The sequence below is a fragment of the Sphingobacterium sp. HMA12 genome (assembly GCF_002933815.1).
Taxonomy (GTDB): domain Bacteria; phylum Bacteroidota; class Bacteroidia; order Sphingobacteriales; family Sphingobacteriaceae; genus Sphingobacterium.
In genome coordinates this window covers 576,715-1,038,087 of record NZ_BEYR01000001.1, presented here as the reverse complement: position 1 = coordinate 1,038,087, position 461,373 = coordinate 576,715, and the positions used below count along the sequence as shown (strand labels likewise).

General features: G+C 40.5%; 394 protein-coding genes, 2 tRNA genes and 2 pseudogenes (1 of these 398 only partly in view). 149 read left to right on the top strand and 249 right to left on the bottom strand.

The features are described from left to right. Together HMAT_RS04290 and HMAT_RS04285 are read right to left on the bottom strand one after the other, a co-directional pair. A protein-coding gene (locus tag HMAT_RS04290; RefSeq protein ID WP_233789102.1) for a serine hydrolase crosses the window boundary here: on the bottom strand, positions 1-868 show its 5' portion. 605 nt of this gene lie to the left of the window's left edge; 868 of the gene's 1,473 nt are visible here — the first part of the coding sequence; it begins with the start codon at positions 866-868; its stop codon lies off the left edge, out of view. Positions 869-1,128: 260 nt separating this feature from the next. Continuing rightward, positions 1,129-1,767 (bottom strand): Pr6Pr family membrane protein, encoded by a 639-nt coding sequence (locus tag HMAT_RS04285; protein ID WP_104381559.1) that lies wholly within the window; start codon positions 1,765-1,767, stop codon positions 1,129-1,131. A gap of 194 nt (positions 1,768-1,961) precedes the next feature. Between HMAT_RS04285 and HMAT_RS04280 the strand changes: the two genes are divergently transcribed. Beyond that, positions 1,962-2,708: a hypothetical protein gene (locus HMAT_RS04280; protein WP_233789101.1), complete on the top strand. Its 747-nt coding sequence runs from the start codon at positions 1,962-1,964 to the stop codon at positions 2,706-2,708. 36 nt (positions 2,709-2,744) lie between these two features. Here HMAT_RS04280 and HMAT_RS04275 read toward each other — a convergent pair whose 3' ends face one another. After that, a complete protein-coding gene (locus HMAT_RS04275) occupies positions 2,745-3,305 on the bottom strand; it encodes a hypothetical protein (protein ID WP_158655609.1) in 561 nt (186 codons plus the stop codon). 100 nt (positions 3,306-3,405) lie between these two features. Then, on the bottom strand, positions 3,406-3,561 hold the full coding sequence (locus HMAT_RS26935) for a hypothetical protein (RefSeq protein ID WP_158655608.1): 156 nt from the start codon (positions 3,559-3,561) through the stop codon (positions 3,406-3,408). A 146-nt stretch (positions 3,562-3,707) separates the two neighbouring features. Here HMAT_RS26935 and HMAT_RS04270 point away from each other — a divergent pair, with 146 nt between their 5' ends. The 5 genes from HMAT_RS04270 to HMAT_RS26930 all read left to right on the top strand — a co-directional run bounded on the left by HMAT_RS04270 (position 3,708) and on the right by HMAT_RS26930 (position 7,389). Then, positions 3,708-4,667 carry a helix-turn-helix domain-containing GNAT family N-acetyltransferase gene (locus tag HMAT_RS04270; RefSeq protein ID WP_104381557.1) on the top strand — a complete coding sequence of 320 codons (960 nt, stop codon included), beginning with the start codon at positions 3,708-3,710 and terminating at the stop codon, positions 4,665-4,667. 133 nt (positions 4,668-4,800) lie between these two features. Further along, positions 4,801-5,334, top strand: coding sequence for an RNA polymerase sigma factor (locus tag HMAT_RS04265; protein ID WP_104381556.1), 534 nt, complete (start codon positions 4,801-4,803; stop codon positions 5,332-5,334). Beyond that, positions 5,315-5,587, top strand: a complete 273-nt coding sequence (locus tag HMAT_RS04260; protein WP_158655607.1) for a hypothetical protein — start codon at positions 5,315-5,317, stop codon at positions 5,585-5,587. Before HMAT_RS04265 ends, HMAT_RS04260 begins: the two co-directional genes overlap by 20 nt. A gap of 12 nt (positions 5,588-5,599) precedes the next feature. After that, positions 5,600-6,283 carry a ClpP family protease gene (locus HMAT_RS04255; protein ID WP_104381554.1) on the top strand — a complete coding sequence of 228 codons (684 nt, stop codon included), beginning with the start codon at positions 5,600-5,602 and terminating at the stop codon, positions 6,281-6,283. Positions 6,284-7,227: 944 nt separating this feature from the next. Next, entirely contained in the window at positions 7,228-7,389 is a 162-nt protein-coding gene (locus tag HMAT_RS26930; protein ID WP_158655606.1) for a hypothetical protein, read from the top strand. Positions 7,390-7,458: 69 nt separating this feature from the next. Here the strand turns inward: HMAT_RS26930 and HMAT_RS04245 are convergent, their stop codons facing one another. Next, a complete protein-coding gene (locus HMAT_RS04245) occupies positions 7,459-9,705 on the bottom strand; it encodes a TonB-dependent siderophore receptor (RefSeq protein WP_104381552.1) in 2,247 nt (748 codons plus the stop codon). A 94-nt stretch (positions 9,706-9,799) separates the two neighbouring features. Here HMAT_RS04245 and HMAT_RS04240 point away from each other — a divergent pair, with 94 nt between their 5' ends. Then, positions 9,800-10,798 (top strand): AraC family transcriptional regulator, encoded by a 999-nt coding sequence (locus HMAT_RS04240; protein WP_104381551.1) that lies wholly within the window; start codon positions 9,800-9,802, stop codon positions 10,796-10,798. An 85-nt stretch (positions 10,799-10,883) separates the two neighbouring features. Here HMAT_RS04240 and HMAT_RS04235 read toward each other — a convergent pair whose 3' ends face one another. From HMAT_RS04235 to HMAT_RS04225, 3 genes are all read right to left on the bottom strand, one after another. Further along, positions 10,884-11,345 carry an NUDIX domain-containing protein gene (locus tag HMAT_RS04235; RefSeq protein ID WP_104381550.1) on the bottom strand — a complete coding sequence of 154 codons (462 nt, stop codon included), beginning with the start codon at positions 11,343-11,345 and terminating at the stop codon, positions 10,884-10,886. Positions 11,346-11,435: 90 nt separating this feature from the next. Next, a complete protein-coding gene (locus HMAT_RS04230) occupies positions 11,436-11,702 on the bottom strand; it encodes a hypothetical protein (protein ID WP_104381549.1) in 267 nt (88 codons plus the stop codon). A gap of 341 nt (positions 11,703-12,043) precedes the next feature. Further along, the gene (locus tag HMAT_RS04225; protein WP_104381548.1) at positions 12,044-13,384 is read right to left on the bottom strand and encodes a M60 family metallopeptidase; all 1,341 of its coding nucleotides are present in this window, start codon (positions 13,382-13,384) and stop codon (positions 12,044-12,046) included. A 602-nt stretch (positions 13,385-13,986) separates the two neighbouring features. Between HMAT_RS04225 and HMAT_RS04220 the strand changes: the two genes are divergently transcribed. Beyond that, a complete protein-coding gene (locus HMAT_RS04220; RefSeq protein WP_104381547.1) occupies positions 13,987-15,564 on the top strand; it encodes a Na+/H+ antiporter in 1,578 nt (525 codons plus the stop codon). A gap of 221 nt (positions 15,565-15,785) precedes the next feature. Here HMAT_RS04220 and HMAT_RS04215 read toward each other — a convergent pair whose 3' ends face one another. Beyond that, positions 15,786-16,166, bottom strand: coding sequence for a YidH family protein (locus HMAT_RS04215; RefSeq protein WP_104381546.1), 381 nt, complete (start codon positions 16,164-16,166; stop codon positions 15,786-15,788). 440 nt (positions 16,167-16,606) lie between these two features. Here HMAT_RS04215 and HMAT_RS04210 point away from each other — a divergent pair, with 440 nt between their 5' ends. Continuing rightward, positions 16,607-17,788 carry a glycosyltransferase gene (locus HMAT_RS04210; RefSeq protein WP_104381545.1) on the top strand — a complete coding sequence of 394 codons (1,182 nt, stop codon included), beginning with the start codon at positions 16,607-16,609 and terminating at the stop codon, positions 17,786-17,788. Positions 17,789-17,830: 42 nt separating this feature from the next. On the opposite strand, the gene HMAT_RS04205 is transcribed toward HMAT_RS04210, so the two are convergent. Together HMAT_RS04205 and HMAT_RS04200 are read right to left on the bottom strand one after the other, a co-directional pair. Continuing rightward, positions 17,831-18,349 carry a CinA family protein gene (locus HMAT_RS04205; RefSeq protein WP_104381544.1) on the bottom strand — a complete coding sequence of 173 codons (519 nt, stop codon included), beginning with the start codon at positions 18,347-18,349 and terminating at the stop codon, positions 17,831-17,833. Between the two features lie 63 nt (positions 18,350-18,412). Next, a complete protein-coding gene (locus HMAT_RS04200) occupies positions 18,413-18,700 on the bottom strand; it encodes a hypothetical protein (RefSeq protein WP_104381543.1) in 288 nt (95 codons plus the stop codon). Positions 18,701-18,841: 141 nt separating this feature from the next. On the opposite strand from HMAT_RS04200, the gene HMAT_RS04195 reads away from it, so the two are divergent. After that, positions 18,842-18,994 (top strand): lmo0937 family membrane protein, encoded by a 153-nt coding sequence (locus tag HMAT_RS04195; RefSeq protein WP_104381542.1) that lies wholly within the window; start codon positions 18,842-18,844, stop codon positions 18,992-18,994. A 100-nt stretch (positions 18,995-19,094) separates the two neighbouring features. Here HMAT_RS04195 and HMAT_RS04190 read toward each other — a convergent pair whose 3' ends face one another. Next, positions 19,095-19,466 (bottom strand): DoxX family protein, encoded by a 372-nt coding sequence (locus HMAT_RS04190; protein WP_104381541.1) that lies wholly within the window; start codon positions 19,464-19,466, stop codon positions 19,095-19,097. A gap of 93 nt (positions 19,467-19,559) precedes the next feature. Between HMAT_RS04190 and HMAT_RS04185 the strand changes: the two genes are divergently transcribed. Next, entirely contained in the window at positions 19,560-19,910 is a 351-nt protein-coding gene (locus HMAT_RS04185; protein ID WP_104381540.1) for a helix-turn-helix domain-containing protein, read from the top strand. Positions 19,911-20,000: 90 nt separating this feature from the next. Here HMAT_RS04185 and HMAT_RS04180 read toward each other — a convergent pair whose 3' ends face one another. From HMAT_RS04180 to HMAT_RS04165, 4 genes are all read right to left on the bottom strand, one after another. Continuing rightward, positions 20,001-21,098, bottom strand: a complete 1,098-nt coding sequence (locus HMAT_RS04180) for a DUF2891 domain-containing protein (RefSeq protein WP_104381539.1) — start codon at positions 21,096-21,098, stop codon at positions 20,001-20,003. A 65-nt stretch (positions 21,099-21,163) separates the two neighbouring features. After that, complete coding sequence (locus HMAT_RS04175) at positions 21,164-21,871, bottom strand: Sir2 family NAD-dependent protein deacetylase (protein ID WP_104381538.1); 708 nt, start codon at positions 21,869-21,871, stop codon at positions 21,164-21,166. A gap of 85 nt (positions 21,872-21,956) precedes the next feature. Then, complete coding sequence (locus HMAT_RS04170) at positions 21,957-22,415, bottom strand: hypothetical protein (protein ID WP_104381537.1); 459 nt, start codon at positions 22,413-22,415, stop codon at positions 21,957-21,959. A 118-nt stretch (positions 22,416-22,533) separates the two neighbouring features. Next, positions 22,534-24,369, bottom strand: coding sequence for an alpha-L-fucosidase (locus HMAT_RS04165; RefSeq protein WP_104381536.1), 1,836 nt, complete (start codon positions 24,367-24,369; stop codon positions 22,534-22,536). Positions 24,370-24,578: 209 nt separating this feature from the next. On the opposite strand from HMAT_RS04165, the gene rnhA reads away from it, so the two are divergent. Further along, complete coding sequence (rnhA, locus tag HMAT_RS04160; RefSeq protein WP_104381535.1) at positions 24,579-25,073, top strand: ribonuclease HI; 495 nt, start codon at positions 24,579-24,581, stop codon at positions 25,071-25,073. A 189-nt stretch (positions 25,074-25,262) separates the two neighbouring features. Here the strand turns inward: rnhA and HMAT_RS04155 are convergent, their stop codons facing one another. The 11 genes from HMAT_RS04155 to HMAT_RS04105 form a co-directional block, all read right to left on the bottom strand. Continuing rightward, on the bottom strand, positions 25,263-26,885 hold the full coding sequence (locus HMAT_RS04155; protein ID WP_104381534.1) for an arylsulfatase: 1,623 nt from the start codon (positions 26,883-26,885) through the stop codon (positions 25,263-25,265). Positions 26,886-26,989: 104 nt separating this feature from the next. Further along, entirely contained in the window at positions 26,990-28,582 is a 1,593-nt protein-coding gene (locus tag HMAT_RS04150) for an arylsulfatase (RefSeq protein WP_104381533.1), read from the bottom strand. A 60-nt stretch (positions 28,583-28,642) separates the two neighbouring features. After that, positions 28,643-30,112: a RagB/SusD family nutrient uptake outer membrane protein gene (locus tag HMAT_RS04145; RefSeq protein WP_104381532.1), complete on the bottom strand. Its 1,470-nt coding sequence runs from the start codon at positions 30,110-30,112 to the stop codon at positions 28,643-28,645. A 14-nt stretch (positions 30,113-30,126) separates the two neighbouring features. Next, positions 30,127-33,180: a TonB-dependent receptor gene (locus HMAT_RS04140; RefSeq protein ID WP_104381531.1), complete on the bottom strand. Its 3,054-nt coding sequence runs from the start codon at positions 33,178-33,180 to the stop codon at positions 30,127-30,129. A gap of 480 nt (positions 33,181-33,660) precedes the next feature. Further along, positions 33,661-34,617 (bottom strand): thioredoxin-disulfide reductase, encoded by a 957-nt coding sequence (gene trxB / locus HMAT_RS04135; RefSeq protein WP_104381530.1) that lies wholly within the window; start codon positions 34,615-34,617, stop codon positions 33,661-33,663. 27 nt (positions 34,618-34,644) lie between these two features. Continuing rightward, positions 34,645-35,598: a 3'-5' exonuclease gene (locus HMAT_RS04130; protein ID WP_104381529.1), complete on the bottom strand. Its 954-nt coding sequence runs from the start codon at positions 35,596-35,598 to the stop codon at positions 34,645-34,647. Between the two features lie 72 nt (positions 35,599-35,670). Continuing rightward, entirely contained in the window at positions 35,671-36,993 is a 1,323-nt protein-coding gene (locus HMAT_RS04125) for a pitrilysin family protein (RefSeq protein WP_104381528.1), read from the bottom strand. Beyond that, positions 36,983-38,242 carry a pitrilysin family protein gene (locus HMAT_RS04120; RefSeq protein ID WP_104381527.1) on the bottom strand — a complete coding sequence of 420 codons (1,260 nt, stop codon included), beginning with the start codon at positions 38,240-38,242 and terminating at the stop codon, positions 36,983-36,985. The genes HMAT_RS04125 and HMAT_RS04120 overlap by 11 nt, the downstream gene beginning before the upstream one ends. Before the next feature lie 16 nt (positions 38,243-38,258). Then, on the bottom strand, positions 38,259-39,158 hold the full coding sequence (gene hemF / locus HMAT_RS04115; protein WP_104381526.1) for an oxygen-dependent coproporphyrinogen oxidase: 900 nt from the start codon (positions 39,156-39,158) through the stop codon (positions 38,259-38,261). A gap of 17 nt (positions 39,159-39,175) precedes the next feature. Continuing rightward, the gene (locus tag HMAT_RS04110) at positions 39,176-40,180 is read right to left on the bottom strand and encodes an NAD(P)H-dependent glycerol-3-phosphate dehydrogenase (RefSeq protein ID WP_104381525.1); all 1,005 of its coding nucleotides are present in this window, start codon (positions 40,178-40,180) and stop codon (positions 39,176-39,178) included. 76 nt (positions 40,181-40,256) lie between these two features. Next, positions 40,257-40,604 (bottom strand): Rieske (2Fe-2S) protein, encoded by a 348-nt coding sequence (locus tag HMAT_RS04105; RefSeq protein WP_104381524.1) that lies wholly within the window; start codon positions 40,602-40,604, stop codon positions 40,257-40,259. Positions 40,605-40,672: 68 nt separating this feature from the next. On the opposite strand from HMAT_RS04105, the gene ychF reads away from it, so the two are divergent. Beyond that, positions 40,673-41,773 carry a redox-regulated ATPase YchF gene (gene ychF / locus HMAT_RS04100; RefSeq protein ID WP_104381523.1) on the top strand — a complete coding sequence of 367 codons (1,101 nt, stop codon included), beginning with the start codon at positions 40,673-40,675 and terminating at the stop codon, positions 41,771-41,773. 2 nt (positions 41,774-41,775) lie between these two features. On the opposite strand, the gene HMAT_RS27550 is transcribed toward ychF, so the two are convergent. Continuing rightward, the gene (locus HMAT_RS27550; protein ID WP_262508749.1) at positions 41,776-41,901 is read right to left on the bottom strand and encodes a hypothetical protein; all 126 of its coding nucleotides are present in this window, start codon (positions 41,899-41,901) and stop codon (positions 41,776-41,778) included. Positions 41,902-41,947: 46 nt separating this feature from the next. Further along, positions 41,948-42,244, bottom strand: a complete 297-nt coding sequence (locus HMAT_RS04095) for a DUF2892 domain-containing protein (protein ID WP_104381522.1) — start codon at positions 42,242-42,244, stop codon at positions 41,948-41,950. A gap of 134 nt (positions 42,245-42,378) precedes the next feature. Between HMAT_RS04095 and HMAT_RS04090 the strand changes: the two genes are divergently transcribed. Then, positions 42,379-43,224: an ATP cone domain-containing protein gene (locus HMAT_RS04090; protein WP_104381521.1), complete on the top strand. Its 846-nt coding sequence runs from the start codon at positions 42,379-42,381 to the stop codon at positions 43,222-43,224. Between the two features lie 73 nt (positions 43,225-43,297). Here HMAT_RS04090 and ispE read toward each other — a convergent pair whose 3' ends face one another. The 5 genes from ispE to HMAT_RS04065 all read right to left on the bottom strand — a co-directional run bounded on the left by ispE (position 43,298) and on the right by HMAT_RS04065 (position 48,441). After that, on the bottom strand, positions 43,298-44,119 hold the full coding sequence (gene ispE / locus HMAT_RS04085) for a 4-(cytidine 5'-diphospho)-2-C-methyl-D-erythritol kinase (protein WP_104381520.1): 822 nt from the start codon (positions 44,117-44,119) through the stop codon (positions 43,298-43,300). Between the two features lie 35 nt (positions 44,120-44,154). Beyond that, positions 44,155-44,682 carry an adenine phosphoribosyltransferase gene (locus HMAT_RS04080; RefSeq protein ID WP_104381519.1) on the bottom strand — a complete coding sequence of 176 codons (528 nt, stop codon included), beginning with the start codon at positions 44,680-44,682 and terminating at the stop codon, positions 44,155-44,157. Next, on the bottom strand, positions 44,669-45,628 hold the full coding sequence (locus tag HMAT_RS04075; protein ID WP_104381518.1) for a helix-hairpin-helix domain-containing protein: 960 nt from the start codon (positions 45,626-45,628) through the stop codon (positions 44,669-44,671). The genes HMAT_RS04080 and HMAT_RS04075 overlap by 14 nt, the downstream gene beginning before the upstream one ends. A 107-nt stretch (positions 45,629-45,735) precedes the next feature. Beyond that, the gene (locus tag HMAT_RS04070; RefSeq protein ID WP_104381517.1) at positions 45,736-47,040 is read right to left on the bottom strand and encodes an efflux RND transporter periplasmic adaptor subunit; all 1,305 of its coding nucleotides are present in this window, start codon (positions 47,038-47,040) and stop codon (positions 45,736-45,738) included. Between the two features lie 21 nt (positions 47,041-47,061). Continuing rightward, complete coding sequence (locus HMAT_RS04065) at positions 47,062-48,441, bottom strand: TolC family protein (protein ID WP_158655605.1); 1,380 nt, start codon at positions 48,439-48,441, stop codon at positions 47,062-47,064. Between the two features lie 113 nt (positions 48,442-48,554). On the opposite strand from HMAT_RS04065, the gene HMAT_RS04060 reads away from it, so the two are divergent. Then, positions 48,555-49,106: a polysaccharide deacetylase family protein gene (locus tag HMAT_RS04060; protein ID WP_371412028.1), complete on the top strand. Its 552-nt coding sequence runs from the start codon at positions 48,555-48,557 to the stop codon at positions 49,104-49,106. A 3-nt stretch (positions 49,107-49,109) separates the two neighbouring features. Here HMAT_RS04060 and HMAT_RS04055 read toward each other — a convergent pair whose 3' ends face one another. The 4 genes from HMAT_RS04055 to HMAT_RS04040 all read right to left on the bottom strand — a co-directional run bounded on the left by HMAT_RS04055 (position 49,110) and on the right by HMAT_RS04040 (position 54,161). After that, entirely contained in the window at positions 49,110-49,907 is a 798-nt protein-coding gene (locus HMAT_RS04055; protein ID WP_104381514.1) for a DUF4249 family protein, read from the bottom strand. 6 nt (positions 49,908-49,913) lie between these two features. Then, positions 49,914-52,238 (bottom strand): TonB-dependent receptor domain-containing protein, encoded by a 2,325-nt coding sequence (locus HMAT_RS04050; RefSeq protein WP_104381513.1) that lies wholly within the window; start codon positions 52,236-52,238, stop codon positions 49,914-49,916. 152 nt (positions 52,239-52,390) lie between these two features. Further along, positions 52,391-53,275 carry an alpha/beta hydrolase family protein gene (locus tag HMAT_RS04045; protein ID WP_104381512.1) on the bottom strand — a complete coding sequence of 295 codons (885 nt, stop codon included), beginning with the start codon at positions 53,273-53,275 and terminating at the stop codon, positions 52,391-52,393. Beyond that, positions 53,265-54,161, bottom strand: a complete 897-nt coding sequence (locus tag HMAT_RS04040; protein WP_104381511.1) for a hypothetical protein — start codon at positions 54,159-54,161, stop codon at positions 53,265-53,267. The genes HMAT_RS04045 and HMAT_RS04040 overlap by 11 nt, the downstream gene beginning before the upstream one ends. Positions 54,162-54,199: 38 nt before the next feature. Here HMAT_RS04040 and HMAT_RS04035 point away from each other — a divergent pair, with 38 nt between their 5' ends. Both HMAT_RS04035 and HMAT_RS04030 read left to right on the top strand, forming a co-directional pair. Next, positions 54,200-55,087, top strand: coding sequence for a DUF4377 domain-containing protein (locus HMAT_RS04035; protein ID WP_158655604.1), 888 nt, complete (start codon positions 54,200-54,202; stop codon positions 55,085-55,087). 254 nt (positions 55,088-55,341) lie between these two features. Beyond that, positions 55,342-56,295, top strand: a complete 954-nt coding sequence (locus HMAT_RS04030) for a glycoside hydrolase family 43 protein (RefSeq protein ID WP_104381509.1) — start codon at positions 55,342-55,344, stop codon at positions 56,293-56,295. Positions 56,296-56,398: 103 nt separating this feature from the next. Here HMAT_RS04030 and HMAT_RS04025 read toward each other — a convergent pair whose 3' ends face one another. Continuing rightward, complete coding sequence (locus HMAT_RS04025; RefSeq protein ID WP_104381508.1) at positions 56,399-58,618, bottom strand: NADP-dependent isocitrate dehydrogenase; 2,220 nt, start codon at positions 58,616-58,618, stop codon at positions 56,399-56,401. Between the two features lie 272 nt (positions 58,619-58,890). Between HMAT_RS04025 and HMAT_RS04020 the strand changes: the two genes are divergently transcribed. From HMAT_RS04020 to HMAT_RS04005, 4 genes are all read left to right on the top strand, one after another. After that, a complete protein-coding gene (locus HMAT_RS04020) occupies positions 58,891-59,730 on the top strand; it encodes an aldo/keto reductase (RefSeq protein WP_104381507.1) in 840 nt (279 codons plus the stop codon). Between the two features lie 65 nt (positions 59,731-59,795). Further along, a complete protein-coding gene (locus HMAT_RS04015) occupies positions 59,796-60,644 on the top strand; it encodes an AraC family transcriptional regulator (protein WP_104381506.1) in 849 nt (282 codons plus the stop codon). A gap of 85 nt (positions 60,645-60,729) precedes the next feature. Continuing rightward, positions 60,730-62,070, top strand: coding sequence for a TolC family protein (locus HMAT_RS04010; RefSeq protein ID WP_158655603.1), 1,341 nt, complete (start codon positions 60,730-60,732; stop codon positions 62,068-62,070). Positions 62,071-62,176: 106 nt separating this feature from the next. After that, complete coding sequence (locus tag HMAT_RS04005) at positions 62,177-62,812, top strand: HdeD family acid-resistance protein (RefSeq protein ID WP_104381504.1); 636 nt, start codon at positions 62,177-62,179, stop codon at positions 62,810-62,812. Between the two features lie 69 nt (positions 62,813-62,881). On the opposite strand, the gene HMAT_RS04000 is transcribed toward HMAT_RS04005, so the two are convergent. Beyond that, positions 62,882-63,523 (bottom strand): peptidylprolyl isomerase, encoded by a 642-nt coding sequence (locus tag HMAT_RS04000; RefSeq protein ID WP_104383289.1) that lies wholly within the window; start codon positions 63,521-63,523, stop codon positions 62,882-62,884. A 107-nt stretch (positions 63,524-63,630) separates the two neighbouring features. Here HMAT_RS04000 and mgrA point away from each other — a divergent pair, with 107 nt between their 5' ends. Beyond that, on the top strand, positions 63,631-64,668 hold the full coding sequence (mgrA, locus tag HMAT_RS03995) for an L-glyceraldehyde 3-phosphate reductase (protein WP_104381503.1): 1,038 nt from the start codon (positions 63,631-63,633) through the stop codon (positions 64,666-64,668). A 105-nt stretch (positions 64,669-64,773) separates the two neighbouring features. Here the strand turns inward: mgrA and HMAT_RS03990 are convergent, their stop codons facing one another. Both HMAT_RS03990 and HMAT_RS03985 read right to left on the bottom strand, forming a co-directional pair. Then, positions 64,774-65,304: a DUF1697 domain-containing protein gene (locus tag HMAT_RS03990; RefSeq protein WP_104381502.1), complete on the bottom strand. Its 531-nt coding sequence runs from the start codon at positions 65,302-65,304 to the stop codon at positions 64,774-64,776. 11 nt (positions 65,305-65,315) lie between these two features. Continuing rightward, positions 65,316-65,612, bottom strand: coding sequence for an MGMT family protein (locus tag HMAT_RS03985; RefSeq protein WP_104381501.1), 297 nt, complete (start codon positions 65,610-65,612; stop codon positions 65,316-65,318). A gap of 315 nt (positions 65,613-65,927) precedes the next feature. On the opposite strand from HMAT_RS03985, the gene HMAT_RS03980 reads away from it, so the two are divergent. Next, positions 65,928-66,566 (top strand): lipopolysaccharide assembly protein LapB, encoded by a 639-nt coding sequence (locus HMAT_RS03980; RefSeq protein ID WP_104381500.1) that lies wholly within the window; start codon positions 65,928-65,930, stop codon positions 66,564-66,566. 216 nt (positions 66,567-66,782) lie between these two features. Here the strand turns inward: HMAT_RS03980 and HMAT_RS03975 are convergent. Then, a tRNA-Arg gene (locus HMAT_RS03975) sits at positions 66,783-66,856 on the bottom strand. A 186-nt stretch (positions 66,857-67,042) separates the two neighbouring features. Here HMAT_RS03975 and HMAT_RS03970 point away from each other — a divergent pair. Both HMAT_RS03970 and HMAT_RS03965 read left to right on the top strand, forming a co-directional pair. Continuing rightward, positions 67,043-67,561, top strand: coding sequence for a YceI family protein (locus tag HMAT_RS03970; RefSeq protein WP_104381499.1), 519 nt, complete (start codon positions 67,043-67,045; stop codon positions 67,559-67,561). 55 nt (positions 67,562-67,616) lie between these two features. After that, positions 67,617-67,701 (top strand) — tRNA-Ser (locus tag HMAT_RS03965). A gap of 82 nt (positions 67,702-67,783) precedes the next feature. Here HMAT_RS03965 and HMAT_RS03960 read toward each other — a convergent pair. From HMAT_RS03960 to HMAT_RS03940, 5 genes are all read right to left on the bottom strand, one after another. Then, on the bottom strand, positions 67,784-68,146 hold the full coding sequence (locus HMAT_RS03960) for a response regulator (RefSeq protein WP_104383288.1): 363 nt from the start codon (positions 68,144-68,146) through the stop codon (positions 67,784-67,786). A 66-nt stretch (positions 68,147-68,212) separates the two neighbouring features. Further along, entirely contained in the window at positions 68,213-69,043 is an 831-nt protein-coding gene (locus HMAT_RS03955; RefSeq protein WP_104381498.1) for a protein-glutamate O-methyltransferase CheR, read from the bottom strand. 2 nt (positions 69,044-69,045) lie between these two features. Next, positions 69,046-69,417, bottom strand: a complete 372-nt coding sequence (locus HMAT_RS03950; RefSeq protein WP_104381497.1) for a response regulator — start codon at positions 69,415-69,417, stop codon at positions 69,046-69,048. Positions 69,418-69,429: 12 nt separating this feature from the next. Then, complete coding sequence (locus tag HMAT_RS03945) at positions 69,430-73,029, bottom strand: response regulator (RefSeq protein WP_104381496.1); 3,600 nt, start codon at positions 73,027-73,029, stop codon at positions 69,430-69,432. Beyond that, complete coding sequence (locus tag HMAT_RS03940) at positions 73,019-74,503, bottom strand: ATP-binding protein (RefSeq protein ID WP_104381495.1); 1,485 nt, start codon at positions 74,501-74,503, stop codon at positions 73,019-73,021. The genes HMAT_RS03945 and HMAT_RS03940 overlap by 11 nt, the downstream gene beginning before the upstream one ends. Before the next feature lie 207 nt (positions 74,504-74,710). On the opposite strand from HMAT_RS03940, the gene HMAT_RS03935 reads away from it, so the two are divergent. The 4 genes from HMAT_RS03935 to pdeM are packed head-to-tail and all read left to right on the top strand — an operon-like array spanning position 74,711 to position 80,388. Next, on the top strand, positions 74,711-75,694 hold the full coding sequence (locus tag HMAT_RS03935; protein WP_104381494.1) for a ligase-associated DNA damage response exonuclease: 984 nt from the start codon (positions 74,711-74,713) through the stop codon (positions 75,692-75,694). Further along, positions 75,691-77,271, top strand: a complete 1,581-nt coding sequence (locus HMAT_RS03930) for an ATP-dependent DNA ligase (RefSeq protein WP_104381493.1) — start codon at positions 75,691-75,693, stop codon at positions 77,269-77,271. The genes HMAT_RS03935 and HMAT_RS03930 overlap by 4 nt, the downstream gene beginning before the upstream one ends. Position 77,272: 1 nt before the next feature. Continuing rightward, on the top strand, positions 77,273-79,735 hold the full coding sequence (locus tag HMAT_RS03925) for a ligase-associated DNA damage response DEXH box helicase (protein WP_104381492.1): 2,463 nt from the start codon (positions 77,273-77,275) through the stop codon (positions 79,733-79,735). Then, the gene (gene pdeM / locus HMAT_RS03920; protein ID WP_104381491.1) at positions 79,732-80,388 is read left to right on the top strand and encodes a ligase-associated DNA damage response endonuclease PdeM; all 657 of its coding nucleotides are present in this window, start codon (positions 79,732-79,734) and stop codon (positions 80,386-80,388) included. Before HMAT_RS03925 ends, pdeM begins: the two co-directional genes overlap by 4 nt. On the opposite strand, the gene HMAT_RS03915 is transcribed toward pdeM, so the two are convergent. The 4 genes from HMAT_RS03915 to HMAT_RS03900 all read right to left on the bottom strand — a co-directional run bounded on the left by HMAT_RS03915 (position 80,389) and on the right by HMAT_RS03900 (position 84,150). Continuing rightward, the gene (locus HMAT_RS03915; protein WP_104381490.1) at positions 80,389-81,351 is read right to left on the bottom strand and encodes an AraC family transcriptional regulator; all 963 of its coding nucleotides are present in this window, start codon (positions 81,349-81,351) and stop codon (positions 80,389-80,391) included. A gap of 72 nt (positions 81,352-81,423) precedes the next feature. Next, positions 81,424-82,224 (bottom strand): heme ABC transporter ATP-binding protein, encoded by an 801-nt coding sequence (locus HMAT_RS03910; protein WP_104381489.1) that lies wholly within the window; start codon positions 82,222-82,224, stop codon positions 81,424-81,426. Between the two features lie 31 nt (positions 82,225-82,255). Then, positions 82,256-83,287 carry an iron ABC transporter permease gene (locus tag HMAT_RS03905; RefSeq protein WP_104381488.1) on the bottom strand — a complete coding sequence of 344 codons (1,032 nt, stop codon included), beginning with the start codon at positions 83,285-83,287 and terminating at the stop codon, positions 82,256-82,258. Between the two features lie 5 nt (positions 83,288-83,292). Next, complete coding sequence (locus tag HMAT_RS03900) at positions 83,293-84,150, bottom strand: hemin ABC transporter substrate-binding protein (protein ID WP_104381487.1); 858 nt, start codon at positions 84,148-84,150, stop codon at positions 83,293-83,295. 310 nt (positions 84,151-84,460) lie between these two features. Here HMAT_RS03900 and HMAT_RS03895 point away from each other — a divergent pair, with 310 nt between their 5' ends. The 9 genes from HMAT_RS03895 to HMAT_RS27190 all read left to right on the top strand — a co-directional run bounded on the left by HMAT_RS03895 (position 84,461) and on the right by HMAT_RS27190 (position 92,994). Beyond that, positions 84,461-86,839 carry a TonB-dependent receptor gene (locus HMAT_RS03895; RefSeq protein WP_233789099.1) on the top strand — a complete coding sequence of 793 codons (2,379 nt, stop codon included), beginning with the start codon at positions 84,461-84,463 and terminating at the stop codon, positions 86,837-86,839. A gap of 68 nt (positions 86,840-86,907) precedes the next feature. Continuing rightward, the gene (locus HMAT_RS03890; protein ID WP_104381486.1) at positions 86,908-87,663 is read left to right on the top strand and encodes an HmuY family protein; all 756 of its coding nucleotides are present in this window, start codon (positions 86,908-86,910) and stop codon (positions 87,661-87,663) included. A gap of 29 nt (positions 87,664-87,692) precedes the next feature. Next, a complete protein-coding gene (locus HMAT_RS03885; RefSeq protein WP_104381485.1) occupies positions 87,693-88,280 on the top strand; it encodes a hypothetical protein in 588 nt (195 codons plus the stop codon). A 258-nt stretch (positions 88,281-88,538) separates the two neighbouring features. Then, complete coding sequence (locus HMAT_RS03880) at positions 88,539-89,333, top strand: HmuY family protein (protein WP_104381484.1); 795 nt, start codon at positions 88,539-88,541, stop codon at positions 89,331-89,333. A gap of 124 nt (positions 89,334-89,457) precedes the next feature. Continuing rightward, complete coding sequence (locus tag HMAT_RS03875; protein WP_104381483.1) at positions 89,458-90,168, top strand: hypothetical protein; 711 nt, start codon at positions 89,458-89,460, stop codon at positions 90,166-90,168. 86 nt (positions 90,169-90,254) lie between these two features. After that, on the top strand, positions 90,255-91,058 hold the full coding sequence (locus HMAT_RS03870) for a hypothetical protein (protein WP_104381482.1): 804 nt from the start codon (positions 90,255-90,257) through the stop codon (positions 91,056-91,058). Positions 91,059-91,145: 87 nt separating this feature from the next. Next, positions 91,146-92,153, top strand: coding sequence for a hypothetical protein (locus tag HMAT_RS03865; RefSeq protein WP_158655602.1), 1,008 nt, complete (start codon positions 91,146-91,148; stop codon positions 92,151-92,153). A gap of 102 nt (positions 92,154-92,255) precedes the next feature. Next, the gene (locus HMAT_RS03860) at positions 92,256-92,819 is read left to right on the top strand and encodes a biliverdin-producing heme oxygenase (protein ID WP_104381480.1); all 564 of its coding nucleotides are present in this window, start codon (positions 92,256-92,258) and stop codon (positions 92,817-92,819) included. Between the two features lie 28 nt (positions 92,820-92,847). Then, positions 92,848-92,994 (top strand): hypothetical protein, encoded by a 147-nt coding sequence (locus HMAT_RS27190; protein ID WP_199768538.1) that lies wholly within the window; start codon positions 92,848-92,850, stop codon positions 92,992-92,994. A 296-nt stretch (positions 92,995-93,290) separates the two neighbouring features. On the opposite strand, the gene HMAT_RS03855 is transcribed toward HMAT_RS27190, so the two are convergent. Both HMAT_RS03855 and HMAT_RS03850 read right to left on the bottom strand, forming a co-directional pair. Further along, the gene (locus HMAT_RS03855) at positions 93,291-93,803 is read right to left on the bottom strand and encodes an STM3941 family protein (RefSeq protein ID WP_158655601.1); all 513 of its coding nucleotides are present in this window, start codon (positions 93,801-93,803) and stop codon (positions 93,291-93,293) included. 137 nt (positions 93,804-93,940) lie between these two features. Further along, positions 93,941-94,576: a hypothetical protein gene (locus HMAT_RS03850; protein WP_104381478.1), complete on the bottom strand. Its 636-nt coding sequence runs from the start codon at positions 94,574-94,576 to the stop codon at positions 93,941-93,943. 263 nt (positions 94,577-94,839) lie between these two features. Between HMAT_RS03850 and HMAT_RS03845 the strand changes: the two genes are divergently transcribed. The 4 genes from HMAT_RS03845 to HMAT_RS03830 all read left to right on the top strand — a co-directional run bounded on the left by HMAT_RS03845 (position 94,840) and on the right by HMAT_RS03830 (position 98,037). Next, the gene (locus HMAT_RS03845; protein WP_104381477.1) at positions 94,840-95,160 is read left to right on the top strand and encodes a helix-turn-helix transcriptional regulator; all 321 of its coding nucleotides are present in this window, start codon (positions 94,840-94,842) and stop codon (positions 95,158-95,160) included. 1 nt (position 95,161) lies between these two features. After that, complete coding sequence (locus HMAT_RS03840) at positions 95,162-95,626, top strand: SRPBCC domain-containing protein (protein ID WP_104381476.1); 465 nt, start codon at positions 95,162-95,164, stop codon at positions 95,624-95,626. Positions 95,627-95,657: 31 nt separating this feature from the next. After that, complete coding sequence (locus HMAT_RS03835) at positions 95,658-96,239, top strand: YdeI family protein (RefSeq protein ID WP_104381475.1); 582 nt, start codon at positions 95,658-95,660, stop codon at positions 96,237-96,239. Positions 96,240-96,477: 238 nt separating this feature from the next. Continuing rightward, a complete protein-coding gene (locus tag HMAT_RS03830) occupies positions 96,478-98,037 on the top strand; it encodes a sulfatase (RefSeq protein WP_104381474.1) in 1,560 nt (519 codons plus the stop codon). 68 nt (positions 98,038-98,105) lie between these two features. Here the strand turns inward: HMAT_RS03830 and HMAT_RS03825 are convergent, their stop codons facing one another. The 4 genes from HMAT_RS03825 to HMAT_RS03810 form a co-directional block, all read right to left on the bottom strand. Continuing rightward, on the bottom strand, positions 98,106-98,855 hold the full coding sequence (locus tag HMAT_RS03825) for an SDR family NAD(P)-dependent oxidoreductase (protein ID WP_104381473.1): 750 nt from the start codon (positions 98,853-98,855) through the stop codon (positions 98,106-98,108). Between the two features lie 178 nt (positions 98,856-99,033). Beyond that, a complete protein-coding gene (locus HMAT_RS03820) occupies positions 99,034-99,717 on the bottom strand; it encodes a hypothetical protein (protein WP_104381472.1) in 684 nt (227 codons plus the stop codon). A gap of 116 nt (positions 99,718-99,833) precedes the next feature. Further along, positions 99,834-100,358: a hypothetical protein gene (locus tag HMAT_RS03815; protein ID WP_104381471.1), complete on the bottom strand. Its 525-nt coding sequence runs from the start codon at positions 100,356-100,358 to the stop codon at positions 99,834-99,836. A 49-nt stretch (positions 100,359-100,407) separates the two neighbouring features. Next, positions 100,408-100,707: a hypothetical protein gene (locus tag HMAT_RS03810; RefSeq protein ID WP_104381470.1), complete on the bottom strand. Its 300-nt coding sequence runs from the start codon at positions 100,705-100,707 to the stop codon at positions 100,408-100,410. 136 nt (positions 100,708-100,843) lie between these two features. Here HMAT_RS03810 and mazG point away from each other — a divergent pair, with 136 nt between their 5' ends. From mazG to kdsB, 4 genes are all read left to right on the top strand, one after another. After that, a complete protein-coding gene (gene mazG, locus HMAT_RS03805; protein ID WP_104381469.1) occupies positions 100,844-101,656 on the top strand; it encodes a nucleoside triphosphate pyrophosphohydrolase in 813 nt (270 codons plus the stop codon). A 77-nt stretch (positions 101,657-101,733) separates the two neighbouring features. Next, positions 101,734-102,732: a tryptophan--tRNA ligase gene (trpS, locus tag HMAT_RS03800; protein ID WP_104381468.1), complete on the top strand. Its 999-nt coding sequence runs from the start codon at positions 101,734-101,736 to the stop codon at positions 102,730-102,732. Between the two features lie 15 nt (positions 102,733-102,747). Next, positions 102,748-103,365 (top strand): deoxynucleoside kinase, encoded by a 618-nt coding sequence (locus HMAT_RS03795; protein WP_104381467.1) that lies wholly within the window; start codon positions 102,748-102,750, stop codon positions 103,363-103,365. Positions 103,366-103,444: 79 nt separating this feature from the next. Further along, the gene (gene kdsB / locus HMAT_RS03790; protein WP_104381466.1) at positions 103,445-104,188 is read left to right on the top strand and encodes a 3-deoxy-manno-octulosonate cytidylyltransferase; all 744 of its coding nucleotides are present in this window, start codon (positions 103,445-103,447) and stop codon (positions 104,186-104,188) included. Positions 104,189-104,195: 7 nt separating this feature from the next. Here the strand turns inward: kdsB and HMAT_RS03785 are convergent, their stop codons facing one another. From HMAT_RS03785 to HMAT_RS03775, 3 genes are read right to left on the bottom strand one after another with little or no spacing between them, the layout of a single operon-like run. After that, positions 104,196-105,101 carry an aldo/keto reductase gene (locus HMAT_RS03785; RefSeq protein ID WP_104381465.1) on the bottom strand — a complete coding sequence of 302 codons (906 nt, stop codon included), beginning with the start codon at positions 105,099-105,101 and terminating at the stop codon, positions 104,196-104,198. After that, positions 105,088-105,819: an FKBP-type peptidyl-prolyl cis-trans isomerase gene (locus HMAT_RS03780; RefSeq protein ID WP_104381464.1), complete on the bottom strand. Its 732-nt coding sequence runs from the start codon at positions 105,817-105,819 to the stop codon at positions 105,088-105,090. Before HMAT_RS03780 ends, HMAT_RS03785 begins: the two co-directional genes overlap by 14 nt. A 6-nt stretch (positions 105,820-105,825) precedes the next feature. Continuing rightward, the gene (locus HMAT_RS03775; protein ID WP_104381463.1) at positions 105,826-106,812 is read right to left on the bottom strand and encodes a glycosyltransferase family protein; all 987 of its coding nucleotides are present in this window, start codon (positions 106,810-106,812) and stop codon (positions 105,826-105,828) included. 175 nt (positions 106,813-106,987) lie between these two features. On the opposite strand from HMAT_RS03775, the gene HMAT_RS03770 reads away from it, so the two are divergent. Then, positions 106,988-107,935 carry a zinc dependent phospholipase C family protein gene (locus HMAT_RS03770; RefSeq protein ID WP_104381462.1) on the top strand — a complete coding sequence of 316 codons (948 nt, stop codon included), beginning with the start codon at positions 106,988-106,990 and terminating at the stop codon, positions 107,933-107,935. Positions 107,936-108,163: 228 nt separating this feature from the next. Next, positions 108,164-110,050, top strand: coding sequence for a TonB-dependent siderophore receptor (locus HMAT_RS03765; RefSeq protein WP_104381461.1), 1,887 nt, complete (start codon positions 108,164-108,166; stop codon positions 110,048-110,050). Between the two features lie 160 nt (positions 110,051-110,210). On the opposite strand, the gene HMAT_RS03760 is transcribed toward HMAT_RS03765, so the two are convergent. The 3 genes from HMAT_RS03760 to HMAT_RS03750 form a co-directional block, all read right to left on the bottom strand. Next, positions 110,211-110,924 carry a ThuA domain-containing protein gene (locus HMAT_RS03760; protein ID WP_104381460.1) on the bottom strand — a complete coding sequence of 238 codons (714 nt, stop codon included), beginning with the start codon at positions 110,922-110,924 and terminating at the stop codon, positions 110,211-110,213. A 137-nt stretch (positions 110,925-111,061) separates the two neighbouring features. Then, entirely contained in the window at positions 111,062-112,129 is a 1,068-nt protein-coding gene (aroB, locus tag HMAT_RS03755; protein ID WP_104381459.1) for a 3-dehydroquinate synthase, read from the bottom strand. Between the two features lie 50 nt (positions 112,130-112,179). Next, positions 112,180-112,386, bottom strand: coding sequence for an RNA-binding S4 domain-containing protein (locus HMAT_RS03750; RefSeq protein ID WP_104381458.1), 207 nt, complete (start codon positions 112,384-112,386; stop codon positions 112,180-112,182). Positions 112,387-112,481: 95 nt separating this feature from the next. On the opposite strand from HMAT_RS03750, the gene HMAT_RS03745 reads away from it, so the two are divergent. The 3 genes from HMAT_RS03745 (at position 112,482) to xpt (ending at position 116,328) form a co-directional block, all read left to right on the top strand. After that, positions 112,482-113,678, top strand: coding sequence for a proline dehydrogenase family protein (locus HMAT_RS03745; RefSeq protein ID WP_104381457.1), 1,197 nt, complete (start codon positions 112,482-112,484; stop codon positions 113,676-113,678). 214 nt (positions 113,679-113,892) lie between these two features. Next, entirely contained in the window at positions 113,893-115,698 is a 1,806-nt protein-coding gene (locus HMAT_RS03740; protein WP_199768537.1) for a long-chain fatty acid--CoA ligase, read from the top strand. 54 nt (positions 115,699-115,752) lie between these two features. After that, positions 115,753-116,328, top strand: coding sequence for a xanthine phosphoribosyltransferase (gene xpt, locus HMAT_RS03735; RefSeq protein ID WP_104381456.1), 576 nt, complete (start codon positions 115,753-115,755; stop codon positions 116,326-116,328). A gap of 72 nt (positions 116,329-116,400) precedes the next feature. Here the strand turns inward: xpt and HMAT_RS03730 are convergent, their stop codons facing one another. Next, positions 116,401-116,886 carry a hypothetical protein gene (locus HMAT_RS03730; RefSeq protein ID WP_104381455.1) on the bottom strand — a complete coding sequence of 162 codons (486 nt, stop codon included), beginning with the start codon at positions 116,884-116,886 and terminating at the stop codon, positions 116,401-116,403. A gap of 179 nt (positions 116,887-117,065) precedes the next feature. Here HMAT_RS03730 and mnmE point away from each other — a divergent pair, with 179 nt between their 5' ends. Then, positions 117,066-118,445: a tRNA uridine-5-carboxymethylaminomethyl(34) synthesis GTPase MnmE gene (gene mnmE, locus HMAT_RS03725; protein WP_104381454.1), complete on the top strand. Its 1,380-nt coding sequence runs from the start codon at positions 117,066-117,068 to the stop codon at positions 118,443-118,445. Positions 118,446-118,689: 244 nt separating this feature from the next. On the opposite strand, the gene HMAT_RS03720 is transcribed toward mnmE, so the two are convergent. From HMAT_RS03720 to HMAT_RS03695, 6 genes are all read right to left on the bottom strand, one after another. Continuing rightward, entirely contained in the window at positions 118,690-119,487 is a 798-nt protein-coding gene (locus HMAT_RS03720; RefSeq protein ID WP_104381453.1) for a DKNYY domain-containing protein, read from the bottom strand. 1 nt (position 119,488) lies between these two features. Continuing rightward, positions 119,489-119,887 carry a hypothetical protein gene (locus tag HMAT_RS03715; protein ID WP_158655600.1) on the bottom strand — a complete coding sequence of 133 codons (399 nt, stop codon included), beginning with the start codon at positions 119,885-119,887 and terminating at the stop codon, positions 119,489-119,491. 61 nt (positions 119,888-119,948) lie between these two features. Next, positions 119,949-120,779 (bottom strand): hypothetical protein, encoded by an 831-nt coding sequence (locus tag HMAT_RS03710; protein WP_104381451.1) that lies wholly within the window; start codon positions 120,777-120,779, stop codon positions 119,949-119,951. 34 nt (positions 120,780-120,813) lie between these two features. Next, on the bottom strand, positions 120,814-121,125 hold the full coding sequence (locus HMAT_RS03705) for a hypothetical protein (protein WP_104381450.1): 312 nt from the start codon (positions 121,123-121,125) through the stop codon (positions 120,814-120,816). Beyond that, complete coding sequence (locus HMAT_RS27350) at positions 121,107-121,613, bottom strand: hypothetical protein (RefSeq protein WP_104381449.1); 507 nt, start codon at positions 121,611-121,613, stop codon at positions 121,107-121,109. The genes HMAT_RS03705 and HMAT_RS27350 overlap by 19 nt, the downstream gene beginning before the upstream one ends. Positions 121,614-122,031: 418 nt before the next feature. Further along, the gene (locus HMAT_RS03695) at positions 122,032-122,367 is read right to left on the bottom strand and encodes a nuclear transport factor 2 family protein (protein ID WP_104381448.1); all 336 of its coding nucleotides are present in this window, start codon (positions 122,365-122,367) and stop codon (positions 122,032-122,034) included. Between the two features lie 329 nt (positions 122,368-122,696). On the opposite strand from HMAT_RS03695, the gene HMAT_RS03690 reads away from it, so the two are divergent. The 4 genes from HMAT_RS03690 (at position 122,697) to HMAT_RS03675 (ending at position 126,744) form a co-directional block, all read left to right on the top strand. Beyond that, positions 122,697-122,954, top strand: coding sequence for a hypothetical protein (locus HMAT_RS03690; RefSeq protein WP_104381447.1), 258 nt, complete (start codon positions 122,697-122,699; stop codon positions 122,952-122,954). A gap of 447 nt (positions 122,955-123,401) precedes the next feature. Continuing rightward, a complete protein-coding gene (locus HMAT_RS03685) occupies positions 123,402-124,241 on the top strand; it encodes a helix-turn-helix transcriptional regulator (RefSeq protein WP_104381446.1) in 840 nt (279 codons plus the stop codon). 41 nt (positions 124,242-124,282) lie between these two features. Then, a complete protein-coding gene (locus tag HMAT_RS03680) occupies positions 124,283-125,239 on the top strand; it encodes a nitrilase family protein (RefSeq protein ID WP_104381445.1) in 957 nt (318 codons plus the stop codon). A 191-nt stretch (positions 125,240-125,430) separates the two neighbouring features. Further along, positions 125,431-126,744: a sensor histidine kinase KdpD gene (locus HMAT_RS03675; protein ID WP_104381444.1), complete on the top strand. Its 1,314-nt coding sequence runs from the start codon at positions 125,431-125,433 to the stop codon at positions 126,742-126,744. Between the two features lie 89 nt (positions 126,745-126,833). On the opposite strand, the gene HMAT_RS03670 is transcribed toward HMAT_RS03675, so the two are convergent. From HMAT_RS03670 to HMAT_RS03660, 3 genes are all read right to left on the bottom strand, one after another. Beyond that, complete coding sequence (locus tag HMAT_RS03670) at positions 126,834-127,868, bottom strand: endonuclease/exonuclease/phosphatase family protein (RefSeq protein ID WP_104381443.1); 1,035 nt, start codon at positions 127,866-127,868, stop codon at positions 126,834-126,836. 563 nt (positions 127,869-128,431) lie between these two features. Then, a complete protein-coding gene (locus HMAT_RS03665) occupies positions 128,432-129,301 on the bottom strand; it encodes a pirin family protein (RefSeq protein WP_104381442.1) in 870 nt (289 codons plus the stop codon). A 229-nt stretch (positions 129,302-129,530) separates the two neighbouring features. Beyond that, the gene (locus HMAT_RS03660; RefSeq protein ID WP_104381441.1) at positions 129,531-130,262 is read right to left on the bottom strand and encodes a DUF6796 family protein; all 732 of its coding nucleotides are present in this window, start codon (positions 130,260-130,262) and stop codon (positions 129,531-129,533) included. Positions 130,263-130,469: 207 nt separating this feature from the next. On the opposite strand from HMAT_RS03660, the gene HMAT_RS03655 reads away from it, so the two are divergent. Next, positions 130,470-131,738, top strand: a complete 1,269-nt coding sequence (locus HMAT_RS03655; protein ID WP_104381440.1) for a sialidase family protein — start codon at positions 130,470-130,472, stop codon at positions 131,736-131,738. Positions 131,739-133,016: 1,278 nt separating this feature from the next. Next, entirely contained in the window at positions 133,017-133,517 is a 501-nt protein-coding gene (locus tag HMAT_RS03650; protein WP_104381439.1) for a DinB family protein, read from the top strand. Positions 133,518-133,572: 55 nt separating this feature from the next. On the opposite strand, the gene HMAT_RS03645 is transcribed toward HMAT_RS03650, so the two are convergent. Beyond that, a complete protein-coding gene (locus HMAT_RS03645; protein WP_104381438.1) occupies positions 133,573-134,166 on the bottom strand; it encodes a YdeI family protein in 594 nt (197 codons plus the stop codon). A gap of 411 nt (positions 134,167-134,577) precedes the next feature. Between HMAT_RS03645 and HMAT_RS03640 the strand changes: the two genes are divergently transcribed. Beyond that, on the top strand, positions 134,578-135,117 hold the full coding sequence (locus HMAT_RS03640) for an SMI1/KNR4 family protein (protein ID WP_104381437.1): 540 nt from the start codon (positions 134,578-134,580) through the stop codon (positions 135,115-135,117). A gap of 191 nt (positions 135,118-135,308) precedes the next feature. On the opposite strand, the gene HMAT_RS03635 is transcribed toward HMAT_RS03640, so the two are convergent. The 11 genes from HMAT_RS03635 to HMAT_RS03585 form a co-directional block, all read right to left on the bottom strand. Beyond that, a complete protein-coding gene (locus HMAT_RS03635) occupies positions 135,309-136,949 on the bottom strand; it encodes a DUF4832 domain-containing protein (protein WP_104381436.1) in 1,641 nt (546 codons plus the stop codon). Between the two features lie 32 nt (positions 136,950-136,981). After that, positions 136,982-138,478: a DUF4832 domain-containing protein gene (locus tag HMAT_RS03630; RefSeq protein ID WP_104381435.1), complete on the bottom strand. Its 1,497-nt coding sequence runs from the start codon at positions 138,476-138,478 to the stop codon at positions 136,982-136,984. 26 nt (positions 138,479-138,504) lie between these two features. Beyond that, on the bottom strand, positions 138,505-139,977 hold the full coding sequence (locus HMAT_RS03625) for a RagB/SusD family nutrient uptake outer membrane protein (RefSeq protein WP_104381434.1): 1,473 nt from the start codon (positions 139,975-139,977) through the stop codon (positions 138,505-138,507). A gap of 31 nt (positions 139,978-140,008) precedes the next feature. Continuing rightward, a complete protein-coding gene (locus tag HMAT_RS03620) occupies positions 140,009-143,323 on the bottom strand; it encodes a TonB-dependent receptor (protein ID WP_158655598.1) in 3,315 nt (1,104 codons plus the stop codon). Positions 143,324-143,516: 193 nt separating this feature from the next. Then, positions 143,517-144,713 carry a FecR family protein gene (locus HMAT_RS03615; RefSeq protein ID WP_104381432.1) on the bottom strand — a complete coding sequence of 399 codons (1,197 nt, stop codon included), beginning with the start codon at positions 144,711-144,713 and terminating at the stop codon, positions 143,517-143,519. 70 nt (positions 144,714-144,783) lie between these two features. Further along, a complete protein-coding gene (locus tag HMAT_RS03610) occupies positions 144,784-145,323 on the bottom strand; it encodes a sigma-70 family RNA polymerase sigma factor (protein WP_104381431.1) in 540 nt (179 codons plus the stop codon). A gap of 148 nt (positions 145,324-145,471) precedes the next feature. Next, complete coding sequence (locus HMAT_RS03605) at positions 145,472-146,278, bottom strand: DUF4476 domain-containing protein (RefSeq protein ID WP_104381430.1); 807 nt, start codon at positions 146,276-146,278, stop codon at positions 145,472-145,474. A gap of 324 nt (positions 146,279-146,602) precedes the next feature. After that, positions 146,603-147,112: a hypothetical protein gene (locus HMAT_RS03600; RefSeq protein WP_104381429.1), complete on the bottom strand. Its 510-nt coding sequence runs from the start codon at positions 147,110-147,112 to the stop codon at positions 146,603-146,605. Positions 147,113-147,402: 290 nt separating this feature from the next. Next, on the bottom strand, positions 147,403-148,257 hold the full coding sequence (locus tag HMAT_RS03595) for an AraC family transcriptional regulator (RefSeq protein WP_104381428.1): 855 nt from the start codon (positions 148,255-148,257) through the stop codon (positions 147,403-147,405). Between the two features lie 61 nt (positions 148,258-148,318). After that, on the bottom strand, positions 148,319-150,202 hold the full coding sequence (locus tag HMAT_RS03590) for a glycoside hydrolase family 2 protein (RefSeq protein ID WP_233789098.1): 1,884 nt from the start codon (positions 150,200-150,202) through the stop codon (positions 148,319-148,321). Positions 150,203-150,608: 406 nt separating this feature from the next. After that, on the bottom strand, positions 150,609-151,199 hold the full coding sequence (locus tag HMAT_RS03585; protein ID WP_104381426.1) for a hypothetical protein: 591 nt from the start codon (positions 151,197-151,199) through the stop codon (positions 150,609-150,611). A 385-nt stretch (positions 151,200-151,584) separates the two neighbouring features. Here HMAT_RS03585 and HMAT_RS03580 point away from each other — a divergent pair, with 385 nt between their 5' ends. After that, positions 151,585-152,604 carry an AraC family transcriptional regulator gene (locus HMAT_RS03580; RefSeq protein ID WP_104381425.1) on the top strand — a complete coding sequence of 340 codons (1,020 nt, stop codon included), beginning with the start codon at positions 151,585-151,587 and terminating at the stop codon, positions 152,602-152,604. Positions 152,605-152,646: 42 nt separating this feature from the next. Here the strand turns inward: HMAT_RS03580 and HMAT_RS03575 are convergent, their stop codons facing one another. Then, positions 152,647-152,997, bottom strand: coding sequence for a hypothetical protein (locus HMAT_RS03575; protein WP_104381424.1), 351 nt, complete (start codon positions 152,995-152,997; stop codon positions 152,647-152,649). Positions 152,998-153,399: 402 nt separating this feature from the next. Here HMAT_RS03575 and msrA point away from each other — a divergent pair. Next, positions 153,400-153,984 (top strand): annotated as a pseudogene (gene msrA, locus HMAT_RS27670) (peptide-methionine (S)-S-oxide reductase MsrA); the annotation flags it as partial. 84 nt (positions 153,985-154,068) lie between these two features. Further along, positions 154,069-154,518, top strand: a complete 450-nt coding sequence (gene msrB, locus HMAT_RS27665) for a peptide-methionine (R)-S-oxide reductase MsrB (RefSeq protein ID WP_199768638.1) — start codon at positions 154,069-154,071, stop codon at positions 154,516-154,518. 5 nt (positions 154,519-154,523) lie between these two features. On the opposite strand, the gene HMAT_RS03565 is transcribed toward msrB, so the two are convergent. The 17 genes from HMAT_RS03565 to HMAT_RS03495 form a co-directional block, all read right to left on the bottom strand. After that, on the bottom strand, positions 154,524-155,264 hold the full coding sequence (locus HMAT_RS03565; RefSeq protein ID WP_233789097.1) for an anti-sigma factor: 741 nt from the start codon (positions 155,262-155,264) through the stop codon (positions 154,524-154,526). A 113-nt stretch (positions 155,265-155,377) separates the two neighbouring features. Further along, a complete protein-coding gene (locus tag HMAT_RS03560; protein WP_104381422.1) occupies positions 155,378-155,944 on the bottom strand; it encodes an RNA polymerase sigma factor in 567 nt (188 codons plus the stop codon). A 317-nt stretch (positions 155,945-156,261) separates the two neighbouring features. Then, positions 156,262-158,433 carry an alpha-galactosidase gene (locus HMAT_RS03555; RefSeq protein WP_104381421.1) on the bottom strand — a complete coding sequence of 724 codons (2,172 nt, stop codon included), beginning with the start codon at positions 158,431-158,433 and terminating at the stop codon, positions 156,262-156,264. A gap of 372 nt (positions 158,434-158,805) precedes the next feature. Continuing rightward, positions 158,806-160,239, bottom strand: a complete 1,434-nt coding sequence (locus HMAT_RS03550) for an NAD(P)/FAD-dependent oxidoreductase (protein ID WP_104381420.1) — start codon at positions 160,237-160,239, stop codon at positions 158,806-158,808. Positions 160,240-160,259: 20 nt separating this feature from the next. Continuing rightward, positions 160,260-160,421 (bottom strand): hypothetical protein, encoded by a 162-nt coding sequence (locus tag HMAT_RS26920; protein WP_158655597.1) that lies wholly within the window; start codon positions 160,419-160,421, stop codon positions 160,260-160,262. A gap of 10 nt (positions 160,422-160,431) precedes the next feature. After that, positions 160,432-161,121: a hypothetical protein gene (locus HMAT_RS03545; RefSeq protein WP_158655596.1), complete on the bottom strand. Its 690-nt coding sequence runs from the start codon at positions 161,119-161,121 to the stop codon at positions 160,432-160,434. A 29-nt stretch (positions 161,122-161,150) separates the two neighbouring features. After that, a complete protein-coding gene (locus HMAT_RS03540) occupies positions 161,151-162,602 on the bottom strand; it encodes a rhodanese-like domain-containing protein (RefSeq protein ID WP_104381418.1) in 1,452 nt (483 codons plus the stop codon). 22 nt (positions 162,603-162,624) lie between these two features. Next, positions 162,625-164,094: a hypothetical protein gene (locus tag HMAT_RS03535; protein WP_104381417.1), complete on the bottom strand. Its 1,470-nt coding sequence runs from the start codon at positions 164,092-164,094 to the stop codon at positions 162,625-162,627. 24 nt (positions 164,095-164,118) lie between these two features. Beyond that, on the bottom strand, positions 164,119-165,468 hold the full coding sequence (locus tag HMAT_RS03530) for a beta-carotene 15,15'-monooxygenase (RefSeq protein WP_158655595.1): 1,350 nt from the start codon (positions 165,466-165,468) through the stop codon (positions 164,119-164,121). 41 nt (positions 165,469-165,509) lie between these two features. Continuing rightward, positions 165,510-166,877, bottom strand: coding sequence for a RagB/SusD family nutrient uptake outer membrane protein (locus tag HMAT_RS03525; RefSeq protein ID WP_104381415.1), 1,368 nt, complete (start codon positions 166,875-166,877; stop codon positions 165,510-165,512). A gap of 26 nt (positions 166,878-166,903) precedes the next feature. Then, positions 166,904-169,957 (bottom strand): TonB-dependent receptor, encoded by a 3,054-nt coding sequence (locus tag HMAT_RS03520; protein ID WP_104381414.1) that lies wholly within the window; start codon positions 169,955-169,957, stop codon positions 166,904-166,906. A gap of 577 nt (positions 169,958-170,534) precedes the next feature. Then, positions 170,535-170,687, bottom strand: coding sequence for a hypothetical protein (locus HMAT_RS26915; protein WP_158655594.1), 153 nt, complete (start codon positions 170,685-170,687; stop codon positions 170,535-170,537). 4 nt (positions 170,688-170,691) lie between these two features. Further along, positions 170,692-172,332, bottom strand: coding sequence for a hypothetical protein (locus HMAT_RS03515; protein ID WP_199768536.1), 1,641 nt, complete (start codon positions 172,330-172,332; stop codon positions 170,692-170,694). Between the two features lie 26 nt (positions 172,333-172,358). Then, positions 172,359-173,690: a hypothetical protein gene (locus HMAT_RS03510; RefSeq protein ID WP_104381413.1), complete on the bottom strand. Its 1,332-nt coding sequence runs from the start codon at positions 173,688-173,690 to the stop codon at positions 172,359-172,361. Between the two features lie 12 nt (positions 173,691-173,702). After that, entirely contained in the window at positions 173,703-175,037 is a 1,335-nt protein-coding gene (locus HMAT_RS03505; RefSeq protein ID WP_104381412.1) for a RagB/SusD family nutrient uptake outer membrane protein, read from the bottom strand. 7 nt (positions 175,038-175,044) lie between these two features. Further along, positions 175,045-178,080: a TonB-dependent receptor gene (locus tag HMAT_RS03500; RefSeq protein ID WP_199768535.1), complete on the bottom strand. Its 3,036-nt coding sequence runs from the start codon at positions 178,078-178,080 to the stop codon at positions 175,045-175,047. Positions 178,081-178,521: 441 nt separating this feature from the next. Continuing rightward, a complete protein-coding gene (locus tag HMAT_RS03495; protein ID WP_104381411.1) occupies positions 178,522-179,532 on the bottom strand; it encodes a S41 family peptidase in 1,011 nt (336 codons plus the stop codon). 202 nt (positions 179,533-179,734) lie between these two features. Between HMAT_RS03495 and HMAT_RS03490 the strand changes: the two genes are divergently transcribed. Further along, on the top strand, positions 179,735-182,092 hold the full coding sequence (locus HMAT_RS03490; RefSeq protein ID WP_104381410.1) for an ABC transporter permease: 2,358 nt from the start codon (positions 179,735-179,737) through the stop codon (positions 182,090-182,092). Positions 182,093-182,211: 119 nt separating this feature from the next. Here HMAT_RS03490 and HMAT_RS03485 read toward each other — a convergent pair whose 3' ends face one another. The 4 genes from HMAT_RS03485 to HMAT_RS03470 all read right to left on the bottom strand — a co-directional run bounded on the left by HMAT_RS03485 (position 182,212) and on the right by HMAT_RS03470 (position 189,884). Next, positions 182,212-183,321, bottom strand: coding sequence for a glycoside hydrolase family 105 protein (locus HMAT_RS03485; RefSeq protein ID WP_104381409.1), 1,110 nt, complete (start codon positions 183,319-183,321; stop codon positions 182,212-182,214). A gap of 94 nt (positions 183,322-183,415) precedes the next feature. Next, complete coding sequence (locus HMAT_RS03480) at positions 183,416-185,434, bottom strand: RagB/SusD family nutrient uptake outer membrane protein (RefSeq protein WP_104381408.1); 2,019 nt, start codon at positions 185,432-185,434, stop codon at positions 183,416-183,418. A gap of 18 nt (positions 185,435-185,452) precedes the next feature. After that, entirely contained in the window at positions 185,453-188,785 is a 3,333-nt protein-coding gene (locus HMAT_RS03475; RefSeq protein ID WP_104381407.1) for a SusC/RagA family TonB-linked outer membrane protein, read from the bottom strand. 682 nt (positions 188,786-189,467) lie between these two features. After that, entirely contained in the window at positions 189,468-189,884 is a 417-nt protein-coding gene (locus HMAT_RS03470; RefSeq protein WP_104381406.1) for a helix-turn-helix domain-containing protein, read from the bottom strand. Here HMAT_RS03470 and HMAT_RS03465 point away from each other — a divergent pair. Then, positions 189,861-190,781 (top strand): alpha/beta hydrolase family protein, encoded by a 921-nt coding sequence (locus HMAT_RS03465; protein ID WP_233789096.1) that lies wholly within the window; start codon positions 189,861-189,863, stop codon positions 190,779-190,781. The two genes, HMAT_RS03470 and HMAT_RS03465, sit on opposite strands and share 24 nt — an antisense overlap. Before the next feature lie 121 nt (positions 190,782-190,902). Here HMAT_RS03465 and HMAT_RS03460 read toward each other — a convergent pair whose 3' ends face one another. The 6 genes from HMAT_RS03460 to HMAT_RS03435 form a co-directional block, all read right to left on the bottom strand. Beyond that, positions 190,903-193,077 (bottom strand): S9 family peptidase, encoded by a 2,175-nt coding sequence (locus HMAT_RS03460; RefSeq protein ID WP_104381405.1) that lies wholly within the window; start codon positions 193,075-193,077, stop codon positions 190,903-190,905. Next, a complete protein-coding gene (locus tag HMAT_RS26910) occupies positions 193,067-195,220 on the bottom strand; it encodes a redoxin domain-containing protein (RefSeq protein WP_158655593.1) in 2,154 nt (717 codons plus the stop codon). The genes HMAT_RS03460 and HMAT_RS26910 overlap by 11 nt, the downstream gene beginning before the upstream one ends. An 11-nt stretch (positions 195,221-195,231) precedes the next feature. Then, positions 195,232-196,683, bottom strand: coding sequence for a RagB/SusD family nutrient uptake outer membrane protein (locus HMAT_RS03450; protein ID WP_104381404.1), 1,452 nt, complete (start codon positions 196,681-196,683; stop codon positions 195,232-195,234). A gap of 12 nt (positions 196,684-196,695) precedes the next feature. Beyond that, the gene (locus tag HMAT_RS03445) at positions 196,696-199,902 is read right to left on the bottom strand and encodes a SusC/RagA family TonB-linked outer membrane protein (protein ID WP_158655592.1); all 3,207 of its coding nucleotides are present in this window, start codon (positions 199,900-199,902) and stop codon (positions 196,696-196,698) included. Between the two features lie 369 nt (positions 199,903-200,271). Continuing rightward, positions 200,272-200,508: a hypothetical protein gene (locus HMAT_RS03440; protein ID WP_104381402.1), complete on the bottom strand. Its 237-nt coding sequence runs from the start codon at positions 200,506-200,508 to the stop codon at positions 200,272-200,274. Positions 200,509-200,666: 158 nt separating this feature from the next. Continuing rightward, positions 200,667-203,450, bottom strand: coding sequence for a family 78 glycoside hydrolase catalytic domain (locus tag HMAT_RS03435; RefSeq protein ID WP_104381401.1), 2,784 nt, complete (start codon positions 203,448-203,450; stop codon positions 200,667-200,669). Between the two features lie 321 nt (positions 203,451-203,771). On the opposite strand from HMAT_RS03435, the gene HMAT_RS03430 reads away from it, so the two are divergent. Both HMAT_RS03430 and HMAT_RS03425 read left to right on the top strand, forming a co-directional pair. Next, positions 203,772-204,596 carry an AraC family transcriptional regulator gene (locus tag HMAT_RS03430; RefSeq protein WP_104381400.1) on the top strand — a complete coding sequence of 275 codons (825 nt, stop codon included), beginning with the start codon at positions 203,772-203,774 and terminating at the stop codon, positions 204,594-204,596. 72 nt (positions 204,597-204,668) lie between these two features. Further along, positions 204,669-206,000 (top strand): serine hydrolase, encoded by a 1,332-nt coding sequence (locus HMAT_RS03425; protein ID WP_199768534.1) that lies wholly within the window; start codon positions 204,669-204,671, stop codon positions 205,998-206,000. A gap of 51 nt (positions 206,001-206,051) precedes the next feature. Here the strand turns inward: HMAT_RS03425 and HMAT_RS03420 are convergent, their stop codons facing one another. Beyond that, positions 206,052-208,280: a HEAT repeat domain-containing protein gene (locus HMAT_RS03420; protein WP_104381399.1), complete on the bottom strand. Its 2,229-nt coding sequence runs from the start codon at positions 208,278-208,280 to the stop codon at positions 206,052-206,054. 239 nt (positions 208,281-208,519) lie between these two features. On the opposite strand from HMAT_RS03420, the gene HMAT_RS03415 reads away from it, so the two are divergent. The 4 genes from HMAT_RS03415 to HMAT_RS03400 are packed head-to-tail and all read left to right on the top strand — an operon-like array spanning position 208,520 to position 214,730. After that, positions 208,520-209,140 carry a hypothetical protein gene (locus HMAT_RS03415; protein WP_104383280.1) on the top strand — a complete coding sequence of 207 codons (621 nt, stop codon included), beginning with the start codon at positions 208,520-208,522 and terminating at the stop codon, positions 209,138-209,140. Further along, positions 209,130-211,955 carry a TonB-dependent receptor gene (locus tag HMAT_RS03410; RefSeq protein ID WP_104381398.1) on the top strand — a complete coding sequence of 942 codons (2,826 nt, stop codon included), beginning with the start codon at positions 209,130-209,132 and terminating at the stop codon, positions 211,953-211,955. The genes HMAT_RS03415 and HMAT_RS03410 overlap by 11 nt, the downstream gene beginning before the upstream one ends. Continuing rightward, positions 211,927-213,171, top strand: coding sequence for a DUF4876 domain-containing protein (locus HMAT_RS03405; protein ID WP_158655591.1), 1,245 nt, complete (start codon positions 211,927-211,929; stop codon positions 213,169-213,171). Before HMAT_RS03410 ends, HMAT_RS03405 begins: the two co-directional genes overlap by 29 nt. An 11-nt stretch (positions 213,172-213,182) precedes the next feature. After that, positions 213,183-214,730 carry a DUF6850 family outer membrane beta-barrel protein gene (locus tag HMAT_RS03400; protein ID WP_104381396.1) on the top strand — a complete coding sequence of 516 codons (1,548 nt, stop codon included), beginning with the start codon at positions 213,183-213,185 and terminating at the stop codon, positions 214,728-214,730. Between the two features lie 28 nt (positions 214,731-214,758). Here HMAT_RS03400 and ggpS read toward each other — a convergent pair whose 3' ends face one another. Both ggpS and HMAT_RS03390 read right to left on the bottom strand, forming a co-directional pair. After that, on the bottom strand, positions 214,759-217,029 hold the full coding sequence (gene ggpS, locus HMAT_RS03395) for a glucosylglycerol-phosphate synthase (RefSeq protein ID WP_104381395.1): 2,271 nt from the start codon (positions 217,027-217,029) through the stop codon (positions 214,759-214,761). Between the two features lies 1 nt (position 217,030). Beyond that, positions 217,031-218,020, bottom strand: a complete 990-nt coding sequence (locus HMAT_RS03390) for an NAD(P)H-dependent glycerol-3-phosphate dehydrogenase (RefSeq protein ID WP_104381394.1) — start codon at positions 218,018-218,020, stop codon at positions 217,031-217,033. 19 nt (positions 218,021-218,039) lie between these two features. Between HMAT_RS03390 and HMAT_RS03385 the strand changes: the two genes are divergently transcribed. Further along, a complete protein-coding gene (locus tag HMAT_RS03385) occupies positions 218,040-219,512 on the top strand; it encodes a mechanosensitive ion channel family protein (RefSeq protein ID WP_199768533.1) in 1,473 nt (490 codons plus the stop codon). 103 nt (positions 219,513-219,615) lie between these two features. Here HMAT_RS03385 and ampC read toward each other — a convergent pair whose 3' ends face one another. The 3 genes from ampC to HMAT_RS03370 all read right to left on the bottom strand — a co-directional run bounded on the left by ampC (position 219,616) and on the right by HMAT_RS03370 (position 222,380). Continuing rightward, on the bottom strand, positions 219,616-220,782 hold the full coding sequence (ampC, locus tag HMAT_RS03380; protein WP_104381393.1) for a class C beta-lactamase: 1,167 nt from the start codon (positions 220,780-220,782) through the stop codon (positions 219,616-219,618). Positions 220,783-220,958: 176 nt separating this feature from the next. Next, entirely contained in the window at positions 220,959-221,222 is a 264-nt protein-coding gene (locus HMAT_RS03375; RefSeq protein WP_104381392.1) for a hypothetical protein, read from the bottom strand. Between the two features lie 6 nt (positions 221,223-221,228). Then, positions 221,229-222,380, bottom strand: coding sequence for a heparan-alpha-glucosaminide N-acetyltransferase domain-containing protein (locus HMAT_RS03370; protein ID WP_104381391.1), 1,152 nt, complete (start codon positions 222,378-222,380; stop codon positions 221,229-221,231). 663 nt (positions 222,381-223,043) lie between these two features. On the opposite strand from HMAT_RS03370, the gene HMAT_RS03360 reads away from it, so the two are divergent. The 9 genes from HMAT_RS03360 (at position 223,044) to HMAT_RS03320 (ending at position 239,033) form a co-directional block, all read left to right on the top strand. After that, complete coding sequence (locus HMAT_RS03360) at positions 223,044-223,634, top strand: RNA polymerase sigma-70 factor (RefSeq protein ID WP_104381389.1); 591 nt, start codon at positions 223,044-223,046, stop codon at positions 223,632-223,634. Between the two features lie 90 nt (positions 223,635-223,724). Next, positions 223,725-224,951 carry a FecR family protein gene (locus tag HMAT_RS03355; protein ID WP_104381388.1) on the top strand — a complete coding sequence of 409 codons (1,227 nt, stop codon included), beginning with the start codon at positions 223,725-223,727 and terminating at the stop codon, positions 224,949-224,951. A gap of 251 nt (positions 224,952-225,202) precedes the next feature. Next, positions 225,203-228,736 (top strand): SusC/RagA family TonB-linked outer membrane protein, encoded by a 3,534-nt coding sequence (locus tag HMAT_RS03350; RefSeq protein WP_158655590.1) that lies wholly within the window; start codon positions 225,203-225,205, stop codon positions 228,734-228,736. An 11-nt stretch (positions 228,737-228,747) separates the two neighbouring features. Then, positions 228,748-230,127 carry a RagB/SusD family nutrient uptake outer membrane protein gene (locus tag HMAT_RS03345; protein ID WP_158655589.1) on the top strand — a complete coding sequence of 460 codons (1,380 nt, stop codon included), beginning with the start codon at positions 228,748-228,750 and terminating at the stop codon, positions 230,125-230,127. Positions 230,128-230,257: 130 nt separating this feature from the next. Then, complete coding sequence (locus HMAT_RS03340; RefSeq protein ID WP_104383278.1) at positions 230,258-231,202, top strand: ABC transporter ATP-binding protein; 945 nt, start codon at positions 230,258-230,260, stop codon at positions 231,200-231,202. Positions 231,203-231,214: 12 nt separating this feature from the next. Further along, complete coding sequence (locus tag HMAT_RS03335) at positions 231,215-233,512, top strand: Gldg family protein (RefSeq protein WP_104381385.1); 2,298 nt, start codon at positions 231,215-231,217, stop codon at positions 233,510-233,512. Between the two features lie 2 nt (positions 233,513-233,514). After that, entirely contained in the window at positions 233,515-234,852 is a 1,338-nt protein-coding gene (locus HMAT_RS03330; RefSeq protein WP_104381384.1) for a DNA mismatch repair protein, read from the top strand. Beyond that, positions 234,849-236,198 carry a DNA mismatch repair protein gene (locus tag HMAT_RS03325; RefSeq protein WP_104381383.1) on the top strand — a complete coding sequence of 450 codons (1,350 nt, stop codon included), beginning with the start codon at positions 234,849-234,851 and terminating at the stop codon, positions 236,196-236,198. The genes HMAT_RS03330 and HMAT_RS03325 overlap by 4 nt, the downstream gene beginning before the upstream one ends. A 3-nt stretch (positions 236,199-236,201) precedes the next feature. Next, positions 236,202-239,033, top strand: coding sequence for a pitrilysin family protein (locus HMAT_RS03320; RefSeq protein WP_104381382.1), 2,832 nt, complete (start codon positions 236,202-236,204; stop codon positions 239,031-239,033). Between the two features lie 753 nt (positions 239,034-239,786). Here the strand turns inward: HMAT_RS03320 and HMAT_RS03310 are convergent. Together HMAT_RS03310 and HMAT_RS03305 are read right to left on the bottom strand one after the other, a co-directional pair. Continuing rightward, positions 239,787-240,677 carry an AraC family transcriptional regulator gene (locus tag HMAT_RS03310; RefSeq protein ID WP_104381380.1) on the bottom strand — a complete coding sequence of 297 codons (891 nt, stop codon included), beginning with the start codon at positions 240,675-240,677 and terminating at the stop codon, positions 239,787-239,789. Positions 240,678-240,716: 39 nt separating this feature from the next. Beyond that, positions 240,717-241,541 (bottom strand): SDR family NAD(P)-dependent oxidoreductase, encoded by an 825-nt coding sequence (locus tag HMAT_RS03305; protein WP_104381379.1) that lies wholly within the window; start codon positions 241,539-241,541, stop codon positions 240,717-240,719. A gap of 356 nt (positions 241,542-241,897) precedes the next feature. Here HMAT_RS03305 and HMAT_RS03300 point away from each other — a divergent pair, with 356 nt between their 5' ends. Continuing rightward, the gene (locus HMAT_RS03300) at positions 241,898-244,765 is read left to right on the top strand and encodes a glycoside hydrolase family 3 C-terminal domain-containing protein (protein ID WP_104381378.1); all 2,868 of its coding nucleotides are present in this window, start codon (positions 241,898-241,900) and stop codon (positions 244,763-244,765) included. A gap of 117 nt (positions 244,766-244,882) precedes the next feature. Here the strand turns inward: HMAT_RS03300 and HMAT_RS03295 are convergent, their stop codons facing one another. From HMAT_RS03295 to HMAT_RS03270, 6 genes are all read right to left on the bottom strand, one after another. Next, positions 244,883-246,322 carry a BACON domain-containing protein gene (locus HMAT_RS03295; RefSeq protein WP_104381377.1) on the bottom strand — a complete coding sequence of 480 codons (1,440 nt, stop codon included), beginning with the start codon at positions 246,320-246,322 and terminating at the stop codon, positions 244,883-244,885. 146 nt (positions 246,323-246,468) lie between these two features. Continuing rightward, the gene (locus HMAT_RS03290; protein ID WP_104381376.1) at positions 246,469-249,681 is read right to left on the bottom strand and encodes a glycoside hydrolase family 2 protein; all 3,213 of its coding nucleotides are present in this window, start codon (positions 249,679-249,681) and stop codon (positions 246,469-246,471) included. Positions 249,682-249,686: 5 nt separating this feature from the next. After that, entirely contained in the window at positions 249,687-253,331 is a 3,645-nt protein-coding gene (locus tag HMAT_RS03285) for a glycoside hydrolase family 2 TIM barrel-domain containing protein (protein ID WP_104381375.1), read from the bottom strand. Positions 253,332-253,341: 10 nt separating this feature from the next. After that, positions 253,342-254,592 carry a glycoside hydrolase family 99-like domain-containing protein gene (locus tag HMAT_RS03280; protein ID WP_158655588.1) on the bottom strand — a complete coding sequence of 417 codons (1,251 nt, stop codon included), beginning with the start codon at positions 254,590-254,592 and terminating at the stop codon, positions 253,342-253,344. A gap of 61 nt (positions 254,593-254,653) precedes the next feature. After that, the gene (locus HMAT_RS03275) at positions 254,654-256,681 is read right to left on the bottom strand and encodes a SusD/RagB family nutrient-binding outer membrane lipoprotein (protein WP_104381373.1); all 2,028 of its coding nucleotides are present in this window, start codon (positions 256,679-256,681) and stop codon (positions 254,654-254,656) included. Positions 256,682-256,778: 97 nt separating this feature from the next. Then, entirely contained in the window at positions 256,779-260,084 is a 3,306-nt protein-coding gene (locus HMAT_RS03270) for a SusC/RagA family TonB-linked outer membrane protein (RefSeq protein WP_104381372.1), read from the bottom strand. A 502-nt stretch (positions 260,085-260,586) separates the two neighbouring features. On the opposite strand from HMAT_RS03270, the gene HMAT_RS03265 reads away from it, so the two are divergent. After that, positions 260,587-263,235, top strand: a complete 2,649-nt coding sequence (locus HMAT_RS03265; RefSeq protein WP_104381371.1) for a hypothetical protein — start codon at positions 260,587-260,589, stop codon at positions 263,233-263,235. A 62-nt stretch (positions 263,236-263,297) separates the two neighbouring features. Here HMAT_RS03265 and HMAT_RS26905 read toward each other — a convergent pair whose 3' ends face one another. From HMAT_RS26905 to HMAT_RS03240, 6 genes are all read right to left on the bottom strand, one after another. Further along, on the bottom strand, positions 263,298-263,474 hold the full coding sequence (locus tag HMAT_RS26905; protein WP_158655587.1) for a hypothetical protein: 177 nt from the start codon (positions 263,472-263,474) through the stop codon (positions 263,298-263,300). Next, a complete protein-coding gene (locus HMAT_RS03260; protein WP_104381370.1) occupies positions 263,461-263,697 on the bottom strand; it encodes a hypothetical protein in 237 nt (78 codons plus the stop codon). Before HMAT_RS03260 ends, HMAT_RS26905 begins: the two co-directional genes overlap by 14 nt. A 227-nt stretch (positions 263,698-263,924) precedes the next feature. Beyond that, entirely contained in the window at positions 263,925-264,329 is a 405-nt protein-coding gene (locus HMAT_RS03255) for a DUF5675 family protein (protein WP_104381369.1), read from the bottom strand. A 1-nt stretch (position 264,330) separates the two neighbouring features. Next, entirely contained in the window at positions 264,331-264,975 is a 645-nt protein-coding gene (locus HMAT_RS03250) for a DUF6266 family protein (protein WP_104381368.1), read from the bottom strand. A 566-nt stretch (positions 264,976-265,541) separates the two neighbouring features. Further along, positions 265,542-265,988, bottom strand: coding sequence for an AlpA family transcriptional regulator (locus tag HMAT_RS03245; protein ID WP_104381367.1), 447 nt, complete (start codon positions 265,986-265,988; stop codon positions 265,542-265,544). Beyond that, a complete protein-coding gene (locus tag HMAT_RS03240) occupies positions 265,951-267,141 on the bottom strand; it encodes a hypothetical protein (protein ID WP_158655586.1) in 1,191 nt (396 codons plus the stop codon). Before HMAT_RS03240 ends, HMAT_RS03245 begins: the two co-directional genes overlap by 38 nt. 273 nt (positions 267,142-267,414) lie before the next feature. On the opposite strand from HMAT_RS03240, the gene HMAT_RS03235 reads away from it, so the two are divergent. Both HMAT_RS03235 and HMAT_RS03230 read left to right on the top strand, forming a co-directional pair. Then, positions 267,415-267,816 (top strand): hypothetical protein, encoded by a 402-nt coding sequence (locus HMAT_RS03235; protein WP_158655585.1) that lies wholly within the window; start codon positions 267,415-267,417, stop codon positions 267,814-267,816. A gap of 51 nt (positions 267,817-267,867) precedes the next feature. Beyond that, positions 267,868-268,878, top strand: a complete 1,011-nt coding sequence (locus HMAT_RS03230; protein ID WP_104381364.1) for an AraC family transcriptional regulator — start codon at positions 267,868-267,870, stop codon at positions 268,876-268,878. A 232-nt stretch (positions 268,879-269,110) separates the two neighbouring features. On the opposite strand, the gene HMAT_RS26900 is transcribed toward HMAT_RS03230, so the two are convergent. Beyond that, positions 269,111-269,257: a hypothetical protein gene (locus tag HMAT_RS26900; protein ID WP_158655584.1), complete on the bottom strand. Its 147-nt coding sequence runs from the start codon at positions 269,255-269,257 to the stop codon at positions 269,111-269,113. Between the two features lie 114 nt (positions 269,258-269,371). Between HMAT_RS26900 and HMAT_RS03225 the strand changes: the two genes are divergently transcribed. Further along, entirely contained in the window at positions 269,372-269,593 is a 222-nt protein-coding gene (locus HMAT_RS03225; protein WP_104381363.1) for a hypothetical protein, read from the top strand. A gap of 60 nt (positions 269,594-269,653) precedes the next feature. On the opposite strand, the gene HMAT_RS03220 is transcribed toward HMAT_RS03225, so the two are convergent. From HMAT_RS03220 to HMAT_RS03205, 4 genes are read right to left on the bottom strand one after another with little or no spacing between them, the layout of a single operon-like run. Then, positions 269,654-270,856, bottom strand: coding sequence for a hypothetical protein (locus HMAT_RS03220; protein ID WP_104381362.1), 1,203 nt, complete (start codon positions 270,854-270,856; stop codon positions 269,654-269,656). A 1-nt stretch (position 270,857) separates the two neighbouring features. Then, complete coding sequence (locus HMAT_RS03215) at positions 270,858-272,219, bottom strand: RagB/SusD family nutrient uptake outer membrane protein (protein WP_104381361.1); 1,362 nt, start codon at positions 272,217-272,219, stop codon at positions 270,858-270,860. 19 nt (positions 272,220-272,238) lie between these two features. Then, complete coding sequence (locus tag HMAT_RS03210; protein ID WP_104381360.1) at positions 272,239-275,853, bottom strand: SusC/RagA family TonB-linked outer membrane protein; 3,615 nt, start codon at positions 275,851-275,853, stop codon at positions 272,239-272,241. Positions 275,854-275,869: 16 nt separating this feature from the next. Further along, on the bottom strand, positions 275,870-276,244 hold the full coding sequence (locus HMAT_RS03205) for a hypothetical protein (RefSeq protein WP_158655582.1): 375 nt from the start codon (positions 276,242-276,244) through the stop codon (positions 275,870-275,872). A 962-nt stretch (positions 276,245-277,206) separates the two neighbouring features. On the opposite strand from HMAT_RS03205, the gene HMAT_RS03200 reads away from it, so the two are divergent. The 4 genes from HMAT_RS03200 to HMAT_RS03185 all read left to right on the top strand — a co-directional run bounded on the left by HMAT_RS03200 (position 277,207) and on the right by HMAT_RS03185 (position 279,017). After that, positions 277,207-277,809, top strand: coding sequence for a helix-turn-helix domain-containing protein (locus tag HMAT_RS03200; protein ID WP_104381358.1), 603 nt, complete (start codon positions 277,207-277,209; stop codon positions 277,807-277,809). Between the two features lie 282 nt (positions 277,810-278,091). Continuing rightward, positions 278,092-278,454 carry a hypothetical protein gene (locus tag HMAT_RS03195; RefSeq protein ID WP_104381357.1) on the top strand — a complete coding sequence of 121 codons (363 nt, stop codon included), beginning with the start codon at positions 278,092-278,094 and terminating at the stop codon, positions 278,452-278,454. Next, positions 278,451-278,684: a hypothetical protein gene (locus tag HMAT_RS03190; protein WP_104381356.1), complete on the top strand. Its 234-nt coding sequence runs from the start codon at positions 278,451-278,453 to the stop codon at positions 278,682-278,684. Before HMAT_RS03195 ends, HMAT_RS03190 begins: the two co-directional genes overlap by 4 nt. 39 nt (positions 278,685-278,723) lie before the next feature. Beyond that, complete coding sequence (locus tag HMAT_RS03185) at positions 278,724-279,017, top strand: hypothetical protein (protein ID WP_104381355.1); 294 nt, start codon at positions 278,724-278,726, stop codon at positions 279,015-279,017. Between the two features lie 518 nt (positions 279,018-279,535). Here HMAT_RS03185 and HMAT_RS03180 read toward each other — a convergent pair. The 10 genes from HMAT_RS03180 to HMAT_RS03135 all read right to left on the bottom strand — a co-directional run bounded on the left by HMAT_RS03180 (position 279,536) and on the right by HMAT_RS03135 (position 292,477). Continuing rightward, complete coding sequence (locus tag HMAT_RS03180; protein ID WP_104381354.1) at positions 279,536-280,918, bottom strand: ATP-binding protein; 1,383 nt, start codon at positions 280,916-280,918, stop codon at positions 279,536-279,538. Positions 280,919-281,087: 169 nt separating this feature from the next. Further along, complete coding sequence (locus HMAT_RS03175) at positions 281,088-281,348, bottom strand: DarT ssDNA thymidine ADP-ribosyltransferase family protein (RefSeq protein ID WP_104381353.1); 261 nt, start codon at positions 281,346-281,348, stop codon at positions 281,088-281,090. A gap of 23 nt (positions 281,349-281,371) precedes the next feature. Then, a complete protein-coding gene (locus HMAT_RS03170) occupies positions 281,372-281,776 on the bottom strand; it encodes an EcoRII N-terminal effector-binding domain-containing protein (RefSeq protein WP_104381352.1) in 405 nt (134 codons plus the stop codon). Between the two features lie 40 nt (positions 281,777-281,816). Further along, complete coding sequence (locus tag HMAT_RS03165; RefSeq protein WP_104381351.1) at positions 281,817-284,216, bottom strand: AIPR family protein; 2,400 nt, start codon at positions 284,214-284,216, stop codon at positions 281,817-281,819. A gap of 5 nt (positions 284,217-284,221) precedes the next feature. Next, the gene (locus HMAT_RS03160; RefSeq protein WP_158655581.1) at positions 284,222-285,184 is read right to left on the bottom strand and encodes a PD-(D/E)XK motif protein; all 963 of its coding nucleotides are present in this window, start codon (positions 285,182-285,184) and stop codon (positions 284,222-284,224) included. A gap of 11 nt (positions 285,185-285,195) precedes the next feature. Beyond that, entirely contained in the window at positions 285,196-288,246 is a 3,051-nt protein-coding gene (locus HMAT_RS03155) for a Z1 domain-containing protein (protein WP_104381349.1), read from the bottom strand. 1 nt (position 288,247) lies between these two features. Beyond that, on the bottom strand, positions 288,248-289,780 hold the full coding sequence (locus tag HMAT_RS03150; RefSeq protein ID WP_199768532.1) for an ATP-binding protein: 1,533 nt from the start codon (positions 289,778-289,780) through the stop codon (positions 288,248-288,250). A gap of 22 nt (positions 289,781-289,802) precedes the next feature. Next, complete coding sequence (locus tag HMAT_RS03145; RefSeq protein WP_104381348.1) at positions 289,803-290,585, bottom strand: DUF3883 domain-containing protein; 783 nt, start codon at positions 290,583-290,585, stop codon at positions 289,803-289,805. Between the two features lie 12 nt (positions 290,586-290,597). Next, positions 290,598-292,259, bottom strand: coding sequence for a DNA cytosine methyltransferase (locus tag HMAT_RS03140; protein ID WP_104381347.1), 1,662 nt, complete (start codon positions 292,257-292,259; stop codon positions 290,598-290,600). Beyond that, positions 292,259-292,477, bottom strand: coding sequence for a helix-turn-helix domain-containing protein (locus HMAT_RS03135; protein WP_104381346.1), 219 nt, complete (start codon positions 292,475-292,477; stop codon positions 292,259-292,261). Before HMAT_RS03135 ends, HMAT_RS03140 begins: the two co-directional genes overlap by 1 nt. 330 nt (positions 292,478-292,807) lie before the next feature. On the opposite strand from HMAT_RS03135, the gene HMAT_RS03130 reads away from it, so the two are divergent. After that, positions 292,808-293,290 (top strand): very short patch repair endonuclease, encoded by a 483-nt coding sequence (locus tag HMAT_RS03130; protein ID WP_104381345.1) that lies wholly within the window; start codon positions 292,808-292,810, stop codon positions 293,288-293,290. A gap of 768 nt (positions 293,291-294,058) precedes the next feature. Here HMAT_RS03130 and HMAT_RS03125 read toward each other — a convergent pair. After that, complete coding sequence (locus HMAT_RS03125; RefSeq protein ID WP_104381344.1) at positions 294,059-294,238, bottom strand: hypothetical protein; 180 nt, start codon at positions 294,236-294,238, stop codon at positions 294,059-294,061. Positions 294,239-294,504: 266 nt separating this feature from the next. Here HMAT_RS03125 and HMAT_RS03120 point away from each other — a divergent pair, with 266 nt between their 5' ends. Beyond that, complete coding sequence (locus tag HMAT_RS03120) at positions 294,505-294,885, top strand: hypothetical protein (RefSeq protein WP_104381343.1); 381 nt, start codon at positions 294,505-294,507, stop codon at positions 294,883-294,885. 270 nt (positions 294,886-295,155) lie between these two features. Here HMAT_RS03120 and HMAT_RS03115 read toward each other — a convergent pair whose 3' ends face one another. From HMAT_RS03115 to HMAT_RS03070, 9 genes are all read right to left on the bottom strand, one after another. Beyond that, the gene (locus HMAT_RS03115; RefSeq protein WP_104381342.1) at positions 295,156-297,282 is read right to left on the bottom strand and encodes a hypothetical protein; all 2,127 of its coding nucleotides are present in this window, start codon (positions 297,280-297,282) and stop codon (positions 295,156-295,158) included. 191 nt (positions 297,283-297,473) lie between these two features. Then, complete coding sequence (locus HMAT_RS03110; RefSeq protein WP_104381341.1) at positions 297,474-299,828, bottom strand: glycosyl hydrolase family 28-related protein; 2,355 nt, start codon at positions 299,826-299,828, stop codon at positions 297,474-297,476. Positions 299,829-300,062: 234 nt separating this feature from the next. Beyond that, entirely contained in the window at positions 300,063-302,399 is a 2,337-nt protein-coding gene (locus HMAT_RS03105) for a hypothetical protein (RefSeq protein WP_104381340.1), read from the bottom strand. Positions 302,400-302,591: 192 nt separating this feature from the next. After that, on the bottom strand, positions 302,592-304,835 hold the full coding sequence (locus HMAT_RS03100; protein ID WP_104381339.1) for a right-handed parallel beta-helix repeat-containing protein: 2,244 nt from the start codon (positions 304,833-304,835) through the stop codon (positions 302,592-302,594). A 260-nt stretch (positions 304,836-305,095) separates the two neighbouring features. Continuing rightward, positions 305,096-305,617, bottom strand: coding sequence for a hypothetical protein (locus HMAT_RS03090; protein WP_104381337.1), 522 nt, complete (start codon positions 305,615-305,617; stop codon positions 305,096-305,098). Between the two features lie 450 nt (positions 305,618-306,067). Continuing rightward, positions 306,068-307,639, bottom strand: coding sequence for a glycosyltransferase (locus tag HMAT_RS03085; protein ID WP_104381336.1), 1,572 nt, complete (start codon positions 307,637-307,639; stop codon positions 306,068-306,070). Between the two features lie 19 nt (positions 307,640-307,658). Continuing rightward, complete coding sequence (locus HMAT_RS03080) at positions 307,659-308,834, bottom strand: hypothetical protein (protein ID WP_104381335.1); 1,176 nt, start codon at positions 308,832-308,834, stop codon at positions 307,659-307,661. 25 nt (positions 308,835-308,859) lie between these two features. After that, positions 308,860-309,444, bottom strand: coding sequence for a hypothetical protein (locus tag HMAT_RS03075; RefSeq protein WP_104381334.1), 585 nt, complete (start codon positions 309,442-309,444; stop codon positions 308,860-308,862). Between the two features lie 7 nt (positions 309,445-309,451). Further along, a complete protein-coding gene (locus HMAT_RS03070; RefSeq protein WP_104381333.1) occupies positions 309,452-310,093 on the bottom strand; it encodes a glycosyl transferase in 642 nt (213 codons plus the stop codon). A gap of 274 nt (positions 310,094-310,367) precedes the next feature. Here HMAT_RS03070 and HMAT_RS03065 point away from each other — a divergent pair, with 274 nt between their 5' ends. The 6 genes from HMAT_RS03065 to HMAT_RS03035 all read left to right on the top strand — a co-directional run bounded on the left by HMAT_RS03065 (position 310,368) and on the right by HMAT_RS03035 (position 318,045). Continuing rightward, positions 310,368-310,574 (top strand): hypothetical protein, encoded by a 207-nt coding sequence (locus HMAT_RS03065; protein ID WP_104381332.1) that lies wholly within the window; start codon positions 310,368-310,370, stop codon positions 310,572-310,574. Positions 310,575-310,680: 106 nt separating this feature from the next. After that, positions 310,681-311,883, top strand: coding sequence for a radical SAM protein (locus HMAT_RS03060; RefSeq protein WP_104381331.1), 1,203 nt, complete (start codon positions 310,681-310,683; stop codon positions 311,881-311,883). Between the two features lie 50 nt (positions 311,884-311,933). Continuing rightward, entirely contained in the window at positions 311,934-312,953 is a 1,020-nt protein-coding gene (locus tag HMAT_RS03055; protein WP_104381330.1) for a hypothetical protein, read from the top strand. A gap of 548 nt (positions 312,954-313,501) precedes the next feature. After that, positions 313,502-315,688 carry a peptidase domain-containing ABC transporter gene (locus HMAT_RS03045; RefSeq protein ID WP_262508748.1) on the top strand — a complete coding sequence of 729 codons (2,187 nt, stop codon included), beginning with the start codon at positions 313,502-313,504 and terminating at the stop codon, positions 315,686-315,688. 6 nt (positions 315,689-315,694) lie between these two features. Then, the gene (locus HMAT_RS03040; RefSeq protein ID WP_104381328.1) at positions 315,695-316,975 is read left to right on the top strand and encodes an HlyD family secretion protein; all 1,281 of its coding nucleotides are present in this window, start codon (positions 315,695-315,697) and stop codon (positions 316,973-316,975) included. 698 nt (positions 316,976-317,673) lie between these two features. Then, a complete protein-coding gene (locus tag HMAT_RS03035; RefSeq protein ID WP_262508757.1) occupies positions 317,674-318,045 on the top strand; it encodes a (deoxy)nucleoside triphosphate pyrophosphohydrolase in 372 nt (123 codons plus the stop codon). 255 nt (positions 318,046-318,300) lie between these two features. Here the strand turns inward: HMAT_RS03035 and HMAT_RS03030 are convergent, their stop codons facing one another. The 7 genes from HMAT_RS03030 to HMAT_RS03000 all read right to left on the bottom strand — a co-directional run bounded on the left by HMAT_RS03030 (position 318,301) and on the right by HMAT_RS03000 (position 327,181). Further along, the gene (locus HMAT_RS03030; RefSeq protein ID WP_158655578.1) at positions 318,301-319,689 is read right to left on the bottom strand and encodes a right-handed parallel beta-helix repeat-containing protein; all 1,389 of its coding nucleotides are present in this window, start codon (positions 319,687-319,689) and stop codon (positions 318,301-318,303) included. 71 nt (positions 319,690-319,760) lie between these two features. Next, positions 319,761-320,069, bottom strand: a complete 309-nt coding sequence (locus HMAT_RS03025) for a hypothetical protein (RefSeq protein WP_104381325.1) — start codon at positions 320,067-320,069, stop codon at positions 319,761-319,763. A gap of 228 nt (positions 320,070-320,297) precedes the next feature. After that, a complete protein-coding gene (locus tag HMAT_RS03020) occupies positions 320,298-321,254 on the bottom strand; it encodes a hypothetical protein (RefSeq protein WP_104381324.1) in 957 nt (318 codons plus the stop codon). Between the two features lie 768 nt (positions 321,255-322,022). Continuing rightward, complete coding sequence (locus HMAT_RS26895) at positions 322,023-322,178, bottom strand: hypothetical protein (protein ID WP_158655577.1); 156 nt, start codon at positions 322,176-322,178, stop codon at positions 322,023-322,025. Between the two features lie 277 nt (positions 322,179-322,455). Continuing rightward, positions 322,456-324,261 (bottom strand): hypothetical protein, encoded by a 1,806-nt coding sequence (locus tag HMAT_RS03010; protein WP_104381322.1) that lies wholly within the window; start codon positions 324,259-324,261, stop codon positions 322,456-322,458. A gap of 320 nt (positions 324,262-324,581) precedes the next feature. Next, positions 324,582-325,223, bottom strand: coding sequence for a hypothetical protein (locus HMAT_RS03005; protein ID WP_104381321.1), 642 nt, complete (start codon positions 325,221-325,223; stop codon positions 324,582-324,584). Between the two features lie 335 nt (positions 325,224-325,558). After that, positions 325,559-327,181, bottom strand: coding sequence for a hypothetical protein (locus HMAT_RS03000; RefSeq protein WP_104381320.1), 1,623 nt, complete (start codon positions 327,179-327,181; stop codon positions 325,559-325,561). Positions 327,182-327,354: 173 nt separating this feature from the next. Between HMAT_RS03000 and HMAT_RS02995 the strand changes: the two genes are divergently transcribed. Then, positions 327,355-327,807: a hypothetical protein gene (locus HMAT_RS02995; RefSeq protein ID WP_104381319.1), complete on the top strand. Its 453-nt coding sequence runs from the start codon at positions 327,355-327,357 to the stop codon at positions 327,805-327,807. A 328-nt stretch (positions 327,808-328,135) separates the two neighbouring features. Here the strand turns inward: HMAT_RS02995 and HMAT_RS02985 are convergent, their stop codons facing one another. From HMAT_RS02985 to HMAT_RS02935, 11 genes are all read right to left on the bottom strand, one after another. Further along, positions 328,136-330,079, bottom strand: a complete 1,944-nt coding sequence (locus tag HMAT_RS02985) for a transglutaminase-like domain-containing protein (RefSeq protein WP_104381317.1) — start codon at positions 330,077-330,079, stop codon at positions 328,136-328,138. Positions 330,080-330,179: 100 nt separating this feature from the next. Beyond that, entirely contained in the window at positions 330,180-330,668 is a 489-nt protein-coding gene (locus HMAT_RS02980) for a hypothetical protein (protein WP_104381316.1), read from the bottom strand. Positions 330,669-330,679: 11 nt separating this feature from the next. Then, a complete protein-coding gene (locus tag HMAT_RS02975; protein WP_104381315.1) occupies positions 330,680-331,234 on the bottom strand; it encodes an RNA polymerase sigma factor in 555 nt (184 codons plus the stop codon). Positions 331,235-331,239: 5 nt separating this feature from the next. Beyond that, positions 331,240-332,001 carry a GLPGLI family protein gene (locus HMAT_RS02970; RefSeq protein WP_104381314.1) on the bottom strand — a complete coding sequence of 254 codons (762 nt, stop codon included), beginning with the start codon at positions 331,999-332,001 and terminating at the stop codon, positions 331,240-331,242. A 36-nt stretch (positions 332,002-332,037) separates the two neighbouring features. Then, the gene (locus HMAT_RS02965; RefSeq protein ID WP_158655576.1) at positions 332,038-334,728 is read right to left on the bottom strand and encodes an outer membrane beta-barrel protein; all 2,691 of its coding nucleotides are present in this window, start codon (positions 334,726-334,728) and stop codon (positions 332,038-332,040) included. 490 nt (positions 334,729-335,218) lie between these two features. Further along, the gene (locus HMAT_RS02960) at positions 335,219-337,057 is read right to left on the bottom strand and encodes an O-antigen ligase family protein (protein ID WP_104381312.1); all 1,839 of its coding nucleotides are present in this window, start codon (positions 337,055-337,057) and stop codon (positions 335,219-335,221) included. Between the two features lie 37 nt (positions 337,058-337,094). After that, entirely contained in the window at positions 337,095-337,784 is a 690-nt protein-coding gene (gene lepB, locus HMAT_RS02955; protein WP_104381311.1) for a signal peptidase I, read from the bottom strand. Between the two features lie 3 nt (positions 337,785-337,787). Beyond that, a complete protein-coding gene (locus HMAT_RS02950) occupies positions 337,788-338,201 on the bottom strand; it encodes a DUF1573 domain-containing protein (RefSeq protein ID WP_104381310.1) in 414 nt (137 codons plus the stop codon). Between the two features lie 10 nt (positions 338,202-338,211). Next, entirely contained in the window at positions 338,212-339,381 is a 1,170-nt protein-coding gene (locus tag HMAT_RS02945) for a hypothetical protein (protein WP_104381309.1), read from the bottom strand. 61 nt (positions 339,382-339,442) lie between these two features. Then, positions 339,443-339,694: a hypothetical protein gene (locus HMAT_RS02940; RefSeq protein WP_104381308.1), complete on the bottom strand. Its 252-nt coding sequence runs from the start codon at positions 339,692-339,694 to the stop codon at positions 339,443-339,445. A 274-nt stretch (positions 339,695-339,968) separates the two neighbouring features. After that, positions 339,969-340,664: a LytTR family DNA-binding domain-containing protein gene (locus HMAT_RS02935; protein WP_104381307.1), complete on the bottom strand. Its 696-nt coding sequence runs from the start codon at positions 340,662-340,664 to the stop codon at positions 339,969-339,971. 712 nt (positions 340,665-341,376) lie between these two features. Here HMAT_RS02935 and HMAT_RS27660 point away from each other — a divergent pair. After that, a pseudogene (locus HMAT_RS27660) lies at positions 341,377-341,601 on the top strand (macro domain-containing protein); the annotation flags it as partial. A gap of 125 nt (positions 341,602-341,726) precedes the next feature. Here HMAT_RS27660 and HMAT_RS02925 read toward each other — a convergent pair. Further along, positions 341,727-344,120: a TonB-dependent receptor gene (locus tag HMAT_RS02925; RefSeq protein ID WP_104381305.1), complete on the bottom strand. Its 2,394-nt coding sequence runs from the start codon at positions 344,118-344,120 to the stop codon at positions 341,727-341,729. A 109-nt stretch (positions 344,121-344,229) separates the two neighbouring features. Between HMAT_RS02925 and HMAT_RS02920 the strand changes: the two genes are divergently transcribed. Continuing rightward, a complete protein-coding gene (locus HMAT_RS02920; RefSeq protein WP_104381304.1) occupies positions 344,230-345,324 on the top strand; it encodes a hypothetical protein in 1,095 nt (364 codons plus the stop codon). 281 nt (positions 345,325-345,605) lie between these two features. On the opposite strand, the gene HMAT_RS02915 is transcribed toward HMAT_RS02920, so the two are convergent. The 5 genes from HMAT_RS02915 to HMAT_RS02895 form a co-directional block, all read right to left on the bottom strand. Then, positions 345,606-346,181 carry a dihydrofolate reductase family protein gene (locus tag HMAT_RS02915; protein ID WP_104381303.1) on the bottom strand — a complete coding sequence of 192 codons (576 nt, stop codon included), beginning with the start codon at positions 346,179-346,181 and terminating at the stop codon, positions 345,606-345,608. A 17-nt stretch (positions 346,182-346,198) separates the two neighbouring features. Beyond that, on the bottom strand, positions 346,199-346,687 hold the full coding sequence (locus HMAT_RS02910; protein ID WP_104381302.1) for an SRPBCC domain-containing protein: 489 nt from the start codon (positions 346,685-346,687) through the stop codon (positions 346,199-346,201). Next, positions 346,684-347,010: a helix-turn-helix transcriptional regulator gene (locus HMAT_RS02905; protein WP_104381301.1), complete on the bottom strand. Its 327-nt coding sequence runs from the start codon at positions 347,008-347,010 to the stop codon at positions 346,684-346,686. Before HMAT_RS02905 ends, HMAT_RS02910 begins: the two co-directional genes overlap by 4 nt. A 1,229-nt stretch (positions 347,011-348,239) precedes the next feature. Further along, complete coding sequence (locus HMAT_RS02900; protein WP_199768530.1) at positions 348,240-348,644, bottom strand: nuclear transport factor 2 family protein; 405 nt, start codon at positions 348,642-348,644, stop codon at positions 348,240-348,242. A 35-nt stretch (positions 348,645-348,679) separates the two neighbouring features. Beyond that, positions 348,680-349,813, bottom strand: a complete 1,134-nt coding sequence (locus HMAT_RS02895; protein ID WP_104381299.1) for a 2-isopropylmalate synthase — start codon at positions 349,811-349,813, stop codon at positions 348,680-348,682. Between the two features lie 81 nt (positions 349,814-349,894). Here HMAT_RS02895 and HMAT_RS02890 point away from each other — a divergent pair, with 81 nt between their 5' ends. Further along, entirely contained in the window at positions 349,895-350,671 is a 777-nt protein-coding gene (locus HMAT_RS02890) for an AraC family transcriptional regulator (protein ID WP_104381298.1), read from the top strand. 661 nt (positions 350,672-351,332) lie between these two features. Here the strand turns inward: HMAT_RS02890 and HMAT_RS02885 are convergent. From HMAT_RS02885 to HMAT_RS02875, 3 genes are all read right to left on the bottom strand, one after another. Beyond that, complete coding sequence (locus HMAT_RS02885; RefSeq protein WP_104381297.1) at positions 351,333-352,874, bottom strand: DHA2 family efflux MFS transporter permease subunit; 1,542 nt, start codon at positions 352,872-352,874, stop codon at positions 351,333-351,335. A 149-nt stretch (positions 352,875-353,023) separates the two neighbouring features. After that, positions 353,024-353,743 (bottom strand): hypothetical protein, encoded by a 720-nt coding sequence (locus HMAT_RS02880; RefSeq protein ID WP_104381296.1) that lies wholly within the window; start codon positions 353,741-353,743, stop codon positions 353,024-353,026. Between the two features lie 6 nt (positions 353,744-353,749). Then, a complete protein-coding gene (locus HMAT_RS02875; protein WP_233789095.1) occupies positions 353,750-354,049 on the bottom strand; it encodes a TetR/AcrR family transcriptional regulator in 300 nt (99 codons plus the stop codon). 183 nt (positions 354,050-354,232) lie between these two features. On the opposite strand from HMAT_RS02875, the gene HMAT_RS27655 reads away from it, so the two are divergent. From HMAT_RS27655 to HMAT_RS02830, 11 genes are all read left to right on the top strand, one after another. Further along, positions 354,233-354,508, top strand: a complete 276-nt coding sequence (locus HMAT_RS27655) for an SDR family NAD(P)-dependent oxidoreductase (RefSeq protein ID WP_158655831.1) — start codon at positions 354,233-354,235, stop codon at positions 354,506-354,508. A gap of 98 nt (positions 354,509-354,606) precedes the next feature. Beyond that, on the top strand, positions 354,607-355,203 hold the full coding sequence (locus HMAT_RS02870) for a TetR/AcrR family transcriptional regulator (protein ID WP_104381295.1): 597 nt from the start codon (positions 354,607-354,609) through the stop codon (positions 355,201-355,203). A 191-nt stretch (positions 355,204-355,394) separates the two neighbouring features. Next, entirely contained in the window at positions 355,395-355,781 is a 387-nt protein-coding gene (locus HMAT_RS02865; protein ID WP_371412033.1) for a GNAT family N-acetyltransferase, read from the top strand. A gap of 53 nt (positions 355,782-355,834) precedes the next feature. Then, positions 355,835-356,290, top strand: a complete 456-nt coding sequence (locus tag HMAT_RS02860; RefSeq protein ID WP_104381293.1) for a VOC family protein — start codon at positions 355,835-355,837, stop codon at positions 356,288-356,290. A gap of 9 nt (positions 356,291-356,299) precedes the next feature. Next, a complete protein-coding gene (locus HMAT_RS02855; RefSeq protein ID WP_104381292.1) occupies positions 356,300-357,121 on the top strand; it encodes a bifunctional 2-polyprenyl-6-hydroxyphenol methylase/3-demethylubiquinol 3-O-methyltransferase UbiG in 822 nt (273 codons plus the stop codon). 137 nt (positions 357,122-357,258) lie between these two features. After that, positions 357,259-357,813 (top strand): hypothetical protein, encoded by a 555-nt coding sequence (locus HMAT_RS02850; RefSeq protein WP_233789094.1) that lies wholly within the window; start codon positions 357,259-357,261, stop codon positions 357,811-357,813. Positions 357,814-357,823: 10 nt separating this feature from the next. Further along, entirely contained in the window at positions 357,824-358,222 is a 399-nt protein-coding gene (locus HMAT_RS02845) for a DinB family protein (protein WP_104381290.1), read from the top strand. After that, the gene (locus tag HMAT_RS27535) at positions 358,215-358,364 is read left to right on the top strand and encodes a hypothetical protein (RefSeq protein ID WP_262508747.1); all 150 of its coding nucleotides are present in this window, start codon (positions 358,215-358,217) and stop codon (positions 358,362-358,364) included. Before HMAT_RS02845 ends, HMAT_RS27535 begins: the two co-directional genes overlap by 8 nt. A 58-nt stretch (positions 358,365-358,422) precedes the next feature. Then, positions 358,423-358,896: a PaaI family thioesterase gene (locus HMAT_RS02840; RefSeq protein WP_104381289.1), complete on the top strand. Its 474-nt coding sequence runs from the start codon at positions 358,423-358,425 to the stop codon at positions 358,894-358,896. A gap of 34 nt (positions 358,897-358,930) precedes the next feature. Next, complete coding sequence (locus HMAT_RS02835; protein ID WP_104381288.1) at positions 358,931-359,779, top strand: alpha/beta fold hydrolase; 849 nt, start codon at positions 358,931-358,933, stop codon at positions 359,777-359,779. A 24-nt stretch (positions 359,780-359,803) separates the two neighbouring features. Further along, positions 359,804-360,697, top strand: coding sequence for an MBL fold metallo-hydrolase (locus tag HMAT_RS02830; RefSeq protein WP_104381287.1), 894 nt, complete (start codon positions 359,804-359,806; stop codon positions 360,695-360,697). Between the two features lie 10 nt (positions 360,698-360,707). Here the strand turns inward: HMAT_RS02830 and HMAT_RS02825 are convergent, their stop codons facing one another. From HMAT_RS02825 to HMAT_RS02725, 21 genes are all read right to left on the bottom strand, one after another. Beyond that, positions 360,708-361,604 carry an alpha/beta fold hydrolase gene (locus HMAT_RS02825; protein ID WP_104381286.1) on the bottom strand — a complete coding sequence of 299 codons (897 nt, stop codon included), beginning with the start codon at positions 361,602-361,604 and terminating at the stop codon, positions 360,708-360,710. A gap of 3 nt (positions 361,605-361,607) precedes the next feature. After that, positions 361,608-362,030, bottom strand: a complete 423-nt coding sequence (locus HMAT_RS02820; protein ID WP_104381285.1) for a DUF1330 domain-containing protein — start codon at positions 362,028-362,030, stop codon at positions 361,608-361,610. 1 nt (position 362,031) lies between these two features. After that, complete coding sequence (locus HMAT_RS02815; RefSeq protein WP_158655573.1) at positions 362,032-362,376, bottom strand: GIY-YIG nuclease family protein; 345 nt, start codon at positions 362,374-362,376, stop codon at positions 362,032-362,034. Positions 362,377-362,388: 12 nt separating this feature from the next. Then, positions 362,389-362,805, bottom strand: coding sequence for a MarR family winged helix-turn-helix transcriptional regulator (locus HMAT_RS02810; protein ID WP_104381283.1), 417 nt, complete (start codon positions 362,803-362,805; stop codon positions 362,389-362,391). A 609-nt stretch (positions 362,806-363,414) separates the two neighbouring features. Beyond that, positions 363,415-363,693, bottom strand: coding sequence for a hypothetical protein (locus tag HMAT_RS02805; RefSeq protein WP_158655572.1), 279 nt, complete (start codon positions 363,691-363,693; stop codon positions 363,415-363,417). 69 nt (positions 363,694-363,762) lie between these two features. Further along, positions 363,763-364,830, bottom strand: coding sequence for a DNA polymerase beta superfamily protein (locus tag HMAT_RS02800; protein WP_104381281.1), 1,068 nt, complete (start codon positions 364,828-364,830; stop codon positions 363,763-363,765). An 86-nt stretch (positions 364,831-364,916) separates the two neighbouring features. Continuing rightward, positions 364,917-365,573: a nucleotidyltransferase domain-containing protein gene (locus HMAT_RS02795; RefSeq protein WP_104381280.1), complete on the bottom strand. Its 657-nt coding sequence runs from the start codon at positions 365,571-365,573 to the stop codon at positions 364,917-364,919. A gap of 378 nt (positions 365,574-365,951) precedes the next feature. After that, complete coding sequence (locus tag HMAT_RS02790; RefSeq protein ID WP_104381279.1) at positions 365,952-366,557, bottom strand: hypothetical protein; 606 nt, start codon at positions 366,555-366,557, stop codon at positions 365,952-365,954. 299 nt (positions 366,558-366,856) lie between these two features. After that, positions 366,857-367,261 (bottom strand): hypothetical protein, encoded by a 405-nt coding sequence (locus tag HMAT_RS02785; protein WP_104381278.1) that lies wholly within the window; start codon positions 367,259-367,261, stop codon positions 366,857-366,859. A gap of 83 nt (positions 367,262-367,344) precedes the next feature. Continuing rightward, a complete protein-coding gene (locus HMAT_RS02780) occupies positions 367,345-368,307 on the bottom strand; it encodes an Rpn family recombination-promoting nuclease/putative transposase (protein WP_104381277.1) in 963 nt (320 codons plus the stop codon). A gap of 135 nt (positions 368,308-368,442) precedes the next feature. Further along, entirely contained in the window at positions 368,443-371,379 is a 2,937-nt protein-coding gene (locus tag HMAT_RS02775) for a DNA polymerase III subunit alpha (protein WP_104381276.1), read from the bottom strand. Then, positions 371,370-371,648, bottom strand: a complete 279-nt coding sequence (locus tag HMAT_RS02770; RefSeq protein ID WP_104383274.1) for a hypothetical protein — start codon at positions 371,646-371,648, stop codon at positions 371,370-371,372. Before HMAT_RS02770 ends, HMAT_RS02775 begins: the two co-directional genes overlap by 10 nt. Positions 371,649-372,296: 648 nt before the next feature. Next, entirely contained in the window at positions 372,297-373,997 is a 1,701-nt protein-coding gene (locus HMAT_RS02765) for a GMC oxidoreductase (RefSeq protein ID WP_104381275.1), read from the bottom strand. 22 nt (positions 373,998-374,019) lie between these two features. Beyond that, the gene (locus HMAT_RS02760; RefSeq protein ID WP_158655571.1) at positions 374,020-374,535 is read right to left on the bottom strand and encodes a gluconate 2-dehydrogenase subunit 3 family protein; all 516 of its coding nucleotides are present in this window, start codon (positions 374,533-374,535) and stop codon (positions 374,020-374,022) included. A 14-nt stretch (positions 374,536-374,549) separates the two neighbouring features. After that, positions 374,550-376,751 carry a hypothetical protein gene (locus tag HMAT_RS02755; RefSeq protein ID WP_158655570.1) on the bottom strand — a complete coding sequence of 734 codons (2,202 nt, stop codon included), beginning with the start codon at positions 376,749-376,751 and terminating at the stop codon, positions 374,550-374,552. Positions 376,752-376,868: 117 nt separating this feature from the next. Beyond that, positions 376,869-378,074, bottom strand: a complete 1,206-nt coding sequence (locus HMAT_RS02750; RefSeq protein WP_158655569.1) for a DUF4998 domain-containing protein — start codon at positions 378,072-378,074, stop codon at positions 376,869-376,871. 16 nt (positions 378,075-378,090) lie between these two features. Beyond that, complete coding sequence (locus HMAT_RS02745) at positions 378,091-379,284, bottom strand: DUF4959 domain-containing protein (RefSeq protein ID WP_104381271.1); 1,194 nt, start codon at positions 379,282-379,284, stop codon at positions 378,091-378,093. A 61-nt stretch (positions 379,285-379,345) separates the two neighbouring features. Beyond that, complete coding sequence (locus HMAT_RS02740) at positions 379,346-381,244, bottom strand: RagB/SusD family nutrient uptake outer membrane protein (RefSeq protein WP_104381270.1); 1,899 nt, start codon at positions 381,242-381,244, stop codon at positions 379,346-379,348. Between the two features lie 15 nt (positions 381,245-381,259). Beyond that, entirely contained in the window at positions 381,260-384,514 is a 3,255-nt protein-coding gene (locus HMAT_RS02735) for a TonB-dependent receptor (RefSeq protein ID WP_104383273.1), read from the bottom strand. Positions 384,515-384,811: 297 nt separating this feature from the next. After that, a complete protein-coding gene (locus HMAT_RS02730) occupies positions 384,812-386,314 on the bottom strand; it encodes a RagB/SusD family nutrient uptake outer membrane protein (protein WP_104381269.1) in 1,503 nt (500 codons plus the stop codon). Positions 386,315-386,338: 24 nt separating this feature from the next. Next, a complete protein-coding gene (locus HMAT_RS02725; protein ID WP_104381268.1) occupies positions 386,339-389,446 on the bottom strand; it encodes a TonB-dependent receptor in 3,108 nt (1,035 codons plus the stop codon). Positions 389,447-389,830: 384 nt separating this feature from the next. Here HMAT_RS02725 and HMAT_RS02720 point away from each other — a divergent pair, with 384 nt between their 5' ends. The 3 genes from HMAT_RS02720 to HMAT_RS02710 are packed head-to-tail and all read left to right on the top strand — an operon-like array spanning position 389,831 to position 392,418. Then, positions 389,831-390,733: an AraC family transcriptional regulator gene (locus HMAT_RS02720; RefSeq protein ID WP_104381267.1), complete on the top strand. Its 903-nt coding sequence runs from the start codon at positions 389,831-389,833 to the stop codon at positions 390,731-390,733. A 54-nt stretch (positions 390,734-390,787) separates the two neighbouring features. Continuing rightward, on the top strand, positions 390,788-391,771 hold the full coding sequence (locus HMAT_RS02715; protein WP_104381266.1) for a sugar kinase: 984 nt from the start codon (positions 390,788-390,790) through the stop codon (positions 391,769-391,771). An 11-nt stretch (positions 391,772-391,782) separates the two neighbouring features. Continuing rightward, positions 391,783-392,418, top strand: coding sequence for a bifunctional 4-hydroxy-2-oxoglutarate aldolase/2-dehydro-3-deoxy-phosphogluconate aldolase (locus tag HMAT_RS02710; RefSeq protein ID WP_104381265.1), 636 nt, complete (start codon positions 391,783-391,785; stop codon positions 392,416-392,418). A gap of 92 nt (positions 392,419-392,510) precedes the next feature. Here the strand turns inward: HMAT_RS02710 and HMAT_RS02705 are convergent, their stop codons facing one another. Genes HMAT_RS02705 through HMAT_RS02690 form a run of 4 tightly spaced genes read right to left on the bottom strand, consistent with a single transcriptional unit; the run spans position 392,511 to position 396,573 of the window. Continuing rightward, positions 392,511-393,263, bottom strand: a complete 753-nt coding sequence (locus tag HMAT_RS02705; RefSeq protein ID WP_104381264.1) for an HpcH/HpaI aldolase/citrate lyase family protein — start codon at positions 393,261-393,263, stop codon at positions 392,511-392,513. Between the two features lie 12 nt (positions 393,264-393,275). Beyond that, positions 393,276-394,424: a galactonate dehydratase gene (gene dgoD / locus HMAT_RS02700; protein ID WP_104381263.1), complete on the bottom strand. Its 1,149-nt coding sequence runs from the start codon at positions 394,422-394,424 to the stop codon at positions 393,276-393,278. A gap of 2 nt (positions 394,425-394,426) precedes the next feature. Then, a complete protein-coding gene (locus HMAT_RS02695) occupies positions 394,427-395,206 on the bottom strand; it encodes an SDR family NAD(P)-dependent oxidoreductase (protein ID WP_199768529.1) in 780 nt (259 codons plus the stop codon). Between the two features lie 47 nt (positions 395,207-395,253). After that, positions 395,254-396,573: a sugar porter family MFS transporter gene (locus tag HMAT_RS02690; RefSeq protein WP_104381261.1), complete on the bottom strand. Its 1,320-nt coding sequence runs from the start codon at positions 396,571-396,573 to the stop codon at positions 395,254-395,256. A gap of 298 nt (positions 396,574-396,871) precedes the next feature. Between HMAT_RS02690 and HMAT_RS02685 the strand changes: the two genes are divergently transcribed. From HMAT_RS02685 to HMAT_RS02625, 12 genes are all read left to right on the top strand, one after another. After that, the gene (locus HMAT_RS02685; protein WP_104381260.1) at positions 396,872-397,822 is read left to right on the top strand and encodes an aldose epimerase family protein; all 951 of its coding nucleotides are present in this window, start codon (positions 396,872-396,874) and stop codon (positions 397,820-397,822) included. A gap of 10 nt (positions 397,823-397,832) precedes the next feature. Next, the gene (locus tag HMAT_RS02680) at positions 397,833-400,034 is read left to right on the top strand and encodes an alpha-galactosidase (RefSeq protein WP_104381259.1); all 2,202 of its coding nucleotides are present in this window, start codon (positions 397,833-397,835) and stop codon (positions 400,032-400,034) included. 24 nt (positions 400,035-400,058) lie between these two features. Continuing rightward, the gene (locus HMAT_RS02675) at positions 400,059-400,946 is read left to right on the top strand and encodes an SMP-30/gluconolactonase/LRE family protein (protein WP_158655568.1); all 888 of its coding nucleotides are present in this window, start codon (positions 400,059-400,061) and stop codon (positions 400,944-400,946) included. After that, positions 400,936-403,275, top strand: coding sequence for a glycoside hydrolase N-terminal domain-containing protein (locus HMAT_RS02670; RefSeq protein ID WP_104381257.1), 2,340 nt, complete (start codon positions 400,936-400,938; stop codon positions 403,273-403,275). The genes HMAT_RS02675 and HMAT_RS02670 overlap by 11 nt, the downstream gene beginning before the upstream one ends. Before the next feature lie 504 nt (positions 403,276-403,779). Further along, positions 403,780-404,826 carry a hypothetical protein gene (locus HMAT_RS02665; protein WP_104381256.1) on the top strand — a complete coding sequence of 349 codons (1,047 nt, stop codon included), beginning with the start codon at positions 403,780-403,782 and terminating at the stop codon, positions 404,824-404,826. 11 nt (positions 404,827-404,837) lie between these two features. Next, the gene (locus HMAT_RS02660) at positions 404,838-405,335 is read left to right on the top strand and encodes a hypothetical protein (RefSeq protein ID WP_104381255.1); all 498 of its coding nucleotides are present in this window, start codon (positions 404,838-404,840) and stop codon (positions 405,333-405,335) included. Between the two features lie 695 nt (positions 405,336-406,030). Continuing rightward, positions 406,031-407,056: a hypothetical protein gene (locus HMAT_RS02650; RefSeq protein ID WP_104381253.1), complete on the top strand. Its 1,026-nt coding sequence runs from the start codon at positions 406,031-406,033 to the stop codon at positions 407,054-407,056. A gap of 322 nt (positions 407,057-407,378) precedes the next feature. Further along, on the top strand, positions 407,379-408,236 hold the full coding sequence (locus HMAT_RS02645) for an alpha/beta hydrolase (RefSeq protein ID WP_104381252.1): 858 nt from the start codon (positions 407,379-407,381) through the stop codon (positions 408,234-408,236). A 168-nt stretch (positions 408,237-408,404) separates the two neighbouring features. Next, the gene (locus HMAT_RS02640; RefSeq protein WP_104381251.1) at positions 408,405-408,785 is read left to right on the top strand and encodes a (deoxy)nucleoside triphosphate pyrophosphohydrolase; all 381 of its coding nucleotides are present in this window, start codon (positions 408,405-408,407) and stop codon (positions 408,783-408,785) included. 197 nt (positions 408,786-408,982) lie between these two features. After that, positions 408,983-409,594 (top strand): hypothetical protein, encoded by a 612-nt coding sequence (locus HMAT_RS02635; protein WP_104381250.1) that lies wholly within the window; start codon positions 408,983-408,985, stop codon positions 409,592-409,594. A 36-nt stretch (positions 409,595-409,630) separates the two neighbouring features. Further along, positions 409,631-409,933, top strand: a complete 303-nt coding sequence (locus tag HMAT_RS02630) for a hypothetical protein (RefSeq protein ID WP_104381249.1) — start codon at positions 409,631-409,633, stop codon at positions 409,931-409,933. Between the two features lie 15 nt (positions 409,934-409,948). Then, on the top strand, positions 409,949-410,314 hold the full coding sequence (locus HMAT_RS02625) for a hypothetical protein (protein WP_158655567.1): 366 nt from the start codon (positions 409,949-409,951) through the stop codon (positions 410,312-410,314). A 144-nt stretch (positions 410,315-410,458) separates the two neighbouring features. Here HMAT_RS02625 and HMAT_RS27175 read toward each other — a convergent pair whose 3' ends face one another. The 4 genes from HMAT_RS27175 to HMAT_RS02610 form a co-directional block, all read right to left on the bottom strand. Beyond that, entirely contained in the window at positions 410,459-410,671 is a 213-nt protein-coding gene (locus tag HMAT_RS27175; protein WP_199768528.1) for a hypothetical protein, read from the bottom strand. 90 nt (positions 410,672-410,761) lie between these two features. After that, the gene (locus HMAT_RS27170; protein ID WP_262508756.1) at positions 410,762-411,250 is read right to left on the bottom strand and encodes a hypothetical protein; all 489 of its coding nucleotides are present in this window, start codon (positions 411,248-411,250) and stop codon (positions 410,762-410,764) included. A 40-nt stretch (positions 411,251-411,290) separates the two neighbouring features. Further along, positions 411,291-411,533, bottom strand: a complete 243-nt coding sequence (locus tag HMAT_RS02615; protein ID WP_104381247.1) for a hypothetical protein — start codon at positions 411,531-411,533, stop codon at positions 411,291-411,293. A 196-nt stretch (positions 411,534-411,729) separates the two neighbouring features. Continuing rightward, a complete protein-coding gene (locus HMAT_RS02610; RefSeq protein WP_104381246.1) occupies positions 411,730-413,895 on the bottom strand; it encodes a hypothetical protein in 2,166 nt (721 codons plus the stop codon). A 519-nt stretch (positions 413,896-414,414) separates the two neighbouring features. On the opposite strand from HMAT_RS02610, the gene HMAT_RS02605 reads away from it, so the two are divergent. After that, positions 414,415-414,993, top strand: a complete 579-nt coding sequence (locus HMAT_RS02605; RefSeq protein WP_104381245.1) for a zeta toxin family protein — start codon at positions 414,415-414,417, stop codon at positions 414,991-414,993. After that, the gene (locus tag HMAT_RS02600; protein ID WP_104381244.1) at positions 414,983-415,165 is read left to right on the top strand and encodes a hypothetical protein; all 183 of its coding nucleotides are present in this window, start codon (positions 414,983-414,985) and stop codon (positions 415,163-415,165) included. The genes HMAT_RS02605 and HMAT_RS02600 overlap by 11 nt, the downstream gene beginning before the upstream one ends. 722 nt (positions 415,166-415,887) lie before the next feature. Here the strand turns inward: HMAT_RS02600 and HMAT_RS02595 are convergent. Then, positions 415,888-416,400, bottom strand: coding sequence for a hypothetical protein (locus HMAT_RS02595; RefSeq protein WP_158655566.1), 513 nt, complete (start codon positions 416,398-416,400; stop codon positions 415,888-415,890). Between the two features lie 336 nt (positions 416,401-416,736). On the opposite strand from HMAT_RS02595, the gene HMAT_RS02590 reads away from it, so the two are divergent. The 5 genes from HMAT_RS02590 to HMAT_RS02570 all read left to right on the top strand — a co-directional run bounded on the left by HMAT_RS02590 (position 416,737) and on the right by HMAT_RS02570 (position 420,250). Further along, entirely contained in the window at positions 416,737-416,964 is a 228-nt protein-coding gene (locus tag HMAT_RS02590) for a hypothetical protein (RefSeq protein WP_104381242.1), read from the top strand. A gap of 72 nt (positions 416,965-417,036) precedes the next feature. Then, positions 417,037-417,645 carry a hypothetical protein gene (locus HMAT_RS02585; RefSeq protein WP_104381241.1) on the top strand — a complete coding sequence of 203 codons (609 nt, stop codon included), beginning with the start codon at positions 417,037-417,039 and terminating at the stop codon, positions 417,643-417,645. 538 nt (positions 417,646-418,183) lie between these two features. Beyond that, complete coding sequence (locus tag HMAT_RS02580) at positions 418,184-418,813, top strand: hypothetical protein (RefSeq protein WP_104381240.1); 630 nt, start codon at positions 418,184-418,186, stop codon at positions 418,811-418,813. Positions 418,814-418,867: 54 nt separating this feature from the next. Continuing rightward, positions 418,868-419,794: a hypothetical protein gene (locus tag HMAT_RS02575; RefSeq protein WP_104381239.1), complete on the top strand. Its 927-nt coding sequence runs from the start codon at positions 418,868-418,870 to the stop codon at positions 419,792-419,794. Positions 419,795-419,797: 3 nt separating this feature from the next. After that, positions 419,798-420,250: a luciferase family protein gene (locus tag HMAT_RS02570; protein ID WP_104381238.1), complete on the top strand. Its 453-nt coding sequence runs from the start codon at positions 419,798-419,800 to the stop codon at positions 420,248-420,250. Positions 420,251-420,253: 3 nt separating this feature from the next. Here HMAT_RS02570 and HMAT_RS02565 read toward each other — a convergent pair whose 3' ends face one another. The 3 genes from HMAT_RS02565 to HMAT_RS26880 form a co-directional block, all read right to left on the bottom strand. After that, positions 420,254-420,529 (bottom strand): hypothetical protein, encoded by a 276-nt coding sequence (locus tag HMAT_RS02565; protein WP_104381237.1) that lies wholly within the window; start codon positions 420,527-420,529, stop codon positions 420,254-420,256. Positions 420,530-420,552: 23 nt separating this feature from the next. Next, complete coding sequence (locus HMAT_RS02560) at positions 420,553-421,170, bottom strand: S41 family peptidase (protein ID WP_158655565.1); 618 nt, start codon at positions 421,168-421,170, stop codon at positions 420,553-420,555. A gap of 469 nt (positions 421,171-421,639) precedes the next feature. Then, the gene (locus tag HMAT_RS26880) at positions 421,640-421,801 is read right to left on the bottom strand and encodes a hypothetical protein (RefSeq protein WP_158655564.1); all 162 of its coding nucleotides are present in this window, start codon (positions 421,799-421,801) and stop codon (positions 421,640-421,642) included. 494 nt (positions 421,802-422,295) lie between these two features. On the opposite strand from HMAT_RS26880, the gene HMAT_RS02555 reads away from it, so the two are divergent. The 4 genes from HMAT_RS02555 (at position 422,296) to HMAT_RS02540 (ending at position 424,262) form a co-directional block, all read left to right on the top strand. After that, entirely contained in the window at positions 422,296-423,123 is an 828-nt protein-coding gene (locus tag HMAT_RS02555) for a bifunctional 2-polyprenyl-6-hydroxyphenol methylase/3-demethylubiquinol 3-O-methyltransferase UbiG (RefSeq protein WP_104383272.1), read from the top strand. A gap of 2 nt (positions 423,124-423,125) precedes the next feature. Continuing rightward, positions 423,126-423,338: a hypothetical protein gene (locus HMAT_RS02550; protein WP_104381235.1), complete on the top strand. Its 213-nt coding sequence runs from the start codon at positions 423,126-423,128 to the stop codon at positions 423,336-423,338. Positions 423,339-423,469: 131 nt separating this feature from the next. Further along, positions 423,470-423,760 carry a hypothetical protein gene (locus HMAT_RS02545; RefSeq protein WP_104381234.1) on the top strand — a complete coding sequence of 97 codons (291 nt, stop codon included), beginning with the start codon at positions 423,470-423,472 and terminating at the stop codon, positions 423,758-423,760. Between the two features lie 133 nt (positions 423,761-423,893). Further along, entirely contained in the window at positions 423,894-424,262 is a 369-nt protein-coding gene (locus tag HMAT_RS02540; RefSeq protein WP_104381233.1) for a GntR family transcriptional regulator, read from the top strand. Here HMAT_RS02540 and HMAT_RS27650 read toward each other — a convergent pair. From HMAT_RS27650 to HMAT_RS02530, 3 genes are all read right to left on the bottom strand, one after another. After that, complete coding sequence (locus HMAT_RS27650; protein ID WP_199768670.1) at positions 424,166-424,810, bottom strand: hypothetical protein; 645 nt, start codon at positions 424,808-424,810, stop codon at positions 424,166-424,168. The genes HMAT_RS02540 and HMAT_RS27650 overlap by 97 nt on opposite strands. Then, on the bottom strand, positions 424,798-425,307 hold the full coding sequence (locus tag HMAT_RS02535; RefSeq protein WP_104381232.1) for a hypothetical protein: 510 nt from the start codon (positions 425,305-425,307) through the stop codon (positions 424,798-424,800). Before HMAT_RS02535 ends, HMAT_RS27650 begins: the two co-directional genes overlap by 13 nt. Before the next feature lie 161 nt (positions 425,308-425,468). Further along, positions 425,469-425,849 (bottom strand): helix-turn-helix domain-containing protein, encoded by a 381-nt coding sequence (locus tag HMAT_RS02530; RefSeq protein WP_104381231.1) that lies wholly within the window; start codon positions 425,847-425,849, stop codon positions 425,469-425,471. Between the two features lie 121 nt (positions 425,850-425,970). On the opposite strand from HMAT_RS02530, the gene HMAT_RS02525 reads away from it, so the two are divergent. After that, complete coding sequence (locus tag HMAT_RS02525) at positions 425,971-426,711, top strand: SDR family NAD(P)-dependent oxidoreductase (protein WP_104381230.1); 741 nt, start codon at positions 425,971-425,973, stop codon at positions 426,709-426,711. Positions 426,712-427,084: 373 nt separating this feature from the next. Here HMAT_RS02525 and HMAT_RS02520 read toward each other — a convergent pair whose 3' ends face one another. Further along, positions 427,085-427,408 carry a hypothetical protein gene (locus HMAT_RS02520; protein ID WP_104381229.1) on the bottom strand — a complete coding sequence of 108 codons (324 nt, stop codon included), beginning with the start codon at positions 427,406-427,408 and terminating at the stop codon, positions 427,085-427,087. Positions 427,409-427,412: 4 nt separating this feature from the next. After that, on the bottom strand, positions 427,413-428,165 hold the full coding sequence (locus tag HMAT_RS02515) for an SDR family oxidoreductase (RefSeq protein WP_104381228.1): 753 nt from the start codon (positions 428,163-428,165) through the stop codon (positions 427,413-427,415). Between the two features lie 135 nt (positions 428,166-428,300). Here HMAT_RS02515 and HMAT_RS02510 point away from each other — a divergent pair, with 135 nt between their 5' ends. Further along, positions 428,301-428,672 carry a helix-turn-helix domain-containing protein gene (locus HMAT_RS02510; protein ID WP_104381227.1) on the top strand — a complete coding sequence of 124 codons (372 nt, stop codon included), beginning with the start codon at positions 428,301-428,303 and terminating at the stop codon, positions 428,670-428,672. A gap of 15 nt (positions 428,673-428,687) precedes the next feature. On the opposite strand, the gene HMAT_RS02505 is transcribed toward HMAT_RS02510, so the two are convergent. The 4 genes from HMAT_RS02505 to HMAT_RS02490 form a co-directional block, all read right to left on the bottom strand. Next, complete coding sequence (locus tag HMAT_RS02505; protein WP_158655563.1) at positions 428,688-428,927, bottom strand: IS3 family transposase; 240 nt, start codon at positions 428,925-428,927, stop codon at positions 428,688-428,690. Between the two features lie 48 nt (positions 428,928-428,975). Then, the gene (locus HMAT_RS27340) at positions 428,976-429,362 is read right to left on the bottom strand and encodes a transposase (protein ID WP_233789093.1); all 387 of its coding nucleotides are present in this window, start codon (positions 429,360-429,362) and stop codon (positions 428,976-428,978) included. Positions 429,363-429,538: 176 nt separating this feature from the next. Continuing rightward, positions 429,539-430,108: a gluconate 2-dehydrogenase subunit 3 family protein gene (locus HMAT_RS02495; protein WP_104381225.1), complete on the bottom strand. Its 570-nt coding sequence runs from the start codon at positions 430,106-430,108 to the stop codon at positions 429,539-429,541. Position 430,109: 1 nt separating this feature from the next. Next, positions 430,110-431,792 (bottom strand): GMC oxidoreductase, encoded by a 1,683-nt coding sequence (locus HMAT_RS02490; RefSeq protein ID WP_104383271.1) that lies wholly within the window; start codon positions 431,790-431,792, stop codon positions 430,110-430,112. Positions 431,793-431,931: 139 nt separating this feature from the next. Here HMAT_RS02490 and HMAT_RS02485 point away from each other — a divergent pair, with 139 nt between their 5' ends. Then, complete coding sequence (locus HMAT_RS02485) at positions 431,932-432,654, top strand: DUF1080 domain-containing protein (protein ID WP_104381224.1); 723 nt, start codon at positions 431,932-431,934, stop codon at positions 432,652-432,654. A 69-nt stretch (positions 432,655-432,723) separates the two neighbouring features. Here the strand turns inward: HMAT_RS02485 and HMAT_RS02480 are convergent, their stop codons facing one another. From HMAT_RS02480 to HMAT_RS02455, 6 genes are all read right to left on the bottom strand, one after another. Continuing rightward, a complete protein-coding gene (locus HMAT_RS02480; RefSeq protein ID WP_104381223.1) occupies positions 432,724-433,626 on the bottom strand; it encodes a sugar phosphate isomerase/epimerase in 903 nt (300 codons plus the stop codon). A 37-nt stretch (positions 433,627-433,663) separates the two neighbouring features. Further along, on the bottom strand, positions 433,664-434,413 hold the full coding sequence (locus HMAT_RS02475) for a DeoR/GlpR family DNA-binding transcription regulator (protein ID WP_104381222.1): 750 nt from the start codon (positions 434,411-434,413) through the stop codon (positions 433,664-433,666). 216 nt (positions 434,414-434,629) lie between these two features. Next, on the bottom strand, positions 434,630-434,914 hold the full coding sequence (locus tag HMAT_RS02470) for a hypothetical protein (protein ID WP_104381221.1): 285 nt from the start codon (positions 434,912-434,914) through the stop codon (positions 434,630-434,632). Positions 434,915-435,012: 98 nt separating this feature from the next. Continuing rightward, entirely contained in the window at positions 435,013-435,612 is a 600-nt protein-coding gene (locus HMAT_RS02465; protein WP_104381220.1) for an HAD family phosphatase, read from the bottom strand. 18 nt (positions 435,613-435,630) lie between these two features. Further along, complete coding sequence (locus HMAT_RS02460; protein WP_233789092.1) at positions 435,631-436,023, bottom strand: VOC family protein; 393 nt, start codon at positions 436,021-436,023, stop codon at positions 435,631-435,633. 256 nt (positions 436,024-436,279) lie between these two features. Then, positions 436,280-438,373 carry a hypothetical protein gene (locus HMAT_RS02455; RefSeq protein WP_104381218.1) on the bottom strand — a complete coding sequence of 698 codons (2,094 nt, stop codon included), beginning with the start codon at positions 438,371-438,373 and terminating at the stop codon, positions 436,280-436,282. 280 nt (positions 438,374-438,653) lie between these two features. On the opposite strand from HMAT_RS02455, the gene HMAT_RS02450 reads away from it, so the two are divergent. The 3 genes from HMAT_RS02450 to HMAT_RS02440 are packed head-to-tail and all read left to right on the top strand — an operon-like array spanning position 438,654 to position 440,625. Continuing rightward, on the top strand, positions 438,654-439,256 hold the full coding sequence (locus tag HMAT_RS02450) for a carboxypeptidase regulatory-like domain-containing protein (protein ID WP_104381217.1): 603 nt from the start codon (positions 438,654-438,656) through the stop codon (positions 439,254-439,256). A 15-nt stretch (positions 439,257-439,271) separates the two neighbouring features. After that, complete coding sequence (locus HMAT_RS02445) at positions 439,272-440,030, top strand: leucine-rich repeat domain-containing protein (RefSeq protein WP_104381216.1); 759 nt, start codon at positions 439,272-439,274, stop codon at positions 440,028-440,030. Positions 440,031-440,079: 49 nt separating this feature from the next. After that, on the top strand, positions 440,080-440,625 hold the full coding sequence (locus HMAT_RS02440) for an O-acetyl-ADP-ribose deacetylase (protein WP_104381215.1): 546 nt from the start codon (positions 440,080-440,082) through the stop codon (positions 440,623-440,625). Positions 440,626-440,832: 207 nt separating this feature from the next. Here HMAT_RS02440 and HMAT_RS02435 read toward each other — a convergent pair whose 3' ends face one another. The 8 genes from HMAT_RS02435 to HMAT_RS02400 form a co-directional block, all read right to left on the bottom strand. Next, positions 440,833-441,279: a tetratricopeptide repeat protein gene (locus tag HMAT_RS02435; protein ID WP_104381214.1), complete on the bottom strand. Its 447-nt coding sequence runs from the start codon at positions 441,277-441,279 to the stop codon at positions 440,833-440,835. A 393-nt stretch (positions 441,280-441,672) separates the two neighbouring features. Then, on the bottom strand, positions 441,673-442,902 hold the full coding sequence (locus HMAT_RS02430; protein WP_104381213.1) for a hypothetical protein: 1,230 nt from the start codon (positions 442,900-442,902) through the stop codon (positions 441,673-441,675). A gap of 528 nt (positions 442,903-443,430) precedes the next feature. Beyond that, positions 443,431-444,252: a hypothetical protein gene (locus HMAT_RS02425; RefSeq protein ID WP_104381212.1), complete on the bottom strand. Its 822-nt coding sequence runs from the start codon at positions 444,250-444,252 to the stop codon at positions 443,431-443,433. Continuing rightward, entirely contained in the window at positions 444,231-445,148 is a 918-nt protein-coding gene (locus HMAT_RS02420; RefSeq protein ID WP_104381211.1) for a hypothetical protein, read from the bottom strand. Before HMAT_RS02420 ends, HMAT_RS02425 begins: the two co-directional genes overlap by 22 nt. Positions 445,149-445,535: 387 nt before the next feature. Beyond that, on the bottom strand, positions 445,536-446,264 hold the full coding sequence (pgl, locus tag HMAT_RS02415) for a 6-phosphogluconolactonase (RefSeq protein WP_104381210.1): 729 nt from the start codon (positions 446,262-446,264) through the stop codon (positions 445,536-445,538). Between the two features lie 17 nt (positions 446,265-446,281). Further along, entirely contained in the window at positions 446,282-447,763 is a 1,482-nt protein-coding gene (gene zwf, locus HMAT_RS02410; protein WP_104381209.1) for a glucose-6-phosphate dehydrogenase, read from the bottom strand. Between the two features lie 9 nt (positions 447,764-447,772). Next, positions 447,773-449,191 (bottom strand): NADP-dependent phosphogluconate dehydrogenase, encoded by a 1,419-nt coding sequence (gene gndA / locus HMAT_RS02405; protein WP_104381208.1) that lies wholly within the window; start codon positions 449,189-449,191, stop codon positions 447,773-447,775. Between the two features lie 506 nt (positions 449,192-449,697). Then, on the bottom strand, positions 449,698-449,994 hold the full coding sequence (locus HMAT_RS02400; protein ID WP_104381207.1) for a hypothetical protein: 297 nt from the start codon (positions 449,992-449,994) through the stop codon (positions 449,698-449,700). 568 nt (positions 449,995-450,562) lie between these two features. Between HMAT_RS02400 and HMAT_RS02395 the strand changes: the two genes are divergently transcribed. Next, a complete protein-coding gene (locus HMAT_RS02395) occupies positions 450,563-450,922 on the top strand; it encodes a DUF4240 domain-containing protein (protein WP_104381206.1) in 360 nt (119 codons plus the stop codon). A 51-nt stretch (positions 450,923-450,973) separates the two neighbouring features. Here the strand turns inward: HMAT_RS02395 and HMAT_RS02390 are convergent, their stop codons facing one another. The 3 genes from HMAT_RS02390 to HMAT_RS02380 all read right to left on the bottom strand — a co-directional run bounded on the left by HMAT_RS02390 (position 450,974) and on the right by HMAT_RS02380 (position 454,243). Beyond that, the gene (locus HMAT_RS02390) at positions 450,974-451,399 is read right to left on the bottom strand and encodes a hypothetical protein (protein ID WP_104381205.1); all 426 of its coding nucleotides are present in this window, start codon (positions 451,397-451,399) and stop codon (positions 450,974-450,976) included. 142 nt (positions 451,400-451,541) lie between these two features. Then, entirely contained in the window at positions 451,542-452,279 is a 738-nt protein-coding gene (locus HMAT_RS02385; RefSeq protein WP_104381204.1) for a LytTR family DNA-binding domain-containing protein, read from the bottom strand. A 5-nt stretch (positions 452,280-452,284) separates the two neighbouring features. Then, complete coding sequence (locus HMAT_RS02380) at positions 452,285-454,243, bottom strand: histidine kinase (RefSeq protein WP_233789091.1); 1,959 nt, start codon at positions 454,241-454,243, stop codon at positions 452,285-452,287. A 308-nt stretch (positions 454,244-454,551) separates the two neighbouring features. On the opposite strand from HMAT_RS02380, the gene HMAT_RS02375 reads away from it, so the two are divergent. The 4 genes from HMAT_RS02375 (at position 454,552) to HMAT_RS02360 (ending at position 458,561) form a co-directional block, all read left to right on the top strand. Next, the gene (locus HMAT_RS02375) at positions 454,552-455,061 is read left to right on the top strand and encodes a hypothetical protein (RefSeq protein ID WP_104381202.1); all 510 of its coding nucleotides are present in this window, start codon (positions 454,552-454,554) and stop codon (positions 455,059-455,061) included. A gap of 36 nt (positions 455,062-455,097) precedes the next feature. Further along, positions 455,098-456,102, top strand: coding sequence for a hypothetical protein (locus HMAT_RS02370; RefSeq protein WP_104381201.1), 1,005 nt, complete (start codon positions 455,098-455,100; stop codon positions 456,100-456,102). Positions 456,103-456,128: 26 nt separating this feature from the next. Further along, positions 456,129-457,814, top strand: a complete 1,686-nt coding sequence (locus HMAT_RS02365; protein ID WP_104381200.1) for a tetratricopeptide repeat protein — start codon at positions 456,129-456,131, stop codon at positions 457,812-457,814. 276 nt (positions 457,815-458,090) lie between these two features. Continuing rightward, on the top strand, positions 458,091-458,561 hold the full coding sequence (locus HMAT_RS02360; protein WP_104381199.1) for a DinB family protein: 471 nt from the start codon (positions 458,091-458,093) through the stop codon (positions 458,559-458,561). Between the two features lie 38 nt (positions 458,562-458,599). Here the strand turns inward: HMAT_RS02360 and HMAT_RS02355 are convergent, their stop codons facing one another. The 4 genes from HMAT_RS02355 to HMAT_RS02340 all read right to left on the bottom strand — a co-directional run bounded on the left by HMAT_RS02355 (position 458,600) and on the right by HMAT_RS02340 (position 461,206). After that, entirely contained in the window at positions 458,600-458,998 is a 399-nt protein-coding gene (locus tag HMAT_RS02355; RefSeq protein WP_104381198.1) for a hypothetical protein, read from the bottom strand. A 176-nt stretch (positions 458,999-459,174) separates the two neighbouring features. Then, the gene (locus tag HMAT_RS02350) at positions 459,175-459,777 is read right to left on the bottom strand and encodes a DUF4375 domain-containing protein (protein WP_104381197.1); all 603 of its coding nucleotides are present in this window, start codon (positions 459,775-459,777) and stop codon (positions 459,175-459,177) included. Between the two features lie 108 nt (positions 459,778-459,885). After that, entirely contained in the window at positions 459,886-460,566 is a 681-nt protein-coding gene (locus HMAT_RS02345; protein WP_104381196.1) for an MBL fold metallo-hydrolase, read from the bottom strand. Positions 460,567-460,618: 52 nt separating this feature from the next. Beyond that, on the bottom strand, positions 460,619-461,206 hold the full coding sequence (locus HMAT_RS02340) for a Crp/Fnr family transcriptional regulator (RefSeq protein ID WP_104383270.1): 588 nt from the start codon (positions 461,204-461,206) through the stop codon (positions 460,619-460,621). Between the last annotated feature and the right edge of the window lie 167 nt (positions 461,207-461,373).

Genomic DNA, 461,373 nt, shown 5'->3' with positions numbered 1-461,373 from the left:
CATAATTGGAAAGGAAGACATCTTTATGTTTGTCCGGCAAAGCTGCATCCATCACCATTTGTGAACTTGCAGCTTCTTTTATATAATTCTCCGGGAGTATCTCTTTACCATTGAAATACCCGCCGTTGAGCCAGACTTTGAGCCAATTAGACATGTCATTAACACTGCTATTTATGCTCCCTGCCGGCCCCATACCATTAATATTATAATAGTCAATCTGTTTTATTTCCCCGTCTTTAGACAGTGTATAGGGCAAAGAAACATCGCTGTCCTGCTGGAACGCTAAGATATTGGTATTGGAACGGGTCATCTGTAAGGGTGTAAAAAACTTTTCTTGGATATTTTGCTCCCATGTTTTGCCACTCAATCGCTCAACAATCATTCCTTGTGCCAAGTACATAAAATTATTGTAGAACCATTGCATTCGCAGGCCCGAACTCGGTTTCATGTATCTAACTCTTGTGATCAGACTATCCCGATTCTTGCTGTTGAACAGAAACCAAGATAAATCATAGCGGGACAATCCTGTCCTATGTGCCATTAGATCTCTAACAACAATTTGATTATTCATTTCGTCATTGTAAAACCGCAACGTTGGCAGCAAAGTGATTGCTCTGTCCTCAAATGTTAGTTTGCCATCCGCTCTCAGCAAACCTAATAATGAGGCAGTAAAAGCTTTGGAGCTTGAACCGATAGCAAAGAGCGTATTCGGGGTAACGGGTTTTTTATTGACAAGATCGCGATAGCCAAATCCTTTGTTATAAATCACCTTATTGCCTTTTACAACTGCGACGGCAAAACCTGCCACAACATGATCTTTTAAAACTTGGCCAAGTACAGAATCAATAGCTACAAATGGATCTTTCACCTTGTTTATTTTCCCAACTTGAGAAAATAGCGAAAGAGAAAACCAAGAGCAAAAAATACAGGTTAAAAGGACTTTCATATGAAATTGGATTTTTATACGAATCTACTTATTCACCCTGATCTCCGCAAGCACCAAATTCATCAATAAAATGCACAACATCCGGCATTTTTCAACAGCCTAACAAAATTACTTTACCAGTGGGTTATTTCTTCCCGTAATAGGGATTACTTAGCATAGCATTAAGGAAGATAGAAATACTTTTATTGCCGGTTTTTAGCGACCCGTCTATTTATTAAAATTAAAAGTAATCCGATAAACACAAAAACCAAAGCGACAATCAGGCTATTTGTCAGTACCTGGTTTACTCCCAATACTGAGACATCAACAAAGGGGTATGGATAAAATCCAGAAAATGAGCCATGCCACAACGTATATAATAGATAAAAGAGAGGATAAAGTAACCAGCTAAAAACAGATCGCCATTGTAGAACAGCCTTATCTAGCGAGTGCCACCAATAAATTAAAACCAATATAGGAATAATGGAATGAAGCATTTCGTCAACAAGCCTGGTTATCCCCACCGGTTGCCACAGGTAGCGAAGAACAGTATTGTACACGAGTCCGACAATCAGAATATATAATGTTACCGCTGTAATTACTGCTGGTTTGGCAAAAAATCGGCCGATGATATTGTTCGGAAAGAATACGGCACTGCTGCAGCAAATTGCGACCATTAAATTCGTCAAAATGGTAAAATAACTAAAAAATCGAACAACCAAATCAGCAATCGAAATCGTAGCACTAGTGATACTGATCAAAAACTGCGCGATAATCGCAATCCAACTTAAAAGTGCGATAAAAACTACAAGGCTTTCCTTGGGTAAAATCATCCTATCCATTTACTCTACTAAAAATAGGCAATTTATTAAACAAAGTCCAACCTAATTTTACAAAGCATGCTTCACAAGCATGAAGGCATACTATCGCTCCTTCCAAAGGAAATATAGCTATAATGCTGGGCTCCTCGTGACAATTTCGTAAATTCAATGATTAGAAAACTTCAATTCATTGCGTATCTAGATTAATATCACCTATGTCCAAGATAAACGTATCAATAACGATCATTTTTTTCTTTTTGATAAGGACCGCTTCGGGCCAAGCAAACAAGGAATTTGCTGTTGGCTATGCTGACAGCTATGATAATCTTCCTACGATTCATTTTAAAACAGTTACGGAAAAAGATTATAAAAAGGCGAGTGCAGTAAATCAGCTTACCCGGCCCATTCCCACTATCGATAGGAACAACATCATTATTCCTACCGGAAATGGGAAGGTCAAGCTGCAAAAATATGACGATTCTCCAAATCAGCTGGATGGATTCCGTGGGTGGCAATACAAAGGCTATTTTCCCGTGCTAAAATGCTACGCTCTGGTCAGCCATAGTGTTTCGGAACATTTAGATTTCAGTGACATGGTATTGATAGACAGCAATAGTGCAGTAAAAAATATAATTATTTCGGTCGGCGATGCTGCTGTGGAACTCCCCGTTCCCTCACCTAACGGCCGCTTTGTGGCTTACTATTACAATTATGACTATGAACGCAATAGCTGTTTTATAGGGCTTCTCAAAGTACAGGATGGAGGGGATCAAAAAAAGTGTCGTCTTTCTGAGCTCATGAGCTTTCAAACCAAGGATTGGGCCGTCGACGATATCAGGTGGCTAGATGATAATTCCTTTATCGTAAAAGCCTATACCATGCAGGGCCAAGGCGATCAAAAAAAGAAGCAGTTTATTTACTACCTGACAAAGCTACATACCGTCGTAAAACAGAACGATTGAAGCAGGAATCATACCCTTTACAGTTTGTCCCCTTTTCTATTTTGCTTTCTCGTATCTGTGGCTTGAAGTATTGTCTGTTCCTGCAAGGAAAACGAACACCCAGCCCCACCTGTTCTGTAGTCTATCGAGATGCAGTTGATTATCTTGACCAATCCACAATTGAAACTGATTATTTTTGATCTGTCCGTATATCAGTGGTATGGGTATAATAATCCGTTTATGCCTAGAAACGAAATAATTGTCCTTGAGTTTTCCTTCAAGCACGATGCTCTTCCTTACTGTATCCCCCAGCAGCCAGGTCGCCTCGATCTGGTTCTTTCCCAGTGTGCTAAGTCTGATTTTGGCATTCTTGAAATCGAGCAGATCAATTTTATCCTGTAAGATCAGCTGGTTCCAAAGAGAAGAAAATTCAGCATCTTCCTGTTGACTAGCCACATTATTATAAATACCGTCGAAAGCCTGCAACTCAGAAATTTCAAGCATACCCTCCTTTCTAGTCTGCTTCAAAGAGGCGCATCCAGATAAATTGAAAATAACGCAAAGGAATATTATTCCTACAACCGTCTTTCCTGCCGGTACGCTTTGTTTCACTGTCATTGTTGTACGGTTTATATCACCTAAATATAACCATAATTCTCCATATATTATTTTCCAGACAGCCGTACAGTGTGCGTAGTATGGCATCGATAATCTCGATTTAAAATGCCTCAAGCCCCATCACATTGATCTTTCGCAATGGGTTACCATTCAGATCGACTTCTCTAAGCAGGGAAAATGATCTCAGATCAATTGATGCCCATTTATTTACGTTGATCCGTATGTCTACCAAAGCGTCAAGACTATCTGATCGCACTTGGATTTTTACGCTATGCGAAGATAAACTCGCGGATAAAAAGTAAGATTCATTTATCTGATATACTATTTTTTTTATTTGATCTTTTGCGGTTTCAAAATGTTTTTTACATTTGCATAACTGGTTATATAATTACTTATACTATTGTGGAACTATTTGAAAAAACTGGAAAAATAGCCTTAGGTAGCAGATTACGCTATATGGCATCAAATGTAACGGAGGAAGCGGCAAGGTTACACGAACTCTACCAGATTGATTTTGCACCGAAGTGGTTCCCCGTTTTCTTTATTCTTTCGGAAGGCAATTGCAAAACCATAACGGATATCGCAAACGAGATCGGTCACTCCCAGCCTTCTGTGACTAAAATTGTCAAGGAGATGATCAGTGCCGGGCTGGTCGAAGATAATCTACGCTCAGCAGACAAACGACAAAATATGGTTGGATTGACCGAGAATGGTAAAGTGCTTTGGGAACGAATGCGGATCCAATGCATCGATATCGATCATGCCATTGATGGTATCATCCAAGAAGCTACCCACAATCTTTGGGAAGCTTTAGCGGAATGGGAATTCCTTTTGGAACAAAAATCGTTATTGAAGCGTGTGGAGGAACAGAAGAAAATTCGTGAAAGTAAGGATGTGAGGGTTGTTCCCTATGAGGCTGAGTATCGCCACGCATTTAAATCCTTAAACGAGGAATGGATCTCGACTTATTTTGAAATGGAAGAAACCGATCATAAAGCGCTGGAAAATCCCGAAGCGTATATTATAGCAAAAGGGGGAAAAATTCTCGTAGCTCTTTATAATAATGAGCCATTGGGCGTCTGTTCACTCATCAAGATGGATCATCCTGAATTTGATTATGAATTGGCAAAAATGGCAGTTTCCCCAAAAGCACAAGGTAAAAGTATAGGAACTATACTAGGTCGCGCGATTATTGAGGAGGCCAAAAATCTAGGTGCTTCGAAATTATATCTGGAGAGCAATACCATCCTAAAGCCAGCGATCAATCTATATTATAAATTGGGGTTTCAAAAAATTACAGGCTATCCAAGTCCTTATCAGCGCTGTAATATCCAAATGGAACTTGACCTTCGAAACAGCTAGGCAAGAAAGACATTGCTAAAAACTTAAAGCTTCGAAGCTTCCTGTAATGGGAAGCTTTTATTATTTAAATTATTTTTTAAATAAAAGGTGATACTTTGACCATAATTGGTACATTGTTATAAAAGATAAATATATGCAAGGTGTTAGTAATTCAAATCGAGCAATGAGGCGACAGGCACTTTTTATGGATCTCTATAAAAGTGCGTTTCCTGTGGTGGCCAAATATGTCAGCCGTATGGGTGGAGACTTTGACCAAGCGAAGGATGTATTTCAAGATGCTTTGGTCATTTATTACGAAAAGGTCATCTTAAGTCCCACGGCATTAAAAAATGATATCGGTTACCTTATCGGCACAGCTAGGAATCTGTGGTTAAAACGTTATTACCAAACGAACCTATATCTTCCATTAGACCATATCGAGATTCCTTCAGCCGATGAAGAGTATCCATCCAGCAGACGGCTGTTACGATTTTTGGAAACTGCAGGGCGCAAATGTATGAATTTATTAAAAAGCTTTTATTATGATCACCTATCACTCCAGGAGATCGCAGATGAATTCGGCTATTCAGGAACACGGAGTGCTACTGTTCAAAAATATAAATGCCTGGAGAAAATAAGAGAAACCATCAGAGAAAAATCCCTAGTGTATGATGACTTCATGGAATGAGACAAAACAGATAGAAAATCAGATCCTGGGAACAGCAGATCCTGGCGAAGCACTGCTATTTGATGCACAATTGTTGCTTGACAATGAATTGGCTGATAAAGTAATCACACAGCAAAAAGCTTACGAAATCGTAAAACAATTTGGTCGCAAACAATTGAAAAAAGAAATTGAAGCAATACAGCAGGCACTGTTTACACAACCCAAATATATCGGTTTTAGCCAAAAAATAAGGCGGCTATTCAAAAAAACATAAATCTAAAAAATCATGAATATTGATAAAAATGAGTTCTGCAAATTTGCGGCCGGGCACTGCTATGTCCCAAAGGATCGGGTAGAAAACTACTTAAGCAGCGTTGAACGCACTAATATCCCTTTAGCGATGACGCCCTACATTACCGAGGAACGCGAATTAAGGGTATCGCAAATGGATGTATTTTCCAGATTAATGATGGACCGTATTATATTTATGGGGGCACCTGTCGAATCCAATATCGCCAACATTGTACAGGCTCAACTATTATTTCTGCAATCCGTCGATCCCAAAAAAGATATACACATGTATATCAATTCCCCCGGAGGCGAAGTTTATGCGGGGCTCGGCATCTATGATACAATGCAATTAATCAGTCCTGACGTCGCGACTATCTGTACGGGTATGGCACTCTCCTTTGGTGCAATCTTATTATGTGGTGGTGCTGCGGGCAAGCGGAGTGCCCTGGCACATGCACGGGTCATGTTACATCAGCCTTTAGGGGGTGTCCAAGGGCAAGCCTCGGACATTGAAATTACGGCCACTCAGGTTTTGAAAATAAAAAAAGAACTTTATGACATTATCGTCAAACATAGCGGACAAGCTTATCAGAAGGTACATGATGTCAGCGATAGAGACCATTGGATGGTTGCGGCTGAGGCAAAAGAATTCGGCATAATCGATGAAGTGCTTACCTAAGCGCCAATAGGTTAAAGGTGATAGATAATCGCTATTGATAATAGGATATCAATAGCGATTGTGGTTTGTTTAGCTTTAATAAACATCAGCTATCTATCTTTTCTACTTTTTTCCTGAATACCAAAAATTCGACAACTGTGCATATTAAATAAACTATTGAAAAGAGCAGCAGTAGCCTTAGCGGCGGAAATATGATATCATATCGATAATAGTCGATCAAAACCTCACCTCCCAGAACAAGAACGCTGAAGAAGGGTATCGCCGAAAATGTCAAGAAAGACAAAAAATAATTATCCCTGATTTTTTTAATTTGGTTGAGAAAAAATGATAGGGAACTAAAAACGATTGCAACAAGGTATACCGCCGATAAACCCAAGTTTATCAATAGATCCAATATACTGATGAACCTTTCAAAAAGGGTATTATCAGCAGAGTTTAGCTCATTAATAACAATTCTGTACAGAACAGATAAGGTTATGCTTATCAGAATATTGACCAGCCAAAATCGAAAGATAGTTTTTTTCATATTGTATACATGTGCGACCTGTTATTATTTAACAGATTAATTTTAACTCGGTTCAGTTTCGTCCCCTAACCCAAAGATCTTATCTTGCAAATTTAAGCTGTATACTATTGGATTTCAGCAGATTTCATTTCCTGTTACTTTTCCCCTACTGTTTTCACAGAAATGCAGTATAACAACTAGAAACAGCAATGATAACATGTTTTTCATGCGCTCTGCTATTGAACAGTTTATTAATCACCTATCAGTGCATGCATATTTCTTAATCTTTATATCCAAACCATAAGTTCAACTTAAATCTAGTGGTTTTTTTGACATAGATAAACTTGGATTTTATATTCGAAAGTCCTTGTTTACAATTCGTTTTAATAGAATAATTATTCGACATGTAGAAATGGTTTTAAAAATCGCATAATTATAGATGAAGGGATATACTAAATTTATAAATATCACTACAGCAAAAACCTTTGTACCCAAACTAGACTGTAATCTTCCTTCACCAAACGTTGGATTCCCTTACCTATCGGCAGCAGGCCTGCCTATCGCTTCCAATAGCGCAAATGCTCCCCTATCGGACAAATAAAAAGCCCAGCTAAGAATAGCTGGGCCAGTAAAGCATGTGACAAACAATTTTTACTATATAATGACTTAGTTAAAATTTATAGGCCAAGTTTACTCGAAAGCCTTGCGGGTTTACTACACGCCATCCATAATGGGTATATCCCCAAGCTCCGGGATAAAACCCAACATAATTATACCGGTTGGTCACATTATTGACCAATAATGCAATGTGATAATTATTTTTTTGATAAGATGCACCCAAGTCTATAGAAAACAGGTCATCAGGAAGGTATTTATGATCTTGGACAACAGGCCAAGTTGCACGCTTGGCCTGATATTCGTAGCCAGCTGAGAATCCAAGTCCCTCTAAATGACCCGCTGTCACTGTATATTTGATCCACGCATTGCTAATATGTCGGGCAGTACCGTATAACATTCCGCCTATTTTTTTTGGATCTTTATCTTTTGTTACCGTGGCGTCAGTGTAAGCGTAATTGAAGACGACGTTCCAGTTTTTGTTAATCAGTCCATTGACGTCTAATTCAATTCCTTTGGATGTTGCTTCACCCGACTGTTCAAATTTACCGGGATTGTCAACACCGGCAGCGTTGAGCATATTGGTCTTTGTTAAATGATAAGCCGTTAAATTGGTCATTAACCTATTCTGAAACCAGGTTTTCTTCACACCAATCTCTTTATTCTTTCCATAGGACGGATCTGCCGCTCCCCCGTCCAAAAGCAATCCAGCTTGTTCCTGAAATGTTTCATCATACAAAGCATAGACAGTAAAGGTAGGTGTTAACAAGCCGGTTACACTAAAGCGAGGTGTAAATGCTTCGTTCTTAACTTCGTTGCCATTATTAGCAATGGATACCTTCTTTGTTGCTGTATAGCGTAGACCAGCAGCGATCCTAAGTCTATCCTGCAGAAAACGAACTTCATCTTGTATGTGCACAGAACTGTACGAATAATCCGATAAATAGTTGGCCCCACGTTCCCGTAAGGATTTGGAGCGGTCATACACCGGTAACATATTTTTGGTTAAATTCCCGTAAACGGGATTATAGATATTAAAGATCACCTCTCCCTTGGCATTGACTGGCAGTTTTTTGCTTACATCGGTAATGCTACCCGCAACAGACCAATCCGCCACGTAGAACTTCTTGCCCATATCCAACCCTGCAAGAATATTGTGACTGACCTCGCCAGTTTTGAACTTCCCGCGTGTAAATACCTGTCCCACGGTTGATGTGTTTAATGCATCATTGATGCTAACATTACGCGTTACATCACCTTTTTTAATACCATCAGCTCCATCTTTTAACGCAATTGCATTGTAATTCGCATACAAAGAGGCTCCTTCCATTTCAGAGCGTACATAACCAAACTGTGCTGTCAGTAGCCAATCCTCATTAAAATTATGGTTGATCGTTCCATAAACATTGTGCTCCCAGGATTTGGTCGGATCCATAATGGGATCATTAAATGAAAAATTCTTCTTTAACTCCTTAAAACCGTCTATACCATAGACATATTTCGAAAACCCGCCTTCAAAATTATTTTGAGAGAGAATGTATTCAACGATTACATTGGTATTTTCACTCGCATTATACTTAAAAGATGGATTCAAAACAAACTGTTCGTGATTTACATTTTGTTGAAAATTACCTTTCTTAGTTCCCATTAGATTAAACCGTCCCAAAAACTTTCCATCGTTGCTCAGCCGCTGGTCAATATCAACAGCAGCACGCAATAGATTATAGCTTCCTAAAGTCATCTGCGCGATTTTTTGATTCGTTCCCGATGGTTTTTTGGTCACAATATTATAGAAACCTCCAGGCTGTGTATTACCCATCATAAATCCCGCCGGACCTTTCACGAATTCAACGCGTTCCACAAAGGCCATATCCTCCCGTAGCGGACCAAAACTACCGCTTACATCCATCCCATTACGCAGGTTGGAGGCCTGAAATCCCCGTACAGCGATACCTACACTCCCCTCTTCCTGATGTGTAATGGTCCGCACGCCACTCACATTCCGGGATAGCCCTTCCGCAGTGGTCAAGATCATTTGATCATTGAGTAAACGCTGGTCGATTACCTGAATGTTCTGCGGAGTCACCAAAAGATTTTCGCCGAGACGCAAGGTCGAAGATGGTATAGTCGTTCTATTGGCCACAACATTCGCTGTTGATAACACATAGGACTTTGTACTATCCACCTTTGTGGAGTCAACTACAAGCTTTATTTTATTTTCCCCTTTTTCCGGTTTACCGCTCTGTGCCAAGGCCACAGTCGGCAAAACTAGGATGCTCCAGAGAATACTTTTCTTCAACATACTCTATTTAGAATTAATATAATTAAATTTACGCCACAAATTTAGAGCACATTGACCCAATCGAATTTCGAATTCGGGAGAAAAACATTAGAATATGGGAGTAATTAAAACAAATCGAGAACTGATGGCCGAAGTACTGCGCTTTTATGATCAGGATGAGGATGACCAAACGATAAAACATCTAGACTCTCCTTTAGGAAGTTTCACGACAACCTATATCTACAACAGTCAAGAGTTTATCATTAGGGATTACGCCTATATTTACGCACAGGACATTACGCTGACGTACAAAACCTCTACAAAAAACTATATTCAAATTGCCTTTTTCCTCAACCAACAGGTGTTAAAAGATAGTATTAACAACAAAAGCAATAACTATTTGCCTCAGCACAATTATATTTATTTCACCCCTTCAGAATCGGATGTAGAAATATTCTTCAAGAAAAATATTGCCTATCGCAATTTCGACATCTATGTGGAATCAGACTATTTTCACCAGTTTATTGCAGAAACGCAACTTGTAGATTCTTTTATAGATGAAGTTGATAAGAATAACTTTGTTCGTTTGGTTGAAGAAGGCATTCCCGTCAGTCCACAAATGCTTCACATTCTTCAGGAGATGAAGTCCTGTAATAAAACGGGTATCCTGCGACAGTACTTTATGAAAGGTAAAATAATGACCCTCCTCCAATTGTTATTTGAATGGATCGATCATGAAAAGAAACAATCGAACATGGGAAGCAGTTACCGAGAAGCTGATGCCAATATATTTTATGCGATTCAAGATTTTATTGTACAGAATACCAGAGAATTCTATACAATCGAACAGCTAGCTATTAAATTTGGAATCAATCAATACAAACTGAAAAAGGGATTTAAGGAGATATCAGGTATGGGACTCTTCCAATTTGCGACGAAAGTACATATTCAGGAAGCAATCTCTCTGTTAAAAACAACCGATCTATCCATTAAAGAAATAGCATTCAGGACAGGATATTCTTCTCCTTCATCTTTTTCTGTGGCCTTCAAGAAGCTTTGTGGCATAGCTCCAAATCAACTTCGAAAAAAATCGGAAGCAGTACCTACACAATGAGGTCTCTCCATGAAAAAAATTGATTCATTAAAAGATAAACCTTATCTACAATCCGACTAAGATTCATTTATAGTACTTACATCGTTCAAAAAATAGCTGCTATTTGTTCAAGGAAAGAAATTTGCTGCATATTGATTTTCTTCTTGGCTTCTTCCATCGTAAACCAGGCGCCTCTGTCTATTTCTGGATAGGTCTGTATCCGGCCCGATTTTGGTGGCCATTCGATCTGAAAATCGTTACTGATAAGACTATCAGGATCAATGTCCCCCTCAACAGCCCAGCAATGGACTATTTTCCCACCTTTTTGCTTAATGGGATCTAATCGTATAAAACTTCCGCTGGGCAAATAACCGGTTTCCTCCAAAAACTCTCTTGTAGCTGCCTCAAGTTCACTTTCATCATCCGCCACCTCCCCCTTGGGCACCGTCCACCATCCTTCGTCTTTTTTCGCAAAAAAGGGGCCGCCAGGATGAACCAGAAAAAAAGAAATTCCTTTTTCCTGAAATTTATACAGTAATATTCCGGCACTGAATCTTCTTTTTGTCATCTGAATAAGCGTATTATAAGCAACGCTTTATAATTATAACTAATTTTCAATTTTAAGAATGCTGTTCCTTATTTTACACAAATATTCGGCTTAATCTTCTTCCAAATAGATATTGTGAACGACAAACCTAACATTTTTGCTAAATAATAGCATATCATCTACATCCTCAGCATCTATGGCATAAAGCGTATCTACCTCACCTCCATCCAAAAGCTCAGCATCGGGTATCAGCTCAAAAAAAGTGATCCCCTCAATTGTAGATAGTTCCTCAACCTTAATATAGGATACTCCTTGATTTTTCCAGATGGACAAAATCGCATCGGAAAATAATTGATAAGTATTTGTTTGCATTGACATGTTGCAAATTAGCAAAAAATTAGCTCCAAAGGAACTTTGTCTCTCTTCAAGCTGCGGGTTTCGGGAAATTATCGTTTTATCATGCAAAATCTTTACAAGTTCGTGCTTACCTTATGTTAAAACTTCATCCAGGCCATCTGCATATCGCTAGTAACTCAACGGCCAACTTTCTAGCCAAAACAGTACGCACCTGGCAAACAAACACTACAGAATACCCGAGATCATAAACTGGTCACAATTGAACAACGAATGTCTAGAATTGCACACTGTCCCTTACATAAATCGGAGCACAGATAGTCCGTCCTCCGATTTATACAATATGATTACTACTGAAAACAAATTTAATCCCTTAACAACGTAATATCTTGAGCTGGCGCAGGTAAATTAAGATTTGTAATTTCCGCATAAACAGATGGATCAACTTTAAAACCCCATTTTTTAAAGAAATCCGAAAGATCCTTCTGCGCGATCTGACAAGTTGAGAGCATAAAATACCGCATTTTCTCTGCGTCAGTGGAAACAGCCGGTCGGTTTTCCCGCGTGTTTTTACTTAAATTAATATAGAGGTTATCTCCAAACGCCAGCCATAATTGATGAAACATAATCATCTTTAAGTCGTTATCTCCTGAATTAAAATCGCGATCGGCTATGTTTTTTTGAAAGTAAGTATCCAATTTTGGCCAGGAATTATTTGCGGTGATGCGGCTCACAGGTAGACCAAAACCACGTTCGCTAGCTAAAGAATAGACATTGACGGTTGTTTCAGTTAAATTCCCCCAGGTCCAGGCTTTTTGCTGATAGGTATGCCCTACTTCATGCCAGATTCCCCAACCATTCGTATTGGACAGATATTTAGGCTGAAGCATTCTATATGATAAAGATTCTGTATAATAGATCGAAATACCGGCTGCCATATATCCTCCGGCTGAAGAATCTCTAACGGTAATTAAATGTTTGTTATAAGGGATTGCATGTACACCGGTTGCTCCACTCAATCCACTGATATAATTCGAAAATCCAATAATAGAATCTAATCTGCTCACGATGAGCTGTTGATCTTCATTTTTATAAAGGAGAGCTTCGTCCATATTCGCGACCATAATTGTACGGTCAGAAGAGAATATAACATCTGGGGCTGTATTTTTTAGCGAATCTAGAGTCGCTAGCCATTGCTCATGCGTTGTTTTCCCTTTCTGGAAGTAGGGGACTGGAATAAAACCGTTTCCAAAGCTAATTTCGATCTCCCCAGCAGTTGTATAATTGTTGGCTGTATAGATCAGGTAAACTAAGCCGCCATATTCATCAACTGTGAACGACTGCGTTCCAGCCTGGAGATTAAAATACTGTCTTACAGGCCGAATATTATCTCTGAAAGGTGTACCTATTGCCAAACGAGGAACGGTAGTCCCAGAATGAACGTTTACATTCAAGGTGATCGTACTATTGGGAGCTACATAAAATCCTGTTGCCTGCATATCATTGTGATTTGCCCTGAATTGCATCCGATCCACTTCCGTGGACGCTGATGGTGTAATTTTAAAAATCTGAATACTGTCTGCAACAGCCAAATCCATAGGAGCTGGATCTCGGGAAACTGGATCCATCCAACTCCCCTCTCTTTTACAGGATGAAAATACGGTAATCAAACAGAGCGCAATGCCATAAATGATGTTTTTTCTCATTGGTTTTTGAAATTTAGTTTATGAATTGAATTAATTATTTTGTTAGCCCAGATTCCCTACAGATTCTTTTTTCAAATCGGATTCAACAGCAGATAACTGTTCTAAACACAAATTGCCATCATACGAGGTGTCAGCAATTCAACTTTCAGCAGTTATAATACTGTTCTATAACATATACCAATATAGCTGAAAATACACTAAAAAATTTCAGCAAACGATTGCGCAATTAACGAAAACGTTACAGTGTACAACGAACACCATAAACAAAAAAATCAATAGTTTTAAATATTAAATACAAGATAACTTCGTTTAAAACTTAGTTGGATAAATTTTTCCGAAAACCTGTTTGCGTTCCGTTAACGTGAAATGTCTAAAACACTGAAAGCTCCCTTCTATTACAGCTATTAGTAGACGCAGACTTGACTGATTATCCTGCAACAAATCAATTGACTGACATACTAGATTTAAACACGATAATCCATATCTCAAAAAGATCGAAATGGGATTAAGATTAAAGCAACATTTGGGGTCTGTCTAAATTTTAGAAAGGCGCTAAATGTTTTTAAAAATTTACTATATATTTATGTATCTAAAATTTATACATGTTAGAAAATTTCGCATTCTATCTTTTTTTGGTCCTACTGATCACCATGCTTATTATGCTGGCAAAAAAAATTCGGGTTGCCTATCCTGTTTTACTTGTCGTAGCCGGGCTTCTAATAAGTTTTATTCCGGGAGTACCGCCCATAAAAATAGAACCTGAATTAATATTTATTATTTTTCTGCCACCCCTACTCTATGAAGCGGCCTGGTCCACGTCTTGGAAAGAACTATGGCGATGGCGCAGAATTATTTTTAGTTTTGCTTTTGTCGTCGTGTTTTTCACCGCATTATCGGTAGCGATTTTCGCGAATTATTTTATCCCTGGATTTTCTTTGGCCTTAGGTTTTTTATTGGGGGGAATTGTCTCTCCTCCTGACGCAGTAAGTGCAGGTGCAATTTTGAAATTTGTAAAAGTGCCGAAAAGATTGGCTTCCATTCTTGAAGGAGAGAGTTTGCTGAATGATGCTTCTTCGTTAATAATTTTCCGTTTTGCGATGATTGCAGCCGCAACGGGACAATTTGTCTGGTACGAAGCGGCAGGGAACTTTGTGTGGATGTGTGTAGGCGGCGTTGGCATAGGAATTACAATGGCCTATATTTTCCTTAAAATGCACAAGATATTACCTACCGATCCAAATACAGATATATTATTGACTTTTATTGCGCCCTTCTCCATGTATTTGATCACGGAAGAACTTCACGCTTCTGGAGTCTTGGCGGTAGTAAGCGGTGGCTTGTTTCTATCTTATCGAAGTCACGACTTTTTGAGTAGTGCATCCAGAATACGTACTGTAACGGTTTGGGAAAGCTTTTGTTTTCTGCTTAACGGAATTGTTTTCATGCTTATCGGTTTGGATCTACCCGAAATTGTTAATGGATTGGGCGACACTGATATTTATACGGCGATAGGTTATGGTCTGGCGGTTACTGCTGTATTGATTATTGTACGGATTTTTGCTGGTTATGCGGCAGTAATTACCACATTAATTATGAGAAATTTCATCACAGTGGCGGATGCGGAGTCTCCGGGTTGGAAAACTCCTATGATCATTGGTTGGACCGGAATGCGGGGTGTGGTTTCTTTGGCCGCCGCACTTTCAATCCCCTTGACTTTAGCTGACGGTACACCTTTTCCACAAAGAAATCTGATCCTCTTTATCACATTTGTCACCATTCTTTTAACATTACTTGTCCAAGGACTTACCCTCCCCTTTTTATTGAAAAAATTCCCACTTGTAGACCGGGATTTCGTGAGAACAGAAAAGGAAATAGATTACGAAATTCAAAACAAGCTTGCTCAGGTAGCTGTGGATAAAATACGTCAGGATTATGCAGACAAAGTAGACAGCTTCCCCACATTGAAGGACCAATTGCAGAAATATGAAAATCAATTGATGAGTTCGGAAATCATCATTAATTACGCTGAATATCGAAAAATCTATATTGACATTCTGGAAACTCAACGGGTATGGCTGATCAATAAAAATCGTGAAGAGCTTTTGCTTGATGAGGAAATTATACGAAAACACTTACGTCTGCTTGACCTGCAGGAAGAAAGAATGAATATGAAAAGCTAGAAAGTTAACATCCTAAACTCTTTTCGCAAGCTGGCACAAAAGCTTGCACTATATTTATTTTTTTATCAAAAAATATCGCGGAGCATAAAAATGCAATAAAAGTATTATATAGAGAAGGCAATAGCCATCAATGAAAGTTTATAGCAAGTACTTTCCGCTTGAAAGAAAAGAGAAGGACAATATTGGATGGTACCATTGAAACAATATTTGGAACAAAGATCTTATAGACTATCTATCAAATGCCAGCCCAATAGCAGGCCAATAATGAGAAAGCAGGCTGACATCAAAACAATACCATAGGACCCATAGGTAAAACTTTCCTCTTCAATTTGTTTGGCCACTCTCCTATACTTGATGTAAGCCAAGACCACAGTAATAGAACCAATAATAACAATCGAAATACCAACAATCCCCGAATACTCATGTTCAATATCCATCGTCATTTTTGAATTGAGCATTAATGTCACCTGTTGGATAAAAAGGGAAAACTTAACGACGACAAAACCAAAGCCCATGATGCCCAAACTCGTAGTTATCCAGGCTAAAAATGTACGCTCGTTGGCCAAATGATCATTGATTTTTTTAGAATTATTCTTTTCCATTATATCTTAATAAAATACATTTTAAAGGCTCTTCATGGGGCCCTTGATGTAATCCCGTAGATAAACCATCAGCCGGCACATATTGTTTAGACTAAGATTGAAATAAATTACTGTGGCAAATACTATTTTCAGCAATAGAATAAATTTCTTTACTCGGGGAAAAATACCTGGTCAAAAGTTTTTTTTGCGGCAAATACAGTTCACTATACGGATTAGACATTTGAAAACTACGGATATGTCATAAATACGGGCTTTTAGGTACAGCTTTTGATTTACGAAAGTAAAAAAAAACACCACCTTAATCATAATACTTAACATGGAAAATATAGATCAAAAAGCAAAAAAAATGGGATTAGAAAAGGGATATTATTTATTATTGATGGCTATTTTGGATATCCCTGTTGATAACGATAAAGAAGACAGCAAAAAAGCCTAAATTTATGAGAAGAATCGCTATTATAAGTACCTATCCACCCCAGGAATGTGGATTGGCAACTTTCACAAAAGATCTTAAACGAGGCATGAGCGCGGACCGGGATACCATCATTGATGTGATTGCAGTATCCAGAACATGCGTTGAAGAATTTGATCCATCTGTGCGCTTTGTTATTGACAAGGAAAGATTGGATAGCTATATTCAAGCTGCTCATATTATCAATGAAGAATATAACTATTGTATTATTCAACATGAGTATGGTATATTTGGCGGTGCTGATGGTGTATTTATTAATCAGCTTGCCAATAATTTAAATATACCATTGCTAACGATCTTTCATACCATATTGCAATCGCCCTCATTACGTCAAAAGGAGATTATGGAATCGCTTTTAAGAAAATCGCAGGCTGTGGTATCCTTATCGCCCAAAGGAAGGGAATTGTTAATGGAATTGTTTCCTTTGATTGACGATAAAAAAATTAAAGTAATTCCGCATGGCGTGCCACAATTTGATTACAATCAAGGATTAGCAAAATATAGATTAGGTTTTCAAGATAATTTTGTGATGATGACTTTCGGCTTAATTGGTCGGAGCAAAGGACTTGAATATGCAATCCGCTCCTTGGAAGGACTGGATTTAGCAAATTTCAAATACCTGATCGTAGGTAAAACACATCCGAATGTTCTGGCTCACGAAGGTGAATCCTATCGTTTTGAATTACAAAGCTTAGTGGCTCAGTTGAAATTACAGGATAAAATAGTTTTTGTAGATGAATTTTTAAGTGACGAACAACTGAAAGAATACTTAACAGCTTGTGATATCTATTTATCTCCCTATCAACATGAACAGCAAATCAGTAGCGGGACATTATCTTTTGCTGTCGGTGCAGGTGCGGCGGTCATTTCGACACCATATTGGCATGCAACAGATCTCTTGACAGACGAGCGGGGAATTCTTACTCCCTTCAACGATATTCAAACAATGAGTGAGAATATCCAATTGCTTTATCAATCTCGAAGACTACTTGCTTGGCATCGTTTCAAAGCCCGTAGTTATGGGGAACAGACAACATGGAAAAGGGTTGCAAAGATATATCTTGAGGTCTTATCCACGCTAACAACGCCGATACGATCCTTAGTACATTACAAGAATTACCGTTCTTTTGATTTAAAACAGGAAGCATAAGGAATCACGTCTCTCCAATTAGAGAGACGTTTCTTTTTTATATTATGGTAATTTCGATCTAGTCTGATTTTTTAGAGCAAAGTAAAATGCCCGAAGTGCCTTGGTGACGTAAATCGATTGCGCATCCTGAGCTTTGGTGTTTACATCTAGTTCCACTTTTTCACTATGCACAATCTTTTCTTGGTAAGCGATTGAAAAAAAAGCGTATAATTTCCCCCTTGACTCGGGTACAATAGTCGCATAACCCGTTGTCGCAATTCCCCATTCCGTATGAAATAAAGACGCTATCCTCACGGCCATTTGTTCAGCGATAAGCGGTGATACACAGTCACACTTGTGGGCTTCCTCTGCATCGACATCCAATAGACGGATTTTTTCCTCTAGCGTGTATGCTGTCATTCCTCCGCCATAGACATCCATCGCATTTTCCATTTGTGCACAAGCAAACTGTAGCAGGCCAGTAGTAACGCTTTCTGCTACTGCTAAACGTTCATGATGAATCAGAAGCACGTTCCTAATTTGTTTAAGTTGCTGCGCCTCTAAAAATTGTATTTTGTTCATAGCCTTTAGATTTACGTTCCCAGAAGTGCATCATCCTATTTCGTTGTTTCTTTAAAACTGTTATTATAAGACAGAATATACGCTGATCATAGGTGTATCTACCATTAGGGATTTCAAGGCTAAAAGAATTTCATTATTATACAGCTCGGTTGATAAAAATGCTTGTGCATCTTCAGCCGTATCAAAAACGTGTAGTAATTGGATATAGCCATTTCCAATCAACAACTCTATCGAAGTTGCGCCTTTTACCTGATCAAGAAACGAGTCTCGAAATTTGTCATATATGCCTGATACAGCACCTTTATCGCTATTATTAATTTTTAAAGTTATTTGTAAATAAGCTTTTGCCATCGTATTCGTTTTTATACTGATTAAATTTTCTTCCAACGGTAATCTTTAACAGCCGAACAACAGCTAACAGAACATTGTTTGTTTTTATTCCAAAACAATCTTTAAACGGCTATTGTTATTAGTAAAAAATACATCAAAATTATGGGAAATTTATTATACATTATCGCCGTTATTTTAGTAATCATTTGGGCAATTAGTTTTTTTGGAGGCTACGCGACAGGAAATATTATCCACACATTGTTGGTCATTGCAATTATAGTGGTATTGTTGCGAGTCATCCGTGGGGCGGCCTAAACGATTGTTTTCACAAAAGCGTAGCTCTTTCTTTATGAAAGAATAGAAAAATAGCACAGAGTAGGAATTTAAAACATTCCTACTCTGTGCTATCAAAACGCTAAATAATAATTTTAAAATTTTTGTCCGTTGCCAGTAAAACAATGCTAAGAATACACATCATTAATGAATTGTAAAAATGATGGTATTCCCCATGAGCCATATGTGCCGTAAAAGCGCCGATTGCAAATGGAAATAAAAGTAAAATCCCTACAGTTTTGATTTCGGGTTTGTATAAACCAATCAGAAGAAGTAAAACACCCAGCAACTCGCCTACTCCGATGCCTAGTGTCCAGGTTTTATTAAAACCTAAAGAATCCATGCTTTGCATCATGGACTGTTTCTGAAAAACTTTGAATAATGAGGCATATCCAAATACATACAGGTAATAGGCATAACTGAACCAATGAACGATAAATTTTATAGTTTCCATTTTATACTTTATGAGATGAGCTACAAATTTCTTTATTAAATTGCATGAATAACAGTACGCACGAAATTGTATGATACGAACAGAAAAGTAAGTATGAATAACAGAAAAGAAAACTCCACCAACATGATCAATGAAAGCTACTGGAAAGATCATTGTGGCATTGCCTTTACTTTATCTGCTATTGGGGGAAGATGGAAAATAAATATTCTTTCTTATCTCCTGCATGAAGGCAAATTACGTTATAGTGAACTGCGAAAAAGGCTCGTCGGTATTTCAGAGCGTATGCTTATCGCTAAACTGAAGGAACTTGAACAGGACAAACTGGTCAACCGTATTGTCTATCAACAAGTCCCCCCGAAGGTTGAATATGAGCTAACAGCATTGGGGCGCTCTTTGGAAAAGATTTTAATCCTTATGGATGAATGGGGTGAAACAAATATGTAAAATAGAGTTCCTGCATTTGAATTTGCAGGGACTCTATTTTGATGTTGTTATTCCAGATCACAGGTCACAGCTTTCATATGACTGTGGGCATTAATTTTTGGAAAGTGCATAAAGCGCAAAAGTACCCAACCAATGGGAGCCCATATAGTCGTCTTTGGAAGTAATATTGGGCAATGAATATTTCAGATGTTTATTGGCTAAACCATGCAGATGATTTAGCTCAGGAAGTGCCTTTGCAATACCATTTAGACAAGTCGCCCGGCTAAAATTTAATCCATCCAAATGAACCAAATGTCCGTCGGTACGGTCTTTTACAATACCAGGTTCCAAGTTAAAGTCAGGATTGAAAAGTTCCGGAAGAAAGTCCTTCAGCCATTTTCGATATTCATCCTGTCTTAAAACCATACTCATGCAAAGTGCCTCCTCAAGACAGGGTGAAAGGAAGTCGCTGCCGCTAGGCTCAAAGGAGATATTACAATTTTTGTCGTGGTCGTATAGCCTCACAGCATTGGTCATTAATGATTTTTCGAAAGCAACATGATTTGTTCCCCGCGCATAATCCAATGCCAGCGATAGGCCAAAAGCGGAATTATCGTGATAACCGGTTCGAATCGGATAAACCAATTTTGGTAAATATTCCTGATAGGCTTTCATGATATGTTTTGCCATCGGATCGAGAATTTTTGCCCAACGCTCCGCATCGGGATCTTTCCAGGTTAGTAGTTCTTTTTGCAATTGTAACAACCAGGCCCAACCATAGGTGCGCTCAAAGTTTTTATTATTCTTGTCCTGAAAGAAAGCTAATTCAGTTGCCGCATTTTCTGCAGTGATATTCCGGTCCAGCTGTTTCCGAATTACGCCAGACTTGTCCAAGTTAGGAAATTGCTTTAAAATTCGTACGATTGACCAATAACCATGGACTGAGGAATGCCAGTCAAAACAACCGTAGAAAATCGGATGTAATGTGCGCGGCCCCTTCAAATCCTGATCACTTCCGAGTACTTGTCCCAATTTGTTAGGATATTCAATTTCAATACAATGCAATGGTAATGTAAGCAAATGTCTTGCTTGGGCACTATCCAATTGTATCGGGGCATTATTTGTACTATTATTTACCTTGATCTCTGCGTTATTGTGGCAAGAAATAGCCAATACTGAACTACAAATCAGTCCTATTATTCTTTTCATTTTTTTAAGTTTTTATTCCATCTATCAGGATGAGGTTTATTTGAAGTTTATAATCCACTGCTATATTAATCTTTGACTGAGGCCTCTTGAAGCAGCTGTTCGACTAAGATTGGAACCCCCACGGTTGCTGCTTCTTCAAAACACGTTATCCGACCCAATGTTGTACTGTTGGGAATCTGCTTGTCGATCAAAAAAGACCGGCAATAATGAGGCGCAAATTGTCGCAGCCCAGCTGCAGGATAAACCTGTAAGGAAGTTCCGATAATCATGAGGATATCTGCTCTTGAAACATAGGACATTGCCCGTTCAATCTCCGGAACAGCTTCCCCAAACCACACGATATTCGGTCGCAGTTGACTTCCTTTTTCGCAGAGATCTCCCATTTTTATTTCTTCGCTCTCTATCGGGTAAATCAGACGATCGTCAATAGAAGACTTGGATTGGTCCAATCGACCATGTAAATGTATAATCTTTGTAGAGCCAGCCTGCTCATGCAACAAATCGACATTTTGTGTAACGATCGTGACCTGATAGGCCGATTCCAACTGGCGTAACGCGAGATGCGCAGCATTCGGCCTTGCGGCCAGCGCCGCCTTTCGTCTAAGGTTGTAAAATTCCTGAACAAGCGCTGGATTTCTCTTCCATCCTTCAATAGAGGCTACAGCCATCACATCATGTCCTTCCCATAGTCCATTTGCATCCCTAAAAGTAGGTATCCCACTTTCGGCAGAAATCCCTGCTCCTGTCAGTACGACGATATTTTTCTTTTCCATGTGCTTGCTTAGTGCCTAAAAATAAATAAATCTTACGAATCTAGTGGGTTCGGAAGGATAACTTTTTAAACAAGAAACGAGTCCACTACTCGTTTATCAATTTAGTGGCATAGTTATTAGGAAGCTCCAGCCGAATAGAATCTTTGCTGGCGGCGGCCTTCCGGTTCATCTCATCGAAAGAACGCTGGTAATAAACAAACGCCTTATTGGGTATATGCAGATCTTTTGCCTGTTTTACAGCAAAATCATAACGGTTATCCGACAGCTTCACATGTTTATAAATACGATAGGTTACAATTTGAATCTGTACTTTGTCAAACTTAGGTATCGTTTTCAAATCAGCCGGCTCATGAAAGTATTTCTCATTGAAATACATAAATTCGTCTGAATTGGCCAGCACCTCCAGATTTATTTTTCCCTCAACGACTTTATTCGTAAGCGAATCTGCACGTTGTCGTTCCATTTTATTTCCATCTCCGGCAGTACAGGAAACACATAGTGCGACCACAGATAGGGATGCAAGAAAAGTATGCAATAGACTCATCCGCCTAATTTAGTATAAAAATATTTTCCACCATAACGGCGGAGTCAAAAATTATTTTTGACCGAAAAAAAGCCCGGGATACTAGCACCCCGGGGCCAAATAATTTGTTTCGCTACCGTTAAAGATTATTTTCAATCGCGCCAACTTTCTCACGGTGCAATGCCAAAGGCGAATCCAATAACACCGCAATGACAGTCATATTTTTATCCAAGCGTTCTTTGGGTACCTGAATATAAACAATCCCCGGAATACTGCTCCAGTACAGTTTATTGAAAATCTCATGATTGATCATGGATCCTTCACCCACCAGCCGAATCCGTGCGATCCCGTTCTTAATTCCTTTGAGCGCAATAGGGCCTGTAGGCGTGCCTTCAACAAAAAGGTAAAGGGTCTGACGATCCTTTGAAAGAGCGCTTAAACCTTCATAATGTCCTTCAGGTAGTCCCTTTCCAGTCTCATAAAGTGCTTCCGCATGGTTCTTAACCCAGTCTAGAACGGCTGGATTTGTCAGATTTCCCACAGGCAGCTTTGACTCCATGCCGTCTATAGTTAAACCCGAATGATCAAAGATATTTTTTCCACTATGGAGTACTGACGCGATTTTATTTAATGCGGTATTGGTTTGCTTGTTATCAAGTACAGCTTGTAATGTAATAGCTTCTTCCCGGGGTGCATGCCACTGTACCTTGTCTTTGAACGTCAGGGCCAATACTGTGACGTCCTGATCAAAGTTAACTTTTGTCAAGTCCAATTGGATCCTTTCATCCAACGCTACCGCAGTTACCTTAGACCCGACATCTCCAACAACAGAAACCGCCTGAATAGCACTGTTCAGCAAACCCTTTAACTGCAATTGCGGTTTTTGCTCATATACATAAAGATAGAGGGTTTTTCCATCTTTTGACAAAGCGGACTTCCCGTTGTAATTTTCAAATGGAATACCTGCTCTTGTGCCATATATTGCCGAAGCGTGTTTATTCGTCCATCTTCCCAACTGCTTCAAAATATTCATCTGCTCTTCTGGAATGCTGCCATCAGCTTTTGGGCCAATATCCAGGAGGAGGTTTCCACCCATGGAAATACAATCCACCAATGTGCGGATGATCATATTGGGTGATTTGTATTTCTTGTCAAAGGGTTGATATCCCCAAGAGTCATTCATGGTATAGCAAAGCTCCCAGAATTTAGCATCTGGCCGACTTACAGGAATTCCCTGTTCAGGAGTCTCATAATCACCATGGTGATTCAAGCGCGAATTAATAATGATGTTCGGATTGTATTTCCGTAAAAGCGACAACGTTTCCTTGGACTTCCACTCTTCGGCACTATGTTCCCAGTCGCCATCAAACCAGATCAATTCGGGTTTATATTGCTGCGATAATTCGCTGAGTTGTTTTTGATAATATTCGACATACTGGTTCCAACGATTTGGCTCTTTGACAAGTTCGTAACGTTTTCTTGCACGTGTAAATACATCGTAATAAGGATGGCTCCAATCGGGCAGAGAATAATAGAGACCTGTATGCAGTCCCTCCTGCTGTATAGCCTGAACAAATGGTGTAATAACATCCTGTTTGGCAGCGGCATCTTTTAGGGTGGTAATCGCTTTATCCGCCTGAGTATTCCACAAGGAAATCCCATCATGATGTTTCGTCGTAATCACTGTATACTTTGCGCCTGCTTGTTTGATCAGTTTAGCCCACTCCTTTGGCTTATAATTTTTGGCCGTAAAACCATCAAGCTGTTTGATATAATTATCGTGGTTAATATAGTTATTGAAGAATGACCATGACTCAGAAATCCCGTCAACGGAGTAGATCCCCCAATGAATAAAAATCCCCAGCTTGGCGTCTTCAAACCAATCCATTTTTTGTGCTGAAATAGTGTTCTGAGCGCTGACGTTTAAGCACGCCGACGCTAAAAGAACAAAAAGAGAAACCTTTTGAAACTTCATAGAGCTAAATTATCGATTACATAACGAGTTTAAGCCAGCAAAATACATATAAATCGCCAGAATTCTATTGTGTAAATGATAAATTACAGCCAAGACGTTCGTGCTAAACCGAATAACTCCTTGATTTGACAGGCAGATTGTCAGGATATAGCGTTGCTCCACACAATTATAATTGTATTTCAACACAAATTTATCTAAGTTTGGAGGGTATGATCGAATTATATACAGACGGGGCATCGAGTGGAAATCCCGGTCCAGGAGGGTATGGAACTATCTTAAGAACTATCTATACAGGCGACAATGAGGCGTTCAAGGGGAAATTAATTGAGAAGGAATTTTCAGGAGGGTATAGAAAAACAACAAATAACCGTATGGAGCTGATGGCCGTCATTGTAGGGCTCGAAGCATTAAAAAACTTAAATCAGGCTGTTACGGTATATTCCGACTCCAAATATGTCATCGATGCCATTGACAAAAAGTGGGTGTATGGATGGATCCAAAAAGGTTTTGCGGGAAAAAAAAATAAAGACCTGTGGATGCGTTTAATGAGTGTTTATAAACTACATAAAGTCAAATTGGTTTGGGTAAAAGGCCATGCTGGCCATCCTTTAAACGAACGTTGTGACCGTTTGGCTGTGGCCGCATCCAAAGATAAGGCCAATTGGAAAATCGATACGGTATTTGAAGTCGAAGAAAACAAGTAGCAGGATACAACTTCAAAGGTCGATGTCGAGGAATGATGTAGACAATTTGAATATTGATCAAATTAGCGAAAAGGCACCCGATCCATTGGAACTTGGTGCCTTTTTTCATAAAATAATGTAAAGTGAAACGCTTCACCACAATCAAACCATACCTAAAAAATCTGTTTCATTGATATAAGAGTTTGCTTCTTAAAAACGAAATGCTGGTGCTGCGATCTCCTGTACCTTACTTTCCCGAAACTCCTTCATACTAATAGGCTCCTTACTTTCTAATTCAGCAAAGTCCACCACTCCATTATCCTTAGCCCAACGAAAGTAAGCGGTGGATAGGCGCGAGACTACATCGTGATGTTGTGCGGCAATATCCTTTCGTTCGGTCGGATCTTGTTCCAGATCATATAGTTCCCATTTGTAGGATGGCCAGGTGGACACCAATTTCCACTTTCCTATCCGCGCGGCACGGTTTCCGGCCCGCTCCCAAAAAAGACCTTCGTCGCGCGTTACGGTATCCTGTTGATTGAACAGCACCGGAAGTAAACTTTTTCCGGGAAGTTTATTTGCCTGATGTCCTTGATATTCCTTGGGATAATTGGCTCCGGCAAGTTCATAAAAGGTTGGCGCCAGGTCAATGATATGGCCAGTTCCTTTTTTGATGCCACTGGCGATTTTCTCCGGAAACCAAGCGATAAATGGGGCATTGATCCCGCCCTCATAAGTGTAATCTTTAAATGCCTTGAATGGAGTATTTGATGCATAGGACCAATTTTTACTTTGTGACTCAAATGAACCTACCGTACCCACTGGCCCACTGTTCAATCGGGCACCATGGAACCAGCGGACGAGGTCCTCCGCAGGTGCACCATTATCTGACAGGAACACAATTAAGGTATTGTCCAACTGGCCATTTTCTTTGAGTTTTTGCAACAACTTACCGATCGTCTGATCCAGGCGATCGACCATCGCAGCGAAAACTTCCATTTTTCTGGCCCACTGCTGCTTTTGGTCAAAGGATAGGCGTTCCCAATCGTAGATATCTTCATCGGCAATAGAAAGTGTGGTCGTCTTGTCAACTATCCCAAGTTCTTTTTGGCGCTTAAACCGCGCCCTACGGATGCTCTCCCAACCTTTATCATAGTGTCCCTTATACTTTGCGATATCCTGTGGCAGGGCAACTAAAGGCCAATGCGGTGCGGTATGCGCTAAATATAGGAAGAACGGTTTGTCCTGACCTTTGATCTGATCTAGAAAACCTTCGGCCTCCCGATTGATTACTTCTGTAGAAAAAGAGCTTTCCAAGGGATAACCTGCAGCATCTGTCGCTCCTTTAAATGTCGGAGCTCCTGAATCTGAATTCTTTTCTTCTCTTGGAAAAACGAAATCAAAACCACGGTCCCAAGGCAGGCTCTTGCCTTTACCGGACACATGCCATTTGCCTGATGTCGCGGTGACGTAGCCATTGGCACGAAGAACTTCGGCAATCGTCAATGATTCAGCATTGAGGTAACCTTGGTAAGCCGGTAAGCCCAAATCATTGGAAAAATATCCAACGCCGGCCTTGTGCTGGTACTGACCTGTAATCAGGGATGCACGTGTTGGCGCGCAAATGGAGTTATTATAAAATTGTTTTAAACGTATTCCCTCGCTGGCCAGACGATCCAGATTGGGGGTTGCGATCTCCGATCCATAAGCGCCCAAATCGGAGTATCCGAGGTCATCTGCAAGAATCAAGATAATATTCGGCTTGTTGCTTTGTGCCACAAGAGCACTTGCACCACCAAAAATAAAGGCAATACATAGTGTTAGTTTTTTCATTTGATAAGAATTTTTATATATGTTTAGTCTCCATGATAAAAATGAACTCTTTTCACTCGGTTCGAATACATCATCATGAATTTTCATAAGCCAACCTTTTATGCCTAGCGAAACTGACTGTTTATTTTCAGCAGTTTATAGTCCACCACCCCATTCTCCTTTGCCCAAAGCTTATAACGCGCTTCGAGATCTTCAACAATTTCCGGGTATTGATCTGCGACATTATTGTTTTCCCCCCTGTCCACATCGATATTGTACAGCTGTGGTTTATTCCCCTCTTTGAATAAAGACACTAGTTTCCATTTACCATACCGTACAGCTGTGTTGCCGGCTCGTTCCCAAAATAATGGAGTCGGACGCTCGACCTGATTTTTATCGGTATGCAATAAGGCTCTCAGACTAATGCCCGGTAAGGGATTGATGGATAAGTTGTCCTCTGTTGACGGATATTTTGCTTTGGCAAAATCATATAATGTAGGGGCGATATCAATCAGGTGTCCCGTACCTTTCTTGACGACGTTGGCTTTCACTTCCTTTGGAAACCAGACAATAAACGGTGCACCGATACCGCCTTCATAAGGATTATCCTTGTAGCTCCGCAAGGGCGAGTTGCCTGTTTGTGACCAATTGCTATTTTGCATATCATAGGAACCCGGCAACCCTACAGTCTCCGTATTCCGCGAGGTATAGATGCGGTTGCGATCACCGCCCTGTGCACCGTTATCGGACAAAAAGATGATAATGGTATTCTTGTCTTTTTTCAGTTCCTTCAAGGTTTGTCGCACTTTTCCGATACTCTGGTCGACGCGATCGACCATGGCAGCAAATACCTGCTGTCGACGTTGCCAATATTGCTGTTCGTCATAGGTGAGCTTGTTCCATTCCTGTACACTTGAATCCTTTGTCGAAATAGGCTGTCCTTTCGGAAAAACTCCACTTTGAACGGCATTTTCATAACGTTTCACACGCAGGCTATCCCAGCCCTGCCGGTATACGCCCTCGTATTTTTGGGTTTCTTCTTCCGGAGCCTGCAAAGGCCAATGTGGTGCGTTAAAGGCGAGATACAGAAAAAACGGTTTTTTATCCTGCTCTTGTTCACGCAGAAAGCCAATTGCCTGATCAGTAATCTCATCCGTGAGGTAACGCCCTTGTGGTAAATAGAAAGGTTTATTATTTCGGTACAAAGGCACGGTAGGATTTTCAGGTCCATTGATTTCATAAAAATTGGAAGCTCCACCCACAAAATTAAAGGAGCGTTCAAAACCACGTTGCGCAGGCCATTGGTCATAATCATCGCCAACATGCCATTTTCCGGAGATAATGGTAGAATAGCCCGCTCCTTTTAGTACTTCCGCCAGCGTCAGTGACTCGTTGTTTAAAAAGCCTTGGTATGCCGGCAGGCCAAGGTTAACGTTAAAATACCCCATACCGGCGCGATGTGCATATTGTCCTGTCAGTAATGTCGCTCGCGTCGGCGCACAAATTGAATTATTATAAAACTCCTGGAAACGTGTCCCCTGTTTTGCCAGCTCCGTTAAATTTGGCGTATGAAAGTCTGTTCCGCCATAAGGTGCTATGTCTGAAAAACCCAAGTCGTCAACCAGAATTAATATGATATTTGGTCGTTTGTCCTGTGCAATACTCCTATTCAGCGTCCAGCTTAGACAAAGTGCGATAAGAATGTATATTGTTTTCATAATTTATGATGTTTTGTAGTACGAATAAAAATAGATTAGCCCATACAGCGATACCATTGGCTATTTAGCCAGCCAGTCTGGATGTTGAACCAATTTTGGATTCAAATTCAGCTCCCGTTGTGGTGTTGGAAAATGAAGATGTCTCGCTGCAGCATTTGTTTTGCCTGCAGCCTTTAGTTTTGTGATGTAATAACTTGCCCCGCGACGTACCAAATCAAACCAACGCTGGTATTCGTAGACCAATTCCTTGCGTCGTTCCTCAAATACCAATTCCCGAAAGCTATCTTTGCTTTCCGTATCGGACAGCTTTTCAACGCCAGCGCGTATACGAACAGCATTGATCGCATCACGCGCTTCCTGCGTTGGTCCGTTTAACTCATTTTCCGCTTCTGCCAAAATAAGCAGGACCTCAGCATATCGTATGATGGGTGTATTCTTGGAAGACTGGGCCTGGTTGCCGACTACGGTCTGGTCATAATACTTATTGAATTGTGGTTTGGCTAGTGCATAATATTTTCCATCTTTGGGTGATATCATGCCATTGGTAAACGTTACGGAAAGACGTTTATCAGTCACCGCAAAGCTCTTGTACAGGCCACCCTCGACATGTAGGGCATCCGCATAGTCCCCATTGATACCGGGTATATCCGCCGGAGCGGAACGACTGGCTAATGAATTCCCTTGGTAACCACTATTTCCTTTAAACTGCGCTGAAAAAATATGTTCAATACCATTTTTTTTATCTATATCGAAGACATCTGAAAAATCCGGAAAAAGTGCATATCCCTCTTTCTCAATCACATCCTTGGCCAAAAGTTTGGCATTAGTCCAATCTGACCGGGTTAGGTACACCTTGGCCAGGAGGCTTTTAGCCGCCCCGGATGTAGCACGACCTTTGTCCGCATCGCCATAATTCTTGTAATTCGGGAGATTGGAGGCAGCTTTTAAATCGTTTATAACCTGTGTATATACCTCGTCTTCTGAAGCTTTCGCCACGTATAATTCTTGTGCTGATAAGCCTTCTGTAGGACGTAAGACAAGCGGAACAGGGCCAAACCAGCGCACCAGATTGAAGTAATGTAATGCACGCAGAAATTTGGCTTCGTTGACCAGACGCTGCTGTACCGTGGCATCAATCTGATTTTGGTTCATCGCTTCGATGTTAACGATATTTAGATTTGACGCATTAATGGCATCATAACTCTGTTTCCAGAGCTGTTCCATCCGATCGTTTGAGGCGTCATGGGTTAAATTACTGATGGCGCGCACATGGGCATTTCGTGCCCGGGGTCCCGCTTCATAGTCATCTGTTGCCATCTCCACACCGATCTGGAATAAGCTGTTGTACAACGATTGCCCCGTCTCGTATAGTTTTCGATAAGTGCCTGTTACTGCGGCTACTGCCTGTCCTTGATTCAGGTAAAACTGCTCCGAAACCAATGCGCTTTCGGGCTTCTCGGTCAATTTTGAACAGGAGATTCCCGTTAACAAAACGGACAATAGAGGAATAGAATAATATATTTTTTTCATTGGAATCTGTAAAATTAGAAGGTTAAGGATATACCAACAGAAACAGACTTATTAGCTGGATAAATTCCAGCATCCGTACCAATCTGGACATTGCTACCTGAGGTTACCTCAGGGTCAAATCCTCGATAGCTAGTCCATGTCAATAGATTTTGTGCTGCCAGGTATAGGTTCAAATTCGCGATATGCGCATTTTTCAACCATTCTTTCGGAAAGCTATAACCAAGTTGCAGAGACTTCAGTCGCGCAAATGATCCGCTTTCAACAAATTGATTCGAGAATACCGGAGCCGGGTCAAGCTTGGCTCTCGGGTATAGCTGACTTGGATTGTCTGGTGTCCAACGGTTAAGCGCATCAATTGAAGCGTTCTGTTGACCAGTAAACATCTCGAGGTTTTGGCGGTTGATATTCAGCAGGTCGTTGCCAACTGTTCCCTGAATCAGGAAAGATAGGTCAAATCCTTTGTAAGAAAGCGTATTGCTGATACCGAATATAAAATCAGGCTGCGCGTTGCCGATGATGGTCCGGTCGTTGGCAGTGGTAAACTGGCCATCGCCATTGATGTCCTTATACAAGCGATCGCCGGCTTTCGGATTTGCATTGCCAGTCAATGCTCCCTTAGTTTTCTCCTCGCCCGATTGTAGAATACCATCGATAACAGTTCCATAAAAAGTCCCCAATGGTTCTCCTACTTTAATAATATAGTTGCCTGTGATATAAGACGTGGCGCCTCCACCGATAGTTAACACATTATTTCGGTTAAAAGAGACATTTAGATCTGTATTCCAACTGAGGTTTCCCTGTAGATTTTTTGATTTCAGGCCAAACTCTAGACCCTTATTTGAAACAGAACCAAAATTTTGCAATGAAGTTGCATAACCTGAGGTCCAGGGAATCTCCACATTCAACAAAAGGTCTTTTGTCTTTTTATAATAATAGTCGACGGTAAACTGTAATCGATTTCTCAAAAGTGAAAGGTCGAAACCGGCATCATATTGAAAGGTAGTCTCCCAACCCAAGTTCTTATTCGGCACCCGTTGTGATGCAAATCCTGTGATCACATTATTTCCAAAGAGGTAATTTAAACTATACAAGGTAGAGAGTGATTGATATTGCCCGATCTCCTGATTACCGGTTGTGCCGAAGCTAGTACGTATTTTAAAATCATCAATACCGGGGAAAACCTGTTTAAAAAAGGGCTCGTTTATTATACGCCATGAGAATGCCAATGAGGGAAAATTTCCCCATTTATTGTCAGCGCCAAATCTGGAGCTGCCGTCACGGCGTACACTCGCCGAAACATAATATTTGTTCGCATAATTATAGTTGACCCGCGCCAAATAGGAATGCAACACCCAATTATAGGTATCCGAGGTAGGTCTTGTGAGGATAGATCCACTCTGCAGGTTATTGAAAAGCAAATCGTCTGTAACAAAATTCTGTGCCCCGGCACTGAACACTTCATTTTTATTTTCCTGCTGTGTAAAACCCAGCAACGCATTGAAATTATGTTGCCCGATAACCCCGGTATAGGTTAAGGTATTCTCATTCAGCCAAGAAGTGCCATTTAAATTTCCCAAACTTGCTTCCCCCTGAGATCCGGCACCTTCATAGATATAGGATGGAAGATAGAATTTGTCATTGCGGTTATTGAGATCAACCCCAAGAAGCACTTTCGCCTGTAGCCCTTTTAAAATACGGTACTGTGCAAAGGAAGTACCTAAAACACGTAAACCATTTGTTGTATTTGTGGTTTCTTTCAACGTCGCAATAGGATTAGCAAAGATGTTCTCAAAGGGATTGCGTAGGGTGTAGCCGCCGTTGGGATCGTATATTGTAGCCGTAGGCGGCATAATCAGCAGTGCATTCACGATACCTGATGGAGCGATCTGCGCATTTGTTTTATTAATGGACAAATTGGCTCCTACCTGCAAACGATCGAAGGGATTTGCATTGATGTTAGAACGGAATCCCAAACGCCTGAAGTTTGTATTTATAATGACGCCTTCCTGATCGAAATAATTTGCTCCCAAAAAGTACTGCACTTTCTCAGCTCCTCCGGACAATGACAATTGGTGGTTTTGTATTTTGCCGGTCCGAAAGGCTTCCTGTTGCCAATTTGTCCCTTCGCCCAATTGATCCAGCTCTGTCTGTTTGCGATATTGATTTGGCCCCAGACTAGGGTTAGCATCATACAACGCCTCGTTTCGAAGAACGGCAAAATCATGGGCATTCAAGACGTCAATTTTTTTGAGCACACTTTGTGCTCCGATACTACCATCATAGTTCAACTGTACATGTCCGGCTTTTCCTTTTTTGGTGGTCACCAAAATAACGCCGTTTGCCCCACGTGAGCCATATATTGCCGTCGCTGCAGCGTCTTTCAATACTTCAATACTTTCAATGTCCGCAGGATTAATACTGGCTAGGGGATTTACGGGGGTTCCGCTCCCGACGCCTGTGCTTTCCGTCTGATTATAGACTGGAAAGCCATCAATGACATATAGCGGTTCATTTCCGCCTTGTACGGATGCACCCCCACGTATACGGATACTCACTCCGCCCCCGGGCTGCCCCGACGTTTGCGTAACCTGAACACCAGAAATCCCACCTTTCAAGGTCTGATCGAGAGAAGCCACAGGCTGCTTGAGCAGATTTTCCGGCAAGGATGCCACCGCTCCTGTCAAATCACGGCGTTTTTGGGTTCCGTATCCCACCACCACGACTTCTTCAAGATCTTCGGACGAAGGAGATAGCTGGATAACGGCTGGTGAGGTATTTACGATGATCTTTTTCTTCTGATAACCAACAAAGGTTAAGATAAGGGTAAAAGGAAGTTTCTGCCCTGTGACAAATTGGAATTTACCATTACGGTCTGTTTTTACACTATGTGTCACAGCTTCCAATTGTATGGTCACTCCTTCAATGGGCTCTTTGGTTGTCGCATCTATTACCGTTCCTATTAGGGATGCGTTGATGATCGGTTGAGGCTGCTGTGCCTGTACCGACGCAAAGGTGTACAGCAAAAGCACGGCTAAAATAGCATACGAGAGTACGCTGAAATTTTTCATTGTCAGTTCTATTTAATGTGAATACGAAAACAAGTGCCAACGCCATTGGTACTTTTGTTTTTTTAAAACTCGAATTACTTGCTTAATGAAGCATAAACAAGAAAAAAGGAAGTGCTCAGCGGCACATTCGCATTCGACAAATGAAAAGGAAGGATTTAAAAATTGGGGTAGTTTCTCGGTTGCTTACAGAAGCGGTTAGATAGTCGTTTTTCATACTTGTTCAAAATTTGTAGTCTAGATTTTATCTTCGTTGCCAACGCCAATTGTTAACGACAGTACAAATATAAAAATAGTTTTCAAAAAGACTACTTGTTTAGTAGTCTTTTTGAAAACTATTTTTATATGATGAATCCATCTAACCGGATAGTCGTATGCAAAAAAAATAAGCCCAATATTAAATCGGGCTTATTGCTACAGATAGTTAATCCATTTATTTTAACGGGGATATACACCATTCGGAATCCCCTATTTTTTGTCGTTCTACTCCCCGCTTTCTTTGGCAGCAAGATATCTTTCTGCTTCAAGCGCTGCCATACAACCGGTACCGGCCGCAGTAATTGCTTGACGGAATATATTGTCCTGTACATCTCCACAGGCAAATACCCCCGATATATTGGTTGCCGTACTATCTGGTTTAGTAATCAGATATCCTGTTTCGTCCATCTCCAATACCCCTGTAAATAATTCAGTATTCGGTTTATGACCTATTGCCACGAAAAAGCCTGTTACCTCCAGATCTTTTTCAGATTGGTCTTTGTTGTTGATCACTCGGATCCCAGTCACTACCTGACCGTCACCTAAAACTTCTTTTGCTTCGGAGTTATAATGGACTTCGATATTTGGCGTATTCATTACACGGTGCACCATCGCTTTGGAAGCGCGGAATTCATCACGACGCACCAACATATGTACTTTCGAACATAATTTGGCGAGATAAGTTGCCTCCTCTGCAGCAGTGTCGCCGGCCCCTACGATGGCAACTTCCTGATTTTTAAAGAAAAACCCATCACATACAGCACAAGCTGATACCCCAAAACCGTTATATTTTTGTTCAGATTCCAAGCCCAGCCACTTCGCTGTTGCTCCTGTAGCAATGATCACCGTGTCTGCTGTAACCTGTACTGTTCCGTCTATTTCTACACGATGTACATCGCCTGTGAAGTCTACTTTTGTCACATAACCAAAGCGCACGGAAGTTCCAAAGCGTTCAGCTTGCTCCCGTAAATCTTCCATCATAACTGGACCAGTAATCCCTTTTGGGTACCCCGGAAAATTGTCCACTTCTGTTGTTTGTGTCAACTGCCCCCCCGGTACAATACCTGTATAAACTACCGGTTTCATATCTGCACGAGCTGCATAAATTGCTGCAGTATATCCCGCTGGACCTGAACCAATAATCAAACATTGTACATGCTCCACTTCTTGTTTGAATTCCATAATCCTTTTTCTAAGCTATTAATAAAGTTATTTTTTAAATTTATCTTGCAATCCTTTCAGCATGTCCAGAGAGATACTTTGGGGTACCTCTTCTTTTTGCTGATTGAACTCCTTTTTAGCAGTTTTTTTATCCTCTATCGAATGAGCGGGTGCTGCTTTTGCTTTTTGCTCACTTTTTTCTTTCTTATATCTTACCCAGATATTTTCCAGTACTTTTTTGGTATATAAAGGAAAATCACCATTCTGCATCCAGGCATAATAACTGGGTTCCTGCTCAAATACGTCTACGATAGGCTTGCCTTTGTGTTTACCAAAATTAATGGTTTCCAATCCGTCTTCGTTATATACAATACGTCCGGCAAAATCTACAGGTTTACTTAAGTTTGTAAACTCATGTAATGCCGCCACATCATTGACAACGGGATATGAAACCACGCCATGACGATCCTCGAATGCGGCACCCTCATATTTGGTCAATTGTGCTTTCAGCACTTCATAAGTAGCACGTACATCTGCCTCCGCGGTATGTGCATTTTCAAGGTTCTCATCGCAATAGAACTTATAGGCTGCCTTTAATGTACGTTGTTCCATTTGATGGAAGATGTTCTGTACATCAACAAAGGCACGTCCTTCCAAAGAAAAATCTACGCCTGCACGTAAAAACTCTTCCATGAGCATAGGCACATCGAACTTATTGGAATTATATCCTGCCAAGTCCGACTCGCCGATAAAAGTGGCCAATTCTGCTGCAATTGCTTTAAATGTTGGCGCATCTTTAATGTCCTCGTCACGAATGCCATGAAAAAACGTTGATTCCGCAGGAATCGGTCTTTCTGGATTGATTTTCTTCGTATATACTGTTTCTTCACCGCTGGGCATCACTTTCAAAAATGATACTTCTACAATTCGATCGGTCGCAACATTAACTCCTGTTGTCTCTAAATCGAAAAATACCAACGGCCTCTTTAATTTTAATTCCATGCTGGATCGTATGTTTTTTTAAACAAAAACCAAAAATACAAAGTTGGATTTGATTTTTGTAGTCTGTGAAATTTAATTTACAACCGCTTGATGAATCGGTTCGAATTGATTGAACTTACCCACAACAACCTTTACCATTTGCTCAAAATCAAGGTATTTATCTGCAATATCACGAACTTTTTCGGGCGTCATATTTTTAACTTGCTCCATGTAATAAGAATAATACGTTAGGCTCATGTCGTTCAACAATACGCTTTTGAATTTATCAGCATGAGAAAATATACTCTCCAATGATCCCAATAGAGATCCTTCCATATACGTTTTTACCAAATCAACTTCCTCTTCAGAAGCCAGTGTGGTTTTCAGCAGATTGATCTCTTTTTCTATCTCGACTAAAGTTGCATTGGTTACATCTACACCGACTTCTGTAGCAATGGTCAAGAAACCGGTATGTTTTAACGTGGCCACAGCCGATCCGATACTATAGGTATACCCTTTTTCCTCGCGTATATTACGCATTAGCCTTGAACCAAAAAATCCACCTAACAGTGTATTAACAAACTGTAGTGCCGGGTAATCCGGATGCATTCTCGAAATTGTCTGACTCCCCAAACGAATAGCCGACTGTAGCGCATTTTCCTTTTCTTCGTAAGCTAAACCTCCTGTCTCTTGAATCAATATGGGACTCACAGCAAGAAGGGCTGACTCAGGTCTTTGCCACTCAAAGCCAAAGATCTGCTCCAGTTCGTTGATGAGGTCATCAGACACATTGCCTGAAACAATCAGGGTACAATTATTAGGTACAATTTCTTTGCGGTACAGTGCCGTCAATTGCTCACGGCTAATGGCATCATAATCCTCCAGTCTTGGTGTACGTCCATAACGATTATTTTCACCGAAGATCAGGTTGTAGAATTTGCGTCGCGCCAGGTAGTCATTTTTTTGAATAGATACCTGAAACTTTTGCTTATTATTTCGAAGATAAGTATCAAGCTCCTGCTGCGGAATCGATGCTTCCGTTAAAATATCTTTCACTAATGGCAACAACACTTTGCTATGTCTATTCAATGTATACAACGACAAAGACGTCACATCGAAAGAATATTCGGGAACAAGAAAAGCACCATAAAAGTCGACCTTGTCAGCAATCTCCGCACTTGACATCGTCATCGTGCCCTCTTTGAGTAATGCACTTAATGCACTATTTAGTAGGGGATTTTCATTTTGTTCATCCAGATATTTATTCTCAAAAATCCATTCGATACGGACAAGTTCTTGTTCAGGGGAATGAAACACATATACAGGTAAGCCGTTTGCAAACTGTTTTTTGGCTGGTTCCTTCAAGCTTATATGAGCGATTTCGCGGAATTCCGGCGCTTTTGTTCTATCCAACATGACGTATCTCCTCCTCTTGTGCTTTATACATTAATATTGATGCGTTTTCAGGGTTAAAAATAGCTCTTGCTTGTTGCTGCACTTCCTCAGCCGTTACAGCCAGATATTTTGATACTTCTGTATTGATACCGTTGGCATCACCAAGCAATTCATGAAAAGCCAAATTCATTGCCTTATCCAAGATGGACAACTCAGCAAACACGTTTGTCGACTCGATTTTATTTTTTACTTTTTCCAGTTCCGTTTCAGACACCAATTCTTTTTTCAATAAATCGAGCTCTCTCCATACGGCGCTTTCCGCTTCTTCCAGTGTTATTCCTTCGGATGGTTTACCTTCGATCACAAACAAGTTATTGTCGATACTGCCCATTACGTAGGCATTTAATTCGCTAAAAACCTGTTCCCCTTTCACCAGTCTTCGATAAAGTCTTGATGAAGAGCCTCTGGACAGGATATCCGAAAGTAAATCCATAGCAAAATAACCTTCTTCCAGTCGCGCTGGACCATGAAAAGCCATATAGAGTGCATCTAAGGGTACCGGAGCAAAAGCAGTCTCCCTTCTTAATTCCTGTTGCACAGGCTCCTGTGGCAACTGGCGGTGATACTTTTGACCGGGTTCGATATCGGCAAACCATTTTTCAACCAAAGATTTTACTTCTTCATAATAAACGTCGCCCGAAATTACCATAATTGCACTCTGAGGATTATAGTGTAATTTGAAGAAGGCCTTGACATCCGCCATCGTTGCATCTTCAATATGTTTTAGTTCTTTTCCAATGGTAGCCCAACGATACGGGTGCACCTTATAAGCCAGAGGGCGCAGCTTGAGCCAGGCATCACCATAAGGCTGATTGAGATAGCGTTGTTTAAATTCTTCACTCACTACATTTCGTTGTACTTCAAGACTCTGTGGTGAGAATGCCAGACTTAACATACGATCGGATTCTAACCACAGTGCAGTCTCCACATTGGATGAAGGCAACGTAATATAGTAATTGGTGATATCATTGCTTGTGAAGGCATTATTCTCTCCACCGACCTTCTGCAGCTCGGTATCAAAATTAGGGATATTGACGCTACCACCAAACATGAGATGCTCAAATAAATGGGCAAAACCCGTCTGCTCCGGAGACTCATCGCGCGCGCCTACATCGTATAATATATTCACACAGGCCATTGCTGTGTTATGATCTTCATGTATCAATACACGAAGTCCGTTTTCTAACGTAAATTTTTGGTATGAAACCATGTAATTTTTTTCGATTTTATGAAATCCAGTTAATACCTTTTCGCAATAAGGATAAGGTCTTGGCTTCTTCGGAGCCTTCTTCAGGTTGATGGTCATATACCCAATTGGCCTGGGATGGTAGACTCATCAATATGGACTCTATGCGGCCATTTGTCTCAAGTCCAAATTTAGTACCAGAATCCCAGACTAAATTAAACTCAACGTAACGCCCCCGGCGGATCAATTGCCAATTTTTTTGCGCTTCATCATAGTCCTTATTTCTGTTTCTATCGACCAATGCAGTATAAGTAGGTGCAAAGCTACGTCCTAAATCGCAGGAAAATGCAAAAATATCCGCCATGGACATTCCTGTTTTCGCAGTATTTAATTTATCGTAGAATACCCCGCCTATTCCACGAGTTTCCTGTCGGTGGCGAATGAAGAAATACTCGTCGGCCCATTTTTTAAATTCATCATAAAAAGTTGGATTATGTTTATCACAGACCGTTTTTAATTGCTGATGAAAAAACTGGGCGTCCGCTTCATTCACATAGTGAGGCGTCAGGTCTATCCCTCCCCCAAACCAGCGCACCTCTTCGTTCAATTCGAAATACCGGATATTCATATGAATAATCGGTACCCATGGATTATTGGGGTGAATAACAATAGAAACTCCGGTGGCAAAGAAATCATCTTGATCTACGCCAAAAGCCTTCTTAATGCTCTCAGGTAGCTTACCATGCACAGCAGAAAAGTTTACTCCACCTTTTTCCAAGATGTTTCCATTCTGAATAATCCGCGTACGGCCGCCGCCCCCACCTTCTCTTTCCCATAGTTCTTCCTCAAATCGAGCTGAACCGTCCAAACGCTCCAGCGCCTGGCATATTTCATCTTGAATTTCTTTATAAGCTAAAGCAATTGCTTCTTTTGTTATCATCTACTTTATCGCTACGTTTAAGTTAATTTTTCACTCAAAGCTTGAATAATTTTGGATGCAGGTTGATGTGCATATAAAATCTGATATACGGCATCGCAAATAGGTAACTCGACAGCATACTTCTCTGCATATTCCTGAATGCAGGCCGAAGCATAATAACCTTCAGCCACCATGTTCATTTCGAGTTGGGCAGATTGCACACTATATCCTTTTCCGATCATATTCCCAAATGTTCTGTTGCGGCTGAACTGTGAATATGCTGTAACCAACAAGTCGCCTAAATAAGCAGAGGTATTGACATCCCGGGATGTATCCCCATCTACTTTAGCGACAAACCGGCGCATCTCACGAATGGCGTTGGAAACCAGGACCGCCTGAAAATTATCACCATAACCCAAGCCATGGCATATACCACCTGCAAGGGCATAAATATTCTTTAACACGGCCCCAAACTCTATTCCTATAATATCTTCTGAAAGGATCGTTTTAATAACCCGAGAAGATAAAAATGAGGCCACAGAAGCAGCATTATCCAGGTTTTTACAACCAAATGTCAAGTAAGACAACTTCCCAAGGGCCACTTCTTCAGCGTGACAAGGACCACCAACCACACAAATCTGCCTTATATCGATGTCATAACGCTGTTCCAAAAACTCACCGATAATCAAGTTATCCTTCGGAATAATCCCCTTGATGGCGGATACCACTATTTTGTCTTTGAAATCCTCCTTGGTGATACCATTTAATGCATCTTTTAAATAGGCTGCCGGCGTATTTAAAATAACAATATCTGAATTGGCAACTACATTTTTTGCACTGGTATCAATGCTGGTAATACTCAAATCGACAGCAACCCCACTCAAATAGGTTGGATTGTGTTTAAATTTTTGAATATATTCTGCATCTTCCTCTTTTCTAATCCACCAAAAAATATGTTTGTCTTGGTCATTTTCGCATAGCATCTTGATCATCGCTGTGGCCCAGCTCCCGCTACCTATTATACCAATCTTTTTCCCCTGCATGTTTCTAATTTGTTTTCGAAAGCAAATATACTTATTTACTGCTTAGATATGCGATTACATCGGGAGATATGATACTTTAGTTACTTTTAGAACCGAGAAGATTTTGCCAAAAACCTTTCTCAACACCTACAAAATGGGCACCACCCTCCTGTTTAATAGGATAAATATGAATAAAGTCATGTTGAGCAGGATTGCCTTTTCCCGTCACAAGATCAAATTCATGCCGATGAAATGGACAGATTACTTTTCCTCGCTCACACCAACCGTTTTTTAAAGGAGCTCCAGCATGCGGACATTTTCTGGAGAAAGCATGCAATTGCTCTTCAAACCAAGTCAGGCAAATGGTTTTTCCACCAAACTTATGCTCGGTTATCCCCTTATCCTTTAAAAATTGGGCGTCATCAATTTTGTACCACTGAAGCATACCACAAGATAGTTAAAAATTACAGTGAATTTTCTATCTTTGTGCAATTTCAAAAATTTGCACTATATATGGCTTTACAATGCGGTATCGTAGGTTTACCAAACGTTGGTAAATCAACATTATTTAACTGTCTGTCGAATGCGAAAGCACAGGCAGCAAACTTTCCATTTTGTACAATTGAACCAAATGTTGGGGTAATTACCGTACCGGATGCCCGTCTAAATAAATTAGCTGAGTTAGTCAATCCGCAACGTGTCGTTCCAAATACCATTGAAATCGTCGATATCGCCGGATTGGTAAAAGGAGCGTCAAAAGGAGAAGGATTAGGTAACCAATTCTTAGGAAATATTCGTACTACAAATGCGATCATTCACGTTTTAAGATGTTTTGATGATGGAAATGTCATTCATGTGGATGGTTCTGTAGATCCGATCAGAGATAAAGAAATCATCGATACAGAGTTGCAGCTAAAGGATTTGGATACCGTGGTAAAACGTATCCAAAAAGTGGAGAAAATGGCAAAAACAGGTGGTGATAAAGATGCAAAAAAGACTTTTGATATCCTTTCCGTTGTCAAAGAACATTTGGAATCAGGTAAATCAGCCCGTACGGCTCCGATTGAAGCCGAAGATTTTGAGTTTATTCAAGACCTGGCTTTATTAACAGCGAAACCTGTACTTTATGTATGTAATGTCGACGAAGGATCTGTTAATACAGGTAATGCTTATGTGGAGCGTGTAAAAGAAGCCGTGAAAGATGAGAGAGCCGAAGTCTTGATCATATCAGCGCAAATTGAATCTGAAATTGCGCAATTAGAGAGTTATGAAGAACGCAAGATGTTTTTGGATGATCTTGGTTTGGAGGAATCCGGTGTACACAAATTGATTAGAGCGGCATATTCACTATTGAATTTAGCCACCTATTTTACTGCTGGTGTTCAAGAAGTACGCGCTTGGACAATTGAAAACGGCTTTACTGCCCCTCAGGCGGCAGGTGTTATTCACACGGACTTTGAGAAAGGATTTATTCGTGCTGAGGTGATCAAATACGACGACTTTGTTACTTTAGGTTCAGAAAGTGCTGCAAAAGAGGCCGGAAAACTAGCCGTAGAGGGAAAAACATATATCGTACAGGATGGAGACATTATGCACTTCCGTTTTAACGTATAAAATTAGCTGATGAATTCATCAGACTGGAAAAACCGGAGTCCGAAAGATAATTTCGGATTCCAGTTTTTTCTTGCATATCCGGCATTGCTGCTGTCGTTGCGCTGTAACAAGGGTGAGTTCAGTTTCATGAAATCCTATTCAGCATTTTTCAACGAAAAATTACGCCACCATTTCCTATTTAACAAAATAACGATGTTCGATTACCTCTACCTTTTTAACATCCTTATCTTCCAGGATCTTTTTTACGTCACAATGCCCCGTCACACCACGGTAAATCAGTGTCCCGCCGAGGGTCAAACCTGAAAGTCCCGTCAATGGTGATTTAAAAATCTTCTTAACGCCCAACCCTAAAATAAAGCCGCCAGCGATCACAGATAATACACGTTCGGAAGCTCCGATATTCTCCTCAATACAGTCATCCTTTATCTTAGCTGTAATCTTATCAAATGCAAATGTCAATAGGTTACTCATAATTATCTATATTTAAGTATTGTTCTTAATGTAAACAAATGATGAACCAAAAAAGTTTAAATATAGAATAATAGTTTTTTATGTGAATTCTCGAAACACATCACTTATATTCGTATTTATCAAATTTAATATCCATGCAAGTCAAAAAATATTCCGGTGAATTAGTACCTTTTAATGGTGAAGCCTTAAAGCACTCACTTTCCCGATCGGGAGCAAATGTAGAGCAGGTAAGCCAAGTATACAACCGTGTTGTAAATGAAATATATGATGGTATCTCTACGAGGGAACTATATCAACTGGCTTTCGATACGCTGAAAACAGTCCGTAACTCATTTGCTGCACGTTACAGCCTAAAGAAAGCACTACGCGATCTGGGGCCAGAGGGTTTTTATTTTGAAAAATATATTGCACATCTGCTTCGTTCAATCGGTTACGAAAGCACCACCGGACAAACGGTACAGGGACATGCTGTTTCCCACGAATTGGATGTCGTGGCTTATAAGGACGGTAAATTAATGACAGCAGAATGTAAATTTAGAAATGATATTGACGCTAAGATTTCCGTCACCACAGCAATGTATTACCTGTCAAGATTTAAAGATATCAGCGGGATTGATTACGAGTTTTTCGGTAAAAAATTGCAATTTCAGGAGGGTTGGTTGATTACGAACGCCTATTTCACAACAGATTCCATTGATTTTGCGGAATATTATGGCATCAATCTACTATCCTGGGACTATCCGAAAGAAAATAGCATCAAGAGCAGAGTTGATAAGGCAGTCTTTTACCCTGTCACCTGTTTGACCACGCTTTCGGATCTGGAAGAACAGCAGCTATTAAAAAATCAGGTGATCCTCGTAAAAGATATTGTAGGCAGTCCTGAAAAACTGGATTTTCTAGGACTCAACAAAGATCGAAAAGAAAAAGTTCTAAAAGAAGCCCGTGAATTATTAGACTATAAGGTGGAAGAAGAATATTAATAGCATCACGTTTGAATAAAAGCAATAAGCCATACATTTCGCAAGGTATGGCTTATTTTTTGGTAAACTTATATTATTGATTTAGCGCAACCGGATAATAAATTTTTCCATAGCTGGAAAATTCACTTAGATCTGTTTTTTCCCAGAAAATACCATAAATCGCGGCACCGGAGCCCGACATAGAGGCATATATCGCCCCTTTCTGATACAGTGCTTCTTTGATCTCTTTCAATAAAGGATGGTTGTCAAAAATACGATCTTCAAAATCATTTCGAATCAGGAACTTCCACTCCTGAATGGGTAATCGGATCGCTTCCTCCAGGTTGACATCCGAAACCTTTGGCTTCACGCCTTTGTACGCCTCAGCAGTTGAGATATGAATATCAGGCATAATAAGGGCGATATAGTATTCACTTAGATCAAGCGACACAGCTTCAAAATCTGTACCGATTCCAGTTGCAAACACAGGCGTATTTCCAATAAAGAACGGGCAATCTGCCCCTAATTGTGCCGCATATTCTTTTAATTGTAGGTCTGTTAAGCTTAATTTAAACAACTCATTAAGCCCTTTCAATACAAAAGATGCATCTGCAGATCCTCCTCCCAATCCAGCTCCTATTGGAATCTGTTTGATTAAATCAATCGTGACAGAAGGAATATCAAATTCTTTTTTTAACAACGCATGAGCCCGTAAGCAGAGATTATCCGCCTGATCTCCGGGAATACGTTCTCCCTGAACAGTCAATGTAGATTGTTCCTTATCTGTCTCCAACAACTCTATGATGTCATAAAGCGGTAGCGGATAGAATATGCTATTCAATTCATGATAACCGTCTGTCCGCTTGGCGATCACTTGCAGCCCGATATTTATTTTAGCATTTGCGAAGAGTATCATGTGATGTCGTCTAAATCAACACTTATATTTTTGTATTAATAGCTCACCAGTGAAGAGATCGTATCACTAAAACGAGATAAACGGCCTTTTGCTTTGAGAAAGTCCAATGAGATAATAAAGCTATAGGCAGCGATCACTCCACCCAATTTTTCAATAAGTTTACTAGCCGCCACAACAGTCCCCCCTGTTGCCAAAAGATCATCATGGATCAAAATACGGCTCCCCTGCTCAAAGGCGTCTTCATGAATCTCAATTGTTGCCTGACCATATTCCAGGGCATAAGATTCAGAAATCGTTTTAAATGGTAATTTTCCCTGTTTACGTATCGGAATAAAAGGTAAACCCAGTCGGTTGGCCAGCAAAAATCCAAAAAGAAATCCGCGGCTTTCAATACCCGCAATAGCATCAATTTCTATTCCTTGAAGTTGGTCAATAATCGCGTCTATCATCTCATTGCATAACGCAGCATCTTTCAACAAGGGGGTAATATCTTTGAAGACAATACCCGGTTTAGGAAAATCCACAATATCCCGGATTTCCAATTTCAATTTATCTTGAATCATTCTCAAATATTAAATACGGCGCGATTTTAGCGATAGCAAGATCCGAAAGTGTACCTATCTTGGTAAGATCCTCTATATTAGCATAATTGCCATGTTGATCACGGTAATTGACTATTAATTTCGCATCCTTTGGGCTAAGATACGGATGTTTGCCCAATGAATTCGCATCAATCTGGTTAATATTGATTTTTTTGATTCCTTCTAAATTAGACACCGTAATGTTATCCTTAATCAAGGCGTATGTTTCGGAAGTAACACCATACACTTCTTTCAATTGCTCTATACGATAAAAACCGCCCAGTACTTCCTTATATTTTAATATACGCTTAGAAAGGATTGCCCCGATCCCCTTCAGACTCATCAAGGCAGTTGTATCACAAGTATTGATATCTATTTGTTCAGCTTTATTGGTTTCAAATTTATCATACAATAAGGTCGTTTTATTGGTTCCATTTTCTGTAGTGGTTTCCCTTTTTATACTAATATAGGGCTCAAGTTTTCTATACAATTGTTCATTGATGGAGTACATCTTTTTGACATCATTTTTATCTTTAAAACGACCGCCTTTTTTTTCGTAATTCTTGATTACTGCAATTTGCTTAGCTGACAGCCCAAGTTTCTGCCAATCATCCACAGGTAAATTATTGGGATCAAAATAAAATAGCTTCGCACCACCCTCTTTACTTTTGACACTCGGTTCTACTACAGCTACTTTCTTCTCCAAATCAGCAGCTTCAGAAAATTTCCTATTTGGATAATCTACAAGACCAGTTGAGTCATGAAAGGATTGTTCAAATACCCGTACTTGATGTGCTATCGGATCCTTTTTATCCTTCCGACGAACCAAGGAATATATGACACTAAACAAAATGATTATCACCAAGATAACAAAAAAACCATTTTGCTCTGTTTTATTAAATCTAAAATAAGTCCATAGCCTTTTCATAAGCCGTTAATGGTTTGGTTCCGTAAATTTAATAAATTAGAAGGAAAATAAAAAGGGAGATGTTTAAAAAACTCCTCCCTTTGTTAAATATTAATATCGTTATAATTTTATAGCGCCGATTTATCTACTTTTTCCACTTTGCTTCCATCTTTTAAGGTTTTGGAAATAGCATCAAATGGTCGAGAAACAACCTGATCTCCCTTTTTCAAGCCCGAAAGGATAATAATGTTCTTATCATCTTGAATCCCCGTTTTAATTGGCACTTGCTTGACAGCTTCACCGTTTAAGATAAATACGTATTCTTGTATTTTCTTATTTGTATTGGTTGAATCTTTATCATCGGATCTTACAGTAACAGACTGTATCGGCACGACCAGACCTTTTGCATGTTTTGTAAAAATCTGTACAGTAGCAGATAATCCCGGCTTGAAAGGAGAAGCTACATTTTCTTTAACTAAATCTTGGTAAGACTCTGCGCTGATACGAACCTTTACGTTAAAATTTGTGACTTGATCTGTCGAAGATGTTGCTGCAGTTGTCGTTGCTATATTTTTGGATGAACTTGCGATTTCGGTAACAATACCTTTGAACTTCCTATCTTGAAATGCATCCACTTCGATTTCGGCTTGATTTCCCACTCTCACATTATTGATATCATTCTCATTGACATCCACATTTACCTCCATCGAAGACATGTTGGCTATACGCATAATTTCAGTACCGGCCATCTGTGCCGTCCCAACTACACGTTCGCCTTGTTCTATGGACAATAAAGAGATAATACCATCCGTTGGTGCATAAATCGTTGTTCGGTTGAGGTTATCCTGTGCTTCCTTGACAGAGGCTTGAGATTGATCAATACCATATCTGGTCGACCGTACAGTTTCCCTTTGTGCCTGGATAGCTGCAAGCGTCGAAAAGTATTCCGAAGAACTCTTATCCATTTCAGCCGCTGAAATCACTCTTTTTTCAAAAAGCTCCTGGTTTCTCTTGTAAGTTGCTGATACATTTTTGAAATTTTCTTCCTGTTGTTTGAGTTGTTGTTGTGCCGCTGCTAGATTCGCACGCTGCGAATTCATTGCTGCGACAGAGCGATCGTATCCAGATTGCAAGATATCTGGTTTAATCCGACAGAGTACCTGTCCTTTCTTTACAAAGTCACCTTCTTTGATATTTAGTTCTACAACCTCACCCGAAACCTCAGAACTCAGCTTAACTTCTATTTCCGGTTGTATTTTTCCGCTGGCAGATACCAATTCATCCACATCCATATCTTTCACCACATCTACAGCGACTTTGGTTATATCTCCTTTCCCAAACCAGCCGGCCTTAAAGCCGACAAAAACAAAAATTGCCAGAAGCGCTACTACTATTAATAGAATCTTTACTACACTACGTTTTTTCTTTGCCATTGCCTTTGTTAATCAAATAGGTTAATTGTTGTCGAATTGAATTGGATTTCCTAAGTAATAATCAATAATCTTCGATCTGAATATTACGTTATATTTTGCCTGAATTAAATCAAATTCAGCTTTGTTACGTTCTGTCTGCGCGGTAAACAGTTCCAGTGAATTTGCCATACCAATATCGTACCTTTCTTTAGTAGCCTTATAAGCTGTTTCGGCACTTTCGAATGCCACCGTTGCCGAAGTATATTTTTGCTTGGCTGCATTGACGTCCAATACAGCCTGATTTACAGCTTTATTTAAATTGTTTTTTGCCAATTGCTCATTAGCTTCAGCCTGTTTTAAACCAATCTTTGCTTTTGCAACATTAACCTTATTCTGGTTTTTGGAAAAAATTGGAACTGCAAGCGATAAACCCGTGAAAAAAGACTTATTATCCGATATCTGTCGGCTAAACGGGACGCGATATACCGTTGTAATGTCCAAGGGATCAGTCTGCCGTGTTGTAGCAGAAGAATAATTTGTGCCGTAGCTCACACTCAAATTGAGTGTTGGGTAATACCCACCTTTGGCAATATCAATTTGTTTTAGCGCGACCTCTTTATCCAATGCAGATTTAAGGATATCCGGTTGTCTTATTAAAGCCTTTTGATATACATCTATGGCGTTTTTATCTTCTGCATTTAACAACACAGATTCTAAACTCGGACGTTCCAAAGAAATTGATGTTTCAGGGGGCATTTCCATCAATTGTTTCAAAGTTAATAAAGACATTTCATATGAATTCTTTAAATTTACTTTGTTCAATTCATTTGTAGCCACCTGATTTTTTGACTTCGCAATATCAGCTAACGTCTTATTTCCAACAGAAAACTGAATGGAGTCCAATGAAAATTGTTGTTTTGATAAAGCAATCTGATCTTCACTGGCTACCATCAATTCATGATTTGTAATAGCTTCCAAATAATTCACCAAGACATTGAGGACAAGGTCATTTTTCACCTTATCCACCTGTGTGGCAGAGGACTCCAATTGCAATTTATTTGCTTTTATCTGATTTACCTGTTGAAAACCTTGAAACAAATTCACTCTGGATCCTACAGATCCAGCGGTAGTCCTGGTCCAGGCATTGTTGACAATTTGCGCCGAGGTCAAATCGAAGGCAAAGCCGTAACGGAAATTTTGATCAACAGAAGCGCTTAGGTCCGGCAATAAGTTACTTTTTGATTGAAATAGATCTTGCGCAGCGAGATCTTTGCTCAACTCGGCTTGCTTTATTTGGACATTACGTTCCAAAGTCATGCGTATGGCCTCGGCTACCCCAACGACCTGCTGGGCTTGGATCAGGTTGTTCGTTCCCAGAAAAAAACCAGTAAAAATTACTGCAGAATAATAAAATCTTTTCATGTTCATATGTAGAACCATACAATTTTTATAGATTTGAACTTCATTTATCGGTTATGTATTTTGTCAAATCCCCTTTTTTCCTGCGTTGGCTTTATCCCAGATCGATATGGCATATGCCGAGGTCGGAAAAAAAAGTCTATCTCACGTTTGATGATGGTCCAATTCCTGAAATTACACCTTTTATACTCGATATCCTAAAAAAATATCAGGTCAAGGCAACATTTTTTTGTGTTGGTGAAAATATTAAAAAAAATCCACATTTGTTCCAAAGAATTTTACAAGAAGGGCATCAAGTTGGCAACCACACTTACAATCATCTCAAAGGCTGGGATACAGATGATCATTCCTATATCGGCAATGTAGCTCGATGTCAGGAATTAACACAAACGGACCTCTTTCGCCCCCCTTATGCCAAAGCAAAAAAATCACAGCTCAAAAAGTTATATAATAATTATCGTGTGGTGATGTGGGATATTATGTCAGGAGATTTTGATCAAAGCTTAAGTCCTGAAAAATGCCTTCAGAACGTCATCCCCAATATACAGAATGGCTCTGTTATTATCTTTCATGACAATATCAAAGCCATTCCCCGTGTAAAATATGCTTTACCTAAAACAATCGAATTTCTCTTGGCAAATCAATATCAAATAAGCCGGCTAGAATAAACATTATGGTCTACTTTTTGACAAAACCACTTCAGATTCATAATATTTTCCGACGCTGACACTGAAGTATCCCAAAACGTTGTTAGATAGGTTTGAAATGGGATTAGAAGGTGAAGCCGCTCCGGGGTTGATCATCTGGAAGCTATTCCAATAATTATATGCCCCGACATCAATACATTGACGCAAAACACGGACGCGATCCCCTAATTTAAGGTCTCTATCCCGATCAATAATATCATGCTGCACTTGCAGCCCATTATTATACTTATCATTAAATACATCGATAAAGCGTAATTCCCCACCATTTACAGACATCTTGTACTTGTAGTAGTTTCCCTTCTCGGGAGGATCGTCAAAGACTAATGTTGGATAATAAATGGTATCTGTAAATATCACGCGTTCCGATAGGCCGATCGAATCAACATCAACATAACTTGGCACCGTCGAGGTTCCTTCAATTTCTTTTCCATCGGCCGTCTTTACATACAACTGGTAGCTGGCCTTTTCCTGTAGCCGCAATGTCTTATTGGTATACACACCATTTGCTCCAGCCAAAAAGGTATAAATGCGATTATTTTGCAGGTTTCTAACCAAGACTTCTGCATCAGTTACGGGTGCCAACATAGATTCTTTGAGACTAACTACTTTCTGTATACTGATCTCGTGTTGTTGGTCTGATACCATCAAGTCCGCCGTTATTACGATCTGCCCCGTATTTTCGGGCAAGTTAAGGTCAATTTTATCTTCACAACTGACCAGGGTTATCCAGGTTAAGGCTATTAATACGAATATCTTTCTCATGTTGTGCTAAAATTTAAAGTTCCAAGTGATTGACGGTATCGTGCCAAATAATGCAATCCTATAAATTTCGGTCACATTGGATTGTCCTTCTTTCTCCCTAAAATCAATCAAATAAGCATTTTTGCGATTATAGGCATTATAAATCCCGAAAGATAAACTGGAATACGTATTTTTTGTACGTTTGATATCGTAGGTCGCAGCAAGGTCTAAACGATGATATGCAGGCATACGTTGGCCATTTCGCTTATCATAGTAGAAGATCGTCCGATCGTCAACAAAATATTTTCCGGCAGGCATTGTTACGGCATCACCGGTATAATAGACAAAGTTTGCACTTAGATTCCATTTGGGATTCAATTGATACTGCGCCACGACAGCGATGTTATGGGTTTTATCCTGGCGTGCGTTAAACCATTGCCCGTCATTGATCTGTTCAAACTGTCTTTCACTTTTGGATAATGTATAGCTGATCCAGCCATTCAACCGCCCCAGCCGTTTCTTTATAAACCACTCGACACCATACGCCCTGCCTTTTCCAAATAAGAGCTCCCCGTCCAAAAGCTCATTGGCTTGTAGATCGGCCCCATTCCTATAATCGATCTGATTTTTCAAATCTCTGTAATACCCTTCTACAGAAAATTCATATCGATTGGATGCGAAATTTCTGAAATAACCCAGCGAATACTGGTTGGACAGCTGCGGCTTGATGGTATTATTGCTCAATACATATTGATCTGTCGGCAGGCTACTTGTTGTATTGCTCAGCTGATGTAAATATTGAACATTCGTATTATAAGAAGCTTTTAATGTTGTCGATTCATTCACGGCATAGTTAAGGGAAATACGGGGCTCCATATAGAAATATTTTTTTCCCATCTCGCCACGCCCAACATAAGTGGAATCGACGGCTTCTCCAGCATTGTCAAATGTATAGAAGGTGCCGGGGCCTAAAGTCGCGTAAGCCGTCGCTCTGACACCGTAATTCAATTTAAGCTTATCATTTATTGACCAGTCATCAGAAATGTAAGCAGCGATGTCCAATCCCTTACGATTCTGAATATGCAATGAATTTACCTTAGAATCTTCACCGGCCTCAATACTTGCTGGACGGATTTCTTGTAACGCTGCCTGCAGACCAAATTTTAAATTGTGACGGTCAGAAAGGCTGTACTGAAAATCCTGTTTGAAATTATAGTTGAATATATCGGAACGAATCTTAAAATTATTGTCGTCTTCAATCTTCACTTGATAGTTGAATTTACTGAATATCAATGTGGTATTACTAAACAGGCGATTGCTCCACACGTGATTCCAACGCATGGTTCCCGTTGCATTTCCCCAATTGAAATCAAATAAATCATGATAGGCCATTGCGTCTTTTCCAAAATATCCCGACAGGTAAAGGGTATTTTTATCGTTGATCCGATAATTTAGCTTGGCATTGAGGTCATAGAAAAATAAGGCACTTTTTTTTATATTTTCATCGCTTGACAGTTTTAAGAATAAATCAGCGTAGGTGCGTCTTCCAGAGATCATAAAAGAGCTTTTTCCTTTTTGTATAGGTCCCTCGACCTTAAGTCGCGACGCGATCAGCCCTAATCCTCCTTCCACATTAAAATGCTGATTATTCCCATCCAGTGTTGTTATTTCCATGACCGAAGAGATTTTGCCGCCATACTGCGCCGGCACACCACCTTTATAAAAATTGACATCTTTGATGGCATCGGAATTGAATGTCGAAAAGAAACCAAAAAGGTGTGAACTGTTGTAAACCGGAGCCTCATCCAACAAGATCAGATTTTGGTCTCCTCCACCCCCACGAACATAAAAGTTGCTACTTCCTTCTCCGCCACTTGTCACCCCCGGGAACAATTGAATCGTCTTTAAAATATCTTTTTCACCAAACAATACAGGCACTTTTTCAATCTCCTTCGGGCTAAACTGTGTCAGACCCGGCGTCAGGTCTTTGATTGATTTTCTCCGATTTCCAGTGACAACAACCTCAGCCAGTTGGCTTTCTTCCGGCACCAGTTGCACAATATAAGTCGAGTCCTTTCCCATCTGAACGGGCAAAACTTTTGTTCGATATCCCATGGAAGAAACTTCCAGAAAAGTATCTTGCCCGCGTAAGGATAAACTAAAGAATCCATATTTATTGGAAGCCGTAGATCTTTTTTCGGCTTCATTACGCACCAAAGCGCCAATAATGTTTTCACCGCTGATACTATCTCTGATAAATCCCGATATAGATTTAGATTGTTGACCATAGGATTGCTGTACGCAAAACAAAATAGAAGAAAAATAAAAAACAACCTTTATAGGTTTAAGCATAGCAGATTAAATTCAAAAATTTGTTGAAAATAATAAAAAAGCCTTACAATTTGTAAGGCTTAATAATAAGTTTATAATTTGTTAGTCAAGATCTTCTTTAAACAAAAATAGCATTTTATTCATTTAAGCCAAATATTTATCTATTTTTCTTTTTATTTTTTTTCCGGCTGACTAAAATAATCGTTAAAAAAGGCCATTTGATAGATAATGGAGCGTGACCAATACGTCCAGTTATGTCCACCCTCACTTGTAACAAAAGTATGATTAATGTTATGGTACATGAGTTTATCGTGAAGGGCAACATTGACAGGATAGAAAAAATCGTCTTTTCCACAATCAATAATCAGGCGAAGTTGATTGTTTACTAATTTGGGAATCATATTGATCACCACACGATCATCCCAAGCCTGGGGCGAATCGGCATAATTACCGATACGATCTTTAATTTCCCAGTTTAAAGGAAAAGGTCTAAAATCCACTCCGCCAGCGGTACTGCCAGCAGCACCATAGAGCTCCTGATGCTTAATCGCAAGTGACAGGGCCCCATGCCCGCCCATGCTAAGCCCGGTAATCGCCCTTCCCCTTCGGTCCTGAACTGTGGCGTAATGCCCATCTATATAATCGATTAGTTCTTTGGAAACAAATGTCTCATATTGATAATTTCGATCATTTGCAATATCCCAATACCAACTTCCAAATCCCCCATCGGGGCAAACAATCATATATCCATATTGGTCAGCCAAGGCAGCGACATTAGAATTCTTCACCCAATTGCTATAATTGCCCGAATATCCATGAAGTAAATAGAGCACTGGGTATCTCGTACGCTCAGAATAACCCTTGGGGAGAATAACGACTGTTTTAACAACCTTGTCCATTCGCTGACTTCGGATGGCTAAAGTATCGACTTTTGCAGCTTTACTGGTTATACAAAAACAAAATAAGGCAATTGATAAAAGGAATAATCGTTTTAAATCTGTAAGGTAATGAACGATCTTACCCCTCTGTTTCGCTAAAAAAAGTTTGTTATTTATCATTTGATCTAGGATTTTTTTCGAAATAGTAAAGATAGGATTTTAAACCGAATGGGCGTTCGCTAATCGTATAGAAACCTCCCCCATCTTGATCAAATGCAATCGCCTCTCCTTGAGGTTCTACTGAATAAGGCACTTCGATCGGCTTTCTTTGGAGCGTTTCAGCCCATGAATTACCCGGTTTCCTTCTCCAATAAAAAATAGTTGTAATATTCTTGATAAGCAGCTCTTTTCCTGTAGGGTCCATTGCTGCTGCTGTAGCAAAAGTAAACGGAAGTTCAGCCACTTTACTTAATGTGAAATATTGTTGTTTTGTATTTCGGAAAACCGGCGCGCTATATACAGTCGATCTAAATTCGCGCTTAGAAACCAAATATAAGGTATTATCTGTTGGATCAACCATGATAGATTCCGCATCCAACCGTTTTTTGCCCGGAAATTTAACAAATATGGTTTTGATATTTTTCTTAGATATCAGTGAAGAATCGCTAATTAAAGGTTCAGGAAATAGATAAAGGCTCGCCCAGGTGCGCTTTCCAAGATTATTTCCAATATCAGCTAAAACAAGGTAATTTTTATCTTCAATTTTAACACGGTCTATATCTTCACAATCAATTACATCTATTCCTTCCAGTGCAAAGCTTTTGATTAACTTAGCCTGACGATCGATCAAATAGATGTTTGCGCCATCTCCACTATCGTTATGAACCCAAAAGGTTCCCTGTTCATAGGCAGCTACTATACCCGACACTTCTTTTAGCCCGGGATCCTTCAATTCACCCAGAGGAATTTGTGTTTTAAAATAATCCTTGTTATTTTGGGCATATATCCGCAAGCCGGATAGAAAAAGTACGATGACTAACAGTACTTTTGCTCGTGCAATATTCATGTTTAAAGATACGTTTTTATTGATATTTAATGCCCACTATGAAAAAATCCCTGAAATACAGCTTATTTTTTATTCCGTTATTTCTATTCCAGAACAGTTTATATGCACAAAACAGCACGTTTCAGATAACAGTTAAATCTGGGCTTGAAAGTATACCTCCCTATCTCGTAAAGTATTACAATAGTAAAGACTGGGAAAAATTCAATGCCGAAATCGCACACTTTAACTACAATGCCAACTTTGAATACACGATTCGGGTAAAAAAAACGCAGACTGCGCAAAAAGCGATCTATGCACTGGCGAAAATCATCAGCAAATCTAAAACTGAAAACACTGAAATTGCCATTTGGGATGTTGCCGAGAATTATGTGAATAATCCAATATCGGGAAAATTGACCTGCCTCCAGGTGAAATCCAATAAAAAAAATAAATGGGAATATATTTCTAATCCTATCCTCGGCTTCGATTACCAAGAGCAATATCGTTATCGTATCAAAGTAAAGCAAACGAAAGCAAAAGACACCGACAACATTCAATATGAATTACTTGATATTATTTCGAAAGAAAGGGTCACCGAGCTACCCAGTGTGGCTTCATTTCTCGCCAGATTCAGGTGGAATTTACTGCAATTAAATGGCAAAGATGTTTCAAATAATAAAGCCAACATTGGTTTTGATGCAAAAAATGGTACCATAGCCGGATCGACAGGATGTAATAATTTTTGGGGTAATTTTAGTATTAAGGGCAATTTGATCAGCTTTCCGCATCTCGCCAGTACGATGAAATCCTGCAACGTAGCCAATATTGAAAATGATTTTTTTGCAGTGGTGGAGCAAAAGCAACTTCAATTTGACATCGCCGAGCAGACATTAAATTTCTATATTGATGGAAAATTAGTTATGATCTTCGGGCTGGAGCGTGAATAAAAAAAACACCCGAAGCCTGGGGGACTTCGGGTATCTTAGCCATATTATTAACCTATTTTATGAAAAGTATTTATGTCATTTGGAAATGACATAAACAAATATGTGAAATAAAGCGGAAAGATTCGAAAGCACAGCTGCATTTTAACACAATTTTAACGTTTTAAAAATATTGAGAAAAATCGGCATAAAAATGATTTTTTCTGAGCCATACCCTCCTACTGAATGTCGTATCTTAATCTTTTTAAACCATAACGATGATCAAGACATTTTTTACGACAACATCTTTGTTTCTGGCGACAACACTTATTGCGCAAAAGAATCCTGTTTTAAATGGTAATTATGCCGATCCTGAGGGAATTATTTATGATAACAAATATTGGATTTTCCCCACCTATTCAGCCCCGTATGAAGAACAGCTATTTTTTGATGCATTCTCTTCTTCAGATTTAGCACATTGGGAAAAACATCCGCGGGTGCTCCAAAATACACAAGTAAAATGGGCCGAGAAAGCGATGTGGGCGCCGGCAGTGCTTGAAAATAACGGTAAATATTATTTGTTTTTTAGTGCTAACGACGTGCATGAAGGGGAAATCGGTGGAATTGGCGTAGCTATAGCGGACAAACCCGAAGGTCCGTATACAGATCTACTGGGCAAACCATTGATAAACGATATTATCAACGGTGCGCAACCCATAGATCAATTTGTTTTCAAAGATAAAGACGGTTCTTTCTATATGTATTATGGTGGTTGGAAGCATTGTAATATGGTCAAACTCAAACCGGATTTTACGGGCTTGCTTCCTTTTGATGATGGAACTTATTACAAGGAAATTACACCAAAGGATTATGTTGAGGGCCCTTTTATGTTTATCAAAGATGGCAAATATTACTTTATGTGGTCAGAGGGTGGCTGGACAGGTCCGGACTATAAGGTCGCTTATGCGATTGCCGATTCTCCGTTTGGGCCATTTGAGCGTATTGGAACTATCCTCGAACGTGATCCGAATGTTGCCGTTGGTGCCGGCCACCATTCAGTCATTAAGGTCCCTAATAAAGATAAATATTTTATCGTTTATCATCGTAGACCACTGGGCAAGGAAGGAGCAAATGAACGTGTCACGTGTATCGACGAAATGAAATTTGACAAAAATGGCCGCATTCAACCTGTCAAGATGACTTTTAAAGGCGTCAAATATCCGCTAAAATAGAATACTTTCATTGAAATAAAAGTATACAACAACCAAACCTAAAAATTAGAGCCCCGATCTTTGACCGGGGCTCTTCTTATTTTATTGCAACATCAGCTAATTATTAAATACGCGCTATGGCATTATTTAATGTCACAGAAGGACGCATTGCTTTTGTCGCTAATTCATCATTCGGAAAGTAATAACCACCGATGTTCTGTGCCTGGCCTTGTGCGCCGATCAATTCATCATTAATCTTCGACTCATTATCTGTCAATTCTTTTGCTACTGCCGCAAAACGGTTCGCTAGGTCAGTATCTTTCGTTTGAGCAGCCAAGGCCTGAGCCCAGTACAATGCTAAATAAAAGTGAGACCCACGGTTATCTATCTGACCTACCCTGCGTGCCGGAGATTTGTCATTTGCCAGGAATTTCTCTGTTGCTTCATCCAAAGTTTCAGCTAAAACCAATGCTTTAGGATTATTCTGTGTTTGGGATAAGTGTTCCAATGAGGCTCCTAAAGCCAAAAATTCACCCAATGAATCCCAACGTAAGTAACCTTCTTGCAGGAATTGCTCTACGTGTTTGGGAGCAGAACCACCAGCACCAGTTTCAAACAAACCACCACCGTTCATCAATGGCACGATAGACAACATCTTGGCCGAGGTGCCCACTTCTAAAATAGGGAACAAATCTGTCAGATAATCACGTAGTACGTTACCTGTTACAGAAATAGTATCTTCCCCTTTACGGATACGCTCTAATGAGAATTTAGTGGCCTCAATCGGAGATAGAATTCGAATATCTAAACCTGTTGTATCAAAATCAGGCAAATATTTCTCTACCTTCTTAATGATCTCTCTATCGTGCGCACGGTCTTTGTCTAACCAGAATATCGCTGGAGTATCTGACAGACGTGCACGATTTACAGCTAATTTTACCCAGTCTTGAATCGGAGCATCTTTTGTTTGACACATACGGAAAATATCCCCTTCTTCAACGTTCTGTTCCATGTATACATGACCATTGGCGTCTACCACACGGATAACACCGTTACCTGCAGCTTGGAAAGTTTTATCGTGAGAACCATACTCTTCCGCTTTTTGAGCCATCAAGCCAACGTTTGGAACAGACCCCATTGTTTTGGGATCCAAAGCACCATGTGCTTTACAGTCCTCTATCGTTGCCTCATAAACCCCTGCGTATGAACGATCGGGAACCATGGCGATCGTATCTTCTTCTTGACCATCTTTATTCCACATTTTACCGCCAATACGGATCATCGCCGGCATAGATGCATCAATAATAACGTCAGAAGGAACGTGAAAGTTTGTAATACCTTTATCTGAGTTAACCATCGCCAAGGCAGGACCTTGTGCAATAGCAGCATTGATAGCAGCTTTCACTTCCGCCTCTTTTGCATGACCTGCGATTTTAGCGTATACTTCTCCTAAACCATTATTTTTATTGATACCCAATTCTTTGAATAGCTCACCATAGGTAGCGAATACGCCTGCGAAATAAGTTTCAACAACAGCGCCAAAGATAATAGGATCAGAAACTTTCATCATCGTTGCTTTCAAATGCGCAGACAGCAATACGCCAGCCGCTTTCGCCTCAGCGATCGCGTCAGCCACAAAACCTTTTAATGCATTTAAGCTTAATGTCGATGAGTCAATTACTTCGCCCGCTTTTAATGGAGAAAGCCCCTTTAATTCAGTAACGCCTCCTTGTGCATCTACAAATTCAATTTTGAATTGGCCTGCATTTTCTACTGTTACAGATTTTTCTGACCCATAGAAATCACCAGATGTCATCGATGCAACTTTTGTTTTAGAATCCTTTGCCCAAGCACCCATTTTGTGTGGATTTGCTTTCGCGTAATTCTTAACCGCTTTCGGCGCACGACGATCCGAGTTACCTTCACGCAATACAGGGTTTACAGCAGAGCCCAGTACTTTTGCATACTTAGCTTGGATCGTTTTTTCTTCGGCTGAGGTTGCTTCATCCGGATAGTTAGGAATAGCGTAACCCGCTTTTTGCAACTCAGCAATAGCGCCTTTTAATTGTGGAATAGATGCTGAAATATTCGGTAACTTAATGATGTTCGCTTCTGGAGTTGTCGCCATTTGGCCCAACTCTGCCAAAGCATCGGCAATTTTTTGATCTTCTTTTAAAAATTCGGGAAAGCTTGCCAGAACACGACCTGCTAAAGAGATATCTCTCAATTCAACATCGATATCAGCTGTAGCTGTAATCGCTTGTACAATAGGCAAAAACGAGTAAGTCGCCAACAAAGGTGCTTCATCTGTTTTTGTCCAAACAATTTTTGATTTGTTTGACATAGTAATCTATTAGAAATATGTTTAATTTTTAATGCTATGTGAAATCAATGAAAAATCTAAATTTTTCAAAATTTCGCCTAAAGATAAGAATTAATGCCATAAACCATGCGTTAATCCGACCTTTTTGACAATAAAATTGTGAAAATAAATATATTTTGGCAATCCAGAATAAGTTTGGCTTCATCCCGCAAAAAGACAGCCCTCTTTACATTTCAGTGACGGGATAATACAATCGAAATCCTAATTTAGTCAGACAAAAAATAAGATTAAGCATGAAATCATTCAAATTGAACAATGGAATTGATATTCCAGCAATTGGATTTGGAACTTGGCAAATTCCGGAAGGTGAAGAGGCATATCAGGCCGTTAAGGAAGCATTGAAAGTCGGATATACACATATTGACACCGCAGCGATATATGGCAACGAGAAAAGTGTAGGCCGCGCTATCAAAGACAGTGGAATCGCGCGTGATACATTATTTATAACCACCAAACTATGGAATACCGAACGTGGCTATGATAAAACAATCGCTGCATTCGAAAAATCCTTGGCAGACCTGGGTCTGGAGTATATTGACCTTTATTTGATTCACTGGCCAGCCAATGAGTCGCAATTCGAAAACTGGGCAACAATCAACGCTGAAACCTGGAAAGCGCTTGAATATTTATATCAACAAGGAAAGGTGAAGGCAATTGGGGTCAGCAATTTTCCAAAAGATTACCTTGCTAACCTATTGGAAACTGTAACAATCGTTCCTGCCGTCAACCAAATTGAATTTCATCCGGGTTACCTCCAACAGGAGACCGTTGACCTTTGCAAATCCAATGGCATTTTAGTCCAGGCCTGGTCGCCCCTAGGTTCCGGGAGAATCTTACAAGACGAAACCCTGATTGATTTGGCGGAAAAAAAAGACACCAGCGTCGGACAGATTTGCATTAAATTTGCGTTATCTCAAGGCATACTACCACTACCAAAGTCTACCAATCCGTTAAATATCAAACGAAATTTGACGGTTGATAACTTCGATCTCACGGAAGAAGATATCCGGACGATTCGCGAATTACCGCCAATGGGCTTCTCTGGATCTGATCCTAAAAAAGTTGCATTTTAAATCACAAGGACCGTATCCTCCAGTGCTTATATTCTGGAGGATGCTTTTTTAGCATAACACCGGTGATGAACGAAATACAGCTTATAGACCAATCGGAGCTCCCTCAAAAAGTAGGTGAATATATTTATCACCCGCTTAACACGACCTGTATCCTCGTACATACAGGGACAATCGCTATTGATTGTAACGGCAGTGCGATCCAATTGTTAGCAGGCAGTATTTTCTTTATCGGCTATAATAAATACTATAGCTTTTCGGAGATTAGCCCAGATGCACAATTCAAAGTATTAAATTACGATAGAAATTTCTCCAACCGAATTCGGCTATCGATTAGCAAATACGATGCTTACCGTCTTATCCATGCAGATAGTTCCGTTCCATTCAGTCCCACGGCAACCGATTTTGAAACGATTTGGACATTAATTTCCACACTACATCAAAATCGAAAAAAAGCGCAAAATCAGGGTATAGATTTTCTTCAAAAAGCGAATGTTAATATTTTTATGGCGATCATCTACCTATTGGCGGCTGTAATTTATGATGCGGGGGAACGTCATTTAACGGTCCGTAATCAACGAAAAGAAGAGATTACCGTTCAATTTTTACAACTTGTTGCCGATAATTATAAACAACATCGGGATTTGGCCTTCTATGCGGAATTACTTCATATTTCTATCAAATACCTTTCTATATCTGTCAGGGAAATCACGAACGACTCCCCTTCCGCGATCCTGAGCAACTGGTTGCTGAGTGAAGCTCGGGCGCAATTGATCGTCTCCAACAAAACAATCAACCAGCTATCTCAGGAATTTCACTTTTCTGATCAATACGCTTTCAGCAAGTTTTTTAAAAAACATGTCGGTATTACCCCCATTATATTCCGGGAGCGACAAGCAACGATTGTTACCAATTGAACATCACAAAGCATTAAATAGACATTTCTTGGAACTATACCGGTATGTACCTTTGCAGTACATATATAGAACTAAGAAATATACCATGAATATTAAATCAAGCGCACTAAAAACAGGTCTGTACTTGGTCGTTTGTTTCTTTACAACTTTTAGCAATCTAACATACGGTCAGGATAGCATTTCGACCAAAAAGATCAATATTGAAACATTATTTGCCCTCGCGATACGCAATCATCCCAACCTAGCTGTTTCAAAGGCAGTGGTTGATATTGCTAAGCAAAAAACTGCGGTCGCAAAATTGAAAACATTACCGGAGATCAGTGCATCAGCTTCTGCGTTTTACCTGGGTGACGCGGCGCTGATCGAGAAGAACCTATCGGGCTCTGAGAAAATACCTCTTCCCCATTTCGGAAACAACTACTCCCTGGAGGCCAAAGAACTTATCTGGAAGGGCGGAGTAATCAAGAATTCAATTAAAGCATCTTCTTTGGGAGAAGAGCTGGCGGAACTGGACCATGTAAATGAAGAGCAAAACATCAAAATTTTGGTATTGGGATATTACCTGGATCTCTTTAAACTCGGCAATCAAGAGCAAGTTTATTGTCAAAATATTGAATTGGCCCAAAAGCGTCTAGAACTTACAGAAAAGTTATACAAGCAAGGGATGATTACCAAAAATGATGTTATAAGAAATCAATTGCAGATCTCCGAATTGCAACTCACAAAAGAAGTCGTCCAGAATAATATGCGCATCCTGAATGATGAACTGATCGCTGCACTTGGACTGCCAGAAGGAACTATCATCAAACCCGATGATGCCATCCTAAAGACTCACTTTCAATCACAGGATCTAAAAGCATTAAAACAAGAGGCTTACACATCAAATCCTAATATCCAGCTCGCTACAAAAGAAACCGAGCTTCTTTACACCGAAAAAGATATTACTAAATCCGAAAAATCCCCCGCTCTTAGCATTTTCGCTGGAAACAATCTGGTCAAACCGATTACCAATGTCATGCCTGTCATTGATAAATATATGAATACCTGGAATGTGGGCGTCTCATTGAGTTACAATATTTCATCGTTATATACAACGGACAGAAAGTTAAAACTAAACGATTTGCAAATTGAAAAAAACAAGAAATACGAACAGGCACTGAAACAAAAGACCAGCGTAGCTGTTAATAGTGCATACATTAAATACAATGAGGCCTACTCACAACGCAATGTGCTCGAGTATAACAAAGCACTTGCAGACGAGAACTATCGTATTATTGAAAAAAAGTATTTGAATCAACTGGCACTTATAGTCGATATTATGGACGCTTCCAATTCAAAACTCGAAGCGGAACTGAAGTATACAAATGCTGAAATCAATATCGTGTATGCATATTACAAACTTTTGAAAGAGACAGGAAAGATTTAATATTTTCCGTTTGCCGAATTTAATCAGTTTTATATATGTTAGGTCTCATTAAGTAATTAATGGGGCTTTTTATTCTGTATTATCACCATAAATTTAAATCACTACTATGGCAAATTCATTTTTAAAAACAATCCGATCTTCCATTAAACACTGGTATATCCCACTTATTGTTGGTATTCTTTTAATTTTGTTGGGTTTCTATACCATATCTACTCCTGTGGCTTCCTTTCTTGCATTGACCATTTTATTTTCCTGGTCATTCATTGCGACTGGGGTATTGGAAATTATTTTTGCATTACAAAACAAGAATGAGGTTGACGGCTGGGGATGGTATCTTACCGGCGGAATCCTTTATACCTTGTTCGGGATTTTACTTATTTCCAACCCTTTGTTATCGGCGGGCACCCTGGCCTTTATTGTTGGGTTTTACGCGTTGTTCAAGTCATTTCAGTTATTGTCCTTTTCCTTTGATCTTAAAAACTATGGAAGTAAATCCTGGGGCTGGATTACATTATTTGCGATATTAGGTATTATTTTCAGCTTTATTTTACTTTGGAATCCACTTTTTGCCGGTTTATCCCTTGTCATATGGACAGGCATGGCGATTAGTACGGTCGGATTTGCTGCCTGTGTATTTGCTTTCCAATTAAAAAATCTAAAAGATATCCCGAGTAAACTTCCTAATGAGTGGAAAGAGCGTTACGAGAAATTAAAGGAAGAGTTCGAACAGCACAATAGGTAACAGCTTTCATTGCTAATTAAATACATCGCTTGAAAGATTAAAGAATAAAACTAGCTTGAAAGGATGGTTTTATTCTTTAATCTCCACAATACTGAAGGGTACCTTTACCAAAGGAAAATCTTGTTTATCCGTTTTTACCTGACTTATCTTCATGATGACATCTAGCCCTTGATATATCTCACCAAAGACTGTAAAATCCTGATCAAGTCTGGGCTGTCCACCATAAGCGAGGTATTCAACCCGCTGTTCTTTGTTATATTTAATCCCTTTTTTTATTTCCAAGCTATCGAGATCTGCCGCAGTGATCTTTTTTCCAACGACAAAGTAGATCTGATCAAGGAAGGAAGCTTTCTCCGGGTTGCCGTCACGTCCCGCTCCTAATGCCCCCATCTTGTGAAAAGCACGTTCATCAAATTCCGCTGCCAGTCTAGGTTTGCGGTGTAAGGGATCTTGTGCCTCCTTCTTTTCTATATCTATATCATGCTCACCTCCTTGTACAACAAAATTTTCAATAATACGATTGAACAAGGCACCTTGATAAAGGCTATCTTTAATCGACCTTAACATCAAATCACGATGATGTGGTGTAAAGTCATAAAGTACGACCTTAAACTCCCCAAATGCGGTTTTAAACAATAGATGTTTCGACTGAGCATAGGTACCGCCTGCCCAAAACAAAAACACGCCTATGATCCATGTAATTTTCTTCATGTTTTTTAGCTTCAACTTATTCAAAATTTTGACATAAAAATACATTAAATTTCAATTCGAGGAAATTTGTTTATTACTTATATTTGGAATAAAAACAATTCAATTTTATGCAATACACTCCCCATCCCGATCGCTACCAACAGATGATATACAATCGTTGTGGCAAATCAGGCCTTCAGCTACCAGCTATTTCCTTAGGTTTATGGCACAATTTTGGGAATGACACAGCGCATCAAACCAAAGTTGACATCTGTACAACGGCTTTCGATCTTGGAATCACGCATTTCGATCTAGCCAATAACTATGGACCGCCTCCGGGTAGCGCAGAAATTGCATTCGGACAAATTCTTAAGCAACAGTTTGCCGGATATCGCGATGAGCTGATCATTTCGTCAAAAGCCGGCTATCATATGTGGGATGGCCCATATGGCGAATGGGGTAGCCGAAAGTGTATTATTTCTAGCTGTGATCAGTCCTTAAAACGTTTAGGAACAGATTATGTTGACATTTTCTATTCACATCGCTTTGATCCAAACACACCATTAGAGGAAACCATGATGGCACTGGATCAGCTCGTACGAAACGGAAAAGCCCTTTATGTCGGTATTTCGTCCTACAACTCGCAACGTACCAAAGAGGCCTATACGATACTGAAATCCTTGGGAACACCATTTGTTATCCATCAACCGAGTTATTCCATGCTGAACCGATGGGTTGAGTCGGATGGACTTTTAGACACCCTGGGCGAAATTGGTATTGGCTCAATTGTTTTCTCACCACTTGCTCAGGGCATGTTAACCGATAAATATTTACATGATATTCCGGAAAATAGCAGGGCTTCAAAAGCAAAATCTTTGCAGACAAAATTTCTGAGTGAAGAAAACCGAAAAAATATTCAGGCGCTCCATGCCATTGCACAACGTAGAGGACAGACCTTAGCACAAATGGCTATTGCATGGGTTTTTCGAAAACAACAAGTGACTTCTGCACTCATTGGTGCGTCCAGATCACAACAGGTCATCGATTGTGTCGGATCACTCAAAAATCTATCATTCACTGCAGAAGAAATCCATGAAATTGATCGCTATGCAAAAGATGGCCATATCAATATATGGGCTCAATCCGCAGAGATTGATAGAGGTTAGATCAATGTGTAAATTGTATTAATATCAAAGGCGTACTGATTATTATTCGATAATCAGTACGCTTTTTTTTCGACGCTAACATACTTAAAATGTTGCGATAATGGCCTAATGCATGAGCTTCAGGATTTTCTCAAATGTGTTCACATTGCGGCTGGTAAACTTATCCTTCAGGTTTTTCTTACCCAATATTTTTCCGAATGTTGAATCCAGCGTATTTCCTTTAGGTACCTGCCAATAAAATACACCGTCAATCACCTGAGCTTTTTCATCAGCTGCTTTGGTACTATTATCGAATTCATGCAGGAGTACTTGTTCTATTCCCGGCAAACCTACAAAAGCATAAATATGATAATCGGGCCGAATGTCAAAAGGAATATTACGTCTAAATAGCGTAATTTCTTCCTCCGATTTGATGAACAAAAAAGCTTCGTAGGAAAAACATTTAGACATAGCAGCTTCCAAAACGATTTTAAGTTTGTCCACAGGGTTATCCGATGAAAAAACGATATTTCCAGAAGCCAGCACTGAACTTACATGATCCATACCATTATCTCTAAATACCTGGCATACATCTGCCATCTTCATATTGGTCCCCCTCACATTTACACCCCGTAGAAATGCGCAATACTTTATCATTTTGTCAATTTTTAAAGTTCATTCATCGGATTCCAGAATAGATTCTTAAAATCCCTGACCCTAAGATTATTTATCACAATACCTTCGCCCTCTAGTTTAATCTGAAATTCCGGAACGGACAGGACTCCACCACTGGAAATCACCCGATGAGCTGGCACATCTCTGGGACAACCGCCCATTGCTTTTCCAACATGACGCGCATGATTTGGATACCCCAGAGCTTTAGCAATAGCACCATAAGTTGAAACACGTCCCTTTGGAATCAGTCTCGTTAGTTCGTACACCTGTTTTTTAAATATTTCATCCATATCGACGTTATCACACCATCAAGTCAATCTAGCTAACGCGCAAAGTACGACCAAGCCTTTCATCAATAAGCTAAATAAACAATAATTCAACGTTTTCTAAAGGTACAAAAATCATGTATAATAGACTATTACCAATGAACCAAAATTCACACACACTAGTTAAATAAACGATCACGTTGTAAGAAAATACAAGCGATACAAATCAAAATGATGACGATAAAACAACTTATAACAGGTTATAGCCTATATGTAAAAATAAGCTTGAACTATTAAGTGTATTATCCTTATTTTTAATTCAACATATTATTTTAAGCAATGAATAGGCAGACAATTTTTAGTATATGGGGTTTAATTTCTGTAACATTACTTCTTACATTTGCTTCGTGTACTAGCTCCAATGAGGACAGAGCAGATAGCCTCAATAACGATGGGAAAACGGAAGAGGCAATTAAACATTATCAACTCGCCATCGAAGAAGGCAGTATAGAAGCAATCAATAAGCTCGCATTATTATATAGCAATATCCACCAGCCCGAAAAAGCCAAGCAATACTATATAATGGCATTGAATAAAGGGGATAAAAAAGCTGCAGAAACTCTTGCAAACCTCAGTTTAAGAGATGGAGCCTATAATGATGTAATCACCTATTTGAAGCCTATGGTGGACGCTGGAGATACCACGCAGGTTTATACACTAGGAAATGCCCTTGTCAAATTGCAACGGTATGATGAAGCAGTCCAGATTTTGCTAAAAAATAAGGACAATGTATATGTCAAAGCCATATTGGGTGAAGCTTATTATGGGCTTGGCGACCTAAAAAACGCCGAGAAATACTGGAAATCGGCGGTATATGATCATAAATCAGGAGGCATTAACTCTTACAACAAACTCTTGGAGTTATACCGCCAACAAGGTAGGGAAAAAGATTATAAAGAGCTTGAAGGGACTTACTGATCAAAACACCATCGCCTTCCCTTATCTGGCGACTTAAAAATAGTAATCCAATTTTCTTTACCGCTAACCAAACGACATAGAAAAGCGCTTTGAATATTTTAGCAAAAGTGCTTTTTTATCTCCAAATTTTTGTGTAAAGCAGTTAGATAACAGATTGGAAAAATTGAGAACAGTATAATAAAAAAGCCCCTTCTATATTAAAAAAGGGGCTTTTCGTACGCCAATCAGGATTCGAACCTGAGACCGTCGGTTTAGAAAACCGATGCTCTATCCAGCTGAGCTATTGGCGCGTCGCTTTCGGTAATGCAAAAGTAGACATTTGTTCAACAATTCCAAAATATCACTTGCTTTTTTTTGTGGTTTTTCAATAACTGATTGCTTTTCAACAAGATTATTTTATTGATCTAGGTCAAACAAAAAGATAAATAACGCTGTTACCTTTGTGTTATTAAACAAATAAGAAAAAACACAAAATTATGGCACAAGGAAAATGGGAATTGGACGCTGCACATAGCGAAATAGAATTCAAAGTAAAACACATGATGATCACAAATGTTAAAGGAAACTTTGACAGTTTTAAGATAGATCTTGATGCAGAAGATGATACTTTTGAAAATGCACTTGCAAAAGTGTCTATTGATACTGCTTCCATCAACACCAGAAATGAGCAACGTGATGGACATTTAAAAAGCGCTGACTTTTTTGATGTAGAAAAATATCCGACAATAACATTTGAGGCAACAAGCTTAGCGAATGATCAAATTAAAGGAAATCTAACCATCGGTGATGTAACCAGGCCTGTAGTTTTTGATCTGGAATTTGCTGGTATCCAAAAAGACCCTTGGGGAAATACTAAAGCTGGGTTTATCGTCGAAGGAAAGATCAAACGCTCAGAATTTGGACTTAATTGGAATGCAGCTTTGGAGACAGGTGGTGTTATGGTAAGTGACGATGTAAAATTTAGTGCTGATATACAGTTTATAAAAGCTAAATAGGAACTATTTCTAAAATAAAATTTGGCAGGAGAGCAAAAATTCGTACTTTTGTCGCGGAGAGTTGGCAGAGTGGTCGAATGCGGCGGTCTTGAAAACCGTTAACTGTCACAGGTTCGGGGGTTCGAATCCCTCACTCTCCGCACAAAAAGCCTTTCAGAAATGAAAGGCTTTTTCCATTCTTTATGTATCTGACCCAGAAGGGTTGGCGGGAAGTATCAGTTATTATATATACTTATTAACAATATCTTCCAGATCATCTAGATCAAAGGGCTTGGATAAGAAATCATCTGCACCAGCGCGTACAGCCAAAGATTCGATGTCATTATTGGCAGACACATAAATAACCGGAATTTGTTTAAACCTTTCATCGGCTTTTAAGAGGCGGGTAGCCTCTACCCCCCCAATATTTGGAATCCAGTTATCCATCAAGATAAGGTCAGGTTCCGTAGATTCTACTTTTTGAATAATATCATGTGATGTTTCGGAGACTTCAACATGAAAACCCAAATCTGTCAGCACCACTGTTATGACCTCCAAAATAATGGTATCATCTTCAAATATCAGTACAGTTTTTCTTTTGCTCATATAGCTTAGTTTATCTCCCATACCTGGATCTATTAAGGCTTGAATATCGCGCCAAATAAAACCATCTTATTGTGGGTAAAGTTTTTTCCAAATTTTTTGATCACCTACTGCGGTGAAGTTCTGTTGAATGCTTGAGAAACGTATGGTTTCCTTACTACCTAACGCCAAATATCCCAAATTTTCAAGACTTGCGTCAAATAATCTAAATACACGATCCTGCAGATCTTTATTAAAATAAATCAACACATTGCGGCATAAAATCAGCTGAAAACTATTAAAAGAAGTATCAGAGACCAAATTATGGGTCGACAGAATCATTTTTTGTTTCAATTCTGGATTAAATTTTGCCCATTCGTAATTTGCAGTATAATAACTCGAAAAGTCCTGTTTTCCTCCTGATTCGATATAGTTTTCCGAAAACGATTTGACCTGACTCAGTGGATAGACACCGTTTCGTGCTATTTCCAGTACACGTGGATTGATATCCGTTGCATAAATTAACGATTTATGATGGAGATTGGCCTCTTTAAGCAAAATAGCCAACGAATAGGCCTCCTCGCCACTGGAGCAGCCTGCCACCCAGATTCTAATCAATGGATAAGTGCCCAGTTGGGGCAAGATCTCCTCGCGCAGTTGCCGGAAAAATAAAGGATCCCTAAACATCTCCGTCAAATTCACCGTAATTTCCTCCACAAAATGCTGCAGAAACTCCGGGTCGTCTTTCAATGCGAATCGGAGCTCGGCAAAACTCGCAAATCGGTCATTCGTCATAATCCGGTTGATCCTTCTTTTGATTGATGCGCGACTATACTGTATAAAATCGTAGCCATAGCGCCGATAGATATCTTCCAATAAAATATCGATCTCCTCATCTTTAATTATATTATGACCTAACATCCCTATATCAATCGTTCTATTTCGGTCAACAGCAAATCAACATCAATCGGCTTTGAAATATAAGCCTTAGCCCCCGATGCCAGACATTTCTCCCGATCCCCGGGCATTGCCTGGGCAGTTACAGCTATAATGGGAACATCCTTAATGACTGTGGAAGCCCGAATTAAACGAATCGCTTCATAACCATCAATCTCAGGCATCATCATATCCATTAGCACCAATGAAATATCATTTTCCTCTTCCAAAAGTTGAATTGCATCCTTCGCTAAAGTACAACTGACAACCTGGCATCCTCTCGCTCTCAAGGTCAAACCGAGCGCAAAAATATTCCGGTTGTCATCGTCTACAATTAATATCACTTTATTTTGATTCATTAACCGCCTTAATTAATTTTCATATAACCATACACGTAATAACGACAGTAGCTGGTCTATATCCACAGGTTTCGATATATAGTCCGAAGCTCCGGCCTGTATACACTTTTCGCGATCGCCAATCATTGATTTGGCGGTGACTGCAATAATCGGCAATGCCGCAAATTGTGGTGTTTGCCTGATATTCCTGATTGATTCATATCCATCCATTTCGGGCATCATCATATCCATCAACACAATATCAATCGCTTCACCCGAGCGCAATACGTCCAGCGCCTCTTTGCCATCCATTGCTGGGATGACCTGCACCTGAAATTTCTCCAATGCTTTCGTCATCGAGAATATATTGCGAACGTCATCATCGGCCACCAGCACTTTTTTTCCTTTCAACACATCTGTTAATGCGCCAAGTCCGTTATTTTTTCGTCGTACATCATCCGAGCTGTTAATCTCGATCAAATGCAGAAATAAGCCCACCTCATCCAAAATCCGTTGATAAGAATGTGCAGTCTTAACAACTACCGAATCTGCATATTTTTTAATCTTCAGCTCCTCTGACTTTGATAGATTTTTACCCGTAAATATGATAATCGGTAAATTTTCAAGTCCCTCATGCTGTTTGATGGCCTCCAGGGTATTATAACCCATTTCATCGGGAACACCCATATCCAAAATTACGCAGTCTACCTCAGCAGTTCCCAACGCCGTGATGCTATCTTCAACATTATCTTTTACTTCAAGTGAAATATTAAAACTACTTAAAAAATAAGCCAATGCACTAGCATGTTTAGGATTCTCTTCAACAATGAGCACCTTCTTAGGAGACCTGCTCAAAGCAGATTCGATTTTCTGAAAAACAGATGTCATCTGTTCCAAAGCGACGGGTTTATTGATAAAATCAATTGCACCTTTCAACAGGCTCTCTTTTTTCACTTCAAGTGAAGACATGATATGTACCGGAATATGTCTTGTAGACTTATCCCCTTTTAACTCATCCATCACTGCCCAGCCATCCATGATTGGCAGCTGAATATCTAATAGAACCGCCTGTGGGTGATATTTCTTGGCCGCCGGCAGGGCATGATCCCCACGTACCACAACAACACCCTTGTAGTGCTGACTGTGTGTATATTTCAACAATGCTTTCGCAAAATTGATATCATCTTCGACAATCAGAATAACCTTATCGCCTTCAATAATGTTATCTCGATCATCAGGCACCTCCTCTGGAATACGTATTGTAGCAGGATTATACACATCATCTGCCACAAGCTCGCGCACCTCCTCTATTTCAGAATGGATCTCTTCCACAAGTAGCTCTTCCTTCGTACGCAGCTCCACGGGCGCTACCGGATGATTCGGAATAACAAATAAGAACGTGCTTCCCTTTCCTTCCTCACTCTCAAGCCTGATCTCACCGCCCAGCAAGCGTGCAATCTCTCTACTGATAGACAAACCTAGTCCTGTCCCTCCAAATTTTCGTCTTGTCGAACCATCCGCCTGTTGGAAAGCCTCAAAAATTATCTTCTGTTTTTCCAGCGGAATCCCTATACCCGAATCGATAACGGCAAAAACAAGCTTATCCTTATCGGTACTATCCGCGTAAATATCCAGTCTCACTTCACCAGCTGTTGTAAATTTAACCGCATTTGAAATCAGGTTTCGCAATACCTGATCAATTCTAAGCCGATCCCCCTGAAAATTTTTATTGACCCCGGGATCGATCTTGATTGTAAAGGCCAGACCTTTCTCATTCACAATCGGAAGAAACAAATTATTCAGGTCTGCTGAGATATCGTTTAAATTTAGTGTCGCATACTCCAATGTCATTTTACCGGATTCAATCTTTGATAGATCCAATATCTCATCGATCAAGGTTAACAAGCTCGTTCCCGAACTTTGGATCACTTTAGCCGATTCGATCTGGTCAGTGTTAAGATTCTGTTCATTATTTTCCGATAGCAAGCGCGAAAGTAGCAGGATGGAATTTAGCGGTGTACGCAGCTCATGGGACATATTTGCCAAAAACTCCGACTTATATTTGGTACTTAAAGCGAGTTCTTCCGCTTTCTGCTGAATTTCCAGGTTACGTTCGGCAATCAATAGATTTTTGTCTTCCAACAGTTTTGAACGTTCTTCCAGTTCTTGGTTTGATTGCATCAATTCCTCATGCTGCACCTTAAGTTCCTCCTCGGACGACTGCAGGCGCAAGGTCTGCGCCTCCAATTCCGTATTGAGATTCTCCAGCTCCGCATGCTGTGTCAACAACTCTTCAGATTGCACTTGAGTTTCTTCCAAAAGTGACTGAATTTTAGCCCGGCCCCTCGCCGAAGCGATAGCGATACCCAGTTGTCTGGCACATTCTGTCAGGAATTTTGATTCAATTTCGGCAAACGGCTGACGGTGCCCGATTTCCAGCACACCCAATACCTGATCAGCCAATACAATCGGTACAAAAATAAGGTGCGGTACATTGACCTTTCCGCTGGCAAAACTGACAATATAATCATCCGTGTTTATATTATTTATAATTTTCGTTTCCCGATCAACAAAGACCTGTCCGACATAGCCTTCATTTGGGAGAAAATATTGCTGTACCTTCGTCTCTAATCCATAAGCACCAGATAGTTCAAGCTTTTCCTCATTAAAAACATATATGGCTCCAGTCATAGCGCCGATATAATTGACCAATCCCTTTACTGAATCTGTGGTAAGTGTCCTTTCGGTTTTGTTACCGACCAATCCCGTATAAAGGTCCGCATACCCCATATGCAACCAGTCGTTATCTTTGAGCTGGTCAAATGATTTTTTCAAGGCTTTTGACATCCGGTTAACGGATTTTGCTATCGCCCCAAGGTCGTCTTCTTCAATATCCTCCGCTTTGACATCATAATCCCCTAGCGCAATACGATTAGTAATCTTTTGAACCATATTTAATCTGCGTGCAATCCCTTCATCCTTCTCGCGGAGCGACTTTTCCAGTGCTAAGCGTTTAAGAAAGTCTGCCCTTAGCCGAAAATAAAAGTATGCCGTAATGACCAGTGACAGCAATGCACTGATCACAATAAATAAGGTTGTTATAAAAGAAGAATTATCTAAATTGGTGGATTTCTGATCGATATCATCATTTTCGTAATGAATAATATCCTTAATGATGCTACGGCACTTGTCCATGGCGGATTTGCTCTCATCCAGCTGCGCCAGACTAACTGTCCCACCATTCCTTTTGACATTCACCGACTCCTTTAATACCGCTAACCTTTGCTGGGCCGCAGTAAATAAACTATCTACACGAACATTCTGCTGAGGATCTGCTTTGGTAAGCTCCTTTATTTCCTTCAACTCAACCGGCAGGCTCGCTAGAGCCTGGTTGAATGGCTCTAGGTAATTCTCCTTGCCCGTAAGCAAATAACCCCTGTTCCCCGTTTCCGCCCCTTGCAAAGAGTTAAGGATAATATTTGATAAACTGATTATTTTTCGGGTAACGGCCAGCTCCTGACGGTGTTTATTCTGTTCCTTAATCCCCAGATAAGATGCTGTAGAACTCACCAGTAGGGCAAGTAGTGAAAAACCAATTCCTATAGATAAGTTATTAAGTGTTTTATTTGGCATCTGTAGGCAGGTTTAATGGTAATGTAAAATAAAATGTGGCTCCTTTACCGGCAGAACTTTCGACGCCAATGGTACCTTGATGACTACGGATAATTTCCGAACAAATATAAAGCCCTATTCCCAGCCCCTGGAAATCAAAGGAAGTTTCCTCTACACGGTAAAACTTCTCAAAAACCTCAGACAGTTTGTTTTCAGGTATCCCGATTCCAAAATCTATCACGCTGACTTTTACGACATCCGTCATTACACTGCAATCGACGATCACCTTCTCCGTCCCGGCGGCATACTTATAAGCATTTGTTAAAAAATTAACAAGAACCTGCTCTAGGCGTATCTCATCACCATAGACCATAAGTCCCGAGATATCTCCCCGTCTATACAATTCCATATTACTCTGATCATGGGTCTGAACAATGGAATCAATGGCATTTTGTACCATCCGTTCAAGCGAGAATACCTTTTTATTGATCCCCAGTTTACCATTGTCGATTTTTGAAAGATCGAGCAAATCCGTAATCAAACTGTTGAGCTTTTCGACCTGATCCTGAACGCGGCCAACATACTTGGCCTCGGCGCAGCTTTTGTCGAGACTCAACTTACGGTCAAGTAGCTGCATATAAGCTTTGATGCTTGTCAGCGGTGTTTTCAGTTCATGGCTCGCAATACTCAAAAACTCATCCTTCTCCTTCTCCGCCTTCTTTTGGGCATCGATGTCAGTAAATGTCCCCACCCAATTATTTTCGCCATTCTCTAAAATGGGCCACACCCTTAATAATTGATATGAATAACCGGATTCATCCCGCTTCTTAACCCGTACCTCCATTTCCAACGGTTTACCAGACTCAAGGCTTTCCTGCAATTCAGCAGTAATCGATCGATCATCAGGATGCGTCTGTGGGAATGTGTTCTCACTGTCCGAAAACTGGAACCAACGGCCATTGACGAAGCCAATATTACCAAGATGGTCACATGTAAAAGCAATTTGCGGTAAAGATTCCAGTAAGGTATGTAAATAGTCTACTTTTGAACGAAGTTCCGATTGCGCCTGCTTCCGTCTTTCCACTTCCATTTCCAGAGTCTGCTGGATATCCTTGAGAGCCTGGGTCTGCTCGTACAGCCGATAGAATGTTTTGACTTTTAGCATCAGAATATCCGGATCGACAGGTTTGGTGACGTAATCCAATCCCCCTGAATCATACCCTTTCGTAATAAAACGTTTATCGGTATTAACTGCAGACAAAAATATAATCGGGGTTTCCTTCGTCTTACTGAATCCTGCAATGTTCTCGGCCACTTCAAAACCATCCATATCAGGCATCTGTACATCCAATATGATTAAAGCATAATTATATTTTAAAATCTTCTTTAAAGCCTCTTCACCGGAATGGGCAGTATCGACTTTAAAATTTTTGGATTCCAATAACTTTTGTAAAGAATAAATATTATCTGGGTTGTCATCGACTATCAATATCATAGAGCGCTTAAACTAAGAATCAAAGTAAACAAATGTAAAAAAATTAACCGGATCCATTCTTCATGTAAAAAATTTCCTTACCCCCGCAATTTAATCACTAGGATCGACTTTCACTAAAAAATAAACAAAACTTTAACTTATCCCTGCCTGTTTGAATACATAACATGCTACAAATAGAAGTCATGTTGTCAAAAACAAGGATTCGATATGATTCAATTCACATCAAAAGGCATTTATTGTATTCCCGGCAAATTTTACCTGGACCCGTGGCAACCCGTTGATCTTGCTATCATTACACATGGCCATGCAGACCATGCGCGCCCGGGCATGAACAAGTATCTTTGTCACCACTTTACCGTTGGTATATTGAAAAGTCGTATTGGGCCCGATATTCAGGTTGAAGGCTTAGCTTACAACCAGACGATCCAGATCAACGGTGTAAAAATTTCTTTACATCCCGCAGGGCATATCATTGGCTCAGCACAGATACGATTGGAGTATAAAGGTAAAGTGACTGTCTTTACCGGAGATTACAAGATCCAGGATGATGGGCTGTCTACCCCATTCGAACCCGTAAAATGTCATGAGCTAATTACCGAAAGTACTTTTGGTCTGCCGATCTATCGCTGGGAAAGTGTCGAAATCCAAAATCAACGATTAAATGCATGGATCACACACAATCAGGGATATAAAAAAACATCCGTATTTATTGGCTATTCATTGGGTAAGTCCCAAAGGATATTAAATGCGGTAAAGGATATGGGCGACATATATGTGCATAATAGTATCGCTAAATTAAATATGGCCTATAGCGATGCCGGTATAAAATTACCCTCCTACCAAATTATCGACCCGATGACGGACATGAAACAGCTCGACGGCAAGATCGTATTGCTACCACCGGCATTACTTGATACGCAACTGCTTCAAAAGATACCACATGTTGCCTATGCGATCTGCTCCGGCTGGATGCAAATCCGTGGTGCACGAAGATGGCGCAGCGCAGATGCAGGTTTCGCTATCAGCGATCATGCGGACTGGAATGGGTTGCTGGAAGCAGTGAAGGAAAGTGGCGCTGAAAAAGTGTATGTCACGCATGGACAGACAGCCTCATTCAGCAAATATCTGAATGAAATAGGTATTGAAGCCGAAGAAGTAAATACGAATTACGGAGAAGAATTAAGCGTATGATAGAATTTGCGACATTGATCAATGCATTGGACAGCAGCAATAAAGCGAGTTTAAAAAAAGAAGCGATTATCCGCTTTTTAACCTTCGCGCCTGAGAAAGATAAACGCTGGTTTCTCGCTTTAATGACTGGCAAAAGACCAAGGCGTGCGATTTCCACCAAAGAACTTAAAACTTGGGTAATGGAAATTACCGGTATTCCAGAATGGTTGTTTATCGAATGTTATGCTGCTGTAGGTGACCTCTCCGAAACCTTAGCTTTATTACTGCCTCCCGCATCTGAAAAACTAGACAAAAGTCTCAGCGAATGGATGGAAGAAATCCTACAGTTGGCAAATGCTTCAATGGAAGAAAAAAAAGCTTTTGTGCTCACTTCCTGGAATAAGCTCAACACCATTGAGCGTTTTATTTTCAACAAATTGCTGGGGGGCAGCTTTCGCTTAGGAATATCGTCCAAAGGGCTGATAAATACAATTGCGGCACATTTTCAGATCGAACCAAGTATTGTCACCCACAGTATTATGGGCGAGTGGAATCCCCATGATTACGCATTTGACAAACTCGTTCGCGGCGAATATAGCGACACCAACCTCTCAAAACCATATCCCTTTTGTCTGGCCTACCCTGTTGAAAAACAAGTGGAAGATCTCGGTCTGATTACGGAATGGCAATGCGAATACAAATGGGACGGTATACGTGGACAGCTGATCAAACGAGATGACGAAATCTTTATCTGGTCAAGAGGCGAGGAACTTGTCACTATACAGTTCCCAGAGATCACCGATGCGCTCAAACAATGGAAAGGGAGCTTTGTCTTGGATGGTGAAATCCTCGCCGCGAAAGAAGGTCAGATATTGAATTTTAATGAACTACAAAAAAGGATCAATCGCAAGGTAATTTCCAAGACCTTACGTGAAGAAGTCCCTATTGTTGTATACCTTTATGATTTATTGGAGCTGGATGGTAAAGACCTCCGATCTGAGCCGCTGCAAGAAAGGCGTAAATTATTGGAACAGTTGTGCCAGGGTCAGGTTGATCCCACAATCCAATTGTCTCCACTTATTCATGGTGAAAATTGGTCCGACCTACAGAAATTACAAGCGGCCTCGCGTGCGCTGAACAGTGAAGGCATTATGCTTAAAAAGAAAGACTCAACCTATTATGTTGGCCGAAAAAAAGGTGGCTGGTGGAAATGGAAAGTCAATCCCATGACCATCGATGCCGTGTTGATATACGCACAAAAAGGCAGCGGGCGCAGAAGTGCACATTATACAGACTATACCTTTGCGGTTAAAGATGGTGATCATTTAGTAAGCATTGCAAAAGCATATTCGGGACTTACAGATAAAGAGATACTAGAGGTCAGTCGCTATATTCGGCAGAATGCCGTGGAGAAATTCGGGCCCGTAAGAACTGTTAAACCCGAACTTGTATTTGAAATTGCCTTCGAAGGAATAGGCTACAGCAAACGCCACAAATCGGGGGTAGCACTGCGCTTCCCTCGTATTTTACGTTGGCGCAGGGACAAAAAAGCAGCGGATATAGATACATTGGAAAATATTAAAAAATTAATACCATAAGTTGAGTCAGAAGATAATACACAGTGAAGGATTCAAGATCGTCAATCGTTATTTTGAATCCTTGGGCAATACCCCTTTTGGCTTTCAGGTTAAAACCTGGGATCGATACATGCTGGGATACAGTGGAATGGTTATTGCCCCGACAGGATTTGGCAAGACATTTTCGGTGTTTATGGCTGTCTTGATCGATTACATGAATCATCCCGAACGCTACCAAAAAGGACTAAAATTACTATGGATCACGCCTTTGCGCTCCCTGGCAAAGGATTTGGCTAGAGCAATGCAGACCGCTATAGACGATATCGGATTAGATTGGATCGTACAGGTACGGAATGGGGACACTGATCCAAAGATCAGAGCGCAACAAACCAAAGCAATGCCCGATATTCTTTTGGTGACTCCAGAAAGCCTTCATCTCCTGCTCGCTCAAAAACAACGTGACAAATATTTCAGAAATATCCGCTGTATCACTGTAGATGAATGGCACGAACTTATTGGAAATAAACGTGGTGTCATGGTCGAACTGGCATTATCGTACTTAAAATATAAATATAAAGATCTCCAGATCTGGGGTATCACCGCCACCATAGGCAATCTGGATCAAGCGATGGATGTACTGTTGCCGGCAGCAAAAAAGAGCGTGCAGATTATCGCAAAGGAGAAAAAGAAAATTGCGATAAGATCCATCTATCCCGACAAAGTGGAGCTCCTTCCCTGGGCCGGGCATCTTGGAGGCAATCTTGTAAATCAGGTTGTCCCCATTATACTGGAAAGCAAGAGTACGATCCTTTTCACCAATACCCGTAGCCAAAGTGAACTTTGGTATCAGCTATTACTACAAGCGCATCCCGATTTTGCGGGACAGATTGCACTGCATCACAGCTCAGTAGATGCTCACATACGCGAATGGATCGAAGAAAATCTGAGCAGTGGAAAGCTAAAAGCAGTGGTATCTACTTCATCACTTGATTTGGGCGTGGATTTTAAGCCTGTGGACACCGTGATTCAAATCGGATCGAGCAAAGGTGTCGCCAGATTTATGCAACGCGCCGGAAGAAGTGGCCACAGCCCTTTTGAAACATCCATTATCTATTTCGTTCCGACACATTCCCTGGAACTCGTCGAAGTCGCCGCTCTAAAGGAAGCTGTCAAAACCCAAACGATAGAAAACCGCGACCCCATGATCCAGAGTTTCGATGTGTTAGTGCAATTTATGGTCACGATCGCACTCGGAGGCGGTTTCCAATCGACAGAACTCCATCAGATCGTTGCCAGAACCCATGCGTTCCATTATATGGAAGATGAGGAATGGCAATGGTGTATGTATTTTATCACAGCGGGTGGCAAAATCGGCAAACGCTATGAAGAATTTCACAAAGTAGTACAGGACAATGATGGCAACTGGATAATAAAAAATAGACGCATCGCCCTGCTCCATCGGCTGAATATCGGTGCTATTGTTGGTGATGCGATGATGCGCGTAAAGTTCCTCTCGGGCGGATATATTGGTATGATTGAGGAATATTTTATCAGCAAATTGAAGAAAGGCGAACGATTTAACCTTGCTGGCCGGATTCTCGAACTTGTTATGGTCAAGGATATGACTGTATTTGTCAAAAATTCATCTGGTAAGGCCATCACACCAAGCTGGCTGGGAGGCAGATTACCACTTTCTTCCAACCTGAGCCATTTTCTACGTAAAAAACTTGCAGAAGCAATAAGTCCCGACAATACTGAAAAAGAACTGCGCTTCCTCGCGCCGTTGATCCAGAAGCAGCAAAGCCTCTCGGCCGTGCCCGGTGAGTCACAATTTCTTGTCGAGCACATCAAGACCAGAGAAGGACACCATCTGTTTTTCTATCCCCTGGAAGGCCGATTGATCCACGAAGTCATGGCTGCGCTGATCGCTTACCGGATCAGCAAACGCTATCCCATTAGTTTTTCCATGGCCATGAATGACTATGGTTTCGAACTTTATTCCGATAAAGAAATTCAATTGGATCAAGCGCAATTAACCGAGGTACTGAGCCGGGAGAATCTCATGGAAGATGTGATCAGTAGCATCAATGCTGCTGAAATGGCGAGCCGCAAATTCCGCGATATTGCTGTAATTTCAGGATTGGTGATACAAAACTATCCTGGTACCCAACAAAACAACAAATCCTTACAAGCTTCCTCTGGTATTATATTTCGTGTTTTAATGGATCACGATCCGGACAATCTATTGTTAAAGCAAGCTTTCACCGAAGTGTTCAACCAACAACTCGAGGAATACCGTCTGATAAAAGCATTTGAGAGAATAAACAATAGCCAAATCATCTATACCTTTGCAGAGGAATATACACCGCTGAGTTTTCCGATCAAAGTGGACAGTTTACGTCAGTCCCTTTCTAGTGAAGCGTTGATCGAGCGGATTCAACGCATGGAGCATGCAAATAAATCAAAACGTGGACGAAGAAAATGAATATACAGGAACAGCACATTACATTCAATAAACAAACCCTTATCCTTAACAATCAACGTACTATCTTTTGGCCGAAGCAGAATACCCTCATTCTATCCGACCTTCACCTTGGTAAAGCCGCACATTTCCGTAAACATGGAATTCCTATCCCTTCAGATACATCTAGCAGGGATCTACAAAGACTCGCTGCGCTAATTGATCACTACCAGGCGGGTAATATTTTGGTTGTCGGCGACCTTATTCATGCAGGAGTCAATCAGGAAGTACTTTTACTGGCAGCGTTTAAACAAAAATATGCTGATCTCAATTTTCATCTCGTCCTGGGTAACCATGATAGAAAGGTGGAGAAATTAGCTAAGCAGATTGATTTGATCTATCACAACGACAAATTCGAGCTGGAGCAGATCTCCTTTATACATGAACCGATCATAGCTCCTTCGGCTTTCACCATCAGTGGACATATTCATCCGGGCGTCAGTATTAAGCTTCCCCCCAATAAACATCTCCGTCTGCCCTGCTTCTGGGTCTCCGCACAGCAGATTATTCTACCGGCATTTAGCAAGTTTACGGGATTGGATAGCCGAAAAATGCCGCCGGAGTACGATTGCTATGCTTTGCACGATGAAATAATCCTGCCGCTAAAGAATAGCTAATTACATTTTAAGCTCGCCGGGGGAAATTCCATAGTATTTTTTAAACGCACTGCTAAAGTTATTCTGATGACCATATCCGGTCAGCAAAGCAACTTCATAAACTGTCATCTTATCATCCAATAGATAACTTTTGGCTTTTTCCATGCGGATTCGAGTGAGATAATCGTGGATTGTAACCGAAAAATATTCTTTAAAATCCTTTCGCAGCTTACTTTCACTTGTCAATACCTCTGCCGCGAGTTCTTTTTGTGTCGGTGGATTGGCAATACGCTGTTCGAGAATCTGCCGGGCCAGCTCCAGACGTTGCACATCTTCGTCATGGAACAACGAAACGGCCTGATCATTTTTCTCGTTATACTGCTCAAATTGGTACATCAGCAATTCAACAATGCGAGACTCGGTATGCAGCCGACGTATCTCACCTTTCTTCTTGGATTCGATGAGTTCGGCTATGGTGTGCTGCATCTCATAAGTTGCCATCAGATCTTCTTCTGAAAACGATGTATACTCCCCTTTTTCGATTTCATGTACAAACTGCTGGTGCAATAATGAATCCCGCTTAATAAGATTCAGGTAATACTCCTTGGATATCACAGCAATAAAATAGGTATACTCAATACCGGGCTCCACTTGATGAACCGATTTAACCGAAGGTATATACCGGATATTGTGCCTGCTCATACCGTAGGGCAATTTACTGTCCGCCGGTTTAAAAAATATAAATTGACTGGTAATGGTCTCTCCTTCGATCTCGGTCAAAATCTGAACAGGCCGATCAAATTGCATTTTTGAGTGCAGTATGAACAATCCAGAGGTTGAGAGCTGAAAATTTTCCATGTGAACAGGCTCCGTATGGATCGTAATTTTATTTTCTACCAAAGGTTTGTCAGGCACATAGCCGTCTGGAATTTCTTCTTCAAAAAGCCAATCAGCCAACTCAACTATTTTACTTTTCACCAACATGATTTCTATCCAAATAAGCCCAAAGCAGTTAAAATTAACAAATTAGGATGGTATTTAAAAATTATTTATAATCTATCTAAATAATTCCAGATCAATCTCCATCTCTTCCAGTTGAACATAAGGCTTCAATGTTCGTGGATTCATGATCACATTGGATTCAACCGAAAAAATCGTGTAGATTTCCTTCTGTGCCAAAACCTCCACTGGTGTACCATGAAAGAGTTTACGTCCATGTTTGAGCATCAGGATTCGGTCGGCATACATCGCTGCAAAATTAACATCGTGCACAATCAAAATAACCATAAATCCCTTCCGGGCCAATGCACGAGCAATCGCCAGCACCTTTTGCTGGTAATGCAGATCTAAAGCTGAAATAGGTTCGTCGAGCAACAGGAGCGCATCGGGATTATCCCAGATCTGTGCTAAAACACGCGCGAGATGGACACGCTGTTGCTCCCCACCTGAAAGACTCAAAAAATCCCGATCAGCGAATGCCGTGACACCACAGAGCTCCATCGTTTCGGCCACCACCTGATAATCACGCACTGTGGGCGTATTCTTATAATGCGGATACCTCCCCATTAATACAATCTCTTCCACCTTAAAACTCAATGTCATCTGTTGCTGCTGACTCATAAGGGCCCTGCATTTGGACAATGTCGCTGCATCGTACGCAGACAACAATTTGCCATTGAAATGAATCTGTCCGGAATCAGGCTTCTTTTCACCGCACAGGAGCCCCATCAAGGTAGACTTTCCGGCCCCATTGGCTCCAAGGACAGCTAAAATCTCACCTTTACGAACCTGAAAGGTAATGTCTTTCAGCAGTTTTCGGCCTTTCACCTCATAGTTGATTTTTTCTACACGCAACATAAAAAATAGTATTTAAACATCCGAAAGAAGACTATTTATCCTTTATTAAAATATACAAAAATACAGGCGTCCCCAACAGGGCAGTAATCACACCAATAGGTAATTCTATGGGTGCTACCAATACCCGGGCAATAACATCCGCCAGCGTCAGCACCAAAGCGCCTAAAAGCAGCGAGCCCGGAAGTACAAAACGATGATCTGGCCCTCCCATCAGACGTACGGTATGCGGGACAATAAGTCCTACAAAACCAATAATCCCCGAGACAGCTACCGAGGCACCGACAGCCAGAGTCGATAAGATGATCACCCATCTTTTTACACGATCAGTACGCATCCCCAATAAGTCAGCCTGGAGTTCACCCAGGGCAAATGCATTCAAAGACTTTCCAAAAAACGGAAGAATAAGCAGGGAAATACATATAAAAGGACCTATAGCCATTAAATTGTCCCAGGTTGCACCGCCCAAACTGCCCAGCATCCAAAACGTAATGGTGCGAAGCTGTTGCTCTGTAGACATGTAAGTCATCAAACCTGTCAGCGCGCCCGCAAATGCATTGATGGCGATACCTGCCAACAGCATCGTTGTCACATTGGGGCGGCCATTTTTACTGGCAATGCGATACACTAAAAATGCAGTTAGTCCGGCACCAACGAAAGCACCAAAAGCCAAAATATAATAACCCAGCCACGCTGACAGCGAGGTCAACAGGAACGTTTCAAATGCGATAATCAACACAGCGAACAAGGAGGCGCCAGAAGAAATACCGATTAACCCGGGCTCTGCGAGCGGATTTCGAAAAATTCCCTGAATGGCGGCACCTGAAATACCCAAGGCGGCTCCGACCAAAAGCCCCAGTAATAAACGTGGCATACGGATCTCAAATAAAACGTCGGCATGCATGCTGTCTTGATTAGAAATTGCAGACAAATGCAGCTTCTGCATGAGCATGGATAAAATATCCCCCGGAGGTATATGATAGGCTCCCAGACCTAATGCAATAACACACGTAATAAACAATATCAGGCTCAAAGCCAGCAATATTAACTTTTGTTTCTTCTGCACCTGATCTATTTTGAATCCATTACTTTTCCAAATCCACGGTGCAATTCCAAGATCGCATCAGGTAATCTATTACTAAAGTTGACTAGTAAGGAGGCATTCATCACCAGTATACGTTCATTTTTACCGGCATTCGTAATACGCATCCCCGGCAATTTAAGAATAGCTTCTTTTCCACCTAAGCTACTCGCACCAAAATCAAACAGTAATATAATATCTGGATTGGCCTGTACCAATGCTTCTGTCGTATACGGCTTGAAATCCGAAAATTCCTGTACAGCATTCTTTCCACCAGCTAAACTGATCATCGCATCCAGGCTGCTACCCTTTCCTGCTACACTCATTGTCCCTGTTCCGCGTGCATACAAAAACAATACTTTCGGAACTGCTTTACCTTTATTTTCTTTTTTCACCAATGCTAGTGTATGATCCAAACTTATTTTTGTATGTGATACCAAAGATTTCCCTAAGGATGGCTCACCGATAGCATCCGCCACTTCCTGGATATAGCGTAAAGCGCCAGTAGCAGAATAATTCGGTTTGACCGCAACAAACTTTACACCGGCGGCACGGATCTGCTGAATGACTGCATTGGCCACATCTCCCTCATTTGCCAGTACAAGCGTAGGTTTAAAAGACAATACCCCTTCTGCAGACACAGAACGGTTTTTACTCACCCGTGGCAATGCCGCTGCAGCTTTTGGGGAGATGCTGGTCACATCTGTTGCGATCATGCGATCGCCTAAACCAAGCCCATAAATTGTTTCCGTCAGCGAACTGTTCAATGTAATAATCCGTTGCTGCGCGTTTGCCCATCCGCCGATATGCAGCAAACAACATAGCATAATTAAGTAAATTCTACGCATCTCTTTCTTTAACTCCTTTAAAACTGTACAGAATTTTGATTCCAATTTTTCGATACAGCACTTTTATTTGACTACAAAACAAATCAATAATCAGTCTAAATACAAATTATTTTCAATCCATATAAATAAACTCAAACAGCAAGAAAAATAAGATATACAACTGTAAAACAGATTAATACACTTCAAAACCAACTCCTTTATCAATAATAAAAATCGAATTAAATAGAATTTATGACAATTTGCATATAGAAAAATCCAATAGTATTCCCGTTTTTTGTAACATTATTTAGAATGATTAAAAATAAAAATAGTGTTTAAAAGCCTCTCTTCTATTCGAACAAGCACCCTGATAGCCCTATGCGCATGCCAGATCTACACTGTGCAAGCACAAGAAAAATGGAAAATCTCGGGTGTATTAAAGAACGAATCCAATAAAGGCGTCGCCAATGCGACCGTCTATTTGTATCCAGATAAATATGCTTTTAAAACAGATACCGCAGGGAGGTTTCAATTTAACAAACTCTATGCGGGCCGTTATGAACTTGTCGCACAAGCATTAGGCTATAAGGAACTGCGTCAATTTGTAGACTTGACGGATAAAAACCAGCAACTCACCATCACTTTACAAACCGATAACCGCCAGATTGACGAGGTCGAGGTCAACCGCAAATTGGAAGCCGTTGATAACCTGATCAAAGCCGAAAATGCAGCTATGCCGGTCAAGGTCATTACCAAGAGGGAGATTGAACTGATGGGGAGCCGGAGGTTAGACGAAGTGCTGAAAGAGCAGACCGGCATGGCGATCGTGAATGATATAGCAGGTGGCTCAAGAGCTGTTGGTGTGCAAATTCAGGGGTTTAGCAGCAACTACGTTATGGTCTTGGTCGATGGGCAGCCCATGCTTGGCCGTAATAGCGGCAATTTTGACCTTTCACGTATTTCAGTGACCAATATCGAACGCATTGAAATTATCAAAGGAGCATCTTCCTGTTTATATGGTAGCGATGCACTTGGTGGTGCCATTAATATTATTACTCGCCATGGCGCCATTACCCCACAAGCGCATGCTTCGCTTCTCTATGGCACGCTAAATACAGTCGATGCGACAGTAGAAGGCGAAACACCATTTTCCAATCAGCGCGGCAGCGCTGTTGTCTCCGGCAACTATTACCGTACGGATGGTTTCAATACCGACAAACAATATCTCAGTTCAAAAAGCACGACATTTCCTCCTTATACAAATTACAGTTTTCAGGGGCGGCTACGTTATCGCACCAGTAAACATGGGACATTGGGCATCACAGGCCGATTTGCAGCGCGTGAATCCGAAATGATCAATGCCTGGTCTGAGGACCGCACCTTGCAGGATAAGCAAAAAGACCAAGACATCAATCTATCAGCCAGTTACGACCACAATTTTGATTCGGGTCTGCGTAGCATGACACGATATTACTTTTCCAGATTCCATTCGCAGATTGCGGCACAGTGGCTGCAACAAGGAGTTTTGGCCAGCGCTGAAGAATTTGGCCAAAATGTACATCGCATCGAACAACAATTTGCCTACAGTCCGGTGCAACAACTTAAGTTCACCGGTGGAATAGGTGGCAGTGTAGAGCAAATGGACAATCAGGACCTGGATGCCCAACGCTCACTCAACAGTGCATTTGCCTACCTCCAAACCGAGTGGAAACCCTTTGATCGTCTTCTTACGACACTAGGCCTACGTTATGACCACACCAATGTGTACAATGGGCATTTGAGTCCAAGTTTAGGTTTACAATACCATATCAGTCCAACCCTATTGATTAAAGGCGGGGTTGGTGCAGGATTCAAAGCGCCAGACTACAAGATGCGCTATCAGGTCTTCTTCAACCCAGCCGCCAACTATCTTGTGGTGGGAAGCGAACGAGTAGCCGACGTTATTGCCGCCATGGACCAAGCGGGTGAATTGAGCTATAAAAATAGTTATATGCTGAATTTAGTTGCAGGAAACCTCAAGGCCGAAACTAGCCTTTCCAACAATATTGGGCTGACCTGGAATCCTTCCGGCAAATTTCAGGCAGATCTCTCCCTGTTCTATCATCGGATCAACAATCAGATCAATACGGTCAGTGTCGGTAATGGTACCAGTATCGCCCAGATCTACAGCTACCGAAACCTGCCGAAGGCGATGAACAAAGGTTTTGAAGTCTCGATAAGTTATCAGGCAACCAGGGATCTGCAATTATCCATGGGTTATCAATACCTGATCGCAAAGGATCTCAGTGTGTTGGATAGCATCGCAGCGGGCAACTACCCCTATAATCAGATCAATGATGCAGCCACTGATCTTTATCGGCAAAGCAAAAAATCAGATTATTGGGGTATTGAAGATCGCTCGCGCCATATGGTCAATTTCAAAGCACAGTACGAATACAAGCCCTGGGGAGTCAACGTCAATGCCCGTATTAATTTTCGCGGAAAGACCCCCTTTCAGGAATATAACGGGAATCAATTTATTGACAAGTACGACATCTTTATCCCCCACCATACACTCCTGAATATGACGATCGAAAAAAGTCTGATGAACCGGAGATTAACCCTCCGTCTGATCGGCGATAACCTATTCAATTTCACCAGCCGTTATCTCTTAGGACAGCCCGGACGGGTCATTATGGGCGGAGTGAGTTACCGATGGATGAAAGATTAAAGGTTGGAGATTGGAGATTGGAGATTGGAGATTAAAGTTAAAGAGAAATACAATAAAGTAAACAAACAATGAGAACAATTAACATCATTATAGCAGAATGTAGCATCTGGCTTTCTTTTCATAAGCTTGGACGTTGTATTTTTTCAGGTTTTCTGGCGCTTATGCTCCTATCCTGTGGAAAGGATAAAGACTATACGATCGGATTGGAAGATGGCAAAAGCGTTGTCATCAAAGATCTTGCGGGCGATACCGACGCCGCCATGGGGGACGGAGCCGAGGGCAAGGAAAAACGGCCATTCTACACCTTTCTATTTCGCTTTAAAGATCAAAAGCAAATCTGGATCAAGACAAAGGCTGATTCCGCCCAATGGTTAAAAACAAAAGACTGGGATATTGCATTTACAGGTCCTTATAATTCCGAAGTCTTTGTCAATAATGCTGTGGATGAATTCAATCCCGGTTATCAGGGTGAAGCCAACAATACAGCTGTTATGCTCTTAAAACAGTCTTACCAAAGCCTTACGGTCGCCCCTTCAGATGAAGAATTCAATAAAAGCGGCACCGGTAAAATCGGCTGGGCATCCAACTCTGAATCGCTCGGCTGGTTTCAGTATAGCCTGAGCACGCATATTATGCAGGCCCTCCCAAACCGTACTTATGCCATTCGCCTACCTGATGGCAAATATGCCAAATTGCAATTGATCAATGCCTATAAGGGAAATCCCTCAGCAGTGACCAATATGAACTGGCCTGCCCCCTACTACACTTTTAAATATTACGTGCAGGAAGATGGTAGTAAGAACTTGAATACAAACACATTATGATAAGGAAAAATTACACAATTAAATTAAAGATGAACAAATTATTTACAACAGCAGCACTTGTATGTGCATTGAGTTTGGGTTTTACTTCTTGTAGCAAGGATGATGATAAGGGTGAAGAAAACAAACTGAGCGATGCAACAGCTGTCACGGCCATTGCTACGATCGAAATTCCCGCAGGCGCAAAAGTTTTCTATGATTTTAAAACAAATACTGTTCAGGAAGAAGGTAAGGGTATGATCAACCTTTCAGGAACCTATGGTTCAACATTGCAAAATACTTCAACTGCCAACTACAAAATGGGTTATTTCGACAAAGAAAATACTTCAATAGAAAAGTTGACACTTTCTTCAGTATTAAGTGCGGATATTAAATTAACAGACAAATTAGGGATTGAATTTGCAGGTAAAAATCAACCTACTAAGGACCCGAACTGGATAATTTATGATCATGAAAATAATTATTCCGTAGATGCAAAGCCAAATCGTTATGTTGTGCTATTTAAAGGCGAAAAATTAAGCGCGACAAGCGACGAACTATATGTTATTCAAGCTGGCAAAATTACTGCCCTTCGAGGAGATGCAACTTATAATATCAACTTCAAAAAGTTTTTAAAATAGTCCAAATGGAATTATAAACCCAGCTAAAAATCCGAAGTCTTATACTATTGAATTCGTATTTCTAGCTGGGTTTAGCAAACATTACTTCATTTTAACATCTCGGATAATGGACACCTAGCTCGCCACACCCCGTAAGTATCAAAAAAGTTAAAACCAAAATTAATATATAAAATATCATTTTTCATACACAAGTAATAGGCTAAACTCTTTATCTTTACTATTATTTAGAATGATTTTAAATAAATATAAATATAACACATGAAGATATCAAGACAGCTTACCAGAACAAAGTACATTGCATTGCTCTGCATTGGTCTAGCAATCAATACCGCTTGCAGCAAGTCAGATCCGACAACAGAACCTGTTGTCGAACCACCGAAAGAAGAAGAAAGCAATACCGGGCTTTACAATAAATTAATATCCGTGCGCAACTTTGCTGCTACAGATAAAAACGATGGTAACAACGCAGCAGCTCCCGTTTATTACAGTCTGGAAACCAACAAAGCAATGCCAGAAACACATCGTCAGACCCGTAATTGGGATATTTCATTTAGTAGTATCTTTAATAGCGCAGCGTCAGGTAATAATGGTACAAACAACACAAATCTCGGTTATGGTAACAACGCTACTGGTGGTATCCTAATCGTCGAGAAAGCATTCGACGAAGTAACGGAAGTGCCAGCTGATGCTGAATTCAAGGTGATCGGCGATGCGATCGGGATGGATCAGAATGGAGATGAGGGAAATGGTGTAGGCTGGTGTTTATACGATTTTTTTGGAATCTTAGTCAAACAACATACTTCAAACAGGGAAACTGAACATGTTGCTTATGCGCTTGGAAATGGGCTGACATTACTTAACGGAAAAGTAATTAAACCACGGACGTTAATTGTTCGTACGGCAAAAGGTAACTACGCCAAGATTAAGCCTTTGTCCATGTATAAGGATCTTTTAAAACCTGAGCAATGGTTCAAAAGTTCTCCCCATGTATTTATCTCCTTTGATTATGTCCTTGTGCCAAAAGGCAGCAAAACATTTGAGATAAAACCTTAAACAGTACAATTCTTATTCAAAAAAAACCGGATATACGGTCGAGGTACATCCGGTAACAAATTGACTAATTAACATATATTTATTAACTAGCCCACTGTAGAAGTGGCAAAATTACGAAAAAGAAATGAAAATCAAATTCACAACTTTATCCATTGCCTTAGGTCTTGCCGCGATTGGCATGACAACATCATGTAGCAAAGACAATCCACTTGCACCCAGTGTAGAGGAACAATCACTCAGCAAACGTGCTGTTACGCCTTCGACGACGATTGGCGGTACGGTAAACTTTACCGCAAGCGGTACAAAAGGATATTTAAAAACCATCGCTACGGGCACTTATGGTGCTCGGAATTTCCACCAAGGTACGGTGCCTGATTTAGTGGATACCACACAATGGAAAAATCCAGCAAGTACTTATTATTACGATTTGATCAATAATGACGGCGGCACATCGGCTAGTTACGATTTTCAATTTAGTGGTACAGCCAATGCAAGCCTGACTGTAAATACAACAAAATATAATCTGTACTACGTCAATACAGGTTTTGATGCTGTGACAGTGTCTACTACAGGTACATTGATTTCAACAGGAACTGCAGGTTCCAACAGTGTCAACGGGACAGGAAATCCATCAAGCGCAGGTTGGTATATTTATAACCTCAGCAATCACATTATGAGCAGCTATGGCCCAAGAACGTATATCTTGGTCAATAAAACGACAAATACAAAATGGAAATTGCGCTTAAATAGCGTATATAAGGATGAAGTACCTAATGCCGCATATGCAGCAACCAATTTCCCTTTTATGAGTTTCGACTACAAAAAGCTAAACTAATAAGTTAGCGTACTTTTTGATAAGAATTGTAAATTTTAAATCCGGTATCGGGCATAGCTGATACCGGTTACTACTCCCAATTAACAATGAAAACTAAGTTATTAACCCTACAAAAATCAATACTAACTTCGGGTGTCTTAATAGGAAGCCTATTGATCTCATCTTGCACCAAAACTGAAATTCAGTCTTATGAAAAAGAAGAAATGGCACGAATCAGCAGTTTCAAAATTATCAATACCAATAAAGAAATTATTGGCGCAATCGATAATACAGACAAAACTATTACTGTTACCATTCCAGCAAATCTTTATATGACGAGTCTGGAGCCAGAAATAAAAGTTGCATCAGGAGCTACTTTAAAACAGGGTGCGGATACTTTACTTACCGATATGGTGGACTATTTTACAAAAGGACGCAACATACAATACCCCGTGACGGCCACAGATGGAAGTAACGCGACCTATACGCTAACCATCAAAAGTGATCAAATCCCACTCAATCCGCAGGAAGTCAGTACAGATTTAAACAATCCCATTGCCTATGATCAAACGTTCTGGTATACCAGAAATGATATTTATGTATTTAATACCCTTCCGTCATATCCCTATATCGCGACACCGGAAAGTGATCTTGAACTGGCAAAAGCAAGTTTAGTTGATAAAAACGGAAAGGAATATCCATTTAAAAGTGTCTCATCCGCAACGACCCCTTCGATCGAAAAAGCTTATATGCTGCTTAATCTAAACGATATAGAAGGACGAGTAACTGGAAGCGGACGGGACATTCAATATAACAAAGTGCCTGCTGCAGGTGATTATTTTATTAAGCTCCGCTATTATAGCCGCGAAGTTACTTTAAAAAATCCGATTCGAATTTTTTACAATAACTAACCATTCAGAATGTTAATAAAAAGTGGATCGTCAGATCAGCTAAAAAAAGCCAATTTTAATCGACTACCGAAAGTCATTATTATTCATATGAAAACAAGATACACCATATATACCTTTCCTGCTTTGTTACTACTCGTAGGAATACTCTTCTCAGGCTGTAAAAAAGAATATGAGATTGCTCCGACTCCATATACAGAAATTACGTCATTCAAAATACCCTACAACGGGGGCAAGGATACAATAGTAGCCGCGGTCGATGGTCAGAACATCTATATATCATGGCCGGGATCTACTGAATGGCCTGTTCCAGAAACAGTCAGTCCCGTGATTAAGATAGCTAAGAATGCCAGTATTAGCCCCGCCTCAGGAACAGCAATTATACTTAAAGATGGCGCCCAATATGAGGTAAAAGCTCAGGACGGCACGACCAAAGTCTATACTATAAAGCTTTCCAATGGAGCCGTATTGCCATCATTCCTTGATGAAGAAACAATAAACACGCTCCATGTAGGAGGCACATATTCAATCCAATTACGCAATCTTGCTACCGATGGAAGTGATAGCCTTTTCTTGGTAAATGATCAAAATAAATTGTTTAAATTAATCGCTGTTTCGCAAATTCCACTGGGAAGTTTTCAATTTATAGCTGACCAATACGACGGTACAGGTATTCCTGCCGGTGATTATTACGTCCAAATAAATAATAAATACAAAGTGCCCGTCAGAAGCAGTAAAAAAATAGTTAACATTCCTTCGGGAAACATCTATCCCTACCCCTATTTCAATCATACGAAAATCTGGGAAGTAAAAAGGGGTGATGAAATTAGTATCCCAATCCGACATCTATCGAATCAAACTGTGTTTTCAGGAGTTATTTTTAATTTCATAAACGAATCCGGCTATCCAGATGCTTTTCCTTTGGAATTTTTAGCTACCTCAGAAGACCTAAAGTCAATCCGTGTCAAGATTCCGAATGATGCACCGACAAATGTATCAACTTCGCTTAGTGGTGGGATATTACTTAATTTATCAGGAGATTGGTCTACCTTTTTGACTTCCCCCTATTATCAGTATCCGATCAAAGTTATAGAATAAAAATCCTGTCGTTTTTCATAGATGATAAATCAGAAAACAGCATAAAAAATTGGAAATAAATACGAATCTTTGTATAGAATCGTTATAAATAAAAGAAAGAACATGTTAAGTCAACATATCAAAGAGCAGACGCACGCTGCTCACCAAAACGTAGAAGGAACGATCGTGCGCCAATTGAAAAATATTCGTTCTGAAGCAGATTATGCCGAGGTATTAAAAGGCTTCTATGCTTATTTCCGTGCAGTGGAAGATAGCATCGCTCCTTTTGTTACAGCCGAAGTATTACCCGATCTAGCAGAACGCCGCAACTCTTCGTATATCAAAAGCGATATTGAAGCTTTGGGAGGTAACGTCGAAAATCTTCCTGAAGCAACGGCTCCGGCGGTAACAAATGTACAGGAGGCCCTTGCATCTTTATATGTATTGGAAGGATCAATTATGGGTGGCCCATACATCGTGCAGATGCTAAACAAATATGGCGTCAACAAAGGGACAACCTTCTTTGAAGGCTATGGCGAAAATAGCCGTGAGATGTGGGCTAGATTTACCGCTGTATTGAATAAATATGCTGCGGATCCTGCAACTTATGATCGTTCGGCAGAAATTGCAAACCAAACTTTTTATAACTTTGGTGAAGTATTCACGCCTATTGCCAGTGCAAACTAAATAGGCTGAATATTGTTTAACCCTTCAAATGGAGCAAAAAGACAATAATAGAGACAATAAATCAAAATGGTTGAAGCGTGCCGGCATGGGGGCATTTATCTTCTTCCTGGCAAAGGGACTTGTGTGGCTAGCGGTATTTTTTTTCGCAGCGAAGTCCTGTAGTTGGTCTATTTAAGTAAAATAAAGCAGCCACCATCTTTATCTAAAATAAAGATGGTGGCTGCTTCTCTTCATGAAACACTTGTTTAGAAGTACGGCTTTTAGCATACGTTGCTATGTCAAACAGTATTCCCACTTTCCTTACAGCCACTTCGCCAATGAATCGGCACCTCTTCATATTAGCCATTTTTCTTCAATAATCCTCGCCCCTAGATAGTCCAAAATTTTCTGTAACTCCCGCAACTGCTATACTTTATTTCGTCTAGTCACTGGGCACGATATTCTTTATCCGTGTTGATACTTTTCCTTGTGTCACAGCCTATAGCGCTGATAATACGCTTCGATCAGATTTTTAAGTTCATTGAAATCAATCGACAACTGATCGGCCGAAACCGCAAGTCCATTGGCAATAACATGTTGTTGTACCTGCGAAGAGAGCTGCTGAATATGATTCTCCGGATGATGTAACTTCAAAAAAACAAATTGCACACCATGGGCCATTCCCATAGATATTGATTGAATAGCTGTCCATTTTATTGCTCCAATCTTTTTGCCTACAGGTGTGCCTTTATATTGTATGCCCGTTGCGTTCAATATCAGACCGGTTCGATCTTTATCAAATAGGCTTTTTAGACCGGCAATTATAAAATAGATCCCCAAACATCCCAACATTAACATCATTGTACCGTGAGCAATTCTTATTTTTTCGGCGACAAAGAAAATATAGTAAGCAAAGGCCAATGCCGCCACAGTAAACACTACACCTAACAGTAGTATTTTTAGCCGTTTTTTGTTGTCAAATTCTATAATGGTCTCATTCATCATACGATTTTACTTTTTTTACAATTCCCACTTATTGAAGTCCCTTACGATTCGTCAAACGATTTTGCCATGTTCTATTTTTGCCGAAAAAATTTTATCCATCATTCACAGACAATTTATCCGGTGACCAAAGATGCAGCCTAACCGACAAACCATATAAGCAGGACAATCAGCCACTGAATGGTGATACAGATCCAGAACGGCCTATTGTCTGCTTCCGTAAGTATTTCCAATACAGCAATAAATTTGGACTTCACCAGATCATAAAAGCTATTGTTATTGTCCAGGTCTAAACTGTCAAACTTAATTTTGTTCAATCCAAATACCACAATACGCTTGATCCATGGATTTTCAATCTGTGTATTTTTCACTTGATTTATCAATTTAAGTTTAGCGAAGGTATAATCACCTGCATTTTGAACGATGTCAGGCTGGTTGGATTGGAAAACCAATAACACTTTGTCCAATGCAGGTATGATAAGATCATCCTGTCTCTCCTCGACTACCTTACCGGCGACTGTCGAGAAAACATATTTATTGCTAAATAAGAAAAGGAGTATCGGCAAAAGGATCAATCCGATCAACCACAAAAATTTTCCGATGGTTTGCGTATGATCACGCATTGAAAAAAAAGAGCCTTCGCTATTGCTTCTAAGCAGCAAGTATCCAACAACTAGATAGAACACCGTGGACAAGATAGCCAGCAGATAATGTTTCAATAAGGTTTTTGTTGCTATAACAGTTAGTTTTTTAATGTAAGACAAATTCGCATTCATAATGGCATCGTATAATTTACTTAGCTAAATTAAAATTAATCCCATCAAATTTCTTATTGAATTCCAATTCGCCCGTTACCATTTTAAATTCGTTGCAGTTTAACTTCTATTCGTATTTCGGCGACTTATTTCCAAGTTAAACCTATGGAATATCATTGTTACTGATTTTATAATTGACAAATAACTCCCATATCACATAAAAAAATAAAAAAACTTGCGTAGTTAAGTAGCGACATATATATTTGTAGCTAAATAACTTCACAATGAATTTAAGACGAGATGTTTTCCAAGCCATAGCAGACCCAACGAGAAGAGCCATACTTCTTCTCTTGGCTTCACAATCGATGACAGCAGGGGCTATTGCCGCAAACTTTAACACCGCGAGACCGACCGTTTCCAAACACCTGCAGATTCTCAGTGAATGTGAACTGCTTAAATCTGAACAAAATGGCCGTGAAATTTACTACCAGCTCAACGCACCTAAAATGAAAGAAATAGCAGATTTTATCGAGCCATTCCGAAGCATGTGGGATGACCGTTTTAATAAATTGGAAGAAATCATGAAAAACTATAAAGACAAATAAAATGGAAAAGAAAACAAAAATCCATGCCGAAGATGGTAAACAGGAAATTTTGATTACCAGAGAATTTGACTTGCCCCTAAATTTGCTATTCAAGGCTTATGAAGAAGCTAAAATCTTCGAACAATGGATGGGAACCAAGGTGTTAAAATGGGAGAATAAACGACATGGCTCTTTTGCTTTTGAAACCTTCCACAACAATACGGTCGCCTTCAAAGCAAATGGAACAATACACGAATTTATAGCTAACGCAAAAATCACAAGAACTTTTGAAATGGAAGGTACTCCCTTCCCCGTCCAATTAGAATACCTAAACTTCGAAAAGATAACAGACACGAGCAGTAAACTGATCATGCACATTGTATTTAAATCCGTTGAGTTTCGTGACCAGCTCCTCCGGATGCCTTTCGCTCAGGGTATCAATATGGCGCATAACCGGCTCCAGGATATGGTGTCCAAATTGGCATAAACCTAAAATTTTCACTAAACCAAAGTAACAAATGAACCTAAAAGCAGCACATTTCTTCGAAAACGCCTCGAGATGGAACGAAGAATTCAATTTATTACGCAAAATTGTCACCGAAAACAAGGCTCTCGTGGAAGATTACAAATGGATGCACCCCTGCTATACCTTTGGAGGAAAGAATGTTGTCCTGATTCATGGATTTAAAGATTACTGCGCCCTATTATTTCACAAAGGCGTACTGCTAAAAGATCCTAAACAGCTATTAATTCAACAAACTGAAAACGTTCAGTCCGGCAGACAGCTGAGATTTACCAATATTGAACAAATTATAAATCTGAGCGAGACAATAGCTGATTATATCCAAGAGGCTATATCGGTTGAAAAGTCCGGAGCAAAAGTCAATATGCGAAAAACTGAAGATTATCCGATTCCGGACGAATTCGCAAAAGCCCTAAATGAGGATAAAGAACTTAAAGCTGCTTTTTCATCCTTAACTCCGGGCCGTCAGAAAGGATATCTATTTTATTTCAATCAGGCAAAACAAGCAAAAACACGTGAATCAAGAATCGAAAAGTATTATCAACATATTTTGGATGGAAAAGGTATAGATGATTAAAAATGCCATACAGCGGACAACCAATGTAATTATTATAGGACTACATTGATGCTATCCCGAAAGATGGGCCTAATATCGACTCGAAGTGAACTTATCGTGACTGCAGTCCGTAATATGAGCGGAATTTGATAACTTTGATCTGCGATGTGAAACAGCATCCAAACCAATATGTGTGCTATCGGTACATCATGTACGATTACACTAAAAACACTTAATTTTACACAAGGAGCGTATAAACATGAATAAAAAAATTTTCCTGTTCATCTGTGGCTTACTACCATTCCTGACACAGGCCCAGCAACAAATTAATAGCAAACCACGTCCAAATATTGTTTTTATACTAACCGACGACTTCACCGCGCAAGCATGGGGTGTCTACGGGGGAGTTTTAAAAGATATTGTGAAAAACCCAAATATTGAAAGCCTTGCCAGACAGGGCGCGATACTGAACAATGCTTTCTGTACAAACTCCATTTGCACGCCGAGCCGGGCGGCCATTCTTACCGGACAGTACAGCAATAAAAACAAGGTATATACCCTTGATGATGCATTAGACCCTAACAAAGAAAATATCGCCAAAGACCTGCAACATGCAGGTTATCAAACGGCTGTTTTCGGAAAATGGCATCTCAAAAACAGGCCCTCAGGATTTGATGAGTATCGGGTATTGCCCGGACATGGTGTCTACCATAACCCCACATTCCTTTCCAAAGACAACTGGAATGACAAAGAAGAGGCTGGCACTCCCTATCAGGGCTATGTCGATGATATCACAACAGACCTGAGTCTTGAATGGTTATCAAAACGCAATCCGGAAAAGCCTTTCTTTTTGCTTTGCCATTACAAAGCAACACATGAGCCCTTCGAATTTGCTGACAGGTTCAAGGATCTATACCAGGATATTGAGTTTCCTTACCCCGCAACATTTTTGGATTCTGGCGCAACGACAACAGGGAGGTCTTTTGAAGGCCAGCCACTTGAAGAACTTGGTCATCGCTATGAGCAAGCCTCAACAGGGCCTTTCTGGACGTCCTACCCTGATCTTCCCTTCTCTACCAAGGGGATGAGTGCGATCGATGCCCGCAAAAAAATCTATCAAAAAATGATGAAGGATTACCTGCGTTGTGTAGCCGGAATAGATGACAATCTTGGAAAGATCATGCGCTACCTCAAAGCGGCCAAATTAGATGAAAATACGATTGTCATCCTTTCCTCTGACCAGGGGTATTTCTTGGGCGAACATAATTTTATGGACAAACGCCTCATGTATGAAGAGTCACTACGCATGCCTTTCATCATCAGTTATCCTAAAGAAATTAAGGCTGGCAGTAAGCTGGATGATATGGTTTTAAATATTGACTTCGCGGCACTATTCGCGGATTATGCCGGCATAAAAAAACCGTCTTACATACAAGGAGAAAGCTTTCGTAAAAATCTGAAAGGAAATACACCAAGTAATTGGCGCTCTTCCATGTATTACCGCTATTGGCAACATGCCCCAATACGCCCGGCACACTTGGGTGTACGTGATGAACGCTATAAACTGATTTATTTTTATGGACAGCCTCTCGAAATGACCGGCAGCGACAAAAAGACTACAGCAGCAGCCTGGGAATTTTATGACTTACAAAAGGATCCTATGGAAACACATAACGCCATCCATGACAGGCAATATGCAAAAGAAATCAGTCGCTTAAAAAAGAAACTCGTTAAATTGAAAGCCGAAGCAGGTGACAATGATGAAAACCGGCCGGCATTTCAACAACAATTACGCAAAGAAAATCTGATCGAAAAATAGGTTACTTATTAAGGAAGCGGAACTACCCCTATGGGACAGTTCTGCTTCCTTTCGCCTCTATCTCGTAATTAAACAGCAGTATAGCCGCCATCAACCAAATAATAACCACCGGTCATAAAAGATGACTTTTCGGAGCTCAGAAACAACACCAGTTCTGCCACCTCTTCAGCCTTCCCTAAACGACCAATAGGATGTTTACTGATCAACGCATGAACGTGCTCCTCATCCAAATTTTTGAGCAAAGGCGTATCGATATATCCCGGTCCTACAGCGTTGCAGCGAATATTTTTCTGACCATATTCTGCACCTATATTTTTAGTTAGACCTACTACAGCATGTTTTGCCGCAGTATAAGCGCTTGACATAGGGGCAGCAACTGTCCCGTGAATCGAAGCCATATTGACAATAACTCCAGCACCATTTGCCTCCATGGCCTCAAGCTGGTATTTACAACCATAGAATACTCCATTGAAATTAATATCAATCACCTTTTTCCAGCCATCCAAACTATAGTCTCCTGTCAATGCTGCCTCACCTCCGATACCCGCATTATTACAGGCAATATCCAATTTCCCATAGGTGCTTACGACAAAACGCACTAAGGCCTCATTATCTTCCGCCAAAGAACTATCTGCCTTAAAAAAAGCTGCTTCAGCTCCTGATGCTTTAATCTGTTGCACCGCATCCTGACCTGCTTGCTCATTAATATCCGATACCACAACTTTCGCTCCTGCTTTTGCATATGCCAAAGCAACTGCTAACCCTATACCGGAGCCAGCCCCTGTCACCAAGGCAACTTTATCTGCTAAAATATCCATAGTATATAAATTTTATGACATATACAATTTACCAATATTTTAACGCAATCTGTCCAACCTGCGCTCCTACAACAAAAAAAAGAAACTCAAATGACATTCCCGCGGCATTCAATAGACTAAAAAAATAGCTCCATCGTTACGAACAATGGAGCTATAATACCTGTACGGATAAGCGCTTTTAATCTTGGAGCTGGGGGTATTTTTGATACAGTCGGTTAAGAAAAAAACGACCCATCAACTGAAGTTTTGACTGCGTTTCAAACATACCCGGTCCCGGAGATATAATGCCATCTGGCATCCTTTGTACGGCGCCATAATAGATAATATCAAGCCCATTTCCATTGACATCAAGATGCATCTTTTTAGGTTTCAATCCCATGATAGATCCCATTCGGGTAACTTTCTCCGAATTACTGATCTGCACAGGTCGGGCGTCCAATAACGTTTCGTGATCAAAGACCAAATGGTCTCTTGCTTCGCCGTCATCAAAAAAGACATAATGCAATTCATTATTACTGAGAACGAGATAAGAAGCATTATCACGTTCACTGTATCTCGCCTTCACCCCTACAGCCGCCCAAGCTACTGTTTTAGCTGCTGTTGCGGCAGCCGAAGCTACTTTATCCCCCACCGTTGCAATATAGGCACACTGCGTAAATGCCTCAATCGGCGCCCCATTCATCTGTTTGCTTAGTTCTCGAAACTCCTGGCGCAACAACTCATCCTTAATTCCAGAGGCCAAAGCGATCCCAGCCTCACCTTCGTACTTTCGAGCAGTCTCTTTTTGCTTTTTCATCATGATGATAGAAATGAAAACGCAGACTGCCACAATCACAACAAAAATACCGATGTATAAAATCATATTATTATAATTTAGAAATTGGTTAATAATTCACAAATAAATTGAGCGCCAAAAAAGAGGATATTGATTATCAGTATCCTCTTTTCGTGGTAGTCCATAACAAAAATTTTGCCAAATTAGAGTATCCGATCTGGATAATGAATATTATTTAATGCCGTCTGATGCATATCTACCCAGATATCGCTGTAGGACTGATTCAATAACCAATTTGGGGAACTACGCATATCCGCATCTTGATCATTATTATAAATGGAAGGAAATTCCGATTCCTTTGCCCTTAGCAATACAACGATCGTTCCTTTCATCTTGAGCGGAAGATCACCCAAAATGAGATTATAGAACCCTTCTTCGATCAGAGCCGGGCTAAAGCGTTCAAGACTATCGTAACTTCTTTCCAATTTACCAATAAGCTTCTCCAGTTCCTTTGGATAATGACGTTCGACATAAGACTCAAAAAGCCCTGTCCCCCTATTATAAGATCCTGCCTTCATTAAGTTGAGCGCTTCATTGCGGTACACTTGCAGAAGACGATCAGCATTTAAATCGGAATAACCTCCGTCCAGGGGTTTTCCATCACGACGCAAGGCCCAAACCTTAAGCCCTTGAAGCCTTTCTGATTCAGTAAAATTATTCCCTTCCATTCCGAATGTTCTAAACAGTCCTTATTTATAATAGTTATAATATCTTCGGCTAATGCTCTCTTTCTCTAAGTTCTAGCTGTAGCAGAATATCCCGTTTTTTGCCTTCAATCAAAGATAAATTACCGGCTACAAAAACACCTTTTTCCCCGGAATTTCTACTTATTCCATATACTGTAGACTCATCATCAGGATCTGATGCTCCTTCATAACGAAACAAATAATCAATTTTAAACTGGTCCGCATCTGCCAGTAGATCATCAAATTCGATGTTGTAATCTATCGTATAGCCCATATCACTTAACTTTTCCAACGCTACACTAGCTGAGGAATACCCATGCATTCTTTCCATAACTGAATCTTCTTTGTTTAACCGTTCTCACTTTTTTATTATAAAACGATTATTTAGCCGTTTTTGTTTTCCTCAATTTCAAATAGTTTATTCAAGATCATATTTCTATTTTTGTAAAACGAAAACGAAATATCATATGGCAAATCTAGCAGCTCCAGCGTACCAACATACCCCCCAACTTGCATTTCAGCGTTTACTTGACGTATTGTACACCTTGAGACTCGAATGTCCCTGGGATAAGAAACAGACGATGGAATCGCTACGCCATCTGACAATCGAAGAACTCTACGAGTTGACGGATGCCGTTCTGGAACAGGATTATCCTGAAATAAAAAAAGAACTTGGCGATGTCTTAATGCACCTCTTATTTTATGCCCGCATCGCAGAAGAAGAAGGGCAATTTAATATTGTAGACGTACTGAATGCAATCTGTGATAAACTTATTACCCGCCATCCACATGTCTATGCCGATGCAAGTGCAAACACGGAAGATCAAGTCAAATCCAACTGGGAAGCGATCAAGCTGAAAGAGGGCAATAAGTCCGTTCTTGCAGGTGTTCCGAAAGGACTACCCGCCCTTGTCAAAGCCTATCGCATTCAAGATAAAGTAAGAGGTGTGGGTTTTGACTGGGAAGATAAAAGACAAGTATGGGAAAAAGTTGAAGAAGAGCTTGCTGAATTTAAAACAGAATTCAATATCGAAACAACAGAGGCAATTGACCGGGAAAAGGCTGAAGGCGAATTTGGGGATCTCTTATTTTCGTTAATTAATTATGCCAGACATATTGGCATTAATCCGGAAAATGCTTTGGAACGCACCAATAAAAAATTCATCGCACGGTTTACCCATTTGGAGCAGAAGGCTGCCGAAAATGGTCGAAAACTACAGGATATGAGTCTCGAAGAAATGGACGTTTATTGGAATGAAGCCAAAAATCTAAAAAAATAACAACTATACATTAAAAGGTGGGCGACTCACGGAATTTAATTCTACTTTGTCAAATTTATCCGTAAATTCGCAGGAATATGGAAACAGTTGTTAGTGGTATCAGAAGTACCGGAAAATTACATTTAGGAAATTACTATGGCGCATTGAGCAATTTTGTGAAAATGCAAAATGAATATAATTGCTTTTTTTTTATTGCGGATCTACATTCGTTGACGACACACCCTACACCGCATGGACTTCAGGGCACTGTACGTCAAGTGATCGTTGAATATTTGGCAGCTGGAATTGACCCAGAAAAATCAACTATTTACGTTCAATCTGATGTTCCAGAAGTTGCTGAGCTTTATTTGTACATGAATATGAACGCGTATTTAGGTGAACTTGAACGCGCAACGGCATTTAAAGACAAAGTACGCAGCAATCCGGACAATGTCAATGCCGGCTTACTAACTTACCCAGTATTGATGGCTTGCGATATCTTGATTCACCACGGAACGAAAGTTCCTGTCGGCAAAGATCAGGAACAACATCTAGAAATGACGCGTACATTTGGCAACCGCTTTAATCGTTTATATAATGTTGATTATTTTAAAGAAGCTTTTGCTTTTTCCTACTCCGACAAATTGGTTAAAATACCGGGATTAGCCGGACAGGGTAAAATGGGCAAATCCAATGGTGAAGCCGACTGTATCTATCTTTCAGATAGCGCCGATGCCATTCGCAAAAAAGTAATGCGTGCCGTTTCCGATTCAGGCCCGACTGAAATGAACCAGGCCAAACCTGAAGCAATCCAAAATCTATTTGATTTAATGAAGGTGGTTTCTACGCCCGACACATTACAGCACTTTGATGAGCTTTATAATAAATGTGAGATTCGTTATGGCGATTTCAAGAAGCAATTGGCAGAAGATATGGTATTGGCAACAAATGATGTACGTCTACGTATCGAGGATATAGCAAACGATGATGCCTATATTGCAAAAGTTGCAAAATTAGGCGCTGAAAAGGCTGGAGAGTCTGCTCGCAAAACACTAAAGGAAGTGCGCGAGATCATTGGTATCAAAAGATTTTATTAAATAAGAAAAGAGAATATGCATATAGCTATCGTAGGAAATATAGGTGCAGGAAAAACAACGCTAACGGAATTATTGGCGAGTCATTTCAAATTTGAGCCTCAATTTGAGGCTGTAGACAATAATCCCTATCTGGAAGATTTTTATTCCGACATGAAGCGTTGGGCGTTCAACCTACAGATTTTCTTTTTAAATAGTCGTTTTAGACACATTGTGAAGCTTCAGGAAACAAACATAGATATGATTCAGGATCGCACGATCTATGAAGATGCTTATATCTTTGCTGAAAACCTATATGATATGGGTTTAATGAGTGCACGTGACTTTGAAAACTATAGCAACATCTTCCAAAGTATAATTCATTACATTAAACCACCAGATCTGCTGATCTACCTGAAAGCATCTGTCCCTACATTGGTAAACAATATTCAAAAAAGAGGCCGTGATTATGAATCAGCGATCCGATTGGATTATTTATCTAAACTGAATGATAAATATGATAAATGGATCAACAATTATAAAGAAGGAAAAGTGATGATCCTAGACAAGGATAACCTTGATTTTACTTCTAACCCCGAAGATCTAGGTGGCATTATACAAAAGATAGAAGCCGAATTATTCGGGTTGTTTGAATAATAGCAGACAACAAATAGACAAAAGCCTGTAAAATCATCCATTTACAGGCTTTTTAATACATAAAAATGCGCAAAGTATCATGAAATTTTTAGGCATTATTCCAGCACGATTTGCCTCCAGTAGATTTCCGGGCAAACCGTTGGTTGATATTGAAGGTCAGACCATGATCCAACGGGTCTACGAGCAGGTAAAAAAATCAAAAAAAATAGCCAAAGTAATTGTTGCTACCGACGATCAACGCATCGCATCCGAAGTCCTCTCTTTTGGCGGCAACGTGGTTATGACCTCCGACACGCATCAATCGGGCACAGACCGCTGTGCGGAAGTCATCAGCAAGGACCAGGAGTTTGATGTTGTCATCAACATTCAGGGAGACGAGCCATTTATCAACCCGGAGCAAATTGATTTACTTGCATCTTGCTTTGAAAATCCACAGACCAAAATAGCGACTTTAGTAAAGGAGATCGAAACATCGGAAGAATTGTTCAATCTCAATATTCCAAAAGTTGTCCGAAACACCGCGGGCGAAGCCATCTATTTCAGCAGGCAAACAATCCCCTTTTTAAGGGGAGTTAATCAAGAGCAATGGCTTGAAAAGCAGACGTTCTACAAACATATCGGGATTTATGCCTACCAAGTAGATACGTTAAGAGCATTGACTCAGCTGCCAGTCTCGGGTCTTGAGCAAGCTGAAGCACTTGAACAGTTACGCTGGATAGAAAACGGGTATGCAATACAAACCGCAGTAACCACACATGAAACTGTTGCGGTGGATACGAAAGAAGATCTTGATAAGATTCTAAAGCTATTTTTTAACAAATAATAGCTACCTAACGGTGTTCGGTATACAACAAAGACCGGACACCGTCCAATAATTTCTTTTTGTCCTGTACACTCAATTGTGCAAGCTGCTGTTTTGTCGCCATCAATTCATCGAGTTGCAGCTTGGTGCTCACTCCTACCACCGCTGTCGCTACAGCAGCATTGGAAAGTACGTAGGATAAGGCCTCAGCCGCCCTGTCTTTTCCCGATTGTTTAACCACCCTGTCCAGGTTACGGAGCAGATGCGACACCTCTCCCGACGTATATTGGAGATAGGGCTCTACAGGTTTATTTACTAAAAGTCCTTTTGCCAATGTCCCCCGGGCCAGAATACCCACATCGTTTGCGGCCAACAACGTATCCATCTCCTCCTCGAGTCTCCTATCCAAGAGATTATACTGCATCATGACCGACGAAACAGCAGATTTAGATATAAATTCTTTAATCACATTGGGACGAATAGACGATAATCCGTAAGCACGAATCTTTCCCTGCTTTTTCAATAATTCAAAAGCTTCAATAATTTCATCTATCGGATCATCAATAGTACCGCCATGCAGCTGATAAAGATCGATGTAATCTGTTTTCAACCGTGAAAGTGACCCTTCAATGGCTTTGACAATATAATCTTTTGATGCTTTCCAATCCCAGCCAGAACCATCTACCCGCCAGAGATTACCGACTTTACTGGCTAACACAATTTGTTTGCGAAAATCCTGTACACTCTCACCGACAACCATCTCATTTTGACCTTTATCATAGAGATCCGCTGTATCAAAGAATGTAATCCCGCTATCGAAAGCCTTTTGAATAATATCTTTGGATTGTTTGGGCTGATTGCTTTTTAACGACATACAGCCCAAACCAATTTCCGAAACCATCAGGCCACTGTTACCTAATTTACGTAGTTTCATTCGTATTGAAATCAAGCAATTCCACCTCAAAGACTAAGGTACTATTGGCTGGAATATCACCCGTAGCTCGTTCACCATAAGCTAGTCGGCTTGGTATAAAAAATTTATATTTAGCTCCTTTTGACATCAATGGAATACCAATTTGCCAGCCTTTAATCACTTGTCCCAACGAAAGTTTCAATGGCTCCTTGCGATCATAGGAACTGTCAAACTGTTTCCCATTCAATAAAGTTCCCTTGTAATGCACAGTAACTTCGTCATTCGCCGTAGGTTTTGCACCTTCCGCCTGATTTAGTACAAGATACTGAATTCCCTCAGCTGTTGTTTTCATCCCGGCTATTTTTGCATTTTCAGCAAAGAACTTGTCTTCTTGGGCACGGCTTACGGCCTCTTTCTCAGCACGTATATCCATAATGGCTTTCTGGATAACCTCTCTTGTTTGTCCATCTTCCAATAAGGTTTTCTCGTTTTTTAATGTAGCAGCAATTGCTTTTGCGATAACATCAGCTTTCAAATATTCTACTTCAGTAGATTTCAACGATTTTCCGATATCCATGCCAAATGCATACGATACGGAGTCTGCTCTGGTAGTCAACACCTGGGTTGAACTAGGTTTTGTCGTTGTCGTTTTTTTCCTGACCGAACCGGTCTTTTTTTTCTGCTGGGCAAATCCAGTCACGGTTGTCAGAGACAATAGGGCTAATGCGATGTACTTCATGTTTGCTTAACGGTGCTTTTGCACAATTTCTTCAATAATTTCCTGTGTTATATTAGGGTAATCAACTTCAACCCTTGATTTACTGTTTAGCCAAGCCTCTATAGCTAGCATATTTTTCTGTTTTAAACTCGAAATTACCGGCACCCCCATTTCTTCCAATGATGCGGCATTCAGATGCTGTTCATATTGATTTTTCATTGGGACGACCAACAATTTCTTTTTCAAATATAACGCTTCTGCGGGGGTTTCAAAACCCGCACCGCATAAAACTCCCGAAGAAGATGCCATACTATCGATAAAAGCCTGGTTATTGATCGGTCTTATGGTCACATTCTTCATCTCAAAGGGTCTTGAATTGTGCTTACTAAATACATCCCATTTCACATCAGGAAATTTCATTAAATGTTTCAATAAGTGTGCATCATCGTAGGCCGGTAAATAAACCGTATAATGCCCTTCGTCCGTAACACTTAGATCGCGAACAGCATTGCGGATAACTGGCGGAAAAATATTTTTGGCATATCTTTTAAAATGAAAACCATAAGAATGCGTTGCCGGAGCATAATTTTTCATAATAAATTTTCCCAGCATATCACTTTCTTCTGGTTTAGGACTTGCAGGGTCCAAGGCACCGATCTGGTGGCTCAGTCCAATACATTGGAGATCTTTAGAATGACAAGCCCAAGCCGAAATGGGCTCAAAATCATTAATAACCAGATCATAATCTTCGATCGGCAAACTCTTGATCTCATTGGTAAATTTACGTATGGTTGAGCTCATAAAAGTCTTCCACAGGTCCACACCTCCGGATTTCCCAAATATGAAACTTAAACCATGAAAACGATACTTTACTTCGAAAGGCAACGAAAGATCCGCCTGAATCCCACTGACCAAAACATCCACTTCCCCTAAGGCTTTCAAACAGGGAACAATATCCATGGCACGACTTAGATGTCCATTACCGGTCCCTTGTACGGCATACAATATCTTCATAACGACTGTATTTTGTGTCGGCAAATTAATGAATTTTAACGAATTTCAATATTATTTTATTGTTTAGTTAGGTTAAGAAAATATAAATTAATACAATAATTCAATCCAGTTAACATACATTTACTTTCTTTTTACGTATATTTAGTATCAACAATTATTTAATAACCAATTTACTATGATAAAGTCTCCTCTCCTTTGGGCGCTTTCCATTGTGGCTCTGCTTATATTTAGTTCCTGGGGATTTTTTGCACATAAAAAAATTAACCATTACGCAGTTTTTGCACTGCCGGCAAAATTGGCAAAATTTTACAAATCCAATATCGAGCTAATTACCGAGAAAGCTGTTGATCCAGACAAACGTTGTTTTATAGACAGTGCAGAAGGTACCAGACACTTTATAGACATCGAGGATTATCGGGAAGATCGACAAATAGACTCTATACCCATACATTGGTCTCAGGCCAAAGAGAAATTTCAAGAAAGACAGCTACTCAAAAATGGTATTGTCCCCTGGCAGATCCACTTTACCTATCTTAAACTTGTGAAAGCTTTCCAATCGAAGGACTACAATAAAATCATTAAATACTCGGCAGATCTTGGACATTATATCGCCGATGCTCATGTTCCGCTACATACAACCAAAAATTACAACGGGCAATTGACCGATCAGATCGGCATTCATGCTTTTTGGGAGAGTCGATTGCCCGAAATGTTCGCTGCCAAATACAACCTTCTTGTCGGAAAGGCAATTTATATTGAGGACCCCCTAACTGAAGCATGGAATATTGTCCGTGAGAGTAATCAGCTTGTTGATTCTGTACTTCACATAGAGTCTTTGCTCAACAAACAATTTAAAGCCTCGCAAAAAAACTCGTTTATTGAGCGGAACAATCAGTTATTGTGGACCTATTCGGACGATTATGCAAAGGCTTACCATCAGGCGTTAAATGGAATGGTGGAGCGAAGGATGCGTAAAACGATCCTGCGTGTATCTTCCTATTGGTATTCTGCTTGGATTGAATCCGGACAGCCCGAGCTTTCCACGACAATCAAAATTGAAAATCAGCCCGATAACATTATCATCGAGGACAAAAAACCGATTGGCCGCGAAGAATGGCTGTAGTCAGAGCCGAAAGATAAAGCCGGACTACACACATTATTAGCACCGGACTATTTACTTTCTTAATCATCTGCACTAGTTTTGCGGCATAAAACCTATGAATGGCATGACCGTAATTTTAGAATGATACAAAAAACGGTCTGGTGCAGATCAACTAAGAGTAATGATGCGAACATATCGCGCCTCGTTACTTGCAATTAGTTCGGATTAAATAGGGCAACTAAATAAATTATGTTGAACAAGAAAACAGCGTTAACAAAACTTGCTATTGTGCTGACTGTAGGTACCTCCTATGCGCAGGTGAAAGATACAACGGCATTGAATGAGGTTATTATCAATCAGAATAGACTTCAGATCCCCTTCTCAAAGCAAAGTAAAAATATACAGATTCTTACGCAGGAAGATATTCAACGCCTTCCCAACCGTTCAATCAACGAATTGCTAACGAATATTCCGGGCGTAGATGTGCGTCAAAGAGGACCCTTTGGCTCGCAGGCAGATATTAGTATTGATGGCGGTTCATTTGAACAAACAGCTATACTACTGAACGGCGTAAAAATTACGGACCCACAGAGTGCGCACCATAACATGAATCTACCGGTGCCTGTGGAAGCAATTGAACGTATTGAAATAATCCGGGGACCGGCTTCGCGTATTTACGGTATAAATGCCCTGACCGGTGCAATCAATATCGTGACCAAAAAAGTTGAATCCAACCTAATTACTGCCCAGGTTTATGGGGGCTCTTCGTTTAAAGACAATGAACAGTCCAGCTCGGGCAAATATTATGGAAAAGGAGCCCAACTGGCGGCACAGTTCAACAATGGCCGTACAAGTCATGGCTTATATCTCGGCCATGAAGATTCCAATGGTCAGCGTTACAATACAGCCTCCAATAACAACAAATTGTATTATGACGGTACCTATCAGCCCGATGAGTCCAATCAAATTAAAGCAAATTTTGGCTATGTTGATAATCAGTTTGGTGCCAATGGATATTATGCTGCCCCGACAGATAAAGAAGCTTATGAGCAAGTTAAAACAGCATTTTCATCCATACAGTCCAAACATCAGCTGAGTCCCGCATTTTCAATCAGCCCGAGGCTCAGCAACCGGTACAACGAAGACGAATACTGGTATTTGGGAAGAGAAACCACCAAAGGACGATCAAAACATTATAGCAACGTCTTCGGAGCTGAGGTAAATGCAGCCTTGGAAAAGCACTATGCCACCTTTGGTATTGGATTGGAAAGCAGATTTGAACGAATCAATAGCACGGCGATTGGCTCCCATAATCGAGAAAATTACGGCGGTTATCTCGAATTTAAGACCGAAACGATTGCCAAACTAATGATTAACGCGGGAGCGTATGTAAATTATAATTCCAAGTTTGGCTGGCAAGTGTTCCCGGGGCTTGATTTAGGCTACACGATAACAGAACGCTGGAAATTTGTCTTCAGTGCAGGATCCGCTCAACGCATTCCGTCATTTACGGACCTTTACACCAACCAAACGGCTAATATCGGAAACCCGGACCTGACGTCAGAAAATGCCTATCAGATCGAGGGTGGTATCAAGTATTTATCAAATCGTATTGTTGCTCAGGCAAGCTATTTTCACCGAAATATAAATGATTTCATAGACTGGCAAAAAACAGATGGGGCGACTGCCGAAGGAACCGTCGTTCCCTGGAAACCTTCCAATATCGGCCAGAACACAGTCGATGGCTTCAATACATCTTTCCGCTACCAACTCAGTGATCCATCGGCTGACACACGATATTACACGACGGTGAGTTATAACTACCTTAATCCCAAAGTCAAAATTGAAGATGGACTGCGCTCCAAATATGCGATTGAAAATCTAAGACACCAGGTTATATTTAATTTTACCGTAAATCATAAAAACTGGATGCTGACAACAGCCAATCGTTTTAACGAACGTATTAGCTATAAAAACTATTTTATTGCCGATTTAAGAGTTTCCTATCAGTTTGCTGACCTTCTTGTTTTTGCCGATATACAAAATATTTTTGACAAGAGTTATATTGAAGCCGCAGCGGTACCAATGCCGGGAAGATGGTTTAATCTTGGAGCGAAATATAAATTCAAGTACTAGACCTATCTTATAAAGAGGAAAACGCTAAAGAAGAAACCAAGGTACTTCCAGCGAAATAAAAGCTTGTATGCATAATATGCCCCTTAAAACAGCAGCTATTTAAGGGGCATATTTCTTTAAATCCCTAAAAACGAAACATTAATCGTCGATGGTGACTAAACTATTTTTTGGGAAGTACAGATAAGATACCACCGATCAGGTGTTTCTGAAATTTGGGTTCATCATAAGATTCTTCTGTATGCCCCAGTCCAGTATAAAAAACTTTTCCGCCATCGTAATCCTGGCTCCAGGAAATCGGATGATTATCTCCCATTTTACCGCCATTGTAACTTTTCTCGTCCAAGTTCATCAACACGTGTAGATCATCTTTGACATCTTTAAAATTATACCATTCATCCTTATGCTGCCAGATGGGATCAAGGTGTTTGGTAGCCGCATGTTTCCTGTCGAGGACATCTATCTTTGCTTGCTGTACAGCGGGATGTGAGGTAAAATACGCTCCCACCAAACCGTTATACCAAGGCCAATCATATTCGGTATCCGTTGCTGCGTGGATGCCCACAAAACCTTTGCCTGATTGAATATAACGGACGAACGCATCTTGCTGTGTGTCGTCCAAAATATTACCAGTGGTACTTAAAAAAATGACCGCGTCGTATTTTTTTAATCCTTGATCCGTAAAAAGAGCCGCATCTTCGGAATGATCAGAGGCAATCTTCTCCTTGTCCAACAATTGTTTTAGCACTTGAGCACCTTTTTCGATACTACTGTGTCTAAACCCCTGTGTTTTACTAAAAATCAGCACCTTTTTTTGTGCAATGGCGGTCAGGGTCACCGCAAAAAAGAAAAACAGAAAAATGAAGAATTTATTCATGATATAGTTGGTTATTATTAAAATTTAGTTTAGGTTTTCTTCTACAAGTTTAAATCAGTGCACATTCCCATGCATTAAACCTTGATTGATGGTTGAAAAAGCCATGTACTCTCCCCGTACACGGCTTTTTCAAAATTTTATCTTGCTGTTAGCTCCCGATAGAAATCAAGACTTTCGATAATATCATCTTCAGAGACGAAAATATCATACTGACAACTACCAATTTTATCAAGTAGCGCAAAACCGATCTGATTAGACAGGTTTTTCTTATCATTCCGCATCAAATCCAACAATGTTGTATCTATGGCCGTTGTAAACGAATAATCGTCAAAGTATCTTCTGAAAGTAGCAATCAAGTCATTTAATTCATCCAACGAAAGTCCATTCAATTTATGGGAAAGATAACCTTCACAGATCATTCCCACAGCTATGGCCTCACCATGCAACAAAGGCTTACGATCATTCAGCAAGGAATATCCTTCAATGGCATGACCAATTGTATGTCCGAAATTCAGGATCTTGCGAAGACCTTTTTCTTTAGGATCTTCTAAAACCACTTTATTTTTAATGGAAACAGAGTGCTTCACCAGAGTATTGTCTACCTGGGTAATAGCTAATGTTTTGACATGATTGTAGTAATCCCGGTCAAAGATAAGTCCATGCTTGATGACTTCGGCAAATCCGGAAATTAATTGCCGTTGTTCCAATGTTTTTAAAAATTGACTTGAAATAAATACGGCCTGTGGCTGTGCAAATGTCCCGATAATATTCTTCACATTGCCCATATCAATCCCCGTCTTCCCACCTACGGAGGCATCTACCTGCGAAAGCAAGGTGGTTGGAATCTGAATAAAATCCATTCCGCGTTTAAACGTGGATGCGGCAAAACCGCCCATATCGGTGACGACACCGCCACCAAGGTTAATCAGCAACGAATGCCTGTCAGCGCCAAAATCAAGCATGTTCTGCCAAACGCCAATACAGAAATCAATATTTTTATTCTCTTCGCCCGGATCCACTTCTATGACGTCAGAGTTAGTTAAATTAGGTAAGGCCTGTTGAAACAAGGGCAAGCAATTGTCTAAGGTATTGGTATCTACCAAAACGATAATTTTTGAATATTTGCGTTCCGATAAAAACGTCTCCAGTGAGGCCAACGTGTCATCAAAATATACTTGATAGCCCAAACTTTCTATGACTTCCATTCTACGATTCTTTAAGGTTTAAGTTTTCTATTTACCAATATTGTTTAATATTACACCAATTTTATTTCCATCCCATCAAATTCAACAACGTCCCCAGGCTTCAATTTCAGTCTTTTCCGATAATCAACCTGACCGTTATACTTCACATAACCTTCAGCAACAACCCACTGAGCCATAGCGCCATGCTCTACCCAATTTAAAGCTTTAAGTAACTGAATAAGCTGTATATATTCCCCTTCGATTTTAAATTCTTGCATTTCACAAAAATAGTGGTTTAACTGGGGAATACAAGAATAATCATCGTTTTAATGCTTACTAAATTACTACATTTGCCTTATTGCAAATAAAGATTATGATTGAGAATTCTGAGCCCAGAACATTGTCCTTTGATAATACAGAGATTGCTTTTAAAAGTAAAAGCGATAAGGATTTAGAAAGAGCGTATTGGTTATTCAAAATAATAGCGAATAACTTTTTGACGAAAGTTGGTCCATCCATGACCAACTTTGCGCTGAATATTGGATTACCGATCCAAGGTATCATCCGAAGCACAATCTTCAAACATTTTTGTGGAGGAGAAACCATCGCGGGTTGTGAAACAGCAATCAATGAATTGGGTGAAAATGGTGTAGGGACTATCCTGGACTATTCGGTTGAAGGTGAAGAGACAGAAAGTGCATTTGATGCCTGCTGCGATGAAGTGTTACGCACGGTCATTGCTGCTAGTAAAAACAAATACATCCCATTTTCAGTTTTTAAGCCAACAGGATTAGGTCGTTTTGAGTTGTTCGAGAAAGTGAATGCAAAGGAAACATTAACAGCATCTGAACAAGCTGAATACCAACATATGTTAGATCGTACGGACCGCATCTGTAAAGCCTGTCACGAAGCCGGTGTAAAGGTATTGGTAGATGCCGAGCATTCGTGGATCCAGGATGCTATTGACGATATCGCTCGTGAGATGATGGAGAAATACAACATGGAAAAACCTATTGTCTATAACACTTATCAGCTGTACCGCAGCGATAAATTAGCTTCTTTAAAAGCCGATTTTGAGTATGCCAAGATAAGAGGTTTCCACATGGGCGCAAAAATTGTACGTGGTGCCTATATGGAAATCGAACGTGCCCGTGCCAATCAAATGGGATATGCAGACCCGATCCAGCCAAATAAAGCGGCTTCTGATAGAGACTATAATGAAGCAATTGAGTTCATACTAGATCACTTGGATAGCTTTGGACTGATGGCTGGCACGCATAACGAAGATAGTAGCATGTTATTGGCTGAGGAAATTGACAGACGTGGTATCGACCGATCTTCAGACCGTATTTATTTTGCACAACTCTTAGGGATGTCAGACAATTTGAGCTTCAACTTGGCTGCACATGGTTACAATGTTGCCAAATACATGCCTTACGGACCAGTGAAGGCTGTTATGCCATACCTTTTCCGTAGAGCACAGGAAAACACCTCCGTTGCTGGAGCTACAGGCCGGGAGCTTGGGCTTTTGATCAAGGAAAAGCAAAGAAGAAAAGCTAGTCGTCGCTAACGACTAGCTTTTCTTTTACTACTCGCCATTAAATTCTACCTGATTTAAACTGCAATATGTCCTCGCTATTTTGCAAATAGCTTAAAATACATCTGCTTTCTCGTCTACTGTATCGAAATGGGCTAATTACAAATTGATTCCCATTTATTAAAACAATTATTTATGTTTGCAAACTTTTCCCTTAAAATAAAGTTCATAGGAAAAAGGTGTCCCCATGGGATACAAAGTATATATATTTGAAATGGAGGAAAAACTTAGATTATTTGATCTTGCCCGTCATCAGATCAGCAAATATCCTGATCTTAACATGTTTGCACATAAACTGGATGGCAAGTGGAACTATATCAAAACGGCTGATTTTCTAAAAAAAGTAGATAATCTTTCCAAAGGGCTGATTGAGCTTGGCGTCAAACCTAATGAAAAGGTTGGTCTTATCGCGGGCAGCAGTATTGAATGGCACATGATAGATTTCGCCATCCAACAAATCGGTGCTGTGGTTGTCGCCATCTACCCCAATATTACCGACGCCGATTATCAGTACATTTTTAATGATGCTGAAATCAGGGTTTGTATTGTCAGCAATAAGGGCTTATTTGACCGTTTGATGAACCTGACCACATCTATCTATACCTTAAAATATATCTTCTGTATTTCCGACCAGGAGTCTACACGAAGCTGGAATGAGCTCAATGACCTAGGGGGCGACTGTCCAAATGAAAAGTTAACACAATTGCGTGATCAGATCAAGCCTGACGATTTGGCGACATTGATCTATACCTCCGGCACCACAGGTAAACCAAAAGGTGTCATGCTCTCCCATAACAATATTTTTTCGAACGTACTGGGTGCAGCTGAAATTACCCCATGTAAAGCATACGACCGGGGCCTCACGTTTCTACCTCCCTGCCATGCTTACGAACGAATGGTACTTTATACTTACATGTATCTAGGTTTTACGATACATATTGCTGAATCTTTTGACAAAATTGGTGATAATTTAAAAGAAGTAAAGCCACAGATCATGACTGTGGTTCCCCGTATTCTTGAGAAGGTTTATGAAAAAATCATGAAAACGGGACATGAACTCACCGGATTTAAAAGAAAAATATTTGATTGGGCAGTAACTGTCGCAGAAGAATATGATCCGAATCCCGCAAAAAGAAGTTTCGCTTATACAATGAAACTTAAACTGGCCAAACAGCTTGTACTCCATAAATGGTATGAAGCTCTGGGCGGCGAACTATTGACTGTCGCCTCAGGGTCAGCTTCATTACATAATAGGCTGACAAGAGCGTTTTTGGCGGCAGGTATTCCGCTATACGAAGGGTATGGCATGACCGAAGCCTCGCCTTTGATCTCTGTCAACCATTACATCAAAGGAATCCGTATTGGTACAGTCGGGCTCCCTGTGCGCTTTGTAGAAATCAAACTCGCGGAGGACGGAGAGATACTCGTCAAAGGTCCCAATGTCATGATGGGCTACTACAAAAATAAAGCAGAGACAGACAAAACAATTGTTGATGGCTGGTTACATACCGGCGATATTGGCAAATGGGAAGATGAGAAATTCCTGAAAATCATAGACCGCAAAAAAGAAATGTTTAAAATCTCTGGCGGTAAGTATGTTATCCCACAGCCTATCGAAACAAAACTTGTCGAATCCAAGTTTATTGAACAGGCTATGGTGATTGGTGATGGGATGAAATTTGCCTCGGCATTTATTGTACCTAATTATTCCCATCTATTGGATTGGGCCAAAAATGATGCTCCCGAAATCGCGGATCTGACCAAAGAAGACTTCTTGACCAGTCCAGTAATTATAAAAAAGGTAAATCAAGAAGTACGCCACGCCAATCAACATTTCGGCAATTGGGAACAAATCAAAAAACCCATTATTTTAAGAGATGAATTCACGATTGAAAACGGGGAACTGACGCCAACATTAAAAATGAAACGTAAGGTTATTCTTGAGCATCATCAGGAAGAATTCAATAATTTATATCAAATGGAGACTGATTAACACAAATCACTCCTACTTCAATCTATCTTCGCAATTATTAATAAAAAGTATCACATGAAATTATTAAAGGATAGAATCCTTAATGACGGTAAGAGCCTCGCTGGGGGCATACTCAAAGTAGATAACTTCATCAACCACCAGATGGATCCCGTATTAATGAAGTCTATCGCGGTAGAATTTGTTCGTCGTTTCGCAGATCTACCCATCAACAAAATCATAACAATTGAAGCCAGTGGAATCGCTCCAGCTATTATGTTGGGCTACCTCTTAGAACTCCCTGTTGTTTTTGTTAAAAAAGCAAAACCTAAGACCATGGGCGATATGTATGTCAGTGAAGTGCATTCTTTTACTAAAAACCGGACATACGACATCTGTGTGAGCAGAGAGTTTCTCGCGGCGGATGACAAGGTGCTCTTTATCGATGATTTTCTAGCCAATGGCAATGCAGCATTTGGTATATTGGATCTCATTCAACAGTCTGGCGCAGTACTATTGGGGATGGGCTTTATTATTGAAAAGTCCTTTCAGGAAGGAGGCAAAAGATTACGGGAATTATCCGATATCAGAATAGAATCTTTAGCACGCATAAAATCTTTGGAGGTAGATAAAGTCTGCTTCGAAGAAGATTAACAACACAAACAAAAGCCTCATTCTTTATAGAAATGAGGCTTTTAAGTTTAAACAACAAGATAAATTATACTTTTAATCCCAACGATAGTCGTTGTAAAAATCTTCCGGATGTCTGCTGATTGGCACATCTTTCACGACACGGATGTTAGCTGCTCCCAGGTTAACATTCAACATAAAAGAAGGTACGCTTGCGGAGAAATTCCATCGCCCGTTTCTCATATAAACATAACCATTCCGATAGGGGTCATAAAATGTTTTATAGTCCCTAAAATAAACGTGATGCCTATTGTCATATCGATGTGCTCTCGCCCATGCAGGGGGACCATGTTTGTACTCCTTACGATAATACTTAGCTACTTTATTGTGGTACTTCCGTTCTTCTTTTTCTCTTTTTTCCCAATATTTCCGTTCCTCTTTGTCTCTCTTTTCCTCGTATTTCCGATGCTCTTTCTCGTGCTTCCATTCTCTATCGTTTCCACGATGTTGAGCTGACGATTCTTTTGGAGTTATTAAAGCAAGTCCTCCAATTGCCAATGCGAAGTATATCATCTTTTTCATAACCACATCATTTAAATTTATAATTCAAGTACGCCTTCGTCTATTATTTAATTTTTATCTGCGTTTCTATTGGTATGACATTCGCTTTAAAACAAAGGTTTAATCCATCACGATAAATTTATTTTGTTTGCATATTTATGCCTCTTCCATTCAAGTCAATTTAAATGTATCTTTGCAGCATGTCCAATACAGGTTATATTACTGAAGATACTATTGTCGCATTGGCGACGTCCACTGGCACCAACGGTGCGATTGCTGTCATTCGCGTTTCAGGGCAACAGGCAATTCAAATCACCAATGACATTTTCAAAGGCAAAGACCTCCTTCAGCAACCCTCCCATACCATTCATTTTGGAACCATCCGTGACGGCGAAGAGATTATTGATGAGGTCTTGGTTTCCTTATTTGTCGCGCCCAATTCCTATACGAAAGAAAACTCCGTAGAAATCTCTACCCATAACTCCAAATACATTATTGAGCGTGTCATTAATTTGCTCATCAAGAAAGGTGCTCGAGCAGCCCGCGCCGGCGAATTTACGCTTCGTGCCTTTCTCAATGGTGGAATGGACCTTTCACAGGCCGAAGCCGTCGCAGATTTGATCGCTTCGAATTCCGCAGCATCCCATCAGATTGCCATGCAGCAGATGCGTGGCGGATTTTCCAATCAGCTCAAATCCCTACGCGAAGATTTGATCCACTTTGCCTCCCTCATTGAACTGGAATTGGATTTCTCAGAGGAGGATGTAGAATTTGCAAATAGAGAGCAACTAAAAAATTTGATCAATAAAATAAAGGTCATTGTACAAAAACTCATTCAGTCTTTTGAGCAAGGAAATGTGTTAAAAAACGGAGTTCCAGTAGTGATTGCCGGAAAACCAAATGTAGGCAAATCAACTCTTTTGAATGCTTTCTTAAACGAAGAGCGGGCCATTGTCTCAGACATCGCTGGGACTACACGCGATACCATCGAAGATGAAATTAACATCCATGGGGTGACCTTCCGGTTTATAGATACTGCGGGTATTCGTGAGACTGCGGATATTATTGAAGCCAAAGGAGTTGAGCGTACGCGCGAAAAAATGAAACAGGCCAGATTGATTATCTATCTTTTTGATCCAATGCAGGATAAAATAGACGAAGTGCAATCACAGTTATTAGAAATTGAAAATCTTCAAATTCCATTTTTGACTATCATCAATAAATCTGATTTATTATCTGACGAACAAAAAACTGAATATAAACCGCTTAACCCGCTTTATATTTCAGCTAAAGAACAGATAGGCGTAGAGGAATTGAAGGAGGAACTGATCAACAGAGTACAACTAGGAAACCTAAATACAGACGATGTCATGGTAACCAACATCCGACATGTAGAAGCATTGCAGAAAACATCGGACTCACTTGAGCGCGTATTATTCGGGATTGATAATCCGGTTACGTCAGATTTCTTGGCAATGGATATCCGTCAGGCCCTATACCACCTTGGTGAAATCACAGGAAGTGTCTCGACGGACGACTTATTGGATAATATTTTTTCCAAATTTTGTATCGGCAAGTAAATATACAAAAAAACTAACCAACAATTTACTAATCAACAACTTACATAGATATCAATTTTGTAAGAGATTTTAATATAGTTGGTTTGTTTTGTTACAATTTGCCCCCTATTTGTCCCTCCAACCAATAATATTCTATTTTTTGAAATCAAGATGTTTGATCCTGTCAAGTGAATTTTATAAATGGCTGAAAACAGTCGATAAATCTCCTTAACCAGATCTGACTCAAAGGAAAGGAGTACTTTTATTATTTATCCAATTCGCTGATCGCCTGTTTTACATATTCATCATTGAGATCCTCCTCAGTAATCCGATCGCTCCAGGACAAATAGCCATCTTTATCTTTGGCAAAACAACCGGACACCGTACTTTTGACTTTAAAGGTCTTATAGTCTACATGATCTAAAATGCCATGGCGATTTTCATAGATATGCCTTTTATCCTTGGCATAACAATCACCAAGCGCCACAAAAGTTGCATGATCAGCTTCTTCAAAAGTAGAAAAACTTCCGCCATAAGCCATTGCATAATAGCGGTAAATATGTTTTTTATCTTTATAAAATGCGCTGTTTAGCTTTTGAAATGAACTGGTATCAATAATTGTATTCAATGGTTCTTCCGTATTAAAGCCCATTCGTGTAAGATAACTATCAACAAAAATGATACCTTCATTTCCAACAGGAACCATTTCCTTCAATCCGATATCTCCATTTTTATTAATCCATAGATCGTCTTTCAGCAGTCTCCATTCTAAGCGCCTATTTGTGCTATCAAGAGCTTGTGCAAGCATTTTGTCCCGCTGCCTCTCAATCTCATTAGGGCACCTAATATTTTGGATTCCAGCAAAGGACAACAGCCCATCAATTTTCTGCAGTTCTTTTTCTTTCAGCGCATTTCTATCTATCTGATAGATTCCCAAGCGATACCGATATAGATTATTCTCACCGCAACTGTTGGAATAAGGTATCGGTTTTAAAAATGAAATGAGGCAAAAAATAAAAGCAACTACCAATGTCCCCCCAGATATAAATTTCAATAATCTCATATTAGTAAGTCTTTTGTGAAGAATAGGACTTTCGACCTATCCATACTACGAAAACAATCAATATCAATTGCAAGACAATCATAAAAAGAGCTAATATTTGTGTCTGAAAAGCCCTTCCTGAAATCTGTCTTTCATTGACACGTTTCAGATCTATCTGATTTTTGATAATTTGTTTTTCGCAGGAATCCATATCAGTCCGTTGATCCACCCGCCACTTTTGCTCACTTGCAAACTGATCATTCTTATTGGACGGAATATCCAAGGAGTCCATCAGACTGAGGATAAGCCAACCACAGGCTAGAATAGTTACAACAGCCAAAACAATAACAATGCTTTTCTTTATCGTAAAACTGTATCTCCCATAATTTCGAGCTATACCAGCTTTGTTTTCATTCTCCATAATCATTGAGATAATAGCATCAGTATTTTCGGTTATAATTAATATATATTATTAACAATTTCTATGAATTGCCATTGACTACTTTAGAAGCTACTTTCAGAACGCTATTTAACGAAGTTTCTTCAATTAGGTATCGTTGTTTCGCCGTCTTAAATCTTTTGGATTTGGCTGGCATATCTTTCTTCATCGTATTGGTCATCTCCGCTGTTTCATATTGAATCTCAAACACCCTAGGATCGCCAATAAAATCACCAGCTTTTTCTCCTGTGGACGGAAATTTAAATGCAGGATCTTCATCTGATTCTACATAGTCGGGATTGGTTAGCGTTAGATTCTTAGGTTTGCAAACTTCTACAAACTTTTCCTTTTCTAAGTCAATATGCCAGATCCTGCTTATTTGAGTAATCACTTCGCTATTATTATCATAATACGTTACTATATAGTTTTCTTCTCGGTCATCTTCTATTGCCAATCGGAAATTCCCAAAGCAGGTTGCAGGATAGTTGGTCTCCACATTCAATTCATCTACAATCACAAACACAGATTTACCATTCGCATCATAACGTAGAAATCGTTCAATCACAAATTTGGTCCTTCCCCGCTGGCAATGATCGATGATAGCGGAATACTGCGCAAGAGCAAATTTGGCTTTGGGTTCATTTACCGGTAACATCACTCCAAGACATGTATGCATTTGTGATACTTCGATATCTTCGGTCGTCTTACCAATAAAAGAACGACTCGAAGTACCGATCTTCCTTAATGTATCGATATGGACAATAGCCTCTTTTTTCGTTGGAGCGACCTTTTGTTCGATCTGATCTTGTGATTTATAATTACAGGATTGTAAGGCAAAGACAATAGTCAAAAAAAATGTAAAACCTCCTTTCATAATCCTCATTTTTTATTAGGCTCGTAGTCTGAAACTACGTATTTGATTTAAACCTCCGCCAAAGAAATAGAACAACCAATAAAACGGAAAACCCAACGATGGTCAAGGTCGAAAAATCAAACAAAACCCGCCCAAATACTTTACTGTCGCCAAAGCATTGTACAGAATCACCCAAAAAATCAGTTCTCATTGCACCTTCGGTATTACAATCCACACAGGTCAGGTATTCAGGTAAAATAACGCTGAGATAAAACAGCATAACCAGGACATAAAGCCCCCCTAAAATGATTTGAACTGTTTTAAGAATCATCCTTTTTCCATTACTTTCTATTGTTTTTGTTCCCATAACTTTTCCATATCCTCAGGCGTTAATTCCGTTTTAAAAGTCAATGTTTTTCTTTCGGGTAGCAGTGCAATCGCACGTTTAAAATATTGACCACCACTATAAAAGTAGTAAGCCTTTCCTTTTAAAAGCTCCACTGCAATACTCGCATCAGTTAGGATAACAAACTTTAATTTGACAGTCTTGCTTTCCGCGCCCAATCCATTATCGAGATGTTTAAGTTTCAAGCGATAGTCTGCTTGTATTCCAAAACTAGCCGCAGGTGTTTGTGTATGTTCTCTGATCTGATAGCATATCGTATCATTTGATACAATGAGTGTTCTTCGGATGATTTTCTTTTCAGAATTTAGCAAGTTCTCCCTGCCCTCGCCAAGAGAATCCGATGGAATAATGTCGTTAAATTCATATACGCCATTTTTTAAATGAGCTTGCGCAAACGCCACATTTTTTCCCGTTATCACAAAAATCAAAATGCCAAATAGCCAGTTCATACCAGATTAATTTACACCAATATACAGTTGATTTTTGTGACGCATAATATTATTTTAATTTCGTTGGAAGGTATTTATTATTCGCTATGGCTTCTTAATTATCCGTAAGAACTGATGGTAACAATCAGGTCAATATATTGAACTGTTTAGACAATACAATTTGCAAAAAGATGGGGAAACATGAAGTTAATTAAGTTCCAAAAACTGTCTTTTTTAAGGGTCAGCGAGGTCAATCAGCCTGTCCAAAAAATAAACAAGGAAACCTAAAAAATCATTCTTTCTTTGAAATAGAGCGAATCTGCTTGATCGAAAGATAGATCAATACCATAGAAAAACCAATAAATGTCGAATAAAATAGAGTCGAAGAAATCCTATTGTATATGGATTTACAATGTAAAGAGAAGCCTCTAAATAGCGCTTATTTATCTTTTAAAAGCGGTCTTGGGTCAAAGATTACCTTCACTTTAAGGATAAGTTCATTTTCAACCTGGTACCACCCCGCACTAAAGATCTCCTTTCCTCCCATATCAATGTTATAGAAGATTGCAACATGGTTACCGTTTGTCATCACTTCTTTGATATTGTATTTAAATTTCATTTTCTTCATATCCGCAATGTAATGATCAGCCGTATGTCGACTTCCCAAAACTCCTTCAAAGACCATATCCTTATCCAGTAACTCATACGCAGCCGCAAAATCTTCCCTATTTAGACTTTCGAGAAAACTGAGCACAATATATTTCGTTGATTTCATCTATACTGTTTTTTGGTTATTTATGATATATTCAAACGTATTACTGCCAATATAAACATCCGGGCAAAGACGATCAAAATCTGGTTGTAATACCATTTCAAATAAAGAACAACAAAAAGGCTAAAGCGTTTGATATTTCTTATATCCCTTTTCAGTCTTTAAATCCAATATTCTATAAAAAATGTTTTCTTGATAGAAATGAGCCCCTTATTATTTGATAATAGAACATTTTTAGAAATAATCGACAGACCCAAAATTATATTTATATTTGTATCCATCAAGAGGATGATAAACCACCTTTTTTTAATAGTAACTAACCCAATTGAGCCATGCCTAAAAATAAAACTTTATCCGAATTAACTATCGATGAGTTAAACAACAAGAAAAAACAATCTTTAGGTGTCATGATATCCTTCGGTATTATTATGTTAATAGCCATTGCAGTGCTACTCTATCTTTCTATTAAGACCAAAAAATATGCACTCTCTGGCATTTCAGCCTCTCTATTCTGTGTTTTTATACCAATCTATATAAATCATACACAAATAAATAAAGAAATCAAATCCCGTCAGACCATGGAGAACTAATATTTACAAAGCACGCAGCTACACCTATGCCCTTTTAAATGGAATAGGCTTAATAATTACATATTACACCTTTTTACCAAAATAAAGTTCGTCCGATAATGATCAATTCGGTAGTTTCTTTTTTTTGGTCTCTGTCGAAGCATAAAAACCTCTTACAAAATACCGGTATTATCTTCCAAACGATAATGCAATATACGGGATACTAGCACTGAAAAATGTTCCTTTTCAGCGAATAGAGATTCTCCCCTGTCATTTAATTTCGAGAGGACTTTCACTTGCCCCTTGTTTATAAATGAGTTGTAGTTACAATGGAACAATGAAAGTGGGACGAGCGGTCAGAAGTCTTAACATCTAAGGTTGATCGTTCCAAATATCAAATTCTTTTTTTAATTTTCTGTGCAAAAGGAAATATGTACATTTGAAATAAATCAACTCGCGGATCAGATCATGCAGATACTTCCTCCAAAAGAATTATTGCCCTACATTAAGCACTATCTTTTTTTGGAAAGCACCACTGCTCATCAGAAAACACTTCGTTTATTCTCTGATGGTAATACTGGAATGGTTTTTCTGCTTCATCAGGGCTGTTTATCCGTAAATCACAGTCATTACCTACCATCTTCATTTTTGTACGGTCAAATCAGTCATTTTCAAGATCTCGTTCTGGCCGAAAGGACATCGTTTATTATCATTGTATTCCAACCCAATGGATTATACCAGCTACTCAATATATCAGCCCGTGAATTAAGGGATCAAATAGTCGATACCCGAGATGTTTTTGGACAGTCAGCAACGAGACTCCATGAGGCCCTCATGCAATGTGGACAATCAACGGATAAAATACAGACATTAAATACCTTTTTTTACGAATTAATGAGTCAACGTAAATTTTCCAGTCATACCCTACTCTCTTCCGTATTAAGACATATTAATCACCACAAGGGACTACTCACTGTTGAGCAACTTGTCCGATATACTGGCTATACAGAGCGGCACATGGAAAGAATATTTGCCGAACAAGTCGGAATGAGCCCCAAAAAATTCACCAACATAGTCCAGCTCCATGCATTTTTGAAGTTGCTTCGCAGTAAATCAGATACCACCAGCCTGACAACGATCTGTCATGAAAGTGGATATTTTGATCAATCTCACCTTATCCGAGCTTTTAAAAAATACACTGGTATCACACCTTCCGAATATCTGAATGGTACAAGTCGATTAGCCATCAATTTTATGGAATTTAAGGATATGCTCGATCCGATGTCGGGTTTATACAATTTATCCTAACGGCCTACGACTAGATTTGTCCATAGATCAATAAATGAAATATGGAAAAACTAAAGATTGCCACTGCACAATTCGAGCATAAAAGCGCGGACAAAGCCTATAATTTGGCTGTTATAGAGCGACTCGCTAAAGAGGCTGCTGCACAAGGAGCTGAGGTGATTGCCTTTCACGAATGCTCCATTACAGGTTATACCTTTGCACGAAATTTAGATAAGCAACAGATGCTTGCTATCGCCGAATCTGTTCCAGATGGCGAAAGTACGCAGCGGCTGATCGCCATTGCTGCCAAATACAACATCACCATCCTCGCGGGGCTGTTTGAAAAAGATGAAAATGACAATTTATACAAGCCTTATATCTGTGTAGACAAAAATGGCTTAATTGCCAAACACCGTAAACTACACCCCTTTATAAGCCCCTATCTAACAGCAGGACAAGAATATACTATTTTCGAAATTAAAGGATGGAAATGTGGTATTCTAATCTGTTACGATAACAATGTCATCGAGAATGTACGTGCGACAAAATTATTGGGAGCAGACATCATCTTTATGCCACATGTGACCATGTGTACACCCTCATCCAGACCCGGCGCAGGCTTTGTAGACCCTGGCCTCTGGTACAACCGTGAGAACGACCCTACTTCACTACGTCTGGAATTTGACGGAATGAAAGGCCGTGGCTGGCTGATGAAATGGTTGCCCGCACGGGCCTATGACAACGCAGTCTACGTTGTTTTTTCAAATCCCATTGGTATGGATGATGATCAGCTAAAGAATGGCTGTTCGATGATCATAGACCCTTTCGGCGATATCTTGGCCGAATGCCGTACCTTTAAAGACGATTTTGTCACAACCACAATTACACCTGAAAAACTAATTCAGGCAGGTGGACATCGCTATATCAACGCCCGACGGCCAGAGCTCTACCGAGAGATTATCGGCCGGAAACATGAATCAGCCCAAAAAGTTATCTGGCTGCAACCAAACAATTACTAATTCTCCCAACAACTGATTTAAGGCATTTCTAGGAGGCCTTAAATCAGTTGAATGATAACAAACATCCATCGCTACCCCAGCCATCTGTTAACTAAAGTTTTGCGAACATTTTTTTCGCTAAGCATCGCACTACAACCCCTTATTTATGTTAATTTAGCAGATTCATATTCACTAGCAGATTAAATAAAATTATGAACTATATCCGAAGATATTGGAACATACTTACGAATATCGGTACGCGTCCGGATATGTCCTATGTTAATCTCAAAAGGATACAGATGGTCAACCTGATTGCCATACTTTGTTTATTGCCCACACTCTGTTTTTTCATTCTTAACATCATTGACCAGCGCTACTTGCTGTCAACCATCAACCTGTCCAATACAATCTGTTCGATTTCTGTACTATTTTTGCAATATGATGGTAAACATCATTTTGCAAAAGCAATGTTATTGGTCAGTAATTTTATCTTTTTCTTCTTAGGGGCTATATTATTCAAAAATGGAGGCGAGTACTTTCTGCTGTGTACGCTAATTGCTTCGATGTTGCTCTATGACGACCGTCGCATCCATATTATTTTCTGCCTTGCAACTGCTATTGCTATCACATTACTTTATTTCTATCCCACGATTGTCCCCGTGGCTCAACGTGTGCCAAAGCTGAGGCAGATCTTCAATATTTGCAATGCGCTAGCCTTTATCGTTATCGCAGTTAATTTCTTCCTACAGATTATTTATAATAATACGGAGAAGATCGAGGAACAGCGTCGCAAACTGGAGTCCATGAACCGTGACAAGGAAAAAATATTTTCCATCGTCGCCCATGACATCAAAAGTCCATTTGCCAGTCTCGAAGCATTGGTATTGATGTTGCGCGATCAGATACTCAACAACAATATATCCAAAGAATATATACAGCAACTTTATCAACAAATTGTGCATCAGAATCAGGCGCTTGACGATTTTCTTCAATGGGGTAGCAGTAGTATGCGTGGAATTACCAGCCCGGCAACATTGGTGGTAATCGAACCATTGGTTCATGATATCATGCACCTATTTGCTGATCAGATACAGGCAAAACAGCTCAAGATTGAAATTGATATACCTAAATTAACGCATATACTTGCGAACAGAGACCATACGACCATTATTCTCCGAAATCTTATTAGTAACGCCATCAAATTTAGCTATGTAGCTGGAAAAATAAGCATCTATAGTACTGTGGATGAAAATTACACCCATATTCATATCCAAGATGAGGGTATTGGAATTAACCCTTCCAAGTCCGCACTCCTATTCAATGTGATCCAGCACAAATCATTCGGTACGGAAGACGAACCCGGATCGGGCTTGGGTCTCGTATTATGTAAAGACCTGATCGAGCGCAACAAGGGTGTAGTAGATATACAGAGTATCCCCCACAAAGGTTCTATTTTTACCGTTGGCTTGCCTACTTACCCCACAGTGGGCAAGCCTGCAGAAAAAACAGTACACACCTGTTGTTAACACCTGCCTTTGCTGATTTTATGTTACATTTTCATGGGTTTATTTTGCACCGTTAACAAGCGATACGCATATCCAATTTTCGCACTATTCTAAAAAACAAAAGTCACCAAAAGTGCCTTATGATCTGTAGGCCACACTCCTTTCGGAAGCAAAAATTCATCTTCGCTATCTTTTTCCTGCTTTTTGGCGTATTTCACCGTTTCCACAGGCCCGACAATCATCGCCTTCACCACTTCTAATGGTTGCTTACTGCGATAATAGACATAATCTATTCTGTCCCGATCATCAGCTGTCGGTGCCCAGGCCAGCTTATCAATAGGGACATCCTTATTGAACGCCGGATAGGTAAACCCTGGGTGACTTACAGAATTAGGATATTTTAAACGAAAACTATCCTTGAATCCCGCCTTTTCCAACAGCACCGAACAATCCCAAGGAACAATCGCTCCCCGATGATCGAACAGATCCTTTGTTGCAGCAGTCCAGTCCAAGTGTGATGGTTCATTAAAATCCCCTGCAATAATAAAGGATTGGAATTGTTCCTCATGAGCTACATCACGAATAACATCGCGTATTGCTTCATCCCTTTTGCTTTTTCGGTTCGATTCCACGATGGCGGACACATCATTAATTGGGCTTTCCATTTTTTTCCAGGTCACGCCATCGTATCCCCGGGGAAGATAACAGGCGTAATTGGTGTAGTCTAAATGCAAGGAATAAAAGACAAAATCTCGGCCGCCAATTTTGATCTTGCTCTTTAGCACACCACCCATTCCGCTATCTTTGTCATAAAGTGCATGTTGATCTCCCACAGGATATTTGGAAATTAATCCCACATCTAGCTTCTCATCACTTGATTTACCAAAATAGCTTGATCCTTTGAATTTTAACTCGGCCAATATTCGTTGGATAAAATCAGTTCCATTGTAATTTCGAACCTCACTAAAAAGCACGATATCCGCATCTTTGTCTATGATTTCATCCGCTATGGCCGGAAAGCCATTCGGAACAATCGTTCCCTCTTGCCAAATATTAATTTGCAGGACTCGCAACGCTGTCTTCCTTTTGGCAGATGCCATCTGCCAGATGCCCAACAGCATCAATAGGACTATAAATTTTCTCATGTTCATCTATACAGTATGTGTCAACCCATAGGTCTAAGCAACATGCCCTATCAAATAGGGCATGCTTGATCTTCAAAGATCCAAAGACTTTAGCACAACTCCTATCCTATTTTTGTAACAACCATATGATTTTATCAACATTAACTCCCACTGATGTTGTATAACCTCATTCCCATGCGCTCGATTGGCGTCAAATTATTAATAATAAAATTCAGGAACAGAATTTCTATATATCCATCATTTTGACCTCCCTAAGAAATTATCTGTTTACTGCGGCGTGCAAGCGTTGCCGAATAGCGATTAAGAAGGAATAGACAAAGGATGTCTCTTTTTATAAAACAAGTCAGCTAAGCCGATTTGAACAATCGCGTCAGGATCTCTATTTTGAAGAAGAACTGGAGGAGAAGATCGATAAAGCGATCATCAATCTCCCCAGTTCGTCCCGTGAAGCGCTCGAATTGAATAGGTTTAAAAATCTCCACCTATAAGAAGATTACATTGAAATTAGGGGTATCACCCAAGACAGGTGACTACCACATTCAATAAGCATTCAAATCAGCAACCTACTCAAGTGTGCCGAATTTACCAGCCTGAAAATCTTCAAAAGCCTGATAGATTTCCGCTTGCGTATTCATCACGAAAGGCCCATAACTCACAATAGGCTCGTCGATAGGTTCACCACTCATAAACAGCAAGACCGCTTGTTCGTTAGCCTTGACCACTATTTCCTCACCATCATTTTCAAACAGCACGAAACTATGTTCTTTGGCCAACTGCCCATTGACCTCTGCCGCTCCATTGACAACCAAAATAGCAGAATTATGATGCTGTGGAACACTAAAAGTCACCTGATGTCCCTTTTCCAATTTAATATCAAATAGATTGACGGCCGTATATGTCTCAGCCGGTCCCTTTGTATCCTGAAATGTACCGGCTATGACGTTGATGACCCCTGCTCCTTCAGGTAGCTGTACTTTACCCATCTGATCCGCAGTTATACCCTGATAATGTGCCGTGGCAGACTTGTCTTTTGCCGGTAAATTGACCCAAAGCTGTACCATTTCAAAAGGGCCTCCAGCTTTAGAAAAGTTTTCTTCATGATACTCTTTATGCAGTATTCCTGCTCCAGCTGTCATCCATTGGACATCACCGGGATTAATGACACCACTGTTGCCCGAACTGTCATGATGTGCTACGCTGCCTTTATAAGCAATTGTTACAGTCTCAAATCCTTTATGTGGATGGACATCTACTCCGCGGATATGATCAGATGGGCCAAAATCAAATTCCGCATTAAAATCCAACAAAAGGAAAGGACTCATCCGTCTTTTTGTAATTCCATTGCCAGGAACCATATTATACACACGGAATCCGTCGCCAACCATACCTGGTTGTGCTGGACGAGGGAATAATTTTTCAATTGATTTTTTCATTTTTAGTACTCCTATCTTATGAATCTATACATCAGCAAGCGTGCACTTGCTTGCTTGCTTGCTTGCTTGCTTGCTTGCTTGCTTGCTTGCTTGCTTGCTTGCTTGCTTGCTTGCTTGCTTGCTTGCTTGCTTGCTTGCTTGCTTGCTTGCTTGTGTTTGTATAGTCAAATTTACGCCATCAAGGAGGTACAAACCAATAACCTAGTTTAAGCGTAAAACTTAATGTAGATTAAGAATCCGCAAACTTAGCCGGTGCTGTTGGCTTTTTGAAAAGCAGCAATAGCAACACAAAGAAAAGTAAATAGGCAATATTAAAACCCGCAGCGAGCAGCCAGCCCTTTAGCGACGATGAAGGCAAGAATCGCAAAGGCAGCTGATAGATAGTAATAAATACAGGACTGACAAAAGCAGCCCAGCGGGGCAATTTCGTTTTTCGCATAAAGACGAGAAGAGAAAACAAAAGCCAGCCTAACATCAATACCGCAATAGCTGTTCCCCAGGCAATATATAAAACTTTAGTAAAGCCCGCAGCAGTCTCCAATAGATAAGGATGAGCCACTGGATCCGTATAATAAATTGCTTTGAATATTTCGCCTGTGTAATAGAAATCAGCATGCCCCAATGGCATCAGCATAACACTGACGATCAACACAAAATAGGTAGCCCAAGCATACCATTTCGACTTGTCATTGAAATACTGGTACGCCAGCCACACTCCCGGCAAGAATAAAGTAGCCGTCATCGAGGCAATCAAAGCTCCAAACATCAGACGAGCAGTTGACCCTTTCAACATCAAAATGGCGATACCCACATCAACCTTATCCGCATAAGTCTCCGAAAAAAGCGGGTAATCTCCAGGATCCACATCAAAACCAGCAACAAACATATCCCCGATAATCCAACATACTGCCGCCAGTATACTAGCGGCAAATGACCAATTAATTTTTGTAGTGTAAAGCATATTAAGAATTAATCCAATAAAATAAATATGTTGCAAAGGTATGCTTAAGCGGATCAACCAGAATCCGCCTTAAGGAACAAATTGTCCGTGGAACGGAATTTTTTGGGCTGCGGGGATGTTATTTATCAGAAACAACATTTAGAAAATAATCGTAACTTCATATAAAGAACGATGTCCTATTGACCAATAAACCTTAGTTTTTGCAATATGCTCTACCAATACTTAATTAAATTGACTTTAGTCCTAACTTTTATCTTCCTTTTCTCGCCGTTTTTTTCAGAAGGACAAGACCTTAAGCCGGCAACCGTAAACAACATAAAACAGAATGGGAGCATCCAGTGGGACCATTCCAGCCGACGTCGAATCTCCTCACCTAATTTCGCCAGATATTCCGGCTATGGCCGAATTGTCCAGCTACCGGACGAATCGTTGCTCGCTGTTTATGAAGCAGACGGCAATATTGTTGCTGCCAAAAGTCAAAATCTGGGCGACAGCTGGTCAGAGCCCATCGTTATTGCAGCAGCGAAGGAAGGCGTCAAAATGTGCGTGCCGGACCTTATTAAACTGGATGATCAGCGTATTCTCGCATTCTATAATGCACGTCCTTACGACATTTCCCCAAGCCGGAGGTTCGGCATCCATCTTAGGCAAAGCAGGGACGGTGGAAAGAGCTGGGAAGCCGAACAGATACTTTACCAAGCCGGGCACCAATTCGAAAATGGATGTTGGGAACCATCAGCCATCCAATTACCAAATGGGGAAATCCAGCTCTTTTTTGCTAATGAAGGACCCTACACAAAAAGCAATGAGCAAAATATATCCATGTTGCGGTCCGTTGATCATGGAGCAAGTTGGAGCAAAACACCATCTGTTGTCAGCTTTCGTCCAGGAAAACGCGACGGCATGCCTGTCCCCCTATTGCTGAAGAATAAAAAAGAAATCGTTCTGGCCATAGAAGATAATGCCCTTCTTACTTTCAAACCATACATCCTACGCAATACACTTCAAAAAAACTGGGCAAATACCATCTCTGCAAAGAGTCCTGATCGCAGTTACGCATTACATGATCCTATTGCAAATGAAATCTATGCTGGAGCTCCCTATATTAGACAGCTAAGCACAGGTGAGACCATACTTTCCTATCAGAGCACAGAGGGTCGCACCAACAAAATGGATTATGCCGATATGAAAGTGCTTATCGGAAACGAACGGGCAATGAATTTCAAAAACAGATCGGTTCCGTTTGTCATCCCGAAAAATAAATCCTGCCTCTGGAATAGCGTCACCGTACTAAGTGATGATACAATCCTCGCAATTACGAGTACGAACGCATATTCAGATCAAACCGAAGTATGGATGATAAAGGGAAAATTTCTTCAAGACACAGAAAATCAAGGAACAAAAGATCAAGAAAAAACAGAAAAAAAATTCACCATGCTCGCATATTTGAATAAGGAAGCAGGCCATACACATTAACAGACACTACAATTATAGACAAACAAACAACTCGTAAACAATTTATTAAGAAATTAACAACACAGCACATTTAAATATCTCGCTATAACACGAAATGCACGCATCGCTTGCTCAGCTATACCCGTAAATGATTTTCTAAACCAAACACGCGCGCAATCCTGCAAACGTTACCACGCGTTGCCCGCTAACAGCTTAATTAGCTTTTGTGATCAATTTTTTTAAAATAAGTTACCTTATAGGCAACAAAAGCAAACGTCCCACTGAGGCCGTTATTAATACATCTACAGCCATCAATACAGGTCATATCGATGAAGCTATAATATATTCTACCCTATTTCCATTGCGTGTAGCGTGGCATTACAATTAAACGCCATAGGGATAACCGTGTCTGCAAAGATGTCCCTTAGTTCCGGCAAAACACCTTGCCAAAACACCTTCGTTTTTGGCTATAATCAACTTTCCCAAAACGGGAAAAAGAATTTCTAAAACGCTCAGAAATCCACAAAAAAACTCAAAAAGACCACTATAACTAACGGTTATAACGACTTGATTTTTATAATCTATTTTTTATTTAGATAATAATCGTAATAACTTAAATTTCAAACAACAATAATACGAAAAGATCCATTTTTAATATTATTTATTTCGGATAGAAAGTCATAAATATTGATTACCCCACTTACAATAATATGATCTGGATAAAAAAACATGATGTAGATTTTAGCCAACAACTTCGAAAGATAAAATGCCACACAAATGAAGGATAGAAAACCAGCGGAAGCCAGCGACTACCTTCCCCTGCTCAGATCGGTGATATTATCATATACGACAATTGCCATTCAGATAGCCACAGGGATTACAATAGCCAATAATAATCACTGCAATAGCAACGCGACCCCCTCTTTGGGCAAGTGCATTGAGCAGCCAACCATCCCCTCGGTGATAAAGGGAAAATCACGGTCTGCTCTTTCTATAAACACCACAATTACCACTGATATACAACTTATTATCACAATATATATAAACTTAATATTCATACATATTCGTCGAGTAAAATAGTGGAATTATTATCCGCGTGAAGGAAAACTATCCTTCAATTATACAGAACAGTCTTACGATGATGCCATACAAACGTTGACAGTATTTTCAATGATAGGATATTTGCCATAAAAAAAATAATTGATCCCTAGTGTAGATATCTACAAACTTGTTTATTAAGGTTTAAACAATTACGATCCAGCAACTGTTCCTCCACAAAAGAAAGATCTAAAACTTAGCATGATGGAAGATGTATTAATAAAACATATTACGCAACAATTGATTGATGTCGAAACAGCCGACCTTTGGATCGACGAAAATTTTGAAAAAAAACTAGCTCAAGTTGATTCAACGACAGCCTTTGAACGCCCGATCGCTGAAATGCATAGTATAGCGGAATTAACATCGCATCTCATCGAATGGCGTAGAGAAGTTTTAAGCCGTCTAAAAGCAAATCCACGGGGGCTCGAGATGAGCGACGCAGCAAATTGGCGAACTAACGAAGAATTGAAAGCTCAGGGCTGGGAAAAGCTATTGAAAGATTTTTATGAAACACAGCATAATATTATAGCCTTTATGAAGGGAAAAGATGATTCTTTCCTCCATACAGCTTATCCACATGCAAATCAATCTTTTCCACACGATTATAAGTATCTGTTAACTGGTTTAATTCACCATGACATGTACCACCTGGGGCAGATGGGTATTACGATTAAGTTCCTGAAGTTAAACCACTACTAAATCTATATCCAAAACATAGCCGCACCTGGCTTGATTATTTATTTAATCCACTGAATTACCGGAATTGTTTTGGTTTCATTTGACAGGCACCCTGCTCAGCAATCTCGACAATCCGCCGGTTTCGGGTTTCAGGACGTTTTGCCAGAGCAATCCATTGCAGCAGCATTTTTTTTGCTGATTTGCTCAAACCGGCAAAGAATGCTTCAGCTCCTGAATAGCTGTTCAATGCCCTGTCCAGATCTTCTGGAATAAACAGTTCCTCTACGCTATCAAGAACGGACCACGAGCCGTTTTCCTGAGCCATCCGGATTACTTCCAGTCCCGCCTCAGTCATCTTTCCACTGGCTATAAGTATCTCGATTTTTTCTTTATTGACCCTCGACCAGGTTCCCCTGGGCTTACGTCTGCTGAATAACTGCTTAAAAGAGCCTTTATGAATTGTTTTTCTTGTACTATCAATCCAGCCAAAACATAATGCTTCATCGACCAGTTCACTCCAGGCTACAGCTGGCCGGCCCGAATTCTTTGTATTACAGATAATCCACACGGATTTCTCCACTAGATGGTTATCCACTAACCACTGCCGCCATTCAGCATGTGTATGAATACTGATGGACTGCACTTCCTTTACTTGTTGTATCTTATTCATTTTTGGTTTATCTATTATTTCCAGATCTTGACGGATTATCCACCCCAATAAATTTCTACAGGGCGAAGCATTTTACTGCATTCTCAGCACACAACTGGCTTATTACTGGTATATAAAATTAATAAAACAAAAGACAACTGCTTGTCAGTACATAATATTTCTACAGGATTATTTCTTATGTCATCAAGCGATCGGTTGAAATAGGCTATTATAAAACAACAGCCGGAGCGGAGGCAAATTTCAATTATAAGAATTATGCCATTAATTCCACTATTTTTGCATTCATTTTCGGTGAAGTGACAACGGCGATCACGATGATTTTTATTCGTCCAAAAAAGTGATCCATACGATGGGTAACAAGATGCTGACGAATTATCTGTTTTAATATTTTTAGTTTCGAACGATTGGACTATGGTCAATAAATATTTTGGATTAGCTTTAACTGGAATTCCGACAGAATTTGGAGATCTAACGGCATTAGACGATTTTACATTTCCAAATGGAAGAAGCTTTCCTACATCTTATAAAGAATTTGTATTAACATACGGATATGGATTAGCATTGGGAGAATTCCATATTTATCTACCAATGGGCGAGTATGGTGATTCATTATTTGTGCGAACAGCTGCAATCAAAAACACCTACATTGCCGATGTTGAGCTTGGGGATATCTGGTTTGACATCGCGCCTGACGGATCTCCCGAATTATTAAAACGATTGTTCCCCTTTGCTTGCAGCGACAATGGCTATTATCTTTTTTGGGATTGTGACTCCGCATCAGCTCATGAATTCGATATCTATCTAACAGACTTTAGAGGGGTAGGATTTCGAAAAGCTGGCCGGTCATTGTATGAACTAGTCGACAACTTAACCGGTCATCACAAGACATTTCTACCTTTTTCCAGTAATCCCCTACCCAGGACTTTTAAATGTCTGACCAAAGTTAAATAACAAAAACCTATAGGTCGGTATCACTTTTCGATATGGACCACAAGAAGTTAATAAACATATTGAAATCAACAAACAAACAAACAAACAAACAAACAAACAAACAAACAAACAAACAAACAAACAAAGCAAATGATCCTGCTTAAATTAACATTCAAGCAGGATCATTCTTTCCAATTAAAATTCAATCTCTTTTATTGCAAATTGATTGTCCCCAAGATATTAATCAGATATTTAGACTGAGGATCTCGCCAATGTTGCATTCCACGATCTGCAAAACGAATGGCATATTCAGCATCACACTTTAATGCAGTCTCAGCATCGGGTAACCACAAGCCCAGCTTATATTGTCCCACAGGAAGACTGATTGGCAGCACAACCTGTTTCGTAATCAAGTATGAAGCTGTATTTGTAGATACATTCCAGTTTCGTGCATCCTCTTGAAGAGAAAACGTTGTTACTTCGTTATTACTATCGATTAAAGCTAAATACAGGTTGCGCGAATTAATCAGATTTGAAAACCCTAGATTGGTCAATAGGATCTGAATATCAAAATTACTCCCGCGCGTCGCATTTCCCTGGAAGCGAGCTTCCCTTATCTGAAACCGATAACCTAAATGATCGCGGATGAAATCGTAGTAAGAACGTGTCACAAGCTGTCCATTAGCATTCGTAAAATACGCCGTATCTCTTGGTATACTGGAATAACCGGAGTTAACAATATCTGACAGCGATACTTGTTTATTTCGCCAGATTTGCAGGTTGTTTTTACTTCCGCCATTGAGCTGATCCCGCATACTGAATGAAGTGTATCTATGTTCACTCAAAATCCTCAATACAGTCATTGGATTCATTTCCTTATTGAAATCATAAGGCCCTGATCCATTAGAAAAATAGGGAATTTCACCATCCATCCATAGCCCCTTAGCATTCTCATTCTTAATCTGAGTATAATCAGCTGAACCTATTGGGAAATCAGAGCCAGGGGCCTGTAGTCCTGTCGTAAAAAAATCATTGTTAAATGCAACCCGATTATAGTCAACTGTCGTAAAAGGTAGCCAGCTTACACTTCCCGAAAGCGCATTATTTTTAAGCCTTGGATACCTCGCCATCACCTGTCGTTCATTGTCCGCTGCATTCAAAATAGATTTAAAGATAACAGAAGTAGCATCCGCATAGTTCGTGTGGTTATAATAGGATGCTCCCCACTCTCCCCAGTCACCGACGAACCCAGCTTGTATAACGGGGATTTGGCCTTTATTTAATGCAAAAACCGGTGTTAGCTGTTGCAGATGGCGTTGTATATGCTGTACGGTGTAGGGAATCTTTGTTGTTGTAAGCGGTGATCCATCATAGGAAAACCGAAGCAGTGTTTTGATATGTGCATTCTTTAATTCATCAAAATAATATTGTATGTTAGCTAATGAGGTTGTACTTAAATCTGTCTGTGCCTCTTGTGTCAGGTAAATATAGAACTGCGTTAATGTTAGACTATCACTTGAAGAACCTGTTGGAATCTGTCCCAAAGGATAGACAGTAATTGCATTCCCTAATCCGCTGGTATAATTCTGTCCGTTGAACACCCCTTGTCGATTATTCACATAGACAAAAAATTCACTTCGGAAGCCGCGTTCAGGATTTCGTAATGGATCACTGAGCTTTTCCCCAGCTTGTAGGCCTAAATAAGTATGTGCGGGACCAGCGGCTGACACCTTGAGTTTTTTTTCTTCTAGTAAAGGTTCTACTTCCTTAATATTGCTCTTGCCACAGGAGGCAAGAGATGCAAGCAGCCAGGCAAAGGCAAGCCTCTGCAAGTTTCGCATTATTATTCTCATAATTTTATAGTTTAGATTATGTTATTGACGGATTAAAAGTCCGCAATGATATTAATTCGCCCATATGTAGGATGGTTAGTAATGATGCACATATCATCATTGGCAAATTGAATATCGTATGCAGATTTACTTGCGAGCTCTTCCTCCGGATCTGGCAGCCACAAACCAATAGAGCCATGTACTATACTTGACAAAGGCACTTCCATTTGAATATGATGGAGCAAAGCAACATCTTCCTTTCCGTTTGGATCATAAGGTTGCCAATGACGTGGATCGACCGATAATTTCTTCTTTTCCACAATTTTATTATCCTTATCTAATACGATAAGGTATACTGGCCTGGGATTGTGAATAGTCGAAAAGCCTACGTTTTTGACAACGATGTCGACAGCCAGCCTCTTGTTATGACATTGAACTGTAGTATTCGCACGGTCTATATAAAGCCTATAACCTAGGTGATCCCTTATAAAATCATAGGCTGATCGGGCTACAGTATGTTTGTTTTCTGTAAAATAGCTTGGATCAAACAAGATCCCCATAGACCGGAGCATATCAGCTGTCAATGCTGTTTTTTTCCAGTTCGCAATATTCAGTTCATTGTTTTGTGTAATATCAAAGAGACTATAATGATGTTCCTTCAGAGCTTTGAGGCTATTCTGTACCGAAATTAAGCTATGTAGCCCCCACTCAGTCGCTTCGGCATAAGGAATCTCCCCCATTACCTGTACATAAGGTGATTCTCGTTTGACCTGTTTATAAGCCTTACTCCCAAATGTATAATCATTATCAGGTGCTTTTGGGTGTTCTGATGCCGTAAAATAATCGTTATTATATCCTATTCGATTTAAATAAGCCGATTTAAGCTTAAGTTTTGTCTTTTGATTGGGGTAACGGATTGTTGTCTGTCTATCTGCAAAAATATCCAGTATGCGCCGTACCATTTTTGCTTTGTTGACATAATCGGAACTCATCGGCGAACTATGCCCCTCTCCCCAAGCGCCAATAAATCCAATCTGCCAAATATCAATTAAACCTATATTTTTTTTGATCAGCGGTTCCAACTGGTTTATATGTCGAAAGACATCCTTAAAGTTTGCTTTTGTACTTCCATAATCGACATCATAAGCAAACCGCAACACCACCTTAAAACCTTTCTTTTTAACCTCATCAAAGATCAATTGCATCTTATCTAGCCCTTCTTTCGCAATATCTCCCCCCACATAATCCGTGAGATAAAAGTATAGCTGCAACACCGAAATATTGTCATCAGGACTACCATAGCGGCTAATCTGTTCGTCTATCCACCCTTTTGGATAGGCAACTTTGTGGAAAGGATTATATAAATTATGCGCAAAATAGTTGGACTCCAAATGATAACCCCGCTCAGGATTATGGATCGCATTTTTGGCAACAATTTGCATATGCTGATCCTTTTGTTGTAAAGTGTCTGTCGAAACACCTCCCAAAGCCTGATATATGGGCGCCAATAGCGCCCATACCAAAGTCAGTTGTTTGATTGTTTTTTTCATATACCCATTTTTTTCAAAAATGAACCCTAGTAACCAGGATTTTGCTGAATTTTCTTATTTTCATTGATCGCCCATTGCGGGATGGGAAACAACAGCCTACTTTCATCTGAATAAGATGCTCCACGTTTCTTAGCTTCCGAAAGATACTTCCCATGCCTGATCAAGTCCTCCCGACGATGCCCTTCCATAAACAACTCTCTAAATCTTTCATCCAATATAAAGTCATTTAATGCATTTTCTCCAGCAAAATCTGAAGCAAAAATAGTTGTTGTTTTCGCACGGTTGCGTACCATATTGATCAGACCTACCGCTTCACTACTGAGTGGCGAAATATGATTTAAGGCTTCGGCTCGAAGTAGCAGCACATCTGCATAGCGATATACCACCCAATCATTCCCGTGGGCCTCGCCTGTCGAAGCAGGATCAGCAGGATATTTATAGGGTACGGCCCCCGTCTGTGCCCAAGACTCATTTATTGAGCGCAAATCGACCATGCCTTTGCTGGTATTGATACTGCCCCAGATTGATTTCAGGCGCTCATCGCCATTTTTAAACTTATCAAACATTGTCCAAGGGACTTTATAACCGCCCCATTTTTGAACCGGTATACCATTGGGTTCAACATACTCAGAGGGCAACACATGGGCTAGCCAGTTATTATAGCGATCGTTTACAGTCAAACATGGAATAGCAAAGATGATTTCTGAATTCATCTCATTATCCACAGCAAAGATGGACGAATAGGATACCTGCAACGAATACTGTTTCAAATCCATGATCTCCTTCGAAATTTTAGCGGCTTCAGTCCAGTCTTTTTCGTGCATCGCCAGTTTGAGGAGTACCATCAATGCAGTTCCTTTGGTAATACGACCGTAATCCTGTGACGAATAGACAACCGGGAGCTTATCCGCTGCATCCCGTGCTGTAGATTTGATAAAATTCAACATCCATGCTTTCGTGGGTCTTTCCGGTTGAAAGTTCGTGTTTGGATCCAGGGTTATTGCAGGATCTGTCACTATAGCTGTTGGTCCGTAGAAATCATATAAGGTGTAGGCTAACAAAGCTGTTATCCCTTTTAGTTCAGCACGATAACGCGCTTTGAGTTCGGCATCCATGCTAATAGGCTCAAGCTGCACAGCAATATTCACACAATTGGTAATTGCCTTGATATACGGACCGTAGGTTTTAGCCGTCACGTGCTCACTGTTTGAGTTCCAAAGAAATTTGGCGTAAGTTTCCCAGACACCACCGCCCCAATAACAGACAAATTCGTCGGTGGTGGCGGTATTCATCACCCAGCGTGATTGCCAGGATATATCCGAAAACCCACCATATGCCCCTCGGTTAAGGATACCATATACCCCAGTAATCAACGTACGAGCATCTTCCTCATTTTTCGGATAATTCGACGGACTTAAACGATCAAACACCTGTGGTTCAAGGTTCTCGCAGGAGTAAATCAGGGATACCCCTAGCAACAAAAGAAATATTTTTTTCATTAGAATAAATGTATTAAAGCCAATAATTTAATTAAAATCCAACGCTAAGTCCCAGTGTAAAGGATTTTGCCGGTGGATAAATACCCGTAAACTCGGGATCTATACCTTTGAAACTGGTGAAAACAATAGGATTCGAAGCATCTACGTATACCCGAAAGGCATTGAACCATTTTTTGTGAAACAGTGGATTGAGATCATAGCCCAATGTGATGTTACGGACCCTGACAAAGTCAGACTTTTGCAGTAAAAACTGTCCTGCTCCCGGAAATGGATTGACAACAAATGGATTCGGATATTGCCCCTGAGTGTTGCTGCTCGACCAAAATTGATCGACCATATTGGGAATATTCCACCCCCGATTAATATTGGGATTCATCTCAGTTATATACCCCATATAGTCGTTGTTACGCCTTGTTCCGAACATACCATACACATGAATATTAAGGTCAAAACCTTTGTACCGAAACGTATTACCAAAGCCCATGATGAGCCTGGGATCTGCATTGGCAAGTTTGACGACATCGGCATCGTTGATCTTTCCATCGGGTTGTCCGGTCAATCTATTATTTTCGTCGTAGCCATTGATATCTTTCACCTTTTGTACACCTGGCAATGCTCCGGGCATATGAGGGATCACTTCTCCTGGCTGCACCAAGCCATCCGTTATATAGCCCCAATGCACCCGAATGGGATCTGTTGCCGATTCATAGGATCGAAGCACTACATCAGGACTTCTTTCTTTCCAGCGATCACGGTATGCAGAAAGCGTCAGGCTGCTGGTCCACTGAAAGGCTCCGGTTAAGTTTTGCGTATTCAACGTCACCTCAAACCCCTTACTGGAGGTTTTACCGAGATTGGCAGCAACCTTATCTAGAGGAAGATAAGTCTTCAATTGCCTCTCACCTAATAGGTCGGATATTGTTTTGGAAAATAGTTCTGTCGTTACGCTGATCCGTTCGTCGAACAAGCCAAAATCCAACCCGAAATTATACTCGGTTGTTGTTTCCCACTTCAGTCCAGGATTAGCATAAGACGAAAGGTAAGTACCCGTATTAACAGCATTTCCAAATAAGTAATCGCTTCCAAAAGAATAGAAGGCAAAGGCTCCCGAGATATTGCTATTTCCCGTTTGACCAGCACTCAGACGCAATTTGGCACTCGAAATCCATTTTGCGTCGGACATAAAAGGTTCGCGGTCAATCTTCCAGGCAAATGCACCGGATGGGAAATATCCGAATTTATTTCCTGCTCCAAAACGACTTGAGCCATCGGCACGCATGGTAAAAGTAAAGAGGTACTTCTCCATCAGACTATAATTTAACCTTCCGAAATATGACGCAAGTTCATTGATGCTCTTGTAAGACCCAACTGCTGGACGTACCGATTCTCCCGCACCAATGTTACTTGTGCCAAAGGCATCTGTCGGAAATTTATTATTAGATAAATTATGACCTGAGCTTCCCATGGATTGCCATTCATAACCGAGTAACATACTTAGGTCATGTACTTCATTGAACAGCTTTCTATAACTCACAGTCGTATTAAATAATTTATCAAAACGATTATTCTGTCCAATGGTTGCTTGTCCTCCCACAGCCTCTCCATATAACGTGGACTTCGGAAGATAGGTGTTGTTCACCGCATCCTGCTTGTCGAATCCCAGCTGTGTACGTATTTTGAGGTCTTTGATCGGCTCTATTTCAGCAAAGGTCTGCACCATCAAACGATTCTGCTCGGTGATATTGCTTATATCGAGCAGGGAAACGGGATTCGGGAAGAAGGTCGAGTTCGGAACAATGGAATAACTTCCATCCGTGAGATAAACCGGTAATGTAGGCGTAAATTTAAGTGCCGACTCCAATACACCGGTATTCTCTGCTCCTCCGGTTCCCAAGGCTGGATTATTGATATCTATACGGCTTCCACTGGCTCTTACACCCGCCTTAAGCCAACTATTTACCTCTTGGGTGATATTTACACGCCCAGTATAGCGATTGAAGTCATTCTTCCTGACAATACCATCCTGTCCAAAATAATTAAATGATACGAGGTAGTTTGTTTTATCATTGGCACCGCTAATACTGAGGTTATGATCCTGAATACGCCCTTTTCGAGTAACCTCATCGATCCAGTTTGTGCCCCTACCCGCGGCATTAATCTCATCTTCGGTATATGGGGCAGTAAATGCTGGTACAGTTGAGGGATCTTTACCTCCGTATACACCAACTTTGTTATTGACCATCCAAAGTTCATATAGATAATTACTACGCGCACGCATCCACTGACCGGCATCCATCATTTCCCAGGGTTTCTGAACACGTTGCATACTCGTTTTCAGATCATAGGAAACCCTAGCGCGACCCTGTTTGCCGGATTTTGTGGTGATCAAGATAACACCATTCGCCGCACGGGCACCATAAATCGCTGTCGCGCTAGCATCCTTTAGTACCTCTATGGATTCGATATCATTGGGATTAATCGAATTGAGCGGGCTGCGACTACCGATTGAATAGCGGGTATTTGTTCCAGGGTCCACGCCACCGGTAACCGGGAATCCGTCGATGATGTAGAGAGGTGCATTTCCCGCTCCTGTTGATGCCGCTCCCCGAATCAATACTTCAACCCCGCCGCCAGGTTGCGCATCGGTAGACCGTACTTGTACACCAGCTGCTTTACCCGCTAGCATTTGTTCCACCGAGGCACTGGCTGCTTTTGGGAGATCTTCTGCTTTGATGGAACTGATCGCCCCAGTAAGATCAGCTCTTTTCTGTGTTCCGTAGCCTATTACAACTACTTCTTCCAGTTTGCTGTCACCGGCGGGAATCATAGTGACAGTTGCCATCCGGGTTGAAGCCACCGCTACAGTGTATGATCGAAAGCCAATGTATTTAAACTCCAGCTGATCACCGATACTGGCCCTAACTTCATAATTACCCTGGTCGTCTGTGACTGTAGCAATCGCTTTGCCCAGCACATTGACCGAAACGCCTGCCAAAGGCTGATTATCAGCCGCAACCACCTTCCCTCGAATAGTTATCTGCTGTGAAATAATCGGAGTTTGCGAAATCGTTACTGTCCCATCATAGATACGATATTCAAAAGGCTGGTCTTTGAACGCAAGCTTCAGAACCTCGCTCAGTGGAGCATTTTGCAGATCAAGATTTACCGGTAACGATTTTTCCAAAATACCCTTTTTATACATAAAGCGATAATTTGTCTGTTTCTGCAATTCGGTTATCAATTCTTTTAAGTTGATATTTTTCTTTTGAAGATTTACTTTTTGTCCCAGAGCACTGGCATGAACGCTTACTGTCAATGCAAGTGAAAACGCTAAAGAAAGTTTCATGACTAATACTGTTTTTCGAAGGTTAATGCCATAACGAGGCTCGTCTGGGTATTGCCTTAACCAGATTTTATACATAATTTTGAATTGATTAGGTTATTAAACTATTTGTTACTACACATTTGGTATACCGAATTACTTCCGGAGGTATTTGCCGTATCTCCGGATTCTTTATACCATCATCATTTAGGTCAGTTTATTTCATTTTTCCTCCTTTATTTTTTGTTACTATTAATTTCTTTCCATTGATTTCAAATGCATATTCCGACATATCCGTCAGCATCTTACAGATAGTACCCAAGGTGATCGAGCGCTTTGCGCCCCCCATATACCTAGTCTGATCCAAACTTATCCGATAGTCGACGCTGATATCATACCACCTGGATACTTCGTCAAGAATTTCCGGCAGCGTCTTTCCATCGAAATAAAAATACCCATCACGCCAGGACAATGCTTCGTTGATATCCGCCTTCTCTGTCTGCAGGAATTCTCCCTTATTAATCACTGCCTGCCCGGGAGATAAACTTGTGCGCGTCTGATTACCAATGACCTCAACTTTACCTTCTGTCAATAAAGTTTTGACAATGTTCTCCTGATAATTATTGATATTAAATGCGGTCCCAATTACATGAACAGCATAGCCCTGTGTTTCTACAATAAATGGTTTTTGTTTATTCTTGGCAACTTCAAAAAAAGCTTCCCCGGAAAGAAGCTTCATGCGCCGCTCCTTCGCAGAAAACTGCATTGGAAATTCGATTTCACTATTTGCGTTTAACCATATTTTAGTGCCATCAGCCAGAATAGTCTGAAAAGTTCCCCCTTTGGGTGTATGAATACGATTGCCCCTATATTCGTCAGCATTTGCCTGATTCCTAAATTCAACCGAACCATTGGAGATATGAATCATCCCTGTATCAATTACCTTTCCCTGCTGACCTGATGCCCCCAATTCGATGACACGTCCATCGGCCAACGTAAGGGTTGCCCCAGCATGCCCCGGAGTAACATCATTTTTAAAGCCAAATTGATGATCTGGTATAATGGATGTATTAGATTCGACTGGACGATTTAAAAATAGACAAACAATAGCAATAAGTATGGCCGCAGTGGCCGATAACCAGATAACCAAAGGCGAACCCCTTCTCCGGGCAGATGATTTTGAAGCTTCTTTTTCTTCAAAGGCATCCCAGCGTTGCTTAAGATCTATGTCGCTCAATTCTTCGAAATCTTGGCTGAGCAGATCTGTATCCCTTAGGTCCGTAAATGCTTCACTTGCTGAAAGGTTCTCATCCATATATCTTTTCAATTTCATGATTTCATCATCAGATGCCACTCCCAGAATGTACTTCGCTAAAACTCCGGCAAAATAAAGGTGTTCTCCAGTTTTATCCATACGATAACTTAGGTTTTTTAATACTATGTACCATTGCGAATAAAATGGGGTGAAAAGGATATAAACTTTTTTAATGAAAAAGGTAAATGCAAAGAAGTGAGAAAGCCTGCGGAGAGATTTTGTCCCTTAAAAGTTGAAGCGCACGCTTCTTTTGTGTCTTGACCGTATTGATACTAACACCCAGCATATCGGCGATCTCCTGGTTTTTAAAACCTTCTAGGTAGCCCAATTTACATATTTGTTTGCAGCCCTGCGGTAAAGATTCCAACGCAATGTATAACTCTGCCATAACTTCTGCCTGAAAAAGCTTTCCAAAAACAGCCGCATCTTCCCATTCTGCCATCTTTTCCTTACGGAAGAACAACGCTGTGGATTTTTGCTTTCTGAGATTTTTGAAAGCGAGATTTCTGACGGTTGTATATAAAAAAGATTTGATGACGGGGGGAGCATCCGAAGTTTTCATATTGGCATGTATCAACACCATAAAACTATCTTGAACAAGATCATGCGCAATCTCCCTATCATTTACCAAACTTTTGGCAAAAAGATATAAGCGATGATAATGCAAATCAAAATAGACCTTTATTTCTTCATTGGATAAATTTCCCATATTGAAATCCGTTTTTCAGGTAGTAAACACAAGCGATGTCAAAACAATTGGTGCAATAAATCAAAGTTAGAAGTTATCAACAATTATCCAAATTTAATTTATAAGGGTATAAGATTAAAAAAAGAAAATTGGCTCAGTATTTATGCAGTTACATTCCATCTAAACGATCAACCACCTGATCTCGAAATTGCTGCTCGATAAATTTCAATAAATCATTTTTATTACCGAGAAAAGTAAAATTGCCTGAAAGCAGCGAATAGTTTCGTTTGTCCGAACAATTTTTATAGGCCGCTTTTGCCACTTTCAATTTTCCCTCGTCCCACTGAAAGCGCTTCATGATCTCATTAATTTGATCAACATGCAATGTCGTTTCCGAAAATATCGGGTTAATGATTTTAAACTTTGCCTCATCAAAGGGTTCTTTATTCATCAAACTAAACAGTCTATCCAATTCCGCTTTACTTATCGGAGTAATAGAGTTTATCGGAGAAATACCCAAATCTGAATCCACCTCTAATTGAATCGGTCTACCTGGCCTGCCATAAGCATAAGCCAATCCACGGACATTTTCTATCGAAGACATATTAATTGGGATCTGTGCAAACAAATTCAGGTACTGTCCACGACCTCGTGTACGTCCTGGACTTCCGATTTTAAAGATCATCTCCACAAAGTCTCCATTCTCATTACGTACGGCGATTTCTGTCCGCTCAATGTTTCGCGCGCTTCTTCCTTCGATTGCTGTACTTATGCTATACAACTGATCCGAAAGACCGGTTATGGTTACCTGCAATTCCGGACGATCATTATAAACCAGCCCATTTAACGACAGCACAAAGGGTTGGCTATCGGACACAACTGTAATTCTTCCGGCATTGGAGGAATGGCGATACTGTGCATACAAATTGAAGCCTAACAACTGAACGAGAAAGAAAGCAACGATATATTTCATCATATGACATAGATTATTTTATACTATGACTGCCGCTTTTCCTCAAAGATTAATTCACCTCCCGATTTTTTATTAAATTCCTCCAGCAGAACCATAATGATCAACGGATATATCTAAATAGACCTTTCAATATGTTTACTTTTTACTATATTTTTGTATGATATTCGTAAGTACGGCCTCCGTAAGTTCATGCCCGTCTAACGTTAGAAAACCTTCCCAGCGAACAATCCCATCAGGATCTAACAAAATGCAATACGGAATTCCCTACGGCAAGGACTGCACCAGGTTGCCCAAAAATCAATTTAGGCATCTGCTCGCTGCAAACGACTACCCTTTGATATCGATCGAAGAAGCCGCCGCATTGCTCCTTTTTTGCATGATAAATTGAAGAATGGATCCAATGAAAAAAAGCACGAATAGAACCAGGAGTGTATGCCCGATTATCGGATCTTTACTATCACTCGCCAAGGGATGCCCAAGCGGTATTCTCGTAAACGTCTCATTAATTGTCGGCACGAGTGATAGAAAAAAACTAAAAGACAATAAGAAGTTCTCGATATACCTAACTTTTTGATTTCCCTTTTTGTCCAAAAAGAGATAAAAAGAAACCACAATCAAAAGAAGAATAAATAATGAAAATACATGTCCGGCATTAAAGCCGCCCTGTTTTGAAATCCCCAGAGCCGTTAATGAGGTAAGCGCGGTCGCATAGAAATATATTTTGCCGGACAATACGGCTAAATTGATTTTCCCGTACCTGATAAAACCTACTAATGCTGCTAAGATAGCTGAAATTCCAATAATGGTGTGAAAAAATCCTAAATTTGATAAACCCATTTTTTCTTTATTAGTTGATACACGAATGAATAAAGCGGCCCTTCCGAAACCGCCATGTACCTAACGCCTTTGTTAACACTCAAAAACGGAGCTAAACAATATGCCGAAAGGATCATTACAAATTTGCGTTGAAATGATCGAAATAACTTTGGGATTTGGTTCAACTATTTGAGATTTTGGTTCAAAAAAATAGCACTTCTTTGCTCTTTAGAAATGCTATTATAAATAAGAAAAAAAAGAAGCTTATATCACCATAAGAGTAATTATAAATCGTTACGGCTTCTTATTGCTTACTTTACTCCCCGTTGTTGACGGTAAGCCGTTGGGCTCAGATGGTACTTATCGTTAAAACTTTTGGTGAAAGTCGCCAAATCATTGAAACCACAATTGAACGCGATATCACCCACGCGCTCATTAGATAGAGCGAGCAGTTCAGCAGCCTTTTCCAGTTTTTTGTTTCTGATATAACTGGCTGGTGTATCATTGTATAACTTAGTAAACTCCCGTTTAAAAGAAGATATGCTTAGATTATTTTGTTCAGCAAGTTGTTCTATTGTCAGTTGTGAAAATAAATTGGCCTCAATAATCTGCTTGAACGAATAGCTTGTTGGTGAAAATAATTGGGACAGAATCAATTGAATTACGTCTGCGTTTGGTGACTGCGCCAGCAACAAGATGATTTCCTTTAATTTTAGTACCAAAATATCCTCATTCACCAACGTGGGATTATCAAAATAGAAGAGCAAACCTTCCACGTACCTTTGAACCAAGAAATCATTGCCTATTTTCTCATTTGATTGATTTGAAATTATATGTTTGGGGTTTTGCAACAATGCGGGCAGCTCACGTTCATAAATGCGCTTTAAAATATCGGGATGAAACGTAACAATAACGACCCGACAATGCCGATCTGACTGGGCATTATAGATCTGTTTTCCGGAGCTTATACAATTAAGCAACAGTGCATAATTCGTTGGAAAGCTGATTTGCTCATCATTTTGCTGAAACTGAAACTCCCCTTCCAAAACATATAGAAAACAAGCTTGCTCGGCGACCGGAAAGTCATATTTAAAGGGTGCTGATAGATCAATTTTCTGAATCAGCGGCTTGCCAAACAATTCGTATTTCTTATAGTCAATTACCATTACTGTAAATTTAAGGATTAAATCCGATCCGTATGGATGTATTTTTTCTAGTGTATTTTTTCTATTCTACTGGATAAACCCTCGAAATCGAGCTTATTTTCTTCTTTTTTGCTCCAATCTTCTTGCTGCTTTGTATGATTTCCTCGTTTATCCATTTTACTTTTTTCAGATCCATTTTTTCGACCTGACGATCATAGGTCACCAGGCCATTGATTTCATGTTCCACATCGGTAGTTTGTGTATAGATAGCAGCACTTAAGCCTTTATATATCATACGTTGCTCAATTTCATTAAGCAGATAGACGTAAGTATCTGTCAGCGTCTCCTTATTGATCAATATTTCGTAGGCATTATTTTGTACGGGCCACATGTGATTACGTACAAAAAGACCTTTTCCACCAAATTCACCCAAGGACGCAGCCCGATGGTCATCGGGTTTCGGAAATGCTTTATCCTCCATTTTGCCATAGTGATGCATATCTACAAAATCTCCATTACCGGGATCGCCCTGTGCCGGACGGTATCCTGGAGCATAATTAAATCCTGAATTACCATTGACCAATCTCGATGGATCGTATTCCTTGGCCCAGTTGGTGATATCTGACACCTCAAAGGCACCCCAATTTTCATTAAACGGCACCCAAGTCACAATCGAAGGCACACTGATCAGCTGATCCATCATCTGTTTCAGTTCCGTCCTGAACTGCTTGCGCACAGCAATAGAATCGTTGTCGTCGGGATACCACAAATTTGGCATATCCTGCCATACCATTAATCCTAGACGGTCACAATGATAATACCAGCGCATCGGTTCCACTTTGATATGTTTCCGGATAACATTAAAACCTGCGTTTTTGGCTAGTTGGATATCATACAATAAAGCCGCTTCTGTCGGTGCTGTAAAGATGCCATCAGGCCAATAACCCTGATCCAGCACACCAATCTGGAACTGAAACTTTCCGTTTAACAAGGTTCTGTTTACCCCCTCCACTTTCTCAATACCAATAGAACGCATCGCGAAGTAAGAGTCCACCTGATCTACTATACGCCCCGCCCTATCTTTCAGTTCTATATGCAATTGATACAGAAAAGGATCATCCGGACTCCATACATGGGGATTACTCACCGGAAGAAAAAAAGATTCATCAGCTCTTCCCTCCGCTTTAGCGACCTGCTGCTTTTCGTCGCTCGCCGTTGCAACGATCGTCAGGCCATTTTCCGGAGTAAATGCAGTAATCTCTAATCTGTTATTTTTCAGGTCGGGAATCAGCTTAAGCAAGCTTACATAGTTTTGCTGTACCGGCTCCATCCACACCGTTTGCCAAATTCCCGAACTAAAGGTATAATCACCTTTATCCCCGTTCTTTCCCGAAGGGCTCTTGCCATCATTTGGGTCATAGGCGCCTACCACAAGACTATTATTCCCCGATTTTAAAAAATCGGAAATATCAATACTAAAGGCACTATAACCACCGATATGCTCGCCAGCTTTTTTTCCATTTACAAATATTACGGCATATTGATCTACCGCGCCGAAATGCAATAAAACGCGTTTACCTTTCCAGGCCGCCGGAATCTGAACATTTCTTCTATACCATAAAAATTGCTCACCACTTCTGGCAATCCCGGAAAGCTCTGATTCAGGTACAAAAGGTACCCGGATCTGTTCGGGATTTTTTGGAAAAACCGGTGCAATTTCAGCCATTCTTGGATCTTTAAGGTTACTCCCTCCCATATAATCCCATAAGCCGTTGAGATTCTGCCATTCCTTGCGTTTCAGCTGTGGACGTGGATATTCTGGCAATGGAATTTCAGCCGTCAATACTTGCTCCGTCCAAGGTGTAGGCAATGTAAAGTCGGCTAACAACTGTGCTTTGGATATAGCTGTCCCTAACACGGTGAACAACACGAATGTGATAAGACGGAATTGTACAGGATTCATCATAGAGTTTAGTTTTAATCAGTTTGTTTTATGCTTCAAGACAATATGAAATAGTATCAAAATTGGTGAACAAGAAGCGGACAAACCTAGCAGTACTTAATTTGCTGAATTGATATTTGGTTTAGATTTAACGCCCTAATTTAAAAATTTTTCATTTTTTTAGGAGTAAAAATAGCACAAATAATACAGGAAAAAAATGAGACTAAAACGTTAATGCATTTTATAGCTAGAATCAGTAGACAAAAAATGTTATAGTGGATATTAAACCTCGCAGTATAACGAAATTGTTTGTGGGCCATTTCATTTCTATTCAACTATACGACATTTTGAGGCATCAAATTCAAGATCAGACACACTTCAAACTATTCAGATACAAGCTTCAATATTTACAATTTGCATGAATATCCTGTCAAATTAAATCAAACTCATCATTTAACCTTTCTTCTTCGATCGTTTTTAACATTTTCCAAAACAATTTTAAGTTATTCTTGAGGTCACGTGAAGGCGTCATCATTTTTTTGAGTTTCTCATCAGGCAACAAGCATTTTAATTTTTTCTTTATTTGAGAATTAAGTTTGAGCTCTTCAGGACGATGTAAATATACCCTAAAATACAGCATATTTAAGTAGACTGTTGCGCTGACTTTTACTAACCAAGGATTGGACATCAACACTTTTGTAGTAACCTCTATATAGCAGATAGTACCGTCTTTCATATATACATCTGATTTACGTGGACCTTTCACAACAATCACGGCCTGAAGGCATTTTATCTTTTTTTGATTATACAGCTCAGACTTGTCGCTTCTGCGCAAAATATATTCCATTAATGCCGAACAGTCCCGTTCTCTTTTCCAAAGAGTCACCAAAGGCTCCAGAGAGAATTCATTATCCGTTTGAAAAAAAGAAGGTCTTTTCTGTATGTTTGATCCGTTATCTGGAGGCATTAGCATCTTTTTTTCACCTGTAACTGTTTCTGTTCTTTCTTCAGCTTTATTCATTATTTTATTTCATAAGAAAAGTAAAACATAAGAATATCTTTATAATACATTGAAATTTTTCAGACAGATATTGGCATTTTATTAATTATTGGTTTTTACCGAATTTGACCGTATAATATAGGTTGAGTCGCTGTAGAGCGAATATTGATTCGCGTCATTAGAATCAAAGACAAAATTACCGCCAACCCAAATTTACAAAATTTCTTTTAATTATATATTTGTTCAACTATTACACTTTCCGTAAAAATTTACTGATTCCAACTTTTTATTATTAATTCGTTTGCTTTGCCACGTATACTTTATTTTATTTGTCCATAAGTTTAATTCTTACAACAAACCAATTTTCCTAGTTAACCCGAAATTTTTCAAAAAAATCAATAGTTGTATGCAGTCAAAATCATTTCATTTGATACAAACAAATATGTGTTTACAAGCGGAAAGTATGCTGACAAAATCCATAAAGCAAAGACTACCAGGTAGTCGTAAGCGACTGTTTTACAACAGTAGCATAAGAATATTTGAAGAATATCTAAGTATCGGCAATCTGGAAAGTTATAGCTATACCATTGAAGCAGCTACACGCACAGCGATCAATTTTCAAATCCACAATCCCCAAACACATTTGCTCTACCACACGGAAGGGCGTAAAGCCGTTCGATATTGCCAGTACCAGGGCTGTGAGGAGTATCTGTTCCCCCCACAACAGGGTGTATTCCTCTATGTTCCGGAGACTATCATCAACTTATATTTTGAGCCCGGAAGATATCATATACAGGGATTTACCTTGCCTGTCGACCTACTTCAATGTGGTGAATTAGCCGAATTTGGATTTTTGACCGAAATCATTGCTATCAATAAAATAAAGCCCCCACAATATAAAGCTAGCATCGGTTTTATAGCTTCAGAGCACACCCGGCGAATTCTTCGCGATCTTACTATCAAACTTGGTAATAAACCACTTATTCCAAAGATCAGCATCTTACAAAAAATTGAGGATCTACTTTATCTTTGCAAAGATAAAGTATTAATAGCCAGAGGGCAGTTGTGCGGCCCTGATCTGATGGTGCAACAAGCTCGTCTGCTCATTTCCAAACGCATCGCCGAAAGTGATGATCTGCTGAGGATCAAAGACATTGCCGATACCCTAAATATTCGGCCAAGCTACTTAAGTTATCTTCATAAAGAACGATTTGGAATCGCAATTATGAAATATCGGAATCAAGAACTGCTGAAAAAAGCTAAATATTGTCTCCGTCAAAACCAGTCGATCAAAATGAGCACAATAAGATGCGGTTTTGGGGATGAGTCCAGCTTCTGTCATTTTTTTAAAAGACAAACAGGACTCACCCCAAGCGGTTATCTCTTGGCTACTCCGGAGCCGGGAGATGACAAAGAATGCAATTGATTTGCAATTTGTCGACTAGCGAAGAATTATCGAAATAGATGTTTACCCCTGATTATCCAGTAAATCCTGAGGATCCTCCAGTGGCGTATAGATATTGATGTTGTCGCCATTTTTCTTTTTTAGATAATAGCGAATTTTGGTCGTGTCAATGCCGTTGACATCCGCTGCTGTCCATATCTTTTGATGGCCGGTTCCATCGACCGTTATTACAGTATCAAGTCCATGGGCGATGATTTTTTGCAAACCAGCGCTGGCTGTCCGCTCTCCCTCACGGGATAGGAGATGAATATTGCCATCTTTATCCACAAAGTGGATTTCTGGCTTATGGCTACAACTAGCCAACAGTAAGATAGCTAGTGATAAAAAGAAAAAAGTCTTTACTATGGTTTTCATATGATGTTGAATAAATCGTTTATGTCGTATAAAAATTCGGAAGCTTGAATATTTTCACTTGCAAAAAGAGAAAAAGCTACTGATAAAATTTTTATCGATACAAAAAAGCTGCCAAACTAATGTTTCTGAAAACTTCATGTTTAGATTCGACAAGCTGCTGTATTGATTTTTGTTACCGCCCTTTTGTCAGTTTAGCCATATTCGACAAACAACCTTTGTCTGCCCAGTGTAAAAAGGATTGCACCCGCAGCTATCGTCAGCATTTCTAAGTCAGAAACCATGGAAAAGGTATAGTGTTTGTATCGATAGAAAGAGCAACAGTAAAATTATTTCGCGCCATTCAATGCGAATTAAAATCAATATGCTCAGCTAAAAAGATAAGGGGGTAAAACGGGAGGTCATATGAAACAGTTAATTGTACTGCTGGCTTTAGGCATAGGTCTATTCATTGTCAGCAAGTTCGGCTTTTCACAGAAAGCACAGAAAACCACAGGATTAAAATCAGCTAAACAACATACTATGGATACGATAAAAGACAAAGATCAGGTCATCTATTTCGCAGGAGGTTGCTTTTGGGGGACCGAGCACTTCTTCAAGCAAGTACGTGGAGTTACCGCCACAGAAGTCGGCTACGCCAACGGCAATTTACAGAATCCCACCTATACCCAGGTATCCACCGGGAAAACAGGCTTCGCCGAAACGGTCAAGGTAAGCTACGATCCACAGGTCATAGACCTCAAATTGCTGGTAGACCTATTTCTGAAAACAATAGATCCCACATCGCTCAACAGACAGGGCAATGATATCGGAACACAATACCGTACCGGTATCTACTACAGCAATGCGGCCGACGTGCCCGTGATCAAGGAGCGTCTGGCAGAGCTGGCGAAACAATACCCGGCGCAGATTGTGGTGGAATTGGAACCATTGCAGAACTACTACGATGCTGAATCTTACCATCAAAAATACCTCGACAAAAATCCGGGTGGCTACTGTCACATTGGTGCAGATTTATTTGAATTGGCCCGAAAGGCAAATCCAGACACAACAAAAGTGACCTCTGCTCCTTCCATGAGCTACAAAAAGGTAGACAAGGAAATTCTGAAAAAGGAGCTTACCCCATTGCAATACGACGTGACGCAAAACAATGCGACCGAGCGCGCCTTCGCCAACGAATACAACGATGAATTTAGAGAAGGTATTTACGTGGATATCACTACCGGAGAACCCCTGTTCGTTTCTACCGATAAATTTGAGTCAGGCTGTGGGTGGCCAAGTTTTTCCAAACCAATCAGCGACAGCTTGATAGCGGAAGTGTCCGATAATTCTTTTGGCATGCGGCGTACTGAAGTGCGAAGCAAGACAGGCGATGCGCATCTAGGACACGTATTTGACGATGGACCGGCAGACAAAGGAGGTCTCCGCTACTGCATCAACAGCGCTTCGCTCAAGTTTATACCCAAAGAAAAAATGAAAGCTGAAGGCTACGAAAAATATTTGCCATTATTGGTTAAAAAATAGTTTTTTTAGATGCTGCCCATCACACAGAGTTCAGTAAGCGTGGGCACATCTTTCCCCCCCTCATCTTCAAGTGTAATGGCAAATGCCTGAGCCTTGGCAACATCCAGCATTTTACTGGCCATTTCTTCTTTGGCGTTCAAGGGGAATACACCTGCGCTGACAGGCTTGCCGTCGACCATCGCCCACAGTTGGTACTGCTTGCCCTTCGGAACCGCAGGCATCTGTTCAAGACTGAGGTATACCGCTTTTGATGCCTGATCCCAAAATACGAGTGCATGCAGATCAGGTTTGTTTTCAACTCCTTTTAACGGTATAGTTTTTATGGCCGGATTTTGTACCAGACTCCATTTGTCTTGTAAAACAGCTAGTGTAGCCTGCTGTGAATCCAGCGCAGCAGTTGTTTTGGCCAATGTTGCTTTGCTGTCCTGTTGCTGCTGATAGAAGAATAAATTTACGCCGGCACTGAGTAAAAACAGTAGGCTGGCAGCTATGGCCCAGCCATAGGACCTAGCCGGCACGATCCGCTTAGGCTCCTCTTCATCGTTCAGCATCGGCGGTTGGACAACAGCATCATCGGATATAGCTTCCTCCGTCGGCAGACTGTCTGGCTGATCGTCCTTCACAATCTGATTTTCAGCTTCAAGCCTATTCCAGATATCCTGTTTTAAGGCAGCAGGCATCGCCATCGCCTGGATATCGGCTAATCCCTCGAGTGCTTTTTCGGCCTCGGCGATCGCTTGTTCCACTTCGACATTATTTTTTCGAATACAGTTCAAGATGCTAACTTCCTCTTCGGAAGCAAGCCCCAAAACGTACGATTCAATAATCCCTGACGATATGTAAGCTGCGATATCCAAAATTAACGATAGTCCTTTAATAATTGTTTTAACTGTAAAAATGCAGCTTTGGTCCGTGTTTTTACGGTACCCAAAGGAACATCAAGCTGTTCGGCAATTTCCTGTTGCGTATATCCTTCATAGTAGGCCATCTCGATCAAGATACGACATTCAGGCTTTAATTTATCCAAAATATTTCTGAATCCAATAAAATCTGCTTTCGTATGTTGCTCGCTCTGGCTCTGATCCTGTTCTTCCTTTGTATTTACGATATTTGAGAGCGGTTGGTTTTTCATTTCGTTGACCACGCCCTTGGATTTGCGGTAATCCAGCGCCGTGTTACGTGCAATATTGATCATCCAGGTGTATAACCTGCCTTTTTCGGCATCAAAAAGATCGACATGTTTCCAGATTTTCACAAATACATCCTGAATCACTTCCTCGGCATGTTCAGTGGAAGCTACGATACGACACACCACCCCATACAGCGCATCCGCATAGTTATCGTATAGATAACTAAAGGCCTGTTGGTTCTTTTTCTTCAATAAAAGAATCAAGGTTTCTTCAGGAAGGTTGTGTAATGGACTCAAATTTCACGTTTATAACGAAATAAAGATGTAGATAAAAAACTGAAAAACAATGTAACAGCTATAAATCACGTAAAAATACTCAGATCACGATAAATAGCGTGAAAAATACCTGACGCAGGTCTCCCCTTTAAGATAAAGCCAATTTAATGCGTAAACAAGTTTATGGATACAACTAAGAAACAAATTGATAAAGATGAAAAAATCATTTTTTTATCACGCCAGTATCCGGTCTGTACCAGCTGCCTGGAAAAGCAAAGAAGCCCCCTAAATTAGTGGGCTCCTGCAGCCTAAAAAACGAATGAGGCAATAAGCGCTATCTACTCTACGGTAAACCAACGGTAACTTTCGGCCGGTATGGTTATGGTGACTGCCGTTTTAGCAAGTGGATCCAGGGACGCGTTTTTTACGGTTTTATCATCAAAAGTCATTTTTGCGGAGCCCGACAAACCCGTATAGTAAAGCGGTAACACCACTGTACGCGTAATCGGCGTTTTCAAGGGGTTGAACAACATGCCCAATCCTTTGATCCCTGCCGCCGTCGCATTGACATGCAAAAAACCATCCCAGTCACGACCATCAGCACGGCGTAAATGAATCAGATCAGCGTTAAGGATGTTGCGGTATTTTTTATACCATTGGATCACATCGATCACCGTCTGCTTGGTCTGCTCGGTATCGTAGAGCCGCGGACCGCGGTAACAAGCTTGTATGCCAGCACCATAATACTGCATCATCAACTGCCTGTAATCCTCCAGATGCTCATTTAACGGTTCAAGGACCGCCTCTTTTCCGCCGCCCTGATAAGCTGTCAATGGGACAAATCCCCATCCCATGGATGGGTTCTGCTCCCAAAGCGCATCAAATATATTTTGTCGATTAAGTATGCGTTGGTTTTCTCGCGGTAATGAAAAATTGACTTCGCGATAGCCGATTCCAGTCTTGTTGGAACCATCCAGAAAATACCAATCAGGAGAATTTATATAAATCCCACGGGCATTGAGCCAGTGATAAAGTTCTTTTTGCATATTAAATTGTACCCATTGGCTATCCTCCAGTCCGTGATGACCGGGATGGTTTGTCGAGGCACACTGATCGCCCGGAAAAGGGCCATCATTCTCCCAGATATCAAATCCAGTTTTTTCAAAAAATGTCTTGATCCGTTGAGCATAACCGATCCCCCAGTTGGAACCGAAACAAGGGGCATTACCGAAAAACGTGCCACCTGTTTTTCCCGTCTTCGGATTGATGATATCATCTGCTTCACTGATCTTGCGGGAGCTAAACAAGGAATAGGCACCTATTTTAATATTTTTACGATGTGCATAATCTGCTATTTTCTTCAGTGCGGCAAGGTTCCCGGCCGTCGTATCCTCCATATTCACATGGCTACCGAAACTGAGGATCAGCGCTTCGTATCCCGTAGCGGCGCACTGGTCAATGGCCGTGTAAACCTGCTCATCCTTTTTGCTGACCAGGTGCATAAAGATCGGATTGGCCGTTGTCCAAGGTGCAATGGTCCGATACATTTTGCGAATAGCCAGGCCACGTCGTTCGCGATCGTAACTATCCATCAGTAGCTCCCAGGATCGGATCGAACTGAAGCTGTCCTTTGGAGCCAGCTTAGTACCCACACCCACAGTGGGGTAAACCTCCATGATCGCCGGCGTTTTTAGGTCGTAATTCACCTGTGAGGTGTAGGTCGAATCTGCCTTCCAGTGTAAGGACTGATCACTCAGGTGATAACGCATAGCATTGTTAAACGCAAAATTACTTTCGACGTAAAGGCCATGCTGTTTCTTCATGTCATCGACCGAACCCACCACGGCACTTTCCTCTTCGACCAGCGCCAACTTCTCGTTGATCACCTGGTTGATCTGCACCGTCTGGTTGCCCGTATTCTTCACGGTTACCCATTTACTGATCAGCGGGATCCCGTCATAGATGGCGTAATGCACTTTTACTTCAATTCCAGATAATGGGACGGCAGCCGGAGCGGCATAGGTAAAGGTCAGCACCTTCCCTTTTCCGGCAACCTTGTGTGTTGACCACCACTTATCTCCCTTCCAGGGCAGCAGCGGGTCCAGATCACTGATCTCATGCTTGACATAACTAAAATCTTCGGGTTTTGTCGTAAATGTGGGCATCCATTCCGGTCGCAGGTAAGCGCGCTCCTTTTGCCCATCCACCCCGCCGACATTATACCATTTGCCGTTGAGCTGCAGCAACGCTTCCGGCTGTACGGCACGAATGAGCTGCTGTTCTGTGATTAAGTTGGTAAAATCGTAGCAAAAGGCATTCGGTCTAACCCAGAAGGAGCGGCGTACAAGCCCATTCTCCAATACAATGTTCTGGTCATCGACCGCAATGCGGGATTGATATGCTGCAGTTCCACTGATTAGCCAATCCTGCGACTTAGGTTCTTTTTTTTGTGCGAATCCCTCTTCCGCAGTTATCAGCGTTAATGCAATTAAAAATAACTTAAATCTCATATTTTGTATAAATTAGGAAGTAATCGTGCTTCCAAGACTACTATGCGCTCATAAGATATCGCCTCCCCTCCTTCGGTCAATTGCCTGTACGCACTTTAAACACATGTTCTTAATGAAGTGGAGAAGACAAGGTATGGTTTATAAAAAAATTTCTTTGCTGAAATATAGGAGATTTAATTAAGTAAAAAAAAATAAAAGCGGTGCAATCGATTGTTTAAAAATCAATTGAATATCCACCTTAATGCATATCTGTTTGAATTTGATTCAAAAATAAAAACCTCACATGGGATATAAAACGGGTATGCGAGGTAGAGAATAGCAGACTTGACCCATTTGCATACGAAGCATTTATTAAATCAGCTATGCAGGAAATTAGCGATTCACCACAATACCAAAATGTTCTTTGAGGGCCGTCCGTGCGGCGTGATAACCACTCATCCCATGCACACCGCCACCTGGAGGTGTTGACGACGAGCAGATATACATATTTTCCACGGCTGTACGATAAGGGTTCAATGCCAGGATCGGTCGGCTATACAACTGTGTAATATCCATTATTCCACCATTGATGTCACCACCAATGTAATTGGGATTGTATTGTTCAAGCTGCGCCGGAGATAAGGTGTGCTTCGCCATGATCGTGTCTTTAAATCCGGGTGCAAAACGTTCAATCTGATTTTCGATTGCTTCGGTATAATCATGTGTGCTCCCATTCGGGACATGGCAGTATGCCCAGCCGGTATGCTTCCCATCTGGCGCCCGGCTGGGATCGAAGGCACTCTGCTGCGAAAACAAGACAAAAGGCCTATCGACTTGCCGGCCCAAATGGCCCTGTTTTTCAGTTTCAGCAATTTCAGCATAGGTGTTCCCCAAATGTACAGTAGCTGCCTCCTGACAGCGTAGGTCTTTAAAAGGTGTCTTTTCGGACAAAGCCCAGTCTACTTTAAAGACGCCCATCCCCTGCCGATAGCGCTCAAGTCGCTTGCGATAATGAGCAGAGAACTCCACCCCTTTGAGTCGCAGCAACTGCTTGGGTGTCATATCGCACAGCAGTACCTTGTAGTAAGGAAGTTCGCGGAGGTCGTCCACCCAGCAATTGGTTTGCAATTCCCCGCCTAGAGATTGATAATACTGCAGCAGTGCATTCGCAATGGATTGGGAGCCACCCACAGGAATCTGCCAGCCGTATTTATTACCCACAGCGGATAGCACAATTGCAATAGCAGAAGTTGTCCAATTGGTCAATGGCTGGATACCATGTGCTGCCATCCCGGCCCAAAGGGCCTTCGCTGATGCCGTGGAAAAACGTCCTGCAGTCCAGCTTGCGGGCTGCAGCGCATCGAGGCCAAAAGCCGCCAGCTGAAGGGGATGTTTCGGCAACAATAGTGGCCCCATAATGTCGGTCGCAAGCTCATCCCAATGAATAATGACCTTTTCAACCAGCTGACGATAACGCTCCCCATCCGCCCCCAAACCCTTTATTGTTTCGAGCAGGCTATGATAAAGGATGCCCGTCTCCCCACTTAACAGGGGATGTGCAGCAGCATACCTAGGTTTGACAAAGGATAGGCCAAATGCATCCAGTGGCAGACTTCTGAAAAATGGAGAAGCCATGGCCATGGGATGAATCGCCGAACAGACATCGTGCTTAAAGCCTGGCAGCGTGAGCTCTTTTGTCCGCATACCGCCGCCAATTGTATCAGCACCTTCAATCAGCAAGGTACTAAGTCCTTGCTGCTGAAAGGTGATTGCAGCCGCCAGACCATTTGGTCCGGAGCCAATAATAATTGCATCAAATTTTCGCATAAATTGTGTTTTAACCCCTACTAATCACAACCTGTATTAGGCTGATCTTTTTTTGAACGCTTTGATGAGGTTGAATCTGATTGCGTTTTGTCATGGTCCTTTTTTTTACCTGCTGATCCACATGCCACGGTAAATGTCGTTAAAACAAATGCTAAAAGTCCGAGATTGATTAATTTTTTCATATATATGTTATTAGTTTTTAATATCTTCTTCACTAATATGCTCGTTCTCAAAATACTCCCGATACCGTTGTTTCAGCTCCTGACGCTGCGTACTGTCCAACTTAATTTTCGGATCGGTCTGGGAGACTACCGTAGAAACGACTTTGTGTACCCCTTTTCCTTTTTCAATAAATAATACTGTCGGTGAGGATATTCGCTTAATGGAATCAATGCCCAGCCCATTATAAGGATTTAGAACAGCGTGAAACTTGTTTAGGATAGCCTCATAGCCCGGACTCCCAGCTTTGGTCGTGACGACTTTCCCTTCCTTATCCTTCTCTTTAAGATCCCGGATGTCATGAATATTGAGATAGTAAATCGCTAGTTTTTCCTCCTCGGCAAATTCCAATAAAGGCTCAATTGCATTGCGCAACCAAGGGCAACTTGGCCAGCCAAAAAGAACAATACCATTTTCGAGTTTAAGGACTTCCTGTTCAGTTGCATAGACAATCCGTGCGCTATCCGAAATATGTACCGCAACTTTATTCGTATTATTCAAGCTTTCAAGTTCATGCTTAAAACGGACAGCATCTTCTTTTTTTAGCAGCAGATGACTATTCTTTACAGCATCCTTTGTGTCGTGTCTGGATTGACAGTTAGTTACATTCAACAGTACGATGATCGCAAAGAGCATGCTTCCAATTAATTTTAAATCTTTCATCTTGTAACGGGTTTTCATTGTATTTTTTGTTAGTTCTTCGATTGCTTGTATTCTTTGATATGTTCTCCCACATCCCATACGCGGGTTCCGGGAGCCGATTCATTGATCAGGCTGCTGGCTATTGCCGAGCGGTAGCCCGAGGCACAATGAACAACAATGATCTTATCCAAGGGGAGTTCGGCAATATGTTGCGTTAATTCAGCTAGTGGAATATTGTGTGCCTCTTTAAATACCGGTTCTGCCTTTGCCTCCGCTACCGTTCGCACATCCACAATAAAATAATCCGTCTGATTCCGGTCAAATGCTGCCTGATCAAATGTTGCTGACTTCTGTCCTTTGTAATCACCATAGATGACAGCCGCTTTTACAAACTGTTCGTAACCGATTTTTGCGAGCTTCTCAAGTTGTAACTGCACTTCCTGTTTCGTGTCAGCAACTAGATAGAAACTTTCTTGTGGTGCTATGAAAGTCCCGATCCAGGACTCAGATTTGCTGCGCTCGGGAATATTAATGGCCTTCGGAAAGTGGGATTGTCTGAATTGTGCAGCCTTACGTGTATCTACTACTTTACTTTCTAAAACTTTCGCCATACTTGCAGCAATAATGGGGATTCCCGACAAGCTAGTGTGCAGTGCAGCAGCTCCCTTGCGGTTCAGTGCTACATTGTAAGGAAAATATACAGGGATGGGCGATCGGTCGCTCAAAATCAGCTGTACAAATTCTTCTTCCGATCGTTTCTGAAAGGCAAAATTCTGTTTTCTTTCTGCGCCAATCGTACTTTGCTTCAGGTCCTTTATCGCATTTCCACAGAATGAGCCCCCTCCATGCGCTGGATAGAGTAGCACATGATCAGCAAGCTTTAAATAGCTGTTGTTGACCGTATGGAAAAGCTGGCGCGCCAGCTTTTCACGCTGTGAAGCCTGTTGGCCGGAATATTCCCGCAAGTCGGGCCTCCCAACCCCACCGATCAGCACCGCATCGCCAGAAAAGATAGCGACATCGTTACCCCTATCTTTTAGCAACACCGAAATGCTATCGGCTGAATGTCCCGGTGTATTGATTGCATGCAGTACAATATGATCAGAGATCTTTAACGTGTCGCCATCATCAAACGTTTGGTGCGGATAAGTTGCTTGCAGCAATTTGCTTACATACACAGGTACGTTCTGATCCTGATGAATTTCCAGATGGGAACTCACAAAATCAGCATGCGAATGGGTTTCTACCACCGCTATAATTTTTGCCCCCTGCTCCTTCGCGTAAGCGTAATAAGGAGCTGGATCGCGGGCAGGATCCACAAGTACAATTTTCCTGTCGGCCAAGATTGCATAGGAGAATTGGACTAGGCCCTCATCTTCAAATTGCTTAATGGTATAGCCAAGCTCTTGTTTATCGGTATTCCCAAAACAGGACGCCCCCTGCCCGGCTGAAGCAAGCGTAAACAGGATCGCTGAACGGTGAATAAATAATCTTCTATTCATGATAGTACTTCCTTTAAATCAATTAATATGTAAAGAGTGTATTTTTCATATACCATTCCTTACCGGTGAGATAGGATTCTTTGATACGGTCAAGGGTGATTTCAACGTTGTTCCCTTCAGTATCCAAGCCTTTGAGCTTGATCCGTTCCCTGCTTGGCCGCTCATAAGCCCATTTCAGGATATGCAGGCTATCACCCTGTGCTTTTCCGTACAGCGCTTTAAGACCTACATCCAATTTTTCATCCAATAGGTTTCTTAGGTCCTTGCTGAATTTTTGATTTTTATCAATGAGGTAAAGTGTATGTTCATTGGAGTCTATTTCGTAATACAAATAGCTCTTTCCGCCGGCCCTACCTGTAAACTCATAAGTTTTAAGTACATCGTTCAAGGCAGGGGTACCATTGCCCAGATCGATCGGATTAGCCTTATTGACCTTATATACCAGTGTCGAGTAGCGCTCAAAAAAGGCTTCGTGCCAGCGCACCGAATCTTCGGGCGAATAAGGAATAACTTTTCCGTTTAACAGAAAGCTCGAAACCTCATAATGCCCTGCTGCCTGTGTCAAACCGGGCAGCACCGGTTCCTTCAGGCGACCTTCATCGTAGAATCGTTCGTACCTAAAATAACCGTATACAAAGATGAACAGCACGACAATCGTAGCCTTAATTCCCAGGTACAGCGGATTGTTCCATTTCCGCAAAAACCTGGGAACATAATAGTAGCTGCTGACTGGCTCGCGCAGGATAAAGAGCTTCCAGATCGCGGGAAAATATTGCAGCGACAAAAACAAAGAAAGCAATACAAAGTATGAACTGTATACATGCACGGCACCATCGTAAGCCAAATTGGCATGGGCGATGTTAAACAGTACGCCGGCATTGATAATAGCCCCTATCACCACCGTAGGCCGAAAGAAGAGCAGGCTTCCGGCGGTGATCTCCAAAACACCTAAGAAGATCTCATACTTATAGGAAACACCGACAATCTGCCAGTACAGTTTAAAAGGTGCATATTCACCAAAGTCTGTATTCAGATTGGCAAGTGATGGAAAAGGCATCTGCATGGGAAAGAATTTGATAAAACCAAATGCAATCAGTCCCAACGCAATACGATAACGTACCAATACCCGTAGCCAGTAGTAAAGCACATCATACTGCTTTACTTTGCTATTTCGCGCCAATATGGTCCAAATAGCAGCGCCGAGTACAGCGATCAGGCCATTGAGCCACCAGGAGGTGTAGGATGCAAAGCCCCACTTGCCACTTTCGGTATCAATTTCAATCCAGCCCGTTCGAGATCCCCCAGCTACAGAGGCCATAAAATCATACAATGAATCAGGGACAAACACCTTCTCATACCAGTCCCAATCCAAGGGAATGACCATGAGAATAAAAAAAATAAATGTAAACCGAAAACCTACTTTTTCCCAGTACTTCCAGTCCCTGTCTTCTTTAGTTGTGAGGGTTCCCTCAATATGTTGAATAGTTACCATAAGCTTAATCTAAATTTGAATCGGTTAATAAATACGGATTGGTTTTCTACGGCCTTCATGCAGCAGATATTTTTTGTTCACTTTTTCAAGCCGTACCTGCAGTGTGTCTCCGGACTGATTTGTTCCTTCGAGCAGCAGCGTCCGTTTGTCCGGCCGGTTTACGACAAATGAAAAAGTATGGTCTTGGTTGATCTTTCCGACGAGCTCAATGACTGTCGGCTGTTTTTCGCCACCTTTTTTCAGGCTATAGCCAAAGAATTCACGGCCGCCATTGCCCAGATACTCGTAATTGCGTTCCCTATTAAAGGCGATCCGAGGTTTAAGGCTATCCACTTTTACAGGCTGGTTTCCACGAATGCTAATGGTATTCCACTTTTCGAAAACCACATCCTTCCAACGGATCCTATCGGTCAGTGAATATGGCAGTGTATCCCCCTTCCATACAAAATCTTTCACGTCGTATACACCGGCAGCACCTGCCAGACCTTTTTCATCGGGGAATGGATAATCCGAATTCTTCCAGCTCAAGTAAGCCTGCACACTAAATACAGCGATCAGGAGCAACAACAAAACCTGGAGATAAGGACGGATGATGGCGATCCTGCGCCCGTATACCGGCCAAAAACCGTCGGGAATAGTGGCTGTCTTTTGGATCAGCAGACGGTAAAAACGGGGCCAGTCATAAGCGAAAATAACGATCGCCAATAGCAGTAGGAAAGAGCTGTATACTTGCTCTCCGATCTCATACACATAGTTGACGATCACCACATTGAGCAATACCGCCAGTAGCAACCCTGCGCCAATGACTGCTGTGCGGCGGTTGAGTAAAAAGAGCCCGCCCACAATTTCCAGGGCTCCGATCACCGGCAGATAACCTGCGGTCGCAATGCCATTGGTCAGGTAATAGAGTTTCCAGAGCAGAAAATCGCCGTATTCCGTATGTAATTCACTGATGGTCGGTTCAGGCAATTGTATCGGAATTATTTTCACAAGACCGATGAAAGTCATTGCCAGTGCCAGGCGGTAGCGCAACAGGACACGGAGCCAATAGAATAAGGCATCATCATCAGCTTGGAGACCTTGCTTCAATTGTCGCCCAAAGACCAAAAAGACCAACAGTGCTAGCCCGAGGGCAATCGCCCAATTGTAGTAGCCACGCACATCGGTCCCGACCAAGGAGCTTTCGGGGATAAAAGACGTACGATAAGTAGCCAGTGCAAACCAGTTCTCCGGTGAAAACAACTCTCCGAATGATGTACCCTTAAAAAGATTAGGGTCATAAGGAATGCTGAGCAAGATAAAGAAGATCAGGCTGATATATAAGATATTCGAGCGATAACGCTGAAAAAAATGAGTGTCTGTTAATGTGGTCATTTCAATACGATTTAATGGAAAAAAAAAGGTGAACCAACTGATCAATCCAAACCCGGGTTTTGTTGCAAATCTGGATCTATGGATACCTGCGCATAAGGAATCGGAAGCAGCAGCCTATTCACAGAGGAAATATGGAGTACCTGCTGTGCCCGACCTGTTCGCAGCAGATCATACCAACGGTGGTTTTCTAAGGCAAACTCTACCCTATTTTCATCTTCGATGGCCTGTAGCAGTGCCGCGGCGCCGAGGCCAGCCAGCGGTTTGATATTGGCCCGCGAACGTATGGCATTTAAATCAGCCAAGGCTGCGTTCAGATCCCCCGTTCCATTACGCTGGGCCAGGGCTTCGGCGCGGATCAGATAGAGTTCGGCCGTGCGAATCAAAAACGCAGGATCGGTACGGTCTGTCCGGTAATACAGATTGCCAATTAGGATATTCGGGTCTGTCGAAGACGACGTTTTGGATACGAGGGCCGCCCTATCCCCTCCAATATTGGGATCCACCAGCAGATCATAGATCGCTTGTGCCGGTCTTATCCAGGCCGTTCCACCATTGCTTCCGGCAAGCCACTGGCTTGCCTGACCACTGGTATTGTTGATATCATACACCAGTTCGAATACCGATTCTTTGGTATTGGAGGTATTATTTGCGTAAAACGAGCGATAAGGCGTCACCAAACTATAGTTCGTATTGTCGTCGATGATATACGAAGCATATTTGATCGCTTCGGACCAATTTTTTTGATAGAGATAACATCGGGCCAGCAGTGCGCGTGCCGTTTTCTTGGTCGCCCGGATGCGATTGGTTTCATTGGGCAGCAGCTGTTCCGCTTTCTGTAGATCCTGCAGCACTTGTGCATAGGTTTCCGCGAGGGAGCTTCTTTTGACCTGTGGCAGACTACTGGCCGAGGTGGTCGGCTGCAGGACGATCTGTACACCGCCCCAGGTCCTTGCCAGGTCAAAATAGGCCAATGCCCGAACAAAATAGGCCTCCCCGACCAGCTGATTCCGCAACGCTTCGGTAAACGTGTTTGTCAATGCCAGATTCGGGACCTTCGCGATGACATGGTTGGTGCGGTTGATCGTCGCGTAGACTTGATTCCATACGGTGGCAAGCACGGCCAGATCAGATTTAACCGTATGGTTGGTCAAAGTCTGATGAACTGTCTGACTGCCGCGATACTCGATGTTATCAGCCGAAAAGAAGCCCAAAAGCTGAAAGCTGTAGCCATAATAATCGTTTGATCGCAGTGCCGAATAGATACCACGAACAGCAGTTGTGGCCGAACTTTCATCTACAATGGTTACTTCATCCGATACAGAACTCTTGGGCTCCACCTCCAGAAAAGAGCTGCAGCCTGTCAGCTGAAACACGAGTACCGGAAAAAGGAGATATATAATTTTTTTCATGAGCTTAATAGATTAAGATTAATGCTTTATAAGGTGACATTTAGGCCGAGCTGAAAGGTGCGTGGTTGAGGTGGTGTTCCAAAAGAACCTATCCCCTGTGCATTGGGATTGCTGGTCACATTCGATTCCGGGTCGCCGGTGTATTTACTCCACAAAAAGAGGTTGGTGCCCACAAAATACACCCGCGCAGCTGTCAGCCTTGCCTTCTCCACCAGTTCCTTGGGCAATTTATAGCCAAAAGACAGCTGTCTCAGCTTTAGATAGGAAGCATCTTCGAGGTAACGGCTATTTGCATCGATGGTATAGTTCAGCCCCACTGATGTCAAGCGAGGTACATCGGTGATATCACCGGGTTGTTGCCAACGGTTCAGCACATTTTTATACACACCACCGCTACTTGGGTTACGCTCCCGGAAATAACGGTTGAGGTTAAGGGCATAATTCCCATATTGAAAACTAAAATCAACGCCCAAATCAAAGTTTTTATAGGTGAACGTGTTGCTTATACCGCCATAAAACTTAGGGTAAGCGTTGCGAAATACCTTCCGCGCCGAAGTTGGCAAAGAGCCATCGGCCAGCTGTCCCTCGAAAACAGCATTACCCGTTTGAGGGTCAACAGATAGCTGCTCGTAAAGCCAAAAGGAATTGAGCGAATAGCCTTCTTTGAGGATGACCCAATCACGGGTATACTGAGTGATCTGTGTCGGCAGTTTTTCCACTTTATTTTTATTCCCTGACAGGTTTAAACTTGTATTCCAGGCGAAATCCTTTGTTTTCACATTGAGTGAATTGATCAGGAGTTCGTATCCTTTGTTGCTGATTTCACCGACATTTGCCCAATATTTGGAGAATCCGGAGATCCCGACGATGGGGCGTTCGAGCAGCAGGTCAGAAGTATATTTATGGTAGAGATCGACAGTGATGGACAGGCGGTTTTTGAATAGGGCCAGATCCAGTCCCAGATCCGCCTGCGCTGTTTTCTCCCAGCGCAGGTCATCGTTGCCCAGCTGGAAAGGCCCCGTAGCTGGCGAAACTTTACCGAAACTATCCGCATATTTTTCATTGCCCGTCCATAGGCCCCGGGCTGCAAAATTGCTGATACCCGCCTGATTGCCTGTCAATCCGTAGGAAGCCCTTATTTTCAGGTCGCTCAGCCAAGTTTGATCAGCCAGGAAAGCCTCTTGGCTCAGGCGCCAGCCCGCCGAGAAAGCAGGGAAATAGCCCCAGCGATTATTTGCTCCAAATTTGGAAGAGCCATCTGCCCGCAGGGTTGCCTCCGCAAAATAGCGCTCCGCATAACTATAGCCTACCCTACCAAAATAAGAAGAAATGGTATACTTGCTCCAGTTATCAGAACCGATAATATTCGCTGCCGAAGAAATCTGTTTGAAGGAGTCATTGGCAAAACCATTTCCTTCTAGATAGTTGTAATCAAGCACATTGCTCTGCAGCGTATTCCCCAAAATACCAGTCAGGCTGTGTTTTCCAAACGTATGCTGATAGGACAAAGTCTGTTCATTGATCCAGGTACCATTTCGGGAAATACCTGAAGTCGCCTGATTATTGTTTGCTATCCCAATACTGGTCTTGCTGTTCCAATATTGCGATTCATCGTATACATTGTAATCGGCGCTGAAACTCGATTTGAATTTCAGTCCTTTCAGAATTTCAATTTCCGCAAAAGCACTTCCGACATAGCGGAGACTTGTGGTATTGACATCATAATTGTCAACCAAGGTATAGGTATTGTCCGTTCCATTGAGCGATCCATCCGTATTGAAGATCGGAACATTCGTTGCTGAGGAAACCGCCGAATTGAAGAGGCTTACCTGTGGTCCGTCGCCTGTACGTGCCTGATTACGGTAAGTTCTTGAAAAATTATTCGTGAGGCCGATCTTGACGCGGCTGTTGATCTGATGATCGAAATTAAACTTGAGATTGGTCCGGGAGAAATCGATTACTTTAATAAAGGCTTCCTGTCCGGTGTACCCAGCACCAATGTAAAACCTGGATTTGTCACCGCCCCCCTGAATACCAATATTATAATCCTGCAGCTTACCATGTCGCAGCAGAAAGCCCAGGCGGTCATAGGTCGACTGCTCTTCGGGATTACCTTTACCCCCTTCCGAAACCGGACGGTAAGGCCTGTTAGCAAAGGTTTGTTTTAAGGTTGGATTGTCCAATCCGGAATTTATCCACCACTCATTGGCTAAGGTTGCTGTTTCAGGTCCATTTGCAAGTTCAGGTAGTAAAGATTTATTCGCTTCTGCCCAGCCAGCTTGCAGATTGAGGTCAATTTTGGTACGGCTGCCATAGCTTCCTTTTTTTGTAGTAATGATAATCACCCCATTGGCACCTCGGGAGCCATAGATTGCCGTTGCCGAAGCATCTTTGAGCACTTCAATGGATTCGATATCCGCCGGATTGATATCTGTCAGTGGTGAACTGGTCCTTCCGCCGAGACCGATATTCTGGAGTGAGGTATTATTTAAGAATACGCCATCAATAATGTACAGTGGATCGCTGCTGGAGTTGATGGAAGTCGTTCCCCGAACCCGCAAAAAGATACTTTCTCCGGGTACGCCCGAATTTGTCGAGACCTGTACGCCAGGGAGCTTACCCTGCAACTGTGCGTCGAAACTCGCGACTGGAATTTTGTTGACTTCGGCGGCATCGATCTTGGCGACCGACCCCGTTAAGTCCTTTCTTTTTTGGGTACCGTAACCGACGACGACCACTTCGTCCAGATCCGATACTGCCGGCTGCAGCAGCAGTTGGATCTGGGCTTCGCGAGCCGTAATCTTACGGCCTTTATAGCCCAAAATTGAAGTGGAAAAGGTCAAGGGAAGCCGTTGCCCCGTGACAAATTGAAATCTTCCCGACGCATCGGTTTTTACTTGGTGTGTAACACCTTCGAGCTTAATCGTCACGCCTTCAATCGGCTGATTGGTGATTGAATCCAATACTACGCCTTTCAACGTTGCGTTAATGAGCGGCTCCGATTGCTGCGAAAATACAGGCAATAGCAAACCATGTGACAAAAAAATTGTCACGGCGTACTTCCATACGCTATTTTTCATAGGTAAAATTTTAACAGTGAATAATTACAAGTGCCAACGCCAATTGATTACTTGTCAGTAAAGCTGCATTCCAAAGAAAGATTACTTTCTTTTAACCTCAGCTACACATTCGCATATTCATGTCGGAGCAATAGGATTTACAAAAGCGTTGATATACGCTTTGTTGGGAAAGGTTCGAATAAAATCTGTGGTTCATAAATAACAAATTAAATTAAAAATGCTGTTGATTACTCACGGAAGATGCTGCTTTAGGAAGGCCATAAAATTATTTATTGCCCCTATTTTATAAGCTTGTCTCCTAGGTTGATAAACAAATATAGTAAACATAAAATAAAATCTATAATATTAGTAGACTTTATTCTAATTATATGATAGATTTTACAAAGAGCCTTACATAGAAATACGGATTGCAATCTAAGACACCTAAACGCTCTACTAAATTCGCTATGCGATACAGCTCCTGCCATTAAACGATTTAATACAAGCGGATCTGCGATAAAAGTATATAAAGGATAACGCATGCGGAGCATTAGCTGGGTAAAGCTCACTACAACATAGCAAGATAATCACCTGTAATTCAACGGTACGTCCCTGTCGGCATCAGCCTTTGAGCAGACCAGGAGCCATCGTCTTCATAAGGCCGAGGATTGACCCTTCGACTATGCTCGACAGCGGATGTACAGGTTTTGCCGCTGCCGATCAATAGCATACAGCAGACAAGTATTCTCATCTTCTTACCGATCATAATTGCCAGCTTCAAACTTACCGGGAGAAATTTTATAATCCCTGATGGCTCGGTCTAGTATGACATAAATAGAATCTCTATGTTCATCAATACCAGTTAAAATCACCCGATTTCCACCGTCAATTATTTTATAGGCAACCACAAATCTTTCGCGTATTTCTTTTGCTGCCAGTTCATCCGCTTTTGCAAATTCGCGAAGGCGCCGCGCTGTCCGCGCAGGTTTGGCGACATAATCGGCCTCATCTCCCAAGGAAGCTTTCACCTTAGCAGGAATCCAATCGGCTAGTGAAATCGCCGGGCGCTTTTCTTCAGGTCCTTTTGCCGATTTGAGGTAGTTGCGCACACCACCGTCTCCCCCCTCGCCAGCAGTGACGTTCCGCTGATCGGGTATCAGTTTATACTTATCTTCCAGGTACAAATGCTGATTTACCGTATCCACATAATAGTGAAAGGCACGCTGTCCACCGGCGACACCCGATATTTCAAATGTTCGGTTGACATCTCTTTTTGGATCACCACCACCATTGGATAGATCCAGTTTTAAGGGTTTATTCACTTTAAAAGTAAGCGTTGACCATTTTTCAAATGTTGCGGACTGCCAGCGTAGGCTATCGTAAGGATTAAAAGGCCGCAAGACCCCATTTAGACGAAATTCCGTGACCTCATAATTACCACGCAATTCCTGAACACCAGCTGTGGAGGGTTGTTTGTAGGGATCGTACCGAAAATCAACATATTGCAGATAGAAGAAAACGATCAAAAAAATAAAGATAATGATGCCTTTCAACCCGATTCTAATTTCATTTAATCTTCCTTTGAAGTTTGGAAAAAACAAGGCAATACGTGCTGGCTGTTCGCGAATAAATACTTGGTAATAGGGACCAAAATAAGGAACCAGCAGAAAAAGACTTAACAGTACGAAATAAGAACTATACACATGCACACCTCCGTCGTAGGCAAAGTTGACCACGACAATAGCGCCCAGAGCCCCGACTAACAAGGTCGCACCGACAGCCACCGTACGCCGAAAAAGCAACAAGGTACCGGCTGTTACTTCCAGTATGCCAGCAAATACCTGATACCAGGGTACTATCCCAAAGGAAAGCCAAAAAATCTTTTGGGCGGTCAAATCGCCATAGTCCGTATCCAGGATGCCATAAGATGGGTAAGGCATCTGTACCGGAAATAGTTTGGTAAAGCCAAACCCGATGATGCCCAGGCCAGCACGGTATCTAACAATGACATTGAGCCAATAATATAACCTGTTGTAACTGCGTTTCTCCTTTTTTAGCAGTTTGGCCAGCCCCGTCCATAGCAAACCCAAAAGGACCGCAAAAAAGAACGTATTTACCCAGATGCTGTACCCTTCCAAACGACTGCCAAAGGTCGTACGCCCAAACCAGCTGACACCCGAGCCAAAACGGCAGATATCATAGAGGTCCCTGTAATCCAGATTAAACCAGTTTATGGCAAACACATGCTTGTACCATAAAGGACTATTCGGAATGGAAATAATGATAAAAAAGATAAAACTTATGCGAAAGGCAATCCGTTGAAGGAGCGTCCATTTCGGTGTAGGTGCAACTTTTGCTCCTACCCTTTCTGTTTGTATTTTTTCAGCTATTTGCATGATATTTCGATTTAAGCTACCGTCAATTATAATTTAAAGCCCAGCCGGTCACGGCCACGTTTGCCAACTTCATAGAGCAGATACTTCTTATTTACTTTCTGAAGAGCTATGGAAAGTGTATCCCCTGTTGAATTGGTGCCATACAGCTGGATATGCGTACTGTCCGGCCGCAGCAGCTGTAGCCGCAGGCTATCGTTTGGATAGGCCGGATTCGGATTTTTCAGCAGGATAGTCCGATTGGGAGCAGTGGTATATCGATAGTATAACCGTCCCCCCACCTGTGTATACTCATAATCCCGCTGTTGGTCCGCCAGGAATTTAGCCGGCGCGGCTGTCTTTATAGCATCATTTATCCGTACACTTAAGGTATTCCATTGTTCAAAAACGACATCCCGCCAACGCTGTTTATTGGCTGGCGAAAATGGGATGGTATCCCCATTGATAATAAATTCGTCCACCAGATACTTACCAGCGATACCTGGTAAGCCCGGTTGCTCTGGGTAATATAGCGATGCCGTCTTACTGACCTCATACGATTTGAAACCTGCGAGACCGATAAATAGTAGCACAAAAAGTAGTTTAAAAATCCAGCGGGAATAGCCCAGGTGTACCTGCGACCAATCGAATTGCCAGCGTTGCGGAGAGGTGTAATCAAATTGGATCACCAGTTGAGCCAACCGTTTGGCATCGTAAAAGAAGATGGGCAGCGTCAACAATACCGTGAAAGCCGAGGCAAGATAATGGCGTCCGCCATAAGCCAGATCAGCGAGAAACACATTTCCATAAAATGGAATGATGATCAGAACGGCCAAAAAGGAAGTTCGCCGAAAGAGCAGCAGCACAGTGGCCAGTAATTCGATAACACCCAAAAAAATGACATATGCAGGTGCTGCAGACAGACTGAGATAAAGCTGTTTCCAATCTTCAAAATAACCATAAGGTGTATTCAGATGGCTCAGTGAAAGTGCTGGTGCAAAAATGGCAAATAGTTTCGTCAGTCCTGCCACAGACAGTATAGCAGCTAGGCGAAAGCGAACGAATATGCGTAGGAAATAGTACAGTGAGGCTTCCCGTCCCGGATCGACACGACCTTTGACAGTCCATAGTCCTGCCACAAGCGCAGCTATGGCAAGCAGCAGAAACCAGTCCGCAAAGCCCGATATGTCCCCAAAAAAATGAGGCAAGAAAATAACTAGGTTAAAAAGGTCGCTCAGTAGATATTGCCAGCTGATGCCTAGCAATTGTTGATAAAAATCAACTTGTAAGGGCACACTGAGCAAAAGGATAAAAACAATGCTCAGCCGCAGTAAATATCTTTTCCAAAAGGGAATGCCCGGAAGCGTTTGTATGGTAGTCATGGTATCTGTTTTTTAGCGTGAATAACCTGGGTTCTGTTGCAATACGGGGTCGGCCAACAACTGGCTATAAGGAATGGGCAGCAGCAGGCGAAAATCCTCCTGAATTCCCAAAGTCTGCTTGGCACGACCTGTTCGGACAAGATCAAACCAGCGGTGCGCTTCAAAAGCAAATTCCAGCCGGCGTTCATCTGCTATCCATTGTAAAATCTGTTCTTTGGCTGTCGACGAAGGACGTGCGGTCAATGCCGCGCGTGTACGGATTCGGTTGAGGTCCGTCAGGGCCTGCGTATAGTTGCCCAGCTGCGCACTAGCCTCGGCCCGAATGAAAAGAATTTCAGCAATGCGAATGATATAAGTAGGATCTTTGGCCGGATCGCGATAGTAGAGATTGCCATACCACCTCCCCTGATTATCCTTTGCAATGAGCTCACTACGTGCGCCCCCAGTCTCGGAGCTCGTCAACAGTTTGATCAATGCCGCGTTGGGCGCCCATTGCCTTGTGCCGCCGTTGGTTTGCGGCTGCCATTGTGTGCGGTGCGGATTCGGTTCATTGGCACTGTAAAAAAGTTCAAATATAGACTCCTTGGTTTCGGTAAGGTCGTTTTTAAAGAAACTATAATAAGGATTCAGGAGTTCGTAATCCTGATCCGCAGCAAGCACATTCGCATATTGAATGGCCTGTTGCCAATCCTGGCGATAGAGGTAATATCTCGCTTTGAGGGCCAGGATTGTTTTTTTGGTAAAAGCCGTACGGTCGGTGGTATTACTCAGCAAGCCTTCCGCTGTGTTCAAATCTTCAATTACACGCGCATATACCTGATCTGAGTTACTCCGTGCGATCCCCATATTCTCCCCGATCTTGGCAGTCGGGGCCGTGACAATTGGTACACCACCCCAGACCCGGACCAGGTCAAAATAATTAAGCGCACGGATGGCATAGGCCTGACCAAGTATATTTTGCTTGACCGCATCGCTGATATTCTGCTTGTCATAGTTTGTCAAATCCCGGATCACATTATTCGCCCGGTCGATGGACTTATAAATACCGTTCCATGCAGCCGCCAGGGTCGCATTTTCGGCATTGACCTTATGATTGATAAATTCCTGTATCTGTGATTGCGAGCCCGTCCACTCGATATTGTCTCCGGAGAGGTAGGCGATGGATTGATAGTTGACACTGTAATAATTCCGCAAGGCGGCATATACACCGTTCAATGCCGCTTTGGCAGAGGTCTCATCGTTGATCACCTGATCGCCGGCTATGGAGGTGCGCGGGTCTACATCCAAAAAGGAAGAACAGGACGAAAAGAAAACAACGGCCAATAGAAAGAGATAATATTTTTTCATGCTGTAGTTACAAGGTTAGATTAACACCCAATTGAAAACTCCGTGGTTGTGGCGGCGTACCCAGGTCGATGCCCTGTTCGTTTGCCGAACTGCTCGCGGCAGATTCAGGATCCAAGCCAGTGTATTTCGTCCATGTGAATAAATTTGTCGCCTGGACATACAGCCGTAGTTTGGTCAGCGACAGTTTTTCAAGCGCTGCCGCGGGAAGGTTATAGCCCAGGCTTAGGGACCGGAACCGCAGGTACGAACCATCTTCCAGCCATCGTCCGCCCCCATCTTTATAATTGTTGTTGTTTATACCGTCTGTACGCGGTACATCTGTTAGATCACCGGGTTGCTGCCAGCGGTCCAGATTCGACTTAAAGATCACGCGGGCGGCGTCACGTGCACCACCGGCCTCACCAAAAAAGCGGTTGTGGTTATAGATCTTATTACCGACCGAAAAACTTAGAAAAGTGCTTAGGTCCCAATTTTTATATGTAAAATTATTGGTAATTCCACCAAAAAAATCAGGCCATATACTCCCTAAGAGCTGGCGATCATCTGTCGTAATTTTGCCATCCCCATTGACATCTTCATAGACAGCGTCGCCAGTCTGGGAATCCACATAAAGCTGTTTATAGACCCAAAAAGAATACATTGGACTTCCTTCTTTAAATAAAATCAGGTCGCGGCTGCCAAAGTTCATAGGCTTGCTTAAATGTTCAATTTTGTTGACATTTCTGGCAATATTAAAGGCCGTGGTCCAGGTAAAGTTGTTCTGTTGTATGTTGGTCGAATTCAGGTTGAATTCAATCCCCCTATTACTTATCTCGGCCGCATTGTTTAAGTAATTGTCATAGCCCGTAGTCCCCGGCAGCACCGCTGTCAACAGCCCGTCCTTGGTCTGTTTATCGTAGTAATTAAAAGCGAAAGACACACGGTTATTGAAAAGAGATGCATCAATGCCCAGATTAAACTGCGAAGTTTGCTCCCAGGTCAGTTTCTCGTCGGCCAATTGTTCAGGAAACATTCCAGCTACACCACGGTAAGCGCCATTCACGCCAGACCATAGCTGCCGGGAGGCAAAGGAATTGATCCCGCTCTGATTGCCCGTAATTCCATAACTACTTCGGATCTTGAGGTCATTGATAAAAGAAATATCTTTGAGAAAATGTTCCTTATTCAGCCGCCAGGCCAGGCCCACAGCGGGAAAGTAGCCCCATTGGTAGCCCTTATTGAATTTTGAGGAACCATCTGCCCGAAGCGAAAAATCGATCAGGTACTTATCGGCAAAGCCATAATCAATACGTCCGAAGAAAGAAGCCAAGTTATATTTGTCCCAATCCTGGAAGCTGGTGGTATTGGCCGCAGATCCGATAATTTTAAAATCATTAGAGGCAAAGCCTTTGCCCGTAGCCGAAGTGAGCGAAAATGTGCTGCTTTGTAAGGTATTTCCCAGGAGCAGGCCAAAGGAATGCTGCGTACCGAGGCGCTTGCGATAAGTCAATGTCTGCTCATTGATCCAGGTCGTGGCCTGGCTGATCGCCGATGTTGCTGAACCACTGGGGCTGCCCGCAATCAAAAATTTATTCCAATACTCATGCTCATCATAGTGGTTGTAATCCACACTGAAGGTCGATCGAAATTTCAGGTTTGGAGAGATCTGATATTCCCCGTATACATTACCGATATACCGTAGACTAATGGAGCCTACATCGTAATTATCCAATAGCAGGGTCAAATTATCAAAGCCCGCCCTCCCGACCAGCTCCCCTTGTTCATTGTAGGGCGAAAGGTAGGTTGGCGTATGCAAGGCCGCCTGCAAGATCCCGCCCTGTGGTCCATCTCCGGCCCTTCCCTGATTGCGTCCTGTTCGTGAAATTGCGTTGCTCGACCCTACTTTGAGCTGCTCGTTGATCTTTTGATCCAAATTAAACCGAAAACTTGCGCGGTCAAAAGCGATCGGACGCAGGATGGATTCCTGCTTATTATATCCGGCGCCCAGATAGTAAGTCGTTTTGTCACTACCGCCATATAACGAGAGGTCGGCATTATATACCCCTGCAGTGCGAAATGCCTCGGAAAGTCGATCGTAAGTCTGCTGTTCTGCAGGAAGTCCACGCCCACCTTGAGCCGTTGAGATAAAAGGTTCAGGCTTGCCGATATTACGGTTGTATTCGTTGACCAGCTCCGCATGTTCGGGGCCGGTTGTCAGTTCCCAAAGCTTTGCTGCTTTTGCCCTGCCAGCATACAAATTGACGTCTATCTTGGTAGACTGTCCATTTTTACCACGTTTGGTCGTGATCAGAATGACACCATTGGCTCCTCTTGAGCCGTATAATGCGGTCGCTTCCGCATCTTTGAGCACCTCCACATAGGCTATATCTGAGGGGTTTAGATCAGCGATTGGGGACGTTGCTTTTCCGCCCGTGTTTAAGGTCTGAAGACTCTCGGAGTTAACAAACACCCCATCAATTACATAAAGCGGGTTGTTGTTGGCATTGATGGAAGTTGCTCCACGTAGGCGGATATTTAAAGCCTCGCCCGGCACACCGGTACTGCTACTGACCTGAACTCCGGCCACCTTGCCTTGCAATTGCGCATCGAAACTGCCCGTAGGGATTGTACTCACCTCCTTTAAGTCCACTTTTTCCACTGAGCCGATCAGATTCTTCTTGCCGACCGTGGTGTACCCCACTACAACCACTTCGTCTAGGTTGTCCGACGAACGTTGCAACTTGATCAAGGCCGGAGAAGAATTGACGACCAATTTCATACGCTCATAGCCAACATACGATAGCATCAGCGTAAAAGGGAGCTTCTGACCGGTCACAAAATGAAAGTTTCCCTTTTCATCTGTTTTTACGCTATGCGTTACAGCCTCCAGCTGTACAGTGACACCTTCCAGCGGTTCACCGGAGATAGCATCAACAATTTTTCCTTGCAGGGTTGCATTAATAATAGGCTCACCGGCTATCTGGGCAACTAGCTTGACCGGAATAAAAGCCATAGTGAGCAGGATACAAAACAAAATATGTTTTGCATGCTTGATTTTTTTCATGAATGAGCGTTTAAATAGTGTACTGAATAAGTGCCAACGCCAATTGATCACCTATGATTGTCATCTGCTTTTCAAAAGAACTTGTTGTCTTTTGAAATTCATCGGAAAGCTACTTCAGCGACACATTCGCCCGTTCAAATTCAAGCTATGATCATTAAAAGATTGTTTTTTAAAAGAATACAAGGAGTAAATTATAGTATTCATGCGGTCTAGTTGTTTAATTAGTAACTCTGTTTAATATCGTTGCCAACGCCAATTGATTCAACGGATATGTAAATATAGAAAAGTTAATAATAAATTCTACTAAACTTATAGACTATTTTTTTTTATAAGGCCGCTTCTTATATCTCAAGCAGCAGTTACCGCTCAAAAATATTATATAATTCACCTACTTAATAGATAGCTAACGTTGCCTCTTGTCTCAGATTTTTCTTAAATCCGCTATTTACCGAATAACTCCAGTGCTTTTATTATTTTACGGTCTTTTCTTAAATCTTCGAGGTTATCACCTTCCAGGACTTCAACATCAGGTAAAATATTGGATTTATAAACTTTTAAATTTCGGTCCACGACATAATCTGTCGACAGATTAATTCCTGCATGATCATTTATTTCAAATCCCTGTACTGCGGTGGTATAATTGGCTGTTGGTTCGCCTACAATCCATGTATTTTTCCTTCCTATAAAAGAAAGGGCGGTCATTTCACCTGCACTTGCCGTATAGCAACTCGTTAAAATAACCAATGGAACATCAGTTTGTATCGGATGGGACAAAGCTGTTTTTCTGTCCAGCACATTTCCATCAATCAACAATTTCCCTGCTTTGATTTCCCAATTTCCCGTAGGTTGATCTTGCCCATTCCTGAACCCACCGAATAGGATATTATTCCCGATAAATTCCTTGAGCCCCAATAGTATCGGGTACATATTGCCACCGGTATTTAATCTCAAGTCAATAATCCAGGCTTTGATTTGCGCGGAATTTATGGAATTGATATGCGATACGATATCGTTTGCCAGACTATCTACTTTCAGAAAGGCAAAATCACTGTTTCCAACAATCCGGATATACCCTATTTTTTTATCAATGATCGCACTACTTGTTTTCTTTTCAACTTTTAACATACCTTTTAGATAGGCATTTGTCATTACATCGGGATTGTTCCATCCATATGTTTTTCCTTTATATTTTAAACCGCCGTGATAATCATGAAGCTGTTTAAATACATCCTCATATAAGGGTGCCGTTTCATCAATGGAGTTTAGGTTTAATGATTTATGGTATAGATCACGTTTTATGGCCTCGAGGTTTTCCGTATGGATTGAGTTGAAGGCTATCAGTTCGATCGTTTTATCGATAAATGATTTTACGCTGTCATTCTTAAAACCTTGGGAAAAAGAAAATGTCGAAGATAATAGCAGCCATAGCAATAAAAAAAATCTGGTCATCATTGAGTGTTTATCGTGATTTTAAAAATAACTATTTGTTACTGAATTTAGCATTCTTTTTTACTTCAAAACTGTCCATTTTCGTACAAATACCGTTCGGGATCGAACAAAATCTCCCACACATAAAGAGATTAAAAAACTTATTTTCAATACATTAATCAATTGGCAAACGAATTGGTACAAGCTTCAATAAAAACCGATCCCTATGCTTCAAAATTATTTCAAAATAGCCTTTCGTCATCTTCTGAAAAACAAAGGTTTTACAGCAATAAATATTGTCGGGCTAGCGACAGGAATGGCTGCAGCTATCTTGATTATGCTATGGGTCAAAAGCGAATTTAGCTTTGACCGGTTTTATTCCAAGACCAGCCAGATTTATGCCGTGGGCATAAAAGATATCTGGGCAGGCGATGCTGTGCAGCATTTCTACACGCCTAAGCCGATGGCTGCTGCTTTGAAAACATACTTTCCGGAGATCAATCGTGTTACGAGGGTCAACAAGGGTACCGGATTCCTACTGACACGGGGCGAAACCAAACTTTCAAAAGAGCAGGGTGTTTTTGTAGACAGTACATTCTTAAAAATATTTGATTATAAAATTGTGGCGGGCAATCCTGCCGAAGCGCTGAAAAATCCCGGTCAGATCGTTTTGACCCGATCTTTGGCAGCGCGCTTATTTGGTGATACCGATCCTATCAACCAGAGCATCAGACTGGACAGCACCCAGATTTCAACGGTCTCGGCCATCATTGAAGACATCCCCGATAATTCCTTTATGAAAGGAACAGCTCATCTGGTCCCCTGGACATTGATGGAAAAAATAGGTTATTCGGATGATTACTGGGGAAATCAGTCTGTACAGACTTATATCGAACTGGACAAAAACGTCAATACCGACCAATTTCAGCAACGCATAAAAAGCTTTATGCAGAGACATACCGAAACCAAAGTAGAGAATTTTATTGCTCCTATAGCCGATAAATGGCTTTACAGTAACTTCACTGATATGGGCAGGCCGACTTCACAGCGCATCGGAATGGTCCATTCATTTATCGCAGTTGCCTGTTTTATTCTGATCATCGCCTGCATCAATTTTATGAACCTCAGTACGGCCCAGAGTGAAAAAAGAGCAAAGGAAGTTGGAGTCAGAAAAGTTATCGGTGCCAATAAAGGATTATTAATCGGGCAATTCCTGACCGAATCCATTCTGATTGCCTTCATTTCAGGCTTATTGTCCTTGCTGATCACCCAGAGCGCACTCCCCTTCTTTAACGATTTAATTTCAAGAGAACTATCCATACCATTTAATGATGTGCTGTTCTGGTCAGTCTTTATCGGCTTTGTACTTCTGACCGGCATCCTCTCGGGAAGTTACCCCGCCTTCTATCTGTCGGCGTTTGTTCCCGTAAAAGTATTAAAAGGTAAGCTGCTCCATATCCAACGCAAATTTAATCCACGGAAAGTGCTGGTTATTGCGCAGTTCTGTATCGCCATCACACTGATTATAACCACACTATCGATCCGGAAGCAAATAAAATATGCACAAGACAGAGAATTAGGCTATAACAAAGACAAGCTTATCCATGTTATTGATCAGGGTGATATCCGTAAAAACAGGACGCTGATCAAAAATGCGTTGCTCCAGTCTGGCATTGCCACGGATATCGCCAGGACCTCCTCGCCACTCACCGAAAACTGGAGCAACAATTCCATGGGCTGGGACGGCAAGCCCAAAGATGACAATACCATTTTCGCGCGGATGGGTGTAGACGACAATTTGGTCCGTACCGCCGGATTGCAATTAGTGAGCGGACGGGACTTTGACCTGGCTAAATTCCCGACAGATTCTGCCGCCATGCTCATCAATGAGTCGGCCGCAAAGGTTTTTAATTTTGATGATCCGATCGGAAAGACAGTCGTCGACGGCAGGAACTGGCATATCATCGGTGTCATCAAAGACTTCGTTCAGGAGTCTCCCTTTAATCCTATCACCCCATTGGTTATCCAGGGCGCTTTTTCAGGGTCCAATGTGACCAATATCCGATTAAACAATCATATCGCAACAGCGGATGCATTATCAAGGATGACGGAAATTTTCAAAGAATATAATCCGGATTATCCATTTGAATATTCCTTCGTGGATGCCCAATATGCCGAAAAATTTAAAGATTTCCAGCAGCTGAGCAAGTTTTCCAGCCTCTTTGCTGTATTGACTATTTTTATTTCCTGTCTAGGCCTATACGGTCTGACCGCCTACATGGCCGAGAATCGGACCAAGGAAATCGGTGTGCGTAAAGTCCTGGGCGCATCTATCTTTTCCGTCACGAGGATGTTGTCAAAGGAGTTTTTTGTTTTGGTCCTTTTATCCTGCCTGGTTGCATTTCCGATTGCCTATTATATCACTGAGCGTATGCTAAGCACGTATACCTATCGCATTCAGATGACCTGGGATCTTTTCTTTATTGCCGGAACGGGCGCTTTGGCACTGGCCCTGCTCACGGTCAGCTATCAATCCATCAAAGCGGCGATGGTCAATCCGGTGGATAGCCTGCGGGATGAATAGCAAACGGCGGCAGTTAACCGACGAAATCGTCGACCTCCTGCCAATCGTTTTATTTGGGCCAGTCTGTTGCTAAGTACATTGCAACCAGTGCACTTAGCAATAGAACTACCTCACATGGCCTAATTGCTGCTGTCTTCCAGCAGTGCATTAACGCACCAGAGATAAGGCGCCTGTCCATGATAATCGCCTGTATGGCGCGGACGATCATAATAATACTGTTTGTCGTTCTTTTTATTGGTCCCCACACAGACCTCGGATACGGCACCTTTATCGTCCACATATTTTGTTAATGCCAACCAGGCATTCCGGGCCACCATGCTGTATTGTTTGCCATTTAGCCAGCCCTGTTTAACACCCGATATCATCGCATAGGCAAACATCGCCGATCCGGAGGTTTCTGTCCAGCAATCCGACTGATCGATCAATTGATTCCATAAACCACTTTTCGACTGGTATTTTTTGAGGCTCTTCATCATCTTCAGATAGCCTTTCAGGATACGGGGCCGGTCCTGGTGATCCTGAGGCAATACCCGCAATAATTCGGTCATCCCCGCAGCCATCCATCCATTGCCCCGCCCCCAATAGTAAGGGACATCCGGCGCATGATAAAACAAGCCATTGGGACGCTGTAGATCGTCCAGATAAAGTACCATCTCCTTGGCTGCACGATCCAGGTATTTCGGATCGGCCGTTGCCCTGAAAGCCTGTGTCTGTAGAATCGTAATCATGTACATATCGTCGATCCAAAGACGCGTCTGCCAGGAATAGCCTTTCTGCGCCCAGTCTTTTTCAGCCTGACTGGCGTTTTGCGGTACTTCCCATTGCGTATCCGCGTAAGGAAGCCCCAGATCCAGGTAATTTTTATCCTTCGTGAGTTGATAAAGCCGTAAAGGGAGACTTCCGAACATATTTAAGTCGACGTGATTTTTAATCGGCAGCAAGTTATGCTCGACCGACGTTAATTTAGAAAAGCGGTCTTTCATTGCCTGCATCAGCTCCTGATCGCCCGTCAAGTGAGCATAGTTAACAGCTCCCGTCCAGTAAAAAGTCTCGGGATAGCTGATCCATTTACCCACATGGAGCATATGTTTGCCTGTGATAAAACGGTGCGCAATCCGATAGCCTACTTCCTTTGGCCCTGCTCCTGCAGGAAAATTTGTTAGCTCCGTTTGTCCAATACAAAATTTAAACGGAAGAAAAAGTAAAAACAAAAACACATTTTTTATCATAACAAAAGGTATTGATTTTTAATCTATTGAACTTTCAAAAACAGGCCTGAGCGATTCGCGTCTGTGCAAATCAGCTCGGCCCCTATACGCCTGACTACTCTGCCTTGGCTTCATCCGCAACTGCATCCTCCCACTTTTCCCATACTGGAGTTGCCGCGTTATAGCCGTCGTAGCCATAATTTTGCTTTAATTGCCCTTTAATGTTGGAGGTAATTGCCACATTCGGAATTGGCCAGTACATATTCTTTTTATCCATGGTGTAGTTTATATCACTGAGACCTGTAGCATTCACATGAATGACACCTTTATTATAGAGGCTGTAATGCACGATACGTTGGTACCAGTAGCTTCCCCCGCTAGCATCTGTACCGCTCTGCTTATCGAAATTTTCCAGATTATACACGTTCCCCCATTCATCGGGTTTACCACTGCGGGCCAAGCACAGGGATACCCGCTTTAGTTCGACATTTCGCCATTCCTCCCAATAGAGTTCACGTGCCCGTTCATTCATAATATCACCGATAGTTACGGCGCCGGGATACAGTTCCGTACATTTTGCCCGCTGACGCACCGCATTCAGATCGTCTTTTATCGTTCCATCGGCGGGATTGATATAATATTTTGCTTCAGCACGCAAAAGGTAAGCTTCCGCCAAACGGTACAGATACCAGTCGGCAATACCACCATTCGTTGCACCCCTTGAACCGTCCGACCCGCTGATATTGGCCTCGCTGACGGGGTCATCCAGAAAAAACTTATAATGCGGCACATCGTACCAACGGCGAATGGAATCCGTACATAACAATTTGCCCGTTTCTGGATCTTTCAGTGCGATCGGTTTTCCAAAATCTTTTGACGCTTTGTTATTTACCTTATAGTCTTCCATGCGCACCCAGTTGCCTACTTTTGAACTGTGGCGCAAGTCACCTTCATCCGGTTTACCGTTGACAGACCATACCCCCTTTGACTGAAAAGCCGTGGGACGGAACGTAGCAATTCCGCGTCCAAAGGCGCGCATATAATCGTATTTTGCGTTGTAATCCGGCGTGTTTCGTTTGATGTTTAGCAAGGCCTGTTTACCATCCGTTGTCTGTATCCGATTATCAAAGACAAAGGGATATAGAATACGCATAGTCAGCATTTTTACAAAAGACTCTGCATCGGCACCCCGGTTAGGCATCCCCATGATCACTTCCCGGTTAGCCGGAATTAATTTATTTTCGGGACGGTGCATATCCCAGATGACATTGCGGCTAATGGGCCAAGTCTGCGCCTCGCCCCCATCGTTGAACGTTCCAAAACTTTCGGTCATCAGGGAATACCCCGATTGATCAATCAGGATATCCGTCTGTTCTTTTGCTTTCTGGTACTCCCCCAGAGCCAGGTAACATTTTGTCAGCAACATCCGACAGGCTCCCTTATTGATCATGCCGATCAGGTTCATATTTTTCTGGTCCGGCACCCATTGTACAGCAAATTCCATGTCTTTGGTGATCATCTGCAAAATGGCGTCACGTTTGGTACTGCGGTAGTTTTGTTTTGGTACATCGATAATGGTCGTCACCAAAGGCACATCCCCATATTCAAATACCAATGCCATATACCGAAAAGCGCGGTGAAAGTAAGCGCGACCTTTGTAGGCATTTTTATCCTGTTCACTCAAGGTTTGTACCTGGTCCACATACTTGATAATGGTATTGGCATAACTGATACCTTTATAGGTCTCCTGCCATAAATACCACATACTATTAGAGCGGTCTAGATTTTGCAGGCTGGAATTGTCGCTTGTCGGTGTCAGCATGTTGGCGACGTCTGCCAGCATACTACGCTTGTCCGTATTGCTGGCGACCATCAATTCTGAGAAGATGTATTCTGTCCCGAGGGTCAGCATTTCATTATTATCCGTGGCCCAATACCCTTTCAGGTGACGGTCGCAGATGGCCATGGCGGACAGCAGTCCAGACTCGGTATTAAAGGTCTCATTGGGTAAGTAGATAGACAGTGGGTCTGGCTGTAGAAATTCCTTCGAACAGCTGCTTATGGCAAGCGTACCGGCAAGCATCATTGCGATACCCTTGCTTATGGATCCGAATGTATTTATTGTATATTTCATAGTTATCAATTCATGAGGTTATAAAGATAGATTCACACCGAAGGTAAACACACGGGAGGCCCATCCCTGGGGGTTATTGTCGGGATGAAATGTTTCAGGATCACCATATTCCCAGTCTTTGGTCCAGGTAGCCACATTGCGGACCGTGCCATACAGCTTGACCCGGTTTAAGTGATACCTGGATGTCAACGCTGTCGGTAGTGTATAGCCTACCGAGATATTGTCCAGGCGGATAAAGGAACGGTCATAAAGCCGCCGGGCACCCTCCGCCCCGACCGGCCCTTTGGCTTCGATCCGGCCATAGCGATCCGTTGGATTGTCCGGCGTCCAGTATTCCTTGGCAGGCAGATTGGCCAGTCCGTATGCCATCCGGCCCCCATCATCATCATTATTCAGGTAATTGCCTGATAGGCTTTTATGACCCATCGAAGAGTAGATGTTAAATGAAAAGCTCAGGTCTTTCCATAGCGTAAATTCATTGCGCATCGCCCAACGGAAGCGCGGATCTGTCTGTCCTAAAAACACCTTATCGTTATTATTATAAACAGGTTTTCTTCCGTCGGCATTCACCACATCATCAGCGGTATAGGGATTGGCTACCTTGGGGTCGCCTGGTGCCTGCCCATATCTCGCCGCTTCCGCAGCTTCATTGGCCTGCCAGATACCCGTCACCTGATAGTCCCAGATCGCGCCAATGGGCTGACCGATAAACCAGCCATTCGAAATCTCGTCCATTTCCTTGCGGCCTATCACATTACCATTTGCGTCCAGTACATCTTCGTAGTTCTTATAGAGATGTACAATCTGATTTTTGTTGTACGAGAAACTGAAGGTGGTGGACCATTTCAGGTTGTCCTTTTGCAGGTTGACCGTATTCAAGGTCAGTTCAATCCCTTTGTTGTCCACTTGCCCCAGATTTGTCGTGATGCTGCCAAAGCCCGTAAAGTTCGGCAGCTTCTGCTCCATAATCATATCGTGGGTCTGCATCAGGTAATATTCCAGACTACCGGAGATCCGGTTTTTTAAAAATCCAAAGTCCAGACCAAAATTCCATGCGGTGGTCTTTTCCCATTGCAGGTTGGGATTGGCCAGGCGGTCAACCATCAGGTAACGGTATTGGACCAGTTCGCCGGCGGAGTTGAGGTAGCCATGCATTTTTCCGCTGCCGGAATAGAGGTTTGCAAGCGCCAGATTGGGATCTGCAAGCTGGCGGTTCCCATTTTTACCATAGGAAGCACGCAGTTTACCATAATCTAGGACATCCGTCCATTTAAAGAATTTCTCCTTGCTGAAGTTCCAGGCCAGCGCTACCGAAGGAAAAGTAGCATAAGGATTAGAAGTCCCAAAGGCCGAATAACCATCCCGTCGGATGGAAGTGGTCAGCATATAACGGTCATCATAAGAATAAAATAACCGGGCCAACAGGGCATCTGCCGTCTGATGGCTATCGTAACTGTCGAAGCTGCTATTTTCCTTTGATCCATTTTTGGTATTGTGGAAACCGAGCGCATCTGAAGGTAAAATGTTACGTGCTTCGATACGGTCTTTCCAGGACTGCTGTTCCTCGGCTTCCTGCACCAGCGTCAACATGACGCGATGTTTGTCCACAAAAGTGTGCTCCCAGTTGATGGTATTGTTGAGTGACCAGTCAAAGCGTTTTGTCTGCTCGCGGTTGGCCCCCCGATCGGCAGGATTCGATCCGGGGAGTTCGGCCGACATGAAATAGCGGTCATGGAAATATTGCAAACGGGGCGATGCATTAAAGGAATACGTGATATTGAACGGCAGTTTTATTTTCGCATTGAAGATGGAATTCAGTACCGTATAGCCCTTGTCCAGTTCAAGATAGTTCTGCAGAAAATCATAGTTATAACCGCGCTGGCTGAATTGTTCACTGAGCGGATATTGCAGGGCGTTGCCGTTGGCATCCGCATAATCCGCGTAAGGACTGTTGCGCAGCTCCTGATCCAGGTCAATGTCTATATTTCCGTCAGAGCGATCCTGAAAATTAACATTGGCCCCCAGCTCCAGCCATTTGTTTACATGCGCGTTGATTTTCATATTTGCCCGGACGGCCTTGTAGGTGTCACTGATGACGGCACCCTCATTTTTAAGGTAGCCCATAGACAGGTAATAGTTCACCTTATCGCTCGCACCGCTGATACTCGCATTATAATCCTGGTTGAATCCCGTGCGAAAGGTATGGTCGGCCCAGTCCACAGCCTTTCCGTTCAGAAAATTCTGCAGGGCATTTCCCTGCAGCCCCAGGCGGCGGCCCCAGATACTTTGATCGGACTCCCCATTTTCATTTGTTGAAAGCGCACGCCAGGAATCGAGCGATAAAGACGAAGGCAGCTGATCCGGATTGAGGTAAAATCCATAAGGCACGGTGAGGTTGCCGTTATCGTCGCGCGTCTGATAAGCTTCATATAGCCCCGTTTCTGGATCAATACCATAGGTATTTTTGGTATACCAATCCTCCCGATGCTGCATGTAAGCGGCGGGACTGAATCTTTTGCGGTAGTTGCTCAATTGCGTCGCACCGGCATTCATGGTCATATTGATTGTCGGCTTGCCCTGTTTACCCTTTTTTGTACTGATGATAATCACGCCACTGGCCGCTTTGGAGCCATAAATCGCGGCGGCGGAGGCATCTTTCAAGATGTCGATCTGTTCAATGTCATCTGGGTTGATTTCCGAAAGTTCACCATAGAATATCATGCCATCAAGCACAAGCAGCGGATTATTATGGCCACTGTTACTGTCGTAAACCGAACGTTTACCGCGCACCTCGATCGATCCGCCACCTTTTGCCGAAGCGTCATAGCCAATATTCATTCCCGCTGTACCGCGCAAGATATCCTGCACCGTTTTGGGGTTTTCATTGGCTATTCGATCCGGAAGGATCTGCGTCACCGAACCCGTCAGGTCTTTTTTACGCATGGTGCCATAGCCCACCACCACGACCTCGTCCAATTCATCTGCCGATGGATTCAGGACGACGTTCAGTATTTTAGCTTGTGTAAGGGAAATTTCCTGGCTCTGGTAACCAAGAAGCTTGAAAACAAGCTTTTCTGCGCGCTGGGGAACCGCAATGGAATAGGAACCGTCGGCCTGTGAGGCTGTACTCATTGTACTCCCCAGCACATTGACGGTGACACCAGATAACGGCTGCCCGTTGCTATCCGATATTTTACCCGTAATTTCACGGTTTTGTACAACCAATCCGGCGATTGATTTTAATGCTGTGTTGGCTTTTAATGCTGTAGTCGGACTACCAAAAGCCACCAGACAGAGCAACCAGGACGAGGGTATCCGATGGCTTTGTTTAAGTTTACAATAGTTTCTCATAAAGCAATATTTACTTTGAGTTGTTTAGAAATTTTATAATTGGTCTCCTTGTATTAAGGAATTTTAACTGTAAAAGTGAAGAATAGCATTTAGAAAAATAGGATGCAATCGTATCAAAAAAGTGCTATTTTGTCTCAATAACACGATTTTCGATATAAAAAAATAAATATATATCCGAGATCTGCCGTAGAATTTTTGTAAACTCAGCCAAATACCCGAGATTGAAAATTTAACTACAACGTTTGCGTAATTTAACTACAACGTTTTCGTATTTTTCTTATTACAGATCGACCTTGCAAAATGAGGCTCCAGCAAAAGGGATCCACTCCTTGTCTCACTTATTCGGGCATAGCGGGAGAATTGGAACAGTAAGTTTCCTATAAACACAAAAAGCCAAGAATATTCTTGGCTCAATGTTATCTTTGGTTCATATCTCTTTTTTATGTTTGGCAACCCCACTGCGGAAAACGCTATTTTTAACTATTTCCTCAGAAAGCAAAGTTGCCTTTCAACTAATTTTGTCGAAAAATAGTAAATAAATTGGTTTATCTCCCGCTTGTTCAAGACCAGATTTCAATCTTTTTAGGACATCAGACCCTATCCTATTTAAACTTAGCAGGATAAATTTTCAACAATTGGACGCTATCTATCCATGGCTTTATAAGATGTATCGCTTAGCCTCTTAATGATTCTTTTCCCCAAGCTCTCCGGCCTCTAGGTTGATTTGGCAATAGTTACTGTCGGCATTTTTCCATCTTAGTCCCCAATGGTGCAGATCCAGGATGATCCTGAGCAGTTCCTTGCCTTTCGCTGTTGGCCTGTAGCGCATCTGCGGTGGCGTGGTATTTTCAATATCCTCGCTAACGACCAGCGATTCCTCCTTGAGCTCTCTTAGCCGTTTGCTCAGGACCTGGTCTGAAAGCGTTGGAAACATTTTTTTTAAGGTACTGAATTGCGATACGTCCTCTGCAATACAATATAAAATCTGCATTTTCCAACGCAGTGCTATTTGCAGCAGCACTTCGTTCACATCGCATGCCTGTGCCAAAGTCTGCAGATTTTCGGTATTTGTTGATTGTTCTTTTCTGGGTGTTGCCATTTTAAATATCAAATTATAGCCACTCACTTCAGGATGAGTTATTGTGCGGACAAAAGCTTGCCTATACCTTTGTCAGGTATTAAAAACAGTATAAAATTAAAAAAAATGAAACAATTGAGAACTTTATTTCTGCTGCTCCTGCTATTAGGCGGTATCCTATCCGGCTACGCACAAAACCAAGATCGCCGCCCGACCTATGTGCTGGTACATGGCGCCTGGCATGGTGGCTGGTGCTGGCAAGACGTCGCACAAAGGCTAACTGATGCACACTACAAGGTCTACTCTCCTACGCTGACTGGACTTGGCGAGCGCAAACACCTGATCCAGCCGACAGTAGATATCGACACCCATATTCAGGACATTGTCAACCTGATCGAGATGGAAGACCTGCATGAGGTATATCTCGTGGGGCACAGCTATGCCGGCGCCGTGATTGCCGGAGTTGCCGACCGCATTCCATCACGATTGCACAAATTGATTTTTCTGGATGCCATGATCATTGAAGATGGCCAGAGCCCCATCTCGCTGCAGCCCGAGGCTGTGCGTGAGCTTCAGCTCAAAAATATTCAGCGGAAAGAAAACTTCGCGCCTTTTGATGTTGGATTATTTGGGGTGACAGCTCCCAAGATGGTTTCCTGGGTCAAGGAAAGACTTAGCCCACAGCCCTACGGTACATTTGCCCAGCAACTGCGCCTAAAAAACCAATATGGGAATGGATTACCCTTGGTCTATATTGCCTGCACGTATCCACAGCTCCCCATTATGAAGGAGATGAGCGAAAAGGTTCGCGCTGACCGCAAGCTCAACTGGCAATATCGGGAGATCGCCACTGGGCACGACGTCATGCTGACTGAACCGAAAAAATTGGCCAATATGCTCATGGGCCTAGTGGACTGAATTTTGGCTGGTTGCCGAGTCTATTCCTCGGCAATCAACCAAGCTAAGCAACTAACAATAAATCCGTTGGGACTTTAAAAGAAAACATGAAATGCTGCATCGTAACCGTTAAGCTTAAGTATCACGGTCGATACCGTTCGAAAAACTCATAAGTTCGCAACAACTGATCGAGTCGCTGGCCGACGTTTCCGGAGCGTGTGATCTCGTGATCTGCCCCTGGGTGTCTGACATATTCCGTCTGGCGGCCCAAATACTTGAGTTGCTTGTATAGAAAATCACTCTGCACCGGACCGGTACGATTGTCCTGCTCCCCATGAAAAATAAGTAAGGGGGTTTTTATCTTTTCGGCATAAGTGGTCGGCGATTGCGCTAGGAGGATATCCCGCATCCCCTTCTCCCAGGGAAACCCGCCAAAATAACGTTTCAACATCGGCCACACATTGGCGCTGCCAAAAAAGACGTAAAGGTCATATACACCACGTTGGCTCGATGCCGCACGGAATCGGCTGTCATTCGCCAATATCCAAGTGGTCAGATAAGCGCCATAGGAGCCTCCCGTGATAAACAGCTGTGCGCTGTCTACGATACCTGTCGCGAGCGACCGGTCAACGGCTTCCAGCACATCACGTGCCGGCCCCGTACCCCAGTCTTTAAAATTAGCCTTTAAAAAATCAGCTCCATAGCCGCTCGAACCGCGGGGATTGGAAAACAATACCGCATAGCCCCGCGCACGAAAGTATTGGTATTCAAGCCACATGCTGGCATCCGCAGGTCCGAACATCGATGCTGGCCCACCATGAATTTCCACCAGTAAAGGATAGCGCTTCCCTTCTTGGTAATTGACAGGTTTCAACAGCCAATAGTCCACCTCAAGTCCCTTTTCATTTCGAAAACTTTCCTTCTGTGCAGTACCTATATTCTTTCCCGATAGCCAGCCTGAATTGATATCACTGATGGCAGATGCATGCTTAAAGTTGGCGTCTGCCTGGTACAGCTCCGATGGATTGGCAAAAGTCGTTTTCGTATAGAATGCTTTGTGACCATTTACCCAATAATCACCGATCCCCTCATCTACCGAACTCAAGCTACGGATACTTCCGGTTTTTAGATCCGCACGATTTATCGTCCGCCCGCCGCGATCCGATGCAATAAAATACACTGACTTTTCATCGGGCGAAAACTGCACATTGCTCAAACTACGATCCACGGCCAGGCTAAAGCTTTTCCAAGTTTGCGTATCATAGAGATACAGCTCACCGACAGTCAGTGCATTCTGCTGGCCACGGTTCACGGCTACCCATTTTCCCGATGCGGATACCGCAGCCACCTGATAGCGATGGATGCTATCCCCCAAAATAACTTCCCTTTGCCGGGAATCAAGGTTCAATAGCACAAGATCAGTAGCTACGACACGATCCGGATGCAGGCCATTTTCAGTCTCCACACTCAAAAGCACCTTCTTATTCCCCAAAAATTCGGCGCCCGAATAGCTTCGAAAGCCCTGCGTTAGTGGCACAGGCTGTGTTTTGGCAGAGAGGTCCAGGATATACCAATGGGTAAAGCGGATTTCGCCCGTCGTTGAGTTCTCTGTTTGAAACTGCAATTTATTGGTCACTTTGGCAATACCTTCCTTTTCGTCGTGTTTGAGATAGGCTATTATTCCAGGCAGACTTCCGTCACGATTTTCTTGCGCAGGCTCAGCCAACAAAGAAGCATTCTTGCTATCACCGGGTTTCTCCAATGACCAGGGTGGTACATGGCCAGCAGCATTGAAATCTTTACTTCTCACGAGATCGTCGAGGCTGTAGCTGCTCGACAACAGTACTTTCGAACCGTCCTGGCTGAATCTTGCTGTGCCCAGTCCCTGGGCCAATGTCGTTATCTGTAGCGGCTTTTGCCCATCTGCGGGAAAGGAAAAAAGCTGCGCCCGCTTATTGCTATCCTTGCCAATCGCCCACCTACGTCCATCCGGGCTATACAGGATCTGCGTAAACTGCTGATCCACTTTCACCGGCTCTACCCTTGTAGAAGATGCCGTTTTGTTCAGATACCAGACCGTTTCGTAGCGAAAGCCGGCATGTTTGGCCGTATCCGCTACAATACCGCGCACGGCATAAGCCAGTTCACTTCCGTCTGGTTTCACCTGCAGATCAACGATATTTTTTATTCGGACCAGATCACTCGCAACAATCAGGCTGTCAGCGGCCGCTGCTCTGGCAAAAACCGGAAAAATAGTCCCCAGCAGCAGCAGACAGGCAAAATAAAATTTATAGGAGATATATTTACTAGCTTTCATTCAGTTTCTCGATTAGTTTTTGTGCAGAAATACGCGCTTTGCGCTGGATAAAATCCGCGTCGGTGTTATCGCCGATTTCATAGACCAATGCTTCGGCATTATAATTTTTATACAAATAGCTATACGCAGTAAATGTAGGTCCTCCGAGATACAGGGGCTTTACAAGGGGTTCGTATCCAGGAATAGCTTGCTTGACACTGGCGATCCAATTGGGGATAAAGCCCGGAAATCGGCTGGGCAATGCGGCATCTACCGTGTAGTAAATATCACTTCCGGTCGAATGGAAATCAATGGCAAAATAAAGCTGGCGCCCCTGCTCCCCAATTTCCCGGTTGAAATAATCGCGTAGCGCGGCAGTTTCGGGCTGATTAAATTCGGACCAGTCCCGATTGAGATCTACCCCGTTTGCATTGGCACGCCAATGCCCCAGATCTACCCCATCCGAATTAACGATGGGAATCAGGTAAATGCGGAATTTTTCACGAAATAACTTGGCATCTTCGCTGTTGCCAAGCAGGTATTCGACAAAACTGGCATAGGCATAATGCCCTGTAATTTCGGGTGGATGCTGTCTCCCGAGGACGACGATGCTCTTTTTACTCGCAGGATCCCCCGCCACATACACGTTGATGGCTTTCCCAAGGACCGTTTTACCCGCTTCAGTTTTCTGGATATGCGCGGTAGGATTTACCCGCTCGATCCAGTCATATACGGCTTTGGAGGGAATATTTGCCTGGGCGGAGATCCAGGTTCGCGTACCGGAGACGGGAAGATCAAAGGAAGCACCCGTCAGCTTATTCCAGTTCGTTCCGTCTTTGCTCACTTTCGGATCGTAGCGGTGGTGTACCCCAGATGGATAATCAAGCTGGATTTTTATCGTCGTATCGCGGGCAGCCCAGACCTGAAAACCATACCATGGACTAGGATTGATTGGCGTACGTTCCGGAGCCACTAGCACATGATACACCCCATCATTTGATTTCTGTAGCCCATTCAATCGGGCACCCGCATAGTCGTTCGTAAAAAAAACACGTTGGTCAACGGACAAAATACCGCGTTGCTGCTGCACGATTGCCTGAGATTTGGTGGATTCGTAGCTAATGGGATTTTGTCCCTTAAAATCCTTTTTTAGTCCGCCAATCTCAGCTTTTCCCTGATGAAACAAACTGTCCAACACGTTGCCAAGTTCCTCTCCACGGACATTCTTGGCAATGATTATCCCCTTATCATCCACTAAAAAGTTGGCTGGAATGGCACGTACCGCATAGGTGGCCGCAATCTCGCTGTTCCAGTACTTCAGTTCAGAGACATGCTGCCAGGTCAGTTGGTCATCCGCAATACCTTTTTGCCAGGCTGCTTTATTTTTGTCCAGCGAAATGGCGTAAATTTCAAAACCCTGGGATTTATATTTTTGGTAGTTGGCCACAATATTCGGATTTTCCTTGCGGCATGGCGGGCACCAGGAAGCCCAAAAATCAATCAGCGTATATTTGCCCAAGTGATCGTAGAGCGCCTGTGGATTACCATCGGGATCATTGGCCACAATGGCCGGGGCCTTCTTGCCTACGGCGACCTGGCGGGTGACCGCAATAATTTTTCGGAGATCCTGTATGTAACGCGATTGCTGTTGCCGCTGGGAGAGCAATGCAATGTTCGCTTCAAGTTCTTCCGGACTTAATCGATAAGACCATTCCCTGTACAGCAGGTAGCTAGATACGATATTATCCGGATATTTTTGGATAAAAGACCGAATATCCGGTTTTCGCTGCGCCCGATATTCCTCAAAGAGCTGCTGGCTTTTTGAGCCGGACAACGATACCGATTGCTTGTTCTCATCTTTTGCGTCAATCGTCACTTTATTATCGCCGGCATCCAGGAAAACATAGCTCGGTATGACATCCCGCTGTGTCGAAATACCATACAGATCGGGCAGTGGAATCTGCCGTCGGAAGGAAAATCCACCGTTTTTGACCTCAGCAGAATCAATCACTGTAAATATTTTATTTTCAAAGCGTTGCAGATAGACCACAGCTACCTCGCCGTTCTTCACCGTACCATTGAGAGATAAAGTCTGCTCTTGTGCCTGTAAGACTCCCCCACTGACCAGCAATAAAGGGAGGATGAGTTTGCTTGTATTATTCATATTCAACTGATTTAATTAAAAAGTTTATTGGTCGCCAATTCCGTATTCGGCGCCGGAAAAATATAGTTCTGGGCACTTATAGGCACGCTGGGCGTCTGTATACTGGCATCTCCTTTTGCTGGTAGCGCTTTTAACTGACGCAGGAGATCATGCCCCCGCAATCCCTCACCGAGCAGCTCGATGCGCCTTTCCTTCGCTATTGCTTCCAAAATGGCCGTTTTACCGGACAGGGAGGCGCCAGGGAATACAAAACTGGCATCCGAACGTTGGTGCACGGCCTTTAAAAGTGCTTCCGCGATCGAAAGCTGTTCAGTCTGCGCAGCAGCTTCGGCATAATTTAACAGCACTTCAGCGTAGCGGATCACCGGAATATAGTCTACATAGGGCGAGGCCTTAGCATACTTTTTCAGGTATTGCTTGCCCCCATTTACCTGCAGGAGGCTCCGCCGCTTATCTGCCACATCCCATTGGGGATCGCTTAAAATACCGGTGGGATTAAGATAATATTCTTTATTGACAAGATAGACATATCCTATCGCAGATTGTCCTGACAGCGCATCCGTTGTGCTCATCGGCATACTCAGAATGGATTCTGTCGTGGTATAATTGCTCCCAAAAATAGACGTAATATCTGCCTGTAACTCATGCGCAACGCCTTGCAGCGCTTTAAAAGGCGCGGCCTGCTGCGGGACAATCTTTTTTGCTTCCTCCAGTACCTTTGCATAGTTATTAATGGTCAGGTAAACCCTGGTTTTGAATGCCCGGGCTGTATTTTTATGCGCACGTGTCGTATTGAGCAGCGCGGTGGAATAGTTTTCCGGCAAATCTTTTTCGGCCGCATCAAGGTCACTCAAGATCTGTTTGTACAGCTCGGCAACGGTACTGCGGGCCAGATCATTGTTGTTTCCGTCAGTTTCAGCCTTTAGCCGCAGTGGCAAGCCCGGAGAGGCGCCCTGGTCTTTGTTGTAGGGCTGTGCAAATACGGTCACCAGGCTGAAATAAGAAACTGCCCGTAAAAATTTCGCTTCCGCAATATAGGCCTTGGACAGCTCCGGGCTGATGACTTCAGTACCGGGGCTAAGTGCGTCGATCAGGATATTAGCGCCATTAATCGTGCTGTAAGCAGCAGACCAGAGGTTGTTGACATCATTGGATCCCGAACTATAGGAATTGTTCCAGCTTTCATAAGCTGTATAGCTGTTGGCCGTGACATTGATAAAATCCTCCCCACGGACATCCTGATAAAGGAGGTAGCGGCCACCATATAAGCTGGCCCCTTTCAAGTTTTTATAAATACCATTGACAATTCCTTCGATCCGCGCAGGTGTATCAAATACGTTTTTATCGGATATGGATGTCGTCGGTACAGGAAATAATCCGCTATCTTTTTTACAGGAATTCAAGGTGGATAAAAGGAATAATGTGCCGACCAGGTAGATATTTTTTTTGGTATTAATTTTCATGTTTTCAGATTTTTAGAATGAGACATTTAAACCAGCCGTCCAGGTGCGCCCCTGGCCGATCGAATTCTTTTCCACGCCAATTGAGGTATTGGAATTTCCATTCGAGGAAGACTCCGGATCTGTGCCCGAATACCCTGTAATCAAGAATAGATTGGATGCCTGCCCGTAGATACGGATGCTGGAAAGACCGATGGTATTAAACAGGTTTCCACGGAATGTATAGCCCAAGGTAAGCTGTTGCAAACGTAGGAAATCAGCCTTCTCAGCATTCTGGTCAATGGAAAATCCGGCAGAACCATTTGATATCACATCATTATAGACCAATCGTGGAATGTCGGTCTGCTGCCCTGCTGTGGTCCACCTATCGAGCACCTCGACCGAGTTGTTGTAAAAGCGCTGGTCCAGAAGCGTACCCCGTGTACCATTCATGACCTTATTGCCGCCGGCAAAGGTGAAGTTGACCGCCGCATCAAAGGATTTATACCGAAAGGAATTATTAAAACCGCCATACCAGGTTGGTAGCGCTGTACCCAATACCCGATAGTCTCCTACGGTGATCGGACTGGCGACGCTGCCGTCAAGATAAGTCCAATTACTTTGCCCGGAGGCCACAGCAGCGCTATATTGCACGCGCTCGCCATTTTTATTGATAAATATCCGCTGTCCATTTTCAGGATTTACACCGTCGGTTAAAGCACCGTACAGGCTGCCCACCGCGTAGCCTACACGTGTAATATTATTGGCTTCAGTGGTGGTATGCGTATAGCCAATGATATCCGCATTGCCCTCAGAAAGGGATGTGACCTTATTTTTTACATGGGTAAAATTAAGCGATGAGTTCCAGGCAAAATCCCCTTTTCGGACGATATCCCCACTGATGGCAAACTCGATCCCCCGGTTATACATGCTGCCGACATTTTTGAGGATGCTATTGCCCGGGATACCCTTTGAAGGCGATTGTGGCACATCCAGAATGAGTCCATTTACGTTGTTCCTAAAATAATCCACATCCACATGTAGGCGTTTGTGTGCCAGATCCAGGCTCAGCCCCAGATTGGTCTGTTCGGAAGTCTCCCAGCCCAGATCCGGATTGCCTGCCTGCGAGATGCTCCAGGTAGGCGCTGTTCCATAGAGCGATGAACTATACAGGTTGAGCGATTCATAGGCCGAGAGATTACCATTTCCGACCTTACCCCAGCTCCCGCGGAAGCGCAAGTCGCCCAGCAGGTTTGCCAGGCTGCCGTTCTTATAGAAATCTTCTTCAAAAACAGACCAGCCCAGTGACAGCCCACCAAAATCACCGTACTTGTTGTTGGCACCAAGAGCCGAATTGCCGTCTCTCCTAAAATTAGCCGTCAGGAAATAACGTTTGTTATAATTATAGGTAGCCCTTACAAAGGTGGAGCGGTAGAAACGCTCAGAAATACTCCCGCCTGCGCCGGAAAGAGTTGTCCAATTGCCCTGAAAGTTTTCAAAAAATGGATCAGATGCGTTGTTTTGCGATGCATTCCAACTATCGTTGTCATATTTTTGTATATCGTAACCCACTAGGAACGACAAGGCATGCTTTTCGGCAAAAACTTGATCATAACTCAAGCTATTGGTAAAATTCCAGTTGTTGCGGAGGCTGCTTACATTACTGACCGATCCACCGTTTGAATAGCCTGATGAACCCAGATTGGGGCTCAAATAGGTTTTGGTGGTCGAGAGGTTACGGTCTACGGCATAGGTCGTCGTGAATTTGAGATTCTTCAACAAGTTGAGCGAAGCATGCACATTGCCCAGGATATGATCATTACCAGTGGTATATTTACTGTAGGCAAAGAGCGCCTCCGGATTGTACAGTGTATTTGTAAATAAGTTGGCTCCGGGTCCCAATAAACCCGTACTGCTCAAATTGTAGGTACCGTCCTCCTTATAAGCCGCTACGTTTGGCGGCAATACCAGCGCCAACCGTGCGCCGCCGATCAGCAGCAACTGGCTGCTGGGCAATGAGCCCGAATTTTTGGCATCGTTGAACGTATTGTTATAAGTCAAATTGCTTCCCAGCGCAAACCAGTCATTTACCTTATGTTCGATATTAAAGCGCAGGCCCTTGCGGTCAAAACTGTTTTTTGCAAAGAAGCCCTCCTGATCCGAGTAATTTGCCGAAAAATAGTACTGCGTATTTGCATTGGCTCCGCTCACGGCGAGGCTATGATTGTGGCTATAGCCCGTGTTATAGACATGATCATACCAATTGGTTTCGACCAGCTTGCCATTGGCGTCGTACTGCGGAAAGAACAGTTCACTGGCCACCTTGTCATTATTCCCGTTTCCTGACAAAATCTTGTTGTTCAGTACCGCTTCATTTTTAATGGCTATATACTGAGTGGCATTCAGTAGTTTGGGCAGGCGTGCTGCGGAGACAGCCGATCCCCAGACATCATAGGTGACCTTTGCGCGCCCCTGTTTTCCCTTTTTTGTCGTCACGATCAGTACGCCCCCAGCCGCCCGTGAGCCATAGATGGAGGTCGAAGCCGCATCCTTTAAGACATCAATGGATTCGATATCCGACGGATTGATATCCGCGAGCGGATTGTTGGCCACGTTGGACGAACCGATATTGCCCGTATTCACGGGAATACCGTCAATGACGATCAAGGGGTATGAACTGAGGGATATCGAATTGAGTCCCCGCACGCGGATGACCGGCGGGTTATTGAGCAAGCCATTCGGTAAAGAAATACTGACTCCTGAGGCTTTGCCAGCCAAGGCCTGGTCAAAACTTTGGACGGGAACATCTTTGATCGCCTCAGCCGAGATACTGGCTGCTGCACCGGTAAAATCTTTCCGCTTTTGCGTACCATAGCCCACCACGACAACCTCTTCGAGTGCCCGATCATCCCGCACCAAACGTACGGTATCCCCCTGTTCCTGAATGAGGGCTACCTGTTCTTTATAACCGACAGAAGATACCACGACACGTGCCGGCAGTTTTTGTCCGGTAACAAAAGCAAAATTGCCCTTTCTGTCTGTCGTCACGGCATGGGTGACGCCATAGAGCTTGACCGTGGCCCCTTCGATCGCCTGCCCATTTTCGGCATCAATAACCAGTCCTCTAAAGGAGGCATTTATAATCGTTTTTGGCGCATCCTGTGCGTAGGTATAACATGGCTTTGCGGCCAGGCCTGCCAGTAACAGATAGGCAGAATAATGCAGTATTCTTCTCTTTTTCATAGGTAGAAAGTTTAGTTTAAAAAAAATAGATGTGCAGGCCATAAACCTATTTATAGCCGAGGACAGCAAGCAATAAATAGCCTGTTGTTCCTGTTATCTGGAAAATTGGAGAAAAAGTACTAGCAACACATTCGTCGCGCTGAGAACGCTACATGTGCATCTGGGAAGGGTATTTGACTTACGTTGAAAGGATGGTTTAGATAATGCTGTTTCATTTTTACTTTGTTTAGATTGTGATTAGATCGTCGCCAACGCCAATTGAAACTACGATAAAACAAATGTAAGAATAAAAACAAATAATGTATACTAAACTAGTAGATTTTTTTTCTAATAAGAGAGAGCGGTTACGTGGCTGAACAGCGACTGTCGTTAAGAACTTTCAGTCGCTGACAAAAACGCAGCTTTAAACCCCCTGATCGCTATAAGATTAAGAATGGCCGCTTCATCACGTTTTAAGGTTCGCACGGTAATCGTACACAGTTTATCCTGTAAATCTGCTGAAATGTATTTTAAATCAGCAATATGCCGACTTAGATAGGTGATTAGGTCAGCACGTTTGGCCAGCACCTGGGCCGAAACAGCAAAGGTTAGTAAGTAATATTTCATCTTTCACGTCATTTTTTGACCAATACTATAGCTCAAAAAGACTGTCCCAAATCAAATCGGCTATAGTGTCGTTGTTGTACGAAACAAATATAAAAACTTCTGACCATTAAACAACAATAGTCAGAAGTTAAGAGTAAAAAAAATTTTCGTACCGTAGCTTAAAAATGATATGCGCCGGGCTGCAATTCAAAGACCAGGTAATGATCTTCCGGTGCTAGCGGACGGATCCTTTTGTCATCCGGCAGCATCAATATATGATCTTCCTTCGGCACCTTTAGGGTCGCTGTCGTATTGGGCGGAACGACCGCCTCCAGCTGCAGTTTGTCCGCATCCCTTTGCCAGTGGATCTTGATCAGACCGCAGGGCGACCTAAAAGATGTCTTCACCCAGCTGATAGGCACCTCCCGGCTTCTGGGTACCTGAATGACAAAGGAGCGATATCCCGGGTTCAATGGTTTTATCCCGGCAAGCCCATCGATATACCATGCGCCGGGATATAGAAATGAACTATGGAGGAGTGAATGTCCCGGCAGGTCTTTTTCCCACATTTCCCATATCGTTGTGGCTCCATTGGCCTTCATATATCCCCAGCTCGGGTAGGTTTCCTGTTTCAGCATGCTATACAGCAGATCATGACGACCTGCAGACCGCAAGTACTTGAACAGCAATGCGCCACCAGTGATACCTGCATGGATATGCCCCCGACGGTTGACCATGATATCCTGTGCCAGCTGTTCAAGAATCTTTTCCCTGTCATCCGCTTTTGCCACTTCTGACAACAGCGCCAGCGCCTGATTGGCCATCGAACCATCAGCATACAGATGCAATTGTGTATTGTAAAATAAGCTGTTAATGGCATCCGCTGCTAGATCGGCTTGTTGCTCCCATACCTGTGCATGCTCCTTTTCGCCGATCGCCAAAGCAATCCGGACAGCGGTCCGCAGGTTGTATACCCTGTACAGGTTATTGAAACAAATGTTTTCAGCTTTGTTGTTATTCATTCCCTCTGCAGTCGCATTTGGCCACAGCCAATCCCCCAAAAAGTCCCAGGTACCACCATAGGGCTGGAGGATGTTATCCTGTACATGGGTATTGATGTACGCGATCCAGGTCTTGATCAGATTGAAATTGTTTTTTAATATGTTCAGGTCACCATATTGCTGATAATGACTCCAAGGAAGCATAACGACAATTCCACCCCAGGCCGGACCACCACCACCCCAATACGTAGGGGCTGTATGCGGAAGGATCCCATTATTGAATATACGGCCGCTGGTTTCTTTTATTCGGGCCCAGGATGGATCGTTCATATCGCCCACCATAGACTCGGTGCCCTGCACATCGCGCCAGTCCTGCATCCATTTTTCATAGAATGCAGCCATGTTGAAGTTGGCCATACCCGTTTCTGAGGTGGCATGCGCATCGCCCCCGTAGCCCATACGTTCGCGTTGTGGACAATCGACGATCATTCCCCCCAGGGAAAGATTGCTGTAGGTCCATACGATACGGTCATAGATCCAGTTCTGTAAACTATCTGAACAGCTAAATTCAGTAACCGGCATAAATCCGGTACGGATGGCCCATCCTTTTATCGCACTCAGCTCCGGCTTTTCCTTTGCCCCCCGGATTGTAATCCATCGGCCAGAACTATAGTTGAACCTATTTCTGAACGTACCCTGCCCCGTTGGCCCGACGATATAGGCACTTCGATTTTTAAAGGTCATCTCCTCCTGCGAGCGTTCGGAATATAGGAAATCAATCCGTTTACCCGGACTGCCTTTGACTTCGATCTCGGTCCACCCCGCAAAATTAACGCCCATATCAACCCGATAATCACCATTTGGCAGGGATGTTATATCTACTGGACGGATTTCCTTAAAAAGAATATTGTCTTCAACAGCCTGGGCAGATAACACAAGCTTAGGCTGAAATTCCTTCGCATGCTTCCAGGATTGATCCGAAAAGTCCGGCAAATTCCAATTTGGAATATCTTTATTCGCGTCGAACAATTCACCGCCAAAATTGTTCGGCGACCAATTCCCCAGGAGCTTATTGGGGCTCGGGTGTGTTTTCCAGCTTTTATCCGTTGAGATCACGGCGAGCTGTTTTCCGCTTGCATCGTACAGACAGGCCTGTGCACGAAGAATGGGACCGCGGGGTTTGTCCGCCGTTGCATAAGGCGCATAAATGGACCAGCCGGTACCCAGCCAAAAGGCGATTGTATTCTGACCCCGATGCAGATACGGCGCAATGTCATAGGTGACATACCGGGCCCGCTTGCTATGATCGGTCACTGCGGGTGTTAAAATCGGGTTTCCGATTTTTTTCCCATTGACATAGAGTTCGTGAAATCCGATCGAGGCGACATAGATCCGGGCATCCGCAACGGCGTCCTCCAGTGTTACCGTTTTCCGGAACCAGGGATCATCCAGATTACAGTCTTTTGCCTTCGGGTGAAAGCTATCCCCTGTTCCGATCCAGCTGGATGTCCAGTCCTTTTCGTCAAATAGTGCGCTTGTCCATTTTGCGATCGGGCTATACGATGATATACTCCCTTGTTCGTCCTGAACGGCAACACACCAAAAATAGACGTGGTCCGAAGTCAGCGATTTACCTTGATACGGGATATGTTGTGTATCGGATGATTGAATCCAACCGGAATCCCAGCAGCCCCCTTTTTTGTGGGCCAATGCAGCTGAGTCCGTATCCACCAGAATTCGGTAAGCGCGCTGTCTCTGGCCATACGCATTGCTATTGGTTGCCTGCAATATCCAGCCTAACCGAGGCTGCCTTTGATCTACGCCGAGCGGGTTTGTCTGGTATTCACAGGTCAATTGATCGGGAACAATGGAAACGCCGGATTTTTCAGCAGCCCAAAGGGGTTGACCATAGAAAAAACATACAAAAATGCCATAAAATAGGTTTAGTAGGTATCTGTTCATTTTTCTTCTTCTTTTCAAATTATTGACTAGTAAGCCAACGATCCGTTCATACTACGCGATCCGCAGATCTATGATTTTCCCTAAAATTTTCTGACAGCACTGATCGGACTTTGCTAAATTTACACAACTCATTGATTTAATGAGGCATGACGCCGCCACTTTTTTATTCTTTAACCGGCCGAAATTTTCACAAATACCGTTGATTTCTTGGCTTGTCCCATCGATTAAAAGCGTAACTTAAAGCCTCGTTCAATACCAATTAAAAAAGTCATCAGACGACCCTTAACCATGAAGAAGGATAAAAAAACAGCTGTATAAAAAATGATCTTAAAAGTCTATCAACCTGAGAGTCCCCTATTGAAGCGCTATATTGCGTGTTTTTATATCCTGGAAAAATCCGCAAAAGAGAGGCCCGTCACTTATTTTACCTTTCCCAGTATTTATACCATTGTGACCATCAGCGAACAGACCAAAACTTCTGTCACACAAGACAAAATAATCACAACCCATTGTCCCACGGCCCCGATAGAGACCAACTTGGTCTGCGATTTTAACGAGCCGGTGCTGATCAGCTACGAGGGAAAAATAAATGAAATCACCACCTACTTCAAGCCCCTCGGGTTAAATGCTTTTATACCACATGACCTGCGGCATTACAGCAGCGGCACCTTCCCCGATTTTAATCCCCACGACGACTATAAAGAGGTGATGGCCGACATTCTTTCCGTGGCGGATCATCGGGAGCGCATCCAGGCCCTGGAAGCCTATTGGATCTCAAAACTCCGTCCTTTTGCCGATCCTTTGCTGGAACATGTGCTCGGCGAAATGCTCGATACCGACAACCTCAATCAGTCCATGACCAAATTATCGCATCAAATCGGACGGTCACGGACAACGATCAATAAACATTTCGATCAGCATATCTGTAAAAGCCCGGCTCAGTTCAAAAAAATAGTCCGGTTCCGGGCGGCCATCCAAAGCCACCTTGACGATAAAAACAACATCGGCCAGGCCTATCGTGTGGATTATTTTGACCAGTCACACATGATCCGGGATTTTAAAAAATTAACAGGCTTTACACCAAAAGTTTTCTTTTCCAGGATAACCGCCCTTGAGCGGAACGAGATCAAATGGATTTTTATTTAAGGGGTTTACAAAAATACAATGACGGCGTTTTTTTTAATGGTAACATTGCTGCATCATTAAATTATGCATTCTATGATGAAGCTTATCCTATTGATCCTGTTGTGTCCGATGCTGGTTGTTGGACAACAGCGTACAGCTGTGAAACTGGTCGGCTACATGCAGGCACAGGTCACTATCCATCAGTTTAGCGGAACGGTCCTAGTGTCAAGGGACGGTGTCCCATTACTCAAAAAGGCCTATGGCCAGGCCGATTATGAGTGGTCTATTCCCAATACCCTAGATACCAAATTTCAGCTGGCATCAGTGACCAAACAATTTACCGCCACCGCGATCCTACAATTGGTCGATCGCGGCCAGCTATCCCTTGATGATAAACTCAGCAAATTTTTCCCGGATTACCCCAAAGCCGACAGTGTCAGCATCCATATGCTCCTATCGCATGGTTCAGGACTGGCCATGGGTTTCAAAGAAATCGCTTTATCCAGCATCAGCAGCGACTCGGCCTATGCAGCCATCAAGCAGATTCCGTATGCATTTTCACCCGGCAGCCAAAGTGCGTACAGCAACATCGGTTATTATTTGTTGGCTAAAATTATCGAGCAAGTTTCAGGTGAAGGCTACGCTGTCTTTTTAAGGAAAAATATCTTTGACAAAGCCGGAATGAAGCATACGGGGGTCAGCAACAACGACTCCATCGTATCCAAAATGGCGAAGGTCTATTGCCATAGCGAGCATGGCCTGATACGCAATCCCTATATCAACTGGCAGATCAATGTTGGCCATGATGGCGTTTATTCGACCGTAGAAGATCTGGCCCTGTGGGACAAAGCACTATATGGAACCACTATCCTGTCTGCCGAAATGAAGAAAAAAATGTTTACGCCACACAACGCTGAAAACTGGGGCTATGGCTTTATCATCAACCCTTTTTATAACCATGGGCATCAACTGATTGCGCACGATGGTGGCTTTTTCGGCACCATGAGTTCCTTTAACCGTTTTACGGATGACAGGCTTTTCGTCACGGTCCTTTCCAATAATGAATCCCAGTCCCATATCATCGCTTACGGGCTTTCGGCCATTGCCTTTGGAAAAGAAGTCGAACTTCCCTACCGGCATCATCGTGTACAGTTGGATACAGCGTTATACAAAAGCTATGTGGGTCAATACGATGCGATTCAGATCCTGAGCGTAGATGGCAAACTCTATTACAATGATATGGAAAGGGAACTTGTCCCCGAATCCAGCACAAAATTTTTCAGAACGGACGACAACGACAGGACGGTTGAGTTTGTCGCAGACAAAAGTGGCATTTATAATACGCTTATTTTAACAAAAGGCGGTGTGAAAGAAATTTTCAAAAGAAACAGGTCACAAGACGATAAAAAACGTTCCGCAAAATAAATGCATTGCCCCCAAAATAGTCTAAATTTTGGGGGCAAGCGGCTTAAGGGCCTATTTTTTTGAAAATCCAGCCATGCTATTTTTTGTTTTTAAGCTCTGATTTTTCACGGCTTCCGGTGCGTCCGAATTTAGCAGCTGCGTACAGGCCTCCCCGATCGCAGTGCGGTGATAAGACAGCGGGAACCAACTCAGTGCTTCAAGCGCTGTGACGCGGATATCCGGCGAATTGCCCTTGTCCAGGGCTGTCGCGATCAATGTCGGCACCATCCGGTGGTAACGGTACAGCCGCATGGTACGGATCTCATTCATTCGTTCCTTCTCCTTCTCGTCCTTGTTTAAAATCTTTTTCTCCAGTGCCTGGGTAGCCCGCTCACCGGAAGCGACAATCTGGTCAAGCTTTTCCGCCAGAAGTTTACCGTTGCTCAGGTCGGGGTTGAGGCGAATCTGCCGGTCGATCTCCTGTCTGACCAACATCGGGTCCATAAAACTCAGCGAGGTGCGCAGACGGTATCCCACACGCTCCGAATGCGGATCACTGACATAGAGCTGGATCATGTCCTTCACAAAATCGTTGCCGCCAAACTCTGCCAGGTCATACACTGCCGAACGGCGTATAAACTCATACGAATCCGATTTCGCGGCATGCAATACCTCAAAATAATCTGGATTTTCCAGTTGCCGTAATTGGATAAATGCCTGGGTACGTACTGTTTCAAATGCCGACTGAAAGTAATATTGTTTTAACAAAGGACTCAGTTCCTTTTCGGGCAATAGCCGTGAGAGGTAAACCAGGGCAAGCGCCTGCAGGTCGGCATCATTTTCTTTCAGTAGCGTCTTCCAGTAGCTGACACGCCCATCATGTGCACCGATAGCCGTATTGATTTTCAACCGCTGTCCGGCATCTCCGGCGAAATGATAGGTCGGATCTCCCAGGATATGCGTCTCCAGGTAGGCCATATGTTTCATCCAATTGCCCACCCGTACACCATGTTGCAACAGTCCCATCAGTTCCCCCGGCCACAGATCCTGCAGCACGCCGACCGAGTTGGCCACCGCTGCGACATTGTCATTATCAGAAAAGGGGTAATAACCCGCCAGATAATTGGGCAGGTGAAAGGAGCCCGTCAGACAGGAATTTAGATAAACCAGCGGTGCTTTGATATGCGCATCTTTGACATCGTGGATCTGCATATCCATGTCGTCGTTAAAAAGCGAATCCGCCGCGATGCTTTTGGGATCAAAGGCATCCAGCATCCACTTTTCATTTACGCCAAGAGATTCCATAAAGGATTTTTTTACCGCTTCCACATCGCGGCCATCTTCTTTTGCCGACCGCAGTTTGGAGCGCAGGTAACGTGCTACATTCTCCATCGAGGGCTGCGGATTGGATGCCAGCGGGTAGCCGTTGAGCAGCTGCAGCGTCGCGGTACCATGTCCGGTCATGTAGGCAAAGTCCAGTCCCTCCCGCTTCAGTTCATTCAGCAGATTGAATTTAATAAAATTGTCGGAGCGGAAATTGATAAACTTGACCGAGTTTCCCGGGCGAAACAGGTCCGGCATCTGCGACCTCAGCGCCAGGGCATCACCGATTGTCGCATTGACCGAATTCGAATTGTAGCCATGCCCTGTGGAAAGGACCATATCATTTAGCGCCCTGGCCTGCCCCTTCTGCCGCACCACTTTTTTCAGGTAAGCCCTGATTTTGGCAATCGGATCCTCGCCATTTTCTACCGGCGGTTTAATGCGGGCCGAATAGATATCCAGCTGTAAATATTGCGGCGAATTGGCACCCAGGGAATAATAGAAATAGTTGCTGCGTGTCTTGGCCGTATCCTGCCGGATAAAGTCAAACTGCAGGTCAAAGTCATCGTAGTAGCGGTCAGAAGGCACCGAAGACTTATCCCACCGGATGTTTTGCGACATCTTGAAGGCTGAGGTCAAAAACTGTGCATCGCGCAGCATGGGAATCGGAATATCACCGATCAGCACTGTCCCCTCCAGGGGCTGCTGTTTGCCATAGAGCTCCCGCAATATGGTCCGGATCTCGTCCGGTCTGCTCCAGTGGCCTGAGATAATATATGTCCCCAAGCCATCTTTTTCCACCGCTGTCCGATAAGCGTCGATCTCCGGCTTTGCCTGATCGTAAGTATGCTGGTCGACGACAATGGCAAAAGTCGTCGGAGTTTTCACTGTCGGCTGCTGTATGCTTTGCGCATGCAGCCTGTCCGCTGCCAATACGCTCAAGGCGAGGGTTAAACCCGTCCATGTGGAATGCTTCATAGTAAGATGTATTAAAGTACGCATAAAGACGCATACAAATGTACATATCTTTATTTAAAACGATTAAAAATAAATTATTTAATCTAGAAAAGGGCGATTAAACCCGCTATTAATTTGATTTAACTCAAATAATATTTTAAATTTCACTTATTTATAATAAATCTAAATACATATATTTGCAACATAATGCCATCAACAAGCAAAAACAATTAATCATTAACAGCATTAATCGAATACCTATGAAACACCTTATCCTCGCCCTGGCGCTCAGCTGGGGTAGCCTGTCCGTATTCGGGCAACAAGCCCAACGCAGTCCGCTCGCAAAAGATCTACAGATAAAAATCGCCTTACAGGCCGCTCCGGCCGACCAGCGTGAAGGCGCCAAAGTACTTGGTTACAATGAAAAAGGGGAATTTGTCACCCTACAGGAAGGCACAGCTTCCAACAACCTGATCTGCCTCGCCCCCGACTATAAGTTATCCGTGCTCTATGCCTATGCCTATCCCAAAAGCCTGGATCCCTTTATGGCCCGAGGCCGGGAATTAATTGCCGAGGGCAAACGCAAGCAACGCGATGAAATCCGGGAAGCGGAGCACAAAGCCGGCAAATTAACCATTCCGCAAGGTCCGACCATCCTCTACGGTTACTGGGGGCCATTGGCCAAATTGGACAATAGCACCGGAGAAATTGAAGGCGCACAGCGACGTTATGTGATCTATGTCCCCTATGCCAAGGCCGCGGATATCGGCCTATCCAGCAAACCGGGCGTACCAGGCATTCCCTGGTTAATGGACGAAGGATCGTACAAAGCACATATCATGATCAACCCCGAAAATATGGGCCATAGCCATGGGAAATAACGACACAGCCCTACTACGGCAACGGTCAGTACTGTTCTTTGCCCTGCTGACCCTATCCACCGCGCCTCTGGCCCTTAGCGCCAGCAGCAGCAAACCCGCCACCGAACGCGTCCAACAGCAAGAGCTGGAAGTCCGTGGTGTCATCACCGAAAAAGCAAGCGGCAAAGCAGTAAAAGGAGCTACGGTACAGATCCGGGAACTGGGCCTGTATTCCAAGACCGATGAAAAGGGATACTTTAGCTTTGCGCGGATGCCAGCCGGACAGTACACCCTTGTGGTCAGCTATTTGGGCATGCGCAGCATGGAGCAATCCGTGAGCGCCGGCAAGCAGCCCATTGCCCTGGCCATGGAAGAGAACTCCATCGCGCTTGCTGATGTGGTCGTTGTCGCCCAGGAAAACCGAAAGGAAGGCGCCACCTCCACCATTATCAACCGAAAAGCCATTGAACATATGCAGGCCACCAGCCTCGGGGAAGTGCTGCAATTGCTACCGGGTGCGATTACTATCAATCCGGATTTTACCAATGTGAACAAAGCCGGTATCCGAAATGTGGGCAATACCGACCGCAGCAACCGATCGTCCGATTATATGAGTTCGCTCGGGACATCCCTGATTATCAATGGCGCCCCGATATCCAACAATGCGAATCTGCAGTCCCTGGGCTCGGCAGCCATCATTACGGGTACTTCGGGGTCCAGCGGTTCGAGCGGTGCTTTCTCCAATTCACAGGGACTGGGCGCAGATATGCGGCAATACAGCGCCGACAATATTGAATCCGTCGAAGTCATCCGTGGCATTGCCGGTGTTGAATACGGCGACATGACCTCCGGTGCCATTCTCGTACAGACCAAAGCCGGCAAGGAAGAGCTGCAGGTAAAAGGGCGCATCAACCCCAAACTGACCCAGTTCTGGGCCGGACAGGGTTTTGACCTGGGCCGCAACCGCGGGACCCTATTCGTTGATATGGACTACACCCGCGCCAGGGACAAAGAAATCTCGGCTTACGCCAGCTACAACCGGCTGACTGGTTCGGCGCAGTATACCAAGACATTTGGTCAGGACAAACCCCTCTACACCAATACCTATTTTTCCTTTGGCAGCAACCTGGACAACGTCAAAGTTGATCCCGATGCCAACGCGGTACCCCAGCGCAACAAGTCGCAGGAATACAGCTACCGCTTTGCTACCAACGGAAAATGGAAGCTCAACAAAGCACTGGCCCGGCAGTTAAATTATACCCTGTCGTTAAACTACGCGCTCCAAAAATCCTACCTCGAGAATTCCGGAACTTCGGGTATCTCTGCCGTTGGAAACTCCTACAGCGATGGTACATTTGAAGTCCCCTATTTACCTGCAAGCTACACCAATAAAGCCTGGGTAGAAGGGCAGCCGATCAATCTATTTGCCAAGCTATCGGATGAGTTTTACGCCAAGACCGGTCTCTTTACCCACCGTTTGCTTGTCGGTGCGGACTACCGCATGGATGTCAATACCGGAGCTGGGAAGACCTTCGATCCGAACTTCCCCTACCGCACCACAGGCATGAACGGTTACCGCGCCCGGGCATATCAGGATGTACCGGCATTAAATCAGCTCGGCGCCTATGCCGAGGACCGCATGACCGCCCGCTTTGGCGAGCGCGAACTGGCCATTCAGGCCGGCCTACGGATGGATCAGCTGCAGCCCTTCCGCAGTGACAACAAAGCTGCACTGTCCCCACGGATCAATGTGAGCTATGACCTGCTACCCGCATTCAGCCTGCGTGCCGGCTATGGTATCGCCAGCAAGGCACCGACACTGAACCTCCTCTATCCCGAAAATGCCTACTTCGACGTGTTCAGTTTAAACTACTACAAACAGGACCCCAATGAGGCACTTGCGCTGATGAGCACACGTGTCTACGAAACCGGAAACAAACAGCTTAAACTGGCCAAGTCGTACAAAAAGGAAATCGGCATCGATTGGAAAATCGGGAAAAGCCGGCGCCTCAGCATTACCGGGTACCACGATAAAATCGACAATGCCTACGATTACATGACCACGCTGAACAGCCTGCACTATGCGCTTATCCCGACCTATACCGTACAGCAGGAAGTACCGGGCAGCAAACCGGTCCTGAGCAACGACGTGACCAATACCCCCTATGTGTTTAGCTATGCGACTCCGACCAACGGCCGGCAGATCATCAATAAGGGCGCCGAGTTTGACTTTGACATGGGGCGTTTTGACGCCATCCGTACCTCCTTTCAGCTGACGGGTGCCTACCAGTCCACCAGGTCAACGACCACGATACCCTATATCCTCGCGCAGGAGGTGCCCAACCAAACCATGACCCGTATCGGGGTATTTGCACCCCGCGGTACAGACGCCGAGCGCCTGGTGACCACCTTACGGGCCATACACCATATTCCCGAACTGCGGTTTATCCTGACCCTGACCGCGCAGACCATCTGGATCGACAAAGAACGCAATGTTGACTTTTCGAGCTTGCCCATAGGCTACATCCCCGTGGGCGCGGACCAGCAGATGGCCATTACCTATTTTTCAGAAGCCGAGCGCCAGCAGATTACCGCGGCCGACCGGGATATCTACCTGAGCCTGAATGAAGGCACCTTCCGGACCGAGAGCTGGAAACCTCTTTGGTTGTTCAACATGAAACTCACCAAGGAATTCGCCCGGAATATGGGCTTCTCGTTCTACGCCAATAATTTCATCAACAATAGACCATTGGTACGGAGTACACGCTACCCCGAGCAGTTCACGAAACGAAATATAGATATCTTTTTTGGAACCGAACTGTCTATTAAATTCTAAGAAAATGAAGAAAATCAGCTGTTATATCTACCTGATCGCGTTACTGCCCCTATGGAGTGGTTGCCGCAAAGATTTCGCGCCGGTAAATACACTCTCTTATACCCTCGCCGTGCGGTATCCGGGCACGTATAACGAGTCCTTTGCCCAGGGTGCCGCAGTGACCCTTAAGAATACATTTACAGGACAAACAACTCAATTTACCAGCAATAGTCAGGGTGAGGTCGACCTACGCGATATCCTCCCCGGCATCTATACGGTCACGGCCAGCCGGGAGATCACCGAAGCCGAGAGCGTGGCCATCACCGGACGTGAGGGCAAGGCCTTTCTGAATGCCGCCATCGCTTCCCTGCGTATCCAGGCATCCGGAAAAACGGAAATCCAGCTGAGCGGCGGTGCCGTCGGTGGATTTGTGATCAAAGAATTTTACTATACCGGCAGCCGGACGCCCAACAATGCCTCCTACCTGTATGATGGTTTTGTCGAGATCTACAACAACTCGACCGACACCCTCTATGCCGGCGGCATCTCGTTCGGAGCCACAAAAGCAGGATCATCCGTTGCCACAAAATTTATCGAAGATCAGCAAAATGTATACCTTGCCTCCCTTTGGACCATTCCGGGTAGCGCCGGTACGGACCATCCCGTTGCACCAGGCAAATCCATTGTTATTGCTGTTGATGGCATCAACCACAAAACAGATCCGAATGGCAATCCGAATGCACCAACGGATCTGGGCGCCGGAATAGCGGATTTCGAAACCTATTTCAATCCACCGGGAAATACCAACGATACCGATTCGCCCGATGTACCCAATGTGACACTGATCCACAGCTCTTCGCTGACCCTTTTCGACTGGCTGCCTGGCGTTAATGGATCCGGACTGGTCATCCTTTCACCCGATGACTATACCGATTATGAGACCGTTACCGAACCCGGGGCGGCAGTCTCCACGCGCTATATGAAAGTACCGGCAGACAAGGTGATCGACGGCATAGACTGTGTCGCCAATAGCACCATCACGCTGGACAAGAAACGCCTGCCAAGCAATATTGACGCCGGAGTAGCCTTTGTGGGCGGTGGTGCCGGCACGGGAAAATCGGTGATCCGAAAAGTAAGGGAAGAGATCAATGGCGTTAAAGTGCTGCTAGATACCAACAATTCATCCAGCGACTTTACGGTCAACGATACCCCCAGTCCTAAAAGTTATTCCAAATAAGCAGGAGCATCATGAAATTAAAATATATTTTTTCCCTGGCATTTACGGCCGGCTTCGTGCAGCTGCATGCCCAGGAAAATCAAACCCTCAGCTACGCCAAAGAAAAAGAGCCCTTCCTGAAACTGCATACCAGCGCCTTTCTGGCGGAGCTCAATCTGCCAGCCATGGGCAACACGGAATTGGGCTATTTCTATGAGGGCGGAGATTTTAGGCATCCCTTTACCGGCAAATCAAAACAGGGCCTCCAGTTCGCCGCTGAAAAATTCCAGCGGGCCGGAGACTGGACCCTTTACGGAAACTTTGATTTTAAAACCCTGAAAGAGAAGCAGCTTGCCTACAGCAGCCTGATCAATCCCTTTACGGACAATCCCTACCAGATCGTGGACTCGCTGCAGGGCGACTGGAACAAGCAGTTTTACGATATGAACCTGAAAATCGCGAGCCCAAGTTTTGCCGGCGGTAAAATGCGGGCCGGTCTTGACCTCGGCTATCAGGTCGCTATCGGCGCAAGGCAAATGGACCCACGCTCCCTGGATACGGAAAATAAAATCCGGCTGGCGCCAAATATTACCTACAAACTCAGCCCACAGCATCAGCTCGGCCTGGCCGCGATTTATCAGCATCACAAAAACGATCTGAAAATAACGCGTGCCAATGAAAATCAGCAGTACAACCTGTACAAGCGACTGGGCCTGGGCGAATATATGGGCGCTGCACCCGTCCTGATGACCAGCGACGCATACCGCACATATATCACCAACGCCTATGGCACAGAACTTAGTTACCGCTACGAAGCCGGTCCACTGCGCTGGTTGCTGTCGGGAGGCTACCTGCAGCACGACGAAAAGGTCAGCGACGGCGTCACCTACCCCACGCAAGCAGGCCGGCATCGTTCCGATCAGTACAGCCTGTCCTCCGCTCTTGACCTCAAACGCGGTAATTATAACCATCATTTCGATCTGAACCTGGTGTACCGCGACATTTCCAATACCGAATACCAGCAGTTGCAGCGGAGCGAAGATCGCAGCTACGAGACCATCTTCGAAGGCACACTGAATACGGCAGTCCGCAGTCAGGCCTCAGTCGCTTACCTTTTGGGCAGAGAGACAAGCGACTACCGTTCCGACTGGTTTGCCAAGGCCTCACTGAGCTATTCAGGCTGGGACAACCGCTATGCCCTACCCCAGAGCAAGGAGATTATCGATCGCATGGATATCGGCCTCCGTTTTAACAAAGCCGTATCACGCTGGGTCATTGACCTGGCCTCCAACTACAATTTTGCGGTAAAAAATGAATGGAACTATACCGATAAAAGCTATTCAAGCAATTTTGTCGCCAATAGCATTGCGCTGCCCAGCTACCAATACCTGGTGCAGGACCGGGTGACCAATGCCCTCAGTATCCAATACCGGCTAGCTACGGTCGGGAAAAACAACAATCAGCTCTACCTCAAGGGATCCGGCAGCGTGGAAACGGCCCTGTCTAGCCCCGTGGGGGCCATTGAAAAAGGCCGGTCACGCTATACCGCCAGTTTAACCCTCGGCTTATTGACGTTTTAATCCGTTGAACAATGGTGGGGGCGCTAGGTTAGCCCCCACCATTGCTATTCAAAACCGTCTTACCCGATCTTTCCAGCTCTTTCACAAAATCCCTTCCCCAATAATGGATATCGTAGTGCTCAATATGCTCATACAACCTACGCGCCCGCACCTGTGCCTCGCTAGGTTCCATGACCAGCGCTTTGAGCAGCGCATCTTTCATGCTCTTGCGGTCGTAGGGATTGGTCAATATGGCATAAGGCAATTCGACCGAAGCACCTGCAAATTCCGAAAGTACAAGGATCCCGGCGGTCTCCAGTAGCCCATGGGTCGCAATGTATTCCTTGGCCACCAGGTTCAGCCCGTCACGCAAAGGTGTGATCCAGGCAATATCGCTCAGCGCATAATGCTTGACCACCTCCTCAAAGGGCAGCGCCCTGTAAAAATATTGGATCGGCGTCCAGTTCATGGTCGCATACTTCCCATTGATCTCACCCACGGCCTGATTCACCTGGTCCCGGATTTCATCATAGATCGTCATCCCCTGCGATGGCGGTGTACAGACATTGACCAGCTCGATCTTGCCCCTAAATTCCGGGTACTCGGCAAGAAATTCACCAAAAGCCTGAATTTTTTCCAATGGCCCCTTGACATAATCCAGGCGCTCGATGGATATGATACGCGTTATTCCCGATTCGGCTTTGCGCTGTTTGAGCATATGGATCTCCGACTTCACATTATCATCCGTCAAAATCTGTTCGATATGATCCCGGTTGACACCCACCGGTTGTGCCCCCAGCCTGATCTGCCGCCCGTCCACCTCAATGATCTTGGTCATCTGATCGACACCCAGCGCACAGCTATAGGTCAGAAACTGATTGGCGACATCTACCTTTTTGACCACTTTAAATGGCGTATGGCTGCGGATCACATCCACAAAATTCTCCACATAGCGCGGAATATGAAAACTGACAAAATCACAGAGCAGCAGGCTGCCGATGATCTCTTTGCGCCAGGGAATAATATTGAAAATATCTGCTGCCGGGAAAGCCGTATGGTGAAAGAATCCAATTTTCAGATCGGGACGCATGGTCTTTAAAAAAGAAGGTACCATCCACAGATTATACTCATGGATCCAGACCAGCGCTCCTTCGTCTGCCTCCCGCGCGATCCGCTCGGCAAAGCGCTTGTTGATCATCAGGTAATGATCCCAGTCCTCGTGGTTGAACTTTGCCCGGTCCACAAAAGAAAAGATCGTCGGCCAGAATGCCTCCTTGGAGAACACACGATAGAACTTATCGATATCCTCTTTTGACAGGGAGATGGTGGAGGCGACCAGATTAGGGTACCTGCTTTCGTCCACCAGCTGATTTGGAACCGGCTGCCCATCCTGCTGGATGACTTCCTCCCCGATCCAGAGGCCAGACCGCCCCTTTTCAAATAAGCCCAGCAGTGAGGGAATGATGCCATTGGGGCTTTTGGGGGCTACCCGTACCGTCTTCCCATTGACCGATTCCTTTTCAAAAGGCAGCCGATGATACACCATCACCAGCTGATCGGATTTTTTGGACTTTCTCTTTTGGGGCACTAATTTTTGTTCCCCACGGATCAACTGCTGAAATGGGCGGTGTTTGCCCATATATTCCAGTATACCACCCGCTCCGGCGGCCTCTGCGCTGTACGCTGTATCCAATTGATCAATGGCCTGTAGCAGCCCCGGCTCAGATTTTCCGACCGCAACACCGCTAAAGCCAATCTGAAATAAGGCCAGGTCATTGAGGGTATCGCCGGCCACCATCACATCATCCGGATCGACCGCCAGAAATTCAACCAGCTTCTTTAATGTTGTCCCCTTATTGACCCCTTTGGGGAGCAAGTCCAGGTATTTATCGGCCGAAGTAATAATGTCACAGTCATACCTGTCCGCCACCTGCTGCACCAGGCTATGGTCTACCCCGGCTTCATAATAAAAGGAGCTGCGGCGTTGCTGTGGTACATGTTGGTAATTCAACTGCGGTATTTCCTCCAGCGCCGCGCGGATCGCGTACGTCTGCGGCCATTTTTCCTCAATCTCACTCTGCAGCGGTTCAATTGCTTCCAGGCTGTGGCCGTTTACGACCGTAGCGCCCACATCCGCGATAATGAAGTCCGGCACCGGAATGAGCGGATCGCTCAGCAGCGGCAATACCGACTCCAGTCCCCTTCCGGTGACAAAAACCAGCTGCAAGTTCGGGCTGGCCTTGATCAGTCTATATAATCTGAGGCGGTCTTCCATTTTACCGCCTAAAAAAGTTCCGTCTAAATCTGTTGCTAATAGCATATTATCTTATATTCCTTTCTAAAAGTTTAAATTCATCAATTACAGCCATATGATTATAGAGGACACGATAGGCTGTCTGTAACAAGGGTAAATTGAGTCCGAGGCTCGTGACCGTCGCCATCAGACCTTTGGTTGCAAAATAACCTTCGGCGACCATCCCCATGAGCTGCCGGGCTTCGAAAACCGAATAGCCCTGGCCAAGATATTTACCAAATGTCCGGTTGCGGCTGTGCGCGGAGTAGCCCGTCACCAATAAGTCGCCCAAATAGGTCGAGCTGCCCAGCCGCGCATTGGGCGCGCCAACGGCATGTAGCAGCAGCCCCAGTTCGTCAATGGCATTGGCGACCAGCACCGCCATAAAATTGTCGCCATAGTGCAGTCCTTCGGCCATGCCACAGACGATGCCGACCACATTTTTGTAAATGGCCGCGTACTCCACCCCCAGTGTATCGGGGCTATAATTCACCTGCATATAACCTGAAGCGAAGCCTTTGGAAATCTTACGGATAAACGTTTCATTCGGACCGCACAGGGTCATATAGGTTTTCTTATTGCGCGCGATTTCTTCGGCATGACAAGGTCCCGCAATGATTGCCTGCTGAAAATCGTTCAGCTCAAAATATCCTGCGAGATAAGCACTGGGAAGCAGGTTGTCGGGGCCGACCGTCCCTTTGATGGCGGTGATCACAAATTTTTCGGCAAGGTCCTCTTTGGGGATTGCGGCGCAAACACTGTCCAGGTGCGCACTGGGCACGACGAAAAGAATTACTTTCGACCGGGCCACGATCTCGTCCAGCTGATCGGAGGCATAAATTTTTGTATTGTCAAGTTTTAAAAACGATAGGTAGTCAGGGTTAACAGCATCCTGATTTATTGAGCGCGCCTGTTCGGAACGCCGCATATACCAGTTGACATGGATGCTATTTTCTGTCAAAATTTTAACCAGGGCCGTGGCCCAACTCCCAGCACCTATCACACTAATCTCATTCAAATCGTTGGGGGTTTTTAAGATGCGAAACAGAAAATTTTCGCCATCGGGTTATCTATTAATTTACAAATATACGAAAAAATTAATCAATAAGCAAACTTTGAGCGCAAAAACAGGGATAAAGGGGTATTTCTCCCCTCAAAACCCGTTTTTATATTTCTCCGTAAATTTGTCTGTTCATATGAAAAATTTAGACATGCTTAACTTCAGTGAACAACCATCAAGTTCAATTTATCAGTACATTTTCGATCTCTTTGCCAAATTGGGTTTACCCGACCAACAGGCCCATATAGCTACGGCCGTTGGATTACTTTTTGCTTTCGCGGTGCTGCTCTATGCATTCGATTATATTATGCGCAATGTCTTTTATTCGGCATTGAACAAGATTGCCCGGCGGACTTCGACCCAATGGGATGATTTTCTGTTGAAAAACAAGGTGCATGTCCAGGTGAGCCGCACCATCCTGGTGCTGCTGACGCGGCAGCTGCTGACGATGATCTTCCTTGGTTTTCCGGTGCTGACCGCTACCCTGGCTAAGTTGCTGGATTTAGTGGTCTTGCTGATCCTCTATCACCTGGTCAATAGCCTGTTAAAAACCTGCCGCGATATCTTCCGCAGCTCAAATGCATTCAAGGACAAGCCCATTGACAGTTACCTGCAGGTGGTGCAGATCTTTCTGATTTTTGTGATCGGCACACTGGCTGTTTCTCTGCTGACCGGCAATTCGCCCTGGTCTTTTCTTGTATCCCTGGGTGCGGCATCCGCCATCCTGATGCTGGTCTTTAAAGACACTATTCTGGGATTCGTGGCCAGTATCCAGGTATCGGCCAATGACTCGGTCCGCGTTGGTGACTGGATCGAAATGCCCAAATATGGCGTAGACGGCGATGTATTGCAGATCAACCTCAACAATGTACGGATACAGAACTGGGACAAGACCATTGTCACCATACCTACCTATACCCTGCTGAGCGATTCATTCAAAAACTATCGCGGGATGCAGGAGACCGGCGGCCGGCGGATAAAACGGGCCCTGAACATTAAAATGTCCTCGGTGCGCTACCTCAGTGAAGCGGAAATCACGGCATTAAAAAAGATCATGTTGCTGGCACCCTATATCGAAAAACGGGAACGCGAAATTGCAGATTACAACAAAACCTGGCATACCGACAGTTCCTCGCCTGTCAATGGCCGCAGGATGACCAATATCGGCCTGTTTAGGGCCTATATCCTCGCCTATGCCAAGCATAACCCCAATATCCATCAGGAATTAACCCTGCTCGTGCGCCAGCTCGCGCCGAGCGAATACGGTATTCCGCTGGAACTGTATATGTTTACCAAGGGTACCCAATGGGCTTATTTTGAAGATACAATGGCCGATATCTTTGACCATCTATTGGCAGCCATCAAACACTTTCACCTGCAGGTATTTGAACTGCCGGCATCCGACGACCTGCGGTTGCTGGGTGCACAGCAGGCCACCAGTAAGGCGTAAAATACCCTATTGTTTTCTACAAACTGACACCGGATATCGCGCGTTGTTTTCAACGGTGATCCCGATGTAGCATAGATCCATAAAGCGCACGACAGTGTGCGCTTTATTTAATCCCCTCTTTTTCCAGGTAAGAAAGCAGCTGATAAGCCAGATCAATGCGAACGGCATTCGGATAATTTTTATTGGCCAGGATAACGATACCGATTTTTTTGGCCGGTATATACATGACATAACCACCAAATCCATTTGTAGATCCTGTTTTATTGATCAATACCTGTTTTTTAGCTTTCGCATGCGGTATCATTTCCTGCACTTTATTGGGCTGATAAATCATATCGTATGCATTCCCCCTTTGCAGCTGCTCCAGCGTTACTGGATAGTCATACTGCTCCCAGATCAAATCCTGGGTCATGCTTGCGGTGCGAAAATATCCCGTATGACTTTTGCTGATCGCTTTGCCGACCTTCTTATCCACAGGCACTACGCCCATATTGGCATCGACAAATTTAATCATGTCTGCCGTACAGGATTTTACGCCATAGGCTTCGTTGGCGAGCATCGCTGGATTGACGCGGACAGGTAGATCCGTTTTATCATAACCTTGCGCATACTGTTCCATGTTGGTGGCAGGCAACTCATAAAATGTGTTCGACAGGTGCAACTTATTGAGCACATGCTGTGTCATGGCCGCTGGAAAAGGTTGTTGAAACGCTTTGCCCGCAATCAGCCCCAGCAATCCAATACTGGGATTGGTATAGATCCGCTGGGTCCCCACGGCATATTCCGGCTTCCAGGATTTGTAAAAATCCATTAGTTGCGCCTCATTTTGGACTGCATCAGGTAGTTGTAGGTCAAATCCACCGGCGGTGTGCGTACCCAGATGATAGAGATTGATATGGTCAAAAGCGCTATGCTTCAGTTGGGGTAGATATTGGCTCACCGGTTTGCTAAGGTCCAGCTTACCCTCGACCTCAGCCAGGCAGGCCAATGTAACCGTAAACGTTTTGCTGATCGATCCGAGCTCAAATAAGGTCTGTTCTGAGACTGCTGTACCATTCGCTTTTGAAGCCACACCATAGTTCAAAAAAGTATGCTTTCCATTGATGCTCACAGCGATGCTTAAACCCGAAATATGATTGTCTTGCATCACCGGTCTTACAAGCGCATCGGCATAAGTTTGGAGATCATTGGTCTTTCTTTCTGGCCCATTACCCCCTAAAAATGAGGAGATACAAACCAGTAGTGTAGTGGCAATTTTAAAATTGTACATCGATCAAGAGTTTTATGTGCGTACATTTCTCCTACATTGTGTTGCAGTTACATGCTTCGACAAAGATACTATTTTCCATAATGGCACTCCACAAATACAGCGTTTTCAGCAATTCATTGAGCGTATGTGAAGTAAGAAAGCGCACAGAATAGTGCGCCTTCTTTTGCTACTGTGTACTATTTTCTACGATCTTTTTGCCCATACCTCCCCAGCAGGCGACTAGTCGCAAAGCTAACCAGCGTACCCAATGCAGCAGTCAATACTGTCTGCACGACATCACCCAGCGAGATACTGGCCCAGATGGAGCAGATGGTGCCGCCCCTGGCTGAGCTACGGCTATTCCAACGGATACAGCCTCGCAATTGAACTGATTTTTTTCTTTTGCCTATTCTTTCGCTGTTGCGGATGATTGCTTGATTTATCCAGTTCACTTTCTTCATAAAATTTCATTGGTACAGCCATTTGTCGATCAGACCATTTATCGCACAACATACGAGAAGGATTCCGGTCCAGACGAGGTATACCACCCCAATGGAATAACCATATTGCGTTAAAGGGCCTGCCGAAGTATAAGACCTTGCAGTAATCAGCATTGCTGCTGGATCTTTTCCTGTTAGCCAAAGTAAAACCATTGCTATAAAATGAATTAAAAATGTGCTGAACAGATAGATAAACAAGGGTTTTCTTCCCAATGTGTAAAAGAGGAAAATTTTATCTCCCCGGCAATTTGTCGTGTAGCCCAGGAAAAGAAATACAGCGCCCAACGTAAGCGAAAGGTAGGCCAAGGAAGCCGGATACTTTGTCAGATTCAGAAAAGATAGCACTGTTTTGGCTGGATCGGCATATGCATTCCACCCGACAGGATCCCCATAAACATTCGCGAAACGCAGCATAAAAAACAACGCGAGACTACTGTAACCCGCGAGGAGTAAGATATGCTTTCGCTTTGCCGGATCTGCATGGGGTACAAATAGCTTACCCATACCATAGCCCAGCATCAACACGCCCAACCAGGGAATAAGCGTATAATTCACGATAAACAGGCGATCCGGACTGGGAATAAATTTCTGCTGATGCAGCAGGTACCAGCAGATTGATCCAAAAGAATTCCCTTCGAGCTGGATTCCATCCAGCAAATGATGCACTGATAGCAGCAGCAGGCTGATGACGAACAGTAACTTACGCCCCAGATACTGCAATCCGGCCATACAAAAAAAACAGAGTCCAAGCATGCCGAGAATAAACAGACCGATGGTACGATAATACGGATCAAAGGTGTACAAAAAATTATTGACCACAAGTTCCAACACTAACAGCATAACAGCCGTATAACACAAGGCTTTTGTCAATCTTTTCGATCCATAACGCTGACCATACTGGTAAATTTCTATTCCCAACAGAAAAAAAATCGTCGGAGCAAAGAAATGAGAAAGGAACCGTGTTAGAAAGGGCATGATGCTGGTCTCCCCGATTGCTGTCGGATTCACGTTCCAGTAATAAAAAAACATCCGGGTATGATCCAGCATCGCGAAGGCGAGCACAATCCCCAATAAAAGATTGCGCGGATCCTGTTTAGGATAGGAAAGTCTAATCCACATAAGCTACTCAACGCTGATTAGCGAGTCCAGCGCGCTGGTACATTGATGATTAGTCCGGCACGCTGTAGGCCGCGTGCCGGACAATCCATTGGCATCCACCGATAAAATTGCGAAAATCAGCTTCTAAGGAGTTTTTATTCGCCTCATCGGGCCTTATTAACGATTAAACCCGCTCGGGCATGACCCAGTAAAGCGCAGACATACCTGCGCTTTACTTTGTTAAAACAGATCAGGATTATTTTCGGCCCCTGTTATTCCAACCTCCGATCAGCCGGCTGGTGGCGAAGCTGACCAGGGTACCCAATGCCACTGTCAATACCGTTTGCAGCACATCTCCCAGTAAAAAATCCTTTATCAGCAAAACTGTTGTGGCCAGCTTGATGATTGGATTAGTGCCTATCAGCTTTGTTCCAAAAAGAAAAAATAAGTGATAAACCAATTATACCAAATTCAAGCTGGCGTTTTGGATAAAACAACAGCATAAATCTTGCGTATCTTAAGGTCATAACCCAAAGAACTTTGGAATGAAGATGAAATTTTCGCAAAAGATTCATACTTATTTTATTAAAAAGTTATATTTGTGTTATTAATTGATGAAGTTCGGCAAAAAAGACAGGGTCTAGCTTCTGTTATTCACCTTAGAAAAACGTACCAAAGTACAACATGCAGGACAGCGATTACGCCATACTATCTGATGGAATCTTGGTTGATCTGATTCGCCAGGATGACGAGAGAGCTTTCTCAGTCATCTACCAGCGATATAGTATGCCTTTGTACGTCCATGCCAACAGATTTATCCGTGATAGCGAGGAGACAAAAGATATCCTACAAAAAGTCTTTGTCAAGATCTGGTCGATACGCAACAAGTTGCCGACAGACATCAAGCTTTCCTCCTACCTTTATCAAATCGTTAAAAATGAACTGATCAACTATATTTCACATAGCAAAGTCGTTGATAAATATCTGGAAAGTATGTCCTCTTATGCATCAACCTACATATCAGACACCGATCATGTCATCCGCGAGAAACAATTGCAGGACATCATCGAGCGAGAGATCCAAAATCTACCTGAAAAAATGCGTGAAATATTTCAGTTGAGCCGCAAGCAGTATCTAAGCCACAAAGAGATTGCCGAAAAACTTGGAATCAGTGAAAAAACAGTAAAGAATCAAATATCAAATGCACTCAATTTGTTGCGCCACAAGTTACCCTTACTTCTGTTTATCCTTGCTTTTTTTCCGGACCGACCCTAGTGGTCCAAGTTTTTTTTTAAAAAAATCATTTTGATCTGGGACCTGTGGCCGAGTTAACTGTTATACTCCAAAACAACAACACAACAACACGTGAAAGAACCGTTAAAAGTAGATCGCGATTTACTAAAAAGATATACATCAGATCAATGTTCGAACCGAGAGAAAGCCTTTGTGGATGATTGGTATATTAGCTATGTAAACCAGCTGCCTGATTTTGAGCTGACAGCCGAAGAACTACAAGCGGATCTTTCGAATGTATGGAACAGCATTGATGCCGAAATCCAGGTACCGCAACCATCCAGATCTCACTGGAAGAAATGGTTTACAACAGCAGCATCAATTTGTGTTATTGGCTTTTCTTCTTATTATTTCCTTATACACAATTCCTCCACCGCCCCCAAGGGCATTAGTAGCAGGATAGAATCTTCAGAAGTTGAAACAGGTTCATCTTCTAAACAAAAGGTCCTCCCGATCCCAGCAGCAATCAGCGGCGCCATGTTGATTTTATCGAACGGCGAGCAAATAGCACTTGACAAAAACGGTGGATCATACAGTCGCAAAGATCACGACATCCTTATCGATTGGAGCGATAACAATCAGCTTGTTTATCAAGCCGACGACTCAAAAAGTAACAGTCAGGCTGTACGCAGCAATACACTTGTGGTACCAAAGGGCAATACCTACAAAATTCGGCTTGCGGACGGTACGCAGGTAACGCTCAATGCGGATAGTAAATTGACTTTTCCGGTACAGTTTACAGGTACAAAACGCGAAGTGACGCTGGATGGTGAAGCTTACTTTGAGGTCAGCAAACGGCAGATCAGCGCCGGCAGTAAAATGATCAAGCAGGAATTTATCGTCCACGCCGGACAGAATGCCATTCAGGTATTAGGCACAAAATTCAATGTAAAAGCTTATCGTGAAGACAAACAGCAAAGTTTTACCTTGGAAGAGGGGGCCATTGCCTTAAATAATCCTGCCAATCCTGCTCCTATCCTATTAAAACCTGGTCAAAAAATCATACAGACAGGCGACGAATTTACGCTACTGGAAGTTGATCTTTCCAAGGATCTCTCCTGGAAAAATGGCGATTTCTACTTCGATTCGGCGACTGTACAAGAAATCATGGCCCAAATATCACGATGGTACAATATCGAAGTGGAATACCTCGGTCCTATTAACAATCAACGATATATAAGCAGCATATCTCGCAAAAAAACATTACAGGAAGTCCTTGAAATATTAGAGACCACCACAGGTATCAAATTTGATATCCGGATAAAAGGCAAAGAAAGGAGGTTGATGGTAATACCCTAACGAAAGAAAAAAAACGATTTCAAAAAAAATCTAGAGGCGTTGCACCGCCCCTAGAACTGATTTTTGAATTCACGCCTAGCATTTATTACGAAAATTATGAACTGCATGACATGTCTCCTTGTCTGGAGGGACATCCATGTCCAAAAATCAACAAACAAATGTATCAATATTTTTTTGCTAATGAAAAGTATCAGGTAAATCAACCGACCCAAAGACCGCCTATCTTTTCCAACTTTATAATCAAATTGCTTATGCGATTTCAATTATTCTGCATGTTGTTTTTGGTTTTGTTTTTACAAACAGCCACAGCCCTGCACGGCCAAAACAAAATTAACCTAAATGTCAAACGTGCCAGCCTCGAACAGATCCTGCAACAGGTTCGTGCACAGACGGGATATGATTATGTGATCCGTCCCGAGCATAGCAAGTCGTTCTCGGCCCTAACGATCAACTTAAGTGAGCTTGAGCTTAACGAGGTGCTCGCGCTTTGCTTCCAGGGACAATCCCTTGGCTTTATCGTGCGCAACAAGACCATTATTGTCACGGATAATCAGCAGCAACGCACGATTAATGGAATCGTTACAGATACGCAGCAAAAGCCCCTCGCCGGAGCAACTGTACGGATCAAAGGAACCCATAATCAAACCCGCACAAATGGAAAGGGAATATTTGTATTGTCAAATGTACCCAGCGATGCGATACTCGAAATCAGCTACTTAGGCTATGAATTACGGCAAATAGACCTCAGTGGTACACCAGCAAGCAACCTAGGACCGTTATTTGTACTCAAGCAACAGATTTCTGCGCTCGACGAAGTATCCGTGATGGCAAATACAGGATACCAAAAACTAGACCCCAGCAAGGCTACGGGTTCGCTCGTCGTCATTGACGAAAAGAAAATACAGGAAAGTCCGGCTTTGAGCCTGATGGAGCGATTGGAAGGTCAAATTCCTGGCGTTCAATTTGATACCCGTACCAATAAGATCCTTGTCCGCTCACCGAATACCTTTTCCAGCACCTCCAGTACTCCATTGATTGTCATCGACGGCTTTCCGGCAATGGAACAACAGTTGAGCAGCAATCCAACGGGCTCCGGTGATCGTCTTTCCGCCACAAGTACAAGTGCCGGAATACTCAATAACTTCAACCCGGACGATATCGCCAGCATTACGGTACTGAAAGATGCCGCCGCAGCCTCTATCTGGGGATCAAGAGCTGCCAATGGCGTTATTGTCATCGAAACAAAGGCCGGCAAATTAGGAAAAAATAGCATCAACTTCTCCTCTACGCTAGGGACCTCTGCCCCGCCCAACCTACATAACTTACGGAGCATGAATGCAGCTGAGTATATAGATTTTGAGAAAGAACTCTTTGACAACAATTTCTTTTACGACCCTAGCTCTGGCTGGCGCGCACCAAACCGATCAGATGCCATCATGACCATGTTCCGTGCCAAACGAGGGGAGATCAGTCTTGACGAGCAAAATAATATACTCAATCAATTGGGGCAGGTAGACAACCGCCAGCAAATCCGCGATCAACTGCTACAGGCCGCACAAAGCCAGCAATATAATCTCTCATTCAATGGAGCTGTCCAGGGAGCCCGCTATTATGCTTCGGCTGTGTATTCAAAAGACAGACCGATCTACCGGGAAAACGATGCCAATAATATGTCCTTGACATTCAATGTCGAAAACAGTTATTTTAACAACAAGCTAAAAGTATCGTTAGGGCTCAACCACATTATTCAAAAGAGTAAGGTCAATGGCGCTGCTATCCGTGCAATCAGTCCCGGTACTTTTGGGCTCACACCATACAATCTGTTATTGGATGAAAACGGCAGCAGCATCAGTCGTTATTTTGCTTTCACCCCTCAGGTCGCCCAAGAGCGCTTTGAAAGTCAGGGATATCTACCTTGGTCCTATAATCACATGGATGAACTTAGCCTGAGCAACGATCGGTACGACAATAACCTAACGCGCTTCACCGGTCAACTGGCCTATCACCCGCTTAGCTGGCTGAACGCCTCTTTATCAGGATCCTATCAAAAGGGCCTGCGTAATATGGAGAGCCTCCGCGATCGCGACAGTTATGAGATGCGCGACCTGATCAATAGTGGTACGACAATCAGCAGTACAGGAAAACTCATCTATGGCGTTCCTCTAGGGGGCAAATACGTCACTTCCAACAACAAAACAGACGATTATTCGCTACGTTTCCAGTTGGATGGATCAAAAAAAATTAATGATATCCACCAGATTGACCTATTTGCCGGAACCGAGATCCGCCAGAGTCAGACAATGGGCTATCTACAGACACGCTACGGTTTTGACAAAGACACCTACCAATCTACTGTCATCAATCCAACCGTCCCTTACAAAGATATCTATGGAGCCAACAAAACATTAAATATACAGGATGCTCCAATCAACATTGACCGTATACGTTACCTGAGCTATTACGCCAATGCGGGGTATACACTCCTTGAAAAGTACTTTTTAACAAGTAGTTTACGTTTTGATGATGCGACGATCATCGGTGTCGAACGATCAAAACGTGCCAAACCCTTTTGGTCTACAGGCCTGCGTTGGGACCTGCACAAAGAAAACTTCATGCGTGCGCTACCTTGGATAAATACCCTTAGCTGGCGCGGAAGTATCGGTACCGGAGGCTCGGTACCGCGTGACGGCACCTCCTACACTTTATACTCAGCTTCGATAACCGATTTTTATACCCAGCTGCCTACTGGATCTATCAGTATTCCTGCCAACCAGCTACTGGGCTGGGAAACAACACGCACATTTAACACAGGACTAGATTTCAGCGCCCTAAACAGCCGATTAACGGTCAACATTGATTATTATACAAAAAGGTCTTACGGTATTGTTGCTTCCGTACCGTACAATGCAACCTATGGTTGGTCCAGTTTGTCCTTCAACACTTCCAATATGAAAAGTCAGGGTATTGACCTGAACATCCAGGGCCAGCTTATTCATGGGCCACGCTGGCGGTGGAACAGCGCATTCAATCTCGCCTATAGCAGCAACGAAGTGACGGACGATCGCTTTCCAAATACATTGAAGACACCAGGCCAAACCTCCACTCCAATCGAAGGCTACCCCATCGACCAGCTATTTGCTTACCACTGGGAAGGACTTGACAACAAAGGGCGATCCTTAATTCGTGACGGTCAGGGCAACATCTTGGATTCAGAGGCCTCAACCGATGATTTCCGGCCTACAGATCTACGCTATATGGGCCGCATGAGTGCGCCATATTTTGGCGGTTGGACAAACACCCTGTCTTACAAAAACTTTAGCTTAACAGCGCGTATGACCATGAAATTCGGACACAAGGTACGTTGGAAAGAAGTCAATTCCACACAGTATCCTACGAATACAGCAGGTTTTGACGGATACCTTCCGAACAGCAAGGCTTTGGTAGACCGTTGGCGCAAACCCGGAGACGAGGCGCATACCAACATCCCCGGTGTCATCAATACCAACCTTAACAGCATACAACGCTTTGAGTATGCAGACATTAATGTCATCGATGCCAGTCACATCCGACTGCAAATGCTGGCCTTGAGCTATAGTTTTCCAGCGAGCATACTAGGCAGCAATAAAGCCATTAAATTGTTGAGTATAGGGGCCACGGCCACCAATCTCGGACTTTTATGGAAGAGGACAAATCGGGATATCGACCCAGATTATATGTTTGACGGCAGTTATGGCAGCATGCCACCCGTTACGAGCTATGTTTTCCGCATCAATATGGGATTTTAAGAATTATGAACATGAAAAACAAGATTATCACCTTCAGCCTTGCCACCATATTCGTTTCCAGCCTGGTTTCCTGCCGGAAGTTTGTGGAGATAGACCTGGTCGGCAAACGTGAACTAAAATACACTCAGGACTATCAGAGCCTGCTTAATAACAGTACCTCTGTGGAAAAATCGTACTACTGGCCTGTATTGGCCAGCGACGACATCTATGGATCGGATGAGGCCTATCTCAATACACTTTTACTGACCGACGCCAATGCCTATTGCTGGAAAAGTGACCTTGTGGGAGACAATAATGAGGATCCAGACTGGGCGGACCAATACCAGCAGATTTATCTCTTCAATCAGGTCGCAACCGAGATTATGGACAGTCAGGGCGGAACGGATGCCCAAAAGAAAAATATATTGGCCCAGGCTAAGGTACATCGTGCACTCAATTATTTCAACCTTGTCAACAGCTATGCAAAGCAGTATAACGCTTCAAGTGCCAATACCGATCTTGGGGTACCCTTATTGACGCGTCCTGATCTTTACGCCAAACTAGACCGTAAATCGGTTGAAACAGTATACGAGCAGATTATTGAAGACCTCAGTTCGGCTATTCCAGACCTCCCGGAACAGGCAAACTTTAATATACTCGCCTCTCAATCAGCTGCGCAAGGCATCCTGGCACGCGTTTATCTCCAGATGCGCGACTATGGAAAAGCCCTGCAATATGCCGAGCTTGTACTTGCCAAGCCATACTATAAACTGATCGATCTCAAACAGTACAAAGCGGCACCCAACAGTTACCCCAATATCCTGGATGATACGGAAGAGATTTTTATAAAAAGCTTACGCAATTCATTCCCCACATTATCTTTAAACCCCGATCTTCTGGCACTGTTTGAGCCGGGCGACCTGCGTGCTACCCTCTTTACTGTTGACGGTAGCGTATTCACCTGGACGCCTTTTCAGGGCAAAGCCTACAACAAACATCGCATTATATCGGCCAATGCCAAAATTACCAATGGCCCTACGCTTCCAGAGATGATGCTGATCAAAGCAGAAGCCTTGGCCCGGGATAACGAGCGTTTTGCTGAAGCCCTGACAGTATTGAACAACCTCCGAAGCAATCGTTTTGAAGACACGGCCTATAAACCGTTACAGATTACCGATCAACAGGCTATCCTCAAGCTCGTCATCAACGAGCGACGAAAAGAACTGATGGGAAAGGGTTTACGCTGGTTTGACCAGAAGCGCCTCGCAGCGGAACCTGGTTTTGTCACTACACAGACACGTACTTACAAAGGCGAGTCATTCACCCTGGCACCCAACAGCAATCGGTATGTCATGCCTATTGCATCCAAATACATTGTTTTAAATCCTGAAATCATTCAGAATCCAAGGTAACAAAAGCATTATAAATATGATCCCCTACTACTAACGGATGTACGAAGTATTTCCGCTGGTAGCAGACACGGTGTCCATGGCAACAGAAACACCGTGTCCAGGGATTACTCATACCAAATTTAACGATAACATGAGCACAGCAAACGACACTCCCATTGTTCAGGTAGTACATCTTTCCCATCGGTACAACGTCCAATGGGCTATTCGGGACATTAATTTTGAAGTACAAAAAAATGGCATCTACGGGCTATTAGGAGCCAATGGAGCGGGAAAATCCACTACCATGAATATCATGTGCGGCGTGGTGAACCAGTCACACGGTGAAGTCTTTATCCGGGGCATCAGCATGGCACAGAACCCGGTAGAGGCAAAAAAACACATTGGCTTTCTTCCCCAACAGCCACCTTTGCTACCCGAGTTGACAGTAGAGGAATATCTGAGCCATACAGCCAATCTACGTCTGATGGCACCCGAAAAAATCCCTGCTGCCATCGAACGGGTACTGTCCAAGTGCAGCATAGCCCATTTCCGCCATCGGCTGCTTAAAAACCTGTCCGGTGGCTACCAGCAACGGGTCGGAATAGCACAAGCGATTATCCATGAGCCTGATTTCGTGGTACTGGATGAGCCAACCAATGGCCTTGACCCCAATCAGATCCTCGACATCCGGCACCTGATCCGGGAAATCGCAACAGAACGTACCGTCGTTCTGTCCACACATATCCTTCAGGAGGTACAGGCGCTCTGCGACCATATCTGGATGATCCATGAGGGCCGCATGATATTTTCGGGTTCGCTTGAAGAATTTGACAACCAGGTCGCACCCAATAGTGTTGTTGTCAGCCTGATATCCCCACCAGCTGTGGAGGCATTTCAGCAACTTCCGGGCTTTGTTGATGTGGAGCCTTTAGGCAACATTAAATTTCGAATACGCTCCACCAATCCCCAGGAACTCGTCGAAGCCTTAGTAGAAAAAAGCGTCCAGCAAAAATGGAATCTCATCGAGATCTATTCCGAAAAAAGTTCGCTTGAAACCGTATTTGCCGAAATGACACGAAAAAGAAGAAAAGTATAATTCAATCCAAACATGAAAACGACATTAAAAATAGCAAAAACAGAGCTACAGGTACTTTTTTACTCACCTGTCGCATGGCTTGTCCTGATGATCTTTACCTTTCAGATAGGTTATTTATTTTCCGCTTCCTATGCGGGCATGGTACAACTACAGTCCATGAAAATTGACCTTGTCAATGCAACTGAAAGCTTATTTTCATCTGCTTGGGGCGGTATCTATCCAAAGGTACAATCCTATCTCTACCTCTACATGCCTTTATTGACCATGAGCATTATGAGCCGGGAATATAGCAGTGGTTCCATCAAATTATTGTACTCCTCGCCGATCACCAACAGTCAGATTATTCTCGGCAAATATATTGCGCTGCTGCTTTTTGGGCTTGTCCTCACCTTATCAGTATCAATTCTGGTCATTTTTACAATGGGTACCGTGGTTCATGCTGATATCGGCCCAATGATGACAGGCCTGCTTGGACTTTTCCTATTGTTGTCGGCCTATGCTGCCGTGGGTCTTTTTATGTCTTCATTGACCAGCTATAATATTGTGGCCGCCATTGGTACACTCTGTGTCTTTGCGATGATGAATTTTGCACGTGGACTTTGGCAGGATATTCCTTTCGTTCGCGAGATTACCTACTGGCTGGCAATCAATGGTCGGGCTGACACCTTCATCGCAGGTTTGATCACGACCGAAGATATACTTTACTTTATCCTTGTTAACACACTGTTTGTTAGCTACTCTATATTTCGGCTTCAGGCCATCAGAAAGAAACAGTCAGCAGGCAAAAACCTGCTAAAATTTGGAGGCATCACCCTTGCGATATTCTTTATCGGATACCTAACCACCCTGCCTTTTGTCAAATTATACTATGACAGCACCTATCGAAAGAGCAATACGCTGCGCCCTAGTAGCCAGGCCATCATGGCCAAACTGAATGGCGGATTTAAGATCACTACCTACGTCAATATGCTTGATGGAAACAGTTTTATTGGCTTACCTTCCTCGTATAAAAGCGACGTAGGCTCGTTTGAGAAATATATCCGTTTCAAGCCCGAAATAGAAATGGAATACGTCTATTACTACCACCAGACCGAAAATCCCATTCTTGACCGACAGTTTCCAAAGCTCAATACCGAACAACGCTTGGACACCCTACGGAAATTCAATAAATGGAATTTTGAGATCCTACCCTACGATGCGATCAAAAAAGAGGTAGACCTCTCTTCTGAAAACTACCGTTTTGTCCGTGTACTGGAGCGTGAAAATGGGCGAAGGACCTTTTTACGTGTTTACGATGACATGCAACGCGTGCCGTTCGAATCCGAAATCAGCGCAGCCATCAAACGTTTGGTCATGGATGAGTTGCCTGTGGTGGGCTTTGTTTCGGGTCATGGCGAGCGCAACAGCAACTCTACCCAGGACCGAGGTTACAAGACCATCACCCAAGAAAAGGCTTTCCGTTACTCAATGATCAACCAAGGGTTTGATTTCAAAGAAATTGACCTTTCAAAGCCCGTTCCCGAAAATATCAATATTTTGATTATTGCCGAACCACGCCAGGCCTATAATGACCAGGAGTTATCCAACCTTCATTCTTATATCGCCAGCGGTCGCAATATGATGCTTGCCGGAGAGCCGGGACAGGAAGCTATTTTCAATCGCATCGCGTCACCATTGGGCGTTACGTTGGAACCTGGCGTGCTGGTCAAAAAGCAAGAAGCCCTGCAGCCAGACCTGCTGACACTCAAACCAACCAAGGCCGGCGAGGACTTTTCTTATTACCTTAAACCAATGACCCGGCGCGAAGAGGTCGTCACGATGTCCGGCACCGCTGGTATCCTGGTATCGCCACAGTCAACATTCCAATCCAAAGTACTCTTTGCCTCGGATAGCACGGGCACCTGGAATGAGCTAGAAAACATCAACTTTATTGATCGTACACCGCTGCTCAACACAGCCGTCGGAGAGCGTGAAGGAAGCCGCCCAACTGTGGTGGCGCTATCCCGAAAAGTAGGTAAAAAGGAACAAAAAATACTGGTTACCGGAGATGCGGACTGGATCAGCAACAGCGAGCTGTTCATCAAACGCAATCAGGTCAATGCATCCAACTTTTCTTTGGTAAGCGCAGCTTTCTCCTGGCTTAGTGATGGCGAAGTGCCTGTGGATATGCGCCTACCCGATTCAATCGATAAAAGCCTACGGATTGGCGAAAGCAGCTGGACATACTTCGAATTGCTCATCAAATACATCATACCACTGGGGATGTTAAGTGCCGGTATCATTATCTGGATCAGAAGAAGGGGGCGTTAATTATGGGATTATTGATAGACAAACAGACGCGGGACGATCTCTCGATCTTTGCCGCTAGAGGAACAGAATCCATCTTTGGCCTCTATAACAAAACGGCCACCTCCGGCGGAGCCGAACTACTGGAAGAATGGTTCAATTATCCACTTTCAGATGCTAATGCCATTGGCAAACGTACTGCTACCATCCATTATTTTATGGGGCAGGCAATGCAATTTCCTTTCCAGTCCAGTTGGTTTGACCAGGCTTTATTTTATCTGGATATGGCCGATGAACGTAGCCGTCTACAGACAGGAAATCTGACTTTGAAAGAACGTTTCCAGCAATTTGTCGGTGGCGATACCGATTACAAAAAAGTGGTTTCCGGGATAGTTGCCTGCAGCAAAATCATACACTGCTGGAAAGATCTTATGCGTTCCAGCACCGGCACTGAAATTAGCTTTCGGGAAGAACAAAAAACATGGGCGCTCAAATTTGAGAACAGTGGGATTGACCAGATCCCGCTGCTCAAAGAGAAAGAGCCGCTAAAGCGTGAGACGGTCATCCAGTATGACACGATCCTCCGCTTCGAAGAAAGAGACCTCTTATTGAATATCCTTCGCGATATCTATACCTTTGATGTTTACCTCAGTGTCGCCCAGGTGGCCAATGAGCGACAATTCGTTATACCCCTTGTCGACAGCAGTATGGATCAACAGCTGATCTATGAGGGTGTCTTTCATCCACTGGTCAGGAATGCCAAAGGCAACGACCATAAGATGGACAGTTTACACAATATCACCTTCCTGACCGGAGCCAATATGGCCGGGAAATCTACCTTTATGAAATCTTTGGGTATCGCACTCTATCTGGCGCATATCGGTTTTCCGGTGCCGGCAAAACGTTTCGTATTCAGTCCCCGGGACGGGATTTTTACCTCAATCAACCTGCCCGACAATATCGCGATGGGCTATAGCCATTTTTTTGCCGAGGTGCTGCGCATCAAAAAGGTCGCTCAGCAGCTTGCTGAAGGGCGCCGGCTTTTTGTCATTTTCGATGAAATGTTTCGAGGCACCAATGTCAAGGATGCCTTTGAAGGTACCGTTGAAGTGGTATCGAGATTATACCATCACCCAAGATGTCAATTTGTATTATCTACCCATATTCTTGAAGCTGGCGAGCAGCTGATGCAGGGGTATCCCGATATCAAATTTGTCTTTTTACCCACAACCATGCTACAAGGCAAGCCAAGCTACAGCTATCAGCTGCAGCAGGGTATCTCGGCAGACAGGCACGGCATGATCATTATAGAAAATGAAGGCATCATTGATTTATTAACCTCTCAAAAACAAACGGGCGCATGAGTTTCATCATTGATAAACAAACACATCAGGATCTCAATATTTCCGGGAAATATAAACGCGATTCCATCTTTTCACTTTACAATAAGACCGAGACCTTTGGTGGGGAGCTGCTGCTGGAAAAAATGTTTCAGCAACCTTTTACCAACCCTGACGCCATTGATCGGCAGGCAGCGCTGGTTTCATTTTTCAGGAGTTTACAGCACACCTTTCAGATCAACGCCGATGATCTGGATATTGCGCAGAGTTTTACCAACAGCTATTCAGATCAGGGCTTTGCCCTGACCCTCGCCCATGCCGGCCGCCGCAAGCTGCTGGCCAGCCTGGGTTTAAAAGAAGAGAAAAAATACCTGGAGGCCGGTATCCGGGCCACCCTCCGGATTATGCTGCATCTGGCCGGTTATCTATCCGAACTTCAACAGCAGGACAACCGGGGCCAGCTCGTAGGAAGCATCTTTGAGCAATCGTGGTTGCGCGCAGCATATGAACAGCTGTTGCAGCTACAGCAGAAAATCGAATCCCATCCGGAGGGCATCCCCCTTACGTTGGCCGCTAGCTGTGATTATCAGTTGCGGCACAAGTGGTCCAAAGAGATCCAGCAAAGCCTCTCGGCCATCTATCACATCGACCTTTATCAATCCATTGCCTCTGTGGCCAATGCACGGGGTTTTGTACGGGCCGAAGTCCTTCCAGCAGAAAGACAACATATTCTGCTCGAAAACGTCTATCATCCAACCATTCCCAACGCTGTTGGCAATGACCTGCTGTTTGATGCCGGGAAGAATCTCATCTTTCTAACCGGAGCAAATATGGCGGGCAAATCCACCTACATGAAGAGCTTTGGCATTGCCATTTACCTTGCCCACCTCGGCCTTCCGGTACCTGCCAACAGGATGCAATTTTCCGTGAAAGAAGGCTTGTACAGTTCCATCAACGTGTCTGACAACGTCGATATGGGCCATAGCCACTATTATGCGGAAGTGCTCCGCGTCAAAAAGGTGGCCGAGTATGTCAACCAACGTAAAAATATGGTTGTCATTTTTGATGAACTCTTTAAGGGGACGAATGTCAAGGATGCTTTTGAAGCCACCCTGACGGTTACCCGCGCATTCCAGCAGCACCACAATTGCCAGTACCTGATATCCACACATATTGTTGAGGTAGGCCAGCAGCTACAGCAGGAAGATGCTACGGTTCAGTTTGTCTATATGCCTACCCAGATGCGCGGACAGGTCCCCTATTACACTTACCGGTCTGAACAAGGGATCAGCAGCGACAAACATGGTATGGTACTGATCCAGAAAGAAAAAGTACTTGAATTATTAGAACAAAACAGCAAAAACATTTAAAACATGCGACATAAAACCTTATTTTTTAGTCTTCTGGCCCTATCCATCGGATCGGCTGCGCCAACATTCGCCTATGCCCAAAAGGCAAAGACCGTTCGGTCGGTCAGTTCCAACAGTCCCATCCCGCTCGATCCGGCTATTAAGGTTGGAAAACTGGCCAACGGTTTCCAATATTTTATCTTACGGAATAGCGAACCCAAAGAACGGGTGCTGTTTTACCTGGCCAACAAAGTAGGCTCGTTACAGGAAAACGAGAAACAGCAAGGATTAGCTCACTTTTTGGAACATATGAACTTCAATGGGACAACCCATTTTCCGAAAAATGCGCTCGTAGACTACTTACAAAAGTCAGGTATACGTTTTGGTGCCGACCTCAATGCCTATACCGGGTTTGAAGAGACCGTATACCAATTACCCTTACCGACAACAGATCCGGCACTTTTGCGCCAAGGTATCCTGATCATGCGCGACTGGGCAAATGGCGCGCTACTCGAGGATGATGAGATCGATCAGGAGCGTGGGGTGATCCTCGAGGAGAAACGGCAACGGGGCGGCCTTTCTCACCGTCTCCAGGAAAAAACATTTCCGCTATTGACCAACCAATCGCGTTATGCATACCGAATGCCGATCGGAACCGATGAAGTGCTCAATAACTTTAAGCATGAAGAGATACGGAAGTTTCACAAAGACTGGTACCGTCCTGAGCTACAGGCGCTGATCGTCGTTGGCGATATCGACGTCGATGCGATCGAAAAAGAGATTATTGCTCAGTTTTCGGGGCTGAAGAACCCCAAGAACGCGCCACAATCCAAAAGCTATCCGATTGCTTTAACTGGTAAGAATCAATTTTTGGCCTTTACCGATCCCGAAGTCACACAAAGCTCTTTACAGATTTTACATAAACAGGAAGCACGCAAAACACGACAGCTAGGCGATTATAAAAACTCCTTGGCCAAAGATTTCTTTGTCCAGCTCTGCAATATGCGTTTGGCGGAACAAACCCGAAAATCCACCACGCCTTTTCTGGCAGCATCGTTGAGTAATGGCGCACTTGTCGGCAATATTGAAACAAATGGCATTCAGATTATGCCCAAGCCCGACAGCTTACAGTCCAGTATCAACGCCGTATACTACACATTGGGCCAGGTTGCCACACATGGCTTCACCGAGGCCGAACTCGAGCGCTTGAAGTCCGACTATCGTAGTATGCTTGTACAGAGCCTTAAAGAATATGATAAGACAGATTCCAAATCCTTTATGGATCAGATCCTCGCCCATTACCTCAAAGGGGAACCCGCACCTTCTTTCCAATTTCTGCAGCCTATCCTGCTCAATGCACTAGAGGAAATCCGCATGGCCGACATCCTGACCTATGTTAAAGAATTTAAAGGTCATCAGAATCGCGACATGGTATTGGTTTATAATGACGACATTAAATCCGTTCCCAGCGAGTCCATCTTAAGCGGCTGGATCAATGCGGCCTCAAAACAACAGGTCAGTGCCTATCAAGAAGAAAAAGTCGAAGATCAGTTATTGCCGGCTTTACCACAGCCCGGGCAGATCATCAATGAGGAGGAAGATAAACAAGTAGGCACGCAGACCCTTTTGCTCAGTAATGGCGCCAAGGTTATCCTAAAGCCTACAACATTAAAAAACGATGAAATCCTGCTAACTTCCTATAGTCCTGGCGGATATTCCCAGTATTCACTTAAAGATTTCCAGTCCGCAACCAATGCTGTCAATATCGTTACCAATAGTGGGTTAGGTCCTTTTAACTCGCTTCAGCTCTCCCATTACCTCAATGGCAAAAATGCTACAGCCAGCCCTTTTATCAATGAAATCGGTGAAGGCATTAAAGCACAATCCAATCGTGAAGATGTTCAGACTGCATTTGAGCTCGTATACGGCTATTTTACAGTGCCTCGTCTAGACAAGGACATCAATAAAACCAATCTTGAAAAAACAAAACTGTCCCTCAAAAACAGGCAGCAACAGGCCAGTACCTTTTTCACAGATTCGATCGCTGCAGCTTTGTACAACAACGATCCACGTAAGACAGCGCCAACCCTAAAAAAAATCGAGGAAATTGATTTTGACCGTTCCTTCGAAATCTATAAAGACAGATTTGCGGACGCTTCGGATTTCACCTTTGTGATTGTCGGCAATTTCGACCGTGCCTTTATAGATCCCTATATCAAGCAATATTTAGCCACTTTACCCAATATCAAACGCAAGGAATCGTTTGTGGACAATGGTACTTATCCGCCACAAGATGGTATCCACCGCGCTATTCATAAGGGGAAAGAAGAGAAATCTACTGTGGCAATGGCCTATCTGGGTACCTACGACGATTACAGCGAATACAATAATCTGCTGATGGACGCACTGTCGAGTAGCCTGACGATTAAGCTTACAGAGCGGCTACGGGAGAAAGAAGGCGGCATCTACTCCATCAGTGTATCCCCCTCGCTGTCCAAAAATCCGAGAAAACGGTTTGGCATGAATATATCGTTCACAACAGCGCCCGGACAGGTTGACAAATTAGTCGCCGCTGCCATTGAGGAGATCGAACTCATCCGTAAGAATGGTCCATCGCAAGAAGATATTGATAAGTACATTGCTGAAAAGCTTCTGAGCAGCAGTCAGCAGGTGCAATATAACGGCTTTTGGTTATCCTACCTATTGAGCAGCTCGGTCGATCAGCTCGATCCGGCACGCATTTTTAATGAAAAAGAACAGATTAAATCCATAACACCTGGGAAGGTAAAAGAACTGGCGCAAAAATACCTGAAACCAAACCATCTGTTTCAATTTACACTCTATCCAGAGCAATAATTCGCTGTTGTTTATTTTATTATATCAGTCATCTCCGGGTGACGGAGCCGTTTGAGAGATCTCAAACGGCTTTATTTTTATGGTTCCCATCTATTTTGCATCTTGCACGGCTGATTTTAACTCATCAAAGAATAAAGGTTTTACAGCGATAAACATGATAGGTTTAGCTTCTGGAATGACAACTACCTTATTGGTCAGGTTATTAACTCAACTTAGCCCATCCTCTTTCGTATTTTTTTTCGTATATTATCTCACTATGAAAATAGTAGACATCACAAAAGACACTTTAATCAGTGCTCAGAAAGAAGGATTTACCGTATTAATCACCAAATTTAATTCAGATCCCTTATACCCAACAGAACTACCAGCTATGCTATTCCATCACAGAAGCTATTCTGACAATTGATAGCCGCCCCTTTATCGGAAAGTTACAGCTAAGGCATTAATATCGTTTGATCAAAGTATAATTTCATGCGCAATCAGCAGCATGTATTGTTTCACAAAGCCGTTGAGCTAATGTATAACAAAGCAGGATTACTGTTAAAACAGGCGTAAGAATTATTAAAGTATACTTATCTTGTTAACCCAGCGGACCAAATTTACATCAAGTTTGGTCCGCTTAGTATCTCAGCTTTTACCTATCAAATACTATGAATAAAAATTGCTCTTGACCAGCGGTCTTAAAGTATTATTAGCACACGAAAAATAGGATAAAATGAAGGAGTTAAATTCAATTAGATACCTTATAATCAATCAGTTAAACTGAGACTTCCTGAATTCCAGCGGTTTCATCCCCGTCTGCTTTTTAAAAAGCCGCGTAAAATAGGATGGATTTTCAAAGCCTAGTTCGTAAGCAATTTCAGCAACCCCCTTCTCTCCTAAGCGCAATAAGTTCTTGGCTTCTGAAATCATAAAAATATGGATCAGCTCCATGGCCGTCTTGCCTGTCTCCTGCTTCAGCAGGTCACTGAGGTAGCGTGGCGACACAAAGAGCTGATCGGCTAGAAAGGCCACATTGGGCAGGCCACTTTTCGCCAGCAGGCCCTGATTTACATAATTCCGAAGCTGATCGTTAAACTTGGATGCTGTTTTGCCGATCACCTGTGCCCGATCAATAAACTGTCTTTTGTAATAGCGTTGTGCATATTTCAGGATGGAGGAAACATGGCTCAGCATAATTTCACGGCTGTATTCGTCCGGATTAGTATCGTATTCGTCCTGGATTTTTGCGTAAAGCTCCAAAATTAGCTGCTCTTCTTTTGGGGAAAGATGCAGCGCCTCGTTCACTTCATAATCGAAAAAGCTGTATTTTTCAATTTCCTTGAAAAGTTCATGCCCATGCAGGTAGTCTTCGTGAATCATCAACATATAGCCCCTTTCCTCGAACTCCAGGTTTTTCATCTCGATGATCTGCCGCGGTTTCGCAAAGAAGAGACATCCGTTATCGTGATCGTAGCGCGTACGGCCGTACATCAAATTGCCGGATTTAATTTTCTTGAACGCGATCACATAACAGTCGGTGGTAAATTCCCTATCCCCCAGCTTACAATCGGAAAGACAGCTGACCATGCTGAAGAGTGGATGCTGCGGAGCCTCCCAAAGATTGCCCAGGTGTAGTTCTGTCAGGGTTCTATAATGTTGCATCGGTTTTCATTTTATTAAAGTTAGAAAATATTCTGTTTTTTAATGTCCGTGCGCTGCAATACTGACCTCTTTCCAGCTTTGGATATCTTCAAGCCTTTGCGTATACACATCATTCATGGCCTGATAGGCAATTTTACCGAACAAAATGCGCTTGGGCGGATTTTCACTGTCAATAATGTTTAGCACAGGTGCTACTGTAGCTTCCGGTTTGCCCCAAATAGCGGGATTGTCACCGGTCTCTGCAAAGGCTGCACGCACGGGCTCGTAATCCGTAATATCCGAAGAAGTTTGCGCGGCAGATGCGCCAGCCCAGTCTGTTGCAAAACCATTGGGTTCAATTAAGGTCGTTTTGATACCCAAGTGTGAAGTTTCCGAACCGATTGTTTCAATCAATCCCTCTACGGCAAATTTCGAAGCATTGTATAAACCTAATAACGGAAGCGTGGTGAGTCCAAGAAAACTGGAAACCTGAATAATATGGCCGCTCTTTTGTGCCCGCATAATCGGCAATACAGCCTGCGCCACCCACAAGGATCCGAAAAAGTTCGTTTCCATCTGATCGCGGGCCTGCTGCTCGGAGGTTTCTTCGGTGGTACCAAATAAGCCAAACCCCGCATTGTTGATCAGTACATCGATCCGTCCAAAATGGTCTTTGACCGTGTTAACTGCAGAAAAAACATCTTCGCGCTTGTTCACATCCAATGCCACTTCGAGTATATTGTCGCCATAAGCCGCTTTCAGATCTGCTAGTGCAGCAATATTTCTGGCCGAGGCGGCAACTTTATCGCCGCGTTTCAATAAGGCCTCAGCCCATAATTTTCCAAATCCTTTGGAAGCTCCTGTTATAAAAACTATTTTGCTCATTTTTATTCTTTTTGTTTTTTAATTCTGTTAGGACAAAGTTAGTCCACATTGATGCCCTCTTTGTAGCTCAAATCAGCGGAAGAATAGCACAGAATTACGAAAGACCTCATTCCCCTCACATTGAGGCGGCGTCACCTTTGCTTATGGATTTTAGCCAGTGCACCTATTTACCCCACCTCATCATCGGTTTGCTGGAGATCGCTATTAAAGCTCCTAATGTATACCGTTAATTATATTAAATAGCATCGCCTGATTCAAATTAATCAGCTCATTATTGATTTATTAATGCCATTATTAATAGGTCTACTTTTTATTTGTCTATTATTTTTTTTCAATTTTTATCAAAAAACCTAATTATGTCAATTAAAAAGTTGAACCTTTCGCTGGCCTTATTCAGCGGTTTCTTTTTTCAGCCTTGTTTTGCACAACAAGACAATAACATTGCGACGATTAGCGGCTCTACCAATACAGCTGCTATTCATCACATTATCGACCACAATACAAAAACCTTTTGGAAAATCTCCCCCAAAGATTTGACTTCAGATCAACAGCTACTATTAACACTTAAAAATTCGGGCGATGTCAAAACGATCACGATCAATGCGATAGATCTGGACATGAAAGGGCTAGAAAAGCTACTTGACTTATATATCACCTATGATCCAATGAATCCGGGAAATCCTATTCCCTATAAGGTATCTAAGCAATCGGACGGTTATCAATTAAGCTTTGACCCAGTTTATGGTGCCCACATTAAGTTGGTTTTAAAAGGCCGCAAGCTGACCAGGTCTCTTCAAATCAACGAAATATCCATTGCATTGGACACAAAGCAAAATGCGGCTACAGGTATTGTAGACAAATCCTACCTTAATCCCAATCTACCTATCGAAGAACGAGTCAAAAAACTGCTTGCCGTAATGACGCCTGCACAAAAAATCGATCTGCTTCGCGAAGGCTGGGGAATACCCGGTATCCCAAGCCTCGGAATTCCATCCATTATGAAGGTTGAAGCCATTCATGGCTTTTCCTATGGTAGCGGAGCCACCATTTTTCCACATTCAATTGCAATGGGGGCCACATGGAATAAAAAGTTGATTGAACAAGCCGCTATTGCAATCGCGGATGAAACTAAAGCTGCAAATGCTTTTCAAGCCTGGTCACCGGTATTGGATGTAGCACAGGATCCGCGATGGGGACGTTGTGAAGAAACCTATGGTGAAGACCCTGTATTGGTGTCACAGATCGGTGGTGCTTGGATTAAAGGGTTTCAATCTCGTGGATTAATTACAACACCCAAACATTTTGCCGCTCATGGCGCTCCATTAGGTGGTCGGGATTCACATGATATCGGTATATCGGAACGTGAAATGCGCGAAATTCACCTGGTTCCTTTCCGGGATATCTTTAAAAAATACAGATACGAATCTTTGATGATGTCGTACAATGACTTTTTGGGTGTTCCTGTCGGAAAAAGCAAAACACTTTTAAATGATATTCTTCGTGAAGAGTGGGGTTTTGATGGTTTTATTGTAAGTGACTGCGGTGCCATATCCAATATGACGAGTAAAAAACATTACACAGCCCTGGATAAAGTCGAAGCTGCCTCAGATGCACTATCCGTCAATATCGCGACCAATTGTGGTGATACCTATAACGATCCAAAAGTTATCGAAGCCGTCGTGAATGGACAGATTAGCCCAAGAGACTTAGATAACACCTGTGCTACGCTGTTGCGTGTCATGTTTCGTAATGGCTTATTCGAGCATAATCCAAGCCAAAAGTTAGACTGGAAAAAAGTCTATCCAGGCTGGAATTCTCCCGAGCATCAACAATTGGCCCGCCAGGTGGCGCGAGAATCCATTGTATTGCTCGAAAACAAAAACAACATATTACCACTTTCCAAAGATATCCGCGACATTGCTGTGATCGGTCCTGGAGCGGACGATCTTCAACCTGGCGATTATTCTCCTGAACTTAAGCCTGGCCAGCTTAAATCAGTCCTACAAGGTATTCAAAAGGCCGTAAGCCAGAAAACACGAGTTCATTATGAAAAAGGCTGCGATTTTTTCAGTAAAGAGCACTCTACGATTCAAAAAGCCGTAGACCTTGCAAAACAATCTGACATTGCGATCCTTGTACTCGGTGATCAATCAACCAGCGAAGCCATATCGGGTATCCAAAAGACATCTGGCGAAAATCACGATATTGCCACATTGGAGCTACAGGGCGATCAACAGCGCCTCTTGGAAGCCGTTGTTGCCACCGGGAAACCAGTTATCTTAATCCTTCAGTCTGGCAGACCTTACAATATCAGTTTTGCCAGCGCACATTGTGCTTCAATACTGGTAAATTGGTTGCCCGGGCAAGAAGGAGGACCAGCTACGGCAGATATTCTATTTGGGGATTACAATCCTGCCGGACGTTTGCCAATGACCTTCCCAAAACATGTTGGACAGCTTCCACTTTATTATAACTTCAAGACCTCTGGTCGACGCTACGAATATAGCGATATGGAATTCTATCCTTTATACCGCTTTGGTTATGGATTGAGTTACACGACATTCAAATATGCAAATCTAATCGCTGCTCCACAAACCAACGGAAACATCGATGTATCCGTAGAGGTTAGCAATACAGGGCGCACCGCTGGGGATGAAGTCGTACAACTTTATCTATCCGATATCTTCGCGAGTGTAAAAACACGGGTAATGGAACTCAAAGATTTTGATCGCATTCATCTGGCTCCTGGACAGACCAAGCAAGTTCGGTTTACCCTCACACCTTATGATTTGTCTCTATTGAACGACAAAATGGATCGTGTGGTCGAATCCGGAGATTTCAAAATTATGGTCGGTGGTGCCAGTCCAACATTCGAAGCAAAGGATCAGATTAAGGATCACCTGGGCTATCAGCAGGATACACAAGGGCTGTCAACCACGGTAAAATATGTCCAAAACTTTGCTGCTAATTTCCAGTTTAAGGTGTTGGAAACTGTCCCTTCAACAGGCAATACCCCTTTTACTGTATCGGTGGAAGTGAGCAATAGCGGAAACTTAACGGATGCCGGAAAATTAGCGTTATTTGTGGATGAGAATAAAACGGATGAAAAGAGTTTTGAACTCGATCCGCAAGGAAAAAAAATCATTTCATTTGAAATAGAGCAACCGACTTTCAAAAAATTACAATTTGTCGGCAAATACAAAACCCAGACCTATACAAATTAACCTATTTAATATTCTCCCAGGGACTTTGCAACGGCGCCTGGGAGAATATCAATAAAAATGAAAGACTACCAGTCGAAAATTCGGATGGTAGTCTTTTCAAAAAAAATCAACCTGTGTTTATGGACAATTGGAAAATCCAAATCCAGGATTTTGCGGACATATATTGACAGCGCCATTCCAGCTTGCCCATTTTGGATTGTCTTTCATATCCTGCGGAATCGCTCCCGTGAGATTATTGAGTTTTAACTCAAGCGAATTTAATTTTGTCAGTTGTCCAAAGACATTGGCCGGAAGTGTTCCTGAGAGCTTATTGGTATGGATTTGAAAAATAGTCAATTCTTTCAGATTTGCAAACTCGGCAGGAATAGATCCACTGATCTGATTACGGCTACAGGTTAACGTTTTCAGCTTTGACAAGCTACCTATCGAAGCAGGTAAGGTTCCCTCGATGGTATAATTATTGGATAATTGAAGTTCTGTCAATTCAGTCAAATAACCGATCTCAGCCGGTATTTTTCCAGCTAATTTTTTACCCGTCAAGTTAATGCCCGTTACCCGGCTGGCCCCATTGATCGTCGTCAGCGTTATCCCAAACCATGCACTGCTCAGGGTACTTTCATTCAATGGTTTGGTAATATCCCAATCGGTACCACTATTTGCTGCTCCCATAGTGGTATATAGCGCGATCAATACTTCCCGATCCAGTTCATTGCCAAACGTCCGTCCTGCTTGTCTGATAGCGATATTGACGTTTAAATTATTTGTCGTCAAAACAAGGGTAGCCATACGTTCCAGAAAGACGTTTTCTGGTGCAGATATACTGAGTTTATTTCCATTTTTCACGATCTTTAACCAAGTTGCAGTCGTACTTACTGTCCATTCTAGCCCCGTTGTCACGATTACTTCCTGCGCCTCACCCAAACGTGTCAACGTCAGTGATCTTTTATCAACTTCAAAATCGATAGATCCTTTTTGCGTTATGGTAATTTTTTTATCAGCAACAGGAAGTTCACCGGATACAGCAATGCTTGCCGTGCGTGATGCAAATTGGGTATTGGGCTGCACACTAATCTTGATATTATTTCCATCCCTTTCAACAGTACACCAGGATACATTTGACTGTGCAGACCATTCCATATTACTACTTATCTTCACGGCCAGCTGCGACTCTTTGTTATCTAAGGCGAATGTTGCCTTATCCACAATTAAAGTTGGCTTATTTCCATGTTGTTTGACCACCGCAACCTTTTTTATCTTACCATCTTTACTTGTTAGGATAATTTTGGCCGTGCGCTCATTAACCGAATTGTTTTCCTTCATTGTAATACCGATATTCGCATCTTTCCGATTTGCTGTTATCCAATCTTCTCCCCCCATCAGTGCCATCCCCCATTCGACATTACTCGTCACAGCCACCTCTCCCGACAGGTCAGTATTAAGATATTCAAAAATATCCTTTTCAATTTCAATGGCTGGTTTTTCAACCTGTTCTATTTCATTTTTAGAACATCCCACCATCAGCAATAGTATACTTGCAAAGGTTAGTACTCTTTTCATATTGCATTTTTTAATTGGTTAATACAAAAACTCTAATTTTTTAATCCATGTAGTTTATTAAATAGCTGTATCTACTTTCAGTCCCCCACATTTTCCAGGCTACCATGAAGCAGGAGAAAGAGCCTGCTCGTATGCGATTTAGCGTATTATTTTACTTTTGGATCCTTCAATGTGATTTTTAACTGCGTTAGGAAGCTATTTTTATTTTCGCAGTTAAAATACGCCTTAAATCCCGCTAGGTCTTCCTTATTCACCTTTAGGGCAAGTTTATTCCATCCCTGCAATAAAGGCAGTTCACGATAAAGACAATTGTGGCGATTTTCCTGATTCCCTTTCCATTCCTTTTCATTCAGAAAAAGCGAACTTTTGGGGGTAGCCACAGTCAGTGTTAACTTGGGCATATCCGGTTCAATCAATAAATCATCCAATGGTCTTGGACTCCACACCCAAAATTCAAGAACGGGTACAGCTCCCTTTTGTTGGAAGTTATCTTTGATGGTATTGGGAAACTGAAGATTTCCATCACGCAGAAAGAATTGCGGTGCATTACTTTCGCTGTTCTTTTGGCATGGGATACCTGCCTGCGCCAACAAAGTTGCTAAGGTCCTAAATCCCTTTTCCGAATTTGCAAATTCGGAAAGCGTACTGATGTACAAGGTAGAATTTGCCTGTCTGTAACGCACAAAAACAGGATATGCATCTGAGCCTTCAAGTTCACTTCGATAGGTCGCTGCCGTCTTTATTTCCTCTGCCCGTTTATTCCAGCGACGCCAATCTGTCTGACAACCGTTTAAAAGTACTTCTCCCTGATCTATCAGCATCCCCTTCATCCCGTACCTTGCAGCGTCTGCTTGCTGCACCTCACAAAAATAAAAATCCGAATTATTAAGCCCGGTAAACCAGGATTTGCCGACCGGTATAAATGAGGAAATTCTTCTTTCCTCCAAGTTCAGTGCATGGGGTAATATCCGTCCAAAACCTGCGAGCACATGAGGCTCAATTCCCCAGATCCAAATATCCGTTCCTTTACTTTTTAACTCCAGTAAGCGCTGTTCATCAGCCTGCTGTAAAGCTGTTGTTCCATCTACAATCACGAGAGCATGGGCTGCATTTTTTATTTGCGCGACGAATTGAACCCCTTGGGCATCCAATACCTGCTTTACGGCTGTATTCTTGCCCATAAACAATACTTCTGCGTAGGTTTTCTCCGGGACAAAAGCATTCCTGTCTTTTTGCTCTTTTTCAATTGTCCCATAAGGAGACCATGCCGGTTTGCCGGCTGCGTTTGCCGCACGCATAGCCTCAAACATCGGCCAGGTCGCATAGCCCGGCAAAGACTCATCATACCCCGGATTGAAGGTGGTGCTATAAGGACCGATCCGTTCGGGCTGTACTCCTGGTTTTCCTTCTTCAAAAGCACTAAAAAATACACCATCCTGTTTTATATCCGGGATCTTATTCAGATTGCGATGTCCAATAGGTAGCGGCTTTAACCCATACCAAGCCATATTAAAAACAGATACATACGATGCGCCCATAGCGCGTTGACTGCTCAAGAGATCATACACTTCCTTGGCAATACCCTTCATTCGCCCCAATTGGGATTCGTAAGCTTGTTCTCCATTGTATTTAGAAACCTGTTCAGGGGTACCATAATAGGCCATACTATGTTCGCCAACTCCCCAGGGTTTACCTACAGCCTTCCATTTTTTTAGCGAATTAGTATCCCCATAATGTCCTACCGTCGTGGGTAAAATCCCATCTCCATCATCTTCTCCATCGGCTGATATCCAAGGTCTACTTGGGTCAAGTTCTGCAACGATGTTACGCCATTCTTCCCAAGCCTTTTTTTGGCTCGTCATCAATTCAGGTTTATTATATACATGCAGAATAACGGGTTTGTTCTCGTTACTAATACTCCATCCGAAGACAGATGCATGGTTCCGATCCCGCAATACAAAGCGTCTTAAATGCTCTTTAGATGCTTCCCAAAATTGTTCTGCATCTAGCTTTGGACCACCATCACTCGCCCAATTGGCCGTTTCGTTCAATACACATATTCCCATTTCATCCGCCATATCCAGGTAAAATCGGGGATACACCTGTGCATGGGGTCGTACGGCATTTCCATTCATGTCTTTAATTGCCGAAAACCAGGCCCAGGCATACCGTCTTGTCATCTGAGGAATTCCCATAAAATGCCAGGAATCGCCCTTCAATTCAATTGCCGTACCATTGAGGTACTGTTTGATGCCTTTAAATGTCCACTCACGCCATCCAAATCGTTCATATTTGGTATCAATTTCCTGTTTTTTTTGGTTTAGGTTCAATTGCAAGGCATATAAATTTGGATGATCCGGATGCCAATACTTCAATGTACCCACTTTGACCGGGATATTGACCCGCGTCTTGGCGACGGAATGTGCAGGTACTGTAAGCGCCGCCTGACCAGTAAGCACAACATCATTCCCCAATTCCCAATTCGGTACCGGAGCCAGTAATGTAGATTTGCCCGCGAGGTTGATCCATTCGTTTACTTTAGCCGAGAGATTTACAGCTTCCTTTCTGTCCGAATTATTACGTACCGTGACTTCCACCTGCAGTATACCCTGCGACACCAAGGGCTGAATATAAAGATCTTCCACATGAATTTTTGGTACAGCCAGCAAGTAAACATCTTGCCAAATTCCCCGGATATGATTTCCCCACATCGATCCTGCAGGAACGATACGGCGTCCGATGGTTGCATTATTTTCAAACAGCGCCTGATCCCTTACCCCAACCAGCACTTCTATTGGTTTTCCGGGCTGTGCATATTTTGTGATATCGATATCAAACGGTAAAAACAAATCAAAATTTTCACCCACCTTTTGATTGTTGACATAGACTTCCGCATACCCTGATACTGCTTCAAAATGCAATTTAATGGTCTTTCCGTTCCAGTCAGTAGGTACCATTACCTTCTTTTTCATCCAGGCCATTTTTGCCTCTTCCCATACGTTGGGATACGATGGAAAATTACGATGGTCAGGACCTTGGAGATCCCTGTTGGCAAATGAATTAACATTCCAGGGCGATGGAATCTTAATCGGTGTGTCACTCCAGCCTGATGCTGTCGGCTTGTCCAGTACAGGCGCCTGACCTCCACCCTGCTTATATGTTTTTGGTAACCGCATGGTTTGAATATCCCAGGTTCCATTTAAACAAATTTCCTTTCTGTGTTTTTTTTCAGTCCGGTTTACAAAACCTTCACTCGGTGCAAATACAGCATCAAACACCAGTTTATTATCTTGCGCCATTACACTCATATGGATCAAACAAAAGATCCATGTGATCATACGCATTCTTATCTTAACCATTTTGTCTATTTTTTATGTGCTAATGTATTGATCATATTTACCAGTAACTTCGCTGCAATAGGGTCTGTTGCCGTTTTTTCATGCGCCATTGAGGATACAATTACCCGCCCTTTTCCTTCATTTACCTGAAAAATCGGATATCCTTTGATGCTGTTCATCTTTTTGGACCGTTCATCCATTTCACCTTCGATATAGCCATGGATCTTTATCTGACTAGCCAATTCGATTACTTTTTCATGGCGGTTTAACTGAAAAGCGCTATGGCACACTTTCGGGAGCTCGGCCTTGTGATTATTAAAATAACGCAAATCCAACAGGTCAATATCATTAAATACCGACGACTCTGGAATCTCCATATTGACAATATCGCCTTCTGTCGGCTTGATCCATCCTTTCACATAATTCGGGAAAATCGCCTTTGCGGCTTCTTCATTATTGAGGAGCAAAACATTTCCACCCTGCACGATATATTGCTTCAAACGATCAATTGTCGCGGCTGAAAAATCTTTAAACGTTTCATTCAATATTAAAATTTCCGGATTTGCCTGCAATGCCATCTGCATATTGTCCATGCGTTTATAAGCTGTTTTTATCACATCCAACGCTGTCTGTTCAGTCCGAGGATCGACCAATACCACCTTTTTCACTGCTTGATTACCTGCGGCCCATTCTTTTGTTGCTACCACCAGCTCATAGACATTGGACGAATATATTTTCTCATTCACACGATAACGTATTTTTAATGAAACCTGCTGTTTTCCGGAAGGTAAGTGTTCGGGTATCACAATATGCGGCGTCACCCATTGCCGCTCATAATGTCCCACTGCAGGAACAGCTACCGTTCCTTTGACAAGTACATTTCCCGAGGAAGTCTCCATAGACCATTCAATTGTACCCGCACCGAGGGGAGTTCCTTCTTCCAAATCATTGACAACACAAAACTTCGTCTGTAGCTGCTGTCCTGCAAAGAGATGCCTACCCCAAAGTTCGGCCGATACCAGCACAGGCTGCATGGCCCTCTTCATCGCATAATAGGTCGGATAAGGTTCGATCGTCTGACTATTGTAGACATTCCTAAACCAAGTCAACAATGCAAAATGAAGTACACCAGATGCTTTATCATTCGACCGCCTCAAAGCTTCTGCAAGTTCTCCCGTAATAAAAGATTGCACCTGTAGAAAAGACGCGGGATTTGCATAAGCATAGGATTGGTATCCAATCAATGACTGCGGATTCTGATGTTGTAAAGTATACGAACGTGTCGGATGTCCGGTTTCATTATTAGGGTATCCCGTTGACATCTCCTGGCTGATCAATGGACGACCTTCATTGCGGTTATCGCGCTGAAATTCACCTTTAAATTGTTTAAATACCGAGTGATCATACCAGTTGATGTAAGCATGAATATCATCGATATCCCCATCATCAATGGTTGCAAAGAAATCCTTTCCAAAAACATCTTCACGCCGGCGATAATTCGAGTCGAAACAAATCGGCCGCGAAGGGTCTATTTTGCGCATACGTTTGACAACATCCGAAATTATCTTCATTTTCAGCTTGCGTTTTTCCATATCGGGCTCGTTATCATAAAATTTCATTTCGTTATTGATGGTCCAGAATAAGATGGCTGGATGATTCCGGTATTTTTTTAATAGACTAAGGTATTCTTCGGCCCACATTTCAATCAGTTTCATTTCAGGCATAGAGCTCTGGATCATCAGCCAGGGCCAAGTTCCCTCATGGCTTATTCCGATACCATTTTTATCCGCGGCATCGATCCAGAGTTTATTATAAGGTGTCGTGTGTGTTCGGGTTACCTCCATATTCCCAGCTTTCATCAATTGATAAAAGCGGTTGGCCAGCACACTATCATTTGGTGCCAGTGCAAATGGTGTATGATTTCCCCCTCTCAACCAGTATGGTTTTCCATTTAAATAAAGTAAGCCATTTTTTGACTCGAAAGTTCTAAATCCCGATCGAACCGTTACCTGATCTTGTGTCTCAGTCTTATTTTTCCGGATGGCAATTTTAAAATCGTACAGATTCGGATGTTCAGGACTCCACAATTTGGGTTGAAGCTGATCAATGGCATAGGTCAGCACACGTTCTTCTCCCGGATTCAGCTTTACCGCATCCAATGCATTCTGCTGAGCGAGTTGTGGTCCACCATCCGCTTCAGCAATATGTGTGGATAGACTAAAAACAGCCTGCTTATCGCTATAATTTTTGACTGTAACATCAAAACGTGCTCCTGTCAGCGAAGGCTGTATAAAGACATCTTCGACACGTATTTTATCGGTGATCACGAGTTTTACGGGTTGCCATATTCCGGCCGGATCATCGACATAAAAGCCATGCGCAATATCCTTTAGCATTTTATTGGTAACCGGTACTGTCACAGCAACATCCACCACTTTATCCGCGTCTGCAATATCCTTGATATAATCTTTGGTAACATGGACCGAAATCAGGTTTTTACCAGGTTTAAGTAAAGTAGAAACATTGGATTTTATCTCGCCAAACATACCAACGTGCGATGTGACCAACTTCCCATTCACATACACATCAGCCATCTTGGATACCGCATCAAAAATCAATTCACTATTTCGCTGCTGAATATCGGCGGGCAAATCTATCCATTGCCTGTACCAGGCTGCCTTTGTCTTTTTATAGTCAAAGGTATATTCTTCACATCGCTTTGTTTCCTGCTGATAATATGCGTCAGATACGCCTTTTGGAAATTTATTGTTATTCATGGTTTCACCATGCAGCCAGATACGAATTGGATTCCAAAAATCAGGCACATGCATCAGGTGCCAATCTTGATCCCCCTGACTTGGATCTGCACCCTGCCGGCCATCTTTGAGCAGGTATTCTGGCATAAATAGCCAATTCCCATCCAAGGATATTTCGGTACGTGCCTGCGCCAGTTTTGCAACTGATTTCATCTGATAACTGGCCCGATCCTGAACCCGCTTTATTTCTTTTTCCTGTGCCGATACCTGCACTTTGTAGACCTGATTAGATACCCCCTCCAAGGCATTGGCTGCCAAGGGCTCAATAGATAACTGATCGTATTCTGTTTCAATCCAACCACCTCCCAGGGCGGCTTGTCCGGAAGGTGCCAGATTACTATTTGGATCAATTACATCAATCCGCGGCAGCGATTCATCATTTAAAAAAACGCGTATTCGATTGCCGCAAACCTCAATCCGGAACTGATACCATTGGTCTACCTGTGGTTTAAAATCTAGGGGTGCCAATCCCAATAATTCATCTGCTGCCATGTAGCCCATCCGGCTGAGATAAAGGTCATTTTGCAAACCACCTTTCAGTCCCACGATATAACGATCGAACCGGTTATAGGTTCTAAAGCCGGCCCATATCTGCACCTGATCCGCTGGTTTAGGATTTCTGGCTCTAAAAGACATTCGGTAGTTTTGCAAGCTTTTGTCGCCAAAAACAGCATACGCATCCTTGGCCGAGTACACGCCATTAGCGACCTGGCTTTGTCCACGGCCAATTGTTTCGACCAACGTGTTTGCGCGATCAAAATTTACGTTAATGGGTTGTTGGGCCATCAGGCCCCCACCGATCATACACACCATGCCCAACAACGGGGGTATCTGCATCAATAATTTATTCATCATTCTTATGTTATTATTTTACTTTAAATTGCTGACGGACAATATCAAGATACTGTGTTCCATAACCGTTTCCATAATCAGCTACCGTAGGTTCGATCTGCGAATCGTACATCCAGTTGTTGAAAGATTCGACCAGGACCATTTGATTCGTTCCTAAATTCATTTTTGCGACATTACAACGCTCTTTAAAATCACTGTCCTTTTTATAAATCGCTGGATAGTTGTAATCCGGAGTCGCTGCTGATGAAATATAATTGTTAAAAGAAGGAGAAACCGAAGGAATAAAGTCAACTCCATAATTCGTGGCCATATATTCCTTATTTATTTTGAAGTTTTCATTGATCAGCCGATTCAACAGATAAGTCCGGTCCCATTGTCCCCCGCCCACATTACACATATTATCCATGGTGACTGCATCGGCTTTACCGCGCATAAAGAAATATTCAAATCGGGCTGAGGGTGTCCATTGTTGTTGGCGGGCAATAATGTACACGTCCTTTCCCGTATGTTCTTTAATTAAGGCTCTGATATTGTCATAGATTTTACGGCTATCTGCTGTATAAAGCCTTTCAGCACCAATAAAAACCAATACCGGCTTACCATTGGTATGGTAATAGGTTTCATCACTAAAATAATCCGAGATTCTCTTCATATAGTTGTACAGGCGCTGTTCACGTGTTAAGGTGGTACCAGAAACGGTTATTGTAGGCGCATTTTCCAACAGCAGGTTGTTGCTTAATCCGCCACAGAAATTATTCAGATCCAATGAAATCGCATACTTCAATGTTCCCATCTTTACACTTGCCAACTCGCTCGGGTGTTCACCCAGCTGATTTACCAACAAAGAGTCTTCTTTATTGATATTCATGGGATACAAGGCATTTGGATTTTCTTTTACTGCCGGAGAGATTAAAAAATCAATTTTTCCAGCTTTTGCCCATTCCACAATTTTAGTCATATTGTAAACCCCTTCATCCGTTGCTCCTAACGTATAACGATCCAGTTCAGGTTTTACATAGGGACCTATTTTTCCTGTATTGAGGTCAAACGTTTCTGTCAAACGGGTCCATCTGATATTATCATTGACAATGTTGCTGGTTGTATATAAATAAGCCCCTACAGGGATATCCGTACTCACCGCAACTTCGGGAATTGTATAATTTAACGGATGATCATCAATGGAAGGGTTTTCATCCTTTTTACACGAGCAGAAAGCTATCGCAATAGCAATGATCCCGAACAGTTGATTACGTTTATTTTTCATGAAAATATTTTTGAGATTCATACATACATTATATTAAAACTTCCTTTCGGATTGTGACAGATTATTGTGGGATATACGTATTCAGTAAGGAGCGAAAATTATAATTGAACGCTTTCTTTAGCGCAGTATTTTCATCGCCTTCTCCCGTCATTGTTTTTGCGGTCACGACCACCTCTTCGTATGTCTTACCATATTTCTTGTTAAAATATTCGACATTGGCTGAGATCCGTTTATTTCCGCCCCATAGGTATTCAGCTATTGCTAAGTCTGGATTCTTCTTGGTAAACCCAAGGGATGTATATACGTTGTCTCCCCAGCGATCGGCACGGTAAAAGGGGCTTTCCATCTTAAGATTTTCAATACCCTGATAATAAGCCTCCTGATTTTTACTCTGCTCCACGAGTGGATAGACCATTCGTTCTGTCCAATAGTTGTAGGTGGAATTATAGCCCTCGACATCGCTGGCTGCACCATTGGCAAAGAACGGTGGAAAACGCAGTACGCGCGTTCTTCTTTCCAGATTCCAGCCTTCCAATGCATTAAAGAAATCGGCAATATACCGTTGTTTATAAATCTGTTCGAGGTGGTTGCTGTTGCCCCCCTTCCCATTGATACTTGCTCTATACAAGAGTCGGCGGTCGGCATAACCTTTGGCACTGGTATTCCAGGCAATACCATCCTTTTTCATATAATCGTCCAATTTGGAAGATAAGTTGTATTGCGCATAGGAAGCTTTGATTCCTTCCTCATAAAACTGCTGCGCATTGCCTGTACCAAATAATACTGCTGCTTCAGCTTTGAGGAAACAAGCATCTGCCCAGTTCAACAACACCATGGTTGCATCCTCTTTGAGAAAATTATTGTGAACAAATGAATAGTTATAAGGGCTATTTTTTCTGGTCAATGGATCGCTAAAGCGATAATCCTTTCCGGGAACAAATTCCCATTCCCAGCCTGATGCCAGACTATTGAGTTCGACCAGTGGTACATACGGCATGGCATAATCGACCAGGATAGAATCTATACGCAGATTGTTCAGTCCATCGGCCTGGTGCAGTATGTAATTGGGGCAATAGGTATTTGGATTATTGACATTATTACCGCAAAAGAGGGCATGCTTTCGAGTTAATGTATCTGTGTGTAAAAACGGCGCAACAGCATTGGGTGCCAATGCATTTCCTTTGTGTGCGAATGCTTCAATCCGTGCATCATTAAATGAAAAGAGATACAGGGAAAAATATTCACTGATTGCTGGGTAAGTTGATTCACTAAAACTACCTGCATTCTTGATCAATCGTGTAAAATAATAGGAAGCACTCAGGTCAGCGTCCTTCCCCCAACGCAGGGTAACGATATCATCAACACCAGAAATCAATTTACTGGGATCTTTCATAACATCCATGGCATGCTCCCGGGCCAGATCCATCGATAGGTTTTGCACATGCAGGGCCACATTTAAACGCAAGGTATTGGTAAATTTTTGCCATTTTGACAAGTCAGATCTGCCATTGCTCGCACCGCCAAAGACTGGGTCGGTAGATAAGAAATCACCTGGAGCAGGCGAAAGATTATACAGCATATTTGCTGCTTTCAGATCCTCGAGTATCTGTGTGTACACCTGTTTTTCACTGTCATACGTATAGGTTCTTTTATTTTGCTCAGCTGCAATAGCGTCGCTCATTGGAATTCCCCCGTAAGTCGAGGCAAACATATAATACATATACGCCTTCCAGGTTTTTACGATGGCCAGTCTATTTTCAAAGCCTTGTTTTCCGTCATACTCCAGTTCTAAATTTTTCAGATCGCGTACAATACCCACATAAAATTGGTTGAAAAAGTTATCCCCGATCTCCTGCGAGGGGTTTGTCGCAAATTGAACGACACTGTAACGCGAAAAATTCAAAATTTTATTGTAATTCATTTCCGCGATTAGCTTCATCGTACGAGACACTGTTCCCGGAAAAATCTGATTGATCTCTACATCATAAAATTTATTTTTATTGGTATTGATTTCCTCAAAATTGCGTGTACATCCGTTAAAGAAGCAAGCCATCAATAGCCCTACTCCAATAGTCAATATTTTTTTCATCTTTATATAATTTGTCTTTTAAAGGTGATGAAGCAATCGATATATTATTCATTCACTGCTATAATCTGAATACGCACGAAGGTTTCATCACTCTTTTTTAGAATGAAAGTTTTAGATCAAATCCCCAGGTTGCCATTGGCAGGTTAAATCCACGTTCAAAGCCCTGTGCATTTCCCGTTGTGGAAGTTGCCTGAGGATCCATTCCTTTGGGTGTGTTTTGAAACAGGATAGCCACATTACGTCCTACGAGCGATAATCGCGCATCTTTAATCGGTGTTGCCCTAAACCATTGTGGCGAGAAATTATACCCCACACTGACTTCCCTCAATTTGATGTAAGAGGCATCATAAATATATCGGGCAGCGCTCGATGCACTATTGTGGGTCCAATGGTCCATCGGTGATACCCAAGACAAGGCGGGTTTATCTGCCCAAAAATCCGATACCGAAGGGTCATACACCGTATTGCCCAATTGGATTCCTTTCGATCTTCCATAATCGGGGTACATGACATAATTTTCGTTATAATTGGCCCCTGGTTTCACGGTATTACCGGGCTGTAGAAATCCACGACGTTCGTCCGAATTCTCGCCGAGGATCAAATCTGATAGCATATATTCCCATCGGCCATCTAAGGTCTGTACCGTGCTCCCATCTATACCACCTCTGAATGCCGTATAGGACCACACTTTTCCACCAGACTGAAAGTCCAGCATGGTTCCGATTGAAAACCGGCCAATATTGACCGTATTTTTCCATCCACCAAACCAGCGTGGCTGTATTTCACCTAAGTATTGATCCGGAAGAAATTTGGGTTTTCCATCAGCACCCACATAAATAGCACCTTCGGCATTGCGTTTATAATCATTACCATAAAATACACCATAAGATTTTCCAACCTCAGCATACAATTTGATATTATCGCCACTGCCCATTTCATAACGATTTACACCAGCAACCAGTGATACTACCTTCGAGTTATTCTTAGACCAGTTAAATCCCGTTGTCCAGGTCACGAGCTTTGTCTTTATTGGAATAATATTTAAGCTTACCTCTGTTCCCCAGTTCTTAATCTCACCGGCATTCAGTATTTCCCTACGGTAACCGCTTGCCAGAGGCGCATCCGCCTCTACAATCTGATCCTTGGTCCGTTTGCTGTAGTAGGTGATATCTGCAGTAATACGGTCATTCCAGAGCCTAAACTCTGTACCTGCTTCCCAGGATTGTGTCTGCTCAGGCTTCAAATTTGGATTTTTCAAAACCTCTTCACCCACATAATAAGGTAAACCTAAAAACGAACCACCATCCGGACGGTAATATCCGGTCAATAGACGATCAAAGCCTGTGTCATTCCCCACCTGTGCATACGAAGCTCTCAACTTCCAATAGCTCAGCGGACTATTTTTTAGCTGCAACAGGTCTGTCATGATCAAGCCCGTTCCAAAAGAGTAATAGAAATACGAATTATTAGATTTGGGTAGCGAACTCGACCATTCGTTTCGTACCGTAGCATCTAAAAACACCCTGTTTTTATAGGAAAAACTCGTCATCCCAAAAACAGCCTGCTTTTCCTTGCGTTCGATTTCTTCCAACGAAGAGGTAATTCCCCGGGTATTGGATAGGGTACGCTGGTCTGGAAAGAGTAACATAAAATTTCGTGAACTTATACGGTCTCCTTCTATGCGCTGGATCGAAGCACCACCATTGGCAGAAATATTAAAATCTTTTTTGAGCGTCTTATTGAAACTCAATAAAGCGTCGAAATTGTTATTTGTCCATGAACGATTCCATTTTGAATAATCGCCGTCTGTATCAAATGGACTATAGAGATTGGTAAAGTCCCAACCTTTTGACTTTTGCAGATCTGTTGCACCTCTTAGACGTAAACGAAATGGATTTCCCAATTTTAGGTTTAAAGTCAGGTTTGCATTAAACATATTCTTATCATCGGCATTCGCCGTTTCATTCAACAGCCAGTACGGGTTTCTAAAACCGTTAAAGTTAAAAGGTGTACCATCCGGCTGCTTCCAGGGGATCAATTCCTCAATGGAGGCATCACGTGGCAGATTGGCGATGGCATATAAGGGATTTCGATCGGAAGCATTGCGATAGCCCCGATTTTTGACATCTTCCAAAGTATAACGCACACTGGCGTCGACATCAAAATAATTGGTAATCTTTGCCGTACTTCTTAAATTAAAATTATGCCGATCATACAGATTGAATTTTTCAAGAATATCATTGGCATGTTGATTGGTATACGAGAGACGGAAACTCATTTGATCCGTTAATTTATCGAGTGCAATGCTATTGGTCAGTGCATGCGAGGTCTGGTACATATTTTTGATGGTCGACTCCTGAGGTATATAAGATTTTACCTGTCCATTACGACCGACCACATCAAATCCGAGCATCGGTAAGCCCCAAGAACGGTTATCCTGATTGCCTTGATTTGGATTCCAGATTCCATAGGGTAAGTCTGGGTTAAAGTTGACACCATTATTTGAATTCCCAAAATAATTGACGCCTTCTCTTCGTTGGAAACGCCCGTTCTGACCGGCACCATATAGATTCTGGTAGGTGGGATAGCTATACAACGATCCAAACATCGCGTTGAAACCATAGCTGATACCCAGCCCCTGTTTTCTCCCGGCCTTTTTTGTTGTGATCAATACGACTCCATTTGCCGCATCCGAACCATATAATGCGGAAGCATTGGCCCCTTTCAGGATTTCGATATTCTCAATTTCGTCCGGATTAATGCTATTTACGGCACTTCCATAATCCAGGTCGCCACTCTCTCCCGAATTATTTAACATCGGAACCCCATCAATAACAAATAACGGCTGGTTGTTTCCTGTTAATGAATTATTTCCCCGTATGACAATACGGGTTGAACCCAATGGCCCACCACCGGGTACCACTTGCATACCCGCGGCTTTACCGGACAACATATCCAACAAGTTGCTACCCCGCACTTCGGTCATCGAGTTGACATCAATGGACTGTTGTGCAGAAGTCAAAGACCGTACATCCCGTTTTATGCCCATCGCTGTCACGACCACTTCTTCCAACGACCGGTTTTCGGCCTGTAAAGTCACCGTCAGTTCTTTTCTTCCGCGCAAAGCAATAGTCTGGCTGGCAAAACCAATATAACTGATTTTTATAATGCCATTTTCTGTCGTATTAATGGTAAATTTTCCATTTACGTCGGTAGAACCAACTCCTTTTGTACTGGAGTTGATATCTGTAATAATTGCTCCCGAGATTGGCTTTTTGTCCATATCCAAGACAAGTCCCGAGAGTTTAATTGGCTTTTCCTGCGCATAAAGCAATGTACTGGATAAAAAAAGTACACACAAAGCCAGTAAAACATCATAAAATAGTTTACATTTTCTGTTCATAAGTTAAGTTTTAAAATTGGGCTTGGTTACACAATTTTCGGTTTATTAGAAAGAGTAAATTCGTGCATCACATCACAAAAAGTCATGGATATCGAATCCGTCCATCCCATTTTTTCCAAACGATGGTCAATCGCACGGTACTAGGGTCGACATTGATTTTCACAAATGATTTCATCGTACTATTCATAAAGTTTAAATCGGTTTAGCAATACTTATTTTCCCTTATCGCTGTAGATCAAAGTTCCAATGGTCTCTATAACAAATGAATTAATGATGGAATTAATGCCACTGTTAATCTTCAAAATTTTAAATATTTTTTTTTTATTTTGGACTCTTATAAAAAAGAACTAATATTGATAAACAAGGGGTAGGCCACAAAACGGTGTAATATCGTTTTACCTTATCAATAGCGGTATTGAGGCTTACAAAAAAGAATAAACACGTTAAGTAAGAGACGGGATTTATTCTGACAGTAATAAACCAATTGATCACAGACCTTTTTATGTTTCAAGCGAGTAAAAAATTATATTTTATCTATTCAATACGATTCCTACTTACCATATGGTTTTTATTGTGGCTTCTTCCCTTGAGTTTTTCCAATGACCGCGGTCTGTATTTTTATGCGCACCAGTCTGCTATCGAACGAAGGACTTCGCTCCTGCTCCATCCGGGAAAAGCATATGAACAGAATCAGATCAAAAACCTGGAAATCAAATTCGATGCAGAGATCCGAAGGAACGAAAGCGAGCTATTTGGCTATCTTCTTAAAATCATCGACAACAAAAAGGAGAGCTTCAACCTGCTGTTAAATAATCAAAATGAAGTTTTTTTGGTTATTTCAAAACCTGCCCATAAAGATGAATTCATTAAGCTTAAGATCCATCAGGCACCACGGCTCCAAGTAAGTTTACTGTTGGACAAATCAACAGACCATATCATCCTGAAAATAAATGGTCAGACTATTCAGATGACGACCGTCTTGTCAGATTTAAAAAATCTAGTATTCAATTTTGGGCAATGTCATATAGAGGGTTTTGAAAGCAACGACGTTCCACCCATGACTTTGCGTGATATACAACTGTTGATCAATGGTACACTCGCCAACCATTGGCAATTTGACAAATATCAAAAACAGGTAATCTACGATCAGATTGAAGGTGCAGAAGCGATTTTTAAAAATGGAAAAATGCTGATTGACAAAAGTGTGAAATGGCATAAATTAGGCTCAATGTCGAGCATATATGCGCCACAGATTACCTTCGACTCCATCCACAATCAACTGATTGTCATGGATTCAACAGGCGCACGTTACTTTTCTCCAGGTACGATGAGCAGTACACTGTACCCCATGAAAAATATTCCCGGAGATAAAGTGGAAAATCGTCTAACGATAGATTACGTGAATAATAAGCTTCTGTTTTACAATTTTAACACACCGTATCTCAACTATTTTGATCCCAATTCAAGAACCTGGACAAAACAAGAAGCGCAACGGCAAGATCATTCCCATCACAACAGCTATATCTCGCCCAAAGATACGAGTCTATATCTTTTTGGAGGTTATGGGCATTACAAGTACAACAGCGATTTTATCAAAATAAATCTACGTACCGGAGCATCCATAAAAAAAGATCTCTCCGCCTTTATCACTCCGCGCTACCTCGCTGCTATGGGGGCCAATCATGCCGGCGACAAGCTCTTTATATTAGGTGGCAAAGGTGCTGAAATGGGTTTGCAGGAACTTTCATCCAAATCATTTTCAGACCTATACGTCATTGATCTGAAGCAAATGGCGCCGCGGTTACTGATCGACAATATCTTACTGGACAAAAAGAATTACGGCTTTTCCAATCATTTGATCCTGGCAGAAGACGACCATAACATGTATGTGCTCACCTATCCAATCGATCAAACCGCCTCCTATTTTCAGTTAAATAAAATCGATATGCAGACCAAGGCTGTGGAAAAATATGCTGATTCCATTCCTTTTCACTTTAAAGATGACCTATCATTCTGTGACCTGTTTTATTCACCGGCCTTAAAAATGTTACTTGCGGTTACTGTCAGTAGCAAAGACAAAGTGAGTTCTACGGTAGATGTCTACGCTATTGATTTTCCGCCACTAAAACAAGCAGATCTACACTATATACTTCCTGCTAAGTCAGTCCGTTGGAAGACCAGCTTTATGCTTATACTTGGACTGGGGTTAGCAATAGGTGTTTTCCTATACCTACGTTACTGCAGACAACGACAGAAGGTAAGTTTATTCCCTATTTCTGAATCAGCGCCTGGACAGACTGAGCCCGTCACGGGAAGCAATCTGTCTACTTTACCATCCCAAAGCAGCAAAGCTGTGGCCAATGTTACACAAGCGCAACCCCAGAAAAAGAAATGCTTTTACAACCGACGCCAGAATTCTATCTTATTTCTAGGCGAATTTCAGGTGTATGATAAATACGGAAAGGAATATTCAGAAAGCTTTTCACCGATCTTAAAACATCTGCTGATTCTTATTTTACTTTATAGCATTAAGTTTGAAAAAGGGATATCCTCCTCCAAACTGGAAGAAATTCTATGGTTTGACAAATCGGATAAATCCGCGACCAATAACCGTAATGTCAATATCAGCAAATTAAGATTACTCTTAGAATCATTGGACAATGTCCAGATCGTGAACAAAAGTTCCAATTGGTCCATCAAGCTACCCGAAAACATGCTTTCGGACTATGCTGAAACTATCTTTTTAGCCGAAAAAATTAAAAATGACAATGATTTTGACCACAGCGATGTTCAACGATTTCTGGAATTGACATCCTATGGTGAACTTCTGCCCAATATTCAATTTGAATGGATTGACAACTTCAAATCTGAATTTTCAAACATTGTTATGGATACCTTATCGACATTGATACACAGCCCAAAAATCGCTTTGGAGCAATACGATTCGATTCTCTTACAGATTACTGACAGTATGTTTCTTTTCGATCCTTTAAGTGAGGAAGCCTTGTATATCAAATGCAAGATTTTATTTCAGCAGGACAAAAAAACATTAGCGATCAGTACTTATGAAAATTTCATTAAACGATATCAGATCAATCTGGGGGAAGAGTTTGACAAAACATTTAAAGAAATTGTGGGGCCATTATTATGATTTTGGAGAATTTGTACATAAAATAGAACGCCTCCCGGGTGGGAGGCGTCCAAAGAAACGGATCACCGTTTATTCTTTCCAACATTCGATCTTCCCAATAGTCTACTTATCACAAAGCTGACTAGCGTACCCACTGCAGCAGTCAACGCAGTCTGTAGTACGTCACCCAAAGACAGACTCGCCCAGATGGAGCAGATGGTGCCGCCGATGGCCGAGATGCGGATATCATTGATTTTCATCAGCTCCGCTCCTTTCCTCCGTAGCACCATTATTTGCATCAGCATGGCCATCCGGCTGATCTATCCCTTTGGGCGGAGGTTTATCCTCCTCCATGACCGTCTCCAGTATCCCTAGCCCCAGGGCAATGTATTTTAATATATTCCCGGCCTTTCCCGGCAGTTTGAGCGGCGCTGCGAGGATCACCTGAAGCACTGCTCCTATTTTGTTTATGATTTTTTTCATGATTATTACTTTTTAGAGATTGGATATACGGTCAAAGCCTTATATTCCGACTGACCGTCATCCAATCACCTCCCTCTTTATTCAAGCAATATAGGAGGACAGAGCATTTGAAGCATAGCATTTCGACTGCCAATCACTGTCTGAGCAGAGCGAGTTTGATTTATGCCGTCATATTGCTAAGAAGATGTCACAAAGGAATGCAGCGCAAATTCACGTCCTCCAAATTGCTATCGAATATTCAAATAGACCTCCGCACCTTGGTCCCACCAGCTATATACTAGCGCCTTAAGTTTTGCTAAAGCCTTACCACTATAATCCCCTCGCCCTTCACCAGTTAAAGTCGTTACGGGAGCAATGCAGCCCTGCAATTCTTTCAACGCATTGTTGGCCGCATGGATCAATATCGCTTCGCGTCCCAGCACATTGGGGATGCCGATCTGTTCCCCATGCTTTGGATAGCGCCGTTTGTCCAGTTTGTATCTACCTACCGGAATACAGCTGATCCTGGGGAGGTTGTTTCGATCCGGCAATTCGATGGTGTGGCAGATATATTCTCCCTGATAGCTAATCGTTCCATTGGTTCCCTGTGCTCCATACTTTCGTAGGAGCAGCAGGGTGTGTTGAACGGCCATATTAGCTAATGGTCAGTTCGCCCAAGTGCAAACTCGGTGAGGTCTTGACGCCATCCCGGTGACCGGTAAAGACCCAGCCTTCGAGTACATCGCCCGAGTAGCTGGCCGGTAGCGTAAAACTCAGATTTGTATCCGTCCTGGTCGAAGACTCCAGAATACTAAAGAAATTCTTGTTCTTGTTGTACATCAGGAGGATGACCGAATCATCGGCAAAGGAGTTATATTTGTTGAGCTCCGATGTCCAGGTCAGCGCGATCTCCTGCGGAAAAGTTTCTGACCATTCGGGTGCCATCAGGTTGGACAATGACCCTTTGGCAATTATGATCTTTGAATAATCGATTTCCAGTGTTGGATAAGTGCCGGTGACACCGCCATTGTTCATCAGATATTGCAGCGCCTTGTTATAGCCCGTTGCTTTTCCCTGCAGCTTATCCGAATAGCCCAGGTTAAGCAGGTCCATGATCGGCGACAGAAAGGCTACCGCCATCGCAAATTTAGCGCGCTGAGCGATCTGTCCTTCACTCGCTTTTTTGTTTGAGATCTTGGAGAGTGAGCGTACATAATCCACTCCTCGCCAACTACTTCCTATTACACTACCTACTTTCCCAGAGTAAGCCCCGTGTATACCTTTTAAGAATCTTGCCATGATTATACATGTTTGATTTATAAATAATTACGACTGGCATGCGCAGTCTTTGTTTTGCTAGCAAGAGCTAAATTAGGCTGACTTTTGGCCATAAACGAAGAAGTACTGGGATTGATTTTAAATGATTGGGAGCGCTGTTATTACCTGTCAGATTTGAGCAATATATTAAGCATTTGATAAGAAACCGGCGTAGCCATTCACGGTATCGGGCATAGGAAAAATCGAAAAGTTATCACTCCCAACCTAGTCAATTGCCCGGCTGCTATTGGGGTAATTAGGGGCTGTCCTTCGGGCGATGCTCGACTCGGGGTGCGGACAGCTTCGGCTCCGCCTCGGCTGCTGTTCGGGTACTATTCGGGTGCCGTTCGGCTGGGAGTCGAAGCCGAGCCGGAGAGCTCCCGAAGCCCACCCGAAGGAGACCCGAGCATGAGTCGAAGCAGTCCCGAAGCGGAGCCAAACAAAAGTCGAAGAGCTGCCGAACCATAGCCGATGCAGGATCAAGTATATATGAGATAAAACTCCCCTATATTAAAAAGGGGAGCCATCCGCTTCCCCTTTAAAATGTATTAGATCCGCCCCTTTCGCCTACTCTCCTCAAGCTGGCCGTGCAGGTCCGACAAGTAGTAATAATGCCGTTTGCCGAGCTTCCTAGGCCTGAGCTTTCCCTCACGGACCAGCCGATAATACTTTGATTCAGAAATTCCCAATTTATCAAGTACATCATTGATTTCAAGCATATGATCCAATTCGGCAGGTGTATTCCCGGTTTCTGCGGGAATCCTATTCATTTCTTCTGTTATGTAGCGCAAGATTGCCTGAAGCAAAGAAGATATTACCTCCAGAAGGTCGCATATGCGATTCATTAATTTTAACATAACCACGCAATTAAAAATGCTGGTCGCCGAAACCAGCTGCGTCACACAATTGGCATCGTGCAGCAGCTCCATTACCACAGCGTTATACAATACATCCGTTTTATACCAGATTAAACTCTTCGTCCAATTTTGTTTCATCTAGCGTTTTTAATATTCCCCAAAATTCATTTAAGTTGCTGCTCAAAGCACGTGAGGGCGTCACCAGTTTTTTAAACCTCTTCTCAGGCAATAATCGCTGCAGCTCACTTCTGATGCTCTCATTGAGTTCCAGTTCCGTAGGACGGTTTACTGGCACCCGGAAATAGAGCATATTGACATATACTTTTGCGCTTATCTTCACCAGCCATGGGTTTGCCTGCAGTACTTTAGTGGTGACATCAATACGGCAAAATTTACCGTCGTGCCTATACACATCCGCCGAGCGCTGCTCTTTGACGATGATTACAGCCTGGAGGCATTTTATCGTTTTTTGCCCCGATAGTTCTTCCTCCTTCAACTGGCGCAGCAGGTATACCATCAATGCCGGCCTATTCCGTTCACACTGCCATAAAATCAGCAAGGGATCCAATGATGTCTCATCAGCTTGAGTGATCATGGGATCTAACGGAGTAGCGGCATCAGGCAAAGCGGCCGTTCCGCTGCTGCCGATCTGAACAAAAGAATCCCGATTTTTACCTGCTGATTGCCGTGCGCTATCTACTGATCCTGCTTGTAATAACAGCATTTTAGGTTTAACCGGAGCCGCAGGGTCTGGTACCGCCATATGGATTGTCATCTGGCTAAAGGGTGGCCATTGTATCAAAGCCCATTCGGGAAACTTGTGGATAAACAACGTATACAAGAGCACTACTGGAAAGAAGAACCAGAAGTCAGTCGATAGGTACGCATACGACAGCAAGACCAAGCCCGGCTTATCAGGCAATAAAACCTCCAGTATAAGACCATGAATGGCTAGGATAATGCATAAAGCGTACACAAAATAGATGATAAAATTCAGCTTTGTATTGGACGAAAACCGCTGCCGGGTTACCAATGCCGTATGGATATATTTTATCAGAATAGCATAGACCAACAGCAGCAAAACAGTACCGATCCAAACCGGTATAAAGCGCTTACTTGCCATGCGGTCGGCCGGCTCGAGCCCAGCAGATCCCAAATTTATCCATAGCGAACAGATGGTACAGAGAAAAAGGTAAATGACGTAATGCAAAATCCTCCCCCACCTGAGTGAAGTATCTTTTAATAAATACGAAAATAGTCTTTTACTTTTCTTTAGTTTTTGAGATAGCATAGTTACTGAATACTTAACAGGTTATTGGCTTAAACATTAATAAAGACAACATTTAAAGGGATTTGAACCGATTATCTTATTTCACATATCCATTCCCGAAAATCACAATCGCAAAAAGCACTTATCTCAAATTTACAAAATTTCTTTTAATTCTAGTTTATTTCCGTTTGAAACATTTTGTCAAATTTTGCTAAATCCTGTCAAATCTCATTCGGTGGCTTGTTTTATGGCGCTTTTGAGGATTTATTTGTGGTTTTTAATCAAATAGAAAATATGAAAAGAACATTTGACATGCCAGGTGTATCTGACCTGCAACAAGAAGTTTTATCGAGCGATTATGCCCAACGCCTTTACATGATCAATTTTGTGATGAGCGATTTCGTCGGCTTTATGCTAGCTTATTTTGATCTTCGTGCCAGCCAGATCCAGTATCTGAACACGATGTCCACAGCACTCATCACCTCCTTGAGCATTGGGATCGCCGACAGCTGGAACAGCGGCCTTGCCGTTGACTTCCAAAAGAACAGCAGCTCAGCTGTTGAGAAAGAAAACACCCCAAAGGACATTATCCTTTCACGATACAATTCATCCAGTGACCAACCTATCGTAGGCAGCCTGTTGCCGACAGGTTATTTTTCTATCCGCATTGTTTACCGGAATATAGCAGGCAGCTAATCCACGTTTCCCCGAAACAAACGTGGAAATTCCCCAAAAATTAACAGCGCTATGCAGACCGAATCATTCAAGTTGATAGAAGCAGAAATGGATTTTGTGAGCAAGAGTACGCTCACAAAATCCTTTCACCAGCGGCTACCAGGTAGCCGAAACCGACTGCTTTGCAATAATCAGATCCGTCTTTTTGAAGAGTATCTGCAGACTAGCGATCTAGAAAGCTATAGTTACCAACTGGAAGTAACCAGCCCCACAACGATCAAATTTGAAATACGCAGTCCACAGACACATCTGCTCTATCATCTCGCGGGGCGTAATCCGATACAGTACAGCCAGCCGCAGGTCGAGGATGAATTTATCTTCCGGCCCCGGCACGGTGCATTTTTCTATGCCCCAAAAACTGAAATTGCACTAAAATTTGAACCCGGCAGATATCATATTCAAGGGTTTACTCTCCCTCTGGATCTCCTGAACATTGGCAGCGTACCGGGCTTTGGGTATCTCGCCGGCCTTATCGCTGCACACAAAGGCAAACTTGCACAGTACCGTGTCAGTCTTGACTTTGCGGCTATGGAGCAGACACGCCGGATATTTGCTGAACTCACGGAAGAACTTAACAAAAAACCACTGATCCCAAAAAGCGTTATCCTACACAAAATTCAGGACCTGCTCCTCTTGAGCAAAAATAAAATGATGAGAGCTGTAGGGCTATTAAGCCATCACGATCTGTTGGTCGAACAGGCTAGGGCACTGATCAGCAAGCGCATTGCAGAGACCGAGGAAATGGTATTGATCACAGATATCGCTGACAGTCTGCATATACAAGAAGATCAACTCAATAGATACCATACGCAGCGCTATGGAGAAACCCTCTTGCAATACCGTAATCGAGAATTGCTAAAAAAGGCAAAGCACTTACTGCGTCAGAAGCTACGTGTACAAATCGTTTCAGACTTATGTGGCTTTGGCCAAATTTCAAGTTTCAGCCGATTTTTCAAAAATGAAACCGGGCTATCTCCAATAGAGTTCAAACATCAAGAACACCCTCCAAAAAACTCCAGCTAGCAAATAGATTCACGGATTTTGTCAAATCATCCTACGGATTCTGTCAAATTTTGAGATAGAGACCTATCTATCTTTGAATTATGAACCATATACCCTTAGGACTGGGTGAATTTATAAACTAGAAGGTATGATCAAGCAAGAGCATATACAGCGTACAGGACGAGTCAGGATACATTCTCTAAATGAGGAACCATTCGCCGCGGATTTGAGAACCCCGCGCCGGCAATGGCCTTCACAATTGGTGCAGCGAAAGTACTCCGGCTTGGCAAAGATGGAGCTTTTGCAACCAGCCACCTGTTGCTGTGCCGGCCCAGTACGCGACCGGCACGGGCGCAGGTTTACCACATTCCCGTGTGGCGGTAAGCGATAATCTACTCATAAAAGGACTGGCACAGTAAGGCGTTTCGGCTAGCCCGGCAGAATCTGTGAAACTAGATATATTGACGATTTATCTGATTAATTAACAAGAATTGATTAATTAAAATTTTGCAAAATGGCACTATTTGAAATTATCGATGCGTCTCATCCTGCTGAGCCAGCAAGTTATTCACCAGTTGGCTCAACGCCGCCTTCGTGTTTGGGGAATAACCAAATCTGTACGATTGAAGCGGCAAATTCAGGAGGAAAACCAGTTATTAATCAAGCTTTATTAAGCGAAATGGTAACTGCATTGAACACACGCACAAGCTCAACAAATGTTAAATTAAAGCCTTAACTCAAGGCCATAATTTAACAAAATCAAGGCCGAAGAGAAGATCTTCGGCCTTTTGATATTTTATTGCGAACGAATCACGAGAGACAGTATTTCCCGATCTGTTTTCTTTAGATCCAATCCGTTGCCTTTCAATACTTTTCTGAGACTTTCAAAATCATTCACCGCATCTGTATTGATTACTCGATCAGCAAGTCCATTGTCTATTTCAATCGGAGGAAAAGAAGTATTAAAAATTTCCAGCATCGTGATCCAAGTTTTCAAGTCAGTCGGAGATTTACCATTTTGCAAATTATCATTTCGTGCCTTTCCACTCTTCACAAGCCAAATAGATGATTTTTGTGGCGTCAAGTCAACATCGAGCTCCAATCTATTGCTTAAATCCTTAACGACCGCCAGTATACGATCCTTATGATCCATTAATAATGGCCATGTCGATTCATAGGAAAATGCATTTTTTTGCATCCAAATGGATTCTGGAATGGAATCCAGATTCTCAAATTCGTACAGATTATTCACATGAAGCTGTATGCGCTCCTTTTTCATCAATGGTAGCTGTTTTATCTGACTATAGAGATATAAGAATGCAGATACTGCAGTTGCATTGGTCATCCTATATCTTACCTGATTACCGATTGTATCAACCTTGTAATTTAGAGCAGCGCCATTTTCGTAAGGAAGCAGACGGCTATATAATCCTGACGAGGAGCTAATAGAATCTGCTCGATGAGCATAATAAAAATCATCCTTCATCGGCCAGTTTTTTATGTCATTACCATTCAGCAGATCTTTTATATTTTCCTCAGCAATCATATCACCAGTGGTAATAGCCACCACCCTGCCCTTGAATATCCATACCACATGGGGAACTCCCTGATGCGGAAAAGCCTTTGTCAAGACCTTTTCTTCCACCACCAAGGGTAATTTGATGTCCTTCATATACCTATTTTCTGCCAATAATTGCCCTATGCGCTCTTTCGACTCTATCCCTACAGGTATGATCTGTAATCTCTCGGCAAACCTCTGCTGCAGTTTATTATTTTTAGGCATCGCCTCAATACAGCTTGTACAGGATGTTGTAAAAAAATCAAAAATGATCAGGTCTTTGTTTACACTATCCAACATCAAAGTATTGTCCTTCCAGTTTATCACAGACAACGGTTCATTATAATCAAGTGTATCACCAATTTTTAACGGTTTTACCTGGCCAAAAACCATACATGGAATCCATATCCATAAAAAAGCTATTACTTTTAAAAAATTCATATTATCTGTTGTTTTGATTAATACTGGGAGCCATTCCAATGACTCCCGATGGAATGAGAAAAGCATATCTTAAATCATTAGGAGCCAATTGGTAAGTCTTTTCACCAATCTTTCTTACCAGCGTCTTTGCATGGGAATCTTTCAGGTTGAGCCTTTTAAGATCCATCCACCTTACATTACGCATGATCAGTGATTTCCTGCGTTCGGCGAGAATAATCGCCAATGCCTCTGCTTTATTTGTCGCAGCAGAGGGTATAAATTCACCAGTCTTGAAACGGGTAAGCATCAGCTGGTTTAAATATTTCATTGCCAGGCCGACATTATCCCTTTCGCAATATCCTTCTGCCAGGTTCAGATACACCTCATCAAGGACAATTCCGGCGAATGAAGTATAATTATTCTCGCCATCATACTTGGCCTTGAATGTTACTCCAGCGCCAGTATCCTGAAAGTAAAGAGACTTCCTTAAGTCAGCAGGACTATACATGCTGTAAAGCGAACTATCTACAAACGAAGCATAAGGATCGAGACAAGATGAAGTCAATGTGATGGCATAGAATAATGTTTCACTATTAAAACGCTGAAAAGGCCTAGCCGCGTTTTTATTTAAGGTGTTATAATCTATCAGAACAGGCTTCTGTTCCAATACCTTCTCAGCGGCTGCAATTACCAGATCATAGTCACCAATGACCAGCCCCAATCGCGAAAGGGCAGCATACGAAGCTACACTTGTGGGCCGGGTCTTATAATTTGAAATCATGGGGAGCAATTTTGCACTCTCTATCAGATCATCTACAATTTTTTGATACGTATCCGCCAATGATACCCGTCTGGAGATTTCATCTACGGTTGCCGTCTCCCGAAGGACAATCCCGAGATCAGTATTAGAAGAACTCTTGCTATAGGGCAATGTAAATACATCTGCCAATTGCATATAAGCATAAGCCCTGAAAAACAGCGCTTCACCTTTGATCCGGTCATAATTTATAGGATCGACAGACCTGTCCAGTTTTTTTAGCACATCCAACACCTGATTTGCATTAAAAACCACCTTATAGCTAGCGGTCCAGTTTTCGGCCGGAATATCAGCATCAGCACGCCATAAATACATATCCCGCTCGGCATTAAGGCTTATTGCCTCAAAAGACACTGTCGTCAGATAATAGTTGTCAGCCCCCACCTCTCCGGCAACTGGATAACTATTGTTCATCGTAAAATAGTCATCCAATAACGCATCGCAATCTTTGAGGGTACTGGGTACTGCCATTTTTTGGTTAGGTTTATCTTCCAAAAAAGTACTACAAGCGCTTAATAGCGTAATGCTAAAAACGATTATAAGTAAAAAATAATATCTCGTTATCATAATTCAATCATGTTAAAATCTACAAGCTCATATTTATTCCAAAGGATACCGACAGTGGAAACGGAATGGCATCCCTATATTCTGGATCTATTCCTACCTTATTCTCACGCCACAAAATGACATTCATATTTTTAACAAAGCCATATACAGAGAGGTCTTTTATGTACTTAAAGCTTCCCAGCCGATATGAAATCAAAATATCTTGTAGACGGACATTCCCGCCATTGACTATCCAATCAGTAGACCCGCTACTAAACCTGCCGCGAAAGATATCGATCGGATATTTAAGCGACGGAACATTGGTATGTAATTCGTCGCCAGGCTGTTGCCACCGATCTTTATAATCCTTGTAACCAGCCCTATTTTCAGCGGCGGTCTGCTGATTAAAGGATTGTCTAAAAAACTTGAATCCCCATCTCGCCTGAAGGTTTACCGTCAAGGAGAACTTTCCGATGGTGAAATCATTACTGAGCGATCCATAATACCGTGGCACACCGGATCCAACATCTACAATATTTTCCATGCCACCGTACAGTATCCCCCTGTAGTTTTTGCTTACCTCACCATCAAGATATCCCCTCGGATCACCAGTTTCGGGATCAAGACCAGCGGAACGATAAGCGAATACAGTTCCCACATCATAACCCTCACGGTACTGTGTATTTGTCGATCCCGATGTCATCACGTAATTGTATGGATAAGCAAACTTGTAGTCATACTTTTTGACTTTCGTCCTGTTCCTGTTGAGTAGCAACCTCGAGCGCCAGTGAAATATCGGACCAACTATATTTGCGCTGTTGATCTCAAGCTCTATCCCTTTACCGACCAGTTCGCCCCCATTCTTAATGGTGGATTCAAATCCTGTTGTCGGATCTATCATCACGCTGCTGATCAGATCCCTTGAATTGCGCTGATACCATTCGATAGAACCCGATAATCTATTTTTAAAAAAGCCATAGTCTATTCCTAAATTGATTGTACGGATCTTTTCCCATGACAAGGAAGGATTTGCCGGTGAGGTGATGCTCGCATAGGGTAGATTTGTCAATGGAGCGGTGCCATTGTAATAAATAATGGGCTGTGCCGAATAGTCCGCGTTCGCATGACCAGAATAACCATAAGACGCCCTCAATTTTAGCATGTCAATAAATCGCGCATGCAAAAAAGACTCTTTGTTTATCTCCCATGCTGTACCGATAGACCATAGCGGCTGCCATTTCTGATTTGACTTTACACCAAAAAGATTTGAAGCATCCTTGCGTATACTGGCAGACAGATTGTACCTGCCCAAGAACGCGTAATTCGCATTGGCGAGCAAAGAGACGTACCTATTGGTTGTTTTTTGCAATGCGTCAGCTATGGGAATATTACCACCGCCAAACTTTTGATTTAAAAAGGGGAATATCGTTGTAGGATCCACTGGGATAATATTAAGATTGGAGGGATCGTAACCGTACAGTGTTTTCACATCCCGTTCAAATCGTCTCTCCCTGATCTCGGCCGCGCCCAAAAAGTCTATTTTATGTATCCCATCCTTAAACTGCGAAGCATAGTTCACCTGAAATCTACCTGTTTGATTTACATTGTTCGTATGCGCATTAATCAGTCTATCGCCCACCGGAATAGGTGTTTTAAGGAGAGCCACATCATTCCACTGGGATAAATAATTGATCAGGTTTCGCATTTTAAACGATTTTAGACCAAGCCAATCCTTCACTTCTACAGGATTATATTGATAGTTATACATCAATTGTAAGGTCAGATCTGGTCTCAACTTATAATTTAAACCAATGGTTGCCATCAGATTCTTTGAACTCAATTTCTGCCAATTTTGATCCACTTCATTGAGCAGATTAAAAGACCAATCCTGCAGTTTCCCATTTCCGGCAGTATCTCGATAAGCCCTGCTAATAGGCACCGCATCATTTGCAATGGGATTACCATTCGCATCTACCAGTTTAAGATAAGGCCAGGCCCCACTTCCTGAGCCAGCATCCAATGCACCATAGGCAATGTTTTGATCAATGCTCGCATCGTGTGCATTTACATTTGCGAAATTGACATCTGTGGTAATTTCTAAAGCAGCGATTGGTTTTACCTTGACGGATGATCTCAAAGTCGTACGGTCATTGTTGGAGTTTATCTTATTATTGGTATTCCCGTCATATCCATCCGTAAAATTATAGGCCACTTTATCCGTGCCACCCGAAAGATTAATGGCATACTGCTGGTTTACTGCATTTCGGTATACGTACTTGGAGTAATCATCTCTGATATCATAAGTTTTATACTTGTCGATCTGTACTTGTGCATCAACTGCTGACACATTACCTTTCCTGACCTCATCGAGTAGTTTCACCACCGGGCTCACCGTCACATAACTATACGTATCATTCAACTTGGAATTGAAATAGCCTTTATCAAAGAGAAATGTTTCGTACTCAATAAAATCAGTACTATTCATAAAAGGCAATGCATAGATATCCGGTCTTTTCTGGACGGTAAGGTTACTATTAAAAGACAGTTTTGTCGGACTGTTTAAAGCTCCCTTTTTAGTCGTTAAGACCAGTACCCCTCCGCCACCATAGATGCCCCATAATGATGTGGCCACCGCATCTTTGAGTATAGATACGGATTCAATATCATTGGGATTGATATCGCGTAGATCCCCTTCGTAGACGACATTATCCAAAATAATCGTCCGGGACGGAGCACCTAGCAGAGCAGACTTGCCACGCATATCAAAGTTATAGTTAGGTACCGTCTCATATTGTGATCGATCTAGCCACCTGTACTCTTTATCTATGCGCACACTGTTGCTCATATTCTCCAGGCGATCGATAATAGTGGAGCCAACACGCTTGTTAAGCATCTTGCTGTCCACAAATTCGAAACTCCCCGTCGCCCGCTCCTTTGGAATCTTTTGGTATCCCGTACTTACCACCTCTACCTCTTCCAATTGATTCTCTAATGGTATCAATTTGACAGTCAATGATACTCCGGCTGTATACGGCAGTTCTAAGTACCTGAATCCCAAGTGGGAGAACGAAACTGTGCCTTTGGGATTGGAGACTGACAATGAAAAGGAACCATCTTTATTAGAAGAAGTCCTACCCTTTTCACCTTCGACTCGGATGGATAAGCCTTGGATCGGCTTACCGTCAGCAGAAGACACGACTGTACCAGTCAAGACTAACAACCCATCCACCCCGCTGTCCTTGCGGGGCGTCTGAGCCGATAAACTAAACATATGAAATACAGCAATGCATGTTAAAAGCATTGTTGTATTCTTTAATGCCTTAGAAAGACAAATCACTTTATTAAAACACGAACAAGCCAGAATAAGCAGGGCTTGTTTGTTCTTCAATGCCTTTGAAAGACAAATAATAACATTGAAAACCAAAAAGTGTAGATTCAGCGCTAACTGTATCATTCCCTTTCCGCTCTTTGGCATCGGCACAGGGGTACGTGCCGACATCATCTGCCTCAAGCTATATACTATACAATCGAAGGGGTACTTTTTATCCCATGTGAATTGAACTTTTTTTGAATTATTTTTTCCAGCACCATTTATAGATGCCAGATGTGCCACCTTATCCAATAAGGCAGACACCAGGTTTGATCTGTTTGTCATCTGCTTATTGTTAAGATCAGTCTACTATTCTTCCAAAGAACTCGTGGATTCGCTTTGTGATCTCCAGTTCATCCAAACTCAGCATAGTTGATTCAGCGTCTGAAAAATTCAACTTGCTCAAGTCTACATAGTCGTTATGCACATGGAAATAAGCAATCAGTACAGCTAATAGGTCGAAACCGAACACCTGCTTTTGGCAGAGCTCTATTACATTTTCATTGGGCCAGCGGTCTGCTGACTTCTTAAGTAGTAATGAAATTGTATTCTGGATGGTGCGGATATCATACTTCTTCCAAAAGTAAGCGATCTTATCCGCGGGATCATAATCCTGATCGTGCACTTGGTATATGGCTAGTTCTAGCGCTAGCACATTTGAATATTTTTGATTCATTTTTAAGGTTCGTAAAGATGACTTTAGTGATGTCCTAACGTTTGAATCGGACATACCTTCCCCCATTGCAAAAAATTTGCATTCCAAAGAGGTGTCATCGCAAAGACCAACTAGTCCTTGCAGGTGTCACTAATAAAGAATTAACAAAATCCCGAAAAGCAGCTCAAAACATTTACAAGGCATTGATTAGGGGGAAATTATGCTACCTCTTATCGGGAAAGATAAAAAACCGACGTGTATTTTATAGAAAAACTATACAATAATTCCTTTATTCATTTGCAAGAATAAATTTTAAATGCTAATTTTAAGTTGTCTAGGCTCTAATAGAGCAATTAAATTTATTATTAACCTGATCACTAGGGAATGTTGCATAACAGACAGATCGGAAAACCTTCAACAAGGGAGTACTTATTTGTATCCTATCAGCGCATTACAAATTGGCGATAGCAGCCCTCTCCTGTTTCGGTTTTTAATATTTTAATTAACTATTCGGGCGCGCGGATAGCGTTCTTTATGGGAATGGTGTGGGCGTACCATTGGCCTACCTCCTGGAGGTAGATTGGATACTGTTGGGGTGTGTTTTCTAGTCGTTTCATAATCATTCATTTTGGTTATTAAACGATGAACTCAGAAAGCTTGAGGAATGGCGTATTGGTTGAAAAACCAATAGGGCGAATTCCAAAGCTCTGACAGAGGTACCGCTAGGACCACCATAACCGAAATTATGGTTCCACAGAGTCTGACATGGAATCCGCCCTATTGGACTAATATCTACAAAGATAAAAAAATCCAATAGAAAGCGAACCCACGATCAACTCATATGGAAAATTAGCGGTTTTCTGTTATGAGTAACATCGTAATGAGAGAGTGTCTCCACCCTCCTTTTGTAGTCGCTTAAATAACTGAAACAAATATACAAATAAAAATATAAAATACAATTAAAAAGAAATTTATATAAATAAATGAGCGATTATGACATTAAATTAGAATTCGGTAAACAAGCAAAGAAGTTTAGATTACACTTTGGTTTAAGCCAAATAGAAGCGGCCAATTTAAGCGAAATGAGCCCTTCTGAATATAGTGATTTGGAAAACGGCACAACAAATTATAATGTTGAGAAGCTACAAACTGTCTCCTCTATTTACGGTTTACTTTATTATCAAATGGGAAACCCCAATTGTAAACTCCCAAACCATTCTAAGTTGCCCGAAGTAACAAAAGCTAAAATTAATTCTCGTGACAAACCACTAAAAGTTTACAATGAAAGATTTATAGTTGAACATCTAACAATCGTATTTGGTAACATGTCCGAAAAATCCGAATTTCTAATCAAAGATATTAGCAATAAAATTATAGAGCAATTTGGTGTATCCTATGATAATGAAGAGATCTCTGGTACAATTAGTAAAAACTTCGCAGGCTCTATAGCAAAAACAGATAAAAAGCAAATTGATAAAAAAGGACGTGGTGCGAAACCGTTTTATTTTATGTTAATAAAGTCTCTACCCAATGATATCGTTCAAAAAGCAATCCAAACGATTGAGAGTGATAAACGAAAGAATTAAAAATTAACTACTAAACTCAAAATTATGTTCTCATTCGGACTTTTAATGTACCTCATATACGGAGGATTTATCGCAATTTGTCTCTACGGGCTGTACCTAGTTCTTTCAAGTCTTCTTGACAGATACCTCGTCGCTAAGCGCGAGCACACCGCAGCATTACGCGAGCAAAGCCAAGCATTAAAGGAAATAGCTTTTTCAATTCGTGAATCAAACGATAACAACGGTACACCGCCAGAGATTATTTAAAGATAATAAAACGCACACCTTAAATATAAACAATATATGCCGTACGTTAAAGGAGACATCGTTTGGGTCCCATACGAAAATAGAGACAAAAAGAAATTGAAACACCCAGCCATTATTTGGGAATATTCTGACGACGACACTAGTTTTATTGGCATAATGCTAACTCATGCGGAACCTAACGGAAGATTTGAAAATATCCTCATGAAAGAAGATCATTTTCTTAGTGAACATGAGGTAACATTTCTCAATACGCATTTTGTCAATCAATTATTTAATAAATTTCAAGATTGGGGGCCTTTTTACAAGGCAGGGAGGTTAACTGGTGAGGGAATAAGTTTTATTGAAGAGCATTTGAAACAAGCCTCTCCTTTAAATTTTGACGACTATATAAAGCGATGAGAATAATAATTTGGAATGAAGATAACGAATACTTTTATGGGGAAATCGATAATGATTACGTAAGGGTATGGAACCAAACGAATGATCTTTTTTATTACGGTCACCTTTATGGTACTGAGTTTAGAATTCACAATGAATACAAAGGATGGTTATGGGGAAGAATTGAAGGAACTGAACTAATATTTTGGGATGAGAATAATAATTACATGTGGGGAAGAATAGAACCTTGATAAAAATAAAACACTACAAACTTAACAAACAAATACAACATGGCAACAACAGATTTTAAAACTTGGATTTACGAAAACGTTGATATAAACGATATCAACGAAGTATGGTCACTTTACCAGGCAGTAATTGGTGAAAGCAACGATTACCACCCTTATTCGGCAACCCGAAAAAGCGGTATTCTTTTAGTACAACATTCTAATCAAAGTGATCCTCTTGTAATTGCATCTGAAGAAGCTAAATCTGCATTTATTAATATACTAGAATATCCATATCTCGAACAAGGTGGAATTGAGTTAGCAAAAGCTTTCGAAGATCACATGAGCCATGACTAGAAATAGTATTATTAGTCAAACGTTCATCAGTATGAAAAACTAGTACCAAAACTTACGAACGCATCCGTCTTCAATGATAGAACGGAAAAGATTTCCTGGTATTTGGAGGCCTATAACGAGATGAATGTGGAAAGTATGATAACAGATTTTGCTGATGATATAAATTTCCAAAATATTAAGAACAATGAGCAAACCATGTACTTGTGAGGAATTGAAGAATTTAAGAAACAGGCTCTAGAAGCCCTCTCCTATTTCAGCGAGCGAGAGCAGTCCATCGAGACAATGAATCATTCTCATAGTTCGACCGAAATTGTGATCAGCTATAGAGCGATCGCCGCGATGGATTTTCCAAATGGCTGTACCAATCTCTCCACTCTTTTGAATATGATGGGCAGATACGTAAGACTATGAGACTATTTACACCACCAATCCAATTGAAGGATGCACCGTCAGATCCGTAAAATTACAAAGACTAAAGGTGCATTCGGTTCTGAGTAGGCTCTTATGAAGCTGCAGCTTTATGCTTTTGTCCATGCAACAACAGTAGTCCCATTTCTACTCATTACTGGTTTAATCAGACCTTGATCTCTTAACTTATAAAAAATAGCTTTCATTTTGTTTTCTGATTTTATACCTGTTAATTCCCTAGCCTGTCTATTCTTTACCTTTTCAGAATTATTAAGAAACTCAATTATCGATTCTTCTGGTGATGCAATTGGAGAGTGTGCAATTGTAACCTTTACGTAGTTACCCTCGACCTTTAAAATTGGCTCTTTCAATCTCCAATCTTTCATTTTTTGAAAAGCCGTATTTAACCCTTCCCCCATATCCTTATTCGGTGGATTTCTATATCGATTTAAAGTTCTAACGATTTTAGTATTTCTAGAATAACGAGATTCCAGTATATTTTCCTCAGTAACATAGCCGGGAAGTTTGCCAGGACTATTAATTTCAATTCGATTGTTAAATATTAAAATATGAACATCGTCGGAAATGGAATAGTCTCTATGAATTACAGCGTTAACCAGTATTTCCCAAATTGTTTCTTCTGGATATTTAACAGTGTCAAGTCCTTTGGGCGTCCATATCTTGACATTAGACATTAGTGATGTAATAGTTTCCGATGCTTTATGAATTTGCTCGTACAGGCTTCCCTCAATATTTACCTGCTCTTTAAGATGTTCTCGTTCTGGTGTTTTTTCTGCTGTATCATATCGAGTAATTTTGATACCGCATTTTCTAGGTAAAATAGCAACAGGATTATCATTAAATAATAATAGTCCAGACATTTTAGGTTCATATGAATTTCTATCAACTAAGTTCTGATTCACCGTGAAGTCAATAGGGTCCGATTGAGGAGAATAGTCAACAAGAAAACGTTTTATCTCATTTGATTCAAATATATCCTCTGCCGTTGCATCTCGGTAAACTAAATCTTCGTATGAAGTTTCGCCTTTTGCAAAAGATAACTCCTGTATTTTTTGCGGCTCCTTTAAAGGAAGTGATTGTGCTGAAACCCTAATATATACGGTATTGTCTGCTGTATTGTGGACCTTTTCACTTTTTTCAACAGTAATTTGAAGAGCGTAAGTGTTGTCTAGTACACTCTGAAGAAATGTCGCAACATAAGGAATAGATGGTTTAACTTCCATTAAATTTTGAAAAACAAAATTTAATTCTTCTTTTGTATTAAAGCCACTCCATCGATTGGAAGCAGAAGGTTCATCTTTATCATCTTTTACCCCAACAATAAAATCACCCCCGTCAGCATTAGCAAATGCACAAGCTATTTTCTGTATTTTTTTTCCGTCAATTTCTTTCGCTTTTCGGTCATAAAAATGTCCTTCTTGTCGAGTTGATAAATCTATAATTTCACTACTTTGAATTATCTTTTCTTTCATATTGTTATTCTTGATGGCTATTTCTCAAATTGCTACTAACGGTTCGACAACTTGGAGAATATAGGTCTACAAATTGGGCGAAAAGTTCGTTCTAAAATTAACACAGCAGGTACTGCGAGCTTTTTACTAAATTAACAAAAAAAAGCAAATGCTCACAGAATTAATCGCATTATATGCAAAGAGTTTTATTAAGCTGCACTAGATCTGAAGTGTGAGAGGGGAAAAATGGTATATAATCCCCAAGAGTACCATAACCTGCAATTGGGACTGTATAATCTTCTCTAGCAGCAATCAACATACGGTCTCCAATATTAACATAATTAGGATCAGCAAGTCGATGATTCTTACTACATAAGCCATGAGTCAGAATATATTGGATATTTTGCCAATGCACCATACGGAAAATATAGATTGGGTCAGGAGTAGCCATTTTGTGAACAAAGATATAAATTATTAAACACTTTGCATACTGGCCAAAAACTCTTTAGATTGCCCATCATTTAGGACAAAACCAATATATTCGTCAGTAGTCAAGATGAGTAGCAAAAGATCACCCGTCACAAACTTTCGATTGAGACGGGTGATTCTGAACTCTTCTGTACCAAGAGCCTTGCCATAATAAATAAAATTGCATAGCGAAGTCAGCTTTGAGTCGTACCATAAAACTTGTATATCAGCATGGACATTCTCCCCTTTCTTAAACGATTTGGGAAATAGTTTTTTTCCATCGCCCATACGAACGTATACCCCACTCTGGTTGGAACCGTTGCTACCAACATCATTTGGTGTCAGATATTTATAAAAATAACCATCACTATTGGCTACGCACTCCAACGCTTTTGCAACTATGTTTATCATAATTATTAATTTTTATGTCAAATAACAAACAAAACCTTGCCTACTGCAGCTGCAAGCAAGAACATAAGCTATAAAGTTCCTTCATCGTAGGAGCCTCTCCTTTGTGCAGTGCATTACCAATCTCATCCAGAACAGAATAGAATTTCGCATTCTTCGCCTTGAAGATCTCTCTCTCACGCTGAAAAACAGATCTAATATCTCCCTTGTTCTCTATACAACTATTATAGTGGGATAAGACAAAATCGTACGCAGCCAGCCATTTACTCTCTTCTTTGACAGCGATCTTATCAAAAATATTTGGTTGCGAAATCCTCACTTCATTTAGATATTCCATTTCAAATGCGCGTAGATTGTCCGATACATCTTCCTTATTATTTATCGCTGATACGATTTTATCAAATTTATTCTGCTGGTTGGCGGTATAGGTTCTACCTAATATCATCCCCAGTTTTTGATAATATGCAGCAGTCTTACTATACATCAGTACATTCTCATAAAGCTTAGAAAAGTCTACATGTTTTATTCCTTTTGATGCCTTATCGGTTGCTTTCTTGGCGTCTTTGGATGTCAACAAACGCAATATCGATGTCTTAAATAGATCTGATTCAATAAACTGTTTGATCTCACTCGATTTGCTGATAGCATCCCAGAGTTCTTCTTTCTTAGAATATTCACCCAAATCATCGCTCAACGCATATTTTTTAATCAGATTGTTCATCAGATCCATTAAACTGTAGCTCATCTCCAAAAACGACTCATCAAACTGCTCCTGCTTCCAGATCTTAGCGAGATCGAAGACCATATTGGTTTTTATCGCTCCAGCGTATTTGTAAATAATCGCTATGGAGTACGGCACTACGGCAGATCGCAACTGACCTAACGAGTTCTTACCTGCTCCATATTGCTTTTCTAAAGTTCTGAAAAGCATAATCCGAGCGATGGTCTCTTCAAAGAAATCGCGATCGATAGCAGGAGCCTTTTTCTTCTCTTCACCGGAGATGATTTCGATGAATGACCTAAAGATCTTCTCGCCTCCTTTTTTGACCATATAAGGTTGGTCTCCCCAAGACATATAGTACTTAGCCAGCTCTTCTTTTGAGAAACGTCTCTCTTTAGGATACTCATTATTGATCCTAGTCTTGGCTGCAGGATTTTTTCGAATCAGGGTATTGAATTCGCCCTTAAACCTTTCGAAAAACCATTTCTTTCCTGTGGGTGTTAAGGTACTTTCTGAAACTGCTTTCAGCTTGACCAGCTGTTCATTTCTAGACCTTAGATCGGTAGAAGACACTTTGGACTGAGCATTGGAGTAAATACTGATCTGCGATATAAATTCATTGAGTTTGTCCTCGTCTGTATTCTTAGCAACATTAATTTTTGCCATTACCCGAACTTTGGATATATCCAGGCCTTCTTTTTTGGAGAAATATATAGATGCTGTGGTCTGTCCACCATTCACGATCTGGAAGTCTGTGAGAGACTTCAAAATGTACTGTCCGTTATTCTCTTTAAGTTCTGAATCTACCGCTGTTATAGTCATACCGTTGTTATAGGCGATAAAGAGTTCAGGGGTCTTCTTAATGGTATCACGGATACCTTGATTTACGCCTTTGAACTGAAGGAAAGAACGTACGTTTTTTTCGAGAATACGTGTACTGTATTTACGATACAGTTCCGCAATCAGTGCCGCAGGAAGCACACATAAGTAGGATTCGAAATGTTCTTCGTCTGCTGCTCTGAGAAGATGTATCTCTCCAGGATATAGATTTTCAAAATTGACAACGAGAACTTCCCTATTACCCTGGGAGATAAGGACATTATATATAAAATTAAGATCGATAAGTCTTTTAAAGACACTTATTGATTTGGATCGGCTCTCCTTTCCAACCGTATATTTAAATGTGATATTATCATCGTCAAACTCAATCTTCTTTGGCTGCGGCTCCGCACCTCTTTTTTCTACCGTTATGGCGGTCGATACTAAGAAAATCTCGATGACGTCGATCTGTTCTAACCCCTGTGTTGAAGATAAAAAATTCACAAGGGCTTTGGCAGGACTGGAATCTTGCACATCTTCATCAAGATGCTTCTTTATTGATTTATTGACAAACTTGAATGCTTTATTAAACTGCTGGTCGTAATAGCTTTTTTGAGAAATCAATAAGTCTTCTTCTAGAGTTGATACATCAATCGATACCTCATCCACGAGAAAGATTTGTAAACGTTCGCCCGATTCATTGATAACATAGCCATTCACTTTCAAATTATCTACTTTATTAAGATGAAAACAGTCATTATAGTCCTCAGAATCGACTAGTTTGGCATCATTAAGGAATGGCATTACATTGGTCAAAAAGTCCTGCTCAGAAATAAATTTTTCGTCGTCTTGACATTCTTCTAATAAATCTATTCTATACTTTAATAGTTCACTGATCTCCATATCAATTAAAGGGATTGCTCTTGTTTAATAAATTCGGTTAAATTGGTCAGGCGGATTTGGTAACGTACCTTATGTATACTCTGAAACAAGAAATCTCTCTTTAGCCTTGGAAATCCATCTGCTAAACAGTCATAAAAGACAATCCTAGCTGCTTTATACCTATAATTGTCATAGCTTTCTAGTTCATTGAAACTAATATTTTTTTGTTTCAATCCTTCAACAATGAATGAAAGATCCCCTCCGTAGGCTATTACTTTATCTTTTATGCTATTAATAAGATCTTTAAGCGATATTCCCTCGATATAGTTCTTATCAATATCAATGACGACCAAGTCTAAAGACTTTCCTAAATCTTCCTGTAACTGGTACTCGCTGGAAATATTGACATCGAGTGAACGACCGGGTTTGGTTTTCACCTCAAAATCAATATCTGGGAATTCGAAATCATGCCCTTTATCATAAGGTCCTACCCAACTCTGCTCAATCTCTGGAATTGTAAATCTTGGTGAAGACTGAGATAGAAGAAAGTCCATAAAACATAGTTCACCAAAAAGTCCTATTAAAACCTCTTCGGATAATTTGGAAACTCGCTTTTCATCAAAGAAATAGGCCCAGCGGTTAAACGTCCTAAAAAACTCTTTGACACATGCTTCTTCATCTTCAATCTTATATACTTTATTGTATATTGAAATCACAAAATCATTAAAAAGATCCCAGAAGTACTCATCGAGCACGCGGATAATAATACGATCTTCAGCAGGAAGATAGACTATAGAAAGGTTAGAAAATTCATTTTTATCAAGATATTCTTCCTTTAAGCTAACAGCCTTCAAAGTCAGGCAACGCTTTCCATCGGTATCAATTCCTATAGAAAGATCCGGTCTACAAACCGAATCGATCCGTAAGATCTTTATCGAACCGTCTGGGTGTATAAGCTGCCACTTTTCATTCAAAACAAATGCATCCATATTTTTCGGCATTAAACATTTTCAGCATCATGAGGCATACCAGCATCTGGATCATCCTCATCTCCGATATCTTCTGATTGATCATAGTCTCCGACTACATACTCGCCACCTGGATCAGGATCTATTTTAGGGAAGCCAATGGCTATACCAACTAGTGGCACTTTTGGAATCTTATCAAAACCTCTTTGTGTGTAAGAAGCTTTCATTTCTTTTGTTTGATCTTTATCATCGACAAGGTATATTGCTTTCATATCCATCAAGTACACAACTATAAGCCCATCTTGATCAGACATCTCCTCACGATATATACGCTCAGGTGGATTTAACTTCTCAGCTTTTTCTAGTGCTTTTTTTTCACTATCTCCCTTGCCTTTTTTTAGATAGTACTCGATCTTTTCGTTAATAAATTTTTGTTTGGCCTCTGCTTTTTGCGGGTCGGTAAGAAGTAAAGAGAAATCTTTTCCCGAAGATACAATATTGGCCGATCGGTTACCTGCAGCAAACAGACCTTTATTGATAAAATCACTGTAATAGGTATCCTTTTGCTTAGGTCCTGTACGTACAGTCAATTCTATCCTTTTGGAAAGTCCGGTTTCGTCTGTCTCTAAAAAAACTTTAGACGCCCCTGTTAACTTGATAGCGATAGTCCAGTTTTTTAAGAAATGTTTCTCTTCACAAAGCTCAATGAATTTAATAATACTGGACATTTCAAAATCGCAGTAATTATTTGGCAAGTCGAGAAATTGCAATGCTCCTTTTATATCTGTACGGTGCAACAAAAATTCGTCCTTGAGCTCCAAATTCTTACCTTCGAAATAATTTCTAAAGCTATCCCAAGTGTTTGATACCTCTGTTGCACTGGAAACATTAAACTTGGTAGTCTGCACAAGTTGATCCTGATAAGACCATTTGACTTCATTTGTCTTTTGTAGAATAGACGGTCGTGTAATTTTGAGTGTACCGGGATGCTTGCGCACGCGCAGTTCATAATCTTTTGGTTGCTTACCTTCCCGTCTCATTTTCGTAAATTCGATTTCTAACTCTTCGATTGCTCGGGTTGTGGAATCAAATTTTGACACTGCATCTGACGTCGTAAATATCTTGCAACAGTCCAAATAACCTGGTCTATAGCCAAACCAACGTCCCATCTGTAATAGTGTGTCCGAAAAATTGGTGTTTCGCAAGAAGTAATTGATCGTCAACCCCTCCAATGTAAAACCTCTAGATAACCTATTTCCTCCAACAGCGATATATTTTGCACCTTTTCCAAATTGATCTTTCTCATAAACCAGTTTATCGCCAGTATCACTATTGACAGCAACGACATTTATCCCTTTTATGGATTCGTCCAGAAGATGCTTTAGCTCATTGAATGTTCTGGGCAACAGAAATTCGTCTCTATAATCATCCGCTACATGGTATTTTATATTCTCAACAATGTAGGCGTAATATCTATACCAAAGCTTTTGGAAATAACTGTAAATGGATTTTTCTGATGTCGGTAGATCGCTAGTAATTCTGCCTGTTATTTCATTTATGAGTTCCTGTATCTTGTCCTTAGTTTTATTTTGCCAAGGGATAAATCGAGAAACATGAACTAGCATCGTGTGGTGCGGGTTTGAAATAGATGAGCCTGTCATCGCTGACTGCCTGCTATATCTCAGTGCAATACTTAGGATAAAACATCCTACAGCATCTTTTAAGGATTCTGGTAACTCCTTTGGAAAAGGATCTGTTTTCTTGGCTGCTCTAGTTTTCGTATCGCTTGCAGACGCTGGACGAATAATACCGTCCTTTTCTACGACACGCTCAGGAAAATAGGTATTATAATCATAGATCGTCTCAATGATTGGCAGCTTTTTCACATCATCATCATAGACCGTCTCGAAAAGCTGTTTTGCTCCTATGTAGTTAGATGGATTCTTTAGCAATTCAATAAAATCATCGGGATATATGTTGTCTACCAGTGAAAACTCTCTATTAACGACCTCGCCGTTCATTTTATCTTTGATAACCCACTTCTTTATGCCTAACTTATTACGATCTGCTAGAACATTTGCAAAGGGTGTGGCTGTATAACCGAGGTAGGACTTTTTTGTAAATAAGGCTAAAATAGCCCGAATATGGCCATTTATTGTACTGGCTTCTTCTATTCCCTTTTTACCAAGGTTATTTAAAGAGGCGTTATCAGCTTCGTCATCTACGATCAATAACGGAAGATCATGTTTGTCCTTTCCTTCTGGTAGGTGTTCGTTCAACCACAGTAATAAATTCTTTAATACGCCTGAGTTCTTTTTGCAAACAAGAATATTTCTTCGGTCCAGAGGAAAATCAGCTTCTTTTAAGGTTTTCTTAAAGTCAGATTTATAGGAAGTTGGTGTTGTGAGTTGAATCTCGGTAAAGTTTGAAATGCTACCCACTCCTTTTGCTCCTTTCTTTTGATTTTTCTTATCTATAATACCATAACCGATGACCTCTTCTTCAACGCGCTCTTGCGTCTGAGCTCTCAAGTCTTCCATAATACCAGATAGCACAATAATCAACTTATAACCACAGTCAACAGATCTGTTGATAACAGCGTTAAAGTTGCCCGTCTTACCAGACTGGACACTACCAACCACCATACCCTTACAATAAAATGGAACCTGCGAGTTGGGATCTCCAAGCTTTTCCATAATGCTTTCTGAAGACATTCGTATTGAATCGACGACTTTATCTGCTCTTCCCTTTTGCTTAAGGTATCTAAGGTATCTTTCTAGATAATTCTCGGTTCTGACGCTAATTTCTTTCTTTCGCTCTTCAGTAAGCCAAAAAGGGTGATTGGATTTCACTATTGATTCTGAATCTTCAATATTAATCGGATGTACGGATAAGTATTCTTTGACAGCAATGTTATAAGCGTGATTTTTTGAATCTTGATCTAACTCGGCAAATTCGCTGGAAATAATTTCCATTTTTGTAAAAACATTATCCTTTATTTCCCCAAATATAGAATCAACAACTTTCTCGTATCTTTTTAATGTGTCCTTAATAAGGGCTTTGATGAGTTCTAAGTAGTTCATATTACTGTATAAGGTTTAAAATTGATTTTGGTAGTGTATTGGCTTTTATCCCCATATTGGGGATTATTGAATCCTTTATTACATCTTTTGGTATTCCTGAAGAAATCAGATGATTTATAGTATCAAGTAGAGTTCGCTCTTCGCTGGCCGAATTAACTTCTATTTTCTCAAAGTCAACATCCTCATGCACTTGTCTAATTTTATTGATCTGGGTATTGATCATGCGTAATAGCATACGTAGATTAGATTGATCTTTTGTACTGATTGAAGCTAAGAGAGTCTCAACCAATGGAAACTCTTCGTTTATCTCAACTAATGCTCCTTTATTCGTTGCCTTCCTTTGAAAAAGGTCTCTATTTCTTTTGGTATTGTTACTTGCTATTCTCTTTATTCCTCTATTGAAATACTCTTTCTGCGCCTCTTCTTTTAACTCAGCGATGTACCGATAGAAGGCATTTCGTAATTCATATGGAATCTTAATTTGTGATTTGGATACGTTAAGATGTATCAGGTGATCAATCTTATTTCCCAGATCTACCTTCAATCTCGCTAGTTGAAGATTGGCTGATTTCCGAATTAGTCCATTCCAGCCACCAAAAAGTATGATCCTATCGGCTCTGTAGATGTAAATTCCTTCTAAATCCAATAGACTATTGAACTTGGTCGTCCATAGCGATGTTGTCTGTTTTGATTCTTCTATACTCCGTACCGGTAGCACATAACCTTCCAGTTTGATAGCTTCGCCACTAAATAGTGCTTGCTTAGGTACTAATAGTCTGAGATCAGCTACGTCGGAAGGAAATGGACTAAATGGTTGGAGCATCGTATTATTTATCCTAATTGAAAATGGCTTCTTCTTATTTTCTAGAAAACGATGAAACACCAGCGATAAATAATCTGATGTAACTTCGGCTATTTCTCTCTTAATGGCTTTTAATCCGTTTTCATGACTAAGATATGTTTCGAACTTGAATAGACCATCCCAAAGAATAATCGTATTGGGTTCGAACTCTTTTACTCCATTTAGGTATTGCTCTGACAATAAATTAAATCTCTCGAGAATATCGGTGATTTCTTCGTCTGTATTAACTATAACACGCCATTTTCCTACATCTTTTAAATAATCGACATCCCATGTTCTAGCATTATACGAACCACTTCCCTTTTTACGCGATAGAACGGTAAACTTTCTAGTCTGTGAAAAAGAAGCAGTTTTCATTCCTAAACCGAAACGTCCTAAATCAATACGATCTCGACCAGCCTCCATTAGTGAGCTTGGGAACTTCATATTTTGAATTAATTCCAACTCTGTCATTCCCTCTCCATTATCTGCTATGAAAAGTTTAAATCTAGGCCCTTCTAAGTCAGTCAGAACCTCAATATTGGATGCCTTAGCTGAAATGGAGTTGTCTATTAGGTCTGCTAATGCACTCTCTAACGTATACCCCTGCTCCGATATGGATTTAACAAGATATTCGGGATTAGGAATGCTATCTTCGTAATTAATCTGTATATGGTCTGGCTGTGTCATCATAAGTTAAAGGTTCTATCTCTATTTATCGAAAAGCTTCGTTTATAATCTTTTGGCTAACTGTCCAACTTACTTGAATAGTTGTATACACATATTTTTCAGCACCAATCTGCACAACAGGATTTTGAAGAATTTGGATCTTAGGTACAGCTGAAATATTGGATATCAGACATAAATAGTAGTCTTCTCCTATACGCTTTGCAACTTCCCATTCTTTATTAGTGAATAATATACCGCCTTCCTCGCCATCTCTCCCTTTAACTTCTACATAAATAGTTCTAGTTTTCGATTCAATTAAAAAGTCATATCCAGTACCTAAATCGCGACAGTCTTTTAATTGTCCTTGAAAAGCAGTGCTTCCCGCTTTAAACTGATCTATAAAATATTCTTCGGCTGCTCTGCCTGTAATACCACGAGGGACATAAACAACATCGCCTTTTGATTTAATATTACCACCTGAGACGATATTTTCTAGCTGTTTGATTTCTGGGTCATCTGGTTGATGCGACTTCGAAAGAATATCTTTTACCAGCTCATATACTGTTGGTTCGTCTAAATCGGCTAAAGCATTGATAGTATTCAACACTCCTATACTCATTGCCCTTTTGTGCCAACCTTTACGATGTGGATGAACAACATCAAATTCATCGCGTCTAAACTTAACATAGTTAGGTAATATACTCAAAGCTTCTGCTATCTTATTAAAGGCCTCTTTATCCGTTTTATACCCTAATTTATTCAACGCGATCTTATCAAATCTCGATAAATAATATGCTACTACATGTGCTAACTTTCTATTACTATCCATTATAACATACTCTTATAAAATTTGCTCAGGAAGTACTTCATTCATTAGGTTACGATCTACACCCATAACAGCAAATATTTCAGACACCACCTCTGCTATCTGAAAAGCCAAATATGGTGGTACTGCGTTTCCAACTTGATGGTATTGCTGCGTCCTTCCACCATAGAAATAATAATTATCTGGGAATGTCTGTATGCGTGCCGCTTCCCTTACCGTCAGACTGCGAGCCTGAAATGGATCATAGTGAATAAAATAATGCCCATCCTTGGATATATGACTGGTAACTGTAGTCGCAGCATCATCAGGCTGTTGAACCCTAAAGCGATCATTAAACTTTCCTGAGGTCGCATTCTCATGATCTGGCAATAAGTCATTGCCTGCAGCCGCATAATCATGCATTTTTGGAAATGTTCCTTTTTCCTGTGTAAATTTTGCAGCAAAGTAATAACGGTAAATATCCTGTAATAAATGGCTTCGAGATACGTGATGTGAAATACCTCTTAAATTTGGATCAAAAAACCAATCGTATACTGGTGATTCCCTATCTAAATCATAGGTGTTAGAATTAACAAACTCTTTACCTAAAGAGTGGGCAAACCTCGTTCTTAAAGCTTGGCTTTCTAAATTCTCATTCAAGTTACTATCAAAAGCTAAAATAGAGTCAGACCAAGTCTCAAACGTATCAGCTACTTTTACGTATTTTCTTTTCTTTTTGCGTTTGCCCTCATCATCTACAATCCATTCGGCAGATTCAAATGACCTGGTAATGCCGCTTCTTAATTTAGGTAACCCACCAATAACATCCCTTAATGTTATTGGTTCCCGATTAACAAGCACATCAGGCGTAATATTTATATCACTACGTATCCCTAATAAAATGACACGATGTCTCTTTTGGGGAATACCATAGTTCTCTGACTTAATCAAAAAATCTTGAGGATTAAACACAGGTTCCCCATTGAACAAATTTCTTTGTCTAGGCAGTGTAGATAAAGAATACACACGGTAACGCACTCTATTTTCATCAAGTACTTCCACAAATGGAACAGTGGGATCTCTTAGATCGTTAAGAATCTTAGAGAAAATACTTTCATTGTCTGTCGTTCTAGCAGAGAGTAGGCCTTTGACATTTTCCATTACAAATACCGATGGACTATGCTCTGCTATGATCCGAAGATATTCTTTATACAACCCCACCCTTTTATCTTGGTCTTCATCAAGTACAGTCTCTTGCCTACGTGATCTTCCAACCAAGGAATAGGCTTGGCAGGGAGGCCCCCCAATAAGTACCCAATCGGTACGTCCATTTAACGCTCCAACGATTCGTCTGTCAATTTCTTCGTTTGTGGTAGCATAGGGGTCCCCTTCTTCCGCTGTACCCAATGTTGCACACCACGCTTCTTCATCTGCTTGTTTAAATTGCTCCGGGTATCTTCTATAGAGCTCATTGATGTCAATCTCCCCTCTTACGAATTCATAATAATCTTCAGGAGCTTGGCCTTCTGGAAATTGTCTAAAAAAGCTACGCAATCGTAGTGTCTGATGGGCATAAGGATCTTTCTCAATAGACAACTTAATTTGGAATATACGATTTCCTTCGTTATCTGTGATAGATGAAAAGCCTTCTCCAAGCCCACCAGGCCCTGCAAATAAATCTATTATTGGAATTGGCATTATTCAAAATCTTTGTGGTTAAAAAAATCTTTTACAGTACTCCCCATTGTAGTAATCAATTTTTCGAGATTGACTACAGAAATATTTCTTTTGCCATTTTCAACCTCACTGATATAAGTCTTATCCACCTCAGACTCATAGGATAACTTCTCCTGTGTCAACCCTTTATTGGTTCTTAGTATTTTAAGATGTTTACCAATCTTCTCTTTAATATCCATATTGCAAACTCGGTAATTTTAGACTATAAGTCAATCGGATATAAGTGAACTTTCACCACATTTTTGTTATCATTTAACTCAAATTAAAATTCAAATAGATTTTTTATTGAGAAAATCAATAATGAGAATTAAAAAATTCCCGTCGTTATAAAAGGATTATCATAAAGTAAAAGACGCATAAATTTATAATAATCGCGGTCGGGTAAAAGGGATTATCTCTGTATATCTGCTGCAAGTATCATGTGTTATTATAGATTGCAAAACAGGGTCTTACAATGATATCTAGTTAAAAGGTACAATAATATCTATCATTATCCTTAAATTTGAATAATGGCTAACTACGATGATGAAAATGATAGGATACATGTACCACGCTTTGAAGAATCAGCTGGTTTCTATACTACCTCAAAGCGTAGCTTTAATATGTCCAAAATCAGAAGTAATAATTCCAAACCAGAACTTATCCTCCGAAAAGCGCTGTGGTCAAACAATATCCGATTTCGCCTCCACGACAAATCCCTTCCGGGAACTCCCGACATCGTAATCAAAAAATACAAACTAGCGATATTTGTGGATGGTGAATTTTGGCATGGATTCGATTGGAAGAACAATAAGGAAAGTATTAAGTCTAACCGCCTATTCTGGATTCCCAAGATCGAACGCAACATGCAAAAGGATATGCGTGTGAATAAAGCGCTCCGTGATATGGACTATGTGGTATTTAGGTTCTGGACACAGGACATTCTCAAGAACCTCCCTAAAATATTGAATCAAATCGAACTATTTCTTGAAGCAAGAAGGCTATGGAAATAGTAACACATGACTTAGCTACTTTCTCCCTATACTAGCGTAATGACAAGTATATATTGAGATAGAACCCTATCCCTTTGATTTCCTCGTTTTTACCGTAAGGCAGGGCATAGTATCAATAACGCCTCACTCAGAAATAGGCCACATCCCTATTCCTTAGATTCGCCATATTGCGATAGCGCTGAGAAATATGATTACTCAGTTTTTAGACTTCAAAAAACTAAAAAGATCATCAGGTGTATCAAACTCGTAAAAAGACTCCCCGGTAGAATAATAACAAAGGTATCCTGATCCGTCCGATTCTAGTACTAAAGTCACTGACATATTTTTGCGAATCTCATATTGTTGCAATGCTTGAACAAAATTGTTAATTGATAAACTCATAACTTTATATATTTATTTTGATTGATTAAACTCAAAAACCTTACGATGCCCCTTTCGTATTAATTTGTATTAATATTATTGCTTATTTCAAATAAGTATCAATACTTAAATATAGTCATTTTTGACTATATTTCCAAATAATTTCATCATTAATTTTATAATATTTTTCGGAGATCAAAGATTAAGTCGCACTATAATTCTTGAAAAAATAAAACGGTAAACAGCCAGCAACCGAAGGGCGGTAGCATCTGCCCGGAGGGTGATAGGCCACAAAAGAGCGGATGGGAAAAGAAATAAGGATAGGTAGATATCCTTTGATTTCAGGTTATAGAGAAGTTAACCACAAGCCAGAAATAGCTTGTAGTTTGTCCGATGAGATTCCCTTAATCATTCACCTTCTATCAAAGAAATTCTTTTGTTCAATTTTTTAAGGATGTCCTCAATTTCTGAGACCTTTTTTAAAAGTGACTGTTTATCCCTCGTCGATGTATCCTGCCGTTTTCCCCTAAGTTTAGAAAGCTCAGCCGGACTTATCCTCTCAAGGAGTTTATATAATTCTGTTTCCATGTTATCTATTGATTATTTTTATAAAAGTCGTTAAACTTATTGTTCTAAAAGCTTTAATACTTGAAGCCTTAAACCTTTCAAGCAAGGGACTAAATATAAAAATACGCTTTAAGAAACCAAAAACTCTCTGATATATATTGTACTAGCTAATTAAGAGAAATGAAAAGTCCTAGTACGAAATTGGAACCCTTCTTAATAGTAGCCAACAGAACAGCTTAAATTATTAAAATACGACAGCAATTGTTATACTTGAAAAAAAACTAATTATGGAAATGTTTACAAAAATTTTATTGATCATCCTAGAAAAAGTAATCGTCGAATTGGCGAAAACTGGAATCTTAAAGCTATTAAGGCAAATTCAATGGAAAGATAATCTTTATGCATTAAAAAGATTACTACTGAAACAATTTGATCTAGAAAACATAAAGGCGAAAGTGAATGAAATATTGCAGTCCGAGCATCTCTACACACTTTCCAAGAAGGTTATGTTTGTTACCCTGCAAAGCACGTATGTTATCAGTGGTATGATTTTTCTGATAGCGCATGCGCTTTGCAACAATATTTTATTTTCTATTATGATAGCATCCTCGGTAGTCATTGCTGTTGAGATACCATATAGAATGCTGATAAATAAGGCTAAACCCTAGCCGCCACTTCATGCACTTATGAATTAAAAAAGCTTCCCCCTAACCGGCAGAGGGAAGCAATTTGGCTAATCTGTTGGTCGAACTAACCGTAAACCGACGTTGTGGTTCTTCAATACCTAAAGATAAGCATGCTATCCGAAATAACTATTGATCATTTCCTAGAAAATGTTGATCAAAACCGATCACTTAATCAACCGAACTCAGATTCACTAGACCAAATAGATAATTTTCCGACAGGAAATCACAATAATAAGATATCCCGTATATGACCTAATTAAACTTAATAACAGCATTTTTAGAAACCGGTACGGTAAGAGACGAGTCCAATATCGGAGCAGAATTGCTTGAATTGTGCGATAATCCATTGACTATATATTTCGTTCCTGAATTAAAGGACATCACGGGCGAATCCATGACTAGCATATCGTAAATATTTGCAAACGATACATTCGCATTGCTTGTATTTCCGCAGACAACAAATGTCTTAGGAACCATTTTAGATCGTGTTGTTCGTATCAAATTTGTAAAACATGAACTTTTAATATAGTCTTGTACACCAATCCGTAGGGAGGATGTTCCGTCGTATAAAAAATTATCAACAGCTACGTTTTCCCCCATAATATCCAAATGGCTAACATTTGTCGCTATATTATCCGATACTTTTAGCCTCAGATTACGGATAGCATATCCTTTACCACGAGTGAGTAGAAAGCTTCTATTTGAGGTTAAGAAAGCTGCATTTACATTGAGAATGTTAATATTGGTATTTACGATAGAAACATTTGCATAGTTGTTTACTGAGGATGACAAACCGGTTGACAAAATACTGCCACCAGCAGTAGTATTTCCGATATAATTGATATTATCTATTGTTATATCCAGACCGTCAATCGATATATCCGTTCCGGAAAGTGCAATATTCGCTCCGTCAATTCTGCAATTTTTGAAACTCACACCACAGGTGAGATCTGCACTACTCCCTAATCTAACAGCGTATTTATCGACAAGATCCTTTGCAGGTAATGCAACGCAATTGTTAAAATTAATTCTCTTTTGTGAAGCTACCGTTGGCCCGCCTTGTGTTATAAAATAGTTAGAATAACTTTCAATAGTGATATTTTCAAACTTCAGATCTCTTATGCTTTCCGTATTAACTGGAGCAATCTGAATAGCTCCGTCAACATAATTGGCGTATACATTCCTAACCTGTAAGTTATAATTGCCCTGCATTTGTAGAAATATTGAACATCTATCAGCTAGCGTCGAAGCATAAAATTTTAAGCCATCCAAAATGGTGTCAGCATCTAATTTTATCGCTGAAACCATCGGGTACTGCATTGCATCAGCATAGACTGTTAGATTATAAATTTTTATACCACGACAAAATCCTGATCCTGACAATTTCACAGCCCTTTTAGATATGTTTCTGAATATACAATCTGAAATCGTGATATCAAAATAATTGACACCTCCTGCAACGCTATAGAAACGAATACCATCAGCATCTAGATAGCCAGAATATGTATTAAAGTCTAGATCATCATCAAGTATATTTACAATGTTTTCAAAGATACATTCTCTGATGACGCCATTGCTGCTATTGCTAGTAGGTGTTGTTGGCTCTGAACCGTTGTACAAAAATATCCCGCCTGTAAATCCTTGCCCGACCGTTGGGGTACCACTTACAGCTGTATTATTGTATTTGCGGATATCTTTGAATACACAATTGTGAATGGTAAAATTCCTAACACCATAAGGAGACAGCATCAGACCATAGGCATTGTTACTCGGATTGCCTCCACTCACGGTAGCGGTCAGGTTTTTAAACTCTGTCTTGTTAATCACTAAATTCTCACAGTTATCGGCAACGAATACCAACGAGAAGCTTGGCTGCTTGTTATTTCCATCAAAAACAATATCAGTTACTTCAATATTGCTATTGTTTACTGTTAAGATTCTATTATCAATTCCGCCATTAAATTTTAATGTGCCATTTTTGATTTTTGAACCATCTATAACAGTTTGAATATTTTTACAAAACACCTCCCTTCTACCCAGATCTACCTGTCCAAATTTCTTTAAGATAATATTCAAAGCAGGGCTAAAATCTGTATTTGCCTGGTGTCCATAATAACTAATATCTACAAATCCCTTAAATTTATGTACAAGCTTAATGCTGCCAGTTACAATGACACTTCCACCATCCTCTGGTCCAGGATCAGGATCTGTTAATGGATCAACATAGTAGTAAATAATCGGCGCTGGGGTATCGCCTTTTTGATAATAGCCCAGTAATTGTACTCCGTCATAAGTTCCGTTCTCTAAAGCAGTAATTTCAGCAGGCATTAAGCCTCGCATAACTGTCATTGTTTCCTTAATTAAAAATTGATTTGCCATATTCTTTTGTTTTTATGTGTATAGCAAAAGTATGGTGGTGGCGATGGTTATCTGAGGAAAACAAGGTGTTTGTAAGCGGTGTCAGAGAGATACCGAAAAGTCACATCTTTAATAACGATGATAGTAGCTCTAATAAAGAAATGCGACATTCTAGCGAATGTCGCATTTTCACTTTTTGTGTTATACCGGTACTATGAAGCTAAAATCCCTGCTGTTCGCAACTTAGCTTTTAAATCACGGAGTTCTGCCAAGATCGCCTGTACCTCTGACTGGCTGTAGGACGCACTTGGTTCTGCTGCTGAATTTGTTGCTTGAGCGGCTTGCCTCACTAATCCCCTTTCAGTAGTGGATGCTACTCCTATATTTACATATGTAGGAGCAAAAAAATCAACAGGTATATGAGTAAATATAGAAGTTACTCTCCTGTCCAGGTATATATTAACGCCTTCTGTTTTAACTACTCTAAAACTACCATTATTCAACTTCAAATATTGCCCAATATATATTTCCGATGCCCCAGATAAAGTTAATTTGTTGCTGTTGGCTTCGATAGAGCCAGTAATACCTGTTAAAATACCGATAGTACCATCTGTTTTTACAGTTTTCAAAGAATCATCAGTATCTAAGAAAATATCGCCTTTTCTTAAAGTTCCAAACTTCTTCAAATCTTTGTTCCATTTAAATACAGGTACTACTGACCTCGTTGCATCTGTTGATACGAATAAAGTCTGACAAGAGGATATAAAAACTGTATTAGCCTCATTTTGAAGTGGAACTTTTGATGATAAAACTCCATAAACAAATGCATATTCATCTCCTGCCACAAATAAATCCTCAGTGTTACACATAGCACTGATAATTGTATACCCAGTTGAAGTAAAAGTTATTTTTCTAGCAGGTTTTATAACAATCCTATCGGGATTTGTCCCTTTTACCAACAATCTAATTTCCACAGAACTCATAAAGAACTGAGAATCTTTTGGGTTATAGACTAAGAAAGAAAATCCACAATATTTATCTGTTGGGAATACTTGTAATCTTGTTGCACCGTTTGTTATACCAAAAGTAAAAGTTGCACTAGGCGATGCTACATAGTTAAAAGGTATCATTTGCATATTACCCAAAGGAGTAGACATTACTGTTCTTGCTGCATTTGTCCCTTCATCTACGATTGTAGTTCTTACATCCTCTGCTGAAAAACTATTGTAGCTGTATTTAATTACATCTTTAAAAGAGTTCATAACGGCCACATTGTTTGCGAGATTCTTAGGGTATAAGAAATTTTTACGAATAGAGCTATCTTCTATTAAATTACAACCATCCAATTCATAAGGATATCCATCATAATCCCAAACATCACATCGTTGTATCAACGGAGCCGCCAAGGGGTTTACAACTGAAAAAGTATTAGATTTTAACCATACTTTAGGATAATTCGTATGAGTTTGTCCATATCCTTTTCCAAAAACCTCTATATTTCTAACTGTGGTACCCTCAAAGTGATTACCTTTGATTTCTAATCCGCTTCGGAGTTCTATTGTAACAATAGATGAAGGGACGGTTCCGTCTGCATAAACAATGTTCCCCTCAAAGTTATTATCTTCAATCACAGTTCTATCTGCAATAGAATATATCCTTAATACTCTGGAATTATCGTGGCACTTGTTAAATATGAATCTAAATCCTTCAACATTATTCATTGTACCTTGATCTGGGGTTTGTACTTCCAAAGTATCAAAGTAAATAACTTCATCATTTCTAGAGAAAGCATTGTTATAAATATTCATAAATGCTACGCAATAATTTACCACAGAAGATGAAACTCTTACTGCCTTATTAAACCCTCTAAAGTGACATTCACTTATATTAACAGTCCAAAGCGGGCCATTAAAGTCAGAATTAAACCAAAATCCTACAGTATTACCTACGCGTCTTACATCATTCTCGGTTGTAAATTGAAGCCTATGTAGAAAGATATGGTCTGTCGCTGTAGAGGTAACTCTAAATCCTGTTATGCCTGTTTTTATAATAAAGCTAGTTCCTCTAAATGATTTGGCCCTACTTACAATTGGATCAGTTCTCTCTTTATAAGACTCCTCTCGCATCAGGGCACCTATGCCTTCAAGCCGGAAGCCCCCTTTATTTATATTAACTGTTGATCCAATAAAATAATCTCCTGAATCAACATATAATGCCTTGATAAAGTTCTGTAACTCGACATAATTTATTGCTTTTTGAATGTATGTAGAATCATCCTGAACACCATCTCCCTTTGCTCCAAAATATTTAACAGAAACTTTATCAAAAACATGTCGAAGTTTTATGACGCCAATTTCAATTACAGAACCTCCATCATCTGGTCCTGGATCTGTTGATGGATTAACATAGTAGTAAATAATCGGCGCTGGGGTATCCCCTTTTTCGTAATAGCCCAGTAACTGTACTCCTGCATAGATTGGATTGGTTCCCTGCAACCCAGCTATTTCAGTTGCGGATAGATTGCGCATAGCATCCATCGTTTCCTTAATTAAAAATTGATTTGCCATATTCTTTTGTTTTTATGTGTATAGCAAAAGTATGGTTGCTGGGGAGGCAATGGGAGTAAAAGAAGGTGTATGTAGGCGGTATCGGAGAGATACCGAAAAGTCGATCTCAATCAATACTATTTAGAGGAAAGAACCTAAGACAAAAAAGCTTCCCTCTTATGAGCAGAGGGAAGCAATGGGGCTAATTGTTGACCCGACTAGCTATAACCAACATTTTCTCCATCTAATGTCCTATCATATTGCCTGTTGTCCGCTAGCCCGGTCAGCAGACATTTTCGCTTTGAATTTATTAATGGAATCTGAAGTAGCCTGCCTTAATAAATTATATTTAGTTATTAAGTCATTTAAATCGGCTTTCATTCCTTCAATATCTGTCGCCGTAGATAAGGTATCTGGTTCTGGTATTACCCTATCAGGGTCGGCCACTGCAGTAGACATCTTTACTTGCCCTAGAATTGTTGTCGTTGCTGGTTTTAGATTTGCAATAGATTTAAGTCTCCATGTACCATTTAAAAATATAAACGTATAAATACTTCCTGCTCTCATAACAATAGGAGAAGATCCCATGACAGTACTATTTGCGCCTGTTGGAATAGTTATGGTGCCAGTTTCATTAGAGATATTTACTCTGCATGCAATTGTAATTTCCTGACCATCCCATATTCCCTTATCAATAGGAGTAGTTGCATTTAAAGTTATATTAGTATTAATCGTATTGGCCACTGCTAAATATCCGGAGGAATTTAATAGTCTAGTCAAAGGTATAGTACCACCTTCGTCTATATTTAAGCCTGATAAACTGGCACCATATGTTGGATTCAGATATCCACTTATCGCAGTATTATTAACTACAGTGGATACGGGATCAATAAAATTATAAGAATCAGATCTATTTACTCTAGATTGCCCCATACCACTCACATCAATATATGAAGGGGTTATGGAATTGCTTGCAGTAAGACGTAGAGCCCCTCCTAACACATTATCGGAATCTATTCCATCTATTTGTATATTACCTACTCCTAGTGAAAATATGATATTAATACATTTTTCTGCAAATAGGTTCTTTATAAATGTAGGATAGTTTAATTGATTTGTTCCATTAGTTCGATTACTTAGTAATACGACGGTACCCATTGCTCTGGTGAATACGTTAGAAATAACGCATTGCCCTTTTTTATCCCCATTTAATCTGATGACTGAAGCAGATGTATGCATCGTTGTTGTATCTATATCTTTTGAAAAATTGGAAGTGATATTATTGAAATAGATATCAGCATAGTCTCCATCAAAATACACCGCGGGAACGAATTGATTGGCTAACCGATCTTGCACTGTATGATTAACATTTTCAACTTTATACCCCCTAAGGATTTGGTTATTAAAGTTTATTGGAGAAAATCCTTGGCTAGAGACATTAACTGAGTAAGAAGGTCCTGCTGTAAATATGTTTCTAGCTGTTATAAAACCTCCAAATCCATTATGAGCCAGCACAACAGATGATGATTTGGACTTAGGTTCAAATACATTCTCCAGAACACAATCGTAAGAATTTTTAAAATCCACGATGTGTCTAGTACCTCGTCCATGGATGTTATTGGAATATATTTGTTTACATTCATTGATCGACAAGCCATAACCTTCCCCACTATCTGTTGCTCTTGGGTCAAAGCAATAAATATTTGTCATCTGCCCTCCATAACAGCTATCCAATCTGACGAAATTACCAACAGTATTTTCACCTCTAATATTGTCAATGCTTACATTTTCTGCATATCTAACCCAGACTAAAGGCCTTGTGTTATTAATATTATCTTTTATACATAAATTTCGTATAGAAATATTACTAATTTTATTTATTTTCTGAATCGTAACTTTTCCGGTAACAAAAGTCCCCTTGATAATGCCTTCTACAATAATCTTATTACCTGCTATACTTGCTATTTTTAAGGTCTCCATATTCTGATCCGGGAGACTATCTATAGGTCTGACTGATTCATCTCTTAACAGGATTAAATCATTAATAGATAAATTACCTATGTTAACTACATTTATAAATCTATCGCCATAACTTGGTTTACCTACAACATCTATTTTTGACTCAATACTACCATGTAGATATATACTACCAGTATTGCTAACAGGTTCGAGTGTACTATTATTAAAATCAATATTGATAGATTTACCTACTAGATTTAAGCTGCCTTTATAGCTTACTCCAGGCTTAAATAATATTAATTGACCATCAATTATATAGGAAGCTAGATTATTGAAATATGAGGTATTGTCATTCAAATTTTCTGATATCCCAAAGTACCTTACATCAATCATATTGCCAAAGGCATGTTCCAATTTAATTCCCTGTATTTCGAATACAGATCCACCATCATCAATTCTGGAAGTAGTACTTAAATAATATTCAATAGGCGTTGGGGTATCCCCTTTTTCATAATAGCCTAATAACTGGACACCACTATAAGTTGGATTGCTCCCTTGCAATCCAGCGATTTCACTTGCAGATAGATTGCGCATTGCATCTACCGTTTCTTTAATTAAAAATTGATTTGCCATATTCTTTTGTTTTTATGTGTATAGCAAAAGTATAGCTACTAAGAAGGGTATTGGAGGAAAACAAGGTGTATGTAAGCGGTATAAGTAAGATACCGAAAGTTATAAGATCTGCCCTTCTTTGCGAGGCTTTTTATATAAAAAAATGCGGCATTTTTTTATGCCGCATTGAATTTTAAACCTCCTATAGTATATTTAAGTTGCTAAGATACCTGCAGTCCGTAGCTTGAGCTTTAAGTCGCGTAGCTCGGCCAATATCCCCTGAACTTCTGTAAATGAATAAGTTGAAGATGTTACTATTGCTACATCCCCAGATGCGTCCGCTTGATTTACTGAACCTTTAGTTGTGGTTGTCGCTGCTAAGGGAATATTATCCGCCCATGAGCTGCCGGTCCAATAAACTGCCCGGTTCAAGCTAGTATCCCAATACCTAAATCCTAAAGCGGGGTTAGAGGGCCTATTTGCTGTTGTTCCAGACACAATAGTTTGAACAGCTCTAAAACTTCCGCCCTCTCTGATATAAAACGTGTTTCCACTTCCTCCATTCACGTTGGTATACCTATGGCCAATTTTGGTATTTATGGACGGCAAACTAACGTCCTCACCAAACCACTCCCCTTTAAAACCAATTCCAATAAGTGACCCATTAAAATACATATACTTCTCTGCCTCCGCTTTACTTGCTGTATAAGCAGAAGAACTTAAAATCTTTTTCGTGTATATATTGCCATAATCCTGAGGAGACAAGGTAGATTCAGAAGGCAAAGTAGAAACGTAAAAATGTCTTTTCCCATCAAAAAATTCACTTTCCGAATTATTAAAAAAGGAAGGCAAATTAACAAGGAATTTTGATTCTGTGGAAGTTACCCAACTGTTAATACCTATTTTTGATTTGCCTATCATAACGTTGTCAGAATAAATAATATGATCATTTAAACTGCTTAATGTATTATTGGAAATACAAAATCCTTCAATAGTCGACCCTGTATTGAATTTTATACAAGAAGAATCCGCCTGAATATTATTATTTCCTGTAATTTGGATATCAGAAACATCATAGGCAAATCTGATAGCTGGTATTACGCCTGTAGCCTTAACATTATTTCCTTCAATAAGGACATTTTTTGTACGGGAAACTGAAATTGACTGGCCTAAATTTGATTTACTTACATTGTTTTTAATCCTTAAATGATCAGTGTATCGAAATGTTCCGATGTTAACATATTCATCGGCTTGATAAGGATAATTTCCTAATATATTAATATTTGTACTACGATACGTGCCAGAAAGATTAACCATCTGAGGGGCAGAAATTTTATTGTTTTCTACAAAAACGTTCGCAATCTTACCCCAGGAAGCAGCAATGTTTACCCCTGTCTCTTTTGCAATTAATCGGTTGTTAAAAATAATCACGTCTTTCGTCGAATAATCTATAGCAGGATATGGATGCGCCTGGTATGAACTATCTGTAGCACCATATACGTTAATAGCATAAGTCGATTCTCTACCGATAATTGTATTGTTCTCGATAGTTGTAGATTGAACCATAAGATCTGTTTGTTCTCCATTAGGTTCGAGATCAATGGGACAGACATATGACCATAATTTTTCTATATGATTTTCACTGATCTTCACGTTAAATGAAGAAACTAAAGATACACCACAACGCCCTTGATTGGTCATTCTATTATTATAAATAAATACGTTAGAACAGTAATCCAGTAATGCCGTCCCTTGATTTGCCGTATTCTTTCCTATATAAATACTATCTCCACATGGATTTCTAAGAATATTATCTCTGATTATGATATTGTTGGAGCTAGAAATATGAATATTATGTTCAAATTCCGAACCTGTTTTATGCAGTCCATCATACCATCCATCTATATCCAATCCCTCTACGATCAGCCATGCCGAATCAACTTTGTTTGAAATTGAAAAAGCTGTATACCGATCAAGAGAATATCCAGACGGAACCTCAAAACTATTCGCTTGTGGATTAACTTTTATTTGTGGCGAACCAATTCCTTTGATGGAATTATACAGCCTAATCCTTTTATCAATAAAGTAATAATTGTTTGGATCAATATTTCTGATAACAATAACTTTTTTTAAATCACATGCTCTTTGGAGTTGAGGAGCATTATCAAACGCTAGACCTTTAGGCTTGCATCCGTAATAAATCACATCTATTTCGCCCTCGAAAGTATGTTGCAGTTTTATTCCCCCTACCGCAATGACACTTCCCCCATCATCCGGTCCAGGATCAGAGCTCGTTGGAACCAAGTAATAGATAATCGGCGCTGGAGTATCCCCTTTTTCGTAATAACCTAATAACTGAACTCCCTCATAAGTTCCATTTTGTAAAGCTGTGATTTCAGCAGCAGATAAGCCTCGCATAGCTGCCATAGTTTCTTTAATTAAAAATTGATTTGCCATATTCTTTTGTTTTTATGTGTATAGCAAAAGTATGGCTGATAAGAGTGCTGTTTCAGGAAAACAAGGTGTATGTAAGCGGTATGCGGGACATACCGAAAAGTACGCCTTCAATGCAGTTTTTATTCGTACTAGGAGACGGCACATAAAACAAAACAGCTTCCCCCTTTTTAATTTGAGGGAAGCTGTGCGAATAGGTACAAATCGATTTTATTTAAGCATTACATTTATTGTAATGTTTTTGTATGAGTACTTCAATATGCTTAGCGAATTCGTATTTCATTAAACTTTTTAATATTCTTATCCGTCCTTGGTATTAACGTAATCATGTATAAATCCTCTATATCGCTCACGAACTTAACAAGGGAAACAGAAATTAGCATAATATTGCTTGCATCGACAAGAACTTCTTTCGGGTTGTTCTGTACAAAGCTATCTTCAATCCGGAATATTACGTGTTCAGATTTTACGTTTGTATATTTTTTTTTAATATCAGACAAACTCATTAAAACAGGATGGTATTCAGGCTTCAATTCAACTATTACTACTCCCCTTTCTTTGTTGATATCTACTGACTTAACTCCTTCAGATTTTAATGATCGCATGGCTTCGCCTAAGTAATTTTTCCCTTGCATCTCTATCTTAGGCAAAGGTGTTTCATTAAGATCTTTGTAGGCAACTTTCGGCAAAGTATCAGTTTTGCTATATAAAGGTTTCAATTGCTGCCCATACGTTAGACTTAAGCCCAAAAATGACAAAAGAGAGAATAAAAGCGTTTTTTTCATTTTTAATTATTTTTATATTTATTATAATATATCACTACCTATAAGGTTATTTATTAAGCATTTATGGAAACAACAGTTATACATTGATCTTATTTTATCAAATTGAGAACTCAAATATTTTGATCTTATATTATGAAGTTCAGATCCGAACAGGCACTAATGAAATTGATGTATCTGATCATAAAGGATATCGCAAAAAAATGGACGATGGCAATGTATAACTGGGACTTGATCATATCCCAACTTTATATTAGATTTGGGGATAGACTCAAACTCGAAAGAGGTTTTTAAGTTTTAATCCTAAGACACAGTTGATGTTACACTCCCAAAGCTAATGCTCCTATCTTATTATTAGTGATCTGTATAATATCAAAGCGATATCGTCAAAATAAATCGATCAGATACCTACTATTGTAACGTCTCCTCAATAAATTAACCTTGTCATCTTTTTTAAATAAGCAATTTTGATTTAACAAAATCATCTACAGCAATATCCTTAACATCACTTAACCTAGGGTTCTTATCTATTAAATGTTGATAATCAGACTGGTCATTACTTTTATCCTCCTCACTATAGAACTTAAATTTCCTTTCCCGATTTAATTTATTTATATGGCCGTAATGTAAAACCAATATCTTAGAATATAATACACGATTAACGTATGGTGTAAGTGTAAAATGCAAAGAGTTTTTGTTTGTTAAAATTTGAGAATATCCAATATTTCTGAAGGTACGGAAATGAGTTTGTATACCTCTTTTTGAAAATGGATAATCTCCATTAAAACGGTCCTCCTTGTCCCAAAGATGTACTAGTTGCAGCGCGACTACATCGACAGATTTATCATTAATAAAAGCCATATCATTATAGCGTGCATCTATGATTTCATCAAAATCTAAAAATGTAATCCATTGAGTATTAAAAAATGAAACTAATTTCAGCAAGATATTCCTATTTTCTAGATCATTAAATCCATTCCTCTGTTTTTGGACTTTCAATAAGATTTTTTCATGTTTTATTAGCTCGAAGGAACCATCCTCACTATCGTCATCTAACGCGACTATTGCGTCGTAATATTTTGCATTTTCATTTAAAAATCTTTGCACCCTATCTTTTTCATTATAACACTGTACAAGTAAAATGTTATGGTATGACTTGCTGAGGTCTTTAACGAATAAAGCATGTTTTTGAAATACATTTAGATATTTTGACAAAACATCGTGATCGTTAGGTTTGTTCATCCAATCATATGAAATTTCGTCGAAGTCTCGCCCCCAATTGTCCTTATTTGAAATGCAATTACTAGGGTATAAAATTGATTTTATGATTTCAGGAGGCTTATTTGTCGCTCTGTGTTTATCCTTTCTTTTTGCGAGGTCCTGTCGTGACTCACGGTGGACTAATAAAGCATTAGATAAAGACAGTCTCTTAATACCTATCATTTCCAATCTCGAACGGATGTTATCGTCATCACCACCCCATTTATGAATTGACTCATCATAGCCCTTAATGGTGATTAGGTGTTTCTTTTCCACCATAATGCTTCCATAAGGCAGAGGATTGTCATACACGGAAGACCCATCAAAATCCTGAAAGTCGACATACCCTGTTGTGAAGTGGTCCGGGTAGAAATGTAACATCTTACGCATGATATATAACACATCATCTTTGAATGCCGATTCTGGAGAACAGACAAAAATATATTTTTTTGTAGAAAACCGAATACCAACATTTATCGCCTTAGAAGGATTTCGCCATCCATGCTTGTTCCTATTAACAATTATTCTCCAGTTAATTTCAGGGTAAGCTTTTATGAAATCCAGAAGTTCCCTCTCTTCACTTGGTTCGTCCATCGAAATAACAACTTCGATTCCGTTTCTCTTAATGTATGGATAATTATTGGGAAATGTGATTCTAAAATCAGAAATCTTTTTAAAAAAAGGCATAACAATTGAAAGATCAAAATTATGCACAAAGGATGAAGGATTCCTAATCTCTTCATCTGTATAATTAAATACCTCCATATTTTTTAAAGTTACTAACTTAGGACAATTCTACGTAGTTTATAAGCTTTTGAGATAGTAATTTTCGCAGGCGTTTTTCCAAGTCGTTAATATTAATATCGCCTAATATTCCAATAATATCTTCAAAACTTTTTTTATCTTTTAGATGTTTAACGATTTTGTATTCTAATTCTGAAATAGTAAAAAGAAATTGATTTATAGATCTATTGAAAACCATGTAGGTATTTTGATCAGTTAGGGAAAAGTAACCTAATTCGAAATTTGCGATAAAAGAGTTATTCCTGAGAGAGGATTTTCGTTTCGACGCAAATAGAAATTCCATTTTTTGTCTAAGAACCTGCCCATCCAATTTTATTTTATTTTCAATCGTTTTTTTTATTGCGATAGAGTCCTCTTGGAAATTATTCATTAAGAAAAACTCATAGCTTAACAAATTCTTTGGAATAATCTCATGATCTACCCCACCTATACGCCCTGAAAATTTTGATTCTAAAAAGCTACCGACGTTTGTCGAATTCACGATACCACCAAACCCCTGTTTCCCTACCACCATAACAGGTTTCTCAAGAAGTAGCGCCTTCGTTAACAAAATACTTTCCCCTATTACAAGTTTCGAACTTCTCAACGCTTGATCGAACTGTTCTTGTTTTATGATTGTCACGTGCGGGTTAAACAATTCAATTTTTTCACTGCAGTATATCCCTACAGCCTTTTCAAAATTTGAGTTAATAAACCATAAAAGTTTATACAATGTATCCAGATGATTGATAATGAATATAATATCAAAAGTATACCTTAAATTGTCAGTACATGGCTGTTCTGGATATAGAATAGTCAAGCAATCCGTAAAGTTTCGTTCTAATCTATTATTATTTCCACCAAAATCAAATCTCAAATCATAATTTTTATCCATTACATATAATTGATAAAAATCACTTTCACAGTTCACAAAATAAATAATAACTTCCTCTCCAGTAAATTTGATATTAAATGCAGGTCGATTAATTACAAATATAAAGTCATATTGGTCATGTGACGAAGTCGGTTTGTCAAAGTCCTTGTATAGATTCTTCCCTTTTGTATTAACATAAACCTGATAATTTTCATTAACCAGATATATATACAAATTTAATAGAAATTCAATATCGATATTGTCATTTAAATGGGCTGTCAATAAGACCTTTTTTTTTATCATAATGAAAGGGATTAACTTTAATTAATTATGTCAGTTTTGTATATAGAGATTCGTTGCATCTAAGTTTTATATATTTAGAGGAAATTTTACGCATCCTGTTTGTTAATATTGAAAACTCCCTATCCGAATTTGATATAAGCATTGGATTCATTAATAATTTATTACTTGTTAAATTTGACAAAAAAGTATGCAACGATCCGCTATATTCATCGGATTTTTGCAATATTTTAAATAAAAAAGCACCCTCTAATAGAAAAAAATCCGATTTAGAATAATTATCAATCCAAAAATAACATGAACTTACGGGCATAAGCATATTGACATTTTCCGCATTAAATAGAATAACATTTGCATTTAAACGCTCTGCTAAAGCAATTCCGGATAACATCTTCTCGATATTAACGGTATTTAGAAGATCAGCATTCATACAAAAAATTATTTTTTCATGTTTCAATGTAAAGGATTTATGCACTAGCTGTAAAAAAAAATCCTCAATAAATTCTTCCGCAGTAATGTCAGAAGCCATTATTATTATTTCTACGTTCCAATTTACAATAGGGGGAATATGCAAATTGCTTTCCGTTTGTTTTATAAAGAGATATAATTTCATAATAACACTAATCGCGAAGATTATTATAATAATTGGTAAGCAAATAAAAATAATCCATCTTTTTTCTACATTTTTTAAAGTATTCTGTTACATCTATCAAATTGTTTTTCTTAGTTACGTCCGAGTAACCAAAATATTCTTGTTCAGATATAGAAGGGTAAATACAAAAGATATCATCACTTATCTTTCCAAGTTCTATATCTAAGACGCCCCCTTCAGGCAATGAAAGATCTAAAATTTTAGAAAAAAAACTTTTGAATACAACAGTAAATTGTAAGCCGGTAAAACCATCCACCCATAGGAGATCGTCGTTTACAAAAATAAGATCATGAATGCTACTTGCTCCCCCCAACAAAATATCCATGCCTGACTGAGCTCCTATTTCTATATATTTATTAAGCAAATCGATATCGAAATCTGCTGTAAATTTATGATCATCCTCACAGATTATCACATACTCAACTCCGATTGTTTGAACTTCCTTTATTACTGCTTTAAATGATTTATAAAGCCCAATTGCTCCATTTTTGTCTTCTAAAGCTGTGAATATCTTTAAATCAAATTCTTGGAATCTCATAAACTCAGCAGTAATATAACGCAATCTTTCGGTCCTGTTTTTTAAATTTATTACATATGTAGGATGTTTCATTATAATTCCGAAAATATTAAGAGACAAATTTACGTATATCATCCATATATTTTCAAAAAAAACTCTTTTTTGTTCATCAGATTAACTATGTAAAATTAAAATTACAATGCGCGTAACAAAATTTAAGTTTCATTAACAATGAAAATCATCTAATACACAACGGGTTAAGTAAATATATTTCCACTTATAAAAAATATATATCTAATCACGATCAAATATCTTGCATTTAACATACAAATACCATAATATTGCTACACAATTTAAAATTTTATATATGAAAAAGAATTTCTTTTTAAATCCTGGTTCTGATAAAGAAAAGGTAAAAAATGCTTTGGGAAAACTATCCAAAGAAGAGTTAGCAACAATTTTAGGGGGTGAATTTGGAGCAGCTCCTTATGATGCCGATGGGTCTGACCCATTAGCGTATTCAAATTACGCTCAATCAGTCTATCGCAGTAATCCGCCACTTCCAAATAAATAGATTGATTAACATTATTTAAACCGGAGTAGTTGATACAAAATTGACTACTCTGGTTTTATTAATACCATACACTATTTTTTGAAATAATATAATTTTTCGGCCACATATGATAGTAAAGAATATTGTCTTAAAAGTTGCGAGCAGATGCAACTTAAATTGCTCATATTGTTATATCTATAACAAAGGAGATAACTCTTATGAAAAACAACCAAAATTTTTATCAAGAAATACAACCACTATACTTCTCGAAAAGATATTAAATCATATGTTATTGCATGACTTAAGTACATTTGGAATAGTATTTCATGGTGGAGAACCTATGCTAATTGGCATAGAATTCTATATCTTTTTCGTGAGTGAATACAAACGAATTTTTTTGAATTTTCCTGATAAAAAGTTGAATCTTGCAATTCAGACGAATGGAACTTTACTAAATGATGAGAATGTATTTAAATTAAAAGATTTAAATATTCATATCGGAATCAGCATGGATACAACGAAGATATCGAATGATAAAAATAGAGTTTACCATAACGAAAGATCTTCATATAACGAAATTTTGGCTGGTTTGAAACTACTTCAAAAACACACCGGGCATTCAGGGATACTGTCTGTGATTGATGTTAATTATTCAGCATTAGAGTCGTATAATCATATAAAATCGACTGGAGCCCAATTTATGGATCTTTTGGTACCTGATGAAACTCATGATACAATTGGAGAAAACGACATTAGAGGTAAATTAGGCACATGGCTATGTGAGATGTTTGACCTATGGTATAATGATAAGGGTCCCAAACCAAACATAAGATTTTTTCATGCTATGATACAGGTCATATTAGGCATGGGAATAGGATTTGATGCTTTTGGAAAAAATATGGGAGACGTAATTGTAGTAGAATCAAACGGTGCTATGCAAGCAAATGACTCTTTAAGATCCTGCAAAAATGGCATAACAGAAACGAACTATAATATTATGTTTAATGAGATCTCAGATATGAATAGTGATCCTTTAACAAGTCTATATTTTAGAAATCATTTCGAATTGCCATATGTTTGCTCAAATTGTCCTCTAGAGTCTATTTGTGCAGGAGGTTATATGGTCAATAGGTACAGTAAACAGAATGGCTTTGACAATGAATCAATCTATTGTGGTGACATGATAAAAATAATATCGCATATTCAGAATAAATTGGCATATAGTTTAAAAGATTTAAACCTCGAGCCTATAAACTACCAAAGTACATTGAGGCAGGTAATTAAATTAAAAACACAGAAGAAAGTCAATGCTGAACTACGCTCATTTTAAAACTAAGTTATCTATATTTGGTAAATCAAACCACTATAATCCAATTCTAAATGAAGTTTTTTATTCAAATCCTCTTCTTACTTATCGTCCATGTCAGCTTTGCGCAGAGAAAACAAGTAATCAATAATGAAGTTACAGCTTTTAAAATTGAGAATAAACAGGATACGATTGATTTCATTGTCATTGATCAAGATCTAACCAAGAAAAAGCCAATATTTTTATGGTGTCAAGGCTCCCAACCTGTTCCATTATATTTCAATTTCAAAAAGAATGGCTTATGGATGGATGCTGGCGGAATAACCAATTTTGATTATCAAGAAATCAAAAAACATTATCATCTCGTTGTGATATCAATGCCCAAAACACCATTAATAGTCGAAGAATCAGAATTAAATAATCAATATTCATATATTGGTGCTTCACCAGATGATAAAACACCAAGTATTGCATTTCAGAAAGCAGATTATCTTGAAAATTATGTTAATAGAGCCTTGATCGTACTAAAATTTCTCAGAAAACAAAAGTGGGCAGACAATTCAAAATTAATTGTCGCAGGTCATTCGCAAGGCAGCAAAGTAGCCTCTCACATAGCTATTAAAGATAAGCACGTATCAAAACTAGGCCTTTTTGGAGCGAATCCCTATGGAAGAATTGATGAACTCGTTCGTAATTACAGAAAACAAGCTGAACGAAAGGAAATATCATGGGAACAGGCTAACAAACAAATAGAAAAGCAATATCAGTTTTATAGAGATGCGAATAATCCGAACAAAGTCAGTACACATCCTTTTTTGCTAGCATGGAAATCTTTCTCAAAACCACTCGTTGGTGAATGGCTTTCGTTTAATAAGCCAATTTATATGGCGTATGGAACAAATGACGTATCAAGTGATCTATGTGACCTGGTTCCATTACTATTCATTGGAAATAAAAAACAAAACTTAACTTATAAAAGATATCTAAATCTTGAACACAATTTTTTTGATGTTGACAGCACTGGCGCGGTAAATCACTCTAAACCACATTGGAAAGAAGTCATGTCGGCATTTGTAAAATGGACAATTGAATAAGTAAATTACACTTAGGAGCAAAAAAAATCAAAAATGTAAAACATAATCAGTTTACCAATCTATAGGTTGGAGTCAAAAGGGATTAAAAATTGTATCAATGATTTATTTAAATAAATTTATAAGGAGCCAACAATATATCGGTTAAAAACATTATGCCAACCAATGTGGACGCTCCTATTTTGCAGTTTCCTCAAACTTTTAATAAATAGGTTTTGAAACGATTAATAAGACGCGCTCATTTAAGATAGTATTCCACTAATATATCATTCAACCTTTACTATACATATGGAACCTATTGCTTGCTTATTTCCTTCGATTTTCACTATTGTTTAATAGCCAAAAGGATTGTATTTTTATTAAGTTTAAGATGATAATTTTTAATCTTTTTGCTTTAAAATAGATCTCGCTTGACAAGACAGATTCTTTGGATGATACTATATGTTGATAGTTTAATTTGAATAATTTATCATATGAAACAAGCATTTATCCGATAAAATCTAACAAAAATGCAAGAAAAGGTATAAGTAATTCAAACCCAATATAATATAGTGATTTTAAAATTCCCCAATTATAAACAGATGGATGTAATGGACTGCGGGGCCACCTGTCTCCGCATGATCTTCAAATACTATGGTCAGTCCGTATCCATTCATAAAATCCGTAAACTTTGCCAAACAAAAAATACAGGGGTTAATTTATTGGGAGTAAGTGAAGCTGCCGAAAAGCTGGGATTCCGAACTTATGGTGTTCGCTTGACAATGGAACAGCTCCAAGAAATTGAACTGCCCTGTATCCTTCATTGGAATCAGAATCATTTTGTTGTTTTATATAAAGTAAAACGGGATAAATTTTACATTTCTGATCCGGCGCTAGGACTTGTTACCTATGACAGTAAGGAGTTTGGGAAAAACTGGTACTCGGCCAGAGAACTGCATTCCGGTCTCTCATTGGTCTTAAGCCCCGGCCCCGAATTTTACCAGCTCGACGAAGAAGAACCCGATCTATCTCTAAAATGGGGCAAGATGTTAAAATATTTCTATAAATATAAACGTCTTTTTATCCAACTCATACTGGGGATGGTGCTGGGAACCATTTTACAGCTGATCACCCCATTCCTCACACAGTCTGTGGTTGATATCGGAATTAATACCAAAAATATCAGCTTTATCAATCTGATCCTGATCGCCCAATTAATGTTATTCGTTGGTAATACCTCCGTTTCATTTATTCGGTCCTGGATTTTGCTTCACATCAGTACACGCGTCAATATTTCCATTCTGACAGATCTATTGATCAAAATCATGAAATTGCCAATGAATTTCTTTGATATTAAAACACACGGGGATCTGATGCAACGGATGGCTGATCAACAGCGAATTGAATCGTTCCTGACCGGAAATACTTTAAATACGCTATTTTCCATTATTAATATGCTGATATTCGGTGCTCTTCTCATCGTTTATAACAAAGTTATATTCTTAGTATTCTTTGCGGCAACTGCACTCTATACCTTATGGATTTTATTTTTTATGAAGTATAGGCGCGAATTAGATAATAAGCGATTTAAAATATCTTCCGAGAACCAGACTTATATGGTCGAGATGATCCAAAGTATCAAAGATATAAAACTCAACAATGCACAGAAGCAAAGACGTTGGGGCTGGGAGGCTCTGCAAGCGAAGCTCTTTAAGTTTAAAGTAAAGAGTTTGGCACTCTCCCAATACCAATCCATCGGGTCTCTGGCCATTAATCAAATCAAAGGTATTTTTATCACGTTTATTAGTGCCAAGGCCGTTATTGATGGCGATATGACACTTGGAGGGATGATGGCTGTTCAGTATATCGTTGGGATGGTCAGTAGCCCCGTGGAGTCCCTGCTTGGCTTTATGCAATCTTATCAGGACGCCAAGATTAGTATGGAACGGCTCAATGAAATTTACGAGACCGAAGATGAGGAAGATGTGAAAAAGGACTATTTGAGCAACTTGCCTGAAAATAAGGATATCGAAATCCGGAACCTAACTTTTCGTTACTATGGTGCAGGAAATGAACCTATTTTTAGCCGATTGAACTTACATTTCCCGGCTGGAAAAACTACTGCAATCGTAGGTACCAGCGGCAGTGGTAAAACAACAATCCTGAAATTACTACTGAGATTTTATGAATATGAAGAGGGAGAGATTCTGATAGGTGGAAAGCGTTTGGAACAGTTTGACTTCTCTCTCTGGAGAGAAAAATGTGGTGCGGTATTGCAGGATAACTATGTCTACGCCGATACAATAGAACGTAATATAACTGTCAATGAAGAGTTTCCGGATAAACAACGACTGGAAAACGCCATCGAGATTTCAAATCTGAATGAATTTATAGCAGATCAGCCCTTTGGTCTGGCAACAAAAATTGGCACTGCTGGCAAAGGCGTGAGTCAAGGGCAGCGACAAAGATTGATGATTGCCAGAGCAGTGTATAAAGAACCGGAGTTTATATTTTTAGATGAGGCGACTAATTCACTTGACGCTAACAACGAAAAAGTTATTATAGAGAATCTCAATCACTTCTTTAAAAAAAGGACGGTTATTGTCGTTGCACATAGACTCAGCACAGTTAAAAATGCAGATAATATTATCGTATTGGAAAAAGGCAATGTTGTTGAACAGGGGACACATACTGAACTCACGGCCTCAAAAGGAAAATATTTCGAATTAGTAAGAAATCAATTGGAATTGGGGAATTAAACAGTTATGAAAGAATCATCAATTATAGAATCAGACATCCATTCAGAAGATTTACAGGATATTATTGCAAAACCACCTTCTTGGCTGTTAAGAAGAGGGATCACATTTATCCTGTTGACCGTTTTAATTATTTTGGGTATGTCTGTTTTTATACGCTATCCAGAAACTGTCAATAGTGAGATCCGGTTCAATACAACAGATGCCCCAAAAGTCCTCGCCGCTAAAGTCAATGGAAGTTTAGTGAAGCTTTTAAAGAAAGATGGCGAGTGGGTGGAAACAGGCAGTCCATTGGCTTATTTGGAAAGTACTGCAGATCACGACCAGGTTATTGTTCTTTTGGATAAGTTGCAACAGATACGCCAGAAACCTAACGCCACTTACAATTTGGAAGCATTGATCGAACCGAAAAATCTCAATCTAGGAGAGCTGCAAGGAGCCTATCAGAACTTCTACCTTTCTTACTTGAGCTATATTTCAGCGCGGGACCATGGAATCTATCAAAAGCGTAAGTCTGTCATTAATCAGGAGGTTACAAATGTCAATGAACAATATAAAAAGAACAATCAATCTTTTGAATTACAGAAGAAGCAACTCGAACTGGCTGAGCAGGAGTATGAAAAGTACAAGCTATTGGCGGAAAAGAAAGTGATCAGTCCGTCCGAGCTACAGCAAAAGGAATCTTTATTGCTGGCTAAGCGTCAGATGATTCCACAAATGGAAAATAGCTTGATTAATTATGAAGGGAATATCCTATCGAAAAATAAAGAACTGGCGGAAATTGAAAACCACATCGAGGAAGAACTGAAAAAATTTATACAAGCTTTAAACAGTTTTATCAGCGAAGCTGAAAATTGGAAGAAACAATATATTATGACTAGCCCAGTTGGTGGAAAGCTGATTTACGGCGAATTCCTACAGATAAATCAACAGGTTGCGATCGGACAGAAATTATTTTATATCAATCCTAAGAGCGAAAAATATTATGGGGAGATATTATTGCCTCAGATTGCTTCGGCCAAGGTGAAGAAAGGTCAAAAAGTATTGATCAAAGTAAACGGTTATCCCTATGAAGAATATGGTTATCTAAATGGAAAAGTGGAATATATTTCAGATATTCCAATTCGGGATAGTGTATTCTTTACGACTGTTAGTCTTGACACCGTAGGTCTTAACCCAATGATCCAACTCAAACCTGGATTATTTGGCGATGGCAAGATTATTACAGAAGATAAATCTATTTTTAGACGAATTTGGAACAATTTAACGAAAAATTTGACGCTAAATTGATCGCCATATTTCTTTTGCATTTATCTGTAAGTGTCCCTAAAAATCAAACAGCTTAAAGCTGGGCATAAATATTTACTACCCTCCTGCCCGTTGTTCAGACAGTCAAAAGTGGAGTTTCGGGTTTTGTGAGCCGTAAGTTAACAAATTCTTTGTGAGTTAAATCATCTAGTGCGCTATGCAGTATGTGTATTCTCAGATGAAGATAGGTATATGCGAACGTTAAACAAACTCCAATTAGGCGGTGATCACTATTTTCTAAGTTTCCAACAAAGTGTAGATCTAGAATATTTAATATACCTTGTATTCCGTATTATATTTATATCGATAAATGGCGTGATGAAGGAAAAGGGAAGCCATTTTCGACCCGAAGTCATGGAAAACTAACTGATGATAATAGTTCAGACTCATAGGGTTTACACCATTAAAGTATATTTTAAATTAGCTGCAGGGCTAACGAACGATCTCCCGTAAAAAATCATTTCTTACCAAATGGCAAGTCCTGTACATTTTTAATTCTTGTCCTTTGAAAATCAATCTAAGTAAACAAAGAAAAATGAAAAGGATTAAATAATCCTGTATTGACATACTATTATAATCCCAATTGGGATAGTCGGTTTGAAAATCGCTAGCTCGGTCAAAGTGAAATCAAGCTGAAAAATATACGCTAATGGTAGGTATCCCTGGTACGCTAGTTGTAAATAGATTTTGATGGAAAGATACTGATCTGCCAGCGATCAGCTTCGATGAAACTGCCATTGAAATGGGAATTTCCTGGAGGAAAGATCGAAACCGGAGAATCTAAAGAAGACTGCCTACGCAGGGAGATCAATGAGGAGATCAATATTGATATCACCATACGCAGATCGCTCACGATGGTCGAGCATCACTATGCCGACTTCTCGTTCCAGCTCTACCCTTTTGTATGCAGCCTACAATCTGGCGAAGTAAAAGCGCTGGAGCATGCCCAGACAATATGGGTAGCGATAGATCAATTGCTTGACTATGACTGGGCAGAAGCTGACCTTCCTATTGTAAAGGAGTATATCACTCACGCAAAAGCAATTGAATAATAGCCGCTATTTGCTTACATAAAAGCCCTAAAACAAAAAGAGCTTCCCTCCAACCGGCAGAGGGAAGCAATTTGGCTAGTGAGTTGGTCTGCATAGTCGCAAACTATATGTAGCTTATCTTTACATAAAGATAAGCACGTTATCTGAAATAGCTATTGTTCATTTCATAGAACATGTTGATCAAAACATTGATTTTGCTAAAATTACCTCATCTAAAAAAATCTTCAAAGATTAAAGTTGCTTACTTTTTCAAATCTAGACTGTAAAGTTTCCCAACGACTGATAATTTGTGATGAGGTTGGTATTTATTTCCGTACCAACGGTACAATCTTTAAAGACATTCCCTGACGAAATGATATCCGAAGTATTTGAATTATACAAAATCCCTCTAGCTGACGTTCTGATCTTATTATTAAAGATCTGTATATCCTTGATGAAATAGTTCTGCGAGGCAAGTCTGATGGCCTGGCTAGTTGCGCCATATAATTTGTTCCCCATGATCTGTATATCCTCTGCCCTATCCAAATAAATACTGGTTGCAAACCCACTTATATTATTGTTGCATATCATAATATCTTTTCCATAACAGATGATCCCATACAATGAAGCATTTGTATTTTTTAAAATGTTCCCAGTAATACTTATGTCTTTGTAATTTTCATTCTGAGTAGCATAAATGGGATACGATGTAGAATGACTCGTGTCAAATATATTATCTGCAATGACGACATGACGACTTTCTCGATAAATGTGAATATTTTCCTTCGGAACATCCTTAAATAAATTCCCATTAATTTGCACATTTTGCGAATACCCTATAATTATAGCCGTCTTTTTCCCTCGATGGAATTGGTTCCCGACGATAGTAATATTATGGACTCCCTTTTCAATAGAATGTAATTCCCCTTCACGTTCTTCGGTATGTTTAATACTTATGGCAGATGAATCTGAGTCTGTAAGTCCACAATCTTCAAAATAATTCCCTGAGATAGTAATATTCCTCGTTTGTCGAGTATTTATTATTGAAGTTCCATCGTCGGGATTAGCTCTATAAATTGTCTTTATATCCATTCCCAACGCTTCGGGTTTTAAAACGATATTATTTGAAAAAACAATGTCTTCCCCATCTGTAAACATATCCACCGCATCACGCCAAACATTATCAAATACATTATTAGAAATAACAGTCTTATAACCTCCCTTTAGATTACTGAAACTAGTCGCTCCTGAGCTCATCTTAATACCGTCCCCATTGGGAATGATCTCGTATCCAGAGGCATTTAATACGCCTCGTGTACGCCCCCTGGTGAAATAATTACCCGTGATACTGTTATTAAAGGAATCCCTTAACAAGATTCCATAAGACTTGTCTTCGAATCGGCAATTTTGGACAAAGTTGCCAGAGCTTTTCTCAAATAAAATTCCAGCATTGCTCGGTGATCTAAAAATACAATTGGTAATGGTATTATTATTTGATTGCCTGAAAACGAGATCTCCTGTTTGATTGCTGACATATTTTCCCTCCACAATTAAATTCTCAACTTTATTATAGCTTGAAACAAATTCAATCAGATCGGATGAAATAGTATTTGATTTGATTGTTCCATTATTACCATTGATAACTATTGAAGAGGCTACAAGCAACTTAGTAGAAACAAGTAAAATTTGATCGGGAGGTAAACTGAGGGAGCAACCTCCATTGGTCTCAATATAATTCAGTGCATTTTGAATAAAGGTATGATTGTTTGCATTCTCGCTTCGTGCACCAAAATATCCAATTCACCATTGAAAATGTGATATAACTTCATTCCTGCAACGACAAGCACACTTCCGCCATCGTCAGGTCCGGGATCAGGAGTCATTGGGGCTAGATAATAAATAATCGGAGCCGGAGTATCTCCTTTTTCATAATAGCCTAATAATTGCACTCCCTCATAAGTTCCAGCTTGTAATGCAGTAATTTCAGCAGCAGATAAGCTTCGCATAGCTGCCATTGTTTCTTTAATTAAAAATTGATTTGCCATATTCTCTTGTTTTTATGTGTATAGCAAAAGTATAGCTACTACGAAGGGTATTGGAGGAAAACAGGGTGTATGTAAGCGGTATCGGGGAGATACCGAAAAGTTATCTTTAGGTATCTTGCTTTTGAACTAAAAGGTACTGAAAACAAAAAAGCTTTCCCCTTAAAGGAGGAAAGCAGATATGAACGCGCTAGTTGTTTATATACCAAGTCGATGTTAAAAAGAAATTTTCTAAAAGCTGCCTATGAGAATGTCTTTTGAATAATCCAATGACAAATTTGTTGTTAGATTTCCATTGGAAGTATTACTGAATAATTTTCCATTCAGTTTTGTAATATGATTCGATTTTAAAACAACCTTATCAATTGTTTTTATGCCTATCTGTTTATACGATGAATTAAAGAATAATACTTCCAATTGAACTGGTTGATCTTCCTTATCTAAGTATGGATATATTGGCGTTGCCAAAATAGTATTCGTTTTAAGTTTTTCAGCACCAATATCAAATACGACATATCCTTTACCATTATAATTTGTCGTAATGCCTGTAAAGGGACTTAGAATAGGATTGATTTTTCCTCCCACTAAAATAAATTTTATATCCTCTGGAATAGCATCCTCAATATTTATCTCAAGTTTGGAGGTTAAACGGTTCAATGTCAATGGAGATAAAGTTGTGTCAGATTGAAAATTAAATTCTTTGTATTTATACACAAACGCATCAGAGAAATAATAGGTGTTTACGGGAAAATCAGGAAAGGCATGGATACCCACCGATAATTCATGCAGTAAAGGATTGCTCTCGTTGATATTGAAATACATCGTACTCCAATTCACGTTGTGTCCTACAAGCCCGATTTTATATCTGCCTTTTGGTATCTCAAACGTAAAGGTATTGTCTATTTGCTTTGAGGATTCACTGATATTTTCTTTTCTGACAATTAACTTATTTTGTAAATCATAAACTAGTAATTGTAAATTGGAAATTTCGGAGCCCGCAGCTGTAATACCACTCGTAATGGTTGATGCTTTACTTCCTCTGGGTTCGATTTTCTGTTGAAAACCTTCTGTAGAGAATTTCACTTGAATCATTTCCGACGACTGCTCCGTAGATTTATCATCTTTCTGTTTCTTACAGCCAAAAAATAACATTGGCACTAATGCTAATACAATAATTTCTCTTTTCATTTAATTAGATAATATGATGAATCGCAAATATATTACTATAAAATAAATAATAAAATACGTTAACCCATAACAAAAATAATTTGCACGAATTATTTACATAAATTATCAAATTTATCTATGCTAGTATTGATGCTATTAGAAACATTCTATGAACTCAGCTGATTACGTCAACCAGGACAGAAGCCTTTAAACATGATGGCCGGATCAGAAACAGATCCAAATTATTTTTAATATCATCAGGAAATGAATAACGAGCTTTGATACCTTTATAATAACCTCCTATATTTTGTACATTTTTTATTTCATACATACTCAAATATAGAATGTTATGAAACTCCACCGCCAACTATCTCTACGAGTTCCATCAACTATTTGATTAAAAATTGATTGCCATTTTCTTTTCTTTTTATTTGTATAGCAAAAGTATGGCTATTGACTAGGCCAGCTGAGGAAAAAGCCTTTATGTAAGTGGTGTCGGGGAGATACCGAAAAGCCAGAGGATGAACCGTAATAAAAGCATTTATTACTTTCACCTTCCTATTATAGGGTATAACCGCAAAAAAGCATACGTGCAGGTTGACCATGTATGCGGTCCTTTATGTGGAAACGGCAATGCGTTTCTGCTTGAAAAAGTGAATGGTAAATGGGTAATCATACGACGATTCTTTAATCTTTGGATTTCTTAAGAAAAAAACAATCGTAACCAAAATAATCTTTAAAAGGAAGATATTGCTGTATCTACCTTTAACCAAAGATTTATTATACAAACTAAAATTCAATAATCGGTGCCGGGGTATCCCCTTTTTCGTAATAGCCTACAAGCTGGACGCCATCATAAGTTCCGTTTTGTAAAGCTGTGATTTCAGCAGCAGATAATGCTTTCATATCCGCCATCGTTTCCTTAATTAAAAATTGACTTGCCATATTCTTTTGTTTTTATGTGTATAGCAAAAGTATGGCTATGTGATTGGCTTTCTGAGGAAAACTAGGTGTATGTAGGCGGTATCTGGGAGATACCGAAAAGTAAGGGAATTTTGATTTTATAGTCAATAAAACAATACCGCATTCATTCTACAGATGAATACGGTATAGGTATATCAATTTTCCCAGCCAAGAAAATTTTGACACAGCCGACTAATTAAGTGGTTTGTTACTTTAATCTATAATATCAGTTTCAATAGAAATTAAATATAAGACTGACTCAGGGTATTTGCATTGTAGGTTGCTGATAGAGAACACCATTTGCGTCAGACCACTGACCAAACATCTCTGCCACACGCCATATATTATTTTCGTGATCCACACAGACAACGACGATATAACTTCCTAGGACATTGGACTGCAGGTAGCTATTAAGTGTACTAGGCATCCCCTCAAAAACTCCTCCACTGGACGGAAACCTTACTTTGATCGCAGATGAAGAACTTGCACAAACAATTTTTGACACAAGAGTGTTAGACAAGCTTTTCTCTAAAAAGACTTCTAAGGTGCCAGTGGCGTCAGACGCATTATCTATGTAATCAAAATAATTATATGGTGCTATCAAAGTATTTGAATTTATGCTCTTAAATAATCTCTTGCTACCTCCTATAGCCAATAGGTCATCAGCCTGCAAAGTACCTCTTCTATTTTCCGGTACACCGATATAATCTATCGCGCCCTTAATCCTGACATTTTTTCGCGTCTGCCCATTATTTCCAGAAATCATCATTCCCCAGCTATCCATGGGGATAGTAAAAAGAAACCTCAGATCACCGATAATAACTGACGGTTCCCTTTCAAAAACCTGCTCCCGCGTGTTAATAATTCTTAAACAGGCCCCCTCTACCATAGTTGTATTACTTCTATTCGTATTTATAAATACAAGCTTGTTTATATTGATATCGGGTCCGTCATAATAGTTATCCAGTCTTAATCCGTCTGCTCTATTATCAGTAAAAATCATATTATCAATATTTATTATTCCTCGCGAAAAATTATCAACAGAGGCCTTGACTCCCATTGCGAATCTGTCATTGAGATTCATATTGCCTAAATTTATGCTTATGGGATCTGAGTCCCTGGTATAATTAGCCAACGCAATCAAAAAGGAGTATGTACTGTTTCCATAGGTCTTTAAATTATTGATATTGATATTCTTTAATACCTGATAAGAAAAATTAGGTTCAATATCGACACAGGCAGCAGGAAGCTTACCCGAAATATTTCCAATTACCATATTGTCTATAAATAGACCATTTGCCGTGATCACAGTCAGACCTTGTCTTCTACAGTCTGCTATATTGATATTTTTGAATATTAAATTTTCATTGGTGTTTTTATTTAGGAAACTTTGACCGATGTATAATCCGTCCCCCCAACATTTAGATACATAAAGATCATCAATAACGATATCAGAAGAGTATTTGATACTCAACCCCATACCATGTTCCCCCACGACACCTAGGTGAGATCCCAAATCTCCAATAATATTTAAAACATTAGCTCGAACATTTTTAGCATTTTCAATAGTAAAAAGTGAATATTTATCGCTAAATACGGCTTTTGCCACGAATTTAGTTCCTGCTTTGCATTCAATAGTGGTGTTAGATTTAATGAAGATGCCACTATTGTTATTATATGTCGGATCAATAATATATTCACCGTTTTCAAAGACTACAAAAATACCTTTTCCCGAATTACTTTTGTCAAATACTTGCTGTAAAGGAATAGTGATATCTGCCCCGGAGTTTGGATGTATTCCAAAATAGGAAACGTTTATACAGCCATTAAAAGGATGTACTAATTTAATCCCATTCGTTTCAATAACACTCCCACCATCATCCGCGCCGGGATCAGGTGTCGTTGGAGCTAAGTAATAAATAATCGGTGCTGGGATATCCCCTTTTTCGTAATAACCCAATAGTTGCACACCCTCATAAGTTCCGTTTTGTAAAGCTGTGATTTCAGCAGCAGATAAGCTTCGCATAGCTGTCATAGTTTCTTTAATTAAAAATTGATTTGCCATATTCTTTTGTTTTTATGTGTAAAACAAAAGTATGGCTGTGTGCTTGGCTTTTTGAGTAAAACTAAGTGTATGTAAGCGGTATGTGGGAAATACCGAAAAGTCTATTCAATTCTCGAGATTCTGAATAGTCCAAACAAAAAAGCTTCCCTCTAACCGGCAGAGGAAAGCAGTTTGGCTATTTGTTGATCAGACTACCTGTAACCAACATTTATTTATAAATGTATACATGTTTTCCGGAATAGTTGTTGGTCATTTTACATCGCTTGAACTCTATCTTAAATTCAAATCATTAGTATAAGATGCAAACTCAGAAAAATGACTTATTTTTCCCTTATTCTTTTAATAATTTGCTGTATTTCATTCAATAATGCTATTTCATTATCTAAAATCATAAAGTATATCACCTTCACACTCCATAATATCACTAGATATTTAAAAACTTCTATAAAAATTAGTACATTATCAGCTAAAATCACCTCATTAAATAAAATTTTAGGGGTCGCTAAAACATATGCTAGTAAAACCAAGATTAATTGATAAAAGTTTTTTTTTCTATTTTTTGTTAAATTTTTCCTCTTTTTGAGTTCAGACAAACTACCGGAGAAGATATTTTCCACGTTTAAGTTTGTATCACTACTTCTAGCTATTTGAAGTGATTCCTTGATATTTGCAGTAGCCGACTGATTATTTAATCTTCTGAATTTATCATCCAGATTACTCTTCTCATCAACGAAGTAAATAAGTCCAAAAATTGAAATCACTAATAAGCTCATGAAGGAGACAATAATCAGATCAATTGGCATTGACGACGAAGCTATTACCGCCCCCCCAATTAAAGGCAAAAAATACAAAAACATAATCGGCAATAAACGTTTGTACCTAAATGCCCTCGGTGTCATATCGTATACCATTTCGCAATAAGCCCATTTTTTAAAATTCCTGTTAGTGAATTGATTTCTCATAATAGTGTTTTTAAATAATAATTAAAGCCTAATTTAAAGATAAAGCTCTAGATTAACTAATTTTTTTAGCTAAATATTAGTGGATTATTTAAAATAATACTTTGTGCGTGTTAATAATTTAATAGATCATTTCTACTTTGTCTGTTCGCAATTCTTCCTAACAAAAATATCGCCGTTGAAGGAGTTGGCAGGAAAACAAGGGGTATGTAAGCGGTACCGGGGGACACGGAAAAGTCTATTTCATTGGTTATTTTTTCTGTTTTAGAGCGTTTGCTCTAAAACAGAAAAAATAACCAAAATCGTTAAACAAGCTGACAATCAACAGACCTTAACAGTTAGTTTGAAGGAGGTAAAATATTTAAGTCACCTATCATAGTTACATACATATATGCGTCAGCAATTTGATCTGTAAAAGTGGTGCCGGAAACTGTTCTTTCAAAACATAAAATTCTAACCCTATTTTTTTGAAAATATGTATTGTAGGCATTTGTGTCCCCTACTTCTAAAGCAGAAGAACAATGATACATCCAACGGTGTGCATTGTCTCTGGGGAATACTTGGATAATGAAATTTGTCGTCCTATCATAATTTTTCGTCACTATTTCATAAGTCCCAGTTGCTGTTTTTGATACTGAAACAATCGCATCGCCAACATTGCCTAAATAAACTGATCCGTCAGGCTTAATTATAAAATGTCTAACTATTAAGGGTTTTCCTATCATTTCTGCATTTCCTAATGCATTAGTACTTCCTAATGGAGAAACTAAAGTCCCGAGAATATTATTACCTTTATATACTGCTAACATATTATCGGTTGACACGCTACGACTGGATACAGCTCTTAAGCTTAAATCAGAAATGTCATTTGCATTGATATCATACCGCTGAAGTCTTATTATTTTTGTATCTACCATTCCTCCACGACTTATATTAACAGATCCTCCATATTGCCCAAATCCTATAGATTCTTTATAAACAATATTTTGATCTGCTCTATCAAATCTGTTATTTTCTGTTTGTAGACCCGATTTTAAAATCAGGGGCGGATTGGTGTTTAGTTCAAACCAGCTGTCTCTTATTGTGCATGAATATGGAATTAAATCGAAAGCTCTTCCATTCTTTTCAAATACTGTTTCATTTATAAGTAAATTTACAACATTACTAGTTTTTAGGGTTTGATCGGTAGACAAATTCCACATTCCCAATATATTTCCCTGAAAATTACTTTTTTCAATAGTGACTTGTGTGCTAATAATACCGGGAGAATATTCTATGATGTTTAGACCTATATCAGAATTAACAATCCACATATTTCTAAAAAACACACAGGTGCCTGACAACCTAATATTTTCCCTACAATTTTGAACAAATATACCTTCAAATAAACTTTGGAAAGCAGTAATATCTAAACCTATCTGAGACCTATTGACACCGTTAAAATTCAAATAAGATATATTTATGAACGATACTGAAGTATTATCTTCCTTAGCCATTTTAACCAAAGTAAAACCAGAACCCTCGGCCCTGATACCGGAACGAGCGCCGCAACCTTTCATTGAGAAGTTGTCTTTCCTGATATGGATGGTAGCCCCAATTCCGAAACTCATATTGGGTATTTCAACATAGAAGTACTTATCAATAACTTTCTGTATATAGATATGATTATCATTCCGCTCCGGACTAGCTCCAAAATATCTTATATCGACGTATTTAGAAAAATAAGTTACTAATTTACCACTCATAATATTAATAATACTACCCCCATCATCGGGTCCCGGATCACGATCAGTTGTTGGATCGACATAGTAATAAATAATAGGTGCTGGAGTATCCCCTTTTTGATAATACCCCAATAACTGAACTCCCTCAAAAGTTCCGTTCTGTAAAGCTGTAATTTCAGCGGTGGATATAGCTTTCATATCCGCCATTGTTTCCTTAATTAAAAATTGATTTGCCATATTATTTTGTTTTTATGTGTATAGCAAAAGTATGGTGGTGGCAGTAGCTATCTGAGGAAAACAAGGTTTATGTAAGCGGTATATAGGAGATACCGAAAAGTCGAAGTTTGCGATAGGAAATCCCAGAAATATGATATATACTTTTTAAATTGTAGAGGAAATTGCGAAAAACAATGAAATCAGTTTTCACCTTAAAATACATATTACATAATGGAGGCTGGGCCGCTCTTGAAGTTGGCAATATAGAAAAGACTGTCACACTCAATATTTCCTTTTTTCACGATTCGTTGAAGGAATTGGCACGATCTGCCATTGAATTAAGAACTAGAGGTGAAAAATCAGTTGTTTTTATGGATGAACCTGGCGAGCATAAACTTATATTGAAAAAAAATGGCTCTGGCATTTCCTATGAACTGCGATGGTACAAAGATTGGGATAGTTGGAATCTCATAAGTGAAGATAATTTTGAGACCGTACTTTCGGGAACTACTACCCTGCCGAAATACATTAATTTGGTACGGGAGAATCTGATCAGCATATGGAATGAGGAAGGATTAGAAGGCTATAAGAAAAAATGGTCTAAACATGATTTCCCCCTCAGTGAATATGAACTGCTGAAAGGATAAAGAGTTTTAATGAAGTTGTATATGATCAGGTTTAATACATATAAAAATGATAGATAATTCTAAATATTTTCTTGGAATAGAATTAAAAATTTGATTAATAACTAGACGAGCGGCATTCCACAAGGCAGCCGAAATTATTAGAATAGCTACAGACATTTTGAGGAACTCTAGATAGCCAATCACATTATTAAGAGAAACAACAATTGTAAAACAGATTGCTACAATACCTAAAAAATAGTCCATGAAGTATAGCGGTATGTGGGAGATACCGAAAATAGAGAAACTGACATTCTACTGGTTATCAACCACATACTTACTGCTAACAGCATTACCACCAAACTTGTTTATTATTTTGATAAGTAAAAATCCGTTCCTCTGTGCCTTTTGTTTTATTATGTAAGAGGAAAAGAGCGTTTAGCGGACAATCGCTAAATTCAACTGATATATCATCTGCTTTTTTTTCACCTAGCGATCGCCATACGCCATTATTCCAATACATCAACTGATATTCATCCCCTACCTCAATATCATTCCCATCACCTCTCATGAAACATACCACTCGACCGATTTCTACCGGTTTTTCATAGGACATTCCTACCCAGCCTCCTGACCCTTCGGGTGCATCAAAAAAAGTGAGTAAATCGCGATCAAAAGCGGCTCCTTTTTCATATTTCTTTTCTGGAACAAATGATCCTGCTGTTCCAATAATCTGCCCGACGGAAGGTTTTCTATCACCGTTTTTATAAAAAAATAATTCCGCAATATTGGAATGCCCATTTTCAGCAGATAGTACTCTCCAATATCGAAACGATTGACCCTGTTTATTGATTTTAATATCTGTATCAAAATTATCAAATACATGGAAAGTAACCGCATCATTAAAATCGCTTCGGTTAGCACCTTGAATTTTCATACCGAGCTTTCTCAAGTTCGAAACATATACATTTTCTAATATCGGGTATTTTCTAAATAGTTGTAAATCTTGCTTTTTAGAGGTATCAGGTTGTATCAGCTCTATCGTGCCATTGAGATGATGAATAAAGGGAGTGCCAATCGCCTCTACGCCGAGATCAGCTTGTCTAACTGGTAAAAATAAGGCGTCTTTACCAATATTCTTAAAATAGGCTGTTCCATTATTGTTTTTGGCAAAATCTAGGATTTTCCATTCTGCATTATCAAATACTGCTAAATAAACATATGGATCGTCGGAGTTTACATTCACTTTAATGTCTGCGGTTTCCATATATTTGTCAGTTACATCTCGCATATAGGGACTTGAAAAAATTACCGGGACGCTCTTTTTTTGATTTTTTATCAATTCCTCAATATCCTTATTTATTTTATATGTCTTGCGGAAGACTTTGACCATAATATGATCTAACTTATGAGGGCTCCCTACCTTATCGCCTGCAGCCTCGAAGACAACTTCTTTTTTGGTATTATTAAGTAAAAAATTCCAAGAATGCCCCTGGCTTCTAAATGGCCACTGTGGGGTAAAATCCATTCCTGAGGGGATACCATTGGCTCTCATGACAGCATTTGCTAAATAGGTGTAGCTATCGCATGGACCTGAAGTAATCTTGGCTAATGCTCTCATACTTATGATCGTATAATTTTGGCTAGAATTTAGCTGAGGGCTCATATCTTGTCTTAATGTCTCATTTAGAATGTTACACGCAGTATATGAGCTTCGGGACGGTAAAGATGTGTATTTTAAGTTAGCTAATTTATTATTATATTTTTCATAAAAATATTCTTTCCAGTTATCCAATATTTGACCATCATAGACCTTATATGGTAAAATAAACTCACAGAATTCATCGAATGATAGATGTCGACCCCAATTATCATTCTGCCAAATTTTGAAGGAATTTTCAATATTATTAATCAGGAATTTGGATGTGATTACTTTGGTATCATCGACTCGTTCGAAAGGAAGCTTCTCATACTTCGCTAGCATTTCTCTATAAATGCTATCCCTTAAGGAATTGGAAAGACTTGATACACTATCCATCACTATTTCAATCTGATGTAGGATACTGTCGATCTTCTTATTAGATTTATAAGAATAATGATAGGTCATATTCTCTAGCAGATATCTGGCAGATCGATATTTTAGGCTATCCTCATCATGCTTTGAATAATAATCCAAAACATATTCAAGTTCTGGTCTATTTTTACCAGCGCTCTTTAAGGCATTTTGCAGATCTGTATCTGCGGATTGAGAGCATGCATAGCATAATGCAATAACAAAAAATAAGAGAAACTTCATGATAAAGCGGTTAAATCAGTTAATAAAAAAACACTAATCGAGAATTGTTCTCGGATCATCTATTCAACGAGCACAATAGTATATTCACTAAACGCTGTGTCTAAAAAGTACTAGTAATGCCTTCTTTCAATAGCCTCAGCCTAATCCTAGAAGAGAAAAAAAGCGCAGCGATAAAAGCCAATACAATTGGAATGTAGTATAAAAATAAATCATTGCTAAGGGTGGCCAAAAGACTATCCTTATAAGCTACGTTTGTGATGCAATAATAGAGCGGAACGCCTAAACAACCTGTAAGTATTAGAAAAGTCGCTACGATAATAATGGAGTCAAATCTTTTATCAGATTCCATTTTTGCCATTTCAAATTTATTTATTTCTGACATGACGGCTGTAGTCAATTGAGGCCCTGGGGTAATAGATTCTTTCATCAAATGTTTCAATTGGGAATGAGCGGATTTGATCTCCTCCAGTTTATCGGCCAACGTTTTATTGACAGCGCATTGCTGTAACAAATCGTTTTTTTGTTGCTCGGAAAGATTGCCATCGACAAACTTCCAAAGCATATTTTCGGTGTACTCGTTTTCAGACATCTCGGGAAAATTTATATTAAGAGTTTTTTTAATCGTGTTCTAGCGCGATGCAGTCGGGTTTTAACCGCGCTATTCTTGAGATTTAAAATCGTGCATATATCGTCAATAGACTGTTCATTTAGATAATATAATGTTATGATCAAGTTGTCGGCTTCATCGAGCTCGGATAGTGCTTTTTTAAATGCCATATTTAACTGCCCTTTATCGAGCCACTCAACTTCGGCCTCTTCTTCATAAATCTCATTAGAATAGTGTTGCTCAAAATCTTCAACTAAAAATAATTTTGACGCTTTTCTATTGGCAGAAATTGTAGTAGTATAGGCCACTCGATACAACCAGGTACTAAATTTAGACTTGAACTCAAATTTATGTAGGTTTTTATAAACCTTGAGCAAAATATCCTGTGTAATCTCTTCTGCAAATTCTCTATTACCGGTAATCTTGATAACAATTTGAAAAACAAACGAACTATACCGGTCTATTAAAATCGAAAAAGACATAATATTTCCATTAAAAACTTCCTCAATAAGTTTTTCGTCACTCGTTTTATTTGTATCAGATACCATTTGTGTTAATACATGATTCTATCAAACATCTCTTCCTTGATTTTTATCTTAGGAATAACTGCTTTCTTTAAATACGCTGGTATCTCGCTGCTACTTATTTTTGCACCCGCAAATTCTCGCTGCAGGGAATCAGATTTGGATCGTTTCTCAACCTTAGTAGCAAACCAGGTGACGTGATCATGTGGCAATGCGACTCCCAAAATCATCCCGGGCAGACCATTGAAATGCTCAGGTCCTCCGGACAACGCGATATCTTCAGTATAAAACGCCACAACATAGATTGAATCACCAAATACGCCGTTGGCTCGAATACAATTATACCCAGCTATATTGCGTGTTTCATCTGTCAGTTTCCATTTAATCGCCATTGGCTCTTCATCCATATTAATTTTTTTGTCAAAAATGGTCATAGCCGAAACAGCATGTTTTTGATCTAGGTCTGTAAAAACAGTATTTTGAGCAGTAATTTCGCTTAAAATGTTTTTACTTTCAAAGTAATCTTCGGGTTTGTACAACGTATTATTGTCTGCATACTCCAATGAAAAATGAAACGTATCGAATGGCTCTGTCATCTTTGTAAAATTATCAACCAATCTTTTACCTTGCGGGGTCTGATCGTCGAACATATTTTTAAATTGTGCATGGTTATTCACCTTCTTTTGAAAATGAATGATACCTGATGTCGAAACGTTTTGCTGGCCCTGGGACTCCCCAAAGAAGGAAAATAGGGCGATAGTAATTAACACTATTCTTTGAATATTTATCATATCATTTTTGTTTTTTAGTACATTTTGTGGTTCATTTTAATTTCCCATTTTGTTAATCTCCCAAATCAAACCAAGTGAAAAGTTTCTTCCAATCGAGGAGTAGGTATTTTCAACAATCAAATTATTATTTACAGATCTTGAAAAGCCCTTATTTTGATTCAAAATATCATTTGCAGATACTTTAATCACCAAATTTTGATTTTTAAAAAATGATCTAGAAGTTGAGAAATTTATAATACATCGTTCCAACTTTCTACTAAATACATTAATAGGCTCCTGGTAATCGTAAGTACCATTTAATGAAAGCTCATACCTCTTGGATGGATAAAATAAAAATTCTGGAACAATTAAATATGTCCAATATTTAGCATTGAGATTTTCATCCAATGAAGACATGATCGTATTATATTTTGTATTGAATAAAATTGAAATATCATATTTTTCGGGATTTCTTTTTGAAAATTTTAATGAGAAATTAAGCCTTTGCACTTTATTTTCATTCAAAAACTCATTAATATAATTAGCAGTGTGGGCAAATCCATAACCAATATCACTATTAATTTTAATATCAACCGGCAACAGTCGAAAAGAATAAATAAGGTAGCTGTCGAACGATTTTTGTTTAATATCTGAAAGATTAGCAAACTCATAAATACTTTTACCAACTGAATCTGTCGTAATTTTCGGAACTATCGAGTGTTGTTCTACTGCATATAGGCCATTTAATAAGATGGTTTTATCTTCCATTAATAGGTAATCCCTATAATTTAAATTAAATGATTGCTTAAATGCTGGTTTAAGCGACGGATTTCCGACAAAAACATTCAAAGGATCGTCATTTATCTGCATGGGCTGAACCTGATTTATATTAGGCTGTACGGTGCCGCCATTATAGGAAAATAATAGTCTATTTTTTCTTGGAAATATATATTTGGTCTCAAAATTTGGATACCAGTTGACAAACTTTCTATTGAGATTATTATTATCTAAAAAGTCTTCTTGATCTTGCTGATTGAGTTCAATACCAGGAGCAATTTTCACCTGAATATGCGACTGTGAATATTCAAAGGACGTCCTTAATTTATGAGTATTTTGTTTAAGCCTATATTTTATAGCATTATGAACGCCTAACGACGTGCTGTCAATATTGGAAATTTCAGTAGTATTATCAGATTGTTGTGATGATATATCATATTCGGATATTAAAGTTATTGTTTTCCCAAATTGATTGATATATGCAATCTTCCCACCATATTGTCGGGTAGTTTTCGTATCAAATCGACGTTCATTCAGCTTTATTAGCTGATCTTCTTCATCCGAAAGATTATAAAATATATTCTTTGCATACAGATTGCGTTCGGCCTCTGTCCTAGCATTCGAGGTGCTTAAGCGAATGGAAATAGAACTCTCATGACTGAATTTCCTATTCCACACGAAGAAACCATTAAAACTAGAACCGTTTCCGTTTAGATAGATATCCCGTTGGCTCTCATTTATTTTAATTCCACTTTTTCTTACACTGCTATCCGAAAATACGCTTTGAACATTGTTTTTATTTTTTAGCCCTTCTAAGAATAAATTGAATGTGTTGGCTGAATCTAGCGCCATTTTTATTCTCAAGTCGGCCTTATTTCTTAAATTATTTGTATTGAATTCTTCTTTAGAGAAACGTGTGAAACTGTTGTCAGGTTGAATGTTCTCACTAGTAGAATTTTCAAAACCTCGCGTATTATAATCTGCGATTTTGTAATTGGCATTTATGTAATACTTTTTGTCCACAAAATTTTCATCAAAATGTGCTCCCCCAGTTTTCACTGTTGGAATTCCTTTACCACCGAAATTACCTCCACTGCCATCAAGCTCGTCGATTCCGAATTCACTGTTACTAAAATTGCTTTTATCTTCCCAACCCAACCCTGTGATTCCGTTATTACTTAATATGCCGTAGCCTGCAAGCTTGCGTTTTGAACTGAACGAATTTAACATTGCTTGGGAATCATATATTTTCGGGGTACCCCCAGATATCTGCATCTTGCCGAAGTATCCATTTTTCTTATTCGCTTTTAAAGTCACATTAACGGTTTTCTCTTTTTTACCAAAATTATTTCCGCCAAGTTCAGTTTGTTCGCTATCGCCATCATACAATTGAATTTTTTCGACAATATCTGCACGGATATTCTTAGTAACCAGAGTTGGATCATCTCCGAAAAATTCCTCTCCTTCCAATAGCACTCTTTTTACCTTTTCTCCATTGGCCGTAATATTGCCCTTCTTGTCAACCTCAAAATTTGGAAACTGACGTAATAAATCTTCAACTCGTGCGTTTTCTCGCACTTTAAAACTATCAGCTTGGAATTCTAATGTATCTCCCTTCTGGGTAATGGCAGCGATCTTTTTCGACTTGACAAGCACTTCATCAAGTTTTATGCTTTTCTTTTCGAGTTTTATCAATTCCAGGGTTGGTATACTTCCATCGCTTGTAACATTTAATCTCGTTTTGTATGCAGTATACTGTAGATGCGAAACAGATAGTAAGTAGTTACCAGGGCTCAAGCTTTTTATTGAAAAACTACCGTCTTCCTTTGTCCTAGTACTATTAATCAATATCGAATCTTTAGATCTAAGAATAGTAATTGACACATTGCTTAAAGGAGCGTTATCAACGGAATCAACAACTTTTCCTTTAACCTCGGAATGCTCTTGTGCAAATAGGTTTCTATTTGACATAGTGAAAATTGAGATGTAAAGTAAAAGCAAACATATAACCCGCGATATTAATCCCCTTAGCATATTCTATTTTAAACTTTTAAAATAATAGTATATAACTAAAAGAGCGATTCCGCAGAAAAATGATACGCACAAAATATATAACAATGCGCCAGGTATAATTTCGGCATTTATGCACGGTCTTAAAATCAAGCCAACTGTAACACCAATACATATCCCCAATAAAATTAACCCACTTGAAAAATATCCAGATATATTAGGTTCTTGTTTTAAATATTGATTTCTGCGGATAAGAAACATGTTTTCCCTATGTTTCAGATACCTGACTCCGAAAATTGAAATGAGTACACTTATCGCAACTGCGATCCAAATTAACTGTTGAAAGTTCATAATCTAAATTTTTAATCTTACTTTTCTTGTTAGACGCAAGAAATAAATATCGGTTACCCTATTTTTTAAAAAATTATTAAAATTTGAAAAATCCGACGCTTTAATTCCGGGGTGTTCTTAAATACCGATTAACTTCTTTCAAAATCTCTTCTGTGAGGCTTGTTCTAATTTTAATTTTTGAATGCATAATTTCTGTTGCAATTTTTCGGCTTTCGTCCTCTAAATTATTGTCGTAATACAACTTAAAACGTAGGTATTTTGGATAAAGATGGGAAGGGTTGATAAGCATTGCCTTCTTATAGAAAAAGTCACTCTTGTCAATATTTCCCTCTTCTTTATAAAGATTTCCTAAATTTATATGAACCATAGGGTTATAATCGAACGAAAGAGCAGCTATAAAAATATGCTTAGCCTTAGTTAGCTTTTTATTTAATAATAGACATTTGCCATAATTCAGAAGGTAATCTGGGTTACCAGATTGAGAATCCGCTAGCTTCTCAAATATAATTTCTGCTTTTATCGGATCATTGTTGACTAGTAAAGTTTCAGCTTCTAACAAGCTGATTTGATCCTTTCGCATATGGAATGCCTTTGAGCATAAAAAGACGCTAACTCCGACGAGCAGGAAAACAATGGATAATGAAAAAAAGCGATTTAGTTTAATTTCTTTATAATCACTGTTGGCTATGACAATCGCCAATAAAAATGTAAATAGAAAAAGGGTCGGTAAAGAATAGAAGGGATAGGAAAATAGTCCTGTTATTAAAATGGAAATTATCGAATAAAAATAGCCCAAGGTTTCGCTACCCCTATAACTTTTTATATATCTCAGAATAACAATTGATAGTATAATAATAAAAATAAGGAAGCCTATTATTCCTTGCTCCAAAATCATTTCCAAATATTCATTATATGATATTTTGACATATCCCGCAATATCTCTCACACGTAGATCACTCAAATATTTTTCATTTAAAAATTGTGGATATTTTTCAAAATATGTTACCTGCCACTTGGTATAATTGAGCTTAAACGAACCATAACCTGTTCCGAAAAACGGGTTTTGAGAAATTATATTGGATGATATCTTCCATATTAATAGTCGGCCATCAGAAGAAGCAACTTTATATTTAATCAAATAAAAAAATACGGCTATGACCAAAGTGAAACTTACTGGTAATACTATTAGGTAGGTTCGTCTTCCAATATCCCTCAGCTTATCTGCAAATTGATAACGATGAAAAATCATTATTGATGATATCACTAATACAGTTATAAGAGATGCTCTATTCTTGGTGAGAAACAAAACCCCAGTGGTGAAAAGAATGTTAACAATCGATAGTGTTTTTAAGGAACTATCATTCGTATAAAATAAAGCTGCTAACGAGACGGGAAAAATAGCACAAAGAAACAATGCTAAAGGCGCTGGATTTTTAAAAGTTCCTGTAACCTTAAAATTATCGTCAAAAACAGGAAAATATCCCAGATATTGTAGCAGCACTATGATCAGTTGAAATAAAGACAACAAGATAAGCGCACGATTTAAAATCCCTTGGTATTTTATTTTTCTACAAGAGGGTATTATAAGCCTCACAAGAAAATAAAATAAAACGGCGAGCGAAAATGTGTAGAATTTATCATTATGTATTATATCAAAGTATACTACTCCGATTGTTAAGTATAATGCCCATGTTGCCACTATCATGTCTACTACATTCACTTTAGGCAGGTGGAACTTTTGAAGTCCCTTAAATGTGAGTTGGATTGCAATTGTAATTATACACACTACTATTGAAAGTGTTGCATTAATCACTTTTTCCGAATTAAGATAAAAATCGCCTTGGCTTGAAAAAGAGAGTACTAACGAATAAAGTACCAATGTAGGGGCAATAATATATATAAGATTCAATAAAGCTGAATTTGAATATTGTTTCAACATAATGACAGAATAGATATTGATTGATTATAGATACATTTTAGATAATTTTAATCACTTTACCTATCAGGTTTATTTCTGGAACGAGCCCCCAGAATCTAGAATCCTCGGAAGAATAAAAATTGTCACCAAGAAAAAAATAGTAATTATTTTTAAACGTATAATGATTAACATACTCGCCATTTAAAACGTACTTTCCACTACTGCGGATAATTGAATTTCCTTCATACTTCATTATGGAACTATACAACGCAAGGTTTTTCGGATTTAATAAAATTTTCCCACCTTTCTTTGGTACCCAAAGCGGACCAAATTGGGTAGCCGACCAACGGATAGTAGAATCATGCGGAAATATATTCTTATTGAATTGACCTTGTAAGTTCCTGACTTTGTGACTAAGGTCTTTTCTTGAAATCTTAACCGTGTCTCCAGGTATTCCATAGCAACGCTTTACGAAAACATCTAATTCAGCGCCCTTCGAAATGAGCGTGTCTTCAGTAACAGGCCTTTTTATAACCAAGATTCTATTTTTCAATAAAGAATTATTGCTGATCGTATCTGTATCGCGGCTAAATTCCTTTACCAAAATGTAATCACCTGGTTTTATAGTAGGTAGCATAGATTCAGTTGGCACTATGTAATAATCAATTCTCGCATATACTATGCTTATTATGATAAAAGCAAAAACCACACATAGCCCCAAAAAAATGAAGTACCTTTTTTTATTCATGAGCTAATTCACTATTGCAGTATTTTTTAATGAATAGAATTTCTTTTTAGTATTTGTCACCAAAACAGTATACTGCTCTATATTACCGTGTTTGTGAAACGTATTTATGTTTAGCTGTACCAATGCCGTATCATTGGGTGCAATTTTAAACTTTGAAACATAGAAACTCGTACAGCTACAATCGGGTTGTATATCTGTGATTTTTAAAGTATCACTACCTGTATTTTTGATTTGATATAATGCCGTTACTAATGTGTCTTGTGGTATTATTCCAAAATCAACTTTCTCTTTATCAAATTGAATCTCAGCGTTAGATTGTGTATTAATATTTTGAATAGCATCTGCTTCTGGCTTTTGACTATTCTGTACGCAAGAAAATAAAAAAAATGTAGCTACAACTAGAACTAAAAATTTCATTTTATGTGGCTTAATTAGTTAATTTGAATTTATAAATCTTAATGGTATTTTTTGACTGGTCAATGAAGGCGTTGGAATAAACTTCGTTATCAATTATTCCTGACATTCGAAACCCTCTGGGAACATCTATATCTGCTATAAGCGCATTGTCTTTATAGATCTGAAGTCCGTCACTAGCTTCGCCAATCCCTTTGCTATATCCTCTAAATAAAAGATCTTTATTTTCAAAAAATTCTAGGAAAGTATAATGGCCATTTAACTTTGACTGTTCATGATAGTTAGAATTAAATAGTTCCATATCTGAAGTATTCTTAAATTCTGTCTTCATATTTCTCCCTTGAAACCCAAAAGATTTTTTAACGTTCATGTTATCGTCAATCTCATAAATAAGGCTATCCGCACCAAAAGAAACTTTATAATTATTCTTTTGATCAATATCGAATATTGGGAATCCAAATACCATGAAATCAAAATTTTTAGAAAAGAATGGGGGGAATCCGCCATATATATCCTTAATATATCCGTTTTTTAAGGACATACTAGCAAAAATCCGGGCTTCTGCCGCGTAAGTTTTCATTGTTGGATTATATGCTTGGTGTTGAGATACAATCGGAAAGATCAGATCATCACCGTGTGCTCTTACTTTTCCTCCGTACACTAGTGAGTACATTTCGGGTAATGATGGATCTGGTTTGTCTAAAAGCTCTTCGTATGTATGCGTTGGACGCCAATTGACTGCATAATCATTTATCCTTTCAAATTTTTCGTTAAATATATAACAGTCATATCCCGTACCCATAAAAAATGAGCCTCCGTTGGGAAGGAATGAAAAGAAGGTCACGTTTTTCACTGGAAGCTCGTTCTTACCACTTCCTTGTCCAATATATGAATGAACAATGCTTCCATCTTTCTGAAATTCATGGAGGAAACAGAATCTGGAATCTAAAAAATATAAAGAATTATCCTTAATATATATTTCTCCGACATATGATGTATTGATCGAGTCCAATTGAATAGAATCAATAGCAACGTCATTAAATTTTATTAATTTTTCACTCTTGTTTTTTGCAGTTGAATAGTCCGACTTCTTTTCTGACTTACAAGAGTAAAAACAAATAGAAGCAGCAAGCACTGAAAATTTAACAACGGGTTTCATAGAATATTTTAGCATCTTTTTCATTTCATAATAAAATAAGAGGTAATAATTAAATCACCTCTTACCTTCGAATTAGTTCAAAATCTTAACCTTCACAATTAGAATTGTAAGAAGAACAACTTGACGATCCTGCAGGAGCACATTGACTTCCTCCATTATTTGCTGCACAGTTATTATTACCACCCCAAAAAGCACAGTAACAGCTAACGTCAAATGCTGCGCGTGCAACTTTCGGACTCAAAGAACTTTTAAGTGTATTACTTTGTGCAAATCCAACACACATCGTAACTGCAGCAAGGCTTCCTAAAACCGCTTTCATAATTTTTCTTTTGTTCATAATAAAATGATTTTAAATTGAATTAATAAACATTAACTACTCTAATATAACGTTATGTTTTTTCACTAGCCCAACAATAACAATAATTTTCGATGAAATAGATATTTTTTAGGTTCAAATAGTATTTTTATATTTTTTCAAGACAAAAAGAATAAAAAACGATTTAGCCAAACAAGAGTTTACCTCCAAGAACATATAAAACAGAAGTGGTTTATATTTTTTCGAAATAACAGTAATAAATCACTTCATACAATAGTACCACTTCAGTAGACTCTTATAAGCCCATTATACTGTATAAATTAGCCCTATATTTAAGACCGATATCTAATTTGAAATTATTTTTTAAGCGCACTTGAATAGCTTCAACGCTCTTTATTTGGTTTACATTGACAATATGAGATTTATGGATCCTTATAAATCTATTCTCGTTTAGCCGTTTTTCAAGATCCTTAAGCGTTGTAGAAACTGTATGGTTTTCATCTTTTGTAATAATCTGAGCATAGTCTCCCATTGCTTTGATATAGAGTATATGATCAGAATTGATAAAGATTGATTTGTGCCCATCTTTAAATTTGAGAATTTGATCTAATTGTTTCTCCTGTTTAGAAATGATCAAATTTCGGACCTTGCTTATAGCTTTTTCGAACCGCTCAAGCGTTAGTGATGGTTTGAGAATATAATCTACTACATCGAGTTCATATCCATCAACTGCGAATTCACGATAATTGGTAACAAATATCACAAAAGGAGGGCTGGATAATGACCTCAAAAATTCCAGGATTTCACTTCCTGGTGCTTGAATATTTGAGATCATTAAATTTACATTCCCTGATTCTAAAACTTCCTTTGCACTTATTAAATTCCCATAACTTCCTGATAGCATTAACCACTCAACCCTTTCAACCATACTTTCCAATCTCTTTAGCGCGAGAAATTCATCCTCTATAATTATCACATTAATTTTATACATTTCGAAAATATTTATAATACATACTCATGCGCCAAACAAAAACTGCAAAATAGATTTCCCTGTGTCCGTTAACAAAAAGTCAAAATGATCGCCATAATTTAACTGAAAGCCACCCTACACCTTTAATTATAGCCCTGAGATATATACTTTTGGACTGTTGTTGATTTTTGTTCAAAATAAACTTTATACAATATCAAATGATTTATTTGATATATATCCAAATATTAAAGGAATATTGATGCGACAATTCAACTCTTTAAGAAGCTAAATAAACACAGCTTATAATTGATTAAATAACATTAATTTATTTATAAATTTTCTTTCACGTTTCTTTATTATATAATAACAGTATAAATAAAATAAAAAATATTTCACACTAATAAGCATTAAATTATTTTGAGACGATTTGTATGAATATTGAGAAAAATAGTGATATACTGAAGCTAAAATCTCGAATATATTTCTTTAAACTGTCAAAATAGTACTACCACTAAATTTAAAGATTGTATTTTGGGCTTGCGCTATTAAAAGGCTCTTAATTTCATCTGTGTAATCGGCGGTCATGTTTCCTATGATTCCAAAATAAGAAACATGAATAAATTTTTTGAAATCATGAACCAGTTTAATACCGCTCGCTATAACTACACTTCCACCATCTTTTGGCCCAGGATCTGGATCTGTTAATGGATTAACATAGAACCTCCTAGCAAATTGTTACTTCAACTCCCTGCGACTGGCGGTGGATAATAGCTGCACAACAATTGCTTTTCCGAATATCAGCACAGGAATATACAGGTTCCCTAAGGAATTGGCTGCCCAAATAACGATGAACGCGATAAATCAGTTTCTTGAATCAAATACAACAATCAAACGAATTACAATAGTTTGTTTTGATGATGAAAATTTCCAGCTATTACAACAATTACTTAGTCGGTAATCTTGTTGTAGCTATCGTTCTCACATTAGCTCTCCATTCATTTCGGCAACGAAATAATGATGGAATTGCTTTCCTTCTTACACCATTTTATGTATAGAATACAACTATCCGCAACAATTCAACGTTTAATTATTTAGCGATAGCTTCAATCCGATGGAAAGATTTCGTCCCGGAAGGGGTGCAAGATATTTGAGTATGGAATTTTGCGGGCGTGCTTCTACATTCAATAGATTATTTCCTGAAATATAATAGACAAATTCATATCGTTTTATATTCACCTTGTAACCCAATTGTCCTGATAGCAAGGAATAAGCGGGCATAGCCGGTTCAACATTGATATTTTTGCCTAAATAACGTTGTCTCAGATAGCGGTCGAAATTGGCGTTCCCAGAAAACCTCTTATATTGCAGTGCAATAGATATCCCATATCTACTGGTCGGTAGGTTGGGCATATAGTCTCCTTCGGCCCATTTGCGCATGCTATCATCCGATGTATTTATATTTTTGACCAGATCGGCGAAAGCATTTAACTCTACATGACGATCTGCTGCCCATACATACGTATAGCCCCCCTCTACCTCCCAGCCCTGAATCTCGGTGTCTGATCCACGCCATTCCTTGACCAAAAAGCCGCCAGAACGGGAAATGCCGGTATGGGCCAAATAGAGATAATTTTTAAAAAAACTGCGGTAATGAGTCGCGGACAATTTTAATCCGCCATGTTTTATCCCCCCAGATAACTCATAGGAATCTGAGCTTTCCTTGTCAAGTCGATCATCTCCATTTTCTTCCACTAAGATCGCAAAATGGTCATTTCCAGCATAAAGTTCATTGACCCCCGGAGCACGTTCTGCATGTGAAAATTTAGCTTGTAAATAGGCAATGTCAAAAATTGAATAGCTGATATCGCCCGAAAAATGATTTAAGCTAAAATCCCGGGCCGAAAGATTACCTCCGGCCAGTCCCCTGCTTCGCCGGTATGCAGGATCGCTCAATGTGCGTCGGGCAACCCAGTCATGTCGGTAACCTAAATGAAGCGCAAGTGGATGAAGATCTATTGTCTGCAAGGTAAAGATACCGCCCTCCCGACTTAAATTATTGGGAATATAACGCCGATCGCCCTCGCCCTCCAAAGCTACAAATGAAAAATCAAATCCGCTCACCCCAGACCAAAAACGAGCGAATTGTTGGGTTATCTCCGATCGAACCGCATGCCGCTCGCTATCAAGCTTATTGACACGATAGCTGCCTAAAATCTCCCGATCATCAGATAGTTCACCTCTATAGCTAAATTTAATCTCCGGGATCAACTGTGTTTTGGGTTTAAAAGCAGATTCTAATTGCCAGGCATACGAATATGTGCGGGTATTGATCGCTTCATATATCGGGGTCCAAACCGTGGTATGACTATGCACAGGCTTGTTACGCTGTGCAAAACCGGGGATACCATAATAACTCTCAAGAGCATAAAGGCCCAGTCCTACCCGAAAGTTGTCCCTGATATAACTGGCTCCTGCGTTGACAGATCGTCTCTCGGCATGGCTATTGGGCATAACTCCTCGCTTGACGGGGACATAGTCCGTGATTCCATGTACTACTTCAGTATACAGGGGCGTATTGGGATCCTGTCCAGCGACATATTTTTCATTTTGAGGATTCAGTACCTTTACCCCATTGATAAAGGAATAATTGTCAAAAGTATATAAATCAGCCTCGGATAGGCCCCACTTTGGATCTGCCATATTATCGAGTACAAACTGGCTCAGATAGGGATAGAGCGTTAGATTCCTAATCGTTTCACGGTCGACATTTACCTGCGCCATCGCGGCAGTTAAATGATCTATCTTTGGATCATAAGCAATCGGTGCTTTTGGATTACCGGGGATCTTGAGGTCTCCGTGTGTGAGTCTCATTGCGCCAATATGCCCTACCCAGTACTTGCCCATGTTTGTATTGAAGGCCAGCGACTGCCTATTTCCACTATTGGTTCCCAATTCTGCACTGGCCTGGCCTGAAATCCCTCTTTGTAAACGGGTAATCGGAATGCTGTTGTCGCTGAGATTGACAGCTCCACCAATCGCCTTTCCACCAAATAATACGCTTGCTGCTCCCTTGTACACTTCTATTTCTCGTAGATTATCCATATCAAAATTTGGGTTGAGATTTGGGCTTATTCCCGATAAATCATTGACCGAAAGACCATTGGACAGCATACTTACCCTGCTACCACTTAAACTGCGTATCATTGGAATCCCCGAATTGGGGCCAAAAGAAGCATTTTGTATCCCAGAAATATGGCTCAACGTTTCGCCGGTGGTTTGCGCCTGTATACGATCAAGCTGTTTACGATCCAACCTTGTCTTTTGCCCATAGCCTGGCACAAGGCCTATTGCTACTGCTGTGGGCAACTCGATAATGCGCAATGTGTCGACAGTTGATTTGGTCTGCGCATGTGTAGAGCTTGCTGTCAATAACATCAGCAGAGATACTAAAAATAATTTATTCTGATACTGTAACATCGTGTAATGTATTCCTGTTTGAGCTGCAAAAATAGAAAAGAAAATAGTAATTGCAATATTGTTGCATTAATAATTTACAATCATTACCTTCGTCAAAATTTTACACGTTATGAAATACATCAACAAGCAAATCCTTATTGCGGGAGCACTGATCCTAGTGCTCGGCGCTGCATCATCCTGTAAAAAAGAGACAGCTCCTACGCCTACTGAAATCTCGCTTTCGTTACCTTCACAGGTCAGCCTCCGCTACGGCGAAACACAGGAAATTAATCTACCGAAAGACCTTTCTACAAATACAGGACTTGTATTCAGCTTTGACTTTTCTCAAACGGCTGAAATCAATTTGGGAAATGGGAGTAAACTCAGTGATAAATTGAACCAGGCTATTAAATTTGACAGCAAAAAACAAAGTATCCAGATTAACAGTGCATTTCTCTATCCAAATGGAGCTCAATCCAGCAGCACACGGATTCCCGATGAATATAAAGTCTCTGTAATAGCCAAAGAATCTCATGGTACTGTGGTAGCAAAGGAAAGTTTTTCGATAAAGGTAACAGCTGGATCTATTGCTATTAAAGGTTTAAAAGACGGCAACGAGTTACCTTATTCTTATGTACTGTATAATGACCAATCTACTGATTTTGAAATAGATCCACTTGGTCTGCCGATTGCTGGTACCAGCTTTCATTTGAAAAAAGAAGATGGACAGGAAAATATTGCTTCAGTATCGGGTACGCATATCAAGTTATCAAAAGATGCTGGCGATCCGGAAAAGAAAGCTGAAACGTCGTTCGAGCTGACTCCCGAACTGAGGAAAGATGGCTTTCCTGTCGCTTCCACCACTTTTAGGGTCATTCTGATCCCACAGATTAAATTTTTGTTTGGACAATATTATCCTGATCTAAACCTTACGATCGACTTTAGCCTGATACATATCGGTCTTTCAAATGGTTATGCCTCTGCGGCTCCAACATTATATCCGGAAAAATATAAATCTACATTTGAACTGGTTTCAATACAAAAAGATGGAAGTGCATTTGCTGATAGCGAAAAGCTGTTTAGTGTAAATACCCAAACAGGTGCAGTTTCCGTGAAAAAAAGCGACAGCTTAAAAGCTGGTAGCTATAAGATGACAATAAAGGCGCTGACAACCACTGGCCTACAATTTACGACTAACCTCACCTTAGCAATGTCTGAAGGGTAGTAATTCAAGCCCGAATTCTCTACTTTTAATTGCTCCAGTTTTTTGGGGAGAGGTCATCCTTTTTAATCATTTTATAAGATTTAACATTATCTTTCTTGTAATCAAATTAATGGTCTTGCAATAAGCATCAATATCCATAGAAATTTCCAGTGATCATAACTTATAGTTTGAAAAATTAAAAATCCATTCTCCTTTATATGTTTATACAGAGAATGGATTATCAAATAAAATTTATTAGCAATGCTTAAAACTTCACTAAATCAATGAAATTTTAAGATTGTTTAGACAGATTTTTCAACCATATAATTCAATTCAGTAACCCCACAATTAAATTGTCGGGAATTTAGTAGTTCTAATTTTATTTTCTCTTCGATATCGGAAAACAATCGAATTCCCTTGCCGAGAACAATCGGATTCACAAAAAGCCAATAGCCATCGATTAAGTTCAGTTTCATAAGTGACTGTGTCGTTGTAGGACTACCAAATATCAAAATGTCTTCCCCTCGCTGCTGTTTGATTTCATTAATTCTTTCAACGAGGTTGTCACTGATAATTTCAGTGTTCTCGGACGGCTCATTGGCAATTGTTGTTGACAGAACAACCTTATGAACTTTTGCGTACCAATTCGCATGGTTAACTTCAAGTTTTGTTGCTGTTGGCTGATCACTTATAGTTGGCCAATATTCTTCCATCATTCGATAAGTTACTCGTCCATAAAGAGCAGTGTCACTTTTGCTTATGCGTTTGCTTACATGACTAAAAATTTCTTCGCCGACCATAGCCCAGTTAAGCTCACCATTTACTCCTGCTACAAATCCGTCAAGCGAAATGTGCATAAAGGAAATTATCTTTCTCATAGGATTACATTTAGTATTTATTGAATAGGGTTAGTTAGGTATCGACTAAGCTTATTAAACATCTCGATCCAACCTTGATAAGCGCCTGTTTTCTTGGATTCAGCCTCTGATACAGTTTCGTGAATGGTAACTTCGGTTTGATCACCAATGGATTTAAATTTAACTGTAGTTAGGATCTTCTCTGGCCACCCTTGTTGCCCATTCTTTCCCGATTGATCTAATAGATCTCCGTTTTCATTAGATAGTTGTATTGTAAAAACGAGCTTTTCTAATGGAACGATTTGTAAATAAGTACCAATAATCCAGGCAGTGCCATGTATAGGACTTTGAATGCAATAATGAAACTGACCGCCTTCATGAACTTCAATGAATCTAAAGTTGATCGTACATCCGTCTGGCGCATACCAATGTTTAAGCTTTTCAGGATTGGTCCATGCATCAAAAACCACTTCAATTTCATCATCAAATAAATGGGTAATTATCAATTCTTTGTCTTGTGATTTCATATCTTCTGTTTTTTGGTTTCTTCTAAAAATCTATCTAATTTTACAAGGCGTTGATTCCAAAGTTTACGCGACTCATTGACCCATTCAACCACCTTATCTAATTGTTCCAATCGCGCTTCACAAATTTGCTCCCTACCTTTTTGAGTAAGTGTAATCATTTCACATTGCTGTAACACCCTGAGGTGCTTGGCAATCCCCTGTCTACTAATTCCAGAATCCTCTACGATTTGGCCAATGTTTAATGCTCCACCTGAAAGTTTTTGAATAATCATTCTTCTGGTAGGATCAGCAATTGCTTGAAAAATGTCTCTACGTTCTATCATAATACAACCATTTGGTTGTCAAAAATAATAAAACCATTTGGTTGCACAATTTTATTTAATGTTTTTTATGAATAATTATAACCCATCTGACAAAAACATGAACCTCCCCTATCCCTTCCAGGAAGGAAGATGTAAGAAAATATAAGCATCCCATCACTTTTTATTCATTGTTGCTAACGTATATAAACAATCGTATATTAATCCGCTTGTTCCACATCGTGAACTTGAATTTTAAGCAAATGTTAATTAAGTTTGATAAACTATATTCTAATTCTATCCTTGAATCAATACAATGGAAAACTTCACACACAATAAAAGAATTTATTACAGTCCATGTGAATTTGCAATGGCTCATATAGAGACGTAGGCTACGCGTGTTACCTCCTGAACAAGGCCTACGACCGCGCCAAACAAAGCAGAATCTGTATAAACACTGAGATATCACGAATGTGATGACTATAAGTACCCGTTTGTATCGTTTAATTTAAGACAGTAAAGTTTCCAACGATTGATAATTTTTGATGAGGTTTGCCTAATTTACTAAAATTTAATTCCTGTAGTGAAATGAAGATTTTTGAAAGCCTCATCATTTAAATTTGATAGTTCTAATTTATATACGGCAGGAACTCATATAATGGGGGCCCATATGGCGTTTTTTCTTGGCGCGTTGTAGTTTCTAGATGAGCTAGTATATTATACAATACTTAGACCATTTCCCTTTTCTGTCCGAGATCAATATTGTACTCTCTCTCAGTAAGCATTTAATAGGATTGATTCGTTTTATCAAGGACAAAAATCTACTGCAACCGTTATCTCGTATATTTTCAAAATTTATCAAAGCGTTTTCATACGAGTTTAATAAATTTTTGAAGGAACAGACTGAACTTATAATTTCGTTCATTAGTAACCATGGAATCACAGGCCTCGTCATGATCATTGGGTTATCACTATTAATGCCGTTGGGTTTCATTTTTGCCTTCTTCTCTGGATTATTACATTACATTGAAAATCAGAATATAATTTCTGCAGCTTCAATAGCAATGTTATACTTCGGCTCAATATCCATATTCAGTTTATTGCAATATAGAATCTTAAAAAGCACTTAAGCAGCTTAATCCCTTCCTTTTAAGTCATTCAATTATTATAGAATCGTAAACTATTAAACCTGCATTTCGTTAAACAGCAGGTTTAATAGCTTACATTATCTACCACGATTATTAATTCAATTGTTATTTATCCCCAAAGTTTTTGTTAAAAAAAGAATCAACTGCGTGCTGATCCTGAGGAAAATTAAACACTTCTTTAATTTTACCGCCCTCAAATTTCCATAGTAAACAAGATAAATTATTTAAATTCTCTATATTTTCTAATTCACTCCAATTTTTATGACAGTCAATTACATAATCATTGCTTACCCCTAATACGACTCCCTCGGCTCTAAAGTTAAAATTACCTAATTGATTAAGGTATTCTACGATCTCTCCAACCCCATATTTAACTCCACTTAAAGGGTGCCTGCCAGGAATATGCCATTTTACATCGGCATGGAAAATATCCTGCAATTCATCGATTGAATTACTCGAATATGCATTGAAAAATTTGTTAACTAAAACTAAGTTTGGATGTTCATTCATGATTTTTAAAATATAATTGTAATTAGTGCTCCCGACTAAATCAAATTCCGGAGGTCGTTATCTTCAATAAAACGTTTCTGATCTGCCAAAACAAGAAATCGGTTATAGATATTTTCAAAATGTTCAGCAGGGAAATCTATTTTCATACTTTTTAACCGATCTTTTAATGCTGCACGCCCACTCCTTGCGGATAAAAACAATTCAGGCAATTTCCCCCCTATTATTTGGGGATCAATAATTTCATAGTTTCTACGGTCTTTCAATACGCCATCCTGATGGATGCCGGAAGAATGCGCAAAAGCATTTTTCCCGACAATGGCCTTATTGGCCTGTACAGGATTTGACATCGCCCGTTCGACCATACTACTTAGTTCCACAATATATTTTGGATCAATTCCGGTCGCAAACCCTAGATTTTCTTTTACAATGAGTGTCAAAATAATTTCTTCTAGGGCTGCATTTCCAGCACGTTCTCCCACACCATTAATCGTTCCTTCCACCTGAAGTGCCCCCGCCATTAACCCAGCTATACTATTGGCTGTAGCCATACCTAAATCATTATGACAGTGGACAGAAAGAATTGCGTTCTCTTTTTCCCTTCTATTTTGATTCACATAAGCTATCTTTTCAAAGTACTCATAGGGTGTACAAAAACCATTGGTATCAGGAAGATTCACAACTTTTGCACCCGCTTCAACCACCGTATTCGTCATTTGAACCAAAAAATCATTGTCTGCGCGACCAGCATCTTCGGCAAAAAATTGTACTTCATCACATTTATCCGAAGCATAAGCCACCATTTCATAAGCTTTAGCCAAGATTACCTCACGAGTGGTATTAAACTTATATTTAATATGAATGTCGGATGTTCCAATTCCGAGCTGAATCCGTGCCACCTTTGCCTTACCCAAGGCCGAAGACGCCTGTTCGATATCTTTCCTATTGGCCCTAGCCAATGCACAGACTGTTGCCTTTTTCACCAGTTTACAAACCTCTGTTACTGCCTTAAAATCTCCAGGTGAACTTATTGGAAACCCTGCCTCTATCACATCTACCCCCATTGCATCGAGTTTTTCAGCGATTTCTAATTTATCATTCAGTGTCAACTGGCAGCCCGGCCCCTGTTCTCCATCGCGTAAAGTAGTATCGAAAATCTTAACTTGTTTCATATTCAACTTATTTTTATAGTTTAAAAGTACCGGAACTACAGAATTTAATATATTTGAAAATAAAACAATTGTTATTCAATAATGCCAAAATCCACTATTCCCTTTGTTCAATGTGCCAAGAACTTTCACGATGGTACAATTGAATTACGTAACTATGGACAATTCAATACAGAAATGCATGCTCATGATCAAGTACAGGTACTTAGCCCAACAAATGGTACCCTCTTTATCTATACAGAAAAAGCCAGTTACTGTGTGCCTAATACTTTCTATGTATATATCCCAGCACATGTCCCACACAAACTCATTTCCCGTTCCCTGCAACTGTCATTAAAAACCATTTTCTTGGATATGAACAATATGCACGAGGAAGTTAAGGTGTATCCATCAAATGAATTGTTGAATCATTTTTTGATTTTTGGCCAGCGACATTGGAAGCTGAAAGACCAAGACACGTTGACAACATCTACTTTGGAGGCGTTGAAGTCTATGCTCCCAATACTATTGGCAAAACCGACCCTGTTACAAATCACGCCGGCAAAAAGTGAATTGATGATCCAGGTAAGCACGTATATCCTCCAACACCTCGACAATAAACTGTCAATCGCTGAGATTAGCGCTAATTTTTTTCTATCGGAGCGAACGCTTTTCAGACAGTTTAAGGAAGAAATGCAGATCACCATATTCCAGTTCATAAAACAGCATCGCCTTCTAAAGGCACTTCAATTATTGGAAAATAGGGATATGCATATCGCTGAAATCGTTTATCAAATTGGGTATGAAAGCGTACCTAACTTTTCCAATCTATTCAAAGAATATTTTGGACTATCACCACAGCAGTATAGGGCAAGGCTATAATAGAAATCTTATTGAATTATTCCATTGACACTGGTTGCGTTACAGTCTGGATTCTTACATTCGAATCGCTAGGATTACTAATATACCTACCCATCATTGTTTTAAATCTCCGCTCCCCTTGAATATTGACATCTGTCCCCCATCTTCAACGCCAAAGGTACATTTTTAGTTACAAGATTGGAGCAACCCGGTCATGCCCCAACAGTAAGCTTAGCGATCAATCTTTCGGATAAAAATATATTAGCTACTTTTTCTTCCGCAAAATCCCAGATTACTTCGACAGGCGGACTCGCATCAAATGGTTCGAAATTCTCTCTGACAATTCAGAGAATTTAAAAAGGGATGGTTTTCCTCATAAAACGTGTAGCTACTTCAGATGCGGGAATACCGTTTTTTCCACCAATGGGTGCCGAAAATTCCCTGTCAACTAAGGGAGTCATAAGTTAAAAGATCTTTACTGTTGAAGAAATGTTATCGAGAGCTATTCTTAACGACTGTGTATAAGAATGCGGAGAAGCCTTACTAGCTGAATATCTCGCAAGGTTTCTCGGCAGATAGGCAACAACAGAAGAAACGTTAATTATTGCCTATTTTTTTCGCGCTTTTTCCTCTGCCGTGTTGTTTTTTGTGTTCATATTCTTATTTTTTGAGTTTAATTTTATTAATGATCGGCTGCTGCAACTACAATTTTTTTATTGCTTTTCCGCGTGGAGAAAAATAGCAGAAGCGGTAGTGATAATGCAAATGCCGTCCCGATGAAAAGATAAGCGTCGATATAACTTAACATGAAAACCTGTTTTTGCACAATCATATCCATTAGGCCGATGGCCCGATGCTGCGCATCAACATGCCCAAACCCTTTAGTTTGAAAATGAGCTGTATACTTATCCAGCCTTTCTACCACTGAATTATTTGTGTAGGTGATGTTTGAAACTAAATCCGACCGGTGCTGGGCCATTCTTCTGACAATAAACGTATTGATGATAGAAATACCAAAAGACCCGCCCAGCTGTCTCATCATATTATTTATGGCTGTTCCCTGTGGTATATCTTCAGGTCTTAATGACGAAATAGCAAGCGTAGAAAGGGGAACCGTCAACAAAGCCATTCCCAGTGCCCTGAAAATCAAATTAACTGATATTGTTGTGAACGGGACTTCTAGAGTTACCCTGGACATCGACCAATTGAAATAGATGAAGCAACAGAAGCCGATGAATACAACTAATGCAGGTGGTACACCCTTTTGTAGCACACGTCCTGTAATTATTAGCGCAAATACGGCTATAATAGATCCCGGAAGGAGCATTAAACCAGCCATTGACGGGGTAAACTGTAAAAGCCTCTGCGCAAATACAGGGGTCAAATAAATAGAAGTAAACATCCCCATACCTGTAATAAAAGTGAGTAACGCAGAAATACTTAATGAAGGGGATCTTAAAATAGATAATTTCACCACAGGGTGTGCTGTAGTAAGTTCCCTATAAATAAAAAGAAGAAGTGAAAGAAATGCAATAACTGCAAGTATGGTGATATACTGGGTTTCAAACCAATCTTCTGTTTCCCCACGTTCAAGAATGGTCTGTAAAGAACCGACCCCTGCGATCAGTAATAAGATTCCTGCCCAGTCTATTTCTTTGACCTTTTTTCTGGTTGGCGATTCCGGAAGTATCCGATAACAGATAATAGCAGTTATGATACCGATAGGAATATTAATATAAAAAATCCATTCCCAGGAAAAGTTATCAATTATGTGTCCGCCAAGTGTTGGCCCGATTGTCGGTCCGATAAAAACACCGATACCAAACAGGGCACTCGCAATATTCTGTTTTTCTTTTGGAAAGCATTCGTAGACCACCGTCGCAGAGACAGAGAGTAATGCTCCTCCGCCGATACCCTGAAAAAAGCGAAAAGCCACCAATTCCCAAATACCGGAGGCGTTGCCGCACATAAAAGAACATAACGTAAACAGTACAAGGGATCCTATATAGTAGTTTCTACGCCCCAGGTTATTCACAAGAAAACCCGTCATCGGAATAATGATAACGTTTGCGATGCCGTAAGAAGTCACAACCCAGGAAGTATCTTCCAATGTTGCACCCAAGCTTCCGCTCATATGATTGATTGCCACATTGACAATGGACGTATCAATCAATTCCATGATAGCCGCTGATATAACGGTAATGATGAGGAGTATTCGATTCATGTTTTTTATTTTTAAATACTTAAGCTACAATATACCAATCGGTATATTGTAGCTTAAAAAAAATCCTTAAAATAGTTAAGGTTGTCTTGTATTGTTGTCCTGTTACAAATGTAACCATTCCATCTGCCTTGGTTCAGCAAATTTGCGAACTACTTCAGCACAATATCCATTACGTTAACGACGACCAGGACTGGCTCAGGTTGAACACTTGTATTATCATCGTTACGGATAAACACCTCTCTTTTGGTTGGAAACTTTATACCTTGTACCTCTGTATAATCATATAGATAATGTGCACTTGCAACATTTTCAGAAATTTCCACATTATAATCGTGCCTGCGTATAAGCCCCTCCTTGTCGATGTAAAATGTCTGAATACGACTATGGCTTTCAATTATCTCAGGAAAAACAACTCGTAACCTACGGAATGTTTCGCCGCCTTCTTCCCAAGGATCAATTTCGGCTACCTCAAAAATGGGATCCGCAAAACAAAACGGCGCGTTGAAATAAATCCATATCGCATAACTTGCAAAATAAAATGCCTGTAAGCGCGTCCAAGGCGTTTCTCTCTTGTGGTTAAAAAAAGACTGCCTAGGACTGTAGAGTTCTTCAATTATTTCATTATCCAGCGTTAAAGCAGCAACATGATCAGGTTCAAACGATGTCTTCCAATCTGCATAGACCGGTTGGAAAGACACAAATTGTCTTTTTGTATCTACAGACACGTAGGTATCGTTTATTATTCCTGGCTGTTGCTTCCGAATCCAAGTTAGCCCATCGACTTTTAGATGTGCAGATATGTTAGTAAACATATTCCAATTTTGAAGCCCCCCATGTGCCTCGATCGTTAATTTTAATAGATTGTTCATAAATTATTACCATATTATTTTGTAGCCATACAAAGTCGAAGCATCATTTATGCATTTACTGATTCGGTTGAACACAATCGAGATGTTATGCTGAAATGATGCAACTGCCAATTCGTTCTTGTCTGAAAAATTACCGTATATCGCTCGATTAGTCAGTTTAGTCGCTTCCCGGATATCAGCTAACGAAGTATTTTCATATCCTTTAATATTGAATACCTGTGCTGATTTCTGAATGATAAACTCTTTTGTTTTTTCTGCTTTGGCATCTTGCTCATTACTATTGACAAAAACTTTAATTGTGCACAAATATATAAAAATATAATACCGTTCGGTATATTTTTATATATTTATTGATTTGTTTAATACGTTTATCAATTATAATATCCTTTTGAAACCGCTTTTTACTATCTAAAAAACTTTTAAACTCAAGTAAAGGAAACTCTCGGTTTGTTCAACCCACTCTGATTCTGCATTTTCATTTGAGACTAAATCTCTCGAGCCCAAATTAAAAGCAACATTCTGAGGTTATCCGCGTCTCGCCAACGAGGATGTACAATTATTATCAATTATAGCATATCATCCGCTGAGGCTGAAGAAATCACCGATCAGATCATAGCTGGCGGAGGCCGTGCTATAGCTATCCGTGCCAATGCTTTAAAACACGATGATGTTACGAATTTATTTAATGAGATTCGATATCAGACCGGAAATGCGGACATACTGTTCAACAATGCAGTTATGAATCCAATTATTGAAGTTAATTAAAAACTCCACATTTGAGCCTTTACCCACCTATTCTTAAAAAAAAAGACCGGTTGTTCTATTTTTTTATTTAACTTTGTCCTGGGCAAGAATTATTACTCATGAAAACTCAAAAATCCGAAAATACCAAACAGCTGATCATAGAGAAAACTTCGACCGTTTTTAATGTGAAAGGCTTTGCGGGTACATCGATAAATGATGTAATGAGCGCCACCGGTCTTTCGAAAGGTTGCATTTATGGTAATTTTGAGAATAAGGACGAGATTGCATTAAGCGTATTTGACTACAATTTTGGTAAGGTAACGCAGCATATGAAAGAACGTATTTTAGCAAGTGAAGATTCAATTGAAAGATTGCTGGTTTATCCCCATACCTACAAAAACTATTTCAGGTATCCGTATTTACAGGCAGGCTGTCCTATTCTAAATACTGCTACCGAGGCTGATGATACACACCCGTCACTCCAAAAACGTGTACAAAAAGCGCTTGATTTTTGGAAAACTTCCCTAGAAAATCAAATCAAACGTGGTATCAAAAGAAACGAAATAAAGGTAGATACCGATCCGACCGAAATTGCAGTCGTGATGATTTCAATGATCGAAGGTGCATTTATGCAGGCAAAGGTCAACAAGCATATGACAGAACTTAATATAGCGATGTCCTTTTTAGAGAGGCTGATCAGGAATTTGAAAGTATAATTTTTTTTATCTTTAAAAAGACCGATCGGTTTATTTTTAGATTATTAAGAATATTTAACAATAAAATGGAAACATTTGATATTACGGTTATCGGGTCAGGTCCCGGCGGAAATGTAGCAGCGATCAGAAGTGCTCAATTAGGATATAAAACTGAAATTAGGCTTGCAACCAGCGGAGATTACCCCAGAATTATGGAAATTTGGGAATCTGCGGTTAAAGCTACTCACGGCTTTCTTGCCGAAGAAGATTTTATTTATTTTAAAGAAGTCATCCCGAAGGATTATCTGCCCAATCTCGAAGTATTTCTCCTTATTGAAAATAGGGAATCTGTCGGATTTTCATCAGTATCAGAAGGAAACCTCGAAATGCTTTTTATTCATAATGAATACCGTAATAAAGGTTATGGAAAGAGCTTATTTCAATTCATGGATGAGACAAATGGCATTACAAAGGTTGACGTCAACGAGCAAAATTATCAGGCTATCGGATTTTATGAAAAATTAGGGTTCAGAAAAGCAGGAAGATCCGAAAAAGACGGCTCAGGCAAAGATTATCCGATTATTCATATGGTAAAATGAAATAGTCGTTATTATCAAAATATTATAATTTATTAATAATAAAATATGTAAAAATGATTGAAGGATTATATGAGACACACATTCAAGTAAGCAACTTGGAAAACGCAGTTCAGTTCTATACTCAAATATTGGGACTTGAGCTTGCACATTATGATGAAACCAGGCCGATTGCCTTTCTCTGGATCGGAGTAAATAAAAAGGCAATGCTTGGACTTTGGGAACAACAGGGTAATCTCCAGACAAGACATTTTGCATTCAGCTGTTCCAAAGATTTTATTTTAAAAGATGCAAATACTTTTTTAAAGAAAAACGGCTTAAAGGCTTATAATTTTCTCAAAAATGGAAGCAATGAACCAATGGTTTTTGCCTGGATGCCCGCACTTGCTCTTTATTTTGACGATCCGGACGGAAATCAGCTGGAGTTTATCCATATTCTGAAAGGCAAAAGTCAGCCAGAACTTGGCGTAATCAGCTACGAGGAATGGCAAAAAATCAATTCACCTCATTAGATAAAACATATGAATGCAGAAGACAATTATTTGGAAATAAACAGGGAATCCTGGAATACCAGAACAAAAGCTCATATCAATTCTGATTTTTATAACCTGGAAGACTTTTTGAAGGGGAAAAATTCATTAAAAGATATAGAACTTAATTTACTTGGAGATTTGACAGGCAAATCCCTATTGCATTTACAGTGCCATTTCGGACAGGATAGCATCTCATTAAGTCGCATGGGAGCGGACGTAGTCGGCGTTGATCTTTCGGATGTAGCAATTGATCGTGCACGGCAACTAGCAAAACAGAGTAATGTTTCAACAACTTTTATCTGCAGCGATGTTTATGATCTGCCCTATCATCTGGATGGTCAGTTTGATATCATCTTTACAAGTTATGGGACCATCGGCTGGCTTCCGGATTTGGATCGGTGGGCAAAGATCATTTCGAAATTCCTGAAACCCGGCGGTACATTTGTGTTTGTAGAATTTCATCCGGTTGTCTGGATGTTTGATGCGGGTTTTAAAAAGATTGAATACAGATATTTTAATTCCGGAGCAATTATAGAAACCGAAACAGGAACTTATGCCGATAAAGAAGCGAAATTTGAAGTCAAATCAATTGGCTGGAACCACGGCTTAGCCGAAGTAATAAGCAGTCTAATGCAAAATGGTTTAGAAATAAATTCCATTGAAGAATTTGATTATTCGCCATACAATAATTTCAATAATTCAGTAGAATCTGAACCCGGTAAGTTCAGAATTGATCATCTGGGCGACAAAATCCCTATGCTGTATGCATTGACAGCCTCAAAAAGGCATCTTGTGGATAAGGAACAATAAAATCTGATGCTGTCTCTAAATAAAATGGTCTGTTTTATTCAAATTATATGTTTCTTAGGTTAATATTTCTTTATCTTTCATTTCTTCCGTTTGCTACTAACGCTCAAAATAGTACTCAAAAAAAGTATGTCTTTTTTTTGCATAATAAATTTTTGGAAGGACATTCACTAAATGAATCCCATCCTAAATACGGACCAGCGGCATATAAAGCTATTTTAGAAAAGCTTCAATCTACAAATTCTGTCATACTATCCGAAAAAAGAAAGCTCGACACTGATCCTAAAATGTATGCAAAAAAAGTGATCCTTAAAATTGACAGCTTACACAACGCTGGAGTTCCTTATGACCATATTTCAATTGTTGGAACATCTCAAGGGGGATACATTGCTCAATACATCTCCTATTATGCTAAAAATACAGATTTGAAATTTGTTTTTATCGGCTCAAGCTTTAAAAACGATTCAATGAATGAAGATCGAAATTTCCGACTCTACGGGAAGATTTTATCGATTAATGAAAAAACTGACGTCGGCGCTGAGTTATTATCAAGGCAACTTAGGTTTAAAAATTCTGATTTAAAAGTTTTTAAAGAAATTACCCTCAACACAGGTCTGGAACATGGCTTTCTGTTCAGGGTATTAGATGAGTGGATAATACCTGCCAAAGCATGGATTAATAGTAATAAGCTATAAATTAATACTAATGAAAAAAGTAAAGCCACAATTATTTGTCAGATGGTTCGACCGACAATTTGATTCAAACACGGGTTCTGAATATTTTGACGAATTTCTAAAACGACTCGAGCATTTTCCGGCTCTTTTAAAAAAGCTGCTAAAAAACTGCCCTACAGAAGTTTCAACCCGAAAAATGGGAGGTAAATGGTCTGTCAATGAGAATTTGGGGCATTTAATACTTTTAGAAGATCTATGGCGAACCCGTTTTAGAGATATAAGGGAAGAAAAATCGGATATGTCCCCTGCCGATTTAAACAATACAGCAACCGATCAGTCGTCTTTTAACAACATGTTGATCGACGAGCTTATTAAGAACCTGGTCAGCGAAAGACACAAAAACAATTGCAATGCTTCAAAAAATGAGTGAAGAAGACTTGTTGAAGACAAGTATGCATCCGAGGTTACAACAGCCAATGAATATCATCGACCTGATGCATTTTGTTGCAGAGCATGATTTGCACCATTTGCACACCATACAGTCTATAATAGGAAACATGGAAAACTTATAATTTTTTTATTAATAAAAAGACCGATTGGTTTATTTATATAAATATAATAACACCGTATATGACAAAATTATCGATATTAGATTACCTAAATAAATTGATAAAAAGGGAAATTACCGACGAAATACATACGCATATGCATTACCCGACACCAATATCAAAAACATTGGGCATAAACATTATAGAAGTTGGTTTAGGTACAGCGACCGTACAGATCAATACTAGAAAAGAACTGCACAGTAACCAACAGGGAACCATTCACGGTGGCCTGCTTTGTGAACTGGCAGACGCAGCCATCGGAACCGCACATTCAACCCTCATTCAGGAAGGCGAAACGTTTACTTCCGTGGAATTGAAAATCAATTTTTACCGGCCTGTTTTTGAGGATATACTCACTGCCAAAGCATCACCCTTACATAGTGGAAAAAACTTAAGCCATTATCAATGCGGAATTTTTCGTAGCGACGGTAAAAAAGCCGCTATGATAACAAGTACGGTCATGACTTTAAGAGGCGATAAAGCAACAGGACGTTAATATATTACTGAATTACAACCTCATAAAAATCATCATGAATAAATCAATCTTTAAAAATCCTGAAGGAAAAAATAAAATTATGCATGCCTACGACTATGCCATAAAAAATACGCCTTTGCATTTGAAAACCGGTGTATTGAAAACAACTTTTGGGGACACTCATTTTTTGGAGGCCGGAAGTCAACATCAAGAAATTATCATCTTATTGCATGGCGCATCTTCTAATGCAACGTCATGGTTATCGGACATTGCAGAATATTCAAAACAATATAAAGTCATAGCAATAGACGTTATCGGAGAGGCGGGAAAAAGCGCAGAAACCAGACCTTCTTACCAAACGACAGATTTCGCAGAATGGTTAAAAGAGGTTTTCGACAGGCTCAATATCAGCAAGGCAAATATAGTCGGATTATCGCAAGGGGGATGGTTGGCATTGCGTTTCGCAACAAGTTATCCTGAACTAGTTGACCAGCTGATTTTACTGGCACCTGCAGGAATAGTTCCGACCAAAACAACATTTATCATAAAGGCCCTACTTTATTCCTTTTTTGGAAAAAATGGACGTGTCAGGATCAATAGACTGGTCTTGGGAAGCCAGCCTGTGGACAGTAAGATTATTTCATTTATGGATTTAATACAAACCAACTTTAATGCGAGGATAGAAAAGGAATATATTTTTTCAGATGATGAGCTCAGCCGTTTGACAATGCCTGTGTTACTCATCGGCGGAGAGCAGGATGTAATACGCTCTACCCAGAAAATTGCCAGGAGATTGCAACATATTGTGACAGACTTTACCATAATAACCATTCCAGAAATGGGACATGTTTTGGCTGGATTAGCACCACGAATATTTCCTTTTTTAAACAAGACCAAATGCTAATTTAATCGCAGTACTCTAGTAAATATGCAAACAAACTACAGTCACCTTAAGATTCCATTTGATAACCTGGAAATCTATATTCTTTCCGATGGATATTTTGATATAGGACCATATCAACCCATTATTGCAACGGATGCAGCACCTGCAGATCTTCAAAAAGAGCTAAGCCGACTGCATTTACCTGCCGATATCTATGAAGCTCCTATTAATGTGATGCTTATCCGAAAGAATGAGCAATTAATACTAGTAGATACAGGAGAAGGCTTTTATGATAAAAAAAATGCAGGAAAATTATTACACAGTCTGAAAAGTGCCGGATTCGGAGCCAATGATATTTCCGATGTACTGATAACGCATGCTCACCGGGATCACATTGGGGGCATATTAACCGAAAATGATAGTCTGGTATTTCCAAATGCAAGATTCTATATTTCACGGACTGAACTGGAATTCTGGTTTGCGCAGGAGCCGAATTTCCCCAACAGCCGGAGGCCTGAGTTTGGTCATGGTTCTGTTTCACTGGTTAAGCAGATATTAGGGGCCATTAGCCACCGTTTAGAAATATTTGATGCAGGTGACGAATTATTTTCCTGTATTAAAACGCAGGCAGCTCCAGGACATACTCCCGGACACATCATATTTACGGTTTATTCGGGTAAGCTATCCATTACGCATCTGGTTGATCTGGTTCATAGCCCTGTGCTGATCTCTAATCCGGTTTGGGGGACACAATGGGATATCGATTTTTCTTTGGGGATCAACGTCCGAAAAAATATATTGGAAAAATGTAATGAGCAAAAATTGCTAATTTGTGCATCTCACCTTCCCTGGCCGGGAATAGGGTTTATTGACAGATCTCATGATCAATGGCAATGGACTCCAAAACCATATATTTCACCATTGCTACTTACATTTTGATCATGACTTTTCATCCAGTTTTAGCAATAAAATTTGAAATGTCTTTCACCAGTGACGGAAACAGTGAATCCGGGATAGCGTGTCCCATTCCTCTTTTTATGATCAGCTCACAGTAAGGAATAGTATTTTTTAAATCAACAGCATGTTCCATATTAAATAACGGATCTTCATCTCCATGTATCGTCAATGTGGGTACATGGAGACTACTAAGAACATTTGAATCATATTGATAACTCAGCAGGGCAATCATCTGACGAAAAGGCCTAACGAACGGAGACTTTCGGCTTTCGTCTTCGATAATTAACCAACGTTCTTTTTCTTCATTAAAATTATATTTATTTCCATAAATAGCTTTCATAAAATCAACTTTTTCATTTATATGAGCTTGCTTATTATCGTGAAAATTTGCAGTGCTGTTTGTCATTTTGCCTATCAATGCGTCATCTGCCTTCGGAAGAGCAGGATTAAAGCTTGAAGACATCAATAAATTCAGTGTCTGAGTCATTGCCGGATACCGTGATGCAAATAACTGTGCAATGATGCCTCCCATCGACCGCCCTACGATATGTGCGCTACGAATGGCAAGTGAATGGAGCAAATCTTTTATATCATCCGCCATATCCAATAAAGAATAAGGGACAGGATATTTTTCTGGATGCTGCAGAAAATCGTTCAGCGAAAAATTGATTGTATCATTAGGGTCACTTGTTTTAAAAGTACTTTTTCCACAATCCCTATTATCAAAACAGATTACACGAAACCCTTCCTCTGAAAGCATCTTAAGAAACGGTGCTTCCCAACGGGTCATCTGGGTATTCAGCCCACTAACCAGTACAATGGTCTCCTTGTTTTCTACGCCGAATGTTTCATAATAGATGGTAGCATTTTTTAGGTCAATATATCCCATAAATTACAATGCAATTTCTAAAGGTAAAAGTCTGGAATCCAATATAGCAGCTGAGCGATGGCCCGTAATCTTCATATAATCCGGATTCTGCTCGAAAGCAAAAAAGTCTGATACACTTCTTTGTCTAACCAGCATACAGATATCCCAGTGTTCGTCCGGAGGACCTATCAAAAAGTGGTCTCCTTTTCCAACGAAAAGAATCTGTCCACCACCCTGCTCTAGAAAAGGTTTGGCAAGGTTAATATAGCGCATAAAAGCTTCATAACCTGAAATTTCGCTGGCAGGTGCAATTTCAGAAAACTCGGAATAGTCAGCAATTTTCTTTAAACGTATCAGATTTAAATTTACAATTGACCCTTGAATATTTTTTAACATAAGATCCCGCCCGGCTTCGTAAGTTGGATATAAATAGGTTTTGTTTTCCATATCAATATATATTTTTTAATTTACTTTGCTCTTCTTGCAGATCATTTTTAACTTTTTGCACCCTCTTTTTATAGTCTATGATTTTGTTCTCTTCCCATGGAACAATGATTGCATTTTCAAAAACGAAACTCTCCTCTCCTAGCCGGATCCAATCGGACTGTAAGTTCCTGTTATCAAATAGCCCGTTGTTCAGTTCAAACCGGATTCTGTTGGAAAGTGATCTTAAATCTATACCCTCTTTGATAAATATTTTATTTTCTGCATTATTCAGAATAGTCAATACTCCCATTAACGGTTTCATCTCTAAAAACTCAGCGTTTAATTTCTTTCTGTACTTTTTGTCCATGTTCATTTTAATTTAAAGATCACCCCCTAAGATTTTCAATTGTCCTGCGAAAACATCTAAGTTTTCCGTTACAATTCCTTCTAATAACTTTTTGGATATGTATTCTGCTGTAGTGGTCGCCTCTGCAAAAATTTTTTCTCCGGTAGAAGTGAGTTTTACATAACTCACCCTGGCATCCCGATCGCTGTTTTCTTTCTCTACAAGTCCTATTTTTTCCATTGGTAAAATAATCCGCGTAATGCCAGAGGCGGTTAAACCAATGTTCTCAGCAAGATCAATTCTTTTTAAACGATTACCAGGTGCATTATTTAAAATATAGAGGATCATATAGTCAGTAAGGCTAATACCATGAAGACTTAAACCGTCAAACTTTTTCGTAATGACAGATTGAACTTTTAAAACATTCAGAATTGTACTTATTTCTTTCATTGTATATTTGCAATATACTTGATTAGTCAAGTATATTGCAAATATAAAGAATTTGCTTACACTTGCAAAAGCTATCGCTAATTTCTAATTTTTCAGGATGAAAAAGTCGTGATTTGACTCTTTATTGTATATCCACCTATATTGATGCCTTTGAATTTGCAGCAGTGATTTGCCACCTTTGCTGTAAACCCTACAAAATATTTTAGACTGTCTTTCCTTATTGTCAATGTGGATTATATAAATGAATTATAAGGATCAGTGTATATCCCATTTTTATTAATTTTAGTCAATGGGACATGATTAGTGAATAAACCTACCTAAAAATAGGTATCAGTTCATTTTAGTCTGTGATATACAATTCCTTGTGAAAATACAACCGATATATAGGATAAAAGTATTGTAATTATTAATATATATTTCTTTTTCATGATTTTTCAATTTTGTGTTTTTATCTTCTTCTATAATAGATTCTGGACAACTAAGTTTGCCCGCCAGATTGGAAGGTGGTATTTGTTGGCCCATAACTCGAAGGGTGATACGTTATGATTTCATACTCAACCATTTTACTTGTTATTTCCCTAGCAAATTCTTGTGCATCAACTCCAGAAACTATACCAGAATGTGAAAGCCCCGCCCTCCATTGTAAGGAGCTTGATAGCGTACAATATCTCCAACTTTGACATTGCTTGTGACCTGAATGAAATTTGCTTCCTTGATATTTATTGACACTACCCAAAGTGGATTCCCATCAGATGCTAACGTTCCAGTTATTGCACTTTTATCTGTTTTACTAAATGTATAATAATGGCAATTATAGGCATCTGGATTAGACTGGTCAACTGCAATGCCACCTCCGAGGTCAATGGTTTTTATTAGCGGAGTGGTCATTTTTAGATATTTTGAAAAATCTTCATCAAGTTTACTTCTCCAATAGTAACTGCCCCTTGGCATGAAGAATTAAATCTTAACATGATAAAGATGCTTACGCATGTCCACCAATTGCTGCCTCAGCTTATCCTGATCCGGCACTGCCGGGAGTAAACTGTGCAAGCAGAGCTCTTGAACTTCCTCGAAGAGCGTGTGCGACCAGACAAAAAGTTCATCGTAGCTATAGGCGCCATCCTTGATACCTAACAGTTCTTCTCTATTGGAACGTTGTACCTGTAGTTCTCTTTTGCATAAAATCTCTTTTGCCTGTTGCAATAGACGGATGGTATGCATCATATTTTTGGCATCATAGCCTTGCTCGTGGTTCATTGTCCCCTCAAAGCGTGCCTCATTGCGTGCTGACACCCAGCTAAAATATTCATTATAAGCCTTGCAATAAGAAGAATAAGCTTCGTGATTAACAAAGAGGTATGCACAAAGTGTTTCTTCCCTGCGAGTAGAACTGCAGGAAACCTCAGTACTATCTAGTGTAGCAACTATACCTTTATAACCCAAAGTCTGGGTCTGATCATAATAGAGGACATACATTCCCTTTGCATGTTCGATCTTTATTAAACCACAGTTTTCCTGTTTCAACTGCCGGCTGCTTAACCATGCTATTAACGGTAAACTACCATTGCCAGCTATGATAAAGCAGAAATCCAGCAAACTTTTACGTTCACGATCCATTGGATTGTTGATTTTCTTATTCAATCCTTTTGCCTTCCGCACCTGTACCATGGCGTATTGCGCAAAGGTCATAGCAGCCTCTCGCGTAATAAAATCCTGCATTTTAAATTGCTCCATGATTGGATCTTGGTATACGATGCAATTGGCAGGACTAGCCAAAAGCTCCAATACAGTCGGGTTACTCTTTGAAAGGAGTTCGACGAAACGTCCTAGCTCATAATACACTTCATCATTGCTGGTATTAGCCACTTGGGCAATATATTGACCGCCCAAGTAAGATTCCAAAGGCAGATAAAATACTCCCCTGATATCGGTATCGGAAGATGCTGTGGCCAATCCATATGCCCGGCTGCCCACAACGGCCTCAAACAGGATCAGCCCGTTCTTTCGAAGTTCGTCTATAGTCATCTTAATATAGTTTTAAAGTAATTCTCCAGTCCTTCTTTATCCGATACGGATACGGGTACCTGTTTTACTTGATGCTCTAAATGTATTTACTTTGTTTCAATATAACCCCTTATGGTCGCTGAACAGCTGTATATAAACCCTTCATCTACCTGCCCCTTCAACTGCTGCAATTCCATCGCTTCGATTTTAATAACATCAGGCAATAATACGGATAGTCCTGCCAATGTCATGGGCGCATAACTACGATAGGTAATACACCAATCTGCTGCAAGTAAAGATCGTAGGATATAAAATAAGCTCTTGAGCTTCATCGTTTCCCGTTGAAGATCTTCTAATTTACTACGGACAATCCCTAAATAATGATGGGCGTGCCTACGTGCGTTAAAATAATTTTCCATCATTATCCTAAAACTTGTCTTGAATCCGTCAAACTCGTAGTAGACCACGGGTGACTGGATCCATTCAAATGGGCTCACATTGCTCTTATACAGTAATGTGAGTACTTTAAACAGATCCCAACCTGCTATATCAAGGTCATCGATTATCGGAAATCGCATTTCGGTAGGCAGCGGAAACAAACGGCTATAGTCTTCCGGTTTTCTTATATAAATAAACCGAACGTCGTAATCACTGTCGATTGACGGAAATCCCCAACCTCGGCTTCCTGACTCACAGGCAAAAAGTATACGTATTCCTTCGTCCGCCTCTACCTCCATGAGCTTCTTGATGATATGTGCTTTCATTTCTTCGTGCTTTTTTAATTTCCATTAACACAAAGCTCGATTGTGCCACTGAAGCCTTTTTGCGCATTAAAAAAAGAGAATAAAAACAGTGTTAGACTACTTATTATCAGGCAGATAATTTTCTAAAAAAATTGAAGCTTACACAGGAATATAAAAGTACGCAGATATATTGCGTAGCTTAACAACAATCAAAGCATTATATATTATAATTTCTATCATCGTATTTTGAAAGGGAAAATTGAATTTCAATCGAGCGTCCTCAAAAAGATTTATTCAGCATAGATAACAATTAAAATCGGAGTATCGGTCGATATGTTTATGTTGGACCTTTCATCGCTCGAACTGTTTTCGCTGCGCATTGCTTGTCAGAAGAGTCATTTATTTGGATTTGTCATAGAATGATTGTAACTCATCTTTAGATTCCGTGAATTTAAAATATTTTGGCTCGTGTAAAATAGAATTGAAATAAATTTCTTGCATCCTTTTCTTGTCCTTTACTTCACCAGATGCACTAAACTGTGCAATCAATGTGCTGTAAAATTCTCCAATGTGCCATCCATTGTATGCTACTTTTTTATCGTATCCAATCCAATCAAAGTCTGCATAATCAAAGTTCTTAAAGTAGAAATATTTCTTGCCATTAAACTTTGGAAGCTTGTCGCAAAACTCAAGTATCTTTTTATTGTTTTTCATCATCTGTAGAACTTTGAAGCGTGGTCCAACCAAAGCATCCATCACATTCAAAAAAAAGATTGCCTTTTCAGTTTCGTCCTTAAATCCCAAACTCTCTATATTGAAATCGTACTTACTCAGATTTGCTTCATTAAATAGTGAAGATATACCACCATGGATACGATAGTAATAGTTATCGAGCAACCATCGACTATCAATCTGCTTGGAAAGTACTTCATTTGCTACAGCTATAACTGGCCTTGCCTTGACTTTTTTCGTTTGTCCTATTGTAATGGATTTCGCGGATGGCATACCACAATATCAACTCTTCGTCATTTGGTCTTGCAAGAAAGCGTGTCTCCAAAATTGTATTATCGCTTTTACCAAGTGCAATTAAAGCATCAACGATATGATTCAGCTTAGGTGTCCGTAATGAGTCAATTGATTTGGCAAATTTAGCTCATCTTGCATCTGTATTATAGGAATAGAGTTCAGCAATAGCTATTAAATTATTGAGGTTAAATTATTGAGGTCTTTCTGATCCAGCTTTATTTGGGCCTTAATAAAAGTCGTTGCTGCCAAAAGGATAAGACTTAAAAAGTATTTCATCACTATTCGTCTATGTGTTTGTATATTTTTTCTATCTGCTTCCAATTAAACCTGGTCTTGGTACGCAGGTAATTGACAATATTTTTCTCATAGAGCTTAAGCATGCGCTTGTCCCAGTTCTCTTCCTTGATACGGTTGAGAAAAATACGATAGCCTGATCCTGTTGCTAGCAGGCTTTCAATCTTATCTGCATCTTGCGGCAGCTGCAGGGCTCTTCCCTCCTTTGCCCCCAGTTGATGGGCATGCTGATCGGCGCTTTCCTTGTCATCATAAGGCGTGAGTAGAAAGCCTGTTTTCTCCTTAACATCGGGCCACTCAAAACGCTGCAGCACAAAGTCGAAATAGCCGGACTCGACGAGCTCGCGAAAAGAATTTTTGGTGACTTGTTCAAAGGGGTTGTACAGCATAGCACTAAAATAGAGTTTATATCACAAAAAAGGCCGCTTAGACAATATCCAAGTGGCCTTAAAATCTTATATTGCAATCCGTTTTATTTTCTTTTAGCCTTCTCTGCCTCGATCTGCTTTACAAACTCTAAAGTGACGTCCGCTAATTCGGCAATTTCCGAATTCGAAAACTTATTCAGAGACAAAAGGTTTTTTATTACATCTGATTTCCCTTTAGCTTCTCCCTCTGCTTTTCCTTCTGCTTTTCCTTCTGCTTTTCCTTCTGCTTTTCCTTCAGCCATTGCTTTTTCGCGCGCTCGTTTCAATAGCTCTTCTTGACTACTTCGGATACTCTCCGCATCCCATTTATTTCTTAAACTTACGTTGTACATCTCTCGTTCCTCCGGTTTTAGTTTGCTATACTCTGCTAACTGAAATAACTTTTCAAAAATAGGCTTACGCAAATAAGTGGAAAGTCCATTTAGCGAAGACATATTTTTGAGTACGTAAAGCCAACGATCTAAATCATTAACTAACTCTGCCTCAGCTTTAACAAAGTTAACCAATTCTATATATATAAAGCCTAGATCCCCATAAAATATTTTACCATGATCTCGATAACATAAACAAATATCGTGCAAAAAATACTTCTCCTCCCCCGCATCAGGCATTGCAAATCCATCCATCAACACAATGATATAGACTTCACTAATTTCATAATTCCAAGCCCTTCGGTTTCCTTTGGGTGCTTGGTCTGCAATCAATTTACTACTGTAGTATAGCATGCGCTTTTTCAAATTAACCTGAGACGTGCGCTGCACTTCAATAATAAACCGTTCCCCATTGTCTGCCGTACAGGTCAGATCAAAAATAACGGTACCGATATCCTCTGTATCCCCGACATGTTCATTTTTGTTATAATAAAGGTCAGCAATAACCTTGCGACCTCTAAAAAGTTCGTTTAAGAAAGCAATGAGAAGATCTTTATTGGTATCTGATCCGAAAACTTTTTTAAAGCCATAATCTGTCGTGATATCGATATATTTCGATTGTTTTAACTCACTCATAATACATTGTTTTTAAATTGGTTAACAATGCAAATATAAGTAAATACATATTTAAATACTAATATTTTTAGCATTAAAATATTATCCTGTATATGAATTAAAACTAGGTCCCCGATCAAGAAGGTCATGTCCACCTTACTCACTCCTCGGATCGGGCTTTAAAGGCATCTTAGCACAACGGATCACCTCAATGGAAGGGCAACCATATTCTAAAACGACTTTGCCTTCAACCAGATAGATTCCCGCACCACGGAGTGGGTATTTTACCAACGTTTGCGGAAAGTGTACGGTATCAAAAAAACGCCCCTCGGCATCAAGGAAAGTACCGAATTTCATCAGGTCCCCACGCTTGGTCTTCACAAATTTCTCACAGACAAAATCCCCTACGACACGGACTATTTTTCCTTCATGCAGATGAAGTTCGGTAGCGGGCATATCGCCCCGGTAATCGCTTTTGGTGAGGTCGAAAAGCGTCCCCGTGACGCAGAAGCCAATCAGCTCCATTTCATCGTAATAGTCCTCCAAGATATCTTCTTCCAATGGCGGCAGAATAGGCTTGCGGCTCTCGGTCTCAAACAGGGCCATGCCGACCGCCACAGGCTTATGCTTGCTCATCATCAGATGTGCTTCCCAGAGTAATTGCTTCTTCCCTGTTCCCGTAAAGCGCAAGGCGCCGACACGGATCAAGATAACGACCTGCTCAATACCGGCCTGCGTTCTTTTGACAAAGTTTTCCAGACTACTGTACCTGCCATTGGCTTCGCGCTCCTCGATGATGCGATGGGCCAGTTTCCCTTCAAAATTAAGCAGGCAGTCAAAACCCAGATAAATATCTTTGCCCTGGATAGAGGTGTTAAAGACCGATTGATTCACACAGGGTAGGCAGATATTCCCTCCAGAAATACGCGCTTCATTGACATAAACCTTGCGGTTGTAAAACCCACCATAATTGTTGAGCACCGCAACCATAAACTCCAGTGGATAATAGGTCTTGAGAAAAAGACTCTGATAACTCTCTACCGCAAAGGATGCTGAATGGGCCTTGTTAAAGGAATAGCCCGCAAAGCTTTCCATCTGCCGCCAGATCTCGCGGCTGATCTTCTCGTCATAACCCTTGGCCTTACAGTTGGAAAAAAACTTATCCTCTATTTCGATCAGGTGGTCTTTGCTACGATATTTACCCGACATCATGCGCCGCAGCACATCTGCATCGGCCATATCGAGCCCACCATAGGCATTGGCGATCTTCATCACATCTTCCTGATACACCATCACGCCATAGGTCTCTTCGAGCTGCTCCTTAAACACGGGGTGTGGATAAACGACCGTTGTCGGATCGTGATGCCGACGGATGTATTCGCCCATCATACCCGAACTGGCCACACCGGGCCGAATAATCGATGAGGCGGCCACTAAAGTCAGGTAATCATCGCAACGTAACTTGGTGAGCAACTGCCGCATCGCCGGACTCTCGATATAGAAACAGCCGATGGTATTAGCTGATTTTAATTGCGCTGCGATATGGGCATCCTGAAAAAATCGCTTGGGATTATCGGTATCAATGACCACACCCAAGTTTTCCCGCACAATGGTGCGGCAATCTTTGATATGGCCGATACCTCGTTGCGAAAGAATATCGAACTTTTCAAAACCGATATCTTCGGCCACATACATATCAAATTGCATAGTAGGCAATCCTTTTGGCGGATTGTCCATCGCTGAATAACAGGTAAGCGGTTCTTCCGAGATGAGCACCCCACTGGCATGAATCGTCCGCTGGTTCGGGAAATCGGCCATCCGGTTGTACACGCTCAGAATGGTATTGGTCACTTCATTCTTGTTGAGCATATGCTCGGGCTCATGCACCAGGCGGTCGATCTCGGCCTTGGGCAAGCCATATACTTTACCCAATTCACGTAGGATACTCCGTGAGCGAAAAGTGCTCATGGCGCCCATGAGAGCCGTATGGCCTGTCTGGTAACGATTAAAGATATAGTCGTACATCTCGTCGCGTTCATTCCAGCTAAAATCTACATCAAAATCGGGCGGACTCTTGCGCTTGGGATTGAGAAAACGCTCAAAGGGAAGCTTAAGGGCAATGGGGTCAACATCGGTAATCCCCAAGCAATAAGCCACTGCAGAATTGGCCCCCGATCCACGGCCTACATAATGAAAATTGCGTCCACGTGCATAGCGGCAGATGTCGTCGGTAATCAGGAAATAACTAGAGAACCGCAGGTTTTCGATAATCTCGAGCTCCCGCTGGATACGTTCGCTGGCGATGCGATCATTGCGGCCATAGCGTCTGGCAAAGCCATCCATACAATATTTGTACAGGAGCTGCTTATCGTTGTAGCGATTGCCGGTAAAGGTTGCTTTATTCTTGACGCTGGTAAAATCAAAGCTGAAAGAACACTGGCCCAGTATGCGGTTGGTATTGGCCAGCACTTGTGGCAAGTCGGAAAATAAGCGCATGAGCTTGACCCGGGGGATAAATACTTCGTCTTCCGCAGCGATCTGCTCATTGCCGAGCTGCGAAATCAGCAGATTATTGTCAATGGCCCTTAGTTGGCGATGTAAGGTATAGTCGGCCTTTCGGAAACTGACTGGTGCGAGTATCACACAGCGATCGAGCACCTTGCGGTCCATCAGCTGCGCACGGGTACGCTCGCTGGGTCGGATGCCGATGTATTCATAGTCCCGCAGCGGAAAGGCATTGAGTTTGCTAAAGGGATAGATCACAAACACCTGCTCAAAGTCTGGTGATCGCTCCGGTGTAGGGCGATTTTCCATGTTGAGCTTGGTGCGGTATTCGTTGATCTCGCGAAAACCCTGTTCGTTCTTGGCGATGGCAATGAAACAGAGCTGATCGCCGTCGCGAAACTCCATTCCTGCAAGCAGGTTGAGTCCTGCCGCGCGGCCCAATTTAATAAAGTCAAGCGAGCCCGAACTGTTATTGATATCGGTAAGCACGGCGGTATCATAGCCCCCGGCCAGCATTCCTGAGACGAGATCCTGCAGGCTGAGGGTACCAAAGCGCAAACTAAAGTAGCTATGTAGATTTAAGAGCATGCTCCCCTCCTTTCTGCGGCAGCGGCGCACAAATGGCCCTCATCAAATTCGGCCCCATAGCGTTTCCGGATCTTGTCCATGGCCTGCATAAGGTTGACCTCCTCGGCGCTATCGTCAAAGAGATCGGTCTGATAGGAACAAGATGCAACTATCCCACGGTCACTACTTCCTCCGATGAGCACGGGTACGCCGATGAGCTTGCTGTTCTGCAAGCGCTCGACTGATACAAAGAATGTATATAGATCACAATGTACTATCCTCCTCTCCATGTTTTTCAATTGTATCAAAAGCCCTGTATTGTGCCTTTTGATTTTGGTAGTTGCTGTTTTCAAAATTACTAATATTATTAGCAAACAATCAAGATGTTAGATTGATTTAATTTTTATCACATTCATTGTCAGTGATATAATTTATAGTCGACCGTCGGCTTAAACAAGATGACGGGGGTTCTGTTTATTACAAGACAGAACCTATGAACGAAAAGATACTCAGCTATTTGAAGCGTGAGGATTCACCTACTTGTGGCGAAAATTTGGTGAGTAGGCCTATAGACCCCTGAAAGGCAGTCTTGAACAATTGCTCGCTAGATCCAGCATAACGCCACTTTGGGAAGATGATTTATTGTCAATCGATGATGCGCTATTATTGGTGGGCACCAAAAGCGTGCAAGATGATTGGGTCGTACTGGTAAAACAGAAAAGAGGAAAATAGAAAGCCTATCATACAGAGCGAACAGGTCAGACGCGATAATAAAAATTTTATAATAAAGCCCCAAATAACTGATGTCATACGGGGCTTTAAAATGAAATATAATACAATTAATATTCTTGGACTGTGGGATATATAGTGACTGTGGATAGACCACATCCAGTTTGGGCAGTTGCTGAAATATGAAAAAATGGCATGATGTCAAATGACTACAGGTTGCCTTTTTTCATTTCGCCCAACGCATAATCTACTGCCCGTGCTGTCATAGCCATAAAGGTGAGTGAAGGATTCTGAGTTGATGTGGAGATCATGCAAGCTCCATCCGTGATGAATACATTTTTGCAGGCATGCATCTGATTCCATTCATTTAGCAGCGAGCTCTTGGGATCTCGTCCCATGCGAACACCTCCCATTTCATGAATATCCAGCCCGGGAGCCTGCTTATCCGTTGAAGAATGAATATTAATAAACCCTGCCTTTTCATACATCTCCGTAAACTGTTCAACAAAATCCCGGGACATTTTATCGTCATTATCGTCATAACCGATGGCTATATTAAGCAATGGGACACCCCAGGCATCTTTATCATTTCCATCGAGATATACCCTATTTTCGCTCTTTGGTATGGTTTCACCCATCATCTGGGCACCTACCCACCAATGTCCCAGTTTTGGATTCAACAGGTTATCCCGCAGATCTCTTCCGGTAGACGAGGTGTCCTGATAAGTGGAACGAGAAGCGCCAAAACCAGTCGCATAACCTCTTAAAAAGTTTGTTTCCTGCCGGTGCAAATTTCTAAACCGAGGCATATATCCACCTCCGGCGGGGTTTCTACCATCTATTTTATAGGCATTCAGCTCGCCATCATAATCTGCGTATACTCGCGTACTGTAATTATGAAATGCAACATATTGTCCCAGCACGCCACTGTCATTACCCAAGCCATTGGGAAAACGCTTGGACTTTGAGTTGAGAAGGATCAGATTCGTATTAATGGCACCGGCATTAACAAAGATGATTTTAGCGTAATATTCAAAACTTTCTTTCGTGATGGCATCCACGATGCGCACGCCTTTAGCTCTTTGAGTCTGTTCATCATAAATGATCGACTCTACAACGGAAAAAGGCCTCAGGGTCATCTTTCCTGTTTTCTCGGCCCAGGGTAAAGTGACCGCATTCGAACTGAAATAGCCGCCAAAAGGACATCCGCGCTGACAGAGTGTTCGATGTTGACATTTTACACGCCCCTGAGCGATATGAATAGGCTCGGGTTTGGAAAGGTGCGCGCAACGGGCACTGACCACATGACGGTCGGTATATTTTTCCTGTAGCACTTTCTTAAAATATTCTTCGACAGCATTCAGCGGAAATGCGGGCTGAAATATGCCATCGGGGATGGCGGCGATACCGTCACGGTTTCCCGAAATGCCCACAAATTTCTCCACATGGTCATACCACGGGGCCAGATCTTTATAACGAATAGGCCAGTCAACGGCGAAACCGTCCCGTGAAGGTCCTTCGAAGTCAAAATCGCTCCATCGTTGCGTCTGACGAGCCCAGAGTAGGGATTTCCCACCAACCTGATAGCCTCTTATCCAATCAAATGGCTTCTGCTGCTTATAGGGATGCTCCTTATCTTTCACAAAAAAATGTGCCGAATCTTCATTAAACGCATAACATTTACTGACAATCGGATTTTCGGCACGAAGGGTTAGGGGTAACTCCAGACGATGCTCAAATTCAAATGGATATTTATTGGTCGTCGGGTAGTCCTTCACATGTTTGACATCTCTCCCCCGCTCCAATACCAGGGTCTTTAAACCGGCCTCTGCCAGCTCCTTTACCGCCCATCCACCGCTGATACCTGAGCCAATAACGATGGCGTCAAATACATTATCTTTATCTTTCATTTATTTTGCTGCTCTTTTATATTTACACTTTAGCATAACCATTGTACCGACCAGGAATCAATTCGTAGGTGCCCTTGGTCTTCATCAAATAAGCGGAATTGTTATACCCCTGGATTGTTCGGCGTTTGATGATTTCATAACATTTTTTTATTTGATTGTCATCCAGTCTATTGAGCAATTCGACCATTCTCTTCCGCTCTTCCGCAGGAGCTGAAATAAAGGGTTTTGCCTGCGGGTGCCACTCACCTTTGACCAGATCTGCCAGTGAATCTGTAAAAACCTGTTGTTCAGTCTGATCATGGCAATCATCAACCATCTTCATCACAAACAGGTGTAAGTTTCTAATTTCTTCAGGCTCTTGTCCGTCTAAAGGAAGTATTGTCTGCACGACTGCAGACAATACTTCCTCTAGTTGCTTTGTCATCTTATAGTTATCCAGTTCTATGCTTGCGCCATTAGAATCTAAAGAACAGGATTTCATCAACCAGATCCCGCCGGCGAGAATCCCCAGGCGCTGTACCGCTTCTCTTCTATTCATCGTTATTTTTCGCATTATTTTATTTTTTTCAATCGGCAAAGGACTGCATCGCGCGCTTGCACATGAAGGGAGAAGGATCGGTCCTTATCCGCAATTTCCCCGACCTTCGCCCCTGTAAAAAAGTCCAGAATCTGATAGGTCCCGCTTTCAACTCCAATTTTCTGCAGGTCAAATACTGCATCAAAAGGTCTGTTCTCCTCAAAATTGAATGCAGATACAAGTATTTCTTTATCCTTTAAGTAGAAAGAAAGCTGCTGATCCATGCTCTCCCCTGCTGATAGTTTCAAGGGAACAAAAGCTTTCGGAGCACTAAAAAATTGCGTTACCGCAGGATTGTTCAGGTATTTTTTGGCTCTTATGGATGATAATGAATCGCGGTAATCGGAGCCATCGCCAAGTATACTGCCCATGGTAATGAGTGATATCAGGCGCACCTTTACTTCGTTTTCAGCTAAATCGGAATGTTTTTGAAACTTACGCATCACCAAATTGTCCATATTGGTGTAAGGCCACAGCGTCCCTTGCACCCAACCCATATGGGAAGCAGTGATCATGGAGGCCGCTGTGCTTCCGTAATGGGCAAAACCCGGTTGACTATCCCGAAGGTGGGAATGAACATCGGTAGACACAAATCTGGTATGGGCATACTGATGTGGAAACATCGGCGATATGGCCATGGTAATAAAAATATCATTACCCATGATGGAATCTGCCAGATGTTTAAAAAGCTTCATCCCATAACTGTAAGCCTGCATCCCGCTTCTCACCTTGGGATCGTACCATCTTACTGCTTCCAGCGAACCCGCTGTCAAAAAGTCGATTTTAATAAATTTCGCACCAATGGCATGTGCCTTCTCTATCTGATTGATCATGGACAACCTCGTGGCGGGATGGGTAGGATCCATCGGATAAGCTCCCCATTCCCCATCTTTAAAGGGGATCGGCCGATTTTTGTCATCCCGAAGTATCACATCGCGCAGTGGAACATTTGTTCCCGGTAATAGGGCATTATCAATATTATTGCTCCAGGTCCAAAGTGAAAATGGACTGCAGTAAAAGCCTATCTCTTGTCCAGCTGCTCGTGCATAGTCTCCAATCTGCCGGAGAACTTTGGTCGAATAAATCCCTTGATCGTACGAATCTATACTGATCACAGGTTTTCCCTGTCTATTCCATTGGTCCATTCCTTTAATAAAGTCGATGGTCTGATAAACGCCCTTGGGCATCATGACTCTTTCGTGGCCCAGTACCCCCTCTACGCTAAAGCTATTCCAGTACATGGGAGCGTTACCTTTCCAATCCAAACGGCCCATTAATTGCACCTCGGCATGGCCGAAATTTGAATTGGATACCCGGAAATCGTCTCCGGCTTCCAAAAAAATTAGGGGCGAACGGAGCACTTTAGCCAACATGCTGCCATGAGGCATCACATCATGTGTACCGTCGTTGCCACCAAAATTAGCAGGCAACGCGGCATTATCCGGTCGAGCAGCCCCACCAAATACAATGAAGTTGCTAAGTTCTCCTTTGTGGGCAGTTAGGTAACTGATACCGGTTTTCCAAAAATCATGCTCTAGACTCCCCACAACCAACCCTTTATAGGTATCGGTATCGTAAATCATCGCCATCTCATGACTGACTCCATCCAGCTTTTTCGCTGAACCAGACCAGGTCTGCGCCAGCAACTTTCCCCAGTTATCATTGTCAAAGGGAAGATCCACCAGGGTGGGATTGGCCCATGGAAAAGTTGACTTCCCCGCGTAGGAATTCATCACACACAATGGACTGATATTACGCGTTTCCAACAGCTGCCCATTTTTGTGGCTTACCTCCAAACGGATCTGTAGGTGCTGTCTGCCTTGATAAAAATCAAAAATTTGTCTTAACGATAGGCCATCTTTGTCTGTATGGGTAAAGATCAGACGAGTGCCGGAGCCAAAATTATCCTTAATCTGCTGCTCGGAGATGTGGTGTATAGGTAATGAGGAACTGGTCTTTAATCCCGAGGACACCAAGTCCACGTAGGCTACCGTATTCTGTAGTTTAACACCATTTTCATAGATATAATCAACCGTTCCTGTTTTTAAATTAAACAGCAACTTTCCATTTGGAATCGCCCAAGATTTCACATCGCCCGTCATTTTTGACTGCACTTCGCAATAGCTATTTATTACACTAAGGCAGATGATCATCCATGCTATAAAATACTTTTTCATCGCTAATTTATTGTTTTTTTCGGACCAGTTGAGCTTAGTCGCGGTCCATATTAATCTGTATGTGTTGTCTTTGTAGATTATCAGACGGCCTGTTTTGCTTGTAAGCGCAAGCCTGTATTATTCCTTTCTGAAGGGTGTAACCTCCAAGATATGTACATAGTTGGTACTCCCCCAGGTCTCCAGGACCCGAAAGCGTAGGTACCGTACCGATTGAATATCATTTGGAAATATATATTCATCGCCTTGAGCCGCTACTTTCCGGTCTTCATCGTTCACAGCGCCGACAGGAAGCCCGGAAGGCTTCCAGGTCGTAAAGTCAGCGAGCTTTGTCCAAGAATCCCAGCTACCATCATTGGTCGGACTGTTGCTTCCCCATACTTCAAAGCGCTTGGGATTTCCATAGTTATATAAACCCGAAATACGCTGCCATACTTTCAACCGCGATAATTCATACTTCTCGCCCATATCCAATGTAAAGGACAATGGTAAATCTCGTCCAGGGGTGTGATAACCAGGTTCGCCGTAATTATTGTCCCAAAGATTGGTAATTACCCATCCCCAATCTGGTCCGGCGTCGTTCGGCAGGTTAAACTCCCTGAACTTGCTTTTATCGACCGCAATGGAACGTCTGACCTGTGGGAAGATATCACTGCCGGTCGTAAAGATGGTATCGATACCATGATCTTCGGCCAGGTAGCCCGAACGGTAGCTTACATTGGTACCAAACTTAAAGTTCGAAAGCTCAACTTTATTTTCTTTCTGCGAAAGCCGTGCTACTTTGATACTTCCGGCTTGATCCGTATAACTTATCTCCGTCACGACATTTAAGGTATCTGGTGCATTAAAATGAAGGGTGACCTTATTATCCTCAATGGTGTATGGATTCAGTATATTAGGAGACCTATTTAACAATAGTGATTGATAATTAAGCCCATAGACCCGGACATTCTGAACCTGCTGGCCAATAGAGGCATTACCTTCATGATCATATGCCCGGATGGAAAAACTGTAAACATACTCTGTCAAATCCGGGATAATAACCTGAATGCTATCGATGGGATTATGCGTCTTAGCCTCTACCCGAATGGATTTATTACCATTCTCCCAATTGATCATATAGTATGCTATGTTGGGATCAGGGTTCGGATTCCATACCAGCTTTGTACGGAGGTAGCCCGCATAGTAGCGCAGATCTCGCGCCAATCCCGGATAAACCACTTCTTTATTGTCCAGATAATTTTTGTAATCATCAGCATATTTATCACAGGACTGTTGACTGAAGATAAACAGCAGCATTAATAGCGCGTACAGTAATCTTTTCATAATTGACTTTTTAAGATTATTGATTGATACCGTAGAATGAAATCTCCATGGCATTCGTATAGCCCAGCCCGCCCCAGGTCTGGTTGACCAAAAATCGTATAAACTTAACAGGGGGCGCAGTACTAGGCATTCTGAAATTTATTCCGGCTGCGGCAAAAGCGTTATCACTCGCATTGGCCTGGCTGCCCGGTAATCCTGACGGCGGATCGGGATACATAAAATTGCCCATGTTTACCCAATCACCCGCGATATCTCCCGGAGAGGAAATGCGCGGCAAATTAACATCTTTTGGTTGATCTGCATTGGATCCCCATATCGTGATTGATTTGGGATTCTGGTAAGAATACATCCCCGGCAATCTGTTCCACAGGACAAAACGACTGATCTTTGCCGTGGGGCCGATACCGAAAGTACCTACGGTAACGGGCGCATCCTGGGTATGCCAGCCCGGCTCGTTGAGGCTATCATCAAAAAAGTAGCGCAATTCCCAACCTGGCCATATTGGCGCATCCGAAGGCAAACGGTAAACAAAAAATTTACGCTTATCCAACAATGATTCGAACAGCGGTGTTAATTTGCTATAGCGGATATCAGACTTATTCCCGAATCTGTCGGTGGTGTAAACCCCGAATTCCTGGGCGACGGCCGCAAAACCGCGTAAGGAGACATCGACAATACCTCCTTTTATATATTCCGGATCTTTTTCTTCAAACTTGTTTTTGCTCGGATTGAAAGCTAACAAATGCACTGATATAGGGGCTTTATCAGGATTTGTTCCATAAAAATTTGCTCCACCGAAATCCGGCGTAATTTGAAGCCCCTCGTTGACCAGGATATAATTGGGGGTCTTGGGCTGTACTTTCACAACAACGGGATCGGACTTAATATTCGCACGGCTCACTGTATGCAGCGTGACTTCATATTCACCTGCTTTGGCAAAACCTTCTACTAAAATCGTATCGGTGTAAAAGCTTGTTTTGGATTCACGTTCGTATCCTTCACGAATAGGGTATTTGGCCGATACATATAGAATATTTGACGATTGTGGTAACTTATATAGGATACGTGCGGCGCCATTCAAATTCTCCACACGCACATCAGTTACAACGCCCGGCTTGGTCGTATCGTCTGAGATCACCTCCACGGGTGACTGACTTTTTTTACATGACCAGCTTGTAAATACGATTAAGATGAAAACTATTTTTTTCATTGGTTTAATTATTATACGTGTTCTGTCTCACCCATAAAAATGAGTGCGTTAAAATTTATTTCTACCAATACGGATTTTGTGTCAAATTTTCATTGACGACAACAGCCGTATTATTGATCGGCCATAAATAGTCACGCAGCCCGAATACTGGTGTGATCACGTTGACCGGTCTGTAATAATTCACCGAGCTTTCTTCATTGATATTCCATCCCTGCAACGGCCTGCTCAATACAGCCTGCAACTCTTTCCAACGCCGAAGATCCCAGCCGCTTTGTCCTTCAAAGGCGAGCTCGATACGCCTTTCCTGATGTATGATCTGGCGCATGCCATCTTTTGACAGGGCTTTCGATGCCGTACGTGAAAAATTAGCCCAGGCCTGACGAACCGGTGCCAACCCCGCCCGCGCACGTACCCTGTCAATATAAGTATACACCTCTTCGGAAGGCACTGCTCCTTCCTCATTAAGCGATTCTGCATACAATAAATAGAGTCCAGCTAGGCGCATCATGGGTACCTTGAAATCCGCAGGCGTAAAAGTTTCGTCCATAACAGTCATGTAATGCACGAGCTTCTTGGGCCAATAGCCTGTAATATTCCGGGCATTTAAACTCTTGGGACCTGCGATCCCTGTAATACCTCGAGCCTGCACATAATATGCGTTTTCCTCATCTGAGATACCGTTTCCAAACCAAATCCCACCATCAAAGCCCAACGAAGAATAGAACCGTCTCTCGCGGTTAAAATGGGCGCTGACAGTTTCATATCCCTGCCTGATGACGTGCCGATTTTTTTCATCACCCGCCTTTAAAGCCAAACGGTTGGAATAATCCCAGGTGCGATCCTCATTTATCGGCACACCATTTTCTGTATAGAAAATTTCTGTTGCCGATATGGGTACAGCCCAGTTGGATGGATAGCTATTCGACATCCCGACAGCTCTGCCCGTCAATTTGGGCATCGTATAGGCCTGATAGGAAAAACCAAAATTCAATCCCCAAATCAGTTCCGGACTTTCCTCCCAGCGCTGGGTAATTATATTTTGTAGCACCAAAATCTTCTTCAGTTCGTCCGATACGTTGCGGATATTGGAGGTCGGTAGATCCTCGGATAAATGCAGTCCCACTTTTTCGCATTCAGCGATGGCTTCCCGGCATGCCAAAGCTGCCATCTCCCATTTTTTGATATCATAAGTCTGCGGAAATAAAAATCGGCCATCCTTATCTTTAAAGCTCGAATAATCTGGGTTACCATTAAACAGGGGACTGGCCGCAGTAGCGAGCATCTCAGCCTTGATAGACATAGCCATAAATTTAGTGATACGCCCAAATTCCTGGACCCGATTTTCGATCGTGATAGGCAAATCGGGAATCGCTTCGTCCATCAGGCTAATGACATAATCAAATGACTCGTCTAGCGTCGCCCGCTTTCTTTTCGTTTGTGCGATATCAACATCAATCGGATTATTCTCTTTGATCAATACCACAGGACCGTGTGTGCGGATCAAATAATAATGGTAATAGGCCTTTAAAAACTTCACCTCTGCAATCCAGCGCTTCTTTTCGTCATCCCTTAGGTCAATTGGCTTATCTATGTTCTCCAGCATGATATTGCAACGGCGTATCGCCTTGTACATATTATCCCATTCGCCCAGTATGGGATTACCACTGGTCTGAATACCACGTATCAGATTGAATCCGGCAGAGTTGAAATACTGGGTCTCGAGTATCGGATATACAATTTCGGCCGAAGTTGTAAATCCAGGGTTATAGATGACATCGGAAAATTTTTGCATGGTCGAATAGCAACCAAAGAGATAGTTTTCGGCCTCATTTCGATTACGAAAAGCGTAGTCCAAGGTCCCGACATTGTCGGGTACAATATCAAGGTATTTAGAACAGGAAGTGAACAATGAGGCCATCGACATTGCCACGGTTAAAACAGATAGATGTATTTTTTTCATAATATCTGAGATGATTTAAAAGTTAATATTGATCCCCATGTTGAAGACCCGCTGCAATGGATAAGCGAAACCATTGCCCCCTTGCTCTGGATCCCAAAGTTTAAACGAACTGATGGTGTATAGATTGAGACCACTTAGGTACACCCTAAAGCTTTCCATCTTGAGTTTTTGCGCAACCTTGGCCGGTAGTGAGTAACCGATCTCCACGGATTTCAGCCGCAGGAAACTTGCATCGCGCAACCACCAGCTACTGGTTTGCAAATTGTTGGCAACCGAAGATACATTTGTTCCAAGTCGGGGATACTGCGCATAGAGGTTTTGATTTTCTTCTGACCAATGGCTATCGGCAAACTCTTGCAATACCTGCGTATTTCCGTAAATATACTTTTGAGGGCTCTGTACAAAGGGACTCGTACGCCAAGGATCTATAAAAAGTGAAACCCGGGTCTGTCCTTGAAAGAAGGCTGAAAAATCAAAACCTTTATATCCTGTGGAAAAGCCAAACCCATAGACAACTTCGGGGGTTGTGGGATATCCCATAAAGACCATATCCAAATTATCCACCACACCATCACCGTTCATATCACGATATTTAATATCACCACCCTGCGGGAGAATTCCCTGAATAACATTCCCCCATTCATCCTGAACTTTCATGGACTGAAGCGGTGAACTTGCCGCTTCCTGATCGTCGACAAAGAGGCGTTCGGCGATATAACCATATTGTCTACTGATAGGTTGTCCTATAAATTGACGCCACGATTCTGCGTAATTAGGTTCTTCGAGGTAGCTGTATTTGTTTCTGGCAAAGGTGAAATTGCCACGAAATGCGGTCCACAAACCATTGGTAAAACTTTTGGAATAGTCTGCAGAAAGATCAATACCTTTAGAATCTACTTTGCCCAAGTTGGTGCTTACGGTAGACTCTAGCCCCTCAGTTGATGGGATATAACGCTCTCTTAAAATATCATAACGATGATTTTTATAGACCTCAGCAATAATATTCAAGCCTTTAAACAGGCTGGCTTCAACGGCCAAATTTGTCTGGCGGGAGGTTTCCCAGGTAATGTTATTATTTTGATAGCTTCGGATAAAAACACCTTTTCTTTCATATTGATTCGCAAATCCGAATTGAGCCCAGTTCGGACCATTCGCAAGCTCGACATCAGAGAGGTAAAAGAAGCGCTGATTTCCGATGGCATCATTCCCAACCAAACCATGGCTAGCACGTATCTTTAATTTATTAAACCAGCCCTCCTTATTCCAAAAATCTTCGTTTGACACGACCCAAGACGCTCCTATCGTCGGGAAAAAGCCAAATCGATGGGCTTTGGAAAATCGTTCGGATCCGTTGTAGCCAAAGTTAAATTCGGTAAAATATCTATTCTTGTAAGAATATGTCAAACGGCCTGCCAGTCCCATATTGCGAAATGGCAAGGAATAGGGCAAGGTATATTGACCGGTCTTCGGATCTTGAGAACTCGAATATACGGTCTCCTGCATGGTGCCAATCAATGTCGAACTTATTCCATGTGAACCAAAGGTTCGGCTATAATCCAACGCGGTTTGCAAATACATAAAGGTATTGGCATTAGGCTCACCCCTATTGTAATTTAAATATTCGGTAGCGACATTATTGCCCGTGGGCCTTGGATTCAACCACAACAAACTGTATTGATTTGTCTGTTCGTCGTAGGTATTGATGTTGTAATAAAATGGATTATACGCCAGTTGGGAGTCAAAATAGGAATATCTGTTCGTATTAAACAATCCACGGAATTTTAATCCTTCCGTCAGGAAGGAAAGATTTTGGTTCAATTCAAACTGTGCGGAGAGCCTGGACTCCGAAGATCTTTTTTGCCCACGCAATAAATGCGCATAAGGATTATTGTACAGGATACTATTATCGCTCGTACCACCGGCAGTCCCATTATTACCGAATAAAATATGCTTGGTATTTCTATTGGCTTCATCAGGTTCGTAATAGGCCGGAAATAACACAGGACTGGTATGCATCGCAACATTATACAAATCCGAAGCAAAGGATCCATCCGCGGTGATCGGCCCCCTATATTCACTAAAATTACCGGAAAGCCGAACAATCATTTCTGTGGTTTTTGTCAAATTGACGTTGACATTGGACCGAAGTTGATAATTTTTGAAATTAACATTATTCTTATTGTTGTTTCTTACATCTGTTTTCAACACGCCATAATCCTGGTTATAACTACCTGCTATAAAATACCGTGCGACATTACCACCTCCGCTCACACTGACATTATTACGGTGCGTCAGCGCATTTTTCTTAAATAGCATATCCAGCCAGTCAACAGCCGGGTAGACATAAGGATTGCTACCTGAAGCGCCCGTCATCGTCGCTTCGGTATTACTGATCTTGGTAGGTGTGAACGGCAAGGGTAACGAAGGGTCACGGGTCAAAGAAGCTTCATTGTAAAGACGCATATAATCCAGCGGATCGGTCAGCTTAATTGTACGTGCAGATTGCGATGCAGACAGTTCCGAACGAAAATTGATTTTTGCACGACCTTCCTTTCCCTCCTTGGTGCTGACTAAAATAACACCATTTGCGCCCCTTGCACCATAAAGCGCTGTTGCGCTTGCATCTTTAAGAATGACAAAACTTGCAATATCGTCTACATTAAGACGTGCTAAGTCATTCGTAGAAAGCTCAACATTGTCAATTAAAATCAAGGGCTCTGTGCGGTACCCGAAGGTGGTCACACCACGAATAAAAAATTGGGAATTATCCTGCCCCGGCTGGCCTGAGCGCTGGAAGCCGATGACACCGGCAATTTGTCCTGCAAGCGCATTGGTCAGATTACTTGCTGGTATTTTTAGCTTTCCGGGCTCTACTGATGTAACAGATCCTACCACTGCTTCCTTACGTTGTTTTTGGCTAAATGCCGTGACCACAACTTCGTCCACCTCCCTAGTGCTGCTTACAAGTACAATGTTCAAAGGACTTCGGTCTTTCACTTCGACCTCTTGTCTCGCATACCCCACAAAGGAGAAAATAAGCGTAGCGCCCTCGTTGACTTCCAGAACAAAATTACCGTTTTGATCTGTACGGGTCTGCTTTCCTGCAGGACCCTTGATGCTGACACTGACCCCTTCTATTTGTCTACCCAAGGTATCGGAGACGGATCCCGTAAGCGTAAATTTGTTTGCCTGTGCAAACAAGTGCTGATATGGGATATGGAGAAACAGGAGAAGGCAAATACAACTCAAATAATAATAGATTAGCTTCATAGTTCGTTTATTGGTTATCTCATTGGTCTTATTTTCCCAGCGATTAAGCTTTCCGGCGAACAACACTCAATCACAGGCTGGGAAAGCTTCAAAAATTGGTTATTTTCATACGGATACATCAGGTATCGGCATGCTACTACTATCCAAAGTTATCTGATTATATCACCGTAGGGAATGAAGGATCTGATGGAATTGATGGACTATTTTATCGCTTGATCTTATTATTCTACAGAAAATGAAGCAAAAAAGGTCAGGATATAATAATCCTGACCTTTTTTGCTTCTGATCAATTCCTCGTTACTGATAACCTGGATTCTGGTCTGTTTCATTAATCTGATCGTTCTGTTTGATTTCCGACTCCGGAATGGGATACCGATTGTGAAACGCTTTAATCGTACCGCTTGCTTTGGCCCAAGGGTTGCGTTCCGAAACATATTTCACCAGGTTTCCAGTACGTATCAAATCCATACGCCGCCATCCCTCGAACCCCAATTCGCGCATCCGCTCATCCATGATAGACTCACGCAGCTGTTCTTTGGAAAGCCCTTGCCAGTTGTACTCCACCGGAATATTACCTTTAAAAGCACGCTTTCTAACGGTATTATTGATAAGCTGGATTGCCTCATCGGATCGACCAAGTTCATTAAGACATTCGGCTTTACAAAGAATAATGTCTGCCAAACGAAGGTAATAAATGAGCCCACCGGAATACCAGAAATTCTGTTTTCCTTGTGTTCGTATATCTTCAAATTTTCTGGTGTGGGGTTCAAGCTCATCTTGCTGTCCGGTCCAGGTAATCTTAGGCACGCGCCCATCAGGTAAGGTAAAATCATAGCGTATACTACCTTGTCTGCGGGTATCTCCAGGCTCCCAAATTCCACCTTTTGATTTGTCATTATAATAATAGGCGGTTGGCATAATAAGGTCATAACCTCCAAAGTAACAGTTTCCGTCCAAATCTGCAACAGCCCTAGAGCCAGCATGATGCTGTGCCATGTTATTATCTGGGGATATGTTAATAAATTGAAAGGCGTAAATGGACTCACTACTATTTTGATTGATTGTCGTATTAAATAAATCAGCATAATTTTCGATCAGCTGATACTTTGGAATAACCTGATCGAAACAGGTCACTGCCTTCTCATAGTCACGAATTCCGGTCGCTGTGGGAGCCGACAGATAGACTTTTCCCAATAGCGCCAAAGCCGCCGCCTTGGTCGGGATTTTTTTGTCTGCCTGGCTATCAGCCAAGTTTTTACTCGCAAATTCCAGATCTTCAATAATAAGTTCAAATACGTCTTTCTCTGGTTGCCGGGCCTCCCGCATATTATTGAGATCAATGATCGGTATTGGCCCCCAAAGCATGACCAATTCAAAATTAAGCGTTGCCCGGATAAAACGAGCCTGGGCTTGCAATGAAGGTGTCTTGGCATAAAATATAGCTTTGGCAGCAGCGGTAATCACTGGCCAGCGTTTGTTCCATTGTTCGGCCAATGAAGTATTCGCGGCATTTAATCCTGAACTATAGGTATCCAACGAGCCTTGAATACTACTTTCCCGTATTTGCTGACTCCCTTGTTTAGCTTCATCCGTCCCTAAATTAAACATAAACCCGCCACGATCTTGCTTCGTATTACGCCATTGCGTGTACAAACCGGACAGCAATAATTTAATGTTCTCTTCATCACCATAAACTTGTTCTTCAGTCAATGCCGTTTTGGGTGCTTCATGAAGCGAGCAACCGTTCACGAACAATGCTATTGCGACAAGTGACAACGATTTCAATATTTTGATATTCATAGGATTCTCTTTTTTATTATATTATTACAGGCCAACATTTAAACCGACAACAAATGTTCTGGCGGTAGGATACCAATCGCCATTTTCGGGATCATAACCTTTATATTTTGTGATATTGAATAGGTTATTTCCCGAAACATTCAACTTCAGACTATTCAGACCGATCTTCTTTAAGAAATCTTTCGAAAAATCATAGGCCAGCGAAAGTGTTGCCAAACGTAAAAACGAGGCGTCCTGTACTCCCCAGGATGTTTCGCCACTCCCAAATCGCAGTGAGTTATCATAGTTCGCTCTCGGGATGCTTGTACTTGGATGATCTGCTGTCCATCTGTCCAACATATCCTGATGTGCGGCACCATAGCCTGTCCCGGACATGAGTCCTTCATAAAAGCCACTCAGTGCCTTAGCGCCATAACTATAGACGAACACGGCGTTCAAAGCAACATTCTTGTAGCCCCAGCTGGATGAAAATCCACCATAAAATTTGGGGTCTTTTTTACCGATAATAACCCGGTCATTCTGATCAATGATACCATATCCCGCTTCACCGGGTGCTTGCTGATCCTTGGGCAGGATATCGCCCGGCTGCAATTTTTTACCTGGAAGATCCAGACTGTTGACATAATCCATATCGGACTCCTGAATGATGCGATCAAATTCTAACATGTATATCGTGTTTAGAGACCTCCCCAAAAAGAAGTTTCCTTCGCGCTGGATGTCTGTACCTGAAAATCCACCGAAGTTGTAAACCGCATCGACATCGCCAAATAATTTTGTAATCCGATTTTTGTCAAACGATATGTTCGCCCCTAGATTCCACTTAAAGTTTTCCTGATGGACTATTTTAGCATCCAGGGTAAATTCCATGCCTTTGTTTGTCATCTCACCAATGTTAACTATCGCTGAGTTGTAACCGGTCAACGTAGAAAGTGAACGTCTCATCAGCAGGTTAGAATTGACAATATTGAAATATTCAGCTGTCAAATTGATCCTCTTCCCAAAAAATGAAGCATCTACCCCTATGTTCAACTGTTTCTGTTTTTCCCAGGTCAAATCTGTTGTTCCCAGTTGCCCATTTGAATTAAAAATGACACTGCCTGAGGTATAGGAAGGGTAGTACAAACTATAAAACGCATAATCAGGAATCCGCTGGTTGCCGACCTGGCCATACCCCATGCGAAGTTTAAGAAGATCGACCGTACCATTGTCTTTTAGGAATGATTCCTGCGATATGTCCCAAGCAAGTGCCACAGAAGGAAATAAACCCCATTGTTTTCCTTGAGGAAACTTTGATGAGCCGTCATACCGTCCTGTAATTGTCGCATAATATTTATTGTCATAGTTGTAATTGAATCTCGCCACATAAGACATGATCCTTGAACTGATAAAATCAGAACCTAAGGAAAAATTGAGCTTGTCATAAGCTGCACCAAGATTATAATATCCGAAATCATCAATCGGAAAATCCCGGGCGGTAACGTTTGTATAGTCATTTGAATTCTGACTAAAATTGGTCGCTACCATTCCATCTAAATGATGTACGCCTATATTTTTTGTATAAGAGACGGAATTATCCCACTGAAAATTATTGTTATGGTTGAAATTGTGACTTGCCTTTCCTCTGTAGGAATCTCTTTTAGCTTGCTGTATGTCACTAGGGATATACTCGTAATATTTGCTCTGCAATAAATCTACTGAGAAGGTCGACCGTATATTAAGCCCAGCTATGGGAGAGATATTGACATAGTTTGATGAAAGTAATTTATTTCTTAAACGATCTTTATCTATCCGCATGGTATTCAATGGATTTTCAAGGTTGACATCCCAATTATTGCCCCAGGCTAAAACCAGGGAATCCTGGCTGATCGGTAACAATGGATTTGCATTTTGCGCGACCTGAAATACTTTCCCGTCGACGTAATCATCTTTCGTAGCTGTAAAGGATGTATTTGTTCCCACTTTCAGCCAAGGCTTTATCATGCGTTCTACGTTAACTCGCCCCGTATATCGCTTATAATTTGACGTTTTCACCAGGCCTTGTTTATTGTTGTACCCAAAACTCAGGTAGAAGGATCCTTTGTCATTGCCACCGGAAAAAGAGAGGGAGTGATTGTGTTCAATGGCCGTACGGGTAACAGCATCAAGCCAATTAAAGGACTTCCCTTGTTTGTAGCTTTCTTTCTCGTAATCGGCAAACCACAATTTTCCGGGTCCGAAAAGTTCTTTAGCTATAAAATCCTGTCTGCTCGCACCGGGATTATTTTTATAAAACTTTCCGCCTACAGATTCGGCATTTTCTAAGGCATCTATCCGCAACTCATAACTATCTTTGGCCCCGAGCGTAAGATCGGTATTTGCAAAATTCTGAAAACCTATCCAAGTATCGTAATTGATCTGCCCCTCTCCCCGGCTGCCTTTTTTTGTCGTAATAACGACTACTCCCTGTGCTCCTCGCGAACCATAAAGTGCCGTTGATGATGCATCCTTGAGTACATTGATGGAAGTTATATCATTTAAATTCAGCATATTGAAATCCGACTCCATAATAATTCCGTCCACAACATAGATTGGATTCCCACCATACTGCATTGAATTATTTCCCCGGATTTTGATATTGGCATCTCCCCCAGGCTGTGGATTTGTTTGAATGAAAACTCCGGCCGCTTTCCCTTGTAAGGCTTCATTCACGCTCGTTACAGGCCGTTCATTTAAGGTAGACTCTCCCAAACTGACTACCGCTCCGGTCAGGTCTTTCTGTTTCATGGAAGTACCAACGATAACGATTTCTTCAAGGCCAATATTGGAGGACACTAACTGTATATCGATTTGCGTTTGGTTACCAATAGCTACACTGGTTTCATTGTATCCCACACTACTGAAGAGTAAAGTCGCATTTGCAGGAACATTGATCGTAAACATCCCATCCCTGTCTGTGGAGGCGACTACTTTACCACCGCTCAACCGTACGCTCACATTTGGAATAGGATGTTGAAGACTATCCCGGACCGTCCCCTTCACATTTACCGAAGCATGCTGTTGCCCTAGAACCGGTATCGTGTAGGTAAAATAAAAAAGGACAATGAATAGTGTGCCGAAGACACACCACCTTGGTTTAATTTTGGTTTTTGTCATTACATTTGGTTTAATAAATTCCCTAGTTATTATAACCGAAAGGTAAACCGTTTTTAAAAGATAGAAATAGACTATTTTCTTGTAAAAATGGAAATATTGATTAAAAGCGAATTTTTATCGATGTTTTCGTCAGAAGGCGTCAACTTTATCCTTTTTTTTTTAGTTCTAAAGATGTATTTCAATTTATTTAAAGCAACACTTTATTACATTTTTTTTTAATAAACAAAAAAATTCGCCTAATTTAAGTGGCTATTTCAAGTTTGTATCATACGATAACCAAAATAAAATTTCTGAATTGAAGTCTGCGTCTAGATAGTCATACCACATTTCGTCTACTTATGATATCTGTAAACTAAATGGCTTTTTGTTAAAAAATATTACGCTATGGAGAGTGTTGAAAAATTAGAAGGTTTTGAAGGAGAAGTAAGGGTTGTTATCCCACCGCTTATTATCAAGGAAAACACCAAAGATCGGCAGTTTAATTCGTTTTACCTGACTGACATTGGATATTATCCGAAAGCGAAAAACCATTATTGCGACCGTCCTGAGGGCTGTCCTGAGCATATTCTTTTACACTGTGTTGATGGTAGCGGGATTGTAGGGGTTGATCATAGAGAATATATCCTGGAAGCAAACGAGTTTATTTTAATTCCGGCAAATACACCACACTTTTACCATGCGAACTACACTATGCCATGGACGATCTATTGGATGCATTTCCATGGTAGCCATACCGCTTTAATTATAGCAGAGATCTACAAAAAAGTGCAAAAAGAGCATAACAAGCTGGCTTTTGATGGTGAACTGGTCCAAATCTTCAACCGCTATTGTAGACTGCTGCAAAGGGGATATAGCAAAGAAATCCTTAACTATATTTCCATGAGTCTTCCAAATTTCTTCAGCGGCTATCTTTTCCCAGAATTATTCAAGAATATCGAGACGACCGACACAGACGTCGTTGATATATCAATAGCCTTTCTGCAGCAAAATATTGGGAATAGACTGGGATTAAAAGAAATAGCAGACAATGTCCACCTATCGGTTTCCCATTTCAGCAAACTGTTTAAAAACCGTACGGGCTATTCGCCAATTGAATATTTAAATCACCTCAAGATCCAAAAAGCATGTTATTTATTGCAGTTCTCAGAAAAGAGGGTCTCTATTATTTCTTATGAACTGGGCTTTGAGGATCAATATTATTTCTCCCGTCTGTTTAAGGAACATATGGGCGTCTCGCCTACCCATTACAGAGACAGCCTAAAAACAGACAATAAAAAAGTCCATTAAGTCAGGCTGATTGTACATTTCAGAATTGAGCGTAACCGATACTTTTATTGCGTTATGTCCAATCACAAAATTCTATGTTTTGGGGAGTTGCTAGTTCGCCTCCAATCCATATCTGAACGTTTTTTCGAAAAAAATAAACTAGACATTTATCCAGGTGGATCCGAGGCAAATGTTGCTGTCGCCCTGGCACAGCTGAAAATCCCTGTACGCTATGTAACAGCTGTACCTGAAAATGCCATGACGCACGAAATACGGCAGGTCCTCGAAGATCAGCAGGTGGATACCTCAAAAATATTATTTCAGGGAGACCGGCTTGGTTCTTATTTTCTTCTTTCTCCCAATGGCCTGAGCAACGGAGAAGTAATTTACGACCGGAAGTACTCGTCTTTCAGCCAGCTCCAGGTTGGCAGTATCGACTGGGATAAGATATTAGCAGGAATTACCTGGTTTCACTTTACGGCATTGACACCTGCATTGAACACAAACCTTGCAGCGGTATGCCTCGAAGTCCTAAAGCTCGCAAAGGCCAAAGGTATTACAGTTTCTGTGGATCTCAATTATCGAAGTAAGCTATGGCAATATGGAAAAGATCCTATCGAAGTCATGCCGGCGCTGGTTGAATATGCGGATGTGATCATGGGTAATATTTGGGCAGCGAATAAAATGTTGGGCACCACTATAGAAGCACATTTTGATCACAATACTCCCCAAGATGAGTATGTGAACCATGCAAAAAGCGTCGCGAAAGAAATATTCGAGCGCTATCCCAACTGCAAGCAGATTGCCAATACCTTCCGTTTTATGAAGGATGCCAAACACAACCTCCTCTACGCAACTTACCATTCTCCAAAAGCAGATTTCGTGTCACAAAGATTTGAAACGAGCGCGCTTATTGACCGCATAGGCAGTGGGGATGCTTTTATGGCGGGATTGATCAAGGCTATCACGACCGATTTATCCGGACAGGAAGTAATTGACTTTGCTACCAAGATCGGATTTGATAAGTTATTTGTAGAGGGGGATTTTATTAAACTTTAAAAATTGATGCCATGCAAGAAGTATTAACAAAAATAGCTGTCCACCCTATAATTCCTGTTTTTTACGATAATGACATTGAACGCTGTTTTGACATTGTCGAACAGTGTTATGAGGGCGGCGTCCGTGTCTTCGAGTTTGTCAATAGGGGTGCCAAGGCAATGGAGAATTTCAACAAGCTAAATGCCAGAAAACATGCCGACCTAACCCTGGGTATAGGAACGATAAAATCGGCTGAAGACGCCCAGCACTTTCTGAACGAAGGAGCAGATTTCATCGTAAGTCCTATTGTTGACCCTGAAATTGCCACTGTATGTCAAGAAAAAGGGAAATTATGGATTCCCGGATGCATGACTCCGACAGAGATCAATACGGCGGAAAAATGCGGTGTTTCACTTATAAAGTTATTTCCGGGAGATGTCTTGGGACCTAATTTTCTCAAAGCGGTCAAACCTTTATTCCCAAATCTCCAGTTTATGGTCACGGGCGGAATAAAGCTCGAGCAATCAAATCTAGATCATTGGTTTGGAGGCGGCGCGGCGGCGGTAGGAATAGGTTCAAGTTTATTCGAAGCAAGTGGAAACCATGCAGGCCCTTCCATTGCGGAACAGTTGCAGGTATCGTTTTCTTATCTTCGACAGAGACAATAAAAAAGAGAGGCCCAAGAGTCTCTCTTTACGAATAAAAAATAGTATTAGATTTAATAAACAGCACTTACATTAATCAGAACTTTAAGGTTTATCTAGCGAGTAAGTTGCTGAATAATAGACTTGCTCGCTTCCTGGACAATCCCAACATCCACAGAAAAGGATATGTAATCGACACCTAGGGCAATCCATCTTTTTGCGTCTTCGATCTTATCGGTAAAAACACCGGATTTTATATTTCTGGATTTACATTTTTCTATCACATACTGTATTTTTTCCAACACAAGTGGATGGTTGATCTGACCACTGACACCGAGCGCCTGAGACAGATCGTATGGGCCTAGAAATATAACATCAATGCCTTCGACTAGAATGATATCTTCAAAATTGGCTATGGCTTCCTGTCCTTCCAATTGTAAAATAAGATGTTGTTGGTTGGCTTCTCGAAAATAATCGAATCGATCTTTGTTTGAAAATTCAGCTGCGCGAACAAACCGACAAACACCACGCATGCCCATGGGGGCAAATTTAGCGTGGGATACCGCCAGGCGAGCTTCCTCAGCTGTCGTTATCTGCGGAACCTGCACACCCTTTGCGCCGGCATCCAATGCTTTACCAATAGCTGTAGCGGTATTTTCCGCTACTCGAATCACAGGAAAAGTGCCCGAAATCTCTGCGGCTCGAATGAGGTTTTGAGCATTCAGAATGGTATTTGGACCATGTTCCAAATCAATAATAATAAAATCGAAACCGGCATACCCCATCGCTTCGATCATGGATGGATCAGATGTTTTGGAGAACGGGCCTAGCACCGGTTCCCCTAGTTTAATTTTTTCTAAAAAACGCATAGTTAGATTTTTTTACCATTCAGCAATTGAGTTATCCTTGTGACGCCAGATCGGATTATGCCAGTTGTGGCCCACCTGTTCCATCTTTTGCACATATTCTTCATCCACTTCTATTCCAAGGCCACTTCCCGTGGGAATGGATACCATACCATCTTGGTAATCGAATATTTCAGGATTTTTAATGTAGTCAAGTAAATCGTTAGACTCGTTATAATGAATTCCTAAACTTTGCTCCTGAATAGCCGCATTGTAACTGACCGCATCAAGCTGAAGGCAAGCTGCAAGGGCTATAGGCCCCAAGGGACAATGTGGTGCCAGAGCGACATCATACGCTTCGGCCATGGCGGCGATTTTTCTGCATTCTGTAATTCCTCCAGCATGCGATAGATCGGGTTGAATAATATCCACGACACCAGATTCAAATACTTTTTTAAAATCCCATCGGGAGAATAGGCGCTCTCCCAATGCAATAGGTATAGCTGTATTTTTAGCCAGTTCAACAATACCTTCAAAATTTTCGGAAAGCAGAGGTTCTTCAATAAATAAGGGGTTAAATTCCTCCAATTTCTTTATCAGAATTTTAGCCATCGGCTTATGCACACGCCCATGGAAATCTATACCAATGTTAATGTCATTACCAAAATATTCCCGGATCAGAGCCATCCGCTCGAGCAGCTTATCTATTTCCAAAAAAGAATCCAAATATCGGAGTCTTCCGGTCCCATTGATCTTGACTGTATGAAAACCACGATCCACAACTTTTTTGATCTCTTCGATGATAACCTGCGGTTCGTCGCCACCTACCCAGGAATAGACATCCATTTTATCACGGCATTTTCCCCCGATCAGTTCATGGACAGGAGCATCGAAATATTTCCCCTTAATATCCCAAAGTGCCTGGTCTATACCTGAAATTGCACTCATTAAAACTGGACCGCCCCTATAAAATCCACCCCGGTACATCATGTTCCAATGATCTTCAATAAAACGTGGATCTTTCTCCAGGAGCTGTTCCATCAATTCTCTGACAGCCGCCATAACAGTATCTGTTTTCCCCTCCACAATGGGCTCCCCCCAGCCCACTATTCCCTCGTCCGTCTCAATCTTTAAAAAAAGCCATCGCGGCGGTACTTTATATAATCTATATCCTGTTATTTTCATGTTTAAAATTTTTCTGAGTGATATAATTTTGCCGTCAGACCACCATCGATCAGGAAATCACTTCCGGTAATATTTTTACTGCTGTCTGCAGACAAAAAGAATACAAGCTCCGCAATATCTCCCGGTGTCGATATCTTGCCCAATGCGTGCAGACCAAAGATCTCCTTTTCAACCTGTTCTGGATTTTCTTTTTCTGCAAGCCAATGTTGATAGTGATTGGTATCGGTAAACCCCGGACATACTGCGTTCACCCGAATTCCGAACTGACCCAAACTTATAGCCATACTGCGTGTCATGGCATTGACCCCACCCTTAGCCGCGGCATACATCTCCGTGTCAGGTAATGTACGGTAAGCATGGTTGGAAGAGATATTGACGATACTGCCTCCATCTTTGTTTTCAATCATTGCCGCCGCAACATATTTGCTGCACAGAAAAACACCTTTCAAATCGGTATCAATCACTTTATTCCAATCAGAGACTGTCGCATCTAAAATAGACTTGAAAATTGTTATGCCGGCATTATTTACCAAAACATCAATTTTTCCGGTTAGTTTCAGTACTTGGCTGACCATATTTTTCACACTTTCCTCATTACTAACATCCGTTTGCACATAACAGGCCCAATAGCCTTGTGCCTTCAGGGCTTTCTCAAGAAGATACCCTTCTTCATCATATTTTGTCGCCAGAATAACCTTCGCTCCTCTTTCTGCCATCAGCTCGGCGATCCCCTTTCCGATTCCATTTCCTGCGCCTGTCACGACAACGACTTTATTATTCATATCTCGCATTATATTATTATAGTTTAGATTGTTTAGAGCACGAATCGCTATACTTTGTTATGTTTTGTTTCAGGAACTACTGCGATCAAGAAAGCAAAATAAAAGGCGCATAGCCCAGCAAAGGTCAAGAATGACTGGAAGGCACTGAACATGTCTATCATTACCGGAAAAACATAGGTAATTCCAAAACAAGCAGCCCATAGAAATGCGGAAGCAATGGCCATTCCCTGTTCGCGTATTTCCATCGGAAAGATTTCCGATATAATCACCCAGGTCACCGGTGCCAAGGTAGCCGCATAAGTTCCTATAAATAACAAAACGAAAACACTGGCCAAGGACTGTGGAATATAGGTTCCTTGAAAAGACAAACCAATAAGAACAAGTAAAATAGCCATTAAACCAGCCCCTGTTACCATCAGCTTTTTCCGTCCTACCCGATCGACCAGCCGAATAGCCAAAAGTGTAAAAACAAGGTTGACCGATCCAATCAGAATCTGAATAAGGAGCTGATTATTCACATCCATCCCCACTTTGTCAAAAATAATTGGAGCGTAAAATAATACGGCGTTTGCTCCGGAGATCTGCTGGAAGACAGCGACGACAATAGCTATCAGTAGTAAAAAGAGATATGTTTTTTTTGAAAAGATCAATAAAACAGATTTTTTGATATCTCTTTTTTGTTTTGGGACTTTCAGTGACTGAATGGCCTTAACCTCCTCATCCACCTGATTGGCCCCGACAATCTTTTCGAGTTCTTTCCTGCCACGCTCCACCTTATCTTTATAGATTAGCCATTTCGGGCTTTCGGGAAGGAAAAATGCACCAATGATAAAAAGTCCGGCCGGTAGACAGCCGCTCATAAACATCAGACGCCAGTTAAGCTCAAGATGTGATAAAAAATAGTTGGAATTATAAGCGAGTAGTATACCGATCACGATGGCCAATTGATTTAAAGTGACCATCTTGCCTCTGATTGCTTGTGGACTTATTTCGGCTATATAAAGGGGTGATAATATAGACGCCCCACCGACACTAAATCCTGCAACAATACGCCACAGTATCAATTCTCCGGCTGTATTTGCCAAGCCCATCAGTATGGATGAAATGATAAATATAATTGACACCAGGACAAGTGAGCTTTTTCTACCCATAAGCTCGGTAATTTTACCAAACCCAATAGAGCCAATAGCGCAACCGACATACAGACAGCTAGCCACCCATCCCAATTCACCCGGCGAAAGCTCAAAAAGGGGGGTTATAAATGGAATGGTACCCGAAAAGATGGCGATATCAAATCCGAAAAGAAGACCACCCAAAGAGGCTACTAAACTGAACATAAAAACTTTTCTATACTTCGTCTCTATCATAATATTGGTTTTTCAATGCTGCTAAGATAGTCCATTACTGCATTTTGTGAGATGCACTAAATAAGCGTATTAATGGATTTTTTTATTGTCGTCATAAATCTGCTCCAGCGATCGGCTGCAGATTGTGGCAAATAATAATATAATCCATTTAAATGAAAATTAACTCTATCATTAGCTTCTTCTCTTCTGATTAAATTTGTGCGATAGTGACCAATATCAAATTGCTGCGTTAAGTAAACAAGCGATCTTAAAAAAATCAAATTATCAAATCGGAGCTAGACAAAAAGAATAGTTACATATGAAGAGTTTTTTAATAAAAAACAAACGTAATATGCGTGTGGAGATACTGGACTGGGGCTGCAGGATTGTTTCAATTCGGGTACCTGACAAACATGGAAAACTCATCGACACCGTATTAAAATATAAAGCAATAGCAGATTATAAAAAGGACGAGCATTATCTCGGTTGTACTGTTGGGCGATATGCAAACCGAATCGAAAATGGTAAGTTTAACTTACTCAATTCGGGCATACAACTGTCTCGTAACGAAGCCGGAAAAAATCATCTCCATGGTGGGTTTATCGGTTTTGATAAAAAATATTGGGAGCTAACGAGCCGTACTGAAAATAGTCTGGAAATGCAAATCTTAAGTCCTGCTGGAGATGAGGGCTATCCCGGGAACCTAATCGTAAAAGTTCGCTACGAAGTTTCCGAAGATAATATATTGACTATAATTTATCATGCCAAAGCCGATGCTGCCACAATTGTCAATATTACAAACCATAGTTACTTTAACCTTTCAGACAATAGGGAGTCCATAGACGACCTCCAGTTACAAGTGAACGCAGAATATTATACCCCCCTAAGTGACCTGCACCTTCCTGTACCGCCTTATCGAAAAAAGGTCAAAAATACGATCTTCGATCTGACAACATTTAAATCTGTATATACTTTAAAGGAAAAAATAGGCAATATCAACTACTGCATTGAACCAAGCGATCAGGTTCAACGTGTCGCTACGATACTCGATGTTGACACTGGTCGTAGACTGACAATTTCTTCTGATTACCCGGGTATCCAAATATATTTTGGGAACCATCTTTCGGGGAAATTTAAACCCTTCCAAGGTTTATGTTGTGAGCCACATTACTTTCCCAATTCACCAAACGTAAATATATATCCATCGGCCTTATTACTTCCGGGGGATCAGTACAAACATCATATAAAATACAGTTTCGAAAACTTTTAATCCATATGAAATGAAAAAATACTCGCTGTTATTATTTGTGGCACTATTTGCAAGCATTGCTGTAGGACAACAAACACAACTTATGTTAAAGACAATGAAAAACATTGTGTTGGAAACAAAAAACCTGTCGTTAGTATTGACAATTGAAGAAAACAAGGATGTAAACATGGTTTACTTAGGAAAAAAATTGCAAGACCATATCGAGTACAGGCAACTGGCCAATCAGTACAAACAGGGCCATGATTACACCAATATGTACCAGTCTGCCTATACTGCTTCTGGCACCAGAAACCTCCTGGAGCCTGCCATAAGTGTCGAACATGCAGACGGAAATCAATCCTTGGATTTGAAATTCGTGGACCAACAGTTAAGAACGCTGGACAACAATAGAAAGGAACTAATCATTCAGCTTAAAGATGAACTATACGCTTTCCATGTGGAATTACATTACCTGACAAACTACGAGGAAAATGTCATTGAGCAATGGGCAGTCATAAAACACAATGAGAAAAAAAATGTAAAACTCATCAAATACGCATCGGCAAATCTAAGTCTCAAAGGAGAAGACTTTTATTTAAGAAGTTTCCATGGTGACTGGATTGCAGAAATGCAGCGTGAAGATGAAAAGCTAACACATGGCATTAAGACTCTTGACAGCAAGCTTGGTACAAGGACAAATCTGTTCCGTTCATCGTATTTTGCGCTGGGACTCGACGGTTCTATCAATGAACATGAAGGTACTGTGCTCATAGGCGGGCTCGACTGGAGTGGCAACTTTCGCGTGGACTTTGAAAAAGATCCGCAAGACAACTTAAGGGTTGTAGCGGGCATAAATAATTACGCAGCCCATTATTCCCTGGCACCGGGTGTAGATTTTTTTACCCCAAAATTCAGCTTTACAGTATCTACAAATGGACTTGGAGACGGAAGCCGAAATCTCCATGATTGGGCCAGAAAAAGAAGGCTAATTGATGGTTATGGAGAAAGATATACAGTGTTGAACAATTGGGAAAGTACCTACTTTAATTTTGACGAGCAAAAGATATCTCATTTGTTGGATAACACTAAAAAACTTGGCGTTGATCTTTTTTTATTGGACGATGGTTGGTTTGGTAACAAATACCCACGGAACGCGGATACTTCAGCTCTCGGAGATTGGAGCGAAAATAAGTCGAAACTACCTAACGGCTTAATTTCCATTGTGAAGGAAGCCAGCGATAAAGATGTCAAATTCGGGATTTGGGTTGAACCCGAAATGGTAAGTCCCAAAAGTGAGTTGTATGAAAAAAAACCAAACTGGGTCGTAAAACAACCAAAGAGAGAGGAATATTACTTTCGAAATCAGCTCGTTTTGGACCTTTCCAATCCTGAAGTTCAAGATTTTGTCTTCCATATACTGGATGAGCTTTTTCAAAAAAATCCTGGCCTTGCCTATGTAAAATGGGACTGTAATGCCGTAATCTACAATGCACACTCCTTCTACCAGAAAGATCAAAATAATTTTTATGTTGACTATACTAAAGGGCTCTATCAAGTATTGGATCGCTTTCGTCAAAAGTATCCTACTGTCCCAATGATGTTATGCTCGGGCGGGGGTGGCCGAATTGACTATGGCTCGCTGCAATATTTTACTGAATATTGGCCGAGTGATAATACCGACCCCTTTGACCGGATATTTATGCAATATGAAAATTCGTTGTTTTTCCCGGCTATTGCTAGCGTAAATCATGTCACAACCTTTGGAAAGCAAGAATTAAAATTCAAAATAGATGTCGCTATGATGGGGAAAATGGGTTTTGATCTAAACCTGGAAGAATTAACGAGTGAGGAGCTTAAATTTGCGCAACAAGCTGTAAAAACCTATGATCAATATAAACATATCATTTGGCATGGCGATCTATATCGGCTTTCAGATCCCCGTAAAGACAATCATGCCAGCATAGCGTATGTAAACAAGGACAAATCGGAGGCCATAATGTTCAACTATCTTGTGCAATATGGGCAGGTCTCCAAGACGCCTACACCTGTGCGCTGGTATGGGCTGGATCCACAAAAACAATACAAAATACAGGAAATCAATCTCCATGACGCAAACAGCTGGATTGCTTCAGACCTTATCCTATCAGGTGACTTCCTGATGAAAATAGGTCTAAACCCAGTGCTAAACAATAACAGAAAAAGTGTTGTCCTGACTTTAAAAGCCATCAATTAAAACTGAACTAAAATCGAACAAAAAGTGGAAAAGACAATGAAATTACAGACCGTCCATCCGCGTTCCCTCACTCTTGGGGAAGGGCCAATCTGGGATGAACGAATCCAAACCTTATACTTTGTGGATATTTTAAAAAAAACGCTGTATAGATGGAATTATGCGACCAGGCAGACCCATTCGGTCGTATTTAATGATTATATCAGCTGCGTTGCGCTAACAGAGGATACGGCTCAGATTCTTATTGCGCTGGAAAGCGGAATCCATACCTACATTGTGGAAACCGGGCAAATCTATTTCGTATGCCAACCTGAGTCTCAAGCGAATTTTAGATTTAATGACGGACGGGTAGATTGGAATGGGAACTGGTTATTGGGGAGCATGAACAATCTCAACAATGGGCCTGATGCACCATTGCTTCCGGATGCCACCCTGTATAAGATCGATGGCGTAAAAGTCAGCCCCCTATTAAAAGGAGTCACTATTTCAAATGGGATTGTTTTTCGTAAGCCTTACATTTACTTTATAGATTCCAAAATAAACTCCATCCGAAAGTTCGTTTACGAGCAGGATCAATTTACAATGATCGAAGAGATTTTTAAGCTTACTGATGGAACTACTTTAGACGGTATGTGTATATCTACGAACGATAAACTTTATATTGCTAATTGGGCTGGAGCTAAAATCATTGTTTTTGATTTAATAAAAGCCAAAGTCATCGATGAAATACCTTTACCTTGCCTCAATCCTACTTCCTGTACTTTTGGCGGGCCGGAGATGAATGAACTCTTTATCACGACATCCTCTATTGATGATAGCAATGTAACTATAGCAGGTGTATATGTTATTCCTTTATCGGAAAAGGGAATGCCCGAAAACAAAGTTAGTCTAAACAGTTTTTACAATGAGCCATAAAATAAATATCGGTATTATCCTTTTGGCGATACTATCGCTGCCTTTGGCAGCGGTATGCCAAAACAGTAATCCTAACCTGGTACTTTGGTATGATCACCCTGCTACCCAATGGGAAGAATATGTACCACTGGGAAACGGTAAAATGGGCATGATGCCAAATGGTGGACTTTTGCAGGAGGATATTACACTAAATGATATCACACTTTGGTCGGGTTCGCCACAAGATGCGAATAACTACCGTGCAAACGAATATCTCCCGGAAATCCGTTCGCTTTTACTTGCGGGCAAAAATGAAATTGCACAGGATCTGATCAATAAGTATTTTATCTGTACTGGACCGGGCTCTGGAGGACCACAATGGGGCTGCTTCCAAACGATGGGGGCATTAAATATTAAATACGACCTCGATAAAAATGCGAAACCGAACAATTATAGGCGGGAGCTCGATATCCAAGCCGCGAAGGCCTCGACCTCATTCGTCTTAGACGGGATAAAATACAGTCGAGAGTATTTCACTAGTTTTAATACCGATGCCGGATTTATTCGTTTGAGGGCAGATAAGCCAAAAAGCATTTCGATCGAAATCAGCTTAAACCGCGCCGAAAAGGCAACTTATGAAGTCAATGGAAACCAATTGGTCATGCTCGGACAACTAGACAATGGTATCAATGGCAAAGGAATGAAATTTATCACAAGAGTATCAACGAAAGTCAAGGGCGGTACCATAGCTTACGAAAAAGACAAGATTATCATTACATCAGCAGATGAGGTCATACTCCAAGTCGTTACTGATACGGATTATAAAGGAAATGAGTATTTGGCGAATAGCGAAAAGCACTTGCGAACGGCGCTGTCAACGTCCTGGAATGGTGAGTTTATTGAGCACAGAAAAAAATATGCCACATTATTTGATCGTCTATCGTTATCATTTGGCACCTTTAACCAAGGAGAGATCCCCACCGATGAGCGGTTAAAAAACTATCAAAAAGAACCCGGAGCGGATCCTGAGCTAAGTTCCTTATTCTTTCAATATGGTCGATATCTCAGTATAAGCAGCACTCGTGTAGGTCTGCTTCCCCCAAATCTTCAGGGTCTCTGGGCCAACCAAATACGAACCCCTTGGAACGGTGATTATCACTTGGACGTCAATGTACAGATGAACCACTGGCATTTGGGAGCAGCAAATTTAAGTGAGCTGGATCTCCCATTGGCTGATTTGGTTTCAGGCCTAATCGAAAACGGTGCGAAAACGGCCAAAGCTTACTATAATGCGCCAGGGTGGGTCGCACACGTTATCACCAACATTTGGGGGTATACCGAACCTGGTGAAGCGGCCTCATGGGGTATAGCCAATGCAGGGTCTGGATGGCTTTGCAATAACCTATGGAATCACTTTGCCTATACGCAAGACCTCGATTACTTAAAGAAAATTTACCCTATTTTGCGAGGTGCAGCTCAGTTCTATAATGCGGCACTGATGTTGCATCCTACAAAAAAATGGTTGGTCACAGGACCGTCCGTATCACCTGAAAATGCTTTTTTTCTGCCCAATGGAACACACGCCAATGTCTGCATGGGGCCTACGATAGATAACCAGATTACCAATGAGTTGTTCAGAAATCTGATTAAAGCAAATGATCTTTTAGGATTACGGGACAATTTTTGTGACACACTACGAGCTAAACTGCCACAGCTCCCACCCGTTGCTCAAATCGCGGGGGATGGCCGCATTATGGAATGGCTAGAGGATTATAAAGAAACTGATCCTCAGCACCGCCATATTTCACATCTCTACGGGGTCTACCCTGCCGACCAGATTACTATAAACGGTACACCTGAATTTGCCAATGCGGCAAAGAAAAGTCTAGAGGTTCGTGGAGATGATGGCCCAAGCTGGGCGATTGCTTATAAAATGATATTTTGGGCAAAACTTAAAGATAGCGAAAGAGCATATAAATTATTCAGGCAGCTCCTTACCCCTAGAACAGATAACCAGATTAATTATGGTGCTGGTGGTGGCTCATACTTGAATTTACTGACAGCAGGGCCACCCTTTCAGATTGATGGAAATTTTGGAGGCACTGCGGCTATCGCAGAAATGTTAGTTCAAAACCATGAAAACTATATCGAACTATTGCCATCGCTGCCAAAGGATTGGTCACATAAGGGGTATGTCCATGGGATTAAAGCGAAAGGAAACGTAACTATCGACTTGCAATGGAAAGACGGACATGTCACTATGATAAAGTTATATAGCGAAACAAAAAGGACCATAAATGTCTTATATAACGGAAAAATGCACAAGATTAAATCAATAGCTTTACAATAAAAGCTATCAACACATAAAAATTGGATGTTCTACCTTCATCATTCTAATAATCTACCCTTTTGTCTGCAGCCTACAATCTGGCGAAGTAAAAGCGCTGGAGCATGCTCAGGCGATATGGGTAGCGATAGATCAATTGCTTGACTACGACTGGGCAGAAGCTGACCTGCCTATTGTAAACGAATATATCGCTTACGCTACATCAATTGAATAATAGCGGCTATCTACGTACATAAAAGCCCTAAAACAAAAAGAGCTTCCCTCTAACCGGCAGAGGGAAGCAATTTGGTTAATGAGATGGTTTTACCTAGCCGCAAACTATATGTAGTTTGTCTTTACATAAAAAAAGCACGTAATTTGAAATAGCTATTGTTCATTTCCGAGAAAATGTTGATCAAGTCATCACTTTTTATAGCAAAAGTATGGTTGTTAAGGAGGCTATGCGAAGAAAATAAGGTGTATGTAAGCGGTACGTGGTAGATACCGAAAAGTCTATATGTTCTCCGCTTGAAGATATTAAGCAGAAAAAGCAGTACTCTAGTTGAATACTGCTTTTGTATTAGGGGCTTAATCAGTCGCAACTACGTCGATAAAACGCCTGCATTTCTTAACTTTGTTTTTAGATCCCGAAGCTCTGTCAAAAGGCTTTGCATCTCTCCTTGGGCATACATTGCCCCGGGTACGCTAGCTGAATCCAAACTGGCTGCTGCCTGTTTCACTAGACCAGCGGCAGAGACATGGGTCGATCCTGTAGGCTGCCCTGTCGACAACGATCTGCCGGAAGTTGAAGTACCCAATCCTAATAATCCAGGAACACCTGGTGATGGAGGCACTAATCCCAACCCAGGTACACCCGGTGATACTGAGACACCCGGTGATACTGGGACACCCAATGATGGATCTGGAGGAGACACGCCAGGTGACGGATCAGGATCAACTGGTGGAACCTCCTATATTTACAACTTGGTAGATAATCCCTGTTTGAGCGGAATGGTTGATGCTATTGTTAATAGTGATATTACTTTTAAAGCTAATGAAACCTTGCAATCTATTTTCGGCTGGAGTGGACACTTTAATATTAAGTTCATGGAAAGTACTAAGTTGGCAGATGATGTTATGGGTAATGCGCAAGCAACCAGGATCTTATACGATGCTGATGGCAAAATAACTGATATGGACGTTACCGTTCTTTTGAATGTAAAGAATTTACCGGGCGCATCAAGGGAATATATCGCTATGGTTATTGCTCATGAATCTGTACACGCGTACCTTAATTATCAGGGTTATTCTTATAACACAAATCAACATGATCTTATGTTATCCCAATATTTAGACGTTATAGCATTATATTTAGTTGATAATTATAATACACCTGTGCAAGACGCATATTCATTGGCAATGGGTGGTTTATACACGGCATTTCAAAATAGTATCAATAATCAGACTTGGGCAGCCCTTGAAGAGAGATACAAAAATAAATTGCCGAATTTAAATGATCGCTCGCGAATTCTGGCTGATTATGAAACTGGCTACAAAGGGTCAAAATGTAAATAAAAAGTTGTTAAATGAAAATGAAAACCTTAATCACGCTACTAGCAATTTTCTCTTCCTCTGTTTCTTTTGGGCAAAAGAATATTGAATTTCCCTCATTTGAAAAATTTTACTCAAATTTCGGCGAAAATTTAAGATATCCTTCCGGACTACAGGATGAATGGCCATCAACGATAACATTAATGAAAATTAATTTTACCGGAAATGGAGATGTGCAATCTATCAGCCTCTCGGACAGTGCGTTTCCTCAGTTTGTTCATCTGATGGAAAAGATGAAAGAAAAGCTTGATTTCAATAGCATATATCAAGACATTAAAGCAAAGCAAAAAGACGTCAAACAGGTTCTTATTCCGATTCATATTGATTATGAAAAGATAGATGTATGGAAATCTTCAATATCATCAGAAGATTTTAAGAAATTGTACGTTTTCAATGGCAAGCCCATTTCAGGCAAGTATTTTTTATATCCAAATATCTACTATAAGTATGTGGCAGGAAGAGTTAATGAGTAAATAGGTTCGATAAACACTTTCTTTTTGTTATAGTATTTATCTAGTGTTTATTAGAGTAAAATAGACTTCTACAATGCAAACGCAAATTTCGAAAAATTTAATTAAATAAATGCAATAAAGATGAGATTGAGCTTATTGAATGCTGATGCTCCTATCTTATTATTAGTGATCTGTATGGTATGGGAGTTGGTTTCGATCCCTTCGGAAAAAATTATCGAGACACCATAGTGGTCGAATCTAATGGAGATATTCAAACTAATGATGGACTGCGCTCTTGTAAAAATGGAATAACTATTACAAATCTAAATATTTTATTTAATGAACTAGCTGAAATTAAAGATAATCCATTAGGTAATCTTTATATAAACAATCACTTTTCTTTACCTTATATTTGTTCAAAATGTCCATTAGAATCAGTTTGTTCAGGGGGATATCTCGTCAATAGATATAATAGTAAAAACGGATTTGATAATGAATCTGTATTCTGTAAAGATATGATAAAATTCATTTCACATGTTCAAAATACTTTGATTAGACTATTTAAAGATGATTTAGCTTTATAAGCTATAGATTACAGAGAAATAATAGAATATGTGGACAGATTGAAAAATGAAAAAATTCCGAATCCTGAGCTGATGGCATTTTAAACATAGATAAATTTGAATTCGAAGCAAAAAATATAAAACTCAAAAAAAATGAAGATAAATTTGTGTTTCACACTGTTGATGTTAATGTTGATGCTAAATTTTGGGCTAGCTCAAAATAATCATATCATCAATAAGGAATCTACAAGTTTTAATATTAAGGGGAAAAAGGATTCTATCAACTTTATTGTCGTTGATAATAATATAAATAGCAAAAAGCCAATTTTTCTGTGGTGCCAAGGCTCTCTCCCAGTCCCTTTATATATTAATTTCAAAAAAGATGGTTTATGGATGATCGGAGGAGGTATCTCAAATTTCGATTATCAAGAAATAAAAAAATATTATCATTTAGTAGTGATAACAATGCCTAAAACACCGTTAATAGTAGACGAGACTAGAGTTAATAAATCATATTTCTATTACGGAAACTCCGATAATCAAAATGTTCCTAGTATTGAATTTCAAAAAGAGGACTTTTTAGATAACTATGTGGACCGAGCAATTACTGTTCTTAAGTTTCTTTCCAAACAAAAATGGGTCGATAATTCTAAGTTAGTGGTAGCAGGGCATTCACAAGGGAGTAAGGTGGCTGTTGGCGTTGCTTCCAAATATAAAAAAGTTACCAAATTGGGATTATTCAGTGCTAATCCATTCGGAAGAATTGATCAAAATATCAGGAAATATAGAAAAGATGCTGAATTGGGAATTATTTCATGGGAGATCGCTGATAAGAAAATAGAAAATGAATATCATTATTTTCGAGACGCAAATGACATAAGTTTCAGAGATACAAATCCCAATCTAATCTCTTGGTATTCTTTTTCCAAGCCACAATTGAAAGAATTGTTGGATTTTAATAAGCCTATATATCTAGCCTATGCAACTGGCGATGTTGCTAGCGATCTTTGCGACCTAGTTCCTCTATATTTTATTCAAGAACAAAAGAAAAATCTTACTTATCATAGATACCTAAATATGGAGCATAATTTCTTTGAGATAAACAATGGCAACGTTGACCACAACAAGCCTCATTGGAAAGAAGTCATGTCGGCATTTGTAAAATGGACAATTGAATAATTAAATTACACTTAGGAGCAAAAAAAATCAAGAATGTAAAACATAGTCCGCTTACCAAGCTATAGGTTGGAGTCAAAAGGGATTAAAAATTGTATCAATGATTTATTTAAATAAATTTATAATGAGCCAACAATATATCGGTTAAAAACATTATGCCAACCAATGTGGACGCTCCTATTTTGCAGTTCCCTCAAACTTTTAATAAATAGGTTTTGAAACGATTAATAAGGCGCGCTCATTTAAGATAATTAACACATATAACTCCATTCACTTTATGCCATAAGAGGGTGATTACGAAGTGAAGGCTAATAAAACACATTACATGGAAAAAAAAGTAGGTATTAAAAAACTATCCTTCGGGTGCATATATCTTTTCATTAGTTTGATTCTGCTTCCCTGTTTCAGTAATGCACAAAACAAAACATCCTTATCAACCGAAGATTGGACACGTGTGTTAACCGACCAGCTATTCCCAGGCAAAAAAGCTGATAGCGCAGTTTATCAATTTGGCGTCCCCTTTGAAGAGAAGTTTATCAATGTAAATGATAATACAGTTTTACATAGTCTACTCTTTAAAGCTAAGAAGTCTAAAGGTGTTATAATCTATTTACATGGAAGTAACAACGCATTGGATACTTGGGGTAAAATTGCGCCAATATATACCGCCAATGAATACGATGTATTTATGCTCGACTATCGTGGTTATGGCAAGAGCCAAGGTAAGGTAACTAACGAGGATTCACTTTATCAGGACATTCAAATTGTTTATGATAAACTTAGGGAAACTTATTCGGAAAATCAGATCATCGTTTTAGGTCAATCCATGGGCACCTCCCTCGCATCGTACATAGCCGCAAAGAACAATCCGAATCTTCTGATCCTGCAAGCACCCTATTATAATCTGAAAGACTGGACAAATGATGTCGCTCCTGAACTGGACACCACCAATATTCCCTATAGTTTTGATAATGCCTCTTTCCTAAAGAAAGTAAAATGTCCTGTGATTATTTTTCATGGCAACAGGGACACAGCGGTCTATTACGGTTCTTCTGTTAAGCTCTCAAAACTATTAAAGGCTACTGATAAATTTATCACATTGCAAGATGAAAGCCACAATGATTTCTCGAAAAACGAGGCTTACCTAAGTTCAATAAAGTTAATTTTGGAAAGAAATAAATAGGGGCCGATCGTGAACAAGTACTTTTTTCCTAATCTAATAATGCATTCATAAGGATAGTTTACAGAATTCAAATGTTGGCGAGGACCAGCTGATTATTTGTAGGTTGCTTTCAAACGGAAGTTTGCCATACCTATATCATCAATGAAAATTCACTACTTTTGAACCTCTATGCTGCAAGTAACCTGTGCGATTATAGAACACGCCAATAAGATACTGATCTGCCAGCGGTCAGCTTCAATGAAACTTCCGTTGAAATGGGAATTTCCGGGGGGAAAGATCGAAATCGGAGAATCGAAAGAAGACTGCCTACGCAGAGAGATCAGAGAGGAGATCAACATTGATATCACCATACGCAAAGCGCTCACTATGGTAGAGCATCACTATGCTGACTTTTCGCTGCAGCTCTACCCTTTTGTATGCAGCCTGCAATCTGGCGAAGTAAAAGCGCTGGAGCATGCCCAGGCAATATGGGTAGCCATAGATCAATTGCTTGACTATGACTGGGCAGAAGCTGACCTGCCTATTGTAAAGGAGTATATCGCTTACTAAAGTATTATGGAGGAAAATCATATTTTGTCAACTTCAATAGTGACAATACCTGGTATAAAGATCAGTCAAAATCTAAGCTGAAAGCAGGTGGACTTCCCGGAGATCCAAGGTGTCAGCCAGAAGAAGACGACCAAGGAACTGTTGAAGGTTATGTTGAAGGGGAACTAAATACTGTATGGCATTATCCAAAGCCAAAATTGCCCCACGCTGCATGTTCAGATGATCTTCCACCGACTAGTGGCGGCGGCGGCGGCGGTACACCTGCCGATAATATTACTAAACCTTCCATTGCAGCAATTAAGCAGCAACTTAAAGACAAACCTTTTGCGTTAATTCCAACTATCCCTTGTGAGATAATAAAAAAGTGGATTGCCACTGCCAAGTTTATTGTCAATAACTCTACGCTAGACCGGATAAAAAGTGTTGAAAATACAATAAAACCTGGCAGCGATAATTCTTACCTTATCAATGTCCAAAATATAAACAGTGCTTTTAGCCCTGTGGTGAATATGGACTACTTTCCAATCAATGTGGATAAACTGCCTATGCTCAACGGAAAAACAGCAACTCCAGAACAATTCCTGGAGCATTTCCGGAAAAATATAAACCAGTTTATTAATACAAGTTATTCAGAGTTTTTTCCTTATCAGTACTCAGGTGTAAATGATACTAACTTATGGAATTCAGGTAATCCGCTAAATTCGATTGTAAGAATAGATATCGCAGGACCGGATAACGGATCGGTTATTGTTAGTAAATACAATAGTACTGGCTGGACTTTTACAACAATTTATGAACCGATGTACTAGAAACACCCAGTCTCAGGAAATAGAGATTTTGGTTTCGTGAAGAACTCAAATGGTTCATATACTTTCTTTACGCGGGGGGTTGATAGGCTAACGAATATTGACGGAAACAATTTGCAATCTGTTGCAGACTTTTTTGGAAAGCCCGGTGCAGGGCCTTTTGGTCAAGCTGATGCATTGTGGAACTCGTATCAAAAAATGGTTTCAGATTTTATAAATAAAAACGGGGGGAAAGCAGCTCCCGGAAAACAAGAAATCCATCGCCCGGACTGGAATACAGTTAAGGATGTCATTGACGGAAAGAAACCGTTGAGCGCTTTAAGCACAGATTGTAAGGATTAATAACTATTTTTAAACATGAAAGTACTAAAAGTTTTATATGCCCTGTCATTTATGGCGTGCTTGATACAGCTAATGTTCTGGCTTTTTATGCCCTTCATCGGTGGTGTTGCAATGGTTAAGATGGTAAGCGGCGAAGGTTTTTACCCTACTTCCCCAGAGAGATTGAACGCCATATCTGAAAATTGGGGTATTTCGGCTGGTACATTTGGGGTTATTAATCAAATAGTTGCAATAATCTATTTTATAACCTTGGTAGTACCGGTTTTGTCCATTTTGTTTTTGAAAAAATTTAACAAACGTTCAATTTATATAACGGTTTCCTGCCTTTTTGCGCTGAACATACTGATATTGTTCAGCTTATGGCTACAAAAATTTATGTAGTATTTTGGGAATATTGTTCTTATTCAAAACTCTTACATTGAAAAAAGATCAATATATCTGATGTTATAATTTTAATCGTATCACGAGCAAAAAAACAGAAAGCTATCCCAGATTAGGATAGCTTTCTGTTTACTAGATATTTGGTTAATCCATTAATTTTTGACGAGGTAATCCAATTTCATGTTCCTGAGGATAAGGTGCTCGGAAAGTCGTACTCACATCTTCTTTCATACGTTGCTGTGCTTCGTATTTTTTATCCTCATCATGTGCATATCTTGGATCAGGAATAAAAGGCATTTTTGCCATTTTGGTAATCGTGATTGTTGGAAAATGAAAATCAACCTCCACTATCCCCAAAAGTAGATAGCAGCCACCTCCTTGAAAAGGAAACTTTTCAAGGCAATCAGGAAAATGGGCGGTGTCAAAATAATCGCCATTGACGTCTACTCATGTGCCGAAATACATAGTCCCCCTCTTTGTAGGTACATGCTTTCGCGAAATCAGATATGTAAGCATTTTCACCTCTCTTTTATGATAATGAACAAGATCTTTCGCCATCACAGTTCCTCTGTACTTTGTCTGCAACAGATCAAAGGGTGTGCAAGACACCGGAAAAGATAGAATGTCAATCTCATCAAATGCATCTTCAAAGGTGTTCCTTTTCAATTCTGGAAATTTAAATTCCTTCAAAGGTTCTTCAAACAACGTTTCAAATCTACGTTCGGGTTTAAAATCCCCAAGAAGTACTCTTGCTTTTAAAAACAATTCATTCTTCGGTACACCAGTAAACCGAAATGCTCCGATAAAAATCAAAATCTGCAAAGTTTCAATACCGATTGGAATCCTTCTAATAAAATCTTCCATGGATTTGAATTCCCCATTCCTTCTCCTTTCTTCGGGAATCAATTGTCCGAGCTTCGATTCAACCTTTTTCAGGTAGACTTACCTGTTTTTCAGACAAATTAAAAATGTTAAATTAGTTTGTTATATATATACCTCCATTCACGGCAATAACACTTCCCTCGTCATCCGGCCCAGGATCAGGATCTGTTAATGGATCAATATAGTAGTAAATAATCGGCGCTGGGGTATCGCCTTTATGATAATAGCCCAGTAATTGTACTCCGTCATAAGTTCCGTTCTCTAAAGCAGTAATTTCAGCTGGCATTAAGCCTCGCATCGCCAACATTGTCTCTTTAATTAAAAATTGATTTGCCATATTCTTTTGTTTTTATGTGTATAGCAAAAGTATGGTTGCGGAGGAGGCGTTCGGAGGAAAACAAGGCGTATGTAAGCGGTATACGGGAGATACCGAAAAGTAGAGAACAGACTTTTCTTTGATTCTTTTTTTTGCCAACAAAAAAGCGACATTCCGAAATTGGAATATCGCTCTAACTATTATTGAATGTTAATGGTTAATTCGCCATAATACCTGCTGCACGTAATTTTGCTTTAAGATCTCTTAATTCTTCAAGTACAGACTGAGCTTCTGACTGCTGGTAAATTGCGCTTGGGCTCGCTGCGGAATTCAGTGAAGATAACGCTTGTTTCATAGGTAAATATTCAACCCAATCTGTCCATACATTATTATTTTTTATCCTGACCATAATATTTGACGAGGTGTAATCTTTTTGCCGGATTTGAAAAGCATACCCATTATTTACAGTGTGTTGAACATTTAATCCCAATGCGTTTACACCTGCTGCCCTAAAAAAGCAGCTCCGATTTAAACCGTCTAATTCAATTTCAGAAATATCTGCTGACCCTGTGCTATTGCTACCATAGACTTCCTTACCGATCAATGTTCTAGCTTCTAATTTAAGATCAGCATTATTCCATTGACCATATTGTTGTATGATCTTCCACTGGGCAAAACTATTTCCAAACCCAATGTTTTCAAGCACTAGAAAGTCTCCAGCAAACTCACTCTTGAGATATTTGTAAGGAACAGGTGTTGAGACATCAAAAATACCATCAATTGTGGACGACGCTGTCGTGGCCCCAACTTTTAAAGTCCTGCCACTCGCATTAACGATTTTCACGACTTGTCCCAAATATCCCTTTTGTAAATCTATAAAATTATCGCCTTCAGAATTACTATTATTAAATTCGGAATATATATCATATTTATTGACGGGTACAATAGTCTCTGCAGTTGATATATGTTTGACTTTATCTATCTGCAATTTTCCATAAGAAGTAAAATTGACTGGCCGGTCTAAGCTATGAGATTTTATATTGACATTATTAATAGGAATAGAATTATTTATTCTATTCTGAACGAAAATAGAATATGCCGTATTTTGGTTAGATTTTGAAACAACTAAATTATCTATATTGATAGAAGTTTGATATTTAGTTTCAATATCCCCTTCGTCCGGTGTATCTACATATATAGCAACCGATGAGTTATAAAACTGCGCGCCTCCTGAAGTATTACTGTTTTCTATAAACGCATTTTTGATATAAACATCCGGTTGATTAAAAAAATACCTATACAGAATAGCATACTCTGGTGCATTACTGGATATAAGATTGCCGATGCTCACCTGACCTCTGACCCTAGTCTGTCGCATGCCTGATCCTACCAATGCGGGCTCATTTTCAGATCTATAATTTTCAATATTTACAGATACATAGGGTGAATTGCTAGACATAGAAAGTGTTTGGATGTTTACACCACCATTGACATTGTTAGAAGTTCTTAAATTCTTAATATTAATATTCTGTATATACTCTGTATCATAATTTGGTTCAAAGTCTAATGCTCGTTGAGGATTTGTACCATTAGTATTAGTGACGGTCATACTTTCAACAAACATATCTCTAACATTTACAAATGAGACACCATTTCTTCGACAGTTATCAATATTTATATTACCTATATCAATATTATGATTTTCTCTACCACCATCCGTTCCTAAATACAAGCCATCCCCCCAACAATCAATAACTGCAAGGTTATTAATGGTTACATTACTACATCCTCGCATAGTTAAGCCCATCCCCGATTCTCCTGTTGTACCTGTATGTTGTCCCCTTTCACCTACAATATTAAGATTATTGCTATAGAATTTAGAGACTCCCCTCAGTGTAATAATATTATATGTTCCATTTGAATTAGGTATACAAACAAATCTAGTGTTTTGCCCTGTTATAACTTTTGTGTTTTCTTGTATAAGAAAGCCCCTATTTGAGTTCTGAGTAGCATCTATTCTATAGTCGCCTTGTAAAAAAGCGACTCCTAGACCTTTCCTAGCAAGATCCCTTGTTATGTTTGTGGCTAAAGAAGTTACATCTAACAAGTAATCAAATAATCCAAAATATCTAACATCGACTGTATCCTTAAACTCATGTTCCAACTTAATCCCATTGACTTCAAATATGCTACCTCCGTCATCACCTTCTACTGTGTTACTTAAATAGTATCTAATGGGTGCTGGGGTGTCGCCCTTTTCATAATAGCCTAATAACTCTACACCTAGGTAAGTTGCATTAGTTCCTTGCAATCCTGCGATTTCAGTTGCTGATAAATTGCGGATTGCATCCACCGTTTCCTTAATTAAAAATTGATTTGCCATATTCTTTTGTTTTTATGTGTATAGCAAAAGTATGGTGGTGGCCGTGGCTATCTGGGGAAAACTAGCTGTATGTAAGCGGTATCGGGGAGATACCGAAAAGTGTGCTCCATTCATGATTCCCAGAGCTACGAAGAAAACTTATAAAACAAAAAAGCCCCCCTTTAATCGGCAAAAGGAGGTAATTTGGCTATTCTATTTTTAAACAAAAATAGTCGAACAAGAAAATGGGGCTGTATACTGCATAGTTGATATATCTACTTCGCCAATTACTATTTTATCGATTCTTACAGCCTACTAGGTTATATGTCATTAAGGAATTGAAATACTTTATAAGGTAGTGACAATACCCCTTCAAATATAAAAAATCCAATATTTCTTTAATGGACTATAACTGTATTGAGAAGAGTAATTACGCATAAATCCCAAGAAAACTAGGTATATCGCCGCAATATAATTATCAACTTATAAAAAGAAATTGAAAAAGCAGGCAATTTTCATTATTTTGATAAAAAAACGAGTATGCCAAATATTTATATTATCTCTGGGTGCAATGGAGCAGGAAAAACAACTGCGAGTTATACTGTACTACCTGAGATATTAGATTGCAGGGAATTTGTAAATGCGGACAATATAGCAGCAGGTATTTCTCCGTTTAATCCGCAAAGTGTGGCTGTGTCAGCGGGACGTATTATGTTAGATCGTATTGCGGAATTAATGAAAACTGGAGCTGATTTCGCTTTTGAAACAACCCTTTCTACCCGCAGCTATAAAAACTTAGTATTTGATGCGCAAAAAATAGGATATTCAGTCACCTTACTTTATTTTTGGCTCGACTCTCCCTCATTGGCTATACAGCGTGTAAAGAAAAGAGTTGAGAACGGAGGGCATAATATCCCTTCTGATGTGATAGAGAGACGATATCATCGTGGTTTAGAAAACTTGTTTAACATCTATATCCCCATATGTGATCGATGGTTGGTCTTTGACAACATGGATTTAATACCCGAAATAATTGCTCAGGGTGATAGATTTGGAGAACTCGTTTCAAATAGCGAAATTTGGTCAGCAATAAAATCGAAGTATAACAATGAACAATAATGTAAATATTGAAAATATCAATCTTGCTGAACGAATTCGTTTAGGAGTACAGAAAGCTTTGCGAAAATTGGCAGAAGAAAGTGCAGCAAAGGGTGAAAGTTTGGTTATAAAAGTTGATGGAAAAATAAAAGAAGTCCCTGCGGAGGAGCTGCTCATGAATTTACCAAAATAAGTTGTTCATATAGATGCTTATCACTAGCATTTTGCTTATCTATTATTTCGGTTTAAATAATAGCGAAACAGTAATAATTCCCAAAAGCAATAGCAGGAATTACAAATACTAAAAAATATTACTATGCTCTTTTCCAATAAGGTAGAATTATCCGCCAATGTCTCCGCAACGCCAAAATAACTAGAATCGATTACATGGTTAAATTCATGAACTAATTTGACCGTACCTAAGTCGATTATACTTCTCCCGTCATCTTGCCCAGAATCTAGAATTGTTGGAGCCAAGTAATAAATAATCGGTGCCGGGGTATCTCCTTTCTCGTAATAACCTAACAGTTCTACACTATCATAAGTTTCAGTCTGTAAAGCTGTGATTTCAGCAGCTGATAAGCTCGCATAGCTGCCATTGTTTCCTTAACTAAAAATTGATTTGCCATATTCTTTTGTTTTTATGTGTATAGCAAAAGTAAGGTGGTGGGGGTGGCTATCTGAGAAAAACAAGGTGTATGTAGGCAGTATATGAAAAATACCGAAAAGTCCTCGGCTTTGGTATCCAAACAGGGCTGATAACACAACATGCACGGGTCTAGAAAAAAAACATTGGTCGTGCAGAAAGAAGAAGTAGCTAATACTGTCGATCATCTAATGAAGCTTATAGATGAATCTGTCAAAAAACATAACTAGTTTTGAGTCATTTGATCTTCAGGGTGCCGAACATAAGCATTACCAAACTGCAACCCAATAAATTATATTCTTCTCCAATTTATTGACAGCAACACCATAAGTAATACCATGCTTCCAATTAAATGGCATTGATGCATTTTCGCTAAGAATTTCATTTTTAAACTGTCTTTCCTTATTGTCAGTATGGATAATATAAAATTCATAATTAGGATCGGCGGTTATCCCATTTTTATAACGGATAAAATTTGGAACAGGAGCATCGCCTTGTAAATTAGCGCTGTCAATCTTCGGAAATTCACTAAAGCCTTCTATGATCTTTTCGTTTCTATTGATGATTAAAAGATTTTTATCACCCCCTCTATAATACTTAGTATCTTTCAACCTATTAAGTAATTTATTGATATATTTTTCACTTACGTTGTGTTCAACTAGGTATAGATTGAGATTATTATTTTCGATGCCTTCATTATAAATGATATCCACCTCACTTCCCAATTGCTGAGGGAAATGATCTGTAGACTCCTTTGGGAAATTCATCTTATGCTCAGCCAAAATCTGAATATTTTTAGGATCAATATAATTCCTTCCATCACAAGAAAAGAGGAATATTAATACAATAAGACAGTTCCATATTTTCAGCATGCTTAAAAATAAAGAATAAAAAAGTTTAGGATCTAACAAATGTAGCAAATCCTTTTTCGATCAACTAACATACAAAAATTCGCAGAATTGAAAAGCATTTTTTTGGACTTAATCGGTATGTGGGAGATACCGAAAAGTCCAGAGTTGAACGGGGTATTAGTTGATCTTGTAGGCAAGATTGAATTGTCGATGGAAATAATTAAAATGTAAGCCTTTGATATTATATTTGTATTAAACAGTAAAATTATGTCAAGATCGATACGCAAAACTAAGATATTCGGAATTACCATTGCGGAATCGGAAAAACAAGATAAAAGACGATGGAATAGGACTTTTAGAAAAGTTTGCAAAACATTAATACGTTTAGAAAAAGAAGCTCCTCTGAAAATCTATAGCATTACTGAGATCTGGGATGGCGCAAAAGACGGAAAGCGATATTATCCTAATGCTACAAAAAGAGAAATGAGAAAATAACATTAGAACAAACATGCAGTACTAATTTTTGGCACAGATCTAGCAACCGAAAGACAAACAACTAATCGCATAATGAATAAGCTATATATTATCTTCTTTCTTCTCGTTCTCCAGGGATGTACGATGCATAAAGGCAAGATGACACCTATACAACAAGATAAGCCCAAAATCTATGAAGATAAGTCACTGCAGGAAGACTATGTTTCCATTCTAAAAACAATTTTGTCTGACGATTCGGCTGGTATCAGACTGCAACGTGATGGAGAACAAAGGGCGTTCATTCATAATAAGTTTATGAGGGATTCTATCTCCTCATTGCAGGACAAGAATTATGTTTTCTACAACGTCGATCCACAGAGGCTGATGAAAATGCTAGGCAACCAGCTCAAGGACTCGCTGGATATGCTTGATCAGATGAACGAAAGGAAGACAATCATCCCAATTCCAGCGGCTATTGAAGCCGCATATGCTGTAGATGACGCCGATAAATATAGGATGAACCGTAATAAAAGCATTTATTACTTTCATCTCCCTATTATGGGATATAACCGAAAAAGTGCGTACATACCGGTTGATTATATATGCGGCTCTTTATGTGGAAACGGTAATGCATTTCTGCTTGAAAAAGTGAATGGTAAATGGGTGATCATACGACGATTCTTTAATCTCTGGATTTCTTAAAGGGACAATTTTCCTCTCACAAAAATGGAGTTTAATCGAAGGCATATCACCATGATAGGGTTATCGAGGCGAGATAATAAATAATCGGTGCTGAGGTATCCCCTTTTTAGTAATAGCCTAACAGTTCTACACCATCATAAGTGCCGCTCTGTAATGCGGTAATTTCAGCGGTAAATAATGTGTTCAGGGCCGCCATCGTGCCTTTAATTAAGATTGATTTGCATATTCTCTTGTTTTTATGTGTATAGCAAAAGTATGGCTGTGGTCGCGGCTATCTGAGAAAAACAGGCGGTATATAAGTGGTAGGTGGGAAATACCGAACAGTAGCTAGTTTTGTTATCCACACAGGGGGCTGATAACACAACATGCACTTAAATATTGCAAAACCGTAACATATTACAGCGATCAAAAAAGGACTATCAAGCCAGTACAACTATTCACCTAGCACACTATTATATTTGGAAGACGGAGACACCTATCTAAATTTGATTTGTAAATAAAAACCTGTACATTCAATAGAAATTAACCTCGTTCCATTATGCAAAGCAACAATTGGTTCAACCAGTTTAAAAACATCCAGCGAAAAGGAGCATTTTTGTTAATTACGCTATTAACAATTTTTCATCATACAAGCTTTGCCCAAAATGATCCACAACTCAGGGAAGCACTGTCTATCATGACAAAAGCATCTATTTCCGGAGATATCGAAGGTATTCTAGGTCAAACTTCGCCCCGCATAATTGAAAGCATGGGCGGGATAGATCAGGCAACAAAACTGACCAAGGAACTCTATTCTTCTCTTATAAAATACGGGATTAAAGTTGATTCCATAATCAATTATGATGATATGGATGTCTCAAAAATTGATGGCATAGCGTATTGCTTTATTCCTCAAGTATTGGTAATGTCCATGCCTGAAAAAGGCAAAATGGCGATCACCTCAGCTTACTTATTAGCTTTAAAAGAGGACGAAACAAAAAAATGGACTTTTATTAATCTCAATAAAATGGATCAGGAAAACATCAATTTGTTCGTTCCTGAATTTAATGGCAAGATTTCTCTTCCTCCGAGTCTAGAAAAGAAAACATTAGTCGTGCAGAAAGAAGAAGTAGCTAAAACTGTCGATCATCTTATGAAACTGATAGATGAATCAGTTAAAAAATATTGAAATTCTTAGTAGGGAATTACATCTATAGTATACCACAATAAACGATCAAATACGATGAGTTTGCAAAAAACGTTATTTAAAGTACTAAATTCCAAAATACTTCAAGGAATTTTGATAGCCAACATTTTCGCGTTCCTAATCATTGGTATCCAGTCCTCATTGGCGCCTAAGGATATAGGTATACTTGTTTTTTCAGAATTTGTAATTATTCCAATGTTAATGGGTATTATCACGGCTTGGTTTTGGAAAGACATAGAAATAAGGGGAAAACAAATAACTGGATATTCTATCCTGAATGGTCTTATCGCCATTTTAATGAGTTTTTTCTTCTTAGGTGAGGGCTTTATTTGTCTTCTAATTGTTTCGCCCCTTATTTTTGGCTTTATCATCTCCGGAGCCTTTATTGGAAGAGCAATGTTTAAAAAGAGAAATCAAAAATTGAATATAAGCATTGTGAGCTTATTACTGGGGATTTTTATTGTTGACTCCCTGAGCGACCATTATCATGAAAATATGGTTTCTGATGAAATCTTGATTCATGCGAGCCCAGCAGAGGTATGGCAACACGTGGTCGCCTTTGATCCGATATCCCAGAAGGAAAACTATTGGCTCTTTAGAATTGGGATGCCGAGCCCCATGGCGACAACCGTAAGCGAGCATAAATTGGGTGCAAACAGAAAATGCATTTTTAGCAATGGGTATATCTTCGATGAGAAAATTGTAAAATTTGATGTCAATAAAAACCTAATTTTTGATGTCGTTGATCAACCCAAAGACCCTGAAATTATGGGACACATAGATATTAAAAGAGGTCAATTTATATTGAAGGATAATGGAAATGGTACCACCACTCTTATTGGAAACAGTTGGTATAACCTCCATGTGTTCCCGACTTGGTACTATGATCTTTGGGCAGAAAGTATTACGAGGAATGTCCATTTTAGAGTAATGGAGCATATTAAACTATTAAGCGAAAGATAGCCTATGTTTTCTTTTATAGTGAAAAGAGTCGGCTTTTTAAAGGATATCCCTTTATTCGCCATTATATTTGATAGTCTCATGAAGCTTTGGATGTTCTTTACCAAGCCTGAACTACTGGATTGGATCGACAATCTGGAAGAAAATGTTACGCGGATGCCTGGAACTACTATTGGAATACATAAATATGGTGGGACTGAGTTTAATTATATGGGAAAAGAGTTTGCACATGTACATAGCAATGGCTTATTGGACATCTTATTAAATAAAGAATTAAAACAATCGTTAATGACTGAAGGAAAAATTAAAGACCATCATGTATTTAAAAATTCAGGATGGATAAGTTTTTACCTTCAAAACAAACAAGACGTAGGCTACGCGTGTTACCTCCTAAACAGGGCCTACGACTACATCAAACAAAAGCAGACATCGAACAAAAGCAGAATTCTATACAGCTAGTTTTTATTTCCGCAATTTTATCATAAGGTTTTTTACATCATTTATATTACCAGTTAATAGATCGGTATTAAAATAATAAGATGATTTTTCGGAGACCGTGTTTCTTAATTTAAGTACTTTAGCGCCTGTCCTCCCAATATTTTTCCCATTCAGAATCAGCCTAACTGCTGGATCAAAGAAGGATCCAAAATCACTTTTTACATCGTCCGGAACCGAATGATCCGACTTAATACCTTTATAATATCCACCCCTATTCTGTGCATTTTTTATTTCATACATGCTCAAATAGAGATCAAATTCGCCTACTGGGATATCAAAAAACCGACAGGTTTGCCATAAGTGTAAACTTGTTGCTCATTTTCTTTTGACACACCTATTATCTGGACATCGCAATATGGTTTTAATACATTGATCAGCATCTCACTTGCCGACGCGGTCATATTACTGACAATAAAATGGACTTTTTTCACCGCACTCAATCCATCATTCTTCTCAAAATAGGACACATTCGATTGTACGCTATAATCTATATCAAATAATGTCAATGGTACACCGTTGTCATAAATAGGCTCATTATTGTCATCCACAAGGTTATAGTTTTTTAATATTTCGGCCTTTCCCTGCTGCATCGTTGAATTGTAATGCTCACTGTACATAACTTTGCCATTTAAAGTAGTTGGCGCAATTAGATTTGCCAGAAAGTTTACAGTTGTCTGATATCCGCCCTGATTGTATCTTAGGTCGATAATCAATTCTGTAATCCTCTCCTTTTCAAAAGAGGAGAATATAGGGGATAGATATTTTTCTGAATTCGATAATGGTGTAAAGCTATTATAAGCAAAGTAACCGATCTTTTTATTGCCTTGTTCCAATATCGTCTTTTTTACAACAGGATTGGGTTCATATATAGCTGCGTTCAACCGCACTTCTCTTTTTGTGGTATTTTCATTGATGATTTCAAAATATTGTTGTAATATTATGTATTATTTTCAATAATTTTCAATACTTATAAAAAATCTACACATTTGTGTGCTTTTACCTAAATTTAGAGCATTACAATTAAATATATTTTGTATCAATTTCATTTAATTACCTATCGACAAAAGAGGGTAAAAATTGTCCAATATGAATTGAAATGAAATTAAAAGATTGCAAGACCAAGTACCACTTATAATTAATTTTGTTTATTTACGATAATTATTAGTATTTCTGTTTCATGAAAATTATTTTAGTCTTTTGCCGAAATCTTAATTATTTATATCCAAATGACTGGCATAATAAAAGAATGGCATGGGCTAATATCTTCATTCAAACAAAAAAAATGCTTGCTTGATTCTCTTTGGGAAACTCTGGAGGATTTAAAAAGGGATGGTTTTCCCCTATTTGCAATTACGGGTCAATAGGAGTTGGAGCGACGTTGTATAGCCATACATGGGGAATGATGTTTTCGTATTCTTTCCATAAGTATGCGTAACAGACTTTATTGTCATCTTCGATATTTAACGTGAAATCTGGACGATCATTGGATACATATTTGGTTAAACTTCCCATTGGTTGTAGATTACGAAGTCTCTGTGTATATCAAAAATATCAATTTCCCTTTCCTCAAAAAAGTCCTCTAATGATTTTTCACCATTATTATTTAGAAATCTGACCTCTCCCCGAATTCTCTATTTCTAAATGCTCCAGTTTTTTGAGGAGAGTCACGAAACGAATGAAGAAAAGAAGAAAATCATAAATCGCATTTTTACTATTCGTCAAGACCAAAGAGCAGAAAATTTCTATGTAATTAAAAGGAATAAGTTGTAAAAAATTTCTATTTTTGTAGTCTGTTATACTATATCTAACATATTATCTTCGTCTTAACAAAAAAAGACGAACTCGAAAAGAGTAATTAATGCATGAAATCTTTTGATTTTAATGCACAGATGATTGTATCCACTTATTTTATTAAATCATAAACAAACAATTGATTAGCGAGTCGATTGTCTCATCATTTTACGATGTATTCAGCATCCAAAAATGATGATAATACAAGGAATATAATGAATAGTAAACAGTTAATAAGTAGAGAAATAGAGATATTCTACAATAAGGCATCCGAAGAAACCCGACTTGATAAGGGGATGGGTGTATTTGAGTTTGAAAGAATCAAATCACTTATAGAAAAACATATTTTATCTTCACCTTTAACAATAATTGATATCGGTGGCGGTACAGGAAAGTATTCGGAATGGCTCGCAAAGAAAGGACATAAGGTTCATTTGGTAGAGCCAGTTTCAAAACATATAAAAATAGCCCGAAACAGAGCTAATAAATTGAAAAACAAATTTTCTGTACACATAGGAGAATCTCGAAAATTGGAATTCTCAAATAACTATGCAGACCTTATTATACTACACGGCCCTCTTTATCATCTTCAAAAGAAAGAAGACAGGGATTTAACCATTTTTGAAGCCAAACGAGTTTTGAAAAACAACGGAATTATATTAGGTTTCGCCATTAATTATACTGCATCAACTTTGGCAGGTCTTTTAAATGGCTTAATTCACAAAAAGTCATTTTTTGAAATGTGTAAAGAAGAACTGACAGTTGGCAAACATAACCCGCCCGATGATTTCCCCTGGCTTTTAGCCGAAGCATTTTATCATAAACCTGAACAGCTAAAGGATGAATTTATAAATCAACAATTAACCTATCTCAATACCTATGCGGTTGAAGGGATGGCGTGGCTGGACAAAGACTTTTTTGCTAATATGATGAACTGCAGAAGGCGGAAAGCATTAATAGAACTTATCCAAATAACTGAAAATGACAGTTATCTTCTACCATTCAGTCCCCATATGATGATCGCTGTACAAAAAAAAATATAATTATGGAAAATAAAGAGAAATATTACAAAGCACTAATAGACAATGCTGGTCACCTAAACGAAATTGACCTCGGAGAAAAAATAGGATTGAACGAAAATGAAACCAACGAAATAATTGCACAGCTTCTGTCTGAATATAAAATTGAATATACAGAAAACAAAGTCTGTAATTACAGTCCGACCAAAAGAACGAAGAAAAAAAATATTAGTAAGTAACCGAAAGACAATATACGTGCAAGAATTCTTGGGGTCGATAAAGAAAGACACTGTCTCATAAAGTGTGTAATTTATAGAAATGCGGAGTTTGAAAGGACTTCGCATTTTTTATTTACTAACTTTATAAGATTATGATTGACAAGGAGTCACTATTAAACGACAAGGAGTTCTTAAAGAGTTTTAAGGACGGCATAGAGCTGCAATCATTTTTCCGCGAATTACAGGCACGAGCAGTATCGCAGATGTTGATCTCCTCCCCATTGTTCAGACAGTCAAAGGTATGGATATATAAAGCAGGATATTTTTCTGCAAGAGCAATAAGCAGTGTTGATTCTAAATCTGTCAACTTATTCATTCTATTAACTTCCTATGATTACTATAAACGGTATTTGAAGGTTAAACAAAAAGTGCGGCACCCCTAATATTGTAATTTTTTTGCTTTCTGTTATACACAGTTTGTACCGCATAAGCATTCAAAAAGTTTTAAATAGCATTAAATTTCGTACATTGAACAGATTCCAACTCTATATTTACTCCTGTAACAGATATAATTTCATGAAGGAACCGGTTTACATTTCATTTGCTAACAAACTCGCTGAAATGATTGACGGCGGAGTTTTCAAGCCAGGAGACAAACTTCCCTCTATAAGAAGCCTGCACCAAAAAAAAGGAATCAGTATAGGAACCATCTTGCAATCCTTTAATTATTTAATGGATAAGGGAATGATAGTTTCTAAAGAAAAATCCGGCTATTTTGTCCAGGATTTTTCAGGAGAAGAGATACCACTACCCCGTGTGATTCCCGTTTCGTTAACCGCAGAGAGTGTTCATATTGACAGCTTACTGCAAAAATTACCACAGGATATTACAGATAAGAAATTCGTATCGTTTACCAACGCACTCCCCGTTACCGATGAATTATAGCGAAAATTCTTGAGCATAAATTCTTCGATATCTATTTTATGAGGTTCGGTAAAATCAAAAAGAAAACACCTTAAATCAGGATAACTGTGCAATAACAGTTCCAGCAGTTCAGTGATTTTTGAAACAACCATTTTATAATTAACTCCCTCCGGACTTTGAAGATAAGGCAACAAAGAATGACAATAGCTTTTGAGAAAAGAGTTTGGCTCCAGAACAACATTATAATTTCCCGTATATCGTTGGTTTTGTTCGATTCCATTATTTGCGGCATACTTTTTCAGGTATTCTGACTTCAAAATAATGGACACCGCCTTATATTCCCGATCTGCGCAAGGCATTTTCAACGTCCTGGCAAATTGATTTCTGTGAGTCAATAAGACCTGATTTTTTCCGAATACAAAAGTACCCTTCTGATGAAATATATGGGTCTCACCTGAAAGCTGAAAAGACAGTACATGATCTGATACAAATTGTTCGTTCCCCCATTTATCTGCTGAACTACAGGAATAAACAAATGAATCCTGCTTCCGAGGTTCTATTCTTGCCACCGTTCGTAATATTTTAAAAGTTCTGTTCTGTAAGCAGTATTTCGCGCAGAAGTATTAGTGTCCACTGCCATTAGAAAGCCTACGAGAAGTAGTAGTGTGATACTTATTGCCTTGATATGTTCGGAGGAAAAAAACAGCAGAAATATTGCCGCTACGATGGCAATAGCTGGTAATATCTTAAGAATTAACTTAAGCTCACCTTCGGATTTTGTTGCTCGGGCGATTTCTTTTTCCACGAAAGCAGCTGCCTGCTTTTTATACTCCTGTTCAAACTGGGCAATACGTGGTCTGTTAGCTGCATATAGGCCGATCCCAACAGCAATTAAGAAAACTGCTGCTACCATTAAAGGAATCACGTAGGACCTTGCCATTGCGGTTTTCCCCAAAACAGCAAAACCGATTGCTGTGAGTAACACAATAAAACTGAACATCCATACGATCTTAGCAGAAAATAATTCTGCTTTGGCCCATTCCGTACTTAGTTTTAAAATATCCATAATCTTTATCTTTCAATTCAAATTTCCGAAAACAAAATGAAATTCAACTTTCTAAAAAGCTCAGATTACAGTTTCTAAAAAGCTCATCTTGAAAGCTCTTACTATATTTAAGTCTTCAATGTTTTCAATGCATCTTTAACCGTTACATAATAAATAAGCCCTTAATCAAGCTCAGGCAATATACCTCCGCGCATTTCATATACATAAGCTCGACCCCACTGATCAAGAGCTAAGAGAACATTATTCAGTTTCTTTCCAAGTGGAGTAAGGTTATATTCTACACGTGGTGGCACTTCAGGATAAACAGTCCTAGTCAGCAGATTATCTTCTTCCATTTCCTTTAACTGCGCGGTAAGCGTTTTATCCGAAATAGCACCTATTTCAGTTTTTATCTCATGAAATCGCAGCGCGTCATTTGATCGGAGCATCTTGTAAATTTTAAGCTTCCATTTACCACTAAGTACTGCCATTGCTGCTTCCACAGCACAATCGGCGCTGGGATTTGTTTCACATTCTAATGTTGGTTTTCTATTGTATGCCATTTCATTTTTTTTTTAAAATAAGTAGCTGAATATCAACTATACCTACCTCAGGGTAAGCTTCTTACGGAGACGTAAGTTATTGTTTTATAATTGATTTCTACATTCCTTTGTAAAAAAAAATATGGATAAAAGTATAATTATAACCGGCGGTTCGTCCGGAATAGGTCTCGGAATAGCAAATTATTTCTATGAAAAGGGATGGAAAGTGTTAATCACTGGTCGAAACATTGCCAAGCTCGAACAGATCGCTTTGAAAATGCCAGGAATAAATATAATGGTATTTGACAGCGCAAAAGAAGGTGATCATTTGCCCATAGCTGCTTTTGTTAAAGAAAATTGGCAGGGAAAGCTGAACATCCTTGTGAACAATGCAGGAAATATAACCATTGGTCCATTACAGAACATTAGTAGCGAATCTATGCAGGATATGTTTAGATCTCACGTTTTAGGGCCGACTTTGCTGGCGTCAGCATGCCTCGAGTTCCTAACTGCAGCAAAAGGTCAAATTTTAAATACCAGCAGTAGCGGCGGAATTAAACCATATCCCAATAGCAGCGCTTACGGGGCTGCAAAAGCATCTCTAAATATGCTTACAAAGATATGGGCACTTGAGCTCGCTCCGCTTGGAATACGTGTAAATGCGATAGCACCTGGTCCCACAGATACTGACATATTAAAATCAGCTGGTTTTGATGAGGAAACAATTCGCTTAGCCAATGAGGGCGAAAGGGCCGCTATTCCTTTGCAACGAAGAGGACGGATTCAGGATATTGTTGCAGCAGCAGTATTCTTTTTGGACTCCGATTCGGATTGGGCAACAGGTGTCCTTCTTCCGATCGACGGAGGTATCAGTATTTCTTAACAACCTAACTCGCTTCCAGGTTTGTTTAATTAATAGCCTTGGAAGCGAGTTCTACAGGTAAAATATACTATAGCTACATAAATAAGTTTGTCTATTATGCTACATAATTTTTTAAAATATCCTACAAATTCGTTCATATTTACCTTGAAGGATAGGCCGCTTTTACTTTGCTAACCTGATAAAATTTTTGGTAATTAAGGGATCCCCAACCTACTGAATGGCACTCCCAGCAAGTCCCACTAAATCAATTCCTGCAAAATCCATTTTTTCCAACATCTCCATTTCACTTTTTTGCATCTTTATTATCTCCTGATAGAAAAATTACACGGTTCCCTCCGCCCTCTTCCGCCATATAGCATGTTTCGAATAAATACTACACACTAAGTACATATTCGGTAACTAGAAATTGAGAACTTTCTGCAAATTCAGAAAACTCGGACATAAAAGCCTTTATTGTAGTATCATGTTCGACAGTATTGTACATCGATTCTAGGCTCTCTATATCGATTATTTCGATATAATCGTACGGAGATGCTGCTTTTTCATCGCCCAGTATTCCTTCAGTACGTAGAACTTTAAAACTTTTATGGGATCTCAAATGGACATTGTACTTCGAAACCCGGTGTTCAAATGCCTCGAAAGCTTTCTTGTCTATATCTTTTTTAAGATTAATAAAAACTAAAATTACCTTTCCCATTATCTTAAACTTTTAAGAAAGCACCACCATCAACAATAATTTCTGTTCCAGTTTGAGATTCCGAACCCGAAGAAGCTAAATACAACACTGTATTAGCGATTTCCTCAGGCAGTACCAATCTTCCATTTGGAATATTACTAATGAGACTATCTTTCATCCCATTTAGCTGCTCGGTATTTAAACCCAATTTTTGGAACAATGCCGTTTCTGTCGAACCAGGGCTCACAACATTTACCCGGATTCCTCGAGAAATCCACTCGTTGCTCAAGGTGACAGCTAAATTTCTAACCGCTGCTTTAGAGGCCGAATAAACACTAGACCCCCAATGAGCTTTATGAATACCTGACGAGGCGGTCAATATAACCGACGCAGGGTTTGTAAACAAGGGTGAAAGTTTTTGCAAAGTGAAAAACATTCCTTTGAAATTGGTATTAATCACTTGGTCAAAAAGATCCTCGGAAATGTCTTCTAAAGCAGCAAATTTGGCTATGCCAGCATTAATGAAAGCCACATCAATAGATTCAAATGTATTTTGAACAAATTCAGCTAGCCTTTCAATTTCTGAAATTTTCGACGTATCGTAAGCAAAATAGTAAAGCTGATCGGATGAATATTGAGAAAATAAATCCGTTAAAGCGACCTCTTTTTGGCCCGTGATAATTACTCTTGCACCTTCATTCAAAAATAACTGAGCTGTTGCTAACCCAATACCACTTGTCCCTCCTGTAATAAGGGCTGTTTTGTTTTGTAAACGCATTTTTTTAAATTTTAATTACATGCAAAGTTAATTTGAGCAATAGAGTAAATTACTATAGGTTCCTTCCGTGACACCGGTTCCATATACGATACTTAAGGATAATTAATACCTTTGAAAGTGATAAATCCAAATAAAATGAATAAAGACAAAATACAAGAACAAAATACGCTATGCAGATCAAGAATACTCGGTATAAAAGATACCACCGATGTTTTGAGTGGCAAATGGAAAATCTTTATTCTTGGCAGTTTATTGGTTATGGGTAAAATGCGTTTTATGGAATTGCTAAATACCATCGACGGAATCGGACGAAAAATGCTTGCGAAAGAGCTGGATGATCTAGAAATAAATGGCCTCATCAGCAGAACCGAACTAAAGACGAAACCTCTCACTGTAGTATATGAATTAACAGAACTTGGGAAAACCCTTAAAAACCTGATAAACGAAGTTATAGAATGGGGCGAAAAATATCGAGATCATAGTCTAAAACAATTTCATAATCCATAAACTATTGTAGAAATATTATAATACATCCTGTAGAAAATCCATGCTCCAAACCTGGTTTATACCTGTAGTCTGCAATCGGTCCAACCGATGGGCAGCACTACAACTTCGCCTTGGCCGCTTGGTGCGCAGGTTTAGTCCGCAAGCCTTATAAATACGGTAAACACGTTTATGATTATCGGTGAAACCTTTTCGTCGAAGCAGAACAAATATACGTCCAAAGCCATAACGGATACGTGTGTGGGCTATTTCATTCACCCGCATTTTGAACAAACCATACTGCCGATGTCAGTAATGGATATAATATTACATTGACCTGGCCAGACATACACATCGACAGGCCCGCTGAACAGATATCCGATAGTTGCTGACCATCCAACAGGCCATTTCCTTTTTGTAGGCAGGCTTCACAACTTTTTTTACCACATCCTGTAACATCTGTTTGTCCAAACTTAAATCAGCGACAAGCTTTTTGAGCTGGGCATTCTCCTCTTCCAACTGCCGGAGTTTGCGCAACTCTGGAACGCCCAGACCACCGTATTTTTTCTTCCAATTGAAAAAATGTCGCTTGGGAGACTCCCATTTGTCGGCATATTTCTTCCACTCGGGTACCAGTCTCGGACTGACGTAGCGCAAAAGGCTATCTGTGACACCAGAATTGCTGAATTTATAAAAAAGGCCTTCAATCTCCAAAGATCAATAAAATTCAATAAATATTGTGTTCGCATTTATTTTATTAATAATAACAACGCATAGTGACACTAAAAATTACTTTTTAAGAATTTTTTAAAAAAATGGCAGGTGAAAATACCTGCCATCCGATAATCATAAACTTACCTACATAATCAACCTGCGAGCAAATCTATTTCTTAAGTAGCCCAAGCTTTATCGCCTTTTTTGTAAGCGAGGTTACCATCGTATTTACCAGGAATAGCGACATATCTTAACGCTTGGGTAGCTCCCAGTTCCGAGGAAAAGAACCCCAGTAGTGTCAGCTGCCTTAACATCGAAAAATAATGATGAACACCATAGGCAGGACGGTTTTTCTCCTGTTCAACTCGTTCTCCGTCTATGGCAACAAGCAGTTTGTTCCGTTGATCAGACGTTAGTTTTTCGAAAGAGTTTTTATACTCCTTTTCTGATCTATCTTTTATGTCCTGTAAACCTTTCAGAAATACTTTTTGTTCTTCATTGGTGTAGCAATCGCGTACCATAACTGGAATAAAAGCCCCTACCCCAGCTTCTTTAGCCCCAGGGGTACTTGTCTTTGGAAGGATAGTTTCTGCGATTTCCGCTAGAAACCCTATTTGCTTTTCTTCAAACAAGGTTGCTACATCGGCGGATGCCTTGCGGGCACATCCCTCTAAAAATAATTGCCCCCCAATAATCGTCCCTCCAAAAAGGAGCGTTAATCTTTTTAATGCTTCTCTTCTTTCCATATTACAAGTTCCCTTTCTTTAATTCGTTTACCGCAAAGTCCGCAGCTCTTGCCGTTAAAGCCATGTAGGTTAAAGAAGGATTGACACATGCCGCAGAAGCCATCGACGCTCCGTCGGTAACGAATACATTCTTAGCATCCCACACCTGATTGTTACCATTTAGCACTGAGGTTTTCGGATCGCGTCCCATCCTTGCGGTGCCCATTTCGTGAATACCTTGTCCAAACCCATAAGTATTATCATATGTATAAACATCTTTGACACCTACAGACTCAAGCATATGCTTTGCTTCTGCTGCCATATCTTTACGCATTTTCAATTCATTATCTTTAATCTCAATATCCATGGCCAGTACGGGCAGCCCCCATTTATCTTTCTTATCTTTATCAAGGTATATCCGGTTTTCATGATAGGGTAAGATCTCTCCAAAACCACCAAAACCTATGGTCCAGGTCCCTGGTTCTGTGAGTGCCTCTTTAAACCCCGCACCGATTTGCATTTCCGGAATCTCTCTAGACCATCCCTCCCGACTAGCCCCACCTTGATAACCAAATCCCCTAAGGTAATCGCGCTTATCTTCGCCAACATTCTGAAAACGTGGAATGTACAATCCATTCGCTCGCCTACCATAATAATACTTATCTTCGAAACCTTCCACCCTTCCACCTGCGCCTACACCAAGATGATGGTCCATCACGTTGTGCCCAAGCTCACCTGAACTACTTCCAAGGCCATGCTCCCAGATGTCCGTTGCTGAATTCATCAACACCCAGGCCGAATTTAGTGCCGAGGCATTCAGAAAGATTATTTTTGCAAAATATTCATATGTCTGATTTGTTTCCGCATCAAGAATTTCCACTCCTGTGGCACGCTGTGTATTTTTATCATACAGGATCTTGGTAACAATAGAAAACGGCCTCACGGTAAGGTTGCCCGTTTTCATCGCCGCGGGTAAAGTAGCCGACTGGGTGCTGAAATAAGCTCCAAAATTGCAGCCTAACCAGCACTTATTCTGATACTGACAATTGATCCGGTCATGATGAGGTACAGTTATATTGGCCGTTCGGCCGATAATAAAATGTCGTTTGCCTCCATAGGCTTTTTTAATACGTGCAGCAACATTTTTTTCGACAACATTCATATCCATCGGTGGCATATATTCGCCATCGGGCAATACGTCAATACCATCTCGATTACCACTGATCCCTGCAAAGCGTTCCGCGTAACTGTACCAGGCTGCTATATCTTTATAACGTATCGGCCAGTCGACTCCGTATCCGTCCTTGAGGTTCGCTTCAAAATCTAGGTCACTCCAACGATAGCTTTGGCGTCCCCAAGTTAGCGAACGACCACCTACCTGGTAACCTCTGAACCAATCAAATCGTTTCACTTCCATATATGGACTTTCCTGCTCATTTACCCAAAAACTTTCGTTTGTTTCATTCAATGGATAATCACGTTTCAGCACCGGATGGTTTTTGATCATCTCCTGTGTACGGCCACCGCGGTGCGGAAATTCCCAAGGATTTTTATTCGGACTTTCATAGTCCTTAATATGCTCAATATTCCGGCCTCTTTCTAACATTATTGTTTTGAGCCCCTTTTCTGACAGCTCTTTGGCCGCCCACCCTCCGCTGATCCCTGAGCCGATGACAATTGCATCGTAGGTATTTCCTTTGTTCATTTTTTCTTTATTTTCAACTACAATTACACGAATTAGCAAAATTGCATATTTTTGCATTTCAAAATTAATATTAAAAAGTTAATTTAGAAAAAAAACAACAAAATTGCTATAATTTGCAAAAACAAAAATCATGTTAAAAATGAAGAATTTTAAAAACCTATTATTTTCCTGCATCTCTATGAGTGCAATGCTGATATCCTGTGATCAAGAAATCTCACAACCTAACACCTTAAGTGAGAAAGAAAAAACTGAAGGGTGGCAACTACTTTTTGACGGCAAGTCGCTGGACAAATGGCATGTTTATAATCAGACAGGGACTAATCCTGCATGGGTGATAAAGGATGGAATTCTTTACTGTGACCCCAATAATCAAAGCAATAGAGGAGATCTCGTATCCAATGAAACCTATCAAAACTATGAATTTCAATTTGACTGGAAATTAGAAAAAGAAGGAAATAGCGGAGTTTTTATTAATGTTCAGGAGAAACCGGATATCAACGCAACCTGGCAGTCTGGTCCTGAATATCAGCTTTTGGAAGATTCCCATGCCGACTTTTCTATTCCTCAAAAAAAAGCGGGTTGTCTATACACATTCTTGCCACAGCAAAATTTTGTAAACACAAAAACAAAAGCTGAGTGGAACACATCACGAATCATACAGAAAGATGGAAAAGTTACTTTCGTACTCAACAATAAAATCACCGCCGAAATGGATTTTAACAGTGACAAATGGAAGAGTATGGTTCAGCAAAGCCACTTTAAAGATTTTCCTGAATTTGGCAAAAATACAAGTGGAAAAATAGCCCTCCAGGATTGGTCTCGTGGAGTATCATTCAGAAACTTGAAAATTAAAGCCCTCTAAAAAATCCATAAAGTAAAATACCCCGAATGAGAGACTCAAACGGGGTGTTCATCATTTTAAGGGGATTTGTTATTTATCGTAGCTTTTTTTCACAAAAGGAGCCTTTAGCAGATAATTGATGCTCTCCTTTAGACCAGTATCGAGATCTTTGCTTACTTCCTCAAGTTCTACGAAGATGTATTTTACACCAGCGACGTCTGTATTGGCAAAAATAGCATCAAAGCCTACCATACCGCTCTGGCCAATCTCGCGATGATCTTTGATATGCAGTGTCGAAAAACGACCTGGATATTTTTTGAAATAATCAACGGGGCTTGCTTTTCCTATTACAGTCCAATAAACGTCCATTTCGAAAAATACATTTTCAGGATCGGTATGTTCCAGCATATAATCCAGCATTACTTTACCTTCAACTTTTGTAAATTCATGCGCATGATTGTGATAACCATATTGGATACCTGCTTTTCGGCATAATTTTCCGATTTCATTCAGATATTTCACTTCTGTTGCCAGATCTGCTTGTGTTTTAGGAACGTCTAACCAAGGCGTCACAATATATTTCATGCCTGCTTCCTTATGAGCCGCAATGCAGGATTCCCACCATTTTAAAGATTCGGAAAAATCGCCAGATGCAAGCTCTTCCTTTGAAAGGGTTTTGGAAGCGTGCGAAGAAATCACCTTCATTCCTACACTTTCAACATTTTTTTTGAAAGTGGCCGGACTAGTATTATAAAACTGACCATCCTTAAAACCCGCGGACTCTACTCCTGTATACCCCATGTCGGCGAGTTTTTTCAATACAGATACATAATTAGGATTGTATGAGCTCGGATCAACATGACTACCGATCAAGCTTCTGACTGAAAAAAGCTGCAAACCAATTTCTTTCTTGGTGGAAATGCTCTGCGAATAACTGCTGTACCCAAAAAGGGTAAATCCCGCAAAAAGTACGACACTGAATAATTTGTTCATGTTTGTTTATTGTTTTATTTAGGTGTTCAACTGATATTTATATTATTTCTAGATTTTGGCCCCTGAAATCATTCAAAGCCTCATCATCGGAAGGAAGATCCGTTATAAGTACATCGATATCTCCTATATCACAGACTTTAAATGCCGAAGAAGTACGTAAGCTGGCATGGTTGGCCAATGCAATCACTGCTTTGGAAGTTTTTAACATTGTCTTTTTAACTTCAGCATCTTCATTTATTACGGCGGATATTCCATACTCGGCGTGAACACCACATGTACCCATAAAATATAGATCAGCAATATAGCCTTTCGCCTGCTCACAGGTAATGTTTCCCACTGTACTTCCAGTTTGTTGGTGATAATAGCCACCGATAACGACAAGTTCAATATTTTTATGGCGCTGTAGAATCGGTACAATCATCATATTCGTTGTAATGATACGCAGTTTAAAATTTGAAGGCAAAGTAGCGGCAATCGCAGCTATTGTGGTACCTCCATCCATAAATAATGTCATATTTTCCCGGATCAAACGAATAGCTTTCAGCGCGATCAAGTCTTTTTCCTTTTTAAGGTATTCATCTCTGTCCTGGAAATTAAGCGGATTTTTGGAACGTTGCATTGCTCCGCCACGTACTTTTGAAAGTAACCCTATACGATGAAGGTAATCGATATCCCGACGAATAGTATCTTCAGAAACGCTGAGCTCAGTTGCTATGTATTCATAAGTTAACAGTTCGGACTTTTCGAGATTTTTCAGTATAAAATCAAATCTTTTTTCTTTTAACATTACCTGCAAATTAAATGGTCAGAATTTATTAAGAACATTTTTAGAACCTAAAAATGTAAAATAGTTGGCTTCAAAGATAGAAATATTTTGCAGTTTTCAATAATTAGCAATTTTGCAAAACCTTGACAACCTCATTTAAATAATAGGGATAATAAACTATTCATAGAAGGGAAAATGAACCCTTAATTACTGAAGTCTTTAAAATCTTCATGAATCTCAATTATAATCATCACCAAATTGGAGATTGCGGTCATTGTGACCTTCTGATTCCGAGACGAATCGACGTACAGTCTTTTTTGTCTTCCCGTTTTTACGGTTAATCTCTCCTGAAGCTTTAATATCTTGTAGATGGTGATCCTGTTCGCCTTCCAACATGCATTCCAGAAGATGTTTCAGCATAGGTGCAAAAACTCCATCTGTACCGCCCATTTTCTTGCCTTTGTAAAGGCCTCTCATTGCTTCCTCTTTGAAGCGTTCAAAGTCAAATTCCTCTTTTTCCATTTCCTGTGTCTAACATAAAAATTCTTTATCTGACACAGTTTACTTTACGCACTCTATAAATCTTCAAACGTTTTAAATATTTTTTTTACCTGTTATTTTTACAATAAGCTAAATTCATATATCACATTTCTTAATTGAATAGCATTATTAAAATGAACACATTTAAAACCCAGATCCAAAGCAGCCTGGATATTCTTCTCATTGTCATCTATGAAAAGACATTCTTCAGCTTTTAAATCATATCGATCTAATAATAACTGAAAAAATTGTTGGTCAGGTTTTATCATTTTTTCCGTTCCGGAAACAACAATTCCATCGAATAATCTGAAAAAATCATACTTTTGATAGGCTATTGGAAATGTTTCTGCAGACCAATTTGTAAGACCGTATATTTTGTATTTTTCTTTTAATTCTTTTAGAATTTGAACGCTACCATCAATTTCACCTTTGAGCATTTTTTCCCATTGAGAAGAAAACAATTCAATATTCTTTGCGTGTTCGGAATATTCGCTTTTAAGTATTGAAACTCCTTCTTCAAAACTCCTTCCTCTATCCTGTTCTGCGTTCCATTCATCTGTACAAATGTTAGAAAGAAACCATTCCATCTCCTCATTATCAGTAAAAATATTTTTATAAAAATGTCTTGGATTCCAATCCAAAAGAACACCTCCAAAATCAAAAACTATATTCTTAATCATATTCTTGATATTTTATGTTTAAGCTGATATTTCAACATAATTTCCTTCAGGGTCCAAAACCACACTTTCATAATAACCATCACCGGTTGTTCTCGGTTCACTTTCAATAATGTAATTGTCATTTCTTAACCTTTCTGTCAAATCATTCACAGCTTCTTTTCCGCCGACCGAAATTGCAAAATGCGCAATACCTTTACTAAAGCCTCTTTTCTCAGGTTCTTGATTGATATCCATTCTGTTCATAATTTCCAAACGGGCTTTACCCTCACCGAATGAAAGAAAATATGCAGAGAAACCTTTCTTTTCATTAATGTACTTTCCATTACTTGTCGTATCAAAATACTTCAGATAAAATTCACGCATCTTTTCTAAATCGTCTACCCAGATAGCCAAATGTTCAATTGTCATCATATAAATTTTTAATAATTGTAATTTTTAATAATTAAACTTTTCAAATATTCACATTGCAAACATATGCAAATTTGCTTAATATTGCAAAATAAAATCTATTTATACTTGTGTTTGTAAGCGATATCGGGGAGATACTGAAAAGTCCATTTTATTTCTTTAGTATCGGTACAAGTGCTTCAAATAAAAATAAGTTCAACCTGCGAAGGCCGAACTTATACCTGCTATTATGAGTGAGAACACAATAATAAATTAAAGATTATATGACAGTGACTTTGGCAAAATATGGTAGTCCAAGATCAAGGCCGTTAATTTGAATTTGATTGGAAGAATATTTGATAAGGGTTGCATCCATGGTCCCAGCAATGGGCTCAAAAATATTAATGCCATGCACAAGCCTACTTTTAAAATATCCTTTTCCCTTGACAGACCCCTCAACAATTACCTCTTTGCCTTGGATGTTAAAATTGGTATTCGTTGCATCAGATTTTTCAATAATAGTAGTACCTGTTTCCCCAAAAGTTTTTACCGAATCATTAAAGTAATGAGTGAGCGTCCCTTTTCCCTCAACCTGCTTAAATTTTAAAATGCTCCCTTTATTATAGACAAAGTTTCTAATAGCAATCATATTACTATTTAAATCAACACAAGTTAAATCATCCTCTAAAAGAGTAGCATTAACAGAAGTTCCCGCTAAATCCGAGTTTAGGCCATTTGTATATCGAATACGTCCTTCAAGAATCCTATTATCGATAGCTTTTATATTAGCTGCCCCTTTGATGTTATAAAGAGATAATGGAGCTGTGATAATTACACTATTGTTATTGATGGGTAATTTGACTCGATTGCCATACATTTCTAAATTATTAAAATAGTTTAATGTACTGATACCATTTGTAACTGTTAACATACTCAAAATTGCTCCCATTGTGTCTCCTTCAGTATAGGTATAATTATCTATAATCTTCAATTTTTGGGCAAGCAACTCTCCCGAATTCGCAACCTCTTCTGCGGTCTTCTGTACCCCCGCAATCATTCCACTATTTGAATGGTCAGCGTAATTGTCTTCAAAAATCAATTCTCCATTTGTTCTTGAAATAGTTGCAATACCTCTGACGGTTTTAGTTTTTTCCGAAACATTTGATAGAATACGTATCCTATTATTTTGGTACAGTCCCTTGTTAATGAAGTAACATTGTAACAACACGATAGATCGAATAGGCATATTGACAAGGTTGTCATTTATCTCCAAAAGATTATCGGATATTACGACGTTTTTGTAAGTGTCCCCCATTGCTCCAACAGCTTTGAATCCATCACCATTTAATGAATAACAATTACGAATTAAAACATTATCTGCAATGAAATAGCAGTTTCTCTCAATCGGATTGTAAGATTTGTTATTCGAGTAAGTAATATCAGCGCCAGTGGCAAAGATCAAATCTTTACCATTAAGATCGAAGTTTGCTATTTTTCCCCTCCAATTATTCGCCTGCTCGACAGTGTTTTTAAGTGTACAATTTTGAATGGTAGCATTGTAGATATTGTTACCATAGATCCCCGTTCCGACATTTTCAAATAAAATTGTATCTATTTTGATGTTTCTGCTGTCACGAAGAGTAATAGCGACATCGATGTTCTTCATCGTTACGTTTTGAATCTGAACATTTTGAACATTCTTAATATTAACGAATCCCCTACTCCGGGTTGCTCCAGTCAAATCTAACAGAGTACCATCTTGCTTAATATTTTTGAGCGAAAGAAATTGAACAGATTCTTTCCAACCGGTATCAATATCAAAAATTGCTTTAGGAACATTATTGTTAACCATTGTAGCATTCAAGCCTTCTGTAGAAAAATTAATATCCGACACAATAAGTTCATCGGACAGTTCATCGAGACTGAAGAAGAAATAGCCATTGATATTGATGTAATTATTATTTAGCGATCTAATACCTTTAGGACACTTAACAAAAGTTTTTGCAACAACAGTAATACTGATATCTTTATGAATAACCGCAGTCTTTCGTTTAACGCCACAATAGTTGAAAAAAGCCAAATAGCCTTGTTGAGAATCGGGAAAATATCTCAAGTCCACCTCATCTGTTGAAAACTTATGCTCCAACTTAATTCCGCCTGCTTGTACCACACTCCCACCGTCATCTGAGCCGGGATCAGGTTCATTTTGAAGATCAACGTAGTGGTAGATAATCGGCGCTGGGGTATCTCCCTTTTCGTAATAGCCTAGCAACTGAACACCATTGTAGGTTCCGGCTTGTAGTGCTGTAATTTCAGCAGCAGATAATGCTTTCATACCCGCCATTGTTTCTTTAATTAAAAATTGATTTGCCATATTCTTTTGTTTTTATGTGTATAGCAAAAGTATGGCTGTGGGCTGGGCTATCTGAGAAAAACAAGGTGTATGTAAGCGGTATGTGGGAGATACCGAAAAGTAGGCTGAGTTAGCTGTTAACGATAGACACGAAGAAAGACACGATAAAAAAGCCTCACATAGATTACGGAGATTAGTAGTGATGGCACAACTTTTGAGCTCAAAAAACGGATCTGACGTTATTAATAAGCCATAAGTTCTACTAAATTTTAAATGCGCTAAAAATTGAAGCAATAAAAATATGAAAACATTGCCAAAGATATTATCGATTAATTTGTTGCTTTTTTTATGTTGCAGCATTGCTTATGCACAGAAAGCTCCTCAATGGGTTCTTCCCACTACGCCTTTTAATGAAGCAGAGACAGCAAGATTGATGGAAAGAGGAAGCGCTACCATAGAAGGCACCGCTACACTTAAGAAAAAGGGGAAAGATAATTTTGGGGTTAAAGGAAGCCAGATCCTACTATTCCCGGTAACATCCTATCTCACCGAGTTTCTGGAGCTAAAGAAAAAATTTAATAGTCGTAAAAAGCAGGCTACAATGAGCCCTGTTGCATTTACTTATCGGATAGAAGGCAGATTTTTGGATGATAAAGGCACTTTTCAGTTTACCAATCTGAAACCTGGGAAATATTATATCATTAGTTGGATTGCATTTGCCAGGCAAAAAACCGTTGCCGTGCAAACAGGAACGAGCACCTCTTATAATGTTTACGGATATGCTTTAGGATCTTCGCCAATTTATGAGGATCATCATTACGACGTTTTTATTGAGAATGAAGTAAGTGGATTTGTTGAAGTCAAAGATGCTGGCGCAGTTGTAAATGTAACGGTGAGTAATTAAAAATCAGGGAAAATCATGAAAAAAAATTGGTATTTATACATTATCATCGTCGGGATGTCGGTATCTTTCACTAGTCTAGCTCAAACTATAAAAATACCCGATCCGAATTTCAAAAAACAATTGGTTACTGCGGGTATTGATCTTAATGGAGACCAAGAAATCCAGCTATCTGAAGCACAGAACGTAACGAGGTTAAGCCTTGATAAAGCAGATATTAGTTCCTTGGTCGGCATTAAAAATTTCACTAACTTAAAAGAGCTGAGCTTTTGGAACAATCAGGTAAAAGTATTGGACTTAGAAGGCATGAAAAATCTGGAAGAGATATTTGGATACAATAACCAAATCCAAAGCATCAACCTTAAGGGTCTGACAAATCTCCGGACTTTACACATTCATCAGAATAAAATTAGCACCATAGATCTAACAGGACTGCAAAAGCTTGAAGAGATAAAAATGCTACAGAATGCAGTCAGCAAAGTGAACATTTCCGATCTTCCAAATCTTGTACATATCGAGTTTCAGAAAAACATGCTCACAGAGTTTAATGTAACCGGATGCCCTGCGGTAAAGCTGATCAGGTTAGACGAGAATCAATTGTCGAAATTGGATTTTAGTAATTTTACTCATCTTGAAGAACTGTCTCTAAGGGATAATCCGTTAGTTGATCTTAATGTGTGTGGATTAAGAGAACTTAAACAGTTAGATTGCTCTTACACCCACCTATCAAATGTTAATATGAGCGGAACAGTGAGTTTAGTAAAAATGGAGTGGTAATAGCTTTTAGTTTTGTCGACGCAGATGTCCTAATATTATTCCATACCCAATGAACAAAATAGTAAACGTAATCAAAGGAGATATCACTAAGATCGAAGTCGATGCAATCGTAAACGCTGCAAACAGCTCTTTACTCGGTGGTGGCGGTGTAGATGGTGCCATTCACCGGGCAGGTGGCCCGGCTATTCTGGAAGAATGCCGAATGATAGTGGCCCGGCAAGGAGGCTGTAAAACGGGTGAAGCAGTTATCACCACGGCTGGCAATCTACCCGCTAAATATGTGATCCATACCGTCGGTCCTGTTTGGAATGGCGGCCAAAAGAATGAAGAGAGCCTCCTAGCAAACTGCTACTTCAACTCCCTCCGACTGGCTGTGGATAATAGCTGTACAACAATTACTTTTCCGAATATCAGCACGGGTATATACCGGTTCCCCAAGAACTTGGCTGCCCAAATATCCATTAACGCGATAAATCAGTTTCTTGAATCAGATACAACAATCAAACGAATTACAATAGTCTGTTTTGATAATGAAAATTTCCAGCTATTTAACGATTACCTTAGCGATAAGCCTAGGCTTTTGCCGTCAAAATGAAAACCTCTTATCATGAGTAACGGTATTCGCCCTAGGAACTATGTGTTTGATTTTTGAATTAGTTTTAATTGATAAACAAAGTGACACCGTCTTAGATTCTAAAAATTACTTCCCTCTAACCAGCTGAGGGAAGGTTTTTGAATCGCGAAAATTTTAGTAATCGGCGCCGTTTACTTTGGCTTTTCAAACTTTATGTCCTAAACCTAGTTATGTTTCTATTCCATACATATTTGCTATATCAAGATATACCTTAGCCAGTTCCAAGTTTTTATTGACCCCGACGCCATAATAGTAGCACCGACCAACCTCGTAAATAGATTGTTTCTCACCAAGTAAAATAGCTTTAGAATAAAACAAAAAAGCTTTTTTCGAATTCTTTTTTACTCCAAAACCATTTTCATAACAAACAGCTAAATCGAAACAGGCCATCTCATTATTCTGAATAGACGAGTCCAACAAGAGTTCGACGGCTCTCTTATAATCTTTTTTGACAGTTTTCCCATATAGATACCATGTAGCCAATGCATACTGTGCTTTACTGTTATTCTTGCCTATCGCTTTATTTAATAAATCAAGAGCATTTGAATCGCCCACTGCAGTGTTTTTGCTCGCTTCTACGAGAGCTTGAAAATATAATTTATCTCCTTTTGCCATATTAAATAATTATTTTTTTGGAGATTGATCAGTAAAAAAAGTATATAAGCAGTCTAATACATATCAAAAAGTCCGGTGTTTGCATCTTCCCTATTTCGAACTCCCAGGAGGTCCTTTTCATATCCAGATTATATAAATAATTAATTTATTGACTAATTACCTCTCTGCAATTCTTTCCCTCTTCTGTGAACATCAAGCGATCCCAAACTGCTTTCATTAAATTCTAACTCATTCTCATATGTGTTCCTATCCATATTTTATAGTGTTAAAACGGGTTTGATATTACTTTTTCATTGTAATAAAAAATAGTCCTTTTCAATAAGGCTGACAGATGAATAGTTTTTCATTACCTATTCGCCTGAGTCCAGTGATTTTTCAATCTGGCAATTGATTTTATAATAGACCACATTTGTCTGTATTGATAAAAGAGAAATCGTCTGCAATAATATAAGTTCCGGCAGTATATGTCTTCAGATTGATTTTATTGTATTTCTTATCTCCATCTGTCCATTCTGATTTAAGTGAGACAGACTCTTCCCGAAAGTTTTGCGATTTAGAAAATTGATAGGTGCTCCCACTATTAAAAATGCCTTTAAAATAAATCAATTTAAACTTCGGTGTGTAGCCATATTCCTGATCTGCTATTTTCTTTAATTCTGCCTGAATTTCCGCATCTGAGAATTTTTCTCTAGGATTTGAATTCATGTATTTCATTAACGCCGTCTCTTTCTTTTTATCATATTCGTCGTATAGATACAGACTATCATTGCGCAGTAGAAAGGTTCGCTTTTGCATAAATTGAACATAAACGTTCCCATCCCCCTGATTATCGATCGGGTATTCGAATACGTTGAAATCTTTTTTGGCAAAGGCTTCCTTCAGTCGGCGGAGATTGTATTGCATCCCGCCACCTGAAGAATAGATAATGATGGTATCTCCTTTGATCATACGATAGGCATGTTTTTCTGGACAATTCTGAAAATATTCAAAACCTTCAGGGCACCGCGGATTATCGAAAGTAATATTATTGGCTACCAACCATGCTGCCGTCTCCCTTTCCCGATCATTTTGCGGATTACGCCCCTTGACATTCTCCATATTAAGAACAGGCTGACTCTGACTATATTCGTACACGGCCTGACCGTATGTTTTTCCCTGATTTTGCTCCTTGTATAAAAATGACCGTAGTTCACTAAGGTCGTAATGTAACAATTGTGCCATTGCTTGCAAACCGTGGACAAATGTAGAATCATTCTCCAACCCCGGATCAATAATCCTGTCTTTATACACCGAAGTGAGGATCAGAAAATGACGTGTCTGTAAGTACAGGGTTGTCTTCTTTGATTCGTTAATATGATCTACAATATCACTCAGGTACTCTTTTTCATTTTTGCCCCCGTCTAGGCTATACGTTAACATATGTAGCATTTCTGGTTTAAAGGTAAGCTGACGGTCAATGGAATCTGTATCGGTCAATGTGTAGATCGTAGTGAGGTTTTCATCAATACTCGCCTTGTTAGCTTTAATAGTTTTTAGTTGTTGATAGGTCAACAGCTTCTGCGCAAGAACAATCTGTGAACAGGAGATTAACAAAAGTATAAATAGGTTTTTAATCAATATCATGTTAAAAAGTCAATAATCTATTGCCCTGCTATAGTAAATCAGGCATTTATCAGGCATTTAGATACTTGTCAAAAGCACGAGAATAATTGCGAATACTCTCACAAAAATATTCTTTAACGCATCTTTCAAATCCATAAAATATAGTTCCTGACGGCAACTGTTTGGCACCCATTTTAATTCGGTATATTTCTCTTTATGCCACAGCAATTACATCGTATCAAGATACAAAATAGTCACCTTAAATTTAGCATGAATATATAACCTCAAGATAAAATAATATATTTATGAGGTATCATATCATTGAGATGATCAAAGGGGGCTTTTCATTGGAAAAGGAAAGCTAAGGCGGACAATAGCAAAAACATGAATGTTGGGGACGCTATCTAAGGAAAACAAGCGGTATGTAAGCGGTACACGGAAGATACCGAAAAATCTATTTCATTCTATTAAAGCTTGCGCGGATGCTCCAAATAAAAGAGCCTCCCTCTAACAGGCAGAGGGAGACTAACTAAAACAGGTATCAAACAATTACGTAGATAGTATGCCAGCTGCTCTTAGTTTCGTCTTTAAATCCCTTAGTTCAGCCAGCAAAGCGTCATACTCTGCTTTTGACGGCGTTGCACCAGAAGATACTACAGCAGTGTCAGCAGAAACAGCAGCCTGATTGACAATACCTTTCTTAGAAGGGGTAGCCAAAGTTTTGTCGGATACTAATTGGGATGCTGTCCAAACGTTGTTTGCAGTCATCTTAAGAAACAAAATATCATTATCCGTTGTGGCGGAAGTCCATAGGCGCCAGGCTCCTATATCGGGTGTTGTATCCTGAATACCCCTCCGATTTAATGCTATACCTGATCCATTTGTAAATATATACTGGTCTATTGCCGCACCGTTGTTAAATGGGACAAAACCACCATAACTGTCGACCGTCGATACATTGGCTTTGTAATCGGCGATGGCTTTAGTCCGAAAAGAATCAGCACTGACGCTACCATCATAGCGTCCATTGTTAACGTCTTTTTTGCTCGTCTTGGCATCATATGTATTGATCTTTATTGTTCTTTTATTTGGATCTGGATCCAATAGCCCATTTGGTGTCTGCTTCCAATGGGAATAAGTAACATTTTCGAGAATATTGTCTGTGCCCGAACTGATCTTGATTAAATCGTAATACCCTGATGAAATCTTGGACATCTTGCTTTGAAGTTCAACCCGTAAAGCATAACAACCGATGAACGAATTATGCTCACCTGAATCAATAATATCATAGTCTGCTAAACAGCTCTCAAAACCCACACCGATAAAGGTATTATATCTACCGCCTCCAGCTAACCCTCCACTGATGGACATCCCTCTGCTTTACATGATTCAACAGTGCCTCCTATAAAGGTATTCTGATCAGTACGTGTCAGCTGAATGCCGGTATGATGTCCTTCCAGTTGGATATCATAATACGTATTATTAGAACAATTGGATGATTGGTTCACTCTGGAAGATGCTATTGTACGCATTCCCATATACGATACCGCACCATCATTATAAGAACTCCTCAGGTTATAAAAATGAGACAATTGTGCACCATTTACTATGCTTATACCCTCGGTTGTACTTCCCCCATTTATTCTAATATTTTTGAATATACACCGTGCTAATCCTTCGATATGGATCCCTGTTGTCGTATTGGAATTTCCAAGGATATTAATATCTTGTATCGTAATATTTTTTGCAAAAGGAGTAGTGGTTGTGGCTCCCTCAAAAGCATTTAGATTGAAAGCGATACCCGAACCTAGGTGCTCTAAAACGGTCATGTTGGGTGCATAGCCTTTAATGGTATTACCATCCATTCCCTTTCCTAAATTCGGCAAGCTCGTATACTTGATATTCCCTTTAGGCAACTTTAAAACACATGGATTATTTAACTTACAATACGATATACTCTTTTCTAACAAAGTTGAATTATCCGCTAATGTTTCTGAAACGCCAAAATAACTGGAATCGACCACGCTGTTAAATTCATGAACCAATTTGACTGTACCTAAGTCAATTATACTACCTCCATCATCCGGTCCAGGATCTGGAGTTGTTGAGGCTCGATAATAAACAATCGGTGCTGAGGTATCCCCTTTTTGATAATAACCTAATAACTGAACTCCCTCATAAGTTCCGTTTTGTAATGCTGTGATTTCAGCGGCAGATATTGCTTTCATACTCGCCATCGTCTCTTTAATTAAAAATTGATTTGCCATATTCTTTTGTTTTTATATGTATAGCAAAAATATGGCTGTGGTGGTGGCTTTCTGAGGAAAACAAGGTGTATTTAAGCGGTATTGGGGAGATACCGAAAAGTCCTTATAGGCTCTTTTCAAATTAGAAATAGTTCTAAAACAAAAAATGGAATATCTTACAAATATTCCATTTCTCTAGCGGTTATTAGTGTGAAGCTTTTTCATTAGCAATCTACATCATTAACCGCATCACATTTTAAACAATGGTCTATCATATGATTGGGTTCAATCATACTTAACGAACACGTATTGCGTTAAAGCTTTTAAAGTTTTTATCACTTCGGGGAAAGATAGTAATCCAGTGTAAATCATCTAGGTCACCGTTAAACTTAATAGGTGAAACAGAAACTAAAACTGGTTTATATCTGGGTTTCCAGCCTCTTTATCCGTAAAAATCTGGACTCCTGCTTTCTTTTCAATTAACTGTAGCGGATATAGTTCAGGATTATATACACCATTAAGAACTTCATTCAAAGCGTTTTTCTTGGATTTGCCAAATGTAACAATCAGAATATTTTCAGCTTTATTGATAATAGGTTCAGTCAGCGTAATTCTAAACATTTCCTGCGACTTTAGATAGTAGGCATCAACCCATTTTTCCTTTTCTTGTAAAATCTTTTCACCTGGAAAGAGAGAAGCTGTGTGGCCATCATCCCCCATTCCTAAAAAGATGAAATCAAAAATACCGTCAGCTCCCAAAACATTTCTGATTTGAGCTTCGTATTCTTTAGCATAATTTTCAGGCTCAATTCCGTCTTTATACATGGGGAAAATCTGATTTTTATTGACTGGAACTTTATTCAAAAGTACTTCCAAAGTCATCTTAAAATTACTTTTCTCATCTTCAAGAGAAACCCATCTTTCATCTACCCAAAAAAAATGGATTTTGTCCCAAATTATTTTATCTGCATATTCGGGAGTAGCTAATAAACTAAAGATGGCTTTCGGTGAAGAGCCTCCACTCAACGCAACCACAAATTTATCATGCTTCTGGATTGCTTGTTTCGAAAGCTCAACAAATGTATCAGCTGCTTTTTTATACAAAGCATCCAGATTATCAAATATCGTAATATTCATTTTCTTTTAATTAGATCTTAAACCCACTGATGTCCTTGTCGCTCTACCAGTGCATCACTGTCATCAGGTCCCCAGTTGCCTGAAGCATAATTTGGGAAAGATGGGTCTTTGGTTTTTTCCCAGGTTTCCTGTATCGTTTTTATCACGTCCCAAGCTTCTTCTACCTGATCAGAGCGCATAAACAGTGTAAGGTCTCCCACAAGGGCTTCCAATAAAAGAGTTTCATAAGCTTCGGGAGTATCGTTCTGACAGGCAAAATTATCGAAAATCATTTCCACAGGTTTAAGCGCTAAAGACAAACCTGGCTTTTTAGACATAAACTGCAATCTGATGTCCATTTGTGGCTGGATATTAATAACCAATCGGTTAGCCGACAGAAGCGAAGTGCTTTCTGAAAACGTAGAATTTGGAAGTGGCTTAAACTGAATCGTTATATAAGAATGCTTTTCTTTCATCTTCTTCCCGGTACGAACATAAAAAGGAACATCCTCCCATCTTTCATTATCCAGATAAAACTTAATAGCGACAAATGTTTCCGTATTGGAATCAGGAGCAATTCCCTCTTCCTGGCGATAGCCATTTACTTTTAGTCCATTTACTTTGCCCCGTCCGTACTGTCCTCTTACCGCATAATGATCTACTTTTTCGGGAGAAATCCTACGGATGGATTTTAAAACATCAACTTTACGATCCCTGATCTCACCTGATTCGAGTGAGGCCGGAGGTTCCATAGCAACCATGCAAAGAATTTGCAAAAGATGGTTCTGAATCATATCGCGCAAAGCTCCTGTCTGCTCATAAAAACTGGCTCTTGTTTCCACTCCTACTTCTTCGGCAACGGTAATCTGCACCGATTCTATATGTCTGTGGTTCCAAAGAGGTTCAAAAATTGAATTTCCGAACCTGAACGCCAAAATATTCTGAACTGTTTCTTTACCTAAATAATGATCGATACGATAAATCTGTTCTTCCCGAAAAGTTTGTGAAAGAAGATTATTCAGCTCAATGGCAGATTCTTTATTGTGGCCAAAAGGTTTTTCGATAATAATTCGATCTGTTGCAGGATCAGATGCTATTGACGTATTTTTAAGATGATTTGAAATTACCGATACAAAGTTTGGTGCAATGGACAAATAGAAAAGTCTGTTTCCTCTCATTCCATACACTTTATCGAAATTTTCAAGTTTCTGATATAAATTCTGATAAGAGCTTTCTTCATCAAGCTGATGCTGAAAATAGCTGATGTGAGCCTGAAAACCAGCCCAATCTTCCTTGATTACAGTCTTCCTGGAAAAACTCTCCAGATTTTCTTTAATATAAGCGCTGAATTTTTCATCTGTATTTTCGGCTCTTCCTAAAGCTAGAATATTAAAACCTTTTGGCATTCTGCCATCGATATATAAATTGTAAAAGGCAGGAAAAAGCTTTCTTTTTGCCAAATCCCCCGTTGCACCAAAAATAACGATGGTTGTTGGATGCAGGATTGTATTGTCACTCATTGTTAGGATTTAGTTATTTGGGTTTTGCCATGTAGTATGAAAGACTCCTTCTCTGTCAGTTCTTTGGTAAGTGTGCGCACCAAAATAATCACGCTGAGCCTGAAGCAGGTTGACAGGCAAAGATGCTGTGGTGTAAGCTTCGAAATACCCTAGAGCTGACTGAATTCCTAAGCTTGGAATTCCGTTTGATACAGCAAAAGCAGCTGTTTTTCTTAATGACGAAATTTTACCTTTTACAATTTCTGAAATTTCCTGATCCAATAAAATGTTAGATAAGTTCTCGTATTTTGAATAAGCCAGATAAAATCTTTCCAATAAAACAGAACGGATGATACATCCACCCCTCCAGATTTTAACAACATCTTTTAACGGAATTTCAAACTGATATTCTTCAGAAGCTTTTACCAATAATGCCAAACCTTGAGCATAACTGATTAAAGTAGATAAATACAAAGCATCCCCCACCTCTTTGATGAACAATTCTATATTTTCAGGAGTTTTTACTTCTTCTTTAGCATATAATTGAGATGCTTTCACTCGCTCATCTTTATAAGCGGATAAAATTCTTGATGTTACTGCAATATCGATGGTTGGAATAGACACCCCAATTTCCATAGCCTGCTCGGAGGTCCATTTTCCGGTTCCTTTTGCCCCTGCTTTATCTAAAATCTTGTCGACAAGAAAACCTTCTGTTACATCATCTTTTTGCTGGAAAATATCTCTTGTTATCTCAATAAGGAAAGAATTCATCTCGCCTTCATTCCATCTTTTGAAAACTTCATACAATTGTTCATTGTTAAGATTAGCTCCTTTTCTCAGTAAATCGTATGCTTCACTGATCAATTGCATGATGGCATATTCAATTCCGTTGTGAACCATTTTAACATAATTCCCTGCAGCTCCTTTCCCCATATAGGCGGTGCAAGGTTCCCCGTTTACTTTTGCTGAAATAACTTCCAGCATAGGTTTCACCAAATTGAAAACTTCCAAATCTCCACCCGGCATAATACTAGGTCCTCTTCTTGCGCCCTGCTCTCCTCCAGAAACTCCCATTCCCATAAAATGAAGGTTTTTAGAAGCTAAATCAGCTATACGTCTCTCGGTATCTTTGAAATAAGAATTTCCCGCATCAATTACAACATCTTTAGGACTTAAAAGCGGTGTTATGCTTTCAAGAACAGCATCAACCGGTTTGCCTGCAGGAACCATCAAAATAATTTTTCGCGGACTGTCTAAACTTAACACAAATTCCTCTAGAGAAACAGCTCCAACAACCTTTGTACCTGAAGCCACTCCTTTGCGAAGTTCTATTACCTTTTCTTCATCTAAATCGAATCCTACGGCAGAAAAACCATTATCGGCAATATTGTAAAGCAGATTTCTTCCCATTACACCCAGACCAATGACCCCGTAATTATACTTTTCCATTCTTACTTAAAGTTTATGTTATAAATCAAATTTACTGAAATGCATGCCAGTAAAAAAATTATGTAAAATTTTCTTTCAATCGTTACACGAGTTATCCGCCATAGTTTCTTTAATTAAAATTAATTAGCCATATTCTTTTGTTTTTATGTGTATAGCAAAAGTATGGCTGTGAACTAGGTTTTCTGAGGAAAACAAGGTGTATGTAAGCGGTATGTGGGATATACCGAAAAGTCGAGATTTGAAATACAAAATCCCAGGTTACTTCTACAGCTGAACTCGCACTAAATGGTTCGAGATATTCGCTGACAAATTCCGCTGGATTTAAAAAAGGGTGGTTTTGCTCTATATTCAATTCGGGTTCAGTCGGAGTTGGACCAATGGAGGCAGTCCCTCCCAGTCGAAAGCTTCACAATGGTGCTTTCCATCAGGCCACTCAAGGCGCTGCAGCACAAAGTCGACATAGCCCGATTCTCCGAGCTCGCGAAAAGAAATTTTGGTGACTTGCTTTATTTTCCTTTAGCTATCTCCTCCTGGATCCCATTTACAAATTCTACAGTGACGTTCGATAGTTCGGCAATCTCCGAATTCGAAAACTTATTCAAAGACAAAAGTTTTTTTATTACTTCAGCCTTTCCTTCTGCTTTTCCCTTAGCTTCTCCTTCTGCTCTTCCCTCCGCCATGGCTTTTTCGCGCGCTCTTTTCAATAGCTCTTCCTGACTACTTCGGATACTCTCCGCATCCCATTTATTCCTTAAACTTACATTGTACATCTCACGTTCCTCCAAAAACTTTTTTAAAGCCATAATCTGTCGTGATATCGATATATTTAGACTGCTTTAATTCACTCATAATATATTGTTTTTAAATTGGTTAATAACACAAATATAAGTAAATAAATATATTTATACTAATATTTTTAGCAGATAAAAATGATATTACTTCATATTTCAACCTACTCAATCCTCGGATCAGGTTTTAGCGGCATTTCGGCGCAGAGGATAACCGAAAGTGTACGGTATCAAAAAAGCGTACCTCGGCATCGAGGAAAATGCCATACCTGCTGCGACAGGCTTATGTTTGCTCATCAATAGGTGAGTCTCCCAGAGCAATTGCTTCTTCCCTGTCTCGGTAAAACGCAGGAAACCGATACGGATCAGGATAACAAGCTGTTCAATACCTGCCTGTGTTCGTTTGACAAAATTCTCTAGGCTAAACGCTTTTTCGAACTAACTCCCGACCTTCTCCATGCAGATCAAGGGTATTATGAAGCAAAAGATAATTCGAAATTAATATTGCTCTTTTCATTGTCTTTTTATCTTTATTCTTTCATGCTGGCTATGTATATTTGAATGGAAAGCAGAAAAGGAAAATATGGAAACATCTGATTTATTTTGGTCAATAATTGCACGTGCAGCTCTCGACAGGGAAAAGCTAAAGGATATTCTTGGTACTTTTACCAAGGAAGAGCTTATCAGATTCCAGGAAGAGTTTGTGGATGCTTCGGTAGAACTACAGAGCGAACCATATACTGATTATATGGAGGAATCGGAAGACGGAATGGAAGATATTGCAAACTGGATTGTAAGCAATGGTAAGGACTTTTATTTTTCAATTTTGGAGAGTCCGAAAAATACACCAATCAGTGTCAATGATCATATACATCAGATCCTTTATGGAATAGCGGATGAAGTCTGTATGGAAAAATATGGGGAATCGACAGGTATTTACTAACAATAAAAAAGGTCGCCTCTTAACATCTGGAATCGTTACATTTCAACCTGTTTACTTTTTGGCATATAACAATCGGAATGAAATCGTTGGATAAACTATTCTTTCATTTTCCATCTCAATCGTACTTAATGTTATAGGCAAATCTATCGCTCGTGAGGTCAGGGCTTTAATATGAAAATTAAGTACTTTAGCTCTCACGGTATTTGCAGTCGTTGATAATACAGTTGCCCCACCAACAAAAAAACTGACATTCCCTAATGACGCATCTACAGTATACGTATAAGTCTGGCCCAGATTAACAATAGGTCTTGCTGAAATATTAAAACGTGCACCCACATCTATACCTTTTTCAACCGAATAACCTTTTAAATTTTTCGTCTTAAGTTTTACAAAACCGGCATTAGCACCAGTTCTTGTAACTTTCCATTGATTATTACCCAATGCAGTTAAAGTTGCTATTCCATCAGCATTTTCCAATGTGACTGTCCCAAGATTTACTATCGTATATGTCCCCCGAACAAAGCCCGAAACTCCACTTTTGACTGTCTGAACAACGGGGAGGAGAGCAACATCTAAAATCCTGATTTAAATTTCCACGGTTGTAGCCACCGATTTTAACTTATGACGGCTTCATGTGTTTAAAAAATATTTCTTTATTGGACCGCGATATGGGTATTGAAGTTCCATCTTCTATATGTACAATACCCTCTCTTGAATAGCTGACTACATATTTCAAATTAATCATATGGGACTGATGTACACGCATAAACTGAGGGAGAATAAGGACATCTTCATAATGTTTGAGCGGCTTGGAAACAATAATCTTCTTACCATCCACCAGCATAAATGTAGTGTAAGAACCTGAGGTTTCACATCGCAGAATATCATCCACCTTGACTACATGCATAGCTTCTTGGGTAGGTAATACAATCCTATCGGGTATTTTTTTGTAATCTGTGGAGAGTTGCTGTAAATGGGTATCTAATTCTTTCAGTGCTTTCCGATCCACCAACCGATCTATTGCCCCTTTGAGGTCTTCGGAGTCAATAGGTTTCAACAAATAATCTAGCGCATTAAACTTAAAAGCACGAATGGCATGCTCCTCATAAGCCGTGGTAAAAATCAACTGGAACGCCTTGTAGGAAATCTGGCTAAGCACATCAAAACCTGTACCTCGTTTTAAGATGATATCCATAAACACCAGGTCAGGCTTTAGCCGATCGATCAGTTTGACCGCTTCTTCAGTATTTTCAGCATAACCGATGACCTGTATTTTTTCCGGTGCTACCATTTCCAATAAAATCGATAATGCTTCTCTCAGATAATATTCATCTTCTACAATAATAGTTTTATACATAGTGTTTAAATTAAAGGAATCGATAAAAAGACGAGGCACCCTGCTCCATCAACGTCCTTTCTATCAGTCATTTTTAATTGGACAAATAGATTATTTGGGTATAGGAGAGCGAGCCTTTCATCCGTTATCCTTGTCGATAAGGAGGTATGTGGCGCATTCTTTTTTTTGCTTCTTGACTCCTCTAAGCCAATCCCATTGTCTGTAATTGTACATTCAAGAACATCAGCATCCATACGGAGGTGAAATGAAATCTTCAAAAATCCATGCCGTAAATCGGCCAGAGGCTTCAATCCATGTTCAATTGCATTTTCGACAAAGGGCTGCAAGAGCAATGGCGGTATATGTACATTCGGATCAACTGTTTCATCCATGTCAACACAGTAATCAAAACTATGATTAAGGCGCAATTGTTGCAGATCCATATAATTCTTCAATGTTTGAATCTCTAGCTCCAGGCATATACGATCCATACGCGATTGTTCCAATACCTGTCGGGTCAGTTTAGCAAATTTACCCAGATAGGAAATGGCTATTAACCTGTCATTTTTCAGAATCATACTTTGGATATTCCCCAAAAGATTGAAAATAAAATGAGGGTTCATCTGAGACTGGAGTAATCTTCGCTCGATTGACAATTTATCTGCCAAGATCTCCAAGGATTCCTTTTCCATCAACTGAACCTTTAACTCGCTATTAGTCTGCTTTTGCCGCAGGATATCTTCCCTATTTTGATAATATCGTTGTCTGTAATAATAAGATCTGTACATAAATACTAAACCCGCCAAAAGAACTCCGGAGATGCCATAGCCCAAAAATTTGTTCTTTTTTTCAAGTTCATTTTCCTTTTCCAACTGTTTGATCAATTCCAATTTTTTCTCTGACTCAAACCTGGCATCGGTATTCTGCAATATCTTTTGCATCTCCTCATCATACTTCAACTTATTGTACTTATTGAAATAGGTATCATACTCATGGTATGCGGCATAATCTTTTTCTTTCGAAGCAAGCTCCTTAAGACATCCAAAAAATGCAGCCAATAAATCGTTATCTTTGTAAGGTAATGTCTGTTGATAGGCTATTCCTTCTTTAAAAAGATTTTCAGCAGTCCGATAGTCCCCTTTCTGTATAAAAAATTGTCCTCGGAGCCCTAGCGAACTGCGGTAAATATTCCGTAAGTTATACTTTCTGCCTATATGGGTCGCTTGTTCCAGATGAGATAAAAATGCTTTTTCATCAATAGGCTTAGGAGCATTCATATACAACACGGCTATGTTTAGATGAGCGATACCAATATTACTTTTGCTGACAATGAATTCCTCAACCTGCTCCGCTTGATGGATAGTCTCTTTATAAAAAGAGACGGCCTTCTTCCATAATAATGAGTCATTAGAAGAAGCGCTTTCCAGCAGATAGCTTCCAACCGCCAACCGGGCATGTAATATACTTTCCGGATCATTGGATTTCTCTGCAAAGCGGAGTGCTTCGTCTGCATATTTCCTCACGTTAACTTCTGAGCCTGGATAAAAGAGATAAGAAACATCTGCTCCTATTTTAGCACAGTAAGAATATTCATTCAACTGCGTGAATAAACCATATGCTTTCAGCATATAATCCACAGCTCCTGCCTTATCGTCAATATAAGACCGCAGAAGCCCCATAGCCCAATTTGAATAGGCAATCGCGCGGTTATCAGCTGTTGTGTTAGCTATTCCATAAGACTGTTCTGCATACCTGGTGAATTCCTTAAGTTGGAGAAGACGTCTATAGGTCATAGCCAGATAGGCATAACATATGGCTTCATCAACCCTGCTATTATTTTTTTTTGCAAGAAAAAGAGCTTCCTTCTGAATACGCAAACTTGCAATGGTGTCAGAGAAGCGCATCGCGTAACCTTCTGCAGCCATTTTCTCAATCTGAATCTGTTTCTGTGCAGAAACCTTCATGGTACAAAGAAGTATAAACATCAGAACTAGAATTGACAAAGCTGTTCGCCTGGTAGCCAAATAGATATTCAAAAACTTAAAAATTGCTTCCATTCAGTTTATTAAGAGCCTGCTAATTTAATAAATAAAGTCTTAAATGGTGGAAATCGGTACCCTCAGCATATTGTTTTCCAATCTATAAATGAATATGCAGATATATCGACAAACGTTGACAAGAAATGATTAAAAAGCCACACAAGCCAAATGCATATTCAAACCTACCGATTACAAATCAATACGATCTAGTCTGTTATTGAATAATTAATCTTGTATAGTAAATTAAAAAAAACATGAAAATCTCTACACAATTCAAGCCTGTGCTTCTGCTGTTCCTTACCACTATATTCTTTGTCAATATATCCCATGCCCAACAATGGGAGCGAAATAGAATGAAGATTGAATTATCATTACAAGATGGCAAAGAGACAACCATTTCAAACCTAACGACGGTTTCTATCTCGTTCAATAAACCATCGACAATGACAGCCAAAGACTCCGTGAATCAGCAAGTAGCCGATGACTACAATCCCTGTTATATCGTTATTACTTTCGACCGATTAGACATACCCTTATTACGTCTGTTTATGAAAAAAAACACAACCCTGAACGGTCAGATCACAGTAACGGATTCTTATGGTAAGCTTCCATCTCGAAAAATAGAATTGAAGTCAGTAGTGATGGACGGTATGAATGACAATTTTGTCAACGATGATGAGACCTCCTTCATGAACCTTAGTTGCAAATCATTAATTATTGATGGTGTAATGCTAACAGGGTTAAATACGCCATCGTTAAAATAAAATCTCCTTAAGTAAAAAATATACTATAATAAAGGCATGAATACCTTAAAACAGAGCGAGCTAATAGCATTACTAGGTCTACCTTCCACCGATCCTAAAATAGTCCAGTTCTTCGAGCGTTATGCATTAGGGAAACTACCCAAAACCATAACAGCCAACCAAGGCATAAAAAGTATCATCTATAGACCATTAAATATTTCTTTTTGGTTTAAATATGACATAAAAAATGATCATTTTCAACCACCGATAAGCACAAGCAATGATAGCGGCAAGTTTGTAGCCTACTTATGCAGTATTATGTTTACCCATGTCGATCATTCGAGTAAACATCCCGATTCTAAACCAAAGGACTTTTGGGATGTATTGCCATTACCTGAAGCTCCGCATGAAGAAGTCGAGCAATTGATGGGAAAACCAACGTACGAAAACGAGGTTGAGAAAGCGTATGCGATGTCCGAAGGAACGGAAAATATCATTACCATAAAATATACGCAAAGTAGTAAAGGAAATGCATTTTATAGCAGCTGGATCGCTATAAGGCAGGAGTCAGAGATTATCAGTAGAGATTTTTTTAATCGCAGCCATGAATTTGAAAACTTCCCTTTTTTAAGATTGGGACACACCGCTATTATCAAATGGCTATTTGACAACCAACTTTTGTTGATTGATAAAGATTTATACAAAAAAGGTTTGAAACCTGATTCTGAAGAAATTTTAGATTTTGTGGAGCAACACCTGAATAACCATCTTTGGAAAAATCAATTAGCGGATGTCGAATATTTATCATCTTTCTTGTATAGCATCACCACCAATAGAAAGTTGACCGATCCAGAAGGCAATCCTGTATCTTTCTATTTCCGTGACATCATTTTATCCGCTCTAAATCAAAAAGATACATTTGAACGCCTAAGTGAGGAAAATTATGACGTCGTGGACCAGTTTCTCAATGATATTGTATTCGACGAAGATCTTTACAAAAAGGTCTCTATTCTATTGACACAAAAATTAAAGTTATTCCAGCGCTGGAAAACAATACAATAAAAATATTTATTTTTTCAATCCACCATATGAAACAATATATACAACAGCTGGCCGAAAAAGCGTTATTTGAAGGAGACTATGCTACGGCATCCAAAATTTGTATTCAAGGCAATGCCTTACCTCAGGATCTAACTATTCTAGAATCACTTTTCAAACAGATTTCAGCACTCGTTGAAGCATCACCAAATCCGGATTTATATGCCATACTCGGTATTATAGCTCTTGATTACAATGAAGTGTTTGAAAGCGACAGGGAAAAAGCGCTTATCGAATGCGTACAATGGAGTAAGAAAGGCTTGGATATAGACCCTGACAATTACAACTGTAACCGGCACGCAGGATCGGCACTTTACTGGCTTAGGGATTGGGAGGCTGCAAAAAAATATTACAAAAAAGCGGCTGAGTTGGCTACCTCTCCTGTTTTACAAATCCGCTTATTCAACATGCAGAACCAGCATAACCCCAACCCTGATTTTGCTACGCTGTCTATTGACATTTTTACAACATCGGGTATGGAGGCTTATAATGCCGGTGTTGAGATCAACTACCTATTAGGTAAATATACTGCTATGCCAGCTCGGCAGGCACAACGGCTCTCCACAATAAAATACCAATGCTATGAACAGGCATATAAGCTCTACAAAGATGCCATTGTAGCGCGAAATGGTGATTTCATCAATTATGATCCCCATACCTTCGCCATGTGCTGTAACAATCTCGCCAGTGAGCTCCGATCTCGCGGAGAGCATCAAAATGCGATTGAAATTTGTACCGAAGGTATAGATCAATCTTCCTTTATGATCATCCTACAAAATAGATTTGGAGCTTATTTGGATGCAGGGCTCTTGGAGCTGGCGATACAAGATGGTGAATGTCTAATCGAAGATTTTGGCGACCAAATGGATTTATTGGCCTATTTCGCAACAATTGATACGATATGTGACTTACATATGGAACTGAAAAACTATGAAGAAGCACTGGAGTGGATCAACCTGGGCCTGGAAATCTATTATGAGCTCGATCCTACCAATCCAATAAGCCAGGATCAAGAGCTAGTGCGCTGCTTTACAAACTTCTATATTTACAAAGCCAAGGCTGAAAGTGCCTTAGGTGCACAAAGCCCGACTGAAGTCATTTCGAAAGAAACAGATCGATTATTAGAAAGCATGCCGGATAATCCAAGCCTGCTCATCAGCAGGGCCAATTCATTTATAGAGGAAGGCGATTACAGCAAAGCAATGGAATGTTATGGGTATGCACTAAATTTTGCAAAAGAAAAAAAACAGGATCGTTCTATACAGGTTGCATTATATAATATGGGTTATCTACAAGTTGCCTATATGAAAAACAATGAAGCGGCCTGCGATAGTTTTGAGCGTAGTATATTCTCAGGAAATCAAGACTTCTGGTGTTACTATTGGGCGACACATTGTACATACCATTTGGGAGATAATAAAAAAACACTACATTATGGTGACCATGCGATACAGGCGCTAGCCCAGCAAGATAATGTATCTGATGATGTTATTGCTGAAATCTATGAACACATGGGCATTGCTTTTTTGGATCTGAAACGCTATGATGAATCAATTGAATGCCTTAAAAAATCCATCAGATATAATAATTTGCCAACCACAATAGAGAACTTAAAAATCGCAGAGGCGAATAAAAATTCATCTGGAGGTTTTTTAAGCAAATTATTCGGCAAGTAAAATAGTGCTTTCTAAACCGTAACAGAGTATTAAACAAGAAGCGCACTATGAGTGCGCTTCTTGTTACTTAAGGTCATTTCTAGATTATTTGTGCATATTCATTATAGATTTGCCGTATAAAGATAAAGATGAAATACCCAAAATAGAATCTAATTAGTATAAACTTTTTAGGGCATTTACGCTGACGTTAAGATATATATTTCACACAATTTTAAACTTAAAACAAACATCATTATATTAGGTTTACTAAATTGATTTAAAATCTTAATCAATAATATGACTAATGAATTGTTTGAATTTGAAATTCTAAAAGCGAGCAGAACTAGGTTATTACAATTAATAGAAACCGTTGATAGCAAAATATTATTTAAAATTCCGGAGAACTTTAATAATAATATAGTTTGGCAAATTGGTCACTGTATCACATCTCAACAGAGGCATATGTATATGCGTAGTGGATTACCAATGTACATATCACAGGAATTTATGGAAACATTCAAAATTGGGACTTCCCCACATACTTGGAAAAGTATTCCAGACGTTGATGAAATAAAACATTTATTACTGTATACAGTAAATCAACTGGGCAAAGATCTAGACTCGGGTGTATTTGTTAATTACCAACCTTTTAGCTTACCGATTGGCATCTTTATAAATAATCACATTCAAGCACTTCAAGCTGCTAACTTTCACGAAGCCGAACACAGTGGAATAATATTAAACTACTTAAAACTTCTTATTAAATAAGATATATTTATGCCATATCTATTTTAATTATTTAGAATTTATCTGAAAACAAAATACATTCGTACAAAAAGAGCAAACACCAAAAGTAAAGGTATTAACAAATAAAAATTTGGAGATTGGGCCTCAAAATCTGACTCGTTTTTGTACGTTTTTATTTTTACCTTTTCTCCTAATTGATGGTTCTTGTTTTTATAATTTCCTTCTGTAACAACAGCAAATTTTCCATTTGATTGTCTTATACCGTATTGAAATTCGTATTTGTAATATCCTTGGTGAATACTATCTATTCTAACAATTTCACCGGTTGACGATTCTCCAAAATAATTAACTAAATATGATTTTTGGGTAAGAAAAAGGATAATTCCTATAAAAAAAATAATGGCAACCGATAAAACAGAAATTGCTGCACAACCATTGGAAGATTGAGATTTTGACATATTTATTTTTAGAAGTAAAATAGTTTAAAGATAAGATGGTTTTACTGAGTTTTGATCAACAACAACTTTCAAAGAATCACTATTTTTTGGTATATAAAACATAATATCATCAATATGAACATTTTTTTGGAAGAAGCTCACTATTTATTCAACTGCTTATCAGGATAACTTGGGACTTAATCAGTAAACTCTTTCTTGTTCTTTCGGATGTAGTCAACCTGAATTTTTTGCAAATTTTTGGTGTCATTAAGTTTGTAGAATTCATCATCAAATTTGTGCAACGGATTGTTCTCATAGGATTTACTAAATCCCTCTATCGTGCCATCCTGATGTTCAGTTATTTTCGATTTATCTTTTTCAAACGTGTTATTTGCTCGCTCGGTCAAATCAGCAAATTTAGTTGCGCCGACTAATTTCAACGCATCTGGCAATGCTTGCGCAAATTGACCGCTTGAATTGAAATAAAATTGATTATAGCCACCATTATTTACTTCTGCTTCTAATTGGACGATCATATAAATTGCTTGTCTTGATTTGTTCCAAGACATGACGATTTCGTATTCTTTATCATTTGCTGCCAATAGCTTGTGAAAGAGATTATTATAAACGACTTCTAATAACATGTCATCTGAAGTCGTATCAATAATTTGTTCGGTTAATTGGCGCTCGATTGATGGCTTACTATTGTTTTGCTTAGTACGTTCAGAACAGCCAAATAAATTTAAAATCATTATTATAACTCCTATGACAATAATTTGTCGTCTCATTGATTTTATCATCTTAAAACTTTTTAGTACTCAAAGATATGCAATAATCCTATTCATGCATGTAACGTGTTGATCAGCTTAAAACATACCCCTATCCTACTCACGCGGCCCTATTTGATATTAAAGCTCGCTGCATTTAGCCACAAATTGCTCAAACTTCCGATTTTTATTAATCAAGATCGGTCCGTGACCGAAACAGATAAGGGAAGGATTCAATTTCGCCAGTTTCTGGAGCGATTTAATGTTGCGCTGCTGATCGGTGGTGAATAGGCTTGGCGGAAGCCGTAGACCGGCGACAGTTGTGAGCAGGTTCATATTTGTTGCCACATCTCCAATAATAAGGACACCATCTCGCTCACGGAATAAAGAGATATGGCCTGCCGAATGTCCGGGTGTCTCTATAACCTGAAAGTTTCCGATCTTATCGTTCTCAACAATTGTTCCGCGGACTTGATGTCCCTGCCCTGCCCAATACTTTTGTTGAAGCCTTGCTATCCAATGTTGCGGCCTTGGATAGTCTTTGGTTACCAGACCCGTTTCGGTCCTAGAAACTTCGTCAGGATGACAGAGCAATGGTATCGAAAACTCTTGACATAACTGATCGCTACAGCCTTGGTGATCCGCATGCGCATGCGTAAGAATATGTTGGTAAACGGGTATTTCCTCGAGGGCTTTCTTTACAGTAGTATACGAACTCCGTATTCCGGAGTCTATCAATACACCTTCGATAATATAGCAGTTAATACTATTTCGTGGCATCAGTGAAATCTGAACCACCTCGGGAGCAATGTGACGTAACATATTTTTTTTGCAAATCTACATCCCCGATCCGGACTACATAAGGACATTTGTCCTATAATTCCTTGTGTCTATGCAATTGCCCCTTGGCCCGGGTAAGCGACCTTTGCGTCACGCCTAGGTACGATGCCAAATCTTGTGTCGCTACACGCCGGACGAGCATCGGTTCGTTAATCAAGATATGACGGTATTTATCCACAGCAGTCTTATTATTGTAATTCAGCAGGTAAAGTTCCTTTTGGCTATACTCCCGCTCCATCACCGATTTTATAATACCGTTCCAGGAGGTAACCTGACCAAGCAGCTGCAGATAATCCTGAAAGCTTATTCCATAGATTATACTATCTTCTATCGCCCTGATACTCCTTCTGGATTTTTCCTGCGCCACAAATTCCGGAAACGAGGTGGCAAATTCATTTTCAAACTTGAAGCAGGTTATATTTTCTTTTCCTTCTTTGTCAATAGCATATGCCTTTACAGCGCCACGAACAATAAATCCAACATAACGGCAAGTATCACCCTCTCGAATAAAAAAATCACCCTTTTTCAAGCAGATCGGTTTGAAGAAATTTGCAGAAAAGTTAATTTCCTCGGCTGAGAGTATCCCTGTTAAGGACAGGTAATTTTTAAATATATCAGTCATTGGGCAATTTTTTCTTTCTTTTAATTTCATCGTGAATGTCCGTCTGGCGCTCGTTCGCAAAGGTATCGAAATTTCGGTTTCGCCGGATTCTTATATTCATCATTCCAGTCCTGGAATCCGTTCTTTACCTAACCTGATTTCGTATAGAATTCTTATTTTGTATATGG

Coding starts and splice junctions, on each gene's coding strand:
- HMAT_RS04285 (WP_104381559.1), bottom strand. CDS start 1,767: ATGGATAGGATGATTTTACCCAAGGAAAGCCTTGTAGTTTTTATCGCA.
- HMAT_RS04280 (WP_233789101.1), top strand. CDS start 1,962: ATGTCCAAGATAAACGTATCAATAACGATCATTTTTTTCTTTTTGATA.
- HMAT_RS04275 (WP_158655609.1), bottom strand. CDS start 3,305: ATGACAGTGAAACAAAGCGTACCGGCAGGAAAGACGGTTGTAGGAATA.
- HMAT_RS04265 (WP_104381556.1), top strand. CDS start 4,801: ATGCAAGGTGTTAGTAATTCAAATCGAGCAATGAGGCGACAGGCACTT.
- HMAT_RS04260 (WP_158655607.1), top strand. CDS start 5,315: ATGATGACTTCATGGAATGAGACAAAACAGATAGAAAATCAGATCCTG.
- HMAT_RS04255 (WP_104381554.1), top strand. CDS start 5,600: ATGAATATTGATAAAAATGAGTTCTGCAAATTTGCGGCCGGGCACTGC.
- HMAT_RS26930 (WP_158655606.1), top strand. CDS start 7,228: ATGAAGGGATATACTAAATTTATAAATATCACTACAGCAAAAACCTTT.
- HMAT_RS04245 (WP_104381552.1), bottom strand. CDS start 9,705: ATGTTGAAGAAAAGTATTCTCTGGAGCATCCTAGTTTTGCCGACTGTG.
- HMAT_RS04240 (WP_104381551.1), top strand. CDS start 9,800: ATGGGAGTAATTAAAACAAATCGAGAACTGATGGCCGAAGTACTGCGC.
- HMAT_RS04235 (WP_104381550.1), bottom strand. CDS start 11,345: ATGACAAAAAGAAGATTCAGTGCCGGAATATTACTGTATAAATTTCAG.
- HMAT_RS04230 (WP_104381549.1), bottom strand. CDS start 11,702: ATGTCAATGCAAACAAATACTTATCAATTATTTTCCGATGCGATTTTG.
- HMAT_RS04225 (WP_104381548.1), bottom strand. CDS start 13,384: ATGAGAAAAAACATCATTTATGGCATTGCGCTCTGTTTGATTACCGTA.
- HMAT_RS04220 (WP_104381547.1), top strand. CDS start 13,987: ATGTTAGAAAATTTCGCATTCTATCTTTTTTTGGTCCTACTGATCACC.
- HMAT_RS04215 (WP_104381546.1), bottom strand. CDS start 16,166: ATGGAAAAGAATAATTCTAAAAAAATCAATGATCATTTGGCCAACGAG.
- HMAT_RS04210 (WP_104381545.1), top strand. CDS start 16,607: ATGAGAAGAATCGCTATTATAAGTACCTATCCACCCCAGGAATGTGGA.
- HMAT_RS04205 (WP_104381544.1), bottom strand. CDS start 18,349: ATGAACAAAATACAATTTTTAGAGGCGCAGCAACTTAAACAAATTAGG.
- HMAT_RS04200 (WP_104381543.1), bottom strand. CDS start 18,700: ATGGCAAAAGCTTATTTACAAATAACTTTAAAAATTAATAATAGCGAT.
- HMAT_RS04195 (WP_104381542.1), top strand. CDS start 18,842: ATGGGAAATTTATTATACATTATCGCCGTTATTTTAGTAATCATTTGG.
- HMAT_RS04190 (WP_104381541.1), bottom strand. CDS start 19,466: ATGGAAACTATAAAATTTATCGTTCATTGGTTCAGTTATGCCTATTAC.
- HMAT_RS04185 (WP_104381540.1), top strand. CDS start 19,560: ATGAATAACAGAAAAGAAAACTCCACCAACATGATCAATGAAAGCTAC.
- HMAT_RS04180 (WP_104381539.1), bottom strand. CDS start 21,098: ATGAAAAGAATAATAGGACTGATTTGTAGTTCAGTATTGGCTATTTCT.
- HMAT_RS04175 (WP_104381538.1), bottom strand. CDS start 21,871: ATGGAAAAGAAAAATATCGTCGTACTGACAGGAGCAGGGATTTCTGCC.
- HMAT_RS04170 (WP_104381537.1), bottom strand. CDS start 22,415: ATGAGTCTATTGCATACTTTTCTTGCATCCCTATCTGTGGTCGCACTA.
- HMAT_RS04165 (WP_104381536.1), bottom strand. CDS start 24,369: ATGAAGTTTCAAAAGGTTTCTCTTTTTGTTCTTTTAGCGTCGGCGTGC.
- rnhA (WP_104381535.1), top strand. CDS start 24,579: ATGATCGAATTATATACAGACGGGGCATCGAGTGGAAATCCCGGTCCA.
- HMAT_RS04155 (WP_104381534.1), bottom strand. CDS start 26,885: ATGAAAAAACTAACACTATGTATTGCCTTTATTTTTGGTGGTGCAAGT.
- HMAT_RS04150 (WP_104381533.1), bottom strand. CDS start 28,582: ATGAAAACAATATACATTCTTATCGCACTTTGTCTAAGCTGGACGCTG.
- HMAT_RS04145 (WP_104381532.1), bottom strand. CDS start 30,112: ATGAAAAAAATATATTATTCTATTCCTCTATTGTCCGTTTTGTTAACG.
- HMAT_RS04140 (WP_104381531.1), bottom strand. CDS start 33,180: ATGAAAAATTTCAGCGTACTCTCGTATGCTATTTTAGCCGTGCTTTTG.
- trxB (WP_104381530.1), bottom strand. CDS start 34,617: ATGGAATTCAAACAAGAAGTGGAGCATGTACAATGTTTGATTATTGGT.
- HMAT_RS04130 (WP_104381529.1), bottom strand. CDS start 35,598: ATGGAATTAAAATTAAAGAGGCCGTTGGTATTTTTCGATTTAGAGACA.
- HMAT_RS04125 (WP_104381528.1), bottom strand. CDS start 36,993: ATGTTGGATAGAACAAAAGCGCCGGAATTCCGCGAAATCGCTCATATA.
- HMAT_RS04120 (WP_104381527.1), bottom strand. CDS start 38,242: ATGGTTTCATACCAAAAATTTACGTTAGAAAACGGACTTCGTGTATTG.
- hemF (WP_104381526.1), bottom strand. CDS start 39,158: ATGATAACAAAAGAAGCAATTGCTTTAGCTTATAAAGAAATTCAAGAT.
- HMAT_RS04110 (WP_104381525.1), bottom strand. CDS start 40,180: ATGCAGGGGAAAAAGATTGGTATAATAGGTAGCGGGAGCTGGGCCACA.
- HMAT_RS04105 (WP_104381524.1), bottom strand. CDS start 40,604: ATGCTTCAGTGGTACAAAATTGATGACGCCCAATTTTTAAAGGATAAG.
- ychF (WP_104381523.1), top strand. CDS start 40,673: ATGGCTTTACAATGCGGTATCGTAGGTTTACCAAACGTTGGTAAATCA.
- HMAT_RS27550 (WP_262508749.1), bottom strand. CDS start 41,901: ATGAAACTGAACTCACCCTTGTTACAGCGCAACGACAGCAGCAATGCC.
- HMAT_RS04095 (WP_104381522.1), bottom strand. CDS start 42,244: ATGAGTAACCTATTGACATTTGCATTTGATAAGATTACAGCTAAGATA.
- HMAT_RS04090 (WP_104381521.1), top strand. CDS start 42,379: ATGCAAGTCAAAAAATATTCCGGTGAATTAGTACCTTTTAATGGTGAA.
- ispE (WP_104381520.1), bottom strand. CDS start 44,119: ATGATACTCTTCGCAAATGCTAAAATAAATATCGGGCTGCAAGTGATC.
- HMAT_RS04080 (WP_104381519.1), bottom strand. CDS start 44,682: ATGATTCAAGATAAATTGAAATTGGAAATCCGGGATATTGTGGATTTT.
- HMAT_RS04075 (WP_104381518.1), bottom strand. CDS start 45,628: ATGAAAAGGCTATGGACTTATTTTAGATTTAATAAAACAGAGCAAAAT.
- HMAT_RS04070 (WP_104381517.1), bottom strand. CDS start 47,040: ATGGCAAAGAAAAAACGTAGTGTAGTAAAGATTCTATTAATAGTAGTA.
- HMAT_RS04065 (WP_158655605.1), bottom strand. CDS start 48,441: ATGAAAAGATTTTATTATTCTGCAGTAATTTTTACTGGTTTTTTTCTG.
- HMAT_RS04060 (WP_371412028.1), top strand. CDS start 48,555: ATGCCGAGGTCGGAAAAAAAAGTCTATCTCACGTTTGATGATGGTCCA.
- HMAT_RS04055 (WP_104381514.1), bottom strand. CDS start 49,907: ATGAGAAAGATATTCGTATTAATAGCCTTAACCTGGATAACCCTGGTC.
- HMAT_RS04050 (WP_104381513.1), bottom strand. CDS start 52,238: ATGCTTAAACCTATAAAGGTTGTTTTTTATTTTTCTTCTATTTTGTTT.
- HMAT_RS04045 (WP_104381512.1), bottom strand. CDS start 53,275: ATGATAAATAACAAACTTTTTTTAGCGAAACAGAGGGGTAAGATCGTT.
- HMAT_RS04040 (WP_104381511.1), bottom strand. CDS start 54,161: ATGAATATTGCACGAGCAAAAGTACTGTTAGTCATCGTACTTTTTCTA.
- HMAT_RS04035 (WP_158655604.1), top strand. CDS start 54,200: ATGAAAAAATCCCTGAAATACAGCTTATTTTTTATTCCGTTATTTCTA.
- HMAT_RS04030 (WP_104381509.1), top strand. CDS start 55,342: ATGATCAAGACATTTTTTACGACAACATCTTTGTTTCTGGCGACAACA.
- HMAT_RS04025 (WP_104381508.1), bottom strand. CDS start 58,618: ATGTCAAACAAATCAAAAATTGTTTGGACAAAAACAGATGAAGCACCT.
- HMAT_RS04020 (WP_104381507.1), top strand. CDS start 58,891: ATGAAATCATTCAAATTGAACAATGGAATTGATATTCCAGCAATTGGA.
- HMAT_RS04015 (WP_104381506.1), top strand. CDS start 59,796: ATGAACGAAATACAGCTTATAGACCAATCGGAGCTCCCTCAAAAAGTA.
- HMAT_RS04010 (WP_158655603.1), top strand. CDS start 60,730: ATGAATATTAAATCAAGCGCACTAAAAACAGGTCTGTACTTGGTCGTT.
- HMAT_RS04005 (WP_104381504.1), top strand. CDS start 62,177: ATGGCAAATTCATTTTTAAAAACAATCCGATCTTCCATTAAACACTGG.
- HMAT_RS04000 (WP_104383289.1), bottom strand. CDS start 63,523: ATGAAGAAAATTACATGGATCATAGGCGTGTTTTTGTTTTGGGCAGGC.
- mgrA (WP_104381503.1), top strand. CDS start 63,631: ATGCAATACACTCCCCATCCCGATCGCTACCAACAGATGATATACAAT.
- HMAT_RS03990 (WP_104381502.1), bottom strand. CDS start 65,304: ATGATAAAGTATTGCGCATTTCTACGGGGTGTAAATGTGAGGGGGACC.
- HMAT_RS03985 (WP_104381501.1), bottom strand. CDS start 65,612: ATGGATGAAATATTTAAAAAACAGGTGTACGAACTAACGAGACTGATT.
- HMAT_RS03980 (WP_104381500.1), top strand. CDS start 65,928: ATGAATAGGCAGACAATTTTTAGTATATGGGGTTTAATTTCTGTAACA.
- HMAT_RS03970 (WP_104381499.1), top strand. CDS start 67,043: ATGGCACAAGGAAAATGGGAATTGGACGCTGCACATAGCGAAATAGAA.
- HMAT_RS03960 (WP_104383288.1), bottom strand. CDS start 68,146: ATGAGCAAAAGAAAAACTGTACTGATATTTGAAGATGATACCATTATT.
- HMAT_RS03955 (WP_104381498.1), bottom strand. CDS start 69,043: ATGTTAGGTCATAATATAATTAAAGATGAGGAGATCGATATTTTATTG.
- HMAT_RS03950 (WP_104381497.1), bottom strand. CDS start 69,417: ATGAATCAAAATAAAGTGATATTAATTGTAGACGATGACAACCGGAAT.
- HMAT_RS03945 (WP_104381496.1), bottom strand. CDS start 73,029: ATGCCAAATAAAACACTTAATAACTTATCTATAGGAATTGGTTTTTCA.
- HMAT_RS03940 (WP_104381495.1), bottom strand. CDS start 74,503: ATGATATTGATAGTCGATGACAACCCAGATAATATTTATTCTTTACAA.
- HMAT_RS03935 (WP_104381494.1), top strand. CDS start 74,711: ATGATTCAATTCACATCAAAAGGCATTTATTGTATTCCCGGCAAATTT.
- HMAT_RS03930 (WP_104381493.1), top strand. CDS start 75,691: ATGATAGAATTTGCGACATTGATCAATGCATTGGACAGCAGCAATAAA.
- pdeM (WP_104381491.1), top strand. CDS start 79,732: ATGAATATACAGGAACAGCACATTACATTCAATAAACAAACCCTTATC.
- HMAT_RS03915 (WP_104381490.1), bottom strand. CDS start 81,351: ATGTTGGTGAAAAGTAAAATAGTTGAGTTGGCTGATTGGCTTTTTGAA.
- HMAT_RS03910 (WP_104381489.1), bottom strand. CDS start 82,224: ATGTTGCGTGTAGAAAAAATCAACTATGAGGTGAAAGGCCGAAAACTG.
- HMAT_RS03900 (WP_104381487.1), bottom strand. CDS start 84,150: ATGCGTAGAATTTACTTAATTATGCTATGTTGTTTGCTGCATATCGGC.
- HMAT_RS03890 (WP_104381486.1), top strand. CDS start 86,908: ATGAGAACAATTAACATCATTATAGCAGAATGTAGCATCTGGCTTTCT.
- HMAT_RS03885 (WP_104381485.1), top strand. CDS start 87,693: ATGAACAAATTATTTACAACAGCAGCACTTGTATGTGCATTGAGTTTG.
- HMAT_RS03880 (WP_104381484.1), top strand. CDS start 88,539: ATGAAGATATCAAGACAGCTTACCAGAACAAAGTACATTGCATTGCTC.
- HMAT_RS03875 (WP_104381483.1), top strand. CDS start 89,458: ATGAAAATCAAATTCACAACTTTATCCATTGCCTTAGGTCTTGCCGCG.
- HMAT_RS03870 (WP_104381482.1), top strand. CDS start 90,255: ATGAAAACTAAGTTATTAACCCTACAAAAATCAATACTAACTTCGGGT.
- HMAT_RS03865 (WP_158655602.1), top strand. CDS start 91,146: ATGAAAACAAGATACACCATATATACCTTTCCTGCTTTGTTACTACTC.
- HMAT_RS03860 (WP_104381480.1), top strand. CDS start 92,256: ATGTTAAGTCAACATATCAAAGAGCAGACGCACGCTGCTCACCAAAAC.
- HMAT_RS27190 (WP_199768538.1), top strand. CDS start 92,848: ATGGAGCAAAAAGACAATAATAGAGACAATAAATCAAAATGGTTGAAG.
- HMAT_RS03855 (WP_158655601.1), bottom strand. CDS start 93,803: ATGATGAATGAGACCATTATAGAATTTGACAACAAAAAACGGCTAAAA.
- HMAT_RS03850 (WP_104381478.1), bottom strand. CDS start 94,576: ATGAATGCGAATTTGTCTTACATTAAAAAACTAACTGTTATAGCAACA.
- HMAT_RS03845 (WP_104381477.1), top strand. CDS start 94,840: ATGAATTTAAGACGAGATGTTTTCCAAGCCATAGCAGACCCAACGAGA.
- HMAT_RS03840 (WP_104381476.1), top strand. CDS start 95,162: ATGGAAAAGAAAACAAAAATCCATGCCGAAGATGGTAAACAGGAAATT.
- HMAT_RS03835 (WP_104381475.1), top strand. CDS start 95,658: ATGAACCTAAAAGCAGCACATTTCTTCGAAAACGCCTCGAGATGGAAC.
- HMAT_RS03830 (WP_104381474.1), top strand. CDS start 96,478: ATGAATAAAAAAATTTTCCTGTTCATCTGTGGCTTACTACCATTCCTG.
- HMAT_RS03825 (WP_104381473.1), bottom strand. CDS start 98,855: ATGGATATTTTAGCAGATAAAGTTGCCTTGGTGACAGGGGCTGGCTCC.
- HMAT_RS03820 (WP_104381472.1), bottom strand. CDS start 99,717: ATGATTTTATACATCGGTATTTTTGTTGTGATTGTGGCAGTCTGCGTT.
- HMAT_RS03815 (WP_104381471.1), bottom strand. CDS start 100,358: ATGGAAGGGAATAATTTTACTGAATCAGAAAGGCTTCAAGGGCTTAAG.
- HMAT_RS03810 (WP_104381470.1), bottom strand. CDS start 100,707: ATGGAAAGAATGCATGGGTATTCCTCAGCTAGTGTAGCGTTGGAAAAG.
- mazG (WP_104381469.1), top strand. CDS start 100,844: ATGGCAAATCTAGCAGCTCCAGCGTACCAACATACCCCCCAACTTGCA.
- trpS (WP_104381468.1), top strand. CDS start 101,734: ATGGAAACAGTTGTTAGTGGTATCAGAAGTACCGGAAAATTACATTTA.
- HMAT_RS03795 (WP_104381467.1), top strand. CDS start 102,748: ATGCATATAGCTATCGTAGGAAATATAGGTGCAGGAAAAACAACGCTA.
- kdsB (WP_104381466.1), top strand. CDS start 103,445: ATGAAATTTTTAGGCATTATTCCAGCACGATTTGCCTCCAGTAGATTT.
- HMAT_RS03785 (WP_104381465.1), bottom strand. CDS start 105,101: ATGAAACTACGTAAATTAGGTAACAGTGGCCTGATGGTTTCGGAAATT.
- HMAT_RS03780 (WP_104381464.1), bottom strand. CDS start 105,819: ATGAAGTACATCGCATTAGCCCTATTGTCTCTGACAACCGTGACTGGA.
- HMAT_RS03775 (WP_104381463.1), bottom strand. CDS start 106,812: ATGAAGATATTGTATGCCGTACAAGGGACCGGTAATGGACATCTAAGT.
- HMAT_RS03770 (WP_104381462.1), top strand. CDS start 106,988: ATGATAAAGTCTCCTCTCCTTTGGGCGCTTTCCATTGTGGCTCTGCTT.
- HMAT_RS03765 (WP_104381461.1), top strand. CDS start 108,164: ATGTTGAACAAGAAAACAGCGTTAACAAAACTTGCTATTGTGCTGACT.
- HMAT_RS03760 (WP_104381460.1), bottom strand. CDS start 110,924: ATGAATAAATTCTTCATTTTTCTGTTTTTCTTTTTTGCGGTGACCCTG.
- aroB (WP_104381459.1), bottom strand. CDS start 112,129: ATGGAAGTCATAGAAAGTTTGGGCTATCAAGTATATTTTGATGACACG.
- HMAT_RS03750 (WP_104381458.1), bottom strand. CDS start 112,386: ATGCAAGAATTTAAAATCGAAGGGGAATATATACAGCTTATTCAGTTA.
- HMAT_RS03745 (WP_104381457.1), top strand. CDS start 112,482: ATGATTGAGAATTCTGAGCCCAGAACATTGTCCTTTGATAATACAGAG.
- HMAT_RS03740 (WP_199768537.1), top strand. CDS start 113,893: ATGGGATACAAAGTATATATATTTGAAATGGAGGAAAAACTTAGATTA.
- xpt (WP_104381456.1), top strand. CDS start 115,753: ATGAAATTATTAAAGGATAGAATCCTTAATGACGGTAAGAGCCTCGCT.
- HMAT_RS03730 (WP_104381455.1), bottom strand. CDS start 116,886: ATGAAAAAGATGATATACTTCGCATTGGCAATTGGAGGACTTGCTTTA.
- mnmE (WP_104381454.1), top strand. CDS start 117,066: ATGTCCAATACAGGTTATATTACTGAAGATACTATTGTCGCATTGGCG.
- HMAT_RS03720 (WP_104381453.1), bottom strand. CDS start 119,487: ATGAGATTATTGAAATTTATATCTGGGGGGACATTGGTAGTTGCTTTT.
- HMAT_RS03715 (WP_158655600.1), bottom strand. CDS start 119,887: ATGGAGAATGAAAACAAAGCTGGTATAGCTCGAAATTATGGGAGATAC.
- HMAT_RS03710 (WP_104381451.1), bottom strand. CDS start 120,779: ATGAAAGGAGGTTTTACATTTTTTTTGACTATTGTCTTTGCCTTACAA.
- HMAT_RS03705 (WP_104381450.1), bottom strand. CDS start 121,125: ATGGGAACAAAAACAATAGAAAGTAATGGAAAAAGGATGATTCTTAAA.
- HMAT_RS27350 (WP_104381449.1), bottom strand. CDS start 121,613: ATGAACTGGCTATTTGGCATTTTGATTTTTGTGATAACGGGAAAAAAT.
- HMAT_RS03695 (WP_104381448.1), bottom strand. CDS start 122,367: ATGAAATCAACGAAATATATTGTGCTCAGTTTTCTCGAAAGTCTAAAT.
- HMAT_RS03690 (WP_104381447.1), top strand. CDS start 122,697: ATGCCTAAAAATAAAACTTTATCCGAATTAACTATCGATGAGTTAAAC.
- HMAT_RS03685 (WP_104381446.1), top strand. CDS start 123,402: ATGCAGATACTTCCTCCAAAAGAATTATTGCCCTACATTAAGCACTAT.
- HMAT_RS03680 (WP_104381445.1), top strand. CDS start 124,283: ATGGAAAAACTAAAGATTGCCACTGCACAATTCGAGCATAAAAGCGCG.
- HMAT_RS03675 (WP_104381444.1), top strand. CDS start 125,431: ATGAACTATATCCGAAGATATTGGAACATACTTACGAATATCGGTACG.
- HMAT_RS03670 (WP_104381443.1), bottom strand. CDS start 127,868: ATGAGAAAATTTATAGTCCTATTGATGCTGTTGGGCATCTGGCAGATG.
- HMAT_RS03665 (WP_104381442.1), bottom strand. CDS start 129,301: ATGAAAAAATCAATTGAAAAATTATTCCCTCGTCCAGCACAACCAGGT.
- HMAT_RS03660 (WP_104381441.1), bottom strand. CDS start 130,262: ATGCTTTACACTACAAAAATTAATTGGTCATTTGCCGCTAGTATACTG.
- HMAT_RS03655 (WP_104381440.1), top strand. CDS start 130,470: ATGCTCTACCAATACTTAATTAAATTGACTTTAGTCCTAACTTTTATC.
- HMAT_RS03650 (WP_104381439.1), top strand. CDS start 133,017: ATGATGGAAGATGTATTAATAAAACATATTACGCAACAATTGATTGAT.
- HMAT_RS03645 (WP_104381438.1), bottom strand. CDS start 134,166: ATGAATAAGATACAACAAGTAAAGGAAGTGCAGTCCATCAGTATTCAT.
- HMAT_RS03640 (WP_104381437.1), top strand. CDS start 134,578: ATGGTCAATAAATATTTTGGATTAGCTTTAACTGGAATTCCGACAGAA.
- HMAT_RS03635 (WP_104381436.1), bottom strand. CDS start 136,949: ATGAGAATAATAATGCGAAACTTGCAGAGGCTTGCCTTTGCCTGGCTG.
- HMAT_RS03630 (WP_104381435.1), bottom strand. CDS start 138,478: ATGAAAAAAACAATCAAACAACTGACTTTGGTATGGGCGCTATTGGCG.
- HMAT_RS03625 (WP_104381434.1), bottom strand. CDS start 139,977: ATGAAAAAAATATTTCTTTTGTTGCTAGGGGTATCCCTGATTTACTCC.
- HMAT_RS03620 (WP_158655598.1), bottom strand. CDS start 143,323: ATGAAACTTTCTTTAGCGTTTTCACTTGCATTGACAGTAAGCGTTCAT.
- HMAT_RS03615 (WP_104381432.1), bottom strand. CDS start 144,713: ATGGATAAAACTGGAGAACACCTTTATTTTGCCGGAGTTTTAGCGAAG.
- HMAT_RS03610 (WP_104381431.1), bottom strand. CDS start 145,323: ATGGGAAATTTATCCAATGAAGAAATAAAGGTCTATTTTGATTTGCAT.
- HMAT_RS03605 (WP_104381430.1), bottom strand. CDS start 146,278: ATGATGAAATATATCGTTGCTTTCTTTCTCGTTCAGTTGTTAGGCTTC.
- HMAT_RS03600 (WP_104381429.1), bottom strand. CDS start 147,112: ATGGGTTTATCAAATTTAGGATTTTTTCACACCATTATTGGAATTTCA.
- HMAT_RS03595 (WP_104381428.1), bottom strand. CDS start 148,257: ATGGTAATTGACTATAAGAAATACGAATTGTTTGGCAAGCCGCTGATT.
- HMAT_RS03590 (WP_233789098.1), bottom strand. CDS start 150,202: ATGATGAATCCTGTACAATTCCGTCTTATCACATTCGTGTTGTTCACC.
- HMAT_RS03585 (WP_104381426.1), bottom strand. CDS start 151,199: ATGAATAAAGCTGAAGAAAGAACAGAAACAGTTACAGGTGAAAAAAAG.
- HMAT_RS03580 (WP_104381425.1), top strand. CDS start 151,585: ATGCAGTCAAAATCATTTCATTTGATACAAACAAATATGTGTTTACAA.
- HMAT_RS03575 (WP_104381424.1), bottom strand. CDS start 152,997: ATGAAAACCATAGTAAAGACTTTTTTCTTTTTATCACTAGCTATCTTA.
- msrB (WP_199768638.1), top strand. CDS start 154,069: ATGAGCTACAAAAAGGTAGACAAGGAAATTCTGAAAAAGGAGCTTACC.
- HMAT_RS03555 (WP_104381421.1), bottom strand. CDS start 158,433: ATGAGATTTAAGTTATTTTTAATTGCATTAACGCTGATAACTGCGGAA.
- HMAT_RS03550 (WP_104381420.1), bottom strand. CDS start 160,239: ATGCGAAAATTTGATGCAATTATTATTGGCTCCGGACCAAATGGTCTG.
- HMAT_RS26920 (WP_158655597.1), bottom strand. CDS start 160,421: ATGAAAAAATTAATCAATCTCGGACTTTTAGCATTTGTTTTAACGACA.
- HMAT_RS03545 (WP_158655596.1), bottom strand. CDS start 161,121: ATGAAAGATTTAAAATTAATTGGAAGCATGCTCTTTGCGATCATCGTA.
- HMAT_RS03540 (WP_104381418.1), bottom strand. CDS start 162,602: ATGAATAGAAGATTATTTATTCACCGTTCAGCGATCCTGTTTACGCTT.
- HMAT_RS03535 (WP_104381417.1), bottom strand. CDS start 164,094: ATGGTAACTATTCAACATATTGAGGGAACCCTCACAACTAAAGAAGAC.
- HMAT_RS03530 (WP_158655595.1), bottom strand. CDS start 165,468: ATGACCACATTAACAGACACTCATTTTTTTCAGCGTTATCGCTCGAAT.
- HMAT_RS03525 (WP_104381415.1), bottom strand. CDS start 166,877: ATGAAAAAAATTATATATCTCCTTTTTCCGGTACTCGTGTTTCAGCTG.
- HMAT_RS03520 (WP_104381414.1), bottom strand. CDS start 169,957: ATGAAAAATAGCGTATGGAAGTACGCCGTGACAATTTTTTTGTCACAT.
- HMAT_RS26915 (WP_158655594.1), bottom strand. CDS start 170,687: ATGAGAATACTTGTCTGCTGTATGCTATTGATCGGCAGCGGCAAAACC.
- HMAT_RS03515 (WP_199768536.1), bottom strand. CDS start 172,332: ATGCAAATAGCTGAAAAAATACAAACAGAAAGGGTAGGAGCAAAAGTT.
- HMAT_RS03510 (WP_104381413.1), bottom strand. CDS start 173,690: ATGACTACCATACAAACGCTTCCGGGCATTCCCTTTTGGAAAAGATAT.
- HMAT_RS03505 (WP_104381412.1), bottom strand. CDS start 175,037: ATGAAAAAATATTATCTCTTTCTATTGGCCGTTGTTTTCTTTTCGTCC.
- HMAT_RS03500 (WP_199768535.1), bottom strand. CDS start 178,080: ATGAAAAAAATCAAGCATGCAAAACATATTTTGTTTTGTATCCTGCTC.
- HMAT_RS03495 (WP_104381411.1), bottom strand. CDS start 179,532: ATGATGACCAGATTTTTTTTATTGCTATGGCTGCTATTATCTTCGACA.
- HMAT_RS03490 (WP_104381410.1), top strand. CDS start 179,735: ATGCTTCAAAATTATTTCAAAATAGCCTTTCGTCATCTTCTGAAAAAC.
- HMAT_RS03485 (WP_104381409.1), bottom strand. CDS start 183,321: ATGATAAAAAATGTGTTTTTGTTTTTACTTTTTCTTCCGTTTAAATTT.
- HMAT_RS03480 (WP_104381408.1), bottom strand. CDS start 185,434: ATGAAATATACAATAAATACATTCGGATCCATAAGCAAGGGTATCGCA.
- HMAT_RS03475 (WP_104381407.1), bottom strand. CDS start 188,785: ATGAGAAACTATTGTAAACTTAAACAAAGCCATCGGATACCCTCGTCC.
- HMAT_RS03470 (WP_104381406.1), bottom strand. CDS start 189,884: ATGGCAACACCCAGAAAAGAACAATCAACAAATACCGAAAATCTGCAG.
- HMAT_RS03460 (WP_104381405.1), bottom strand. CDS start 193,077: ATGAAAGCTAGTAAATATATCTCCTATAAATTTTATTTTGCCTGTCTG.
- HMAT_RS26910 (WP_158655593.1), bottom strand. CDS start 195,220: ATGAATAATACAAGCAAACTCATCCTCCCTTTATTGCTGGTCAGTGGG.
- HMAT_RS03450 (WP_104381404.1), bottom strand. CDS start 196,683: ATGAAAATTAATACCAAAAAAAATATCTACCTGGTCGGCACATTATTC.
- HMAT_RS03445 (WP_158655592.1), bottom strand. CDS start 199,902: ATGAAAAAGAGAAGAATACTGCATTATTCTGCCTATCTGTTACTGGCA.
- HMAT_RS03440 (WP_104381402.1), bottom strand. CDS start 200,508: ATGAAATATTACTTACTAACCTTTGCTGTTTCGGCCCAGGTGCTGGCC.
- HMAT_RS03435 (WP_104381401.1), bottom strand. CDS start 203,450: ATGAACAGATACCTACTAAACCTATTTTATGGCATTTTTGTATGTTTT.
- HMAT_RS03430 (WP_104381400.1), top strand. CDS start 203,772: ATGATCTTAAAAGTCTATCAACCTGAGAGTCCCCTATTGAAGCGCTAT.
- HMAT_RS03425 (WP_199768534.1), top strand. CDS start 204,669: ATGATGAAGCTTATCCTATTGATCCTGTTGTGTCCGATGCTGGTTGTT.
- HMAT_RS03420 (WP_104381399.1), bottom strand. CDS start 208,280: ATGAAGCATTCCACATGGACGGGTTTAACCCTCGCCTTGAGCGTATTG.
- HMAT_RS03415 (WP_104383280.1), top strand. CDS start 208,520: ATGAAACACCTTATCCTCGCCCTGGCGCTCAGCTGGGGTAGCCTGTCC.
- HMAT_RS03410 (WP_104381398.1), top strand. CDS start 209,130: ATGGGAAATAACGACACAGCCCTACTACGGCAACGGTCAGTACTGTTC.
- HMAT_RS03400 (WP_104381396.1), top strand. CDS start 213,183: ATGAAATTAAAATATATTTTTTCCCTGGCATTTACGGCCGGCTTCGTG.
- ggpS (WP_104381395.1), bottom strand. CDS start 217,029: ATGCTATTAGCAACAGATTTAGACGGAACTTTTTTAGGCGGTAAAATG.
- HMAT_RS03385 (WP_199768533.1), top strand. CDS start 218,040: ATGCGAAACAGAAAATTTTCGCCATCGGGTTATCTATTAATTTACAAA.
- ampC (WP_104381393.1), bottom strand. CDS start 220,782: ATGTACAATTTTAAAATTGCCACTACACTACTGGTTTGTATCTCCTCA.
- HMAT_RS03375 (WP_104381392.1), bottom strand. CDS start 221,222: ATGAAGAAAGTGAACTGGATAAATCAAGCAATCATCCGCAACAGCGAA.
- HMAT_RS03370 (WP_104381391.1), bottom strand. CDS start 222,380: ATGTGGATTAGACTTTCCTATCCTAAACAGGATCCGCGCAATCTTTTA.
- HMAT_RS03360 (WP_104381389.1), top strand. CDS start 223,044: ATGCAGGACAGCGATTACGCCATACTATCTGATGGAATCTTGGTTGAT.
- HMAT_RS03350 (WP_158655590.1), top strand. CDS start 225,203: ATGCGATTTCAATTATTCTGCATGTTGTTTTTGGTTTTGTTTTTACAA.
- HMAT_RS03345 (WP_158655589.1), top strand. CDS start 228,748: ATGAAAAACAAGATTATCACCTTCAGCCTTGCCACCATATTCGTTTCC.
- HMAT_RS03340 (WP_104383278.1), top strand. CDS start 230,258: ATGAGCACAGCAAACGACACTCCCATTGTTCAGGTAGTACATCTTTCC.
- HMAT_RS03335 (WP_104381385.1), top strand. CDS start 231,215: ATGAAAACGACATTAAAAATAGCAAAAACAGAGCTACAGGTACTTTTT.
- HMAT_RS03330 (WP_104381384.1), top strand. CDS start 233,515: ATGGGATTATTGATAGACAAACAGACGCGGGACGATCTCTCGATCTTT.
- HMAT_RS03325 (WP_104381383.1), top strand. CDS start 234,849: ATGAGTTTCATCATTGATAAACAAACACATCAGGATCTCAATATTTCC.
- HMAT_RS03320 (WP_104381382.1), top strand. CDS start 236,202: ATGCGACATAAAACCTTATTTTTTAGTCTTCTGGCCCTATCCATCGGA.
- HMAT_RS03310 (WP_104381380.1), bottom strand. CDS start 240,677: ATGCAACATTATAGAACCCTGACAGAACTACACCTGGGCAATCTTTGG.
- HMAT_RS03305 (WP_104381379.1), bottom strand. CDS start 241,541: ATGAGCAAAATAGTTTTTATAACAGGAGCTTCCAAAGGATTTGGAAAA.
- HMAT_RS03300 (WP_104381378.1), top strand. CDS start 241,898: ATGTCAATTAAAAAGTTGAACCTTTCGCTGGCCTTATTCAGCGGTTTC.
- HMAT_RS03295 (WP_104381377.1), bottom strand. CDS start 246,322: ATGAAAAGAGTACTAACCTTTGCAAGTATACTATTGCTGATGGTGGGA.
- HMAT_RS03290 (WP_104381376.1), bottom strand. CDS start 249,681: ATGGTTAAGATAAGAATGCGTATGATCACATGGATCTTTTGTTTGATC.
- HMAT_RS03285 (WP_104381375.1), bottom strand. CDS start 253,331: ATGATGAATAAATTATTGATGCAGATACCCCCGTTGTTGGGCATGGTG.
- HMAT_RS03280 (WP_158655588.1), bottom strand. CDS start 254,592: ATGAAAAATAAACGTAATCAACTGTTCGGGATCATTGCTATTGCGATA.
- HMAT_RS03275 (WP_104381373.1), bottom strand. CDS start 256,681: ATGAAAAAAATATTGACTATTGGAGTAGGGCTATTGATGGCTTGCTTC.
- HMAT_RS03270 (WP_104381372.1), bottom strand. CDS start 260,084: ATGAACAGAAAATGTAAACTATTTTATGATGTTTTACTGGCTTTGTGT.
- HMAT_RS03265 (WP_104381371.1), top strand. CDS start 260,587: ATGTTTCAAGCGAGTAAAAAATTATATTTTATCTATTCAATACGATTC.
- HMAT_RS26905 (WP_158655587.1), bottom strand. CDS start 263,474: ATGAAAATCAATGATATCCGCATCTCGGCCATCGGCGGCACCATCTGC.
- HMAT_RS03260 (WP_104381370.1), bottom strand. CDS start 263,697: ATGAAAAAAATCATAAACAAAATAGGAGCAGTGCTTCAGGTGATCCTC.
- HMAT_RS03255 (WP_104381369.1), bottom strand. CDS start 264,329: ATGGCCGTTCAACACACCCTGCTGCTCCTACGAAAGTATGGAGCACAG.
- HMAT_RS03250 (WP_104381368.1), bottom strand. CDS start 264,975: ATGGCAAGATTCTTAAAAGGTATACACGGGGCTTACTCTGGGAAAGTA.
- HMAT_RS03245 (WP_104381367.1), bottom strand. CDS start 265,988: ATGAAACAAAATTGGACGAAGAGTTTAATCTGGTATAAAACGGATGTA.
- HMAT_RS03240 (WP_158655586.1), bottom strand. CDS start 267,141: ATGCTATCTCAAAAACTAAAGAAAAGTAAAAGACTATTTTCGTATTTA.
- HMAT_RS03235 (WP_158655585.1), top strand. CDS start 267,415: ATGAAAAGAACATTTGACATGCCAGGTGTATCTGACCTGCAACAAGAA.
- HMAT_RS03230 (WP_104381364.1), top strand. CDS start 267,868: ATGCAGACCGAATCATTCAAGTTGATAGAAGCAGAAATGGATTTTGTG.
- HMAT_RS26900 (WP_158655584.1), bottom strand. CDS start 269,257: ATGAGTAGATTATCGCTTACCGCCACACGGGAATGTGGTAAACCTGCG.
- HMAT_RS03225 (WP_104381363.1), top strand. CDS start 269,372: ATGGCACTATTTGAAATTATCGATGCGTCTCATCCTGCTGAGCCAGCA.
- HMAT_RS03220 (WP_104381362.1), bottom strand. CDS start 270,856: ATGAATTTTTTAAAAGTAATAGCTTTTTTATGGATATGGATTCCATGT.
- HMAT_RS03215 (WP_104381361.1), bottom strand. CDS start 272,219: ATGATAACGAGATATTATTTTTTACTTATAATCGTTTTTAGCATTACG.
- HMAT_RS03210 (WP_104381360.1), bottom strand. CDS start 275,853: ATGACAAACAGATCAAACCTGGTGTCTGCCTTATTGGATAAGGTGGCA.
- HMAT_RS03205 (WP_158655582.1), bottom strand. CDS start 276,244: ATGAATCAAAAATATTCAAATGTGCTAGCGCTAGAACTAGCCATATAC.
- HMAT_RS03200 (WP_104381358.1), top strand. CDS start 277,207: ATGAGCGATTATGACATTAAATTAGAATTCGGTAAACAAGCAAAGAAG.
- HMAT_RS03195 (WP_104381357.1), top strand. CDS start 278,092: ATGCCGTACGTTAAAGGAGACATCGTTTGGGTCCCATACGAAAATAGA.
- HMAT_RS03190 (WP_104381356.1), top strand. CDS start 278,451: ATGAGAATAATAATTTGGAATGAAGATAACGAATACTTTTATGGGGAA.
- HMAT_RS03185 (WP_104381355.1), top strand. CDS start 278,724: ATGGCAACAACAGATTTTAAAACTTGGATTTACGAAAACGTTGATATA.
- HMAT_RS03180 (WP_104381354.1), bottom strand. CDS start 280,918: ATGAAAGAAAAGATAATTCAAAGTAGTGAAATTATAGATTTATCAACT.
- HMAT_RS03175 (WP_104381353.1), bottom strand. CDS start 281,348: ATGGCTACTCCTGACCCAATCTATATTTTCCGTATGGTGCATTGGCAA.
- HMAT_RS03170 (WP_104381352.1), bottom strand. CDS start 281,776: ATGATAAACATAGTTGCAAAAGCGTTGGAGTGCGTAGCCAATAGTGAT.
- HMAT_RS03165 (WP_104381351.1), bottom strand. CDS start 284,216: ATGGAGATCAGTGAACTATTAAAGTATAGAATAGATTTATTAGAAGAA.
- HMAT_RS03160 (WP_158655581.1), bottom strand. CDS start 285,184: ATGGATGCATTTGTTTTGAATGAAAAGTGGCAGCTTATACACCCAGAC.
- HMAT_RS03155 (WP_104381349.1), bottom strand. CDS start 288,246: ATGAACTACTTAGAACTCATCAAAGCCCTTATTAAGGACACATTAAAA.
- HMAT_RS03150 (WP_199768532.1), bottom strand. CDS start 289,780: ATGATGACACAGCCAGACCATATACAGATTAATTACGAAGATAGCATT.
- HMAT_RS03145 (WP_104381348.1), bottom strand. CDS start 290,585: ATGGATAGTAATAGAAAGTTAGCACATGTAGTAGCATATTATTTATCG.
- HMAT_RS03140 (WP_104381347.1), bottom strand. CDS start 292,259: ATGCCAATTCCAATAATAGATTTATTTGCAGGGCCTGGTGGGCTTGGA.
- HMAT_RS03135 (WP_104381346.1), bottom strand. CDS start 292,477: ATGGATATTAAAGAGAAGATTGGTAAACATCTTAAAATACTAAGAACC.
- HMAT_RS03130 (WP_104381345.1), top strand. CDS start 292,808: ATGGCTAACTACGATGATGAAAATGATAGGATACATGTACCACGCTTT.
- HMAT_RS03125 (WP_104381344.1), bottom strand. CDS start 294,238: ATGGAAACAGAATTATATAAACTCCTTGAGAGGATAAGTCCGGCTGAG.
- HMAT_RS03120 (WP_104381343.1), top strand. CDS start 294,505: ATGGAAATGTTTACAAAAATTTTATTGATCATCCTAGAAAAAGTAATC.
- HMAT_RS03115 (WP_104381342.1), bottom strand. CDS start 297,282: ATGGCAAATCAATTTTTAATTAAGGAAACAATGACAGTTATGCGAGGC.
- HMAT_RS03110 (WP_104381341.1), bottom strand. CDS start 299,828: ATGGCAAATCAATTTTTAATTAAGGAAACGATGGATGCTATGCGCAAT.
- HMAT_RS03105 (WP_104381340.1), bottom strand. CDS start 302,399: ATGGCAAATCAATTTTTAATTAAAGAAACGGTAGATGCAATGCGCAAT.
- HMAT_RS03100 (WP_104381339.1), bottom strand. CDS start 304,835: ATGGCAAATCAATTTTTAATTAAAGAAACTATGGCAGCTATGCGAGGC.
- HMAT_RS03090 (WP_104381337.1), bottom strand. CDS start 305,617: ATGAAAAAAACGCTTTTATTCTCTCTTTTGTCATTTTTGGGCTTAAGT.
- HMAT_RS03085 (WP_104381336.1), bottom strand. CDS start 307,639: ATGGAGGTATTTAATTATACAGATGAAGAGATTAGGAATCCTTCATCC.
- HMAT_RS03080 (WP_104381335.1), bottom strand. CDS start 308,834: ATGATAAAAAAAAAGGTCTTATTGACAGCCCATTTAAATGACAATATC.
- HMAT_RS03075 (WP_104381334.1), bottom strand. CDS start 309,444: ATGAAATTATATCTCTTTATAAAACAAACGGAAAGCAATTTGCATATT.
- HMAT_RS03070 (WP_104381333.1), bottom strand. CDS start 310,093: ATGAAACATCCTACATATGTAATAAATTTAAAAAACAGGACCGAAAGA.
- HMAT_RS03065 (WP_104381332.1), top strand. CDS start 310,368: ATGAAAAAGAATTTCTTTTTAAATCCTGGTTCTGATAAAGAAAAGGTA.
- HMAT_RS03060 (WP_104381331.1), top strand. CDS start 310,681: ATGATAGTAAAGAATATTGTCTTAAAAGTTGCGAGCAGATGCAACTTA.
- HMAT_RS03055 (WP_104381330.1), top strand. CDS start 311,934: ATGAAGTTTTTTATTCAAATCCTCTTCTTACTTATCGTCCATGTCAGC.
- HMAT_RS03040 (WP_104381328.1), top strand. CDS start 315,695: ATGAAAGAATCATCAATTATAGAATCAGACATCCATTCAGAAGATTTA.
- HMAT_RS03025 (WP_104381325.1), bottom strand. CDS start 320,069: ATGGCAAATCAATTTTTAATTAAAGAAACAATGGCAGCTATGCGAAGC.
- HMAT_RS03020 (WP_104381324.1), bottom strand. CDS start 321,254: ATGAAAAGAGAAATTATTGTATTAGCATTAGTGCCAATGTTATTTTTT.
- HMAT_RS26895 (WP_158655577.1), bottom strand. CDS start 322,178: ATGGCAAGTCAATTTTTAATTAAGGAAACGATGGCGGATATGAAAGCA.
- HMAT_RS03010 (WP_104381322.1), bottom strand. CDS start 324,261: ATGGCAAATCAATTTTTAATTAAAGAAACTATGACAGCTATGCGAAGC.
- HMAT_RS03005 (WP_104381321.1), bottom strand. CDS start 325,223: ATGAGAAATCAATTCACTAACAGGAATTTTAAAAAATGGGCTTATTGC.
- HMAT_RS03000 (WP_104381320.1), bottom strand. CDS start 327,181: ATGGCAAATCAATTTTTAATTAAGGAAACAATGGCGGATATGAAAGCT.
- HMAT_RS02995 (WP_104381319.1), top strand. CDS start 327,355: ATGAAATCAGTTTTCACCTTAAAATACATATTACATAATGGAGGCTGG.
- HMAT_RS02985 (WP_104381317.1), bottom strand. CDS start 330,079: ATGAAGTTTCTCTTATTTTTTGTTATTGCATTATGCTATGCATGCTCT.
- HMAT_RS02980 (WP_104381316.1), bottom strand. CDS start 330,668: ATGTCTGAAAACGAGTACACCGAAAATATGCTTTGGAAGTTTGTCGAT.
- HMAT_RS02975 (WP_104381315.1), bottom strand. CDS start 331,234: ATGGTATCTGATACAAATAAAACGAGTGACGAAAAACTTATTGAGGAA.
- HMAT_RS02970 (WP_104381314.1), bottom strand. CDS start 332,001: ATGATAAATATTCAAAGAATAGTGTTAATTACTATCGCCCTATTTTCC.
- HMAT_RS02965 (WP_158655576.1), bottom strand. CDS start 334,728: ATGTCAAATAGAAACCTATTTGCACAAGAGCATTCCGAGGTTAAAGGA.
- HMAT_RS02960 (WP_104381312.1), bottom strand. CDS start 337,057: ATGTTGAAACAATATTCAAATTCAGCTTTATTGAATCTTATATATATT.
- lepB (WP_104381311.1), bottom strand. CDS start 337,784: ATGAATAAAAAAAGGTACTTCATTTTTTTGGGGCTATGTGTGGTTTTT.
- HMAT_RS02950 (WP_104381310.1), bottom strand. CDS start 338,201: ATGAAATTTTTAGTTCTAGTTGTAGCTACATTTTTTTTATTTTCTTGC.
- HMAT_RS02945 (WP_104381309.1), bottom strand. CDS start 339,381: ATGAAAAAGATGCTAAAATATTCTATGAAACCCGTTGTTAAATTTTCA.
- HMAT_RS02940 (WP_104381308.1), bottom strand. CDS start 339,694: ATGAACAAAAGAAAAATTATGAAAGCGGTTTTAGGAAGCCTTGCTGCA.
- HMAT_RS02935 (WP_104381307.1), bottom strand. CDS start 340,664: ATGTATAAAATTAATGTGATAATTATAGAGGATGAATTTCTCGCGCTA.
- HMAT_RS02925 (WP_104381305.1), bottom strand. CDS start 344,120: ATGTTACAGTATCAGAATAAATTATTTTTAGTATCTCTGCTGATGTTA.
- HMAT_RS02920 (WP_104381304.1), top strand. CDS start 344,230: ATGAAATACATCAACAAGCAAATCCTTATTGCGGGAGCACTGATCCTA.
- HMAT_RS02915 (WP_104381303.1), bottom strand. CDS start 346,181: ATGAGAAAGATAATTTCCTTTATGCACATTTCGCTTGACGGATTTGTA.
- HMAT_RS02910 (WP_104381302.1), bottom strand. CDS start 346,687: ATGAAATCACAAGACAAAGAATTGATAATTACCCATTTATTTGATGAT.
- HMAT_RS02905 (WP_104381301.1), bottom strand. CDS start 347,010: ATGATAGAACGTAGAGACATTTTTCAAGCAATTGCTGATCCTACCAGA.
- HMAT_RS02900 (WP_199768530.1), bottom strand. CDS start 348,644: ATGAATGAACATCCAAACTTAGTTTTAGTTAACAAATTTTTCAATGCA.
- HMAT_RS02895 (WP_104381299.1), bottom strand. CDS start 349,813: ATGAAACAAGTTAAGATTTTCGATACTACTTTACGCGATGGAGAACAG.
- HMAT_RS02890 (WP_104381298.1), top strand. CDS start 349,895: ATGCCAAAATCCACTATTCCCTTTGTTCAATGTGCCAAGAACTTTCAC.
- HMAT_RS02885 (WP_104381297.1), bottom strand. CDS start 352,874: ATGAATCGAATACTCCTCATCATTACCGTTATATCAGCGGCTATCATG.
- HMAT_RS02880 (WP_104381296.1), bottom strand. CDS start 353,743: ATGAACAATCTATTAAAATTAACGATCGAGGCACATGGGGGGCTTCAA.
- HMAT_RS02870 (WP_104381295.1), top strand. CDS start 354,607: ATGAAAACTCAAAAATCCGAAAATACCAAACAGCTGATCATAGAGAAA.
- HMAT_RS02865 (WP_371412033.1), top strand. CDS start 355,395: ATGGAAATTTGGGAATCTGCGGTTAAAGCTACTCACGGCTTTCTTGCC.
- HMAT_RS02860 (WP_104381293.1), top strand. CDS start 355,835: ATGATTGAAGGATTATATGAGACACACATTCAAGTAAGCAACTTGGAA.
- HMAT_RS02855 (WP_104381292.1), top strand. CDS start 356,300: ATGAATGCAGAAGACAATTATTTGGAAATAAACAGGGAATCCTGGAAT.
- HMAT_RS02845 (WP_104381290.1), top strand. CDS start 357,824: ATGAAAAAAGTAAAGCCACAATTATTTGTCAGATGGTTCGACCGACAA.
- HMAT_RS27535 (WP_262508747.1), top strand. CDS start 358,215: ATGAGTGAAGAAGACTTGTTGAAGACAAGTATGCATCCGAGGTTACAA.
- HMAT_RS02840 (WP_104381289.1), top strand. CDS start 358,423: ATGACAAAATTATCGATATTAGATTACCTAAATAAATTGATAAAAAGG.
- HMAT_RS02835 (WP_104381288.1), top strand. CDS start 358,931: ATGAATAAATCAATCTTTAAAAATCCTGAAGGAAAAAATAAAATTATG.
- HMAT_RS02830 (WP_104381287.1), top strand. CDS start 359,804: ATGCAAACAAACTACAGTCACCTTAAGATTCCATTTGATAACCTGGAA.
- HMAT_RS02825 (WP_104381286.1), bottom strand. CDS start 361,604: ATGGGATATATTGACCTAAAAAATGCTACCATCTATTATGAAACATTC.
- HMAT_RS02820 (WP_104381285.1), bottom strand. CDS start 362,030: ATGGAAAACAAAACCTATTTATATCCAACTTACGAAGCCGGGCGGGAT.
- HMAT_RS02815 (WP_158655573.1), bottom strand. CDS start 362,376: ATGGACAAAAAGTACAGAAAGAAATTAAACGCTGAGTTTTTAGAGATG.
- HMAT_RS02810 (WP_104381283.1), bottom strand. CDS start 362,805: ATGAAAGAAATAAGTACAATTCTGAATGTTTTAAAAGTTCAATCTGTC.
- HMAT_RS02805 (WP_158655572.1), bottom strand. CDS start 363,693: ATGACCACTCCGCTAATAAAAACCATTGACCTCGGAGGTGGCATTGCA.
- HMAT_RS02800 (WP_104381281.1), bottom strand. CDS start 364,830: ATGACTATAGACGAACTTCGAAAGAACGGGCTGATCCTGTTTGAGGCC.
- HMAT_RS02795 (WP_104381280.1), bottom strand. CDS start 365,573: ATGAAAGCACATATCATCAAGAAGCTCATGGAGGTAGAGGCGGACGAA.
- HMAT_RS02790 (WP_104381279.1), bottom strand. CDS start 366,557: ATGCCATCCGCGAAATCCATTACAATAGGACAAACGAAAAAAGTCAAG.
- HMAT_RS02785 (WP_104381278.1), bottom strand. CDS start 367,261: ATGCTGTACAACCCCTTTGAACAAGTCACCAAAAATTCTTTTCGCGAG.
- HMAT_RS02780 (WP_104381277.1), bottom strand. CDS start 368,307: ATGAGTGAGTTAAAACAATCGAAATATATCGATATCACGACAGATTAT.
- HMAT_RS02775 (WP_104381276.1), bottom strand. CDS start 371,379: ATGCTCTTAAATCTACATAGCTACTTTAGTTTGCGCTTTGGTACCCTC.
- HMAT_RS02770 (WP_104383274.1), bottom strand. CDS start 371,648: ATGGAGAGGAGGATAGTACATTGTGATCTATATACATTCTTTGTATCA.
- HMAT_RS02765 (WP_104381275.1), bottom strand. CDS start 373,997: ATGAAAGATAAAGATAATGTATTTGACGCCATCGTTATTGGCTCAGGT.
- HMAT_RS02760 (WP_158655571.1), bottom strand. CDS start 374,535: ATGAATAGAAGAGAAGCGGTACAGCGCCTGGGGATTCTCGCCGGCGGG.
- HMAT_RS02755 (WP_158655570.1), bottom strand. CDS start 376,751: ATGAAAAAGTATTTTATAGCATGGATGATCATCTGCCTTAGTGTAATA.
- HMAT_RS02750 (WP_158655569.1), bottom strand. CDS start 378,074: ATGAAAAGATTACTGTACGCGCTATTAATGCTGCTGTTTATCTTCAGT.
- HMAT_RS02745 (WP_104381271.1), bottom strand. CDS start 379,284: ATGAAAAAAATAGTTTTCATCTTAATCGTATTTACAAGCTGGTCATGT.
- HMAT_RS02740 (WP_104381270.1), bottom strand. CDS start 381,244: ATGAAAAAAATACATCTATCTGTTTTAACCGTGGCAATGTCGATGGCC.
- HMAT_RS02735 (WP_104383273.1), bottom strand. CDS start 384,514: ATGAAGCTAATCTATTATTATTTGAGTTGTATTTGCCTTCTCCTGTTT.
- HMAT_RS02730 (WP_104381269.1), bottom strand. CDS start 386,314: ATGAATATCAAAATATTGAAATCGTTGTCACTTGTCGCAATAGCATTG.
- HMAT_RS02725 (WP_104381268.1), bottom strand. CDS start 389,446: ATGACAAAAACCAAAATTAAACCAAGGTGGTGTGTCTTCGGCACACTA.
- HMAT_RS02720 (WP_104381267.1), top strand. CDS start 389,831: ATGGAGAGTGTTGAAAAATTAGAAGGTTTTGAAGGAGAAGTAAGGGTT.
- HMAT_RS02715 (WP_104381266.1), top strand. CDS start 390,788: ATGTCCAATCACAAAATTCTATGTTTTGGGGAGTTGCTAGTTCGCCTC.
- HMAT_RS02710 (WP_104381265.1), top strand. CDS start 391,783: ATGCAAGAAGTATTAACAAAAATAGCTGTCCACCCTATAATTCCTGTT.
- HMAT_RS02705 (WP_104381264.1), bottom strand. CDS start 393,263: ATGCGTTTTTTAGAAAAAATTAAACTAGGGGAACCGGTGCTAGGCCCG.
- dgoD (WP_104381263.1), bottom strand. CDS start 394,424: ATGAAAATAACAGGATATAGATTATATAAAGTACCGCCGCGATGGCTT.
- HMAT_RS02695 (WP_199768529.1), bottom strand. CDS start 395,206: ATGAATAATAAAGTCGTTGTCGTGACAGGCGCAGGAAATGGAATCGGA.
- HMAT_RS02690 (WP_104381261.1), bottom strand. CDS start 396,573: ATGATAGAGACGAAGTATAGAAAAGTTTTTATGTTCAGTTTAGTAGCC.
- HMAT_RS02685 (WP_104381260.1), top strand. CDS start 396,872: ATGAAGAGTTTTTTAATAAAAAACAAACGTAATATGCGTGTGGAGATA.
- HMAT_RS02680 (WP_104381259.1), top strand. CDS start 397,833: ATGAAAAAATACTCGCTGTTATTATTTGTGGCACTATTTGCAAGCATT.
- HMAT_RS02670 (WP_104381257.1), top strand. CDS start 400,936: ATGAGCCATAAAATAAATATCGGTATTATCCTTTTGGCGATACTATCG.
- HMAT_RS02660 (WP_104381255.1), top strand. CDS start 404,838: ATGAAAATGAAAACCTTAATCACGCTACTAGCAATTTTCTCTTCCTCT.
- HMAT_RS02650 (WP_104381253.1), top strand. CDS start 406,031: ATGAAGATAAATTTGTGTTTCACACTGTTGATGTTAATGTTGATGCTA.
- HMAT_RS02645 (WP_104381252.1), top strand. CDS start 407,379: ATGGAAAAAAAAGTAGGTATTAAAAAACTATCCTTCGGGTGCATATAT.
- HMAT_RS02640 (WP_104381251.1), top strand. CDS start 408,405: ATGCTGCAAGTAACCTGTGCGATTATAGAACACGCCAATAAGATACTG.
- HMAT_RS02625 (WP_158655567.1), top strand. CDS start 409,949: ATGAAAGTACTAAAAGTTTTATATGCCCTGTCATTTATGGCGTGCTTG.
- HMAT_RS02615 (WP_104381247.1), bottom strand. CDS start 411,533: ATGGCAAATCAATTTTTAATTAAAGAGACAATGTTGGCGATGCGAGGC.
- HMAT_RS02610 (WP_104381246.1), bottom strand. CDS start 413,895: ATGGCAAATCAATTTTTAATTAAGGAAACGGTGGATGCAATCCGCAAT.
- HMAT_RS02605 (WP_104381245.1), top strand. CDS start 414,415: ATGCCAAATATTTATATTATCTCTGGGTGCAATGGAGCAGGAAAAACA.
- HMAT_RS02600 (WP_104381244.1), top strand. CDS start 414,983: ATGAACAATAATGTAAATATTGAAAATATCAATCTTGCTGAACGAATT.
- HMAT_RS02590 (WP_104381242.1), top strand. CDS start 416,737: ATGTCAAGATCGATACGCAAAACTAAGATATTCGGAATTACCATTGCG.
- HMAT_RS02585 (WP_104381241.1), top strand. CDS start 417,037: ATGAATAAGCTATATATTATCTTCTTTCTTCTCGTTCTCCAGGGATGT.
- HMAT_RS02580 (WP_104381240.1), top strand. CDS start 418,184: ATGCAAAGCAACAATTGGTTCAACCAGTTTAAAAACATCCAGCGAAAA.
- HMAT_RS02575 (WP_104381239.1), top strand. CDS start 418,868: ATGAGTTTGCAAAAAACGTTATTTAAAGTACTAAATTCCAAAATACTT.
- HMAT_RS02570 (WP_104381238.1), top strand. CDS start 419,798: ATGTTTTCTTTTATAGTGAAAAGAGTCGGCTTTTTAAAGGATATCCCT.
- HMAT_RS02565 (WP_104381237.1), bottom strand. CDS start 420,529: ATGTATGAAATAAAAAATGCACAGAATAGGGGTGGATATTATAAAGGT.
- HMAT_RS26880 (WP_158655564.1), bottom strand. CDS start 421,801: ATGGGAAGTTTAACCAAATATGTATCCAATGATCGTCCAGATTTCACG.
- HMAT_RS02555 (WP_104383272.1), top strand. CDS start 422,296: ATGAATAGTAAACAGTTAATAAGTAGAGAAATAGAGATATTCTACAAT.
- HMAT_RS02550 (WP_104381235.1), top strand. CDS start 423,126: ATGGAAAATAAAGAGAAATATTACAAAGCACTAATAGACAATGCTGGT.
- HMAT_RS02545 (WP_104381234.1), top strand. CDS start 423,470: ATGATTGACAAGGAGTCACTATTAAACGACAAGGAGTTCTTAAAGAGT.
- HMAT_RS02540 (WP_104381233.1), top strand. CDS start 423,894: ATGAAGGAACCGGTTTACATTTCATTTGCTAACAAACTCGCTGAAATG.
- HMAT_RS02535 (WP_104381232.1), bottom strand. CDS start 425,307: ATGGATATTTTAAAACTAAGTACGGAATGGGCCAAAGCAGAATTATTT.
- HMAT_RS02530 (WP_104381231.1), bottom strand. CDS start 425,849: ATGGCATACAATAGAAAACCAACATTAGAATGTGAAACAAATCCCAGC.
- HMAT_RS02525 (WP_104381230.1), top strand. CDS start 425,971: ATGGATAAAAGTATAATTATAACCGGCGGTTCGTCCGGAATAGGTCTC.
- HMAT_RS02520 (WP_104381229.1), bottom strand. CDS start 427,408: ATGGGAAAGGTAATTTTAGTTTTTATTAATCTTAAAAAAGATATAGAC.
- HMAT_RS02515 (WP_104381228.1), bottom strand. CDS start 428,165: ATGCGTTTACAAAACAAAACAGCCCTTATTACAGGAGGGACAAGTGGT.
- HMAT_RS02510 (WP_104381227.1), top strand. CDS start 428,301: ATGAATAAAGACAAAATACAAGAACAAAATACGCTATGCAGATCAAGA.
- HMAT_RS02495 (WP_104381225.1), bottom strand. CDS start 430,108: ATGGAAAGAAGAGAAGCATTAAAAAGATTAACGCTCCTTTTTGGAGGG.
- HMAT_RS02490 (WP_104383271.1), bottom strand. CDS start 431,792: ATGAACAAAGGAAATACCTACGATGCAATTGTCATCGGCTCAGGGATC.
- HMAT_RS02485 (WP_104381224.1), top strand. CDS start 431,932: ATGAAGAATTTTAAAAACCTATTATTTTCCTGCATCTCTATGAGTGCA.
- HMAT_RS02480 (WP_104381223.1), bottom strand. CDS start 433,626: ATGAACAAATTATTCAGTGTCGTACTTTTTGCGGGATTTACCCTTTTT.
- HMAT_RS02475 (WP_104381222.1), bottom strand. CDS start 434,413: ATGTTAAAAGAAAAAAGATTTGATTTTATACTGAAAAATCTCGAAAAG.
- HMAT_RS02470 (WP_104381221.1), bottom strand. CDS start 434,914: ATGGAAAAAGAGGAATTTGACTTTGAACGCTTCAAAGAGGAAGCAATG.
- HMAT_RS02465 (WP_104381220.1), bottom strand. CDS start 435,612: ATGATTAAGAATATAGTTTTTGATTTTGGAGGTGTTCTTTTGGATTGG.
- HMAT_RS02460 (WP_233789092.1), bottom strand. CDS start 436,023: ATGATGACAATTGAACATTTGGCTATCTGGGTAGACGATTTAGAAAAG.
- HMAT_RS02455 (WP_104381218.1), bottom strand. CDS start 438,373: ATGGCAAATCAATTTTTAATTAAAGAAACAATGGCGGGTATGAAAGCA.
- HMAT_RS02450 (WP_104381217.1), top strand. CDS start 438,654: ATGAAAACATTGCCAAAGATATTATCGATTAATTTGTTGCTTTTTTTA.
- HMAT_RS02445 (WP_104381216.1), top strand. CDS start 439,272: ATGAAAAAAAATTGGTATTTATACATTATCATCGTCGGGATGTCGGTA.
- HMAT_RS02440 (WP_104381215.1), top strand. CDS start 440,080: ATGAACAAAATAGTAAACGTAATCAAAGGAGATATCACTAAGATCGAA.
- HMAT_RS02435 (WP_104381214.1), bottom strand. CDS start 441,279: ATGGCAAAAGGAGATAAATTATATTTTCAAGCTCTCGTAGAAGCGAGC.
- HMAT_RS02430 (WP_104381213.1), bottom strand. CDS start 442,902: ATGATATTGATTAAAAACCTATTTATACTTTTGTTAATCTCCTGTTCA.
- HMAT_RS02425 (WP_104381212.1), bottom strand. CDS start 444,252: ATGTCCATCAGTGGAGGGTTAGCTGGAGGCGGTAGATATAATACCTTT.
- HMAT_RS02420 (WP_104381211.1), bottom strand. CDS start 445,148: ATGGCAAATCAATTTTTAATTAAAGAGACGATGGCGAGTATGAAAGCA.
- pgl (WP_104381210.1), bottom strand. CDS start 446,264: ATGAATATTACGATATTTGATAATCTGGATGCTTTGTATAAAAAAGCA.
- zwf (WP_104381209.1), bottom strand. CDS start 447,763: ATGAGTGACAATACAATCCTGCATCCAACAACCATCGTTATTTTTGGT.
- gndA (WP_104381208.1), bottom strand. CDS start 449,191: ATGGAAAAGTATAATTACGGGGTCATTGGTCTGGGTGTAATGGGAAGA.
- HMAT_RS02400 (WP_104381207.1), bottom strand. CDS start 449,994: ATGGCTTTAAAAAAGTTTTTGGAGGAACGTGAGATGTACAATGTAAGT.
- HMAT_RS02395 (WP_104381206.1), top strand. CDS start 450,563: ATGGAAACATCTGATTTATTTTGGTCAATAATTGCACGTGCAGCTCTC.
- HMAT_RS02385 (WP_104381204.1), bottom strand. CDS start 452,279: ATGTATAAAACTATTATTGTAGAAGATGAATATTATCTGAGAGAAGCA.
- HMAT_RS02380 (WP_233789091.1), bottom strand. CDS start 454,243: ATGTTTATACTTCTTTGTACCATGAAGGTTTCTGCACAGAAACAGATT.
- HMAT_RS02375 (WP_104381202.1), top strand. CDS start 454,552: ATGAAAATCTCTACACAATTCAAGCCTGTGCTTCTGCTGTTCCTTACC.
- HMAT_RS02370 (WP_104381201.1), top strand. CDS start 455,098: ATGAATACCTTAAAACAGAGCGAGCTAATAGCATTACTAGGTCTACCT.
- HMAT_RS02365 (WP_104381200.1), top strand. CDS start 456,129: ATGAAACAATATATACAACAGCTGGCCGAAAAAGCGTTATTTGAAGGA.
- HMAT_RS02360 (WP_104381199.1), top strand. CDS start 458,091: ATGACTAATGAATTGTTTGAATTTGAAATTCTAAAAGCGAGCAGAACT.
- HMAT_RS02355 (WP_104381198.1), bottom strand. CDS start 458,998: ATGTCAAAATCTCAATCTTCCAATGGTTGTGCAGCAATTTCTGTTTTA.
- HMAT_RS02350 (WP_104381197.1), bottom strand. CDS start 459,777: ATGATAAAATCAATGAGACGACAAATTATTGTCATAGGAGTTATAATA.
- HMAT_RS02345 (WP_104381196.1), bottom strand. CDS start 460,566: ATGTTACGTCACATTGCTCCCGAGGTGGTTCAGATTTCACTGATGCCA.
- HMAT_RS02340 (WP_104383270.1), bottom strand. CDS start 461,206: ATGACTGATATATTTAAAAATTACCTGTCCTTAACAGGGATACTCTCA.